Raw genomic sequence first — 376,526 nt, forward strand, 5'->3', positions numbered from 1 at the left:
GAACTCCAGGTCGCGATGGAGGCACTGCTGGAACGGTTCCCGGGGTTGCGCCTCGCAGTGCCGGTGGATGAGGTCCCGTGGAAATCGGGACTGCTGGTGCGTGGCCCGGAAAAGCTACTCGTTGCTTGGTGAGCGAGTGGTTGCCGGCGTCGGGTACCACCGTGCCCGGCGCCGGACGAAACAGGAACAAGCACCCGGTCCGGTCTCCTTGCGCGGGATCACGCCGGAGCGAAGGTGAGCTTCCGGTGGAAGCACACACGGTCTTGTCCGGGTCCGTCATAGTTGCGGTGAACCGGTAGACCCTCGATCTCCAGATCACCGTTCTCCAGCTCGAAGCCCATGGCGCGGTGGAATGCGATGGACCCGGTGTTCGTGGGCGCGGTGATCGCACGCACTTCCCGGCGACCGGCCTCGGCGGCGCGCCGGAAGAATTCTTCGTACAGCGTGCGCGCGACGCCCTGCCCGCGTAACCGCGGGTCGACTCCGACGAAATGGATATATGCCTCGTCCTGGTTGTCGGCTGCGTAGAAGCCGACGAGGAACGCCGTGATCCCGGTGTCGTCCTCCCGCACAAGGCTGGTGCGGGAGAAGAACTGCAGGAACAGTTTGGGCAGTAGCAGGGAGAGTTCGCGGGCTTGTTCAGGCGTGCGCGAGTCGCCCCACCACCGCTGCACACATTCGACGATCATGTGATGGTCCGACAGCTGCGCCCGGCGCATATTCGGCATTCCCTGCTCCCTTCGACTGGATGATCCCACGGTCCCGCACCCTGCCGGTCCGTGGCTGCAGTGAGGGGCGGAAGATCAGGCGAGCCAGCCGCGCTGATTGCGTTGCTGGAAGTAGGCGTCGTCGGCGTCGATCTCTTCCTGGGAGAGCACGCGCCGTGCGGGGGTTTGTGCAGGAAGCTCGCGCCGGGGTTGTGGAGTTTCGCGAGAGACGAACTGCTGTGGGGAAGCTACTCGCTGGGGTGCCGCTTGCCGGACGGTGCCGATGGCGTGCTGGAGGCGCCGGGTGATTTCGTCCGGTGCGCCGGGGGCGAGGGTGAATTCTTCGCTGCTGTGTTTGATCAGCAGGTAGCGCCCGTCCTGCGGGAGCAGATCCATCCAGTGAAAACCGTGTGGGTTGCCGGTGGGGCGGGAATCCACGGCGGGACCGGCGAAGATACCGATTTCCCCCACACCCGACCGCGGCCGGCGCAGGATCTGGTTGATCTGTTCGATCCGCGATATCCGCCCCGGGTGCCGGGAGTACTCGATCTGTCCGATATCGGACCGGGTGCCGCGGACGGTCGCGAAACGACCCGGTGCGCATCGTGGCAGGCACGCAACGACCCTGGCCGCCAATTCGTGTGGCTCGCAGGTTTGTACGTGGATATGGCCGCCGTACTCCTTTGTCGCACCAGGTGCCTGGACGGCGAGCGTCGCGGAACGCCCGGTGATACCGGCATGTATCCGCACTATCCGTTCGAAACCCCGGTCGTAGGCTCCGTGCACTTCGACCCGTACCTGCGGTTCCAGCAGGGTCCGTAACGCTCGGTGCAGGTTCTCGTCCGATACTGCGGCGAGCTGCTGCGAGGCCGCGAGCCGGACACGCTCGTAATCCTCGGCGGTGGGTGGTGTTTCGGTGGAACCGAGCGGTAGCACCCGGATCGGGTACGGCAATCGGTCGCGATCGAAGCGTCGCACCGCCTGGATGAACATCTCCCCGTCCAAGCGCCACTGTAGGTCGCTCACCCGCCGATCACCCCGCCCGGCGGTAGTGCGGGCGGCTGGGTGCCGAGCAGTTCACTACCGCGGTCGTAGATCAGGTAGTCGGGGATTTCGTGTTCGTCGTCGTCCTCGCGGTTACCGCGCGCAGCACCCGGCGACATCATGCCGGGCATACCGGTACGACCGGCACGGTTGCCGGTACTGGTGGGCGCGGTCCCGGCAGGCGCGCCGGCCGGCTTGTTCGGGTTGCCACCGGGCACGGTCTGGCCGGGGAGGTGGGGTGCGGTGGTCTGCGGAGTACCCGACGGCATTCCGGACGGCGTCCCTGCCGGGAGCCCGGGAGTGCCTGGAGCCGTGGGTGATCCGGTTGTCAGGGAGGGAGTTGTCGGAGTCGTCGGGGTTGTCGACTGGGGCGTCGTCGATTGTGGTGTGGTGCTCTGCGGTTCGGTCGACTGTGGCTCCGTGGACTGCGGATCCTCACCGGTCGGCTGCTGCTGCCCGGGCTCCCCGGTGTTCGTGCCGGGGTCGGTGCCGTTGTTGTTCCCGTTGGTGGTGTTGTTGCCCTGCGGGAAGTCGGTGCCCGGCGGCTTGCTGCCGTCGTCCACAGGCTTCACCGGCTCGGGCAGCACAGGTGTCTTGCGGTCGACTTCCCCCGCACCCGGCTCGTAGTAGGTGGTCATTACGCGCCGAGCCGTGTCCTGGGCCTCGTCGGCGCGGTACTGAGGGGTTTTGAAGAAGTCGTCGGGCAGTATGTTGACAACTTTGTCACGTGCGGTCACGTTGTCCGGTTCACCTACCGAGGCTTTGGCCTGGCCGAGGTAGGTCTCTACCAGGTCGAGGCCGTGCGCGACCAAGCGGAAACTCGCGACCAGCGGGATGAGCGAGTTGCTGAATTCCCGGACGCCGTTGACGGCGGCGGTGGCGGACTGGCCGTTCCATCCGGTATCCAAATCTTCGTTGACTGCTTTGAGGAAGTCCTGATTGGCGGTTTCGGTGAGATCGGCGAGGCCTCGCCACGCCAACGCCTTATCGTTGATCAGTCCCGCGTTGACACCTTGGAGCAGATCCCAGATCTGCTGATGGGTCATGGCCTCGAAACCGTCTTTCTCGAGGATCGCGGGCGGCGCGTACTGTCCACCGAAATCGGCTACCAGCCCGAGCCATTCCCCGTTGACGGCGACCCGGTTGTCACCCCATTCCTTGTCCTGGTCCTCGATGAGCTGACTATCGGTCTGCTCGTTCTGCTCGGCTTCGTCACCGCCGAAAAAGCTCATGATCAGACCCCCGTATTACCCAGCGCGCTGGACGTGGACTGATCGGTTTCTTCGATCTGCTTGCAGGACAGTTCGAAGGTCTGCTTCATCAGGTTCACGATGTCGATCGCGGTCTTCAAGCGGTTTGCCGCCGAATCGGGATCCTCAACCGCCTTCTTGGCGAACTTGTCCCGCAGATACTGGGCGGACCGTACACCGCCGAAACCTTCGACAACCTTCAAGTCATCGGTCTGTCTGAGCGCGTTTTCCAGACTGGTCGCGAAGGCATCGCAATGCGCTGCCAGTTTGGCGGCGATATCGGACTCCATCCGCAGTTCGCCGCTTTCGGCCTGGGTTTTCAGGTTCTGCCACTGTTGCAGCATCGCGACCTGTTCGGTCATGTCTTCCCCCCGTGAAACAGTATCCCGCGACGGTAGGCGGAACAGGCTTTTTTCTGCACTGTCTACTCCGGCAAGTACGGTTCCAGCGTCTGCGCGTGTTGGACGGCCAGACCGCAGGGCGGTGATTCCGGCAGCGAATCACGCTTGCCATAGCGCCAATCCGCGTAAATCATTAGTCCGCCCTCTTTCATGGGCAGGCCGACGTAGCAGCGGCGGATAGGGTTCTCGTTGCCGGTGGGATAGAAGGTCAGCCCGGACCGGTCATTGATCTGTACATCGGCAAAGCCGGTCACCTGATCGTTCTCGCGGAACTCATCCAACGTGAAGACAAAGGACCCGACCCCGATGAAGTAAGGACGACCGTCGGCGGGCTCCCAGGCGCACATACGGACCGCAGCTCGATCACCGGGAGCATCGAAGCTCGTATGTTTGGTCTCTGGACTGGCTCCCGTTGCCTCCAATGCCGCTGTCGAGAGTTCCGAACAGGGATTCCACTCGACGCGCGGCTCCCCAGTGGTAGTGCTCGACCCTGCGGACGCCGACTCTCCTCCGTCCGTGCACCCGGCGACCAACCCCGCCGCCACCATCGCGACCACCGCGTTCACCATTGCCTTTGCGTACTTCTTGCTCGCGGTGTGCATACCCCTCCTGCATGGCGTGTGAATGATCCACACGAGATCAGACCTCACGATACAGGCCCCGGCAGTGCAACGGGATCGTGCGGACCACAGGGGGCACCCACCGTGCGTGACGCGGTGAACACGACTGTCGGGACCGGTTCGAGGTCAGGCGGAAGCGGGCCGACCGTTCCGTACACCAGCGGTGAATGTTGCCCACTCGGCGCGACTGAAGGCCAAGACAGGCCCGGCGGGATCCTTCGAGTCCCGGACCCCGACGCTCGTATCGTCGAGCCAGGCGACTTCCACACACTCGTTGGCCGGACCGCTATACGACGACTTGGTCCATTTCGCCCACGGTAGTTCGTAGCTCACTGCTCGTATCTCCTTGCCATCTGCCGCAGCAGGTCTCTAGACGGTAGCTCGTCCAGTGTGGCTCGCCGGAGCGCCACATGAATATGGCGGTAACGCTTCACATCGGGCTCTTCCTCGAAGAACATCGCGCCGATGGGATTCTCACAGAAGACGATGGATGGTTCTGCACTCTCTGCCGGAAAGTCGAGAATGATGTAAGGAAGGACCGGAATCGCATCGCCTGGGAATCCGGCCACGAACGGCAGGATCCGTACGGTCACCCCAGGGTAGGTACTCAAATCGGCTATATGCCGTAATTGAGCAGCCATGACCTCGCGCGAGCCGACGATAGTGTGCAGGACACTCTCGTGGAGGAGGAATTCAGCGGGGACAGCTCTGCGCTGCCGCGTGAGTAGAACTTTCCGCCGCACTCGGACGGCAACTCGGCTCTCCACGTCCTCTGGGGTATCACCAGGTAACACGGGCCGCTCGATGGCGCGCGCATAGTTCGCGATCTGCAAGATTCCAGGGATAATCGCCGGTTGGTACGAGAACAGCTGCGAGGCGCCGGATTCAAGTCCGAGATATGTGCGGTATCCAGGAAGCATCAGATGCCGCGAAGCCTGCCACCATGACTTCGTCGCCGCCTGCTGGGCCAGTGCTTTCAGCTCGGCAATACGTTTCTCGGTGAGTTCGTACAACCGCCCGAACCCCTCCACGTCCCGTAGCTTGACCTTCTCGTTGTGCCCCTTCTCGACTCGGATTACCGAGGTCTTGCTCATTTCCATTTCCTGCGCAGCCTGTTCCAGGGTGAGACCCACCCCCTGCCGCGCTTCTCGTAACGCCCGGCCCAGCTGCCGTCGAGGCAGGGTGGACCCGGGTTGTTCGTCTCGTGCCATAACTCCCCTTCCCCTCTGTCGGCCGGAAAGCCCAGGGCGTGGTCCGATTCGGATGTTTACCCGAAGCGGCACGGTCGGTCATAGGCATTCCGCCAACACGAATCGGACTGTCCCGCTGAACTATTCATTCCGGCGAATCACTGCAACTCAACCATATGCATGAACGGCGCGGAAGGCCTCTGAGCAGCGGGATTCGGCGGAAATGCGCCAAGTGTCCCGTCATGGAACGTTCCAGTTATGACCCGCGAGTAGGTGGAGGTGCACGCAGGCGTAGACGTTGTGATTTCGCCGAGCCCAGCAGGCGTATGGACTACCGTCCAGAAAGGCTCAACCGCACTGCCCGGCCCTGAGTGGTCAGGCGATATCGCTGGACCGCAACCAACAGTCCAGGCGCGCTCATGAGTCGAGTGCGGGCGCGATGATTTCGGCTACCTCACGGATCTGCTCACACGGCTCCGGCGTAACGGCCGCAGAAGGCGCTTTGTCTACTGCAATCTGGAGTGTCCCGTCCGGTGCTTCTATCGCGGCATAACACGAAGACATCATGATCTCCTCGGTCATCCGGTAGATCGCGGCAGGCCGGCCGTTGATCGGGGCGGAGTCGATCACCTGGTACTTATCGTTGCCGGTGACATCCGCCAGCGTCGATGTGCTGGTCATAATGTCCAGTGCGCCGGTCAAGGCGACTTCACCGTTGATATCCGCGTACCGCCAGAAGGTACAGCCGACATCGGTCCGCGTCGGAAAATCGGTGACTTCGGCGGAATTGCGCTCACGGGAACCCGCATCGAATCCTGCCGCTGCGATCAACGAGTCCTCGACCCGGAAACAGGGATCGAAAGCGACCTTGCCGGGCACTGCATTGTCTGCCGCCGGTGGTACGGAGACCTGGATCGATGAGCCGGGAAGAGGTGGCGATGACGGGGATGCACTGACCGGAGCGGCAGCAGAGGTCTCGGGTGTAGGCGCCGTACCATTCGATTCGGAACATCCGACGAGCAGGCCGGCGACCGCGGCAATGGCCGCAGCCATCGTTACTGTCGCCGCTCGTTGCCGAGGCCTCGATTCGGTCCGTACGGTAAGTCGCGAGGTCACGTCGGCTTCTCTCTGACGTCGGGTCGGTTTGCGCATCGAGGATATCCTTTCGCGGCAACGCCTGATATGCGGTCTGCAGGCCTAGTGCGGTAGGTCCGGGCGGATGTTATCGTGGCCCACGATTTCTTTGCTTGGAAGATCGAGGGGGAGCGTTGAGAAGCAATACGCATTCGTTCCGGCCGGGAGATGCGAGGTCTGGGATCCGCTTCTGGGCTATGTCGTTCAGTGAGCTAGATGATGTCCAGCGGTGAACCCACAAGCAGAATCACTGCATTCCTTCGAGACTTTCTTCGGCCCCGAGGGGCCAAGAGTTTCCGAATCCAACTCTTGCGGGTAGCTGTATCTATTGCCGTTGTCGCGGGATTCATGGGGTATGTCGCAAGTACTGGGAATCCGCATTCTGACGGGTCTGGGATCACCGACGGTGCCACCACATCCTGGGGTCCACCAGAATCGACCGGGCCAACCGATCCTCCTCCGCCCCCGGGGTTCCCGCGTATCGAACGCCCTATCATGATCCCGGTCCCGGAGGGATCGCCCCAGGCGGTGCCCACTCGTTACGGGCTGAGCTACACGGTGCCGCGGGGTGACGGCTGGCGGCCGAGTGAAAGTATGGTCGTCGGCTACACCGACCCTGCGGGAGAGCACACGCTGGCGATGTACGGGGCCGTCAGTGACTACGGCCACCACTACTGTGCGGAGACCGATACTTCAGCGCTCGCCTACATCGGGGCCCGTGGCCGAAATGGTGTGGACGCGGCTACCGCGGCACGGCAAGAGATCGAGCTGGTGCCCGAACTGTTTCGCGATTCGGAACTTGCCGCTTCTCTGCGCGTCGAGACGCAGGGGCCTATCGAATACCAGATCGACGGTCGGCCCGCCTTTCGATACACCGCGTCGATTTCCGGAATCGCCAAGAACTCCTCCTGTGATCCCGAAAGCTCGGAATTCACGGTAATCGCCACCCCCGGGTATGCGAGCTCGGAAGTAGCGGTTTTCGTTCTCCGCCGCCATACGGCGATCGACAATGCCCTGACTCGGGAAGAGTCCGAGAAGATTATCGAATCTATACGGAAAACTGGATAGTTGATAGGGGTGGCTGTACTTGCCTGAAGATTTCCGTGCGGTCCCGGAAGAGGTCGCCGGTCTGGGAAACCTGATGGAAGATATCGGAAAGGATGCTTGGAACGCGGCCGCGTTTGTTCGGAAGGAAGGCCCGCCGGCCGACTGGGTGAGCGCGGAGATCATCGACGACCTGCTGGATCCCTTGAGGTCTTTCGCAGAATTGACACATACGCGAATGCTGGGGATCGGCACGGTAACAGCCAACAGTGCTCTTTCGCTGCGCGATGCGGCCTGGCTCTACGTGGACCAGGACAACAGAACCTACGAAGCGCTGAACCGTCAGAAGGAAAACCTTCTCGTCCCGGGGCAAGAGGTGCCCGTGCTCATGGACCAGGAAGCGGCGGGAGCGACGAATGCCTTCGAAGGCGCAGTGGCGTACCCCAAACCGGAGAAGCCGAATCTGGATCCACCGGCGGCCGATAAGGAAGAGTTGATCGGTCTCATCAGCGACGTTGCGCCTCCACTGGGCGCGGTGAACGATTCGATCAAGCGGCTGACCAAGGCGGTGGGTCGTGAGTACGATCCGATGGGCGAGGCGTTGAAGCCGGTCCCTGGCAATTGGTCCGAGATACGACGCATTGGCGAGGCCTACAAGATTGCCGGGCAAGCTCTCGAGTCCTGCGGAAAAAATCTCGAGTCCGGGGCGACGCGCGTGGACGGATACTGGGATGGCCAGGCCGCTCTCGCATTCAGTGATTGGGCTCGCCGCCAGATCGCGGCGATGAAGTGGGAAGGCCCGACGGGCCGGCTCATCTCCGAGGGGTTGGGTGCTGTTTCGGATCAGATCCGTTCTGCTATCCGCTGGGTTCTGAAAGCCCTCTGGGATCTGCTGGAAAGTCAGGTCACGGTCGACAGTGTGACCGATGCGTTCAAGTTTATGTTCAAGAAGATTCCGGCGGTTGGGTGGACCGCCCAGGTTCTTGAAATTGCAATGAAAGTGAAAGATATTATTGCCAAGGTTGTAGACCTTGTCGGCGATATCAGGAAGATGGTCGATTCCGTCAAGACGTTCCTCGATGCTCTACGGGATCCTGCGGCGTATATGCGCGACCAAGCCAACCAGAAATTTGAAGACCTGGTGAAGCCGTTCGCTCAAGGTGTCAAAGCGGCAGACATTCTCAACGACGCGAGGCTGGCTGGAGATCTGTCGCAGACAACGAACAGGCCGCAGAAAGCCTGGGATGTCGGTACCGGACAACAGCCTTGGGGGAACGGGTGAACCCGATTTGGCGCTCTAATCGCGACCTCGACGTCGATCCAGAGGTGGAATCCGCATATCGGAAATTAATGAGCTCGGTGGATGATCTGCGTACTTCGTGTATACGTATGGAGAATTTCAATATCCAGGAATACTTCAACGAGTCGACCGAAGTTACGGAAGAATTCATGCAGGTGCTTGCAGAAGCTCCAGGGGTATCACCGGATCTCGCCGGATACGGTGCGCGAGTACGAAGCGGCGAGTGTCGATGGTCCGATATCGAGTTCTACCTGCGGCCGCTGCCCCCTGAGGTTTCCGAGATCAAGGCATCCGATCGATTTATCTGGAACTGGAGCGCTACACCTGCGCCCCCACCTCCAGCGCCTGAACGTCTTCGTCCGCGTGCTCAGCCGGATGTTGTCGGCCCATCGGACTGGCCTGATGACTTCGACGAGCACCCCAGCTCGCAGCGGGGTTGGCTGGTCTAAAAAGATCTGCCGAAGGACGAGTGAGTCCTAAGCGGTCGAGAGTGACGAGGGTGAGCCCTGCCGGGCGCCGAGGATGGGCCTACGGGTGACGACCGGGTACGGAACGGACCTGATCACGGTCCGATTCGTACCTCTGCGGCGGACCGGGCGTTCCGGTCGCTGGGTCGACGACCCGATTGACTCGGAATGTCTCGCTGAGCCCTTACGACAACTCCTCCGGAGCGGACGATTACCCGCATGGTGGATCGATGCGGAAGCCCTTCGACAGGGCAATCACGGCACCCCGGAAACAGAACGCACAGTGCAGAACTGGGGGAGTGGCGTGCGGTGTGGCAGCGGGATCGGCAGCAGATCCGGATCATCCGGGTGCGTAACGTCGCCGACGATCGGACCGTGGTCGCGGTGAGCGATCCCGAGGCCGCACCGGATCTCGCCGAGGTGCGGGAACGGTTTCCGGAACTCTCCGCACTGTGGGATGTGATCCGGCATCAGTTCTGGGCGCAGAGGTCCGCCGGATGAGCGCGATCCGTTATCCCGACGACGAGTCCATCGACGAGATCACCGCCCGCTTTCTGCTATCGATGCCCGCGAGTTTGCTGCCGATGCTGTACGGGTTCCGGTTCGACGGGGACAGTGTCGCCGCCGAATGCGCCGCCGTCGATCTCACGGGCGACCGGGGCGACGACGAACCCAATCCGATCCACGTGCGGGCCGCGCAGTTGCGGAAGGCGCTGGGAACGGACATGTTCGGGTTCGGGCTCGTGTTCGTGGTGTGCGCCGATCAGCTCACGGATCGGGTGGAGAACCGGCATATCCCCGAACCGGTCCGGGTGGCGGCCCGGCAGCTCCCCGATACCGGTGACCTGATCGTCGCCGTGGTCATGGACGCGACCGGCCGGCAATGGTGGGCCGTCGCCGACCGCTACCTGCTCGAGCTGAACCCGGTGCGTATCCACGTACCCGCCGCGGCACCGGCCGAATGGCGGATACCCGCAACGCTCGACGCCTCCCTGTGGACCGCCGCGCTCGCGCTCGACGAAACCAACCACCCGCACCTGCTCCGGTGCTGGTGAGGGAGTTCGGATGATCACAGAAGGGCGGGTGCGCGCTGCCTCACGGGGGCGGGCGGATCTGATTACAGGCCTCCGGCGCAGGCTGGAACAGACAGGTGCTGACGACGCGGGCAGTGTCAGCGCGGTGCTGCAGGAACTTCGCGACAGCGAGCGGTACTGATGTCGCACTGGTTGCATATGACAAGCGGCAGGATCGACATGGGTGGCGCCCACCGGACACCACTGTGAAATCTGCGAGTTGTGAAATGACGACGGGCTACCCCCTTGTCTGTGCGGTGGCGGGGGAGCAGGGTGTAGAGGGCCGGTGGCGCCACCGGGGTGCCGCCCCGAGCAGAGAGGGGGTGGGTCGTGTTCGCGCGATCTACCAGAATTCAGGCGCGACCCTCCGCTATCGATTCCGGGATCGCGTATATGCGCGATGAGGTTCTGCCCGGTCTGCGGGAAATTCCCGGGTGTATGGGGCTGTCGCTGCTGGTCGACCGGGATACCGGGCATTGCATTGCCACCAGTTCGTGGGAATCGCAGGAAGCGATGGACGCGAGCAAGGACCGGATCGCTCCGATCCGTGATCGGGGGCTCGCGATGTTCGGCGGCAGCGCGCAGATCCAGGACTGGGAGATCGCCGGACTGCATCGGGCGCACCGGGCGGGCGAGGGGGCGTGCGTCCGCGCGACCTGGGTGAAGACCGATCCGAGCCGTCTCGATTCGGCCGTGGAGATCTACAAGTCCGCCACCCTGCCCGCGATGGAGCAGCTGGACGGGTTCTGCAGTGCGAGCCTGATGATCAACCGCCGGTCCGGGCGGGCGGTCTCGTGTACCAGCTACGAGAGTGCCGCGGCGATGCGCGCGAGCCGGGAGCAGTCGGCTTCGCTACGGGTGGATGCGGCCCGGCAGACGGGGGTCGAAGCACTCGATGTCCGGGAATTCGAATTGGCGCTCGCACATCTGCGGGTGCCGGAAATGGCGTGAACGCGGAATCAGGACTCGGGGCGCGCGTCGAACAGGGACCGGGCGGCGATGGCAGCCCATGGAGTCCGCCGGGTGGTGGTCACCCTGGTGGGCGGCGATTGGTTCCGTCAGGCCGATCTCCTCGCCCGCGAACCCTGAGGGGGTAGCCGGGGCGGGCTCGCGCAGCCGGCTCGGGATCGCGGTGCTACAGCGCCGGCTGATCCACGTCCAGCCGGTCGTCGAATTCCGCGCGGGCGCGTTCGACCTCGGGCAAGGTGCCGGTCGCCCAGTTCAGGAGTGCGTCGAGGAGGTCCTGTAGCGATCTGCCCAGCGGTGTCAGGCGGTATTCGACGGCGACGGGGCGGGTACTGGTGACGATCCGCTCGATCATCCCGTTGCGTTCGAGGCGGCGCAGCGCGGTGGTCAGCGATTTCTGCGTCACCACCGGTATGGCCCGGCGGAGGCCGTTGAAGCGCAACGGTCCGTGCTCGCACAGGGCATCGAGGATCCGCAGGGACCATTTGTCGAGCACCTGATCGAGCAGGTCGCGGTGCTGTGGGGTGAGCTGCGGGGCCGGTGCGGTGGTTTCCGTCATGATACTTAGTCTCGTTGAAGTTCCCTTCGGGCACCAGGTAGACATCAGATACCTGCTTCGACCAGCGAAAGGGACCACCCATGGCAGTGCAGCTGCTCACCCCCGAAGGTATGTTCGCGCCCGTTCCGTATCACCACGTTTCCATCGCCACCGGTGCCCGCCAGGTGCACATCGCCGGACAGATCGCGCGCGACGCCGACGGTAATCCCGTCGCGACCGGTGACCTCGCCGGTCAGGTCGCGCACGCCCTGCGCAGTACGGCGCGCGGCCTGGCCGGTGCGGGCGCGACGTTCGCCGACGTCGTCCGCCTGCGGTTCTTCGTCACGAACTGGAGTCCGGACAAGTACGACGACTTCGTCGCGGGTATCGACAGCGTCGTCGGCGAGCTGGGGATACCCCAGCCGCTACCGCCGCTGTCGGCGATCGGCGTCGACTATCTCTTCGAACCCGACGTGCTGGTCGAGGTGGAGGCATACGCCGTACTCGACTGATCTTCGCGTTCTCCGCTACGGGATCAGGACGATTCTGCCGAACACCTCGCCGTCGTCCATCTTCCGGTGTGCGAGTGCGGCTTTCTCCAGGGGTAGCGTTTCGTGGACGACTGCGCGGAGGTCGCCGCGGCCGGCGGCGGCCCACTGGTCGAGTTGGACGGCACGGCGGTCGGCCGGTGCGACCGTGTCGGCGCTGAAGGTCGCGAACGACAGTGACTTCAGGAACGAAGCCAGCATGGTCGCGCCGAAATCCGGCGGTGGAAAGCCCGCCACGGCGCCGGCGGCGACCATGCGACCTTTCGGCGCGAGCTTGTCGAAGAATGCCGGCATATCCGGCCCGGAGATGATGTCGATGATCACGTCGTAGCCGGTGGGGACGTCGGTGGTGCCCTGACCGGAACGGTCCAGGACATGGGTGGCGCCGAGTGCGCGGAGGCGGTCGCCGCGTTCCGCCGAGGAGGTCGTGACCGCCACGGCGCGGGCGCCGCCGCTGGCCGCCAGCTGGATCGCCATGACACCGATACTGCCGGCGGCGCCGCGTATCAGCACGGCCTCCCCGGGGGCGAAATGGGCGTGCGCCAGGGCGAAATGGGCCACCATTCCGGAACTTCCGAGGGTGACCGCGTCGGCGGCGGACAGGTCCGCGGGCAGTGGCAGGATTTCCTCGGCCGAGGCGAGGGCCTGTTCCACATAACCGCCGCCGCGGCCCGTGAACGCCCACACCCGCTTGCCGGTCCACGAGGCGTCGACCCCCTCGCCGACAGCGGTGACGGTTCCGGCGACCTCCGAACCGGGGACATGGCCTTCCTCGATGCCGTAGCCGGCGAGGGTGCCGCGGCGGATCATCGCGTCGACACCGCCGACGCCAATCGCCTCGGTGGCTATCGCCACCTGTCCCGGGCCGGGAACGGGGGCCGGGGTATCGATGACGGCCAGCCCGTCGGGGCTGCCGAATGACCGGATGACGACTGCCTTCACTATCTCTCCTCGGTCTGGGGCGGGTCGGCGAGGAACGAATCGTCTCGCTCGATTCCGACGCTAACGGACGCCCCCGTCCGTTTAGCTAAAGTGAGAGGGATGCCCGCCCATTTGACTCACCCGCTGCGCTCCGACGCCAGGGACAACCGCGACCGCATCCTCGAGGCGGCGCGCACCCTGTTCGCCACTGACGGGCTGGATGTCCCGATGCGGGAGATCGCCCGGCTCGCCGAGGTGGGACCCGCCACCCTCTACCGCCATTTCCCGACCAAGGAAGCCCTGGCAACCGAGGCATTCATCGACCAGATGCGTACCTGCCACGCCATCGCCGACGAGGGTCTGGCCGATCCGGACCCGTGGCACGGCTTCTGCCGCGTCATCGAGCGGACGTTCGAGCTGAACGCGCACAGTCGAGGATTCACCGAAGCATTCATGTCGACGTTCCCGAACGCCGTGGATTTCGCCGCGAGCCGGGAGTACGCGCTGAAATCGATCATCGAACTGGCGCGCCGAGCGAAGGAAACCGGGCACCTCCGCCCCGATTTCGTGCTGGACGACCTGATGCTGATGCTCATGGCGCACCGAGGTATTCAACCCGGCTCGCAGGCTGCCCGCACCGCGGCTTCGCGGCGCTTCGCCGCCTTCGTGATCGAAGCATTCCGTGCCACCCCGGAATCCGCGCCGCTGCCGCCGGTCCCGCGGTTGGCCCCCGCGACAGCAGGCTGAAGCCTCATGGTCGACGGTGCCCCGGAGGAGCGGGTCCGGCGGCTGTGCAGCCGGGAACGAACCCGCTGGGGCGACTCGAACATCTGACGGGCTGTCGAGCGTTCGTCGGATGTCGGCGGAGCCCGTCGTGGGATAGTTCACCGGGCGTTCGTTTGCCCTCTGGGTTAGATGACGGTCAATATCGATGCATGTCTAATTCGCAGAGGCCGGTCGAGGGGTGTAGTCCCTCTGCCCTGATCCGGGAACCACTGTCGGCGGATGCCTCGGTGGAGTTGGCGGCGGTCTTCAAGGCGCTGTCGGATCCCGTGCGGTTACGGCTGCTCAGCTCGATCGCGTCGCGGGCCGGGCAGGAAGCCTGCGTCTGCGATCTGTCCGAGGGCATCGAATTGACCCAGCCGACGATCTCGCACCACCTGAAGGTGCTGCGTGGCGCGGGACTGCTCACCAGCGAGCGGCGCGCGTCCTGGGTGTACTACCGGGTGGTCCCGGAGGTACTGCGACAGCTCGCGGAGGTCCTGCTGGTGGAAAGCGGTGCTGCCGCCGAGGTGAACGCGTGAGCGCCGAGACGACCGGCAGCGCACCGGGTGTGGTGGGGAAGCTTTCCACACTGGACCGGTTCCTGCCGGTGTGGATCGGGGTGGCGATGGTCGCCGGGCTGCTGCTGGGCCGGCTGATACCCGGACTCGGCAACGGCCTGGCCGCGGTGGAAATCGACGGGATCTCGCTGCCGATCGCGATCGGGCTGCTGATCATGATGTATCCGGTGCTGGCCAAGGTCCGCTACGACCGGCTCGACACCGTCACCGGCGACCGGCGGCTGCTGGCCGGGTCGCTGGTGCTGAACTGGCTGCTCGGACCCGCGCTGATGTTCGCGCTGGCGTGGCTACTGCTGCCGGACCTGCCCGAATACCGCACGGGGCTGATCATCGTCGGGCTGGCGCGGTGTATCGCCATGGTGATCATCTGGAACGATCTGGCCTGCGGTGACCGGGAGGCCGCCGCTGTCCTGGTGGCGCTGAACTCGGTCTTCCAGGTGATCATGTTCGCGGTCCTGGGCTGGTTCTATCTCTCGATACTGCCCGGATGGCTGGGGCTCGAGCAGACCACGATCGAGGCTTCGCCCTGGGAGATCGCGAAATCGGTGCTGATCTTCCTCGGGATCCCGCTGCTGGCCGGATATCTCACCCGCCGTTTCGGGGAGCGCGCGAAAGGCCGCGACTGGTACGAGGCGACACTGATCCCGCGGATCGGGCCGTGGGCGCTGTACGGATTGCTGTTCACCATCGTGGTGCTGTTCGCGCTGCAAGGCGAGCGGATCACCGCCCAGCCCCTGGACGTCGTGCGGATCGCGGTACCGCTGCTCGCCTATTTCGCGATCATGTGGGGCGGCGGCTATCTGCTGGGTGCGCTCATGGGCCTCGGCTACGAGCGGACGACCACGCTGGCCTTCACCGCGGCGGGCAACAATTTCGAACTCGCCATCGCGGTCGCGATCGCCACCTACGGCGCCACCTCCGGTCAAGCGCTCGCCGGGGTGGTGGGACCGCTGATCGAAGTGCCGGTGCTGGTCGGGCTGGTCTATGTGTCCCTCGCGCTCCGCAACAGGTTCCGGAATCCCGGTGCACCGGTCGACGCGGGCGCGGCTCCCCGCGATGCCGAAGTCCGGCCCTGACCTACTCCTGCAGGAAAGAGACGATTCCATGACCACACCCACCGTGTTGTTCGTCTGCGTCCACAACGCCGGCCGCTCGCAGATGGCCGCCGGATTCCTCACCCACCTCGCCGGGGACGCGATCGAGGTGCGCTCCGCGGGCAGCGCACCCGCCGGCACCGTGAATCCCACGGCGGTCGCGGCGATGGCGGAGGTCGGTATCGATATCGCCGGCCGGTCGCCGAAGATCCTCACCGCGGACGCCGTGCAGTCCTCGGACGTGGTGATCACCATGGGCTGCGGCGACACCTGCCCGGTCTTCCCAGGGATCAGTTACCGGGACTGGGACCTGCCCGACCCGGCGGGTAAAGGTATCGAAGACGTGCGCCCGATCCGCGACGAGATCCGCACCCGGGTGGAAGCGCTCATCGCCGAACTGCTGCCCGCCTGAACCGGCCGGGGGCTACGCCGCTTTCAGCGGGTCGTGTCCGAGGCACATCAGCCGATGCCGGAACTGGGCGTCACCGGCCACCGGCTCCAGATCGTCGCGGCGTTCCGCGGTGATCGTGGCCACCACACGCCGCATAACCGCCACATCGCCGGCGGTCAGATCGGTGCGGCGTTTGCCGAGAATCGCCAGGACCTGCCGCCCGATTTCGGGTCCGGAACGATCCGGTTCCCGTTCGGCCACCGCGCTCGCCGCCTCGGTGCGCAACCAATCGCCGAGCTCACGCGACGACATATTGACCACTCGGTGGAAATCGTCCCAGAGTTCGTCGTCCACCACTGTTTCCGCCATGGGTGTCCACCTCCTACGGTCGCTTGCGGCGCCGCAGTACCCGGCTGCGCCGCGGGCAAACAGGGCACGGTCGCCGATATCGGCGCCGCCGAGGGCCCGCGCTGATGGTGGTCCGCGGTCATCTGCGAGCCGCCCTGCGGCGACGGCGATCGCGCCCGGCCAGACGAGCGCTGCGAGTGTTTCCGCGCGGATACTCGGGGCATACGGGGCGCATGGATACCGACAATTCATCCGGAAACAGTGCCGAGCGCCGGGTCCGCACACAGGTCGATCCGGCCGATCTCCAGCGGCTGCTCGAGGCGGGGCCGGACAGTTGCCTCGTACTGTCCGAGGGGCGAATGCAGGTCCGTGAAGCATCCCCGCGCGACGGTGACGGCCTGGTCGTCGTGACCCGTGCCGACCTCATCGCCCAGCTGGGAGAAAGCCCAGCAGACAATGACCTGGTCACCCAGGCCGCACTGCTCGACAGCGAGGTCCGATCGCTCGGCGCCTGACCCGGCTCAGGACGCCGGGCTCGCCGTGGGTGCGGTGCCGAGGTTGGCCAGGAACCAGTCGGTCGCGAGCGCGGCGACCCGGTCGAGCGCGCCGGGTTCTTCGAACAGATGCGTGGCATCCGGCACGATCTCCAGCCGCGGACGCACGGTCATATGCTGCTGGGCGTCCCTGTTGAGATCCAGAACCATGGCGTCGGCACCGCCGACGATCAGCAGCGTGGGTGTCCGGACCCGGGAGAGGGCGTCGCCCGCGAGGTCCGGGCGGCCGCCGCGGGAGACGACGGCGTGGACGGCGGCCGGGCGCTCGGCGGCAGTGCGGAGTGCGGCCGCGGCACCGGTGCTGGCACCGAACAGGCCGACCGGGTTCTCGGCGGTTGCCGCCCGCCCGGCCAGCCAGTCCACGGTTGCCGCCAGCCGGCCGGACAGCAGCGGTATGTCGAACCGCAGCTCCCGGGTGCTCTGGTCGCGGTGTTCTTCCTCGGCGGTGAGCAGATCGAGCAGGACGGTGCCGAGTCCGGCCCGCTCGAGCACGGCGGCCACGTGCCGGTTGCGCGGACTGTGCCGGCCGCTGCCGGTGCCGTGCGCGAAAACGACGATCCCGCAGTCCGGCGCGGGCAGCCGGATCCGGGCGTCGAGGTGGATATCGCCGATGGGTATCCGCACTTCCTCGTCGACGAACATGCTGTGGCCGGTGGAGTCGTCCATGGTTTCCGTTCCCGTCGTACGGATCGCCGGTGTACCGGCATATCGGGGAACGGATTACCCGCGTCTCATCCGGCAAACAGCGCCCGCGGGCCTCCGGTGCCGCGAGCGCCATGAACCGATAGTCCGCGCTACCGAGCGGCGGGTGCGCAACACGCGTCCGCGGAAGCCGCTTGCGGCTCTGCGTCACCCGCACCGCGGCCGTCGGTGCCGCAGCAGGCCTGCACTGCCGCGCGGTCATCCGTCTCGGCGAACTCGGGCGCGGTGCCGAAATGCTCGGTATCGGCGAGGACGGTGTAGACCTCCCAGCGTTCGGCGTTCGGTCCGGTCACCCACACCTTGTCCTGGGCGGCGAAGCAACATGTGGTCGCGATCTGCTCCTCGGTGAACACACCGGCCTCCGTCAGGCGTGCGATCTCGGCGTGGACCTTCGCCGAGGAGTCGACCTCCACCCCGAGATGGTTGACGCTGCCGCCCTGGCCCGGGTTCTCGATCAGCACCAGCTTCAGCGGCGGCTCGGCGAGGGCGAAATTCGCATATCCCGGTTTGCGTTTCGCGGGTTCGGCGCCGAACAGGGTGGAGTAGAACCCGACGGCCTGTTCCAGATCGTCGACATTCAGAGCGAGCTGTACACGAGACATCGCAAACCTCCAGTTGTGTTACATATATCGAAAAGGTGATGTGGCCGAGTCTGCCACCTTTTCGACATATGTCAATACTGTCGGTAGGATCGCGGTATGCCGAAAACGCTACCCGTCATCGATACGACCGCCCCCGTCTGCTGCGCCCCGGTGGCCGCCGGTCCCATCGACGACGAGGCAGCCCTGCATGTCGCGCTCCGCCTGAAAGCGCTCGCCGACCCGGTCCGGGTCAAACTCATGTCACTGCTGCTGGCCGACCCGGTCGCCGGCGCCAACGGTGGCGACCTCGCCGCCGCGGTCGGCCTGTCCGAATCCACCGTCAGCCACCATCTGACCCAGCTCCGCAAAGCGGGCCTGATCACCTCGGAACGCAACGGTATGAACGTCGTCCACCGCGCCCACCGCGACGCGCTCGCCGCCTTGTGCGTGGTACTGGACCCCAACTGCTGCCGCTGACCGCGGCGCCCGGCCCGATTACCGGAACGCCGCCGAGTTGTGTACCGCCCACTCGGCGAAGGTGTGCGGTGCCCGGCCGAAGCTCTCGACCACCGGTCAGGGCACGAACCGCTGAACCGCACCATCCGCTCCCGTGGAAGCGCTGATCGCGGCCAAGACTGTCGTCGCACGCGCGGCGGAGAGTTGTCGCGGGCACCGGATACAGTCGAGCCGTGGGCGCTTACCGTGAGTACCGGCCACCGGCCGGGTTGGAGCCTGTGGTGGCGTGCGTGTGGGAAAGCGATGCTCTCGTCGACGGTACGCAGCGGGTCATACCGGATGGATGCGTCGATTTGGTCTGGCTGGGCCGGCACCTGCTGGTGGTCGGCGCCGATACCGCGCCGATGATGTGGGCTGCGGTCGGTGAACGAGCCGGGGGCCTTCGATTGCGGCCCGGAGTAGCCGGCCGTGTTCTCGGGGTGCCCGCCGACGAAGTCCGCGATCGGCAACTGCCACTGTCCGAGTTCTGGCCTGCGGTGGCGGACTGGTCCGAACGCCCGGAGTCCGCGGACCCGGCGTCGCGGCTGCGGCTGGTGACCGAAGCACTGCTGCACCGTAGGGCCGAACCGGATCCGCTGGTCGGCGCCGCTGTGCGCCGGTTGGTCGTCCCTCGCACCCGGGTCTCGGCCGTGGCCGCCGACCTGGGAGTCAGCGAGCGACAACTGAACCGCCGGGTTACGGCGGCAGTGGGGTACGGGCCCAAGTTCCTCGCTCGCGTCGCCCGGCTGCGCCGGCTGGTCGCGGCAGACGGGGAATCACTGGCGGACCGCGCGTATGCGGTGGGCTACGCGGGCCAGGCGCATATGACCGACGAGGTACGGCAACTCACCGGCCTCACCCCTGTCCGATTTCTGGAAGACGCCACACTCACAGCTGCCTAACCTCCGGGTATATGAGCATCGACCTCGCAGCCGCCCGGCAGTACATCGAGTCCAGCGCCCGCGTCCTGGAACGGCACCGGCTCGCCGTACTCCTCGACAACGGCCCCGTCGAACCCGTCCGCACCGCACTCGCCGCCTACCGCAACCCCGACGGCGGATTCGGGCACGCATTGGAACCCGATGTGCGATGCCCGGGCAGTCAGCCGTCGGCGGCACTGTCCGCCCTGGAAATACTCGCCGAACTGGACGCCGCCCACGACCCCGTGGTCACCGGGCTGGCCGACTGGATCGCCGGTATCGCCGACCAGGACGGCGGCGTGCCGACCGTCCTGCCGTCGGCCACCGGGCACCCGCACGCCCCGTGGATGGCGCCGAACCCGGAGGCCGGATTCCTCACCTACGCCCTCGCTGCCGGTCTGTGGCGGCTCGGCGTGCAGCATCCGTGGCTCGACAAGGCGACAACATGGTGCTGGAACCGGATCGACGCCGCCGAGGCCCCTGCCGGTTACACCGTGAAATTCGCGCTGCAATTCCTCGATGCCGTACCCGACCCCGTCCGCGCCGCCGCGGCCGTCGAACGCTTCCGGGCCGCGATCCGCGACGACGGCACGGTACCGGTCGAAGGCGGTGTCGAGAACGAGCAGATCGGCCCACTCACGCTGTCCCCGCGCCCGGCGACACCGAGCCGGGCGTTGTTCGGCGAACAGACGATCGCCGCCGACCTGGACCGGCTCGAACGCGAGCAATTGGACGACGGTGGCTGGGATTTCGACTTCCTGCACTTCACACCCGGCCAGACCGTGGAATGGCGCGGCGTGGTGACCCTGGGCAATATCAGCACGCTCCGTGAACACGGCAGGATCTGATCCGCCTGGCGTGGACCAGGGTCCCGCCACCGCAGTGTGGCGACCCCGGCGCTGAGGGGAAAACGGTCGACCGCACGCAGCAACAAGAGTCCCTGGAGCGGGTCACCATGGTCTCGAGGCTGCGCTCACCGCGGCCCGGCGATGGTGCGACCGCGTACTCGGCTCGCTTCCGGAAGCCGCGGCATCGACGCTGTGTGGGACCACGCCTGGATCGGTCTACCACGGGTACAGGTGTTCAGCTCCCGTCGTCCCGAAGGCGCTGATGGAGGGTGGCGGCGCGGAGAGTCAGGTGGTTGCGTTCGGCGAGGTTCTGCGCTCGGTCGGCGGCCTGCACATAGAGCCGCGCGGCGGTGGCGGTATCGCCGGCGCGTTCATGGAGGTAGGCAGCCGACGCGGTGTAGCGGGGGAGTCCCGGGTCGAGTTCGGCGAGGGCTGCGAGTCCCGCCTGCGGGCCGTCTGCCTCGCCGACGGCCACCGCGCGATTGAGCCGGGCGATCGGGCTATCGGTGAGCGCGATCAGCTCGTCGTACCATTCGACGATCTGCACCCAGTCGGTCTCCTCCGCCGTTTGCGCGTCGGCGTGCAGTGCGGCGATCGCCGCCTGTGCCTGGTACTCGCCGAGCCGGTCGCGGGCCAGGGCCGCCTGCAGGATGGTCACGCCCTCGGCGATCAGGTCGCGGCGCCACAGCGCGCGGTCCTGTTCGGCCAGCGGCACCAGGCTGCCGTCCGCGCGAGTGCGGGCCGGGCGCCGGGCATGGTGCAGCAGGAACAGTGCCAGCAGGCCCGCAACCTCCGGGTCGCCGGTGGTCGCGATGAGCTGCCGGGCCAGCCGGATCGCCTCCGCGGCCAGGTCGATATCGCCGCTGTATCCCTCGTTGAACACCAGATACAGCACCCGCAGCACCGTGCGCAGATCTCCGGGAGTGTCCAGCCGGACCTCGCTCACGGTGCGTTTGGCCCGGCTGATCCGCTGCGCCATGGTGGCTTCGGGCACCAGGTAGGCCTGCGCGATCTGGCGGGTGGTGAGACCGCCGACAGCCCGCAGCGTCAGCGCCACCGCCGAGGTGGGCGTGAGACTCGGGTGTGCGCACAGGAAATACAACCGCAGCGTTTCGTCCTCCGATGCGGCCGGTCCCGCCGCGGGCTCCTCGGATACTCGCTGCTCACGGTTGCGTCGTGCGGTTTCGGAGCGGGCCAGATCCACGAAACACCGCCACGCCGTGGTGATCAGCCAGCCCTTGGGATCATCGGGCCGCTGCCGTGGCCAGGTATCGACGGCCCGCATCAGCGCCTCTTGCACGGCGTCCTCGGCGGTCGCGAAATCCGCCCCGCGGTGGACGAGGGCCGCCAGGACACCGGGGATCAGGTCCCGCAGCCGGCCCGCGTCCAGCGCGTCGGCGGTCATCACTCGGTGACGGTCGGCGGGGCGGTGAGGAACGGACGCACCTCGAGCCATTCGTGGATCGGTTTCCCGCCCGCGCCGGGCGCCGCGGACAACTCGCCGGCCAGTTCGACGGCACGGTCGTAGGAGTCGACGTCGATGATCATCCAGCCCGCGATCAGGTCCTTGGTCTCCGCGAACGGGCCGTCGGTCACCGGCGGTTTGCCCTCGCCGTCGTAACGGACCCACGCACCCTCCGGCGCCAGCGCCTGACCGTCGACGAACTCGCCGGTGCTCTCCAGACGGTCCGCGAAATCCTGCATGTACTGCATATGCGCCTCGATCTCGGCCGGTGTCCACCGGTCCATCGGCACATCGTTGACCGACGCCGGAGCGCCGCGGTAATGCTTGAGGAGCAGATACTTGGCCATGGGATTCTCCCTTCGATGTCCGACCCTGGTTGGTCGATCACACCTGGGACGGAGCCGTGACGACGTTCTCGACATCCACGCCGAAAATTTCCAGAACTTTTTTCCGGGTCTGTGATCAGGCCTCGCTGGGCTGCACGATGACGAACCCTTCACCGTCGAGACGCAGCTGGAACGCCTCGCCCGAACCACCACGGACCATCGAACCGAAACTCTGCGAACGATTCAACGAGGTCTGCAGTTGCGCGCTCCACCCGACCACCGCATCGGTGTCCACGAAAACCGGCGCCTGCGGATGCACCGGAATGATGATCGGCGTCCCCGCGCACACCAGCCCGAGCCGCCCCTGCCCCGTGAACACGCAGTTGAACAGCCCGCCACCGGCCATCCCGACACCCTGCACCATCCGGATGTCGTACTGCAGGCTCGAATCGAACACCAGAATATTGCGGCCGTTGATGGTGAGCGCATCACCGGGCACCAGGTCGACGAGGAAACAGTTCCGGTCGAAATGCGCGAACCACGCCTCACCCTGACCCCGCACCGCCATCAGCGGCACTCCCTCACCCGTAAGCGCCCGCTGCAGGAATTTCCCGACCCCCTGCCCTTTCTTCTCGAACTGCAGGTTCCCGCGGAACGCAACCATCGAACCCTGCCGCGCGAGGCATTCACCGTTCACGGCGTACTTCAATGATTTCGCACTCTGCGCCGTCAACCCCGGCGCGGTCGCGGGCTGAGCCATGTTCTCGTTGGCGAAGATCTCACTCTGCATACCGCGATCCTGCCGCAACTGTCCTCGTCATGGGCGGGAGTGGTGGGCGAGCGGAGCCCGGGAAGTAACGAATTCGTATCGGTGATCGAAAAGGTCAGCAGCGCACATATTTAGGAGTGTGACGCCTGGTCGGAGGGTAATCGGTAGATGGTCGCCCTCCGGCGACCGAGTTCGACGATCGAAGAGAGACCGATATGCCTGGCTTCCTGAAGTACATCATCTTCCTCAACATGCTGGGCACCCTCGGCGGTATGTACAGCACTTGGTGATTCCCCGGCCCGGTCCGCCGATCGGTTAGATTGGCGGTTCCGCCCGGCTCGTGCCGGGCGCCCGGATTGTCGAGGATAGGGGTCGTATGGCGAAGACCGCGCTGGTGACGGGGGCGTCGTCGGGGATCGGGCGAGCTACTGCCGCGCTGCTGGTGGAGCAGGGCTACCGTGTGATCGGAACCAGCCGGAATCCGGATTCGATTGCGGCCTCGGCGCGGGTTCCGGGGGTGGAGTATCGCGCGCTCGATCTCACCGACCCGGCCGGTATCGAGCGGTTCGGGCAGGAGCTCGGACCGGTGGATGTGCTGGTGAACAATGCGGGGGAGAGCCAGTCGGGCCCGATCGAGGAACTGCCGCACGACGCCGTCACCCGGATATTCCAGTTGAACGTATTCGGTGCGGTCCAGCTGACGCAGCTGGTGCTGCCGGGGATGCGGGAGCGCGGGTACGGGCGGATCATCATGGTCGGGTCGATGCTGGCGAGTTTCCCGCTGGCCTACCGGTCCTCGTATGTGGCGACGAAGGCGGCGATCAAGGGTTTCGCGGACGCGGCACGGTTGGAGACGGCGCCGTTCGGAGTGTGGATCAGTACGGTCGAACCCGGGTCGATCGCGACCGGGATCGGGGAGCGGCGCACCAAGTACATTGCGGATGATTCGGTATATGCGGCGGATTTCGCGACGATGATCACCAACCTGGACCGTAACGAGCGGGCCGGGACGAGTCCGGAAGAAGTGGCGCGCACCATCCTGCGCGCGATTTCGGCGGAGAAGCCGAAACCGTTGTACGCCAAAGGTAGTCGGGCGCCGGTCGTATTCTTGCTTCGGCGATTGGCGCCGGCGGCGGTGATCGAGAAGGTTGTTGCGCGGACGCACGGATTGAAGCGCTGACGGAGGCCGGGATATGCGTTTATCCGTGGGCTGCGCCATGTGGACACATGCCGCCTGGCCGGCGCCGGGTGACAAACTGCGCAGCTACGCGAGCTGGTGCGATGCGGTGGAAGGCAACACCACCTTCTACGCGGTGCCGGCCCGCCGGACCGTGGAAACCTGGGCAGAGCAGACCGCCCCGGATTTCCGGTTCGTGGTCAAACTGCCCAAAACCGTCACTCACGAACGCCGGCTCTCGGGCGTGGACGCCGAGTTGAACGATTTCCTGCACACCATGGAGCCTCTCGGGTCCCGGATGCACGCGCTGTGGATCCAGTTGCCGGGGACGTTCGGGCCGAACGAGCTGGGGTCGCTGGCCGGATTCGTCCGGAAGGTCCCGGCCGGGCTGCGGGTGGCGGTGGAGGTGCGGCATCCGGCATTCTTCACTGACGATGATGCGGCGAACCAGCTCGAACGAGCACTGGGTAGGGCGGGGGCGGAGTGGGTGCCGTTCGATACCACCGTCCTGTTCGCGGCGCGGCCGGCGAGTTCGGCGGAGTACGAGGCGCAGTCGAAGAAACCGCGATTGCCGCGGCGGATGCGGGCACTCACCGAAACCCCGATCGTGCGGTATCACGGTCGCGACGATCCCGAGGCGACGGTGGCCGGCTGGCGGCCCTGGGTGGAGCAGACGGTCGAATGGTTGCGGGAGGGGCGTTCGCCGACGGTCTTCCTGCACACTCCGGACAACGCGTCCTCCCGGGATTTGGCGCGCCGTTTTCACGACGAGGTCCGGGTCCATGTCCCGGACCTCGTACCGCTGCCCGACCCCGCCGAAACCGAACCGATGACCCTGTTCTGACGGCACCGCCGGCCATCCCGTTTCAGTTCACCGTGAGCAGTGCCGCGGCCGCGAGCGTCTCGACCCAGAAGTAGAACCAGACGGGATAGAACGCGGCCGGAGCGTCCAGCACCCGCGAAACCACGCGGCCCGCCGCCATCCCGGCCAGCGCGACCGCGACCGCGAGCACCACGCCCCGCCCGAGTTCGCCGGTCGTTGTCGCCGACCAGAACAGTGCGCCGGCCACCGCGAGACCGAATCCGCCGTACACCGCCCGTACCTCGGAGCGTCCCGGTGCGGTGCCGACGCCGATACCGAAGGGCCGTACGAGCCGCGCGGGCGCGGCGAGGGCGTAGAGACCCATTCCGGTGAAGAAGAGTGCCACTGCTGTCAGGACCACTGTTCGCACCAACGCTTCCATCGCTCGATCATCGAGCATCGGCGTTGCGGGCGCTTCCGGAAACGTGCGGTTCCGGGCGCCGATAAGTGAACTAATGTTCTAGACCAGAGCGAGGTTATATAGCAGGGTATTGCTTTATAAGTGAGCGAATATTCGCACACCGTGGTAGAAATCGGCTGTAGCGAAGGGACAACCATGCAACCGACCGACAAACAGCGCGCCGCGCTGGAAATGATCTGCGATACGTTCCTGCCCGGGGACGGCCTGACCCTGCCTTCGGCGTCCGAACTGGGCGCTGTGGACACGGTGCTGGCACTTCTGGCGCGCAACCCGCGGGAAGCCGAGACCAAGCAGCTGGCGATGCTGCTGGACCTGTGGGACGGTCCGGTCACCGGACTGCTCGCCGGGTGGGGTCCGCGGCGGTATTCGAAACTGTCGCAGCAGAACCGGGAGAAGGCGCTGCTTCGACTCGGCGCCTCCCGGCTCGGTGCCGTGCGCGCGGTATTCCAGGCCTTGAAGCAGGCGTCGCTGCTGGCATACAACGTGACTCCGGGGCCGACGGGAGTCAATCCCCTGTGGAAACACCTGGGCTACGACGCGATCCCCGGACCACTGGCGAATGCGCCGCAGCCCGCGCTGCGCCCGCAGCGCATCACCGAACCGGCGAGCCTCACCTGTGATGTCGCGATCGTCGGCTCCGGCGCCGGTGGTGGTACTGCCGCCGGAGTGCTCGCCGAAGCGGGTCTGGATGTGGTCGTCCTGGAACGCGGCGAGTACTACGACGACAAGGATTTCGGCGGCGGTGAACTCGCCGGCCAGCAGCTGCTGTATTCGCCCGGACCGCTGGCATCCAGCGAGGGCCAGCTCGCGCTGGTCGCCGGATCCTGTCTCGGCGGCGGCACGGTGGTGAACTGGAGTACATCGCTGCCCACGCCGGACAGCGTCCGGGACGAATGGGCCGCAGTCGGCGCCGTACAGTTCGCGGAGTCCGAGTTCACCGAATCCCTGGATACGGTGCTGCGACGGCTCGGCGTGAACGAGCGGCGCTCCACCCCGCTGGTACGGGACAACATCCTGGAGCGCGGCGCGCGTGCGCTCGGCTGGCCCGTCGACCCCCTGCCGCGCAATGTGACCGATGCCTGCGATGCCGGTGTCGAATGCGGCCGGTGCGGTAGTGGCTGCCGGTTGGGGGCCAAACAGTCGGTCACCAAAACATGGCTGGCCGATGCCGCGGCCCGCGGCGCCCGGTTGATCGTGGACGCGAATGTACGGCGGATCTCGGTGCGCGACAACATCGCCGAAGCGGTCACCGTGTGTACCTCGACGGGTGTGGAGTTCGAGGTCCGCGCGCGAGCCGTGGTGGTGGCGGCGGGCGCGATCCAGACGCCCGCACTGCTGCGCCGGTCGGGGCTGGGTAACAAGAACATCGGCCGCTACCTGCGGTTGCATCCGGCGGCAGCGGTTTTCGGACTCTTCGACGAAGAGGTGCGGCCCTGGGAGGGCGGTCTGCAGACGCGGATCTGCCGGCAGCACGCCGATCTCGACGGAAACGGTTACGGCGTGATCTACGAGACGGGTCCGCTGGCGCCGGGCTCGTCCACGGGATTCATGAGCTGGCAGGGCTCGGCGGATCATCGGCGGGTGATGCAGGATTTCGCGCGCACCAATGCCGTCGGCATCATCACCCGCGACCGCGACTCCGGTGCGGTGAAGGTCGACCGGGACGGTGAACCCACCGTGGACTACCGGATCTCCGACTACGACGCCGCCCACCTGCACACCGGTATCGAAGGCGCGGCCAGGATTCTCGAAGCCGCGGGCGCCACCCGGATCTTCTCCGGGCATCAAGCGGGTGTCTCCTACGAACCGGGCGTTCGTGGTTCGCTCGGTGAGTTCTCGGCCGCCGCCAAGGCCGCCGGCTACGGTCCGGGACGCTGCACGATGGGCGCCCTGCACATCATGGGGTCGGCCCGGATGGGTGGTTCGGCGGAAAACTCCGCCACTGACCCAGACGGTGCGGCCTGGGAGGTGAAGAATATCGTCGTCGCCGACGCGTCCTGCTTCCCGACCTCCTCGGGGGTGAACCCGATGGTGACGATCGAAGCCATCGCCCATATGAACGCCACCCGCCTCGCCGCCCGGCTGGGCTGACCGCGGGCGCGGGAGGTCCGGCGCGATGGTCAGACCTCCCGCAGGCTGCGCGCGATGCTGTGCAGCAGACCGATATCCCGGGCGGGATCTATCGTGGTTTCGAACGGCGGCCGGACCTCCAGCCGGCCGTCGTCGATCAGATCTCCCACGAGCACCTTCGCCATGGCCAGCGGAAGCCGCAACTGTGCCGAAATCTCCGCCACCGACTGCGCGGTCCGGCACAGGCGGATGATATCGACGTACTCGGGTTCGGTGCGCTGCGGCGCGAGCCCGGCGCCCCGGTCCACCACCCTGGTATCCAGGGTGAGCTCCCGGCGCCTCGTGCGGCCTCGCCCGCGGGTCACCGCGAAGAGGCGCACGATGGGACCGTCGTCGTCCTCGTCCCAGTGATCGTCGGGCCCCGACACGGCTAGCGTATGCCGTTCGGATAGCCGCGTACGTGCGCGCCGGGCCGGTCGCGGTCGTACCCAGCCGGGTGGTCATGGGGACCCGGCCGGCCGCGGTCGCCGTGGTACGCCCGGGAATCGACGCCGAGATGGGTGCCGACCTGCTGAACGGTGCGGTTCATTTCGTAGGCCACCATCCCCAGGTCGGCGGAGTCGGCGGCGAGCAGTGAGAGACAGGCGTTACCACCGGCCGCGGTGACGAACAGGACCGCCCGGTCGAGCTCCACCACCGTCTGGCAGACACCGCCCGCCTTGAAATGACTTCCCGCGCTCCGCGCCAGGCTGTGGAAGGCCGACGCCATCGCGGCGAAACGTTCGGCGTCGTCGCGGTCCAGCCCGGAGGAATGTCCCATCAGCAGGCCGTCGGTGGACAGCAGCACCGCGGAATCGGCATCCGGTAGACCGCGAACCAATTCCTCGAGTAGCCAGCTGAGATCGGTGCGATCGGGGTTGGTCATCGTTCGCCTTCTCGTCTAGAGCGTTCTGGAGCATCGGTATCGGAATACGGTGCGCGGCGACCCGAACGGCTACCGCGCGAGATCGCCGACATCCGGTTGCGGGCCTGTTCGGGGGTCCGGGGGCGGGCCACACCGGCATCCGGGTCCTCCTCCCGGACGGTGGGGTCGGTCGCCTTGCGGTGACGGCGCGGCAGTGGCGGGCGACCGGCCCCCGCGCGATACGGCGCCGGCTCCGCGTGCGGCTCCGGATACCGGACTTCGGAAGTGACGGCGGGGTAGACGTCCGAACCGAGCGTGCGGGAATCGTAGGGCTCCTCATACACCGGTGCGGTGGCGAAGGTGGTCGACGGCGAGGTACGGAAGGGGAGCGGCGCCGCGGGGGCCGCGCCGGCCAGGGCGGGTTCGATCACCGGGGCGGCTTCCAGCGGTGGCGGCCCGGCGGGTTCGGTGAGTGCGGTCGGAATGAGGACGATCGCCTTGATTCCGCCGTACGCGGATTCGGTCAGGCGTACCGAAATACCCTGCCGGGCGGCCAGGGTGGCGACCACGAACAGTCCCAGGCGAGTATCGCCGGTCAATGCCGTGACACCGAAGTCCGGCGGTTGGGCCAGCGCCAGGTTCCGTTCGGCGATCTCGTCTTCCGGCATCCCGAGACCCTGATCGGCCACCTCGATCGCCACACCGCGCCCCACCAGCGTGGCCGAGACCTCGACCCGGGAATCCGGCGGGGAGAACGCCGTCGCGTTGTCCATCAGTTCGGCGAGCAGGTGAATGAGATCGGCCGCGGTTTTGCCGACGACCCGCATCTCCGGCACCCGCCCGGTGTGGATACGGGTGTAATCCAGGCTCTCCGCGGCCGCGGCCCGGATGATGTCCCACAGGGACACGGGTTTACGCCAGCGCCGGCCGGGTTGTTCGCCGCCCAGGACGATGAGGTTCTCGGCGTGGCGGCGGGCGCGAGTGGCGAGATGGTCGAGCTGGAAGAGCAGTTCGAGCTGATCGGCGTTCTCCTCGCGGCGTTCGGCCTGATCCAGCAGCGCCAGCTGGCGATGGACCGCGAGCTGGTTGCGATGGGCCATATTCAGGAACACCGCGTTGAAACCCGCCCGCGTCTTGGCCTCGGCCACCGCGGCCGATACGGCGGCCAGCTGGGCCCGGTTGAAGGCGTCGGCGACCTCACCGAGTTCGTCGGTGCCGAAATCCAGCTGCGCGACCTCGGCGGTGGTGTCGACCTCCGCGCCGTCGTCGAGGCGGCGCATGAGATCGGGCAGGCGGTTGTCGGCCAGGTCCAGGGTGTCGTTGCGCAGATGCCGCATCCGGGCGATGAAGCGGTTGGCCATCAGCAGCGCACCGAGGAAGGTCAACCCGGTGAGCAGCAGGACAGCGCTACCGCCGAGCATCGATTTCGCGGCCGTATCGTCACCCTGCGCACGGGCGGTGACGTGCGCGTCGTTGCTCTGATCCTCCCAGAGTTTCAACAGGCCTTCGATGACCTGGCCGGAGGCCTGCTGCCAGGTGGCGATATCCATCGGCAGCGCGGCCGGTTCCCCGGTGGCGTCGGATTCAGTGGCGTCGGATTCATAGGTGCCGGAGCTGTCCTCGGATTCGGCGGCCGACCGTGCGCCGCCGGCCATGAGGGCGTCCTGCATGGCGATCACCTGCCGGTAAGGCGCGGAATCGGTGATTGCCCGGAGTTGCGCGAGCCGTTCGCCTTTGAGTACCGCAGCGGAATACGCGACTTCGCCGCGGAATTCACCGGCGTAGCGGTTGAATTCGACCAGCTGGGCCTCGGTCAGTTCGTTCAGCGTGAGTGCGGCCGCGCCCAGGGTGTCCGCCTTGGACAGCGCGTCGGCGGCCCGCAGGGGTTCGACGCCGTACCCGAGCGATATCGCTACACCGGCGTCCGGCGCGACCCGGGCGGCCAGCATGGAGGCCGCGACGATCGTTTCGATCACCGAGCTGTAGAAAGCGAATGCCTCGGGCCGGGGGATCGTGCCCGCGTCGACGGCGGCCCGGGTGGTGGGGACCTGGCCGAACAGCTGCTGATAGCCGGCGATTTCGGCCTGGGCACCTTCGGGGTTGAGCTGCTGGGCCGCATCGCCCTTGGCGAAGATCTCCGCCAGCGCGATATCGGACTGGCCACGAGCCGCGACCAGCGCCGGAGCCACTCTCGTATCGCCGGCCAGCAGTAGCAGTGACAGCCGCCTTTCTTCCGAGAAAGCCCGCACCATGAGAATTGCCGGACTGGTGGTGCTGCTGGCAAGTTCGGCCCAGGTCGTCGCATCCCGGCCGGACCGCACGAGGTAGGCGGCTGCGCCGATCCCGATGGTCACCAGCGCGATACTGGTGACGAGCACGATCGCGAGCAACCGGGTGCGGATGCCGACCCGCCCGCGCGTGCGATTCGCTCCGGAACGCGCTTTTCGCAGGAATGTTCCGGCGAGAGGTAGGCGAAATCCCAACGTAGACCCACTCATTTCAGGGTGATGGGCCGACCGGCCGCCGGTCGGCCCATCCCAGCTATCCCGGCATTGCGATAATTTCTACTAGATTTTTCCTCGCAATGCGCTTTATCTGTCCCAGACTCTAGCGAACGGATGCGCGCGGTATCGCGGAAGAGGACATGCAAATGAGGCGCTCACCCCGGAGTCCGGGTGGCGCGGGTCGCGCGGTGGCGCTTTCGAAGGCCGATCGGCGGGTGTGCCTCGGATCAACCGCCCCGCAAACTGTTCGCGATCGTTCGCAGGAGATCGAGTCCCGCGGCGTTGTCGGGAGTCTCCACCGGTGCGCGCACGATCAGCCGGCCGTCGTCGATCAAATCCCCGACCAGGACCTTTGTCAGTGCCAGCGGAACACCGAGTTGCGCCGATACCTCGGCCACCGACTGCGGAGTCCGGCACAACCGGACTATTTCGGCGTACTCGGGTTCCGGTCGGCGCAGCGCCAGGCCCGAACCGGCGTCGACCACCATGGAATCCAGGGTGAGCTCCGCGCGCTCGCTGCGACCCCGGCCGCGGGTCAGCGCATAGAGACGTACGACCGGGCCGGCGTCCTCCTCGTCCCCCGAGGTGTTGTGTGGTCCGCTCATGGCCGCGGCCGGCCGTTCGGTCCGGCATCCGGCAGCCTGCTCACCAGTTCCGCCGGCGGCCGGTTCGGGTCAGTGCGCGGGGGAATGGTCATCGTCGCCTTCCTGTCGAGTTCTCTCGGATTCGGCCGGCTCCGGGAGCGCACTGCGTCCCGACCGGGTGCCGCCCTCGATGGCGGCCATCAGATTGCGTGCTTCCTCGGCGCTGCGAGGACGAGGCGCTTCGGCGACCGGGGCGGTACCGGCGGCGGAATCGGCGGGTTCGGGAGCAGGGGCGGGTTCGGCGGTCTGCCGGCGTCGGCGGGGCAGCGGCGGGCGAGTTCCCGTATCCGGTTGCTGTGCCGCGGTATCGGTGGCCGGCTGGGCCGAGCCGCCGGGGCGCGCCGGGGCCGCGACGCCCGCGGGTGCGGCGCTGCCGTTCGGTACGGCGGAGTTCGGTCCGCTGCCGTTCGCTGCGGAATCCTGGGATCCGGCCCCCTCGGGACGGGGGCCGTTGTCCGCGGATTTTCCGGCGCCGGGCACGGCCCGTTCTTCGATCAGTTCGGTGGGGATCAGCACGACGGCCTTGACTCCGCCGTACATCGAATCCGACAGCCGTACCGACGCACCGTGGCAGGCTGCCAGCGTGGCCACGACGAAAAGCCCGAGCCGGGTATCACCGGACAGCGCCGCGACCCCGAAATCCGGTGGCTGCGAGAGCAGCTGGTTGTTGGCGACGATTTCGTCGGCCGACATACCCAGCCCCTGGTCGGCGACCTCGACTGCGACTCCACGGCCCACGACGGCCGCCGAGACCTCGACCCGCGACTGCGGCGGTGAGAACGCGGTGGCGTTGTCCATCAGCTCCGCCAGCAGGTGGATCAGGTCGGCGGTGGCCTGGCCGGCGATCAGCACATCGGGCGCGTGACCGGTGTGGATCCGGGTGTAGTCGACGGTTTCCGCCGCGGCCCCGCGGATCAGATCCCACAGCGGAATCGCATTACGCCACACCCGGCCCGGGTTCTCCCCGCCCAGCACGATGAGATTCTCGGCATGGCGCCGGGCGCGGGTGGCCAGATGGTCGAGTTCGAACAGGAGCTCGAGCTGGTCGGCGTTCTCCTCGCGGCGTTCCGCGCGATCGAGCAGGGCCAGCTGTTTGTGCACGGCGACCTGGTTGCGGTGGGCGATATTGAGGAAGATGGTGCGGAAACCGGCCCGGGTGCGGGATTCGGCAACGGCCGCCGATACCGCGGCGACCTGCGCCCGGTTGAACGCGTCGGCCACCTCGCCGAGTTCGTCGGTACCGAAGTCCAGCCGGGCCACCTCGGCGGCCGTATCGATTTCCGCGCCGCTGTCGAGGCGCCGCATGAGGTCGGGCAGCCGGTGATCGGCCAGTTCGAGGGTGTCGCTGCGCAGCCGGCGCATCCGGCCGATGAACCGGTTGGCCACGAACAAGGTGCCCAGGAACGCCACCAGCGTGACGGCCAGGACCACGATCCCGCCGATCAGCGACAGGCTCGCCGTATCGGTGCCCTCCTCGCGGGCGATGGCGTGTGCGTCGCGGCTCTGGTCCTCCCACAGTTTCAGCAGGGCCGAGCTGAGCCGGGTGGACGTTTCCTGCCAGGCCGGTCCGGTCATCGGCAGGGTGGCGGGACCGGATTGATCGGATTCCGCGGTGTCGTCACCGCTTTCGGACGGAGCCGGGAAGGGGCCGCGCAGCACCATCGCGTCCTGCATGGCGGTCACCTGCTGCCAGTCCGGTGACGAGGTGAGGGCGTGCAGCTGGTCCAGTCGCGCACCCTTCAGTACGGACGCCGAATAGGCGGCCTGCGCGCGGAACTCACCGACATACCGGTGGAATTCGAGGAATTGATCCGGCGTCGCTTCCCCACGGGCGAGGCTCACGATACCGAGGGTATCCGCGCGCGACAGGGCTTCCGCGGCCCGCAGCGGTTCGACGCCGTAACCGAGTGCGATTCCCAGGCCGGCGTCGGGCGCGACCCGGGCGGCGATCAGCGACGCCCGGAAAATCGTGTCGATCACCGTATTGAAGAATCCGAACGCTTCCGCACCGGGTACCGCGCGGGCGTCGATGGTGGCGCGGAAACCGGGAACGCTGTTGTAGAGCGGGCGGAACGTCTCCAGTTCGGCCGCTGACCCGCCGGGGTCGAGCCGCTGGGCCGCCTCGCCTTTGGCGATCGTCGCGGCGAGCGCGGTATCGGAACGCTGCCGCGCGTCCGCGAGGGCGCCGGCCGCGACCGGATCGCCCTCCAGGTACAGCATCGACAGCCGGCGCTCTTCCTCGAAGGTTTCGACCATGGAGATCACCGGCGTGGTGGTGCTACTGATGAGGTTGGCCCAGACCCGGGCCGACAGACTGTCCTTCACCAGGTATCCGGCGGCGCCGACCCCGATGATCAGCAGCGTGATGTTGGTGATCAGCAGGATCGACAGCAGCCGGGTGCGGATACCGACCCGGCCGCGAGTGACATCCCTGCCGGAGCGCAGTGCCCGATCCCACGAGTCGGACAAATGCCGCCGAACAGCCACGATAGATCAACCCGTTCCAGGGCATGCGCAGACGACACCATGGTGATCGGCGCATATCACCCTAATGTTCCCGGCATTGCCGTTGTCCGGCAATGCATCAGCTTCGGTCCAAACCATAGCGAAGCATGGTTCGGCGGCCGAGACGAGTCTCACCAAGCGGTCGCTAGGGTATCGGGGTGACCCCGGCTACATGCGGCTGGGCGTTCAGGCGCCGCCCGGCCGTTTCGCCCCCGGACCACGGAAACACAGCACCTGATCGCCGTAGCCGGCCAGCGGCCGCGCCTCGGCGGCCTGCCGGATACCGCTGGCGGGCAGCTCGGTGAGCTTCGCGAACATGGTCGCGTTACCGAAGGCCGAACGGATCTGCGTCTCCGAGGCGTAATCGGCGCCGTAATCGGCGAGCTTGCCGAAATCCAGTGGCGCCAGCGGAGTATCGAGGGCCACCGGCTCCGCGGGCCGCCCGAGCGCGGCGTACTGGGTGGCCGCGCCCTGTTCGTACCAGCACAGCTCGTAGGCCAGGCTCTCGGTACTGGTCACACTCATCACCGGCCACTGCCGCGAAAGACTGCGAGCCAACGGATTCTTCGCCACCGGCGTGAGCTCCCATTTCAGGCTCTGCACCGCGACCCAGCTCCCCGACCGCCGCTCGATCAGCACGATATCCTCCCCGAGTTCGGGGGTCGCGTTCATCTGCGGGTCCCGGGTGCCCCAATGGGCCTTGTCCACGCCGTACGCGGTGTTGATATCCACCAGCTCCGCGCCCGCCTCGGTGTAGGCCGCGATGATCGCCGCCCGCACCTGCGATAAGGCATCCGGTGCCGAACACAGCACACCGAGCGCACCGAACGAGGAACCGATCTCCACCGGTTTGGCCGGTTGCTCCGGCATCGCCCCCGCCACCAGCGGTTTCAACCCGACCAGCGCCAGATTCCAGTTGATCTCCTCGATGGTCGCCAGATCACCGGCGCTCTGATAGAGGATCTGCTGCTGGGTCAGATAACCGGCGCGCTCCAGCGTGCGGCATTCGAGTTTGCGCAGCGCGGACTGGGTTTTGCCGGTGAAACCGATCTCCTCGATTTTCATCGCCCGCAGCCGAGCGGCCATCTCCGGGGTGGTGAGCGCGGTATAGCGCTCGCGGTACATGGCCACCGCCTGTTTCCGCTGCCGGCCCACCATCAGGGTGCGCAGCAGAGTGTTCAAGGTGGCGAGGTATTTCCGGGACTGATCCGGATCCGCCGCGAAGAGACCGGCGCGGATCCGCACGGCCTCGTCGGTCGCCACAACGGCCGCGCCGGGGTCCAGCCGGCACAGCCATACACCGCATTTCGACAGGCTGTCCGCGCAGGCGCCCGCCGCATTCGGATGATCGTGCGCTACCTGCGTATAGGCGTTGCAGGCGTCGCGGATGGTCGCGGTGGCGAGTTCGCGGTGCCCGATCTCGCGGGCCGCCTGCTCCAGCAGCCGCAGCGTGTCCTGTACCTCGTTGGCGAACTGCGCGGTGACCCGGCCGGCGGTGAACCAGCGCAACCGGATCATCACCGCTTCCTGCGCGGGTTCGAGTGCCCCGGCCACCCGGTTACGTATCGAACCATCGGTTTTGGTGGCCAGATACGCGGCGGCGAGTTCGGACAGGCTGGTGGCCAGCTGTAATTCGGTTTCCGGTGTGCGGTCCCGGGCCGCGATCCGGTCGGTGGCCACCCGGCCCTCGATGGCGATCAGATCCATCGCGATCTCAATTCCCGCATCACCTTCCGCGCACGGTCCTCGCGACCCCATCGAGTCGCGTGGCCGTCATCCGAGCATTCCTCGAAAGTCTGCCACAGGTACCGCTCGATCAGCAGGCCTACCGGGACTCTTACCGGAACCAGGTGCCCGGCGCGGTCGAATCCGGAGGTGCGCCCGGTCAGTCCGCGGGGATCGTGGTGGCGCCGATACCGAGATAGAACAGCATGATCAGGAACAGGAACCAGCCCGCGCCCTGCCAGATCGGCCAGGTACCACCGCGCCGCCATACCCGGATCGTCTCCACGAACGCCCCGATACCACCCAGGAACAGCAGCACACCGGGACCGAACAGGACCGCCACCTGGGATGGCGTATCGCAGAGCAGCGAATCGGCGTCCCGGCACTGCGCCGTGGCCGACCAGATGGCGGTACCGGCGCAGACCAGCGCGGCAACCCCCAGCACCGCCAGTGTGTAGCGCACAGCCCGCCGGAAGCCTCCCCGGTCGCCGGTCCAGCGCTTTTCCACATCGTTGATATTCGACCGCTTTTCCGCGTTATCGGCCATCGTCACGCTCTCCTGCCCGCTCGTCACCGGACCGGTCCCGTCGCCCGCGGTATTGCCCGGATCGAGCGCGGCAAACGTCGCCCCGCCGGCCCACGGGGCCCCGGCCGGACGCCGACCCGGAGCTGAGCAACTCCCCGATACGGCTGCATCAGCGCAGTTCAGACCGTATAAGGACGGCTGTCGAAAGCGAGTTGTGGGGTATGCCCGGCTCCCCGAGGCTGGAGATATGAACGCACAAGCGCACCGCGCGTACGCCGAGTTCCTTCCCGATCCCTACCGGTCCGATTCGGTCGCCGAACCGGTCTCCGAATGGTGGGAGTGGCGGGGTCGCCGCGTCCATATGCTGCGCGCGGCAGTGCCCGAGGCTCCGGTACGGATCCTGGCGATCCACGGCGCCGGCGGTCACTCGGGGCTGCTCTGGCCGGCGGTGGCGCTGGGTCTGCGGGAGAACGTCGATGCCACGGCCGTCGACCTCCCGCTGTACGGGCAGACCATCGAACCCGATCCGGCCGGGGTGCGCTACGGCGAGTGGGTCGACCTGCTGTGCGATCTGGTGCACGCCCGGGCCGCGGCGGACGACCGGCCGCTGGTGCTGTTCGGCGCGAGTATGGGCGGGATGCTGGCCTACGAGGTCGCCGCACGCACCGGCGCGGTAGCGCACGTCGTGGCGACCTGCCTGCTGGACCCCACCGCCCCGGGGGCGCCCGCCGCCTTGACCCGATGGAACCTGCCCGGCCGGTCGGGCCCGCGCCTGCTGCGGTGGATCGACCCGGTCTGCGGCCGGCTCCGCGTACCCATCCGCTGGATCACCCATATGGACAAGATGAGCCTCGACCCCGGCCTGTCACGGCTGTGCGCGACCGATCCGCTGGGCGGCGGCACCAGGGTCCCGCTCGGCTTCCTCCGAAGTTTCGTGGACTATCGGCACACACCGCCGGAGGACTTCACCGCCGCCCCGATCACACTGGTCCACCCCGCCGCGGACCAGTGGACGCCACCCGAGCTGAGTATCCGTTTCCTCGAACGGATTCCCGGCCGGCGCGAAACCGTGCTGCTGGACAACTGCGGGCATTTTCCCGTCGAAGAACCGGGAATCGCGCAGCTGGCCACGGCTCTGCGCGCGATCCTCGCCGAAGTGGGCGGCTCAGGGGGCTGATACCGGCGGCGCCAACCGCTCCACCACCGCCATCAGGTCGTCCGTGGTCATCGGGTACCGAGCATTCACCCGGTGCACCTGCGCATCGATCGTGTGCACCAGCAGGCGCGCGGTCGGCGCCGGGTCGGCGCCACCGCGACCGCAGCGGCGGAGGTGATAGGCGAGTTCGTTCGCGAGATGATCCTCGAAGGCGTGCATCACCGCCAGCTCACCCGCCTCGCGCAACGCCATCCGGTGCATCAGGGCGTGCAATCCCGGACGGTCGCGGTGCAGATCGACGACCACGTCCAGCACTCGGCGCAGCGCCGGCTCGAACGGCGGCTCGGCGGCGCGCACCTCGTCCAGTACGGCGCCCAGGCGGGTAGCCGCCTCGGTGACATGCCGCCGGGCCAGCGCGTGCAGAATCGCCTGCTTGTCCGGGAAGTACTGGTACAGCGTGCCTATCGAGGTGCCGGCCCGCTCGGCGATGTGGTTGGTGGTGGTGGCCAGGCCGTCGCGCCCGAACAACTGCGCCGCCGCTTCCAGCAGGGTGTCGACGGTGAAACGCGATCTGCCCTGCCGAGGCGACCGCCGTACTCCGTGGCTCATGGGCGCAAACACCCGGAAGTCACGTACGCGGTGACGGCGCGTCGGCCGACCGGCATGGGCATTTGTGTTCTCCGGTGTCGGGCATTGGGGTCGCCGCCGATTATCCGGCACCGGGGGCCCGCCGTACAGAGGTGCGAGCAACCGCCCCACCGCTCCTACGAACTCCAGGAGCCAGGTGGCCGGTACCGGAGACCTACTCGGTACTCGACGGCCGGGGTCTTACAGGTATTGGGCGCGGAGTTTGCCCTTGACCAGCTTCCCGGTGGGGGTGCGGGGGAGTTCGCCGGCGAAATCGACCGTACGCGGGACCTTGTATCCCGCGATACGGGCGCGCAGGTAGTCGCGGAGTTCCGCGGCGAATCCGGGGCCGGGTTCGGCGCCGGGGGCCGGTTGCACCACGGCCTTCACCGATTCGCCCATCTCCTCGTCCGGGACGCCGATCACGGCGACATCGAGAACCTTCGGATGCAGGGCGAGGGCGTCCTCGATCTCCTGCGGATAGATGTTCACACCACCGGAGATGATCATGAACGCCTTACGGTCGGTGAGAAACAGGAAACCGTCCTCGTCGATGTAGCCGATATCGCCGGTGGTGGTCCAGGTCGGATGCTGCGGGTGGATCGCCTGCTCGGTTTTCGCCGCATCGTTGTGGTAGGTGAACGGGACTTCCTCGCGTTCGAAATAGATCGTGCCGATCTCGCCCGCCGGCAGTTCCGCACCGTCGTCGCCGCAGATCCGCACCGCACCCAGCCCGGCCGGACCCACCGACCCCGGTTTCCGCAACCACTGTTCGCTGTCGATGAAGGTGGCGCCGTTGCCCTCGGTGGACGCGTAGTACTCGTGCAGCACCGGCCCCCACCAGTCGATCATCTTCTGTTTGACCTCGACCGGGCACGGCGCGGCAGCATGGACCGCCACCCGCAGGCTCGAAACGTCGTAGCGGGCGCGGACGGCCTCGTCGAGTTTCAGCATCCGGACGAACATGGTCGGAACCCACTGACTGTGGGTGACGCGGTAGCGCTCGATGGCCGCCAAGGCCTCTTCGGCGTCGAAACGTTCCAGCACCACCAGCGTCCCGCCGAGGGCATGCACCACGCCCCCGAACCGCAGCGGCGCCGCGTGATACAGCGGAGCGGGGGACAGGTAGACCGTCTCGGTATCGAATCCGTAGAGCGGCCCGAAAACGGCGGTGTAGGTATCGCCGGGCGGATCGCCGACCTGCCGGTCCGGCAGCGGATGTTTGATGCCCTTCGGCCGCCCGGTGGTCCCGGAGGAGTAGAGCATATCGGCGCCGCGGGGCTGATCGGCCAAAGGTTCGGCGGAAGTGCCGGCCAGCGCTTCCTCATAGGATCCGTGTCCTTCGACCTCGCCGCCGAAGGCCAGCCGGATCTCCACGCCCGGCGTCTCCTCGATGATCTTCTCGGCGGCCTCGCGCAGACCGGCCGACGCGATGAGCGCCCGCGCCCCGCAGTCGTTGACGATATAGCTGATCTCGCTCGGCGACAGATGCCGGTTCACGGCGGTGATGTAAAGCCCGGATCGCAACGCCGCCCAGTACACCTCGTACACCTTCGGATCGTTCCCGGACAGCAGCGCGAGGTGGTCGCCCTTGCGCAGACCCGCCTCGTGGAGGTGCCGGGCGAGGCGGACGGAATTGTTCTCCAGCTCCCGATAGGTCAGCGTCTCACCGGTCTCGGCGAGGATTACGGCCGGTTTATCAGGGAAACGATCGACATGCGCGCCGGGATACATGCTGCTCCTCTACGGAAACGTTGCGATCGGTGCACCGACCGCCGAGCCGATACCGGGACCGCCGCCGCGCCGCGGCGCAAGCCCCACCGGACATTCGCCCGGCCAGCGCGACACTAGCGGAAAGTGAACCGTGATTCGGTCAGTACGCCGAAACTCATCGGTGCGGTCCGGCTTTCGCGAAATCCGGCGGCCGACGATCTCCCCGGGCCGACACCGCGCGGTCGATTACGCGCAATATCGGCACAGGCGTCGGTTACTGGGGTTCGTCGAGGAAGGCGATGGCCAGGCTGTTGAAGAATTCGGGCCGTTCACCTTGTACCCAGTGCCCCGTGGCGGCCGGTAGGTACACATCGCAGTGCGGGATCCGGCGGGCGAGCATATGCGCCCCCGAGGGGCGGTTCACCCGGTCCTCCGCGCCCCAGATCACCAGCGTCGGATGCGGGATCCGGCGCAGTCGGGGATCGCGGGTGAGGTCCATCCGCAAGAGGGTGCGCGGGGCGGACCGTCCCGAGGGCCGGCGGAGCGGCGGATTCGCGACGACCTCGGGATCCAGGCTCGCCCGATAGCGGTTGTCGATCATCTCGTCGGTGATGGTGCGCGCGTCGTGCACGAGGTATTCGCGCATGAAGGTGGCGAGCTTCTCGCGGCCGGGACCGGCGCCGCCGTAGTAGGCGAGCAGCGCCCGTAAGCCCGCGGTCGGCAACGCTCGGGTGGTGCCGATACCGCCGGGAGCCAGCAGAACCAGCCGGTCGACCGTGTCCGGCGAGTCCGTGGCCATCCGCAAGGCCGCCGCCCCACCGTAGGAATTGCCGACCACATGCGCGCTGCGCAACCCCAGCGCGTCCAGCAGCCCGGTCATGGCCGCCGCCAGGTCGCCGAAGGGGTCGGATCGGTCCAGGTACTTGCTCGACCGCCCGTACCCGGGCATATCCGGGACGATCACCCGGAACCGGCGGGCCAGCGCATCCACATTGTGGGCGTACGCAGCCTGCCCCGAGGCACCGGGGCCGCCGCCGTGCAACATCAGTACGGCGGGTCCCGAACCGGATTCGGCGTAGTAGATCTCCCGGTCGCCGACCCGCACCGTTCGCCCGCCCGCGGTCTCCGTCACGTTCGACCTCCTCCTCGGCGGATTCTGCGGACAACGCTACGGAATGTGGGGGAAAGACCTGGGGTGGGGACGGTGAACACGCATAGGTAGGTTCGGCGCCGCACGTCTCCGCCGCACCGACCTCGCCGATCCGTGGTGTGGACTACACCGCGGATCCTCGGTGGGTCTGGGCGCACGCCGTGCTTTTCGAATAATCGCCGCGCCGAAGCCCTCCGGTGGAGTACAACCGGATAAGGCGGTTTCGCCGGGGTGAGGACAGGCGTATGACGAACGAGCAGTATTCGGTCGAGTCCGCGGGGTCGGCGGAGATGACCCCCGGATGGCATGCGGAACGGGCACCGGATCGCCCGGCGATCATCATGGCGTCGAGCGGGGAGGTCGTCACCTACCGGGAACTGGAGCAACGGTCGATCCGCGGCGCCCGGGCTCTGCGCGCACGCGGACTGAACACCGGTGACCATATCGCGATCCTGATGGAGAACAACCGTCAGTTTCTCGAAACAGCCTGGGCGGCGCAGCGGTCGGGGCTGTACTACACGGCAGTCAACTGGCATCTCACCGCCGGTGAAGTGCAGTACATCCTGGACGACTGCGGCGCCACCGCGCTGATCGCCGGCGCGACCATGGCGGACGTGGTCGCGGACCTGGATCTGTCGCGCATCCCGGTGCGGATAGCGGGGACGGGTGCGCTGCCCGGCTTCGAGCGCTACGACGAGGTGCTGGCCGCCGCATCCGCCGACCCGCTCGGTGCCGAAGAGTGCGAGGGCCGCGAAATGCTCTATTCCTCGGGCACGACCGGGCGGCCGAAGGGAATCCGCAAACCGCTACCGGCCACTCCACTGGGCGATCCGTCCGCCGCGCCGGTGCAGATCGCCCGTGGCCTGCTGGTGAGTGGAGCGACGCAGGACGCGGTATACCTCTCGCCCGCGCCGCTGTATCACGGTGCTCCGCTGGTGTTCTCGATGTCATGGCACCGGCTCGGCGCCACCGTCGTCGTCATGGAACGCTTCGATGCCCGGCAGTGCCTGGAACTGATCGAGCGCCACCGCATCACCCACACGCAAATGGTGCCGACCATGTTCGTGCGCATGCTCCGGCTGCCGCCCGCCGAACGCGACCGCTACGACACCTCCAGCCTGGTGGACGTCGTCCATTCCGCCGCACCGTGCCCGGTCGTGATCAAACAGCAGATGCTGGACTGGTGGGGACCGATCATCGCCGAGTACTACTCGGGCACCGAGGATGTCGGTAATACCTACATCACCGCCCGGGAATGGCTGGACCATCCGGGTTCGGTGGGCCGGCCGGCCCAGGAATGCCATATCGGCGGCGAGGACGGCGCGGAACTCCCGCCGGGGGATGTGGGCGTCGTGTACTTCGACGGTGGCCGCCCGTTCGAATACCACCACGATCCGGCGAAAACCGCCGCGGCCGCCCACCCGAACGGCTGGCGAACCCTCGGGGATATGGGCTATCTGGATGCCGACGGCTACCTCTACCTGACCGACCGGCAAGCCCACATGATCATCTCCGGGGGCGTCAACATCTATCCCCAGGAAGCCGAGAACATTCTCGCCGCGCACCCAGCGGTAGCGGATGTGGCGGTGATCGGTGTCCCGGACGAGGAGATGGGGGAGGCGGTGAAGGCGGTGATCCAACCGGCCGACCCGGCCACCGCGAGCGATGCCCTGGCCGCCGACCTCATGGTTTTCTGCCGTACCGAACTGGCGGCCTACAAATGCCCGCGCTCGGTCGATTTCACCGCCGAACTCCCCCGCGACCCGAGCGGCAAACTCTACAAGCGCCGCCTCCGCGAGTTGTATTGGAAGGACCACGACAACCTGATCATCTGATCCGGGTCCGATAGGGGGAGGCCCTCGGTGCTGGTTCCTGGGCGTTCAACTGGGAACATGTGCAGGTCCACAGTGGAGTTCAGCGTTCGTGCGACGCTGTGGTCCGGGCCACTTCGACCTCGCCGGCCAACCGGCGCGGTGATTCCAGGTGCACAGCGTGGCCCACACCGGGTAGTACGTGCCATTCGGTTCCGAGTGCTGCGGTGAGATCCCGCACCGATCGGTGCCGCGCCGGGGAGGATTGCCGGCCCACGGTCAGCGTGATCCGCTGCGCCAGTGGGCCGACCGGCCGGGGTTCGAAAGCGCGGAACATCGCCAGTTCGCCGGCGACCGTTTCGCGTGAGGCGGTGGTGAGTTCCGGTGTCCAGATCGGTCCGTAGAGCGCCCGCCCGAAACCGGCCACCCCGTCACGCCGGAACGCCGCCGCGACTTCGTCGAGTAATTCGGGTGCCAGTGAACCGGCGGCCGGTTCGTGCAGTAGCGCACCGGCGAACTCGACGCCCCGGGCCGCCAGCTCCAACCCGAGGGTGGCCCCGCCGCTGACCCCCACCACGAACGCCCCCTCGCACAACGGGGCGAGGGCGGCGATTTCGGTGTCCATATCCCCGGATTGCGGCCGATCGGGGCAGTGAACTTCCACGGACGGGCCGAGCGCGGCGACCGTCGCCGCCCACACCCGGCTGTCCGTGGCCACCCCGTGGATCAGCACGACCCTCATGCGGTGACGGACTGCTTACCGAGCGCGGCGAGCAATTGGCCGGAGGTGGCGACCGCGCCGAAGATCCCGCCCTGCATGGTTACCATGCTCAGCGCCGCGTCGTGATGCTTCCTCTCGGTGGCGCCGGTGCAATCGGAGAGCACCAGGCATTCGTAACCGCGGTCGTTGGCTTCGCGCATGGTGGTGTGCACGCAGACATCGGTGGTGATCCCGGTGAGGACGATGTGGGTGATCCCGGCACCGCGTAACAGCAGGTCGAGGTCGGTGGCGTAGAAGGCGCCTTTGCCCGGTTTGTCGACGATCGGTTCGCCGGGAATCGGGGCGACCTCGGGCACGATCTCCCAGCCCGGTTCACCGCGGACCAGGATGCGACCGCACGGGCCGGCACTGCCGATTTCGGCGCCGACCTGCGCGGACCGCCAGCGTTTGTTCGCCGGCAGGTCCGACAGATCGGGCCGGTGGCCTTCGCGGGTGTGGATAACGGTGAGGCCGAGTTCGCGGGCGGCCGCGAGTACCCGCGCGGTGGGTTCCAGACCTGCTCGGGTGAGCGCCAGGTCGTAACCCATCTGGTCGACGTAGCCGCCGGGGCCGCAGAAATCGGTCTGCCAGTCGATCAGCAGCAGTGCGGTGCGCGCCGGATCGATCGGGCCGTCGAAGGGCCAGGTGTAGGGCGCGGCGTCCACGGTGGTGATGGTCATGCGGGGATCTCCTTGTTGCTTCGCGCGGTGCGGATTGCGCAGAGGGTGAGGATGAGGGCGGCGGCCACGAAACCGATGACCGCATCGGATAGCCAGGGGGCGAACTCGTGGGTGATCAGGGCGGCGACGGCGCCACCGGCCCACGCGGTGAAGGCCGGCCAGTGCCAGCGGGTTTCGCGGTTCCCGGCGCCGAGGCCGAAACGGGGCAGAACCAGTTGGTCGAGAATGACAACCGCGCCGATCGGCGGCACGATCACCCCCAGCAGGTTGAGCCACTGCTCGAAGTACGACCAGATCCCGGCCACCGCGAGCACCACCCCGACCGCGCCGAGGATCAAGGTGAGCCGTCGCATCCTGCCACCGGAGAGCTGGCTCCAGCCCACGGCGCCGTTGTAGAGGCAGTGCGCGCATACCGAGCCCAGATTGATGAACACGAACGCCACCGCCAGCGGAACCAGCAGACCCCCGTGATCGACCAGCAAGCCGAGGAAATTCCCGCCGTCGGCGGCCGGATCGGCACTGCCGCCCAGTGCCACCACCAGGCCGCCGATCACCAGCGCGATCGAATTACCGACCGGGAACGCCGAAGCCGCGGCGAGGAAGGCTTCGCGGCCGTTGCGGGACCAGCGGGTGAAATCGGCGGTCATGGTGCCGGAGTCGATGAACGAGGCGATCACCAGCGTCACCGCGGCCCCGAAGCTCATGGCCGCCGCGCCCGCGCCGCCCTGATAGGAGGCGGGCGAACCGCCGCCGTCGGCGACGGCCAGACCGACCGCGACCAGCCCGAGTATCACGTAGACCGGTGCCGCGACCAGGCCGATCGCCGACAGCGCCCGGATCCCCAGCAGCGTGACCGCGATGAACGCGATACCGGCGGCGAGCGCGGTGAACTGCTCGTGCCAGCCGAGGGTGTCGTGCAGGATCGCCCCCGCCATCCCGGTCTGGAACGCGAACCAGCCGATGACGATGGTCGCCAGGAACGCCGACGGCAGGAAAGCGCCGGCCTTACCGAAACTTTCCGCGGCGGTGAGCGCGAAGTTCTTCCCGCTGCGTCCCGCAATCACGCTGAGCGCGCCGACATACAGCATCATGCAGATATTGCCCACGGCGATGGCGAGTAGACCGAGCCAGAAGCCGAGCGAATACACGATCAGCCCGCCGAAGATGGCGCAGGTCAGCACCATCGGGAAACCGAACCACACCGCGGATACCGAGCCGAGCCCGCGCCTGCGGTCGGCAGGCACCGGACGATCTTCGTATTCCTCTATCTCCCAGTTGGTTTCGGTATCGAAGGTGGTTGTGGTGCTCATAGCGCGGCGTTCCGATCGGGAGTGGGGAGTTCGTAGATCACGGTGATGCTGCCGCCGCCCGGCGGGCCCTGATGTTCCGCTCCGCCGGAGACGTACACGGCGCCATCGCCTTTGAGGGCGGCCAGCAGGCCACCGACCGCGGCCCGGGCGTGCCGGGTGGCGTTGATATCGGAATCGGTGAGCATGGTGTGGCGGAAGCCGCGCACGGAACCGGTGGGGTCGGCTTCGGCCTTGGCGAAGATCTGGCGCACGGTGCCGCCCTCGGCCGCGACCCGGTCCAGCAGTTGCTGCACCGAGGCGAGGTCGAGGGCATCGGTCATATGCCCGTGCACCGCGCGCAGCGGATTCGCGGCGGTGGGGCTCTCGGCGACCACCAGGATGTGGCAGTCGTCCAGTTCGGCGCCGGCGCTGGCGGACGCGCGGGCAGACCATACGCCGGCCCCTCCGCCGAGCGCGCCCAGTGCGGTCTGCCGATCGCATTCGCCCAGCGCGACAGCGATTCCCAGCGCGCTCGCCGCCCGGGAGAAGCCCATCGACGCGTAGGTGCCGGTCGCGACGGGGGATTGCCCGGCGGTGTGCAGCGCGGCAATGGTGGCCGAGGTGAGCAGCGGGCATTTCACCAGCACCAGGCGCACGTCGGTGGGTGTGACGCCGAGTTCGGCCAGCAGTTTCCCGACTGTATCGGCGACGGTGTCCACCTGTGCCGCGCGGCCGATCTCCGCCGGTTCGAGCGGGCGGCTGCGCCGGGCCCCCGCGACCAGGCCACGATCGAAACCCGGATGGTGCTTCTCGTCGCGGACGAACAGGTTCACATGCGGGCTCAGCACGCCCTCGGTGCCGCCGGAGAACACGGTGACCGCGGACTCCGGGATCCGCGGCTCCCATACCGCGGCGGCCAGGCCGCGGCTGAAATCGTTGACACAGCCGTTGCCTTCCGTTTTGCCGATCACCGACACGAGATCGATTGGTCGATAACCGGATTCGGCCAGCACTTCGAAAGGTGCAGTATCGCCGGGGTCGGCGGTGGGCACGGTCAGCAGGGCGATACCGGTCATACGGCGGTCTCCTCGGAGGTCCGGAGCAGATGGTTGAACAGCAGATTCAGGACGAATGCCACGATGACCGTGCTGGTGATCGCGCCCCCCGCGATGATCCGCACCGACGACGGCAGCCCCTCGTACACCTCCGGCGCGACCACCGGGATCATCCCGATCCCCATCGCCAGCGAGACCACGAGCAGGTTGTCGTTACGGGAATAGTCCACCCTGGCGAGCGTGGCGATACCGACGCCCGCGACCGTGGCGAACATGACCAGGCTCACCGACCCGATCACCGGCCCCGGCAGATTGGCCACCACCTCGCCCATCTTCGGCACCAGGCCCAGCGCCACCAGCAGGCCACCGGCCACGGCGACCGCACCCCGGCTCGCGACCCCGGTCATCCGCACCAGGCTGACGTTCTGGGCGAAGATCGTGTCCGGGAACGAGGTGAGGAACCCGGCCAGCACCGCCGAGACGCCGTCGGCGCTCAACCCGCGGGCGAGCTGCTTCTGGTCCAGCGGGCGGCCGAGATTATCGGCGGTGGCCATCAGGTAGGCGGTGGATTCGGTGAAGATCACCAGCATCACCAGGCACATCGAGATGATTCCGGCGAGGGGGAAGGTCGGGGTGCCGAACAGGAACGGGTTCGGCAGGCCGAACCAGTCGGCACTGCCCACGGCGCTGAAATCGGTGAGCGAGAGCGCGGCCGCGGCGAGTGTGCCCAGCACCAGCGCGATCAGGACCGCCGACTGCGCGACGAGCCCGCGCCCGTACTTCATCAGGGCGATGATCGTGAGGACCACTCCCGCCGCCAGCGCCAGCGGCGCACCACCCGCCGGTTCGTCGCCGAAGGTCATGGATACGGCCTTGCCGATCAGCGACAGCCCGATCATGGTGACCGCCGCCCCGCGCACCATCGGCGGGAAGAACCGCACCAGCTTGGCGAACGGCACCGCGACCAGCACCCCGAAGATCCCGGCCGCGATCATCGCGCCGTACACCGCGGACAGGCCGTATTCCTCACCGATCAGGATCATCGGCGTCACCGCCGTGAACGAGGCCCCCGCCACCACCGGCATCCGCGCCCCCAGCAGTTTCCCGATACCGAGGGCCTGCACGAGCGTGATGACACCGGCGACCAGCAGGTCGGCGTTCACCAGTGTCGCGATGGTAGAGGTGTCCAGGCCCAGCGCGGCACCGAATACGAGCGGCACCGCGACGCAGCCGGTGTACATGACGAGCACATGCTGGACACCGAAAAGCGCTGTGCGCCAGAAGGGGAGCGGGGGAGCGGGTGGTAGCGGCGGCGAGTGGGTCGGGGCGGCGTCGGTGGACATAGGACCTGGCCTCGGGCAGAAGAAACAAGCAACACCTGAATTTGTATACAAATCACATTTCGGTGATGTTGCTCAACGTTCCATTGCCGTGAACACTCCAGGATGGAGTTTGTTGCGCCGCTATCTTGTATACAAGAAGCGCTGTCCGGGTGGCTGCGAACTGCCCGGGATCATATCGGCGTGCTGTCCGGGTCCAGATCCATGAGGAGGTCCTCGTCCCGGGCGATGTGCTCGTCCATCAGGTAGCCGGCCTGCGCTGGAGAGCCGTTGAGAATCGCTTGCGCAATCGCTGCGTGATCACTCCAGGAGATGTGGGTCCGGGTATCGAGCCGCTGGCCGAAGATCCACGAAACCCGCTCGAGTATCTGCTCCAACATGACCTGCAACTGCTGATTACCCGATGCCTCGGCCACCAGTCTATGGAAACGCAGAGTCAACGCCGGTAGGTCGTCGTGGGCGTGCTGAAGATCCGCCGCCCGCCCGAGCTCCACCGCCCGCGCCAACTCGCCGGCCGCGGCGCCGCCCCGGTTCCGCGCTGCCAGCTGCGCGGCGAGTACCTCCAGCCCCCGCCGGATCTGCACCAGCTCCCGGGCCGCCGAACCGGACGGCGCGGACACCGTCGCCCCGCGATAGCGAACGAGCGTGACGAAACCTTCGCTCTGCAACTGCGACAGTGCCTCACGCACCGGGATCCGCGAGACCCCGAACCGCTCGGCGAGGTCGACCTCGCGCAAGCGATCCCCGGGGGAGAGCCGGCCGGCGAGAATATCCTCCCGCAGCGCGTCCGCCACTGTCGCGCGCGGCGAGGCCCGGTTGCTGTCCTGCGATTCGCTCACAGGACGAGCCTATTGGTGTTCGCGGCGGCCTCCTCTCCCGCGGCGCCGCAGTGTCAGCAACCGCCACCTCCGCCACCTCCGCCGCCCCCACCTCCGCCACAGCCGCCGCCGCTCCCCGATCCGCCGCCGCCTCCTCCTACGGACCAGCCACCGGTACTGCCCCCGGATCGGCGGCGCCGACGACGTTTGCGTTGGCGAAATTCCGAAACGAGAACCCAAACAAATGTGATCGCCATCAGCGAGGACACGATCAAGAAATAGAACTCCATACTCCACGGTAATTGTGAAAGACGTTGCTGTGCCAGGAATCTTGTTCGTCGATGCGGGCTACGAAGCAGGTAACCGGAGCGGAGCGGCGCTCCGCCGGGGGGAGAGAACAGGGACCGGTGTCGGATGGCGCGACGTGTCGCTCCCTGTTCGTAACGGCCCACGGTAGAAAGTCGATGGTCAGGCGACAGTGAAGCAACGTGGGAGACGGGATTTCATATGAAAAGCACGACAATGGTCGCCGCACGTACTCTCGTCGCCGCCGTCGCGGTTTCGGGTTTCGCCACCGTGCTCGGCGCCGGGGCGGCTCAGGCCGCACCGCAGGATTGTAACGTCACCCGGGATCTGGTCGGCGCATCGGCGACCTGCCACGACGACGGCCCCGCCGGTCGGGAGTACGCCCTGATCGTCGAGTGTTTCGGCCTGCACGGCGTGCCCAACGCCTTTCCACTCATGGCCATCGGCCCCTACCAGGGTTCGTGGAGTGGTTCCTTCGGGCCGTCCGGCCACGGCACGGCCTCCTGCCTGGGACCGATGAGTATCGGGACCGCGACGAACGCCTACGTCACGATCTACCGGGACTGAGCCATAACGGCCACCACGGCGTGTGCAGTGTTCACCCGAGTGGCGTGGTTTCGAAGAGGTTCAGTTTGTAGGTGGTGACCGGCGGCGGGAAGATTGCCCGCATCATTTTCATGCCCAGCCGGTAGCGCAGGGGCCAGGTGCGGGCGACGGCCGGTTGGGGTGAGGCGAAGGTCCGGGATTCGAGCAGGCGGACGCCGTGCGGCTCCAGAACACCGGGGTCGTCGCAGATCCATTCCATGCGTGCGGACACCTGTGTGAAGACCGGGTTGCGGTCCTGGGTGCTCATCATCGCCTTGCCGCCGGTGTCCAGGACCAGCCGGCTGCCCGGGAAACCCTTCGCCAGCTGTGCCAGGGTTGCGTGCACGGTGCCGGCCGGGAAGTACAGCAGCACCGCTTCGCTCAACAGGAACACCGGTCCGCCGGGCTCGCGGACCTGTTCGAACCAGTCGTCCTCGAGGATGGAGCCCTCGATCATCGTGTACCGGTCGCTGTCGGAGAAGAACTTGCGGCGCAGAGCCATGGTGTCGGGCAGGTCGAGGTCGAACCAGTGCAGCCGGCCGTTGTCGAGGCGGTCGAAGCGGGTGGACAGGCCGCAGCCGAGATCGACGACGGTGGCGTCGGGGTGTTCGGCCAGATAGCTGCGGAGGTATCCGTCGAAGATCGACGCGCGCAGGACCGACCCCGCCAGGGAGGGGCCGCGGAATTTCGCGAAGTCGTAGTCGATCGCGGCGACCAGTTCGATGGCCCTGGTGTCGCGGAGAATACTGCCCGGCCGCCCGGCATCCTGCGCGCGACCGTACAGCGGAATCAACAGGGTCTCTTGGACCTCACCGAGCGATATCGCCTCACCCACCCGCTCAACGTAACCCGTTCCCGCCGAAAACGGTGAGCTACGTCGGGCGGGTGGGGAGGCGGGGTGATTCAGCTGGTGGAGGTGGTGGCGAAGGGGGTGCCGACAGGAGCGGCGGCGCGGTCTGCCGACCGGCGCCACAGGCCTCGCTTCTCCAGGATCGGCAGCACTCCTTCGCCGAACCAGTACGCCTCCTCGACGTGCGGGTACCCGGACAGGATGAAATGTGTGATCCCGAGCCGGGAGTATTCGATGAGCCGTTCGGCCACTTCCTGATGCGAGCCGACGAGCGCGGTGCCCGCGCCGCCGCGGACCAAGCCGACGCCCGCCCACAGATTCGGGGCGATCTCCAGCCGGTCCGTGCTGCCGCCGTGCAGGTCGAGCATGCGGCGCTGTCCTTCGGATTCGCTGCGCGCCAGATTGTTCTGCACGCGTTCGATATCGGCTGGGTCGATGCCCTGCAGCAGGCGATCGGCTTCGGCCCAGGCCTCCTCGGAGGTGTCGCGGGTGATCACGTGCAGGCGGATACCGTAATCGAGTTCCCGGCCGCGCCCGGCGGCCAGGCCGCGGATCCAGTCCAGTTTCCGGCCGACCGCGAGGAGCGGTTCACCCCAGGTCAGATAGGTGTCGGCGTATTCAGCGGCGACCGGGCCCGCCGGGCCGGAGGAACCACCGAAGAACACCGGCGGCACCGGATCGGGGTGGTTGTTCAGCAGCGCGTTCTGCACCTGCAGATGTTTACCTTCGAAGCTGAACGGTGCGCGCGACTCCCACAGTTCGCGCACGATGTGCAGGAATTCGCCGGTGCGTTCGTAGCGCTGTTCCTTGTCGAGAAAATCGCCGAAGGCGCGCTGTTCGTGTGGTTCGCCGCCGGTCACCACGTTGAGCAGCAGCCGGCCGCGGGAATGCCGCTGGAAGGTGCCGGCCATCTGGGCGGCGAGGGTGGGGCTCACCAGACCGGGCCGGAACGCGACCAGGAACTTCAGAGTTTCGGTGGTCTCCACGAGCATGGCGGTGGCGAGCCAGGCGTCCTCGCACCAGGCGCCGGTGGGAGTGAGTACCGCCTCGAACCCGTTCTCCTCGGCCGCACCCGCGACCTGGTTCAGGTAGCGCAGTGAGGCGGGGCGGTCGCCGGACATGGCTGTGCCATGACCCCCGGCGACCAACCCGCGCGAATCGCCGTAGGTGGGCAGGAACCAGTGGAACGACAAGCTCATTCGTAATCCTCGGTAGGCGCGGGCGGTCGGGTGCGCGGTCGATCCCCTCTCCGTGGGCGGTGTCGCCGGCGGGCAGCCGGCCGGGGCGAGGATCGGGCCGATCGTCGATCTTGGCCGGTCGGCGACGGACTGTCACCGGTTCGGATCGACCGGATTATTAGCCCGGAGGTTGTTTCGATCCCGGTGCGCGAAACCGGTGAGCAGAACCCTGCTGCCGGGTGATCGTGAGCTATGACCTCCACCGCGGCGAAAGCCGCTTCCGATGCCGATCTGGACGCCGTATTCGCCCCGATCTTCGCCGATATCGCGGCGGGCGCGGTCGCGCGCGAAACCGATCGCCGGCTCGCCCACGACGAAGTGCGGCGGTTACGCGCCGCGCGGTTCGGTGCCCTGCGGGTGCCGGTCGAATCCGGCGGGTTCGGCGCGAGCGTCCGGCAACTGTTCCGGCTGCTGATCGACCTCGCCGCCGCCGATTCCAATCTCCCACAGGCATTGCGGGTGCATTTCGCGTTCGTCGAGGATCAGCTGCTGGCCGAGCCCGGGCCTGCGCGCGAGCGCTGGCTGCGGGCGGCGGCGCAGGGGGCGCTGGTGGGGAATGCGATCACCGAGCCCGGCGCCGGCGCAGTGGACGGCTACCGCACCAGGCTGACCCCCGCCGAAGCGGGATGGCTGCTCAACGGCACCAAGTACTACAGCACCGGTTCGCTGTATGCCGACCATATTCTCGTGGCCGCCGACAGGGACGGGGAGCGGGTCGCGGTGCTGGTCGACGCCACCGCCGAGGGGGTGCGGCAGCACGACGACTGGGACGGATTCGGGCAGCGGCTCACGGCCAGCGGCACCACCGAGTTCACCGATGTCGCGGTCCCGGCCGACCGGGTGCTGGGACCGGGCTACGGTGTCGCGGGACCCACTTATTCGACGGCCTACCTGCAGCTCGTGCAGCTCGCGGTACTGGCCGGTATCGCGCAGCGCGCCGAAGCGGACACCCGCGAATGGGTTGCCGGACGCCGCCGTGGCTACACCCATTCCGCCGCGGACCTGCCCCGCCACGATCCGCTGGTGCAGCAGGTGATCGGCCGGCTTTCGGCCGCCGCTTTCAGCGCCCGCGCCAGTGTGCTGGCGGTCGCCGATGTCCTCGACGCGGTACTCGCCACCGGGGCTCGCGAGGAAAAGGAACTGGTCGAGGTCGAACTGGCCGCGGCGCATGCGCAGTTGGGGGTGATCGACACCGTTCTTGCGGCTACCACCCAGCTGTTCGAGGTGGGCGGTGCCTCCATCATCTCGGAGGGCATACGCCTGGACCGGCACTGGCGTAACGCCCGCACCGTATCGGTGCACAACCCGGCCATCCAGAAAGCCCGCGCCATCGGCGACCATCTGCTCAACGGCACCCGGCTCCCATTCGCGTGGAGCGCGGGCGAACGCACGGAAGGAACAGTTCGATGACCCGGCGCATCCGGTTCAACGCCTTCGATATGAACTGCGTCGCGCATCAGTCGCCCGGACTGTGGCGGCACCCGGACGATCAATCACACCGATACAAGGAACTGAGTTACTGGACCGGATTGGCGGCCCTGCTGGAGCGCGGACGGTTCGACGGGCTGTTCATCGCCGATGTACTCGGCACCTACGACGTGTACGGCGGTGACGACCGTGCCGCACTGCGGCAGGGTGCGCAGGTTCCGGTGGCGGATCCGCTGCTGCTGGTATCCGCTATGGCGGCGGCGACCGAGCATCTCGGATTCGGGGTCACCACCGGGACCGGCTTCGAACATCCGTATCCGTTCGCGCGGCGGTTGTCCACGCTCGATCACCTGACCGGCGGGCGGGTCGGCTGGAACGTGGTTACCGGGTACCTGCCTTCCGCCGCCAGGAATTTCGGCGCCGGGGACCAGCGCGACCACGATGACCGGTACGACCACGCCGACGAGTACCTGGAGGTTCTCTACAAATTGTGGGAAGGGTCCTGGGCGGACGATGCAGTGGTCCGCGACCCCGTGCGCAATATCTACGCCGACCCGGCGAAGGTGCACCACATCGGGCACACGGGCAAGCACTTCACCGTGCCCGGTGTGCACCTGTCGGAGCCGTCGCCGCAGCGGACACCCGTGATCTACCAGGCCGGTGCTTCGCCGCGCGGGGTGCGGTTCGCGGCCGAGAACGCGGAGGCGATCTTCGTCGCGGCACCGTCGAAACGGGTGCTGGCGCAGACGGTAACGAATATCCGCGACGCACTCGAGGCGGCCGGCCGCGCCAGGGACGCGGCCCGGATCTACGCCCTCGCCACCATCGTCACCGATAGCACCGACGACGCGGCCCACGCCAAACACGAGGAGTACCTGTCCTACGCCAGTGTGGAGGGCGGTCTGGTGTTCATGTCCGGCTGGATGGGAATCGACCTGTCCCGCTACGACCTCGACGATCCGATCGGCGAGGTACAGAGCAACGCCATCCGGTCGGCGGTGTCGGCGTTCCAGGAATTCGACGACGACGGCCGCGAATGGACGGTGCGCGATATCGGCCGCTGGGCGGGTATCGGCGGGATCGGGCCGGTGTTCGTGGGGTCGGGGGAGACGGTGGCGGACCGGTTGCAGGAATGGGCCGGGGAGACCGATGTGGACGGTTTCAACCTCGCCTACGCGATCACGCCCGGCACATTCGAAGATGTTGTGCGGTACGTGCTTCCGGTGCTCACCGAACGTGGCGCCTACCCGGACGAATACGTTGCGGGAACCCTGCGCAACGCATTGTTCGGCCGTGGCGACCGGCTCCCCGGCGAGCACCGGGGCGCCCGGTACCGGCTCGGCGGACCCGGATCCACGGTGCTGCCCGACGCGGTCTCGCGACGGCTGCACGAGGAGGTGGGCTCGACCCCGACGGGTTACGGCCGGTCCGATGCCAGGTGAACTGTGCGCAACTCGCCCCGGCAGCGACCCGACGGGAGTTGTCGGGTAGCGGTCAGTGTGTCGGGAGGTCCGTGTGTGGGAGCGAGTGCACGAAGACCTCCGCGACGGCTTCCAGGCCCTGGCGGTCGGTTTCGTCGAAGCGTGCGGGTTGCGGGCTGTCCACATCGAGTACGCCGATGAGGTCTCCGGAGTGCACCAGGGGGATGACGATTTCCGAGCGGGTATCGCCGTCGCAGGCGATATGGCCGGGGAAAGCGTGCACATCGGGAACCAGTTGGGTGCTGCGGGTCTGCGCGGCGGTGCCGCAGACGCCCTTGCCGTGGGGTATCCGGACACAGGCCGGTTTTCCCTGGAACGGCCCGACCACGAGTTCGTGACCATCGGAGAAGTAGAAACCGGCCCAGTTCACCTCCGGTAGCGAGTGGTAGAGCAGGGCGCTGAGGTTGGCGGCGTTGGCGATGGGGTCGGATTCACCCGAGACCAGCGCGGCGGCCTGCTCGCAGAGCTGCCGGTAGCGGTCCGTGCGGTCGCCCGTCAGCGGGACGAGGTCGAAGGTCATGGTCGGCGATGATAGACGGCCCGAATCGCCGATCAGTCGTGCCCGCACTGTGTGTGCAACGCGTAAATACCCACATAGCAATGGTTTCCGTCCTGGACTCGCGGTGAGCGTAACCCTGCACCCGCGTCGCCCGGCTCGCGACCATTGCGCCATGACTACCACGAACACCTCCACCCGCAAAGCCGCCGTGATCGGCGCCGGTCAGGCCGGTGTCACCGCGGCGCTCGGCCTGCTCGACGCCGGCTTCGTCGTCACCGTCTACAGCGAGCGCGATCAACGCGCGCTCCGCGACTCCGTACCCGCCACCGGAACCGCACTGATCTTCGGTGAGGCGCAGGCCGCCGAGGAAGCGCTCGGACTACCCACCTACCTCGACCGTGCACCGTTGCACAGCGGTTTGACCGTCCGGGTCGCCGGCGGCGGCGCGGAACTCATCGATTTCGACGGCGCCTTCGACGGTTTCCACGGACTCGCCGTCGACACCCGGTTGAAGGCCGACGAACGGCTCACCGAATTCCTCGAACGGGGTGGCCGCTTCGTCGTCGACACCGTCACCCCGGAGCGGCTCGACCCCATCGCCGCCGATAACGACCTCACCCTCGTCGCGACCGGTCGCGGTGGACTCTCCGGCCTGTTCGAGATCGACGAGACCCGCACCGTCTACGACGCACCACAGCGCAGCCTGCTGACCGTCACCGTCACCGGACTCGGGTACGACGAATCGGTGTTCGCGCACCGCAGCCCGGCGGGCGGCGGCCGCAGTGGTTTCTCCATCGTGGCCGAACAGGGCGAAGGCTGGTGGGGGCCGTACCTGCACAAGGACGCTGGTCCGAGCTGGGCGTTCCTCGGCTGGGCACGGCCGGGCAGCGACTGGGAGAAGCGGTTCGCCGCCGCCGACTCCGCGGAATCGGCGCATCGCATCGTCACCGACCTCTACCGCAACTACCTCGACTGGGACCTGCCCGAGGTACTCGCCACGGAGGTGATCGCCGAGGACCCGCACTCCTGGCTGAAAGGCGCTGTCCGGCCGCTGTTCCGGCGCGGTGTAGGCCACACCGCGGGCGGGCATCCGGTCGCCGCGCTCGGCGATACCGCCGTCGCCTACGACCCGATCGCGGGCCAGGGCGCGCAGAGCGGCCTCATCCAGGCACAACGCCTGGTCGCCGCGGCAGCAGCTCATGAGGGTGCGTTCGATACCGCGTGGATCACCGCGCAGTACGAGGCGTTCCTGGAGTTCCGCGCCGAGGACGCGGCAAAGGTCACCAGGCTGTTCCTCAGCGATCCCGAATTCGCCGAAATCGGCAATCAGTTCTTCGCCGCAGCCGCCGTCGATCCGCGGTTCGCATCCGCGCTTGTGAGCACACTGCACCGCCCACAAGCGGCGCATTCGGTGAACTCGGTAGCGGACGCGCACGAACTCATCGCGGCGGTCACCGGCGAGGATGCGGCCACCGTGCTGAGCCGGTTCCAGCCCGCGGGCCGGTTCAGCCGGTCGCAGTACAGTCCGGCCGCGACCACAGCCTGACCGCGAATCGCCTGCCCGCCGGCGATGAGTTTTCCGGCTCGCAGGTGTCGGAGGCCCGCAGTGGGTAATGGGTTCCCCTGCTGGACAGTGTCCGCCGCCGCTGCCCGGCGGGGCCGGGACATCCAGACCCGGTCGGCCTGCGGTCGCGGTGCCTTGGTTGCCCGCTGGTGGGTGATGGATCGTTCGCCGGGCGGTGTTCGCCGCGGCTGCCCGGCGGTGTCGGGTCGTCCGGCGGCCCGGTCGGTCTGCGGTGGTCGCGGTGCCTTGGTTGCCCGCTGGTGGGTGATGGATCGTTCGCCGGGCGGTGTTCGCCGCCGCTGACCGGCGGCTCCCGGGCCCTCCGAGGCCCGGGGTGGCGCGCGGTCGCAGCCGGTCGCAAATGAGGGATCCAGCCGTCGGAAGCTGGGTGCGACCGGCTGCGCCGAGTGCTGCGTGCGACAGCACAGGGCACGACTGTTGCGGGAAGGGATGAGCCGGCCGAGGTCGCGCGGGTACCAGAGGGCTAGGGCGGCGCGGGCCGCGCCGTGATGAGGCGTGCCTGTGCGGGTGGTGCCGGAGTTCTGCGGGCGGTGCCGCAGGGGAGCGACCGGCGGCAAACGCGATCCCGCGCGGGCATGACCCGGTCCGTACTCGATTCGAGTCGGCCCGGGGGGTTCGCAGTGGTGCGGTCCCCGGCGGACCGGGCTCGGCGTGTGCCCGTGGACCAGGGGCGGGAATTGATCCGGCAGATTCAAACCCTCGTACCCGCTGCACCACGCTGGTGCACTGGGGGCGCGCCGGGGCACTACATCCCCGGCGTCAGACCAGTGCCCACGGCCAGCAGCGGGAGCAGCGATGTCCACCGAGAAGACCACCGATGAGATCCGGTTCGCCTACTGGGTGCCCAATGTCAGTGGCGGATTGGTGACCAGTGAGATCGAACAGCGCACCGGCTGGGATTTCGAATACAACAAGAAACTCGCGCAGACCGCCGAACGCAACGGGTTCGACTACGCGCTCTCCCAGGTCCGCTACACCGCCTCCTACGGTGCCGAGTACCAGCACGAATCCACCTCGTTCAGCCTGGCGTTGCTGGGCGCCACCGAACGATTGAAGGTGATCGCGGCCGTGCATCCCGGGCTGTGGCATCCGGCGGTACTCGCCAAATTCGGCGCCACGGCCGACCACCTGTCGGGCGGCCGGTTCGCGATCAATGTGGTGTCGGGCTGGTTCGCGGGGGAGTTCACCGCTCTGGGGGAGCCGTGGCTCGAACACGACGAACGGTACCGGCGCAGTGCGGAATTCCTCGAGGTGATCCGCAAGATCTGGACCGAGGACGAGGTGAACTACGGTGGCGACTTCTACCGCATTCGCGATTTCACCTTGAAACCGAAACCGCTGAACACCCCCGAACGGCCGAATCCGGAACTGTTCCAGGGCGGTAACTCCGCCGCGGCGCGCCGCAACGGCGGTCGCTACGCCGACTGGTACTTCTCCAACGGAAAGGATTTCGACGGGGTCACCGAACAGCTCGACGATCTGCGCACCGTCGCCCGCGCCCACGACCGGGCGGTGAAGTTCGGGCTGAACGGTTTCATCATCGCCCGCGATACCGAGAAGGAGGCGCAGGACACCCTGCGCGAGATCATCGCGAAGGCGAACAAACCCGCGGTCGAAGGTTTCCGGGACGCCGTCCAGCAGGCGGGTGCGTCGACGCGGGACAAGAAGGGGATGTGGGCGGATTCGAGTTTCGAGGATCTGGTCCAGTACAACGACGGCTTCCGCACCCGGCTGATCGGTACACCGGAGCAGATCGCCGAACGGATCGTCGCCTACCGCGACCTGGGTGTCGATCTCATCCTCGGTGGGTTCCTGCACTTCCAGGAGGAAATCGAATACTTCGGGGCGAAGGTACTACCGCTCGTCCGGGAACTGGAGGCCGCGCGTCGCCCCGCCGCAGTGGCGAGCCGATGACCACCGTCGGGGCCGCGCGGATTGCCACAGCGGAACAGGGCCGTGCGGTCGCCGCGCAGTTGGCAGCCGAATTCGCGGCCGGTGCGGCGCAGCGTGACGCTACCCGCGAGCTGCCGTTCGCCGAGGTGGACAAGCTGGCCGCGAGCGGACTGCCGGCGGTGACGGTTCCGGCCGCGCTCGGTGGTGCGGACCTGCCGCCGAGCGAGGTCGCCGAACATATGCGATTGCTCGCGACGGCCGACCCGAATATCGCGCAGATCCCGCACAGCCATTTCGTCTACGTGAATCTGCTGAAACTGGCCGGGACCAGAGAACAGCAGCGCCGGTATCTGACGGCGGTCCTGAACGGCGCGCGCATCGCCAACGCACAGTCCGAGCGCGGCGGGGCCACAGTGGCGGATATCGCGACCACGGTCGCTCCGATCGAGGCCGGGCAGCGGTTCCGGATCGACGGGACCAAGTACTACTGCACGGGATCGCTGTTCGCCGATATCCTGGCCGTCCTCACCAGGCTCGACGATCCCGACGGCCGGACCGGTCTACCGCCCGGCCAGTACGTGGCGTTCCTGCCCGCCGATTCACCGGGCGTGCGGATCGTCGACGACTGGAACGGGTTGGGACAGCGCACCACCGGAAGCGGGACAGTGCTGTTCGAAGGTGTGGCGGTGGAACGCGATCAGCTCGTACCGCGCACTGCCGCCGTTGATGCCCCGACCGCCTACGGGGCCTCCGCGCAACTCCTGCACGCAGCAATCGACGCCGGCATCGCCCGGGGTGCGCTCACCGCCGCCACCGAATTCGTCCGGGTAAAGAGCCGGCCCTGGTTCGAAGCGCAGGTGGAACGGGCGATCGACGATCCACTGCTGATCCAGCGGTTCGGCGAACTCGCCGTCACCGTCACGGCCGCCGAATCCGTATTGCGCACCGCCGGGATCGCGGTCGACGAGGCGATCGGCGCACCGGACCGCGTGGCGGCCGCCTCGCTCGCCGTCGCCACCGCCAAGATTCTGGCCGACCGCGCCGCCAACGAGATATCTGCCGCCTTGTTCGAAGTCGGCGGAACACGCAGCGCGGCGGCAGATCTCAACCTGAGTCACTTCTGGCGCAACGCTCGCACGCATACTCTGCACGACCCGGTGCGCTGGAAATACCAGCACCTCGGCCGCACCCTGCTGCACGGAACACCCCCGCCCCTGCACGGCGTGCTCTGAACTGTTTGCCGCGTCCGCGGGGTCGCGCCGGATCCGGAGGCGTTCCGCGCACACCGAGCCGGCCCGATTTCGGCCCCGGACCACTCCTGGCCCGCCTTGGACCGGTGATGTGTTTCATATCGGTCATCCGGTGCACCGCGGAACGCCGTACGGCCGGCATTCGAGCAGGAGAAACAGCGGCCGGACGAAGTTCTCGTTCCACCAGGGATCGCTGTCGCGTTCTTCCCCGGTCGGATGTGGTTCTCGCAGGGCAGTCACCGCGAAGCCGGCCCCGGTGAGGAACTCGGAATACGCTTCCAGGGAGAAGAAATGCTGTACCGAGGGCACCGGGGAGAGCTCGCCCCGGACCTCGAATCGCTGCTCCACCGTCCGCGTGCCGAAGTAGGAGTCCAGGGAGAACCCGCCCGGCGCGGCACGCTCGGCCCGGGACACATAGAAGCAGGGATGCATACCCAGCAGAATCAACCGTCCCGACGGTTTCAGGACCCGGGCGAACTCGTGGAACCGCTGGCTCGGTTCGTCGATACCGTGCGGCAGCCGGTTCGCCACCACCAGATCCACGGACTCGTCGGCCAACGGGAGGTCGGCGACATCGGCGAGGTGGTAGATCGCCGCGGCCGGATCGTGGTCGGGATGCGCACGCGCCGCGGTCACGAACTCCGGGCAGTTGTCCACACCGTGCACCTGCCGGGCGCCTCGCCGCAGCAGTTCACGCGCGAAATAACCCTCACCGCAACCGGCGTCGAGAATCACTTGGCCGGAGCAGTCACCGATCAGGTCCAGTAATGCCGGATCGGTGAGCCGGGTCCGGAACGGGTCGCGGTTTTCGCGCACGATCCTGATCCAGAATTCGGCATTCGCCGAATAAGCGTTCGATATCCGTTCGTCGTCCGCCACGACCACCCCTTGTCCGGTCTGCTGTGGACTCTTATTCTCGCCGGAACATGCATATCGGGCGGTAGTACTCTAACTGCGCCACATCGCGTTGTTCCGGGACAGGCCCGGAATCTCATCGCCGAGTTCGGCGATATCGCATATCCGGCAGGAGTCGGACCCGCCGGCGCCGGTTTTGGAGACCGGGCCGCTGCCACCGGCTCGGATATTCGCGGAGTTCTCGTCTCCGTGATGCTTCTATCGTCGCAGGCGGGTCAATCGAATTTCCGGAGAACATGCAAGGGAAAGCACCGGCGTGCGAAGGTGATTCGCGATCAGGTGCCGGTTACTGCGCGGGTGCCGCGGAACCGGCCCGCAGATCGGTAACGACCACGGGGACGATATCGATCAGTTCCGGCCGGAACTCGCCGCTGATCGGGCTCACATTGCAAACGGTGGCCACCAGGTAGACCCCGCGCGGGATATCGGTGAACGACCCGGTGACCTGTCCCGCGGCGGCGAACTGGACGCGCGGCCCGGCAGTGACGGCGCCGTCGGCGATCAGTCGCTGCAACAGGGCGAAGGCATCGGGTTCGCGGCCACTGAGGGTGTCGACGGCGGCGGGGGCGAGGATTGGCGCGGCGACGGCGGTGTTCACCAGGACGGTCGTGCATTCTCCGGGGATCACGGGGAAGGTGTCGCGCCGGTTGGGGACGTTGGCCACGGTGTAGTCGATGGTGGTCCCCGAGACCGTCGCGGAGAGCGCGATCGCCGGCGGGGCGTCCTGGGCGGCGGCCGTGGCCGGGAAGATCGCGGTGAGAACAGCCAGCACGAAGGCGGCGACGGCGGCGCCGATGCCGATACGGAAGAAGCTGGACCGCACCATGGATCTCTCCTCTTCGGTCAGGTGCGCCAAAACTAGCAGAAAAAGGCTGGTCAACGTGGTATTCGAGTCGGCCTGGCGCCAACTTCACGGCATGGCGGCCGTCGATTGCGGTATCGGCGCTGTCCCCACCGGCTGTGCGCGCTGCGTGTGCTGGGCCGGTTATGAGCGATGCCGCAGTTTTTACTGGGGCTGTTCTCAGGGCCCGAGGAGTGCCAGCGGAACGGCGGCGACGCCGTCCTGCCGGCGATAGGCGCGGTCGCCCGCATATATTACGAGCGCATCGATGAGATCGCTTCCGAGTTTGTCTCCGAGCCAGGCGAGATGCTTTGTATCGGCATCGACGACGCGATCCGCAAGCTTGACTTCGATTGCGAGCACCCGGCCGTCTCGGTGCTGGACGATCAAGTCGATTTCATGGTCGCCGTTGCGTGTCCGCAGATGCCCGACCTGGGCTTCTGCGGCCTCGGCGTAGGTATGGACGCTCAGCGCGACCAGGTGCTCGAACAGGGCGCCAAGGACGGTCCCCTCGACGAGTCGGCGTTGCCCCTGCTGTCCCCGGAGGAGCGCGGAGGCATCCAATCCGAGAAGACGCGCTGCGAGTGCCGGATCCGCGAGCTGATGTTTCGGGGAACGTCCCAATCGCTCCATATGATTTCGGCTGGGAATCCAGGCCGGGATCGCGTCGAGCAGCCACAGCGACGACAATGCGTCCCTGTAGGCGAGGGTGGTTTCTTGTGCGGGCTTGTTCGGGAGGCCGGGAGTTGCTGCGTCGAGGATCTTCGAATAAGCGGTCGTCGTGGAGGTGGCGGCCGCGTAGGCGCCGAGCCATGCACGGAGGACCTCTGGTTTACGGACGGGATAGCCCTGTTCGGGGAATTCACGCTGCACGACGTTCGTGAGGTAGGCGTCCAGTTCGACTCGGCGTACTCGCGGCGGGAGTGCGCGGATCGCGGGGAAGCCCGAGGCGGTGATTTCCTCCACGTAGTCGGCGAGCCGTATCTGGGTGGTTCCGCTGATACCTGCCTCGCCTTCGAGGAGCGCAGCGAGGCTCACTGTGGGTGCGTCGACCTCTCGTTCTGCCAGACTCAGCGGCCGCATCCGCATCGGGACGATGCGGCCGGCGCCCGAGTGGATCACAGCTCCCCTGGGTGCTGAACTCCCGGCGATGATGAAATGCCCCGGAGGGGATCCTGCATCTACGGCATGTCTTATGTGGTCCCAAACTTCAGGGAGTCGCTGCCATTCGTCGATCAGCACAGGCCCGTGGACGTCCGTCAGAATCGACGGATCGGCGGTGACGAGCTCGCGTTGGCGGGCGAGGCTGAGGTCGATGACAGACTGTGCACGTTGGGTGGCGGTCGCGGTCTTGCCGACGCCTTTGGGGCCGAAGATTGCCAGGGCACGCAGGTGCGGTTGTAGTTCGTCCAGACTACTGTCCAGGATCCTGGGGAGGTATTCGGTCACGGCGCTAGTCTACTGATCGCATTGCATCTAGTCTCCCAATAGCAGAGAATTTAGTCTCCTGTTAGCAGAAGTTCTACTCTCCTGTTAGCAGGGCTTCTGGTCTGGTGAACGCCGCTGCTTCCGGATGCTGCGCTGGGCCGACCGCCGGATCGATTAGTCTGGTGGTATGTTCAGCGGCCGCTACCTCGTCAATTCTGTGGTGGCGTTTCTGCTGGTCTGGGGCGCTGTGTTCGGGTCGGTGCTCACTCAGCCCGACACCCGCAGCCTGTTGCTGGCCGGTTTGGTCGTTGTCGTCACCGTCGCCGTGGCCTACCTCGTGGTGTGCCGGGCGGAGGACCTGCTGTTCGGGCAGTGCCGGACCGTGCGCGGGCCCACCGCCGAGGAGCAGCGGCTGCGTGGCGCGTTCCGCCGGCACAGCCATCCCGATGCGGCCGGTCGGCCGCGGCCCAGAGCTCCCGGTCCCCGCGCGGGGACCGTGCTGCCTGCCACGTTCTGAGCGGTCCCCGCTTCCTCGCCTGGTCATTTCTCACGAGGAAAAACGGGAGTACCCCTGTGTCCGAACCCATTCTGCAGGTCCGGGCGGCCGAACGCCGCTTCGGTGACCTGACCGTCTTCCGCGATGTCGGCTTCGCCGTCGCCGCAGGCAGTTGCTGTGCGATCGTCGGCGCCAACGGTGCCGGTAAATCGACCCTGTTGCGCTGCGTCCTCGGCCGGGACCGGCTCGATGCCGGACGGATCACCGTCGACGGCCGCGACGTCGACGAAGCACATCCGCATTTCCGGAGCACCGTGGCCGCGGTGAGCGGAGAAGACGCCACCTTCGCTCACCTCACGGTTCACGAACATCTGCAACTCGTCGCGATCGCGCACGGCACCGCCGACCCCCAACGGCAGGCGAGCCGGGCGCTGGTCGATGTGGGTTTGTCCGACGCCGCCGACCAGTTGCCCGTCACCCTGTCCAGCGGTCAGCGCCGGCGGCTGGCGCTGGCTTCGGCGTTCGTGCGGCCGCGGCGGTTGCTGGTGCTCGACGAGCCCGAACAGCATTTGGACCGTGCGGGTCGTGCCTGGCTGGCCCGCGCCCTCACCGCGGAGAAGGAGGCGGATACCGCGATCCTGCTGGTCTCGCACGACCCGGATCTGGTGGCAGCGGTCGCCGACGATGTCGTGGACGGTGACCTGTGGCGCTGACAGAAACCGTGCCCGCCGTCCCGGCCGCGCACGAAATACGTGCGCTGCGGCGCGGATTCACACGTACTCACACTGTGCGGGAGAACCGGGCGGGCGCCGTGGTGCTGGTGATACTGGGTGCCTATGTCGTCGGTGGGGTCATCTGGTGGGCCGCGACCCGGCCCGCCACCGTGGTGGGTTCGGTCCTGTTCACGGCGGGGCCGGGGTGGGCCGTGACCGGCGCGTGGGCGTTGTTCGCGCTGGCGGTCAGCGGTGGTCTGCTGCTCGCGCAGGCGTTCGGACCGGTCGGTGCGAACGCTCCAGACGCCCTGTGGTTGCTGTCCACGCCGGTGGATCGAGGCGCGCTCTTGCGAGTCCGGGTGAGTGCGGCACTCGCGGCCGGTGCGGCCGCCGGAACTGTCGCCGGGCGTCTCACGGCGTATATCGCGGGGGCGAGTCTGTGGGGGCCGCTTACGGTACTGGGCTCGCTGGTGGGCGTGATCGTCGTCGCCATTGCCGTACTCGTCCAGTCTCGCAGGCTCCCCGGTCCGGTGTTACCGCTGCTTCGATGGGGCTTCGCCGTTACCGGCCTCGCGCTGACCGTGGCGGCGACGGCTCAGTGGACGGCCCCGGTGCTCGCCGCGTGGCCGCTGGTGTTCGTCGCGGCGGTACCGGCAGCGGCCGGCGCGCTATGGGCGGTCGCGAGTTGCCGGTATCTCAGCCGCGCGGATCTGGCTTCCGGAAGTGATCTCACCGCCGGTGCCCAGGCCTCGCTGACCAGCTTGGATCCTTCGGTGCTGGCCGGGATTCTGGAGGAACGGGCGTGGCGGCGGGTGGGCCGGTCGGTCTCCCGGCGGCTGCCCTCCGGTCGTGCCGTGGCGCTGCTCCGCACGGATCTGCTGCGGCACCGTCGCCGGCCCTCTGTGTACGCGATCACGGCGGCGGTGGTGGCTGCCGTATGGTTCGCGACCGCCGCCGGCACCCCACTGTTCGTCGCGTTCACCGGACTCGGCGGCTCGTTCTGGATCGCGATGCTGTTCAGCGCGGGCCTGCGCGATATCTGCGGCGACCCGGCACTGCGTGTGCTCCTGGGCGCCGGCGACCGGACGCTCCGATGGCCGATGCTCATCGTCCCTGCTGTGGCGCTCGGCCTCACCGCCGCCCTTACCGTCCTCGCCACCGGGCCGGCCGCGGCAGCGATCAGCACTGCTGCGGCGGCCCTGGCGGCATACCGGATCCGGACCCGTTCGGCACTGTCGTACGAGGGCCTGCTGCTGATCACGACTACCGGACCGCTGCCGGTCGACCTGATCCGCCAGTTGCTCCGCGGACTTCCGATTCTCGCGGTCGCCGGAGTGCTATTGCTGCAGGTGATGTGAACAGGCCGGACGTCCGATGCGCTTCAGGGCAGGCGTATGTTCCGGAACCAGTCGGTGAATACGGTGAAATCATCCGGTCGCAGCCCGATATGGGCGTCCACTCGGTGCAGCAGTGCGCGGCCGGGGTGATTCGCCGTCACCCATTCCCGGTCGCCGGCGCCGATCTCGTCGTCGACCCAGATGAAAGGCCGGCCGGAGGCGTATGCCACCAGTGCACGGGTTTTCCAGTGCAGACCGAACCATTCATCGATGGGATCGCCGGATTCGTCCGGGGTGTCCACTACCGCCAGCGGCGGCAGGCGGAGTGCCGGGCCTATCGAGCGGTTCGCCTCATGCAACCAGGTCGTGGCCCACACCAGGTCGCAGGGGAGTACCGCCAGCAGCGGGCCGAGTCCGGGATCGAGCCGTGCCAGAAGAGGGTTCGTTCCGGAAGGCGAGTGGTGCGGATACTTGCCGGCCGGTCCGCCGAACGGGATCAGTGGCCCGTCGATGTCGAGGAACAGTATGGGGCGGTCGGTAGCGCTCATCCGTTTGCGCCGGCCGGCCCGGCGAGGAGCCGCACCACCGATTCCACGAAACCTTCGATACGTTCGCGCGGATAGGTTTCGGGTTGGCTCACGGCCAGCCGGCCGAGCATTTCGGCGACGGTGAGCAGGGAGTTGGTGACAAGCGCGGAATCCATATCCGCCCAGCGCGGGTCGATTGCCAAACCCATGCGCACCAGGGCTTCGGCCTGATCGAGTATCCCGGCGCGGGAGCTGCGTACCGCCTCGCGGTATTCGTCGGGAGCGTTGTCCGGGCCGGCGAGCAGGAGCCGCCAGCGGGTCGGGTTCTGCAGGGCCACACCGACGAATGCTTCGACTGTCGCGGACGCGGCTCCCACCGGATCCGCGCCCAGCAGGTCGGTGGGCAGCATATCGGCGACTTGTTCCAGCCCGCGTTCGCGTTCGCGTTCGAGCAGGGCGGCCACCAGTTCGGCGCGGGTGCGGAAAACGGTGTAGAGCACGGGTTTGCCTACGCCGGCTTCCTGCGCCACCGCCTCCATGTTCAGATCGTGGAGTTCTCTGCGCTGGAGTACCGCGAAGGCGGCGTCGAGTAGCTGGGCCCGCCGCTGCTCGGGCGGTAACCGTGGTGCATAGCGCCTGCGCGGGCGGTCCGCCGTGCCGGATCTGCTCACTGCCGCTTCCTTCCCACCCGGCCATTGTTCCATCCCGAGCTCGGCCCACCGGCCGCAGCCATAAAAGCTACGTAACCGTTGTATTCACTTCGGCTAATTGCTACGGTGGCGTTGTATTGATGATTCGGGATCGCAGAGGAGCGACCGATGACCTTTGATCCGACCACCCTCCGCCGCGTGGACAACGGTTTCTTCGGGCCGGATTCACCCTCCTGGAAAGTCTGGACCGCACCTACCGCGGTCATCGGATTCCAGCGAGCCGTCGCCCTGGAGCATTTCGACCCGTTCCTCACCGCGGCGGTTGCCGATACCGGCAAGATCTACTCCGATCCACGCAGCCGCCTCGACCACACCTTCGTCTACTTCCTGCTCGTCGCGGTCGGGGATACCCGCACCGCGATCGCCGCGTCCGAGCGCCTGATGACCCTGCACACCATGGCGACCGGTATCGAGCCGATCAGTGGCCGGCGCTACAGCGCCAATAGCCCGGAAACCCAGCTCTGGATCCACCTCACCGGCTGGCATTCGGTGCTGAAGGCCTACGAAATGTTCGGTCCCGGACTCGATCCCGGCGAAGAGGACCGGTACTGGGAAGAATGCGCGATCGCCGCCGAACTGCAGACCTGCAAACCCGGCGAGGTACCGCGTACCCGCGACGGTGTCCGCGAGTATTTCGCCGATGTGCGCCCTCGCCTGTGCACATCGGAACGTGCCCAGCAGGGGATTCGGCAGATGCTTTTCACCTCGCCGCGCAACGGCGCCGGCTGGACCTACGCGCTGGGTGCGCGCCTGCTGTCGCTGGCCTCCATCGCCACCCTGCCGAAATGGATGCGGGTGCTCGGTGATTTCGATCGTCCGGGAATCGTCGACCTGGCTGTCCGCCCGGCCGCCCGGATCCTGGTCTGGCTGGCGGCCCTCTTCGATGAACGTGGATTATTGCTGGCCGCGCCCTATATCGCTCCGCAGGCCGGCGAGGTGCTGCGAAAGCATCTGACAGCCGGGCCTCCGGACAGTCCGGCCACCCCCACACCGAGCGAGGCCCGTGCCCGCTATGGGACCCGCAATCGCGCCGCGGACACGGTCGCCGGCTGACCTCAGGACAGGCGTTCGAAGACCGCTGCCAGGCCCTGTCCGCCGCCGATGCACATGGTTTCCAGGGCGTAGCGGCCCTCGCGGCGGTCGAGTTCGCGCAGGAGGGTGGCGAGGATGCGGGCGCCGGTGGCGCCGACGGGGTGGCCGAGGGAGATACCGGAACCGTTGGGGTTGAGGCGGGCGTCGTCGGGTTCGAGTTTCCAGGTGCGCAGAACGGCGAGGGCCTGGGCGGCGAACGCTTCGTTCAGTTCGATGACCGACATATCGTCGAGCGTCAAATCCAGACGGCCGAGGGCTTTTTCGGTGGCGGGGACGGGGCCGATGCCCATGGTGCGGGGCGGGACCCCGGCAACCGCCCAGGAGGCGAGGCGAGCCAGGGGGCGCAGGCCGAGGGCGCGCGCCTTCTCGGGAGTGGTGACGACGCAGAGGGCGGCGCCGTCGTTCTGGCCGCTGGCGTTACCGGCGGTGACGGTGGCGTCGGGGTCGACCTTGCCGCGGATCGGGCGCAGTTTCGCGAGGGCTTCGACGGTGGTGCCGGCGCGGGGATGCTCGTCGGTGTCGACGAGTACGGGGTCCGATTTACGTTGCGGCACCGGGACTCCGACGATTTCCTCGGCGAAGCGGCCGGACTGCTGGGCAGCGACCGCGCGCTGATGTGACTGCACCGCGAGCGCATCTTGGTCGGCGCGGCTGATCGAGAATTCGGCGCGCAGGTTCTCGGCGGTTTCGATCATGCCGCCGGGGACCGGGAAATTCTTACCGCCGGCGGTCACGCGGGCGCGGGCGAGCCGGTCGTCGAGGGAGACGCCCTCGCCCTTCACGCCCCAGCGCATACCGGTGGCGTAGAACTCGGCCTGACTCATGGATTCGGTGCCGCCGGCCAGGATCAGATCGCTACCGCCGGTGCTGACCTGCATGCACGCCTGGAGCACGGCCTGTAGTCCGGAACCACAGCGACGGTCCACCTGCAACCCGGGAACGTCCACGCCGAGACCGGCGTCGAGGGCGGCGACCCGGCCGATCGCCGGAGCCTCACCGTTGGGGGAGGCCTGGCCCAGGATGACATCGTCGATCTGGTCGGCGGGCAGGCCCGTGCGTGCGATCAGTTCGGTGATCAAGGTCGCGGCCAGGGTTTCCGGCGCGATGTCCTTGAACACTCCGCCGAAACGGCCGACCGGGGTGCGCAGGGGTTCGCAGATGACAGCGTCGATCATGGGATTCCTTCGTGAACTTTCAGGCGTGGTTCTGGACGCGGGCGAGGTCGGCGCTGATGGCCGCGGCCGTGGTCAGTAGCGGCGGCAGCAGGTCGGTGCGCACGCTGTCGGTGGTGTAGCGGGCGGCGTGGGTGGAGATGTTCACGGCGGCGCAGACCGTACCGGTGTGGTCGCGGATCGGGGCGGCCATCGACCGCAGGCCCTGTTCGAGTTCCTGGTCGACCAGGCAGTAACCGGCCTCCCGGGTTGCGCGTACTTGCTCGCGGAGCTGGTCGGCACTGAGGACGGTGCGGTCGGTGAGCGGGGTGAAGGTGACCTTCGCCAGGTATTCCTCGAAGGCCTGCTCCGGCAGGCCTGCCAGCAGGACCCGGCCCATCGAGGTGCTGAACGCGGGGAACCGGGTGCCGATGGTGATCGACACGGTCATGATCCGGCTCACCGGTACGCGGGCGACGTAGACGATGTCCTCGCCGTCGAGGATGGACACCGAGGTGGATTCGTGCACCTGATTCGCCAGCGATTCCAGATGCGGGCCCGCGACCTCGGGCAGGCTCAGGCTGGACAGGTAGCTGTAGCCGAGTTCCAGCACCCGGGGAGTCAACCAGAACACGGAGCCGTCGGTGCGCACATAGCCGAGTTCCACCAGGGTCAGCAGGAACCGGCGGGCCGTCGCGCGGGTGAGGTCGGTGGCCTTGGCGACCTCGCTGAGCGTGCGCCGGGGATGGCCGGCGTCGAATGCGCGGATAACGGCCAGGCCGCGGCCCAGCGATTGCACGTAATCCGGGGAGGGTTCGGTCATGGTCGATCTGTTTCCTCTGCGCTGGAGGACTCGATCGGATCGGGCCCGATGCCCTCGGCGAGCGCCGCCTTACCGAGTCCGAAGGCGAGGTTACTGTTCGGCACCCCGGCGTAGACCGCGGTGTGCAGGAAGACCTCGCCGAGTTGGTCCGGGCCGACCCCGGCCCGCAGCGCGGCCCGGATATGCATATCCAGTTCGTGGGTGTTCCCGACGGCGGTGAGGATCGCGAGGGTGAGCAGGCGCCGGGTGTGGTGGTCCAGGCCGGGCCGGCTCCAGATATCGCCCCAGGCGGTGCGGGTGATGAAATCCTGGAACGGCGCGGTGAATTCGGTGGTGCCGGCGACGGTGCGGTCGACGTGGGCGTCGCCCAATACTGCGCGGCGCACTCCCATCCCCTGGTCGAAGGCGTGGTTGCGTTCGTGGTGGCCGCCGATGTGCGCGGTGATGAGGGAGGTCACCGGTCCGGCCTGTTCGACACTGGCCAGATGCGCGGCCGGCTCCAGGACGTGCAGGGTGGAGTCCGCGATCCCGTCGGCGAGGATGCGCATATCGTCGGGTGTGGTGGCCGGGTCCTGGGCGCCGGCGATCACGAGAGTGGGGGCGGTGATCCGGGCGAGGTCGGCGCGGCTGTCGAAATGGGCGAGTGCGACACAGCAGGCGGCGTAGCCCTCGTCGGTGGTCGTTTCGACCATGGCGCGGCTACGGGCGATCAGTTCGGGGTCGCGGTCGGCCAGGCCGGCGGTGAACCACCGGCCGACCACGGCTTCGGCGAGGGATGCCGTGCCGTCGGCACGCACCGCGGCGGCCCGGTCGAGCCAGCCCTGTGCAGCGCTGAACTTCGCGGCGGTGCACAGCAGCGTCAGTGTCCGCACCCGGGCCGGGTGGCGCGCCGCGATCCACTGGGCGACCGCGCCGCCGAGCGAGAGCCCGACCAGATGGACACGATCGCGGCCACGGCGGTCCAGCAGCGCGAGGACATCGGCGGCCAGGCCCGCGATGGTGTAATCACCGGTCCCGGTAGGGGATTCGCCGTGACCGCGCAGGTCGACGGCAAGAACCTCGTGGTCGGCGGAGAGTGCGGCCACCTGTGGATCCCACATCGACCGATTCGAGCCGAGCGAGCCGAGGAGTACGACTGTCGACGCCGCGGTCGCGGGTCCGGCGGCTCGGTAGGAGAGATCGACGGCCGAGATCGAATCCGCTGCGCTGGTGCCCATGTCACTTGCTCCGTTCGGGTTGTGAAGAGTGTGCCGCGTCATGTGTTCTCGAATCGGCCGTAGGCCGGAGCCCGGACTCCGCAAAAGTGACAACCGGTGTCCCGGCCGCATTGCCGGTTCGCCGGTCGTAGCCGGGGACGTGGAGCCGGTGTGCCGGCCGGCCCGGCTTCCCGATCGTGGAACGGGCTCAGCGGGTGCGCCGATGCCCCTGGTTCCGCTGATCGTTGGTATGGGGCAGTACTGCGGGGCGCAGTTCGGCCTCGGCCGGTGCGTTGCCGGTGCTCGACGCCGCAGGTACGAACTGGTCCGGATAGCCTGCCGGGTTCCGGGCACGGACTGTCGTGTACCGCCGGGGCCGCCGCTGCTGTGCGGTGGATCGACCGGCGGCGCGGGTTCCGCGGCCGAGTCCTGTGTTCGGCGAGCACCGGATTCACCGGGATTCCGTGCGGGTGCCGTCGCGTTCGGTCAGCACCCGCGTGACCAGATCGGCCGCGTGCCCCAGGTATCCGGCCGGATCCAGCAGTTCACGAACCCGTTGCGCCCCGAGGTATTCGATGATCGATGGATCGGTGTCCAGGGCGGGCGGGTTCGCGGTGGCGGCGGTGGTGACGATATCGCGGGCGCGGTCGGTGTGTTCGGATAGCGCCGCGGTGACCCGTTCGGCGAGCAGCAGTCCGCCGGTGACCGCGAGATTGCGGGCCATCGCCTCCGGGTGGATCCGCAGGCCGGTGAGGCTCTGTGTCAGCCGGTGCGCGGCGCCGCCGGTCAGGCGTAGTAGATCGGTGACGGTTTCCCATTCGGCATGCCAGGCGCCGGCGGCGCGCTGGAACTCGTGGTCCATCGACCCGAGCGAGTCGGCGACCAGGCCGGGGACCCGGCGGGCGGCCGCCCGGGCGGTGATGGCGGCGACCGGGTTGCGTTTATGTGGCATCGCGGAGGAGCCGCCGGGGGAGTCCTCGCTGACTTCACCGATCTCGGTGGCGGACAGCGCCACGATATCCGTGGCGATTTTGGCGATCGCGCCCGCGGCAACGCCCAGTGCGGTCGTGAGTTCGGCGATCGGGGTGCGGTCGGTGTGCCATGGGGTGCCCTGGGGGGCCAATCCGAGTTCCGCGGCCAGTGCGTCGGCCACGGCGGGGCCGTGTGGGTACAGGGCGGCGAGTGTGCCTGCGGCGCCGCCGAATTGGACCGGCAGGTCGGCGAGTGCGGCGGTAACCGATCCGGCCGCCCGGTCCAGGGACGCGCACCAGCCGGCCGCCAGCGCACCGAAGGTGGTGGGTAGGGCCTGCTGGCCGAGGGTGCGGGCGGCCATGGGGGTGTCGCGGTGGGTGCGGGCCAGTCCGGCGGCGGCGTCGGCGGCGGCGCGGAGATCGTCGACGACCATCGCCCCGGCGCGCTGGGCGAGCAGCAGTAGTGCGTTGTCGAGAATGTCCTGGCTTGTCGCGCCCTTGTGGACGGCGGACCCGGGGACCCCGGCCGGCGCGCAGGCTTCGCGCAGCTTGCGCACCAGCGGGATCACCGGGTTACCGCCGGCCACCGCGGCCGCCCCGAGTTCCGCCGGGTCGAGTGTGGCGGCCAGCTGCGGCCCGGCGGCGGCAATGGCTTCGGCGTACCCCTCATCGAGTACGCCGGCCACCGCCTGGGCGCGGGCGAGTGCGCATTCCACCTCTATCAGGGCGGCGATCCAGGCGCGGTCGGACAGGGCCGCACCGAGTTCGGCGGCTCCGAACAGTGGGTCGAACAGCTCTCCACGCGGCACACGTACTCCTACAGGTAGAAGAACGGCGTCTCGGCACCGTCCGGGTCGGCGTCCTGCAGCACGATATCGAGGTGGTAGCCCTCGGGGGTCGCGGCGGCAATCAGCTTGTGCCGCTGCTTTTCCGGGAGCGCGGCCAGTACCGGGTCGGTTTCGTTGGCGGCCTGCTCGTCGGGGAAGTAGAGGCGGGTGATCGACCGGTCGAGCATGCCCCGGGCGAACACCGAGACGTTCAGATGTGGTGCCTGATCGGATTCGTCGCCGACCGCGACCGGGCCGGGTTTGACGGTGGTGAACCGGGCGGTGCCGGTGGCGTCGACGGGGCATCGCCCGAAGCCGCGGAAGGCCGGATCGGTCTGCGGGCGCGGATCGTCGGGATGCTCGAAAACGCCGTCGCGGTTGGCCTGCCAGATCTCGACGAGGCCGTCGGGGACGGGATTGCGTCCCCCGTCGACCACTGTCACTGTGACGGTTATAGATCCGTCGGTGCCTGGTGCGACCACATCGGGTCCATCGGGCCACGGGAGTCCGATATGGAGGTAGGGGCCCACGGTCTGCGACGGCGTCGGCCCGAATTCGACTGTGGTGAAATCCCCGGGGATCACGGGGTAGCGGGGCGCGAATTCGGTATCACTCATCGTGATCGTCCTCCTCTTCGAAGGGGGTCGCGTCGCGACCGCGCAACACGATGTCGAACCGGAAACCCAGGGCCCAGTTGTCTTTGGTGGCGCTGTAGTCGAACACGCTGACCATGCGCTGGCGGGCGCCGTCGGGAACCGAGTTGTAGATCGGGTCCTGGAAGAACATCGGGTCGTCCGGAAAGTACATCTGGGTGACCAGACGCTGGGTGAAGGCGCGCCCGAACAGGGAGAAATGGATATGCGCGGGCCGCCACGCGTTGTGGTGGTTGCCCCAGGGGTAGGCGCCCGGCTTGATCGTGGTGAACGAGTAGTGGCCGTCGCTGTCGGTGAGGACGCGGCCGACACCGTCGAAATGCGGGTCCAGCGGTGCGGGCCACTGATCGCCCTGGTGGCGGTAGCGGCCGCCGGCGTTGGCCTGCCAGATTTCGACGAGGGTGTGGGGGACCGGTTTGCGGTCGCTGTCGAGGACGCGGCCGTGGACGACGATCCGCTGCCCCTGCGCTTCACCGCCGCGGGCCAGGGTGAGATCGGCGTCGGCCTCGGTGACGCGGCCTTCGCCGAGTGCCGGGCCGGTGAGTTCGCCGAGTCGCTGCGGGAGCAGGATCAGCGGTTGTTTGGGGTGGCGGAGGGTGGTGGAGCGGTATTCGGCGAAGTCGAGCGGAGCTTCCTCGTTCTTGTCGATACCGCGGTACCGCGGTGGCAGTTGGAGCATGCGCGCGACCTCGCGTTCGGGATGTGGACACTGCTACGGGATGCGAACAGCATAGGACTCGGCGGCGGCCGGGGCAATCACTGTCCGATGCGTTCACTATACGCACATGAGTTCACAATACGTACAAATGCGGCTACTGTGGAGCGGGTGATGGACAAAGTCTTTGCCTCAGCCGCCGAAGCGGTCGCCGATATCCCCGACGGTTCATCACTGGCCGTCGGCGGATTCGGGCTGGTCGGCATCCCCGAAGCGCTGATCAACGCGCTGCTCGAACAGGGCGCCACGGAACTGGAGGTCGTCAGCAACAACTGCGGAACCAACGGTTTCGGCCTCGGCGTTCTCCTGGCGGCCCACCGCATCCGCCGCACGATCAGCTCCTACGTCGGCGCCAACGAGGAGTTCGCGCGCCAATACCTGTCCGGTGAGCTCGAGGTGGAGCTGACCCCGCAGGGCACCCTCGCCGAGCGGATGCGCGCCGGTGGTGCGGGCATCCCGGCGTTCTTCACGCCCGCGGGCGTGGGCACGCAGGTCGCCGAGGGGGGCCTGCCGTTGCGCTACGACGGGGCGGGCGGGGTCGCGGTGGCCAGTCCGCCGAAGGAAACCCGGGAATTCGACGGGGTCACCTATGTCATGGAACGCGGCATCGTCACCGATTACGCCCTGGTCCACGCCTGGAAAGGCGACCGGCACGGCAACCTCGTGTACCGCGCCGGCGCCCGCAACTTCAACCCGCCCGCCGCCGCGGCGGGCCGGATCACCATCGCCCAGGTCGAACACCTGGTGGAACCCGGCGAACTCGACCCCGACCAGGTGCACACCCCTGGTATCCAGGTCCAGCGGGTCGTACCGGTCGGCAAGGTCGAAGTAGGAATCGAGAACAGGACGGTGCGCGCATGAAACTGACCCGCGAACAGATGGCGGCCCGCGTCGCCGCCGAACTCACCGACGGCCAGTACGTCAACCTCGGTATCGGCATGCCGACCCTGGTGCCCAACTATCTGCCCGACGACATCACCGTCGTCCTGCATTCGGAGAACGGTGTCCTCGGGGTCGGGCCGTACCCGACCGAAGAGGAACTCGATCCCGAACTGATCAATGCGGGCAAAGAAACGATCACCGTGCTGCCCGGCGCTTCGTTCTTCGATTCGGCCGCCTCGTTCGGCATGATCCGCGGCGGGCAGGTCGATGTGGCGGTCCTCGGCGCGATGCAGGTCAGTGCCCGCGGCGATCTCGCCAACTGGATGATTCCCGGCAAGATGGTCAAGGGAATGGGTGGGGCCATGGACCTGGTGCACGGCGCGCGCCGGGTGATCGTGATGATGGAACACGTCTCGCGTTCGGGCGAGCCGAAGATCGTCGGCGAATGCAGCCTGCCCCTCACCGGACTGGGGTGCGTGAACCGGATCATCACCGATATCGCGGTCCTCGACGTCACCGAGAACGGGCTGGTGCTGGTGGAAACCGCGCCGGGCGTCACCGTCGCCGAGGTGCGGGCGGCCACCGGTGCGGATATCGAAGTCGCCGCGGAACTGTCGGCGCGGGTGGGCTGACAGCGCGGGCTCATAGCGCCGGCATACGGGTCATCGCCGTCTGGATGACCTCCAGGAACCACTGTTGCGGCCCCCCGCGACCCGGCGCGTGGCGCGTATAGGCGGCCACCGCGACCGGTTCGATCGGCCACGGCAGGGCGAAGATCCGCACCGCATGCGTGCGGGCCAGCGCCCGGGCGACCCGTTCCGGGACGATCGCGACCAGTTCGCTGTCCTGCACCACGTAGGGGAGAGTCGCGAAACGGGTCACCCGCACCGCGATTCGGTTCTCCAGCCGGTGTTCGACCAGTGCCTTTCGCGGGCCCGTATGCCCGGTCGCGCCGTCGACCACGACATGGCGTTCCCGCTCGAGCTCGGTCTGGCCGGGGTTTGCGGATTTCAGCCGGGGGTGGTCGGCGGCGACCATCCCGGCGTAGCCCTCGGTGAACAGAACGGTCCGGCGCAACCGCGGCGAATCCAGGACCGGGCTGGCCACGATGGCATCCATTTCACCGCGGGTCAGCCGGTCGGTGGCCGTTTCCAGGTCGAACGCCGTCACCCGCAGCCGGGCCTGCGGGGCCTGTGCCGCGAGTTCGGCCAGGACGAGCGGCAGTACGGTCACCTCGCCCAGGTCGGAGAGGCCGAGGGTGAATTGGGTCGGCCGATCAGGGTCGAATTCCGAAGTGGTGCCGAGTGTTTCGGTGACATCGGCGAGCGCCCGGCGAAGTGGCGGGTACAGCCGCTCGGCTTCCGAGGTGGGGGCCAGGCCGCCGGGGCCGCGGACGAAGAGTTCGTCGTCGAGGCGGCGGCGTAGTTTGCCGAGGCCGTAGCTGACGGTGGGCTGGGTGACGCCGAGCAGATCGGCGGCGGCGGTCACGCTGCGGGTCTCGTACAGCAGGACGAAGGTACGCGCCAGGTTCAGGTCGAAATCGGACATAGATCTCCTCTATTCGAGAACAGAAAAACATCTATTGGATTTCTGGAGAACGCCAGCCTAGCGTGAGTGCCATCACAGCCCGGGTCGACGCCGACCCGAAGATCAGAAATGAATTCCCACTCATGAACAAACTACTGTCGTGGCCGGCCGCGCTCTGCTGGCTCACCGTCCTGCTCGACGGGTACGACCTGGTCGTCCTCGGCGCGGTCATCCCGACCCTCATCGACGAGAACCACCTCGGTTTCACCGCCGCGAGCGCCACCTTCGCCGCGACCATCTCCCTGGTCGGCGTGGCCATCGGCGCGGCCGGGGTCGGACCGCTGGCCGACCGCTACGGCCGCCGCAGTGTCCTGCTGGGCTCGATCCTGCTGTTCTCGGTATTCACGATCGCCGTGCCGTGGGCGGGTTCGGTCGGGGTATTCGGCGCGTTCCGGCTGCTGGCCGGGCTCGGGCTCGGCGCGTGTATGCCCACCGCCCTCACCTTCATGGCCGAACATATGCCGCCGTCGCGCCGCGCGTTCGCCAGCACTTTCACCATGACCGGCTACCACTTCGGTGCGGTGCTGGCGTCGGTGGCCGCGCTCTGGCTCATCCCCAGCTGGGAGATCCTGTTCTACGCCGGCGGTGTGGCCGGACTGCTGCTGTTGCCGCTGATGTGGTTCAAACTGCCCGAATCCGATGCGTACCTGGCGGCGCAGGGCAAGACCGAACGCGTCAAGCCCACCGTTGTGCTGCAGCCGAAATACCTGCGCACCACGCTCGGCGTATGGGTCGGGTCGTTCATGGGGCTGCTGCTGGTCTACGGCCTGAACACCTGGCTGCCGAAGCTCATGCGCGACGCGGGATACAACATGTCGACCTCGCTGACGCTGCTGCTGGTCCTGAATATCGGTGCGATCATCGGCCTCGTCGTCGCGGGCGTGCTCGCCGACCGCCGCGGAACCAAACCGACCATCCTGGTCTGGTTCGGTGCCGCCGCCGTCCTGCTCGCGGCGCTCAGCATCAAGGTGCCGAGCACCGTGCTGCTCAATGCGCTGGTTCTGGTCACCGGCATCTTCGTGTTCTCGGCCCAGGTACTCGTCTACGCCTACGTCACCCAGGCCTACCCCGCCGAGGTACGCGCCACCGCGCTCGGACTCGCGGCCGCCGTGGGCCGGCTCGGCGCCATCTTCGGGCCGAGTATCACCGGAGCGCTCATCGTCGCCGGTTCCGCGCATCCGTGGGGTTTCTACTTCTTCGCGCTGGTCGCCGGGCTCGGGCTGCTCGCACTGGCCACGGTGCCCGGACTGGCCGCCCGACACGCGAACCCACCCGCCACACCGTCCGGACCCGAGCAGTCGAAGGAGTATGCCGTATGAAATCCACCCGCACCCAGGTAGCGATAGTCGGCGCGGGTCCGGCCGGTCTGCTGCTGTCGCATCTGCTGCACCGCTCCGGAATCGACTCGGTGGTCGTCGATATCCGCGGCCGCGAAGAGATCGCCACCACGATCCGCGCGGGCATCCTCGAAGCGGGTTCGGTGCGCACCCTGGTGGACACCGGCGTCTCCGACCGCGTGACCACCGAGGGCGACCGGCACGACGGCGTGGTGTTGCGGTTCCGCGGCGAAAACCACCGCATCGACTTCCAGGAACTGGTCGGCGAATCGGTTTGGCTGTATCCGCAGAACGATGTATTCGTCGATCTGGCCGCCCGGCGGGCAGCCGATCAGGGTGATGTGCGCTACGGCGTGGCCGATACCGCGGTCGATATCTCGGGGGAGCGGCCCACCGTCTCCTTCACCGACGCGGACGGACAGCCGTGCCGCGTGGAGGCGGAGCTGGTGGTCGGCGCCGACGGGTCGCGCTCGGTCTGCCGGAAAACCTTCCCGGAAGGCACCCGCCGCGAATGGTTCCGCGAATACCCCTTCGCCTGGTTCGGTTTCCTCACCGAGGCGCCGCCCTCGCATCCGGAACTGATCTACGCCCACTCCGACCACGGATTCGCGCTGGTCAGCCAGCGCACACCCACCGTGCAGCGGATGTATTTCCAGTGCTCACCCGACGAACGGCCCGAGGAATGGGACGACGACCGGGTCTGGGCGGAAATGCGCCGGCGGGTGAACGGGAACGGGTTCGAAATCCAGGAAGGCCCGATCAGCGCCAAGATGGTGCTGCCGTTCCGGTCCTTCGTCACCGCCCCGATGCGGCACGGCCGGCTGCTGCTGGCCGGCGATGCCGCCCACACCGTGCCGCCGACCGGTGCGAAAGGGCTGAACCTGGCTCTCGCGGATGTGAAAGTCCTGCACGAATCGATCACCGATTACCTCGCCGGTGCCGGGGACCGGGTGCTGGACAGCTACACCGAGCGGGCTCTGGACCGGGTCTGGAAGGCCCAGCATTTCTCGTACTGGATGACCACTATGCTGCATTCCGTCGACGGCGCCTCCGATTTCGATATCGAGCGGCAGCGCGGGGAACTGAGCCTGGTCACCGGGTCCAGGCACGGTGCGGCCTACCTCGCCGAGGCCTACACCGGATGGCAGCCTGCCCGCTAATTCAAAAGCATTGCCCAAGAGTGCATTCTGCCCGCCCGGACCGTCCGAGGTGGCGGCGCAGCGATACTGAGCACGCGGATATCCCACGCACACCACTCCAGGAGCCACCATGACGACCACCGCCGACCCCGCCACCACCGCATGGCACGGTGCGCTGTTCGACGGCGCCTTCCGCCCCGCCGCCCGGACTCTGCCGGTGACCTCGCCCGCCACCGGAGCGACCATCGATACGGTCGGCGAGGCCGGTACCGACGATCTCGAGCGCGCCGTACGTTCGGCGGTGGCCGCGCAGCGGGAATGGGCCGCGCTCACCTACGACAAACGAGTCGCCGTACTGCTGCGGGCGGCGCAGCTGCTGGCCGACAACCCGGACCGGCTGGGTTCCTGGCTGGTCGCCGAGGCCGGGTCGGGCCAGGGCAAGGCGGCGTTCGAGGTGGGCCTGGTGACCAGTGAGCTGCAGGAGTCGGCCGCCCTCGCATCGCACCCGTACGGGGAGATGCTGCGTTCCGGTAAGCCCCGGCTCTCGGTGGCCCGGCGGGTTCCGGTGGGGGTGGTGGGTGTGATCTCACCGTTCAACTTCCCGGGCATCCTCTCGATGCGGTCGGTGGCGCCGGCGCTCGCCCTGGGCAACGCGGTGATCCTCAAACCCGACCCCCGCACCTCGATCTCGGGTGGCCTGGCCCTGGCCGAACTCTTCCGGGAGGCCGGTCTGCCCGCCGGAGTCCTGCACGTGCTGCCGGGCGGCGGCGAGCTCGGGGCGGCGCTGGTGGAACACCCGCAGGTGCCGTGCCTGTCGTTCACCGGCTCGACCGCGGCAGGCCGCCGGATCGCCGCATCGGCGGGGCCGCTGCTGAAGAAACTGCACCTGGAACTGGGCGGCAACAACGCCCTGCTGGTGCTGCCGGACGCCGATATCGAGGCGGCCGCTTCGGCGGGGGCATGGGGTTCGTTCCTGCACCAGGGCCAGATCTGCATGACCACCGGCCGGCACCTGGTGCACAGCTCGATCGCGGAGGAATACACCGCGGCGCTCGTCGCCACGGCGAACCGCATCCCCGTCGGCGACCCGGCCGATTCGGGCAATGCGCTGGGCCCGATCATCGACGCCGGCCAGCGCGACCGAGTCCACGCCCTGGTCACCGCCGCCGCCGAGGCGGGCGCAACCATCGCGGCGGGCGGCGAATACACCGACCTGTACTACCGGCCGACCGTGCTCACCGGCCTCACCGCCGACAACCCGGCCTGGACCGAGGAGATCTTCGGACCGGTCGCCCCGGTCCTGACCTACGACACGATCGAGGAGGCGATCGAGATCATCAACGCCTCCGAATACGGGCTCTCGGTCGGCATCCTCACCGCCGACGCATACCGGGCCTACGAACTCGCCGACCGGATCGAGTCCGGCGCCGTCCACATCAACGATCAGACCGTCGACGACGAAGCCCCGATCCCGTTCGGCGGGGTGAAGGCCTCCGGTGTCGGTGGCCGGTTCGGCGGGCGGACCGCGAACCTGGACACCTTCACCGAAACACAGTGGGTCACGATGCAATCCGATATCGCGCGCTACCCGTTCTGATCGGCCGCGGTCAACGGCCCGCGGTCGCGCCCTCCGGATGTACCGGATGCTTGCCTTCGGCGAATTCCTCGACGATCTTCGCGCAGAAGGCAGGCAGATCGCCCGGGTTGCGGCTGGACACCAGGCCGTGGTCGGTGACCACTTCCTCATCCACCACATTCCCGCCCGCATTGCGGATATCGGTCCGCACGCTGGGGTAGGACGTAAGGGTGCGGCCGCGCACCACATCGGCCTCCACCAGGGTCCACGGTCCGTGACAGATCACCCCGACCGGTTTACCGGTGGCGAAGAAATCGCGCACGAAGCGGACGGCGTCCGGGTCCTGGCGGAGTTTGTCGGGGTTGGTGGTGCCGCCGGGAAGGAGCAGGGCGTCGAATTCGTCCGGGCTGCATTCGCCGACCACCCGGTCCACCCGGAAGGTATCGCCCTTCTCCACATCGTGGTTCATGGCCTGGATCTCGCCCGGTTTCAGCGACAGCAGGGCGGTACTGGCCCCGGCATCCTCCACGGCCGACCGCGGTTGAACGAGTTCGACCTGCTCCACCCCGTCCGCCGCGAGCACCGCGACCCGTTGTCCGGTCAAATTGTGCTGCTGGCCCATGCCTGCTCCTTTCCGAGTGCCTGGTTGCGATCCGCCCGCGACCTACCCGGGCCGATGCCGGCGAAACGTGGGTGGCCTGACCGTCGGCCCCCGTTCCACGGAGCGGACGGGATCGTGGCCGCGATTACACCGATACCGGTGATTGAGCGCCGCGCGACCGGGTAGTCGCCCCCTGTCCGGCGCATCGAGCGCAACGAGAGAAAGGGCATCCGAGGATGAACGTCCCGATCAAGAGCACACTCGACCCGGAACAGCAGCGCATCACCGGCGACGCGCTGCGCGCCAGCGTCGTCGACCTGATCGATCTGTCTCTGATCGCCAAACAGGCACACTGGAATGTGCTCGGCACCCACTTCCGCTCCGTGCACCTGGCCCTAGACGAGCTGGTGAGCGCGGCGCGCGAGTTCACCGATTCCGCCGCCGAACGGGCCACCGCCATCGGTGTGAGCCCCGACGGACGCGCGGCCACCGTGGCCAAGGAAGCGGCCGGGCTGGAATTCCCCGACGGCTGGCAGCAGGACACCGCGGTCATCAACGCGATAGTCGACAACCTCAGCACCGTGATCCGCCGTTTCCGGGAGCGTATCGACGCCACCGAAAAGGCCGACCCGGTGACACAGGATCTGTTCATCGAGATCGCGGCCCGGCTGGAGCAGCTGCACTGGATGTGGCAGGCGCAGCTCTCGACTGCCTGACCCCGTATGGCCCGGGGCGGACGGCCGGAACCCGGCCGCCCGCCCGTCGGCGTATGCCCGTGCGGTCAGGCCGGCCGGTCGGCGGCGGGCAGGATGGCCTGGTCGACGATATCGGCCAGGGTCTGTTCATTCGGTAGTTCACCCGAGTCGAGCGCGAACTTCAGTACCAGCGCCTCGCCGATATCGAGGACGACCGGGGTGAGGCGGTCCGGGTCGATCCGGCCGGTATCCGCGTAGTGCCGCAGAACCGTACCGGTGAACCGGCCGCCCTTGGGGTCGAAAACCTGTGTGTACACGGCCTCGGCCAGCTCCGGGTAGCGGGCGCGTTCGGCGAGGATGGCAGCGGTGGCGCGGGCGACGGGTGTGGCCAGCCAGGCCACCATGAGCCGCAGCGCTTCGATGAGATCGTGCCGCAGGTCCTCGGTCGGTGCCGGGGTGGGTTGTTCCTGTGGAAAGCCCGCGCCCAACGCATCCAGCAGAATTGCCTGCGGCGAATCCCAGCGCCGGTACAGCGAGGTTTTCGCGATACCGGCGCGCTGCCCGACACCGTCCATGGTGAGCCGGCCCAACCCCACCTCGGCGAGTTCCTCGACCACCGCGGTGCGGACGGCCGCCACCACTTCGGCGTCGCTGCGGCGGGCACGGGTGCCGGGCATAGTTCCTTACTCTCCGGTTATCGCGCGGAATCTGTCCCGTGCAGATTAGTCGGCGACCGGTTCGACGGTGGCGACCGCGGTGGCGAACGGGCCCAGCTCCACCTCTCCGTTCTCGACGTGCCGGATGACTGCCGGGCCGTCCCCCGTGGTGGTGTCGATCGTGCTGATCGCCCGGACCGGGTCGGCGAACCACACCCGGCGCGGTTCGGGGTATTTGTTGACGAGCAGAATCCGGCGACGGCCGTCCGGGGATTCGAATGCCTGGCTGTGCACCTGGGTTTCCGGTGACATGAGCGTGGGGGCGGTTCCGGAGCGGAACACCTTGTCACCCGGCCCGAAATTGTCGAGCAGGAGTTTCAGGCCCTGATAGCGCGCATTGGGTTCGCCGGTGTTCCAGTCCAGCAGCGAAACGCCGTAGACCATTCCGGGGTATCCGACGAATTCGGCCACCCCGACGAGGTCGATACCGAGTTCGGTCAGCCGCGACCACACGTAGGCGGTCAGCGCTGCACTCAACGCCCAATATCCTTCGGGCGCCACCGGTTCGGGATTGAGCACATCCGGTGTGAAAGTCCCGATCTCGTTGATATGTGTCTCGGTGCCGGGCGAGAGGTGGCGTTTGATGGATTCGATCAACTGCACTTGGCGCATAAAACCGTCCGCCTGGGTGAAGAACACCTGGTGCCAGTCCTCGAAAGGGTCGTTACCGGCCAATACGGCCGGGTCGAAGATCTGGGGCGTCGCATAGAAATGGTAGGAGAAGGCATCCAGCGGGATCCCGTCCTTGTGGTTGGCCGGGTCGAGGAAGTGCCAGAAGTACTCGGGATCGAAATTGATCAGGCTGAGCGACAGGCCCACGAATTTCATCTCCGGATCCAGGGCCCGCAGCCGTTCCACCACGGCATCGTAGAGGCGGGTATAGACCTCCGGGGAGAGGTTGTGGTCCACATCGGGCTCGCACAGCACTTCCCAATAGGCGAAACGGTCGTTGCGGCCGGATTCGTGGCGCACCCCGAATTGGTCGGTGAATCCGCCGGTGATGTACCACCGGCCGATACGTTCGAAATGCTCGGCGACCTCGGTCAGGCCGGGGTCGCGGAAAACGGTGCCCTGCTGGTAATCCCAGTGGATTGCCGCGGGGTCCTCCTGCACGGTCACCGGCTCCGGGGTTTCGAACATCCAGGTGGGGATCGTGGAGAAATTCGCGACCACCGGCCGGCCCTCGGTGGCCGTGAGGAAATCATCGGTGAATTCGTCGAGGCGGCGGAAATCCCAGGAGGTGCGGCCGTGGGCGGATGGGTCGAGTTCGGGGACAGCGAGTTTCGGTGAGGACCACCAGGGCAGGAACCGCGTGCGCTGGGTGCCGAGCGCGCGGAGCGCTTCGAAGGCTTTGTCGTGGATGGGGGAACTGCGCTGTAGGGGCGGTGCGGTCCACAGGTGGGTGGTCAGGGTGGTGCGGGAGGTGATGGTGGGGGTCGTCCAGTCGACGGCGACGGGCAGGGCATCGGTCATCGGTGCGCCTCTTTCTCGAGCTGACTCCCCGACAGTAGCTACGGACAAGTAGCTACGCAAGTGTAGCTAACTCGGAGCGGGTTCGAACCCCGCAGTCCAGGAGGCCGTGCACGGACCCGACGGATCGCAACGCCCGTATTCGTGCGGCGCACGATGGGCCGGGGCGATATCGGGCGGCGGCCCCGCCGTGTACGGTCGCGGCCCGCGCACCGGATGTGGCAAGCTCGGAATTTCTGTCATCGGTCCTCCGCCGCCGCTGGGGTTCGGTGATTCGTGCGGACGCCCGTCCGCAGGCAGGACGAGCAGGAGTGGCTGTGATCCAAGTTTCCGGGTCGCCGTACGGGTTGAGCCTCGGCCCGGACGGTGCGTTGTGGTTCACCACGGTCGAGGCCGGTGCCGTCGGCCGATATCACGACGGTGCGGTGCAGACCTACCCGCTGGACCCGCCCGGCGGCCAGCCGACGGTGATCGTGCCCGGCCCCGGCGAGTCCATGTGGTTCAGCGAATTCCGCGGGAACCGCATCGGCCGGATCACCGCGGCCGGTGACCTCACCTGGTTCCCGGCCGAATCCCCGTACGGTCTCACCACCGGACCGGATGGTGCTCTATGGTTCACCGAACTCCAGGCCGACCGTATCGGCCGGTTGGCCGGCGACGGATCCATCACCCGCTACCCGGCCGCCGGAATGCCCTCGATGATCGTCACCGGTGCCGACGATGCCCTGTGGTACACGCTCAACCAGGGCAATGCGATCGGCCGCACCGATCTCACCGGCGCCACGACCGTGTACCCGTTGCCCACCGAACAGGCCATGCCGGTCGGCATAACCCGAGGGCCGGACGGCGCCCTCTGGTTCGTGGAGATCGGCGCCGGCCAGATCGGCCGGATCGGTGTCGACGGCGAGATCACCGAATTTCCGCTACCCGACCGCGCCGCCAAGCCCCACGCGATCATCGCGGGACCGGACGGCGCCCTGTGGTTCACCGAATGGGCGACCTCGCGACTCGGCCGCATCACCCTGAGCGGCGAGATCACCGAAACAGAGCTGGCCGGCGCCGAACCGCACGGGTTGACGGTCGGGCCCGACGGCGCGCTGTGGGTGGCCATGGAATCCGGCAGCCTGGAACGTACCCCACTGTGAGCGAACGGCATTCGCTGCTTCACTCGCCGCGAGCGGCCTTCCCGGCGCGCTACGGTCCTTCCGCCGGTGCGGCAACCTCCGACAGCCTTCCTTCGGACAGCCGGAGCCAGCGCTGCACGCCGATCTCGGCGAGGAACGGTTCGTCATGGCTGACCACCACGAACGCTCCCTCGTAGGCGTCGAGCGCATTCTCCAGTTGCCCGACGCTTGCCAGGTCGAGGTTGTTGGTCGGCTCGTCGAGCAGTAGCAGCTGCGGTGCGGGTTCGGCGAACAGAATGCAGGCCAAGGTGGCCCGCAACCGTTCGCCGCCGGACAGGTCACCGACCCGCAGCTGCACCCGGGAGCCCCGGAACAAGAAGCGCGCCAGCAGGTTCATCCGCTGGGCAGCCGGAAGTTCGGGGGCGGATGCGGCCAGGTTCTCGGCCACGGTGCGGTCGGGGTCGAGGAGATCCAGCCGTTGCGACAGGTATGCCACCCGGCCGTTCGTGCGGGTGATCTCGCCGGATTCGGCGGTCAGCTCACCGTGCAGGAGGCGCAGCAGGGTGGATTTACCGGCGCCGTTCGGGCCGGTCAGCGCGATCCGTTCAGGGCCGCGGATCGCCAGGCCGACACCGGGTTCGGCGAATATCTGCCGGTCGCCGACGCAATAGCGGATATTTTCACCGAGGAACACGGTGCGCCCGGCCGGGACATTCGTCCCGGGAAGTTGCAATGCGATCTTCTGGTCGGCGCGCAGCGTCCGTTCCGCCTGGTCGAGCCGGGCTCGGGCGGCGTCGACCCGGGCATTGTGCGTACCGGCGGCGCGTCCCGCCGATTCCTGCGCATTACGTTTCATAGTGCCCGCGAAGATCTTCGGCAGACCGGCATTGCCGAGAGTGCGGGCCGCATTGCTCGCGCGGCGGGCGGCGCGTTCCCGAGCCTGCTGCAACTCCCGTTTCTCGCGTTTTACCTCCTGCTCCGCAGTGCGGATATTTTTCTCCGCTATTTCCCGCGCGGCCCGCACCGCCTGTTCGTATTCGGTGAAATTCCCGCCGTGATAGCTGATTTCACCGGCGTGGAGTTCGGCGATCCGGTCCATGCGGTCCAGGAGCGCCCGGTCGTGGCTCACCAGCAGCAGGCAGCCGTTCCAGTCGCCGAGCAGATCGTAGAGCCGGTGTCGCGCGTCCAGATCGAGGTTGTTGGTGGGTTCGTCGAGCAGTAGGACGTCGGGCCGCCGGAGCAGTTGCGCCGCCAGTCCCAGCGAAACGACCTGGCCGCCGCTGAGAGTGTGCAACCGGCGGGTGAGCTGGAGTTCGCCGATACCCAGCCGTTCCAACTGGGCGCGGGTGCGTTCCTCGATATCCCACTCCGAACCGATGGTGGTGAAGTGTGCCTCGGCGGTATCACCCGACTCGATCGCTTCCAGAGCCGCCAGGACCGGGGCGACGCCCAGGAGTTCGGCAACGGTCATATCGCCGGTCAGCGGCAGGGTCTGCGGGAGGTACCCGAGCACTCCGTCGACGGTGACGCTTCCGGCGCCAGGGCGCAGATCGCCCGCGATCAGGCGAAGCAGTGTGCTCTTACCGGCACCGTTCGGGGCCACGAGCCCGGTTCGCCCACCGGGTACGGTGACCGACAGATCGGTGAAGACGGGGGTATCGTCCGGCCAGGAGAACGACAGGTTCGAACAAACGATGAAGGCGTCAGCCATGGGGGAGACCTCGTATGTCGTCCGGCGCGCGATTGCGCCGGGAAAGTGATCGATGAACGACGACATGGCCACGACAGCGGCGCCCGTATGCGCCCGACTGGTGGCCGTCAGAGCCGGGTGGCTCCGGAGATGTCGAGTTCACCAACCATCTGGGGTCTCCTGTATCTCGATGACTCCACGACGATAGCAGCCGCTGCCGCCGCGCCGACACGCAGAATATCGGCCGCATTCCGCATACCGGGCCGAACCCGGCCGTGGATCAACGTCCACGGCCGGGCGCGTTCGGTTGATGGTGCAACGGTCGGTAACCGGACCGTCAGCGACGGGAGTTGTTCAGGTGGTTCTGCACGTCACCCGGTGTGGGCGGCTCGCCGCATTGCATACCGCAGCGCTGCTCTACGGGGACCTGGGAGCCGTCGGGATAGGTGCAGCTCGCGCTGTCGCAGTTGTAGTCGATGGTGTTCGGGTCCATCGGCAGCGGTTCGGTGTAGTACGACCATGCGAAGGTGTCGCTGCCCGAGACGGGTGAGCAGTAGACGGTGGTGCCGTCGGCCAGATGCCCGACCTGTCCCGGTGCCGCACAGTAGCTGTGCAGTTCGACCAGCGGATTCGGGCCGTTGTCGGTCTGGACCCGGTCGAGGGTCCCCGGGAGAGCGGCCGCGGGAGCGGCGGCGAAGAAGAGGGCGGCGGCCCCGACGGTCGCGCCGAGAAGTCGGGGGCCGACGCGCTGGAAACGCGCTGTTGGCCTCATGGGAGTTCCGTTCTGTCGAGTTGGCAGATCCCGACCGGTCGGACCGATTGATATTAGCTATGACAGCTGTGTGGTGGCAATGCCCGTTTACCGGGACCGGAACGTGGTCGTGCAGGCGCCGCACAATCCAGGCCTGCACAATTCCACCCCGCGGGCATACGCCGCGGGGTGGTGAGGGGACTCTTGGTGGTTGTTGCCCGCGAGTCAGATGCAGACCTCGGCGCTGCCCACCGGAACGCAGATTTCGACCGACCCCAATCCCGGGATGACGGGCTGGGCAGATGCGGCGGGCGCTGCGATTACGCCCAGCGCCAGGGCTATGGTGCTCGCGGCGAAGATCTTGGTGATTCTGGCTGTCATAACGTTTCCTCTGATCGGCTGAACAGTGACGTCATTCGCGCACGGACCCAGTGTTCGCCGGTGCGGCCCCCGATACCAGACAAGGAACCATCAATTTCCGCGTCCCGAATCACGGTGGGGTCGCCGCGCGCTCAGTGGGAGGTCGCGCGGAGGTCACATAGGCCGCACCGCGATACTCGGGCGCTGGTGCGTTCACATTCGGCGGTGCGGTGTTCCGGTCGACTGCCGCTCGGACGAGCCCGTACTCGCAGATGTCCGACCTGGAAACGTCCCGGACGCTATGCCCTAGTGGCGCATATCCGAGTCCGCGGGGCCGCTCGAACCCGCCCGTCGGCGGACGGCGTACACCAGGGCTCCCAGTGCGACGACGAGCGCGCCCGTCACCACCGACTGTGCGGGCAGGCTGAAGGCCAGCACCAGACATCCCGTCACGCCGGCCACCGGAATAAGCCGTCGCGGTCGCCCCTCGGACGGCCGCAGCGTCCATGCCGAAGCGTTGGCGATCGCGTAGTACACCAGCACTCCGAACGAGGAGAAACCGATCGCCGCGGTGATATCGACCGTTGCGGCGGCGACCGCGACCACAGCACCGACCGCGAGTTCGGCGCGATGCGGCACCGCGAAACGCGGATGCACCGCCGCGAGCATATGCGGCAGATGCCGGTCCCGGGCCATGGCCAGCGTGGTCCGGGAAACTCCGAGGATCAATGCCAGCAGCGACCCCACCGCCGCGACGACCGCGCCCGCACGCACCACCGGCGCGAGCCAACCGGCGCCCGCCGCATCCACCACATCCGACAACGGAGCTGTCGCCGTCGCCAACCCGTCCGCGCCCAGCGTTCCCAGCGCCGCGACGGCGACGAGCGTGTACACGACCACGGTGATCGCCAACGCGATCGGGACAGCGCGGGGGATGGTGCGGGCGGGGTCGCGTACTTCTTCACCGAGCGTGGCGATTCGCGCGTACCCGGCGAACGCGAAGAACAGCAACCCCGCCGCCTGGAGTACGCCGCCCGCGGTGAATCCGGTCCCGGAACCCGGCTCCGGACCTGCCCCGCCACCGAGGGCCGCCGCGACGACCACCGCGGCGAGCACGGCCAGCACGATCGCCACGATCACCCGGGTCAGCAGCGCAGACTTCCGGACCCCGCGATAGTTCACCCCGGTCAGCGCGATCACCGCACCGGCGGCAACAGCGTGCGCGTATTCGGGCCAGGCGTAGGCACCGACCGTCAACGCCATCGCTGCGCACGAAGCGGTCTTGCCGACGACGAAACACCAGCCCGCGAGGTATCCCCAGAACTCCCCGAGCCGTTCCCGCCCGTACACGTAGGTACCGCCGGACGCCGGATACCGCGCGGCCAGCCGAGCCGACGAGGTGGCGTTGCAATAGGCCACCATCGCGGCCACGGCCAGCCCGAGCAGCAATCCCGAGCCCGCGGCTCGCGCCGCCGGCGCCAGGGCCGCGAAGATCCCCGCCCCGAGCATGGCACCGAGCCCGATCACCACGGCATCGGTCACCCCCAGGCTGCGCCGCAATCCTCCCGGCTCACCGGCAGCGGAGGTCTCGGACACCATGCTCCCCTCGCGCGCGGCCGTGCCGCGGCTATCGAATCGATTCGCCGCCGATGGTAGAGCGCGTATCCGGCACGGGCAGCACTCGCGGCGCCGGTTCACTACCCGGCCGCCGCCCGTTCGCCGATCGTTCGGCCGACGGTTCTGCCACCGCGTGTAGCGACGAAGCCGGCGAGGGCGAGGGCTGCGGCGCCGGTCATGACGATCGCGATCGCGCGGGCCGAATTACCCAGCAGACCGACCGCGGGCGCGGCGACCGCTGCGGCACCGAACTGGGCGAAACCGACCACCGCGGCGGCAGACCCGGCCGCTGAACCGTGCCGGGACAACGCCGAGGCGACGGAGTTCGGCATCGCGAGCCCGGTGGCGCCCAGCAGCACCATCAGCGGTATGGCGAAAGCCGTCAGCCCACCGGTATCCGTGGCGGGCGATTTCGCCGGAAATTGTGTGAGCCGGGGTGTCGCTCACCCGGTACACCCCGCGCAGGGGGCAGGGTTTGGCGCGATACGACCGGGGTAGGCCCGCGGCAACGGGCCCGGATGCCCGGGTGGACCGAACAGAGGAGCGTGCGATGGCAGTTCCACCATCTCCACCGGCCGAGCTCACCGCCGCCCGGCCGTTCCCGGCCCGGGTCGGGCCCAAGGGGTCGTTTCTGTGGAAGATGGTCACCACCACCGACCCGAAAGTGCTCGGGGTGCTTTATCTGGTGACGGCGACGGGGTTCTTCCTGATCGGTGGTCTGCTGGCGCTGCTGATTCGCGGGGAGCTGGCGCGTCCCGGGCTGCAATTCCTGTCACCGGAGCAGTACAACCAGCTGTTCACCATGCACGGCACGATCATGCTGCTGTTCTATGCCACGCCGGTGGTGTTCGGTTTCGCCAATGCGGTCCTGCCGTTGCAGATCGGCGCACCGGATGTGGCGTTTCCGCGGCTCAACGCCTTGAGCTACTGGCTGTACCTGTTCGGCGCCACCATGGCGACCGCTGGTTTCGTCACGCCCGGCGGCGCCGCGGACTTCGGATGGACCGGTTACACGCCGCTGAGCACGATGCAGTTCTCGCCCGGTGTCGGCGGGGACCTGTGGATCATGGGGCTGGCGTTATCGGGTCTGGGCACCATCCTGGGTGCGGTGAACATGATGACCACGGTGATCTGCATGCGGGCTCCCGGGATGACCATGTTCCGGATGCCGATCTTCACCTGGAACGTCTTCATCACCAGCATCCTGGTGTTGCTGGCGTTCCCGATCCTCACCGCGGCGCTGATGGCGCTTGCCTTCGACCGGCATCTCGGCGGGCATATCTACGATCCGGGTGTCGGCGGGGTGATTCTGTGGCAGCACCTGTTCTGGTTCTTCGGGCATCCCGAGGTGTATATCGTCGCGCTGCCGTTCTTCGGCATCGTCTCCGAGATCTTCCCGGTGTTCAGCCGTAAACCGATCTTCGGCTATACCGCGCTGGTGTTCGCGACGATATCGATCGCCGGGCTTTCGATGGCGGTATGGGCGCACCATATGTACGCCACCGGCGCGGTCCTGCTGCCGTTCTTCTCGCTGATGACCTTCTTGATCGCGGTCCCGACCGGAGTGAAGTTCTTCAACTGGATCGGGACGATGTGGAAGGGGCAGCTGACCTTCGAGACGCCGATGCTGTTCTCCCTCGGGTTCCTCGTCACTTTCCTGTTCGGCGGCCTGTCGGGAGTGATCCTGGCGAGCCCGCCGCTGGACTGGCATGTGCACGACAGCTATTTCGTGGTCGCGCATTTCCACTACGTCCTGTTCGGCACCATCGTTTTCGCGACCTTCGCCGGGATCTACTTCTGGTTCCCCAAACTCACCGGCAGGCTGATGGACGAACGCCTGGGCCGCATACATTTCTGGACCACTTTCTTCGGCTTCCACCTCACCTTCCTGGTGCAGCATTGGCTGGGTGACGAAGGTATGCCCCGCCGCTACGCCGATTACCAGCCCGACGACGGTTTCACCGCGCTGCACACCGTCTCGACCATCGGTTCGTTCGTGCTGGGCGCGTCCATGATCGTCTTCGTGTGGAACGCGTTCAAGAGTTACCGCTACGGCGAGGTGGTCACCGTCGACGACCCGTGGGGCGCAGGCAATTCGCTGGAATGGGCGACGACGTGCCCACCGCCGCGGCACAACTTCTACGAACTGCCGCCCATCCGGTCCGAACGGCCCGCATTCGAACTGCACTACCCCCATATGGCCGAACGCCTGCGCACCGAATCGCATGTCGGGCGCCGCAGCAAAGACGGTGCCGGTGCCGAACTCTCCGCGCCGCCGACGTGAGCGTGGCCGGCCGCCGTTGTACGGCGACCGGTCCGCAAGAAGACGTCAGATCATCGCGCGGTACGGGCCCTGGGGATCGCCACCGAGCTGTGTCAGGGCTGCCGAATGGTAGATCGTGCCGGGTACGTGGATGGCGTGGGTCAGGCCGACGTGGGCGTCGCGCCAGAACCGCTGCATCGGGGTTTTCAGGTGCACGGCCCCGCCGCCGGCCCGGGCGAAGACCTCGTCCATCGCGCGCACCGCGCGCCAGGCCGCCGCGATCTGGGTGCGCCGGCCGATCGCGCGTTCTTCGAAACCGACCTCTTCGCCGCGGTCGGTTTTGTCCCAGAACCGGTCGACGGTCTCGAGCAGCGATACCCGGGCCGCGGAAATCTCCGCGGCGGCCTCGCTTATGGCGAACAGGACGTAGGGATCTTCTTTGATGGGTACGCCGGTGACCTGCACTCGTTTCTTCTGGGCGGCGATATGGCAGGCCAGGGCGCCTTCGGTCATTCCGATCAGCGCCGAGGTGATCCCCAGCGGGAAGATGCAGGAGAACGGGAACTTGTACAGCGTTTCGTCGCGGCCGGCATGGCGCCAGCCGTTACCGCTCATCACGATCTCGGCGTCGAGGGTGCGGTATTCGGGCAGGAACGCGTCCTTGACGATCAGATCCTTCGAGCCGGTACCGCGCAGGCCGATGACGTTCCAGCTGTCGTGGTCGATCTCGTAGTCCGAGCGCGGGAGCAGCACATGCAGCACCTTGCCGGTGCGGTTACCGTCCTTGTCGCCGACCGCGGCGCCGATCATGATCCAGCCGCAGTGATCGGTGCCCGAGGAGAACGACCAGCGTCCGTTGAGGATGTAGCCGCCTTCGACCGGCACCGCGATACCCATCGGCGCGTACGGCGAGGCCATCCACATATCGTTGTCCGCGCCCCAGACCTCCTCCTGCGCCTCGGTGTCGAAGAAGGCGAGTTCCCACGGGTGCACGCCCACGATCCCGGCGACCCATCCCGCCGCACCGTCGAGCGCGGCGACGGCCATGGTGGTTTCGGCGGCCTCTCGGGGGTGGGCCTCCAGCCCGCCGTACTCCTTCGGCTGCAGCATGCGGATGACACCGGAATCCCGCAAATGCTTCGCGGTGGTATCGGAAAGCCGCATCAGCGTTTCGCCTTCGGCAGCTGCGTCGCGGATCTCCTCCGCATGCTGCATGATCTTGTCCAGTACGTGGCCCATAGTGATGCCTTCCAGTTATTGCGTCGATTCGCCGGAGCGAGGCGCAGGTCAGTGCAGACTGCCCTCGTGGACAGCGCGATCGAACGGTGTCAAAGGTGCCCCGGTACGCAGGGTGGTGGCCAATGCGGGATCGGCCAGGTGCAGGCGTCCGACGGCGATCAGGTCGAACTCGCCGGACTCGATCCGGCGCTCGACGTCCGCGATATTGTCGACGACTTCCGCGGCGCCCGCGGCGCGGCTGTCGCGCAACGGTTTCCCGAGTCCGACACTGCCGACTGCCATGGCGTGCGCGCCGGTGAGTTTCTTGGCCCAGCCGGCCAGCGACAGATCACTGCCCTCGAACGCCGGGACGTCGAAGCGCCGGATACTGGCGTCGAACACATCCACGCCGGCATCGGCGAGTGCGCCGAGTGCCACCTGTAGCTCATCGGGATTCTCGGCGATGCGAGCGGTGTAGTCCTGCTGTTTGTGCTGGGAGAACCGGAAGAATATGGGCATATCGGGGCCCACGGCTTCACGAATGGCCGCGACCACCGCGGCGGGGAACCGGCTGCGCGCAGCGAGGTCGCCGCCCCACTGGTCGCCGCGCGTATTGGTGTCGTGCCACAGAAACGAATCCAGCAGGTAGCCGTGGCCGCCGTGCAGGGCGATACCGTCGAAACCGAGTTCGGTGGCGGTGACCGCCGCGCGCACATAGGCGGAGATGACGTCGGCGAGATCGCTGTCGGTCATCGGCCGGGTGGCTTGTGCGGCGCGCGCGACGTACTCGTCGGAATAAGAGGTGGTCCCGGCGGTACCCCACCGCCCGGACGGCCGCATCGGCGTGATGGCCGGGTCGACGGTCCTGCTCATCGCACCCCACAGCGGACCCACATGCCACAGTTGCGGAATGATCCGGCCGCCCGCCGCGTGCACCTCGTCGACCACGGCCCGCCATCCGGCCAGCGCGTCCTCGCCGTACATGCGGGGTACGCGCCGATTGTCGACGGCGGCCGGATGGTCGATGGCGACACCCTCGGTGATGATCAGACCCGTCCCGCCGGCGGCGCGGCGCCGGTAGTAGTGGGCGACATCGGGGCCCGGGACCCCGCCCGGAGAAGCCGATCGAGTCATCGGCGACATGACGATACGGTTCGCCAGGTCCAGCGAACGGACGGTCAGCGGCCGGAACAGCGCGGCGTGGTGATCGGTCGTCGGGGTCCGGGAGCTTTCCTGAATGCCTTCCACGCTGTCAGCGTATGGTCGCCCGGCAGCGGCGCATCCCCTGATTCTCGCTCACTGGAAGTGGCCGGCGACACACCATCGGGGCCGGTGAACAGCCGGCGCCGGCGCACACGGTGAGCCCCGGCACGAGGTGCCGTCCCATGGGCCCCGTTCGGCTGGGTTCGTCACCCACCAGGGCCGTTCAGCTGCTGCTGGATCCGGTCGAGCGCATCTCGGATGGCCTCGATCTGGGCATTCAGTTCGGTGATCGTCGCCTCGTCCAGCGGTGGCGGGGCCTGTTCGGGCGGTGGTGGTGGTGCCGATGGTGGCCGGCCGGGGGGCGGGGGCGCCGCGGGGCTTCCGCCGGGTGCGGTGGCGAGGTTTCCGGTTTCGGCGCCGAATACCTGGTCCAGTGCCTCGGCGAGAGTGGGGGCGTAACCGACGCGGACGCCGGCGGTGGCAGGGTCGCGGTAGCTGACGAGGATCCGGGCGAGTTGCGGGAAGGTCGACCCGTTCGGTGTGGTCGAGATCCGCTCGGTGAACAGCGGTTCGACGTAGAGGATGCCGCCCTCGGCGATCGGCAGGGTGAGCAGGTTCCCGTACTGGATGCGGTTCGACCGTTCCAGCAGGGTGCGTTCGGACGCCACCCGGGTATCGGAGATCATCGAGTTCTGGATCTGCTGCGGCCCCTGGGTGAGGGTGTCGGTGGGGAGTTGCAGGATGGTGAAACGGCCGTAGTCGCCCGGGTCGGAATCGACCGAGATATAGGCGGACAGGAACTCCCGGTTGAATCCGACCATCGCGCTGGCCAGCCGGAACGACGGCTGTGCGGTCTGCGGATCCCCCATCAGGACATAGAACGGGGGCTGGTGTGGGTTGGTATCGACGGTCGGATCACTGGGTACCGACCAGAAGGCGTTGGTGGTGAAGAACTCTCGCGGTTCGTTCACATGGTACTTCGCGAGCATCTCGCGTTGGACGCTGAACAGATCCTCCGGATAGCGGAAATGGGCCCGTAGCTCGTCACTGATCGATTCCTCGGGTTCGACGGTTCCGGGGAAAACACTCATCCACGCATCGAGGACGGGATCGTCGTGATCGACCTGATAGAGGGTCACCGTGCCGTCGTAGGCGTCGACGGTGGCTTTGATCGAGTTGCGTGCGTAGGAGATCTCCTCGAACGGACCGGCGGCGGGGTCGCCGGAGTGGGCGAGGGCCTCCAGCGAACCGGTTTTCGCGTAGGGGTAGCCGTCGATCGTGGTGTACGCATCGACGATCCAGACGATCCGGCCGTCCACCACCGCGGGGTACGGGTTGTTGTCGGTGGTCAGCCAGGGGGCGACCAGCTCCACGCGATGCCGCGGGTCCCGGTTGAAGATGATCTTCGAATCGGGGCCGATCGCACCGGAGAAAATGATGTTGCGTTCGGCGTAGGCGGTGGCGAAGGCCAGGCGGTTGAACCAGTTCCCGATCGGGACACCACCGGCGCCGGTGTAGGTGTATTTCGTGCTGTCGGTGTCGTATTCGCGCGGTTCGGTGCCGCCGCCGACGATCGCGTAATCGGGGTCGGCCGCGGCGATCACCTCACCGAAGTAGACCCGGGGCTGATCGACGGGAATCAGCTGGTTACCGGTCGCGCCGGTGGCGATATCGCTGACCGTGTAGATCGGATAGCCGCTGTTACTGCTCTCGGTATCGCCGGCGGCGTCGCGGACCGCGGCATTGACGCGGTTGGCCGGGGCGGCGACGAACCCGTTGCCGTGGGTGTAGACGGTGTGCCGATTGACCCAATGCCGCTGGTTACCGCTCAGCGCCTCCGGGGTCAGTTCCCGCGCCGCGACCACATAGTCGCGTAGTTGCCCGTCGATGCGGTAGCGGTCCAGATCCAGGTTCTCCGGGAAACTGTAGAAATTCTTCAGTTGCTGCTGCTGGGTGAAGGTCCGCGAAAGCACATTCGGGTCCAGCAGACGAACATTCGCGAGGGTCGTCGCATCCGCGGGAACCTCCGGCGGCGGCCGGGTCCCGATACCCGGGTACGGCTGGTACTCGACGCGGTCGCCACCGATCCCGTACGCCTGCCGGGTCGCGGTGATATTCCGTTCGATGTAGACACGTTGCTTATCGGCGGCGTTCGGCCGGACCGAGAGTTGCTCCACCGCCAGCGGCCAGACCCCGCCCACCAGGATCGACGACAACAACAGCATCGCGGCGGCCAAAGCGGGGATGCGCAGATCCCGGACCACGACGGCGGAGAAAAAGGCAGCGGCGCAGATCAAGGCGATCGCGAACAGGATGAGCTTGGCCGGCAGCACCGCGTTGATATCGGTGTACCCGGCCCCGGTGAACGTGGGCTCCTGACTGTCCCCGGCGAGCAGCGTGTACCGGTCGAACCAGTAGGCGATGGCCTTCATCAGGACGAAGAGCCCGGCGAACACCACCAGCTGGACGCGGGCAGGATGGCTCAGACCCGGGCGCCCACCGGAGAGCCGCAGGCCACCGAACAGATAGTGGGTCGCCAGACCGGCGAGGAAGCCGAGGAAGATCACCACGAGCAGCCAGGTCACCACGAGCCGGTAGAACGGCAGGTCGAAGACGTAGAAGCCGATATCGTGCCCGAACTCGGGATCGCGGATATCGAACGATCCGCCGTGCAGAAACAGTTGTACGGTCGTCCATCGTGACTGGCCGATGAGCCCGCTGATCACCCCGATCCCGCCGGCGATGCCCAGCCCGAACCACAGGGGTCGCCGCAACACTGTGGTGCGATAGGGCAGCAGGTAGTCCTCGGTCCGGGGGAGGGCGACCAGCGGTCGACAACGGAACGCGAGCCACATCGCCGCGAAGAGAACACCCCCCACGAGTACCGAGATCACGACGAACAGCGATATGCGGGTGAACAGCACGGTGCGCCAGACTTCGCGGAAACCGACCTCACCGAACCACAACCAGCTGGTATAGACACCGACCAGTCGTGCGACGACGAGCAGGAACACGAGGAACCCGACTCCGCCGATCAGCAGCAGTCGCGCACCGCGGGGCAACCGCGGCAGGCTCAGACCCTCGTGTGCGCTCATCTCCCACACTCCCGTGGCTGCGCTCGCCTGATGGGTGGGCGGCCGGTATCGGCCGTAGCTCCGATACTACCGACGCCGCCGGCCGCAGGACCGAACCGGAGACGCCGACAGTATCCGGGGGCCGCCGTGATCGCGAAGCCCGGTGACTTCGCCCGACTGCAGGCTGCCGACGTCCTGCGCTGCAGACCCGGGTCCCCGCACCGGCGCCGGTGATCGGGGGCCGGCCGGCAGCGATATGGTCCGTGGGGTTGGTCTGCGGCGAAGGAGAGGGCGATGGCTGTGACGGCGGAGCAGGTGGTTGCGGCTCCGGGATGGTTCACCGCGGCCATCGCGGAGTTGCCCGAACATCGTGAGGTCGAGGTCGACGGGGGAGCGGTTCATCTGCGTTGCTGGGGTCGGGCGGGAACCCCCGGGGTGGTTCTGGTGCACGGCGGATCGGCGCATTCGGGCTGGTGGGACCATATCGCTCCGTTGCTGGCGACCACGCATCGTGTGGTGGCGCTGGATCTGTCCGGCCACGGTGACAGTGGCGTGCGCGCCGGCTACCCGATCGAAGGCTGGGCCGACGAGGTGATGGCCGCCGCCGAGGCCGGGGGGATCGCCGGACGGCCGTATATCGTCGGGCACAGTATGGGCGGCCGGGTGACAGCCGTGGTGGGGGCACGGCACCGGAAATCGGTCGCCGGTCTGGTGATCATCGATTCACCGATCAGTGAGCCGCCCCGGGATGCTCTCGTCGGGCAGCTCCGCCGCAAACCGAAGACCTACCCGACCAAGGACGAGATCTGCGAACGATTCCGTACGGTGCCCGAACAAGCCGTCCTGCTCCCGTACGTGGCGCGGCATGTGGCCGGGGAATCGGTGCGCAAGACCCCCGCTGGCTGGGTCTGGAAGTTCGATCCCGAGATGCTGCGTAAACGTCTGGAACACGGGCGTATCCCACCTCTCAGCTCACTGAAGGCGGTGGAGGCTCCCGTGCTCTACATCCGTTGCGAGTTCGGGTTGGTGACCTTTGAGCGGGCTCAGGAGATCGCGGGATTGTTCGGACATCCCGCGACGGTCGTCGATTTGGCCGCCGCGGGCCATCACCCGATGATGGATCAGCCACTCCCACTCGTCGCGACCCTACGCACAGCTCTTGCCCAGTGGGATTCTGTGGATAAGAGCGCACAACCGGACGCCCTCGCCCGCAACCCGGAGTAGTCCGGGGCTTGATGCGGCCGCTGACCGGGCACAGCGCGTTCCGGCTGCTGCCTGATGACCTGTAGAGAGGCTCGTCGGATCTTGCATCAGTAGCTGCTCGGCCGACGGTCAGCCCTGTCCTGTTGCCGATACCCCATCGGTGTGGGTGACGGCGGAGGGTGCCGTCGAGCGGTGAGTTCGAAGCAGCGTGGCGATGAGGACGGCGCCGAGGAAGAGGATGGCGGCGGCGATCGTGACTGCGAAGGAAAAGCCCTGTGAGCGAACAGGCCCGGTTGCGGTACCGCTGTGCCGTTCGGCCACAGTTACCAGTACCGCGACCCCGATGGCGCCACCGATCTGTTGCACGGAGCTGAACAACGCAGAGCCCAGTCCGGCGTTCTCCGTTGTGGTGCCGGTGACCGCGGCCGCCGCCAGCAGCGGCAAGGTCAGCCCGCATCCCAGACTGGTGACGAGCATGCCCGGCAGTACGCCCGTGGTGTACGGATCGCCCGCCGCCACACCGGACAGCATCAGCAGCCCGGCCGAACTGATCAGGAAGGACAGGGTCATCGCCCACCGCATCCCGAGCCGCGTGCTCATGTGCGGGCACAGCTGCATTCCCGCGAGGATTCCGGCGCCGTAGGGCAGATAAGCGAGACCGGCCTGCAACGGGCTGTATCCGAGGACCGTCTGCAAGTGGATCATCAGCAGGAAGGCCATGGCGAAGAAGGCCACCGAGAACAGCAGGGTTGCCGCGTTGGCGACCGAACGCGTCCGGTCGGCGAGGAACGCCTTCGGTACCAACGGCTGAGCCACTTTCGATTCCACCGTCAGGAAAGCGGCGGTCAAAACGGCAGCCGTCAACAGGGCAGCGATGACGGTGGGATCTGTCCAGTTCGTTTCACCGGCATGCAGTAGTCCGAAGACCAGGGACACTACGGCGCCGGTGCCCAGAACGGCCCCGGGTATGTCCAGACCTGTCCGATGACGTGCGCGGCTTTCCGGGGTCAGGCGCGGCAGCAGCACGAGGGCCACCGCCGCGACCGGCAGGTTGATGAGGAAGATCAAACGCCAGGAAGCAAGGTCGGTCAGCAGGCCGGAGATCACCAAGCCCGCTGTGCCGCCCAGGGCGGCGATCCCGCCCCAGATGCCCAGTGCCCGCGTACGTTCCGCGGCGCCGGGGAACAACAGGGTGATCAACGACAGTGCGGCGGGACTTGCCATGGCCGCGCCCGCTCCCTGAACGAACCGTCCGAGCACGAGTTGCCATGGCTGCTGGGCGAGCCCGCACCCCAGACTGGCGGCACCGAACAGCGCCACTCCCAGAAGAAAGACGCGGCGGCGGCCGAGCAGGTCGGCCGCACGCCCGGCCGGTAACAGCAATCCACCGAACGCGAGGAAGTAGGCGTTGACCACCCAGACCAGCCCCGGGCCGCTGAATCCCAGCTCGTCGCGGATGCTGGGGAGGGCAACGCTGACCACAGTGTCGTCCAGGACCAGCATGAACTGGACGAAACAGAGCACTACCAGCGCCGCGCGGCGTCGCCCGGGGCCGGCGGAAGCGGTCACCGACGGCATAGTCGATGCCCAGACTTTGCGGATATGCACCAAATATGGTGATACGAAATGGTTTTCAGCACTCATCGACGCTATGTGCCGACAGGTGCTGGCCACAATACGCGGCGAGGCCGAATGGTATCGCGTTGAGGACATAAGCTGTCGTCATGCTCGACTCCACCCATTCCTTCGACCCGCCCGACGGGGGAGTGATCATCGTCGGGCAATTCCAGCTGACATCCGGAGAGTGGATCGCCGCCCACAGTCACACCCACCATCAGCTGGCGTGGACGCGTCGCGGGGTACTCGGCGTTGCCGTCGGCGATGCGTACTGGGTGCTGCCGCCGACCCGGGCGCTGTGGTTGCCGGCGGGAGTAGTGCACCGGACCGGCGCCACCCGTGACGCGGTGCTGTGCAGCCTCTATCTCGACCCGGCGCGATGCACGCTGGATTGGGCCGAGCCCACCGCGGTCGGCGTCGACACGCTGCTGGCCCAGTTGATCACCCATTTGACCCGCCGGGATCTCACCGCGGACGCGCGACTGCGCGCCGAGGCGGTCGTGCTGGATCTGCTGCACCCCGTACCGGCGCTGCCGATCGACGTGCCGGAGCCCGTGGACGAACGGGTACGCGCCGTGGCCGACGCCCTGATCGCCGACCCCGCGGACTCCCGCAGTCTCGAAGCGCACGCACATTCCATCGGAGTGAGCAGGCGGACTCTGACCAGACTCTTCGTTCGCGACACAGGGATGAGCTTCGACCGTTGGCGCACCCATATGCGGCTGCGCGCCGCCCTCCCGTTCCTCGCCGAGGGCTGCACGGTATCCCAGGCCGCGCATGCCGTGGGATACACGAGTGCCAGCGCGTTCCTCGCAGCGTTCCGCCGGACCGTCGGTACCACGCCCGGACGCTACCTCCAAACCCCTTGCGATCCTGGGGATCGGTTCCGGTCCGAGTTCAGCTGAGCCGAGCGCCGATACCGCTGGGCGTTGCCGCCGGCTTACGCGAGCATCCGTCGACGAATCCCGGCCTCGTCCGACGGCCGCCCGCCGGTTCGGGAACCACTGTGCTTCGACTCGTATCGCTGCGCACGCCGGGATGACGAGCAAGGTGCCGGCTGAGTCTCCGGTGGACCGAGAGGACGCGTTACCCGGCGCGGGAAATCCTGACTATATGCAGGCGGCAGCCGGCGTCGCCGGGATAGCGGCGTGAGGTGATGGTCACTGGTTGCCATCCGTCCCGTTCGACCTTCACGTCGATGCCGGATTTCGCGCAGTTCACCGTCAATTCGATGGCGGGACTCGCGGATTCAGTGTCCGCTGTGAGTGAAGTTGTTGCGTGGCGGCGAGACGTCCGGTCCGACGGGAGAGGAAATCGCCGAGCACCACCGCTGCCGCGGCGACGGTGATCACGAGAGGCAACTGCAGATGGCCGGTGCGGGCGAGCGCGCCGGCGGTCGGCATGAGGGTGAGGGTGGGGACGAACGCGCCGATCAGCAGGACGGACTCGGCCAGGAGGATCTGTGGTCGGGCCTCCACGATATGGGGGATCAGCGGGTGCGGCTGACCTCGACCATGAAGAAATCGGCTTTCGCGGCGCCGCAATCCGGGCACGACCAGTCTTCGGGGATATCTTCCCAGCGGGTGCCGGGCGCGATACCGTCCTCGGGCCAGCCGAGCTCCTCATCGTATTCGAAACCGCATTGCACGCACTGGTACAGCTTGTAGCCGGTGTTCATATCAATGTCCTTTCGTCACGGGTACGGGTCGAAATCGAGTTTTTCGCGGACTCCGCAGTCGGGACAGCACCATTCGTCGGGCACCGTCGACCAGGCGGTGCCTGCCGGGAAACCCTCGCGGGGTGCACCGATACTCTCGTCGTAGCGGTAATCGCAGACGGGGCAGGCGTATACGGCCATCAGCTCACGGCTCCGTAACGAGCCAGCACCTGGTTCCGTCTCCCGGGCTGGATGTTCACGCGGGTGATATCGCCGCGGTAGTGGTCCAGCACCCGGTGGTCCATCACCTTGCGCCACAGCGGCGGGAAGTACGCCAGGGTGATCATGCTGGCGTAGCCGCTCGGCAGGCTGGGGGCGCCGTCCATACTGCGCAGGGTCTGGTAGCGGCGGGTGGGGTTGGCGTGATGGTCGCTGTGCCGTTGCAGGTGGTAGAGAAAGATATTGGTGACGATATGGTCGGAGTTCCAGCTGTGCTCCGGGGTGCATCGTTCGTAACGGCCCGAAGCTGTCCGCAGGCGGAGCAGGCCGTAGTGCTCGAGATAGTTCACTGTTTCCAGCAGCGAGAATCCATACACTGCTTGGATCAGCAGGAACGGCAGCACACCCGGGCCGAATACCACCGCCAGCGCTCCCCACAGCACTACAGTCATCGCCCAGGCGTTGAGTACATCGTTGCGCAGGGTCCACGGTCCCTTGCCGGTGCGCTTCAACCGTGTGCGTTCCAGCGCCCAGGCCGAACGGAGACTGCCCCATACGCTGCGCGGCAGGAAGCGCCAGAAAGATTCGGCGAACCGCGCACTGGCCGGATCCTCCGGGGTGGCGACCCGTACGTGGTGGCCGCGGTTGTGTTCGATGTAGAAGTGCCCGTAGCCGGTCTGTGCCAGGGAGATCTTCGACAGCCGGCGTTCGAGCAGCTCCTTCTTGTGGCCGAGCTCGTGTGCGGTATTGATCCCTACCCCACCCATGACGCCCACACTCAGTGCCACCCCGATTTTCGACCACAGGCCGAGCCCGCCGTCGATACCGAGCCAGGACAGATCGGAGGCCGTCCACAGGTAGGCGGCGAATACCAGGCAGGCGAGTTGGAACGGAATGAAGGCGTACACGCAATAGCGGTAGTACCGGTCGTGCTCGAGCTGCTCCATCACCTCATCCGGTGGGTTCTGGCCGTCCGGCCCGAAGAACAGATCCAGCAGCGGTAACAGCACGTAGACCAGCAACGGTCCGATCCACCACCACACCGGTGCCACTGCCTGCCACCCCAGCGCGTTGAAGATCCACACCAGCGCGGCGGCTTGGCCCAGTGCCGTCGGCGCTACCAGACCGAACAACCATAAATACCGTTTGCGGTCGCGCCACTGCGCGCTCGCTGCGTCGCGCGATACCGGCTCGGACGTCGTCATCGTCGCCCACCTCACCCTTCCGAACGCGGGCGGCCGCACTTCCGGATCTCGCCGCCGGAACTCGACCGTTTACACTTTTTGAAGAAGTGTATTCATTACAGACATGCCTGGATCATTTGTCAATGATGGGACAGGGTCTCTCCTAATGTAGAGTCGTAACCGTGGCCGGAACGCCGAACTTTCAGAGCGAGATGCGCCTGCTGCTGCGGGCCCGCGTCATCGACACCGCGCGCCGGCTCGTCTGCACCGAGGGCTGGGGCGCGGTGAACATGTCGCGCGTGGCCAAGGAGGTCGGCGTGAGCCGCCCGGTGCTCTACAAGGAGATCGGCACCAAACAAGATCTGGCCGAAGTCGTTGTCGCCGCCGAACTCGAGACCTTCCTCGCGGGCATCACCGAAACCGTCGCCGGCGAACCGGAGGATCTACTCGCCGGGGTCACCGCCGCCGCGGAATTCACCCTGCGCACCGCAGCCGACAACACACTGTTGAAGGTGGTCCTGGCGGGCCGTTCCGGCGCCGACACCACCCTGCTCCCCACCTTGATGACCGAACCGGAACCGGTCCTGGGCCGCGCCTGCGCCGCGTTCACCGCCATCCTGCGTGACCGCTACGGCCTCGGGAATCTCACCGACGACGAATTCGGCACCCGAGTCGAAGCGATCGTCCGCCTGGTTCTGAGCCACCTGTTCCAGCCCACCGGGCCCATCGATCGCGCCGTCGCCCAGATCGCCATGGTATCCGGCACACTGCTCACCACGGAGTGCTGAGCACCGTTGCGGCGATCGCGGAGCGGGTGCCGGGGGAGAACGAACAGCAACTGGGCGAGAGCGTTTCGTGTATCCGGAACCGCGCCCGCGAAAGCGCAGAGGAGATCCTGTCGTGATTGTTTTGACGGGCCCCACCGGCAATGTGGGCGCCGAGGTCGCCCGGCTGATGGTGGAACGCGAGACCGCGTGGCCGTTCCGGATCGCGGCGCATTCGGTGGAGCGCACCCGTGCCCGGCTCGACGCACCGCAGGCGCCGGTGGTGGCGTTCGACTACGACGATCGGACGACATGGGGTCCAGTCCTCGACGGTGTGACCACGCTGTTCTTGCTGTTTCCCCTGCCGAGCCCGCGCACCGTGACAACTCGGATGAAACCGTTCATCGATGCGGCGGTCGCAGCCGGGTGCCGCCATATCGTGTACATATCGGTACCCGGCGCGGATCGGCAGAAGGTTGTTCCGCACTACGCGGTGGAACGCCATATCGAAGCATCGGGCGCGCACTACACATTCCTGCGCTGTGGGTTCTTCATGCAGAACCTGTGCCGCAAGGTCTCCACACACGGCGTGGACATCATGGACCGTGGTGAGCTTTTCATCCCCGGCGGCGACGGTGTCACGACGTTCCTGGATTCCCGCGATGTCGCCACAGTCGTGGTGCAGGTGCTGACCGACCCGTCACTCCACCGCGACCGCTCCTACACCCTCACCGGACCACAGCAACTCGACCTCGATTCGGCAGCGCGCCTGCTTTCCCGGGCATTGGACCGGCCGGTGCGCTACACCCGTCCGTCCTTGCCTCGCTTCTGGATTCGCATGTTCGGCCGCGGCGTGTCCTGGGACACCGTGCTTTTCATGACGATCGTCTACACGCTGACCCGGCTCGGTCGCAACGACACATCCACCGACCAGCTGCCCGAACTACTCGGACGCCCCGCCACCACGTTCGAGCGCTGGGCTCACGATTACCGGCCGGTCTTCGAGGCACGAGACTGGACCTGACCACGAACGCTGTTGCGAGCGCCGTGGCCGGCGCCGGCGTGCGATCCATACGTCCCGCACCTGGTGATCCGGGACCGATCGGCCCGGGTCACAGCGTCGATGAGCAGATCGGCGAACCTCCGCGGGTCGGCCAGCGCTCGGACCGATTGCTGCTCAGCATTTCTCATTCGGTGGGTAGCGCATTCTGCAGGCCGCCGACGTCGGTGATCTGCCAGTCCGCGTTGCGGTCGATGGTCAGAGAGTAGGTGACCGTGGTTTGTGCCCCGTCGGGGTTCTGCGCGCTGGTGGAGGTGACGTTGAGGTAGGCGTTGACCTTGTAGATACCACCGGATTCGGAGATGACGTCGGCGGACAGCGGTGTGGCCTGGGAGGTCCATTGCAGGGGGAGCAGGATCTGTTCGAGCTGCGGTGCGGTGGCGTCGAATTTCGCCGCCAGTTGGGGGCTGGTGCCCGCTTTGAGGCGGGCGATCCAGCCCTTGACGTCGCGGTAGTCGATGGTTGACGCGTCGACGGCGTACTTCGACGCGATATTTTCGGCGTGTTTCTCGTCGGCCGCAATCGCGTCCCGGTCCGACAGGGTGGAGCGCGCCGAAAAATACAGCCAGCCGAAAACGATCGACAGCGTCAGCAGGGTGGCCATCGCCAGCGCTGTCAGGACGGTCGGCAGCCGGATCGCCAAGGTGAGAGTTTTCCGTGTACCGCTATCGGTAGCCCGGGTGTCGGTGTCGGTGTCGGCCCGAGCCGGCTTCTCTTCTGTGGCAGCGGCCATTTTCTCCTCCTACGCGATCGAGCTCACCGGTATCCGGCGCGTTATTTGACGTGGATGCGGAAATGCAGCGTTCCGTCGGGATCGACACTCTGCAATGCCTGACCGATCAGCGCGCTGATATCGATATGCGGTGTGCGGTTCAGGGCATCGGTGACCACCGGCTGCAGTGCGGGTGCCAACGGCGCGAGGGACGGGCCGATTTCGTTCAGCAGGCCGGTCAGATTCTCGAGGAAGGGTACGAGCCCGTCGCCGGTGAAGTAGTTTTCCACCGGCTGTTTCTTCGACAGGACGGAGCCGTGTTCGACGATTTTGGTCAACGAGGTGCCGAACAGGCCGAGTTGTGGGCCGGCGGTGCTCAGCGAGGGGCCCAGCCAGTCCATGTTCGCGCCCATGGCCTGCATATCGGCGAACAGTTGGCGGATGGTTCCGGTGCGGCTGAGCAGGGTCGCGGCCAGCAGGTCGGAGGCGCGCTGCAAGGTCTGCATCGCCGGGTCGGTGCCCGCCAGCGCGGTATCGAAGGTGCCGACGAGGCTCGCGACCGCGTCGGGGTTCAACTGATTCAGCAGGTCCACAGCCCGCGTCGACAGGGCTGTGATGCTCATCGGCACTCGAATCTGTTCACCGGCGATGTCCTGCCCGTTCTCCAGGTACGGTCCGGAATCATCGGCCGCGCCGGCCTGTGTCGCGAATTCGATATAGGGCTCGCCGAGTGCGGAGAGCTGTTCGATGTGGATATCGCTGGACACGGGAATGCGGTAGCGCTGATCGATTTTCAGCTGGACGACCACGCCCGTTGGCTCGGTGCGCACCGCCTCCGCGTTGCCGACGGTCACCCCGTCGAGCAGCACCGGGGAATTCGGTCCGAGTCCACCGGAGGTGTCCAGGTGCAGGTCGGCAGTGAGGTACGACTTGCGGGGATCGAAGCCCAGGACGCCGACGGTCATGTAGACGACGCCGAAGACGAGTACCGCGGCAATCGCGAGCAGGGATATGCTCGGGCGCCCTTTCACCGGACCACCCCGATCATCCGCAGGGTGTCGAGAATACGGCCGGCCTGCTCATCCGGGCTCATGACGGGGCCGGCCGGCGGTGATGCCGCGTCGATACCGACCAGATCGACCTTCGGGCCGTTCTCGGCAAATGGGATGATCTTGTTCTGGAGCAGGTCCATCAGTTTCGCGAAATTGGCCGGCGAGCTCGTATCCAGCGGTGCACTGCCGAACAGCATGGGGACCACCGCGCGCGCGGCAGCGGTGGTCGAATCCAATACCGGGCCCAGCCATTTGGTGGACGGCGCGAACGGCCCCAGCGCGGTGAGCACGAAAATGACACCGATCTGGGCGTTCATCACGTCGGTGGTGTGCTGCACACCCTCCGGAGTGAGCAGCGGATCCCAGGTCCCGGCATTGTTCAGCAGACCCTCGTCGACGGTGGCTCGAATACCGCTGACCAGGGTGTGAATCGAGTCGGTATCGGCCGCGAGGGCGGCGAGATCGGTACCGAGGGTTTCGGCGATCTGCGCGGTGACGGCCGGTTCCTCGGGCATGATGCCGTTCACCTCGGAGACGATGTTCTGGATATCGGTGACGGCTCCGCTGCCGACGAAGGTCGCCAGTTGGGCGAGAATGTCCTCGATCGGCAGCTGCCGGCGGGTATCGGACAGCGGAATGGTGGAATCGGGGGCGATCTCGCCGCCGGCCGGTGTGGCGGGTTCGGTGAGTGCGATATGGATATCGCCGAGCGGTGTGGCCTGCCGTAGCTGGGCGGTGGTGCCCACGGGCAGCCGGACAGTGGTATCGACGGCGATATCGGCGATCACGTAACCGGGGCGGGCCGGTGCCGTCGCGGTGGCGGCGGCGGGGTGGACGAGGGTGACGTCCGTCAGTTGCCCGACCCGGACTCCGTCCGCGATCACCTTGGCCCCCTGCTGCAGATTGAGCACATCGGCGAACTCGATGCGCAGGTGGTAGGTGGGTCCGCCGACACCGGTGCCCGGCACGGGGATATCGGCCGGCTGGAAACCGCACGCCGTGGCCGATATCGCGAGGGTGGCGGCGCACAGGACCTGGGCGCAGAGCCGCCGGGGTGTCGACCGATTCATTTCGCGCCCACCGCCCCGAGGAGAACCGGCAGCGAAGGTACAGCGAGCGTACCGTCGCCGCCCGGGTGGCACTGTTGCCCGGAGACCGCGTGCAGGGCCGCGCAGATCTGATCGGCCTGCGGCTGTGGCAGGGCGAGTTTCGGTGCGGCGTAACCGAGTGTGAGTTGTCCGGTGGCGGGATCGATCGCGCTGGTGAAGCCGGTGGCGATGGCCGGTGTCATGCCGATGATGTCGGTGAGGGTGCCGACGCCGGAAGCGAGCTGTTGCGGTAAGTCGGGCATTTCGCGCACGGCGCGTAGTGCGGGGGATCCGAACTCCATGATCACCTCGTTCAGTGCGGGCAGCAGGTCGGCGAGGGCGGCGACGAGATCGATCACCGGCGGGAACGCCAGCGTGTTGATATCGCTGAAGGTCTGGGTGAGCTGCGGAACGATGACCTCGAGATCCGACCAGCCGTTGTTGGCCCGGTGAGCCAGATTACTCACGCTGTCGAGTAGCCGGCCGAGATTTCCGATAGCGGCCTCTGGGGAGTCCACTGCCCTGCTCAGTTGCAGGATCAGTGCGTTGATCTGCTGACCGGTACCGGCGGTCGCGCGGTCGAGCGCATCGATGCCCTCGGCGAGGGCGGTGCGCTGGGCCGGGTTCTGCGCGGAATTGAGTTGGTCGGACAATGTCGCCAATGCGTCGAAGGTTTCCGAAAGACTTTGGGGAGTAAGGGTGTTGGTGATGCACTGGCTCGGATCCCACGCGGGCCCGTCCGGTTCCGGCCCGATGAGCGCGAGATTCCGGTCCGCGACAATGGTGTTGCTCACCGTCACGGCACCGACATCCGGTGGTAGCTCGCGGTCGGCGCGAACGGTGAAATGCACCCGGGAAACGCCGTTGACGGGCTCGACACGAGTGATCGTGCCCACCTGAACGCCCATGACGGTGACCGCGCTGTCTTCGTACAGGCCGATACTGTCGGGCATATCCGCGCAGTAACTGCGGGCATCGGGTGTGGGATCGACCAGTGACAGCCCGAGCCCCGCCGTGATGACCAGGACAACCACGACCGCGGCCGACATGAGCCCGCGAGATCCGAGGATTCTGTTCAGCATCAACAGCCACCTCCCGGCAGCGGCACACAGATTCCGGTGACGGTTGCGCTTGATTGGTCCACCGATATCCCGCCCTCGGGCGGCATCAGGGGCAGCAGGCGTTGTTGGAAAGTGCGCAGGGAATCGAGGAGCGTGCCCATACGCTCGCCGAGTCCCTGGAGTTTCGGGATCGCGTCGGCCAGCGGCTGCGCCGGCTCGCGCAGTGACTCGTCCCAGGCCCGGCCGAGCGGCGCAAGCGACTCCACGAGCTGCGCCAAGCCGTGCAGTGCCCAGCTGAGCTGTTCCCGGTTGTTGGCGACGATGTTCTCGAGGGTCCCGAACGTTGTCATCAACTGCGCGAGGACATCGGAGTTCTCGTTCAGCGCCGCGAGGTATTCATCGCTGAGTGATAAGGCCTGGGAGATATCGGCGTTCTGTTTCTCCATGATGGCGACGATGTCGCCGGCGGCCTGGATCGCGGAGCGAACTGCGTCGGGGCTCTGGTCGATCGACCCGGACAGGGCGGCGAGGTTCTGGCGCAGAACATTCCCGTCGGTGCGCCGGACGGGGTCGATGGCGTCCTGGAAGGTCTGGGTCAGGCTGTAGGGGAGCATCACGCGCTGTGCGGGAATCACCTGGTCACCGAGCGGGGCCGCGCCGGCCGGTTGGACGGCCAGATAGTATCCGCCGACCAGCGTCAGCATGCGGACGGCGAGCGTGGTCTGATCGCCGACGGGCACCTCGTTGTCGACGGTGAAGCTCATCCGCACCCGGTCCGGAAGTAATTCGAGGGATTGCACCTTTCCGACCGGGATACCCGCGACTCGGACATCGTCGCCGGTGCGGATCGTGCCCGCTTCGGCGATATCGGCGGAATAGGTTCGGGCCGGGGAAGTACCGACGACGTTGATCGCGCCGATGGCGGCGACGAGTACCAACGCCCCGATGATTCCCGCGACACCCCAGCGCAGTTCCCGGCCCCGTTCGGTCCGGCTCACCCACAATGCGCGCCATGCGGAGCGCAGCCGTGCCGCTACCGCTGACATAGCGTGACCCCCTGCCCCGCGATGAGCAACTGCAGCGGCTCCGGCGCGACGGCAACGCCTTGTGAGCAGGTGATTTCCGCCTCCGGTCCGGTCGGTGGGGTGGCCGATGCCATGGCCTGGATCAGGCCGGGTAACCTCCCGAAAACCTCGGCGGCCTGGCCCGGGGCCGGAAGCACCCGGCGCAGGAGAGCATCGAGATCCTTGTTCTCCTCGCCGGTGACTCCCAAAACCTGCAACAGATCCAGCAGCGGGCGCAGCATGGGCGGAATCTCCATCGCGAATTGGACCAGTCCGGGTAGCTCGTCGGTGATGGTGACGAACAGCTGCGTCAGATTGGTCATCAATTTCATCGCATTACCGGACTTTCCGGCCATATGCTCGGACACCTGCGCGAAATTGCGGACCAGGATCGACAACACGTGCTGACGATCGGAGGCCAGCCGGCTCAACTTGTCGATGGCCCCGAGCGCCGGGCCGATACCGTTACCGTCACCCTGGACGACAGCCAGCATGCTGTTCGCGAACTGGTTCACGTCGTCGGGCGACATCTGCGCCAGCACCGGTTGCAGGCCGTTGAACAGCGTCGTGATATCGAACGCCGGAACGGTGTGAGCGGTGTCGAACTCCGAACCCGGGGCGCGGATGGCGCCCGGCCGGTCCGGTTGCCGGACCTCGAGATAGCGGAACCCGGTGAGGTTCTGATAGCGAACGGCGACTGTGCTTTCGGTGTACAAGGGGTGATCGGTGTCCACGGTGAAATCCACCCGGGCGAGCGTGCCGTCCAGTTCGACCGCGCCGACCTCCCCGATGGCAACACCGTTGATCCGGACGTCGTCACCGGACCGCAGCCCGTTCGCATCGGTGAAGACCGCGGTGTACGTCTCTGTGTGACCGGCGATCGGTCGTTCGATCAGCCGGAGTACGCCGACGAAGACGACAGCCATGGCGAGGACCGAAACGGCGATCCGGATCCACAACGAACGAGTGGACATCAGCGACCCTCCCCGCCGAGCAGGTTCCCGAACAGCGCCGACAACGGTGCGGCCAACCCGGGGACGCCGGTGAGGTCGACCCGGGCCTTCAGCACCGGACCTTCCGGGGAATCGCGGAAGGCGTCATCGAGCCGTGCGAGCAACTCGGTCAACTCACCTTCGGAACGCTGCGGTGTGCCGACCGACGACGCCACCCGGTCGAGGATTGTGACGGCAATCGGCATGAACCCGCCGAAATGCTGTTGCGCGGCGTAGAGCGTATCGGTAGCGACCGGCAGCATCGGATCTTGCACCTGGCCGAACATCGCCGAGAAACGCTCGATATCCGCGCTCGTCTGCAACTGCTGATTCGTCAGATCCGAATACAACAGCTCCGCCGCGCCGTCGAGCAGTGCCGGCACACCGGCCAGGGCCGAACCATACCGGTCGAACAGGAACGGTAGCGGCAGCTGCCGAGTATCGGTGTACGCGCGGGCGGTGGTGCCGATCGCCTGGAGTAGCGGTGTGAAGGCGCTGATGTCGTGTGACATCGTACGGAGCAGCCGGCTGAGTTCCGGAGTCAGCACCTGGTCGGTGAGCTGACCGGTGGATTCCAGCAGGGCGGTGAGAGTGGCGTCGCGGATACGGCCGGAATCGCGGTCGCCGAGGTCGACGGTCGAACCGTCGCGCAACACGTCGCCGCCACCGGCCGAATTCAATTGCAGTGCAGTGATACCGAACAGGTTGCCGGGCGCGTAGTCGACGGTCAGCGCATCGGTCAGGCCGAACAGTTGCGACTGCGACAGATTCAACCCGATTTCCTGCCGGCCCGGTCCGATGACGGCGACCGAGGCGACGGAGCCGACGCGCACCCCGTCGAGCCGGACATCGGTGCCGGGGGCGACACCGACGCCGACCCGGTGGGTGAGCAGGGAGACCCGGATTTCGTCGGGTGGCCGGCTGTCCGGAATCAAGCGCGTGATGACGACGGTCGCCACGATGAGGACGACCGCGCCGATACCGAGGATGCGGGCGCGCAGTGGTCCGACTTCGGTGCCGGGCAGGGCATAGGCTGGCATGGGGTCACCCGGTGAACGTGATGGGGGACTGGAATCCCCAGAGAACGATGGTCGTGAGCATGTCGAGGGCGATGATCGAGACCAGGCTGGCGCGGACGGCCCGGCCGGAGGCAACGCCGACTCCCTCCGGTCCGCCGGTCGCGAAGAATCCCTGATAGCAGTGGATGAGCACCACCGCAAGGGCGAATACCATCACCTTGATGGTGGCCGCGATGACGTCCCAGCCCAGGACGAACTGGTCGAAGTAGTGGTCGTAGGTGCCGGCCGGGGTGCCGTGAATAGTGGTCACGATGAACGCGCACGATAAGTAGCTGAGTATGAGCGCGACCACGAAAGCCGGGGCGATCGAGATGATTCCGGCGATCATCCGCGTCGTGACGACGAACGGCACCGACCGCACACCGAGTGATTCGAGCGCGTCGATCTCCTCGGAGATACGCATCGATCCGATCTCCGCAGTCATCCGGCACCCGACCTGAGCGGCGAACCCCACTCCGGCCGCAATGGGTGCCAGCTCGCGGGTTACACCGAAGGCCGAGATCAGGCCACTGAGCTGCCCGAGAGACAGCAGGTTCAGCGCGCTGTAGGCCTCGATTCCGATCGAGGCACCCATCGCGGCGCCCATGAGCAGCATCAGCGGCACCACGCCACCACCGATGATCACCGAACCGCGGCCCCAGGTCATATCGGAGATCACCGCAACCGTCTGTCGCCGGTAGTGCACCAGCGTGTACGGCACCGAGGACAGCACCTGCCACACGAATCCGAGGGCGAACCCGATCGACTCGATCCTGCCCATCACGCCGACCCGGCGCCGGATGTGGTTCAACTTGCGTAAACCGAACGGGGCATACGAAGTCGCCGCCATCAGGCCATCCTCACGGGGAAGAACATGGTCACCACCTGGGTGATGGCGGTGTTCAGGACCATCACCGCCGCAATCGACATGACGACCGCGGCATTGACACCGTCGGCGACACCCCGCGGCCCGCCCTTGGCCTCCAGTCCCCGCTGGCAGGCGATGACGACGACCAGGAAACCGAAGATCAGCGATTTGACCAGCGACACCCAGACATCGAGTGTGGTGGTGAAGGCGCCGAACGACTGCCAGTAACTACCCGGGGTGACATCGAGTGCGGTGACCGCGACGGCGAAGCCGGACACGATACCGACGGCAATGATCAGGATATTGAGCAGCGGCGCGATCAGTAGCATTGCCGCGATCCGCGGAACGATCAGGCGCTGCACCGGGTCGATACCCATCACGCGCATGGCATCGACTTCTTCCCGGATGGTCCGGGCACCCAGGTCGGATGCGATCGCGGCAGCGCCGGCCCCGCCCAGCATCATCGCGGTAGCCAGGGGCGCGCCCTGTTTGATCACCCCGAGCCCGCCGGCGGCGCCGATCATCGAATCGGCGCCGAGTTCGGACACGATATTGCCGACCTGGGTGGACACGATCACTCCGAACGGAATCGCCATCAGCACACTCGGCACGGCGGTCACGGTGATCAGGAACCATGCTTGCCTGAGCGTTTCGTGCGTCTGGAACCGCATCCGCACCGCGTCGGCGACACCGATCCGGGCCGCCTGACACCCCATCCGTAACGCGCGGCCGAGAGTGGCGAGGCTGGACAGCACGGTATCGGAGAAGTTCCGGCCCAGTACTGCTGCCGCTGTAGGCGGTGCCGGTTCGGGGGGTGTATCCAGCTGAGTGGTCGACATTGAACCTCCGCGTATTCGCCGGCAGAACGTAACATATGGCCTGGACCACATTCCAGACATGAATCCAGAAACGTGCTCGGTTTTGTGGCGGCAGGTCCGTTATCGGGCTACGCAGTCGCCGTCACCGTCGCCGGAAGGGTCGAGGAACCATTCGGCGACGGTCATGGCGGGCAACTGATAGCCAGCGTCTATGGGGAGCGGGGTGTGGCTCGGGGGCCGGCGGCCGGTGCCGTGACATGGTGTGCGCCCGCGTGACCCGAGATCGCCACGCCTGTGACTCGCGCCGGCATCGGGGCGACGGCAGCACTTGCGGTTTACAGGTGTCAAGCCTACCGTAAAACGGTATGACGGAGGCCACGGAAACCGCTCTTCCCGGTCGGCGGGCGTTGGCGGGGCGATCACCGGAAACGGTGGATCGGCTGCTCGAGGCCGGGCTGGAGGTGTTGCGCGAGCGGGGCTACGACCAGCTGAGCATGCGTGAGGTGTGCCGCCGCGCGGAACTCACCCACGCCACGGCCTATGGCTATTTCTCCGCCAAACAGCACCTGATCGCGGAGGCGTACCGGCGCCATATCGAACAGTGGTGCCGGCAGCCGGTTACCGGTGACACCCCCATCGCACGGCTTTCGCAGATCTTCACCGAACTGGGTGCGCTCATGGCCGCCGAGCCCGAACTCGGCACCGCGGCTTCGGCTGCGGTGTTGAGTCGCGACCCTGATGTCGGCCTGATCCGCGACCGGATCGGGTTGGCCATGGTGGAGCGCTTACGGGTCGCGGTCGGTGAGTCCTATAGCGACAAGGTGCTCGACGCCCTCAATATCGCGGTGAGCGGTGCCATGATCCAAGCCGGGATGAACTACTACACCTACGAGGAGATGGCCGAACGGCTGACCTCGGTGGCCGGCCTGCTCTTGCGCGGCCGGTAGCAGCCGCAGCAGACGCAGTCATCGAAGACTCCAACATTCGCAACCCGCACCTGACGGTGTGTATGGAAGGAAGAAACAGTGAGTTTCAAACGCAAAGAACTCGAAGAGTTCTGGCAGAGCTGGCTCGATATCAATCGCCGCGCCCAGGAACTCGGCGACTGGACGGTGATGGCCGGACACTACACCGAAGACGCCACCTACGGATGGTCGTATTCGGCGAACCAGCATTTCATGGCCAACGGCCGCAACGAGATCCGCGATCTCGCACTCGGCACCGAGATGCTGGGTTTCCAGGGCTGGGTATACCCGTACCAGTCGGCGGTCATCGACGACGAGAACGGTCAGGTCGTCGGGTTCTGGCGCCAGCGAAGCACCTTCACCGGCCCCGATGGGGAAATCTATGAGATCCCGGGCCTGGGCTGCAGTTGGTTCCAGTACGACGGGCGCGGCGCATGGTCGTGGCAGCGCGATATCTTCGACGCCCAGATCGCCGCTTCCACCATCGGCCGGATGTTCAAGGACAAAACCAATACCCCAGAACTCGATCAGCGAGTCGCGGCCGCGGCCGCGCCGCAACCGGGCCACTACCCGCTCGACGAGATCAGCGCGCCGCTGTGGCCGGTGCCGCTGATCACCCACTGAGGGCTGCGGTGAGCTCTGGGCCGAGATCGGACTGGTTACCGGCGCAGGCCGGTGACCAGTCCGGGCGCGTGGCGGTGGTGACCGGCGCCAATACCGGGATCGGGTTCGAGATCGCCCGCGACCTGGCAGGCCTGCACGCCACCGTCGTGCTGGCCTGCCGCAATCACCTCGCGGCCGAATCCGCGGTACAGCAGATCACCGCTACGCACCCGCACGCAGATCTGCACACAGTGCAGCTGGACCTCGGCAGCCTGGAATCGATCACTGCGGCGGCCGGTCACATGCGTGTGCGGTGGCCGGTGATCGATCTGCTGATCAACAACGCCGGAGTCATGGCCGCAACCCGTGGCCGTACCAGTGACGGGTTCGAAACCGACTTCGGCACCAACTTCCTCGGTCATTTCGCGCTCACCGCGCAACTGGTCGACGTCATCGACGCCGCGACGGCTGGGCGGATCGTCACCGTCAGCAGCATCACTCACCGGCGCCGGGCGGCGACAGTCGATTTCGCCGACCCCCACTACGCCGGTGGCGAATTCGTTCCTGACCTCGCCTACGCGCGGTCGAAAATGGCGGGAATGGTGTTCATGGTGGAACTGCAGCGTCGCCTGGCCGCCGCGGGATCGCCGGCGCTGTCGGTGGCCGCGCACCCCGGCGGGGTCCGCACCAATATCCTGCACCACCGCAGCCGGCTGATGCAGCTGGTCTACAGCCCCCGGCTGGCGTGGGCCACTGGATGGTTCACGCAGAGCCCCGCCGAAGGCGCCCTGCCGGTCCTGCGCGCCGCCTTGGACCCCGCCGTGGCGGGCGGTGAATTCTTCGGGCCGGGCGGACGTGGCGAGCTGGTGGGGCCGCCGGTGCCGGTCGCCGTCTCGCGTCGCGCGCTCGACCCGGAAACAGGGCAACGGCTCTGGGATATGGCGCAGGAGATGACCGGCGTGCCGTTCCGGATCCCGGCCGCCCCGAATGAACCCGCGGCCGGCAAGCGACAGGGGCCGGAGTGAGTTACCGCGCAGAAAAACTCCGATACCGAGCGGTTTCGCGACCCTGATCCACCAACGGAGGGAACCTGATATGAAAACACGATTGAGCTGCCCCTGCGGTGAATACATCACCGGCAAAGACGAAGACGACCTCGTCGAAAAGACCCAGAAGCACCTGCATGAACACCATCCCGGCCACGACTACAGCCGAGACGAGATTCTCTTCATCGCCTACTGACGCCCCCGTCTCCTATCAGCAGGGAAGTAACATGGTGCTGCGCATTGCGGACAGCAACCGAGTCCGCGAACTCACCTTCGACCGGCCCGAAGCGCTCAATGCCTTCAACGAGGCCCTCTATGATGCCACCACCCGCGCCCTGCGCGACGCGGCCGCCGACCCGACCGTGGCCGTTGTGTTGCTGACGGGCACCGGACGGGCCTTCACCGCCGGCACCGATCTGCACGAAATGGCCCAGCGCGCCTCTGGCGCAGACGATTTCACGCCGGGCGAGTTCGGGTTTCCGGGACTGCTGGACACCCTCGCCGAGTTCCCCAAGCCGCTGATCTGCGCAGTCAACGGTCTCGGTCTCGGATTGGGAGCCACCATCCTCGGGTTCGCCGATCTGGCGTTCATGTCGACCACCGCTCGCCTGAAGTGCCCGTTCACCAGTCTCGGAGTCGCGCCGGAAGCCGCATCGTCCTATCTGCTACCTCGGTTGGTCGGGCGTCAGAACGCCGCCTGGATGCTGATGTCCTCCGAATGGATCGACGCCACCACGGCGCAGGCGATGGGGCTCGTCTTCGCGACCTGCGAACCCGAGGACCTGATCGCTACTGCCCGCAGTCACGCCGAACAACTCGCTGCCCAACCCATCTCCAGTCTTATCGCGGTCAAGAAGACCATGACCGAACCACTGCGTGCCGAGATCGCCGCGGCCCGGAGCCGGGAGAACAAGTGCTTCCTCGACCTCATGGGCGGTCCCGCCAACCTCGAAGCGCTCAACGCATTCGCCCAAGGACGTAGCCCCGATTTCACCACCTTGCCCGAAGGCTGGTGACCCCGGTGAGTAGGAGTTGAAGGACATGGTCGAACCCGTGATCGTCCGGGCGGTCCGAACAGCCATCGGAAGATCGTTCAAGGGCACGCTCAGCGACATTCCGCCCGAGGCATTGGCTACGGCGGTCCTTCCGGAGGTGCTGAGCCGGGCCCGGCTCGACCCGGCGGTCGTGGACGATGTGATCCTGGCCGAAGCCCACTACACCGGTAGATTGACCTCGACCCGCGAATTGCGCCGCCGTGGAGGCGGTATCGGTGTCGCCGCCATGTGCGCGGGCGGCCGCCAGGGCGGTGCGGTCGTCATCGAAGCCTGACCGTGGCCAAGCGACCCCGAATGTATTGAGAGATATGGTCTCATCACATCAGAAAGCGATCTCCAGTGTGAACGTCGGTGACGCCCGGTCGGGGCAGCGCCCCCGCCGGCGCGCGGCAATGGTCTCGGCGACTCTGAACGTTGTCATGGAAGGTGATGGAGAAGCGGTCCTGGTCCGCGAGATCGCCGACCGCGCCGGCGTCGCGGTCGGGACCGTGTACAACTACTTCGGCTCCAAGCATCAGCTGCTGTCCGCGGTGGCAGCGGCTCTCATGCGTCCGAGCCTCGACGGCCTCGCCGCAGAACTCCGCAGCGTCGACGACATCCCGCGAAAGCTGAGTCATGTCGTTGCGGAACTGCTGGCCGGTGCCTGCGCATACCGGCCCCTGGCTGTGGCCTTGCTGCGCGCGCACGCCTCCGCGGACGCTACCGTCTGCGAGTTCGACGAATTCGAGGATCTCCGGCGACGGATCGCGAGGGTCTTCACGCATTGTGTGACGTGCAGTGTGCCAACCCGCCGTGAGCGGGAGATCGGCGATCTGCTGTTCGACGTCTGGGCTACGAATATGTCCGCATTACTCAACGGTCGGACAACCGAGGAGGGTGTAAGTCGACGAGTCTTGTCAGCAGGGGTGCTGCTGGGCCGCCCAGCGTTCTGCTGAACCGAGGATGTCGCGACCGGTCGCGCTGGAGTCATGGTGAAATCACCCCGGGCGCGGCGCGGCCAAATGACGGAAATTCGTGCCGGAGTGGTGCGCGAGGGGGGACTTGTACCCCTCAGTGCGGCAGATTTACCGATTCGGTGTGTTCGATCACATCGAACGGTAGGTGATGTTGATCGAGAGGATCAAGCGCTGGTTTGCGGTGGTGGACGGTGGAAGTAGCGTGGGTCGCAGGGTCGAGAACCCGCCTCTGAACAACTTCGAATTTGCCGGACCCCTTTGGGTTTCATAGGCTGACCCTCGATTTCGAGCAGGCGACATATCAGCAGGGGAAGTGGGGGACACCGTGAACTACATTCAGCCACCCAACGATGCCGCGTGGCAGCGCCCGGACCCGGCCAATGCGGCAGGGCCGAACCAGGGCAATACAGGGCCGGATCAGGCCGAGAAGGCAAGAAAGCTGGCATCTCGCGGTTCGTGGCTTCGCCCGCTGGGCGGCATTGCACTCCTCTTCGGCGGAATCCTTTTCATGATCGGTTACACGGCCGACCCCGAGGCAGGGCCCACCTGCAACAGCACCAAAATGGAGCGCGGCGACACCTGCGTAGAGATCAAGGGCGAGTCGAGGACCGAACTTTCCTACGACGACGTCAAAGCGGAACAGGAAAGCGACCAGAGCAAGATGTACTGGGCTGCACCCCTTGCCGTCGCCGGCGGCGGTACCTTGATCTATGGTTTCGTGCTGCGGGTGCGCTACGGCAAGGGGGCCTGACCTCCGGCACCGGCCGAGTCTCCGGTGGACCGAGCGGACGCATTACTCGGCGCGGGAAATCCTGACCATATGCAGGCGGCTGCCAGGCCAGCATGCGAGCCGCACCGCGAGTGACCAGTTCAGCACCCCGGAGTCGATGCGACCACCGGATTCAGGCCGACTTCAATCGGTCCAACAACCCGGTGTCTATTGATTTCCGTGACGAGGGCGTCGGAGCTTTGCGCGCGATCGCGGATGCCACCGACACGCCTATCGGTTTCTTCTCGTCAGTGCAGCCGTCCACTGTATTGCTGGATTCGTTGCGGTTCCGCAAGCGTTCGACGGCGAGCAAGTGCTGACCAGACGAGTTCAGACCTTCTTCGCCGAGAGCTATCGGGTGAACGAGTGCCTGCTCGAGAGTCAGAGTTCTCCGACTCCGCCGCTGTCTTACGCTGTTGCCGGACGGTGCTTCCTCGCGACGCTCATCCGCGGCGCCGCTACTGCTCGCCGGCGTGTGTTGCCCGCGCATACCGGGTCCGTAAACGGTTCGGCAGTGCGTATGAGCACGTCCTGTCCGGCGGACAGCCCGGCTGACGCGGGCCCGACATCGACCAGATCGTCATCGCCGAAGGACAGTTGCCGGTCGGCAAGAAAGTTCCCCGGCGACCGCAACCCGCACCCGAGCGGCCATTGCACCGGTCCTCGCAGCAATTGCTGCCACCGGCGCCGGAACCTGCCCTCACCGCGCCACTGCAACCGCGCACCGTGATCCCGGTGATGAACCGTTTCGGAGACCTCGAGCGCGGCTCAACTGCTGCTATTCCGGCGTCTGCCATGACGGAACGTTCTGTGCCGGTGCGCATCCCCGTAGCCGCGCGGAAGCCGGCCGCAGCGTTCATGTCATGTCCTCGATGAGGAGCAGCTGGACTGTAGGAACGTGTGTTGCGCCCAGGGCGGGTAGATCAGCGCGGGCTGATGCTCGGGCACGGCGGCCAGGAGCAGGGCATCGCCTGGGGTGATGCCCGTGGCGTGGCGGAGGTCGGCGGGCAGCCGTATGTGGCCCGGGGTGGAGATGGTGTGGCGGTTGTGTCCGGCAGGGTCGGTCCGGGCGTGATCGCTGATCAGGAGCCAACACTGGAGAAGCGCTGCTCGTGAGCCGGCGGTGCCAAGGTCTGGGTGCGGTGTCTACACAGTCGGGCCGGCAACGGGAGCACCGTGGAAGTTGCTGGTCGCGCGCTCCTGAGGCGCGGTGCACGTGGGATGGGCACTCGCGCACGTGGCACGGAGTGGAAGAGAGGTGTCTCTAACACCTCAACCGTCATCTATGACAGGAAAACGGGCGGAAACGGTGTGTTCGAGGGGGCTCGAGCACGAATTTCTGTCATAAATGACGGAAATTCGTGCCGGAGTGGTGCGCGAGGGGGGACTTGAACCCCCACGTCCGTGGACACCAGAACCTAAATCTGGCGCGTCTGCCAATTCCGCCACTCGCGCGTGATGGTACGACCGTCCAAACTCTACCGGGCCGGGGCGTGATCGCGAAGACGTGGGCCGGGGTTTTGTACTGACCGGTAACCCCACCTGCGATTATAACGATTAGATAACCGCCAATATGAGGGGTGCTCATGTTTCGCCGCGGTAAGGACGCGTCCTCACCTGCGGGTTCAAACATGAGGGAGGATCATGTTTCGGGGCATTCTGGTACGGATGTGCATGAATACCGATGGGTAAGTGACGCGCGGGGTGGCAAACGTGAGGGTTCCCTCATGATTTTGTGGAATCCTCGCTGATATCAGGCCGTCGAGCGTGGGATTCCCGCGCGCGGCCGGGGAGCCGGGGAAGTCTCCGCAGACCTGTCGCCACCGAGAGAAAGTCGAAGCGTCTTGACGATTAACGAGAGCACCGCGTCCGGTTCCGGATATCAGGTGAACGCGACCGCGGGCCGGACTGTCTCCGAGACGAATCGCACGCCGCTGCTGGACCAGTTGCGCGCAGGCACCCCCTACGCCCTGGCCTTCGGCGGGCAAGGGGCCAGCTGGCTGGGGGAGCTGTCCGAAATCGCCCGCGACGCGGCGCTGGAGCCGGACCTGACCGCGCTGGTCAACGAGGCCGCCGCGCTGCTGGAACCGGTCGCCGATCAGCTGCTCACGGTGCGCCCGGTCGGTTTCGACCCGGTGGCCTGGATGCTGGAGGACGACCTCGCCGACGACGAGGCCGAGACCTCGGACGCGCCGTCGGACCGCGTGCTGCGTTCGGCGGCGGTATCCATGCCGGGCGTGCTGCTCACCCAGCTCGCCGCACTGCGCGCCCTCCGGTTACAAGGGCTGGACCCCGCGGAGTTCACGCCGGTCTCGATCGTGGGCCATTCGCAGGGGCTGCTCGCCGCGACCGCGGTCAAGACCTGCGGGCAGCGCGACGCGGAAATGCTGGCCATCGGCCAGCTCGTCGGCGCGGCGGCGGGACTGGTCGCGCGCCGGCGCGGGCTGATGCCGGTGGGGGAACGGTCCTCGATGGTCGCGGTATCCAATATCGACCCCGACGAGCTGCGGGCCGTTCTCGACGAGGTATTCGAGGGCGCGGACCCACTGTCTGCGGCGGTGCTGTCGATCCGTAACGGGCGGCGCCGGGTGGTGCTCTCGGGGACCCCCGAAGCGCTGCAGCGGGTGCGGCAGCGGTGCGAGCAGTTGAATGCCGAACAGGATCGCGAGCGGGCCGCGAAACAGCGCGGTGGCGCGGTGTTCGCGCCGGTGTTCGAGGACCTGGAAGTGGACGTGGCGTTCCACCATCCGGCTCTCGGCGATACCGTCGAGCTGGTCGCCGGCTGGGCCGCGCAGTGCGGGCTCGATACCGAGCTGGCCGGGCAGATGGCGCGCGACATTCTGGTGGAACCGGTCGACTGGGTCGAGACGGTCGACGAGATGGTGGACGCGGGCGCGGAGTGGATTCTGGACCTCGGGCCCGGCGATCTGCTGTCGCGGGTCAGCGGTAGTGCGCTCAAGGGCAGTGGTGTCGGCATGGTCGCGGTGGCGACTCGCGCCGGACAGCGCAACTTGCTCACCCCGGGCGCGACGCCGGAGGTTGCGCAGCCGTGGACCGCGTTCGCGCCGAAACCGGTACGGCTGCCCAACGGGCGGATCGTGGTGGAGACCGCGTTCACCCGGCTCACCGGACGCTCGCCGATCCTGCTGGCCGGGATGACCCCGACCACGGTGGACGCGAAGATCGTCGCGGCGGCCGCCAATGCCGGGCACTGGGCCGAACTGGCCGGTGGCGGTCAGGTGACCGAGCAGATTTTCGCCGACCGTGTCGAAGAACTGAAGGACCTGCTGCACCCGGGCCGGCAGGTGCAGTTCAATTCGCTGTTCCTGGACCCGTACCTGTGGAAACTGCAGCTGGGCGGCAAACGGCTGGTTCAGAAGGCACGCGCGGCGGGCGCTCCGTTCGACGGTGTGATCGTCACCGCCGGTATCCCGGAGCTCGAGGAAGCCGTCGCGCTGATCGAAGAACTGACCGAGGTGGGGATCGGCCACGTCGCGTTCAAACCGGGCACGGTCGCGCAGATCCGTTCGGTGCTGCGGATCGCGGGTGAGGTGCCGGACTATCCGGTGATCATGCATATCGAGGGTGGTAAGGCCGGTGGGCACCACTCCTGGGAGGATCTCGACGATCTCCTGCTCGGAACCTACGCCGAACTGCGCACCCACGAGAATGTCGTGGTCTGCGTCGGCGGCGGTATCGGGACCCCGGAGCGGGCCACCGAGTACCTGACCGGCGCCTGGTCGGCGGCACACGGCTATCCGGCGATGCCGCTGGACGGTGTGCTGGTGGGTACCGCGGCCATGGCGACCCTCGAGGCGACCACCGCGCCCGAGGTGAAGCAGCTGCTGGTGGACACCCCCGGTACCCCGGATTGGGTCGGCGCCGGAACCGCCAATGGCGGTATGGCTTCGGGACGCAGCCAGCTCGGCGCCGATATCCACGAGATCGACAATGCCGCCTCGCGGACCGGCCGGTTGCTCGACGAGGTCGCCGGTGACGCGGACGCGGTGGCGCAGCGGCGCGCGGAGATCATCGCCGCCCTGGACGCGACCGCGAAACCGTATTTCGGTGATGTGGCGGCCATGACCTACCTCGGCTGGCTCGAGCGGTATGTGGAGCTGGCGGTGGGCCAGGAATGCCGCGCTGATTTCGATTGCGGAAGCGACCTCGGGGACGCGATCACCGCTTCCACCCGCTCGGTGTGGCTGGATATCAGCTGGCGCGACCGGTTCGCCGAGATGCTGCAGCGGGCCGAGGCCCGGCTCGCACCAGCCGATCGCGGGGAGATCGACTCCCTGTTCCGTGACGAGGATCTGGAGAACCCGGCCGCCGCGCTCGCACGGCTGGCGGAGCAGTATCCGGCGTCCGCGCAGACGCTGCTGCACCCGGCCGATGTGCCGTTCTTCATCGCGCTGTGCAAGACGCCCGGTAAACCGGTGAACTTCGTCCCCGTGGTGGACCAGGACGTGCGGCGCTGGTGGCGGTCGGATTCGCTGTGGCAGGCCCATGATCCGCGGTACTCGGCCGATCAGGTGTGCGTTATCCCCGGCACCGTCGCGGTGGCCGGAATCACCCGGGTCGACGAGCCGGTCGGTGAACTGCTGGACCGGTTCGAGCAGGATGCCGCCTACGCGCTGGTGCGGGACGGTGTCGTCCCGGCGGCCGTCGATGCGCGCCGGGTTGCCGCGGTGACCAGCGGGCCCGTCGATGTGGTGCTCGCTGCACCCGATATGCACTGGTCGGGCCGGGCGACGGTGAACCCGGTGCACCGGCTGGGCGATCTGCACGAGTGGACCGTGGACGAGAAGGGCGCGGTGCATCCGCCGACCGGTGCCACGCTCGTGGAGACCGAGGGGCCCGAGGCCGAACATTCGTATGTGGAACTGTCCGTTCCGCTCGCCGCCGGCCACAGTGTCCGGATCCGGATCACGGTGCCGGTATCGGTGTACAACGGCGGGGCGCCGGTGGTGTCCGAAGCCGATGCCGACGCCGCCATGTCGGCCCTGCTGGCCGTCGCCGCCGGACAGACCCTGCCCGAGGTGAAGGGCAATATCGCGCACGTCAACCTGGCCTGGACGCCGGACCTGATCGCCGACCACGCCGGAGTCACCGGGGCCGGGCTGCCGGCGAACCTGAGCACCCTGGGCCGTACCGTGCCCGACGTCCTGGTCGGCGCGTGCTGGCCGGCGGTGTTCGCGGTACTGGGCGCGGCCCGTACCGAATCCGATGCCAGCGTGATCGAAGGCATGCTGGACCTGGTGCATCTGGACCATCAGGTCGAACTGCTGCGCGAACTTCCCGATGTCACCAGCATTCTCGTGGTGCGGGCGGAATCCGGGACCGTTGTCGATACCGACCTCGGCCGCGTGGTCGAGGTGAATGTCACCGTCGGTGAGATGCGGGACCAGGGCCTGGATGTGGTGCCGCTGGCCCGGCTCGCCGAACGGTTCGCCATCCGTGGCCGCAGCGGCGCGGGCGAGCTGACCGATCCGCCGCGGGCCGCGGGCACCGTGAGCGCCGAAGCCGGCGAGACCCCGCGGCGCCGCCGCCGGGACGTGACCATGGTCGCGCCGCGCAGTATGGCCGCGTTCGCCGCGGTCTCCGGCGATCACAACCCGATCCACACCAGCGACGCGGCCGCGAAACTGGCCGGTCTGGGCAGCCCGATCGTGCACGGTATGTGGCTGTCGGCTGCGGCCCAGCACGCGGTATCGGCGGTGGATCCGCAGGCGGCGGTGCCGGCGCGCACGCTCACCGCGTGGACCACCCGGTTCCTCGGGATGGTGCGACCGGGCGCCGAGATCGACGTGCGGGTCGAGCGGGTCGCCGTCGACGCCGGTGCGGAGATCATCGAGGTGTCCTGCCGGGCCGGCGGGGATCTGGTGATGACCGCGACCGGACGCACCGCCGCGCCCAAGACCGTGTACGCGTTCCCCGGCCAAGGCATCCAGCGCAAGGGGATGGGCCTGGACGCCCGGACCCGGTCCAAGGCCGCCAAGGCGATCTGGGATCGCGCGGACAAGCACACTCGGGAAGCGCTCGGCTTCTCCATCCTGGCGGTGGTCCGCGACAACCCCACCTATCTGAAAGCGCGCGGCGTCGAACACCGGCACCCGGACGGTGTGCTGCACCTGACCCAGTTCACCCAGGTCGCGATGGCCACCCTCGGTGTCGCGCAGGTCGCGGAGCTGCGGGAAGCCGGTGCGTTCGTGGAGGGTTCGCTGCTGGCCGGACATTCGGTCGGTGAGTACAACGCGCTGGCCGCGGTCGCGGGAGTGCTGCCGCTGGAGGCGGTGCTCGAGGTCGTATTCCAGCGTGGTTCGGCCATGCACGAGCTGGTGCCGCGGGATGCGCAGGGGCGCAGCGACTACCGGATGGCGGCCATCCGGCCCTCGCAGATCGGGCTGCCCGACGACGAGGTGATCGATTTCGTCGCCGGTGTCGGCGCGGCCGCCGGGGAATTCCTCGAGGTGGTGAACCTGAACCTGCGCGGTTCGCAGTACGCCATCGCGGGCACCGTGGCCGGTCTCGACGCGCTGGAAGCCGAGATCGAGCGGCGTCGTGAGGAATTCGGCGGTAAACGCGCGTTCATCCTGGTGCCCGGTATCGATGTGCCGTTCCATTCGACCGTGCTGCGCAAGGGCGTCCCGGAATTCCGCGGCAAACTCGAACAGCTGCTGCCGGCCGAACTGCATCCGGAAGTCCTGGTCGGGCGGTATATCCCGAACCTGGTGCCGCGGCCGTTCTCGCTGGACCGCGAGTTCGTCGCCGAGATCGCCGATCTGGTGCCGTCCGAGCCGCTGGCCGCTGTGCTCGCAGATTTCGACTCCTGGTCGCAGCGTCCCAGCGAACTGTGCCGCGTGGTGCTGATCGAACTGCTGGCCTGGCAGTTCGCCAGCCCGGTGCGGTGGATCGAAACCCAGGATCTGCTGTTCGGTGAACTCGATGTGGAGCGGTTCGTGGAGGTCGGCCTCGGTGCCACCCCGACCGTGGCCAACCTGGCGAGCCAGACGCTGAAACTGCCCGATTTCACCACTGCCATCGTGGAAGTCCTCAATATCGAGCGGGAGGCGGCGGTCGTGTACTCGACCGATACCGATCCGGCGCCCGTGGAGGAGCCGGTCGAGGAGGTCGCCGAGGCACCTGCCGCGGCCGCCGCCCCGGCCGCCGCGCCTGCCGCCCCCGCCCCGGCGGCCACCGGCGGACCGCGGCCGGACGATATCGCCTTCACCGCGGCGGATGCGACCAGGGTGCTGATCGCGCTGTGGACCAAACTCCGCCTCGACCAGATCGGCCCCGTCGACACCATCGAGGGGCTGTGCGACGGCGTGTCCTCGCGTCGTAACCAGCTGCTGGTCGACCTCGGCTCCGAGCTCTCGCTCGGCGCCATCGACGGTGCCGCCGACGCCGATATGGGTGCGCTCTCCGCGACCGTCGAACGGCTCGCCCGCACCTATAAGCCGTTCGGCTCGGTGCTCAGCGATGCCATCAACGATCACCTCCGCAAGGTGTTCGGGCCGTCCGGTAAACGTCCGGCCGCAATCGCCGAACGGGTGACGAAGGTCTGGGAGCTCGGTGACGGCTGGGCCAGCCATATCACCGCCGAGGTTTCGCTGGGCACCCGCGAAGGCGCCAGCGTGCGCGGCGGTGACCTGGGCGGACTCGTTTCCGGGGCGCTCAGCGACGGTGCTTCCGTGGACGCCGCCATCGATGCCGCCGTCCAAGCCGTAGCGGCACGCCGCGGGGTTTCGGTCGCGCTGCCCGCGGCGGGTGGATCGGCCGGCGGCACCGTGGACGCCGCCGCGCTCGGTGAGTTCACCGAACAGATCACCGGTAAGGACGGTGTGCTGGCCTCGGCCGCGCGTCTGGTGCTGGAGCAGCTGGGCTTGAACGAGCAGGTCTCCGCGGTGGAAATCACCGACGACGGCCTGGTCGATCTGGTTTCGGCGGAACTGGGGTCGGACTGGCCGCGACTGGTCGCCCCGGCGTTCGACGCCCGCAAAGCGGTGCTCATCGACGACCGGTGGGCCACGGCCCGCGAGGACCTGGCCCGGTTGTGGCCGGCCGACGATGCGGAAACCGCGCAGCAGCCGGTGGACGGATTCCTCGGTGCCGGTGAAGCCGTTGCCGCGCAGGCCGACTGGTGGCGGCAGCGGGCCGTGCACGAGGCCCGTTCGGTACTGGCCGGGCACTACGAGCGGATTGCCACCGCGGCCCGGGACGAGGCCGGCGCGGGCGAATGGACCGGCGAGATCGCCGTGGTCACCGGCGCCAGCAAGGGCTCCATCGCCGCGGCGGTGGCCGGGCGCCTGCTCGGCGGCGGCGCGACCGTGATCGTCACGACCTCCCGTCTCGACGACCACCGCCTCGGCTTCTACCGCGACCTCTACCGCGCGAACGCCCGCCAGGGCGCCGCACTGTGGGTGGTCCCGGCGAATATGGCCTCCTACACCGATATCGACGCGTTGATCGACTGGGTCGGCACCGAACAGGTCGACAATGCCGGTGGCGCGAAGATCAAGACCAAGGACGCCTTCACCCCGACCCTGCTGCTGCCGTTCGCGGCGCCGCGGGTGGCCGGTGACCTCTCCGATGCCGGCGCGCGCGCCGAAATGGAGATGCGGGTGCTGCTGTGGTCGGTCGAGCGGCTGATCGGTGGACTGTCCAAGCTGGGCGCCGATCACGATGTCGACGCGAAACTGCATGTCGTTCTGCCCGGTTCGCCCAACCGCGGCCTGTTCGGTGGCGACGGTGCCTACGGTGAGGCCAAGGCCGCACTGGATGCCGTGGTCGCCAAATGGCGGGCCGAGAAGACGTGGGCGGCGCGGGTCACCCTGGTGCATGCGCTGATCGGCTGGGTCCGCGGTACCGGGCTGATGGGTCATAACGACCCCATGGTCGAGGCCGTGGAACAGGCCGGTGTGCAGACCTGGTCGACCGGCGAGATCGCCGGCGAACTGCTGAAATGGGCCACCGCGCGGGCGCGTTCGGTGTCCGAATCGGGTCCGCAGCAGGTCGACCTCACCGGCGGGCTGGCCGAGGCGCAGCTCGATCTGCCCGAACTGGCGCGGCAGGCGCAGGAGGCCGCAGATGCCGAGGCGGCCGAGGTGACCGAGGAATCGGACGCCCCGCGAATCCCCGCGCTGCCCGCCCCGCCGACCCTGACCTCGGCGCTGCCGGTCCCCGAATGGGGCACGGTGACCGCCGATCTCAGCGATATGGTCGTGATCGTCGGTGCCGGTGAGCTCGGACCCTACGGTTCCGCGCGCACCCGTTTCGAGATGGAGGTCTCCGACGAACTGTCGGCGGCCGGCGTCCTGGAGCTGGCCTGGACCACCGGCATGGTGGTCTGGGAGAACGAGCCGAAACCGGGCTGGTACGACACCGATTCCGGTGATTACGTACCGGAAGCCGAACTGGCCGAGCGTTATCACGATGCGGTGGTCGAGCGCTGCGGGATCCGGCGGTACGAGGACGACGCCGCCATGGTCGACAACAGCAGCCCGTTGATGACCTCGGTGTTCCTCGACCAGGACCTGTCGTTCACCGTCGGCAGCGAAGCGGAGGCGCGGACCTTCCACGCGGCGGCGCCGGAGCATACGGTGATCACCCCGATCGCCGACTCCGGCGACTGGACGGTGACCCGTAAGGCGGGCACCGAGATCCGGGTGCCGCGGCGGGCGAAACTCTCGCGCACCGTCGGCGGCCAGATCCCGACCGGCTGGGATCCCACGGTGTGGGGTATCTCCGCCGATATGGCGTCCTCCATCGACCGTGTCGCACTGTGGAATATCGCCTGCACCGTCGATGCGTTCGTCGGGTCCGGGTTCGATCCGTCCGAACTGATGAGCTGGGTGCATCCCAGCCTGGTGGCCAACACCCAGGGCACCGGTATGGGCGGTATGTCCTCGATGCGCTCGCTCTACGTCGACAACCTGCTCGGCGAACCGCGGCCGAACGATATCCTGCAGGAAGCGCTGCCGAATGTTGCGCTGGCGCATGTGGTGCAGTCCTACGTGGGCAGCTACGGCGCGATGGTGCATCCGGTGGCTGCGTGCGCCACGGCCGCGGTATCCGTCGAAGAGGGCGTCGACAAGATCAAGCTCGGTAAGGCCGAGGTGGTCGTCGCCGGTGGTTTCGACGATCTCGGTATCGAGGGCATCGTCGGGTTCGGCGATATGTCCGCGACCGCGGATTCGGCGGCCATGAGCGCCAAGGGGATCAGCGACCGCTACTTCTCCCGCGCCAACGACCGCCGCCGCGGCGGGTTCGTGGAATCGCAGGGCGGTGGCACCGTACTGCTGGCCCGCGGTGATGTGGCGCTGGAAATGGGTCTGCCGGTGCTGGGCGTGGTGGCCTACGCGCAGTCCTTCGCCGACGGTGTGCACACCTCCATCCCGGCGCCCGGACTCGGCGCGCTCGGTGCGGGCCGCGGCGGGCGGGAATCCCGTTTCGCCGCGGAACTGCGCAAACTCGGTGTGGGACCGGACGATATCGCGGTGATCTCCAAGCACGACACCTCCACCGCGGCCAACGATCCCAACGAATCCGAACTGCACGAGCGGCTGGCCGCGGCGATCGGCCGCTCCGACGGCGCCCCGCTGTTCGTGGTCTCGCAGAAGAGCCTCACCGGGCACGCCAAGGGCGGTGCCGCCGCATTCCAGCTCATCGGCCTGTGCCAGGTGCTGGAAAACGGTGTGGTGCCGCCCAACCGCAGCCTCGACTGTGTGGACGACAAGATGCGCGAATACTCGCATCTGGTGTGGTTGCGCGAGGCGCTGCGGTTCGGTGACCGGTTCCCGCTCAAGGCCGGCCTGGTGACCTCGCTCGGCTTCGGGCATGTCTCCGGCCTGCTCGCGGTGGTGCATCCGCAGGCGTTCGTCCAGGCGATCGAACCGGCCCGGCGCGACGAGTACCAGCGCCGCGCCCAGGAACGGCAGCTGGCGGGCCGACAGCGCATCGTCGAGGCGATGTGCGGCGGGGCCGCGCTCTACGAGCGGCCGGCCGACCGGCGGTTCGGTGGCGACGGCACCCCGGCGGCGCAGGTCCGCGGCCTGGAAGCCGAGATGCTGCTGTCGGAGACCGCTCGGCTCGGTGACGGGATCTACCAGGTCGACGGCTCCGGCTGCGAGACCGGCCGGTTCGTCGGCGGCGATACCGATGCCGCCGCGGCCGGTACCCCGTAGGCTGCGCCACTGTGACGATCCTCGGAATCGGCTTGGACTTGGTGACCATCTCCGAGTTCACCGAACAACTGGAACGGGCCGGAACCACCATGCTCCGGGAAAGTTTCACCGCCGGTGAGCGGCGTTACTGCCAGAGCAAGGCCACCGACCCGGCCCGCAGTTATGCAGCGCGGTGGGCGGCGAAGGAGGCTGTGCTCAAAGCCTGGGCCTCCTCCCGCTTCGCCCGCCGCCCGCAGATCGGGGACAACCCGTACCCGCTGATCGAGGTGGTGAACGACGCCTGGGGCCGGCCGAGCATCAAATTGCACGGCCTCGCCGCGGAATTCCTGCCGCGGGTGCGGGTGCACCTATCGCTCACCCACGACGGCGACACCGCGGCCGCCATGGTGGTGCTGGAGGATCCGGGTGAACTGGCCGACCTGATCGAAGGACGGTCGCCGGAGAACTGAGCAGGAAACACCGAAAGGCCCGGAGTGCCCGCTCCGGGCCTTTCGGTATGCATGACCGACCCCGAGCACCCGTTGCCGGCAGTCGATACCGGAGGGGACGGCGAGCCGGTGTTCCGGATCGCTCTGGTTGCGTTGGCCGAGGTCGAGGTCAACTTCTTGCTCGGCACCATGGATTTCGAGGACTACGCAGACGGCGTCGACGACGACGGTGTTGTCCGCGGCTTCGATCGGTGAACGCGACCGGCGGGTGGTTCAGCGCTGGCTGGCGGTGCGGGATTCTTTTTCCGCGACCAGAAGATAGGCGACCATCAGTCGTTTGAGTTCGGCGACCGCGTCGGCGTGGCTCTGTTCATCCTGCACCGAGAAATTCATCATCGAATACACCACGTGCACCAGCACCTCGGCCATCATGGTGCGCCGGGCGCGCGGAGTGCGCGGGGTGAGCGGGCGCAGCATCTGCGAGACGACCTCGGCGAATTCCTTTTCGTGGATGGCGCCGGTGGCCCGGGTGGACGGGGTGGACTGCATGGCCAGCCACACCTCGCGGCGGGACGGGTCGGTCATCCACAGGTTCGCCAGATGGTCGACGAACTGATTCATATGCCGCAACCAGTCCAGTGATGGGATCTCGCCGTGGAAATCGGCCAGCTCCTGCGATACCGCGACCAGATCCTGCCGGTTCAATTCGCAGACGATGACGTATTTGTTGGCGAAGAACTGATAGAGGGTGCCGATCGGGACTTCCGCGCGAGCCGCGACCTCTTCACAGGTGAACGATTCGAAACCCACCTCGACCAGAAGTTCCCGCGACGCCTGCAGCAATGCGTCGAACTTCCGCTTACTGCGCTCCTGGGTCGGACGCCGCCGCGGCATGAGTTCCTGCGGATCGTCCTGCAGTTCCAATTCCAGCGCAGGGTCCGGACGCCGTTTCACTGTGGCCTCCGTACGTACGTTCACATGTCCCAGGCTAGCGGTAGGTCGAAGGTGGTGGTAGGAGAGTACGGAATGTGACGGCGAGTCTGTCATGTCTCACCACACGGACATTGCCGATCCGGGGCCCGCAACACGCCCCGCGGGCGCCGGATCGGCGGGGAGTCCGGCTCAGTTCCGGGTCTTGCGGTGGAAGAGAACCAGGGCCGCGCCGTAGCACACCACGGCGATGGTGCCCCACCAGACGACCGCGAGTACCGCGCTGTTGCCGATCGGGGTCCCGACCAGCAGGCCGCGCAGGGTTTCGATCACCGGTGTCACCGGCTGGTGTTCGGCGAAACCGCGCAGCCAGTCCGGCATGGTCTCCGGCGGAACGAACGCGCTGCTGACATAGGGGATGAACATCGCGAAGATGGTGAATCCGTTGGCAGCCTCCGGACTACTGGCGAGCAAGCCGAAGCACGCCGACATCCAGGAGAGCGCCACCACCACCAGCGCCAGCAGTGCCGCGGCGGCGAGCCAGCGCAGCGGATCGGCGGTGGGCCGGAAACCGATGGCCAGCGCGACGATCACCACCACCGCGGTGGCCAGGATATTGCGCAGCAGGCTTTCGGTGATGTGCCCGGTGAGGAACGAGGACCGGCTGATCGCCATCGTGCGGAAGCGGTCGACGATACCTTCGGCGATATCGACCGAAACACTGATCGCCGTGGTCGAGGCGCCGAAACAGGCGCACATCAGCACGATCCCGGGCACCACGTAATCGACGAAGGTGCCGCCGACATCCATGGCCCCGCCGAAGACGTAGACGAACATGAGCAGGATCATGATCGGCAGTGCAAGGGTGCTGATCAGCGCATCGGGACTGCGCACGGTGTGACGCAGATTGCGGGCCGTCATGGTTGCCGCGTCCTGTGCGGCGTAGGTGAGGGTGGTCACGTGAGTGGCTTTCTGTGAGTGGGGGTGCGCGGGTCGCTATGCGGCCGGTACGGCTTCGGTGGGGCGGCTGGTCAGTGCGAAGAAGACGTCGTCGAGATCCGGGGTGTGCACGCTGAGCCGTTCGACGGTGATATCGAGGGCGCCGAACTCGTCCAGCAGATGTTTGAGATGGGCGACCTGCCCGTCGGACGGAACCTGCAGGGTGAGTTCGTCCGGATCGGTTTCCGGGAACCCGGTCACGCGCGCCGCGGCGGCAAGGTTCGCACGATCGGCGAAGCGGAACAGGATATGGCCGCCGGGGGTGAGTTGTTTGAGTTCGGCCGGGGTCCCGTCCGCGACGATGCGGCCGTCGTACAGGACCGCGATCCGGTCGGCCAGTTGGTCGGCTTCCTCCAGGTACTGGGTGGTGAGGAAAACCGTCACGCCGTCGTCGACCAGTTCTCTGATGACCTGCCAGAGTTCGCGGCGGCTACGCGGGTCCAGCCCCGTGGTGGGTTCGTCGAGAAAGACCACCTCCGGCCGGCCCATCAGGCTCATGGCGAGGTCGAGGCGGCGGCGCATACCGCCGGAGTAGGTGCTTGCGGGCCGGCCGGCAGCAGCGGCGAGATCGAAGCGTTCCACGAGTTCGGTGGCGCGCCGGCGGACTTCCGACCGGCCCAGATGCAGTAGCCGGCCGACCATGTGCAGGTTCTCGGCACCGGTGAGGACTTTGTCCAGTGCGGCGTATTGGCCGGTTACCCCGATGGCGGCCCGGACTCGATCCGGTTCGTGCGCTACGTCGTATCCGGCGACCCGGGCGGTCCCGCTGTCCGGGCCGGTCAGGGTCGCCAGGATGCGCACCATCGTGGTTTTCCCGGCTCCGTTGGGACCGAGGAGGGAGAACACCGATCCGGGCGCGATATCGAGGTCGATACCGGCGAGGACCCGGTGGTCGCCGAAGGATTTATCGAGTCCGCGGAGGGAAATGGCAGGTGGGGCGGTCATGTTGGGCTCCGTTCGAATAACTGTATGCCGGATAAACTGTATATGGCATATATTCTGATTAGAGCGTACACAGTTTGAAGCGGGGCGCAAGGACTGCGGGGAACGCGGTGGTATAGGAAGGGGAGACGCCAGGGCAGGCCGCTGTCCGGACCGGCAGCCACCGAGGACCTGGTCTCGGAAACCGACGGAAGGAACCCAGATCGATGCCGAGCACAGCGGACAACGGACCGGCCACGGCCGCCCCCGCAGGGACAGCGGCCGCGGCGGGCACCGAACGCCCGCTACCGAAATCGATCGAACTCATGTGGGGTCTCGCGCCGGCGGGAACCCGCGGACCCCGGCGCGGACTGAGCCTGGAACAGATCGTGGACGCCGCGATCGAACTCGCCGACGAGGAGGGGTTCGCCGCGCTGTCGATGAACAAGGTCGCCGAACGCCTCGGTTTCACCGCGATGTCGCTGTATCGCTATGTCGACAGCAAGTCCACCCTGGTGGAGATCGCGCTGGACCGGGTGCTGGGAATGCCGCCGGAAACCCCGTCCGGCGCCCCGTGGCGGGCGGTACTACACGAGTGGGCGTGGGCGGAGTACCGCGTGATCGCCAAGCACGCGGGCTGGCTCAGTGTGCGAATGACCGCACCTCCGCTGGGGCCCAACAACATGGCTTGGCTGGAAGCGGGCCTGTCTGCACTCGGGCAGACCCGCGTGCCGGAACCCATCAAAATGCAGCTGGTGGTGAACCTGACACTGTTCGTGATCGGACGGGTCCGCCTTATTGCCGAAATCGACCCCGCCAACCCGGAATCCGACGGCGATTGGGACATCCTCGAACGCGTGATCGACCCTGAACGTTTCCCCGCCGTCACGGCGGCGATGCGAGCCCAGGCATTCGAGCAGGAGGATGGAAGCTGGGAGGACTTGTTCTTCGAACAGAGTCTGGGGTTGCTGCTCGACGGCTACGAGCGCCTGATCGAGTCCTACGACTGATCGCCCGGTCCCGGCCCGGGCGACCACCGATACTGCCGGGCCCCGTGATTACACGGAGAGGTCGCGGCGCAGTTTGGCGACGTGACCCGTGGCACGCACGTTGTACTGGGCCACTTCGATTCTGCCTTCGGCATCGACGAGGAAGGTCGACCGGATGACGCCGGTCACCTTCTTGCCGTACATGGTTTTCTCACCGAACGCGCCCCATTCGGTGAGGACCTTGCGTTCGGGATCGGACAGCAGCGGGAAGTTGAGCTGCTCGGCATCCCGGAACTTGGCGAGTTTGGCCGGTTTATCTGGTGAGACCCCGATCACCGCCAGGCCTGCTTCGTTCAGTTCACCCAGGTTGTCCCGGAAATCGCATGCCTGCTTGGTGCAGCCGGGGGTGCTCGCCGCGGGGTAGAAGTACACCACGACCTTGCGGCCGCGGTAGTCGGCCAGCGAAACCTCGTTGCCGTCGGCGTCGGCGAGGGTGAAATCGGGTGCCGGATCGCCCGGGGAGAGTCGATGGTTGTCGGTCACACTCGCACCGTAACCGAACCCTACGACTCACGGAGCCGGACTCGGCGGGCTCCCGCGGTCATGGCGCACGGAAACGTCGGCAGTCGGGCGGACGGTGCAGTGGCGGACGGCGACCTGCCGCGCCGGGGTCGAGCGAACAGCGGCCGCGGTGACCCCGGATACACTCGTGCCCGAACCCTGGCGCGCCGCGGTGACAACCGCGACCCAGGGGTGATCATCGGCCGCCGGTGGACGCGGCAGACCAGGTACAGGAGGCGTGAAGGTGGCAAAGGATACCGAGCGGATCGAGCAGGAGATCGAGGCCGCGCGGGAGCGGCTGGCCGGCACCCTGGACGAGATCGCGGTGCGGGCCGATCCGCAGCGGATCGCCGAGGGCACCAAACAGCTGGCGCTGGCCAAAATGAACGAGCCCAAGGTGAAGTACAGCCTGATCGGTGCGGGCGTGCTGCTCGCAGGTGCGGTGCTGTTCAAGATCCTGCGCTGAACACCGCAGACGACAACGCCCGGTGACGGACAACTCCGTCACCGGGCGTTTGTGCGCAGTGAGAACGAATCAGACGGTGGGGCAAGCGAACCCGTCGCCGTCCGGATCCAGGTGCGGGCCGAACCCGGGCTCACCGCGGAAGATCGGCGCCCGACCCGCGGCGCGCGCTTCGTCACAGTTCTTGAAGGCGCCACCGGCGGAACCGGTCTGCGCCAGCTGCGCCGAACCGGTGGCGCCGAGAACCGCGTCGGCGGCCGAGGAACCGGTACCGGCCAGGGACGGCAGCGGAATCTGGATCTGAGCGCTGGCGGCGGGAGCGGCCAGAAGAGTCAGCCCCGCGGCGGCGGCGCTGACATAGAGCTGGCGTACGTTCATGAATTCCTCTATGTCTGCTGGGGGGTGAATCATGCGTCCGAACGGAGAACGCGCGGCTACCACTGTTGTGAGGCCCGCCTCGATTGTCAACTCGTATGGCCTGGATAAGACAAGGAGAAATCGCGGCCGCGGCTGGGTACTCCCCGGTTGCCGCGACGAGGTGCGCCGCGGTCGCGAAGCCCGTCCGAACAGCGGCGGAATTCGCCGGAGACCACACATTGTGATAGGGATGCATGCTATGTCCGAGGCTCGTTCTTCGCTGCTGTCAATCGATCCCCACAGGGCCCGGCGGAGAAGCCGATAGGTCGGAGAGAGCAAGTTGTTGCGAATCAAAGACCGTGACGCAGCGGAGCCAACTCCGGCAGCGCAGCCCGGCACCCCCGCACGTCCGGCCGATTACCGGCTCGACCTCGACGGTCTCCGCGGTATCGCGATCGCCCTGGTAGTCGCCTTCCACGTCTGGTACGGCAAGGTTTCCGGCGGCGTCGATATCTTCCTGGTGCTGTCCGGGTTCTTCTTCACCGGAATGTTGCTGCGGCGGGTGGAACGCACCGGACAGGTGGATGCGCGGCAGGTCGCGACGCGTACGGCACGGCGGCTGCTGCCCGCCCTCATGGTCGTGCTCGCCGTGGTGGCCGTCGTCACCGTTGCCACCAAGCCGTACTCGATCTGGGGCGATATGTCGGGCCAGACGATGGCCTCGGCCCTCTACTACCAGAACTGGTACCTCGCGCAGGCCGCGGAGAGTTATCTGGCCGCCGATCCCTCGGTGAGCCCGCTGCAGCATCTGTGGTCGATGGCGGTCCAGGGGCAGTTCTATGTGGCCATCGTCGTGCTGCTGGGGCTGGTCGCGTGGGTGTGCCGCCGCTTCGGGTCGCCGGGCGCCGTGCGGCCCGCGATCGTGGCGCTGTCGGTGCTGCTGGGTGCCGCCTCGTTCGTCTACGCCACTGTTTGGATGACGGTCTCGCAGGAGTGGACCTATTACGACAGCGCCGCCCGCGCCTGGGAATTGCTGACCGGTGCCCTGCTGGCCGCCGCGTTACCGTGGCTGCGGCTCGGTGCCGGCCGGATCGGACGGTGGCTGGCGGCCCTGCTCGCGGTCGGCGGCCTCGTCGCCGTACTGGTATGCGGCCTGCTGTTCGACGGCGCCCGCCAGTTCCCGGGACCGGCCGCATTGTTCCCGGTCGGCGCCGCGGTCGCGTTGATCATTGCCGGGATCCGCACGGAGAGCGGGCGGCAACCGATCGTCAGCCGGTTGCTCGCGACCCGGCCGATGGTCGAACTCGGCGCCATCGCGTATTCGCTGTATCTGTGGCACTGGCCACTGCTCATCTACTACCTGGTGCAGACCGGGAAACCGCATGCGGGGCTGGACGGCGGGCTGCTGGTCATCGGTGTCTCGCTGATTCTCGCCGTGCTCACCAACAAGTTCATCGAGGAACCGCTACGGGTGCGCTCCGGCGCAACTGTGACGGCCCCGGTCTGGCGGCGTCGCGTTCCGGGTGTCGCGGTGAGCCTGGTCGGGGTACTGGTCCTGGGCGCCTGCGTTACCTGGCAGGTGGTGGTCGCGCGGACGCCTTCCCAGCCGGTCGAGGCGCTGCCGGTGAACGAATATCCGGGTGCCGAGGCATTGTTCGCCGGTGCCGAGGTGCCGGTGGCGAAGCTGCGGCCCTCGATTCTGGAGGCCTCCAACGACCTTCCGGCCCCCACTCGCGACGGCTGTATCTCCGACTGGTTCAACAAAGAAGTGACGACCTGCACCTACGGGGATCCCAACGGTTCACGCACCATCGCCATGGTCGGTAATTCCCATGCCGAGCACTGGATGCCCGCCATGGACGCACTGGCCAAGGTCCACGACATCAAAGTCGTCGTGTACCTGAAGATGGGCTGTTCACTCAATATCCGCGACGACGCCCAGTATCGGGGCCTGGATATCTCCGATTGCCGCGACTGGTCCCGTGCGGTGGTCGACATTCTGGCCGCCGATCCGCCGGACTGGGTGTTCACCACCGCGACGGCCCCGATCTGGCCCAGCGGTGGTGACGCGGTACCCGCCGAATACCTCGATGTGTGGGCGGCGCTGGCCGAACGCAATCTGAACGTGCTGGCCATCCGTGACACGCCCTGGCTGCGCAGCCCGACCGGTGTGCGCTACAGCGCCGTGGACTGCCTGGCCGCGGGTGGGGACAGCGCGACCTGCGGTATGCCGCGTACGGCGGCGCTGGCGCCGGTGAATCCCGCACTGATCCACGCGGCGGCTTTTCCGAATATGCGCCTGCTGGATCTCACCGATTCGGTATGCGGCCCGGAGATCTGCCGGGTGGTCGAAGGCAATGTGCTGGTGTACCACGACGAGCACCACCTCAGCGCCAGCTATGCGCGCACCCTCGCCCCGGAACTGGAACGGCAGATAGGTATCGCCACCGGCTGGTGGTGAGCAACAGGCAAGCCCCCGATAAGCCCCTCACCACGGGGTGATCGGGGGCTTGACCCACAGCAGCTTCTCGTCACGGTGCGGGCGTCGCGCCGCCGGGTGATCGGGATTACGTTCGGCCCAGGCGGCTTTCTCGTCCAGGAGCCCGGCCACCGACCGCCAGGTTTCCGCGGTGCTGGGCGGATTGACCCCCGCCGCGCGCGCCAGCTTGCGCCGCACCGCGTCGGGCAGATCGAGTAGTTCGGAACCGGTAATCTCCCGGTCCCACAGATATCCGGCCAGCTGCCGCGCTTTGGCGGCCCGGCCGGCCTCCGCGGCCGGGGAATGCGCGTAATCGGCCATACACAAGTGTAAGTGGGCCCCGAACAGCACGGCGCGGTGCCGTGTTTTCACACGACACCGCGCACCCACGCCATTGTGGGGTTCCCCCTGGCCACACTCGCGGACAGTGGTACGCGCCGTTGCGTCCACGATGAGCCCACACAGATGACCAAGCTGTAGTTGTCCCTGCCCGCGACCGCCCCGTCGTCACCAACCAACGGGGTCCCGCGTTCAACGGGCCCCTCCCCGAGCCCAGCGCAACCAACGGCGGCGCCGAGTTCAGCGAGGCCCTGAGAGGTTTCGGCCCGTCCCTGCTGTCAGTGCTCGATGCGATGCGGCGCAGCCGCGAGTGTCGAGTGCTGACAGCAGGGACCAAGGGGGCCGAAACCCGCGCCGCCGGAGGTGGCGCCATTGAACACAGCGGGCCGAAACCCGCGCCGACGGAGTCGGCGCCAAATTAATAAGCGCTGTTGACGTTGTCCATCGAGCCGTACTTGTGGGCGGCGTAGTTGCAGGCCGCCACGATGTTCGAGACCGGGTTCCAGACGTCGAACGGGGTGCCGGGTACGTGGTACGCGGCGAAGGTGGGGTCGATCACCTGGAGCAGGCCCTTGGAGGGGATGCCCGCGATGGCGTTCGAGTCCCAGAGGTTGATGGCGCCCGGGTTACCCGAGGATTCGCGCAGGATGTTGCGCTGGATGCCTTCGTAGCTGCCCGGGATGCCGTTCGCGTTCATGATGTCCAGGGCCTGGCGGATCCAGCCGTCGAGGTTGTTGGGGTAGACCGGGGCGGGTGCCGGTGCCGGTGCGGGGGCGGGTGCCGGGGCCGGCGCGGGCGCCGGGGCGGGTGCGGGGGCCGGGGCCGGTGCGGCGGCGGCAACAGGCTCCACCTGCGGTGCGGGGGCCGCTGCGGCGGCTTCGGTCACTGCCGGTTTCTGCTCGGCGACCATCGCGACCTTGGTGGGCGCGCTGTTGTCGGCCATGGAGACCGCGGAGGAGGCGGTGACGGCGACGACGCCGGCGGTGGCGAGTACAAAGCCCATCGCTTCGCGTTTGGTGCGACGGCGCAGGCTGGAGAAACGGTGGTTGTACATGAGCGGATTCGGTCCTTGATCGGTCGGGATCCGGCCCGGTTCGGGCAGCACGGATCTTCGGCGGCGACCGGTGGGTCGCGACCGGAAAACATGACTGTGCTGTTGTCGGGTTTTGTTGTGTGACACCGAACACAGGCCGGTTCGGGTCCGGAAGGCGCATCCGCGGTGCCGGGTGGTTTCCCGGGCCGCCGCGCCGGCGGATCTCCACCTCCCGGTGGAGTAGAGTGGTTCGGGTTCGGCCGTCGCCATACCGTGTTCGGTATTCATCTACGGCGCTGTGCCGGGCTGGTCCGGCCGGTTGTTTCCAACCCGGCGTTCACAATCTCGCGGAGCAGTCGAACCTCAGGTCGTTTCCGACCGGATCTCAGAATGGTCACGGCAGGTGAACAGCAGGTGAACGGAGCCTGAGAAAAAATTGAGCCCGATCTTGAACGGTGAAATGAACGCGTTCCGGTATCGCCCCGACCTGGGGGAATATCTTTAAACCTCCTGTGGTGCACGACACAAAACTTTTGCCGGTACACCCTCGATTCAGCTTCTCGTGACGGTCTCGTGATGGAAGAACCGCAGGATCCGCTCGGGTGCCGAACCGGTATCCGGGCAGGTGAAGCGGCCGTTCGTCGCTCAGGTGGCTGCCGGGGGTGGTATCGCCGCATACGCAATGGTGTGATGAGGTCCGGCAGGCCCCGCGCCCGCGCCGGGGCCCGGACGGATATCGGAAAGAGAGCCCGCGATGGACTCGACGACGAGTTACCCGCAGTTGTTCAGCCCGCTCCAGCTGGGCGGCGCCACACTGCGGAACAGGGTGGTCATGGGATCGATGCATACCGGCCTGGAGGACCGGGCATGGGATGTGAACCGCCTGGCCGCCTACTTCGCCGAACGCGCCCGCGGCGGGGTCGGACTGATCATCACCGGCGGCTACGCCCCGAATCGCACCGGATGGCTGCTGCCGTTCGGCGCGAAGCTGACCAGCCGCACCGAGGCCTATCGGCACCGCGCCATCACCCGCGCCGTCCACGACGCCGGCGCGAAGATCGCACTGCAGATCCTGCACGCGGGCCGCTACGCCTATGTGCCGGGCAGTGTCTCCGCCTCCTCGATCAAGGCCCCGATCAACCCGTTCCGCCCGCGCGCCCTCTCGGATCGCGGGGTCCGGCGCACCATCGACGATTATGTGCGCTGCGCCGAACTGGCTCGCTTCGCCGGCTACGACGGCGTCGAAATCATGGGCGGTGAGGGCTATTTCATCAACCAGTTCCTCGCACCGCGGACCAACCACCGCACCGACCGCTGGGGCGGGTCGGCGGAGAATCGTCGCCGGCTGGCCGTGGAGATCGTGCGCCGGACCCGTGCCGCCCTCGGCCCGGATTTCCTGATCATCTTCCGGTTGTCGATGGCCGAACTTGTCGAGAACGGCCAGAGTTTCACCGAAATAGTCGAGCTGGCAAGGGAACTCGAGGCCGCCGGGGTCAGTGTGTTCAACACCGATATCGGCTGGCACGAGGCGCGTGTGCCGACCATCGTCACCTCGGTGCCGCGGGCGGCGTTCGTCGAATTCACCGCCAAGATCACCGCGGCGGTGGATATCCCGGTGTGTGCGTCGAACCGGATCAATATGCCGGAAATCGCCGAGGAGATCCTCACCCGCGGCGATGCCCAGCTGATCTCCATGGCCCGGCCGTTGCTGGCCGATCCGGAATGGGCGAACAAGGCGGCCGCCGGCCGGGGCGACGAGATCAATACCTGTATCGCCTGTAACCAGGCCTGCCTCGATCACGCTTTCCAGCGCAAGACGGTGTCCTGTCTGCTCAACCCGCGGGCTGGTCACGAAACCGAACTGGTGCTGGCGCCCACCCGGCGCGCGAAACATATCGCGGTGGTGGGTGCCGGGCCGGCGGGTCTGTCCGCCGCGGTCAACCTGGCCGAGCGTGGGCACCGGGTCGAGTTGTTCGAAGCACTGGACCGGATCGGGGGACAGTTCGATATCGCCCGGCGTATCCCCGGCAAAGAGGAATTCGACGAATCCATTCGCTATTTCACCCGGAGACTGGAGGTGACCGGGGTGCAGGTGCACCTGAACACGCAGGTCACCGCCGCCGCACTGCGCACCGGCGGGTACGACGAGGTGATCCTGGCCACGGGGGTACGGCCCCGGGTTCCCGATATCCCGGGAATCGACCATCCGATGGTCCTGTCCTACGCGGAACTGGTTCGTGAACAGAAACCCGTCGGGGCGCGGGTCGCCGTGATCGGCGCGGGCGGAATCGGATTCGATGTGAGCGAATACCTCACCGTGGAAGGCCATCCCACGCTGAAACCGGACGAATGGAAACAGGAGTGGGGGGTCGACGCCGACGACGAGCAGTTGCGCGGTCAATTACGTGCCGCGCGGCCGGGTCCGGCGGCACGCGAGGTCGTTCTGCTGCAGCGTAAGGACACACCGTTCGGCAAAGGGCTCGGTAAGACCACGGGCTGGGTGCACCGGGCGGCGCTGAAAGCCAAGGGAGTGCAGCAGATCGGCGGGGTCAACTACGAGCGGATCGACGACGACGGCGTGCATATCAGCTTCGGGCCGCAGCGAGTGCGGCCCCAGGTGATCCGCGTCGACAATGTGATCGTCTGCGCGGGTCAGGAATCGGTACGCGACCTCGAATCCGAACTCGCCGCCGCCGGGATCACCGTGCACGTGATCGGCGGGGCGCAGCTGGCCGCTGAGCTGGATGCCAAACGCGCCATCGACCAGGGCACGCGGCTGGCCGCCGTACTGTAGGTGTGTCCCGCGGGTCGCCGCCGAACCGGATCGCGAAATTGCCTTTTCCCGAAACGGGCTGCGCGGTAAGGTCTCGTCCTTGTGTCCGGACGAGGTGGGGTGAGAGTGCTCGCGGCCGTGGCCGATCTCCCGGGATATGCGACCGTCTACTGGCGTCTGCTCGTGGCCGGGTTCCGGCGGCAGTGGCACTACAAACTGGCGATGTTCGCCGGACTGTTCACCAATTCGGTCTTCGGATTCGTGCGCGCCTCGGTGATGGTCGCGGCCGTCGGCGCCACGGGTGGGTTCGCCGGATACGACGCCGGTAGCATCGGCGCCTACGTCTGGATCTCGCAGGGGCTGCTCGGCGCCCTGCAGTTCTTGTCCGCGGAACACGAACTCGGCGAGCGGATCCGCTCCGGGGATATCGTCGTCGATTTCCTGCGGCCCGTCGATGTCCAGCTGAGTAATCTCGCCACCGATCTCGGACGCGGTATCTGCGCCCTGATACCGCGCCTGGTGCCGAGCCTGCTCATCGGTTCGCTCACCTTCGGGCTGGTGTTGCCCGGTACGCCGGCGTCCTACTTACTCGGTGCGCTCAGCCTCCTGCTGGGTATCGCGATTTCCTGCCTTGCCCTGTTCGCCCTGACCACGGCGGGTTTCTGGGTGGTGGAAACCCGCGGTATCCGAACCCTCTACCAAACCTGCGGGCCCTTTCTCGCGGGCCTGTTCGTTCCGGTGCACGTCTTCCCGGACTGGTTGCAGACATTCGCGAACGCGACGCCGTTCCCTTCCATGCTGCAGGTGCCGGTGGATGTGCTGTCCGGACGAGTTATCGGCTGGGCCGCGGTGCAGGTGGTCGGAACGCAGATCTTCTGGCTGTTGGCAGTGGGTGCGCTGGGACGCGTACTACTGGCGGCGGGGCGGCAGAAGCTGGAGGTCCAAGGTGGTTGAGACCGCATTGCCGGCCACGCCACGGCCCGGTCCTACCGGTTCTCGCTGGGCGCCGTACGCCGCTGTACTGAATTCGCGGATCCGGGCGCAGCGTTCGTACCGGCTGTCCTTCGCCGGCGAAATCCTGGCGGCGACGCTACTGGGTCTCGTGGAATTCGCCGAGGTATGGCTGATCTTCCGGCAGGCAAAGGTGCTCGGTGGCCTGGATATGGATGCCGCGCTCCTGCTGTTCGGCCTGAGTAATCTCGCGTTCGCCGCGGCCCAGCTCGTCTGCGGTCACCTGGACAAGCTGCCCGCGCTGATCCGGCTCGGGATGCTCGATATCTATCATCTGCGCCCGCAACCGGTCTTGTTACAGCTGATCACCAGCGATTTCTCGCTGCGCCGGCTGGCGCGGGGCGGTGTCGCCCTGGTCGTCCTGGCAGCCGGGTTGGTGCGCAACGATATCGAATGGTCCATGGGTACGGTGGTGCTGCTCGTGCTGACCGTCGTCAGTGGCGCACTGCTGTTCGCGGGCCTGTTCGTGGTGGCCGCGGGCTGCCAGTTCTTCCTCATCGACGGCGCGGAGCTGACCAACAGCTTCACCTACGGCGGATCCTTCGCGGCGACCCAGCCCGCCTCGGTGTTCCCCACTCCACTGCGCATCCTGTTCTGCGTCGCGATACCGGTCGCGTTCACCGCCTACTTCCCGACGCTGGCCGTGCTGGGGCTACCGGGACCGGCCGGACTACCGGCCTGGCTCGCCTGGTGCGTACCGCTGGCGGCGGGCTGGGCATGGCTGCTGGCGGCGGTGATGTGGCGACTGGGCACCCGGCACTATCAGAGCGGCGGTGGATGAGATGGGAGATCGGTGATGGCCGGGGCGGATTCGATCATCGACGTCGAGGATCTGACGCGGGAGTTCGTCCGGTACCGGCGCGACGGTACATGGCGGCGGCCCAGGCGCGAGGTCGTCACGGCGGTGGACGCTATGAGCTTCCGGGTCGAACGGGGCGCGGCGGTCGGGTATATCGGCGCCAACGGGGCCGGAAAATCGACCACCATCAAGATGCTCGCAGGCATCCTCGTGCCCACTGCCGGCACGGTGCGCACCTGCGGGCTGGAACCGATCCGGCGGCGCCGGGAACTGGCCGGCCGGATCGGTGTGGTGTTCGGGCAGCGCTCGCAGCTGTGGTGGGACCTGCCGTTGCGCGAATCGTTCACGATCCTGGCCGCCATCCACCGCTTGGATCCCATGGCCGGCCGGGCGCGTACCGCCGAATTGGTCGACCAACTGGAAATGGGGGAAACCCTCGATACCCCTGTCCGGCAGTTGTCGCTGGGGCAGCGGATGCGCGCCGAGGTCGCGGCGGCGCTGCTGCACTCTCCGGAGCTGATCGTTCTCGACGAGCCGACCATCGGCCTGGATGTCCTGTCCAAGCAGCGGCTACGCGAATTCCTGCGGGCCGAACGGCTGGAACGTGGCACCACACTGCTGCTCACCACGCACGATATGGGGGATATCGAACGACTCTGCGATCGCGTACTGGTGGTCGACCACGGCCGGCTCGCCTACAACGGATCGCTACCCGGCCTGGGCGCGATGGTGGGTGCGCAGCGGGTCCTGACCGTTGACCTCACGATGCCCGCGCCGCCGCTCGGCGACCTGCCCGGGGTGCAGTTACTCGGCTGCGAAGCCGGCGGAATGCGGCAGCGGCTCGCCTTCGACGCCGACACCACCACCGCCGCCCAGCTACTGGCCGAGGTGTCGGCCCGCGCCGAGGTCCGCGATCTGTCCATCGAAGAACCCGATATCGAGGACATCGTGCGGCGGCTGTACGAAACCGCTCGCTGAAATGCCCGAGGCGCCGGTCCCGGGGGACCGGCGCCTCGACTGCGGTACGTGTCTGTGAGACGGCTCTGCGGGTCGGACTTCGCTACCGACTAGCGTGCCCGAGCTCTCACATCTCGGCGTTGCCGGCCTTCCATTCCGGCCACGGGATGTTCCAGTCACCCAGGCCGTCGACTCCGGACAGGGTGCCGCCCACCGTGTTCTTCACGATCGCGAGATCACCGCGTTTGGCATTGTTGAACACCCATTGAGCATCGGCCGGACTCAGGTTCAGACAGCCGTGGCTGGTGTTCGTATTACCCTGAGCGCCCAGCGACCACGGCGCCGAATGGAAGAAGATCCCGCTGTAGGACATCCGGGTGGCCCACTCCACATCGGTGCGGTAGCCGTCGGGCGAGTTCACCGCGACCCCGTAGGTGGAGGAGTCCATCACCATCTGCGCGTGCTTATCCGCGATGATGTAGATGCCGTTGTCGGTCGGGGTGTCGTCCTTGCCCATCGATGTCGGCATGGTGCGGATGACCTGGCCGTTGCGCTCCACCGTCACCATCTTGGTGTTGTCGTCGGCGGTGAAGATCACCGCATCACCCACCACGAAATGAGAGTGGATATCGTTCTGGCCGTACAGGCCGTTGCCGAGATCCTTGCCGTAGACGTTCACATCGATGTTCACCCGGGTGCCGGGTGCCCAGAAATGTTCGGGCCGCCACCGGACCTCGCGGTTGTTCACCCAGTAGAAGGCGCCCTCCACCGGCGGTTCGGTCTTGATGGTGATGGCATCCTGCGCGGCCTTGCGGTCGGGGATGTTCTCGTCGAACTGGATCGCCACGGGCTGCCCGATACCGACGACCTCGCCCTCACCCGGGGTCAGGTACGGCTTGGTGACATTGCCCGGGGCCGTGGTGGTGAAGCTCATACCCGCGGTGGCTTCGCCACCGAGGCCGATGGACCTGGCCTGCAGACGGTAGGTCTTGCTGTAGCCCAAAGCCTCGGTGGTCGCCCAGCTGCGGCCGTCCTCCGAAAGCTTTCCGGCCACCGGCTGGTTCTCCGGGTTGAGCAGAGTCACCTCGGTGAACAGACCGTCGGTGATCTCGAACTTCATCGGGTCCGCCGGGGAAACGCCGATATCGCCGTCCTTGACGGGTGCGACCAGCTTGGGCTTGATGAGTTCGGTGATGGGGTTACGGTCGATGGCTACCGTGCCCTCCGACGCCTCCGACGAGGAACACCCGGTCAACACCATCGCCAGCAAGGCGACGAGGACCATCGGTCCGAAAACCCAACCGATCGGCCTGCGCCGACCACCTATACGCATATCAACCCCGTTTCAAGTCCCGGCACACCCGCTACGCGCCGATGGCTTCGGATCCGACCGATTACCTGCTCACCTCGACCCACCGCAGCGGCGGGATCGGTCGAGACCACGCCCAACATTCTGCCAGCCGTGCCGAAGTGATCCCAACCGTCGAGTATCGCTTCCGGCTCCGGTGGCCCACCTACACATAGGGTTCGGCCTGCCGTTTGTTACGGCGTCGTCCGGCTCACGCCGGGCCGACTCGGTATCGATTTCACTTCTGCGGCCCGGGCCTGTTAATGTCTGTCCCGCACCGCACGACGGGGCACGCGCCATTAGCTCAATTGGCAGAGCAGCTGACTCTTAATCAGCGGGTTCGGGGTTCGAGTCCCTGATGGCGCACCATCACCGCAGTTTCCGGACCTCGAGTTCGACCTTCCCCAGTATTCGGGCAAAGTCCCAGCTCCCGCCGTATGTGCCGACTGCCGGCCGAATTCCGTCGATCTTCTTGCGAGCGGCCCTGCGCCCTCTCACCGGTGTCCCGGACGTACGTCTCGCGATCAGCCAAATCCACCACCGCCTCACCGCTGTTCGTCGTCGACAAACGTGCGTACCGATACAACGCCGGTGTGGAATCCGCCACAAGGACACCGCGCCGGGCGTAACTGATTTGCATCACCTTCGATCCCGGAAGGTGGCCGGACGTTCGCCACTCGGAGCCCGGGTCCGGTTCGCCGGTATCCATTACTGTGCTCAGCATGAGTGAGCCCGGCCCGGTGACGGTAGCGGAGCGTGACCACGCCGGTTCCCGGCTCGTATGCCCGGCAGGGGCGGTATGAGCACCGTGGAGGCCCCGGTAGGGCGGGCAAGGGTCGTCGCATGGGGGCTGTGGGACTGGGGATCGGCCGCCTTCAATGCCGTGATCGCCACGTTCGTTTTCGCCGTCTATCTCACCGACAGCGTGGGCGATGATCTGCCTGGCGATATCTCGGCCAGCGCATGGCTGGGCTGGGCCCTCGGGTTCGCCGGCCTGTTGGTCGCACTGACCGCACCGGTCATCGGGCAGCGTTTCGACGCGACCGCGAATCGCAAACGTTCACTGGCGATCATGACCGCGGTCGTGGTCGGCCTGATGGCCGCCATGTCCTTGGTTCGTGACGAATATCACTACCTGTGGCTGGGTCTGGTGCTGCTGGCGCTGGGCCATGTTTTCTTCGAGCTTTCGACCGTGCCCTACAACGCTATGCTGCGCCAGGTGTCCACGCCGGACACCGTCGGCCGGGTTTCCGGTTTCGGCTGGGCAATGGGGTACTTCGGTGGCATCGTCCTACTGCTGATCTGCTACTTCGGGTTCATCTCCGGCGACGGCGGCGAACGCGGCCTGCTGGGTATCGGCACCGATGATGGGCTGAACATCCGGCTGGTGGTGGTCGTGGCGGCGGTCTGGTTCGCGGTATTCGCGCTGCCGGTGTTCTTCGCGGTCCCGGAGGTGCCCCGCATCGGCGCCGACCCGGGGGCCGCCACGGCGGGATTCCTCGGCTCGTACCGGGTGCTGTGGCGCGACCTGCGCGAACTCTGGGCTCTGGACCGCCGGGTGATCTGGTTCCTGCTCGCCAGCGCGGTTTTCCGGGACGGGCTGGCCGGTGTGTTCGCCTTCGGGGCGGTGCTGGCCGTGCAGGTGTACGGGATCAGCGATTCCGATGTGCTGCTGTTCGGTATCGGCGCGAACGTCGTCGCCGCCCTGGGGGCGATCGTGGCCGGCCGGTTCGACGATTCGGTCGGGCCGAAACGGGTGATCGTGGTCTCCCTGGCCGGCACGGTGGTGTGCGGTATCGCGCTGCTGCTGGTCTCCGGTGCCGCCATGTTCTGGATCTTCGGCCTGGCGCTGACCTTGTTCGTCGGCCCCGCGCAGGCTTCCGCGCGTTCGTTCCTGACCCGGCTGACACCGCCGGGGCGGGAAGGTCAGCTGTTCGGGCTCTACACCACCACGGGCCGGGCGGCCTCGTTCCTGTCGCCGACCCTGTTCGGCCTGTTCGTCTGGGCTTTCGACGCGGACCGGGCGGGTATCGCCGGGTTGCTGGTGGTGCTCGGTGCCGGGCTGGTCGCGGTGCTGCTGGTTGCGGCACCCGAGCGGGAGCGCACTGCGCCCGCAGCGACCGGGTAGGGCCTCGCGGTCAGGGTTTCCAGACGCCCATACCGAGGGCGATGAGCCGGACCTGCGCGATCGTCCGCTCGATGATCGGCTGTTGTTCGCGCGGCGCGGCGGATACGTAGTCGGCGATACCGTCGGTCACGGTCGCGACCAGCAGGTCGGCCGCGACCTCCAGATCGTCCGGGGACCAGGAATCCAAGGCCGGCACCCGGGACAGATCGGCCACGAGTTCGCGCACGATCAGTTGTAGTTCGAGTGCGATCGCCGTACGCAGGGGTGCGCTGCCGCCGCGCTGCTCCCGGATCAGGAAACCGAACAGTGCCCGTTTGGCGGCGACCTCGCCGAAGACGAAGCGCACGGTTTCCGACAGCCGCGCATCCGGTGTCCGGCGCAGCTGCCGCAGCGCCAGCCGCAGGGCCTGCACGCCTTCGTCGACGAGGGTGGCGCCGAGGTCTTCGAGCGAGGCGAAATGCCGGTAGAACGCGGTCGGCACGATACCGGCCGAGCGGGCGATCTCGCGCAGGCTCAACGCGCCGAAACCGCGCTCGGCGGCGAGCGCGAGAGTGCCGTCGAGCAGGGCCTGCCGGGTGCGCTCCTTGCGCTCGACACGGCTCGCTCCCTGATCGGTCATTTCAGTGAGCATACAGCCGTTCACCATTCGATCTTCTCCATCTTGTCGTCCGCGTCACACCGATTCCTGGTTGACAGTTCGGTCGGGGTATCCGGCACACTAGTTGAGTGTACATTCGTGCACCGAAACCGATCGAAGTTTCGTGACGCGACCGACAGACAGGGACGGAGAACTCCGATGGCCCTCCTCGACCTGGTACAGACCCTGACCACCCCGCACCCGGTGGACCGGTACCTGGAACTGGTGCGCCCGACGCTCACCGTCCGCGATATGCGGGCCCGGATCGTCGACGTCGACCGGTCGGTACCGGGCACGCTGTCGCTGAGCCTGCGCCCGACCCGGCAATGGGGCGGCCTGCTGGCCGGCCAGTTCGTGCAGCTGGGGGTGGTGATCGACGGTGTGCGGCATACCCGCTGCTATTCGCCGGTGAACTCCCAGCACGATCGGCGCCGCCGGCTCGACCTCACCATCCGGGTGCACCCGCACGGCCTCGTATCCCGCCACCTGCACGAACACGCCCAGCCGGGCATGGTCCTGGACCTCGAACCGGCCTCCGGGGTGTTCCATCTGCCGCCGCAGCGGCCGGACCGAGTGCTGTTGATCAGCGGCGGCAGCGGGGTCACCCCCGTGCTGTCGATGCTGCGCACGCTCGCCGACGAGGACTACTCGGGCGAGGTGGTGTTCCTGCATTACGCGCGGTCGCCGGAGCTGGTACCGCATCGGGGCGAGCTCGCCGCACTCGCTGCCGCCCATCCGAATATCTCCGTGGAACTGCGGTACCCGGAGCGCGACGGTCGCGGATTCGATCACGACGAACTCGTCCGGGTGGCACCGTGGTTCGCCGAGGCGCACACCTTCCTGTGCGGCCCGCCGCCGCTGATGGAAACGGTGCGCGAGATCTTCACCGCCGAAGAGCTCAGTGAACGACTGCACACCGAGGAGTTCGTCGCGACGGCGATCCCGGTGGATACGGCCGAGGTGCACGGGGCCACCACCTTCTCCGCCAGCGGGGTCACCGCCGAGAACGCGGGGGCCTCGCTGCTCGAGCAGGCCGAAGCGGCCGGGCTCAGCCCGGAGTACGGCTGCCGGATGGGGATCTGCTTCTCCTGCACCTCGGTGCGGCGCAGCGGCTGCACCCGCAACCTGCGCACCGGCGACCTGGAAACCGACCCCGACCAGCCGATCCAACTCTGCGTCCAGGCCGCCGTCGGCGACGTGGACATCGAAATCTGATTCCGCGTGCACCCGGAATCCGATATCCGAACCGAAGGGGAGAACAGCATGACCATCCTCACCGAGACCAAGGACGGACCGCTGGTCCTCTCGCCCGATCAAGTCGAGGAAATCGGCCGGACGCTCGACGCGCTGCGCGACCGTCTCGTCGCCGATCTGGGCGAGCGCGACCGCGAATACATCTACAACATCATCAAGGCGCAGCGCGGTTTCGAAATCGCCGGGCGCGGGCTGATGTATCTGGGTTTCCTGCCGCCGTTCTGGCTGGCGGGCGTCGCCGCGCTGAGCGTGTCGAAGATCCTGGACAATATGGAGATCGGCCACAACGTGATGCACGGCCAGTTCGACTGGATGCGTGAGCCGAACCTCAATTCGCGCGTGTTCGAATGGGATACGGTCTGCCCGGCCGACCAGTGGAAGCATTCGCACAACTACATGCACCACACGTACACCAATATCCACGGGCGCGACCGGGATATCGGCTACGGCGTGCTGCGGATCGACGAGGGTCAGGACTGGCACCCGTACTACCTGGGCAATCCGTTGTACGCGTTCCTGCTGATGGTGTTCTTCGAATGGGGCGTGATGCTGCACGACCTCGAGGCCGACAACATCGTCAAGGGCAAACGCACCTGGGCGGAACTCAAACCGCTGATCAAGGGTCAGTTGCGCAAGTCGGGACGGCAGGTGCTCAAGGACTATGTGGCCTTCCCGCTGCTGTCCGGCCCACTGTTCCTGTCCACTCTCGCCGGCAACGTGACCGCCAACCTGGTGCGCAACCTCTGGGCGTACTCGATCATCTTCTGCGGGCATTTCCCGTCGGGTGTGCAGAGTTTCACCGAGGAGGAGACCGCCGAGGAGACCCGCGGGGAATGGTACGTCCGGCAGATGCTCGGCTCGGCCAATATCACCGGCAGCCCGCTGTTCCACATCATGTCCGGCAACCTGTCGCACCAGATCGAGCACCATCTGTTCCCGGATCTGCCGGCCAACCGGTACCCGGAGATCGCGCCGGAGGTGCGGGCACTGTGCGAGAAATTCGGCCTGCCCTACAACAGTGGGCCGCTCGGTAAGCAGATCGGTTCGGTCTGGGCCAAGATCTTCCAGCTGGCCCTGCCGCCGCAGGTCCAGCAGTCCCGGTTCGCCCGCTTCCTGCCCGCTGTACTGCGGAAACGCGAAGAGCCCGGTGTTATCGTGATGCGTCAGCAGAGTCCAACCGGAGCGGGCGTGTGATGATCGGCAAATTCGAGGCCAACAAGGATCTGATCCAGGAACTCACCTCCTCGGGCGCGCGCCGGGTGGGCAATATCGCGGGAATCATCACCGGGACCGTCGCCGAGGTGACCCGGGAGATCGGTGAGTGGATCACCGACGCGATCGAGATGAACGAGGCCGCCGCCGCGGCCCGCCGCGATTCGGCCACCGACTCCGGCCGGGACTCCGCCGAGCACATGGAGGATTCCGGTGGTCCGGCTACCTCGGAGACGAAACCCGCGGTGACACCGCCGGCTGCCGATGTGGTGGACGCCGACGTGGTGGATGCCGAGATCGCGGACCCCGACCGTCCCGGTAAGCACTTCTGATCAGGACCGGAAACCGCCCGGTGGGATAATTCACACCGGGCGGTTACCCATGAGCTAACCTCTGGTCTCGTGCCCGCCTATGTGTCCTCCCCGGAGCTGACCTTCGGATTCCTGTTCGCGCTGGAGGATCCCGAGCGGATCGCCGAGGTGGTGCGGGGCCTCATGGAACGGAAGACGGTATCGGTCTTCCGGCTCGCGCGGTTGTCCGACGACGCCGGGCCCCCGGAACGCTACGTGGTGAACTGGGCCGCGATCCCGCAGATATCCATCACCACCGACGCACCCGACGCCGATGCCCTGCGCGCCGAGCGAGTGATGCTGGTCAACGCATTCCTGGGGGAGGGCGGCGAGGTCCGGCTGTACTCGGCCGAAGGGCGAACCCCGGAGTAACACGGGCGGTGCCTATGTGTCACCGACGCATGAGAGGCAGTGCGGCGGGTATGTGCCGGGAAGTGGCGCCGGTCGCATTCCGTACGGAATCCGGTGGGCTTCCCGTGACTGTTGGTGCATCGCCGTTACCGAACTGTAGCCTTGTCTCGGGGTTTCGATAACGTAGGCGATGGCAAGGAGTTGGACCTGTGGAGAACGTATTACGGCTGCTGATCGTGCTAGGGGGCACGCTGGCCGTGACGATCGCGATCGGCTGGGCCATCGACCGCGGGCTACGGTACTGGTCCGCCCGCCATCCGAAGACCCCGATTCCCGGCCTGCTGCGCCGGGTGCAACTGCCGCTACAACTGTTCCTCGGATTCGCCGCGCTGCGGATGACCTACCCCTTGGCGGACCTGAACCTGCGGCAGGACACGGTGATCCTCAGTGTTCTGGCCACGATGGTCACCATGTCGGCGGTATGGCTGGTGGTGCGAATCGCCGACGCCGTCGCCGACGGCCTGCTCAATACCTATTCGCGCCGCGCGCGCGATCCCCGCCGGGTACGCCAGCTCAACACCCAGTTCACCCTGATCCGGCGGATCGCCAGCACGGTCCTGGCCGTCGCCACCGCCGCGATCGCCATGCTGGTGCTGTTTCCGGAACTGCGGGTTCTGGGTACCTCGCTGCTGGCCTCGGCCGGCATCATCGGCATCATCGCCGGTGTGGCCGCCCAGTCCACGCTGAGCAATCTGATGGCGGGGTTGCAGATCGCCTTCGGCGATTCGGTGAAAATCGGCGATACGGTCGTGGTCGAGGGCGAGATGGGCACCGTCGAGGAGATCACGCTGTCCTTCCTGACCGTGCGGATCTGGGACGACCGCCGGCTCACCATGCCGGTCTCGTATTTCAACAGCAAACCGTACGAGAACTGGTCCAAGGGCGGGAACGAGATGACCGGCACGGTCTATCTGCACCTGGATCACAGCACGCCGGTGGCCGAACTGCGCGCGCATCTCTACGAATATCTGAGCGATCACCCGGATTGGGACGGTCGCAGCTGGAACCTGCTGGTCACCGACAGCACGCCGACCGGTATCGAGGTCCGGGCATCGATGACGGCCCGCGATCCCGACGCCGTATGGTCGCTGCGCTGCGCCGTACGCGAGGAATTGATCGGCTGGCTCAACGAGAACTACCCCGGCGCGCTGCCCCGGCTGGCGGCACTGGACGGGCTCGACGCGCCGGCCCGGTAGCGAGCGAATCCCGCGGACGCTTCGCGGACTCCTTCACGAGTTGATCTCGATGGCGTGTCTTTGTGTCGCGTTCATCGCGAAACGGTGTGTTGTACCTCACAATTGAGGTACGGCCGCGCTGAAATCCGGCCGGCCGGGCCAGCACTCTCGAAGGAGCCCGATCGCTATGTCTGCTCCCGCCGGTTATCCGGTCCGTATCCGCGGCGACCTCGATCCCGCGCTGTCGCGCTGGATGTGGATCGTCAAATGGATCCTCGCCATACCGCACTACATAGTTCTGTTCTTCCTACATATCGGTTATGCCGTCGTCACGGTGATCGCGTTCTTCGCGATCCTGTTCACCGGCCGGTATCCGCGAGCGCTGTTCGACTACAGCGTCGGTGTGATCCGCTGGTCGTGGCGGGTGAGTTTCTACGCCTGGACCCCGGCCGGAACGGACAAGTATCCGCCGTTCGCCCTGTCTGCCGACGACAACTATCCCGCGGACCTGGACGTCGACTATCCGCCGACTCTGCATCGCGGCCTGGTGCTGGTGAAGTGGTGGCTGCTGGCCATCCCGCACTACCTGATCATCGGCGCGATGACCGGCGCGGCCTGGGTGGTGGCCGACGATGCAGACGTTATGGCCAGTGCGGCCGGTCTTCCGCTGATCGGCGTGCTGACCCTGGTCGCGCTCGTCGGCCTGCTCTTCGTCGCCCGGTACTCCCAGGGACTGTTCGACTTCGTGATGGGTGTCAATCGGTGGATGCTGCGGGTGCAGATCTACACCTCACTCCTGCGCGACGAGTATCCGCCGTTCCGGTTGGATCAGGGCGCCCGTGACCAGGTGCCGCCGGCGGTCGATACGACCAAACCCGCGGTCTGACCGGACTCACCGGAAAAGAAAAAAGCCCGAGGGCCATGGGCCCTCGGGCTTTCAGGGTGAGTGACGGGACTCGAACCCGCGACAGCCAGGATCACAACCTGGTGCTCTACCAACTGAACTACACTCACCATTGCCGGTTTTGCACCGGCGGCCTAGATACTAGCGCGTTCACCCCGCTGTTAGCCAATCGGTTTCCGGAGTGGCGGTGACCTGGGCCTATATCGACTCCTCGGCCGCGGCCGCGATCTCCTCCGCCGACCGTGCGCTGACCTCTGCGGCAATGGCGGTGATCTCTGCCGTCGACGGTCCCGGCGCGGGGACGAACACCGTGCGGCGGTAGTACTCGAGTTCCCGGAGTGATTCCCGGATATCGGCCAGCGCGCGATGGGTCAGGCCCTTCTCCGGCTGGCCGAAGTAGATCCGCGGATACCAGCGCCGGCACAGTTCCTTGATGGAGCTCACATCGATCATCCGATAATGCAGGTGCTGGTCGAGCAGCGGCATATCCCGGGCGAGGAAGCCGCGGTCGGTGGCGATGGAATTACCGGCCAGCGGGACCACGCCCGCGGTAGGGGCGTACTGCTTGATGTAGTCGAGCACCTGCTGTTCGGCCTCGGCGAGGGTCACGCTGGATTTGCGGACCTCCTCGGTGAGACCGGAGCGGGCGTGCATATCGGCAACCACCTGCGGCATGGCGGCCAGCGCCGCGTCGTCGGCGTGGATCACGATATCCACACCGTCACCGAGGACGTTCAGTTCGCTATCGGTTACGAGGGCGGCCACCTCGATGAGCTTGTCGTTGACCAGGTCGAGACCGGTCATCTCACAATCCATCCACACCACTAATTTGTCGGACACTCGTCCTACCCTAATCAGCCCGGCTGTCCGTGCGGTGCAATCGTGGTGGTCACGATCTGTGAACGACTTCGGGCGGGTGGGTTCGTCACCCGCCGAGCTTTTTGTAGAAGGCGCCCGCGACGGGAGCGGTGAACGCACGCGGACCGTAGTTGCCGGCGGTGCTCATTCCTTTGCCGATCAGCCCTGGAACCACCCGGGTTTTGTTGCGGGCGAGCCCGTCGATCGAAATCCGTGCGGTGTACTCGGAAGAAACCCAGAGAAAATCCGGGACCATCCGGTCCACGAGCGAAGCGTCGGCGGGGTCGGGGGTTTCGGTACGGACCGGTCCGGGGGCCAGGAGTGTGATATGCACCCCGGTGTCTTTCAGCTCCCCGCGCAGGGATTCGGTGAAGGTGTTCGCGAATGCCTTGCTCGCCGCGTAGGTGGCGTTGTTCGGGATGGGCATATTACCGGCGGCCGAACCGCTGACCAGGATGCCGCCGGCGCGCCGGGCCAGCATGGTGGGCAGCACCGCCAGCGTCAGATCCTGCACGGCGACCGCGTTCAGCTCGAGCTGGGCGCGCTCGTAATCCGGATCCAGGCCGGTGATCGGTCCGAAGGTCGCGATACCGGCGTTGTTGCACAGAATCGAGATGACGCGCTCGGACAGTTCCGCACTCAGCGGTGCGCGCTGCGCTCGGTCGGCCAGATCGACGGCGCGGACCTCCGCGGTGATGCCGTGCGTCCGGGTGAGACGATCGGCGAGTTCGCCGAGCAGTTCCTCCCGGCGTGCCACCAGGATGAGTGAGTAGCCGCGCCGGGCGAGTTCGGTCGCCAGTGCGGTCCCGATCCCGGAGGAGGCTCCGGTCACAACGGCACGGCTGTCGGCGGTAGGCGAAGGCAAACCCATTCGGACACCCTAGGACAAATGCGCGGGCGTGGGCCTCGGCGGGTTTTCCCAGCTGCGTCCGGGTGGACAGTGTGATTCTGCATTCTCGGGCTTTCATTGCCGCGCCGACACAACGGAAGCGCGAATTCATCGCTTGAACTGTCAAGTGCTGTTGAGTTCTGGCCGATCGGCTGGCTCATAGCCGAAGTAGGTGATCGAATGTTCTGCATGGCAGAGACGAGTCGTAGTAGGACGAGGCGGCCATCCGGAAAGCTGGTGCCGTGACCGATACCACCGGTCCTACGGTGCGCCGGTCCCCGCGGTATCGCGCACCGGAGCCCGGCACCCGTCAGATGGGATACCGCGACGCGGGACACAGCCCTCGGCTCCGGGTGTCGTTGACCACCGGCGACGATCTACTTGCGCGGATACCCGACAGTGACGTCGCCACCTTCCGTGCCGACGCCTACCGGCGACTGACACCGGCCGAATTCGCACGTGTCGATGCGGTATACACCCGAGGTCTCGACGCCACCTGCCGGTGGTTCACCGCGCGCAGCGGTGAACCCTGCCGCCACGACCTGGACCGCCGGGCCGACCCGATCTGGTTCGGCCGCAACGAGGTGGCCTGGGCCGAACGGATGCGGACCGTGCTGCGGCCGCGTCCCGCGGCGCGGCGGTTTCCGCCCGCCCGTGTGGTGGGACGGACCGACGAATGGCTGGACATCCTCGGGCTCTATCGATTTCTCGGCAGTTTCGTCGCGGGCAGCCCGGGCCGGGGGCACACGGTGGTCCGGTTGCGCGGCGCCCAGGCGGCCTGCCTGCTGCACGGTATGCGCTTGGAGTTGCCGCCCGACCTCAATTACTCGGTGGGTACCGGGATGACCACGCGCCGGCTCGACACCACGACCGTCGAATGGATCCGGGAGCGGATTGCCGACCCGGTCGATGCCGCGGCCCTCGCGACGACGCTCTTCACGGGCGCCACCACGGTGGAGTTGGGTTGTGTACCACGGGTGGCATCGACGGGCGACGCGCTCGTCTTCACCGGTCCGATCGGTTACTCCCGGGCCGCTGATGTGTATGTATGGGTGATCCCGCCCGCGGCTCGTGCCCTCTTGCAGGAGGCGTGTGCCTACCGGGAAACCGATACGGGCGGTAGTCCGAAATTGTTCGCCGGTGCCGTCGGTGCGGCCGGCGGGCGGCTCCGCGACACCGCCGCGCGATGCGGCATCGCCTTACCGGAATCGCACCATTGGCACCGGAGCTGGATTCGCCAGACGGGACTGCTTCGGGGACAGGAACAGCCGGAGTATGTTCGCAACACCGATCTGCTGTTCGGGCTCCGCCTCGCTTCCGGGCCAGGGCCGATGCGTGGCGAGTAGCTCGGGTCGGTGCGGTGTGTCTGCGGCGGCCTCGCGAAAAGGGTTCTCCGCCGAGAGGCTGCTGTAGTGGCGACAGCACCATGACCGCAGGCTCCGTGCCGGTGGGCCGAATTCACTCGGAAAACCTGACGCTACGGTCGATCTGACGTGTTTGTGTGGCGCCCGAGTGGGTACACCCACTCCGACTGGCCCGAACAGCTCAGTCGGGTGGGTGGAGCGCCCCCGGCAGGAATCGAACCTGCGACCTAGGGATTAGAAGGCCCTTGCTCTATCCAACTGAGCTACGGAGGCAGTGTTTCCACCATGGCGGACAACGGCCGCGCTGTCCAGCCGAAAAGTGTAGCGATCGATCCGATCGTTCGTTTTCGCGTGCCCGAAAAAGGCCCCGCCGGGCCCGCCGGGGTTCGCCGAACTACTCTCGAAGCTATGTCGTCAGTCCAGGCCCCCGCCGTCGAACCCGCCGCCGAGGCCGGTCGGCCGGGCGGGTCGCCGGCCGTGACGGGCGCGCTGACGGTGGTCGCCGGGACGCTGGCGGCATTGGTCGCGATTCTGGTGGTGAGCGCCTCGGCCGCCCAGGCACTCAGCCTGCTGGGAATCCCCGACCCCGGCCCGCTCACCACCTATGGCCTGCCCGCGGTACGTGCCCTCGCCGATCTCTTCGCCGCGTTCACTGTGGGCGCTCTGCTCTTCGCCGCTTTCCTCGTTCCGCCGCAGCGCAGTGGACTACTCGATACCAGTGGCTACCGCGCGGTACGGCGGGCCTCGGGCCTGGCGTTCGCCTGGGCGGTCTGCGCGGCGCTGCTGGTCCCGCTGACGGTTTCCGACAGCACCGGCCGGCCGGTGACCGAGGTCCTGGCACCGCAGGAACTGTGGGGTGTGATCGACCAGATCGAACTGGCCGGAACATGGCGGATCACTGCCGTCGGCGCGCTGTTGCTGGCCATCGCGTGCCGGCTGGCGCTGCGCTGGGGGTGGACACCGGTTCTGTTCGCCGGATCGATCGCGGTGATGATGCCGCTGGCGCTCACCGGCCATTCCTCCTCGGGTGGGGCGCACGATGTGGCCACCAACAGCCTGATCCTGCATTTGATCGCCGCGGCGGTCTGGGTGGGCGGCCTGGTCGCGCTGCTCGTGCACGCCCTGCGTGACGGCACCCACACCGGTATCGCCGCCCGCCGGTTCTCGCCGCTGGCGGCCGTTTCTTTCGTGGTGCTCGCGGTGAGCGGGATCGTGAACTCCTGGGTCCGCGTCCCGATGGACGAGCTGTTCACCAGCACCTACGGGCGCCTGGTCCTGGCCAAGGCCGCCGCTCTGATAGTGCTCGGCGTGTTCGGGTACTTCCAGCGGCGCGCGGCGCTGCCGGCGCTGGCCGCAGAACCGGGCAACCGGCTCGCGCTGGTCCGGTTCGCAGGTGTGGAAACACTGATCTTCGCGGCGACCATGGGGCTGGCGGCCGGCCTGGGGCGGACACCGCCACCGCCGCCGACCAGCGTGCCGACCCCGATCGAAGTGGAACTCGGGTACGAGCTGGCCGGACCGCCCACCGTCGCCCGACTGCTGTTCGACTGGCGGTTCGACCTGATCTTCGGCACGCTCGCCATCGTCCTGGCGGTGCTCTACCTCCTGGGTGTCCGGCGGTTGCGGGCGCGCGGCGACAGCTGGCCGGTGGGCCGGACCCTGGCCTGGATGCTGGGGTGCGCCGTGCTGCTGTTCACGACCTCGTCCGGTGTCGGCCGCTACGCCCCCGCGATGTTCAGCGTGCATATGGGTGCGCATATGGCGCTGTCCATGCTGGTTCCTATCCTGCTCGCACTCGGCGGTGCGGTGACCCTCGCGTTGCGTGCGCTGCCACCGGCCGGCCGGGACGGAGCACCGGGCGCGCGGGAGTGGATTCTGGCGGCCGTGCACAACCCGGTCTCGCGATTCCTCACCCACCCCATCGTGGCGTCGGTGGTGTTCGTGGGCGGTTTCTACGCCCTGTACCTGGGCGGGATATTCGACACCTTCGTCGATTCGCATGCCGCCCACCTGCTGATGAACCTGCATTTCCTGGTCAGCGGCTATCTCTTCTACTGGGTGGTGATCGGTATCGATCCGAAGCCGCGCCGGGTGGAACCGCTCACGAAACTCGCCATGGTGTTCGGTTCGCTGCCCTTCCATGCGTTCTTCGGCGTGGTCCTGATGGGGATGAGCACCGTGCTCGGCGGCTGGTTCTACCGCAGTCTCGGTGTGGACTGGCATTCCGACCTGCTGGGTGATCAGCGCACCGGCGGCAGCCTGGCCTGGGCCAGCGGCGAAGTGCCGCTGGTGGTGGTGATGCTGGCACTACTGATCCAGTGGTCGCGCAGCGATGCCCGGCTGGCCCGCCGCACCGACCGTGCCGCGGAACGCGACGACGACGCGGAACTGGCCGCGCACAACGCCATGTTCGCCGAATTGGCCAAGCGAGATCGGGCAATGAAGTAGATGACCGAGCAGAAGACCCCAGTGACCCCCTTGCCGCCGTTACGCCGCATCTACCGGTCCGATGTCCGCGCGGCCCGGCGGCGGCTGGGCAGGCATATCCGTAAGACCCCGGTGTTCCACACCGTCGTTCCGGGGCCGGGCGGGCCCGTTCCGGTCACCTTGAAACTGGAGTATCTGCAGCACGGGGGCACGTTCAAGGTGCGCGGCAGCTACAACGCGCTGCTGTCGGAGCGGGTGTGCCCGGAAGATGTCGTGATCGCCTCCGGGGGAAACGCGGGGATCGCGGCGGCCCTGGCCGCGGCCGGGATGGGTAAATCCTGCACCGTGGTGGTGCCCGAATCGGCACCGCATACCAAGGTCGCGGCGATGTGGTCGCACGGTGCGGAGGTGCGCTGGCACGGAACCACCTATGCCGAGGCCTACGAGCATGCGCGCGAGATCACCGCGGAACGCGGTGCGCTCCAGCTGCATGCCTACGATCTGCCCGCGGTGGTCGCCGGTGCCGGCGTGATCGGGCTGGAAATCGAGGAACAGGTGCGCGGCCGGCCACCCGTTCTGGTCGCCGTCGGAGGTGGTGGCCTGGTCGGCGGGATCGCGGCGGCCGCCGGTCGGCGCCGGGAGATCGTCGGGGTGGAGCCCGAAGGTATTCCGACGATGCATTCGGCACTGGCCGCGGGTAAACCGGTCGATGTCGAGATCTCCAGCGTCACCGCCGACGCCCTGGGCGCCACGCGGCTCGGGGAGATCTCGTTCGATATCGCCCGCCGGTACGGGGTCCGCTCGGTACTGGTCACCGACGACGCGATCACCGAGGCCCGCGACTACCTGTGGCGGGAATTCCGGATCGTGGTGGAACTGTCCGGGGCGGTGGCCTTGGCGGCGATTCTCAGCGGTGCCTACGTTCCGCCGGAAGGTCAGCGCCCGGTGATCGTGCTGTGCGGGGCGAACACCGAGCTGCCGGTGCTCTGAGCTACCCGGATACCTGGTGGCTGTAGCGGCCCTACCCCCGCTGTGGCCGACCGAAGTCCGCGCCGGCCGGCGATCGAGGCCTGCTCCCCGCCGGTTCCGGCCGCAATGCCGGGGTGCTGCCGGGAAAGTCTGGGGGGTGCGAATTCCACAAGTTCGCCGATGCCGTGGAGTTGTCCACAGATCCGCATTCCGTCCGCCGCGGTGGCCAGGCCGCGGGCACGATGAATGCGTCCCCGGAATCGCGGGGCGGGGGTTGCCCGGCGGTGCCGGGCTCGACGAAGGGGTGGACTCGTGTACGAAACTCTGGCGACAGTGGTGGGTACCGTGGTGACCGAGCCGGTCAAGCGCGATCTCGCGGGCGGCGAGCAGATGCTGAGCTTCCGATTGGCCAGCACCGCGCGCCGGCTCGACCGGGAATCGGGTGAATGGGTGGACAACGGGATGCTGTTCCTCACGGTGAGCTGCTGGCGGCGCCTGGTGGCCGGCGTGGACGCCTCCATCCACCGCGGCGATCCGGTGATCGTGCAGGGGCAGCTGCGGTCGAACGAGTACCGCACCCGCGACGGTGCCGAACGCCGGGACCTGGAGATGCGGGCCCACACCGTGGGGCCCGACCTCACCCGGTGCACCGCCCAGGTGGTGCGCCGGCGCACCGGGTATGCGATGGTGACCGGGAATAATCCGGCCGATCCGGACGCTGGGACGGCCGGGGACGGGGTGGCGGGGGAGCAGGACCATCCACTGGGGGAGAAGTCGGCATCCGGCGACCGGCCGGTGAACGCCGACGTGTGAAACCGCACCGATGTTTGACGGATAGGGTGATCGCCATGGCTGAGTTCATCTACCAAATGAAGAAGGTTCGTAAGGCGCACGGCGACAAGGTCGTGCTCGACGATGTCACCTTGAACTTCCTTCCCGGCGCCAAGATCGGCGTCGTCGGCCCCAACGGCGCCGGTAAATCCAGCGTGCTGAAGATCATGGCCGGATTGGATCAGCCGAACAACGGCGAAGCCTTTCTCGCGCCGGGCGCCAGTGTGGGGATTCTGCAGCAGGAGCCGCCGCTGAACGAGGAGAAGACGGTCCGCGGCAATGTCGAGGAGGGCCTCGGCGAGATCAAGGTCAAACTCGACCGGTTCAACGAGATCGCCGAACTCATGGCCACCGATTACTCCGACGAGCTCATGGACGAGATGGGCAAACTCCAGGAGGATCTCGACCACGCCGACGCCTGGGATCTGGATTCACAGCTCGAACAGGCGATGGATGCGCTGCGCTGCCCGCCGCCGGACGAGCCGGTCACCAATCTCTCCGGGGGTGAGCGCCGCCGCGTGGCGCTGTGCAAACTACTGCTGAGCAAACCCGATCTGCTGCTGCTGGACGAGCCGACCAACCATCTCGACGCGGAGAGCGTGCTGTGGCTGGAACAGTTCCTGGCGCAGTACCCGGGTGCTGTGCTGGCCGTCACCCACGACCGGTACTTCTTGGACAATGTCGCCGGCTGGATTCTCGAGCTCGACCGCGGCCGGGCCATCGGGTACGAGGGCAACTACTCCACCTACCTGGAGAAGAAGGCCGAACGCCTCGCCGTGCAGGGCAAGAAGGACCAGAAGCTGCAGAAGCGGCTGAAGGACGAACTCGCGTGGGTGCGCTCCGGTGCCAAGGCCCGCCAGGCCAAGAACAAGGCGCGGCTGGGCCGCTACGAGGAAATGGCCGCCGAGGCCGAGAAGATGAAGAAGCTGGATTTCGAGGAGATCCAGATTCCGGCCGGCCCGCGACTGGGCAGCGTCGTGGTCGAGGTCGAGCATCTGGACAAGGGCTTCGGCGATCGCCAGCTGATCAAGGACCTCTCGTTCACGCTGCCGCGCAACGGCATCGTCGGTGTGATCGGTCCTAACGGCGTGGGTAAGACCACCCTGTTCAAGACCATCGTCGGTCTGGAGGAACCGGATAGCGGCACGGTGAAGGTCGGCGAGACCGTCCAGCTGAGCTATGTCGACCAGACCCGGGCCGGAATCGATCCGAAGAAGACGGTCTGGCAAGTGGTTTCGGAGGGGCTGGACTATATCGAGGTCGGCCAGCAGGAAATGCCGTCGCGTGCCTATGTGAGCGCCTTCGGGTTCAAGGGCCCGGATCAGCAGAAGCCGGCCGGGGTGCTCTCCGGTGGTGAACGCAACCGCCTCAACCTGGCGCTCACCCTGAAGCAGGGTGGCAACCTGATCCTGCTCGACGAGCCCACCAACGACCTGGACGTGGAAACCCTCGGATCGCTGGAGAACGCGCTGGAACAGTTCCCCGGCTGCGCCGTGGTCATCTCCCACGACCGGTGGTTCCTGGACCGTACCTGCACGCATATCCTCGCCTGGGAGGGTGACGCCGACAACGAGGCCAAATGGTTCTGGTTCGAGGGCAACTTCGAGGCCTACGAGGCCAACAAGATCGAACGCCTCGGCCCGGAAGCCGCACGGCCGCATCGAGTGACGCATCGCAAACTGACCCGCGGGTAATGCCGTAGATCTTTTCCCGCGACCCGGTTGCGGGACTACCCTCGGGGCGGCGTCGGTATGTCTTCCGAAAAATCCGCATCCAAGGGAGTGGGAAATGACGGTCTCGTCCGAATTGTCCAGCGAGGCTTGGGTTGCCGAACTGCCGGACAACCTCCGTGCCGGCCTCCACGCTCTGGAGGAGGGATATTTCCGGCATGTGGGCACCGACGAGGCGGACTGTGAGATCTCCAGCGTCGAGCTCACCTTCCGGGCGCATCTCGCACTGGCCCTGACCCGGCAACCGGGTCAGGGTTCGGTGCGGGTCCACCACCCCGACGACGGGTCCGGGCTGGGCGCCGCGGTGCAGATCGTGACCGACGATATGCCGATGCTCGTGGATTCGGTCACGGCCCTGCTGGCCCGGCTGGGCGGTACGGTGCGCGAGGTCATCCATCCCATCGTCACGGTGGAACGGGATACCGACGGGCGGCTCCGGGCGGCATGGCCGCACGATGCCGATGCCGCGCACACCGGTTCGGCGACCGGCCGCGAATCCTGGATTCACCTGCAATTGCATCCCGCGACCAGTGCCGAGCTACTCGACGAGATCGCCGCCGCCGTACCCGGGGTGATCGGTGATGTGCGGCAGGTGAGCAACGATACCGAGGCGATCCATGCCGTGCTCCACGATCTTGCGGCCGGACTCGACCGGGTCGGCGACACCGTTGTCACGGCAGATATCGATATCGCGCCCTCCGACTGTGCCGGGTTGCTGCGCTGGATGGCCGCCGGCAACTTCACTGTGCTCGGCTACGCGCGTTACCGCACCGAAGCCGGCGAATCGGTGCCGGTATTCGTTCCGGATTCCGCACTCGGAGTGCTGCATCCGGGTACCGGGATCGGTTTCCAGGTTCCGGTCGTCACCGGTGCCCCGCGGCTGCTGCGGATGACCCAGGGCCTGATCCCGGTCACCATGCAGCGGGCGGTCTACCCGTTCTTCATCGGTGTGGCCGATGTGAACGACGCGGGCGAGATCCGTGGTGAGCACCTGTTCATCGGTGTCTTCACCGTGACGGCGCTGCACGAGAACGTCCTCGATATCCCCGTGGTGGGCACCCGGGTGCGCTCGGCCATCACCGGGAGCGGTTTCGATCTCGATTCGTTCTCCGGTCAGGCGATGCTCGAGGTCATGCAGGGCTTCCCGCGCACCGAACTGTTCGCCTGCGATGCGGCCACGCTGCGCCGCATCGCGGCCGCCGTACTCAACGTGGGGCTGCGCCGGCAGGTTCGATTGTTCCTGCGGGTCGATCCGTACGGCCGCTTCGTCGCCGCGATGGTGTACCTGCCACGGGACCGCTACACCACCGCGGTCCGGCTGGAGATGCAGGACATCCTGGTCCGCGAACTCGGCGGTGCCTCCATCGACTACTCGGCCCGGGTGAGCGAAAGCGAACTCGCGAGCGTGTATTTCACCATCCGGCTGCCCGGTGCCGATACCGCCGAACCGGTGCGGGTGTCCTCGGCGGAGGAGATCTCCGAACCCGAACGGCTGCGCATCCAGAACCTGCTCGGTGAGGCGAGCCGCACCTGGGACGACCATCTCAACGACGAGGTGAGTGCCTCGACCGTCCTGGACCCGCAGATCGTGCGCCGCTACTGCGAAGCGTTCCCGGACGCCTACAAACAGGATTTCAGCGCGCGGCGCGCCCTGGCCGATATCGACCGTCTGGAGCGGTTGCGGACCGGCAATATCGACCAGCACCTGTACCGCGTCGCGGAGGCACCCGCCGGCTCCTGGCGGTTCACGCTCTATATCGGCGGCGCCGGGATCTCGCTGAGCCAGGTGCTGCCGGTGCTCCAGAGCCTCGGTGTGGAGGTACTCGACGAACGGCCGTACCGGATCCGGCGGGAAGCCGACGGTATCGGTACCGCCGGCGAACGGTGGATCTACGATTTCGGATTGCTGGCGAGCGCGGAGTTGTTGCGCGCCGCACTCGATCAGGACCTCGACGCCGAACTGCTCGAGGTAGCACCGGGTACGCGGGCGAGCGCCGCGGCCGGAGTCCGCGACCGGTTCACCGAGGCGTTCGATGCCATCTGGTACGGCCGGGCCGAGGCCGACGGCCTCAACGAACTCGTCCTGCGCGCCGGTCTGACCTGGCGTGAGGTCGCCGTTCTGCGCACCTATGCGAAATACCTGCAGCAGGCCGGATTCCCCTACAGCCAGGTCAATATCGCCCGTGTCCTGCACACCTACCCGGATACCGCGCGATTGTTCGCACGATTGTTCGCTGCCCGGTTCGACCCGGACCGGTATTCGGCCGAGGACGCCGACCGGCTCGAACAGCAGGTGCGTGAGCGGATCGACCAGGTGGTCAGCCTGGACGCGGACCGTATCCTGCGGGCCATGCTGGGCCTGATCCGGGCCACTTTGCGCACCAACTACTACGTCACCGACGCCGACGGCGCGGCCCGGGAATTCATCTCGGTGAAGGTGGAACCCCAGGAGATCGCCGAACTCCCGCAGCCGCGGCCGAAGTACGAGATCTTTGTGTATTCGCCGCGGGTGGAGGGTGTGCATCTGCGGTTCGGTGCGGTGGCGCGGGGTGGTTTGCGCTGGTCGGATCGGTTGGAGGATTTCCGGACCGAGATTCTGGGTCTGGTGAAGGCGCAGGCGGTGAAGAATGCGGTGATCGTGCCGGTGGGTGCGAAGGGTGGTTTCGTGGTGAAACGGCCGCCGGCCGCCACCGGGGATGCCGCCACCGATCGGCAGGCCCGGATGGCGGAAGGGGTCGAATGCTATCGCACCTTCATCTCCGGTCTGCTGGATATCACCGATAACGTCGATCTGGCCGGGGGACAGGTGCTGCCGCCGGATCGGGTGGTGCGCCGGGACGGTGACGATACGTATCTGGTCGTAGCGGCGGATAAGGGGACGGCGGCGTTCTCGGATATTGCGAACGATGTGGCGGGGCGTTACGGCTTCTGGCTGGGAGATGCGTTCGCGTCCGGTGGTTCGGCCGGTTATGACCACAAGGCGATGGGGATTACTGCGCGGGGGGCGTGGGAGAGCGTGAAGCGGCATTTCGCCGAGCTCGGGGTGGACACGCAGTCCCAGGATTTCACGGTGGTGGGTGTGGGGGATATGAGTGGGGATGTGTTCGGTAACGGGATGTTGTTGTCGGAGCATATTCGGTTGGTGGCGGCGTTCGATCACCGGAACATTTTCTTGGATCCGAATCCGGAGGCCGCGACGTCGTTCGCCGAGCGGCAGCGGTTGTTCGGGCTGACGCGGTCGAGTTGGGCTGATTACGATCGGTCGCTGATCAGCGCGGGCGGCGGAATCTACGACCGCACAGTGAAATCGGTGCCGATATCTCCGCAGGCCCGTGCGGCACTCGGGCTGCCGGAGAACACGGTTTCGCTCGCCCCGCCGGAATTGATCCGCGCGATTCTGCAGGCGCCGGTGGATCTGCTGTGGAACGGCGGTATCGGCACCTATATCAAGGCGAGCACCGAAACCAATGCCGATGCGGGCGATAAATCCAACGATGCTGTTCGGGTCGACGCAAATCAGTTGCGGGTGAAGGTCGTCGGCGAGGGCGGAAATCTCGGTGTCACAGCATTGGGGCGGATCGAATTCTGCCGCAACGGTGGGAAGATGAACACCGATGCGCTGGACAATTCCGCCGGAGTCGATTGCTCCGACCATGAGGTGAATATCAAGGTCCTGCTCGACGGTGTGGTCTCGGCGGGGGAGCTGGATATCGCCGACCGTAATCCGCTGCTCGCGGAGATGACCGACGAAGTCGCGCAGATGGTATTGCAGGACAACGTTTCCCAGAACTATCTGATGGGAATCTCGCGGGCCGAATCGGCGCGGATGCTGAATGTGCATCGGCGGTTGATCGAGGAGCTGGAGAACAGCCGGGGCCTGGACCGGCAGCTCGAGGCGTTGCCGGCCGATACCGTGCTGAAGCGTCGGCTCGAGGAAGGGACCGGCCTCGCCTCGCCCGAACTCGCCAACCTGCTGGCTCATGTGAAACTGGCGATGAAAGCCGACCTGCTGGCCGGGGACCTGCCCGACAGTGCGTTCTTCGGCGCCCGGCTCCCCGACTATTTCCCGACCCCGCTGCGCGAACGCTTCGGGGCGGCGATCAAGAAACATCGCCTGCGCCGGGAAATCGTCACCACCATGATCGCCAACGAGGTGGTGGACCACGGGGGACTCACCTACACCTTCCGGCTCGGTGAGGAGATCGGTGCCACCACCACCGATACGGTGCGCGCCTTCGCGGCCGTCACCGATATCTTCGGGCTGCACGAGATCTGGGCCCGGATCCGCGCCGCCGACACCTCGGTCGGGGTACGTGACCAGCTCGAACTGGAAACCAAACGAACCCTGGACCGGGCCTCGCGGTGGCTGCTCACCAACCGCCCCCAGCCGATCGCCGTGGGCGCGGAGATCAACCGGTACCGGGTGGGCATCCGCGAACTGGCGCCCGAGGTGCCCAGCTGGCTGCGCGGGCACCATGTCACGACACTGACCGATCACGCCGCCGACCTGGTCGCGCACGGGGCGCCGCTGGATCTGGCCACCGAGGTCTTCGGGCTGCTGCATCTGTTCCCGCTGCTCGATATCGTCGATATCGCCGATATCACCGACCGCTCCGGCGACGAGGTGGGCTCGCTGTACTACGCGCTGAACGAGCATCTCAAGATCGACTGGCTGCTCGAGGCGGTGAGCCATCTGGAACGCGGTGACCGCTGGCATGCGCTGGCCCGGCTCAGCCTGCGCGACGATATGTACAGTTCGCTGCGTTCGCTCACCCTCGACGTGCTCTCCGGCGGCGACCCGGAAGAGAGCGCGGACGAGAAGATTGCATACTGGGAGTCCAAGAATCAGTCCCGGCTCGGTCGCGCCCGCGCGGCGTTGGCGGAACTGTTCGAGTCCGGAACCCACGATCTCGCCACGCTGTCGGTTGCGGCGCGGCAGGTGCGCAGCATGGTGAGTGGGGTGGGTGCCCAATCGGAGGTACCACGGTGACGAATGCTGTTTCGGGTAACGGTGCAGGTGCCGAGGTGGCCACGGCCGCCCCGGCCCCGCGCTTCCACACCGCCGTCCATGTGCGCTGGTCGGATATGGACGTTTTCCAGCATGTCAACCACGCCCGTATGGTGACGCTGCTCGAGGAAGCGCGGATCCCCTGGCTGTTCGAGGCCGACCGTCCCACGGTGGCGCTGCGCAACGGTTGCGTTCTGGCGGATCTGCACGTCAAGTACCGCGGCCAGTTGCGGCATGAGGACACTCCGCTCGATATCGCCATGTGGATCGAGCAGTTGCGCGCCGTCGATTTCACCGTCGCCTACGAGGTGCGGGCCGCGGGTGCCGCTCCCGGTACCCCGGCCGCCGTCACCGCCACCACCCAGCTGGCGGCGTTCGATATCGAAACCCAGCGGCTGCGCCGGCTCACCGATGCCGAACGGGACTACCTGGCGCAGTGGAGGCAAGCATGAGCGGATCGAACGCGGATGCGGTAACCGCCCGCAACGACGCAGGGCCCGCACCGGTGCGGCGCATAAGCATTGCTCCCACGGTGCCGATCCGATCGTGACTTCCGACCAGCGGACCCTGACCGTACCGGACCCGGCAGAACGCGAGAACCTGGCCACATTCCTCACCCGGGCACAGCGGCTGGACCCGGCGGCGGTGGTGCGGTTACGCCGGCGTGGAAAAGGCTTGGTCACCGCCTGGGTAGCTACCGGTTTCGAAGCGCTGGCCACCCGCACGGTCGGCGCCGAACTCCAGGTCGACGATGTGACGGTCGGCGCCGATACGGTACTGGCTGCCCTCGACGCCCCCGGCGCGATCGATCTCGGCTACTCCATGGATTCGGCCTGGCGCGGCGCCTTGCCGCCCGCGGCGGGCTTCGGGCATATCGACGATCTGCCCGCCCGGACCCTGGTGGAACTGGCCGAACGCGGGGCCGATCTGGCCAAGGAACACGGATCGAACCACGGCCCGCCGGTCTCACTGCTCGATCAGACGGTGATCACCGTCTCGGCCGGCGAGGACGAGGTAGAGATACCGATGCGGGTGGTGTTCGCGCTCACCTCCATGGATTTCATCCCGCACGCCGGGGACCGCGCGGAGGCGAACCGGATCCCGCCCGGGGAGTCGGTCCGCGTCCGTGCGACCAGAACATGGTTCCGCCTCGACGCCCGCTACGGTTCCATCGCCCGGCGCAGGACCGGGAGCCTTTCGCTGACACCCCGATAAGGCCCTTCTGCACTCGCGGGCTCGGCAACTGAGACGGCGTGAATCCGGCTTACCGACCGGCACCCAGTTGGTAGGGCGATCGGGCGGAGTTCCGGTTGCCGGCCCGGTGAGTACTTCGACGGCAGCGACGCGCAGAAGGCGGTATCCGAAGGGACCGGCCCAGCCCGAACCGAACGTGCCCAGCTCGAGCGGCCGGAGATCCGCGGCAGGGCCTGCCCCAGGCCAAGCTGACGCCTCGCCTCGGCCGGGCCGCTCGAACCGGCCTGGTTGGCGTGGGCTCGTGATCCAGCCGATCCGCAATGCATTTTCCCGCCGTGCACTGTCCGGTGCGGAATACGTGTCCGGTCGCCTTGGTCCTCTCATCCGATCGACGACGTGCAGTAGCCGAGAACACTGGGCGAGTTCCCTCTCCGCGCCCGAGGGCTCTCCTCGGGGCCGACCTCCGTGAGGCGCGATTCGGCCGACTCGAACCCAGCGATTTGCTCGGCCGCGAGGTGATCACGAGGATGAGCCGGAGTGCGCGGACGGGGGCTGCCGAACTTGCGCGGCGGCGCGCCGGAACTATGCGGCGCCCTCGCCGAGGTACTGCAGCCAGACCGGGTCGAGTTCGTTGACCGTGGACAGCAGGCGCCAGTGCGGGCCCTTCGGGGAGGTCAGCGGAGATCGCAGGTTCCAGCCCAGTTCGGTGAGCAGTTTGTCGGCTTTGCGGTGGTTACAGGGCGCGCAGCTCGCGACGCAGTTCTCCCAGCTGTGTTCGCCGCCGCGGCTGCGGGGGATGACGTGGTCGATGGTTTCGGCCTTACCGCCGCAGTAGCCGCAGCGGTAGCGGTCGCGCTGCATGAGGGCGGCGCGGGTCATGGGGACCCGGGCGCGGTAGGGGACCCGCACATAGGTGCGGAGGCGGATGACCGAGGGGATGGTGACGGTGGCCCCGGCGGAGTGCAGGACCGGGCCGGTGGGGTCGTGATGGACCGCGTCGGCCTTATCGCAGACCAGCAGCACGATGGCACGGCGGGCGGGTAGCGCGGTGAGCGGTTCGTAGGTGGCGTTGAGCAGCAGAACGCGGCGTTTGAGCCAGCTGATGTGCTGGGCGGGGTGGAGCACAGCGGCGGATTCGCCGCGGGGACGAGCGGAATCGGTATCGGCCGCGGTCTCGGAAGTATGCCGGTTGACCGCGTGATCGGACAGCAGTTGCAGCGGAGGAGCCCCCGACCCACGAGCGTGGACGTCGGCGGGCTTCAGTTGTCGGTGGCGTATCGCCTCCGGTGATCGGGCGCCGGTCCGTTGCTTCATGTCGACCCCAAATTCTGCGTTACAAGATCATGTGGTATCTCGCCGGGAGACAAGATTCAGTTGACCATGGAAAGCCCCGGAGTGCACGGTTATTTTGCACAATGGCTGGTTAACTGTCGCTGAAGCGACAACCGAGGTCAACCGAGTCGAAGACGCCGACGCAGACCGGCCGTATCGGCGCGGCCGGGTACTCCTTCGACGGTACGGGTATATCGCCGAATCTGCGAACCTGCGATGACGCGGGCACAATGGACGGCGCATCCAGCGAAACGAGAGGGTTCATGACTTCGGGTATTCCGGCTGCCGGCGATCCGGCCGGCGAACAGGCCACGATCTCCTTCTACGACGCCGTCGGCGGGGAGGAGACCTTCCACCGGTTGGTGGCAACGTTCTACCGCGAGGTCGCCGCCGACGAGATCCTGCGGCCGATGTACCCCGAACAGGACCTCGGCCCCGCCGAACGCAGGCTGCGGATGTTCCTCGAACAGTACTGGGGCGGCCCCCGCACCTACTCCGACGAACGCGGCCACCCGAGGCTGCGTATGCGGCATATGCCGTTCGAGATCGGTCCCGTCCAGCGCGACGCCTGGTTGCGCTGTATGCGGATCGCGGTCGCCGAGATCGAGCCCGAGGTCCTCGACGATGCCCACCGCCGCCAGCTGCTGGACTATCTGGAAATGGCCGCGAACTCCTTGATGAACGCCGCCTGGTAAGCCGGTCGCCCCGCGCGCCGACAACACAGCACACCACCTGTGCACCATCTACTACAAAGGATCGTCTACCTTTATCGTGTGAGCATTCTCGAGACAGTGGCGGTTTTCGCCGGTATCCCACTGGGGATCTACCTCATAATCGCTGGTTTGTCGTATCTCGGTAAGCCGCTGCCCGGTGAGAAGCCGGTCCACTTCGATATGAGCAAGAAGTGGACCTCCGCGCCGGTGCTGTGGAGTGCTACCGATGAGGTCACCGGGCACGGTCATTCCTACGATGCCGGTGAATCGTCGCATGGTTCGCATGTGGCGTTCGACGCCCTCGAATCCCCCAAGGAAGCGCTGATCGGAGGCCGGGCAAGTGGCAAGTACTAAGTGGCCTGCGGTGGTCGAATCCGAACTGCCGCGCGGGTACGTGATCACCAGCAGCGGCCGGGTCTCCGGGGTGCACGAGGCCGGGGACGTGTTCAAGGAGGCGCCGTTCGACAACGACGAGCGGCTGGCCATGGACAATGTGCTCACCGAGGCGACCCGTGCCACCAAGGTCCGGTTCAACGTCTATATCGGCGACCTCGGTCCCGATGCCGGTGCCGCCGTGGACGCGCTGTTCCCCACCACTCCGGAGCCGGCGCGGTCGGTGCTCATCGCTGTCTCCCCGAACGACCACGCCGTGGAGGTTCGCTCCGGCCGGGATGTGGCCGAGCGCGCCAACGACCGGGTGTGCCAGCTCGGCGTCACCGCCGCGCTGAGTTCGCTGCGGCAGGGTGAGCTGATCGACGGTCTCGTTTCGGCAGTCCGCGTGATGGCGGCTGCCATCGGTCGCTGACCTTCCGGGAGCGCTCGCTACCGACGACGACGGCGCGTCCACCGGCTGGTGGACGCGCCGTCGGCCGTTTCCGGTCAGGAAATATCGAAGGCGCGGGCGCGTAGCGAGCGCTCGATTCCCGCCTTCCCTTCGAGTACCAGCCGTCGCAGGGCGGGCGGATGGTCGGCGGCCAGGAATTCGCCGGCGCGGGCCACCGCTTGCTCGCTGATCGCCCAGGACGGGTACAGCCCGATCACCACGGTCTGCGCGACCTCGCTGGACCGGCGCTCCCATACCGCGGGGATCTCCGCGAAGTACCGCTCCACGAAGGGCTGCAGCAGGGCGTCCTGACCGGCGGGGGCGAAACCGTTGACGATGGAGCGTGCGGTGATGTTGGGTACCGAATCGTCCTCCAGCACCGTGGCCCAGGCCGAGGCCTTCACCTCGGCGATCGGGCGGGCCGTGGCCGCGGTGGCGGCCTGCCGGCGGCCGGCGGCGGTTTCGTCGTTGCGCAACTCGGCGTCGATGGCCGGGGTGGTGTCTGCGCTGTCGGTGTCGATCTCTCCGGCGGCGGCGAGCGCGGTGAGCAGCCGCCAGCGCAGGTCGGTATCGACGGTGAGTCCGGGCAGACCCACTCCGGCCGGGTCGCCGTCGAGCAGTTCGCGCAGGACCTCGGTATGCCAGGCAGCCAGCTTCGCGCCGGTGAGGGCGTTGACGAACGCCAGCTGGTGGTCGGAGCCGGCATCGGCCTCGCGGGCCAGTTCCAGCAGGCGATTCGCGTAATCCTGCCAGCCGGTGGTGTCGGCCCATTCCGGGTCGGCGTAGCTGCGCAGGGCGGTATTGGCCTGCATCAGCAGCCGCTGGACCACACCGATCTCGGATTCCGCACCGATACCGCGCTGTACCAGCGCCACGAAATCACGGGCCCGGAATTCGGCCTGCCGGGTCATCTCCCAGGCCGCCGACCAGGCCAGAGTGCGGGGCAGCGGTTCGGCGATATCGGCGATGTGGTTGACCAGGACGTCGAGGGAATCGGGGTCCAGGCGGACCGAGCAATAGGTGAGGTCGTCGTCGTTGATCAGCACGAACTTGCCGCGCGGTACGCCGACGAGCTCGGGAACCTCGGTGCGTTCGGCGGCGGCGAGATCGAGTTCGACCCGCTTCGTGCGGACCAGTTTGCCCTCTTGATCGTCGTAGACGCCGATGGCGAGCCGATGTACCCGCTGCTCACCGGCTCCCGGCGCGGCGCCCTCCTGGACCACGGTGAACGAGGTGAACTTTCCGTCGGCGTCGACCTCGAAATCGGGCCGCAGAATATTGAGGCCGGTGGTTTTGAGCCACTGGGCGCCCCAGTCGGACAGATCGCGTCCGGAAGATTTTTCCAGGGCCGCCAGCAGATCGTCGAAGGTGGCGTTGCCGTAGGCGTGCTCGGCGAAGTAGGCGCGTAGTCCGGCCAGGAACGGCTCCAGCCCGACGTAGGCCACCAGCTGTTTCAGTACGCTCGCGCCCTTGGCGTAGGTGATGCCGTCGAAATTGACTTCGACAGCGGCCAGGTCGGGGATATCGGCGGCGACGGGGTGGGTGGAGGGCAGCTGATCCTGCCGGTAGGCCCACGATTTCTCGACATTCGCGAAGGTGGTCCAGGCGCTCGTGTACTCGGTGGCCTCGGCCTGGCACAGCACGGACGCGAAGGTCGCGAACGATTCGTTCAACCACAGATCGTCCCACCACTTCATGGTGACCAGATCACCGAACCACATATGCGCCATCTCGTGCAGCACGGTTTCGGCACGCCGCTCATAGGAGGCCCGGGTGACCTTGGACCGGAAGACATAATCCTCGAGGAAGGTCACCGCACCGGCGTTCTCCATCGCCCCGGCATTGAACTCCGGTACGAACAGCTGGTCGTATTTACCGAAGGCGTAGGGGAGGCCGAAGTTCTTGTGGTAGAAGCCGAAACCCTGTTTGGTCTCGGTGAACAGCCGGTCGGCGTCCATGTATTCGGCGAGTGAGGCACGGCAGTAGATACCGAGCGGGATACTGCCGTGGTCGTCGGTGTAGGTATCGGTCCATTCCGCGTACGGACCGGCGATCAGCGCGACCAGATAGGTGCTCATGAGCGGTGTCGTGGCGAAGCGGTGCCGGCCGCCCTCGACGCTGCCGGCGCCGTTGGAGATGACCTTCCAGTCGCTCGGGGCGGTGACCTCGATATCGAAGGTGGCCTTGAGGTCGGGCTGGTCGAAGCAGGCGAACATCCGTTTGGCATCGGCGGTCTCGAACTGGGAGTACAGGTAGACCGCCCCGTCGGCGGGATCGACGAACCGGTGCAGGCCTTCGCCGGTATGTGAGTACTCGCAGTCGGCCTCCACCACGAGCTCGTTGCGCTCGGCCAGGTCGGGCAGGGTGATACCGGTCGCCTCGTCGTAGTCGGCGATATCGAGGGGTTTGCCGTTCAGGACCGCCGAACGGATACCGCGGGCGACGATATCGACGAAGGACTGTGAGCCGGGCTTGGCGGTGAAGGTGACCGTACTGCGCGAGAAGAACGTCTGTTCGCCCGGTTTCCCCGCACCGTCGGTGAGGTCGAGGTCGATGCGGTAGTTCTCGACCGAGACGACGCCGGCGCGTTCGATCGCCTGTTCGCGGGTGAGGTTCGGTGCGGACATCGGGCTCCTTCGATTACACAGAGGTGCGGGCACGAGCGTTGTCCACAATGCCACGTCGGTAAGGTCTTGCTGTAGTGAAGTCGTGCGACTTGACGATAGGAAGACCGCCCAGAGGATCGGAGCCGCAACGTGAAGCATGTGCACGCCGGAAAGGTGCGCGACCTGTACACCGACGGTGACACGCTGCTGCTGGTTGCCTCGGACCGGGTCTCGGTCTACGACGTCTCACTGCCCACACCGATACCGGACAAGGGTGCGCTGCTGACGCAACTGTCGAACTGGTGGTTCGAATTCTTCGCCGATATCCCCAACCATGTGCTGTCCACCACCGGTGTGCCGGCGGAATTCGCCGGCCGGGCGGTGCGGGTGAAGCCGTTGAAGATGGTGCTGGTGGAATGCGTGGCGCGCGGATACCTGGTGGGGTCGGGGTGGAAGGAGTACCAGCGCAGCGGTTCGGTGTGTGGGGTGGCGCTACCGGCCGGGCTGCGCGAAGGTGACCGGCTGCCCGAGCCGATCTTCACGCCGACCACGAAGGTGTCCGATACCGGCCACGACGAACCGATGACGTTCGACCAGGTGGTCGACCAGGAGGGGCGCGAGATCGCCGAGCAACTGCGCGATCGCACCCTCGATCTCTACGCGCGGGGAGCGGCGCACGCCGCCGAACGGGGCGTGATCATCGCCGATACCAAGGTCGAGTTCGGCTGGGACGGTGATGTTCTCACGCTCGGGGACGAACTGCTGACCTCCGATTCCTCCCGGTTCTGGCCGGCCGCCGAATGGGAGCCCGGCCGCCCGCAATCTTCGTTCGACAAGCAGTTCGTCCGCGATTGGGCCACCTCCACCGGCTGGGACAAGGAACCGCCCGGCCCGGAGATCCCGGCCGATATCGTCGCCGCCACCAGGGAGAAGTACGTCCAAGCCTACGAGCTGATCACCAGCCGAACCTGGTGACGCGTACCACGGATTCCGCAGTTGATTCCGTTCGGCAAGACGGCCGCAACGCTGTGTCGGGCCGTCTGTTCAGAGTGGGGTCGAGGTGTCGGCCAGCCGGTCGGGGTCGACCGGGTCGCCGGAGAGGAGGAGTTCCTTGGTGCGGTCGCCCAGATCCCAGATGTTCACGTTCATCCCGGCCAGGACCCGCTGCTGCTCGTCGAGCCAGAACGCCACGAATTCGCGGCCGCCGAGATCGCCGCGCACCACCACCCGGTCGTAGTCGCCGGGGGCGGCGAAACCGGTGTATTCCATACCCAGGTCGTACTGGTCGGTGAAGAAGTAGGGGAGGCGGTCGTAGGGGGCGGCCTTGCCGAGCATGGTCCGGGCGGCGGCCGCGGGCTGATTCAGGGCGTTCGCCCAGTGCTCTACCCGGATCCGGCGGCCCAGTACGGGATGGTCCTGTTCCGCGATATCGCCGATGGCCACGATATTCGGGTCGCTGCTGGTGAGTCCCGCATCGACGAGAACACCGGTGCCGGTGAGCAGACCGGCGGCTTCCGCGAGTTCGATACGGGGTCGCGCACCCACCGCGACGAGAACGGCGTCCGCCGCCACGGTTGTACCGTCCGCCAATTGCACGCCCCTGGCCCGACCGTCGGAAACAGTGATCTGTTCGACGCGCGCATCGAACCGGAACTCCACGCCGTGCTCCCGGTGCAGATCGGCGAATACCTCGCCCATCTCCGGCCCCAGCGCACCCAGCAGGGGGGCGAACGTCTCTTCGACCACGGTCACCGCCACCCCGGCCGCCCGCGCCGCCGCGGTGACCTCGAGCCCGATCCAGCCCGCCCCGACGACCACCAGCCGGCGCGCGGTGCCGAACAGCGCGATCAATGCGTCGGATTCTTCGACGGTACGCAAGGTGTACACGCCCGGCGCGTCGGCGCCCGGAACGGGCAGCGACCGCGATGCGGCACCGGTGGCCAGAGCCAGCTTGTCGTAGGGCAGGGTCGAACCATCCGGTAGCGCGACCGTGCGGGCGCCCCGATCGACAGCGGTGACCTCGGTACCCAGCAGGAGCTCCACATTGTGGTCCCGATACCAGGCGGCGTCGGCAACGGTGAACTCGTCGAGAGTCTTCTTCCCGGCCAGGTACTCCTTCGACAGCGGCGGACGTTCGTAGGGCAGCCGCTCCTCCGCGCCGATGAGGGTGATGTGGCCGTCGAAATCGTTGCCGCGCAACTCCTGTGCCAATTTCGCCCCGGCCAGGCCGGCGCCGACGATCACGAAACGCTGTGCAGATGTCATGGACGGACTCCCTTGTCGTGAGTTGTTCCAGCGACGATCCGAACCTCTGGGGCCAGCCTACTGAGACCGCCCGCGATGTTCGCCCGGGATCGGGAACGAAAACGGCACGGCGGCGGTTGCTCGGTGGGAGGCCGGGCCTGCGGCGCAGTGCCCGTCGACGACCGAAGGAGAGGAACGTCCGTGACCGATACGGCCGATAAGAAGGACCTTGCCGAATTCTGGTTCGACCCACTGTGCCCGTGGTGCTGGATCACCTCCCGCTGGATCCTCGAGGTCGCGAAAGTGCGCGATATCGAGACACGCTTCCATGTGATGAGCCTGGCGGTGCTCAACGAGGGGCGTGATCTGCCGCCGGAATACCAGGAACTGATGGCGAACGGGTGGGGGCCGGTGCGGGTCGCGATCGCCGCCGCCCGGCAGCACGGCGACGAAGTGCTGCCGGCGCTGTACACGGCCATGGGCACCCGGTTCCACGACCGCCGGTCCGAGTACGAGAAGGAGGGGGATCTGCGGGGTACCTTCGCGGCGATCCTTGCCGATGCGCTCGCCGAGGCCGGGTTGCCGGCCGAACTGGCGACCGCCGCGGACAGCGGCGACTTCGACGAGGCCTTGCGGGTCAGCCATCACGCCGGGATGGACAAGGTCGGACCCGATGTCGGTACGCCGACCATCCACGTGAACGGGGTCGCGTTCTTCGGCCCGGTGTTGTCACGGATCCCGCGGGGCGAGGAGGCGGGCAAACTGTGGGACGCGGTGGTTACGCTGGCGGCCTACCCGCATTTCTTCGAGCTCAAGCGCACCCGCGACGAGGATCCGCAGTTCGACTGAGGATCGTGGTGGCCGATTCCCGCCGCCCGGCGGGATTCGGCCACCGAGCCCAGGTCAGTGCAGGGTTTTCGCCATCGTCACCGGCTGCCCGCCGGGAGCCCCCGGCGGGGGCGGTGGTGGTGGCTGGGTGAGCGGCCGTGACCCCGGTCCGGGCCGCCAGAACAACCGGCCGTGGCTGCTGCGGTCGCGTAACGCCCACATCCGCCAGGTGAGCACGGGATGGGAGGCCATGGCGTTCACCATCCAGACGAAGAAGCCGCGTTCCTGGGCGGCGCGGTCGGCCATTTCGTCGAAACCCACCGAGGTGTTGAGGTATTTACCGGCCGCCAATGTGCCCATCGCCGGCGCCGCGCCCTGCGGCCGGTGGCAGTAACCGTGGTTGTCGGCCGTGTACTCCTGCGACCGGATGAGCGAATTACCCAGGATCGGCAGGAACGGGACCAGGAACATCCCGAGCTGCCGCCAATAGGACGCATGCCCGGCCGCGATATGACCCACCTCGTGGCCGATGATGAACGCCAGCGCGTCCGGTTCGCGGGCGGCGCCGCTGACCTCGAACAGGTCGCTGTAGACCACCACGTAACGGCGGAATCCGTGGCCGGAGGCGAACGCGTTGATCTGCCCGTTCCCGAGTACCACGTAGGCATCCGGTGCCGCTGCCATACCGAACCGGGCCGCGGCCTCCTGCACCATCCGGTAGCCCTCGGGAAACTGGGTCGGCGACATCTTCACGCCGTTGACCCGCTGCTTCGAATAGTTGAGCCCGCGGCCCAGCCAGATCAGCAGGGGCGCCCCCACCAGGATCAGGATGTACTCGTTGACGGCGCCGAGTACGAGCAGCAGGAAAGCCAGCAGATACGCGACTCCCGTGAACAGCACCACAACGGTCAGCAGTGGGATCTCCCAGCTGTGCCGGGCGGGCATACCGAACGGCGACAGTCCGCGCGGCTCGTGCGCCGGGCCCGGCGGCGGGGGATAACCGGCCGGTAGGGCCGCCGGGGTGCCCGGACGGTCGGTGAGCCACGGGTAGGGCCCGGGCTCCGGCGGGTTCGCGGCCCAGTGGGGGCCGGACCCGGACGGTTGCTGTGGGTCGTGCGGCTGCATACCCCGACTCTAAGCGGACCTCCGCATTCGTTCGGCCGGGTACGGAAGGTCACACCGGTTCGCGCGGTGCGGCCCGCCCGCCGTCATCGGCTGTTTCCGGGCCTGACACAATCGCGGCATGCGCGTATACCTGGGTGCCGATCACGCTGGTTTCGAATTGAAGAACGTTGTCAGAGATCACCTCGAGAAGGCCGGTCACGAGGTCGTCGACTGCGGCGCACTCGTCTACGACGCCCTCGACGACTACCCCGCCTTCTGCATCGAGGCGGCCCGTCGCACCGTCGCCGACCCGGGCAGTCTCGGGCTGGTCTTCGGTGGTAGCGGTAACGGTGAGCAGATCGCCGCGAACAAGGTGCCCGGCGCGCGGTGTGCGCTGGCCTGGAGCGTCGAAACCGCCCGGCTGGCCCGCGAACACAACAATGCCCAGCTGATCGGTATCGGTGGCCGGATGCATTCGCAGCAGGAGGCGCTGGAGATCGTGGATGCCTTCGTGACGACCCCGTGGTCGGAAGAGGAGCGGCACCAGCGTCGTATCGATATCCTCGCCGCCTACGAGAAGACCGGCGAAGCGCCCGCTCTGCCCGCTTCCTGACGCGAGTGCCGGAGGGACATACCCTGCACCGGCTCGCTCGCCGGCACGAACGGCGCCTGGCCGGTGCGGTGGTGCGGGTATCGAGTCCGCAGGGGAAATTCGCCGCGGGTGCCGCCCGGGTGGACGGGCGCACTCTGCTGCGGTCGCAGGCCTGGGGTAAACATCTGCTGCACGAGTACGAGGGCGAACTGTTCGTCCACGTCCACCTCGGGCTGTACGGCACGTTCATCGAATCCGGTCTGCCGATGCCGGAGCCGGTGGGTCAGGTGCGGATGCGGATATCCGGGCCCGGCCGCGACGGGTCGGGGTTCGGCACCGATCTGCGCGGGCCGACGGCCTGCGAAATCCTGACACCGCCGGAGGTGACGGCGCTCGTCGACCGGCTCGGACCCGACCCGCTGCGTCCCGATGCCGACCCGGACCGGGCCTGGACGCGGATCAGCCGCTCCCGGCGCAGTATCGGCTCCTTGCTCATGGACCAAGGCGTAATCGCCGGGGTCGGCAATGTCTATCGTGCGGAAGTGCTGTTCCGGCACGGTATTTCCCCATCCCGGCCCGGTACCGGGATCACCCCGGACGAATGGTCGGCGCTGTGGTCGGATCTGGTCGGACTGATGCGGGTCGGGGTGCGCCGCGGGAAAATGCACGTGGTGCGTCCCGAGCACGATCACGGCGCGCCGTCCTACGCCGCCGACCGGCCCCGCACCTACGTCTACCGGCGGGCAGGCGAGCCGTGCCGCTGCTGCGCCACGCCGGTGCGGTACAGCGTTCTGGAGGGCCGGAACCTGTTCTGGTGCGCCGGGTGCCAGCCCGGCTGAGCCTGCCTGTTCGGCCCGCTCAACCGGCCACTGCGGTATCGACCGCCCCGCCTGTGGCCTCGGCGCCGACGTACCGGCGCCCGCCCGCGGTTTTTGCCGAGTACATGGCGAGGTCCGCGCGGCGGAGCAGTTCGGCCAGTTCGGCGCGGTCCTCGGGCGGCGAGTACGTGGTGCCGACACTGGCCGACACCGGTACCGGCCCGGCCGCGGTCCAGACCGAATCATTCAGCGCGAGCACGATATTCGCCGCCAGTTCGGCGACACGGTCCTTGTCGAGACCGGCCGCCAGCACGAACTCGTCGCCGCCGTAGCGGCAGACCACGGTCCCCGGGGGCGCCACCTCACGCAGGCGTTGCGCCAGTTCGACCAGTACCTCGTCGCCGACGGCGTGGCCGTAGTTGTCGTTGATCTGCTTGAACCGGTCCAGATCCACCACCAGCAGCCCGACCCCGCGTTGCGGGTGATCGGCCATCTGCCGGACTCGTTTGCGCAGCAGGGTGCGGTTGGCCAGCCCGGTGAGCGCGTCATGGGTGGCTTCGTGTTCGAGGCGCTGCTGGAGGGCGGCGAATTCACGCACCCGCTGCGTGGCCTCGTCGGAGAAGTTCTTCTTCTGCTGCGCCAGCGCCAGCTCCTGCAGTGCCTGGGCGTAGCTGTCGATGGCCTGGCTGGCCACCAGCGGCCACTGGGTCGCCACCAGGGAGCCGCGTGGTCCGGCGGGGAAGCCCAGCAGGGTGCGGGTCACCAGGGCGAGCATCCGGACCTGGTGCAGCGGCTCCGCGCACAGCCGCGCCCCGAGCCGGCGGGCGGCACGGATCGGGAACGGATCGGACACCGTGAGCTCGAGTAGCTGCTCGAGGATATCCACGAGAACAGGTTCGATCTCGGCCGCGGTGATATCGGCATCGGGCTGGGCACCCGCCGCCAAGGCCCATTCGCGGGCGGTGGAATGAACGGGTGGCCGGCTCTCAGCAGGCATCGCGATCACCGCAGGCGGAGGTAATCGCGCCGCGACCGCGCGGCTTCGGTGCCGGGGCCACCCGGCTCTGTCGTACTGCTGTGCGGATGGTCCACCTTGTCGGGTGCACGCCACCGCCCCCTTTCCAGATACCCCGTCCGGCAAGAAGATTGTAGCAAGATGGTGGGGCCCGGAGACCTGCGTTCTAGAACAAGTTCTCGAACCCCGGAACAACAGCAATCTCTGGCGTATCGTCCGGAACCCGCCGGTGTTACACACTTTCGCGAAATTTTTTTCCCGCGCGCCGGGGAGTGCCCGGCTGTCGTGTTCACGTGACCGGTCGTACCGGTTCCGGCCCCGGCGACTCAGGGGGCGCGGACGGCGCCGGGACCCGGAATGGGGGCTGATTGGCGAAAAGAAAGTGGCATTCGGTACAGTCGCTCATGCACACGGCATCGTGGCGATCCCACCGCTGCTGTATGTATGCGGGTGTAGTTCAATGGTAGAACCTCAGCCTTCCAAGCTGATGGTGCGGGTTCGATTCCCGTCACCCGCTCTCTCCGAGACCGGAAACCACCCCTTCGGGGGTACTACGGGGTGTGGCGCAGCTTGGTAGCGCACCCGCTTTGGGAGCGGGTGGTCGCAGGTTCAAATCCTGTCACCCCGACATTTCTCAGCCGTCTCCCGGAATCGACTCCGGTATCTCAGCCACGCGCCCGGGATGGTTGCTTACCGTTGGGCGCCCCGTTGCGCTGGACAGCGTAGGTGCGTGGCGGCGGCGGAGTCTCCACCGGTAGTTCGGCGCGGCGGCCGAAGGCCTGGTCGATCAGCTCCGATGCGGCGCGGGTGACGATGAGGCGCGCGATGGCGAGATCGGTTTCCAGTTTGGTGCGGTCCTTGATATTCCGTTCGGACTGCTCGTAGCTCTTTCCGGCGAGGATATGGAAGATATCGGCGGCATAGCGGTCGGCGATCCGGTCGCAATCGGCGCGGAGGCGCTCGACGAGCTGGAAGGTCACGTTCGGGGGCAGGCCCGCATCGCCGAGGCGGGTGGCCAGATCGCTGCATCGCGGGTTGGTGACCCGGTAGACGTCGAACGGGTCGTCGCTGGCGGCGAGTGCCTGTTGTACGTACTCGGGTAGTTCGTAGGCCGGTTCCTCGGGTTCCGGTGCAGGTGGGTGGTCCGGTAACGGGCGGTCGGGTACGCCGGGATTCTGGTCGGTGACGCCCAGGACATCGGCGAGGTCGTCACCGCGGTCCCAGGCGGAGAGCAGTTCCCGGATGCCGTTGAGTTTCATCCCGCGGCCCAGCAATCGGCTGATGGTCTGCAGCCGGTTGAGGTGGTCGGATCCGTAGTAGCCGATACGTCCCCGGACATCGGGCGAGGGCAGCAGCCCCCGCTCGTGGTACACGCGGACACTGCGCACGGTGGTCTCGGCGGCCCGCGCCAGCTCGTCGATCGTGTACTCGGATTCGCCAGGCATACCTATAGGAAACCATATTTGGGCCCGTAGATAAACGGTCCGTAACCAAACGAACCGCTGTATGGCGGCTTGAATATTGTGAAATGAAGATCAACGTACCGTTAAGTAGCGGTACGAGGCCTTGCCTCCAGGCCCGTCCGTGTTCTACCGTCGTGATGCAGCTGACATCGGCTGTTTCCGGGGACTGTTGAGCAGCCCTGACGATCCGCCCGACCAACGGGACACGTATCGGTACCCCCCGGCGTGCCCTCGGCAGTTCCGGAGACGGTGATGAGCACAGTACGAGTACGCTCGTTGAGCGTTGTCCTACCTCGCACGACAAATCAGTCGCGGGTTTCCGCGCCACTCCCTTCCACAGCGGTGAAATCGGCGCAGCGCCCGCCGTGCGCGGAGATCCCGGATAGCTGGGACCTGGATTCCGGCACTCCCGACGCCTGGCATTCGGCAGTACGTACTTGCTATGGCTGTCCTTTGTTCGATCAGTGTGCGCGCTTGGCGCAGACTCTCATCGAGCGGGGCGATGCACCGCGAGCCATGATCTGGGCGGGCATCGCCTACGACAACTCGGGCAATGTCATAGAAAACTTGGATCGGCATCGCACCGTGCCGATCGATCACAAACGGCCGATGCGGATCATCCGCAACGGTCCGCGCCCCACGCACGGCGCGGTGGTATCCGGTGCGCCCAAACGCCATATCGTCCTGGGCCGTCCGCTCCAGCCGACGGGCACCGCTGCTGTCTGACTATGCTGCGGGAGCAAGCGCGGATCTAGTTCTGGTGGTGCGTAGATGACAATCCTGGCGTTGGAGATCGGCACGACACGGCTCGCTGCGATCGAGATCGCCGACGATGTGGGCTCCGACCAGGTCCAGCAGATACCGATACCGCGACAGGGCGCCTGGGACAAGGTACGCGAGCTCCTGCTCCGGATCGCGGCGGGCCGGGAGATCGCCGCGGTCGGAATCGCCTCCAACGGGCCGATCGATATGGCCTCCGGTGTGGTGGCGCCCGCGCAGGTTCAGGAATGGCAGTCCGGTTTTCCGCTGGTCGAGTCGGTCCAGCAGCTTTTCCCCGCCGCCTCCGTGGCGATGGCATTGGACGGTGTCTGTCTTTCGCTGGCCGAACGGCATTTCGGGGCAACTCGTGAGGTGATGGATTCGCTGTCGATCCACCTGTCGGAGACGGTGTTCGGCGGGGTGATGGTGGGCGGTTTCGTGGTGGTCGGGCGGACCGGTAACGCCGGCCAGATCGGCCACGTCCTCGTACCCGGCTACGACGATCCGTGTGTGTGCGGGGGACGCGGATGCCTGGAATCGGTGGCGGGCGCACCGGCGTTGACGGCTTGGGCCCGGCAGCAGGGCTGGGCCGGGAATGCGGTGACCGGTCTCGCGACGGACGCGCAGGCCGGAGACCGTATCGCCCTGGCGGCGCTGGAACGAGCCGGTATCGCGGTGGGCCGGGCCATCGCGTCGGTGGCGGCGCTGCTGGATATCGACCGGGTCGTTGTCGGCGGCCCCATCGCCGCGGCCGGCTCCGCGCTGTGGAAACCGCTGCAGAACACGGTCGCGATGCATGCGCGATTGCCTTTTCTGCCCGGGTTGCGTGTGGTGTCCTCCGAGTTGGCGGATCTGGGTCTGCTGGCGGGCGCGGGAGTTATCGCGCTGACCTCGCAGAATGCGTGATCCGCGCACCGCGCAGTAGTTTTCGGCGGGTCGCGCCGGTCGCCGCCGCGGGCGGCGTGGCTGCTCAGCGGCGGGGTCCGGACCATTCATCGAGGACCCGAATCGGCTGTGCTCATATCGGGGTCCGTATCATTGCCCGTTCGGGTGGCCGGATGGTCGTACCTCTCCGGCGGCGGCCGCGGGGTGGATTTCTGTGTCGTGCGGCTTATCGACTGCGATTTCACTGTTGAGCGTACCGCTGTGTAACGGTACATTATCTCCTGCGGACGTTGTCGCGATAGCGACACGCACCGCGAAACGGTTGGACGCACGCGATGAGAGGGCGCAGTGATCCCCTGGGTGACGGTCGAAACTTTGGCGCCGGAAGGTTTCTCGGTCGCGTCGGTCGGGGATACCGCACGCGAGTTCGCCGACTGGCGCCGCGTTGTACAGCGACAGTTCGCACGTACCCCAGCTCTCTACGACGGATTGACCACACGCGATATCGCCGAGGCTCTGCGTACCGCCACAACGGGGGCCATCGACCTGGATCGCACCTTCACCACTCGCTCCGGACCGCACCGGCTGATGGTCCGGCCGGTGTTCGGGCCCGCCGGGGAAGTGCACGCGGTGCGCTGGTGGGCCGGGCCCGCGGACGGCCCGGTGCCGCCGCTACCCGCGGCCGTCGGCGCGATCTGGGATGTGGACAGTCAGACCCTCGCGCAGCCCAGCGGTATCACGGCGCTGTCGGGTAGCGCGCCCGAAGAGTATGTACCGCGGATGTCGATCGCCGAATTCTTCCATCGTATCTCGGCATTCGACCGGCACGCGGAAGTCCTCGACCTGCTGTACGGCCCCGTGGCCGGTGACAAAATGCAATTCGAGGTCACTGTGCTGCGTAATGCCGGGCGGGCAACTCGCTGGCGGATCTCCGTGCGAGCCCGCAACGACGAACACACTCGCGGTGCGTGGTGGCTGATCGAGGACATCACGTCGGAGGACAATCCGGCCATCTGGCCGACTCTGGAGAGTGTCGGCCTGCGGGAGGCACACCGCCGCGCGGGCAACCATCTCGCGGTCGTCCAGTTGGGATACACCAGTATTTCGCACTGGCTCACCGATCCGGCACCGTGGATACGCTGGGACTATCTGTTCCGACCGGTCGATGTCTTCCATCCCGACGATCGGGTCCGGCTGGTGGAACTCGGTTCCCGGGTCCGCAGTGGCGAGAGCGCCGGAGTCACGGTGCGGGCGTTGAACTACAGCGGCGGTTACACCCCGACCTCGCTACTGCTGTATCCGTACCCGGGATTCTCCAACCGGGAGCTGGCCATCGCCCAGTTGGTGCGGGTGGCCGACGATATCCCTGTGGTGGAACCGGATCCGACGGGTCCGGTCGCAGCGGAGAGCCCGATCGGTTACGACGATCAGTTGCGGTTCCGGCTGGCGGGCCGGCTCCGGCACAGTCCGGTGTCCTGAGAACGGGTGTATTCGCGGGTCCCCATGCCTGGGAAGATGTTTTCCGTTGGTGGACAGGCTGCTCTCTACCATTCCGAGAGTGAGGACTGGGGCGGCTGGACGCGCGGATTCGGGCGAGGCACTGCTTCGCCAGATGGCCGCACGGCGCCGTCGCGACAATATCGTCGTCGTGGTCCTGGCGGTGCTCGCGGTGCTCGGCGGCGGGCATGCCGTCTACAGTTTCTTCGCCCCCGATCCTGCCCCACCGGGAGACGAGGCGATGGTGCGGGTCACGGGGCATGCCAGCCTCGCTGCGTCGTTCGCCGAGGATTTCGTCGTCACCTATCTGAGCGCTGATGCGAGCGATCAGGACGCCCTGTCGCGCTATGTCGACGGGACACAGCGGATCTCGCTACCGAAAACGGGTGCACAGGTCAGCGCGCCACTCGTGGTCTACGTCGCCCGCACTCTCGACGCCGGCGCGGTCGAGGTGTGGTCGGTAACCGTATCGGTGCAGACGGGCCGGACCGGGTCGGGTGCCGCGCGGCATTACTATCGGGTCCCGGTCTCGGTGTCCGAGGGCAGTCTGCGGGCGCTCACCCTGCCCGCCGCGGTGGAACCGCCCGCGGTCGGCTCGGATCTGGCGCAGGCGTATTCGGCCCCGTGCGGGGAGGAGACGGCGTTCGCGCAGGTCGCCACCGGCTTCTTGAACGCGTATCTGACCGGCGCAGGCGATGCGGCGCGCTATGTCACCGTCGATTCCGGAATTTCGGCATTGCGCCCGGCGCCGTTCACCGAACTCGGCACAGTGACCGTGACCGCCGAGGATTCCGCTTGCGGGACCGCCGGCTCCAATGCGCAGGTATTGGCAACAGTCACCCCGGAGGGGGCATCCGGGACCGCCCCGGCGCTGGCCTACCCGCTCACCATGGTCCGCGGTGAGGGGCAGTGGCAGGTGCGGGCCATCGAGACACTGCCGGCGCTGAAGGAGCCACTGACCCTGGTCGTGCCACCGGGGGAGAACGCCGGCCCGGCCACCGGCAGCACCACGGGCGCCCCGACGACCACCGCGGAGATCCCCCCGGCGACCCAGAACTGATACGAGGCGGCAACCATGAGCAATCTCAGCAATATCCTCTACGGCATCCTGGTATTCGTACGGTGGGCCGGACTGATCCTCATCACCATCGTCTCGATGGCCGTGCTGATCTCGGAGGCCGCGAAATCCAAGCTGTCCCCGGCCAAGATTCTCGGTGTCGCGGGTTCGGCGATTCTGGCCGCCGTGCTGTTCTGGATGCTGCCGACGCTGGTGAACTTCGCCCGCGCGGACGCCAATATGATCGTTCCGGACCATCCTGTCGGGGGCGGTTATCAGTGACCGCCCAGGTGATCAAGATTTTCACGCCGGTCAAACGTGTCCCCACCATGATCGGCAAAGCCCAGAACGGGCAGAAGCTGCCGTTCGGTCCCTATACCCTGCCGCAGGTGGCGGGTGTGGCCATCGGCTTGATCATCACGGGTGCCGCGGCGATGACCCTGCCGGCGAATCCGGCGATCACCTTCCTGGCCGGGCTGGCGCTCACGGCCGTCCTCGGTTTTGCGCTGGGTCTCGTCCCGTACACGGGTGTGCGGTTGTTCTCGCGGGTGGTCTGGTTCGCACGACTGATCTGCTACCCGAAACCGGTACTCGCCTCGGGGATGCCGGTGACCCCCGAATCGGCCCGGATCACCATGTTCGTCGAGGAAACCGTGGTGGCGATCCTGCCGCACGAACCGACTTCGGGCAGTCCCCGGAAAAGCCGCGCCCAACGGGTTTCGGCCCGGGGCGGGCAGCTGTTGGACCTGCTGAACACGAACCGGGTCCCGCGCCCCGTGGAGGTGGTGGATTCGCCCCCACCGGCATCCAGCTGGCGGTCGATGATCAGCAGTAACGGGGGGCGGTCGGCAAGCGGAGAGGGACGCTGATGGGGTTCAACCGGGACCTGCAACCCACGGCCGCGATTCGCGGGCATCTCCAGTTCACCCATTCGGGCCTGGTCACGGCTACGTACTTCATCACGCCGCTCGGGTACGGTCTGCGTAAGGCCGGCGATAAATTCGATGTCAAACTCGCGCACCATGCGCTGATCAACAACCTGCCCAACGGGTCGCTGCTGCTGGGGATCCAGGCGCGGCAGAACACGCTCGATGTGCTGAGCAAAATGGTCGAGGGTGTGGATCTGGACGAATGCGCCGATTACGCCGACGAGGTGTTCGCCTCCTATGAGCGGGTCCGCGCCATCTCCCCGCAGACCCGGATCTACCTGCTCTCCATTCCGGTGGGTACCGCGAGTACCGGCGGAATATCGGCGCTTTCCCGGATGTGGCGCGGTAGTACGACGACCATCGACGCGACCGCCGTCTCGCGTGCCGAACTGGACGGCTACGAAGACGAAGCCAATGAGATCCTGTCCCGGATCGGCGGGGATTTCGATCCGGTGCCGGTACCCGCGGCCTTGTTCCAGTGGCTGTGGGAGCACTATCTGGCACGCGGAGCAGTCGGTGATCCGGTGGCACCGACCCGCGCGGGTGCACTCGACGAGGCGACGGCGGCGGTTTTCAAATCCGCGGCACTGGACGAAGGCGCCCGGGCCGACTCCCAGCGCCGGCTGCGCCCCTCGTTCGTTCCGGTGATCAAAGTGGTGCAGCCGGACACCGGATACCGTCCGTCCTACCAGGCGATGCTGACCCCGCGGTCGTTCCCCTATTCGGGCATGATGTTCCCGGGCGGTAGCGAATTCCTGAATGTGATCGACGGTCTCGGCGGCGCGGTTACCGTCGACTGGGGAATGCGGATCTCCACCAAACCTGCCGATCAAGTTCTGAAGAGCAACGAGGTGAATCTGCGCCGTCTCGGCGAACAGATGGACCAGCGCGACCAGGAAGTGTCGTTCGCGCAGAACACGCTCATGTCCAAGGCGCAGATGCTGGGGGAATACAACCAGCACTTCGAGGTCAACGGTGGCGAATCGGAGGTCTCGTTCACCACCGTGATCGCGGTGGGCGGGCCTTCCCGGGACGAGACCATGGACGCGGTGAATACGCTACGCCGCCGTTACAAGCGATTCCAAGTGGAGATGGCCGCGCCGGTCGGTGCTCAGGTCGACCTCTGGTCGCTGCTGGTCCCCGGTAGTCCGCCGCGGCGGGCGTTCGACGATTTCGCCCATATCGTGCCCTCCGATATGTGGGCGGGTTTCGTTCCGTTCACGACCAGCCAGATCGGTGACGACAGCGGTCCGGTGATCGGACTCAACCTGCTGTCCGGGCATTTCGAGCCGATTCATTTCGGAATCATGGAGGCCGCGCTGCACGACCTGTCCGCGTCCTTCGCGGTCACCGGCGAACTCGGTTCGGGTAAATCGTATTTCCTGAAGCTCATGGCCGTGCTCGTCCACGATATGGGCGGGCAGTTCCTGGCGATCGACCGAAGCCAGGTGGGGGAGTGGGAACATTTTGCCGCCGCCATCGACGATGCCGTGGTCATCGACCTGGCGAACCCATCGGTTTCGCTGGATCCGCTGCGGTTGTTCGATCCCCGCGTCGCCGGGGAACGGGCGCTGGATTCCGTGCTGCCGTTGCTCGATCTGTCGCCCACATCGGGTACCGGTGCGGTGATCAGCAACCTGCTGTCGCCCAAGGGAATCGCCGAGCATCGAGTCACCAGCCTGCTGGACCTCTACCGTGTGGTGTGCCGGTTGCGCGACGAGCCCGGCGCGCTCGACGAGTACGCGGACCTGGCGTCCCGGTTGGGAACCATCGTCGAACGCGTGCCGGTGCTGTTCGACCCGAACCTCGCACCCATCCGGTTGGATGCCGCGGCCACCGTGGTCCGCAGCCACAACCTGGCCCTGCCGACTGCCGAGGAACTGACCACCCCGCATCTCTACAACCGGCTGCCCTTGACCAAACGGCTCGGGACCGCGCTCTACGAGCTCGTCGGAGTGACGGCGCGGGAGGCATTCCTCTCCGACAACGGGCGTTTCGGCCTCCTCGTCGGCGACGAGGCACACCATTTCACGCAAACCCAGGTCGGTGCGTCGGTGACCTCGGATTTCAGTCGTGACGGCCGTAAACACCTCGCCGCGATCGGGCTGGCCTCCCATGATCCCGCCACCGATTTCCAGGGCGCGGCGCACAACCTGATCCCGAACCGGTTCGTCTTCCGGCAGCGCGACGAAACGCTGGCCCGCAACAGTCTGGAGTGGCTGGGCGTGGATCTGGAAGAGGCGCCGTACCTGTTGCAGGCGCTCCGCGAGGAGACCTCGCCACCGGTGGGAGTCGGTCGGCAGGTGCCGGAAGAGCGTCGCGGTGAGATGTTCATGCGGGATGCGCTGAGCCGGATCGGGCGTGGGAAAGTGCTCGGCCCGGCCCGGGCGGATCGGGCGAAGGCCATCACCAGCACGCCGACCGCGGTGTCCCGTCCGGCCCGCAGAGAACCGGAGGCGGCCCGGTGAGCGAGCGGCGGCGGGTGGATCGGTTGCGGTGGTGTCGAAGAAGAAGCTGATCGTGGTGCTGGTCGTGCTGATGTCCTGTTGTTGCGGCGGGCCGGCGCTCATTGTGGCGGCGCCGTTCGCGGAGCTGACTTCGATGGCGAAACAGGATTTCGGGCGGCAGTGCGATATCGCGCTCGGACCGGCCACCGGGACGACCCCCACCACCCCGGCCACCACCAGCACCGAATCCATTCCCCTCGGACCTGCCTCGCCTGCACCTATACCCACCACGAACCCCTACGCGTCCTTGACCTTCACAGCCGACGATACGGATATCGAGCCGCGCGATCGGCTGTGCGCTTCGGTCATGCAGGTGGCCCCCTGGCAGGGCCCGGAACTGCGGGAAAGCAGCAACGCTTCCGCCGCGGTATGCGCCGCGAACCTTGCCCTGAGTTATCCCGAGGCGGGCGGTCCGGCGGAGTCGGCCGATTACGTCCGGGACGTGATCTACAGCGCCTCGGTGGCCGGTTCGTCGGGGCGGTGTGTGCCGGGCCGGGCGCCCCGTGCGGCGGCGACGGAGAACTGCGGCGGCACCCGGTACGGCGAACCGGTGATCCTGCCGGAAACCGTGCGGGAACAGGCCTTCTGTGGGTATGTGGTGGATCCGGCCGCGATATCGCCCGGTGATCTGGTGTTCTGGGATTATCGGAACAACGCCGCAACGCGGGCGGGTATCGCGCTGGGATCGGGTGAGTTGGTGACGGTCGAGGACGAGGAGTTCGTCCGGTCGAGCGTTCCCGGCGCCGGGCACGTCCAGATCAAGCGCGTACTGCGGGAGGTGTCGTGACCAGCGCGGAAATCGGGCCGTTCGCCGTGGAATCGGAGTGGGCGGACGATCCGGAAACCGAAGGTGCGCCCGAGAGCGGGTCTCCGTGGACCGGTGGGCGCAGGCGGTGGGGCACCGGCGGTGGGAATGCGAACGCGAACCCGCCCGGTGCACCGGCAGCGCCACCCGGTCCGGCCACCTCGTCCGGCCCCACCGCGACACCGGTCGCCCAATCCGCGCCCGCGCCGGCGGCTGCCGCACCGCCGCCCGGTCTGGCGCTACCCGGCCTGCCCGCTCTTCCGGTACCCGGCGTACCCGCCCCGGTAACCGGTGCCCCACCGGCGGCCGCTCCCGCGCCCGCCCCAGCCCCGGTGGCCGACCGCCGCGAGGAGACAGACCCCGAGCCGCTGGTGGACCCCGACATGCTGGCGCGGATGGCGCCCATGGCGATGATGGCCGGCGCGTCCCTACTGCCCATGATCGGTTCGGCGCTCTCGGGGCTGACCGGTGGTGGCGGTGCAGCCCCCGTGGCCGAGGACGCCGCGACAGGGATGTCCCCGGAGGCCGAGCGTGCGATGAAGGTGCTGAAACTCCTCGAAGATATGTACGGCGAGGGCGAGCCCAAGGACCCCGAGGTGAAGAAACTGAAGGAGGAAGCCGGCGGATCGGATTCCTCCAGTGGTGCCGGGCCCGCGATGCTGAAGGCCAGGATGCTGTTCCAGGACAATGCCGCCACTGCCTTCAACAACCTCGACAAACAACTGGCCAAATACATTTCCGGCCTGGCGGGATCGAACAAGGTCGACAAGAACGCGGTGCGGTCGCTGTTGAAACAGGTCAATGCGGCGCTGGCCGAACTCGGACCGATGGCGTACACGAAGGAGGGGCAGCAGAAGGTACGCAAGATCCTGACCGTGGCCCTGCAGGCAGCGCACAAGATCGTCGCCGGCGGATCCGCGAATGCCGGTGACGCCGCCTCGGCCATCAACCAGCTGACCAATCAATACCTGTACAACCTCTTGGGCAAAGAGCTGCCCGGCGGGGTGAAATTCACGTCCGGCAAGAGCAAGGGTGCGACCGCGGGCGAGGGGGGATCCGCCCGTGCGAAGCATGCGGTGAAGACCGCCCTGAACCAGGTCGGCGATCCCTATGTCTGGGGAGCCGAAGGGCCGAACAGCTTCGACTGCTCGGGGCTCATGCAGTACGCGGCGAAGAAAGCCGGCGTGAACATTCCCCGCGTCGCCGACGATCAATTCAATTCGTTGCCGAAAGTGGCGAACAAGAATATTCAGCCCGGCGACCTGATCTTCCCCGAAAGCAGTTACAAGAACGGGGAGATGGGGCATGTGATGATGTACATCGGCGACGGAAAGTGCGTGGAAGCACCGAGCCGCGGCAAGGATGTCCGGGTCACCTCGTTGCCGAGCAGTTTCGCGGCGCGGCGCTGGGCGGACTGAACGTGCGCTGACCACGCCGGCGCCTGCTGCCGTGCCTACGGATCCCAGGGATCGAGTCCCTGGGCCGGATCGAGATGGTCGAGGTTCGCCAGCCGCATATGCCACCGATAAAGGTCGCGCTGGAGGTGCTGGTTGTACGGATTCTCCGCGAAAGCCTGCGCAGATCCTTCGAATCCTCGCGCCGCCTCGTTGGCGATCGCCCAGCGGGTGTCGCGGCCGACCGTGTTCCACTCGGTGGGAGTGATGGCCCGCTGCAGCGCGACATCGGAATCCCAGTGCTGTCGGACCCGGTCCATGAAGCCGTGGTTGAGGGTGGCTCCGGCGGGCGGGCGGTTGGTATGGCGCCGGAAGTTGGCCGCAGCCATCGCCGCCTGAGCCGCGAAGGCCTGCCGGGCCTCCAAGGGATCGGTCGGGCGCATATGGTTCTCGACCGCGCGGGCGGCGGCGACCGCTTTTTGTAGCGGTTTCCAACCGTAAGGGTTGTCGGACATACTCGAGTTCATGGCGGCGAGGGCTCGCATTGCCTGAACGGCCCGCGGATCTTCGGTGCCACCGGCGAGCAGGACCGCATTGAGCCAGTTGCCCGGAACTTTGAGGTCGCCGAGACCGTCGAGAGCGTGCGCGACACCGAGTGCGGTGTTCATTCCCCCGAACGGTGCAGCCCGTTGCTGCGCTCTCATCAGCCAGTTGGTGCGGCCCTGTTGCGACCAGTCATACATCTGCTGGCGTGACGCAGCGGAGCGGATATTCGCCAGGTCGGAAGCTTTCTTGCCACGGGCCAGGGGACTCAGTGGGCTGGGGGTGGCCATCATGAGCCAGCCGGTGATCGGCGAGCTGTTGATCGTGCTCAGCGCAGCGAGCATGCCCAGCCCGCTGAGCGAACCGCCGCCACCCGATCCGCCGGCGCCGACACCCATCCCCAGGGCCGTACCGCCGCCGCCACCGCCACCGCCGCCGCTCTGATTGCCCTGGATGGCCATCGCGAAGCGATTCGCCACCCAGTTGTTCCCACGGTCCAGGCTCTTGCTGAGGCGGCGGATCTGGACGATGGCCACGATTTCCACCACACAGGCAATCACGATCACCGAAAGCACCTGGCCCGGCGCCTGATCGAACAGATTGCTCATGAACAGGATGTAGATCCCGAGAAAGCAGGTGAAGGCCGCCATACGTGCCGCAGCGATGAAGCTGTCGACGATATTGCGTACAAGGTAGGTCTGCGTGGGACCGTAGACGAAACCGCCGGCCGCGAAACCGAAGATGGCCATGAATCCGTGATAGATCGTATCCAGTGCCGCTTTCGTCACCTTCAACGACAGATAGACAGCGAACAACAACAGCAGGGTGGCGCAGACCAGCAGGATCAAACCCGTACCCGCCTGCCCCACCGTAGGATTATCGGCCTTGGAGACCGCGGCCTCGTTGTTGCACCCCTCCATACCCTTGCGGACATTGTCATCACTTCCGGAGAGCACTCCGGAAGTCCAGGCGGCCTCGCAAGAGTAGTAATTGTCGACCACGTGACCGAAGTTCCACACCTGCACCGGTTTCCGGGCGAAATTATCGGCGAGGTCGTGCTGCATATCGGTGACCAGTGTCGTCGGATTCGGATTCCCGTCACCGGTCAGGCCGGCAGCGACCGAGAGGCCCACATTGCGCCCTTGACTCAGTAATCCGTCCGAGGAAAGCACGTCGGCCAATGGTTCGGCGAGGAATATCGGGCCCAGGACCGCTACGCCGAACATCGTGATCACTTGCATCGTGGCCTTACTCGGAAAGCCGCGAACAATGAACCAGGCAACGAAGAATGCTCCGATGGTGACCGCGGTGGCCAGCACCATGGGGGTGGCGACCTGCGCGACGAACGCATCGGCCACGCCTGTGAGCGCGTCCGCGAACATATCGAGCCAAGTGAAACTGAAAGTGAACCCGACAATCCAGATCGCGGTGGTCACGATGGACATATAGCCCACGAACTCCAGGCCGAGAATGGTCCACAGAATCGTGTTGCCGGGATTCAGCAGACTGCCCTTGTCGGTGGCGAAGATGTAGTTGGCCAGCGGAACACCCTCGGAATCCCGGACATTCATCCAGCTGAGGCCGTCGACCTGGGACACGCCGCTGCTCACCTGGGCGGTGGCGACGACGCCGATGATCCCGGGAAAGACGACCAGGACGAAAAGGATCGCCGTTGTCCACAGCAGCCGGCGTCGCCACGGTCGTTCCCGTAGCCAGTTCTTTCCCCGGAGAACGAGAATGTCGGGGTACCAGCGCAGCGGTCCCCGGTAACGGTGTGGCGGCCCGGCCGACTCCGTTTCGGTCGCAGTGGGCGGTACTGTCGGGGTAGTCATCGAGTGCTCACCACCGTGCCGACGGGATCGCGGCTTTCCCTGCGGGCACAGCGATGTGAATATCCGGGTACGCGGGCGGTCGGGGTGTGTGGAAGTTCCCAGGGAGTCCTTGCCTCGGATCACGCAGGTTCATCAGATGTTTCCTCCTGCGTCATCGTTGGGCCCTTGCCTGCGTAAGGGAATCCGTGCGCGAGCCTGGGCTCGCACGCTCGATAATGCCCTGTTCGAGCAGGTCAACGCTTCCCGGTGCTGGGAATCCATGACAATTGGGGCGTCACGAAGGGAGGCGCGGATATGGTCGGCTGCCGGCGCTGCGAACCTCCTCCCGGCCGGTTCGTGAACGATCGTCCGGGGGGAGTCGGGGGGCGGATGACCGTGGCCGCGGGTTGCGCTCGCCGGGGTCGGTGAGGGCGTGGGAATCGGAGAGTTCCTCGAGGACAACTGGGATGAGATCGCCGTCGGCGGGGCGAGTGTGGTGGGGTTTGTTTGCCGCGGTACGCCGTGGGGCATTGCGCTCGGCGCCGCAGTCGGGGGTGTCACCGCCGCGCTGCAGGGCGAGGATGTGGGAGGTATCTTCGTCGGGGCGGCGCTGGGGGGCGCGGGTGGTCTTGCCGGTGGGTTGGGGAGCTTCGGGGTCAGAGGTTTCATGGGGCGCGGCGCGGTGGACACCCTGGCTCGCAACAACGGATGGCTGGGCGCGGTCCCGCGAGCGTTGGGTGGTGGACACCTCGCACGCTGGAAGACCTACGCCGGTCTGGGCGGTATGCCTTTCGCGGGTTGGACGGGTGACGGTTTCCGCGACACCGTGTACCAACATCTCGGATACCCCGGCATCCCGCTGATCGATATCAGCGAGGACGAACTCGACAAGATTCCCGACGGTATGCCGCATGTCTATATGCCCGATCCGCGGCAGATGCCGGAGGGGCTCGAATTCACCCCGCCGGCGCAGCGGAACTTCCGGACGTTACCCGCGGTCGAGCTGGACTGCTGGACCAGTTTCGGTGAGAAACCGGTGCCGGCGGAGGACCTTCCGAAGGAATCCGATGTCGCCGACATCTTCGGTGAAGAGGCGGCGGGAATACCCGATTACGCCCAGCGCGTCGAAGTCCTGCGCCATCGATACCGCACGATCAAATCGCAATCCGGTGTCGTCGCGGAGGCGGTGAAACGGTCCGCGGAACTCTGCAAATCCGGTCGTGCGGACCTGAAGACGTCGATCAACACTCAGAAAGAGTATGTCGCCACCGATTCGCGCGATATGAAGAAGATCACCGAACTGCTGACCGAACACAATCAGAAACTCAGCGAGTCCAGCGGGATACCTGTATTTTTCGTCGATCCGGAGCAGTTGAGCACCGGGATGCAGAGCGAGGACTCGTACACGATGGTCATCCTCGAGTCCAGCTACGCGAACGTCGAGTCGATCGTGTCCTTCTACGCGGGGCAATTCGAGGCAGCCGCCGCGGCCGTCGACAAGAAGGAGGAGAAGCCCGAGGGTTCCGGCTCGGAAAAACGGAACACCACCACCGGGGCCGGCGGCGATCGGTCCCGTGGCGCGGGGGGCGGGGACGATCCGGTCGCGGATCGGCAGGCCTCCGCGGAAAACCCGGGCGCCGGAGACCCGAGTGGGGTGCCGGCTCCCGAACCGATGGACCTCGACGCCGGCTCCGGTCCGGGGACCGATGCCGGGACGGGCCGGCTGTCCGACGGTGGCACAGCCGGCAGCCTCGGAGAGCCCGGTACCTCGGGGCCGGCCGTGGATACTCCTGCAGTTACGCCGCCGGCAGCAGCGAATTCCGGCAGTATGAATTCGGCACTGGGCGGGATGTTGCTGCCGCAGCTCATGCAGGCCGCGATGGGCCGCCCCGAGGCACGGGACAGTGACGGGCAAGGCGATCGCCGTGAGCGCGAAGGAAGTGAAGACGCCGTGACCGCGTCTCGGCCGGGCGCTGTCACCGCGCCGGGCGCAGGGCAACCACCATCCGGCCGAACCGCCGCGCCACCGGCCGACCAGGCAGGCCCCGCCAAGTCCGTGGCTGCCCCGGCCGACAACGCACCACCGCCGGCCAGGCCCGCTGTCACCGATCCTGCCGAGCGCACGGTGTATACCTTCCCGGATGGTCGTACACAGGAAGTGTCGGCCGTGGTGGCCCGGGCTCTCGACGCGGCGTTCGGCAACGCCGCGGGCACCGATGCCTCGGCAGCGTATGCGGGTACGCCGGCGCACTGGACGGACGAGAAGAAGATCGGTGCACGGACCGATCCCTATCAGCTGATGACCGGCGATGTCGGGGTCTGGGCGGAACGTACGGCGTTGCTGGTCGTGTTCGAGGGTGCGGATCCGGCCGGCGCAACGGTGGAAGCGGTGATCGACGGCACGCTGGTGCCGGTGACCTCGCTCGCGGATATGCGTGACGGCGGCGGCGATTTCGGGCCGTTCAACGGCTTCTTCCATCCGCACGGAATCGAGATGACGGCGCGCGGGTCCGCGTCGTCGCGTACCGATGCGACAGGCACCGAGAACCACGCTGCGGCCGATGCCGCGGTACCGGCGTAGGAGGCAGTGTGGCTGGAATCGTCGGGGATGTCGTCGCGCTGGGTGCGGATCTGGCCATCTCGGGATTGGCGAGTAGGTACCTCGGTGCCGGGGGCGGGATGGGCAGGCAGTTCGCCGCCGATGTCGGAGGCGGTTTCGTCGGTGGCGGCGTCTCCGGAATGCTGTCCAACGGGATCGGCGTCAACAACTTCTTCGACGGGGCGATCGCCGGCGCCGGCGGGGCGGCGCTCGGCTCGGCCGTCGGGCTCGCAGCGCGCACCCCGCTCAGGAACTTCGCCACCCGCACCGATGAAGCCGTAACCAACTCCCGAGCCGCGCAGAGCGACGCCGTCAACGAGGCCCATGCCCTGGAAAGGGCCGAGTCCGCGGTCGAAACGGCCGATAACAACTTGGACGCTGCCCAGCGTGCGGTGGGTTCGGCGCAAACGGATCTGACGCGGGCGCAGGACGAGTTGCGGAGGGCGGAGGACGCACTGGCCAATCCTGCTCCGGGCGATGACATCACCGAGCTGCGGAACGCCAGGAACGCCGCACAACGTAGAGTGGACGGCGCCCAGGACAACCTCACGGACGCGCAGCGGGCTGAGGATGAGGCCTTCGAGGCGCGCGATAACGCGTTGCGCGATTACGAGTTGGCCGACGCGTCCGCCCACCGGCTGGACGATGCCGCCCAGGAATCATACGAAACTCTGCTTGCCGCGCAACGACGTTCCGAGTTGTGGGGCGCCGAGGGAAGCTTGACTCCGTGGATTCATCCTTTCGGTGTCGCGGCCGGTTCGGGTCTGATGGTCTCCATCGGTTCGATCGATTGGGGTCCCGAGGGTGGCGGTGCGGCGGGCGCCGATACAGTCTCGTTGGTATGGGACGGACAGGCCGCCGCAGCGGCAGGCGGGGTCGCCGGGAAGGCGCCGTTTGCGCCCACCCAAACCAACCCTGGTGTGAAAGTTTCGGGTATGCAGGGCTTTCTGCTCCGCCCAACGGAGTTGAACCCCCAGCTGATCACTGCGTTCGGTGGTGCAAAGGACTCCTTTGCCGCCACGGTGGTGGATATCCATCAGATGAGTGGCGACCTCGAGAAGAAGATCGAATTGCGGCTCGACCCTCCTCCGCGTATGCCGCAGGGAATCTCCGTCGGTAGCGGCGGCGGTACCACCAGCTATAAAGAGGCCACCGACAATGTGGAATCTGCCCTGGACGACCTCTACAAATCGGAGTTGGGCAACAAGGAGACGGCGGCGAAAGTCGCGGATATCTCGGCGACGGTCAAGGACGGCGTGGCGGCTGTGATCAGCAGTCACAACAGTCAGGCACAGCAACTCACTTCGACGGATCTCGGAAACAACTTCATGAAGCTCGTTTCGCAGGGGTTCGACGAGCTGATCGGCATCCTGGAGACCGCCGCGAACGCGATGGAGCGTGCGGCATCGGGGATCGAGGATCCCAGCGCCGGAGACGAGAACGCCTCCCAGCAGCTGGACGACCGGGTGGGTGCGCTCGAGAACAGCCTGAAGAACCCTTCGCTCTGGCCGGACGGCTCGAAAATCGGCACCCCTGACCCGGCCGAACTCGACAACCTCGGTGTCGGTACTCCGAATGTTCCCGGTACAGCCAGTTCCGACTTGGCCGACGCGGCGAAACAGATGGAAGACCGGTCGAACGACGCACTGCAGGCCTCCACTCCGGACGTACCGACCGCGCCGTCCGGCTCGCTCGGTGGTATCACCGATCCGATGGCAGCAGCCGGCGGAATGGGGAACAGTCTGATGAGTTCCCTGCTCCCGATGTTGATGTCGCAGGCCGCCATGCGTAACGGGGCCGATAGCGATCTGGCGCGGCGGGTCGACGATATCGACCCGTCGCGGTACGACGTGGCGGCCGCCCCGACCATGCCCCCGGCCCGGCCGGCCGCGACCACGCCGTGGTCGAATCCGGCGACCACCACTCCGGCGCCTGCGCAGCCCGCGCACCACCAGAGCGGGCCCCCTTCCGGTGCGACCTCGAACCAGACGGGCTCGGGGATGCCGAAACGGGTACCGGGAGCGGACGGCCTGGTGGCCTACCCGTTCCCGGACGGCCGGACGCAGAAGGTGCCGTTGACTGTGGCACTGGGGCTCGACAAGGCGTTCGCGAACAAGACGGCCACCGATGCGCAGGCTGCCTATGCCGGAACCCCCGCCGCATGGACGGACCCGAAGGATATCGGTGCGGCCGTCGACCCGTTCCAGTTGGCCACCGGTGACGTGGCCACCTGGCGGGCGTCGGCGGAGGACGAGGGCAAGGTCCCCGCCGGAGCTTCCGCGGTGGTCGGAACACCCGCCGGTGGTTCTGCGGAGGGCGAGAAGAAGTCTCCGGAGGGCGAGAAGAAGACCGGGGATCAGCAGTCCGGCGGATCGACGGGCGATCCGGAGTACCGGTCCGCGTTGCTCGTCGTTTTCGGTGAGGGCGAATCCGGCACCGTGGAAGCGGTTGTGCACGGCGAATTGCAGCAGTACGCAGCGGATATGGCGGCTCCGGACGGACAGGCCTTCGGCGAGTTCGCCGGATTCAAACATCCGAAGGGTATCGAGGCCACCGGCGATATGGGCCAGGAGGGCGATGCGGCGGCCGGCACCGGCGCGGATCCGTCGGCCCTCGACGTCCCGGCGCTGGCCGGCCCGGCGTGAGGGTGCGAGAGTGACAGGTGAGAGGAGACCGGTATGGCGTTGAATGTCGATCTCGGTGAGCTGGTGGCCGTCGCCGGGAAGTCCGCAGATATGGCGCGCCTCACCGGCGCCGCGATGCCGCGGGAATGGGTACTACCCGCCGGAGCGGATCCGATCTCGGCACAGGCCGTACCCCAGCTGAACGCCGATGCCGCGGCGCTGTTCAACGCGACCGTAGGGGTGCTGAACAAGATTCAGCGCGATGCGCACCATATCGGCCAGGCGGCAGTCGAGTACGCCGCGGCCGATGACGAAGGTGCCCGCCTGGTCAACGGTTCGGGCGGCAACTTGGTGGACAATCCGGTGCCGGCCGTGGAACAGGTGGGACTGCGCAGAGTACCGCCCGGGTTACGCGATATGCCTGTGGTGACAGGAGATCCGCTGACCTTCGCGCAACAGTTGCACAGTGGCCCGGGACCGGAACCAGCCCATCGGTTCGCCGATTCGGTCCGGTTGTTCAACACCAGCTCTCGTGTTCAGGCCGCCGATGATATGGATCGTGCGGGGTCGGTTCTGCAGCACTGGACCCCGGTCGGCTCGGAGGTCGCCACGCGTTTCGCGACCTACCGCGGCTGGATGGACACCCTCGGCGATGCGATGGAGAAACTGGCCCAGGGAGCGGAGTCCTACGGCAACGCGTTCGCACGAGCCAAGGCGAAACATCCGACACCGGAAGAAATTATCGCTGCCCGGAAGAAGATGCTGGCGGCGGCGCGGGCCAAGAACGAGGCGGCGCTCGCCGCGGCGACCGCGGAATACAACGAAATGAACGTCCGGGCAGGCGAGGCGACGGGTTCGTATGTTTCGGAGACCGGGACGGGGGTCGCGGATTCGTCGCAGAGTTCCGGCGCGGCGGCGGCGCAGACCGGGTCGGGTTCGGGCGACCAGATGCTGTCGCAGATGTTGCCCATGCTGATGAGCATGATGGAGATGGGCAAGGACGGGCTGTCGCCGACCGAGGAGATCTCCGACGACTACTACGACGACTATTACGACGATTACGGACTGGGGGATTACAGCGTCCCGTCGTACGGTAGTCCCACCGGCGGTTCTCCGTCGGTGCCGAGCGGGGGAATTCCGAGCGCGTCGGAGGTGCAGACGTTGTCTGGATCGACCGTTATGCCGCTGACGCCTGCCGTGGGCAGCAGTCTCGGTTCGCCGCCGCGGGTGCCTGCGTCGGAAGGTGTCGCCGGTAGCTCGGGAAGTCCCTCCGGGCGTTCGGGAATGCCGATGATGCCGATGATGCCGATGGGGGGGATGGGTGGTGCCGGGGCAGGTGCGGGCGGTGGCGGTGACGAGCGCAACCGCATCGTGGCCTGGCACCCCGATCGCCTGATGTATGTCGATGACACTCCACACACCGAACCCGTTATCGGGGAACGGCCCACCATCGCGCCGACGGTCACGCAACCGACCCCGGCCCCGGCCAACCAGGCCCCGACCCGTACCGGAGGCAACGCATGAGTATTCATCCCGATGTGCAGGCCGCGCTCGACGCGGCCCGAGAACTGCGGCACCGCATCGCCGATATGCGCGAGCGTATCGACGATGTGCGCGCCCGGCGTCCCTCGCCGAGCGGCATGGTGATTCCCGAAGTCGACGCTATGGGCCGGTTGACGAGTCTGTATCTCGCTCCCGGGACCGCGGACCGATTCAGTGGCGAGGAACTGGTCGCCGAGATCATGGCCGCGATCCGGGAGAGTACGCAGGATGCGGCCCGGCAGTACCAGGTGATCATGGAAACGGTGATCACGGATGATGCCGCGGAGATCGCCGGCGGTGACCGGGAACCGGCCGGGGTCGGAGACCCCGCGCGATGACCGCCCCGGAGCAGGCGGAATCCGAAGAGACAGTATCCGCGGCGGACGCCATCGGGTGGCTGCACGAGGAAGGGCTGGCCCGGCTCGCGGCGCTGGGCGGCGATTCGGGTCACCCGACGGTCGCCTTCGCCGTGGACGTGGCGACCGGCATCATCACGAAGTATCCGGCTGCCAACGCCGGCATCGGTGCGGATTCCAGTACCGTCGGCGCCGACGATCTACCGGGACCGCTGGAAACCGCTCGCCGGCTGGTGGTCGTCGGAATCACCAGTAGTGAACAGTTGCTGGTGGTGGACCTGGCGGGATCGTTGGTGATGGGAATCAACGGTGACCGTCCCGAACTGGCCGCACGGTCGTGGGTGAGCCAATTGCTGCTCAATCCCGAGGTCACGATTACCACCAACAGTGCCGAGGTCGCGCTCGGCGCCGGCCCGCGCTGCCGCAAGAGTTTCATCCCGGGCGGCGGTGGTTCGATCGTCAGCGTGGACGACGGACGGCCCCCCGTCACCACCGTATCGATGAATTCCGATGCGGACAGTGCCGATTATCTGGAATTGCTGGGTGACGGTGCCGGTGAGATGTACCTGGGCGCCCGGGTCTGGCAGCTGCGCCTGGTGCTGACCATTGCCGACGCACCGTGGTCGGTGCTGTCGGAAACCCTGGCCGAATCCGCATAGTACAAGCGAGGAGATTGCGATGGCCGACGACTACGATGACTACACTGCCGACGGTTTCGACGATATACCGGATACGAAACCCGCTGTCGCGCCGCAGATTCACGAGGTGTTCAACCCCGACCATACCGTGGGCGTGGCCTGCGGCCGGGATGGCGAAGTCGTGGGTATGCACATCACCGACGATGCCAAGGACAACGGTGATGCCTGGCTGAGCGCCGAAATCCTGAAGGTTGCCGGGCTTGCGCACGCGAAATCACGGCTGGGGTTGCGCCGCGAGATGGAGGCCAACGGGGCGCGCTCCTACACCGTCGACTCGTTCGGGCTGCCCACCGAAGCCGCGTATCAAACGATGGAAAACGAAGCGTTCGGCCTACGGCCCGCGTAAACCGTACCGGTGCCCGGTACGGCCGAGAGAGGACACGACCATGGTGAAAATCCTTTCGCTGGACGATTTGACGGCGATCGTGGGTGATGCCGCGGGCGCGGTTTCGGTGATGACCGACTGCGTCGGCACGACGGTGGATTCCTGGTCGGCGGAATCGAACTCCGAATGTGTTATGGACCGGGCCATGCTCGGGACGCTGGAGGTGATTCGCGACCTCTTCGGTGCGGGGTTGACCGGAGTGCTCGAACAGTCGGGTATCACGGTGCAAGCCACCGATCTCGGTAAGGCCGTGCTGCGCAATTCCGATATCGACGGCAGCCTTGTCGTGCGGCCTGCCGAGGCCTGACCGGCCACGATGGCACCGGAGCAATCGAGTCCGCACTGGGACCGGATCGTCGGGGACAACTGGCCGCAGATACCGCCGTCTGCCTGGCACGCTCTGGAGATCGCCGCGCGGGAAGGCGCAGCAGCGCTGAACCTTTCCGATGTCGAGCAGGCGCGGCGCGCCTTCGAGGAAACGGTTCAGCAGTCGGCCGGCCTGGAATATATCCGGCTGGCGCTGGTCGCCCTGGAGAACAATCCGCGAGCATTCGCGGCGGCGTTGACGGCCGCGGCCGATACCTTCGGCACGCTCGGCGATATCGTGCGGCGCACCCGGAACCAGATTCTCGATGTGGTCGACGATGCCGCGGATCGGATCGATGCGGCCACCCGCGGCGACAACAACGACGACGGGGAAGTGGACGACGAAGCCGAGGCCGAGACGGACCGGCAGACCACCGAGGCCATTCTCACCGAAGCACGGGACGATGTGGAAGATATCGTCGCGGCCGCATTGCGCTCGCTGGGCCCGCAGGGCCTGCCGCGATTGGACGATATCGCCGAGGCGCTGGGGCAGCCCGGTCCGTGGCGTAGTGGCGCGGCGCCCGGCCGGGCTCCCCGTGCGCCGGGTGCCGGTGCTCCCGGCGACAACGGTCACCACTGGGAGCCGGGTTCCGGTTTCGATTCCGGTACGTGGCACCGGAATCCCGGCCTGACCGGTCTGGTGCCGCCGGATGCCGGGCTCGGCCGGGTGCTGATCGATTTCTTCTGGGATCTGCTGACACCGGATCCGGTGGCGCCGGATCTTGTGCAGCAGCCGCCCGGGGGTGAGGTAGCGGGCGAACACGATGCACCTACCGGAATGCCCGCGCCGCCGATACCCGGCCAAGGCGTCGAAGGACAGGAGCAAACCCTCGGTGGCGCGCCGCCCCCCGGGCCGCGTACCACCGTGCCGGCCCTCGATTCCGACAGCGGGACCGGTGTACCTGCTGATGATCCGCCTGCCGACGGCGAGAATGAAACGACCGGCCGCACCGCGGATCTGCCCGCCGAAGCCGAGCCCGCAGGTGATCCGGAGGCTTCCGCGACCGAGTCCGGAGCCCGGACAGTTCCGGAGGATCCGGGTATCTCGCGCGTCGATGCGCAGACCGATGCCCCCGCCGGCCAGACCATGAGCGTGACGCCCGGCATGCTCGCGGCCGGCCTGGCGATGGGATCGGCAGGCCCGGCGAACGCGGCGAGTGCGGAACCGGCGGTAACCAGGAGTACCGCTGCGAGCGGTGGGCCGGGCTCGGCCGGTTCGGCGACGAGCTCGGCGGCCGGTTCGGCCGCGGTGTCCAGCACACAGGGGTCGCGTGGTGCCGCGGGACCGATCGAGGCGCATAGGGGTGCCGGTGCAACCGGGAAGGCGATCAGCGCCGCAAATACGCCCGGCGTGGTGGCGCCCGGCGGTAAAGGTCCGGGTGCGCTGCCGGACGCTGATCCGGGCGGGGACAAGCGTCGCGGTGCGGGGGAAGTCGTGCAGGACGCGGTGGGTGCGGCCATGGTCGCCTCGGCCGCGCCCGCGTTCGTCGTCGGGGAGCGGGTCGACGGCGACCTGGTCCTGGCCCGTACTCTGCTCGGCGGTATCCGCGCCGCCACCGACCCGTGGGTGGTGGGTGTGGACTGGGCGGTGGCCGTGCTACGGCATCCGGGTGGGGTGAGCGCATTCGTCACCTCGAACGAGGGTCGCGGATGGCTACCGGCGCGGTTGTATCTGCCGGCGGAGCTGTCGTTGCCGTGGCTGTGGACGGTGGCCGAGGAGTCCGGTTGGGAGGGTATCGCGGATCCGGCGCGCGTTCTGGTGGAGTTCGCGATGGCCTGGGGTGCGAGGTCGGGGTCCAAGTTGTCCGCGCTGGCGTCCTCCCGGCCGATCGATCCGGTGCTCGGCGGACAGCTCGCAACGGTCGCACTGGCCGGGTCGGTGGGCGCCTCGGATGCCATGGATCTGCGCAACCCCACGGCCGGGATGCTGGATCGCCTGGGGCTCACCGCCTCTGCGCGCCTGCTCGATCGGGCGACGTCGGTTCCGGACCACGGTGTGGCGCGGCGATGTCTGGAGCTGGCAGTCGATGCGCATATCCGGGTCGAGCGGGCGGGTATCCGGACGGTCGACGCAATGGGTGCTCCCGAGATCAGGCTCCGGATTCTGCGGGCCCTGCGGGACGGCCGTGAGTTCGCGGCCGGCTGGTGGGAGGAGATGCAGGACGCAGACGATCTGATCGCGGCGACCGCGCTCGGGCATCGCTCCGTGACCAGCCGGATCGCGCTCGGTGAGTTACGGGCCGCTGCCACAGATTTCGAGCCGGATTCGGAATTGTCGGTGTTACGTGCGCTGACCTTCCATCGCCGATGTAACGAACTGGTGCTGCTGCTGGCCGAGGGCGGGACACGGCAGACCTTGCGCGACGCTGTCTACGCACATTCGCAGATCCTGACGCATCCGTATTTCGCGCAGCCCCCGGCGGCTGTGCCCGTGCCGCGCCGGAGCGCGGTATCGACCGGCGGAGCCCGGTGACCCGAGACCGCCTGCCATCCCCCAACTCCCCAATGCTGGGAAGGATCGACAATTGGGGGGTCGGTGGTGGAAAGGATTGATCGGGCATGCCGGAACGGCTGGATATCGACCCTGAGTTACTGCGCCGGCTGGCACTGCAACACGATCAGGTCGCGGCCGAGACACGGGAATGGGCGCAGCCGCCCTCCGATTGGCTCGCCAATTTCGAACCCACCTACGGCAAGATCGCCAACCCGGTGAAAGAGGCGCTGGAACGCTACTACACCGCCCGCCTGCGGGCAGGGGAAGCCCTTGCCCGGGAGCACGAGGAAACCGCTCGATCACTGCGCGAATCCGCGGACACCTACGAACGGACCGATGCCGCGGGCGCGGCGGCGCTCGAGGATCCGGACGGCGACAACCGCCGGACGGACACGATGTTCGGCAGCCCCGCTCCATCGGTGAACGGTCCGGCCGGAAATACCACCGCAAGCCCCGGGACGGCCGGTGCGGCCCTGCCGAACGGGTCCGCGGGTGCGGTGCCCGGGGGCACCACACCGCCCAGTGGGATCGACCAGCCAGGCGCCGGAACGCCGGCGGCATCGGGCGCGGGCGCTGCGACGCCGGGCGCCACGTCCGCACCCGGGGCTGTGCCTGCCGGTGAGAACACGGCTGCCTCCGGCGCAACACCTGCCGCTGCCGGTACCGGGGCGGGGGCAGGGACGGGGACGGGCCCTGCCGGGGCAACCGGCACGGTGCCTCCGGGGGCAATGGTCGGCACCGGTATGCCGGCAGGCGTCGGTTCCGGCGGCGAGGACCGCGGCTCCACCGCGCCGCCGTCCGGAGCGACAGCGGACGGGCACGGGGTTCCCCCGGTTGTCCCGACTCCGTTCAATTCGGCGGTATCGGCCGCCAATGACCGGGAAGCCGAGCCCAACTACATCGTGGGCGATGCTGTGAACGAGGACCTGGTACTCGCCCGGACCCTGCTCGGTGCGGTGCTGGCGGCGACCGATTCCCAGGTCGGAATGACCTGGGCGGTGGCGGTGCTGCGCGGTCCGGCCGGTGCCGGAATGTTCATCACCTCGAACGAGGGACGCGGCTGGCTGCCGGCCGGGCTGTACCTCCCACGGCAGGTCTCCACGCCGTGGTTGTGGGACGAACTACTCGGCGCCGACGGAGACGAAGCCGCCCCCTGGGAAGGAGTCGCGGACCCCGCACGGGTACTGGCCGAATTCGGCCGGGCCTGGGGTGCGAAGGCCAACGCTTCCCTGTCCGCACTCGTTTCGTCGGGCCCGATCGACCCCGGTCTGCGCGGCCGGCTCGGCGACGCGGCCATGGAGGGGCTCGTCGGGCCCGCCGCCGACGTGAACTTGCAGGTGCTCACCCCCGACACCGCCGATCGGCTCGGGATCACCGGGTCGGTCCCGGCGCTGGAATCGGTAGCGGCCGTGGCAGACTCGGACGTGCGTGCCCGAACTGTCGGGCTCGCGGTGGATGCCCACGCCCAGCTCGGTCGCCTCGCGATACCGGGTTATCGAGATGCCTTCGGGACCCGTGCGCTCCGGGACCGGATCCTGGCCAAGGTCGAACGAGCCGAGGAGATTCCGGCATCCTGGTGGGACGAACTCCGGGACGCCGACGATCTGCTGGCGGCAACCATGGTCTCGCAGCGGGTCGATGTGGGCCGGGTCGATCTCGGCGCCATCCGAGTGGATGACGAGGTCGCCATGCTGCGTGCGCTGGTCTGGGAGCGGCGCTGCAATGAGCTGGTGGCCTTGCTGAACCAGGAGCCGGATCGTCAGGTGCTCCGTGACGCCGTGTACGCGCACAGCCAGATCCTGGAGCATCCCGCTTTCGTGATGCAGCCGGCCACCGTGGCGGCCGGTGTGGACACTGCGGTGGAGCGTCCTGCCGGGGCCGCCGGCTCCCCGGTTACCGCTCCGACCGGTGCGGTGTCTGCTCCGGAGACCGGCTCCGGTCCGCCGGCGGGTGCCGTTGCGCCGCCGGTCGCGCCACCGCCGGAAACTCGGCAGACCTACTGAGTCAGCGCCTACTGCGCGGTAGTGCGGATAGTCGGCGAATTCGCTGTGGCCGATCGCTGATCAGCCGACGGCATGACATCGCCTGATTCCGCATGGACCGCTGTCCTGTTCGGGCGGTGACGGATTCGGCAACACTCGAGCGCGGCAGCGGCCGCCGTTCGGTTGCCCGCCGACCGGTGTCCATGGCGGTCGGCCATCCGGTGCCTGCGGCCGTCCGCAGCTGCCCACGTCCGGAGTCCCAGGGGGCCGCGGCCGTTCGAATCCGGTATCGGCGATCGCCCGCCCGTGCGATCGCCCCCGGGAATATCAGACCTGTTTGCTGGGAGGTGTCGGGCCGTAGGGGATATCGGTCTGCGGGGTCCCCGGCGGCGTGTTCCCGTTCGGTGGTGCCGCCTCCCCAGGGGTGGGCGATGCGCCCTGTGGAGCGGTGGGGTCGATGGGTGTGGGAGTGCCGGGGGACGGCGCCGGTGCGCCGGCCGGGGCCTCGCCCTCCTCATCCTTCTCTTCGTCTTTCTCCTTCTGCCCCAAGAGTTCGGGCAGCAGCGTCATGAGAGGCATGGCCAGCATCGGCAGTATCGACCCGAGGCCACCACCCATGGCGTTCCCCATGGCCGCGCCGGCCTGAGTGGCTCCGCCCGACCTACCGGCGCCCGAACCTCCGCCTGCCGCATCGATATTCGTGTCCTGCGCCGCACTGACCTTGTCGTGGACGGCCGTTACCGCTGCCGCGATATGGTCGAAGACGGCAGCCTGCTGGGCGGCGTTGAGCTTCTTTCCCCGGACCGACCGCAACGCCGCGTTGAGGTCGGCCTCGATGTGCTGGATGGCGAACAGCGTCTGAGCCTGCTCGGCCGCAACCCGCTGTGAAGTGCCGCCTACCTGGGCATCCATATCGACCATGGAGTCCTGCCGGGCGCCCGCGGATATCACCTGCTGTTGATACTGTTCGAATCCTCTGCCGGATCCCGGCAGGTTCGCAGCCTGTACCTTGTCCGGGGTCTTTCCGCTCGCGGGAGGTGGTGGCGGATCGGTGCGCCCGAAGCCGAGAATGTCCACCGACTTCTGCATCGCCTGCTCCGCACTCTCGATGAACGCGTTGACATCCGGTTCATCGGGGAGTCGTACCAGCGAGATTTTGTAGAACGGTTTCGAGCCACCGGGCGCGGAGATGGCCTGCAAGCCACCGGACGTACCGGCGGCGGCGCCGGAACCGGACGCGTTCTCCGCCTTCGCCGCAGTGGGCGTCCCGGTGGTTTCGCTCGTGGTCGTGCTCTCGGCGGCCAGTACCCGGTTACCGTCCAGGGCGGTGGTGGGCCCGGATTCCGCCGAACCGGACGTGCTCGAGAGCCGTTGCCCCGTAGGGCCGGTGTCTCCGGTCCTGGTCTCCGGGGTGGTATCGGGGGTTTCGAGATCCGCGTCGGTCGTTGCTGTATCCATCCGCTGTCGTCGCCCTCCCGTGCTGTCTCCTTCATTGTCTTGTCTTCCTGAGGATGGGAATAGGACCACCGTCGTTCACGCGGGTGTTGTCGCATAGTCGAAACAAATAAGAGGGCTGTATTGCCGAAAAGTTGCCCGGGGTGCCGGGGCAGGGAGGTATGTCGGTGCGATGGGCGAGGGTGAGCTGATCGAATGCCCGCACTGACCGACGATGTGCACGGCGTACTGCAGGAGTTGCTCGGACTGTACGGAGCGGGGCAGCCCGCCGACCGTGTCTCGGCGGCGTTATCGCAGAGTGCGGCCACCGATCTGAGCCGGCTTTCCGGCATCGGCGCCCAGGGATACGGGGACAAACTGGGCATCCATCGAACCGTGCTGGAAACACAGCACGGGCGTGACGGGATCGTGGGCAAGACGGTCACCGAGTCGGGCACCGGCACGCTGAACGGCCGCGGGATCCTCACGACCCAGATCTCTGATCTGCAGACGCGTATCCAGGCCATCACCGCGGTCGGTGATACGCGATTCAGCGGTCCGGCACTGCTCGATTCGGCCCAGCAGACCATCGCCAACGCGACCAGGCAGGTGAACGCCGATATCGACGCGGCACGTAGACAGGCGGCGCAGATCATTCCGCCGGTGGCGCTCGCCGGCCGCCGCGCACACACCGCGTCGCCGGCCCCCCGTAAGCGGCGCCGCCGCCGGCGACCCCGAATGGTGTCGGGCCAGCAGGTCGGGACACAACCGGTGCGCCGGCGCACCCGCCGGAACTGGGACAAGACGAAAGGCGGCCGGGCGGCGCAGGCCGCGGACGGCGCCCTGGGTCTGCCCTACATCTGGGGCGGCGGGGGCGCGGGCGGCCCCAGCGGCGGCGGATTCGACTGTTCCGGGTTGACCCAGTACGCCATCGCCCGGGCCACCGATGGTGAAGTGGTGCTACCGCGGACCACCTATGAACAGATCTACGCCGGCGAACGTATCGATCCACGTGATGTGCGGGCAGGCGATCTGGTGTTCCCGGCCGGATCGTTCAGCGCCCGCGGGCCCGAACATGTGCAGTTGGCCGCCGGAAACGGGATGGTGATCGAAGCGCCGTATTCGGGCGCCACGGTAACCTATTCGCCCATGCCCCCTGATGCTGTGGTGATCCGGGTCGTCTGAGCAGGATTCTCGACCTTGGCCATCGAGCTACCCCATGAAGTCGTGGTGTTCCTGAACTTCATCGGTGTGCCCTACCCGGATATCGATGAGGACCAGGTGCGCGAGCTGGCCGGGCATGTGCGCACCTTCGCGGACGAGGTTTCGGAAACGCACGAATCGGCCACGGGCACGATCTCCGAGATGGGCGGGGTCTATCAGGGGCAGTCGTATCGCGCCCTGGTGGCGTCCTGGGCGCAACTGAGCTCCACACATATGGAGCGGCTCGACGAGTTGTGCAGGATCGTCGCCACCGCCTTGGAGATCGCCGCGGATGTGATCACTGCGGTGAAGGTGGCGGTGCTGGCCGAACTCGCGCTGCTCGCGTCCGCCTATACCGCGGCGATGGCCGCCACTGTGGTCACCTCCGGAACCTCGGCCGCGCTGGGCCAGAGCTTGGCGCTGGCGGCTCGGCGGTTGGTCGGTGCCATGGAGGAGGTGCTCGTCGGGTACATCGTGGCGGAGGTGCTGGGCAAGGCAATCGAACCGCTGGAAGCGGCGGTTTCGGACATGATCCAGGGCGCGGTGTACGGCGCGAGCGCCGATATGCTGGGCGTGGATCCCGGAGGCAGTGACGTGGTGCTCGTCGACCCGGACGAGCTCCGGCGCTACGCCCAGGTTCTCGATGATCATGCCGACGACATCATGAAGCATGCGGCCAAGTTCGGTGAGAATGTCGCGGCGCTCGATTTCAGTACCCCGGTCGGCCCGCCGGAGGTCGCCACGCCTTCCGCTGCCGGCGGCCGGCCCGGTACGACCGGCCCGGGGCCGACTGTCGCGCCGAGTGGGGCGCCGGGTTCCGGTGTCCCGGCCGACAACCCGGCTCAGCGGAACTGGATACCCGGGCCTGCTCGGGGTGCGTATCTTCCGGGAGAGAGTTTCACCCCGGATCCGGCCGAGAGCCCGCCGCGATCGACCGCGCCGGACGGAAGTGGGGCGGCGGCGCCCGGTGGCGCATCGGCGCCGGGTATCGGGCCGCTCCCGGCGACCGCCGCCCGGCCCGAGACGGGGTCGCCCATCGAGGCCGCGCCGACGCCGGCCGCCGCACCAGGACCGGAGGTTGCCGGTATCCGTGCCGAAGCGGATTCGGCGCGGGGGCCGGCTCCCGCGTCCCCCGAGCCTGCCCGGGCAGCAACCGCGGTCGACCCGGCCGGCCCTTCGGCCGCAGGTGTGGGGGAGGCTGCCGGAAACACGCCCCACACTGTGCCGGGTGACCGGGCCGAAGCGCCGCCGGGCGGCTCCACCGCGGGCGGTCAGGCACGGGATCAGCCGAATCCGTGGAACCGGCCCGCCGCACAGGCCACCGGGCAGGCGAATCGCGCTGCAGGTCCGGCGCCGGTGACGAAAGCGCCTGGTGCGGGTATCGCTGCGAGTCGGTCGGGTGGCCTGCGTAAGGGGAGTCCCTGGGCTCGGCCGGCCAATGAACTGGTCTCCACACCGACACCGTGGTCGAAGCCGGACGAGGCGGCGGCGCAACCGGTTCCGCCGCGCCCTGCGGTCGTGGCGGCGAAGGAGACCGCACCGCCCTCGACCGCGCTCTCCGGATCGCGGGCGAAGCCCGAAGGTGCGGAGAGCGAACCCGGCACGGCCGCGGTGGTCGCCCCCGAGCCGGAACGCGACGAAGCCGGGCGGGCCGCAGTGGTTTCGGCGCCTCCGTTGCGGGAGGAAGGTCCACCGCGCGGCTGATAGTCGAGTGCGGCGGCCAGTGGCTCGCTGTTTCCACCGGCCGCCGCGGGCAGGTCATCAGGGATGAGGGAACTGATGACCTGCCCGCTACTATATACCTCAATAACGTGCCGTTCAATAACGGCGCTATAACCGTTGTAGTGACCGTTGGGTTCGGCAAGCGGCGGTGGGGCGCGCCGTGTTCCTTGTCGAGTCGGCGTGAGGCGAACAGGTAACAGTGAAAGGCACTGCATTTCGAATTGTTCAGCGTCCGGCGGGCTTCGGGACCGGCTGGAGGTCGGTCGAGGTCCGGCACGGATTCGCTGATACCGTGCCGTCGTATCCTGAGCCGCTCAGCAAGGGGTAGACGAGTAAGCCGGATGTGTGCGGGCGGGCGGCGAGCCGTGCGGGATCGCGGCCGAGCAATATCCGGCAATCGCCGCAATCCGTTTACGCCGCCGTCACCCGCCTGCACTTCCCAGTGGGGGGAAATGGTCGGGGAGTGGGTGGGTCCGTCGTGACATACCCTGCCATCAGACGAGGGTCGGCGGAAGGGAAGTCCGAGTTGTCAGCGGCCGAAGACGCGTTCTACACGGGCGTGCAGAGTTTGGGACTGGTCGCCGGTGGGGTGCGCAACGAGGAACATGCGCGCGCCGCGTTCACGGCGGCCACTGATCTCGATCCGGATATGTGCGATGCCTGGCTGGGCCGGGCGATGGCGGGTGAGATCACCCCGGAAGTCATCTACGGCGCCTACCGCTCCTCCCACAATCTGTACCGCGACCAGCAACGTGCCGGATTGGCCGACCGAGCGCTGTGGTGTCAGGTGGAGATCGGCGTCTTCGGCCTGCGGGTAGCCATGGCCGACCGCGACCAGATAGCCATATCGCAGGCCTGCGCATACGCCGACGGTGGTGAATGGCAAGAGGCGGAATCCATCCTGGACGAACTCCGCGGCGACGATGTCGCCGATTTCGCCCGGATTTCGCTGTTCTATCGCACCGGCCGCTGGCCCGATGTGCTCACCGCACGGGCGGCGAAGCCGGTACTCGAGGACGGGTTGCTCGATATCGCCGCCGAACTGATGGCCGCCAGTGCCCTCGCGCATCTCGGCCGGTTCGGTGAGGCACTGCCCCGTGCCCAGCGGATCGTGGAGGACAGCCAATCCGGCAATCTTTCCTATATCTGGGCCGACGCGCACTACCTGCTGGGCATGATCCAGCGGCACAGCGGTGAACACGAGACGGCGGACAGACTGCTCAAGGGTTTGCAGGGATCCGGTCTGTGGCCGAATCGCCCGCAGTGGCAGCAGGCCGTCCGCGATAAGAACTTCCGGCTCGAGGTGACCACGCCCGCGGTGATCGCCTCCCGTACCGATATCTGGAATCCGAAATCGGGCGACGATCCCGCCGAGGTGGCGGCGAGCGCGGCCAAGGCCGAACGCGATGAACTCCTGGAGGAAGCATCGAACCTCTTGCACTCGCAGATCGGTATGGATTCGGTCAAGGAACAGGTCGACCGGCTCAAATCCGGCGTGCTGATGGATCAGGTACGTGCCAAACGCGGGTTGGCCGTGGATTCACGGTCCAACCATCTCATCTTCTCCGGCCCGCCCGGAACCGGTAAGACCACCATCGCCCGGGTGATCGCGAAGATTTTCGCCGGGCTCGGCGTGGTCGAGAACGCCGAGGTCATCGAGGCGTCGCGCAACGATATGGTCGGCACACACCTCGGGCATACCGCACCCAAGACCAACGCGCTGATCGATTCGGCGCTCGGCGGCGTGCTGTTCATCGACGAGGCCTACACCCTGATCCAGGAGGGGCTCTCCGGCGGTGACGCCTTCGGTAAGGAGGCCGTCGATACGCTGCTGGCGCGGATGGAGAACGACCGCGACAAACTCGTCGTGATCATCGCCGGTTACGAGGCGGAGATCGATCGGTTCCTGCAATCGAACGAGGGGCTGTCTTCGCGCTTCACCAAACGGGTCCGTTTCCCCAGCTACGATCCGGCCGAACTGGTGCAGATCGCCGACCATATCGCGGGCAAGAAGGATTCCATCCTGTCCGATCAGGCGCGTGAGGTGCTGCGCGACCGGTGCACCGAGATGTCGGAGCAGAGCCGTAACGGCCGGCGACTCATCGACCTGGCGGGTAACGGCCGGTTCGTGCGCAATGTGGTGGAGGCCGCCGAGGCCGAGCGCGATTTCCGGTTCACCCGGGACAATGTCGATATCGCGGCGCTCACCGACGAGGAACTGATGACCGTCGACGCCTTCGATATCACCGCGGCACTGCAGGGGCTGGCACCGGCCGGAAATTAACGCCACTCGTTCACCTCGAAGGGCATTCCCAGCGTTGGGAACTATCCGGCGCCGGGGTGCGCGTTAGGTTGTGGCCGAGGTCGGCGGAAGGAACGTATACCGGTGGCACGCTTCCGGGTGGTGACCAAACACCAGGTTTCGGGTTGGCGGTTTCTGCTACATCGGATCGAGCACGCCCTGGTGCGCCGGGACGCCTCGATGATCGACGACCCGTCCCGGGGCCGGTCCACCGCCCTTGCCATCGGAGTCGTGCTGGCCTGCGTGGGGATCGCCGGTGCTGCCGTCCTCGCCTTCTTCAAACCAGCCAAGCCGGTGGGCAACTCGCCCATCATCGCGGAGAAGGACAGCGGCGCACTGTATGTGAAACTCGGCGAGCGACTACACCCCGCGCTCAATCTGACCTCGGCGCGGTTGATCGTCGGGCAGGCCGCCAACCCTGTCGAAGTATCGCGCAGCGAGCTGGAGAAATATCCACGCGGTGCCTGGGTGGGTATACCGGGCGCTCCGGGACAGATCAACGACGCAGGAGAGAAGGATACGGAGTGGACGGTGTGTGACACCGCCCGCACCGGAGCGGCGGCGCCGGTGGACCCGAAGACGGGACTGCCCATCCTGTCTCGCTCCGCGGTACTCACCACGGCGATAGCCGGTCCGCTGACCGTGGACGACGATTCGATCCACGAGATGCGCGCACCGCAGGCGCGGCTGCTGCGTGGCGAGGACGCGACCTGGCTCGTCTACCACGATTCGGAGCAGGGCGTGGTGCGCGCCGAGATCAATATGGCCGAATCGGCGGTGCTGCTGGCTCTCGGAATCGACTCGACGGCCACCGTGGCCGCCGCCTCGCCCGGTCTGCTCGGCGCCATTCCCGAAGTGCCACCGATACGCGTGCCAGAAGTACCGGACGCCGGTGCGCCGGTGACCTTGAAACCCGCGATGGATGCGGTGGTCGGTTCCATCGTCACCGTTTCCGTCCCGAACCAGCCGGCCGTCTATTATCTGGTGTCGAATTCCGGGCTGGTACGGGTGAGCCCGGTACTGGCAGCCATTGTGCGCAACGCGAATTCGCACGGAGTGGTGTCGACGGGAACCATCAGCCCGGACGTGGCCGCGGCGAATCTGCGGCCGGGGGACTGGCCGGGCACGGCCACCTATCCCGCGCAACCAGTCGAGATCCTGGACCCCGTCCGCGACCTGATCACCTGCTACCACTGGTCTCGCACCGGAACGGATCCGAATGCGCACACCAGGCTGCTGTTCGGTCGTGAGCTTCCGCTCACCAAACAGGAACGGGGCCGGACCGTGCAGTTGGTGACGGCTCCGTGGTCCGGTGGCGCGACCGCCGATTATGCCTATCTGCCCCGGGACACCGGAAAGTTCGTCCAGGTCACCGGCGCCGAACCCGGTTCGCCCCTGCGTGAGTCACTGTTCTGGGTCACCGATAGCGGCGTCCGGCACGGGATCGACGCGAAGGTACAGGGCGGTGCCCGGGACCCGTCGCTGTCCGCGCTGGGCCTGCAGGAACCGGTACCGGCGCCGTGGAGCATCGTTTCGCTGTTCGCGGTGGGCCCGACACTTTCGGTAGCCGACGCGATGATCCAGCACGACGGTATTCCGACGAATATGACGGGTGTGCAGATGCAGGGCAAGAAATGACAGCGACTCGCCGTTTCGTCCGGCCGGCCCGTATGGTGCGGGGCCCCAAAGCGCCGGCCGTCACCGAATTGCGTTTGCAGCCACCGACGGAATTGCCCCGGCCGGTGCCGTTGTCGCGAATGAAGATGATCATGCCGGTCATCATGGTGCTGGCCATGGTCGGGATGATGGCGATGATGTTCTCCAGCGGGCGCGCCATGTCCCCGATGATGATGATGTTCCCGATGATGATGATCGTGTCGATGTTCGGCATGCTGGGCGGGACATTGGGCGGCAGCGGGGGAGCGAACAGCACAGCGGCCGGATTGAACGAGGAACGCAAGGATTATCTGCGGTCGATCACCGATAACCGCAAGACCGTGCACGAGGCCGAAACCGAGCTGTACGAATATCTTTCCTACACACATCCCGGGCCGATGGGACTGAACCGGTTGGTCGGGGGCAATCGGATGTGGGAGGTGCAGGTCGCCAATCCGCAGTTCCTGCGCGTCCGGATGGGGCGCGGCCGGATCGCGAACCAGGTCCGGGTCATCGTGCCGGAAGCCGCCCCGACCTCCGACCTCGATCCGGTCGGGGTGGTCGAGCTGACCCGGTTCGCCAAGGCGTATTCGACCGTCGGCGGGATGCCGGTGGCGATCAATCTGCTGTCGGCACCGCTGGTCGGCCTGGACGGCGATGCCGCCGCGGTCGCCGGTCTGGCCCGGGCCATGATCGCCGAGGTCACGGTCCTGCACGGACCCGACCAGGTCGCGGTGGCCGCGGTCCTCAACGATCCGGACAGCCCGGAGTGGGCGTGGTTGAAATGGCTGCCGCATACCCAGCATCCGTCCGATACGGATGCCATCGGATCGAGCCGGATGGTGTACCGCACCGTCGCCGAGCTGCGGACGAAGGTTCTGGCCGGGCTCAACCGTGGCCCGTTCTCCGCGAACAACGAGCCCACGATGGACAAGTCGCATTTCGTTCTGCTCGTCGAATCCGGGGGCGCCAACACCGACCGGGATATCTCCGGTATCGACGGCTGCACCTGGTTGCGCTTGGGCGAGGCGGAACAATCACTGCCGCGGTCATTGAAGTTCGCCGTCGGTGCCGACCATATGCTCGAGGAGTTGACACCGCGTGGCGCCCGCCTCGTCGGTACCGCGGACACCATGTCGGTACCGCAGGTGACGGCCGTGGCCCGCCGCCTGTCTCCCTACCGTTTGTCCACCGTCGTGGAGGCGGTCGCCGCGGAGCAGACCAGCGGAAGTACGTCCTGGGAGGATATGGTCGGCATCACCGACCCGGGAAATATCCGGGTGGACAGGCAGTGGCCGACCCGCCGTGACGCCGACCGCAATCGCCTCAACATTCCTGTCGGGCACGACCCCACCGGACAGCTGGTCTTCCTGGATATCAAGGAATCCGCCGAGGAAGGTATGGGCCCGCACGGTATGTGCATCGGCGCGACCGGGTCGGGTAAATCGGAGTTCTTGCGCACCCTGGTGCTCTCGGCGGTCGCGCAACATTCACCGGATGTGCTGAACCTGCTGCTGGTCGACTTCAAGGGTGGTGCGACCTTCCTGGGGTTCGACCGGCTCTCCCATGTGACCGCGGTGGTCACGAACATGGAAGAGGAAGCCGATCTCGTTACTCGTATGGAGGACGTGATCAACGGCGAGATGGCGCGCCGGCAGCGCATTCTGCGTGACGCAGGGAATTTCGCCAGTGTCGCCGACTACGAGAAGGCGCGGGAACAGGGCGCGCGGTTCGAACCGCTGCCGACCTTGCTCATCATCCTGGACGAATTCGCCGAACTGCTGGAGCAGCATCCGAGCTTTTCCAAACTGTTCGTCGCCATCGGCCGCCTGGGCCGGTCGCTGCGAATCCATTTGCTGCTGTCCTCGCAGAAGGTGCCGGCCAACCGTATGGGCGAGCTCGAGGCGCACCTGTCGTATCGGATCGCGCTGCGCACCAATCAGACCAGCGACTCCCGCGATGCCATCGGCACAGCCGACGCCTACCATCTGCCGAAGAAACCGGGTTCCGGCTATCTGCGGGTCGGCGCCGGTGATCTCCAGCGGTTCCAGGCCGCGTATGTGGGGGCACCGTACAGTCCGCCCGCCCAGACGACGGCGACGAGCGCGCAGCGGGCCCGCCGTCCCGGTGGCGGGTACAAGCCGCCACAGCGCTTCACCACTGCTCGTATCGTGGAATCGCGCCCTGTCCAGGTGGTCGAGGCGGTGCCGGTGAACGAGCCGGAGGACAACGACAGCGAGCCCGTGACCGTGATGGAAACGACGCTGCAGCAGTTCGCGCGGCACGGGCGCCCGGCGCACAAGATGTGGCTTCCACCGCTCGGTGTGCCGCCGACGCTGGACCGGTTGGTCCAGGCGGTCGAACCGGGGTCACTCCGGTTGCCGTGGGCGATCATCGACAAACCGCGGCAGCAGCGGCAGGACGTCTGGTCGGTGGACCTCTCCGGTGCCGGTGGTCATGCTGCGGTCGTCGGTGGCCCGCAGTCGGGTAAATCCACCGCACTGCAGACGCTGATCGTCTCGGCCGCGCTGACCCACACACCGGAGCAGGTGCAGTTCTACTGCTTCGATTTCTCCGGCGGGCTCTCGGCCTTGCGCACGCTGCCGCATGTGGGTGCGGTGGCCTCGGCGCGCGACGTGGACCGGATCCGCCGCACATTCGCCTTGCTCCGCAATCTCCTCGCCTCCCGGCAGTCGCTGTTCGACCATCTCGGGATCGACTCCATGCGGGAATTCCGCCGGCGCCGAGCCACACCGGAAGGTTCTGCCGAACTGTCCTCCTACGGTGACGACCACGGCGATGTATTCGTGGTGGTGGACGGCTGGGATATCGGTTTCGCGGTCAGCGGGCCGTACTACGACGAGTACATGCCGATCATGGAATCGATCGCGCTACAGGGGCTGAACTACGGCGTGCATCTGGTAGCCGGAAGTTCCCGGTGGGCGGCCATCCGCCCGGCGGTCAAGGACCTCATCCAGACCCGGCTGGAAATGCGGCTCGGTGACCTCACCGATACGGTGTTCAGCGTCCATCGTGCCGTCGTCGCTTCGGTTCCGCCGAACCGGCCGGGCCGGTGTATCTCGGGCGAGGGTCTGCATATGATCACGGCCCTGCCGCGGACCGACGGTGACGGCGATGCCGACAGCGCCGCGGCCGGGCTCAGCGCGGCGATCACCCAGGTGAGCCAGACGTTCTCCGGACGGCGCGCACCCGAGGTGCGACTGCTGCCGAACCAGGTGACCATGCCCGAAATCCTGGATCGTGTACCGCCTCCCACAAATCTGGCCGAACGACTGCGAGTGCCGTTCGGAATCCGCGAATCCGATCTGGCCCCCGCCGTAGTGGATTTCGGAGTCTCCACCCATTTCATGGTTCTCGGGTCCTCGGGAAGCGGGAAGTCGACCGTACTGGGAGCGGTGCTGGAGTCCATCCGGACTCGTTTCACTCCGGAGCAGGCCCGGGTGCTGTTGGTCGACTACCGCCGGCGGCATCTGGATGCGGTGCCCGAAGAGCAGTCGATCGGGTATTTGACCAGTAACCGTGATCTGGTGCAGGATCTGCCGTTCGTCGCGCAGAAGCTACGTGCCCGGCGTCCCCCGGAAGGGGTGACATCGCAACAGCTGAAAGACCGGTCTTGGTGGAGCGGGCCGGAGATCTTCGTGGTGGTCGACGACTATCACATGGTCGTGCAGCGTGGGCAGATGAATCCCCTCGATGCCCTGAAGGAACTCATCGTCGACGGCCGCGATACCGGCTTCCACCTGATCATCGCGCGCAGTATCGCCCAGGCCGACTCCGCTCTGTACGACAGTGTGCTCGGACAGGTGAAGAACCTGAACTCGTCGGGTTTGATCATGGACGGGACGAAACTCGACGGCATGCTCATCGGTGATGTGAAGGCCACCAAACAACCGGTGGGCCGGGGCATTCTGGTGGAGCCGCTGTCGTCGACCAAAGACTTGGTGCAGTCGGCTTGGGTGCCGGAATAAGGGGTGCATCCGGCGGACCGCTCAGTGGGACTCTCCAGTACTGGGAATGGCCTAGCGTTCTCTGTGTACTGCTCTGTTACCGGAAGTGGGTGACGGGCGTGGAGATTGATCGATCGGAGCCGCGATGATTCCTATCAATATCACTCCTGATCTGATGCCGGCCATCAGCGCAGGATTCGCAGCCCAAGAAGCCGAAATGATCGGCACGGTTCACTCCGCAACACCACGGGCGATGCCTGGACCCACGGGATTTCATATGCCGGGTTTTTTGATGTCGGTTGGATTCAGCGCGGTCGGCGCGGTGGTGTCGAGCCTCGTGGACGTCGCGAGTGTCGAAAAGCTCGACGGTGTAGCCAAAATTGTCCCCGCCGCCGGTGTCCTCCAGGCGACGGATGTGGCTGGAAGTGTGCCGGTCGCCGCGGTCGGTGGTGCCGTGGCTACTTCGGTACTCGGTAACTGATCGACATCGTCGCGGAGTGAGGGTGCTATGCCATTCTTCGAGTACTTCGCGCTGGAGCCGATCCAGAATCGGGACCTGATCGACAGCGGGCCGGGCGCTGCAACCATGTACGACGCTTCACGTGCCTATTCGACAATAGACCATGCACTCGAATCAGCAGCGGCCGGTACCGAGGGTCTGTTGAGGGATATGGCGGAGGCATGGCCCAGTGGGCTGGGCTCCCAGCGTGCGCAGGCGGCTTTCACCGAGCACAACCAGTGGGTGCGCGATCACGCCCGGATCTCGGCGCAGATCGCAGATCTGGCCGGTCATGGGGTGAGGCTGCACGAGACGGCGCTCCAGGCGATGCCGCCCAGGCTGGAGATCGAACTGGTGATGGCGGCGCTGGCGGCAACGGCTGCGGTGATGGCTACCAGCGGGGCGGTTGCCTCCGCGGGCGCCGGACCGGTATCCGCAGCGGCAGCAGTGGTTTTCGGAACTTCGAGCGCGGCCCATGCCGTGGCGGAGGCGAAGTATCACGAGCTGAGGATCCGCGCCGGCAGTGCCATGATGGGCTACGAGATCGGAGCTGTGGCGCTGCTCGTGGACCTGGCCGCGACGGCGGGTTTGCTCACGGTGCCGCCGCCGATCGCGATGCCGGGACCGGGGTCGGCGCCGACGCCCGATCCCCAGGTGAACGGCCTGTTGCAGAGCTTGATCGATAATGGGCCCGATAGCCCCTACTTACCCGCGGATTCCGGTCCCGGTCCCGGTCCCGGCCAGGGGCCCGGTGGCGGGCCTGACTCCTCCGGTGGTGGGCCGGAAACCAACGGTGGTGGAGGGGACACCGGCCCCAGTGCCGAAGGGCCGGATCCGGGGCCGTCGGGATCGGACCCGCAATCGCCGGCCGATCCACAACAGCCGGTGGGACCGCAGCCCGGGTCCGGTTCCGGCCTGGACAGCTACGGTGCGGATACTTCGACGTCCGGACCGCTGCTCGGTGTATCCCCGGAGTCGTCCACGCTGGCCGCTCTCAATGGCGGTGCCGGCGCGCTGACCGGATTCGGACTGATCCGGGGCGGTATCGGTGCTATGCCGGGTGCAGCAACGGGTTTCCGGTTGCCCACAGGGTGGACCCCGGGCGCCGGTACCGCTTTCGGCGCACCCACTGCCACATCGGCCCCGGCCGCTCCGGTGCGATCTGCCGCGAAACGAGTATCGGCGCCGGCGGCGCAAATGCGGCGCCGCCGGGACGAGGACGCGAGAAACGGAAAGGTTTTCACCCCGGGCGAGCAATTCGAGGTGCCGGAACTGGAACGACCGCCGGCGATCGGTGTCATCGAATACCAGGACGACGACCCGGAAATCGATTTGCCCGCGGACTCCTCACTCGTGGGAGTACTGGATCGACTCGACGAACCTGCCGAGTCGGAGAATGGATTCAGTGCCCGGTGAATCGGCCGGGGTTCACTGGAGCATCGAAAGGGAGAGCAGCATGGCCAACCTGACAGACGTCGACGAAACTACACTGGTCAATTTCGCCAGCGGAATGAACGGGCCGTTGCAGACGCTGGAGACCAACCTCCGTACGCTCGGCGGTTCGCAAAGCACCCTGCAGACCGCATTCGTCGGCAAAGCCGGTACTGCTGTCGAGAATGCTTTCGCCAACGTCCTCGATACCGGTAAGAAGGTGGCGGTGAAAATCGAGGAGATCATGAGCATGATCAATACATCGGCCGGGGAGTTCACCCACCGGGACGGGGAAGCGTTGCAGGCACTGATCAGCGGGATGGGGGAGGCCTACACGGACGGGAGCGTCAGCACCGGCGCCACCGGCACCTGGAATGACGGGACGGTCGAACAGAACTGGGACCCGCAAAAGGTGAAGGACAACTGGGCCTGACCGGGCGCCGGCGAATTTTATCGCACGTTTTCTTATACAGTCGGAACAGGAAGGGCCTCTGATGGCTACTGGACAAATCTATACCGATAAAGCCGCAATCATGGAGGCTTTGGGGCAGGTGAAGGGTGTCATCGGCGAAATGGCAACCAACATCAGCACACTGAACAAAATGAAGGAAGACCTGCTCACGCAGTTCAAGGGCGACGCGGCCAGTGGTTACGACCAAGTGGCAGTGGACCTGGACCAGCGGCTCAGGGCCTACGAGCAAAGTATCGCCAATCTCGACAGGTCGACCAACAATGCCGCCGATATGATCGGCGCCGCGGACCAAGACGTCGCCCGGATGTTCCGGGGTCTGCTCTGAGGCGCGTGGTGCGTTGATCGAAGTTACACCGGTGGGAAATGCCTCGGTAGCGGAGGAATCCGGCGACCCGGTGTCGGTGGATCTGAATGTCGATGCCGCCCTTGTCCTCAAAGACATGGTCGGCATCGACAGCTATCCCGTGGTGCTGGCGATCATGCCGAACATCTTCCGGATCGCCGACCGCGATCTGGTCCGGGCTGCTGTCGCCGAACAACTCACCGCGGACGGAATCGTCTCCGGTGGCCAGGTGGATCCAGTAGTGGCCGGGTGGCTGCGGTGTCTGGAACGTCCGGATACCGAGCTGGCCGTCCGGGTGATAGACAACGGCCGCGGTGGGCACGCTCGGACGATGCTGCGCCTGTCACTGGTTCGCCGCGGCGAGCACCATGTCCTCGCGGTGCGCTGTGACGACGAGGTGGTGATCCAGTCGGTGTTCCACAAGGGTTCGCAGCTGGATACGCTCACCGCGGTACTGGAATCGGTACTCGGCGAGTACCCGGTACTGGATTTCGATCCCTTCACCTCGGACGATGCCGAATCGGGTGAACCGCCTCAGGATTCGGACGGGGTCCGGACCGGGCTGCGTGAACTGGGCGCCACACCGCGGACCGCGAATGCGCTCACCCGTGCCCTCGGCGAGATCGTCCGCCAAGCCGAGGTGCTCATGATCGAACATCGGGACGGCGGACCCGAAACACCCGACTTCACAATCTGTATGAACGTGTTGGACACCTTCTCCGGGCGGTTCGTGATCACACCCAGCGTGACGTTGGACGGCCGGACCCGCAAAACGTTCCGGCCGGGTGACCATGCGGCCCTGCACAGTGGTATCAACACCCTGGCGGAGCTCCTGCCGGGGAGCAGTTGGTTCCATACCGCGCGCACCGGCTGAGTTTCGGAGTGCTGGATGAGAGGACGGTGAGATGAACCGGGCACCGACAACCAACGGCGATGCCTCCGCGGCGCTCGCAAGGGGTGGGTACGACGCGTATTTCGCACAGCTCGAGGACCGTCCGTCGGACGGGTCCGTACCGGTATCCGCGAGTTCGTCCGGTGCCTCGGTGAGCGATGGACCCCCGGGATCCGAGCCACGGCCGCCGGAGCACGGTCCCGGTGAGACCGCTCCGGCAGAGGCCGGCTCCTCTCCTCCACAGAATGTTGCTGCGCCGCCGCCTGGTGCCGCAACCTCGGCGGTATCCGCCCCGGCACCGCAGCCCGCCACTGCGGCATCCGCCGATCCGGATGGTGTCTCCGACGGTGAGCTGGCCGAGCTGCGCCGGCGGGCGGCCGATGCGCATCAGCAAGCAGCCGAGGCCGAACGGCAGGCGATAGCGCAGCGTCGACAACAAGGTATGCCGGGCCCGGCTGCGGCCGGTTCCACCGGCCACGGGCCGGGCCGGCTCGGCGCAGCGGAGACCGGTCCCGGACCTGCACAGCCCGACGCAGGTATCGCACCGCCCGCGTCCGCGAACTACTCCGCACACGCGAACCCGGCCGTGCCGCCGGGCGGCTACAGCGGATACGGTGCGTCGCCGGGCCACGCGCCGGCACACGCCACGACGGACCATTCACGAGTTCCCGACCGCATCCATCGGCAGGCCTACGACACCACCGGCCGGATCGAGGTGCTGCCGCCCGCGCTGGCGTCCGCGGAGCTGCTGGCCGAGATCGCCGCGGTCCGGCAAGCGCATCTGCGTTCCAACAAGGGTGTGCGCGGGGCGCTCAACAAAGTCGGCTTCAATCTCGGGCTTTCACCGGCCGAACAGCGCGCCGAAAGCCGCCGTACCCAGATCCGCCGCCAGCTCACCGCGCCGTACCAGGTCGCGGTGGTGAGCGTGAAGGGCGGCGTCGGCCGCACCACGACCGTCGCCGGCCTCGGGTCGACCTTCGCCAAGCTGCGTCCCGATCGGGTGGCCGCCATCGACGCCAACCCGGATTTCGGTGATCTGTCCAGTCGTACGGCCAGGCACCAATTCGGGCTCACCCTGCGCGATCTCGCTGCCGCGGGAGAACGACTGGATTCGTTCTCCGCTGTCCACTCCTACACCGCGGTCAATACCGCGGATCTGGCGGTGGTCGCCTCGCCCTGGAACACCGACTCGGGTGAGGCGCTGACGGGCGACGAATACCGGCGCGGAGTGGAGATATTGCGCCGCCACTACAATCTGCTCGTGGTCGACTGTGGAACCGGTGTGCTCGATTCTTCGACGAGCAGTGTTCTGCACACCAGCGATGCGGTGGTCGTGGTGACTCCCGCAACCGTAGGTGGCGTCACCGGCGCGGTCGCCACGCTGAATTGGCTCAGTTCCCACGGTTTCGATCAGTTGATCGGGAATTCGGTGGTCGCGATCGTGCGGCAGCATCCGGTCAAACCCACCGTGGATGTCGAAGCCATCGAGAAACTGTTCGCTTCGGCCCAGCGGCCGACCGTGCAGATACCGTTCGATCCGCATCTCGCCGAGGGCGGCGAGATCGATCTGCGCATGTTGCAGAAGGAAACCGCGCTGGCATTCGAAGATCTGGCGGCCGGTCTGGCCGATGATTTCCCCGGCTATCTGGCCGAGCCGTCCGGTGGTGACCCCGGGGCCATGCGGTGACCGCAGTGCAGACGGCGCCGCCCGCTCCATCCGGCGGCGCCGCCCCCGCCGAGGTCGCGCGCGCTCGGATCGCCGTGATGGTCGCCACCTATCAGGTGGATGTGGTGGTACCGACCAAGTTCACCGTAGAGACGTTCATCGACGATCTGGTGGCGGTTCTCGCGGACGCGATCGGCGACCCGGAGGTGGATTTCAGCCCGCCGCAGGGACAATGGAGTCTGGCCCGGCCGGGCGAGCCGCCGATTCCGCGCTGGCGCAGCCTCGGTGATCACGACATCGTCGACGGAACGGTGCTGATGCTCGCGCCGGTCGAATCGGCCGAGGTGTTCACGCCGGTGGTCGAGGACATCACCGATGCACTGGCCCTCATCAACGAACGTGAGTTCGCCGAGTTCGACCCCGATACCGCGGCCGTGGTGGGGCTGGTCGTCTTCGGAATCGGCGCGGTGGGAATCGCCACCATGCTGTCCTGGACGTGGACCCGGACCGGGTCGCTGCTGTGGTGCGGGCTACCGGCGTTACTGCTCGGCGTGCTGTGCTGGGCGGCGGCCGTCGGGATCCGTGGTAGTGGGGCCAAGCGCCGGATCTCGCTGGGCGCCGCGCTTGCCGCACTTCCGCTGTTGTTCGCCGGCAGCGCGATGCTGGTGCCGCCGGCCTACGGTGAACCGGGACCGTTCGCACCGGCCAATATCGCGGCGGGTGCGGTGGTCACCGCCGTAGCGGCGATGGCGATGATGCGGCTGACGGGCTCCGGTATCGCGACCCTGATGGGTGTCTCGGTTCTCGGGATCACGGTCACTGCAACGGTATTGCCGTTGACCTACTTCGACCTCGCGACCCGGCAGGTGGCCGGTGGCGCGGTATTCACCGGCTTGGTGCTGCTCACCCTCGCGCCGCGGATCGCGGTGCTGATCGCCCGGATCCGGCCCCCGGATCTGCCCGACCCGGGCAATGAGGTGAACCCGGCGACGCTCACCGATATCTTCGATGCCGAAACCCATCGCGATATGGAGCAGAGCGCCGAGGACACCGCGGCCGCGGAGCAGACGCGGCGGGGTGACGAGGTGGGTATCGAGAGCCGGGCGCGGCTGGCGGTGACCAGCCTGCGGGGGCTCGTGGTGGCCATTTCGGCGCTGCTGTCGGTGTCCACCGTGATCTGTGCGGCGGTGAGTCCGGGCGGTATCCGGGAGATAGTCATGGGCGCCGCGGTCGCCGGGATCCTGGCCATGCGTTCGCGCTGGTACCCCGACCGTGTACAGGCGGTAGCGCTGATCGCGGGGTCGTCGGTGACGGTGCTCGGTATCGCATCGGTACTGGTCGGAGCCTACGGCTCTCCCTTCGCGCGACTGGCGGTCGTGCTCGTCGTGATGGTGATCGCCGCGGCCGCGCTCACCGCGGCGCTGCGCCTGCCCAGTAAGCGGCTCACACCGGTGACTCGCAGGATCATCGATCTGATCGAGTATGCGCTGATTCTCGTCGTTCCCGTGATCGCCTTCTGGATCATGGGCGTCTACACCGCTATGCGAGGAATCTGATGGGACCGGGCAGGGCCCTGGCCGCGGCGCTGGCCGTACTCGTCCTGAGTGTCAGTGCCGGTCCCGCGGCCGCGATGGTACCGCCCCAGGCCGTGGTCGGTGCGCCGCCGCCGGACGGTCCGCCGGGGCCGGAGTTGCCGACCAAACAGGAGAACGGTTGCCTGGCCACGGGAGTTCTGGACGACACCGATATCTCGCGGACGCCGCCGGCCGAGCTGGCGTTGAACCTTGCCGACGCACGCACACTGAGCCGGGGCGCCGGTGTCACGGTGGCCGTGGTCGACACCGGAGTAGAGCCGCATCCGCGCCTGCCCACGCTGGCGCCGGGCGGTGATTATGTGGCCGCGGGTGGGGACGGGCTTCAGGATTGTGACGCCCACGGCACGCTGATCGCCGGGATCATCGCGGGCGCCGCAGCTCCGGCGGACGGGTTCACCGGGGTCGCACCGGACGCGCGGATAATTTCCATACGTTATCGGTCCAGCGCATTCCGGCCGGAACGCTATGCGGGCGACGATCGCGACCGGCAGTCCCGGGAACTGCGGACGCTGTCGCGCGCCATCATTCATGCGGCGAATCTCGGTGCGGGAGTCATCGCAGTACCGCTACCGGTGTGTGTGGAAACCGATTCCGGTGTCGACCTGGGTGTGCTTGCCGAAGCCGTCGGTTACGCCGTGCATTCACGCGGATCGCTGATCGTGGCGGGCGCCGGCAACACCAACAGTCAGGGGTGCAACAACCAGAACCCCGGTTACGATCCGGCGCGGCCTGGTGATCCACGGAATTGGCGCGATGTCAAGACCGCGTCGGCACCAGGTGTCTTCAGCGAGTCGGTGCTGTCGGTAGGGATGACCACCGCGCACGGCGGGACCGTCGGCGAATCACTCCTGGGTCCGTGGGTGACGGTGGCCGCGCCCGGTACGAGCATCGAGTCGCTGGGGCCCGGAAGCCCGGGGCTGATCAACGGCGTCGGCACTCCCGGGAAACTCGGGCCGGTCGGCGGGACGTCCTTCGCCGCCGCCTACACGGCGGGGGTGGCGGCGCTGATCAGATCCCGGTATCCGAACGAAACACCCGCCGAGATCACGGCCCGCCTCGCCGCCTCGGCGCATGCCCCGGCGCGTGGTATCGACAATACGGTGGGGGCCGGGCTCATCGATCCGGTCGCTGCACTGAGCTATCGTATGCCGCCCGAGCCGCCGGAAGGTCTGTTCGTCGCCGCGGGATTCGAGCTGCCACCAGCACCACGGCCGCCGGATGCGAAGCCCGGTATCACCGCCGCGATCGTGATCGTCGTGGCTGTCCTGGTCGGTGCTGCCGCCACCTACGGCGTGAGCGCGCGGCGGAGGCAGCGGTGACGGTGACGGCGGAACCGCCGGTACATGCACCGGACCGCCGGGTCGCCGGTGTGGAACGCGGCCCGTTCGCGGTGCTGGCAATCGGAGGCAGTGTGGTGGTGGCCGCGATATCGGCGTATCTGCCCTTGTGGGGTGCGGCGTTGATCTTCGCCGGACTACTGCTGACCGCAGTGGTCCGGATCAACGGCCGTACCCCGATCCGCTGGCTGCTCGACTGGCTCGAGTTCCGGTCCGGCCGGGCCCGGCGAGCTGCCCGGCTCGGCGAATCTCTGCCGGTGCGCGATGTCGAGGTGCCGGCCGGGGTGTGTGGTATCGCCGAGGACGGCAACGTGCTGGTCGCCATGATCCAGCTCGCCCCGAACCTCGATCTGCCGACGGTGATCGCCGAGCAGACCATCTATACCGAGGACACGGTCTCGGCCGAGAGCCTGCTCCCCATGCTCGACCACTACGGGATCGATATCGATATCGATATCGTCACCACCGGGCAGCGGGTGCGGTCGGCGGGTAGTTACAGCATGCTCTACGACCAGTTGATCGGTTCGCATCCGGTCGTCGGTAACCGGTTGACCTGGCTGGTTCTCCGGCTGGATCAGGATCGGAATCTCAAGATGCTGGCGCGTCGAGGTCCGTGCGCGGTGGTCGCACCGAAAACCCTTGCCACGGCGGCCCATCGAATTGCCGGACGGTTACGCGAGCGTGGTATGGCTGCGCATCCGCTCCCGGCGCCGGCCGTCGTGGACGCCACCCGCCTGCTCCATGCCGGTGCGGAACTGTCCGAGCTGACCGAGCAATGGGATTGCCTGAAGGCTTCGGTTCCGGGTCGCTTCGTCACGAGTTTCGGGGTCGATTGGTCGGAACTCGACGGTTCCGGTCTCGACGATTGCTGGACCTGGAACAGCGGGCGTACGACGCTGGTGGTGAGCCTGAGCGGTGTGGACGGGCCCCGCGCGGCGGTCCGCTATATCGGCCCGGCGATGACCGAGGAGCTGCCGGATTATCTGCGCCGGCTCCCGGGCAGGCAGGCTCTTGCGTTGCGCGCCACGCTGCCCACGGGTGTTTCGCTGCGTGCCCTGACCCGCGATGAACACGTTGTTGAGGAGGCGTCCCCCGAAGTTCTCACGGATCTGCGGGTGGCGATCGGTCCCAATGGTCAGATCCTGGGCGCGATCAGCGGGCAGCCGCGCCACCGGCTGGCACTCCCCCTGTTCGACCCGGCCCGGTACAACCCCCGGCGGCGGACAGTGGATGTACAGGCGATGCTGCCGGTGGCGCAGCAGCTGGTGTTGCGCGCGACCGTGGTGGGCGCGGATATCGAGGTGCATACGAACCGGCCGCAGCGCTGGCAGCATCTGGTCAGCGCGGTGGGCGATACGAGGTCGCTGCGCCTGGCCGATGCCGACGGCGGAGAGTCCGAGATGGACACCACCATCGCGGTATTCGACCAGGTGCCGCCGCTGGTCTCCGCAGCGCCGACCACGGTATCCATCAGTGATCCGGGGACTCGGCGGCGCGGTGCGGTGGATCTGGCCATCGAACAGGTGGGGGAGGCGCAGCTGGATGTGCGGATCCCGATGCGTACGGTCCGGGTGAATCTGGTGGAGCCGCGCGGCGAAATCCGTTATCTCGAGGACAACGACCGGCCGCCGCCGGGCGCAGTGGCGATTCAGAGTTCCGAGCGGACGGTTCCGGTGACCCGGCCCCATGGATATCCCGCCCGTTGACAAGGGCAGAACAGGTAATCTCGATGACCGTGGTAGCGGATACCGAATCGGACAGCGGAAGATTCGACAACTCGGAGGGAACGCAGGAGCACACTCCACGACAAGCCGCGGCGGCGATCTTCTCCAGCAGACTGTCGGAGCTGATCGCCGAATCGGTGGTTTCCACCGAGGACGGATCGACCCGTGGCCTGACTTTGTATTCGCTGGCGCAGCATCTGGAGCTCGCCTATCCCGATGTGCCGGTTTCGCAGTCCGGACTGTACCGGCTCATCCATGGTGATGCCATCCCGCGGCTCGATCTGATCATTGCCTTGGCGCGGGTATTCGATGTACCGCCGGAGTATTTCGTCACCGCCGAGAAACCACGCTGAGCGGACGGTCCCGGCCGCGATCATCCCCATATGTGGGAATGTTGAGGAGGGGGCCGATCGGTGAGCCGATACCATTTCGGCTATGCCCGATGCGGATTCCGGAGATGTATTTCTCCGCAATCGAGGCGCGATACTGGATGCCCTGCTCGCGGATCCGGCTTTCGGGCTCACCGATGAACCGGCTGCCCGGGTCGAGGAGCCGGTCGCCGTCGCCGCACCGCCGGCCCGGGCGAGTTTCGACGAATCGCTGCTCGGTCCGGCCGCGGATTCCGGGGCGGTAGCCTACAGCCGATCGGAACCGGAACCGCCCACTGCGGAACCGGATTCCGAACCGGTGCCGGTCCCGCCGCGGCGGTCGACCGCGGGCCCCTCGGCCAGTGAGCGGATCAATGCCCTGCTCAGCGGGCAACCCATGGACCCGGGCGCAACATCGTCGCTGGCCACCGAGAATGCCGAACGAGCCGCGTCCCGGCTGAACTCTCCCGCGGCGACGGAGGACCAGCCGGAACGGCCCGCCGAAAGCGAGCAGGCCGCTGTCCCCCGGCAAACTCCGCAGGAGATGGCACGGGAGGTGGCCGAGCAGCTCCGCAAGCCACGGGTGGCGCTGGCGGTGGCCGCGGTGGTCGCCCTGCTCATCGTGGTTCTGTTGGTGGTGACCGGTGGCGAAGAAGAGTCCGGCAGCGCTCCGCTGGCCGTCACCGCGGCGCCCACGCAGGCGCCGCCGGCCACGGAACCGCCCGGTAGCGGCACCATAATGCCCAAGGCTGCGGAATCGAGCTGTCCGCCCGGCGGTACCGAAGGGATGGATGCCTTTTCCGGCGAACCGGACAAGGCATGGTCCTGTCCCCGGGCCTACAAGCTCGACGGTCAGGTCTTACGCATCGATCTGGGGCAGGAGTACGAGATCGACTCGATCGGTATCGTCCCCGGCTGGGACCACGTCGGTACCGACGGCGCCGACCAGTGGACGGAATTCCGGACGGTGAGCCGGGTTTCCTACCAATTCGAGGACGAGGACCGGACCACGTACACCCAGGAGACGCTGGATCAGCGCTCGCTGGTGGTCACCCGGATCGAGCCACCTCTCAAAACGTCGGAAATCGTGCTGACGGTATTGCGGAGCGCCGGTTCGCGGTCTACCAACACGGTCGCCATCTCCTCGATCATCATCACGGGGCAGTGAGCCGGTCATGAGATGCGGGGTGTGGCGATGACACAGGTGCGCTGCCAGTACTGCGGCCACACCGCAGGGGCGGCTGTCTCGGTCTGCGCCAATTGCGGTGCGCCGTTGCCGGAGGTGCGCGCGGTGGACTCGGCGGGTGGTGCGGGTCCGGGCGTGACGCACGGCGGACTGGGTGCTCATCTCGCCGAGATGAGCGGCAAAGCCGGCGGGCCGGTGTCGTGGCCGGGCTTACCGGGGCATCACCCGGGTGTGGAGGCGTGGCCACATCACCATGGTTCACCGGCCGGCGACACCCGAGGGCGCCCACCCGGTGCCGCCGCCCCGCACCATCGGCACCGTGTCCTGAAATTCCTGCGTTCACGGATCGCGGGTGAGGCGGAAGCCGTTGTCACGGCACATCATCCGAAATGGCAATGGCGGGCAGCGGGCGGTGTTGCGGTGGCGGTGCTGCTGGTACTGGCTTTTCTGATGGTCAAATCCTGTGCGCTCACCGCCCCGCCGCTGACCGCCCCGCCGGGGCTGGGTGGGGTGTCCGCGCCGGGCGGCGACCCGTCGGCCGTGCTGCCGGGCCCGCTGCGGGAGGCCGCCTGCCGGCCGCACGACGAGACCGACGGAGTGCAGAGTTGTGTGCTCGCCGCCGGAAGTCCGTTGCTGGCCGGTGATATCACCGGCGGCCGGGCCCTGTCGTTCCAGGTGCACAGCGCTCAGCCGGCCGTGCTGGCGCAGGCTATCGCGCAATGGCGCACTGCCAGTAGCGAAGTAGTCGCCGACGGCGAGGTATTCGCGGCGATCAGTGCGTCCTCGGCGGTCTGGTACGCCGATACGAGTACCGGGTTGCGTCTGGATACCGGGGCGTTCGCCGGTAGTGCCGCGGCGCGGACCTTCCTCGCGCGCTCGGGTCTGCTCGTGCCCTGAGTGCTACTGCCCGGCAGTGCGGTTGCGGTCTGTTCGCCGAAACAGCCGCAGCGGCAGTTCTTTTGCCGCGATCAGAACTCGTGACCGCTTACACATCTGTAACGTACCGCTATACAACGGCACGATAAACGCGTAGAGTGCCTGGTATCAGGATCGAAACCGAAGCGGAAAGGCGCGGATCACGGTGACGACAATGCAGGACACAGTTTCGCCGATGCGATTCCGGATTGATCCGAACGAATTGGGTACAGCGCGTTTCCGGACCGCGCTGTACCGGACGGCGGAAGCTCCGCCGGGGGAGTGGCGGTTCACGCTCTACGCCGCCGGTGAGGGGGTCTCGCTGAGCCGTGTCCTGCCCGTACTGCACAGCCTCGGCGTGGAGGTTGTGGACGAACGGCCCTATCAGCTCGAATCCACCGGCGACGGGTCCGAATGGATCTACGATTTCCGGTTACGGGTCGTCTCGGCCGTATTACGCACCCGGCTGGACCCCGAACTGGAAGCCGATCTGGACCGTCCGGCCGATTCCGCGAGCGAGGGTATCGCCCGGCGATTCACCGCCGCGTTCGAAGCGATGTGGTTCGGGTCCGCGGAAATCGACACGCTCAACGAACTGATCCTGTGCGCGGGTCTGCACTGGCGCCAGGTCGTCGTACTGCGGGCCTACGCGAAATACCTGAAACAAGCCGGTTTCTCCTACGGCGCCGCCGGGATCACCCGCGTGCTGCTCGCCAACCCGGAGATGTCGCACGGTTTCGTCCGGCTCTTCGAGGCATACTTCGATCCCGACGGCAGCAGCGAATCCGCGGACAGCATCGCGGAATGGCTGGAGGCCGAAATCGACGCCGTGGTCAGCCTGGACACCGACCGCGTACTGCGCGCAGTGCTCGGGGTCGTCACCGCGACCCTGCGCACCAACTACTTCCGGCGCGACGCCGAAGGTGAACCGCCGGCCCATCTCTCACTCAAATTCGATCCCCAATCGATCGGAGTACTTCCGCAGCCGCGGCCGAAGTACGAGATCTTTGTGTATTCGCCGCGGGTGGAGGGTGTGCATCTGCGGTTCGGTGCGGTGGCGCGGGGTGGTTTGCGCTGGTCGGATCGGTTGGAGGATTTCCGGACCGAGATTCTGGGTCTGGTGAAGGCGCAGGCGGTGAAGAATGCGGTGATCGTGCCGGTGGGTGCGAAGGGTGGTTTCGTGGTGAAACGGCCGCCGGCCGCCACCGGGGACGCCACCGCCGACCGGCAGGCGCTGTTCACCGAGGGCGTGGCCTGCTACCGGACCTTCATCTCCGGACTGCTCGACCTCACCGACAATGTCGAACACGGTACGGGCACAGTATTGCCGCCGGAGCGGGTGGTGCGGCGGGACGGTGACGATACGTATCTGGTCGTCGCGGCGGATAAGGGGACCGCGACGTTCTCGGATATTGCGAATGATGTGGCGGGGCGTTACGGGTTCTGGCTGGGGGATGCGTTCGCGTCGGGTGGTTCGGCTGGTTATGACCACAAGGCGATGGGGATTACTGCGCGGGGGGCGTGGGAGAGCGTGAAGCGGCATTTCGCCGAGTTGGGTGTGGATACCCAGTCGCAGGATTTCACGGTGGTGGGTGTGGGGGATATGAGTGGGGATGTGTTCGGTAACGGGATGTTGTTGTCGGAGCATATTCGGTTGGTGGCGGCGTTCGATCATCGGCATATTTTCTTGGATCCGGATCCGGAGGCCGCGACGTCGTTCGCCGAGCGGCAGCGGTTGTTCGGGCTGGCGCGGTCGAGTTGGGCTGATTATGACCGGTCGCTGATCAGCGCGGGCGGCGGAATCTACGACCGCACCGCCAAAGCGGTTCCGGTGACACCGCAGGTCCGTGCCGCCCTACGACTCCCGCAATCCACCACCCGGCTGTCCCCACCGGAAATGATCCGGGCGATTCTCGAGGCGCCCGCGGATCTGCTGTGGAACGGCGGTATCGGCACCTATATCAAGGCCGGCACCGAAACCAATGCCGATGTCGGCGATAAATCCAATGACGCGGTCCGCGTGAATGCCGACAGGCTGCGCGTCAAGGTGATCGGTGAGGGCGGCAACCTGGGCGCCACGGCGCTGGGGCGGATCGAATTCTGCCGTGGCGGTGGGAAGATGAACACCGATGCGCTGGACAATTCCGCAGGGGTCGATTGCTCCGATCGCGAAGTGAATATCAAGGTCCTGCTCGATGCCGTGGTCTCGGCGGGGGAACTGGATATCGCCGACCGCAATCCATTGCTCGCGGAGATGACCGACGAGGTCGCCGAACTCGTCCTGCGGGACAATATCTCGCAGAATTTCCGGATCGGGCTCTCCCGATCGGTCGCCGACCGGCGCGGTGCCGTCCACCGGCGGTTGCTCACCGAACTGGAAACCCGTCGCGGTGTGGACCGCCGGCTGGAGGCACTGCCGTCGGACGCGGAAATGGAACGGCGCATCGCGGCCGGGGCCGGGCTCACTTCACCGGAACTGGCGACCGCCATCGCCCATGTCAAGCTCGCGCTGAAAGCCGATCTGCTGGCCGGGGAGCTGCCCGACAGCCCGACCTTCACCGCGGTCCTGCCGCAGTACTTCCCGACCCCGCTGCGCGAGCGCTTCGCCGGTGCCATCGACAAACACCCACTGCGACGCGAGATCGTGGCGACCGTCGTGGTCAACGAGATGGTCGATTTCGGAAGCGCGACCTTCGCATTCCGGCTGGCCGAGGAGATCGGTGCCACGACCGAGGATGCCGTGCGGGCGTTCACCGCCGCGGTGGATATCTTCCGGTTACGGGATCTGTGGCATCGGATCCGGACAACCCCCATGCCGACAGCGGTGCGGGACCGCCTCGAACAGGAAACCAACCGCGTTCTGGAACGCGGCGCGCGCTGGTTGCTGCTGAACCGGCCGCAGCCGATTGCCATCAGCGCCGATATCGCCCGCTACCGCGACGGTGTCCGGGCGCTGGCGGGCCAGGTCCCCGCCTGGCTGCCGGCGCCCCTGTCCGAACGAGTCGCGGCGCAGGCCGCCACCGCGGCGGACGACGGTGCGCCCATCGCGCTGGCCACCGAGGTCTATCACCTCATCCAACTGTTCCCGCTGCTGGACGTGCTGGATATCGCCGATATCGCCGAGCGGGACGCGCACGAGGTGGCCGAGCTGTACTTTGCACTCAACGCCCATCTGGAGATCACGCGGCTGATCGGCGCGGTGGGCGATCTCGACTACGACCGGCGCTGGGCCGGTTTGGCCCGGCTGGCGCTCCGCGACGATCTCTACGAATCGCTGCGCCTGCTGACGCTCGATATCGCCTCCGCCACCGACCCCGAGGACCTGGTCTCGGAGAAGCTGGACTATTGGGAGCAGACGAACCGGTCGCGGCTGGCCCGGGCCCGCGCGACGCTCACCGAGATCTTCGGGGTCACCCGCCACGACCTGGCGACGCTTTCGGTCGCGGCCCGTCAGGTCCGCAGCCTGGCCGGGACCTCGGAGTCGGCAACCGTCGTCTGAGCACACAACCCCTGCTTTCCGGTCCCGGAGCGTTGCGCTCCAGGACCGGAAAGCGGGGGCAGGTGTGCGAACCGCGCCTCAGCGGGCGTGGGGAACGCGGGTCAGCTGAGCAGGGTCGGGGTTCCACACGATCCGCAGAATTTGGCAGTCGCGAGAAGCTGGGCTCCGCATTCCCGGCAATCCGGAATCCGACTGGGGGCGAACCGCATTCCACAGTTCACGCAGAAGTTGGCGCCCTCCGGGTTGACCGCGTTGCATCCGGTACACGCAAGTGCGGCGGTACCGGAGGACTGTGCCCCTCCGGGTGTGGTCCCGGCCGGCAGTTCCGCGGGTCCGGCACCCGGCGGTAAGCCGGGCTGCGGGGCCCGCTCCGGGGACGTTCGGTGCTGCCACGGTGACGCCGGGGCGACCGGACCGTCCCCGGGTGCCGGCGGATTCGACTGTTGCAGGGCGTTGATTCCCAGGGCCGCGCCGAGGAAACCCCCGTCGTGGCCGTGTCCGGTGGCCAGGCCGTGGCCGGCGCCCAAGGCCATCTCGCCGGCCGCGTACTGCCGGAAATCGCCGGCCAGGCGGATATAGGTGACATCCTTCGCCAGTCTCTTGAGCCGGTCGGCGTCCTCGGGGGCCAGGGTGATGTCGAAGTTTCCGAGGCGGGGGACGCGGAGACCGTACTCGTAGAGTGTGGTGTTGGTCTGTTCCAGAACGGCGCGCTCGATCGCGGGCAGTTCGCCCGACAGGCCGAGTACGGGCCACGCGCCGCGGGACACTTCTCGTGTCACCGCGACCTTCATGGACTTGAGCAGCAGATCGGCGCTCCACGACTCGATTCCGGCCGGATCGTGTAGATCGGTGCTGCCGGCCAGCGAGGTGATCAGCTGCTGGGCGTCGCGCACCGTGAGGGCGAATTCCCCGAACACGCGCAGGGTCACGATCTGTTCGCTGACCGGGTCGGCGATATCGGCCAGCCGGCCACCGAACTTGATACCGGCGAACTCGCGGGTCGAGACGAAATAGAGTTCGGCCCGGTAGTAGTTGCCGCCGGACAGGGTGTCCACCAGCGCGCCGAGAACGGGGAGCTCGTCGGCGTCTATCCGGTGCCGGCCCGGTCCCAGCATGCCCAGCACGTGGCCGGATTTCATGAACAGCGCTGTCTGGTCGGCGTTGACGATGGCGCGGGAGTAGCGCCGGATGTTCATATCCGGCCACTTGTAGACGAGTTGTTTCTTGCCGGTCTCCGGGACGGCGATGAACTCGCGTTCGAACCAGGCCATCGGGCACTCCTCTGCAGCTGACTTACCCAGCGTAACGCCGGTCAGCGGCTCGATCAATCCGGCGGCCGACCTGCGCCTAAACGTGTTTTCCCATGAAAGTTCGGGATTCCTACCGAAATACAGCTGGCGTCTACCTATTGATCGTGCCGCTATCTAGCGGTACATTGCTCGCAGACATGATCTGCGCCACTCGAAAGGCAAGACGATGACAACTGTTCAAGAGCCTCGGGAACAGGCGGCGCCGGCGGAGGGCCTGCACGCCGAAGACGCGGGCTACCACAAGTCGCTGCGCCCGCGGCAGCTCCAGATGATCGCCATCGGTGGCGCCATCGGCACCGGGCTGTTCCTCGGTGCCGCCGGCCGCCTCCGCGAGGCCGGGCCGGGGCTGTTCCTGGTTTTCGCGGTCTGCGGAATCTTCGTATTCTTCATTCTGCGCGCGCTGGGCGAACTGGTCCTGCACCGCCCGTCCTCGGGTTCGTTCGTCTCCTACGCTCGCGAATTCCACGGGGAGAAACTGGCTTTCTCGGTCGGCTGGATGTACTTCTTCCACTGGTGCATGACCGGCATCGTGGATATCACCGCGATCGCCACCTATGTCCACTTCTGGGGCGCGTTCGAGGTGATACCGCAGTGGACCATCGCGCTGATCGCCCTGGCCATCGTCGTCGCGATCAATATGATCTCGGTGAAATGGTTCGGTGAACTGGAGTTCTGGGCGGCACTGATCAAGGTCGTGGCCCTGGTGGGCTTCCTGATCCTCGGCACGATCTTCCTGGCCGGACGCTTCGAGGTCGACGGCCAAGCCACCGGTTTCAGCATCATCAGTGATAACGGCGGTTGGTTCCCGACCGGGTTCCTGCCCCTGATCGTCGTCACCACCGGTGTGGTCTTCGCCTACGCCGCGGTGGAACTCGTGGGCACCGCGGCCGGTGAAACGGAGAACCCCGAGAAGATCATGCCGCGCGCCATCAACTCGGTGATCGCCCGAATCGCCGTGTTCTACGTCGGCTCGCTGATTCTGCTCGCGCTGCTGCTCCCCTACACCGTCTTCACCGCCGGGGAGAGCCCGTTCGTCACCTTCTTCTCCAAGATCGGTATCAACGGCGCCGGTTCGATCATGAACCTGGTGGTCCTGACCGCCGCCTTCTCCAGCCTGAACGCCGGCCTGTACTCGACCGGTCGCATCCTGCGCTCGATGTCGATGAACGGCAGTGCACCGAAGATTGCCGGCCGGATGTCCAAGAACGGCGTGCCCTACGTCGGGATCCTTGCGACCGGTGCCATCGCGTTGGTCGGTGTGGGACTCAACGCGCTGGTGCCCGAGCAGGCGTTCGAAATCGTGCTCAACGTCTCCGCGCTGGGCACCATCTTCTCCTGGGCGGCGATCCTGCTCTGCCAGCAGAAGCTGTACCGCTGGTCCCAGGAGGGCAAGGTGACCCGGCCGAAGTTCCGGCTGCCCGGTGCTCCCTACACCAACTACGCGACCCTGGGCTTCCTGGCCGTAGTCGTCCTGCTGATGCTGTTCAGCGATGAAATCGAACAGCGGGCAGCGGTGATCGCGATGGTGCTGATCGGCGTCCCGGCCCTGGTGGGTGGCTGGTTCCTGGCCCGCAAGGGGGTCGGTGAACTCGCCGCTGAGCGCGCCGTGCCGGCCAAGGCGGCCGCCGGAGCCCCGGACCCGGCCGCCACGGTCCGTGTCCTGGACGAGCCGGAAGACAAGCAGTAGGCACACCACAACCCTGTACTTCCCCGGACGCAGCGCGTCCGGGGAAGTACGCATTCCCAGGAAAGGGAACGCCGGTCTATCGGCCCTCGAGGTGCAGGATCACAATGGACTCTCGGTTCACCCTGTGGGTTTGAGAGGTCGTGCATGCCAGAGCATTCCAGCCCGTCCGAGCAGCCGCTGTCGCCGCCCTGGTCGCCGCGCCGGGTCCGCGGCGCGGCGATGCCACGACGGGTGGCGCACACCTGGTCGACCCGGCGCACCACCAGCAGCGGAAGTGTGCACCGGGGGCCGGCCGCGGAATCGGACCTCACGCGCGCTGCGGAGGAACTGCTCGCCGAATCGGGTGCGAGCGGTCCGCGCAGCCCTACCGATGCCGCGGCGCCACCGAGCGGGTCCGGGGTATTCGTTCCGGTGACCGTGGGCTCGGCTCCGGTGATCGGGGCACCTCCGCAGGCTGTCACCGGGCCGAATGCCGGTGCAGGTACGGAATCGGACTCCGGCAGTGCCCTCGCGCCGGACCGCGGGATCGGAACAGACAGCGGCGATGCCGTGGGAGAGCGGTCGGACGATTCCGGTGATCTGTCCGGTCTCTCCGATTTCGACCGTGCCATCGCCGCGCTCACCGGTGACGATATCGCGCGGCTCAACAGCCTCGGCGACCCGGACGACGACGATCTCGAGGCCCTGCTGCTGGAGGACGACGAGGATCCCGACGCCGAGTTCGATCCCTTCGCCGGATTCGACGACGAATCCCCCTCCGGCCGTAATGCTCGCTCCCGGCCGAGTGTGCGCCGGCTGGGCGCCGGGCTGGTGGCCTTGCCGCGGGTGGATCCGGTGGACCCCGCCACCGCGGTCCTGGCGGACCCGGTGGTTCCCGAGAGCAAACGCTTCTGCTGGAAATGCCAGGCGCCCAACGGGCGATCCGGGCCGGATGGTCCCGGCGCGGTCGCGGGGGAGTGCGCGCAATGCGGTTCCGCCTACAATTTCCTGCCCGCGCTGTCCGCCGGTGAGGTGGTCGCCGAGCAGTATGTGGTCAAGGGGTGTCTGGCCCACGGTGGCCTCGGCTGGATCTATCTGGCGGTCGATACGAACGTCAGTGATCGCTGGGTCGTGCTCAAGGGCCTGCAGAATCCACAGGATTTCGAAGCGCACGTGGTGGCGCTGGCCGAACGCCAGTTCCTTTCCGAGATCACCCATCCCGGCGTGGTCAAGATCTACAACTTCGTCAAGCACCGCTCCCACCGGGAGCAGGCCGACGGCTATATCGTCATGGAGTACGTCGGCGGGCGGTCGTTGAAGAAGATGCTGGATCTGGCCGGTCCGGACCGTATTCCGGTGGCCGAGACCCTGGCGTACACGATGGAGGTGCTGCCCGCACTCGACTACCTGCACTCGTTCGGCCTGGCCTACAACGACCTGAAACCGGACAACATCATGGTCACCGACGACGAGGTCAAACTCATCGATCTCGGCGCGGTGGCAGCCATGGAGTCCTACGGCAGTATCTACGGTACGCCCGGTTATCAGGCGCCGGAGATCATCGAAACGGGGCCGACGGTCGCCTCGGATATCTACGCGGCCGGTCGCACGCTGGCGGCGCTCATCCTCGATCTGCGCAAGGACGCCCAGGGCAATTACTGCGCGGATATCCCCACGCCGGAGGGGTATCCGCTGCTTCGGAAGTATCCGTGCCTGCATCGGCTGCTGGTCCGGGCGACCCATGCCGATCCGAGCCGCCGCTTTCCGTCCACCTACGCCATGTACTGCCAGCTGGCCGGAGTGCTGAGGATGGTCCTGGCGGCCGATACCGGCCGCGAGCATCCGCAGGCCTCCGCCGAATTCGGGTCGCTGCGTGGTGACTTCGGGATCGATGCGTTGATCGGTCAGACCGACGGGATGGTCGACGGAGCGCACCGCAGCTCCGTTCTCGATACCGAATCTGTTGTGGCGGCCTTGCCGATTCCGCTGATCGACGCCGACGATCCCAGCGTGGAATTGCTCGCACCGCTGTTGCACGGGGACGCGCGCCGCACGCTGGACTCGTTGCGCCAGACCGCTGAACGGATCGCGGCCGGCACCATCGACGCCCCGGAGACCTTCGAGGTCGAGGGGGCGCTGGCCGCCATCCGCGCCCATATCGACCTGGGCGATCTGACCTCGGCGCTGGCGCTGCTGGAGGTGCTGCGACCGCGGGCGGTCACCGACTGGCGGGTGGAATGGTTCAGCGGGGTCGCGGCGCTGCTGGAGGGGCAGTATCAGCGTGCCTACCTGCATTTCGACGAGGTGCACACCATGCTCCCCGGTGAGATCGCGCCCGCGCTGGCGCTGGCCGCGACCGCGGAATTGGTGCTGCAATCCGAATCAGCTGCTACGGCCGGCGACCTCGGCGACACGGATCGCTGGCACCGGGCTGCCACCGAGTTCTACCGCCTGGTCTGGCAGACCAACCACGGTGTGGTCAGCGCGGCCTTCGGCCTGGCTCGGCGGCTGGCGGCCGACGGTGAACCGTTGCAGGCGGTGCAGGTGCTCGACGAGGTGCCCGATACCTCTCGGCATTACCGCACCGCTCGGATGACCGGCAGTCTGTTGCTGGTCTCCCGGCCGCATCGCGAGATCACCGAGATCGATCTGCTCGAGGCCGCCTCCCGGCTGGAGGTCGCCGACGAACCGCGCGCGTTGCAGTTGCAGGTCGTGGTGGTGGGGGCGGCCCTGGAGTGGCTGCGGTCACGGATGCGGCCCGCCACCACCGACGCCGCCTTGCTCGGGTATCCACTCACGGTGGCCGGTTTGCGTAGTGGTCTGGAGTCCAGGCTGCGGGCACTGGCCCGCAGTGCCCCCGAACGGCTGCACCGGTACCGCCTGGTGGACCTGGCCAACAGTGTCCGGCCGCGCACCCGGTGGTGAGCTGCTCAGGGGCGTCCCGGCGCGCGGCGGCGGCGCAGCGCGGTGGGCAGCAGCGGTGCCGACACCAGGACGACGACCAGCAGCAACAGCCACAGCCACCCGCCGAAGGCGAGGGCGAGTGCGAAGGCGAAGGCGGCTGCGCAGCCGGCCATGACCGCGAATCCCGTGGCGGGATCGGTGGGCGGCGGGGGCGCCGACGGTGCCGGGGCGGCCGGGAGATCGGTGAACAGGCTCGCCAGCTCCGCGGTGGTGGTCGCGGCGGTCGCCGCGCCGGCCCGGTCTTCGTAGTCGCCGAGTGTCAGCCGGCCCGCGCCCAGATGTTCGGCGAGCTCCCGCAAGGCGCGTTCGCGCTCCCCGACGGATATCCGTGCCCCCGGTAGCTCACTCATATCCGCAGAATAAGACTGTTCCGGTGAGCCCGGCGGAAACCCGGTTCGCCACTGCCGGGAAGCCGGGCTGCGCCCGCGGAAAGTCGATTCCCAGAGGTGGGGAGTAATTAGGCTGGCCTACAGAATTGCGGGTAAGGAGTTGTTTATGGCCACCGTGATCCCGTATCGGCGCCCTGCCGCCGATGTATGGGACTGGCAGCTGCACGGGTCCTGCCGCGGTCTGGAATCGACGGTGTTCTTCCATCCGGAGGGCGAACGCGGCCGGGCTCGCGCCGCCCGGGTGCGGCGCGCGAAGCAGATCTGCGACGCCTGTCCGGTACTGGACAATTGTCGCAGTTACGCGCTGGCAGTAGGGGAACCGTATGGCGTCTGGGGCGGAATGTCGGAAGATGAACGACGCACCCATGCCCAACGTACCGCTGCTCGGAGGGCGACGAATTGACGAATCCTTGACCAACGCGGGCTGAAGCGGACGTTTCGGTCGTGTCCAGCCGGGCTCGTTACCGTTTCGATGTGGTTTCCTTGTTATATGGCTGCTGGTGTGGAGTACACGATCGATGAGCTGGCGCGCGCCGCCGGTACGACCGTGCGCAGCCTGCGGGTTTATCACGAACGAGGGGTTCTTCCCCCACCGCAGGTCAAGGGGCGGACAGGCTATTACAGCCCCGATCACCTCAATCGGGTGCGCACGATCAGCAGGTTGCTGGACAGGGGGATCAAGCTCAACGGCATCAAGGAACTGCTCAGGGCGTGGGATCGCGGTGACGATCTCGGCGATATCCTCGGTGTCGGCGCGCTGCTCGGCGGTACGGAAAGCGGTGCGGCATCGGCTGGGGAACCGGCCCCGGCCGCCGATACCATTGCCGCGACCGAGCTGCAAGAACGGTACGCGTCGGTACCCAACGGGCTGGCACGGATCGTGGCGATGGGTTTGTACGAGCCCGTGGATGCCGCCACTTACCGGCCCGCCGACCGGCAGCTCATCCGGATGGCCGAGCAATTGACGGCGGCGGGGGTGCCCGATGCGGAGGTTCTGGGCGAACTGGAACGGATGCGGGCCGATTGTGACCGGATGGCCCGCCGCTTCGTCGACCTCTTCCATCGCACCGCCTGGCAGAAGTACCGGGAATCGGAGCGTAACGACGCGGATCTGGCCGAGCTGACCGGGCAGCTCCAATTGGCCCGGACGCTACCGGGACGGGCGGCCGCGGAATTGGTCAACCGGTTCGTCGCGCACTACATCGAAAGCGACAGCGAGTTGTCCGAACTGCCCACCGACAGCTGAACCTTCCCGGTCCGGCGCTCGTCTTCTCGGCGCTGGGAACGTGCGACCGCAATGGTTCGCCGGATGACGATACATTCGGCGGCGGCTCTTCAGCTGCACCGGCCATATACCTAAGTATGTTTTCCGCCGATACCGATGCGCGGTTCCCGCGGTACGGGCACAATCTGCTGCCTGGTACCGACGCGGTAGATGAGGCATGGGCATGGGAAGTGTGACGCTGTGGATGCAGATATCTCTCGACGGGTTCGCCGAGGGGCCCGACGAGGCGGTCCACTGGCCGGTCGTCGACGAGGAGCTCTGTACCGAATACCTGAGTGAGCTCCGGCAGGCCGATGTCCTGCTGTACGGGCGCAAGACCTACGACATCATGTCGGCATTCTGGCCCACCGCCGACCTCACCCCCGTCTCGCCGTTCTATGTGGAATTCGCGCGGTTCTGGCGTGCGGCTCCCAAACTGGTGGTCAGCACGACACTGCGAGATCCGGCCTGGAACACCGAGGTTCTCGGCGCCGGCTTCGTCGCCGAGGTGCGGCGCCGTAAAGCCGCGGGGCAGAACATCGCCCTGCTCGGCGGTGCCGAAACCGCCGCGACGTTCATCGAACACGATCTGGTGGACGAGTACCGCCTGTTCGTCCATCCGATGTTGCTCGGTGACGGGGTGCCGCTGTTCCGCTCACCGGTCGACACCACCGGACTGTGCCTGGTGGATGTGCTGACCTTCGACAGTGCGGTGGTGCAGATGCATTACCGGCATCCGGAACGAATGCTGTGCTGAGCGTTACGCCTGTGCGCAACCTCGGGTAACCGTAAATGAACGGGTTCGTCGCACAGCCGACGTCCGCGTGCACTAATTTACGTCTCTATGGTGGTGATCTACCCGGATGGTGCGGTACCCGCCGCATCCGCGACCGAGTTCTTCGGTCGGGAACGGGAACTCGCACGCCTACACGACCTGCTGGTATCGCCGGCCGCGCGGCTGATCACGCTCGTCGGCCCCGGTGGTATCGGTAAGACGCGGCTGGCTGCCGAGGCGCTGCGGCGGATCGATCCGGGCCGTCCCGTGTACTGGGCCCGGCTGGCCGAACTCGACCGCGACCGCGGCGATTCGGCCGAGAACGTGCTGCGGTCGGTGGTGCGCACCGATATCAGCGATCCGTGCTCGTTCGATCTCGGGGTGCCCGGCCGCACCGGAGCGCAGGCCGAGAACGCCATTCTGGTCCTGGACAACTGTGAGCACGTGCTTGCCGCGGTGGGTCGCGTGGTGATCGACCTGCTCTCGGCGACATCGGATCTGACGATTCTGGCCACCAGCCGCGAACCCATCGGCTGGGCCGACGAATACCTCGTCGCAGTGGGGCCGCTGTCCCCGGCGCAATCGCTGGACCTGTTCCGGCAGCGTGCCGAACTCACCGGCCGTCCGGTTGCCGACGACCCCGGCCGGCTCGCGATCGTGCGCCGTATCTGCCGCCGGGTCGAATATTCTCCGCTGCTCATCCGGTTGGCCGCGGCGCGGCTTCGGCACCAGCCGCCGGCGATGGTGCTGGCCGAACTCACCGGAGGCGCCGACGATCAGCGGATGCGCTGGACACAGAGCGTGCGATCCGGCAGCGAGCGCCGCCACCGCGGTGTCTTCGACGTGATTGCCTGGTCGTTCGACCTGTGCTGCGCCGACGAGCAACTCCTGCTGAGCCGGATGTCGGTATTCGCGGCCGGGTACGAAACCGATGGGGTGGAACCGCAGCGCAACGGAGTCGAATCGGATGCGGTCGCCGCGGTCTGCGCCGACGATCTGTTACCGCCCGAGCGGGTCGCCCCACTGTTGGAGCGGCTGGCAGAGCGTTCGCTCGTCTCGACCTTCCGCACCGAGAACAGTGTGCGCTGGTATCTGGTGGAAAGTGTGCGCCTGTTCGCAGGCGACCGGCTGCGGCGCGACCCGGCCGAATCCGCGCGGCTGGCTGGCCGCCATCGGCGTTACTACCGGGATCGGGTGGCCGAGGCCCGTTCGCGCTGGTACGGACCCGAGGAAGAAACGTGGCTGACCTGGGCGCGTATCTCGTGGGACGATATCCTCATCGGAATCGAAACCGGGCTGGCCGATCCCGGCGAAGCCTTGATCGGCCTGGAGACGGCCTCGGTGCTGTTATCGGTCTGGGTGCCGTTCGTGAACGGCGGTAGCTGTGCGCTGTCCCGGCTGACCGCCGCGGCGCTCGAGGTCACGCGCGACCGGGCCGACAGCCCGCACCGGATCCGTGCCACCGCGCTACTGGGCTGGTTCAGCCTGTGGGAGGGCGACAGTGCGCGGGCACGGCGGCTGCTGAACGACTGCGTGGCCGGGTGGCTGCCCGCCCCCGACGGCGACGATTCGTGGCGGCGGAATCCGGTAACCGATATCGGGTTGCCGCCGTCGGTGGAATGGATCCGGGGCCTGGAACTCATGCTGTTCCACCTGGATCCCCGCGCCGTCACGGTGCTGGACCGGGCGCACCGTAGGTTCACCGAGCAGGGGGATCGGATCGGAATCGAACGCGCCGGGGTGTTCACCGCACTGGCTGCGGCGATGCTGGGTGAGCCGGCGCAGGCCGATGCGGAAACCCGCGCGCACCTGGACCGTTCGGCGGCCGCGGAATCGCCGCTCTCGGTGCACTGGGCGCAGGTGGCGCGCGCGCTGGCGCTGGCCCGGTCGGCGGATCCGGCGGCAGCGCTACGACCGGCGTACGCGGCGGTATCCGGGCGGTTCGCCGTCGGAGATACCTGGAAGGCCTCGTGGTCGGTCGCGGTGTGCATGGTCGTACTCACCCACGTGCTGTCCGGTGATCCCGCAGTCGTGGGCGGGTCGGCCGCAGTACACGCGCGCGCCGGCGAACTGGCCTGGCTGGCCGGGGTTTTCCGCGCCTGCCACCGGTCGATGGGTATCGACGTGGAACGAGTCCCGATGATGGCGCAGGGGGTGCGCCGGGCGACGGCAGTCGCCACGGCGATCATCGGACCCGCGGAGGTGGCGGCGGCCGAACGGCGTGGCCGGCAGTACCGGCCGGGTAGCACAATGGTTCAGCAGTATCTCCGGCGCAGCTGGCCGGTCGTCCGGGACCCGGTCGCTGCGCCCGCCGTACCGGGTGCCGAGCGCTGGGATGTGCTGTCACCGGCCGAACGTGCGGTCGCGGTGCTGGCCGCCGCGGGCTGGACGAACAGTGCGATCGCCGAGCGGCGGGGGAGTTCGGTGCGTACCGTGGACGCGCAGGTCGCGAGTATCCGGCAGAAGTTGCTGATCGGGTCGCGCCGCGCGATTGCCGGTCATGTCCCGGATGAGCTGGCCCGTACCGTCGATTCCGAACGGGCTGCCTCGGGGCGCCGGGGTCGGCGACGGCCGGGCACACGGTAGAGCAGTCGCAGGATCACCGGCAGGCGTAGAAATAGGGTTTGTACGCGCAGATGTCCTGGAAGACGCCGTCGCCGTCGTAGGTTTCGCTGCGGTACGCCGGGATCGCGTGCACGGGCTCGCTGCGGTTGCTGGTATCGGTGGGAATTGCATGGGTGTCGTTGTATGTGCCGTTACCCGGGTGTGAATCACCGCGGGTGCTGTGGCCGACATCGGCCTGGGCTGTCGGTGCGGTCAGGGCGGCGGGCGCCAGGACGAGTGCGCCGGTCAGGGCGGCCGCCGCGGCGATTTTCTTCACCAGTCCATGGGTGCGAGCGATGATCATGGTCGTCTTCCGTTCCTCCGGGGCGGTACAGAACTCCTACGGCAAATCGTCATTTGTGGGGCCGTTGTTCTATGCGCCGCTGTGTAACGGTACGGTACACGAGTGTGTGGATATGCGCGCTGCGATTTCCCTTGGGTGGGAAGCAGACGTGCCGGGGCCCGTCGTATCGCTGCCGACGAGGCAAGGGAAGTGAGGTTGCGGCCGCGGCGGAAACCCGTCGCGGCCGCGAACACCTAGAGTCGGGGATCGACCGGTTCGGATTCGAGTGCCAACACCGCGAACACCGCCTCGTGCACCCGCCACAGCGGCTCTCCGGCCGCGAGACGGTCCAGCGCCTCCAAGCCCAACGCGTACTCGCGCAATGCCAGCGCCCGTTTCCGGCCCAGCCCGCGGGACCGCAGGCGATGCAGGTTCTCCGGTCGCAGATACTCCGGGCCGTAGATGATCCGGAGATATTCCGGCCCGCGACACTTGACACCCGGCTGCACGAGTCGGCCCACCGGTACGCCGTTGTCGCCGTTTCCCGTCACAACCGCACCTTCCCCGAGCAGTTCACCGCCGCCCAGCTGCTCGCCGGCGCTTACGTCCTCCTCGCGAGCCGGGACCTTGCCCGCGTTGCCCGTGGGGCCTGCGTCGGTCGTGGCCCCCACGGTGGCCGAGCCGACGGTGCCCGCCGCTGGTCCGCGCGACTTCTGCGCCGCGCGCACCAGGGCGTCCACCGGTTTCACCACCATGCCCTCCCCGCCGTCGCCGGTCAGCGACAGCCACCACGCGGTGGCGGCCGCCTCGCTGCCGGGAACGGTGAGGTCGACGGTCATCCGCCGGGTGGCGGACAGCAGATCCGGGTCCGCGGCGACCAGCCGGTCGAGTAGATCCAGTTGCCAGTGATGATCGCGCACGGCGTAATTCGCACGTTCACCGGCCAGCAGTCCGAACGGTGCGATCCGCAAACCGTCGAGCCCGTCGACGGGCCAGCAGTAACGACCGTATGCGCGGGTGAAGGCATCGATATCGGCGGACCGCCCGGCCATCCGGGCCTGCAGGTCACCGGTATCCTGGCCCCGGGCCGCCACCGCCGCCAGCACCTGGCCGGCCGTTTCGACCGAGGCCCGTGCCGCGGCGCCGACCGCCGCGTACTGATTGCGCAGCAGCTGTTGTGCCTTCGCCGACCACGGCATGATCTCGGTATCGAGCAGGAGCCAGCCGGTGCGCAGCTCGTCGAACAGTCCGGCGCTTTCGGCCGCCACGCGGATCCGGGCCAGCAGGGCTTCGGTCCGGTCGTGCTCGTCGAAGAACGGCCGTCCCGTGCGGGTGTAGATCATGCCGGTGCCGTGCGCTACGCCGAATCGTTCGGCGGCGGCTTCCGGGGAGCGAGCCACCAGCACCACCGCCCGCGACCCCATATGTTTCTCCTCGCACACCACCCGCGCCACGCCCGCATCGCGGAAGTACTCGAATGCCTGGGCGGGATGCTCCAGGTAGCCCGGCAATTCGGAGGTCGCACACGGCGCCATGGTCGGCGGCAGATAGACCAGCCAGCGCGGGTCCACGGCGAACCTGCTCATCACCTCGAGCGCCGCGCTCGCATTCTCCTCCTGGACCCCGACCCGCCCGTGGTGGCGGGTTTCGACCACGCGGCGGCCGAGCACATCGTCGAGATCGAGGATGCCGGGATCGCGGTGGGCGGGCCCATCGGCGGACGGACCGCCGCCCACCGGCGCCAGCGGGCGGACCGGTTCGTACCAGAGCTGCTCGGCCGGTACCGAAACCGTCTGCCGCTCCGGGTACCGCAACGCCGACAGTTGCCCACCGAAGACCACACCGGTGTCCAGGCACAGAGTGTTGTTCACCCAGCGCAGGTCGGCGACCGGCGTATGGCCGTACAGCACGATCGCCCGGCCGCGGTACTCCTCGGCCCAGGGGTAGCGCACCGGCAGGCCGAATTCGTCGGTTTCGCCGGTGGTCTCGCCGTACATGGCGAACGACCGGACGCGTCCGGAAGACCGGCCGTGATACTCCTGCTTCAGGCCGGCATGGGCCACGACCAGCCGGCCGCCGTCGAGTACGTAGTGGCTGATGAGCCCGCGGCAGAAGCCGAGTGCCGCCGCCCGGAATTCGTCGTCGGTCTCCGCGAGCTGAGCCAGCGATTCGGCCAGTCCATGGGTCGGTTTCACCTTCCGGCCGGACAGGGCGCGGACGAGTTTGCTCTCGTGGTTACCGGTGACGCACAGCGCGTCACCGGCGGTGACCATTCCCATCACCAACCGCAGCACACCCGGCGTATCGGGACCACGATCGACCAGGTCGCCCACGAAAACCGCGGTCCGGCCGCCCGGGTGGCAGGCGCCCACCGCCCGGCCCGCCGTATCCCGATCGATCCGGTAGCCGAGCGAAGTGAGCAGGGTTTCCAGTTCCGACCGGCAGCCGTGGATATCGCCGATCACATCGAAGGGGCCGGTGAGGTCGCGGCGGTCGTTCCACAGGCGTTCGTCCACGATCCGCGCCGCGGCGATCTCCTCGGCGCCGCGCAGCGTGTGTACCCGCCGGAATCCTTCGCGTTCCAGCCCGCGCAGCCCGCGCCGCAGCTCGCGCTGCTGGCGATGCACGACATGTGCGCCCAGTGCGGCGCGGTCCGGCCGCCGCGCGTTCCGTTCCAGGCAGACCGAATCCGGTACATCCAGCACGATCGCCACCGGCAGCACATCGTGGTCCCGGGCGAGCGCGACGAGTTCCCTGCGGGCGCCCGGCTGCACATTGGTGGCATCGACCACGGTCCGCAGCCCGCGCCGCAACCGCACCCCGACGATATGGTGCAGCAGCGCGAAGGCCTCCGGTGTCGCCGACTGGTCGTTCTCGTCGTCGCTCACCAGCCCGCGGCAGATATCGGAGGAGATCACCGACGTCGGCGGGAAATGAGTGCGGGCGAAGGTCGATTTGCCCGATCCGGTGGCACCGATGAGCACCACCAGGCACAGATCCGGTACGGCGAGATCGGTCACTGCGCGGCTCCTTCGGTTGCGTGGCGGGTGAACACCGCGAGCTGGGTCGGCGGACCGACCTCGGGGTCGGTGCTGCCTATCGGTGCGAAGCGGACCCCGTAGCCGTAGTGCCCGGCGATCCGCTGCGCCCAGGACCGGAACTCCGCCCGGTTCCATTCGAAACGATGGTCGCTGTGCCGGAACGCGCCCGCCGGCAGACCGTCGTACCGCACGTTGTATTCGGCATTGGGCGTGGTCACCAGCACCGCCTGCGGCGCCGCAGCGCCGAACACGACGTATTCCACCGCGGGCAGCCGCGGCGGATCGATATGTTCGACGACCTCCATCAGCACGGCCGCGTCGAACCCGCGCAGCGCGCTGTCGGTATAGGTGAGCGATCCCTGCCGCAGCGTCAGCCTGCGCGCGACCATGTCCGGCAGCCGGTCGAGCCGCAACCGGCGGCGAGCGATCGACAGCGCACGGGCGGAGACATCCACGCCCACGATCTCGCGGAAAGAACTGTCGCCGAGCAGGTCCCGCAGCAGGCCGCCCTCACCGCAACCGAGGTCGAGCACCCGGGCTGCCCCGGCCTCTCGCAGCGCGGCAACCACCGCCGCCCGCCGCTGTACCGCCAGCGACTGTGTGGGGGTGTCACCGTTCTCCCCCGCGGCCGTGGCCGAAATCAGGTCCTCGCAACGGGGGCGGCTCGTGTCGGAGACTGCCGTCGTACGCGCGGGCGCGTGGTCGCCCGGTGCGCCCACAGGAGTGTCTGTGACATCGCAAAGGGCGGCAACCACTTCCGGCGGCCTTTCGTCCGGTGTGGTGCCGGCCGGCACCGAGGTGGCCGGTGCCGGAGTGGTCGGTGCAGGGGCGGCCGGGGAGGAAGCAGTGGCCAGTGGTCCGGTGGCGTGCCGGACTTCGGCGTACGGCTCGGCCGTGGTCTCGTCCGCCTGGATCGCTTCATCGACGGCGCCGAGTTCCTCGGGTTCGGAGTTGTCCAGTTCGGCCAGCCGGGCCAGGGCTGTGCGGACCAGTGACTGGCGGCGGGCGAGGTAGCGGCGGGTGATCCAGCCGCGCTCCGGGTGGGCGGCCAGCCAGGATCCGCCCGCGCGGAGCAACTTGTCCACCTCGTCATTGTCGAGCCAGTAGTGCTTGGCGCCGTCGAGGACGGGCAGCAGCACGTAGAGGTGGTTGAGTGCGTCGGCCAGTCGCACCGTTCCGGTCAGTACGAGACGCAGATGTGCCGAATCACCCCACTCCGGGAACGCCGGATCGAGCGGTAGGGGTGTGGCATCCACCGACCAGCCGAGCGGGGCGAAGATCCGTTCGGCGAGATCGGGGCCGCCCCGGCAGCCGAGTGCCGGGAGTTCCAGCCGCAGCGGCAAGGGTGTGCGGGCCAGTTCCGGGCGCTGTGCGCAATCACCGCGCAGGGCGCTGCGGAAGACAGCGCCGATCGCCACCGACAGCAGCGAGGATGCGGCGTAGGGCCGGTCGTTGACGTACTGGCCGAGCGCGAACGCCTGCGGTCTCTTGCCTCGGCCGCGGACCAGCCGTACCGGGTCCACTTCCAGCAACAGTGCCGCGGTGCAGCGGTCGGTGGTGGCCTGCGGGTAGAGCACATGCGCGGTGCCGTAGGACAATGCGAATTCCTGCACCCGGTCCGGGTTCTTGTGCAGCAGGAACCCGAGATCGGTTGCCGGCGTGGCACTGCCCGCAACCGATGTGCAGGTGATCGTCAACAGCATGCTGCGATCGTTGCCGAGTCACACCGGTGCGGCAAGGCAGTTTCCCCCGGGCCGGCGCCGGTTCTACCCGGGTCGGCGCCGGTTCACGCGGGCCAGCGCCAGTCCGCGACCTCGGGGATATCCTCGCCGTGTTGCCGGGTCCAGGTCCGGGCCCGCAGCCGGGCGTCCACCATGTCCTGCCGCAACCCCGCCGCTTGCTGCCGTAGCGCCGGTACCCGGTCGATTACATCCATCACCAGGTGGTAGCGGTCGAGATCGTTGAGCATGACCATATCGAAGGGCGTCGTGGTGGTGCCCTGTTCCTTGTAACCCCGCACGTGCAGGCCGGAGTGATTGGTGCGGCGGTAGGTGAGCCGGTGGATCAGCCACGGGTAGCCGTGGAAGGCGAAGATCACGGGGGAGTCCCGGGTGAACAGGGTGTCGAATTCGCTGTCGGGCAGGCCGTGCGGGTGTTCCTCGGTGGGCAGCAGGCGCATCAGATCCACCACGTTCACCACCCGCACTCGTAACCAGGGTAGTTTCTCGCGCAGGATCGAGGCCGCGGCAAGAGTTTCCAAGGTCGGGACGTCGCCGGCGCAGGCGAGCACCACATCCGGCGTGGTCGCCGGTTCGTCGCGGTTGCCGGCCCATTCCCAGATCCCGATACCGCGGGCGCAGTGCAGCGCGGCGTCGGTGGCCGAGAGCCAATCCGGCTGCGGCTGTTTACCCGCCACCACCACGTTCACGTAGTGCCGCGAGCGCAGGCAGTGGTCGTATACCGAGAGCAGCGTATTGGCGTCCGGCGGCAGATACACCCGCACGATCTCGGGTTTCTTGTTCAGCACCACATCGAGGAAACCGGGATCCTGATGGGTGAAACCGTTGTGATCCTGCCGCCAGACGTGCGAGGACAGCAGATAGTTCAGGCTCGCCAGCGGCCGCCGCCATGGCACCTCGGCGCTGGCGTCGAGCCATTTGGCGTGCTGGTTGAACATCGCGTCGACGATATGGACGAAGGCCTCGTAGCAGGTGAAGACGCCGTGCCGGCCGGTCAGCAGATACCCCTCCAGCAGGCCCTGGCACATATGTTCCGACAGCACTTCGATGACCCTGCCGGTGCGGTCGAGTTTCACATCGTCGGGGCCGATCTCGGCCTGCCAGTTACGGCCGGTGACCGTGAGAATGTCCTGCAACCGGTTGCTGGCCAGTTCGTCGGGAGCGAAGGTGAGGAAGTTGTCCGGATTGAGTTCGGTGACGGCGCGGAGCCAGCCGCCCAGTACGCGGGTCGCTTCGTGGCCGGTACGTCCGGGTTCGGAAACATCCACCGCGTACTCGCGCCAGTCGGGCAGTCGCAGATCACGGACCAGTTCGCCCCCGTTGGCCACCGGGCTCGCACTCATCCGTTTCGCCCCCACCGGCACCATCCGGCGCAGTTCCGAGACCGGGGTGCCGGCCTCGTCGAACAGCTCCTCCGGCCGATAGGACCGCAGCCACTGTTCGAGCACCGCCCGGTGCCCGGCGTTCTGGCGGGCCGCGGGCAACGGCACCTGATGCGCGCGGAAGGTGCCCTCCACCGGCTCCCCGTCGACCTGTGGCGGCCCGGTCCAGCCCTTGGGGGTCCGCAGCACGATCATCGGCCAGTGCGGGCGGCTGGTATCGGTCCCGTCGCGGGCGGCGCGCTGGATCTGCGCGATCCGCTCCAGGCAGGCGTCCATGGCCGCGGCCAGATCCTGATGGACCTGCGCGGGGTCGCGGCCGGAGACGATCAGCGGCTCGTACCCGTTGCCCCGCAGCAGCGAACAGAGTTCGTCTTCCGGGATCCGGGCCAGCAGGGTCGGGTTGGCGATCTTGTATTCGTTCAGCGCCAGAATCGGCAGCACCGCGCCGTCGCGGGCCGGGTTCAGGAACTTGTTCGCATGCCAGCTGCCCGCCAGCGGCCCGGTTTCGGCCTCCCCGTCACCTATCACGCAGAACACCGTCAGATGCGGGTTGTCCAGGGCGGCACCGAATGCGTGCAGCAGCGAATAGCCCAGCTCTCCGCCCTCGTGGAACGAACCGGGTGTCTCCGGCGCGCAATGGCTGGGCACCCCGCCGGGAAAGGAGAACTGCGCGAACAACGCCCGCATCCCCTCCGCATCACGCGGAACATGACTGTAGAGCTCCGAATAGGTGCCTTCCAGCCATGCACACGCATTCGGGCCCGGCCCGCCGTGCCCGGGCCCGGCCACGAACACCGCATCCAGGTCGCGCGCCAGAATCGCCCGGTTCGCGTGCACCCACACCAGATTCAGGCCGGGGACGGTACCGAAATGGCCGAGCAGCCGCGGTTTGACATGTTCGGGTGCCAGCGGTTCGCGCACCAGTGGATTCGCCATCAGATAGATCTGCCCGACCGACAGATAATTGGCGGCCCGCCACCATGCGTCCAGGGTCTCCAGCTCGTCCGCATCGAGCGGGCCCCGCGCCGTCGCGGACAGGACATAAGGACGGGGTGCGATCGATTCGCCCCCGTCACCGCCCAGATTGTCGGCAGCGGTATCCCCACCTGCACTTGCCAACTGCGTCATACGCCGAACCTCCTGGAGGTCGTGGGTCGCGCCGGGCACTCCGCACGCCGGTGCGGACGCCCCCAACGATAGCTGGAGGTGTGCCGGCCTCGGGCCGGTTCTCGCGTGCGGGTGCCGCAGTAACGAGTCCTGTGCGTTTCACCCGCGGCATACCCACCGAACCGGTCGATAACCGAGGGGGTCGCCGAACACTGCCACGGCGTAGCAGCGCATCCGTGCCCGCCGGACCCGCGAGGACTATGTGAGCCGATAGCTCTCGCCTGCGGAGCGCCCGTGCGACCGGTCATGTGCCCGGCGCCGGGCCGGTCCGTCGGGTATGCGGCCTCCGCCGCGAGCCGCATACGACTGCTGATATCCCCGACGATTCGCTATTACGGCCCAGGTGCGGGCGGACCGCTGACAAGAGGCTGCGCACCCTGCGCCCGAGGGGCCGCGACCCCGCGCCGGCACCGCACCATAAGCTCGGCGGATGCAGATATTCGGCAGGATCATCGCCGTCGCCGCCGTGGGGGCGGCCGCGTTCGGACTCACCGCATGCGGTTCGGACGACGCTTCCGAGACCACCGCGACCTCCACGACCGCGGCGGCCGCTCCGCGGAGCGCGCCCGCGCAAGGGGCGCCCACCGCGTCGAAGGGCCGCGAATGCACGGCCGACGATATCGGCGTCACCGGTGGTTTCGGTGAGGTACCCGAGATCACCATCCCGGACGATTGTGATCCGCCGAAACAACTCGTCGTGAAGGATCTGGTTCCCGGCACGGGGCCGGGTGCGGCCGCCGGCGATCAGCTGACCATGAACTACGCCCTGGTCACCTGGTCGGACAAGCAGAAGCTGGATTCGTCGTTCGATCGCGGTGAACCCTTCGAGCTGGCCCTCGGCTCCGGCATGGTCATCCCCGGCTGGGAGCAGGGGCTCGAAGGAGTCCAGCAGGGCGCCCGCCGGCTGCTGATCATCCCGCCGGATCTGGGGTACGGCGCCGGGGGCAACGGGGTGGCGCCGAACGAGACACTGGTCTTCGTCACCGACGCCGTGGCGGTGCCCCAGGACTGAGCTGTGCTGGTGGGCGCCGGTGTGATCCACCCGCCCGCCGCCGGGAGGCCGCCAACCGCCTCCCGGCGTGCAGCCCACCCGACCCGGTCAACTACCCTGGTCGGGATGCGTATCCCGGGCGCGTGAAACCGCAGGTGCTCGCCGTTCCGGACGGTACGCCGGCGGCGCGTACCCGCGTGCTGTCGCCAGACCACGCGCCATCACCGCGTACCGGTACGGAACACGTGCCGGGCCGAGGTCAAGACGAACCGACGAGAACAAGGAGCATGTCCGTGAAGAGCACCGTCGAGCAGCTGAGCCCGACCCGGGTCCGGATCAATGTCGAGGTGCCCTTCGAGGAGCTGAAGCCGGACTTCGATCGCGCCTACAAGGCCCTGGCCAAACAGGTGCGCATTCCCGGCTTCCGTCCGGGCAAGGCACCGGCCAAGCTGCTCGAGGCGCGCCTGGGTCGCGGCGCGGTGCTGGAGCAGGTCGTCAACGATGCGCTGCCCGGTCGCTACAGCGAGGCCGTGACCACCTCCGAGGTGAAGGTCATCGGTCAGCCCGAGATCGAGATCACCAAGATCGAGGACGGCGAGGAGCTGGCGTTCACCGCCGAGGTCGACGTCCGCCCGGAGATCGTGCTGCCCGAGGACTACAGCAGCATCGCCGTCGCCGTCGATGCCATCGAGATCACCGATGAGGATATCGACGAGCAGCTGCAGTCGCTGCGCCAGCGGTTCGGGACCCTCGTGGGTGTCGAACGCGCGGTACAGGACGGCGATTTCGTCTCCATCGATCTGTCGGCCACCGTGGACGGCGAGGAGGTCCCGGAGGCGGCGACCACCGGGCTGTCGCACGAGGTCGGTTCGGGTCAGCTGATCGAGGGCTTGGACGACACCCTGCTCGGGATGTCGGAAGGTGAGTCCAAAGAGTTCACCTCCACCCTGGTCGCCGGTGACCATGCCGGTAAGGAAGCCGCCATCACCGTGACCCTCGGTTCGGTCAAGGAACGCGAACTGCCCGAGGCGGATGACGAATTCGCGCAGCTGGCCAGCGAATTCGACACCATCGACGAGCTGAAGGCCGATCTGCGCACCCGCGTCGAGCGGAACAAGAAGGTGCAGCAGGCCGGCGATATCCGCGACCAGGTGCTGGAGAAGCTCCTCGACACCGTCGAGGTGCCGCTGCCGGAGGCCGTGGTCAAGGCCGAGATCGACGCGGTCGAGCACGACGCCGTGCACGGTTTCGACCACGACGAGGAGAAATTCGCCGCGGCGCTGGAAGCCCAGGGCTCCAGCCGCGAGGAGTTCGACGCCGATACCAAGGAAGCCGCCGAGAAATCGGTGAAGACCCAGCTGCTGCTGGATGCCGTCGCCGAGGCCGAGGGCACCCAGGTCGGGCAGGAGGAGCTTACCGAGCGCATCCTGTTCCAGGCCCAGCGCTACGGGATGGCGCCGGAGCAGTTCATTCAGCAGGTACAGCAGGCCGGCCAGCTGGGCGCGGTCTTCGCCGATGTCCGCCGCGGCAAGGCACTGGCGGAGGTCGTCGGCAAGGTGACCGTCACCGACTCGGACGGCAACACCGTAGATACCGAGGAGATGTTCGGCAGCCCCGAGCCTGCCGAGGACGAGACCACCGAGGAAGCTACCGCGGAGACCCCGGAGACCGCGGACAAGGAGTAGCACCGACAAGCAGTACGGATCGGAAGCCCTGGGACCAGAGGCGGTGTCGGCAATCCAGAGAATGCACGGAAACTTTTCCCTGTCCTCGGTATGCCCACCTCCGCTTCCCCAGGGCTTCTCTTCTATTACCTCCCCCGTACTGCCCACCTTCCCGGGTGGGGCCCGCCCGGTTCTGGAGCGACGGAGCGGGGGAGCGAAGCGGAGGAGCGGAGGAGTGAAGAACCGGGCCCGTAAGGGCCCCACCCTCGAGGCGCGGAGCGCCTCCAAAATTACAGAGCATCGGCGGATCGTGGACCCGAGGCCGGAAGACCCGAGACCGAAGGGCAACGAACCATATGCCGTGTAATTGCGCTCTCAGCGAATAGGCGTGGGACCGGGAGTTCGGCCGCACCACCTTTCGTTAATGTTTGTGACAGCAACGAGCCGGCGAGAGAAGGCAGGTATCCGTGACAATCAACCAAGCCGAGGTCATGACAGCTCCGACCGCTGGGCTCAATCTCAGCGATTCCGTGTACGAGCGCCTGCTGCACTCGCGCATCATCTTCCTCGGTACCCAGGTCGACGATGACATCGCGAACAAGATCTGCGCGCAGCTTCTGCTGCTGTCGGCGGAGGACCCGACCAAAGATATTTCGCTCTACATCAACTCGCCGGGCGGGTCGGTGAACGCGGGTATGGCGATCTACGACACCATGCAGTTCGTCGAATGCGATATCGCGACCACCGCGATGGGGCTGGCCGCGTCCATGGGGCAGTTCCTGCTGACCGCGGGCGCGAAGGGGAAGCGTTATGCGCTGCCGCACACCCGGATCATGATGCATCAGCCGTCGGCCGGTATCGGTGGTTCGGCTGCGGATATCGCGATCATGGCCGAGCAGTTCGCTTACACCAAGCGTGAGCTGAACGAGTTGCAGGCGATGCACACCGGTAAGCCGGTGGAGCAGATCAACACCGATGCGGACCGCGATCGCTGGTTCACGCCCGATCAGGCGCTGGAGTACGGCTTCATCGACCATGTGGTCACGAGTGCGCGCCAGACGGGCGGCACAGGCGGCAACTAGGGCGGCGTTCGTGAACCCGGCCCGGGTGGCCGGCCGGGATTCGCGAATCCGTCCGGCGGACAGCTCACTCATAGACTTGGAGACGAATATGGCCAATCCGAACGTTGCACGCGCCGGTCTGGGCGGCCTCGCCCCGGCGGGCGCGCAGTCGCGCTACATCCTGCCGTCGTTCATCGAGCATTCGAGTTTCGGCGTCAAGGAATCCAACCCGTACAACAAGCTGTTCGAGGAGCGCATCATCTTCCTCGGCGTGCAGGTCGACGATGCCTCGGCGAACGACATCATGGCGCAGCTGCTGGTACTGGAATCGCTGGATCCCGATCGCGATATCACCATGTACATCAACTCGCCGGGTGGTTCGTTCACCTCGTTGATGGCGATCTACGACACCATGCAGTACGTGCGCGCCGATGTCGCGACCGTCTGCCTCGGCCAGGCGGCGTCGGCGGCGGCGGTGCTGCTCGCCGCGGGCACCCCGGGCAAGCGGGCCTGCCTGCCGAACGCGCGGGTACTGATCCACCAGCCGTCGGTCGAGGGCGGTATCCAGGGGCAGGTGTCGGATCTGGAGATCCAGGCCGCCGAGATCGAGCGGATGCGCCGGCTGATGGAGACCACGCTGGCCCGTCACACCGGCAAGGACGCGGACACCATCCGCAAGGACACCGATCGCGACAAGATCCTGACGGCCGAGGAGGCCAAGGAGTACGGGATCATCGATACGGTGTTCGACTACCGGAAGCTCAGCGCTCAGAAGTGAGCGCGGCCGGGGTCCGGCGCACCGCGATCGACCGCGGTACGCCGGACCGGCCGGGCCGCGGGACCCGGCCGCGCCGCTGCGGCGGCGAACGTGCGACACGCCCCGTACGGCCCGCGCGGTGGAAATCGCGCGACGACGCCGTATCCACGTGAAACCCCGCACAACCGCGATGAGAAACCTGCCCGAGTTGTCGACCCCGATCGCACACACCGGGTACGGTCAAACCCAGGGACCTTTGTTCCCGGTTGACAGCACCGCCCCTCGATCCGGGTGACAGCGCCGGATTTCGCTCCACTGCGGGCGCGGCCGGCTGACAGCTGGACGGATGGTTGCACGCGAACAAGGAAGTAGGGACCCACACGATGGCGCGCATCGGCGACGGCGGCGATCTGCTCAAATGCTCGTTCTGCGGGAAGAGCCAGAAGCAGGTCAAGAAGCTCATTGCGGGACCAGGGGTGTACATCTGCGACGAGTGCATCGATCTGTGCAACGAGATCATCGAGGAAGAGCTGGCCGAATCGAGCGAGGTCAAGCTCGACGAGCTGCCGAAACCGGCGGAGATCCGGGATTTCCTGGAGAACTACGTGATCGGCCAGGACACGGCCAAACGGACGCTCGCGGTCGCGGTGTACAACCATTACAAACGTATTCAGGCCGGAGACAAGGGCCGGGACGCGCGCGGGGAAAGCGTGGAGCTGGCGAAGTCCAATATTCTGATGCTCGGTCCTACCGGTTGCGGTAAGACCTATCTGGCGCAGACGCTGGCAAAAATGCTGAATGTGCCGTTCGCGATCGCCGATGCCACCGCCCTCACCGAGGCCGGCTATGTCGGTGAGGATGTCGAGAATATTCTTCTCAAACTCATCCAGGCCGCCGATTACGACGTCAAACGCGCGGAGACCGGCATCATCTATATCGATGAGGTCGACAAGATCGCGCGTAAGAGCGAGAACCCGTCGATCACCCGGGATGTTTCCGGTGAAGGTGTGCAGCAGGCCCTGCTGAAAATTCTGGAGGGTACGCAGGCGAGCGTGCCGCCGCAGGGCGGCCGCAAGCATCCGCATCAGGAATTCATCCAGATCGATACGACCAATGTGCTGTTCATCGTGGCGGGCGCGTTCGCCGGTCTGGAGAAGATCATCTCCGATCGCACGGGTCATCGCGGGATCGGTTTCGGTGCCGAGGTGCGGTCGAAGGCCGAGATCGATACCACCGATCATTTCTCCGAGGTGATGCCGGAGGATCTGATCAAATTCGGTTTGATTCCCGAGTTCATCGGCCGGTTGCCGGTGGTCGCCTCGGTGACGAACCTGGACAAGGATTCGCTGGTCAAAATCCTGTCCGAACCGAAGAACGCACTGGTGAAGCAATACATCCGGTTGTTCGAGATGGACGGTGTGGATCTCGAGTTCACCCGTGACGCGCTCGAGGCCGTGGCGGATCAGGCCATTCTGCGGGGCACCGGGGCGCGCGGCCTGCGCGCCATCATGGAAGAGGTGCTGCAGCAGGTGATGTTCGATATCCCGAGCCGCGACGATGTGGCGAAGGTCGTCGTGGACGCGGATACCGTCAACGACAATGTGCTGCCCACGATCGTTCCGCGTAAGCGCGAGCGTGCGGAGCGGCGCGACAAGTCGGCCTGACGCCCGAACGCAACCGTTCCGAGGCCGGTTCCGGCCTTCTCGGCGGCGTATGCGCTGTATGGTCGTCACCACTCGACATTCGTGCGATGTAGGAGCGGTTATGGCGACACAGCTGCTTACCTGGGATTCACGGCGCGAGCGATGTGAAGACATCCCGGCGCCCGCACGGTTCGGCCGGGCGGGCGCCGTTTTATGTGTACTGGCAGCGGCCCTGACAGCCGCCGTACTCGGTGCCCCGCCGGCCGCCGCCACCGTGACCCAGGTCAGTGTCACCCCGGATCTGAACGTCGGGATCCGCACGAACTACGGCACCGGCTGTAGTTACACCCTGCGGGCCCGGCTCAGCGAGGCGGTGACCCCGGTGACGTTCTACGACAACGGCATTCCGATCGCCACCGTGCCGCCCGCGGGCGGCGGGCTGGCGCTGATCAACTGGGTGCCCGCCTACGAGGGCGATCACACCCTGCAGGCGGCCCAGCCGGGCGGCGGCCCCGCCCCGTCGGTGCAGGTGTTCGTCGGACGCGGCGCACATATCGGTTATGCGTGCTGGGTGATCTGACAGAGCCCTGCGTGGTGACGCTTCGCTACCGCCTCCGGGCCTGACCGCTCAGGCTGTGTCCATGGGGCATGAGCGGGGCCCTGCGTGGTCACGCTCCGCTACCGCCTCCGGGCCTGACCACTCACGCCCACGGCACCCGGCACGAATCGGTGCTGAATCCCTGTGAGGTGATACCGAGCGCGTGGTTGTTGCGCGCCCGGGAGTTCTCCAGGCCGATCTGGTAGGTCAATTCGATCACGCCCGCTTTGCCGAACCGGCGTTCCAGATCGGCCACCTGCTCGTCGGTGACGGTCATCGGGGTCGCGGTCATCGCGTCGGCGTAGGCGATTGCGGCCCGCTCGTCGTCGGTGTAATGCGGCGAGGTCTCGTATTCGTCGATGTGCTGGAGCCGGTCGATATCCAGGCCGTCCAGGCGTTGCAGCATGGTGCCGAAATCCACGCACCACGAGCAGCCGACGGTCCAGGCCGTGCGGTAGACGGCGATTTCGCGGATATTGGCGGGCAGTTTGGTGGAGGCCCGCTCCGCCACGAGTTCGTGTATCCCGCCGGCGAGCAGGATTCCGGTGTGGTGGCCGCTGACCGCGAACGGTTCCGGTACTTCGCCGACCTTGCGCCGCGCGAACCAGTACATGGCCTTGGTCAGCAGCCCGGCGTCCTTCGGGGCGAGCGGGGGGATACGGGTGGTGCTCATCGGGTGTCTCCTCGGTCCGGGGATGCTTCTACTACCTGGACGAGATACGGTCCCGCGGCGTGACGCCCGGGGTGCCCACGGTGCCGGCCCGGCGCGCGGGATCTCCAAGAGTTCGCGCGCATGATGGGGGGCCGGGGCCGGCCGTGGGCAGCCCCGAGGTCGGCGATACGACGGCTCAGCGCAGTAGAGCCGCCGGATCGCGGCTCATTCGGGCTCGACGGCCATATCGCCGGCGCTCCAGTAAGCGCGCATGCGGGTGATCCGGCCCTCGGTGTCGAATTCCATGACATCGATCGGGCTGAGGGTCATCCGCTGACCGTCGAACTTGGTGACCAGTGTGAAGACGAAGGCGGCGTGGTTACCGGCGATCCGCACGGTTTCCGGCGCGAGCGAGGTTTCCCGTTCGAGGCCGGTGATGACGTTGTAGAACTCCCGGATGGCGTCGTGACCCTGTTTCGGCTCGGAGCCGATGGGGTCTTCGATCACGGCATCCGGGGCGTAGAGCGCGACGATATCTTCGGTGGGCCCCGAGCCGACTCGTTTCACGTACTGCTCGACTACGTCGCGGATCTCCCGTGCCATCACCACTCCTACGAATTGGAACGTGTTCTAGGTTCGCGAGCGTAGCAGCCGGGTGCCGATCCGGCACCGGGAACGGGGTAGCAGGCCGGGTGCCCGTTTTCGGACCCCGGTGGCGTGGAACAGAGAAAGACCTGATCAGAGCGCATACCTTGCGCGCCGGACGGGCGTCTTCGCTGACCCCTCGGTTCGCCGTTGAATCGCCGCCGCGCAAGTAATGCGTCTGCCCGGAATTTCGCTGCGGAACCGGCGGATGTTACGTGTTTCAGTCAGTATTGCGACCTGTTCCGGAGCGTGCGGAGGGGGCAGATCCGGGCCCGCCGCGGTAACTCACTCAGAAATCATTGCTATGACTGCTGGTCTGGCCGGTGTGTCGGCGGTTCGGTGTCGGTATTGTGATGTTGAATCGACCCCGATCAACCAGATGTTCGAGCGACGAGTGAAAGCGGAGGAGATATGGCACTGCCAACGATGACCGCGGAACAACGCACGGAGGCTCTGGCCAAAGCGGCGGCGGTGCGCAAGGCGCGCTCCGAACTGATCGGTCAGGTGAAAGACGGCAAAGTTTCGGTCGCCGACCTGCTGCGCAAGGCCGATAGCGATGAACTGGTCAAGAAGACCAAGGTGGTCGCTGTGATCAAGGCGCTGCCGGGCGTCGGGCCGGTGAAGGCCGCCAAGCTGATGGACCAGGCGGAGATCCCGGAGGATCGCCGGATCGGCGGTCTGGGTGCCCGCCAGCGGGCGGCGCTGCTGGAGGCGCTGGCCAACTGAGGAGGGGAGCGTCCGATCGTGGGCGCTCCGAACTCCGGCCGCGGCCGAGCCGGTCGTCGTTCGGGTAAACGACCGGCATGGCCCGGCGGGCCAGGTACTGCTATGTCCACACGCGATGACATCGAAGCATTTCTCGATGAGTATCAATCCACGCTGAGCGCCTTCGACGCCGAGCGTACGGCCGCACTGTGGGGTGTCCCGGGCACGATCGTCGGCGATGAATTCGTCGGGGCGCTGCATTCCCGGGAAGAGATGGCGCGGGGCCTGGCGCAGGCGCATCCCATGTATCAGATGCTGGGCCTGTCCCGGGTCGATCACACCCTGCTGGAATTCGCCGAGCTGACCTCCGCGCTGACGCGGGTGCGGGTGCGCTGGCATTTCTACGACGGTGACGATGCGCTGCTCACCGACAGCGATTACGAATATCTGCTCCGCCGCGACGACGAGGGCTGGCGAACCTATGTGGCCGTCGCCATCGACGAGACGGAGAAACTGGCCCGCGTGGCCACGGACCGGGGGATTCGGTTGCCGGGGATGTGAGCCCGGGAGCCGGGCGGTGCGCGCTACGGAGTCCGAGCGGTGCGTTGAGCCAGGAGTGCCGCCACGCCGTCGAGGATGCGCTCTATCCCGAATTCGAGGGCGGCATCGCGCTGATGTGTCTTTTCGGCGGACTGCTGTGCTTGCGGGGGGTCCGCTATCGCCTCGATCAGCCGTGGAAAACGGTCGCCGGCCAATTCCAGCGCCGCGGCCATCGTCTCGGTGAATTCTTCCTCGGTGGATCCTGGGCCGATCAGCTGTTGTGCGAGGCTGCGCACGTGCCCGTTCAGCACGACGAGAGTGTCCAGCCGTTCCGGACCGGTCAGCGCGATATCCGCCATGGCGTCCAGGGCGGATTCGGTCCAGCCGAGTTCGTTGGGGCCCACGGGCCGCGCGCCGGCGAGTAGTTCCATCAACCAGGGATGGCTCCGGAACCTGTCGAAACTCGCGTGGGCCCAGGATCGCAGGCCACTGCGCCACGGTTGCGGGCCCGAGGTGTCCAGTTCCGGTAGGCCGGCCATGGCTGCCTCCGTCATGAGTGCGGTGAGCTCGGTCTTTCCCGGCACGTGGCGGTACAGCGACATCTTGGTGTAGCCCAGTTCGTCGGCCAGCTTCTGCATGGATACCGCGGCCAGGCCCTCGGCGTCGGCCAACTGGACTGCCGCGGCCACGATCGCGGCCCGGGACAGGGTGGGTTTCGGGCCCCGGGTCGGGCGCCGCTCGGTTCCCCAGAGCAGTTCCAGCACGGTCGGGATCGCCATCGGACGCCTCTCGAAAATCTCGTTGACGTGGAACTGTGTCTACCATACGCTAAATGGCGTCCGTTGGAAACAGTTTCCGGTGGACGCATATTTGGAATGGGGATCATCATGCAGAACCGCACTGTGCTCATCTCCGGCGCGAGCATCGCCGGGCCCGCGCTCGCCTACTGGTTGGACCGCTACGGATTCGATGTCACGGTGGTCGAACGCGCGCCGCAGTTGCGTCCGGGCGGTCAGGCCGTCGACTTCAAAGGTTCCGTACAGCGCACCGTGCTCGAGCGGATGGGCATCTACGACGAGATCCGGCGGCACAGTACCGGCGCCACCGATACGGTCTTCGTCGATGCGGACGGGCGTGAGCGAGCGCGGATGTCGGGTGATTTCACCGGCGGCGAGGTGGAGATCCTGCGCGGCGATCTCGCCGCGATCCTCTACGGTCGCACGGCCGAGCACTGCCGCTATGTGTTCGGTGATTCGATCAATGCGTTACGCGAAACCGAGAGTGGTGTCGAGGTCGAATTCGAACACGGTCCCGCACGTCGTTTCGATCTCGTGTTCGGTGCGGACGGGATCCATTCCCGGGTGCGCCGCCTGGTTTTCGGTCCGGAAGCCGACTTCGTCGAACATCGGGGCTACTACTACGCCATCGCCGGCGACGCGCCCGGCAGCGGCGACGGGCCGCGCCGGCGTGTGGCCCACGCGCACAGTGCCCCTGGGCTGCTTGCGGTTCGTGGCGGCCCCAAGGCGCAGCAGATGTACATGTTCGCCGCCGGGCAACTCGAATTCGCCGACGAAGCCGCCCAGCGCCGGGTACTCACCGAACGGTTTGCCGGGATGGGCTGGCAGGTGCCGGAAATGCTCGCAGAACTGCCGGATCACCCGGATTTCTACCTGGACGCGATCGCCCGGGTGCGGATGCCCAGTTATGTCTCAGGGCGAGTGGCCCTGGTCGGGGACAGCGCCTACGGCAACACGCTCGGCGGATTCGGCACCGGCTCGGCGGTGGTCGGGGCCTATGTCCTGGCCGGTGAACTCGCGGTCGCCGCAGGTGGTTACGGTACCGCCTTCGCCCGGTACGAGAAGATCATGCGCGGTTACGTGAAGATCGGTGGCAACAGCAACGCAGGCCGTTTCCTGGCGCCCAAGACCGGCTACGGGTTACGAGCACGCAACTGGTTTCTGGGATCGCGCCTGTTCGATCTCATGGACAAGTACGCTGCCGACGCTACGGACGATATCGACCTCGCCGATTATCCAGCCCTCGAAACGCGCTGAGACGCGCGTCCACCGAATCGGTCGCCGCTTCGCGGCATTCGGCGACCACGCTCAATTGCCGACGATCGATCCCGAGACCCGTCCGCCGCCGGTGTAGATGTTCATTGTGTCGCCGCGGACGAAACCTGCCAGGGTGAGCCCGGATTCGGCGGCGAGATCCACGGCCAGCGAACTCGGGGCCGAGACCGCCGCGAGGATCGGGATACCGGCGAGAACCGCTTTCTGCGCGAGCTCGAACGAAGCGCGACCACTCACGACCAGCACGAGGTCCGATGCCGGAATCCTGTTCTCCCGCAGCGCCCAGCCGATGACCTTGTCGACCGCGTTGTGCCGGCCGATATCCTCCCGCACGGCCACGGCGTCACCGTCGGTGGTGAACAGGCCCGCGGCGTGCAGGCCACCGGTGGCGTCGAAAACCGTCTGGCACCTGCGTAGGGCGTCCGGCAGGCGGGCGAGGACCTCGGCCCCGATCAATGGTTGCGGAGGTGGTAGCGGGTGGCGGCCGCGCTGCCGGATCTCGTCGAGGGCGGTTTTCCCGCACACACCGCAGGCGCCGGTGGTCAGGAACGGGCGCTTCGGCAGGGCAAAGGGGGCGGCCGGGTCGATATCGAGAACGTTGTAGGTGTTGCGGCCTTCGTCGTCGGTGCCGGCGCAGTAGCGGGCGGTGCGGATATCGGCGGCCTCGGTGATCAGCGATTCGGCGAAGAGGAAACCGTGTACCAAGTCGATATCGTTGCCCGGTGTGCGCATGGTGACGGTGAGCGATTGCCCGCGGACCCGGATTTCGAGGGGTTCTTCGACGGCCAGCGTATCGGGACGGGTGATCTCGCCGGCCGGGGTGATCCGTCGCATCCGGCGTCGCGCGGTAACTCTGCTCATCCGGCGCTGCGCTGGTGGATATGGGGTTCGAGCCGGATGACGACCGCCTTCGATACGGGTGTATTCGACCGCTCCGCCACATGGTCGAGCGGGACGAGGGGGTTGGTTTCGGGGTAGTAGGCGGCGGCGTTGCCGCGAGGCGTGGAGTACTCGACCAGCCGGAAACCGGTTACCCGGCGTTCGATACCGTCGGTCCACTCCGCGACCAGATCGACGAGATCACCGTCGCGGAAACCCATCTCGGTGATATCGCCGGCGTTCACCAGCACCACGCGGCGGCCGTGGTGGACGCCGCGGTAACGGTCGTCGAGGCCGTAGATCGTGGTGTTGTACTGGTCGTGACTGCGCAGCGTCTGCAGGATGAGCCGGCCGGGCGGTACCGGCACCCAGCTCAGGTCGTTCACCGCGAAATTGGCTTTCCCGGTGGCGGTGCGGAATTCGCGGGTATCGCGCGGCGGATGGGGGAGGACGAAACCGTTGCGCTGCCGGACCCGGCTGTTGTAATCGGCGCAGCCCGGTATCACCCGGGCGATGGCATCGCGGATCCGGTCGTAGTCGTCGCGGAAACCTTCCCAGGGCACGGGATGTCCGGGACCCAGCAGCTCCCGGGCGAGTTCGCAGACGATCGCGACCTCGCTGCGCAGTTCGTCGCTCACCGGATCCAGCCGGCCGGTGGACAGATGCACCATCGACATCGAATCCTCCACCGACACCTGCTGGCGCCGGCCGTTCTGGATATCCAGGTCGGTGCGGCCCAGGGTCGGCAGGATCAGTGCGGTGCCGCCGTGGACGATATGGCTGCGGTTGAGTTTGGTCGATACCTGCACCGTGAGTGCGCAGTTGCGCAGGGCGGCCTCGGTGACGGTGGTGTCCGGAGTGGCGGCGACGAAATTGCCACCCATACCGAAGAACACGCGGGCCTGCCCGTCGCGCAGTGCGCGGATGGCGGCGACGGTGTCGTAACCGTGGGCGCGGGGACTGGTGATCTCGAATTCGCGATCCAGGGCGGCGAGGAACGGTTCGGGCATCTTCTCCCAGATGCCCATGGTGCGGTCGCCCTGCACATTGGAATGACCACGCACCGGGCAGACCCCCGCGCCCGGTTTGCCGATCATGCCCCGCGCCAGCAGCAGATTGGTGGCTTCCTCGATGGTGGCGACCGCATTCTTGTGCTGGGTGAGCCCCATCGCCCAGCAGACGATGGTGTTGCGGGAGCGGGTCAGCCGGTCGGCTGTGCGGGCGAGTTCATCGGGGGTGAGACCGCTCGCCTCGTACACGGTATCCAGGTCGACCGCGCGGATATGACGCTCGTAGCCGGCGAAACCGGCCGTATGCGATTCGATGAAGGCGCGGTCCAGGACGGTGCCCGGGGCGCGGTCCTCGGCCTCGAACAGCAGTTTCGCCAGGCCCTGGAACAGAGCCATATCGCCGCCGAGGCGGATCTGCAGGAAATCGTCGGCGATATCGACGCCGGTGGTGAGCCCGCGCACGGTCTGCGGATCGCGGAAACCGATCAGGCCGGTCTCGGGCAGCGGGTTGATCGCGACGATTTCGGCGCCGGATTTCTTCGCGTCGGCGAGGGCGCTGAGCATGCGCGGATGGTTGGTGCCCGGGTTCTGGCCCGCGATCAGGATGAGATCGGCGGCGGTGAAATCGTCGACGGTCACCGAACCCTTGCCGATGCCGATGGAACCGGTGAGAGCGGTGCCCGACGATTCGTGGCACATATTGCTGCAGTCGGGCAGGTTGTTGGTACCGAAACTGCGGACCATCAGCTGGTAGAGGAACGCGGTTTCGTTCGCGGTGCGGCCGGAGGTGTAGAACACGGCCTCATCCGGGGAGTCCAGTGCGCGCAATTGCTCGGCGATCAACCGGTAGGCGTCGTCCCACGCGATCGGGCGGTAGTGGGTATCGCCCGGCCGCAACACCATGGGGTGCGTCAGCCGGCCCTGGCGACCGAGCCAGTAGCCGGACTTCCCGGCGAGATCGGCGATCGAATGTCCGGCGAAGAACTCCGGCCCGACGGTGTTCAGTGTCGCCTCCTCGGCGACCGCTTTCGCCCCGTTCTCGCAGAACTCGGCGGGGCGGCGGGGCCCGCTGGGCTCCGGCCAGGCGCACCCCGGACAGTCGAACCCGTTCACCTGGTTCACCCGCGCCAGCGTGCGCGCGGTGCGGACCACACCCATATCGGCGACCGCCCGCCCCAGCGCGACCCCGACCGCCCGCACCCCGGCTGCCTGCGTCTTCGGCGGTGTGACGGTGAGCGCGGATTCGTCGATGTCCTCGGTCGGGCCGTTGCGGTGCATACCGCCATTGTGCGCTGTGCGGCGCGGGCGCGTGGTCCGGGCACACCGCTCAACCGGCGTGCGCGGTCTCCGACGGGTAGGTGAGGACCTGTTCGCTGATGCGGATCCGGCCGCCGGGCGGTAGTTCGGTCGGGGATTGACCGATACGGGTCCAGCGCGGTTCGTCGGGGGTCGAGACGAAGGTGCCCGCCGCGGTGCCGGCGTCGCGCAGATACACCTTGCCGGCATCCACCGAGAGGTAGGCGTGGACGCGCGAGATATGGCGGTCGCGCTGCAGCACCAGCGGTGCCGCGGTTTTGCGGCGCACCGATTCGTCGACCGAGGGCCCGCGGCCGATTACGTACGCGCGGTCCAGCGGGTAACTCGTACCGTCCTCGGCGAGCAGTACGGCCGGGCCGTTCTCCGGGGTGTCCGCGCCGTTGTGGCTGGCGTGCGCGCGCGATTTCGCCGCGTCCTTACGCAGCCGGATGGGATCCGCAGCCTGCCGCGCCGGTGCCGCGGACCAGGCTCGGGTGCCGGGTAGCGGCTCCGCCGGCCGCGCGGTCGCAAGCCCTGTACGTGGGCCGGAATCCGCCGCCGGTTCCGGATCGGCGGCGACCAGACCGGCCGGTGCCGTGGCGGGCGGCTCCCCGGCGACCCGTTTCGCCGCGGCGGGGCGGCCCGGTTTCTTGCTTCGGCGCACCGCCGCGTGGATCACGAAACCACCGCCGGGCACCACCCCGGCGCGCAGATCGGTCCGGGGATACGGCGTCACCTGGGCGTCCGCGCCCGGGCCGACCGACAGGGTGCGTACCGGATCGCGCACGATTTCGTCCACCCAGGTGAAAGCACGCGCCCCCACCAGCCGCCGGGAACCTTCCGCACCGGAGATCAACGCCGAGACCGGGCCCCGCAACAGCACCAGAGTGCCGTCGGCGGTGGGCGCGACCAAACCGAACGGGGGCGGTTCCGAGCCCGTCCCGAAGACCACCGCTGCGAGCCGCTGCGCGATCGCCGCCCCGGGATGCTCCACATCCGCCACCGCCTCGACGGCGCCGAGTATCCGCTCGGTGGACGCATTGGCACCCACCAGATAGATAACGACATCACCGAAGCGCGCGACCAGGCCCTCACCCGGCGCGATACCGATGGTGGACGTATCGACGCGCACCCCAGGCTCCTTCCTCAGACCACCGCACCAGCATAGAGGCGAGGTGTATATTCCTGCGGCGCCTGCGGCCCCGCGCAGTTGAGCCGCCGAGCCGAGCGTCCTGTGGGGGTTGTGAACTGTTCGGGATTTGTGAGTGAACGTGATCGAATGTGTGTTTCACTGAGGGGGTGAAGTTGGCTGAGTGGGCGCGGACGCAGGGCGTGCATCCGCAGACTGCGTATCGGTGGTTTCGGGAGGACCGGATGCCGGTGCCTGCTCGCCGGTTGGACTCGGGGACGATCTGGGTCGATGTCGCCGAAGTTTCGACTGCTGGGCGGGTGGTGATCTATGCGCGGGTGTCGTCGCATGATCAGCGTGGTGATCTGGACCGGCAGGTCGCGCGTCTAACCCAGTGGGCCACCTCCAACGGGCACGTGGTGGGCGAGGTGGTGACCGAGGTCGGATCCGGCCTGAACGGGAAACGTCCGAAGATCCGACGGGTTTTGTCCGACCCCTCTGCGAGTGTGGTGATTGTGGAGCATCGTGACCGGCTGGCCCGTTTCGGTGTCGAGCAGCTGGAGGCGGCCCTGTCGGCGCAGGGGCGGCGGATCGTGGTGACCGACAAGGGCGAGACCGAGGACGATCTTGTCCAGGACATGATCGAGGTGCTGACCTCGATGTGCGCGCGCCTCTACGGGCGGCGCGGCGCGCGCAACCGCGCGATGCGGGCGGTCACCGCCACCAAAGTCGAAACCGGGGCGGCGTGACGGCCGGGAAGTTCGAGGTTACTGACGGGTGGGTGTTGCAGGCGTACCAGTATGCGCTCGACCCGACTCCGGCTCAGCGTGCCGCGTTGGAATCGCATGCCGGTGGCGCGAGGTTTGCGTACAACACGATGCTGCGGGCGGTGAAAGCCAACCTGTCCCAACGCGACGCCGAACGCTCCTACGGTATCGACACCGCTGATCTCACCCCGCGCCTGTCGTGGTCGTTCCAGTCCCTGCGTAACGACTTCAACCGCCGCAAACACCAGGTGGCGGTGCGCGAGGACGGGACGCCGTGGTGGCCCGAGAACTCGAAAGAGGCGTACGCGAACGCCTGCAAGAACCTCGCGGCGGCGTTGAAGAACTGGGACGAGAGCGGCCAAGGTAAACGTCAAGGTCCTCGTGTCGGGTTTCCGTCGTTCAAATCCAAGCGTTCGACCAGGAAGTTCGCGTTCACCACCGGCACGATCGAAGTCGAGGCCGACCGTCATCACGTGAGACTGCCTCGATTGGGGACGTTGCGGGTGCACGAGTCGACTCGCAAACTCGCCCGGCGACTCGAACAAGGCACCGCACGGGTGTTGAAGGCGACGGTGCGGTGCGAACGCGGGTGCTGGCTGGTGAGCTACACCTGTGTCGTCGAACGCGCAGCGCAAAGGCCCGCCCACGTGAAGCGCGTCGCGTCGGTAGTCGGCATCGATGTCGGCGTCAAAGATTTGGTTGTCGCGGCCACCGCAGAAGGCGACGAGGTCATGCGCGTCTGCGCCCCGAAAGCGTTCGAGCAGGCCTCCCGGAAGCTGCGGGCACTGCAGCGCACGGCAGCCCGTCGGCGAGGCCCGTGGGACGCGCTGAGCAAGACCCGGTGCGAGCCCTCGGCCGGGTGGCTGCGTACGCAGCAGGCCATCGCGAAGCAGCATGTGCGGGTGGCGAATCTGCGCCGGGATCGACTACACAAGCTGACGACCATGTTGGCGCAGTCTTTCGACGTGATCGGCACCGAGACCCTTGCGGTGAAGAACATGATGGCCTCGGGCGGTAGCCACAAGAAAGGGTTGAACCGCTCAATCGCCGATGCCGGTTTGGGGGAGTTCTCCCGCCAGCTCGACTACAAAACCATCTGGTACAACTCCGTGCGTGTGCGGGCCGACCGGTGGTACCCGAGTTCGAAGACGTGTTCCGGCTGCGGTTCGGTGAAAGCCAAACTGACCCTGGCAGAACGCCTCTACGTCTGCGACAACAACGACTGCGGGTTGCAGATCGATCGTGATCTCAACGCCGCGATCAACCTCGCGCGTGTGGCGCGAGCGGAGCAGAGTGCCTGCTTCGATAGTGGTGGAGCCGACCGTAAGACGACCGCTCCGGCGGTGCTGGTGGCTGCGAAACCTGAATCCAGCAGTGGAAGCGCCTCACCGCAAGGCGAGGCTGCCTAATGGAACAGAGCACTCACGTTTGCTCACCAGAAGGCAACGGTTATCGTGGGGTGATATCAGGCCCTTCGATGTTGCCATCATTGATGGCGAATCTGTCGGTATTGTGATCAGTGGTAGTCCGTAGCGAGGACATGATGGCGCATGAAGAACGTGACGATCCGACATTTGAGCGACGAAGTCCACCGCGCCATCCGCCGGCGCGCGGCAGGGAACGAACGCAGCATCGAGGCTGAAATGCGCGCAATCCTCACCGAGGCGGTAAAACCCCCCGAACGGATCAAGCTCGGCACGCTGCTCGCCGGCGTCATCAGCGAAGAGAACCGGCTCACCGACGATGAACATGCCGCCTACTTCGGTCGTGCCAAGACCCCGCACGAACCGATGGTGTCCGGCCGGTGATCATCCTGGACACCAACGTCATCAGCGAAACCACCAAGAAGGCCCCGGACGAGCGGGTCACGGCATGGCTGGACGCCCAGGCCGGCGAAACCCTGTACCTTTCGGCCGTCACCGTCGGCGAACTCCGATACGGCATCGCTACTATGCCCGCCGGCCGCCACCGCGGAATACGCCCGCCTTATGTCGGCCGCCCGCGCTGCCGGGCTCGCAATCGCCGTCGCCGACGGGATGATTGCCGCCACGGCGGCCGCCGCAGGCTTAACCGTCGCCACCCGGGACCCGTCGTCGTTCGAGGCCGCCGGAGTTCCCACCATCGACCCGTGGCAAGCGGGATGATCGCAGCCATGACTCGACACTCGCAATCTTGCCGCTTTGCATCGAGGAAGTGCGCATGATACGTGAGGTCACCGTCACGGATATACCCCGGCTGCAGGAGATCGAGGTGCAGGCCGGTGAGCCGTTCGCCGCGGTGGGGATGGATGCAGTGGCCGGGGACGAACCGCTGTCCGCGGAGGTGCTCGGTGAATTCGTGCTCGACGGCCGGGCCTGGCTGTGGGTGAGTGGAGGTGTGCCGGTGGGGTATCTGATCGTGAGCGTTGTCGACGGGAACGCTCATATCGACCAGGTGTCGGTGCTGCCCGGATACCGGGGGCAGCGGATCGGGCGGCGGCTCATCGACCGGGCGGTCCGTTGGGCCGCGCAGCGCGAGCTGCCGGCGATCACGCTGACCACGTTCACCGAGGTTGCCTGGAACGGGCCCTATTACGACCGGCTGGGATTCCGTTATCTCGATACCGCCGACGAGACGCCCGGTCTGCGTGCGGTGCGGGCCGAAGAGATCGCGCACGGACTGGATCGCTGGCCGCGCGCCTGTATGACCGCTTCCGTGCCGGAGTGGCAGTACGCCCCGGCTCATTCGGAATAGGCGGCGACCATTGCCTCGGCGGTGGCCCGGGCCGCGGCGCGGTCGTCCGCGACCAGACCGATCCGGGTGCGGCGGTCCAGCAGATCGCCGGCGTCCAGGGCGCCTTCCTGGGTGAGCGACCAGGCGAATTCCGCCGCCAGCACATCCGCTCCCGGCGCCACGGGGATAGCCAGTTCGGGGTCGGTGGCGGCCAGCGTGGCGACGGCGGGTGCTTCGGCGCCGTAGCGTTCGATCAGCAGTTGGGGTGCGAGCAGATGATCGCGGGCCGCGCCGGCGACGGCGCCGGCCAGCGGTAGATCGGTTGTCCGGCACGGTCCGGCGGTCAGGCGCGCGTGCGCTATCGCGGTGTCCAGGGCGTCCTGTGCCATTTTTCGGTAGGTGGTGAGTTTGCCGCCGACCACGGTGATCACACCGGACGGCGAAGTGAGGACCGCGTGTTCGCGCGAGATATCGGCGGTGTTGTCCCCGCCGGTGCGCAGCAGTGGGCGCAGTCCGGCGTAGGAGCCGCGGATATCGCTGTGCGTGAGCGGGATTCGCACCACAGTGTTCACGGTGTCGAGCAGGAAATCGATCTCGGCGGGGGTCGGGCGGGGTTCGTCGGGGACCGGTCCCGGTGCGTCCTCGTCGGTCAGGCCGAGATAGACCCGGCCGTGCGGTGCGGGCAGGGCGAAGACGAAGCGGCCCACGGAACCCGGGACCGGGATGGTGAGTGCGGCGGTGAGGCCGCCGAAGGCGGCGGCGTCGAACACCAGATGGGTGCCGCGGCTGGGGCGCAGTTCGATACTGGGATCGACCTCGTCGGCCCAGACTCCGGTGGCGTTGACCACCGCCCCGGCGCGGACGGTGAGGGTTTCCCCGGTCCGGGTATCGCGGAGGGTGGCTCCATCGCCGGTGACGGCTTCGGCCGCGACGCGGGTGAGTACGGTCGCGCCGCGGGCGGCCGCGGTCCGGGCCAGCGCGATCACCAGGCGGGCGTCGTCGACCAGTTGCCCGTCCCAGGCCTGCAGTCCGCCGCGTAGCCCGTCGCGGCGCACGGTCGGGGCCAGACGTAGTGCTTCGGCGCGGGTCACCCGGCGCGAGCGCGGTAGCAGCGAACCGGATGTGCGCGCGCCGGTGCGCAACAGATCGCCGGCCAGGAATCCGGTGCGGATCAGTGCGCGGGACGGCAGGCCGATATCGGGTAGCAGCGGTACCAGTTGGGGGAGCGGTCGCACCAGGTGGGGTGCGTTGCGGCGCAGCAGGATCCCGCGTTCCACCGCGCTCTCGTAGGCGATCCCGACCCGTCCGCTCGCCAGGTAGCGCAGGCCGCCGTGAACCAGTTTGGAACTCCAGCGGCTGGTGCCGTGTGCCAGATCGTGTTTCTCCACCAGCAGTGTGCGCAGGCCGCGGGCGGCCGCGTCGAGGGCTACGCCGGCACCCGTTACTCCGCCGCCGATGACCAGTAGGTCGACGGTGGGATCGTCGCCGAGGGCGGTGAGTTCGCGGACGCGCCGGCGGGCGTTGAGCGCGGCGCCGGTGGTGTCGGAAGGGTTGCTGACCATGGTTTCGTGGCACGGTCGCCTCTGGGGCGGGGCGGTGGGTCCGCGGGCCGTGCGCTACTCCTTCCTGGACGAGGAGGCCTCGGGCGCGAGGTACGCGTCGAGGGCGTGCCGGAGTTCGGTGTCCATTGCCGGTCCGTCGAGCAGTTCGGCGACCGTGGCCGCCGACTGGACCGCCGACTGCGCGATCAGCAGGACCATCGCGGCCAGCCGCGCCGGGTCGCCGCGGCGTACCGATCCGTCGGCCTGCCCCTCGCGGATACCGGTGCCGAACAGGTCGAGCAGTTCGCGTTGATTGCGGCCCAGGCGGCCGAAGACATAGGTGAGCATGAGATCGGTATCGGTGCGGAAGATCTTGCCGAACAGGGGGTTCGACCGCACCTGCGCCGCGCCGCCGACGATACCCGCGACCAGGCGCGTACGTGCGTCGCCCGATTCTGGTAAGGCCGCCGTGATGATTGCGCGCAGTTCGCGCACCAGCAGTTCGCCGATGAGCGTGCGACTGTCGGACCAGCGCCGGTAGACCGTGGGCCGGCTCACCCGTGCGCGGCGGGCGACCTCGGCGAGTGTGGTCCGGCGGACCCCGAATTCCGCGACACAGTCACGTGCGGCGTCCAGGATGAGCCGGTCCACGGAACCGGCGTCTTCGGGGACTGCACCAGGGGGCACGGGGCTGCGACCTCATCTCACTTCGTTACTGCTTGACAGAACATGTCAAACTGTAACGCATGACCACTGGGCAGGGCGACACCCCCGAAGAACCGGCCGCGACCGCCGCACGACCCGATATGGTGTGGGACGCCTGGGGAGTTCCCGCCGGGCACACGCCGTTGCCGGAGCAGATCCGCGGTCTGCTCGGCCAGGTGTTCGGCGTCTCCGGGGAACCGGCGATACGTCGTGATGAGGGCGATGTGCCGCTGCGGCCGCCGGTCCTGTCCCCGGACCGGCGCGCCGGACTCGAAGGGGTGGTGGGGGAGCAGCAGATATCCACCGAACACGTCGCCAGGCTGCGGCATGCCGGCGGAAAAAGCACTCTCGACCTGCTGCGACGGCGCGTCACCGGCCCACAGGACGCCCCCGACGCCGTGGTCTACCCGGCCGATCACGCACAGGTGGCCGATGTGCTCGCCTACTGCTCCGAACAGGGCATCGCCGTCGTACCGTTCGGCGGCGGAACCAGCGTGGTCGGCGGACTGGACCCGGTACGCGGTCGTTTCGAGACGGTGATCGCCCTGGACCTGCGCCGCCTCGACGCGCTGCTGGACTGCGACCCGGTCTCCGGTACCGCGACCTTCGGCGCCGGGGTCACCGGCCCGCGCGCCGAAGAGCTGCTCGCCGCGCACGATCTTTCCCTCGGGCATTTCCCGCAGAGTTTCGAATTCGCCAGTATCGGCGGTTTCGCCGCGACCCGTTCGTCGGGGCAGGCCTCCGCGGGATACGGCCGCTTCGACGATATGGTCCAGCGGCTGCGGGTCGCCACACCCACCGGGACAGTGGAACTCGGCCGGGCGCCGGCCTCGGCGGCAGGGCCGGATCTGCGTGAACTGTTCGTCGGATCCGAAGGGGCGCTCGGAGTGATCACCGAGGTGACCGTGCGGGTGCATCCCGTCCCCGAGACCACAGACCATATGGCCTGGTCATTCCCCGATTTCGCCGCCGGCGCCGCCGCGTTGCGCGCGGTGGTGCAGGCCGGTGCGCCCCCCACCGTGCTGCGGTTGTCGGACGAGGCGGAAACCGGCTTGAATCTGGCCCGTTCCAAGGATGTCGGCGGTGCCCCGGTTTCCGGATGCCTGGCGGTGACGACTTTCGAGGGCAGCGCGGCACATGTCGCCGCACGCAGCGCCGAGGCGGCCGAGGTGTTGCGCGCGGCCGGCGGTACAGAACTGGGGCCCGATCCGGCCCGGGCCTGGGAGCACGGCCGTTTCGCGGCGCCCTACCTGCGCGATGCCCTCCTCGATGCCGGGGTGCTGTGTGAAACCCTGGAAACCGCTACCACGTGGAACCGGCTCGGCGAACTGAAAACGCAGGTCACCAGCGCGCTTACCGAGTCGTTGTCCGCCCAGGGCACGCCCGCGCTGGTCATGTGCCATATTTCGCACACCTACCCGACCGGTGCTTCGCTGTACTTCACCGTCGTCGCGAAACTCCTCGACGATCCGATCACGCAGTGGCAGACCGCGAAACAGGCCGCCGGGGACGCCATCGCCGCCGCCGGCGCCACCATCACCCACCATCACGCCGTCGGCGCCGACCATCGCCGCTGGCTGCCGGACGAGATCGGGGAGCTCGGGGTGCGGGTGCTGCGCGCGGTGAAACGCGAAATCGACCCGGCCGGGATCCTCAACCCTGGCACACTGCTGCCATGACCGAGGCCGGCGGCCGCGGAGCCGATCTCCGCGAGGTGCGAGCGGTCGCCGTGGTGACCAACCCGTCCGCCGGTCAGGGCCGGGCCCGCGACGCGGCACGCGCGATCATGGAACAGCTGTCCGGCGACGGGATCGAGATCCTCGAGATCCACGCGCCCACGGCCGCCGAAACACGGGAACAGTTGCGGGCTACCCTCGCTGCCGGACCACCCGACGCGGTTGTCTGCGCCGGGGGTGACGGACTGGTCTCCACAATTCTCGATCCGCTTGCGCATACAACGGTCCCGCTCGCCCTGCTGCCGGCGGGCACGGGGAACGATCTCGCTCGGGAACTGGGTATCGGCGATGATCCCCGCGCCGCCGCCGACCTGGTCCGCAGGGGGCGGGTGCGCACGATCGACCTGGGCCGGCTCGAACCCAGCGGGCACGAACCGATGTGGTTCGCGACAGTGGCCTGCACCGGTTACGACGCCCGGGTCACCCTGCGTGCCAACCGGATGCGCCGGCCGCGTGGGCGGTTGCGCTACACCTTCGCCGCGGTCGCCGAGATCGCCCACGGCACCAGCGTGCCGTATCGCATCGAATTGGGCGGGGACCATCCGGATCCGGTCGTCGAGACCGAGGCGCTGCTGGTCGCGGTGGGTAACACCACCACCTACGGCGGCGGGATGCGGATCTGCCCCGATGCCGTCTGCGATGACGGGCTGCTGGATGTGACGGTCGTGGGCAAGGTGTCGCATCTGGAGATGCTGCGCATTCTGCCCGCACTGTCGGCGGGTAAACGGATCGAGCATCCCGCCGTGCGCCAGTATCGGGTCGAATCGGTGCGATTGTCGGCGCCGGATGCCCCCGCCACCGCGGACGGCGAACCCGCCGGGCACCTCCCGGTCACGCTGCGGGTCGCACCGCGCGCGCTCACCGTGTTGTGCTGAGTTCCGCCGGTTGTGGACCCGGTGCCGGCTCGTGCGGTCCCGTGAGCCGGCGAGTCAGGCAGCGAACCGGACTTCGTGCAGGTGGTCGATACCGGAGCGGTCCAGGACGACCACCGACTCCGGTTGCGGCCGTGGCCCCGTCCCGTTCTCGACCCGGTCCAGCAGGCGTCTCCAGCGCCGTACATGCCAGTTGAAGGAGGCCCGGCCCACCCGTCGCCCGCGCGCGTACTGCCCGTCCCGGGCGAGCGCGGCGGGGACATCGAGCAGCACCATATGCAGTTCGCGACCGCGTCGCGCGGCCCAGCGGGTCAGCAGATGCCGGGTGAACGCGACGGTACCGCAATCGTGGACCACCACCGGACCCGTATGGTCGCGTAAGGCGAGCCAGATCCGGCGGAAATGCACCAGATGCACCACCGGGCGCCAGAGCGGGTAGGGCAACCGGGCCAGCCGTGGCCGCCACGAGTTCCGGGCCTGGATCGAATCGAGTACCAGCGCACCGCCGGGACCCACCGGCGCGGCCTCGGCGTCGGGTTCGGAGCCGAACAGTTTGCGCAGCGCGGTGCTCTTACCCGCACCGGGGATGCCCGCGAAAATCACTGTGGCCGTGGGCGGATACCGCAACTCCCCGGTGCGGCGGCCCCGTAGGTCCACGACTCCCCGCGGGTTCACGACAAGCGAATCCGATTCGGGGAAGACGGATTCGGGGGGATACAACGGGACCGAGTCGAGCGGGGGGTTCACGTGGTCCAGGGTCCCCAGTGCGGCCGAATTCGGCAACTGTACCGGTTGCGCCGACGGCAGAGTACCGGATGGTAACGGGTCCGGCGGGTCCGGCGATATCGCCGGTGACAACTCCGCGACCCGGAACGGGTGGGTCGAGGATGCCGAAATGCCTGCAGGATTGGGAAGCTTCATGAAACGTTGCCTGGCGACCGTGTTCGTATGCGCCGCGGTGGTTCTCGGCGTCAGCGGGTGTGGCGACGACTCCGCATCGCACGACGACCACCCGACGACCTCCACTACCGCTGTGACCAGCACGGAGGCGCCGTCGAGCGTTGCCTCGACCACTCCGGTGCCGCAGAGCCCGCCACCGGCTCCCCCCGTTGCCGTCGAACCCCCGCCGGCCGCGGAACCACCGGCCGAGGAGCCGGCCCCGCAGCCTCCCGCGCCTGCGCAGGCACCCGTCCAACCCGAACCCGCTCAACCCGAGCCGACACTCACGCTCCCCGATTTCGATCCGCAGGCCGGCTACTGATCGACGGGTAAATCGTGTTCCGCAAGTTTTTCCGGTGGCGAAAAGGAATGGCGAGCGCTGTGGTGGCGGCCGCTCTCACCGCGACCACCATGTACGCGCCGGCCGTGGCGGCGCCAGCCGAAAGCACCCGCCCCGCAGGAAAATCCCTGGTGGTGCTCGGTGATTCCTTCACCGCGAACTACCCGAAGTTGTTCTCGGGGACCAAGGAATGCCTGCATGCGGCGACATCCTGGCCGACTCGACTGAGCGAGCAGATGGGTGTCGCGGGCACGCCGGAGTTCGTGGACGCCTCCTGCAGTGGTTCCACGATCTCGTCGGGGCAGGGCTGGTGGCTCGTGCACGAGGTGGCCGAGGCGGCAAAGCAGCAGGCATTCGGACCGCAGACCCAGGTCATCGCGATCCAGACCGGGATGAACGATGTCTGGTCCAAGACCAATTCGGCGTCGCTGATCACCTCGTTGCAGTCCTGCGTATTCAACTTCGTCGACGGATGCGGGCTCGAGGCCGCCGAACAGGGACGGTTCACGGAGTACCGGAACGTCACGGGGCAGCTCTACGCCAAGCGCATCCGTGAGGTGATCACCTATATGCGCTACTACGCGCCGAACGCACGGATCATGCTGGTCGGGTACCCGGAATTGTTCCCTGCGGGGCAGGAACACGTGTGCGTGAACGTGCTCGGCGCCGGGCAGGTCGTGCAGCCGCGGGGCCGCGCGGTGACCGAATACCTGGACCGCCTGGACAACGCGCAACGGGACGCCGCGGAACTGCTGGACCTCGAGTTCGTCGATATCCGCTCGGTGACCGCGGGCCACGGGCTGTGCTCGGACGAGCCGTGGCTGAACGGTTTCTTCGATCCCGCGGCCGATGTGGCCGGGATGCCGTTCCATCCCTCGGCGCACGGTGATGCGGTGACCGCGGCGGCCGTGTACGAAGCGATCCGCGGGTGAAGACGGTCCCGGCCCGGGCCGAGTCCGGATCGGAATTCCTCGATACCGCGGCCCTGCGGCCGTCGCTGCCGTCGCTGACCGGGGCACGCTGGTGGGCGGCGTTCGCCGTCTTCGTGTTGCATGCCCTGGTGTTCCTGCCGGTGTATCCGTTCCAGAAGTCGGAGCTGTTCCGGCAGATCCATCAGCTCATGCCCATGCAGCTGGGTGCCGCGGGTGTGACCTTCTTCTTCGTCCTGTCCGGGTTCATCATCTACTGGTCGTTCCGGCCGGGCAGCTCGGTGCCGCGGTTCTATTGGCGCCGGGTGCTGAAGATCTACCCGACCCACCTGGTCGCGGCCGTCGCGTTCATCCTGGTGGTGAGCGTCCCGTTGACGCGGCCGGTGGTCTGGGCGCCGAATCTTGCGCTGATCCACACCTGGGTGCCGAAGTGGACGACGGTCGGCGGACTCAATGTGCCGTCCTGGTCGCTTGCCGCGGAGATCCTGTTCTACCTGAGCTTTCCGCTCTTCCTTCCGCTGGTGCGCCGGATCAGGGGTCATCGGGTGCCGTGGGCACTGGCGGGGACACTGGTGGCGATTCTGCTGCTGCATACCGCGTACTACCTGTGGGTACCCGGCCCCAAGGGGATAGCGAATACGTTCGCGCCGCGGCTGATCCCGGGTGAGGATTCGCCGTATTTCGAACTTCATGCCGCGCCCATCTGGTTCGAACAGTCGGATATCCCGGTGGCCTTGTCCTATTGGCTCAGCTACAACTTCCCGCTCTCGCGGCTGCCGGAGTTCTTCCTCGGGGTACTCGCGGCACGGCTGGTGCTGGAAGGCCGCTGGCGCAACACCCGGCTCGCATGGCCGGTGATCGCGCTGTTGATCGCCTACGCGGCGACCTGGGTGGTGCCACCGAACTACAAGATGTCGGCGCTGCTGCTCGCCCCGATGACGGCCCTGGTGGCCACGCTGGCCGCGCGTGACCTGGCGGGCATCCGGGGGTTCAGCGCCTCGCCGCGGATGGTCTGGCTGGGCAATATCTCCTTCGCCTTCTATCTGATCCAGTTCCCGGTGATGGCGTTGATCACCCGCTTCCTCATCGGCGGAAAACAGTTCGGCCTGCTGGGCTGGCTCGGGTTCGCCGCACTGAGTCTGGTCCTGTCCACGGTGGCGGGCGCGGCCATCTATCACTGGATCGACGACCCCCTGATGCGCCGATTCTCGGGTCGCCGCAGCAGGGCCCGGGAGAAACCGGCGTCGAGCACGGGTTTGTGACCGACCTGAAAATTCCGGTGCTCAAGCTGAGAATTGGTTGTGGATTCGCGGGACGGCCGTCGAACGGCGGTAGGCTGATCGATGTAGGCGGAGTCTTCGGTGTCCCTCATCCACCGAAGGCTCCGCCTCGGCCTTTTCCTACGGCTGCCCGCCGCTATCCGGGCGCACCAGCATCCGGTGCCGTCGGCGTCACTCACCACCCCCCGATCCCGCTGGCATCAATCAGTGGGTGGGGCCCGCCCGGTTCTGGAGCGACGGAGCGGGGGAGCGAAGCGGAGGAGCGGAGGAGTGAAGAACCGGGCCCAAAAGGGCCCCACCCTCGAGACGCGGAGCGTCTCCAAAATTACAGCCCGCCCCTTCACGGATGGTCTACTCGCCCCTCACGGCCAACCGTCATCCCACCCGCGCCACCGAATGCGGTGCCATGACACCGCACCCGCCATGCCGGACGCCCCGCCGATGACACTAGAATCGGCGCGTGACCAGCGCAGCCCCTGACAACACGCGTAATCGTGCCGATGCCCTCCCCAAGAGCTGGAATCCCGGCGAGGTGGAGGCCGACCTGTACGAACGCTGGGTAGCCGCCGGTTACTTCACCGCCGACCCGCAGAGTTCCGCGCCCGGGTATTCGATCGTGCTGCCGCCCCCGAACGTCACCGGCACCCTGCATATGGGTCATGCCCTGGACCACACCCTCATGGATACCCTCGCCCGCCGGAAGCGGATGCAGGGGTACGAGGTGCTGTGGTTGCCGGGGATGGATCATGCCGGTATCGCGACCCAGTCGGTGGTCGAGAAGCAGCTCGCGGTCGACGGTAAGACCAAAGAGGATTTCGGGCGTGATCTGTTCGTGCAGAAGGTCTGGGATTGGAAGCGCGAATCCGGTGGCGCGATCCAGGGACAGATGCGGGCCCTGGGCGACGGCGTCGACTGGTCGCGTGACCGGTTCACCATGGACGAGGGCCTGTCGCGGGCCGTGCAGACCATTTTCAAACGGCTCTACGAGGCCGGCCTGATCTATCGGGCCGAACGGCTGGTGAACTGGTCGCCGGAATTGCGTACCGCTATCTCCGATATCGAGGTCAAATACGACGAGGTCGCCGGGGAACTGGTGTCGCTGCGCTACGGGTCGCTCGACGATGCCGAACCGCATGTCGTCGTCGCCACCACCCGGGTCGAGACGATGCTCGGTGATACGGCGGTCGCGGTGCACCCCGACGATCCGCGGTACAAGGACCTGATCGGCACCACCCTCGAACACCCCATCACCGGGCGGCAGATTCCAATCGTCGCCGACTCCTATGTCGATCCGGAGTTCGGCTCCGGCGCGGTGAAGATCACCCCCGCGCACGACCCGAACGACTTCGAAATGGGCCTTCGGCACAACCTGCCCATGCCCACGATCATGGACGAACGCGGCCGGATCGCCGGTACCGGAACCGAATTCGACGGTATGGACCGTTTCGAAGCCCGGGTGAAGGTGCGCGAACGGCTGGCCTCCGAGGGGCGGGTCGTCGCCGAGAAACGCCCCTACCTGCACAGTGTCGGTCATTCCGAGCGCAGCGGCGAACCGATCGAACCGCGACTGTCCATGCAGTGGTGGGTGAAGGTCGAATCGCTGGCCGAGGCCGCCGGTGCTGCCGTGCGCAACGGGGATACCGTGATCCACCCGGCCAGTCAGGAACCGCGCTGGTTCGACTGGGTCGACGATATGCACGACTGGTGCATCTCGCGCCAGCTGTGGTGGGGGCATCGAATCCCCATCTGGTACGGCCCCGAGGGTGAGGTCGTCTGTGTCGGCCCCGACGAAGACGCTCCCGAGGGCTGGGTGCAGGACCCCGATGTCCTCGACACCTGGTTCTCCTCCGGTCTGTGGCCCTTCTCCACCATGGGCTGGCCGGACGCGACCCCGGAACTGGGCAAGTTCTATCCGACGAGCGTGCTCGTCACCGGCTACGACATCCTGTTCTTCTGGGTCGCCCGGATGATGATGTTCGGCACCTTCGTGGCCGGCGATACCGCGATCACCGCCGGCAAGGGTCCCGACTACCAGGTGCCGTTCAAGGATGTGTTCCTGCACGGCCTGATCCGCGACCAGTACGGCAAGAAGATGTCGAAATCGCGCGGTAACGGTATCGACCCGCTGGACTGGATCCGCGACTACGGCGCCGATGCCCTGCGGTTCACCCTGGCCCGCGGCGCCCAGCCGGGCGGCGATCTGTCGGTCGGCGAACCGCATGCGCTGGCCTCGCGCAGTTTCGTCACCAAACTCTTCAACGCCACCAAGTTCGCGCTGATGAACGGCGCCCGCAGCGTTGACATGATCGGCGCTCGCGCCGGCGACCTCCCGGCCCGCGATACGCTCACCGATGCCGACCGCTGGATCATCGACCGGCTCGACACAGTGCTGATCGAGGTCGACGCCGCGTTCGACGCCTACGAATTCGGTAAGGCCTGCGAGGCGCTCTACCACTTCGCCTGGGACGAACTCTGCGACTGGTACCTGGAACTGTCCAAGGTCCAGTTCACCGAGAGCGAGGCCCGCGCCGAATCCACCCGCGTGGTGCTCGGCACCGTCCTGGATTCGGTGCTGCGGCTACTGCATCCGGTGATCCCCTTCGTCACCGAAACGCTGTGGCAGGCGCTGACCGGCGCCGAATCGGTGGTGATCGCGCAATGGCCGCGGCCGACGGGAGTCCCCACCGATACCGGGTCCGCGCAGCGGATCGCCGATCTACAGCGGCTGGTCACCGAGATCCGCCGGTTCCGCAGCGATCAGGGGCTGAACGACAAACAGAAGGTTGCCGCGCGGGTGCTGGGCCTGGACACCGCCGGGCTTACCCATCTGCATCCCGAGGTCGCGAACCTGGGCCGGCTCACCGAACCGGGCGCCGACTTCGCCGCCACCGCGTCGGTGGAGGTGCGGCTGAGCACCACCACGGTCACCGTCGAGGTGGACACCTCCGGCAGTGTGGACCTGGTCGCCGAGCGGCGCCGCCTGGAGAAAGATCTGGCCGCCGCGCAGAAGGAACTCGCCGGCACCGAGGCCAAACTCGGCAACGACGCTTTCCTGGCCAAGGCGCCCGAGCAGGTGGTGGGCAAGATCCGGTCGCGTCGCGATATCGCGGCGGCCGAGGTCGACCGTATCGGGGCCCGGCTGTCCGAGCTGAGCGGCAAGTGAACGAACACGAACCGAACCCGGAACCCGAACCGCAGCACGGCGGCGCCCAGCTCGGTACCGGACCGTCGCCGGTGGAACTCGCGGAGATGGCGCTGGTCGAGGCCGAACTCGACCGGCGCTGGCCGGAAACCAAGATCGAGCCATCGCTCACCCGGATCTCGGCGCTGATGGATGTGCTGGGTTCGCCCCAGCGCGGCTACCCGTCGATCCATATCGCCGGCACCAACGGCAAAACATCGGTCACCCGGATGATCGATTCGCTGCTCACCGCACTGCACCGGCGCACCGGCCGGCTCACCAGCCCGCATCTGCAGCTGGCCACCGAGCGAATCGGCGTCGACAACCGGCCGATATCCCCCGCGCACTACGTGGAGCTGTATCGCGAACTGCAGCCCTATATCGAGATGATCGATGCTCAGTCGGCCGCCGCGGGCGGCCCGCCGATGAGCAAATTCGAGGTGCTCACCGCCATGGCCTACGCGGCGTTCGCCGAGGCACCGGTCGATGTGGCAGTGGTGGAAACCGGGATGGGCGGCACCTGGGACGCCACCAATGTGATCGACGGACAGATCGCGGTCATCACCCCCATCGGTCTCGACCACACCGACTATCTGGGCCCCGATCTGACCTCCATCGCCAAGGAGAAGGCCGGGATCATCAAACCTGCCCCCGAATCCCTGGTACCCGTCGACAATGTCGCGATCATCGCCGAGCAGGATCCCGAAGCCATGGATGTACTGTTGCGCCGCGCCGTCGAGGTGGATGCGGCGGTCGCCCGGGCCGGTGCCGAATTCCAGGTATTGAGCCGCCGGATCGCCATCGGCGGTCAGCAACTCGAACTCCAAGGGCTCGGTGGCGTATACGACGAGATCTTCCTGCCGCTGCACGGCGAACACCAAGCCCATAACGCCGCCCTCGCGCTGGCCGCGGTGGAGGCGTTCTTCGGGGCGGGAGCGCAGCGCCAGCTCGATATCGAAGCGATCCGCGCGGGCTTCGCCCAGGTCACCAGCCCCGGCCGGCTGGAACGGATGCGCAACGCCCCCACCCTGTTCATCGACGCCGCGCACAACCCGGCCGGCGCGGCCGCATTAGCAGCCACACTCACCGCGGAATTCGATTTCCGCAAACTCGTCGGAGTCGTGGCGGTACTGGGCGATAAGGACGCGGCCGGGATCCTCGCCGCGCTCGAACCAGTTTTCGAGGAGATAGTCGTCACGACCAACGGGTCGCCCCGCGCCCTACCGGTCGATCGGCTGGCCGACCTGGCCGTGCAGCGCTTCGGTGACGAGCGCGTGGTCACCGCACTGAGCCTGCCCGATGCGCTGGAAACCGCTGTCGCCCTCGCCGAGGAAGTCGGCGAGGGCGGGGAGATGGTGTCCGGCGCGGGCGTAGTGGTCACGGGTTCGGTCGTCACCGCCGGCGCCGCCCGTGCGCTGTTCGGCAAGGAACCGGCGTGAGGGAAGGCCGCGCTGCCGGAGGTGGTGCCGATCAGCATCCTCGACGCTGCGCCAACGATAAGGACGCATGATGAGTGAGAGCGAATCCCAGGGGTCCGAGCCGGTTCCTGCCCCGCCCGATCCCTGGAAGGGGCTGCGCGGGGTGATGGCGGGGGCACTGGTGCTCGAGGCGATCACGGTCCTGCTGGCCCTGCCGGTGGTCGCTGATATCGCCGGCGGTATCACCTGGGTCTCGGGGACCTATCTGGTGGTGCTCGCCCTGATCATGATTGCCGGGGCGGGGCTGCAGCGGCGGTCCTGGGCCATACCGTTCAATCTGGGGCTGCAGGTGCTGGTGCTGATCGGTGGCGTCTTCCATATCTCCATCGCGGTCATCGGCATCGTTTTCCTCATTGTGTGGGGGTTCATCCTGGTGCTGCGGTCCGATGTCAAACGCCGGATGGAGGCGGGGACGCTGCCCAGTCAACGGATGGGTCCGAGCTCCTGACGAGCCCGCGCCGTCCGCTCCGGCGACCACCGTGGGGCTGCTTGCGGCCGAGTGCGGACTGCGGTTGAGGTGGGCTCGACCGCGCCCATTAGGCTGGCCGCGTGACAGAGCAGACATTGATTCTGATCAAACCGGACGGCGTGGCGCGCGGTTGTGTCGGCGAGGTGCTGAACCGGGTCGAGCGCAAGGGCCTGAAGATCGCCGCCCTCGAGCTCAAGCAGGTGAGCGAGGAACTGGCCGGTGAACACTACGCCGAGCACGCCGATAAACCGTTCTTCGGTTCGCTGATCCAATTCATCACCTCGGGCCCGGTGGTCGCGGCCGTTCTGGAGGGTCCGCGTGCCATCGCCGCCTTCCGGCAGCTGGCCGGCGGCACCGATCCGGTGGAGAAAGCCGCCCCCGGCAGTATCCGCGGCGATCTGGGCCTGGAGACCCAGTCGAACCTGGTCCACGGATCGGACTCGCCCGAGTCCGCCAAACGCGAGATCTCCCTCTGGTTCCCCGAATTCCCGCTCTGAACACTGCCCGGTAACGGGCTTACCGGATCCGTGCGAGTGCCTCGCGCAGCGCCATGGCGAACACCTGGCGCACGGTGTGGGATACTGGTACTTGGTTGCGCCCGACACAGGGTGCGACCGGATGACACACTGCGGAACGATGCCGCCATCGCTGCCGCGGACGTAGAAGCCGGAGATCTCGGCTGCGTCTGCCCGGCGCGCTGGACGAGTGCTCGGACCGCGGCGTTCAGCCAGATGCCAGGCGCCGCGTGGCCAGTTAGCCCGACCGACGTTCGATAGTGGAGATAACCGGGCACGCGGGGCGAGACCATTGACCTTGCGCCAACCGCGCGAGGCGGACGGAAAGCGTCCCCGCGACGGCCGCGTCACTCGTAGAGGAACGCGCCCGGGGGCCCGAGGAGACTTCGTGGCCGATCAAGAGCCGCTGGACACAACATCACAGGACGACGATCACTTGCCGGAGCGAATCCGAGTGCACGCCCTTGCCAAGCGCTTGGGCGTGACCAGCAAACGTATCCTGGCCAAACTCAGCGAACTGGGGACCGAGGTCCGTAGCCCGCAATCGAGTGTGGACCGGGCCGTCGCGGAATCGGTCCGCGAATCGTTGACCACCCCCAACCTGACTCAGGCCGAACCGGGCCTGTTCGAGCCGGCGGCCGCCGTCCCGGAAACGGGCGCGACGGGACAACCGGGGCCGGCGAACGAGACGCTCGGTGCCGCCGAGGCCGACCCTTCCGCTGCGGGCACCCCCGGGGCAGATCAGGCCCCGGCGCCCAATGGTGTGACCGGGCAAATTCCTGGCATCGAGACCGAAACCGTCGCCGCAGGTGCGGCGGTATGGGAACCGGAAGAGCCGCCCGCACCCGATGTGGTGCCGGCCGGTACAGGTCTCGCACCGGCCCCCGCGACCGGAACCGGCCCGGCCGAATCCGGTGCGGCGGCCTCCGCCACCACCGGTGATCAGGGCACAACCGAATCGGCTCCTGCCGATTCCGGTACCGGAGAATCCGCGGTATCGGGCAGTGCGCCGGCGACCGGCGGGACGGCGCTCACCGCCGATACCGCCCGGGTCGGCGACTCCGGCGGAACGCAGACGACCGGGTCCGGTCTCGCCGCCGAGCCCGGTGGGGCCGAAGCAGCGGGAACAACCGCGCCCGGCGAGAAGGCCGAATCTACTGAATCGGCGCAGGCCGATGCGGGCGCGCAACTCGCTGCGGCCGCCGATACCGGGGGTTCCGCAGAACCGTCCGGGCCCGCGGAGGTCTCCGTCTCCGCCACGGTCTCCACGAGTGCACCGCTCTCCCCGGCCACGCCGCCGCCCGCGTTCACCGCCGCGGCAAATCTGTTCGCGAGCCCGGTACGTGAGGAACCCGCCGCCGCCGAACCGGTCGTTTTCGAAAGTGCGGTCGTCGCGGCCCCGCTGTTCCTCTCCCCGGACGCGGCCGCCGCCGAGGATCTGCGCCGTCGCCGCAAGGCCGAACAGCAGGCAGAGCAGCAGACGGAACGCCAGGCAGAGCAGCAGACGGAATCGAAGGCCGAGCCGAAGGCAGAACGGCAGCCCGAGCCGGAGCCGGCCGCGGACAGCGAATCGGATAACGAAACCGGGGACGACCAGTCCGATCAGGGCGGCGATTCCGACGATCAGCCGCGCCGCCGGCGCCGGGGTCGCCGGGGCCGCGGCCGTGGTCGCGGGGAACAGCAGTCCGACGGCGACGGCGATAACGAGGCCGAGGAGAGCGAGTCCACCGAACCGGCCGAAGCATCCGCCGAGACCGAGGACAAGACCGCAGGCGAGGATGCCGACGATCAGGATGCCGGCGATACCGGCGAGGAATCCGAGGGCGGCTCGAGCCGTCGCCGGCGGCGCCGCCGCCGCCGGAAGGTGGGCGGGGATTCCGGGGAGTCGGCCGAATCCGCGGAGGACGATCCGCCCAATACGGTCGTGCACGAACGCGAGCCGCGGAACAAGACCCGGGCCCGCGCCACCGTGGACGAGGTCCAGGGCATCAGCGGCTCCACCCGGCTCGAGGCCAAACGGCAGCGCCGGCGCGACGGCCGCGAGGCCGGCCGCCGCCGCCCGCCGATCCTCACCGAATCGGAATTTCTGGCGCGGCGCGAATCGGTCGACCGGGTGATGGTGGTCCGGGAGAAGGAATTCCCCGGCCATCCGTCGGCGACCCAGGTCGCCGTGCTCGAGGACAACATCCTGGTCGAGCATTTCGTCACCAGCACCGGATCGGCGTCCATGGTGGGCAATGTCTACCTGGGCAAGGTGCAGAACGTGCTGCCGAGCATGGAGGCCGCATTCGTCGATATCGGCCGGGGCCGCAACGGTGTGCTCTACGCCGGTGAAGTGAACTGGGAGGCCGCCGGGCTCGGCGGCCGGGAACGCAAGATCGAGCAGGCGCTCAAACCCGGTGATCAGGTGCTGGTGCAGGTCAGCAAGGATCCGGTCGGGCACAAGGGTGCCCGTTTGACCACCCAGATCAGTCTTGCCGGCCGCTTCCTGGTGTACGTGCCGGGCGGCACCTCCACCGGGATCAGCCGCAAACTGCCCGATACCGAGCGCAAACGTCTCAAGGAGATCCTGCGCGAGATCGTGCCCGCCGATGCCGGGGTGATCATCCGGACCGCCTCCGAAGGGGTCAGCGAGGCGGAACTGACACGCGATGTGGAGCGGTTGCAGGCCACCTGGCGTAAGGTCTCCGCGGCCGCCGAGGGTGAATCCAATGCCCCGAAAACTCTCTACGAAGAGCCGGACCTGCTGGTCAAGGTGGTCCGCGACCTGTTCAACGAGGATTTCTCGAAACTGGTGATCGAGGGCGAACGCTCCTGGAACACGGTCGAGAAATATATCGGCACCGTCGCCCCGGACCTGCTCGCGCGGGTTTCCCGGCACGAGAACAACGGGGTCGATGTTTTCGAGGCCCACCGGATCGACGAACAGCTGGCCAAGGCACTGGACCGCAAGGTCTGGCTGCCGTCCGGCGGCACCCTGGTGATCGACCGGACCGAGGCCATGACCGTGGTCGACGTGAACACCGGTAAGTTCACCGGATCCGGCGGCGGCAACCTCGAGGAAACCGTCACCCGCAACAACCTCGAAGCCGCCGAGGAGATCGTGCGGCAGATGCGGTTGCGCGATATCGGCGGCATGATCGTGGTCGATTTCATCGATATGGTCCTCGAATCCAACCGTGACCTGGTGCTACGCCGGCTCACCGAAGCGCTGGGCCGCGACCGCACCCGCCACCAGGTTTCCGAGGTGACCTCGCTGGGCCTGGTGCAGATGACCCGTAAGAAGCTCGGCACGGGCCTGGTGGAGGCCTTCTCCACCACCTGCGAGCACTGCCGCGGTCGCGGCATCCTCGTGCACAGCTACCCGGTGGAAACCGGCGGCGGTGACGAAAGCTCGGGCCGCGGTCGCGAATCGGGTTCGCGGCGGCGCCGCAACCGCGACAAGGCCGCGCCCGCCGCGGCCGCGCCGGCCCCGGTGCCCGAAATCTCGGAAGAGGAAGCGGCGGCCAAACGGGCGCATCCGGTCGCGCTGGCCATGGCCGCGCATCAGTCGGAGGATTCGGCGGACGAGGCGGCCACCGCCGCGGATCAGGTCGCGACCGGTGAGGTCGCTGACCGGGCCGGGGAGAAGACCGGCGCGGCAGCCGAGGCCGGCGGCGACACCGGCCGGGCCGGTGCCGCGGAACCGCGGCGGCGGCGTACTCGGGTCCGGCGTTCCGCCGGCGCCGCATCGTCCGGGGAGCGTCCCGCTGCCGAGTCGAACGGCAGCACAGCGCATGCGGTCTCCGAAGCGAGTGCCGCGGGTACCGCCGAGGCTGCGGCGGAGACGGCCGGGCCCGAGATGGCCGGGTCCGCCGCAGATGCGGCCGGAGCTGTGGGCGCGGCCGGAGCTGCTGTGGATGCGGCCGGAGCTGCTGCGGATACGGCAGGTGCTGGGGATACCGCGGGTGCTGCCGCGGAAGCGGCCGGAGTTGCTGCGGGAACGGCAGCTGACGCCGGCGCATCGGATGCCGATACCGCGGCTCCGGATACCGGCAGTGCGGCGACCGCAGCGCCGGAACCCATCGAATCGACCGCTGACGCGGATACCGATGTCGTATCGGGTAGCGAGCCGCCGACATCAGGCCTTGCTGCCGATGCCGCCACCGTGCCCGACAACTCCGCCGCTGTGTCCAGTGACACAGAACAAGAGGCCGGCACCCCGGTAACCGAGCCTGTTTCGAACGGTGCTCCGGAACCCGCTGCCGCGCTGAACGGCACCACTGCCGCGGCAAACGGCACGACTGCTCCGCCGGCGGCCGCAGGTAGCCCGGTGGAGACCGCGGGAGAGCCTCCGGTTGCGGTGGTACCGGCCGAGGACGGTGCTGCCGAGTCGCGGACCCGGCGGCGTCGCGTCGCCAGGTCCACGTCCTCACCGGCAGCCGATGCCGCGGCCGCGGTCTTCGTGCTGCCCGCCGAGGAGCCGTCGGCAGCACCGGTCGCCGATCTTGCGGCCGAGCCCGTGGCGGCCGAAGTACCGGTGCGCCGGGCACGGCGCCGCGCGGCCGGGCGTCCGGCCGGACCACCGGTCGACGAAGACAACTGAGTCGAGGTGAACGTGCCCGGTCCGGCTTCGGATCGGGCACTTCGCTGTGCGCCGGCCGTCTGCTCCGCGGGGTCCGCATACCGGGCGCAGCGGCCGGAGACCGGGGGCTGTGAGGGGACCGGTTTGGTCGCGGGAACCGGCATCGGGTAACCTTGGCACTCGCTGCCCGGCGACAGCATGTGCTGTTCCGTGGCCGGTTCCCGATACCGAGAGCCACCAGATGCCGAGGCGGCGATGATTACCAGACCAGTCGTGCGGTGGATCCCGGTGCACTCCGAGAGACAACCGTGCGAACGAGTGCCGAGCACTATAGGAAGAAGGGCAGCCGACCGATGGCAACGTACGCGATCGTCAAGACCGGCGGAAAGCAGTACAAGGTCGCGGTCGGTGACCTGGTGAAGGTCGAAAAGATCGAGGGTGCGCCGGGCACCTCTGTGGCACTGTCGCCGGTCCTCGTCGTCGATGGCGCCGAGCTGACCACCACGGCCGACAAGCTCGCGAAGGTTTCGGTGTCGGCCGAGGTCGTCGAGCAGACCAAGGGCCCGAAGATCCGCATCCACAAGTTCAAGAACAAGACCGGCTACCACAAGCGCCAGGGTCACCGTCAGCCGCTGACGGTCCTGAAGGTCACCGGCATCAAGTAACCACTCGCAGGGCTTTCGTCCCGCGCTGAAGGAGTATCAGCAATGGCACATAAGAAGGGTGCATCCAGCTCCCGGAACGGCCGCGATTCCAATTCCAAGCGGCTCGGCGTGAAGCGCTTCGGCGGGCAGACCGTCCAGGCCGGCGAAATCTTGGTGCGGCAGCGTGGCACCCACTTCCATCCCGGCGTCAACGTCGGCCGCGGCGGGGACGACACCCTGTTCGCGCTGGAAGCCGGTGCGGTGACGTTCGGCAGCAAGCGTGGTCGCAAGACCGTCAACATCGTGGTCCCGGAGCCGGTCGAAGCCTGACCGGCTGACGACTCCACCACAGCGAGCGGGTCAGGGTGATTCACCCTCGACCCGCTTTTCGCGTTTCTACGGTTCGCCGTAGGTCCCCCGGGGCGGTCCCGGTATCGGAGGCCGCGCCTTCCCGACCTTCCAGTTCCCGAGGAGGATGATCCGGCCATGGCCAAGTTCATCGACCGCGTCGTTCTTCATGTCAGCGCCGGTAAAGGCGGCCATGGTTGTGCGTCGGTGCACCGGGAGAAGTTCAAACCGCTCGGCGGGCCCGACGGCGGTAACGGCGGTAACGGCGGGGATGTGGTGCTCGAGGTCGACCCCAACGTGCACACCCTGCTGGATTTCCACTTCCACCCGCACGCGAAGGCCGGTAACGGTAAACCGGGTGAGGGCGGGAACCGGGACGGGAAGAAGGGGTCGGAGCTGCTGCTGAAGGTTCCGGACGGGACCGTGGTCCTGGATTCCGACGGTGAGGTCCTGATGGATCTGGTCGGTGCCGGCAACCGGTTCGTGATCGCGAAGGGCGGTCGCGGGGGGCTGGGGAACGCGGCGCTGGTGTCCCGGGCGCGCAAGGCTCCCGGGTTCGCGCTCCTCGGCGAGGAGGGCGAGGTCCGCGATGTGGTGCTGGAACTCAAATCCGTCGCCGATGTGGGGCTGGTCGGGTTTCCGTCGGCCGGTAAATCATCGCTGGTCTCGGTGCTCTCGGCCGCGAAACCGAAGATCGCCGACTATCCGTTCACCACGCTGGTCCCCAACCTGGGTGTGGTGAACGCCGGTGACACCACCTTCACCATCGCCGACGTGCCAGGGTTGATTCCCGGTGCGAGCGACGGGCGCGGGCTGGGCCTGGATTTCCTGCGCCACCTGGAACGCTGTGCGGTACTCGCCCATGTCGTGGATCTGGCGACGCTGGAACCGGGCCGCGACCCCCTCTCCGATATCGATGCGCTCGAGGCCGAGCTGGCCGCCTACAAACCGGCGCTGCGCGGCGACGCGAGCCTCGGTGACCTGGCCGACCGGCCGCGGGTGGTGATCCTGAACAAGGCCGATGTGCCCGATGCCGAAGACCTCGCCGACCTGGTGACACCGGAGTTGCGCGAGCGGGGCTGGCCGGTCTACCGGATCTCCGCGGTCAGCCACGCCGGTTTGCGGCCGCTGACCTTCGCCCTCGCCGAACTGGTGCAGCACTACCGCGAAGCGCATCCCAAGGCCGAACCGAAACGCCCGGTGATCCGCCCGATCGCGGTGGACGATTCGGGCTTCTCGGTGATCCCCGACCCGGAGGAACCGGGTGGTTTCGTGGTCCGCGGCACCCGGCCCGAACGCTGGGTCCGCCAGACCCAGTTCGACAACGACGAAGCCGTCGGCTACCTGGCCGACCGGCTGGCGCGGCTCGGTGTGGAGGACGAACTGGTGCGGCTCGGCGCCGAACCGGGTGCGCCCGTGACGATCGGCGATGTGACCTTCGACTGGGAACCGCAGATCACCGCGGGCGCCGATATCGTTCCTACCGGCCGCGGCACCGATATCCGGCTCGAACAGACCGACCGGGTCGGGGCGGCCGAACGTAAGCACGCCTCGCGGGTGCGGCGTGGACTCGTCGACGAAGAAGACAGGGAGTAGGCAGGTGAGCCTGGGGAACCGCGGAGCAGGGGCACAGCCGTGACCCAGCTGCCGTTAGAACTCAGTGATGCCCGGCAGGCAATAGCCGGGGCGCGGCGGGTTGTGGTGAAGATCGGTTCGTCCGCGCTCACCAGCCTGCACGGGGGTCTGGACAACGATCGGCTGGATCGGCTCGCAGACGCCATCGAGGCGCGGATGCGGGCCGGTTCCGATGTGGTGGTGGTGTCGTCGGGCGCGATCGGCGCCGGGCTGGCACCGCTGGGGCTCACCCGGCGGCCGCGCGATCTCGCGACCAAACAGGCCGCGGCCAGTGTCGGTCAGCTCGCGCTCGCGCATGCGTGGGGGACCTCGTTCGCCCGGTACGCCCGCACCGTGGGCCAGGTGCTGCTCAGCGCCGACGATTTCGCCCGGCGCGAGCATCACCGCAATGCCCAGCGCACCCTGGACCGGTTGCGGTCGCTCGGGGCGGTCGGGGTGGTGAACGAGAACGATACGGTCGCCACGGAGGAGATCCGGTTCGGCGACAACGATCGCCTCGCCGCGCTGGTCGCCCATCTCGTGGGCGCCGACGCGTTGTTCCTGCTCTCCGATGTTGCCGGGCTCTACGACGGCGATCCGCGCAAGGGCGATGCGAATTTCATCGCCGAGGTGCGCAGCAGTGCCGATCTCGACGGTGTGATCGCCGGGAGCGGCGGTGTGCTGGGGACCGGTGGCATGGCCTCGAAACTGTCCGCCGCCCGGCTGGCCGCCGATGCGGGTGTGCCGGTGCTGCTGGCGGCCGCGGCCGATGCGTCCAGTGCACTCGGAACGGGCACCGTCGGTACGGCTTTCGCGGCCCGTCCGGTGCGTTTGTCGGCCCGCAGGTTCTGGGTCCGGCATGCCGCCGACAGTCGCGGTGCCATTCTCATCGATGCCGGAGCTGTCACCGCGGTGGCGCAGGCCCGGCGGTCGCTGCTCGCGGCGGGGATCGTCGGGGTACGCGGCCGCTTCCATGGCGGCGATGTGGTGGATCTGATCGGCCCGGACCGCGCGATCGTGGCCCGGGGTGTGGTGGAATACGACGCGGCCGAACTTTCCACGATGCTGGGCCGGTCCACCCGGGAACTGCCGGACAGTATGCAGCGCCCGGTGATCCACGCCGACGACCTCGTGAAGGTCTGACGGTCCCGGCCGATTGCGGGCGGCCGGTGCCTCAGGAAATACGCCCCAGGTGATCGGCGGTGCGGGTGGTTTCCGGTAGCCGGTAGCGGGGTGCCAGGCGCAGCACCAGCTCGCAGGCCGAGTCGAGGGTGAAGCGGTGGCCCACCGAGACGTAGATCGGTTTGACCCCGTGCTGAGTACGCAGGACGCGGCCGACGATCTCACCGTCAGCGGTGACCGGGCTCCAGTCACCGCGATCGGGTCCGGGTGCGCCGGCTTCGCCGTAGGAGTTCTTCGCGACCCCGATACTCGGCAGGCCGGTGAGGACACCGAGGTGTGCGGCCAGGCCGAAACGGCGGGGATGGGCCAGTCCGTGGCCGTCGCAGACGAGCGCATCGGGTTCGACGGTCAGTTCCTCGAGTGCGCGGGTCAGTGCCGGGACCTCGCGGAATGCGAAAAGACCGGATATATAAGGGAAATCGATCCGTTCCCGGACCACGGCCCGGTCGAGCACCGTCAGCGATTCGGCGTCGAGTACCGTCACCACCCCGACGGCGGTATCCGGGTCCCGATAGGCCACATCCAGCCCGGCCACCCGCCGAATCGGCCCGTGGTCGTCGCCGACCACGACCTGCGCCCGGAGTCGCTGCTGTATTGCGACGGCCGCGTCCTCGGTCACCACCCATTCGTGCATCTGCCGCACCCGAACCATCCCCGGAGCCTAATCCGAACACCGCGGACAAAGGTATTCGCGGATGCGTGACCGACGGCGGGGTCGCCGCTTCAAAAGGTGGCCCGGCAGATGGATCGACCTCGACGAGATACTCTCGAATGGCCTGACCTGCCGGCGAATCACGCAGAGAACGGGTCCACGACCCCGTAGTTACGCAGTCGCTCCAGGGCGCGGTCGTCGGACAGTTCGGCACGCGACTCGGGATGTTCGTGGTAGTAGCGGATCAGCCAGTACGTTCCCGCGGCCCCGATCGAGAGCTTTTCCGCGTGTATCCGCTTGATGCTGGTGCGGCCCGGCCGGCGGCCGGGGAATTCGATGCGGATGGTGCCCTTGGAATTGTTGCGCGACTGCACGGCGACCCGCTCCACGGCGGTCCAGCTCACCCGGTTCCCGATGGAGGTTTTGGTGGGCACCACGATATGCATCGGTGTGAGCACCAGGCGGCGGATTTCCGGGCGGCGCGCGTAGACCGCGAGATATCCGAGCAGTACGACTGCGACCGTGATCGCGAGCCACGGGGGAATCGGCAATCGCAGGGTGAGGTTGCCGGTCAGTACGCCGATCCCGTAGATCGCGCAGAGTGCCGCCGGGCTCAGGAAGCAGATCACCAGCGCGATCTCGTAGCCGAGCGAGCGGCGCACCACCAGTGCGCCGCGATCGCTGGCGAACCGTGCGCCGTCGACCCTGATTCGCGACCGGCCCCGCGAGGTTGCGGAGATCATCGGCAGATACGAGGCCAGCCAGACGGTGGCCGCGATATGCAGCGCGGTGAGCAGCGGTTCACCGGAGTCGAGGGAGAGTGCCGCCTGAGCCGCGAGGAAGGTGGCGAGAATCGCCACCAGGAACACTGCCGGGTAGGTCCAGCCGTTGAGGTTGCCGCGTAGCTCCCGCGGCGGTGGGAAGAAGCCGCCCGGTTGTACCCGGGGCGGGCCGGGCCGCACTCCCGGACCCGCCTCGGCTTCAGGCGGTTCGGCGGATAGCGTGCTCGGCTGGGCTGTCATCGGTACTACCTGTACTCCAGGGTTGCTTCGGGTGCCTGTGATGATATCGGCAATCGCCCGGCAACTCTTGTTCGCGCGCCGCGGGTGGCGTCAGTGCGCCACGGGGCCCGCTTTCGCATCCGGCCGTTCCGCTCGCGGCGCCACCGGTGCCGCGAGCAGAACGGATCGGATACGTTCTACCGATTCAGTTTTCGGCGCCGACCGGGAGCGCCGCCTCGGCCCGGCGCGGCCGCAGCCGGTCGATCAGCACCACGACCATCAGCGAAATCACGCCCCACACCGCGAATGTCGTCAGATGCGTGCCGACCATATCCGCGTCGAAGTACAGGATCGAGCGCACCGACTCCACCGCCGCCGGCATCGGCAGCACCTCGTGCAGGACCCGGAACATCTCCGGTTCCATATAGATCGACATGGCGCCGTTGGATGCCGGTATACCGAGGAACATCAGTACCGCGATCACCGGGAGTACGGCCAGCATGCCGAGGAGTCGCACGAAGATCGTGGTGAACAGGGCCGTACTGAATATCGCGACCGCACCCACCCCGAACAGCGGCAGGAAATGCCCGTGTACGGCGCCGACGAGCGGGCCCGCGATCAGCCAGACCACGGCAGACATCGCCAGGGACCAACCGGCCAGGAGCGGCAGCAGGGTTCGCAGGCCCATCACCATCGGTGCCGCCGTCGAGCCGACGATGATGATCATGAAGCCGGCCATGATCCAGCCCATGGCCAGATACATGCTCACCGTACCCATGCTGTCGGTATCCGCCAGGGCCGTGATGTTCTCGGTTTCCATCGGCACCTGCTGACCCGAAGCGACCTGGCCGAACACCGTCTGCACCACCTGCTGCTGACTCATTCCGGCGGCCTCGTTGGTGATCAGCGTGGCATGCGGGGTCTGCGGCGACGGCAGGATGTAGGCGGCCGATACCGTGCGGTCGCGGACGAGTTCGCGGGCCTCGTCGCTATCGGTGACACCGCGCAGATCGAACAAACCGGCCATGTTCTGGTCGAGACCCTGCACGACTTGATCGGCCATTTCCGGGGTGGACGCGACGACCGCCACCGGCATCTCCTTGGGCGCCGGTTGATACATCGCGCCCAGCATCGTCGTCATCATCATGCCCACCATGGCCAGCGGGAAGAACGCCAGCAGGGCGTAGTGCACGCGGGCGCGGGGCCGCGGGCCGGGCAGCAGGGATTCGACAGTCCGTGCGGGCGGCGCGGCGTCCGGGTTGCGGCGCCGCTTGACGGCGTCGACCCCGAGCGTGGCAACAAGTGCGATTCCGGCGCCGGCGGCGAGTACGGCCAGATGACCGGCCAACCCGTTGCCGCCGAAGAAGAGGGCCGAACGCAGCGCCTCACCGGTGGCCGGGGCGGGCAGGAAACTGTGCAGGACCGGGTACAGCGACGGCAGCGTGTACACCGACATGCCGAGGTTCGAGGCCGGGACACCCAGCACCATCAGGAACAGCATGCCCACCAGCACGGCCATCGGGCCGAGGATCCGGGTGAGGAACAACTGCACCGAACCCACCGCGAAGACCGCCAGCCAGCTGATACCCAGCACTTCCGCCGTATGGCCTTGAACTGCGCCGAGGATCGGATCGGCGACCGTCCACACCAGCCCGGCCATGAGCGCCGCCCAGCCCGCGAGCAGCGGGACGAACCGCCGGAACCGCAACAGTTCCGGTGCCGAGGAGAGCATCAGGCTCAACGGCATATAACCGGCGAGCATCAGTGCGGTGGTCATGAACATGACCGCCAGCCCGGCGGTGTCGTGCGGCGGGAGCGATGCGAGATCTTCGGTGTGCGGCTGTAGACCGTCGGCGATCACCTGGGCCGACAGCACCTGGCCGATGCTGGACGACTGTGAAGCGCCCGCGGCGCCGGCCGTATAGACCGTGGCGGTGCCGTCGGGTCCGGCCGGTAGCGAGACCGCGCCGGTGACCTCCCGGCCGAAGACCAGTTCGCGGGCTTCGGCATCGCTGCCCGCGATCCGCACATCCACGGCGTCGCCCTGGTCGGTTTCCAGTGCCGTTGCGAATTCGGCGGCGCCCGGTCCGGCGACCGCGACCGGCATATTGTTCGGCGCGGGTGCGTGCATGGCGGCGAGGTAGCCGGTGATCATCATGCCGACCATCAGGAACGGGAAGATGAACATGCCGACGATGCGGCCGATCTTCTCCTTCTTTGCGCGAGCCAGCTCGTCCTGCTCGGCTTTGTCGAGCTCCGCCTCGGTGGGCGGGCTCTCGGTTTCGGTCGGCGCAATCGTCACCGCGGTACTCCTTGCTGTGGGCAGATGCGAACCCGCGGGTTCGGCAGAAGATCGGTGGGTTCCCGGCGCCGGGGCAGCATCATCGATTCCCTCGGGCCGCACACCCGATATGGAAACTAATTTACGCCACGTGACTTAAAATGGGGACACCGACGCCCTGTGAGACTGATCGCAACCGCAGCCGAGCAGTAGGCGGGCAGGATGAGAACCTGCCGGCACGGCAACGACAGAAGGTGAGGACACACGGTGGGACGGCGCGGTGATCTGGCCAGGCAGGCGCTCCTGGACTCCGCCGAGGAACTGTTCGCGACCCACGGGATCGACTCGGTATCCAGCCGGCGTATCGCCGAGCACGCGGGCCAGTCCAACCACTCGGCCGTCACCTACCACTTCGGCGGCCGCGACGAACTCCTGCGCGAACTGGTGGACCGGTACCGCGAACCGGTGCGCCGAATCCGCGCCGAGCTGATCGCCCGGCTCCCGGCCGACCCCGGACTCACCGAGTACCTGCAATGCCTGATCCTGCCGGTGACCAGCCATATCGGATCCCTGCCCACCCCGACCTGGCGGGCGCGGCTACAACGTCAGCTGGCCACCACACCGTCCACCGCGGCCATGCTCACCGAATCCGCCCGCGCCGACGAGCTGTCCGACCGCGTGATCGCGCATATCCACCAATCCCTGTCGGCCGTTCCGCCCACCGTGCGTATCGGCCGCGAGCGGATCGTGGGCCGCATGATCATCGATATCTGCGCCGAATACGAAACCCGGATCAGCGAAGGTTCACAAACCGCCGAATGGACAGCGCTCGGATACTTCCTCACCGACGCCTGCGCGGGCCTGCTCAGCGCCCCGGTGAGCCACCCGGATTTCGCAGGGTTGTAGGCCGAAAAGCCGCTTCACTGTCGGCGAAGTGGCGAGACGAACCCGGCGCCGTCCTGAGCCGTCGCCGGCGCCGGCCGGGTGGAAAGCCACAATCAGGCAGTGACCGGCCACCGGCTGCCGGGCGGTCACCGGGCCCGGAGCCGACGGCATCGGGAGGGCGAGCGCCTCACCGGTCGATAGGAAGCGGCGCGGCGGCCGGGCGGCGATAGCGGATGACGGGGACACCGTCATCGACGGTGACGGTGGCGCGAACACCGTAGACGCCGTGGACCAGACTTTCGGTCAAGGTTTCGGCAGGCAGTCCGTGGGCGGCGATCCGGCCGCGGTCCAGAACCAGTACATAGTCGCAGAACATCGCCGCGAGGTTCAGGTCGTGCAGGGCGACCACGGTGGTGATGGGCAGTTCGGTGATCAGATCCAGGATCTCGAGCTGGTGGGCGATATCGAGGTGATTCGTCGGCTCGTCCAGTAGCAGTTCGCTGGGTTCCTGGGCAAGGGCGCGCGCGATCTGGGTGCGCTGGCGTTCGCCGCCGGAGAGGGTGCGCCAGGTGCGATGCGCGTGTGCCGTGAGACCGGTGGCGTGCAACGCCTTATCGATCGACTCGTCCTCCTGGGGATCGGTGCCGAACAGATCGCGGTGCGGGATCCGGCCCAGGCGTACGACATCGCGCACGGAGATATCGACCTCGGTATGCGCATGCTGGCCGACCATCGCGACCCGGCGGGCCAGCGGGCGCCGGCCGAGGCGGTGCAGGGGAGTGCCGTCGAGGGTGACGGTGCCGCGATCGGGTCGCGAGACTCCGGCGAGCAGCCGCAGCAGCGAGGATTTACCGGACCCGTTCGGCCCGAGCAACCCGACCGTCTGCCCGGGCTGCGGCCGGATATCGATATCGTCGACGACCAGGTTCCCGCCGCGGGTCCACGACAGATGTGTGCCGCTCAGTGTCATCTGCTCACCTGCGTCCTGCGCTTCGCCGGCCGGACAGGGGGTCGCGGCGGCATCATTCGGTACTCCGGGTCCGGAACAGCAGCAGTGCGAATGCGGGCACCCCGATCAATGCGGTGACCACCCCGACCGGCACCTCCTGCGGCGCGAAAACGGTTCTCGCCAGCGCGTCGACCCACACCAGCAGCACCGCGCCCAGAACGGCGCAGACAGGGAGTAACCGGCTGTGCCGCGGTCCCACCAGGAACCTTGCGGCGTGTGGGAGGACCAGGCCGACGAAACCGATCGCCCCGGCCGCACTGACCAGCACCGCGGTCATCAGGGCGGTGACGACGAGCAGCAGCAGCCGCGTCCGTCCGACCGCGATGCCCAGGGTCGCCGCCGCCGACGATCCGAAGGTGAACGCGTCCAGCGCGGAATGCCGCCACCAGCACAGTACGAAACCGGCGGCGCAGACCAGCGCGGTGACCGTGACATCGGTCCAGCTCGCGCCCGCCAGCGAGCCCAGCAGCCAGAACAGGATGCCGCGGGTGCGTTCGGCGTCGGCCGAGGACAGCACGATGAACGAGGTGAGCGCGGAGAACAACTGAGTGCCCGCGACTCCCGCCAGCACCACCTTCGCCGCGCCGCCGCCGGCGCCCGCCGCCAACAGCAGCACCAGGCCGAACGAGACCAATGCGCCGACCAGCGCGCCGGTGGACAGCGATACCAGGCCGCCGCCCACCCCGAGCACCGCCACGATCACCGCACCGGTGGACGCGCCGGAAGAGATTCCGAGGACGAACGGATCCGCGAGCGGGTTGCGCAGCAGCGATTGCATGATGGCCCCGCAGACGGCCAGTCCGGCGCCGCAGATCGCGGCGAGCAGTGTCCGCGGTAGCCGCAGTTCCCAGACGATTCCTTCCCGGATCGCCGATACGTCCGCGGCGCCGACGCCGAGCTTGTCGAACAGCACGGCGTAGACATCGCCCATGGAAAGTTCCGCGGGACCGATGGTGATCGTGAACGCCATCGAGACGGCCAGCACCGCCAGCCCGAGCAGCACCAGCGCGGCCGTCGCGGGTGCGCGCGTGACCGGGGCGGCCGGCGCCGGCTGCGGACTCACGAACCGTAGCCCCACCGCTCCAGGGCGTCGGCGACCTTCTCGATACCGTCGACCGTCCGGATCGACGGATTCAGATCCGCGCCGTTGACGACGATGTAGCGCTTGTTGCGGACGGCGTCCAGGCGCGCGGTGACCGGGTTCGATTCCAGGAACGAGATCTTGCTGTCGAGGGCGTCGCCGGCCAGGCTGCGCCGGCTCAGATCGGCCAGGACCAGGGCGGTCGGGTTGCGGTCGAGCACGGTTTCCCAGCTCACCTGCGGCCACTCGTTGGTGGTGTCGTCGAAAACGTTCTTCGCGCCGACAGCGTCGGTGATGATGCCGGACGATCCGCAGCATCCCGCCATATAGGGCGTGGAGGTGTCGGCGAACCAGTACGCCAGGGATACGTCCTGGGCGGCGATCCGGCCGACCGCGGCGTCGTGGCGACTCTGCAATGCGGTGACCAGCTGCTCACCGCGTTCCCGGATATCGAAGATCGCCGCCAGTTCGCGGACCTCCTTGTACACCGAATCCATGGTCAGCGGTTCGGTGCGGGCGCCGTCGGCATTGACACTGGCATCGGTTTTCCCGTCGCAATCGGTCGGCGACAGGTAGGACGGCACGCCCAGCTGCGCGAACTGGTCCCGGTCGGCCACTCCGCCGGCGCCCAGCGTGCCACCGAAGGAGGCCGCGACGAAATCGGGTTCGGTATCGAGCACCACCTCGAACGACGGGGCGTTATCGGCCAGCCGGGGGACCTTCGCGTTGTCGGCGGCCAGATTCTCGCGCACCGGATCGGTCCAGGTCGCGGTGCCCACCATCCGGTCGGCCAGGCCGAGCGACAGCATGATCTCCGCCGACCCTTGATTCAGGGCGACCGCACGCTGCGGCGGAGCGTCCACCGTGACCTCGACCCCACAGTTGCTGATCTTCATCGGATAACCCGGCGAATCGGTCGCGGTATCCGCGGCGGTTCCGGCCTCCGTGGCCGAGCAGCCGGCGAGCGTCGCGGCGGCCAGGACGGTGGCGATGATCAGCGGAAACGACCGCATCAGGGCTGGACTCCTTGCGTCTGGGCCTGTGCGCGAGGCCGGCGTCGTGCGGCGCGTGAGCGATCGGACTTCACCTGCACGGTGTCACCGTTGCGCGCCAGTCCCGGACTCCCACCGGGTTCCCTCACCACGCCGCGGGCCGCAGTGCGGCCGCGACCATGCTATCCGACGCCCGACTGGACGTACGACCAGGGCGAACCGCCGGGCTTGTATCCGGACACCACTACGGACAGCCGGTGTCCGGCGGGCGTCATCCGCCCGCCGATTCGGACAACGCGCCCGGAGCGATCGGGCGGAGACAGTAGGCGAATCCTCCCAACGGAGGACGCGCTCCGCGGCTTCGGCTGCCTACCGTCGACTGGTGGAGACGAGGACGCAGGGCCGGTCGCCGATCGGCGCCGCGAGCATTGTCGTGGTGCTCGCCGCGGTCGCGGTGTGGTGGATATTTCTCATCGACGGTATCGGCGCGCTCATGGGCGCCGAATACACCCGCGCCGCGCATATCGTTCGAGCGCTCTGCGCCACCCTGTTCGTCGTTCCGCTGATCGCGCTCGCACTGCGGTATCCGATCCGCCGCAGTTGGGCGGATATCGGATTGGAGCGGGCCGGTCCCGGCTTCCGGCAGTTCGCCGCCGGGGTCGGGTACTGGCTGGTACCCGCCGCCGCGACACTGGCGGTGGCGGTCGCGGCCGGGTGGACCGAGATCACGGTGCGGGCCCCGGCCGCCGAAGCCGTCGGCGTGCTGATCGGGCTCACTGCGCTGGTTCTGCTGTACGAGGCGGTACCGGAGGAGCTGGTCTTCCGCGGGTTCTTCTATACCGCGCTCGCCGGGCGCTGGTCGCCTGCGATAGCGGTATGCGGGCAGGCTGTGCTGTTCACCTTGTGGGGCACCCTGATCGGCGCGGCCGCCTCGATCGAACGGATCGTGCTGTTCGCTGTATTCTCGGCGCTGCTGGGTGCGTTACGCGCGGTCACCGGGAGCCTGTGGACCTGTATGGGTTTCCATACAGCGTTTCAGGTGACGGCCCAGTTGCTCACCGGTGACCACTGGCCCCAGGCCGAGCTCGCCGACCCCGACGGTACCGTCTCGGCACTGGTCCTCGTCGCGATCCCGTTCCTCGTCACCGCGATCCTGCTGTGGTGGCGGAACTCGCGCGCTCGCCGCGGTATCGGTGCTCGAACGTAATGGCGATTTCCTGCCAGCGTCCGTGCCGGGATTCGCGTTTGCTCGAAGTACATCAGCAAACGCGAAAGGACCGAAATGGCAGAGAATATCGTGGTAGTCACCGGCGCGACGCGCGGAATCGGCCGGGCGACCGCCACCGCGTTCGCCCGCAAGGGCTACCGGGTGGTCGTGACGGGCCGGCGCGCGGAAGCCGTGGACGCCGTGGTGCGGGATCTGCGTGCCGAAGGTCTCGCCGCCGAAGGTGAACTGCTGGACGTGTGTTCGGTCGACAGCGCCCGCTGCCTGGCCGAATCCCTCGGCGAGCGGCACGATCACATCGACGTGCTGGTGAACAATGCCGGGATCCTCCCCGAGGCGACGGCATCCGAGGCGGTGAACTTCGCCCACCCCGGCGCTTTCACCGAAACTTTGATGACTAACACCTTCGGGCCCGCCAACGTGATCGAAGCCCTGCTGCCGCTGGTGCGGCGGGCTCCGGCCGGGCATATCGTAAACGTCTCCACCGAGATGGGATCGCTGTCCGAGCAGCGCAACCCGGATTCGGCCTACTACTCGATGGTGGTGCCCGGGTATCAGGCGTCGAAAGCTGCCCTCAACAGCCTCACGGTGGGTCTGGCGAAACTACTCGCGGATACCCCGGTTCGGGTGACCTCGGTCTGCCCGGGTTTCGTCGCGACCGAACTCGCCCCAGCGGCAGCGGACGCGCCGACGACACCGGACGATGCCGCGCGGATCATCCTGTCCGCCGCGGAATCCGCCGACCCGTGCCGCAACGGAGCTTTCGTGGGCGCGGGCGGCCCGATCCCTTGGTAGTCGAGCGTCGTCGGCGATTCGGGCCGTGCGCCGGGCGGCCCGAATCGCCACATCGAGCCCGGCCGATATTGCGCTTCGGGGATACCGGCGCGACGGTGGATGGGCTCGGGCGCCCGATCTCGCCATGCGGTGGCGGCGCCCGAATCAGCCGGCTGTTCTACACGCATCCTTGATCTGCTGTTCGGCGTAGGTCACGAACGAGTCCAACTCTGCCTCTCGGTATGTCCACTCGTCGGTGGCTTCTCCCAGGTAGCCGGCCCGGGCGAGGCGTAGCACCGCGGCGTGCTCGGCGGGCAGCCGGGACGCGAGCGCTTCGGCGGCATCCGCCTTGGACACCACGACCCCCGATTCGGCCGTGACCCACATCCGGGCGAGAGTCAGCACCACATTGCGTTCGTCGCCCCGCACACCGGCGACCAACTCCGGTAGGCCGGCGACGATCGCGCGGATGAGGTCGTTCGCCGGGACGGGATCCACGAGGCGCGCGGCGGGCGGGCCGAACAGTGCCGACGAGGAGTCGCGCACCATGGTGGCGAGAATCGTCAGGTCCGGGTCGTCGGTGGGGGTGGGCAGATCGCCCCGCTCGAACTCCGCGCGTAGCCATTCGCCGTATACGAAATCCGAGCGCGGCGGGAAACGCCACGGCACCAGTTCGTCCCGGACCACCACCGTGAGTTCCACCGGCCGGGCCGGACCCGACCGCGGCCAGTGGCCGGAAATACGCAACAGCACGTCGGCCAGCGCTTTTCGAACCTCGCTACCGAGTGAACTCCGCACCACGGCGAACAGATCGATATCGCTGTCGTGACGCAATCCGCCCGTCACTGCCGAACCGTAGAGATACAGCCCGGCCAGGCCGTCACCGAGCACGTCCGCGACGGCCCGGGCTATCGGGGTGGCTTCGGTAATCGGATCCGGTTGAGCTCCCATATTCTCACCATAGGCGGGCAGGTGGACCGACCCGAGGTGAAAATCCTGCTTCCGGAGGACCACGGATGGGGGTTGTCACGGAGGCGGCCGACCCCTGCGGTGGCCTAGGTTCGACGTGATGCCCTCCGGGCAGGGATCGCGTGGGGGCCGGATACCGGCCAGGACAGTGAGGTGCGGTGTGAGTGCCATCGATACGGCGGTCGTCGAACCCGGTGCCGACCCGGCCCCGTCCATGACGGAAAATGCCGCGCCGGCGCGCTGGCCGTGGGCCGCGCGGGTGGGGTTCCGCTTCGGCGTCGTCTACACGGTTCTGTTCTCCGTCATGATCGGGCAGATCGTCTTCGCGCTCGTCGCGGTCTTGGATGAATGGCTCCCCGATACCGCGCCGATTTGGCCGCTGCAGCAGGCCGCGCCGGTGCTGGAGTGGGTGGGCCGGACGGTATTCGGGGTCGAAGCCGTATTCCAGCAGAACTCGGGTAGCGGTGATCAGGCCGCCATCTGGGTGATGCTGTTCTGTATCGCCGTCGTCGCCGCCGTGGTGACCCTTGTCTGGTCGGTGCTCGACCGCCGCCGCCCGGCCTATCCACGTCTCGCCGCCTGGTTCCTGACCGGGCTGCGGCTCTGCCTGGCCGGGCAGATGCTGTTCTACGGTATCGCCAAAGCGATACCGAGCCAGATGCCGCCGCCGTCGCTGTCGACCCTGCTCCTGCCGTACGGCCAGCTGACACCGATGTCGGTGCTGTGGTTGCAGGTCGGCAGTTCGCCGGTGTACGAAATCCTGCTCGGCGTCGCCGAACTCACGGGCGGGCTACTCCTGCTGCTGCCGCCCACCGCCACCCTGGGCGCGATGCTGAGTGTGGTGAGCATGGCGCAGGTATTCGTGCTGAATATGACCTTCGACGTACCGGTCAAAATCCTGTCCTTCCACCTGCTGGTCTTCTCCTTGGTCCTGCTTGCCCCGCAGGCCCGCCGGTTTGCCGATTTCTTCCTACTGGCCCGCCGCACCGAGCCCGCGGTCCAACCGCCGTTGTTCACCACAGTCCGGGCCAACCGGTACGCGACCTGGGCGCAGGCGGCGATCGGCGTCTGGCTGGTCGCCGGAATATCGTGGGTGGGCTGGACCAGCTGGCAGGAATTCGGCGGGGGAGCACCGAATCCGGAACTCTATGGATTGTGGGAGGTAACCGAGTTCCGGATCGACGGCGAGCCGGTGCCGCCGCTGCTGACCGACGAGACCCGCTGGCAGCGACTCGTGATCGAAGTCGAGGGCGCGGCGACCATTCAAGGAATGGACGGGCGACTGATGGGTGTTCCGGCGGAGGTGGACGCGGCCGCGCAGACGCTCACCGTCGTCACCGCTCCGGGCGCAGCAGAGCCACCGGTCACGTTCTCCTATGCGCGCCCCGACGCGGAACACCTCCACCTGGAAGGCGAACTCGACGGCCGCTCGGCCCGGATCGAGTTCAGCGCGGTCGACCCGGGCGCCTTCCCGTTGAACGGCGATGGGTTCCACTGGGTGCAGGACTACCCCAACGCGGGATGAATCGTCCTTGTTCCGCAGGGGCACAACGGCTACCGTTGGCGTCGGACGAAGTTCTGAGGGGGAAATATGCAGTTTCGGAATGCCTTTCGTGTGGCCGTTGTCGCGGCGGCAAGTTGCGCCGCGCTCAGTGGGTTCGTTCCCGGAGCTTCCGCACTCGATCTCGCACCGGGAGTTCACTGCGACGGGGCACGATGTACCAATGACAACGCCGAGGCATATGTCATCCATGGCTTTGTGACCTGTTCGGTATTCGCTCCGCCTTTGCCGTCGCCTGACCCGACTGTGCCGCCCGCCTCCCCATACACCACCCGAACCGATCCTTGGTCGGAGGTTTTCGAGCCGCACACCACCCGGGACGTCAACCCGGGCTGTAGTGGTGGGCGGCCGATGGGCTGGACATTCGGCGGCGCATATCCGAGATCTCAGGTCCCCACCGGGTCCGCCATTCCGGGCGTCGGCTGAGATTTCCAGTAGATGCCCGCCTGTGTACCAGGCGTATCGAGCCGAAGTTGCCGGGGCACTGCGGCATGGAAGTCGAGGTAGCGACTTCCAGAGTTGGAACGAAAAAGGCTGCGTTCCAATCGGTTCCGCCTACCTGCCGGGGACTGGACAGTGCGCGGGGCGCGGGTTCGGTGGCTATGCTGGCGGCCGCTGGTGCTGATTGTGATGAGAGGCTGTTGATGATCCCCGAAGACTCAGGACAGTCCGGGAGCAACGTTTTCGACGACGGTGAGCCGACCGCCGCGCGGGTATACGACGTGATGCTGAACGGAAAAGACAACTACCGCATCGATCGCCAGGTGGCGGAAGCCAGTCTCGCCGTCATGCCGGAACTGAAAGAGATCGCGCTGCACAACCGGGCGATCCTGCACCGGGTAGTGCGCCATCTCGCCCTCGAGAAGGGAATCACCCAGTTCCTCGATCTCGGTTCCGGCCTACCGACGGCGCGCAACACACATGAGGTTGCGCAGGAGACGAATCCGGACGCGAAGGTCGTCTACGTCGATATCGACCCCATTGTGCTCGCCTACGGCCGGGCGCATCTGGAGACCAACCCGAACACCCGGGTGGTCACCGGCGATATCCGCAAGCCCGGAGAGGTACTCGCGCATCCCGATGTGCGGGAACTGATCGACTTCGACAAGCCGGTGTGTGTGATGCTCGTCGGAATCCTGCACCATATTCTCGACGAGGAAGACCCGAAGGGAATCGTCGCGACGCTCCGTGCCGCAGTGCCGCCCGGTTCGTGCTTCTTCATCACCAACTTCACCCGGCTCAGCGACTCCCGCGAAAGCGAGGAGCTCGAACAGGTGCTGCTATCACAGCTGGGCACGGGCCGTGTGCGGACACCTGCGGAACTGGCCGAATATTTCGACGGGCTGGAGATCCTCCCGCCGGGCCTCGTCCCACTGCCATTGTGGCGGCCGGATGAGATCGTCACCGACGCCACGACCATCGGGGTGCGTTTCATGACAGGTGGGGTCGGGATCAAGAAGTGACCTGACCTCAGCCGCGGCTGTCTGCCACCAGACCGGGCCGGCGCCGACCCGCGCCGGACCGAACGGTGGGGTCAGCGACTTGCTTCTGCCGCAGTTCGTCGACACTGATCGATTTCATGGAGCTATCCAAAGCCGGAAATGTCTACGAATGTCTACAGCCCTGAGCTGGGTCGAGTCGAACCGTGAGCGCGAAGGGCGGTCTCCGTCCAACCACCGGTTGTGGGCTGAGGTGGAGGGTCACGCCAATGTGGTCGCCACGGCAGCTGTGAAGGCTGCCCAAGCCTGAGGCGAAGTTTCCGCCACACTACTCGCTGTCCTCGTTACAACCGCTGGCCGACGGCGCTCCTGAGCCGCCGTCCGTGTCACTCCTGGGGGTTGAGGGGGTAGATCTGCCGGGTTGGATCACTGGACTTGACGACGCAGTTTCGGGCCTGCGTTGGTGCAGAGCACCAGTTCGAGCGGTGGGGTCCAGCGCCCGGCTCCCACCGGGTGCATCTGCCGCCATACTGCGGCATCAGAGTTCGATGATGTCGACCATCGATTCCAATCCGCGGAAATCGGCGCCATTCCTGGTGTACAGCGGCAGGTTGTGGGCGGAGGCGGTTGCCGCGATGAGGAGATCCATCCTGCGCGGCCGTGGGTTTCGATTCGCGGCCATGGTGAGCGCGACCAGTGAGCCGTAGCGCGCTACGGCCGCGGCATCGAGCGGTAGCGGATCGAAATTTACGATCGCGGCGCCGAGGTGTTCCGTCCGGACTGCGCGTGTTGCCGCATCGCGCGCCATCGCGACACCCTGATGTAGTTCGGCGAGGGTGACTACGGTGATCGCCGGCTCGATCGGCAACACTTCCTCATCGAGCCTCCCGAGGTCCAGGTATGTGCATGTGTCCAGAACGCCGGCGTCGTACCGCTTGCTCATCGGTGACGGTCCCAGATCTCGTCCTCACCGATACGGTCTTCGTTTCCGAAGAACTCGTCCGCCTCGCGTCGCATCTCGGCGTAATCGATTGCGGGCAGATTCCGATGCCGCCGGATGAGTTCTCCAGCAGTGAGCCGGCGCCGGGATGGAACGGGCCGGACCTCGGCGACCTCGACGCCATTACGAGTTACCCGCACGGTCTCGCCGGCGGCTACCGCGTCCATGATCTGGGCCGAGTTGTTTCGGAACTCGCGTTGGGTGATGGTCCGCATGGATACCAGTGTAGCCCCGTGTAGCACTGTGAGCTACGTGGCGGCTGTAGCTGGTGTCTGTGAACGGGTGAACTGAGATAAGGGCCGGATCCACGCGCATCGGCCGGTCGCTTTCTCAACGTAGAACCCTACGGCGGCGGTATAACGCCGGGCTGGTCCGGAGCTCGTCCGCCCGGAATGGGGCCGGTGATGCCCGGCTGGCCGTCGGGGTCGGAGAGGGGGGCGCCGGAGGAGGCCTGGCCGGGAGGCGGTGGCGGTGCGGCCGGGCCGGGGTCGTCCGTTTCCGGAGGTGCTTCGGCAGCAGGAGGTGGTGCTGGGGCGGGAGGTGCCGGCGCGGGCGGGGGTTCCGGCGGTGCGGGGGTGCCTGGGGGTTGGGGCGACGGATTGTCGGTGGGTGCCGGGATTTCCGGTGCGGGTTGTGGCCTCGGCCCCTCGCTGTCAGGACTCGGCGCGGGCGACCCGGGTGCGGGGGCCGGCGCGGCGGGTGGAGGGGCGGGGATGGTGCCCGGTTGATTCGGCGGCTCGGGGTCCACGTCGTCCCTGGGGGCGGTGCCGGTGGACGAGGGTGGCGCGGGGGCGACCTGCGGGGTGGTGATGGGCGGGGCCAGCGGAGGCAGGGCCCCGGGCGGTGGGGGCGGTTCGGGGAGGGCCGGGACTCCGCTGCCGGCGGCGGTGTAGGCGGGTTTGTAGACCAGGTTCATGGTGAGGACCGCCTCTTGGCGCAGAACTTCCTGCACCATGTCCGCGTCGATCACCTTCGCTGCTTCCAGCAGGCGGGCCAGGGCGCCGACCGGGCCGGTACTGCCGGGTGGCACCACCGCGACCTTCACTGCTTCCGCGGCCGCGGCCACCGCGCCGAGGCGCAGACCGACCTGGCCGACCACCCCGGCGAGTTCTTCGATGGATTCGGCGAAGCTGCGGGTGCAGGCGAGTGCGGCGTCGGCGGCCTCGCCTTCCCATTCGGCCTCGTTCATGACCAGGTTCGCGTTCGCGCGCGTGAGGGGGAAGGAGCTCTGCAGGGTGGCGGCGGCATTCATCCAGGTACCGGACAGGCGCAGGATCTCACCGGCGTCGATCTGCTGGGTGGCCTGGTAGATGTCCTCGTGGCGCATGGCTTCGAAATGCTCCATGGCGCTGATGTAATCGGGGTCGGTTCCACTCATCGGGGGATCCTCGCTTCGACGGAGCGCACGGCGGCGGCGTTGGCGGCATCGGCTTCCTCGTACAGGCCGCCGCTGAGCAGGAACGCCTCCTTCATGCGGTAGGCGGCTTCGATGTAGTGGTCGAGCAGGGCCGCGGTATCGCGCGCTTTGTGACCGAACCCGGCTTGGAGTTGCCGGGCGGAGTTCAGGCCGCCGAATCCGTGGGGGTCGGCGGCGTCGGTGAGGTTTTGCCTGAGCTGGATCAGCTGGTCGGCCTGCCGGTCGTAGAAATCTGCGCAGCGCCGCGCCGCCTCGGGATCGAACTTGACGGTTCCCGCATGGGCTGCCTGGCGGAACCGGACGATCTCGGCTCGACTGTCTTCGATCATGACTGGCGTACCCCTCCGTCGGTCACGCTCAGCCTAATCGCAACCGCGGGTCGCGGACAGCGGGTCGTAGTGATCGGCTATCAGGCGGGGATCCGCTTCTGCAGGTGCATGGCGAGTTGTTCGGTGGAGGCGGGCACGATGTGCACGGTGTCGTCGGCCTTGAGTAGGTAGCGGCCGTCGTTCTCCAGGTCGAGCCAGGTGTAGTGCACCGCGGGCGGTGGTTTCGGCCGGTCGAGGTGCGCCTCGATCCGGATATGGCCCTGGGCGGTGTGCGGGGCGCGCAGTAGTTTGCGGATCGGGGCGGCCGCGCGTTCCTCCTGGACAACGGTTTCGGTATCGCGCACCGCCGCGGTGGAGGCGGTGCGCGCGGGATGGCGCCCGGCCCGGGATTTCGGGAGCAGGGCGGCCAGGCGGGCGCCGAGTTTGGCGCTGTGACCGATGGTCAACCGGATGGTGCCGCCGAATTCCGCGGTACGTCCCGGCTCCTGTACCGCGAGAACGGCGCGGTCGTAGACGACACAACCCAGTGCGCGCAGTTCCCGGCCCGGTTCGGTGGCACCGCCGATGGCGATCACGCGGGTGTGCGGGCCGGCGAGGATGCGCAGGCAGGTATCGCGGTCGGGGTCCGGGGGAAGGCGCTGCGCGAGTTCTGCGTAGAGCGCCTGGGCGTCGCGTTCGGTACGCGGCGATTCGAGGACACGCAACGGGTAGGGGAGCCGGTCCAGGTCGGCTTGGCGCCATATGTGCGCGAATTCGTCGGGGGTCAGGCTCCAACTCACGCGGAATCACATCCTCACCGAAACCTGCGCGGGCCACCACAGCCTAATGGGTGCCGCCGGGCGGGGCCCATCCGCACTGCTTGTACCGGCGGAGCGAAAAGGTGGTATGCCGTGGGCTGCTCGTAACGGCCGTGGCCGGGATCGGCGAAATTGTGGGCTAACACACCCGATCGGACGATAGACAGGGTGTCCCTGGGGTTTACTCGTGCGGAACGGGCAACGATGCGCCGCCGCGGCAGGCAGGGTTGGAGGTCGGTTCTTGCGGGTGCTCTCAGCGGACGACACCGAAGCGGATATCGCGGCTCTCGGTGGAGGTAAGGCACGGGGGCTGTATGCGCTGGGGGCAGCCGGGGCACGGGTTCCGGAGTGGCTGGTGCTGGGCGCGGATGTGTTCGCGGAGTTCGCGGCCGCTGCGGGGCTGGATGAGTTGCTCGGCGAGCTGGCCGGTGCCCGAGATATGGATGTGGCGCTCGAGCTGGCCGGTCGGATCCGGGCCGATATCGCGTCGGCGGGTGCGGTGATCGACGGCACCGGGTTGCCGGAGTTGGTGCGCGCAGCCCACGTTCGCCTGGGCAGCGGTGCGCTCGCGGTGCGCTCATCCGTGGTGGGGGCGGGTGGCGGTGCGGATTCGTATGCGGGACTGTTCGATTCATACTCGAATGTCGGTGCGGGTGAGGTGTTCGATCGGGTGCGGGATTGCTGGATCTCCGGCTTCTCCGAGCGGGCGGTCCGGTACACGTTCGCGCGGAACCTCGTGCCGGTGACCAGGATCGCCGTGCTGCTGCAGCGATTCGTCGCGGCCAGGGCGAGTGGCGTGCTGTTCACCCGGAATCCGGGCGGTGCCGCCGGCGAGGTAGTGGTGAATGCGGTGCACGGTTCGGGCGAAGGGCTGGCCGCGGGGGCGGTCGACGCCGATACCGTGGTGGTGGACCGGGCGGGCACGGTCGTCGCACGGGTCACCGGCGGCAAAGAGGTCGAATACGTACCTGCGGACGGGTCCGGGATCGAGGTGGTGGAGGTCGCGCAACCTCGCCGGGCGGGGGTCGTACTCGGTGACGAGGACGTCGCGCTGCTCGCCGGACGCGGCCGGGCGCTGGCCGGTGCGCTGGGCGGGCCGCAAGATATCGAATGGGCGATCGACGCCGACGGATTGTGGTTTCTGCAGGCACGGCCCATCACCACGCTGCAGGATTCGCCGGGGCAGGTGGGCGGGCCGCGTCCCTCCGGGTATCGGCCCGGGCGTATCGAGCACGCCCAGGCGTCGCTGCTCCGCGCAGCGGAGACGGCCGCGGCGGTGCTCCGCGGCGCGGGCGAACCGGTGGCGCCGGCGGAGCCGCGGATATGGGCCACTGCCACGGGTTTCGAGAGCTTTCCGGGGCCGATGTCACCGCTGACCTTCACCATGGCCGCCGATATCTACGGCCGGGTGTACCGGGGCTACGCGCGGTCGCTCGGTGTGCCGGAAAGCCAGCTGCGGCAAATGGAGTCGTGGACCCCGTATCTGCTGGGCATCTTCCACGGCCGGGAGTACGTCAACCTGCTGCATTGGTATCGGACGGCGGGGATCACACCCGGCTATTCGCGGTCCCGCCCCGCGCTCGCGGCGGAGCTGGGCGTGGGCGAAACGCTGCCGGACGATCACGCGAAAACATTGCGCCCCTTCTTCTTCGAGAACAGTTGGCAGTGGGCGTGGTCACGGATTCGGACCACCATCCTCTACCTGCGCCGGATACTCGCCATCGAGACGATGACACGGGAATTCTGCGCCGAGGTCACCCGCCTGTCCGACCGCTACGACGCGATGGAATACCTCCACGGGGAACACGCGTATGCCGAGTACCGGCGACTCGATCGGGACCTCGTGCTGCGGTGGGGGCCGATGCTGGTGCTGGACGCGATCCTGCTGACCTGCACCGACACTCAGCTCTTGCTGACGAAAGCCCTTCTGCCGGGGGCTCCGGAATCGCTCGTGAACCCGCCCGCCGGCCCCGGTTACGACCCGGACGCCTATCTCGACGCACACCTCGGCGGAATTCGCCGGTCGCTCTACGACCGGGTGCGTGCCCGAACCGCCCACTACGCCGACTACCGGGAACAACTGAGGCACTGCAGGACCCGCGCGCTCGGGACGATCGAACAGATGATCCGGGTGATGGGGCGCGATCTCGAGGCGCGCGGAATCATCGACGATGCGGTCGATATCTTCCTGCTGACCGTCGAGGAACTGCGCAACTGCTACGACCGGGTCCCGATGCCGGGCCTGGCCGATCGGATCACGGTACGCAAGGTCGCCCGGACCACCGACGCCGACTTTGTCGCGCCGGCGCGATTCACGACGATCGGCCCCGAGCTCACCGATGCGGAACTGGCGGAGCGGGGCTGGGTTCCGCTTGCCGAAACCCCGCCCGCCGCGCCCCACGATGTGCTGGCCGGGTCGCCGTCGGCCGCCGGCGTGGTCGAGGGCATCGCCGTGCTGGTGGACGAACCGCGCGATGTGGCAGGCGCGATCCTCGTCGTCCACCGCGCAGATCCGAGCTGGGTGACGGCGCTGCCGACGGCGGCGGCGCTGGTGTCCGAACGCGGCGGCCCGCTCGTCCCGGTGGCGATCGTCGCCCGCGAGCTCGGGGTGCCGGCAGTACTCCAGGTCCCGGGCTGCCGCCGGAAATTGCGGACCGGGATGCGGATCCGGGTCGACGGTACGGCAGGAACGGTGACGGTGCTTTCCGGAGGAGGTCACGGCAATGGAGCCGGATGAACAGAGGGCGGCCCGCGACCTTCCGCAGATCGGCACACTGGCCGCTCTGCTGACCGCGCTGACGCCGCAGCGGCAGAAGGTGGCCGCTTATCTCGCCGACACCGAGGCCACCGGCCCGGCCGATCCGCGGCAGCAGCAACCCGGGCAGCTACGCCACCGGCTCGGACAGCGCAGACATCGGGGCGCCGACGCTGCCGCCGGTGACCGCCGCGGACTGGCGACGGGGCACGGACGAGTGAGCGCGCGGCCCTGAGCGGCCGGCGGGCTACCCGCGTGACCTCCCGGCCGGCCCGCCGGGTGCGACGCGGGTTCCGCGGTCGGCGACACCGTCCAGCAGCCGGGGCTGGAAACCGGCCCGGTGGTGGCTCCGGCGGGTATCCGCGGTGTGACCGGGCGGTTCGCCCTGCACGCCGACCGCTGTCGGTGGGCTGCGGCAGTATGGGGCGCATGACCACGGCACCGGGCAGCACTCGGAACGAGACCGCAGCGATCGGCGACGGGTTGCGGGGAAGTGCGGAAGAGTTACTGCGTGAGCTGGCGGGGCCGGCCGCGCGGTTGCGCGACGACCAGTGGGTCGCGATCGAGGCGCTGGTGGTGGACAAACGCCGGGCCCTGGTGGTGCAGCGCACCGGCTGGGGTAAATCGGCGGTGTACTTCATCGCCGCCAAGCTGCTACGCGCGCAGGGGCGCGGGCCCACGGTGATCGTGTCGCCGCTGCTGGCGCTCATGCGTAATCAGGTCGCGGCCGCGCGGCGCGCCGGGGTGGTGGCGGCCACCATCAACTCCGGAAATGTCACCGAATGGGATGAGATCCACCAGCAGGTCGCGTCCGGGGCGGTGGATGTCCTGCTGGTCAGCCCCGAACGGCTCAACAATCCCGATTTCCGCGATCAAGTCCTGCCCCGGCTGGCCGCCGACGCCGGACTGGTGGTCATCGACGAAGCGCACTGCGTTTCCGACTGGGGCCACGATTTCCGGCCCGACTACCGGCGTATCCGCACCCTGATCGCCGACCTCGGCACCGATGTGCCGGTGCTGGCGACCACCGCCACCGCGAACGATCGCGTGGTGACCGATGTCGCCGGTCAGATCGGCACCGGCACCCTGGTCCTGCGCGGCAGCCTGGACCGCGAATCGCTGCATCTGTCGGTGGTCCGGTTCGACGACGCGGTGGAACGCACCACCTGGCTCAGCGGCCACCTCGACGAGCTGCCCGGTTCCGGCATCGTCTACACCCTCACCGTCGCCGGCGCGCACGATCTCGCCGATGTACTCACCTCCCACGGCCACCGGGTCGCCGCGTATACGGGCCAGACCGATCCCGCCGAACGCGAAGCGCTCGAGACCGCGCTGCTGGACAACGAGGTCAAGGCCCTCATCGCCACCTCCGCGCTGGGGATGGGCTTCGACAAACCCGATCTCGGTTTCGTGGTCCACGTGGGGGCGCCCTCCTCGCCGATCTCCTATTACCAGCAGGTCGGTCGTGCGGGTCGTGCGACCGAACGCGCCGAGGTGGTCCTGCTGCCCGGCCCCGAGGACACCCGTATCTGGAGCTACTTCGCCTCCGTCGCCTTCCCGCGCGAACACGTGGTGCGCTCGGTCCTCGAAGCTCTCGACCACGAACGCCCGCAGTCCACGGCAGCTCTCGAGCCCCTGGTCGAGCTGAACCGTTCACGTCTGGACATGGTGCTGAAGGTGCTGGATGTCGACGGCGCCGTCCGCCGGGTCCGCGGCGGCTGGCTGGCGACCGGGCAGCCCTGGACCTACGACGCCGACCGCTACGAGCGCCTGGACGCCGCCCGCACCGCCGAACAGCAGGCCATGCTCGACTATCAGCAGACCACCGGTTGCCGGATGGAATTCCTGCGCCGCCAGCTCGACGATCCGGCACTCATCGGCGCCGCCCCGGGCACCGGCGCCTGCGGTCGCTGCGACAACTGCACCGGAAACCACCGCGACACCACCGTCGATACCGAGGCGGTCGCCGCGACCCGGGCCCGGCTGGACCGCCCCGGATTCGATCTCGCACCCCGCAAACAGTGGCCCACCGGGATGGCCAAACTCGGTATCTCGCTGTCCGGAAAGATCGCCGAAGGCGCCGAAACCGGCCGGGTCCTGGGCCGTCTCAACTCCCTGGGCTGGGGCCGGCGGCTGCGTCCCGTTCTCGACGGGCCCGACGGGCCGGTTCCCGACGAAGTGGTGCAGGCGTGTATTCCGGTGCTGCGGGAATGGGATTGGGCCGTCCGGCCCACCGCGGTACTCGCCCTGGAATCACCGGACCACCCCGTACTGACCACTTCGCTGGCCGAACGCCTCGCCGATATCGGCCGTCTCCGCAATCTGGGAACCCTGCACCTGCGTCCCGATCGCCCGCCGGTATCGGCGGTCAACTCCGCGCATCGGGTCGCCGCCCTGTACGACTCCTGGGAGATCCCCGACCTGTCCACCGCCGACGGCCCGATCCTGCTGGTCGACACCCTCACCGACTCCGGCTGGACCTTCACCGTCGCCGCCTGGACCCTGCGCCGCGCCGGTGCCCCTGCAGTTCTGCCGTTCGCATTGGCCACCCCGACCTGACGGGTACGCAACCCGGCACGGCACCGACCGCACGCTCGTCTCAGTGCACAGCTCGGACTTCGGCAGCCGGGTTTCGCCCCCAGGGCGGCGGCCGCCCCGGCGCGTGCCGCCGGGACGGGGTCGGGCCGGTGCCGTACGCGTTCTCGCTGGCCGCCGGGTCGTCAGGTATCTCACCGGGCGCAATGATCACCGCCGCCGGGATCGAGGCGGCGGTTTTCGTAGCACCGTGCCTCCCAGCCTGGAGATCCATACCGGTGCCGGACGGTGGAGCTCACCCCTTGGTGGCCGCGCCGATGGCGCTCAGGAATGTGCAGGGTCCTCGTCGAGATCGACCTCGTCGCGGTCGGCCCAGTCGATCAGCCGGGTGAGATCGAAGACCGCGTCGTCGATACCGGCGTGGAGGTCGCCCAGTTCGCGGTAGCGGCCGGGGACGGTGGCGACGGTGAAATCGCGCGGCTCGATATCCGGTATCTCGTTCCAGGTCACCGGGGTGGAGACGGTGGCGGCCGGGACACCGCGGACCGAATAGGCGGCGGCGATGGTGTGGTCGCGGGCGTTCTGGTTGTAGTCGATGAACAGCAGTCCGGGATCGCGGTCGCGGCGCCACCAGGTAGTGGTCACATCGCCGGGCGCGCGGCGCTCCACCTCCTTCGCGAAAGCCAGCGCGGCCCGGCGCACCTGCTGGAACCCGTGCTCGGGCGCGATCCGGACATACACGTGCAACCCTGAGCCGCCGGAAGTTTTCGGCCAGCCCACCGCGCCGATCTCGTCCAGCACCTCGTGCACCACCCCGGCCACCCGCTGCACCCGCGACCACGGGCAGTCCGGCATGGGATCCAGATCGATCCGCCATTCGTCGGGGCGTTCGGTATCGGCCCGGCGCGAGTTCCAGGGATGGAATTCCACCGTGGACATCTGCACCGCCCACACCACATCGGCCAGTTCCCGCACACAGAGTTCGTCGGCGTGCCGGTTGTAGCGGGGGAAGAACACCCGCACCGTGGGCACCCACTCCGGCGCGCCGGCCGGTAGCCGCTTCTGGTGCACCTTGTCGCCTGCGAGGCCCTTCGGGAATCGGTGCAGCATGCACGGCCGATCCCGCAGCGCGTTGACGATTCCGTCGCCCACGCTCAGGTAGTACTGCACCAGATCCAGCTTGGTGGTGCCGCTTTCCGGGAAATACACCCGGTCGGGGTTGGTGATCCGCACCTCGCGGTCGCCCACTGTCAGCTCCACTGCCGCGCCCGTGCCGCTGCCCATTCACCGACCCTAACGGCCGCGACGTGTTTAAGCTGGCCGATACGGCAACGAGTCGGCGGGAAGGACACCAATGCTCACCTTCGACACCGTGATCGAACTCGCCGGTAAGACAGCCACCGGGTTCCGGGTGCCCGCCCCTGTGGTCGAAGAGCTGGGCAGCGGGAAGAAACCCAAGGTGGCGGTCCGGATCGGTGGCCACACTTACCGCAGCACCGTCGCGGTCTACGGCGGGGAGTACATGCTCCCGTTGAGCGCCGAGAACAGGAACGCGGCCGGTGTGTCGGCGGGGGAGACCGTCACGGTCGGCGTCGAACTCGATACGTCGGAACGTACTGTCACAGTCCCCGGCGATCTTGCCGCCGCACTGGCCGAGGCCCCGGGGGCGCGCGAAGCATTCGATGCGCTCTCCTACAGCAAACAACGCGCGCACGTGCTCGCGGTCGAATCGGCCAAACGGCCCGAAACCCGGGCCCGCCGGGTGGAGAAGGTCGTCGGCGAGATGTCGGCCTGATCGTCCCTACGGGCCGGCGGTGGTCCCGGCCGGGCGGGACTCGATTCCGGGACCGCTGTCCGTGGTCAGGCTGCCGAGCAGGGCGAGCGAACGTTCGGAGGGCGATCCGGGTTCGGCGTGGTAGGCGATGAGCAACTGCCCCGGCGCCCCGGTCACCGCGAAACTCTCGTACGCCAGCGTCAGCTCTCCGACCATCTCGTTGTGGAACTGTTTGACCCCCGATGTTTTCGCCCGGACATCATGGCGGGCCCACAACCGGCGGAATTCGTCGCTCTTGAGTGAGAGTTCGCCGACGAGTTCGGTGAGCCGGGGGCCGTCGAGGTCGGTGCCCGCGGTCGCGCGCAGGCTGGCCACCGTATCCGCCGCGATCTGGGACCAGTTCGGGAACACTTCGCGGGCGCGGGGGTCGAGAAAAACCATCCGTACCTGATTGACGCCCGGGACCGAGCAGGCGTTCACCGCGGCCGCCAGCGGGTTCGCGGCCAGAACGTCCAGATGCCGGCCCAGCACCACTGCGGGAGTGTGGGACCACGCCTCCATCAACCGCAGCAGACCGGGAGTCACCCGCTCCGGGCGCCGCGGCGTACGTGGACGCGCCGCGGTGGGCCGGGCCAATTCCCGCAGGTGGGCGGTCCCTTCGTCGTCCAGCGAGAACACCCGGGCCAGTGCCGTGACGACCTGCTCGGACGGATGTTTATCGCGACCCTGTTCGAGCCGCACGTAATAGTCGGCGCTCACGCCCGCGAGCATCGCGATCTCTTCGCGCCGCAACCCCGCGACGCGGCGCCGGCCACCGCCGGGAAGCCCGAACTCTTCCGGCCGGACCAGTTCGCGGCGGGCCCGCAGGAACGCGCCCAGACGGTTGTCGGAATTCATGGTTTCAGGGTATGCGCAGGGTGAGCGGGCTGGGTGGCCCTGCAACTACCAGGAAATCCGCGACCTGGTAGCGGCCGGCACCCGGGCCGAATGTTGTGGACATGACGAACAACGACAATCTGAACGGCCGGGTCGCGGTAGTGACGGGAGCATCCAGTGGAATCGGTGCCGCCACCGCGCGGCGGCTGGCCGCCGACGGGGCCCGCGTCGCGTTACTGGGCCGGCGTAAGGAACGTATCGAGGAGCTGGCGGCCGAGATCGGCGGTGCCGCCGTGGCAGTGGCAGCCGATGTGGCCGACCGGGATTCGGTGCGCGATGCGGCCGCCACGATCCGGGCGGCGCTCGGGCCGGTGGATCTGGTGGTGGCGAATGCGGGCGTCATGCTCGGTGCGCCGTTCGAATCCGCGGAGGTCGGGGAGTGGGAGCAGATGGTCGGCACCAACGTCACCGGGTTGCTGTACACGGCGCGGGCATTCATCGACGATCTGCTCGCGGCGGCGGGCGACGGCCGGCGGGCCGATCTGGTGCTGGTGGGGTCGATCGGCGGGCACGCGATCTTTCCCGAATACGCCGTCTACTGCGCCACCAAGGCCGCGGTCGCGCATCTGACCCGGAATATGCGGGCGGAATACGGGCCACGAGGTGTGCGGGTGAAGAATATCGAACCCGGTTTCGTGGGAACCGAACTCGGTGCCGGGATGAGCTGGGCGGCGCAGCGGGAGCAGTTGGACGAGTGGCGTTCGTCGATGACGATTCTGGAGCCCGGAGATATCGCCGAGGCGATCGCCTTCGCGACCTCGGTTCCGGCGCGGCTCAATATCGCCGAATTGGTCCTGGTACCGACTCCGCAGGGCTGATCTTCGGTGCGGTGCAGGTCTTCGCCCGCACCGCACCGAAGATCGGTGCAGCCCACCCGCCGCTGCCGATGGTGCCCGATGATTTGGGTCGGCCGGACACGTGCCGGGCCGATAAGCCCGCCTCCCCGCCGCAGTTGCGTCCGGGGAGGCGCCGGGGCCGATCGCCTGCACCGTGCCGGTGACTCAGCGGCCTCCTGGCTGCGCGGCAGGGTTGGTGGTGTCCGGGTCGGCGACCGTGGGCAGCTCGGTGTGGCTGCGCCGGATCGCAGGCAACGCTTGCGAAACCCAGAGTGCGGCAGCGAAGTACACGATCTGCTCGGGGATCCGGAACCACAGCGGTGTGGGCGGTTCGCCGTTGAGCGGGATGTTCTCGACTGCCGCGTAGATATTCGCCGGGACCATCACGACCAGCAGGCCGGCGAGCCCGAGCCCGGCCCAGCGGCGGGTGCCGGCGAACAGCAGGCCGGCGGCGCCGGCCAACTCCAGGACACCGGTCGCGTACACGGCGAAGTCCGGGAACGGGATGGCGCCGGGCACCATCGCCACGAGGTCGCTGTGGCTGGGCATGACGGTGACCGAATCGGGTACGAAATGCGCCAGCCCGGTCATGGTGAACAGGAAGGCCAGCCCGTATGCGGCGGCGACCCGCCAGGTGGCGAAGCGGCGTACGCCGGCCAGGCCGAGCAGGCGGAGAACGAAGGTGGGGACGACGAACATCATGAGTGTGCCGAACATGGTGGTTCCTCGGGAAGGAGATCCGGGCGAACCCGAATGATTGTTGTTATCGAATGATAAATAAGAGTATGCATTCGATGATAACTAGTCAATGGTTCGGGGGCCTGCAGGCTTTCATCCAGCTATGGAGGTGTGCGGCGGAAGCGTCGGACCAGCGGATCGTTTCGTCCGAGCCGCATAGGGTGCGGTAGTCCTGCGGCATACCGAGGGCCGAATCAGCCAGGGCGCCGAGTCCGTCTCGGCTGAGCAGCGAGCACGGTGGGGCGGTGGCCGATCGTGCCGCCGGGGTGGCGAGTTGTCGGTGCCGGGTCGGGAGCAGCGACAATGGCACCCCGATCATGTAACGACCGTCCGGAGGAGCGCTGGATGACCGAACTCGTCGAACGGGGCGGTGCAGATCGAGAAGAAGCGGACGCGAACGGCCGCTTACCCGGAAAACCCCTGCGCGTGGTAGCCGCGATTCTGGTCGCGCTGTTGCTCACGCCGGTGGCGATCGGTGTCGCGGCCAACGGCGCGGTTCTCACCGGGCGCTGGTGGGACTCCACCGACCGCTGGCTGGCCCCGATCCAGTCCGTGCTCGGCGCGGTTCTGTTGCTGGCAGTCGCGGCGCTCGCGGTCGCCGTGCCCGCCGCGGCGATCGCAGCGGGACTGGTGTGGGGAATTCTGCCCGGAGTGGTCCAGATCGTGATACCGGAACGCACCTACCGGCTGATCTCGGCTGTCCCCGGGCTACCTACCGATCTGGACCACGCGTTGTACAGCTGGCTGTCCGGCGGAGTGGTGCTCATGGTCGGTGTGCTGCTGTTCGGCGCCGGTCTCACCGCCGGCTTGCTGCGCCGTCGACTTGCGGGATGATTCGCGGTGCCGCGGTGCGGCAGTGCCGGAAGATCGGCAGCGCCCTGGCCTCGTCGCCGCAGGGCCCTCCCATGGACATCTGCCCAGGTCTTGATCGGTCACCGCGAGGTGACCGGTTGCGCGTCGTTCGGTGATCGGGTTGCGGTGCCCGGGGACACCGACCCTCGGGCCGGTGTCCCCGGCGATCGAGCATGCGGCGGGACCAGCAGGTCCCGCCCGCCGCATGCTCAGCCCTTCACACAGAGCACCTGACGCAGGGTCGCGACCACATCGACGAGATCGTGCTGGGCCTCGATCACTTCGTCGATGTTCTTGTAGGCGGCCGGGATCTCGTCCAGGACACCGGCGTCCTTACGGGACTCCACACCCTCGGTCTGGGCGACCAGATCCGCGACGCTGAACTGCCGCTTGGCGGCATTGCGGCTCATCCGCCGGCCCGCACCGTGCGACGCGGACTGGAACGACTCGGGGTTGCCTTTACCGCGCACCACGTAGGAGCGGGTCCCCATCGAGCCCGGGATGAGCGCCATATCGCCCGCCCCGGCGCGGACCGCACCCTTACGGGTCACCAGCATGGGGACACCGTCGATCTTCTCCTCCGCCACATAGTTGTGATGACAGCTCACTGGTGTATCGAACCGGACCTCGCGGGTGGGGAACTGCTTGCGCACCGCCTCGGACACCAGCGCCAGCATGACCGCGCGGTTGCGGGCCGCGTACTCCTGCGCCCAGGTCAGATCGTGCCGGTAGGCGGCCATCTCCGGGGTGTTCGCCAGGAATACCGCAAGGTCCCGGTCTATCAGGTTCTGGTTGTGCGGCAGTTTGCGGGCAACCGCCATATGCCGCTCGGCGATTTCCTTGCCGATATTGCGGCTGCCGGAGTGCAGCAGGATCCACACCTGGTCGTTCTGGTCCAGGCAGACCTCGATGAAGTGGTTCCCCGAGCCCAGCGAACCCAGCTGCTTATGCGCCTTGGATTCCCGTGGTGCCACGGCCTCGTCGAGGTCGTTGAACGCCGACCAGAACCGGTCCCAGCCGGTACGCAGGGTCGAGGTGGCGACACCGGACGGTCCAGGTGCCAGCTTGTTCACCTGCACAGGGTTCTTGTGGGCATTGAACCCCACCGGTACCGCTGCCTCGATCGCCGAGCGCAACGCGCGGAGGTCGTCGGGCAGGTCGGCCGCGGTCAGATCGGTGCGCACACTCTCCATCCCGCAGCCGATGTCGACCCCGACCGCCGCCGGCGCGACCGCATCGCGCATGGCGATCACCGAACCGACCGTGGCGCCCTTCCCGAGGTGCACATCCGGCATGACCCGGACGCCGTGCACCCATTCCAGCCGGGCGATATTGCGCAGCTGTTGCAGCGCCGCCGCATCGATCTCGCTCTCCTGGGCCCACATCAACGTCCGTGCCCGGGTACCGGACAGCTCGACGGGAAACATTGTTTCGATCCTTCCGTTCGGCGGACCGGTGTCCGCCTCCGTATTTCACGGTAGGCCGAGGGAGCGGGGCAGGGCATCCGAATTTCGGGCGGCGCCGACTGGCATCCACCAGCGAACGGGTCGCCTGTCTGCCGGTGCGACCGTTCCACGCTTCCACCGTTTCAGTATCGTGAACCATCTGCCGCCGCTCGGATCGAATTCTCGGGACGGCCGGATCTCACCGGTCGAGCATTGCCTCGATATCGGGGCGCCACGGGATCGCCGCGCTGGCACCGAGTGTGGTGGTGGCCAGTGACCCCGCGGTGCAGGCGAAGCGCAATGCGGCGGCCGGTCCCTGTGCCCAGCGCACGGCAAGTGCCCCGGTGAACGTGTCTCCGGCCCCGGTGGTGTCGACTACCTCGACCGCCGGTCCGGTGGCGGTGGTTTCCACACCGTCCGGGCCGCGATACCGGGCGCCGTGCGCGCCGAGCGTGACCACCACGTGCGGGACGGGGTCGAGCAGGCTGTCCAAGTGCTCGGCCTCGCCGGTGTTCACCACGGCGACGTCCACGTGTTCCCACAGTTCGTCCGAAAGATGCTGTACCGGCGACGGGTTGAGGATCACGGTGGTGCCGTGTGCGCGCGCGTGCCGGGCGGCGGCCGTCACGGTCCCGAGGGGGATCTCGAGCTGGCAGACGAGGAGGTCGGCGGCGGCGATGGCCGTGCGGTCCGCGGTCGTCAAGCCGGTCACCGCGGTGTTGGCGCCGCCGACGACGACGATGCTGTTCTCGCCGGAATCGTCGACCACGATCGTCGCGATACCGCTCGGACCGTCGATCACCCGCAGCCCGGTGGTGTCCACGCCGGACTCGGTGAGCACTGCGCGCAGCCGCGGGGCGAATACGTCGGTGCCGATCGCGCCCAGGAACATGGTCTGCCCGCCGGCCCGGCTCGCCGCGATCGCCTGGTTGGCGCCTTTACCGCCCGGCACCATCGTGAAACCGCGGCCGAGCACCGTCTCACCCGGTGCGGGACGGGCCGCGGTGGTGGTCACCAGGTCCATGTTGATACTGCCGAGTACGGCGATCAGTGGCGAGGTCACGGGGAGAACGTAACGCGTGAGCGCCGGTGAAATCCGGTTTTCGTGGTGCGTAGGCTATATACCTATGACGGCAGCAGAGACCACCGCTGAGTTCGATATGCGTGAGGCCGTGCACGGGGCTGCGCGCCGGGCGCGGGTTGCGTCCCGGGTGCTCGCCCAGCTCACCACGGCCCGGAAGAACGAAGCGCTGCACGCCGCGGCGGATGCGCTGCTGGCCGCCGCGGATACGGTGGTGGAAGCCAACGGCGAGGATTTGGTGGCCGCCAAGGCGGCCGGCACCGAGGATTCGCTGCTCGACCGGCTGCGGCTCACCAAGGACCGGGTCGACGGGATCGCCGCGGGCCTGCGCCAGGTGGCGGCCCTGCCGGATCCGGTGGGTGTGGTGGAACGCGGGTCGACGCTGCCCAACGGGCTCGAGATCCGGCAGGTCCGGGTGCCGCTCGGGGTGGTCGGCATGGTGTACGAGGCCCGGCCGAATGTCACCGTGGACGCCTTCGGGCTGGCGTTGAAATCGGGTAACGCGGCGCTGCTGCGCGGGTCGTCGTCGGCGGCCCGGTCCAATGCCGCGCTGGTCGAGGTGCTGCGGTCCGCGCTCACCGAGGCGGGTCTCCCGGCCGACGCCGTCCAGCTGCTGCCCAGCGCGGACCGCTCCAGCGTGACCCACCTGATCCAGGCGCGGGGCCTGGTGGATGTGGTGATCCCGCGCGGCGGCGCCGGCCTCATCAACGCCGTGGTGCGTGACGCCCAGGTCCCGACCATCGAAACCGGTACCGGCAACTGCCACGTCTACGTCCATTCCGGCGCCGACCTCGATATGGCCGAGGAAATCCTGATCAACGCCAAAACCCGCCGGCCCAGCGTGTGCAATGCCGCCGAAACCGTGCTGATCGACGCCGCTATCGCCGAAACCGCCTTGCCGCGGCTGGGTAAGGCCCTGTCCGATAAGGGCGTCACCCTGCACGGCGATCTCGACGGTATGACTCCGGCCACGGACAAGGATTGGGCCGAGGAATACCTGACCCTCGATATCGCGGTGAAAATCGTCGACGATCTCGACGCCGCCGTCGACCACATCAACACCTGGGGCACCGGCCACACCGAAGCCATCGTCACCGGCGAACTTGCGGCGGCCGACGAGTTCACCCGCCGGGTGGATGCCGCGGCGGTCATGGTCAACGCGTCCACCGCCTTCACCGACGGTGAGCAGTTCGGCTTCGGCGCCGAAATCGGTATCTCCACCCAGAAACTGCACGCCCGCGGCCCGATGGGATTGCCGGAACTCACCTCGTCGAAGTGGGTTGTCCGCGGATCCGGTCAGATTCGCCCCGCGTAGGACCACATCGGCCGCGTCGACGTGGGACCCGGCCCGCAACCCTGAGCCGTGGTCGCTATGGCCCCGCTGCCGGGGTTTCAGTACCGAACGACATCGGCACGACCGCCGAGCAGTTCGCCATCGGCCATCACCAGACCGACTAGTTCGGCGAGGGCGAGCCACTCCCGGTCGTGCCACATTTCCAGCGCGGTCAGGTGCGGCACGACGACCACCTCGGCGTTGTGGTTCAGGACGTGCTCCATCGCGATCAGCACAGCCAACCGCGGCGCTGCCGTATCCGTGACCGCCGTGTACACCACGGTCAGATGATGCCGCTGTGTCAAGTCATCGATCTCGCTACGGTTTGCTTCGGATCGATGCAGCAGAATCGCGCGTCTCAGGTCAGTGGGCACCGCGTACCTCTTCCGGCAGAGCCGCCCACAGGTCTGCGATGGTGTTCCCCATGTCGCGTCGCAGCCGGGCGATATCGGCCGACGATCCCGGGTGGGCCCGGTGCCGGGCGCCGGATTCTGCGCGCAAGGCGGCGGCGACTCGTTGCAACGTTGTGAGATCGACCGGAGTATCGCGATCCAGTAGCGGCAACGCCGCTCGCAGATGTTGTCGGCGGACGTGGCATCGGCCCTGCGGGTTGGCGGAAACGGGCTGATCCTCGATGTGGCTGTTCATCTCATCCCCTGCGTGATCGGTTGTGGCGCACTGCGGCGGCGGGACCGATGTCCACGGCCGGTGGGTGGACTCACGCGAGCCTGGCCGAGGCAACAGGTGTGGATCCGAAATCTGTCGAACGCTGGGTGAACCTCGGCCGGATCCCGCGGCGGCGCACCGCAATCCACGCTGCGGAGTGTCTGGGTGAGGATGCTCATGTCCTTTGGCCCGCCCTCCGGCAGGCGCGGCCGGCGCGTGCAGTGAGTCCTGAACTCGTCGCCCTCCACGATCAGCGAGCCGACGTCCCGGCATCGGCGTTCGTCAACCTGTTCGCCGCAGCGTCCGACCGCATCGACGTCCTGGTCTACGCGGCCGTATTCCTCCACGAGGCGTACCCACGGCTCAATGATCTGTTGATCGAACGGGCACGGGCGGGCTGCTCGATACGAATAGCCGTGGGTGACGCCGACAGTGTCAACGTCCGGCAACGCGGCACAGAAGAAAAGTTCGGGCACGGCATCGAATCCCGTTGCCGTCTCGGCCTGATGCACTACCGGGCACTGCGATCGGTGCCGGGCATCGAACTGCGCACCCACGGCACGACGCTCTACAACAGCATCTACCGCGCTGACGATCAGATGTTGGTCAACGCGCATGTGTGGGGAGTGAATGCCTACGGGGCGCCCGTCTGGCATCTGCGCCGTACCATCGACGGTGGCCTGTTCGATACCTACACGTCGAGTTTCGACGCCGTGTGGCAAACGGCCCGACCGGTGGAGGGGTGAACCGATGGCGCGCACCGAGTTCTACGACGACCCGGCGGCACCGCAGCCGAACAGTCTCGTAGTCGCGGCTTCCGCCGTGGTGTGCGACGACAGCGGTCACATACTGCTACAGCGGCGTGCCGACAGCGGCCTGTGGGCGCTTCCCGGGGGCGGCATGGAGATGACCGACAGTCTCCCCGGCTGCGCTGTGCGAGAGGTCAAAGAGGAAACCGGCCTCGATATCGAGATCACCGGACTCGTCGGAACCTACACCGACCCCCGCCACGTGATCGCTTACAGCGACGGCGAGGTCCGGCGCCAGTTCAACGTATGCTTTCGGGCTCGTGTCGTCGGCGGTGACCTCACTATCTCCGATGAATCCACCGAACTGCGGTTTGTCGCCCCTGCACAACTCGAAGTTCTCGACATGCATCACACGCAGCGACTGAGGCTGACCCACTATCTGGAGGGGCGAACCAGCCCCTACCTTGGGTGAAAACCGAGACCGACCGGGCAGCCGAACACCCGAGCCCGATGGCACCGTAGTCCGTCTGTCACATGCCACAGTGGTGCGGACCGGCCCTACACGCGGACTGGTCGGCTCGGCTCGGTGGTGAGCTGGGTCTCTTGGCTCCGGGGGACGAGGTCCGCCGGCTGGGGGCCCGGTAGCGTGGGATGGGCAGAGTTCGACGGAAGGACGCCCCATGGAGCCCGCGAGTTCCCCCATCCCGCCGGTTCAGGAGCCGATCTTCGCGTCGGTCGATGATGTGCAGGTCCGGCTCGCCGAAACCGGCTATCTGGCCGATAAAGCGACCGCTACCTCGGTTTTCCTGGCGGATCGTCTCGGTAAGCCGCTGCTCGTCGAGGGTCCGGCCGGTGTCGGCAAGACCGAGCTGTCGCGGGCGGTGGCGCAGACCTCGGGCGCGGAACTGGTGCGGTTGCAGTGCTATGAGGGAGTGGACGAGGCGCGGGCGCTCTACGAGTGGAATCACGCCAAGCAGATCCTGCGTATCCAGGCTTCCGGGGAGAACGATTGGGCCGAGACGAAGGCCGATGTGTTCACCGAGGAATTTCTGCTGTCGCGGCCGCTGCTCACCGCGATCCGGCGAACCGACCCCACGGTGCTGCTCATCGACGAAACCGATAAAGCCGATGTGGAGATCGAGGGGCTGCTGCTCGAGGTGCTCAGCGATTATGCCGTGACCGTCCCGGAGCTGGGCACTATTACCGCCGACCGCAAACCGTTCGTGGTGCTGACCTCTAATGCCACCCGGGAGCTGTCGGAGGCGCTGAAACGGCGCTGCCTGTACCTGCACCTGGATTTCCCGGACGAGGATCTGGAGCGCCGCATCCTGGCCAGCCGGGTACCGGAACTCCCGCAGGCCGTGGCGGCGCAGCTGGTGCGGATCGTGCACGTCCTGCGCGGAATGCAGTTGAAGAAACTGCCGTCGGTCGCCGAAACGATCGACTGGGCGCGCACACTGCTAGCGCTCGGGCATACCGACCTCGACGATACGACGGTGCGCGAAACCCTCGGGGTCGTGCTGAAGCATCGCAGCGACCACCAGCGCGCGCTGGCCGAGCTGAAACCGGTCTGATCATGGCGGTCACCGAGGACCGGCCCCTGGCCCCACACGGACTGCCGGGGCATCTGGTGGGGTTCGTCGAGGCGCTGCGGGCACGCGGGATCCCGGTGGGGCCCTCGGAAACGGTGGACGCGGGCCGTGTGCTGTCCGTCCTCGATCTCATGGACCGGGAAGCCGTACGGGAGGGCTTGGCCTGCGCCCTGCTGCGGCGCACCACCCACCGCGCCACCTACGACGGCCTGTTCGACCTGTGGTTCCCTGTCGCCATCGGGGAGCGCGACGCCGCCGCGGAAATCGAATTGCCGTACCGCGACGACGGCCGCCTCGACGTACCGGCGCTGCGCCAGATGCTGGCCGAGATGCTGGCCGACGAGAACTCCGGCGGCGCGCAGGCGCTGATGGCCGCGCAGCTGGTGGAGCAGCTCGGGCAGTACCAGTCGGCGCGCGGCGCGTCGTTCTCGTCGTATCAGGCGCTCAAGGAGATCCAGCCGCAAACCCTGCTGGCGCAGATCCTGGCCGGAATGGCCACCCCGGATATGAGCGATTTCGAGACCGAGATCGCGCGCCGGACGGCCCGCGGCCGGATCGACAACTTCCGCCGGACGGTGGAGGCCGAGACGCGGCGGCGGGTGGCCGAACGGATCGGCCGGGAGCGGGTCGCTTCGTACGGGGTCGCCCGGCAGGCCGAGGATGTGGATTTCCTGCGTGCCTCGCAGAACGAGCTGGCCGAGCTGAAACGCAGTACACAGCGTCTCGCGCGGATCCTGGCGTCGCGGCTGGCCGTGCGCCGGCGGCACGCCAAGCGCGGCGAGATCGACCTGCGAAAAACGCTGCGCAAATCCATGTCGACCGGTGGCGTCCCGATCGACCTGGTGAACCGCAAACCGCGGCCCGGCCGCCCCGAACTGGTGCTGCTGTGCGATGTGTCCGGTTCGGTCGCCGGTTTCAGCAATTTCACGTTGTTGCTGGTGAGTGCCCTGCGCGAGCAGTTCTCGAAGGTGCGTATCTTCGCCTTCGTCGACAACACCGACGAGGTGACCCGGTTCTTCGATCCGCACACCCGGCTCGACGAGGCCATGCAGCGGATCTTCGCCGAGGCCGATATCGTCGGTTTCAACGGCCACTCCGACTACGGCAGCGCCCTGACCAGCTTCGCCGACGGATTCACCGACGCGGTCACCAGTCGTAGCTCGCTGCTGATCCTCGGTGACGCCCGCACCAACTACCGCGACCCGGAACTGTCCACCCTGTCCGAACTGGTCGCCGTCGCCAAGCACGCCCACTGGCTCAATCCGGAACCGCGCCAGAACTGGGGTTCCGGCGATTCGGCCGCCGACCGCTACCAGCAGGTCATCGAAATGCACGAATGCCGGTCCGCGTCCCAGCTCACGGCCGTGGTCTCCCGGCTGCTGCCGGTCTGACCGGGACCCGCCGGGAACACCCCGTTAAGCTCGACACTCATGCGCGGAACAGGCCAGGGCGGACCCAAGCTGGGGGTGATGGGTGGCACCTTCGATCCCATCCACCATGGGCACCTGGTTGCGGCCAGTGAGGTCGCCCACCGGTTCGACCTCGACGAGGTCGTGTTCGTACCGACCGGCCAGCCGTGGCAGAAATCGGGCCGGCGGGTCAGTCCGGCCGAGGACCGCTACCTGATGACGGTGATCGCCACCGCCTCCAACCCGCGGTTCTCGGTGAGCCGGGCCGACGTGGACCGCAGCAAGATGACCTATACGGTCGACACCCTGCGCGACCTGCACGCCCAGCGTCCGGGCGCCGAACTGTACTTCATCACCGGGGCGGACGCGCTGGCCAGCATCCTCACCTGGCAGGATTGGGCGGAACTGTTCGAGCTGGCGAAATTCGTGGGTGTCAGCCGGCCGGGGTACGAGCTGAACATCGATCATCTGGCCGACCATCTGCGCGGTATGCCCGACGACGCGGTCACGATGATCGAGGTCCCCGCGCTGGCCATCTCGTCGAGTGAATGCCGCCGGCGCGCGGCCGAGGGCCGGCCCGTGTGGTACCTGGTGCCGGACGGCGTCGTCCAATACATATCGAAACGGCACCTCTACGTGCCGGCGCAAGCGGAAGGTAATGGAAGCGTGAACCGAGGACCAGGGGGAACCACACCATGACTGCGACAGCCGAGGCAGTGCAGATGGCGACCGTCGCCGCGTTGGCCGCGGACGAGAAACTGGCCGCCGATGTGGTGGTACTCGACGTCTCCGAGCAGTTGGTGATCACCGACTGTTTCGTGATCGCTTCGGCGCCGAACGAGCGCCAGGTGAACGCCATCGTCGATAATGTCGAGGAGAAACTGCGCGCGGCCGGGCATAAACCGGTTCGCCGGGAAGGGACCCGCGAGGGCCGCTGGGCGCTCTTGGACTATGTCGATGTGGTGGTGCATATCCAGCACAACGACGAACGTAATTTCTATGCGCTGGAACGGTTGTGGAAAGACTGCCCCGTCGTTCCGGTCGAGGGGATCGGTGGGCCCGAGGCCACCACCGATGCGGAAAGTGCTGGAGAGACCGAGTGACACAGAAAACCGGTGTGCGCACCCTGATCCTGTTGCGCCACGGGCAAACCGAATGGAACGCCAACGACCGGATGCAGGGGCAGATCGATACCGATCTCACCGATCTGGGCCGGCGGCAGGCCAAGGAGGCCGCACGGGAACTCGTGTCGCACAAGGCGATCGGCCTGATCTCCTCCGACCTGAAGCGGGCCTACGAGACCGCGCAGGCGCTGTCGGAGCATTCCGGCCTGGAGGTGGTCCGGGAGCCGCGGCTGCGCGAAACCCATCTCGGTGACTGGCAGGGGATGGGCGATGTGGAGGTCGATTCGCTCTATCCGGGCGCGCGCCTGGAATGGCGAATGGACGCCACCTACACCCCGCCGGGCGGCGAATCGAAGCTCGAAGTCGGCGCCCGGGCGCTACCGGTGGTGCAGGAATTGTTCACCGAGCGGCGGGATTGGCCGGGCGCCACTATGATTCTCGTGGCGCACGGCGGGCTGATCGCCGCGCTCACGGCCGCATTGCTCGACCTGCCGCCTCAGAACTGGCCGGCCCTCGGTGGGCTCGCCAATGCCAGCTGGGTGCAGCTCAGCAGCCACGGTCCGAGCATCGAGAAGCCCGGCTGGCGTCTCGATGTGTGGAACGCAGCGGCGAAAGTAGCACCCGATGTCATCTGAAGACCTGAACCGGCAGATTCCGGACGAACTGTTCCAGCGGGTTTCCGCGAAACCGGAACGCGCGCTACCCGATGCGCTGTTCGGCCCGGCGACCGAGCCGCAACAGGACGAAAACGCCGAGAGTGCCGACGGCGACGATATGCGTAAGGCAGTCTGATCACCAGGAGGGTCGCGCAGTGACAGCGAGGTCGGAGGATACGAGCCGGCCGGAATCGGCCGGGCCGGTACAGGGTTCGGCCGATCCGCGGCCCATACCGGGAACAGGCGACGGCGCTGCCACCGCCCGCCCGCTCGAAGAATCCGCGGCCCCGGATCCGGTGGGCCGGCGGCCGGTTCTGCTGGTGATCGCCGATTCGCTGTCCTATTTCGGGCCGAAAGGCGGTCTGCCGGCCGACCATCCCCGGATCTGGCCGAATCTGGTGGCGTCCGAACTCGACTGGGATGTCGAATTGGTCGCCCGGATCGGCTGGACCTGCCGGGACGCCTATTGGGCTCTGATCGGCGACCCGCGGGTCTGGGCGGCCGTACCGCATGCCGGGGCGGTGGTTTTCGCGGTGGGCGGTATGGATTCGCTGCCCTCGCCGTTGCCTACTGCGCTCCGTGAATTGATCCGCTATGTCCGGCCCGCCGGGCTGCGCCGGGTTGTGCGTTCGGTCTACCAGTGGGTTCAGCCCAGGGCCTCGAAGCTGGGCAGCCGGGTCGCGCTGCCGCCGGAGATCAGCGTGGACTATCTGGAGCAGTGCCGTACGGCGCTGGCGCAGCTGCGGCCCGATCTACCGATGGTGGCGGTACTACCGTCGGTGCACGACTGCGACGCCTATGGGCGGGTGCACCGCGGCCGGGAACCGGCGGTGCGGGCACTCGAGAGCTGGTCTGCGCGTACCGGTGTGCCGCTGGTCGATCTGAAGGCCGCCGTGCACGACAACATCTTCTCCGGCGACGCCAACCCCGACGGTATCCACTGGGGGTGGGCCGGGCATTCCGAGGTCGCCACATCGATGGTGAAAACCCTGCGCGAGGTGGGGTGAGCCGTGGCGGTCGTGGTCGTCACCGATTCGTCCGCCGGCCTGCCCGCGGACCACATCGGCGAGCTGGGGATCGACATCGTGCCCCTGCATGTGCTGGTCGGGGACACAACCCACCGCGAAGGTGTCGATGACCTCGATATCGACTACACCGCGGATTCGGTCAGCACCTCCGCACCGTCTCCCGGTGAGCTCCGCGACGCCTACACCGCGGCACTGGCACGCAGCGGCGGCGACGGCGTGGTCGCGGTGCATCTGTCCCGGCAGCTGTCCGCCACCTGGGAGTCCGGGCGGCAGGCCGTCCGGGATATGGGCGCCGAAGAGTCCGTGCGACTGGTGGATTCGCTCGGCGCCGGCCTGGCCACCGGGCTACCGGCACTGGCCGCCGCCCGATCGGCCGCCGCGGGTGCCCCGCTGGACGCGGTGCACCGGACCGCTGTCGCGGCGGCGGAGAAATCGCACACCTTCATCCTGGTGAATCGCACCGAACAACTCCGCCGCGGTGGGCGGCTCAGTACCGCGGCCGGATTCTTCGCCGGCGAATTGGTGAGCAAACCGATCCTGCAGTTGGTGCAGGGCAGGCTGGAGTTGCGGGAGAAGGTACGCACCCGGTCGAAGGCGGTCGGGAAGCTGGTGGCGGCAGCCGTGGCGGCCGCCGGATCCGGGGAAGCCGTTCTGGGGGTCCAGCATCTGGATGCGGCCGATGCGGCGGAAACGGTGATCGATCAGCTGCGTGAACGCCTGCCGCAGGTCCGGGAGATCCTGACGGCGGAATTCGGTCCCGCGCTCGGGGTGCACCTCGGGATCGGTGCGGTCGGCGTACTGGTATTGCCCGGCGGCTGGGGCTGAGCTCACCGCACAGTTGTGCCGGGCGGATCCGGTCCGGCCTGCTCTCGGCCGCTCGGGGACGGGTTCATCCACAGGGCACGGTTGTCCACAGGTTTGCCGAAGTGCCTGGTCGGGCCGTAGATCGGGTACCGCCGCGGGCCTAGCGTCGCGAGCATGGCACGACAAGACGAGCGGGAACGGGTACACCGGCAGCTGGGCGGATACTTCGGCGGCGGCCGGCGCGACGATTCCGGGATCGATGCTCCGCACCCGAATACCGCACTCACCGACGATGACGACGGCGTCCGGACTCCGCGCTGGCTCGACGCCGGGCCCGGTGCGCCCACCTGGCGAGAACGCTTGATACCGCCCCGATTCCGTGGCGCGCGGCTGGACCCGAGCCGTCGCGGTGTGGCGACCATGGCGGGGGTCGGGCTCCTCGCCTTTCTGGTCACACTGGTGGTGGTGTTCTGGGAGCGCCCCGTCGCGCAACCCGTACCGCCGCTACCGGCCGCCCACCCTGCCGCCTTACCCGCGGCGGTACCGGTCTCCGCCACCGCGCCCGCCGCGCCCGGAACCGCGCCGGCCCCGCCGTCGGCCGAGCTGGTGGTGAGTGTGGTGGGCTTGGTGCACAAGGCCGGTCTCGTCCGGCTACCGCCGGGTGCCCGGGTCGCCGACGCCCTCGCCGCCGCCGGCGGAGCACTCTCCGGTGCCGATCTGACCGGGCTCAACCTTGCTCAGCGCCTCGCCGACGGCGACCAGATCCGGGTCGGCCCCGCCGATACCGCTGCCCCGCCGCCCGGCAGCGCCACGGTGAGCGGCGGAAAAACGGTGGCGGCAGATCCGGATACCGAGGTCCCGGCACCCGCGACCGGCACTCCGGTCAACCTGAACACAGCTACCGAATCGGATCTCGACGCGCTGCCCGGAGTCGGCCCGGTCACCGCGAAGGCGATCATCGCCTGGCGCGAGACGAACGGACGTTTTACCGATGTCGAACAACTGTCCGAGGTCGACGGCATCGGCCCGGCCCGGCTCGCGCGACTCCGGGAACTGGTGACGGTATGACGGAGGCGGGCGATATCGGGTCAGGAGCCGGAAGCCCGCCGCGGACGGGCGGTTCGACAGCCGGCGGGCAGGCGAGCCGGTGTGCTCTCGAGAATATGGGCGGCGCCGTCGGGTCGGCCGGCGAACCGGATCGCCGACGAACCCGCGCCGAGCGGATCGCCGGCGACGACTCGGTGCCAAATCACTCGGGAGCATCCGGCGAGGTCGGTACCGGCCCCGCCCCGACCGGCATCATCAGCGGTGACCGCACACTTTCCGAGGCAGTTGCCGTCCATCGGCCTGCTGTGCGGCTATACGCCGATAATTACGCGCAAGTCGTCGTCCAGCCGCTGGCGGCGGATCCGGGGAGCCGGCAGGCCCGAGGCCTGGGTGTGGGCCTGGGTGTGGCCGCGGGTCTCGTTGTCGATATCGAGCCAGGGGTCGAGTCGGTCGTGCGTCGTTTCGCCTCGTTCGCCGCCACTTGCGCCGGTTTCGGCCGGGCCGTGCTCAGCGGGCGTCGAGCGATAGGCGCGGGCCGACTGTGCGGCGTACCGGCGGCCAGTGGGATGCGCACCGCCCGGAGCGCGCTCGCCGCTGATTTCACCGGTGCTCGCGCACTGGATGATGCCAGGGCGGGGAAGTGGAGCTGGTGGCTGGTGCGGACAGTTGTCCGGCTCCGCCGGTGACCGGCGCGGACAGTGCCGGGAACGCGGATCGAGATGACCGGCCGGGCGACGAATTCGACGGTGCTGCACGAGTACTGGACGCCCGGCTGCTCCCGGCGGCCCTGGTCTGCTGGGCGGTAACGATCGCGGCCGTCGCCGCCGGGTGGTTCGCCGGGGTCGTGGTGGCGGCCGGGCTCACCTCGGTGGCACTCGTTTCGTGGGCGCTGTTGTGGGCCGGGGTAGCTCACCGCAAGGAGCGCTACCGGGTGGTCGCGACGACGATCATCGGTGCCGCTCTGCTCGGCGCGGGCTTCGCGCTGGCGGGTGCATGGCGCGAACATCAGGTGACCGTGCATCCGCTCCGGGCGGTACCTGACGAGGCGACGGTGCATGTGGTGATCACTCCGTCCGACGATCCGAAACCTGTGCGGAGCAGCGGATCCGGCGCCGGCCGACTCTGGGTGGTGCGTGCCGGACTGCGCGAGTTCCGCTACCGCGACGAGGTGGTCCGAGCGGGTGGGTCGGTGGTTGTCCTGGCTGCCGGTCCGGGGTGGGGTGAACTGCTGCCCGGGCGGCCGATCGAATTCCGTGCCCGCACCGCGCCCCCGCGGCAACACGATCTGACGGTCGTCACGCTGCGCCCGATCGGCCCGCCGGACCCGGCCGGGCCGTTGCCTTGGTGGCAGGATCTGGCTGCGGGAGTGCGCGCGGATCTGGCCACCGTTGCCCGGTCCGCCCTCACACCCGACGCTGCCGGGCTGCTTCCCGCGCTGGTCGTGGGCGACACCTCGGGCTTGCCCGATCGAGTCCACGAGGATTTCGTCGCCTCCGGATTGCAGCACTTGTGTGTAGTCAGCGGGGCGAACTTTTCAGTGCTCCTGACCGCGGTGCTGGCACTGGCCCGGGTACTCACCTGCGGTCCACGGCTGTCCTTCTGTGCGACGGCGACCGCGCTGGTCTTCTTCGTCGTCATCGCCCGGCCCGATCCGAGTGTGCTGCGGGCCGCCGCCATGGGGTCGGTCACGCTGCTCGCCCTGCTGACCGGTCGCCGCAAACAGGCGTTGCCCGCACTGTGCGCCGCGGTGATCGGGTTGCTCGCCCTGTGGCCATCGCTCGCAGTGCAGGCCGGTTTCGCGCTCTCGGTTCTTGCCACCGGAGCCTTGTTGCTGCTGGCGCCGAGCTGGGCCGACTATCTCCGGGACCACGGCTGGTGGCGGTTGCCCGCCGAACTGGCCGCCGTTGCCGCCGCGGCCTTCGTCGTCACCACACCGATCACCATCGCTCTGTCCGGCAAGGTCAGCATTCTGGCGGTGATCGCGAATATCCTTGTGGCACCGGTGGTCGCGCCGATCACCGTTCTCGGGGCAACAGCCGCGGTGGTATCCACCCTTTGGTACGCGCCCGCGGAGCTGATTTTGCACCTCACCGGCCCACCGCTGTGGTGGCTGCTCACCGTGGCCACCGAAGCAGCCGCGGTCCCCGGTGCACTGCTCACCGTGCCCGGCGGGTCGGCGGGCGGGCTGCTCGCCGCCTGCGCTGCGGCTGCCGGGATTGCAGCGCTGCGCGTTGCGCGGCTACGGCGATACCTGGCGGCCACCGCAGTCGGCGTTGCTACCGCCTATCTTCCGCTGCTTCTGTGGTTGCACTGGTGAGCAGCGGATGCCGGGCTCGTGCGTTTCGCACGCCCGGCTGCGGCGTCCACTGCGCGACGGCGTATCGCCCGCTGACCCGGTCGCCCGGCCTCATTTCTACCCCGCCGAGGGCCATGCTCGGACGGCTATATCGGGCAGACGGCAGCGCGGGGCCGGAGGGGCGGATGGAGATCAGGTTTTCATGATTTGTTCGGCGGCGGGTTTGTTCGTGGCGGACAGGCTCAGTGTGTGGGCCGAAGGCCGGGCTGGACCGATCTCGATCTCGAGGCTCATGCCGTACGTCTGCACGCGAATGCGGAGCCTTGTGAGGCCGATCCCGGGAATCGTCGGGGTGCCGCCGTACGATCGGAGCCGTGAGCGAGCGAGCGGCGGTGCACCTGGTCCTGGGGGAAGAAGAACTGCTGATCCAGCGGGCGATTGCGGGAGTGACGGCGCAGGTGCGGGCGGACGCCCCCGACCCGGACTCCGTCCCGGTCGACCGGTTGCGGGCCGGGGATGCCAGTAGTGCGGAACTGGCCGAGCTGCTGAGTCCCTCGCTGTTCGCCGAGGACCGGGTGATCATTCTCGAATCGGCGGATCAGGCCGGTAAGGATGCCGTGGCCGTGATCACCGAAGCCGTCACGGCCCCGCCCGAGGGGGTGGTGCTGATGGTGGTGCATTCCGGGGGCGGCCGGGCCAAGGCTTTGGTGCCGGCGCTGCGGAAGGCCGGGGCGCAGGTCCACGAATGCGCCAAGCTCACCAAAGCCGCCGAACGCGCCGAATTCGTGCGCGCCGAATTCCGGGCGGCGGGAGCGCGGGTGTCCGGCGAGGTCGTGCAGGAGGTGCTGGATGCGGTCGGGTCCGAGCTGCGGGAGCTGGCTGCCGCCTGTTCGCAGCTGGTCGCCGATACCGGCGGGAAGATCGATCTCGCGGCCGTGCGGCGGTACTACTCCGGTAAGGCCGAAGTATCGGGTTTCGAGGTCGCGGATCTGACCGTCGCCGGGAACAGGGCCGGTGCGGTGGAGGCGCTGCGCTGGGCGCAGGACCGCGGGGTTCCGCATGTGGTGCTCGCGGACGCGCTGGCCGATTCCGTGCATACGATCGCGAAGGTCGGGTCGGCGGGGCGCGGTGACCCGTTCAAACTGGCGGGACCGCTGGGACTGCCACCGTGGAAGGTGAAGAAGGCGCAGGGGCAGGCGCGCGGCTGGTCACCGGCCGCGATCGGCTCCGCGCTACAGGTTGTGGCAACACTGAACGCTGATGTGAAAGGTGGGGCCGCGGACTCGGGGTTCGCCCTGGAGGACGCTGTGCTGAAGCTGCTGGCGCTACAGGGGCGTGACTGAGCGCCGCGGCAGCCGAGCCCGCCGGGGCCGTGACGTGAGTATCGGCCGTCGGGTCGAAGCTGCCCGGCTGGTGAGTTGGGGGCCGAGGCGCCGAAACCGCTGAGCGCGGGCGGCTGGGTGCCGAAGCCGCCCGGTAACCCGGCCGTTCCGCGGTACTGAAGCCGACGGGCCGTGAAGAGAGTGGCAGCGGTGCCTGACCTGGGGGTGCCCCGGGGAGATGGTCGAGGAGACGACGCATGGTCGTCCGGGCGGGTCCGGGCTAATCGACCGCGCTGAGCTCCAGCGCTTCCTCCGCGACCTCGTCGAAACGCCCATCCCACTCTTCGTAGACGGGGGTCTCCTCCTCGCGGGTAACCATCCAGACGCCGACCTGACTGCCGTCGTCATCGGCGGGTACCAGCACATTCTCGATTTTCACGCCGATACCGAGTACCTCGGCGGCGCGGATGACGCCGGGCAGATCCTCGGCTTGGACGACCGACTGGTTCGCATACAACATAACCATGGGCCGCATGCTACGACAGGCGCTGGGCCGCCGGGCGGCCGCCATCCACTACTGCCTCGGAAAACATGCGCTGACCGAGCCCGGGCATACCAAAAGCCGCCGTGGTCATCGAAGCCGCGGCGGCTTTGTGCGAAAGAGTTCGGTCTATCAGAGCTTGTTCAGCGCGAGGGCCATCGCCGACTTCTTGTTGGCGGCCTGATTCGCGTGGATAACGCCCTTGGAGGCGGCCTTGTCGAGCTTGCGGCTCACGAACTGGAGGCGCGCGCCGGCGGTCTCCTTATCGCCGGCCGCGGCGGCCGCCCGGAAGGCACGGATATGGGTGCGCAGCTCGGATTTCACCGACTGATTGCGCTGGCGCGCCGCCTCGTTGGTGCGGATCCGCTTGATCTGGGATTTGATATTGGCCACGCCGGTATCCTCTGGTTCCTGTCTGGTTCGGTCGGAAAAGTCTGTATGCGCGTACCAATCCTGAATGCGGCCGGCTCGGATTTCTCCGGGCACGGGGTACGGCAATGCCGAGTGGCCAGGTTACCAGCAGGGGCCGGGGCCGCGAAATCGTGGGTCCGTTGCAACACCGTGACCTGGCCGTATGTCGTTGTGAAGAGTGTTCGTGCGGCGTAAGGTGCCGGGAAGTTCGGCCCAAATGGTTTCGCAGCAGGACCCAGGTTTTCCCGGTGCGCGCCCCGATATCCGGCGGGGCGTCGATCCTCTCGGAAGGCGGCGTTCATGTCTCCCACTGCGCAGGAACGAGAAGCTGTACTCGAAGGTGTCGAGCCCGCGGATATCTCCGATACCAGGAAATGGATCGCCGAGGCCCTCGGCACCTTCGTCCTGGTGATGGGGGGTGTCGGGACGGCCGTGCTGGCCGGCGAGAAGGTGGGGCCGCTGGGGGTTGCGCTGGCGTTCGGCCTGTCGCTGCTCGTCTTGGTCTACGCGATCGGGCCGGTCTCCGGCTGTCATGTCAACCCCGCGGTGACGGTGGGGCAGCTCATGATGGGCAGGCTTTCGCCGATGAGTGCGGTGGGTTACATCGTCTCTCAGGTGATCGGCGGTCTGCTCGCCGGCCTGGTGTTGTTCGCGATTGCCAAGAACCTGCCCTCTTACGACCGCGCGTCCTCGGGGCTGGGCGCCAACGGCTGGGGTGAGCACAGCCCGTCGGCGGTCACCGGACCGGCCGGTGAGGTGGTGATCCAGGAGGGGTACGGGATGGCCGCGATGATCATCGTCGAGGTGATGCTGACCGCGCTGCTGGTTTTCGTGGTGCTGGCCGCAACCGACCGGATCTCCGAGATTCCGCAGGCCGGGATGGCCATCGGTTTCACCCTCGCGCTCATCCACCTGATCTCGATCCCGGTCGACAACACCTCGGTGAACCCGGCCCGCAGCCTGGCTGTGGCGCCCTACCAGGACGGGGCGATGGGGCAGTTGTGGGCGTTCATCGTGTTCCCGCTGATCGGTGGTGTGCTCGGTGCACTGCTGTACGGGCTGTTGTTCGGGCGGTCCCGGGAACTGCAGGCCTGATCCGGCGGCGCCGGGGCACGATTCAGCTCCAGTGGTATTCCCGGACCAGGCGATGCGCCACCCGGTCGAACAGCCGGCGCGGCAGGATGGCGCCCTCCCGGCGGATACCGTCCTCGGGGACGTCGAGTACCCGGTCCAGCCGGACCCAGCTGGCTCGGCCCTGGTGGTCCCAGATGCCGGCGCCGATCCCGACCCATTCGGGATCGTGGTCCCGGTCCGGGTTCGAGCTGAGCATCAGGCCCAGCAGGCTGCGTCCGTCGCGGCCGACCACCAGTACCGGCCGGTCCTTGCCGTTGTCCGGATCCTCTTCGAAGGGCACCCAGGTCCACACGATTTCGCCGGGGTCGGCGCGGCCGTCGAGCTGGGGTGCGTAGACCACCCGGCGGGCGCGCTGTGCGGTCGGGACCGGGGTGGAGGCCGCCGGGCGGACGGGGATGCCCTTGGGGCCGGTCACCGCCCGCGGAGTGCGGCGGGTGCTGCCGCGGACGAGTAGCGCTTCCACCAGTCGCGGTGCCTGCCGCCGGACGAGCTTCGGCCCCTGCTGTATCGCGATCGCGGTGAGCTGCTTGCCGAGACTGTTCCAACTGCGGGGCATCTCAGGAGGATAACGGCACACCCGGCCGGTGGAGTATCGCCGCGGGGCGGGACCGGGGGGCCGGTGGTCCGGCTCACCATGGGACGATGGTCGCCAGTACGCCCGATACCCATGAGGAGTGGAGTGCCCGCCAGCTTCGCCGATACGACGTTCACCGATCCGTCGCGGATCCGGAACTTCTGCATCATCGCGCATATCGATCACGGCAAGTCGACGCTGGCCGATCGGATGCTGCAGCTCACCGGGGTCGTCGAGGAGCGGCAGATGCGCGCGCAGTACCTCGACCGGATGGATATCGAACGCGAACGCGGTATCACCATCAAAGCCCAGAACGTGCGGCTGCCGTGGACGCCCGGGACCGGCGAACACGCGGGCGAGGATTTCGTCCTGCATCTGATCGATACCCCGGGCCACGTCGACTTCACCTATGAGGTCTCGCGGGCGCTGGAGGCCTGCGAAGGCGCGATCCTGCTGGTGGACGCCGCGCAGGGGATCGAGGCGCAGACGCTGGCGAACCTGTATCTGGCGCTGGACAAGGATCTGGAGATCATCCCGGTCCTCAACAAGATCGACCTACCGGCGGCCGATCCGGAGCGTTATGCGGCCGAGCTGGCCCATATCATCGGCTGCGAGCCCGAGGATGTGCTGCGGGTATCCGGTAAGACCGGCGTGGGGGTGACCGAACTGCTGGACCGGGTGATCGAGCGGGTGCCGCCGCCGGTCGGCGACGCCGACGCACCGGCCCGGGCGATGATCTTCGACTCCGTCTACGACACCTACCGCGGTGTGGTGACCTATGTCCGTGTGGTGGACGGCAAGCTGACCCCGCGCGAGAAGATCAAGATGATGTCCACCGGCGCCACCCATGAGCTGCTGGAGATCGGGATCGTCTCACCGGAACCCAAACCCACGCGGGGACTCGGGGTCGGCGAGGTCGGCTACCTGATCACCGGTGTGAAGGATGTGCGGCAGTCGAAGGTCGGCGATACCGTCACCTCCGCGCGGGGCGGTGCCACCGAACCGCTCACCGGGTATCGCGAACCGCGTCCCATGGTGTATTCCGGGCTGTACCCGGTGGACGGTTCCGACTATCCGGTCCTTCGGGACGCATTGGACAAACTCCAGCTCAACGATGCCGCGCTCACCTACGAACCGGAGACCTCGGTGGCGCTCGGCTTCGGGTTCCGCTGTGGCTTCCTGGGTCTGCTGCATATGGAGATCACCCGCGAGCGGTTGCAGCGCGAATTCGGTCTCGACCTGATCTCCACCGCACCGAATGTGGTGTACCGGGTGGTGATGGAGGACGAGGCGGAGCACACCGTGACCAACCCTTCGTTCTGGCCGGAAGGCAAGGTGCGCCAGGTCTTCGAACCGGTGGTGAAGGTCACGATCATCGCGCCGAGCGAGTTCATCGGCGCGATCATGGAACTGTGCCAGTCGCGCCGGGGTGACCTCGGTGGGATGGACTATCTGTCCGAGACCCGGGTGGAGTTGCGCTACACCCTGCCGCTGGCCGAGATCATCTTCGACTTCTTCGATTCGCTGAAATCGCGTACCCGCGGCTATGCCTCGCTGGACTACGAGGAGGCCGGCGAACGGGAATCGCAGCTGGTGAAGGTGGATATCCTGCTGCAGGGCGAGGCCGTGGACGCGTTCAGCGCCATCGTGCACCGCGACGCCGCGCAGGCCTACGGGCACAAGATGACCACCAAACTGCGTGAGCTGATCCCGCGCCAGCAGTTCGAGGTGCCGATCCAGGCGGCCATCGGGTCGAAGATCATCGCCCGGGAGAACATCCGCGCCATCCGCAAGGATGTGCTGGCCAAATGCTATGGCGGCGATATCAGCCGTAAGCGCAAACTGCTGGAGAAGCAGAAGGAAGGCAAGAAGCGGATGAAGACCATCGGCCGGGTGGACGTCCCGCAGGAAGCGTTCGTGGCCGCGCTGTCCTCCGACGCCCAGGCCGATAAACCGAAGGACAAGAAGTAGCTGCCGGTTTCCGCTGCCTCTCGCCCGCCTGGATATCTGCTGATAACGAAAATGTGACAGCCGTAGATGTCGACAATAGGCTGGTGGCGGATCCGCGCCGGATCGACGGCGGTGCGGTCGCCGGTGCACGCGAGAGTGGAGTTATGCCAATGGCGAGTGATCTGCCGTTCGACGACGAAGAAGAGGTCGCCGGACGGGGCGGTGACGCCGCCTATCGTATTGCCAGCGCCACCGCGCGAGTTGCCCGCGGCGGCGCGTATGTGACCGGTGGCGCGCTGGTTGCCGCCAACGGTGGCGGGGTCCCGGCGTCACCCGGGGAACTGGACAGCCGCAATGCCGGGTGGGCCCACAACGTCGATCCGGATCCCGATGTGCCCAGCCCGGTGGTCACCTTCCCGGACCCGGAACCGGTTGCGCCGCAGGATATGCCGTTCGGGTCGCCGGGCGATGCGAGCGTCACGATGCCGTTGCCGCACGGAACCTTCGATATCCAGGTCGGTCGTCCGGGGGAGTTCGGCTTCGAAGACCTGGACTCCTACAGTGCGCCCTACATGGACCAGGTCCCGGGATTGGAGCTGATTCCCGGCGGTCCGGACGGCGATTTTCCCGGGTCCGATTACGTTCCCGGGGCGCCGGGAACGGGTGTGCCCGAGTCGAATATCCCCGGTCTGCCGGAGTTCGGTCCTCCAGAGCCCCCCGGAGGGATCCCGGGGTTCGACGGTATTCCCGGCTTGGGTGGCGATATTCCGGGGCTGGGCGGGAATTTTCCCGGTGCGGGGAACGAAGGCCCCGGTGCGCCCGGTGGTTTCGAACTGCCGGCACCCGGTGATGCTTTCAAGACCGATATCTTCGATCTGCCCGGGTTCGGCCTGAATCCGGCCGGTCAGCCGAAGTCGGTGGCACAGACCTCCGATTCCGGCCCCTCCGACTGGGATTTCGGCTTCTCCGATTCGGCGGGCAGCGCGCGGACGATCGCGGGGGACGGCGGTTCCGGCGACGACGGCGCCTGGTTCGAGTTCTCCGTGGATGCCGGCGGAAGTGGGTTCGCCGGGCTCGCGCTCGGCGGTGCCGGCGGGTCGGTGCAGGTCGAATCGGATATGGACGTCGATATCTCGGTGGGTTCCGGCGGTGTCCGGGTCGACAGCGACTGGGATTTCGGGATCACGGCCGAGGACGCCTTCTCCCTCGACGATCAGCTCGATCAGTACACCGGCTGGATGCACGCCGGGGCCGCGGAATCGGCGTCCGGTGCCGGGCAGCCGGGGGTTCCCGAACCCGGCCGTCCGGCAGACGCCGATGCGGTGGTGCAGCGCGACGATGCCGCGATCGCGGTGGGCGGCAGCACCGGTACCGGAACGGGCGCGGCCTCGGCACAGAACGCGGCGGTGCCGGCGACCTCCGGGATGTCGGTGGCACCGGCCGCCGCCCCGGCCCCGCTGCCCAGTGCCCCCGCGCCGATGGCCGTCGCCCCGGTGGCGCCTCCCGCACCGGTTGCGGTTGCTCCGATGGCGCCGGTGGCGCCCGCTCCGGTGGTGGCGGCGCCGGTTCCGCCACCGCCGGTGGCGCCGGCGGCCGTGGCTCCCGCGGTACAGCCGGTCGCGGCGACCCCGTTGCAGACGACGGTGCAGCCCGATGTGGCGACCAGTCCGGTCGCGCACGTTTTCCAGCCGCCGGCGGGGCCCTCGCCGTTGACCGCCCCGGCGGCCCAGCTGCCGGATCTCTTCCACCGGCTGCCGCAGCCGGTGCCACCGGAGATGCCCACCGAGCCGACGCTGCCGGGTGATTCCACGACGGTGCTGCCGACCACCACGGCGCCCGTGACGACCTCCGACGGTGTCACAACGACACCGGATACCACGACCGCCGGCCCGGACGGCTCGACGACCACCGGCCCGAGCGCAACCACCACCGACGGCAGCACGACGTCGATCGGCGGCAGCGCGACGTTGCTGCCTGGCATCACGACCTCCCCGCAGGACAGCACGACCTCGCCGCAAGACAGCACGACCTCGCCGCAGGACAGCACCACCTCGCCGGACGGCTCGACCACGCCCACGGAACTCACCGAGACCACCGGCGGTTCGTCACCGACGAGCAGTTCCGGGGAGTCGAGCACCGCCACCGAGGGATCCTCGACCACCGGCGAATCCGGCGGGGTGACCACCACCGCGCCGGGCTCTTCCACCGGTGAAACAGGTAGCACCACCGAACCCATCGGTGGGGGCACCGGCACGCCGAGCGCCGGGGATCAGCCCTCGGGCACCACTGGGTCCACTGTCGATCTGCCCACTCAGCAGATCCCGACCGCGGATCAGTCTGTGCCGCAGGTACCGACGGTGGAGCAGCCGCAAGTACCGACGGTCAGCATGCCGGCCCAGCCGCCGAGCATGCCCGACGTGCAGCAGCCGAGTATGCCCGATGTGCCGCAGCCGATGCCGACTCCGTTGCCCGCGCCACAGGTCAAGCCGATCGCCGAGCACGGTGCCGCGGTCGTTCCGTACGATGTGCACGGGGTCGCCACCGCCACGCCCTACACCGATCACACGGTGCTGGGGTTTGCCGGTGGCGAGCTGACCGGTGATCTGTCGGCGGGATTCCTGCCGCATACCGTGACAGTGGCCGAAGACCCGGTTCCCGACCCCGCCTTCTGGGTATATTTCTGACGGTTCACGGCCGATCCCGGATTCGATCCGGTCGGGTGGGCGGGGGTGAAACGGCCGATCGTGGCCGCAGGACGTGTTGTGACCGAGACGAAGGAGCAGGGCTTGTCTGCCGTAGCCGGACCGCAGGCCGCCACGGTGAAGAATCCGGATGTGATGGCCCCGCTCATCCAGATCATCGACGAGTTGCGGGATGTTTCCCGCACCGCCAGCCGTAACGATCTCCGGGGCCGGCTCGGTATGGTCCGCGCCCGGGTCGCCGATACGCGGGTCAGACTGGTGGTGGTCGGTCCGCCGAAGAGCGGGATGAGCACCCTGGTGAACGCGCTGGCCGCAGCGCCGGTCAGCGCGACCGACAGCCCGATCAGTGTGCCGTCGATCGTGGAGTACGGCCCCGAAGCCACGGCCACCCTGGTCCGGCGGGAGGGCGGCGGCCGGGTCCGGCGGCAGCCCGTGGACCCGCTGAACCCGGGCCCGGCGCTGTCGGCTACGGGTGTGATCCGCGCCGATTTCACCCACCCGAGCCCGCTGTTGGCCGAGGGCATCGTGCTGATGGATGCGCCGGGTGCCGCGGTGCAGGACAGCACCACGTGGTCGATGATCGCGGCCGCCGATGCGGTGCTGTATGTGAGCGATGCCGATACCGCCTACAACCGGGATCAGATCGCGCATCTGCGGCGGATCGGGCAGATCTGCCCCACGGTGATCTGTGTGCTCAACAAGATCGACCGCAATCCGCATTGGGCGCAGGTGCAGGAGCTCAACCGAGAGCTGCTCGACGAGGCCGGGCTGGGCTTTGCGGTGGCGCCGGTGTCGGCGCAACTGCACCATCAGGCGCACCGGGCCGGTAATCAGCAGCGGGCGATCGAATCCGGGGTCCCGCAGTTGGTCGAGCATCTGCGCGACTATGTGGTGGCCCATGCCGATGCCATGGCCGTGAAATCCGCGGTCCGCGATATCCAGCTCGTGGGCGACCATCTCGGTGTGGTGTTGCGCACCGAAGCCGACGCGCTGCGCGATCCGCGGCGCCGCGCCCATGTGACCCAGCAGTTGGCCACCGCCCGGGATCAGGCCGACCAGTTGCGGCAGCGCACCGCGACCTGGCAGGTCACGCTGGCCGACGGCAGTACCGAACTGATGGCCGATATCGAGCACGATTTGCGGCACCGGCTGCGGGGCCTGATGCGGGACGCCGAAACCGAGATCTCCGGAATAGATCCGGCCACCCGGTGGAAGCGGTTCGGCACCGAATTGGAGGGCCGGATCGCCGAGGCGATCGCGGAGAATTTCGAGACCGCGAACTACCGCGCCGAGGAGCTCGGCGAACAGGTCGCGGCGCGTTTTCCCGCCGAGCACCGCCGCCCGGAGCTGCCCGATATCCGGCCCCGGTACGCCTCGGATCTGCTGGCCGACGTCGCACCGCTGGAACCGCTGCAGAGCGCGAAAGCCGGTGTCCCCGAACAGTTCCTGTCCGCGCTGCGCGGATCCTACGGTGGCATCCTGATGGTCGGCCTGGCCACCAGCCTGCTCGGGATGTCGCTGGTGAACTGGTATTCGGCCGGGGCGGGCATCCTGCTCGGCCTGCACGCCCTGTGGGAGGACCGCCGGGCGCGCCGGTTGCGCCGGCAGGCCGAGGCGAAAGCGGCGGTCTCCCGGCTGATGGACGATGTGGTCTTCCAGGTCGGTAAGGAGTCGCGGACCCGGCTGCGTGAGGTGCAGCGGGTGCTGCGGGACCACTTCACCGATATCGCCACCGATGCGTTGCGCGCGGCGGACGAGGCGTTGCGGGTGGCCGAGGAGGCCGGCGCGCAGTACGGCGATCGGGGTGCGGAACGGCTCGCCCGGCTCGATACCGATATGGGTAAGTTGCGCGATCTACGGCAGCAGGCCGACAGTATCGCCGCCGCTTGACGGCGATCGTCAGCGCATACGGCCGATATCGCGGGGGCGGCTGCGCCACGGGGTGCCGCCGGTCCGGTCGTGCGCGGGCCGGAACGTACCGGCCGCTTCCGCGCCTTCGGCCCGGATCAGGTGGGTGACGGCGTTGATCAGGGCGAGATGGGTGAAGGCCTGCGGGAAATTGCCGAGCTGGCGGCCGGTGTAGGGGTCGATCTCCTCGGCGTAGAGCTTGAGCGGGCTGGCATGGCTGAGTAGTCGTTCGCACAGCACCCGGGCACGGTCGGTCTCACCGATTTCCACCAGCGCCGAAACCAGCCAGAACGAGCAGATGGTGAAGGTGCCTTCGGTGCCCGACATCCCGTCGTCGGTGGATTCGGTGCGGTAGCGCAGGACCAGCCCGTTCTCGGTGAGCTCGTCGGCGATCCCCAGAACGGTGGCGCGGACCCGCGGGTCGTCGGCGGGGAGGAACCGGGTCAGCACCACGAGCAGTAGCGAGGCGTCCAGTGTGGAACCGCCGTAGACCTGGGTGAACCGGCCGCGTTCGTCCACCCCGTTGGCCAGGACATCGGCCCGGATCTCCGCCGCGATCTCATGCCATTTCCGGGCGATCCGCATCTGGCCGTGCAGTTCGGCCAGGCGCGCGCCGCGATCCAGTGCGACCCAGCACATCACCTTGGAAGAGGTGAAATGCTGTGGTGCGCCGCGTACTTCCCACAGGCCGCGGTCGGGTTCGCGCCAGTTCGCGATGGCGGCGTCGACCTGGCGTTTCAGCATGGGCCACAGCGTTTCCGGAACGTGTTTGCGCGATTTCACGTGCAGGTACACCGCGTCCAGCATCGTGCCCCAGATATCGTGCTGCTCCTGGTCGAATGCGCCGTTGCCGATGCGCACGGGTGTGGCGTGACCGTAGCCGGAGAGGTGATCGAGGGTCGATTCGGGGATATGGCGTTCGCCACCGATTCCGTAGAGAACCTGCAGCGGGACCGGTTCGCCGTCGGGTCCGGTGGTGGCGTCGTGCAGGAAGGCGAAGAAATCGTCGGCTTCGCGGTCCAGGCCGAGGGTATAGAGGCCCCAGAGGGCGAAACTGGAATCGCGTACCCAGGAATAGCGGTAGTCCCAGTTACGTTCCCCGCCGGGTGTTTCCGGTAGCGAGGTGGTGCCCGCCGCCATCAGCGCGCCGGTCGGGGCGTAGGTGAGGCCCTTCAAGGTGAGCGCGCTGCGCTGTAGGTAGCGGCGCCAGGGGTGGTCGGGGAAATCGCCGAGGGTTATCCATTGCCGCCAGCATTCGATCGTGGTCCACATCTGGTCGGCGGCCTCGTCGAATGTGCGCGGGGCGGGCAGTTCGGACCAGGTGAGCGCGACATAGGCGCAGTCGCCCTCGGTCATCCGGGTGCGGGCGCGGGCTTCCCGGCCCTGCAGGCCCAGGCGCAGATCGGTGGTGAGCACCAGACTCGGCCCGGCGGTCGGATCGGCGGCGCAGACCGCGGTCGCCTCCTCGTACACCTTGCCGGTGTACTCCCAGGTGGCCATTTCCCGGTGGTAATCGAAGGACGGTTCGCAGCTCATTTCTAGTTCGACGGTGCCGTTCACGCATTTGACCGTGCGCAGCAGCATATGCCCGGCATCCCAGTCGGTCGGGGTACGCCGGTGTGTGCGGCTGCGCTGCTCGGTGCTGTGCCACGGGCCCAGGACCAGTGCGTCGCGCACGATCAGCCAGCCGGTCGCGGTCTGCCAGGTGGTTTCCAGGATCATGCCGCCCGGTAGATAGCGGCGGGCCGCGGGAACCGAATGCCCATACGGTCCCAGCCGGAAATGGCCGGCGCTGCGATCCAGCAGGGCACCGAAAACACTCGGTGAATCGGGACGGGGTATACACATCCACTCCACCGAGCCGTTGCCGGCGATCAGGCAGGTGGTTTCGCAGTCGGACAGGAATGCGTAATCGTCGATGGCCGGGAAGTTGTCCTCGCGACGCGGCGCCGCCGGGTGGGTGCCCGGCAGTCCGCTCGCCGGTGCTGCGTGCTCGGGACTCGGCATACCACCCATGATGTGTTGCCGAGGCCCGAGCCGCCACCATCGGTTACCCGGTGCGCCGGATCCGGGCGAGCCAGGCCACGACTTTCACCTTGCCCGCGGCGTCGACCGTCAGGTCACCGAGCTGCCCGGCATTGGATTCGGTGACCCGCCCGTAGTACTGGTCCGGCTGCAGGTTCTCGAGCTCCCAGCCCGGTCCGGCGAAGGAATCGCGGATGAGGTCTGCCCCGATACGCGGCCCGAAACCCGGCTCCGCATCGGAGAGCGCCAGGATGTGCACATAGCCGCCGGGCTCGCACAGCCGGTGCAGCGCGCGCACGTAGGCGGCGCGGGCCTCGTCGTCATCCATGAATACGTGGAACAGGGCGCTGTCGACGATGGTGTCGAAGGTGCCGAGCGGGTTGCCGGGCGAATCCGCGAGCGCGACCATATCGGTCACCTCGAACCGGGCGGTGGGCACACCCTTGGCCGCGGCATTGCGCCGCGCGTAGGCGACGGCGCTGGGGGAGAGGTCGACACCGAGGATGTCGTAGCCGGCGGCGGTCAGCGCGATGGTGTGTTCACCGGCGCCGGTCCCCGGGTCGAGTATCCGGCCGCGGATCCGGCCGGCGCGTTCCAGGGCGAGGATCGCGGGTTGCGGTTCGCCGATGATCCACGGCGCGGTGTCGTTGTCGTAGGCGGAGTTCCATACCTCGGGAGCCTGTGTCATGACTTCAGCCTGCAACCTCGAGCACGCTCGAGGTCAAGGCCCGGGGTGCCGGTACGCGGGTCCGGCCATGCCAGGTGAGCAGGGTTCGGAACCCGGTGTTCTACGCTGGTCGCCGTGGAGCGTATTGCCGGCTGGTGGGACGGGTTCGAACTGTGGGTGGCGGGGTTGCCGTTCATCCCGCAGTTCCTCGTGGTGCTGGTGGGTATGGTGCCGATCAGTTTCGGTATCGCCTATCTCATCGACCGGGCCGTGCGCCTGGCCGCCGGGGCGCTGGGGCGCGACGACACCGACGGAGACCGTGAGACCGGAAGCGAGGTGGGCTGATGCCGCGCTCGCGAGTACAGCTCGCACTGGCCGCGTTGCTGGTGCTGGTGGTCATCGCCTGGTTGTTCACACTGTGATCCGCCCCGGTGGCCGCGGATCCGCACGAGCTCGGCGCGGATTCGGCGCGGAAAGGTTCATGATGTCGCGTACCGGTCGCCCGGCGGGGCGCCGCCGGCTGTTCGCCACGCTGGTGGCGTTGCCCGTTCTGCTGAGCGCCTGCGCGGGTGGTTCCAGTGACGAGGTCGGTGGCGGTGGCGCCGACGGCAGTGGCGGCACGGTCGACCTGTACGCGTACGCGATTCCCAAACCCGGTTACGACGAGGTCGTGCCCGCGTTCAACGAGACCGAGGCGGGCGAAGGGGTGGAGGTGCGCCAGTCCTACGGCGCCTCCGCCGACCAATCCCGCAAGATCGCCCGCGGCGCCCCCGCCGATATCGTGAGCTTCTCCCTCGAACCCGATATCACCCGGCTGGTGGACGCCGGGCTGGTGGACCCGGACTGGAATGCCGACGCCACCCGCGGTGTCCCGTTCGGTTCGGTGGTCACCCTGGTGGTGCGGGCCGGTAATCCGAAGAACATCCGCGGCTGGGACGATCTGCTGCGCCCGGACGTCGAGGTGGTCACCCCCAACCCGTTCAGCTCCGGCTCCGCGAAATGGAATCTGCTCGCGCCCTATGCCGCGGCCAGCGACGGGGGTCGTGATCAGCAGGCCGGGATCGATTTCCTGAATCAGATGCTCACCCGCGTGCGGGTGCAGCCGAAATCCGGCCGGGAGGCCACCGAGACGTTCCTGCAGGGCACCGGCGATGTGCTGATCAGCTACGAGAACGAGGCGATCTTCGCCGAACGGCACGGTGACCCGGTGGAACATATCGTGCCGGACTCCACGTTCCGGATCGAGAATCCGGTCGCGGTGCTCGAACATGCGCAGCATCCGGAGAAGGCGCTGGCGTTCCGGGATTTCCTCTACACCCCGGCCGCGCAGCGGGCATGGGCCGAGGCGGGCTTCCGGCCGGTCGACCCGGGGGTCGCCGCCGAGTACGCCGCGGAGTTCCCGGAACCGGCCACGCTGTACACCATCGCCGACCTGGGCGGGTGGGAAACGGTGGAGGCCGAACTGTTCGCTCCCGACTCCGGCGCCATCGCGATCGCCTACGACAACGCGACCGAGTAGCCGGGTGACCCGGACCACACGCGATACTCGATACTCGTGACCGAACACAGCCCCGACACCGCACCCGCGCCCGCCGCGGCCGCGGCGCGCGACGAACCCACCCGCCGCCCGCTGGGCTCCTGGCTGCGGTTCACCGGTTCGGTGGGCCCGCTCGGTATCGCCACCGCCATGCTCTGGCTGAGCGTGATCGTGCTGCTACCGCTGGCCGCGCTGACCTTCAGCGCCTTCGACGACGGCTGGTCGGGCTTCTGGGGCGCGATCACCGACCCGCTGGCATTGGCCTCGCTCCGGGTGACGGTGCTGGTATCCATCGTGGTGGCGCTGCTCAACATCGTCATGGGCACACTGATCGCCTGGGTACTGGTACGCGACGACTTCCCCGGCAAGGGCATGGTCAATGCGTTGATCGATCTGCCGTTCGCGCTGCCGACCATCGTCGCCAGTATCGTGCTGCTCGCGCTGTACGGGCCCAAGAGCCCGATCGATATCCATCTGAATGCCACCCAGCCGGGGCTGGTGGTCGCGCTGGCCTTTGTCACCCTGCCGTTCGTGGTGCGGTCGGTGCAGCCGGTCCTGATCGAGGCCGATCGCGAGGTCGAGCAGGCGGCGTTGTCACTGGGCGCGGACAACTGGACCACCTTCCGGCGGATCGTGCTGCCCACGCTGGCGCCCGCGATCATCAGCGGCGGTGGGCTGGCCTTCGCCCGGGCGATCGGCGAATTCGGGTCGGTGGTACTGATCGGCGGCAATATCCCGCGCGAAACGCAGGTGGCCTCGCAGTACATCCAGCAGCAGATCGAAATCGACCGGCCGGTGAACGCGGCGGCGGTATCGGTGGCGCTGCTGGTGATCGCGTTCGTCGTCCTGCTGGTGCTGCGGGTGTTCGCCGAGCGGACGGCCCGGAAGGAACGCGAGGCCCGATGAAACTGTCCACACCCAGCCGGGTGAGCTTACGGGTGCTGGCGCTCGGCTACCTGTTCGTGCTGCTGGTGCTGCCGCTGGGGATCATCCTGTACCGGGCGTTCGAGCACGGTATCGGCGCCTTCATCGACCAGATCAGCACCCCGGCCGCCATCTCCGCCTTCAACCTGTCCATGATCATCCTGGTCATTGTGGTGCCCGTGAACGTGGTGCTCGGGGTGGTGATCGCGCTGGCCCTGGTGCGCGGGAACTTCCCGGGCCGGCGGTTGCTGCAGGGCCTGGTGGACCTGCCGTTCGCGGTCTCACCGGTGGTGGTGGGCGTCGCCCTGATCATGCTGTGGGGTGTGGGCGGCTGGTTCGGGGCGATCGCCGAATGGGGTTTCCCGGTGATCTTCGCGCTGCCCGGGATGGTGCTGGCGACCATCTTCGTCACCATGCCGTTCGTGGTGCGCGAGGTCGAACCGGTCCTGCACGAGATCGGTGACGATCAGGAACAGGCGGCCGCGACCCTGGGCGCCTCCCGCTGGCAGACCTTCTGGCGGATCACCGTCCCCGCGATCCGCTGGGGCCTCACCTACGGTGTGGTGCTCACCGTCGCCCGTGCGCTCGGCGAATTCGGTGCGGTGATCATGGTGTCGTCCGGTTTCCCCGGTGTCTCGCAGACACTCACCCTGCTGGTGCACGAACGCTATATCAACGATCACAACGATTTCGGCGCCTACTGCGCCGCAGTCCTGCTGATGGGTCTCGCACTCATCACCCTGCTGTTGATGACGCTCCTGGAACGTAAGCGGGACGTGTCATGACCGTGCACGCCGGAGGCCGCCCATGATCACCGTGACCAACGCGCGTAAGAACTACGGTTCTTTCGCCGCCCTCGACGATGTCAGCCTGGAGATCCCCTCCGGCGAGCTGACCGCGCTGCTCGGCCCCTCCGGTTCCGGCAAATCGACCCTGCTGCGGTCGATCGCCGGGCTGGAGAACCTCGATTCGGGTGTGGTGACCATCAGCGGTCGTGATGTGACCCGGGTGCCGCCGCAGAAGCGCGATATCGGGTTCGTCTTCCAGCACTACGCGGCGTTCAAACATATGACGGTCCGCGACAATGTGGCGTTCGGCCTGACCATCCGCAAACGCCCCAAGAACGAGATCGCCAAACGCGTGGACGAACTGCTGGGCATCGTCGGGCTCGACGGTTTCCAGCACCGCTATCCGGCGCAGCTTTCCGGTGGTCAGCGTCAGCGGATGGCGCTGGCCCGCGCACTCGCCGTGGACCCGCAGGTCCTGCTGCTGGACGAACCGTTCGGTGCGCTGGACGCGAAGGTGCGCGCGGATCTGCGCACCTGGCTGCGGCGCCTGCACGAAGAAGTACATGTGACCACCGTGCTGGTGACCCACGACCAGGAGGAAGCCCTCGACGTCGCGGACCGGATCGCGGTGATGAACGCCGGCCGGATCGAACAGGTCGGCAGTCCCGAAGATGTCTACGACCGGCCGGCCAGCGAATTCGTCATGACATTCCTCGGTGCGGTGGCGCGGTTGAACGGCCATCTGGTGCGGCCGCACGATATCCGGGTCGGCCGGGATCCGGGTATGGCGCTGGCCGCCTATGAGGGGACGGCGGAATCGGCGGGCGTGACTCGGGCGACGATCGAACGGGTGGTGCGGCTCGGGTTCGAGGTCCGGGTGGAGATGCGTAATGCCGCCACCGGGGATCTGTTCGTCGCCCAGGTGACCCGCGGTGATGCCGAGGCGCTGCGGCTGGCCGAGGGGGAGACCGTCTACGCCCGCGCCACCCGGATCCCGGAACTGCCGGTCGCCTAGGACCCACCTATCCCGCTCCTACCGTGTGCGACGACCTCCCGGCATCTCACAGCTCGACATGCGGTGTTGCCCGGCGCGCCAGGTCGACGTGTCGGCCGGTGTTTCGGGCGAGGCTTTGTAGCCGCGGTCCGAACATTGGTCCAACTCGTGGGCGACCCGTGCGAGCCCACGTGCCGAGGGCGGGTCCGCTCGGGTCCGGCCGTGTGTTCTATCCGGCGGATCGGCAAATATCTGTGACCCGAGCTTCGGCAAAGCGGGGAGGGACACCGTCCCGGGCGCCCGGCAGCGGCAGTTCTCCGGGCGTTGACAGCGTCCTTCGTTCTGCGTGTCGAGCTGCGGTGATGTCCTTCTGTTATCGACTGTGATCCCGGTGCCCCGAACGTCGTGTTGACGTACCCCAGCTTAGCTGTAACTATGGGAAACAGTTAAGCCGGAATCATTGACGAGAGGCATGACGATGACGTCTTCAGCCACCACGGTCTCCGACGACCAGCTGGTCGCGCAGGCCCAGGAGTACGCGGAAAAGCTGCTGCTGCTGTCGGAAGGCTCGGTCAACCGGCATTTCGACCCGTTCGAAGATATCGACTGGGATCACCCGGACTTCGATGTCGATGCGCGCCCCGAACGCTGGATCCTGCCCGTATCCGGCGATACCATCGGCCGCCACCCCTGGTACCAGGCGCTGTCCGACGAGCAGAAGATCGCTCTCGGTAAGTACCGCCAGGCCAATGTCGCCAAGGTGGGGCTCCAGTTCGAGGCCATCTTGATCAGCGGCATGATGCAGCACGTCTTCGGCCTGCCCAACGGTGACCCGGAGTTCCGCTACTGCTCCCACGAGATGATCGAGGAGCACAACCACACCCTGATGTTCCAGGAGATGGTGAACCGGATCGGTGCCGACGTTCCGGGCATGGGCCCGTTCGTCCGGCAGTTCCGGCATATCGCCGTCCCGGTCGCGGTGGCCTTCCCGAACCTCTTCTTCATGGCAGTGCTCGGCGGCGAGGAGCCGATCGACCACATCCAGAAGGATATCCTGCGTTCGGGCGAGGAAGTCCACCCGATCATGCGCGGGGTGATGGCGATCCACGTGGCCGAAGAGGCCCGCCACATCTCCTTCGCCCATGAGTTCCTCGCCAAGCACGTTCCCGAATCGTCGCGGATGAACAAGTTCGTGCTGTCGCTGGCCATGCCGATCGTCATGTGGATCCTGGGGCGCGCCATCGTGACCCCGCCCAAGGCGTTCTTCGACGAGTTCGATATCCCGAAGAATGTTCGCAAGGAACTGTTCTACGGCTCCGCCGATGCGAAGCAGACCTTCAGCGACTACTTCGGCGATGTGCGCATGCTGGCCAAGGAGATCGGCCTGATGAACCCGATCTCCAAGCGGGTGTGGAAGGCCCTCGGCATCGCCGGGCACGTCACCCGCTACCGCTCCGAACCGCTGCGCGTCGTGCCCGGCAAAGCGGCCTGAGGGACGGTAGGACTTTCATGCCCTACGTCGTCACCCAGTCCTGCTGTAGCGACGCGTCCTGCGTCTACGCCTGCCCGGTCAACTGCATCCACCCGACCCCGGACGAGCCGGATTTCCGGACCGCGGAGATGCTCTACGTCGACCCGGCCGCCTGCGTGGACTGCGGTGCCTGTGCCTCGGCCTGCCCAGTGGATGCCATCACCTCCTCGAAGAAGCTGACCGACGAGCAGAAGCCGTTCATCGAGATCAACGCTGACTTCTACCGGCAGTCGCGCCCCCGCCCGATCCTCGCCCAGCCGGTTCCGGCGCCGTCGATCGATACCGCCGGCCGCGGCCCGCTGCGGGTCGCGGTGGTCGGCTCCGGGCCCTCGGCCATGTACGCTGCGGACGAACTGCTCACCCAGCCCGATGTACGGGTGACCGTATTCGACCGGCTGCCGGTTCCCTACGGCCTGGCTCGCTACGGCGTGGCCCCGGATCACGGGAAGACCCGCAAGGTCGCGGATCTGTTCGACGTGATGTCGCGGCAGCCCGGATTCGGGTCGTACTTCGATATCGAGGTCGGCAAACATATCTCGCACGAAGAACTGCTGGCCTACCATCATGCGGTCGTATACGCGGTCGGTGCCTCGAGCGACCGCAAGCTCGGCATCCCCGGTGAAGGCCTGGCCGGAAACGTCTCCGCCACCGATTTCGTGGCCTGGTACAACGGGCATCCCGATCATGTCGACGACGATTTCGATCTGTCCCAGCGGCGGGTGGTCGTGGTCGGCAACGGTAATGTCGCGCTCGATGTGGCCCGGATCCTCACCACCGATCCGGAAGCACTGGCCGGCAGCGATATCTCGCCGGTCGCGCTCGAGGCATTGCGGCGCAGCGAAGTACGCGAGGTCGTGGTGCTGGGCCGGCGGGGTCCGGCCGAATCGGCCTTCACCGTCCCGGAGTTCGTCGGGCTGCTGGGTGCCGATGTGGATATCGCGATCGAAGGCGACCTGCCGCCGCTCACCGGCGACCTGCCGTACCAGGTGGAGCAGAAGCTGAAATTACTGCACCAGGTGGCCGATCGGCCGTTCGGGCAGCGCCGCCGGATCGTCTTCCGCTATCAGAGCGCGCCGAGCCGGATCCTCGGACCCGACGCGGTCACCGGTATCGAAGTGGACCGGACCGAGCTGGTGCCCGGCGACGACGGCCGGGTCCGCGCGGCCGCCACAGGTGATATCGACCTCCTGGAGACGGGGCTGGTGCTCACCTCGGTCGGCTACCGCGGCGTACCCACACCCGGTCTTCCGTTCGACGAACAGCGGGCGATCATCCCGAATCGGGCCGGCCGGGTGCTGACGGGTCCGGAAGGCGATGCGCTGCCGGGCGCGTATGTGACCGGCTGGATCAAGCGCGGCCCCACCGGGTTCATCGGCACCAACAAATCCTGCGCCCAGGAAACCGTGCAGCAACTGGCCGACGATTTCAACGCGGGCCGGCTGGCCGAGCCCGCGGGCGGCGCGGAGGCGTTCGACCGGCTTTTGCGGCAGCGCCGGCCGCAGGTCCGGGCCGCGGGCGCGGTGACCCGCACCGCCAAACCGGTGCGCCGCTTGTTCGCCCGTACCTGAGGCAATCCTCCAGCTTCCGCCCGTCCGGTATCGCACCGGGCGGGCGGTTTTTGTTTGCGCGGGCCGAATTCCGTCCGGACAGCTATTGATCGGTTACCGGCGGCTGGTGGAGTCTGGACGGGCGTCCGGGTGTCAGTGGGGGTTTCCTGCGGACCTGCCGGCGGACAGTGGTGTGTCCCTGTGGGTTTCTGGCGAATCACCAGTTCAGGGCAGATTTCCTGCGTAGCGGACAATTGAACTGCCGGTTTGTTTTCCAGCCGGTATTCGGGGAGTTGTTCCGTAACTTCATCTTTCATCGCCGATTATTCGATTTATTCGAGCCATTGCAGCTAACCTGTGGTCGCTGTTTGGAAAACGACCGCGCCCATGGCTTTTTCGCAGGACGTGGTCTCGGTGCGTTGACGGGATGGCAAATGACTTCTGGGCTGGGTATCAGTATCGGCACGGTGAACGTTGTCTCGGCGCGGGTCGCCGAGCACGACGCCCGGCCGATCGTGCGGACACGGCGGACGGCTGTCGGATTCGACAACCGCGGTACCGCACGGCTCGGCGGAATCACCCGATTCTCCACGGCGGTCAGCGAATTCGCCGACCTCGGCCGCGACCCGGAATCGGTGTACGTCGATGGCCGGATCTGGGCGCCGGCCACCATTTTCGCCTCGGTCGTACAGGGGCTGGTCGCCGCCGAACCGGCGGCCGGAGTGGTCGCCACCCATCCGGCCGGATACAGCGCCAAACAACTCGACCTACTCCGGCAGAGTCTCGACCTCGCGGGTGTGGGCCATGTCCAGCTGGTCCCGGAACCGGTGGCCGCAGCGCATTGGCTCGATACCGAACACGGCCCGCTGGATACCGGATTCGTCCTGGTCTACGACCTGGGCGGGAACAGTCTCGATGTGGCGGTGGTGCGCACCGGGATGGACTGGCCGGATCATCCCGTGGTCGGAAAACCGGTACGGTCCTACGATTTCGGTGGCCGCCCGCTCGGCGCCATGATCGCCCGTTGCGCGGGTGACCGGGCGATCGGCCCGGCCGAGCCGGGCACCGGCACCGTTTCGCTGATGTCGTTCGTCGACCCCGAAGGCCTGCGCCGCGAACATATCCGCGATTCGCTCGAGGTGGTGCGCGGTGCGGTGCGCTCGGCCGGTGTCGCACTGTCCGATATCGGCCGCATCCTGGTGGTGGGCGGCGCGGCCCGGCCGCCGCAGGTCGCCGAAACACTCGCCGAACTGGGATTACCGGTGACGATCGCCGCCGATTCGGCGCAATGCGTGGCGCTCGGCGCCGCCGCCATGGCCGCGGAGAGTGTTCCGCTGGCCGGCTCGTCCCGCGCCAAACACGCCCCGATCTTCTCCGGCGCCGCCGTATTCTCCGCGGTCGCGATGTCCGCGGCCACCATCCTGGGTAACGGTGCCGCCGATACCGTGGGGCCGGAGCGGGACCGGATGCCGCTGCAGACCCCGGGTGCGGTGCTGTACGAAATCCACGGCGAAGCGCAGGTGGAACGTTCCGGCGCCGGATGGAGTGTGTCCTACGCGCCGCTGGAGGCCGGGCCGCGAATCGCTCCCGCGGGGGTGTCGCGACCGTACGGGCCCCCGATGCCTGGTACCGCGGCGGCGCCCGCGGATTCGGCACCGGATCGCGATGGCGACCGCAACGACTCGCACACCTCACCCCGCGACCGGCACGCCGACAACGAATCCCGCTACAACGATCCGGCGCGATTCCAGAACCCGATCCCGTTCGACCCGCCCGATCTTCCGGCTCGGCCCGATCCGGGCCCCGCGGAACCGGAGACTCCCGGAATCGAACTTCCCGGTGGCCCCGATCCGGACGATCCGCCCGTTATCGATCCGCCCGGCGGACTGCCCGGCGGGGAAACCGATGAGCCGGGGCAGGGTTCGGACAACGGCACGGGCCCGGTGCCGGGAATTCCCGATATAGGTGACCCCGGAGTGCCGGAGGTGCCGGGCGGGAGCTGGTCCGGTGGCCCGGAATCGCCGGGAGGCGATTGGTCGGCCCCGGGAAGCGAGTGGTCGGAGCCGGGCGGCGGGTGGACGGCGCCGGGTGGTTCGGGCGATACCTCGGCACCGGAGTCGGGGGACGACGGATCCGGTACCGGCGACTCGGACGGTTCCGGTACGGGTGACACCGGCGGCTTCGGTACGGGTGACACCGGCGGCTTCGGTACCGGTGACACCGGCGGCTTCGGTACGGGAAACTCCGGTGGTTATGGCGCGGGCGATTCGGGTGGTTATGGCGCGGGTGATTCGGGTGGTTATGGCGCGGGCGACTCGGGCGGTTACGGTTCGGGTGGCTCCGACGCAGGTGACTCCGGTGGTTTCGGGGGGAGCGGTTTCGGCGGCTCGGGCAGCGGCCCGGGCGGGGTCTCCTCCGGAGGATCCGATTCACCCGGCGGCTCGAACAGTGATTCAGGCGGGTTCGGTGGTTTCGGCGGCGGTCGTTCGAGCGGCGGCGATTCGGATTCCGGCGGTTCCGATTCGTCGAAGGGCTCGAAATCCCGCGGTTCCGATTCCGGCGGCTCCAGTTCCTCCGGCAGTGACGGCGGGTCCTCCCGGAGCAAAGGCTCGGGCGGGAAGTCCTCGGGCGGCGGCTCCGACAACTGACCTCGCAGAGTAGGACCACGACGCCATAGCCGAACTGCGGGGAAACCGGCTGATCCTTCGGCCGGTCGTCCGGCGGGTTCGGTGCGATCCGAAAAATCCGGTGCCGGGGAACCTGGTCCGCGGGAGAATCGAAAGGTGGATGTAGACGGGGGCCCACCGCGGCTGATCGCATTGGATGTGGACGGCACTCTGCTGAAAACCGGTGCGCCGGTCACCGGCCGGGTGGCGGCCACGGTTCGTGCGGCGGTTGCGGCCGGAGCGCATGTAGTCGTGAGTACCGGGCGAACCGTGGTGAGTACCCGGCCGGTTCTCGCCGAACTGGGTCTGGTGCGCGGGCACGCCATCTGCTCGAACGGGGCGGTGCATATCGATATCGAAGCGGCCGAGCCGACTGCGGTGCACACCTTCGATCCGCGGCCGGCGGTGACGGCGCTGCGAGATCTGTTCCCCGATATGATTTTCACCGCGGAGCAGGTGGGTTCGGGTTTCTGGGCGACCGGAATGAGTCCCGGTGAGTACTACGCCGGCGGGGAATACTTGGTGGTCGACCACCACACCCTGTGCAGCGTGCCCACACCCCGGCTGAACTGCTGGTGGCCCGAGGGCTCTGTCACCGAGATGCGCAGTCTGCTGGAAACCCTCGCCGTTCCGGATATCAGCTGGGTCTACGGTGAGTTCGGCCCGTGGCTCACCATCTCACGCGAAGGAGTGTCCAAAGGCTGGGCGCTGGAGCAGTTGCGCCGGACACTGGACATTCCGCGCGAAGCCACGCTGGCCATCGGGGACGGATTCAACGACCGGGAAATGTTCGCCTGGGCCGGGCATTCCGTCGCCATGGCGAACGCCCCCGTCGAACTGCACGCGATTGTCGACGAAGTGACCGCCGACGTCACAGCCGATGGGGTCGCCGCCGTCCTGGAACGCTGGTTCTAGGCGGCAGGCCTGCAGGGACCGCCCGCGGGGAGCGGTCAGGCCGAAAGGAGCAGAGGTCGCGAGGTCGCGGAGTCGTAGCGGTTCCACACGACCTCGGCGAGCGCGGGATCGGGGCCCAGGACCGCAGCGTGCGGCAGGCGGGTGTCCTCGGCGACCAGGCGATCGGTGAGCAGGCCGGGAGCCAGGAACCAGGGAGCTACCAGCAGTTTTCCGGCGCCGCGCGCACGTAACCGCTGGACCGCGTCGGTCAGTGACGGCTGGGCGGTGGCGAAACATACTTCCGTCGGATAGCCGGTTTGCGCGGCGAACCGGCGGGCCAGGCGGGCGGTGGTGCGGTTCGCGGCCGCGGAGGACGATCCGACCGCGGCCAAGGCGATACCCACTCGATCGTGCGGCGCAGTCCAGCCGCGGGCTGCGCATGCCGCGCGAACCCGGTTGTCCAGTACCGAGATCAGACGTGGATCGGCGCCGAGGACATCGGCCTGGGTCAGCTGCAGCCGCGGATGCCGGGCCGCCGCCTCCGCCAGCAGACCGGGGAGATCGACCCGGGCGTGGAAGGCGCTGCCGAGCAGCAGTGGGACCACGACGGCCCGGGTTTCCCCGGATTCGGCTACCGCGTCCAGGACCTGCCCGACCGAAGGCGCGTTCAGGTCCAGGAACGCCAGGCGCGCAGGCACATCGGGGCGCGCCGCGCGGACCTCGTCCATGAGCGCGGCGACGGTGGCGGCAGACCGGGGATCCCGGCTGCCGTGTGCCACCGCGACCAGCGTGGGTGCCAGCATCAGGCCTCGGTTCCGACCTCTACCGCGCTGAGAACGTCCCCGACCAGTCCGGCCGCGAGGGTGTTGCCGCCCGCGGGGTCGATCAGCAGGAAGCTGCCGGTGTGCCGGTTGGTGCGGTAATCGTCCGTCGCGATCGGTTCGGCGACGCGTATCGAGATGCGGCCGATATCGTTGAGGGACAACGATTCCGGGTTCGGATCAGCGCTGAGACGCTGTTCGTCGAAGCGTTCGGTGAGCGTGCCCACGATGGCCTGCGTGGTACGGGTGCCGTGTTTGAGCAGCAGCCGTGCACCGGGGCGCAGCGGTTTGTCGCCGAGCCAGCAGACGGTGGCGTCGAAGGTGTCGACCGGTTCCGGGGCGTCGCCGGGGGAGGCGATGGTGTCGCCGCGGGAGATATCGACTTCGTCGGCAAGGATCAGCGTGACACTGCGCCCGGCCTGTGCGACCGCGAGTTCCCCGTCGGGGGTATCGATCCGCTCCACGGTGGTGCGGATACCGGAGGGCAGCACCACCACTTCGTCGCCCGGCGCCACCGAACCCGCCGCGATCTGTCCCGCGTATCCGCGGTAGTCGGGATATTCGGGGGTGCGCGGCCGGATCACGTACTGCACCGGGAACCGCAGGCCCACCGCGTGTGTTCCGGAGTTGTCCGCGTCCACCGGCACCGATTCGAGATGCTCGATCAGCGACGGGCCGCTGTAGTACGGCGTCTCGTCCGAGCGGGTGGCGATATTGTCGCCGCGCAGCGCGGAGACCGGGATCTCCAGGACATCCTCCTCGGCCCAGCCGAGGGTGCGGGTGAGATGGGAGAACTCGGCGGAGATCTCGGCGAAAACCTTGCCGGCCGCGGCCTGCTTGGCCTGTTCGCTGGGCTCGTCGACACCGATGAGGTCGATCTTGTTCACGGCCAGCACCAGCCTCGGCACCCCGAGCAGCGCCAGCACCGCGGCGTGGCGGCGGGTCTGCTCGATCACGCCTTTACGGGCATCCACCAGCAGGATCACCAGCTGCGCGGTGGACGCGCCGGACACGGTGTTACGGGTGTACTGCACGTGCCCGGGGGTGTCGGCCAGGACGAACGAACGTTTCGGTGTCGCGAAGTACCGGTAGGCGACATCGATGGTGATGCCCTGTTCGCGTTCGGCCCGCAGACCGTCCACCAGCAGCGAGAGGTCGGGAGTGGACAGACCCTTGTCCACCGACGCCCGGGTCACCGCATCGATCTGGTCGGCGAGCACGGACTTGGTGTCGTAGAGCAGACGTCCGACCAGGGTGGACTTGCCGTCGTCGACAGAACCGGCGGTGGCCAGCCTCAATAGGTCGGACATATCAGAAATAACCCTCTCGTTTTCGGTCTTCCATGGCGGCTTCCGAGACCCGGTCGTCGCCACGGGTCGCGCCGCGTTCGGTCAGCCGGGAGGCGGCGACCTCGGCCAGAATGGCCTCGTTATCGGCGGCGTCGGACAGGATGGCGCCGGTGGTGGAACCGTCGCCGACAGTGCGGTACCGCACCGAACGGGTCTCCAGGACCTCGTCCTCACGCGGGCCACCCCAGCTACCGGGGGTCATCCACATTCCGTCGCGCTGGTACACCGGCCGTTCGTGCGCGTAGTAGATGGTGGCCAGCTCTACGTTCTCGCGGGCGATATAGCGCCAGATATCGAGTTCGGTCCAGTTCGACAGCGGGAACACCCGCACATGCTCGCCCGGTGCGTGCCGGCCGTTGTACAGGTTCCACAGTTCGGGCCGCTGCCGCTTCGGATCCCACTGGCCGAAGGCGTTGCGCAGCGAGAAGATCCGCTCCTTGGCGCGGGAGCGTTCCTCGTCACGGCGGCCGCCGCCGAATACCGCGTCGAACCGGTTCTCGCTGATGGCATCCAGCAGCGGAACGGTTTGCAGCGGGTTGCGGATACCGTCGGCGCGTTCGGTGAGGCGGCCGTCCGCGAGATAGTCCTCCACGGCAGCCACATGCAGCCGCAGCCCGTACTTCTCGACCACATGGTCGCGGAATTCGAGCACCTCGGGCAGATTGTGCCCGGTGTCCACGTGCAGCAGCGCGAACGGCAGCGGCGCCGGCCAGAACGCCTTCAGCGCCAGATGCAACAGAACGGTCGAGTCCTTACCGCCGGAGAACAGGATCACCGGCCGTTCGAACTCGCCCGCGACCTCACGGAAGATATGGATGGCTTCCGATTCCAGCGCGGCCAGGGTGTCGAAATCCGAGAGGCCGACAGAGCGTTCGGTGATTACGTCGGTCATGATGCGTGCAACCCACATTCGGTCTTGGCGAGCCCGGCCCAGCGGCCGCTTCGCGGATCGGAACCCGGCTCCGGCTTCCGTGTGCACGGAGCGCAGCCGATGGACGGATACCCCTCCTCCACCAGGGGATTGACGAGAATCGAATGCTTCTCGATGTAGTCCTGCATCTCGTCGTCGGACCACGGCGCGATCGGGTTGATCTTCACCAGCCCGAAACCCTCGTCGAAGGAGATGAGCGGAGCGTTCGCGCGGGTGGGGGCCTCCACCCGGCGGATACCGGTGACCCAGGCGTTGTACGGGGCCAGCGAATTACGCAGCGGCACCACCTTGCGCAGCCGGCAGCATTCCCCCGCGTCGCGGGCGAACAGGTCCTTGCCCAGCAGCGCGTCCTGCTCGTCGACGGTGTGTTCGGGGCGCACATTCACCACGTTCACGCCGTATACCGCCTCCACGGCGTCACGGGTGCCCATCGTTTCGGCGAAGTGGTAACCGGTGTCCAGGAACAGCACATCCACGCCCGGGCGTACCTGGGCAGCGAGCTGCACCAGCACCCCGTCCTGCATATTCGACGCGACGATATAGCCGCTACCGAAGTTCTCCTCGGTCCAGCGCAGCAGCTCCGCGGCCGTCGCGTCCGGGCCGAGTTCGGCGGCACCGCGTTCGGCCAGTGCCCGGAGTTCGTCGGCGCCCAGTTTGGCGGGCAGCTGTTTCTGCTCGGTTGTCACAGTGGGTTCTCCCGTCACCACGCTTGCGGGTTTCATCGCAGATCGGCTTCCTCGGCGCGAACAGCCCACTGCGCGAACCGTTCACCACCCTCGCGGAGTTTGACGAAGTTGCGCACCACGCGCTCGATGTAATCGCCGAGTTCGGCGCTGGTCACCTTGTGCTGGCGCAGTTTGCGGCCGAAACTGCTGTCGAGGCCGAGGCTGCCACCCAGATGAACCTGATAGCCCTCGACCTGATTCCCGTCGCCGTCGTCCACCAGCTGGCCCTTGAACCCGATATCGGCGATCTGGGACCGGCCGCAGGAGTTCGGGCAACCGTTGATATTGATCGTGATCGGCACATCGAGCTCGGCATTGATATCGGCGAGCCGCTGTTCGAGCTCCGGCGCCAGCACCTGCGACCGCTTGCGGGTCTCGACGAAGGAGAGCTTGCAGAATTCGATACCGCTGCAGGCCAGCAAATTGCGCCGCCACACCGAGGGCCGCGCCTGCAGGCCCAGCGGTTCCAGTTCGGCGATGAGTTGCTCGACCTTGTCGTCGGCGATATCGAGAACGATCAGCTTTTGGTACGGGGTGAACCGGGCCCGGTCCGAACCGGCGCGTTCCATCGCGTCGGCGACCTGCGTCAGCACACTGCCGGAGACCCGGCCGGCGATGGGGGAGAAGCCTACGGCGTTGCGGCCGTTACGCAGCTTCTGCACACCCACGTGGTCGATCGGCCGGCTCGGCCGCTCCGGGGCGGGGCCGTCGATCAGCTTGCGCTTCAGGTACTCGTCCTCAAGGACCTGCCGGAACTTCTCGATACCCCAGTCCTTGATCAGGAACTTCAGCCGGGCCTTGGTGCGCAGTCGGCGGTAGCCGTAATCGCGGAACAGTGCGACCACGGCTTCCCACACCTCGGGCACCTCGTCCAGCGGCACCCAGGCGCCGACCCGCTGGGCCAGCATCGGGTTGGTGGACAGGCCGCCGCCGACCCAGAGGTCCAGGCCGGGCCCGTGCTCGGGATGGTTCACGCCGATGAACGCGACATCGTTGATCTCGTGCACCACGTCCTGCTGGCCGGAGATTCCGGTCTTGAATTTACGCGGCAGGTTGGAGTATTCCGGCTTGCCGATATAGCGGCGCACGATCTCCTCGATCGCGGGCGTGGGGTCGATGATCTCGTCCAGCGATTCCCCGGCCAGCGGCGAACCGAGCAATCCGCGCGGGCAATCGCCGCAGGCTTCGGTGGTGTGCAGGCCCACGGCCTCGAGACGGCGCCAGATCTCCGGCACGTTCTCGATATCGATCCAGTGGTACTGCAGATTCTCGCGGTCGGACAGGTCGGCGGTATCGCGGGCGAACTCGGTGGAGATCTGGCCCAGGGTGCGCATGCGATCGACGCTCAGCGCGCCGCCGTCGGTGCGTACCCGCATCATGAAGTACTTCGCTTCGAGGAGATCGGCGTTCTCATCGCCGGTCCAGGTGCCGTCGTAACCCTGCTCACGCTGGGTGTACAGGCCCCACCAGCGGAAACGTCCGCGCAGATCGCCTTTGTCGATACTGTCGAACCCGTTCTTGGCGTAGATGTTCTCGATCCGGGCCCGGACGTTGAGCGGGTTGTCGTCTTTCTTGGACTGCTCGTTCGGGTTGAGCGGTTCCCGGTAGCCGAGCGCCCACTGTCCCTCGGCGCGGCGGCGCACGGGTTTACCGGTGCGAGCCCGCGTGGGACGTGCGGGGGCCTCGCCCTTTGCCGGGGTCTCGGCCTTCGCGGGGGTGGCGGCGTCGGTGCTCGACGTCATGAAGTCGCTCCTGCTGGGTATGGCTTGGGTCCGTGCTGAGGGCGCGAGGGGCTGACTCGCACCTGCGGTATCAGCGGGCCGAAATCCTCGAATCGGGGAAGATCACCGGAAAACCGGGACTGGGCGCAGCTGAGCTACCGGGCGGAACCGGGCAGACAACAGGCGCTGCAGACGCGCTTGTAGTCGACGTGGCGACGGGCCACAAGTCGAACTCCGGATGCGCGCATGCGACCCATTGTGCCATGCCGCGACGCGCATTCCGACCGCCCTACCAGTATTTCCCGTGCACTCCCGGGAAATCGCCTGGTTCCGGCCGGTTATATGTGACGGTCGTCATATTTTCTTGACGGGGCTCGGGACCCGGCGGGAAAGGAAGGCTTGACCTCGAGATAACTCGAGGTTGCAGGCTGACGGTATGAGTACCGAAACAGACGGGGCCGCCTACGCACCGGCCGATACCGATACCGAGATCGCAGCGATCCACGCTGTGGTCGACGCCGTCGCGCAGGCGCAGGCAAACGAGGACGTCGACCGGTTCGCCGCGTTGTTCCGCGCGGACGCCCTGTGGACCACCGGCCACGGCAAACGCCTGTACGGGCAGCCCGCGATCGCGGAGTTCACAGCACAGGTGCTGCCGGGTTCTGCCTTGAAAGACCGGGTCACCTACGACGTCGAGCACATCTTGTTTCTCCGGCCCGATGTGGCGGCGGTCAAGGTGCGGCAGCGCTACTACACCGGCGCCGGCGAACTGGACAGCGAAGGTGCCCCGCTGTACGTGATGACCGAGGAGAACGGGCGCTGGATGCTCACCGCCAACCAGAACACCCCGGTTATCGCAGGCTGAGCCGCGGCCCGGCACACTGGAACGATGACTTCCCCCGCCACCGCGACCCCGCACAGCGATACCGTTCCGGTGCTGCGCGATTTCGGTGGCGGGCCGTTCGGCATCTACGTCCACGTGCCGTTCTGCGCGACCCGCTGCGGGTACTGCGATTTCAACACCTACACCGCCGGTGAACTGGGCACCTCCGCCTCCCCGGAATCCTGGTCGGCCGCGCTGCGCCGGGAACTCGCGGCCGCCGCCCGGCAGTTCGCGGAGCTACCCAGCGCCACCCCGCCGGTCGAGACAGTGTTCGTCGGCGGCGGCACACCGTCGCTGCTCGGCGCCGACGGACTGGCCGGCGTGCTCGACGCGGTCCGGTCCGAATTCGACCTGGCCCCGGACGCCGAGGTGACCACCGAATCCAACCCGGAATCCACCTCCCCCGAATTCTTCGAACGCATCCGGGCGGCCGGGTTCACCCGCGTCTCGCTGGGGATGCAGTCGGCGGCATCACACGTCCTGGCGGTACTGGACCGCACGCACACTCCCGGTCGCGCGGTGGCCGCCGCCCGGGAAGCCCGGGCCGCCGGGTTCGACCACGTCAATCTCGACCTGATCTACGGCACCCCCGGCGAACACGACAACGATCTCGACGCCAGCCTGGACGCCGTACTGGAGGCGGGTGTGGACCACGTGTCGGCGTACTCGCTCATCGTCGAAGACGGCACCGCACTGGCCCGCCGGGTACGCCGCGGCGAACTCCCCGCTCCCGACGACGACGTCCTCGCCGCCCGCTACGAACGTATCGACGCCCGCCTGGCCGCCGCCGGTCTCACCTGGTACGAGGTCTCGAACTGGGCGGCCGGCGATACCGCCCGCTGCCGCCACAACCTCGGCTACTGGGACGGCGGTGACTGGCTGGGCGCGGGACCCGGTGCACACAGCCACGTCGGGGGAGTCCGCTGGTGGAACGTGAAGCACCCGGCCCGCTACGCCGACCGCACTGTCACAGGCGGTCTACCTGCCGCGGGCTGGGAAGCCTCCACGACCGAGGACCGCTACTTGGAGCGGGTCATGCTCGCCCTACGCCTGCGCACCGGCCTGCCGCTATCCGATCTCGATTCCTCAGGCGTACGCGCCGCGCGAGGGGTCGCCGCAGACGGTTTGGCGTCGATACGTGACGACCGCCTCGTCCTGACCGACCGTGGCCGCCTACTGGCAGACGGCGTGGTCCTGCAGCTGCTCGGCTGAGTGCTTGCGGACCGCCACTCGGCGTGCTGATCGCCGGCCGGCGATCGAGTAGTTATCCGAAGAGCGTCGAGTACAGAATCCCTCCCGCGACGACGGCGAACAGCACACCGATAATGCATTGGATCACCAGGTAGAAACGGCGACCGGGAAAATGTTCCCGCGGCTGCGGACCGAGCGCGCCGGCGAAAATCTTCGACAACGGTGACTGATAGTGCGTGCGGGTCAGGTGTCGGTCGCGCACCGGGATCATGGCGTCCGCGAACCCCAGTTCCATCCACGGCGCTCCGATAACCAGGCGCATTTTCGCCCACGCCGACGGGTAGGTGCTGACCCGGACGTGATGGAGCCCCGGCGCGACGGGAATGAAATTCGCACCCCACGATGTGTCCGGGATTCGCTGCCCGTCCACCGTGATCCGCGGTTTGCAGGCCAGATAAGCGTACGGCAGAAACGTCCACCGGTAGAACGCTGCGTCGATGACGATGCCGGTCTCGCCGGGCTCCGGAACATACTCGGGCATAGGCGATTCCGGGTCATGGCGGTACGGCAGGATGAAATCGGGCGGCAGCATGGTGCCGTGATAGGGCTGTCCGGGCGTGACCGGGCGGGGCACCGGCGCCCCAGGGAAGGAATGCTGCCTCGGCGGTGGAGCAAGCGGTGGCCGGTGCCGGTCTGCTGGGTTGTCCATGAGCTTCCTGTATCCGGGAGTTGCCGAAGGAGTCGGGCGAAGGGCGTCCCTGCCGCCCCGCTCTCGCGTCCGTGCTGGGGAATGTGCCGGGGGCAGCGGTGGCCGCGGACGTCCGGGCGTTACGCAGGAGCCCCTTCGGGCGCGAGCAAAGTCTCGAGAACAGAGGTGAGGGCTTCCTTGTAGGGACCCATATCCGTCAGGACGTCGAGCATCTTGGTGATCAACGTGGAGACTTTGACCGTCTCCGCGGCGATGCGGGTGGTCGCCTGAGCGGCCACCACCGGTGCCGCCGTGCCGCCGGAGAGTGCCAGCTCGATGGTCCAGCTGAAGAGTGCACCGTACAGCGCGGTGAGAATGTTCTGCACCAGTGTTCGCACCGCATCGACGATTTTCGCGGTCTTCTCCATGATGGTCGCCAGCGCGGCAGCCGCACCGCCTGCCGCGCCGATCTGATCGAGCAGGGTCGTCGCGTAATTGCGGTAGGCGATCGCGGTGTGCCCCGACCAGGTCGCGATTTCGCCGTCGATAGCGGACTGCCAGTCGCCACGGATCGCCGTGAGTTCTTTCGCGATCTCCGTCCAAGTGCCCGCGTACGCTTCGACCATGTCCGGGTTGCCCATGAGCGAATCGAACGCCTTGCGCAGCGGTTCGACATGTTCGAGCATCCACGAGGCGATCTGGGTGCCGACGAAAGCCAATGGATCGGTGCCGATTTCGGCGGCTGTCGCGCCGACTCCGATCGCCCCCAGGGCCGAGTCCAGATAGGCGTCCTTGTTGAGATCCGAGACGACCTTCCACGCGTCGTAGGCGATGGTGCCCTCGAGAATTCCCCAGGGTCCTTCCTCGCCGGCCAAGCCGACGTTGTGGTGTAGGAAGGCGTCTTCCTGGAAATATTCTTCGCGGTAGTTCGTACCGTCGACGATCAGTTCGTTGCCCTCGGGGGGCGCTTCGTCGTCGAACCCCGGCGTGTGCTCGTTGAGCCATTCCCCGATCTCGGTGGCCATCTAGAGTCCCCCCTTCGAATCCTCGATCGCTGTCTGCAACCCCTCGAGTGTTTGCGCGAAGGTGCCGTCGGTGCCCTCGAACGAGTCCGCGTCGGCGTTCAATTTCCCGGGAACCCCGGCGGCCTTCTCGGCTACCTTGCGGATCGCCGCCACGGTCGAGGCGTGATTGTCGGAAAGAATCCAATCGACGATCGGACGTGGGATGGCACCATAAGCGTCATCGGCGGCGGCGATATAGCTCGCCGCTTCCAGGGCGGCGGTCGTCCGGGCCATCAGGCTCTGCACGCTGGTCGCATGCTTGCGCAGGCTTTCCGGGTCGACCTGCAAGGGGGGTGCTGCTTCGTTCGTCATCGTCGCTACCTCAGACCAGCCAGGACTTGTTCCGGTAGTACTCGCCTTCTTCGTCCTCGACATCGGGGATCAGCGATGTCGGAGTCGCGGGAGGCGGAGGAGGCGGTTGGTTGCGGCCCGGAGCCGGCGGTGTGGGTGGCGGGGGCGCCGGTGTGGGTGGCGGGGGCGCGGGTGCGGGGTATGTGGGCTCGGGCCGGGCAGGTGCCGGGCCCGGGGACCGGTTCGACTGCGGTTCGTTCCAGATGGGGTCAGGATGTGCCGGCCGGTTCCAGGAGGAGGCCGGATTCGGCTGGTCCGACCATATCGGTGCCGGCGCCGCGGACCCGGGCTGCGGCGGCGTCCTCTGCGAAACCGGTGGCGCCGGATGGGGAAGTCCCGGGGCGGTTGCGGGGTCGGCGAGGCGGCCGGCGAACTGCTCGATGATGGTCGCGCCGATCGGGTCGTCGCCGACCACCTCGTGGACCGTCGCCGTCACTTCGCGGCCCAGTGCGGCACGGGCACGCGATAGGCAGGCCATCACCTCGGTGGACAGTGCGACCGGGCTTCTGCGCCGGATCCCGTCGGTGAAGCGGATATCGGTCGGCACGCCGTTGCTGTCGACGGTGACCCGGACACTGTTGTCGCCGGAGGTCTCGGTCACCGACAGTTGCGCGAGCCGGCCCTGGAGTACTTGGAACCGCTGGGCCTTCTGCTGCATCTGCTCGGCCCACTGGGCCAGGCCGGCGGCTGTCGCCAATGGGTCGTCCGACACCGAAATCCCCCCTGGGTACTGGATTCTGCTGCGCTCCGGGGGACGTTAGCACGGTCTTTCGGCGGCTGTGCCCGGGTGGAGGAGCGCCGCGGACATAGACTGGGTGGTGAGCCCGGGTGTCCGAGCTGGGTTCGGAGGAAGACGGTGCGCCGCCGGTCGGCAACGACGGCGTACAGCACAGCGAGGAGGTGGGGTCGATGTCGAGCACCGAGGATCGGCGCTTCGAGGTCCTGCGGGCGATTGTCGCCGACTACGTCGCCACCAAGGAGCCCATCGGCTCGAAGACCCTGGTGGACCGGCACAACCTGGGTGTTTCCAGTGCGACCGTCCGCAACGATATGGCCGTTCTGGAGGCCGAGGGATATATCGCCCAGCCGCACACCAGTTCGGGCCGGATTCCCACCGACAAGGGCTACCGGCAGTTCGTCGACCGTATCGCCGATGTGAAACCGCTCTCGGCCGCCGAACGCAAGGCCATCATGCAGTTCCTCGAATCGGGAGTCGACCTCGACGATGTGCTGCGCCGCGGGGTCCGGTTGCTGGCCCAGCTCACCCGTCAGGTTGCTGTCGTCCAGTATCCGACGGTCTCCGCGTCGACGGTGCGGCACCTCGAGGTGGTGGCGCTCAATCCGGCACGGTTGCTGCTGGTGGTGATCACCGATACCGGCCGGGTCGATCAGCGCATCGTGGAGCTCGGCACCGTCGTCGACGACGAGGATCTGGCCGCGCTGCGCGGCATGCTGGGCGCGGCGATGGACGGTAAACGGCTGGCCGCCGCCTCTGCCGCGGTGGCCGAACTGCCGGAGCAGGCGCCACCGCAACTGCGGGATGTGCTGATCAAAGTGTCCACGGTGCTCGTGGAAACCCTGGTCGAGCATCCCGAGGAGCGGCTCGTGCTCGGCGGTACCGCCAACCTCACCCGCAACGCCGGTGATTTCGGCCTGCACGGTTCGCTGCGCACCGTGCTGGAAGCGCTCGAGGAGCAGGTCGTGGTCCTCAAACTGCTGGCCGCCGCCCAGCAGCCGGGAATGGTGACGGTGCGGATCGGTGAGGAAACCCAGGTCGAGGAGATGCGCGGAACCTCGGTCGTCACCACCGGCTACGGCGCCGCGGGCGCGGTCCTGGGCGGTATGGGTGTGCTCGGCCCCACCCGAATGGATTACCCGGGAACGATCGCCTCCGTCGCGGCCGTAGCCCGCTACATCGGCGAGGTCCTCGCCGAACGGTGAGGGTGATGCGGTACCCGAACATCGTCGAACGAGTCGCCCGGATGACCGCTCCCGGCACTTGACCCCACCTTCGCCGACAGCTACGACGCCGGGGGAGCAGCCGTCGGGCTCTCCGGAGCCCTCGCCTACGGCCGCGACCACGGACCGTGCCCCTCCGTGCGAGACTCGGCGCGACCGATACGAACCCCAACGTAACCAGCGGCGCCGCCGAGTTCAGCGAGGCCCTGAAAGGTTTTGGCCCGTCCCTGCTGTCAGCGCTCGAGGCAATGCGGCGCAGCCGCGAGCATCGAGCGCCCACAACAAGGAACAAAAGGGGGCAAAAACCCCACGCCCGGGGCG

General features: G+C 67.4%; 334 protein-coding genes, 7 tRNA genes and 2 pseudogenes (1 of these 343 cut by a window edge). 198 read left to right on the forward strand and 145 right to left on the reverse strand.

What is annotated here, in order from left to right:
* Positions 1–132: the final stretch of a cytochrome P450 gene (locus ACFWPH_RS21555; protein ID WP_378753668.1), read on the forward strand. The gene continues 1,071 nt to the left of window position 1, outside the view; the window shows 132 of its 1,203 coding nt (coding positions 1,072–1,203); the start codon falls outside the window, past its left edge; it ends in the stop codon at positions 130–132.
* Positions 133–218: 86 nt separating this feature from the next.
* On the opposite strand, the gene ACFWPH_RS21560 is transcribed toward ACFWPH_RS21555, so the two are convergent.
* The 8 genes from ACFWPH_RS21560 to ACFWPH_RS21595 form a co-directional block, all read right to left on the reverse strand.
* Positions 219–728: a GNAT family N-acetyltransferase gene (locus ACFWPH_RS21560; RefSeq protein WP_378753670.1), complete on the reverse strand. Its 510-nt coding sequence runs from the start codon at positions 726–728 to the stop codon at positions 219–221.
* A 75-nt stretch (positions 729–803) separates the two neighbouring features.
* Positions 804–1,733, reverse strand: a complete 930-nt coding sequence (locus ACFWPH_RS21565) for an ESX secretion-associated protein EspG (protein WP_378753672.1) — start codon at positions 1,731–1,733, stop codon at positions 804–806.
* Complete coding sequence (locus ACFWPH_RS21570; RefSeq protein WP_378753674.1) at positions 1,730–2,983, reverse strand: hypothetical protein; 1,254 nt, start codon at positions 2,981–2,983, stop codon at positions 1,730–1,732. Before ACFWPH_RS21570 ends, ACFWPH_RS21565 begins: the two co-directional genes overlap by 4 nt.
* A 2-nt stretch (positions 2,984–2,985) precedes the next feature.
* Positions 2,986–3,363 carry a hypothetical protein gene (locus ACFWPH_RS21575; protein ID WP_378753676.1) on the reverse strand — a complete coding sequence of 126 codons (378 nt, stop codon included), beginning with the start codon at positions 3,361–3,363 and terminating at the stop codon, positions 2,986–2,988.
* 62 nt (positions 3,364–3,425) lie between these two features.
* Positions 3,426–4,004, reverse strand: a complete 579-nt coding sequence (locus ACFWPH_RS21580) for a DUF3558 domain-containing protein (protein WP_378753678.1) — start codon at positions 4,002–4,004, stop codon at positions 3,426–3,428.
* Positions 4,005–4,148: 144 nt separating this feature from the next.
* The gene (locus ACFWPH_RS21585) at positions 4,149–4,355 is read right to left on the reverse strand and encodes a DUF397 domain-containing protein (RefSeq protein WP_378753679.1); all 207 of its coding nucleotides are present in this window, start codon (positions 4,353–4,355) and stop codon (positions 4,149–4,151) included.
* Complete coding sequence (locus ACFWPH_RS21590; protein WP_378753681.1) at positions 4,352–5,233, reverse strand: helix-turn-helix domain-containing protein; 882 nt, start codon at positions 5,231–5,233, stop codon at positions 4,352–4,354. The genes ACFWPH_RS21585 and ACFWPH_RS21590 overlap by 4 nt, the downstream gene beginning before the upstream one ends.
* A gap of 396 nt (positions 5,234–5,629) precedes the next feature.
* Positions 5,630–6,364 carry a DUF3558 domain-containing protein gene (locus ACFWPH_RS21595; protein WP_378753683.1) on the reverse strand — a complete coding sequence of 245 codons (735 nt, stop codon included), beginning with the start codon at positions 6,362–6,364 and terminating at the stop codon, positions 5,630–5,632.
* Positions 6,365–6,940: 576 nt separating this feature from the next.
* Here ACFWPH_RS21595 and ACFWPH_RS21600 point away from each other — a divergent pair.
* The 6 genes from ACFWPH_RS21600 to ACFWPH_RS21625 all read left to right on the forward strand — a co-directional run bounded on the left by ACFWPH_RS21600 (position 6,941) and on the right by ACFWPH_RS21625 (position 11,181).
* Positions 6,941–7,414, forward strand: a complete 474-nt coding sequence (locus ACFWPH_RS21600) for a hypothetical protein (protein WP_378753685.1) — start codon at positions 6,941–6,943, stop codon at positions 7,412–7,414.
* A 19-nt stretch (positions 7,415–7,433) separates the two neighbouring features.
* Positions 7,434–8,672, forward strand: coding sequence for a hypothetical protein (locus ACFWPH_RS21605; RefSeq protein ID WP_378753687.1), 1,239 nt, complete (start codon positions 7,434–7,436; stop codon positions 8,670–8,672).
* Between the two features lie 107 nt (positions 8,673–8,779).
* Positions 8,780–9,139: a hypothetical protein gene (locus ACFWPH_RS21610; protein ID WP_378753689.1), complete on the forward strand. Its 360-nt coding sequence runs from the start codon at positions 8,780–8,782 to the stop codon at positions 9,137–9,139.
* A 327-nt stretch (positions 9,140–9,466) separates the two neighbouring features.
* Positions 9,467–9,658, forward strand: a complete 192-nt coding sequence (locus ACFWPH_RS21615; protein WP_378753691.1) for a hypothetical protein — start codon at positions 9,467–9,469, stop codon at positions 9,656–9,658.
* Positions 9,655–10,212, forward strand: a complete 558-nt coding sequence (locus tag ACFWPH_RS21620) for a hypothetical protein (RefSeq protein WP_378753693.1) — start codon at positions 9,655–9,657, stop codon at positions 10,210–10,212. Before ACFWPH_RS21615 ends, ACFWPH_RS21620 begins: the two co-directional genes overlap by 4 nt.
* 348 nt (positions 10,213–10,560) lie before the next feature.
* Entirely contained in the window at positions 10,561–11,181 is a 621-nt protein-coding gene (locus tag ACFWPH_RS21625) for an antibiotic biosynthesis monooxygenase (protein ID WP_378753694.1), read from the forward strand.
* A 184-nt stretch (positions 11,182–11,365) separates the two neighbouring features.
* Here ACFWPH_RS21625 and ACFWPH_RS21630 read toward each other — a convergent pair whose 3' ends face one another.
* Positions 11,366–11,755: a winged helix-turn-helix transcriptional regulator gene (locus tag ACFWPH_RS21630; RefSeq protein ID WP_378753696.1), complete on the reverse strand. Its 390-nt coding sequence runs from the start codon at positions 11,753–11,755 to the stop codon at positions 11,366–11,368.
* Positions 11,756–11,835: 80 nt separating this feature from the next.
* Here ACFWPH_RS21630 and ACFWPH_RS21635 point away from each other — a divergent pair, with 80 nt between their 5' ends.
* Positions 11,836–12,246, forward strand: a complete 411-nt coding sequence (locus ACFWPH_RS21635; protein WP_378753698.1) for a RidA family protein — start codon at positions 11,836–11,838, stop codon at positions 12,244–12,246.
* 15 nt (positions 12,247–12,261) lie between these two features.
* Here ACFWPH_RS21635 and ACFWPH_RS21640 read toward each other — a convergent pair whose 3' ends face one another.
* Positions 12,262–13,224: a zinc-dependent alcohol dehydrogenase family protein gene (locus tag ACFWPH_RS21640; protein WP_378753700.1), complete on the reverse strand. Its 963-nt coding sequence runs from the start codon at positions 13,222–13,224 to the stop codon at positions 12,262–12,264.
* A gap of 99 nt (positions 13,225–13,323) precedes the next feature.
* Here ACFWPH_RS21640 and ACFWPH_RS21645 point away from each other — a divergent pair, with 99 nt between their 5' ends.
* The 4 genes from ACFWPH_RS21645 to ACFWPH_RS21660 all read left to right on the forward strand — a co-directional run bounded on the left by ACFWPH_RS21645 (position 13,324) and on the right by ACFWPH_RS21660 (position 16,052).
* Positions 13,324–13,950, forward strand: coding sequence for a TetR/AcrR family transcriptional regulator (locus ACFWPH_RS21645; RefSeq protein WP_378753702.1), 627 nt, complete (start codon positions 13,324–13,326; stop codon positions 13,948–13,950).
* A gap of 188 nt (positions 13,951–14,138) precedes the next feature.
* Positions 14,139–14,507, forward strand: coding sequence for an ArsR/SmtB family transcription factor (locus tag ACFWPH_RS21650; RefSeq protein WP_378753704.1), 369 nt, complete (start codon positions 14,139–14,141; stop codon positions 14,505–14,507).
* A complete protein-coding gene (gene arsB, locus ACFWPH_RS21655; RefSeq protein WP_378753706.1) occupies positions 14,504–15,622 on the forward strand; it encodes an ACR3 family arsenite efflux transporter in 1,119 nt (372 codons plus the stop codon). The genes ACFWPH_RS21650 and arsB overlap by 4 nt, the downstream gene beginning before the upstream one ends.
* A gap of 28 nt (positions 15,623–15,650) precedes the next feature.
* A complete protein-coding gene (locus ACFWPH_RS21660; RefSeq protein WP_378753708.1) occupies positions 15,651–16,052 on the forward strand; it encodes an arsenate reductase ArsC in 402 nt (133 codons plus the stop codon).
* Positions 16,053–16,064: 12 nt separating this feature from the next.
* Here the strand turns inward: ACFWPH_RS21660 and ACFWPH_RS21665 are convergent, their stop codons facing one another.
* On the reverse strand, positions 16,065–16,400 hold the full coding sequence (locus ACFWPH_RS21665; protein WP_378753710.1) for a DUF3140 domain-containing protein: 336 nt from the start codon (positions 16,398–16,400) through the stop codon (positions 16,065–16,067).
* A gap of 212 nt (positions 16,401–16,612) precedes the next feature.
* Here ACFWPH_RS21665 and ACFWPH_RS21670 point away from each other — a divergent pair, with 212 nt between their 5' ends.
* Complete coding sequence (locus ACFWPH_RS21670) at positions 16,613–16,894, forward strand: hypothetical protein (protein WP_378753712.1); 282 nt, start codon at positions 16,613–16,615, stop codon at positions 16,892–16,894.
* 6 nt (positions 16,895–16,900) lie between these two features.
* On the opposite strand, the gene ACFWPH_RS21675 is transcribed toward ACFWPH_RS21670, so the two are convergent.
* Positions 16,901–17,599, reverse strand: a complete 699-nt coding sequence (locus ACFWPH_RS21675) for a dienelactone hydrolase family protein (RefSeq protein WP_378753714.1) — start codon at positions 17,597–17,599, stop codon at positions 16,901–16,903.
* Positions 17,600–17,727: 128 nt separating this feature from the next.
* Entirely contained in the window at positions 17,728–18,237 is a 510-nt protein-coding gene (locus ACFWPH_RS21680) for an ArsI/CadI family heavy metal resistance metalloenzyme (protein WP_378753716.1), read from the reverse strand.
* 96 nt (positions 18,238–18,333) lie between these two features.
* On the opposite strand from ACFWPH_RS21680, the gene ACFWPH_RS21685 reads away from it, so the two are divergent.
* The 3 genes from ACFWPH_RS21685 to ACFWPH_RS21695 all read left to right on the forward strand — a co-directional run bounded on the left by ACFWPH_RS21685 (position 18,334) and on the right by ACFWPH_RS21695 (position 20,479).
* Positions 18,334–18,693 (forward strand): Rv2640c family ArsR-like transcriptional regulator, encoded by a 360-nt coding sequence (locus tag ACFWPH_RS21685; RefSeq protein ID WP_378753718.1) that lies wholly within the window; start codon positions 18,334–18,336, stop codon positions 18,691–18,693.
* A 212-nt stretch (positions 18,694–18,905) separates the two neighbouring features.
* Entirely contained in the window at positions 18,906–19,613 is a 708-nt protein-coding gene (locus ACFWPH_RS21690; RefSeq protein ID WP_378753720.1) for a DUF6597 domain-containing transcriptional factor, read from the forward strand.
* An 11-nt stretch (positions 19,614–19,624) separates the two neighbouring features.
* Positions 19,625–20,479 carry a hypothetical protein gene (locus ACFWPH_RS21695; RefSeq protein ID WP_378753722.1) on the forward strand — a complete coding sequence of 285 codons (855 nt, stop codon included), beginning with the start codon at positions 19,625–19,627 and terminating at the stop codon, positions 20,477–20,479.
* Between the two features lie 235 nt (positions 20,480–20,714).
* Here ACFWPH_RS21695 and ACFWPH_RS21700 read toward each other — a convergent pair whose 3' ends face one another.
* From ACFWPH_RS21700 to ACFWPH_RS21710, 3 genes are all read right to left on the reverse strand, one after another.
* Entirely contained in the window at positions 20,715–21,884 is a 1,170-nt protein-coding gene (locus tag ACFWPH_RS21700) for an RNA polymerase sigma factor (protein WP_378754247.1), read from the reverse strand.
* Positions 21,884–22,291 (reverse strand): YciI family protein, encoded by a 408-nt coding sequence (locus ACFWPH_RS21705; RefSeq protein WP_280415726.1) that lies wholly within the window; start codon positions 22,289–22,291, stop codon positions 21,884–21,886. Before ACFWPH_RS21705 ends, ACFWPH_RS21700 begins: the two co-directional genes overlap by 1 nt.
* 115 nt (positions 22,292–22,406) lie before the next feature.
* A complete protein-coding gene (locus tag ACFWPH_RS21710) occupies positions 22,407–23,060 on the reverse strand; it encodes an AIM24 family protein (protein WP_378753724.1) in 654 nt (217 codons plus the stop codon).
* 355 nt (positions 23,061–23,415) lie between these two features.
* Between ACFWPH_RS21710 and ACFWPH_RS21715 the strand changes: the two genes are divergently transcribed.
* Both ACFWPH_RS21715 and ACFWPH_RS21720 read left to right on the forward strand, forming a co-directional pair.
* Positions 23,416–24,219, forward strand: coding sequence for an SDR family oxidoreductase (locus ACFWPH_RS21715; protein ID WP_378753726.1), 804 nt, complete (start codon positions 23,416–23,418; stop codon positions 24,217–24,219).
* 13 nt (positions 24,220–24,232) lie between these two features.
* Positions 24,233–25,060: a DUF72 domain-containing protein gene (locus tag ACFWPH_RS21720; protein ID WP_378753728.1), complete on the forward strand. Its 828-nt coding sequence runs from the start codon at positions 24,233–24,235 to the stop codon at positions 25,058–25,060.
* A gap of 22 nt (positions 25,061–25,082) precedes the next feature.
* Here the strand turns inward: ACFWPH_RS21720 and ACFWPH_RS21725 are convergent, their stop codons facing one another.
* On the reverse strand, positions 25,083–25,460 hold the full coding sequence (locus ACFWPH_RS21725; protein WP_378753730.1) for a DUF4345 family protein: 378 nt from the start codon (positions 25,458–25,460) through the stop codon (positions 25,083–25,085).
* 174 nt (positions 25,461–25,634) lie between these two features.
* On the opposite strand from ACFWPH_RS21725, the gene ACFWPH_RS21730 reads away from it, so the two are divergent.
* The gene (locus ACFWPH_RS21730) at positions 25,635–27,590 is read left to right on the forward strand and encodes a GMC family oxidoreductase (protein WP_378753732.1); all 1,956 of its coding nucleotides are present in this window, start codon (positions 25,635–25,637) and stop codon (positions 27,588–27,590) included.
* A gap of 29 nt (positions 27,591–27,619) precedes the next feature.
* Here ACFWPH_RS21730 and ACFWPH_RS21735 read toward each other — a convergent pair whose 3' ends face one another.
* The 7 genes from ACFWPH_RS21735 to ACFWPH_RS21765 all read right to left on the reverse strand — a co-directional run bounded on the left by ACFWPH_RS21735 (position 27,620) and on the right by ACFWPH_RS21765 (position 36,398).
* A complete protein-coding gene (locus ACFWPH_RS21735; protein WP_378753734.1) occupies positions 27,620–27,997 on the reverse strand; it encodes a DUF742 domain-containing protein in 378 nt (125 codons plus the stop codon).
* Between the two features lie 2 nt (positions 27,998–27,999).
* A complete protein-coding gene (locus tag ACFWPH_RS21740) occupies positions 28,000–28,494 on the reverse strand; it encodes a roadblock/LC7 domain-containing protein (protein ID WP_378753736.1) in 495 nt (164 codons plus the stop codon).
* Complete coding sequence (locus ACFWPH_RS21745; protein ID WP_378753738.1) at positions 28,491–30,971, reverse strand: nitrate- and nitrite sensing domain-containing protein; 2,481 nt, start codon at positions 30,969–30,971, stop codon at positions 28,491–28,493. Before ACFWPH_RS21745 ends, ACFWPH_RS21740 begins: the two co-directional genes overlap by 4 nt.
* 233 nt (positions 30,972–31,204) lie before the next feature.
* Positions 31,205–31,582 (reverse strand): DUF742 domain-containing protein, encoded by a 378-nt coding sequence (locus ACFWPH_RS21750; RefSeq protein WP_280414222.1) that lies wholly within the window; start codon positions 31,580–31,582, stop codon positions 31,205–31,207.
* A 69-nt stretch (positions 31,583–31,651) separates the two neighbouring features.
* Entirely contained in the window at positions 31,652–34,108 is a 2,457-nt protein-coding gene (locus ACFWPH_RS21755) for a nitrate- and nitrite sensing domain-containing protein (RefSeq protein WP_378753740.1), read from the reverse strand.
* A gap of 204 nt (positions 34,109–34,312) precedes the next feature.
* The gene (locus ACFWPH_RS21760) at positions 34,313–35,833 is read right to left on the reverse strand and encodes a hypothetical protein (RefSeq protein ID WP_378753742.1); all 1,521 of its coding nucleotides are present in this window, start codon (positions 35,831–35,833) and stop codon (positions 34,313–34,315) included.
* A gap of 178 nt (positions 35,834–36,011) precedes the next feature.
* Positions 36,012–36,398, reverse strand: a complete 387-nt coding sequence (locus ACFWPH_RS21765) for a hypothetical protein (RefSeq protein WP_378753744.1) — start codon at positions 36,396–36,398, stop codon at positions 36,012–36,014.
* Positions 36,399–36,624: 226 nt separating this feature from the next.
* On the opposite strand from ACFWPH_RS21765, the gene ACFWPH_RS21770 reads away from it, so the two are divergent.
* Positions 36,625–37,554: an alpha/beta hydrolase gene (locus ACFWPH_RS21770; RefSeq protein WP_378753746.1), complete on the forward strand. Its 930-nt coding sequence runs from the start codon at positions 36,625–36,627 to the stop codon at positions 37,552–37,554.
* Here the strand turns inward: ACFWPH_RS21770 and ACFWPH_RS21775 are convergent.
* The 3 genes from ACFWPH_RS21775 to ACFWPH_RS21785 form a co-directional block, all read right to left on the reverse strand.
* On the reverse strand, positions 37,543–38,142 hold the full coding sequence (locus ACFWPH_RS21775; RefSeq protein ID WP_378753748.1) for a TetR/AcrR family transcriptional regulator: 600 nt from the start codon (positions 38,140–38,142) through the stop codon (positions 37,543–37,545). The two genes, ACFWPH_RS21770 and ACFWPH_RS21775, sit on opposite strands and share 12 nt — an antisense overlap.
* Positions 38,143–38,361: 219 nt before the next feature.
* Positions 38,362–39,894, reverse strand: a complete 1,533-nt coding sequence (locus tag ACFWPH_RS21780) for an acyl-CoA synthetase (RefSeq protein ID WP_378753749.1) — start codon at positions 39,892–39,894, stop codon at positions 38,362–38,364.
* Between the two features lie 253 nt (positions 39,895–40,147).
* On the reverse strand, positions 40,148–41,005 hold the full coding sequence (locus ACFWPH_RS21785; protein ID WP_378753751.1) for an alpha/beta fold hydrolase: 858 nt from the start codon (positions 41,003–41,005) through the stop codon (positions 40,148–40,150).
* Positions 41,006–41,313: 308 nt separating this feature from the next.
* Between ACFWPH_RS21785 and ACFWPH_RS21790 the strand changes: the two genes are divergently transcribed.
* Positions 41,314–42,858, forward strand: coding sequence for an acyl-CoA synthetase (locus ACFWPH_RS21790; protein WP_378754248.1), 1,545 nt, complete (start codon positions 41,314–41,316; stop codon positions 42,856–42,858).
* A gap of 79 nt (positions 42,859–42,937) precedes the next feature.
* On the opposite strand, the gene ACFWPH_RS21795 is transcribed toward ACFWPH_RS21790, so the two are convergent.
* The 6 genes from ACFWPH_RS21795 to ACFWPH_RS21820 form a co-directional block, all read right to left on the reverse strand.
* The gene (locus ACFWPH_RS21795) at positions 42,938–43,576 is read right to left on the reverse strand and encodes an alpha/beta fold hydrolase (RefSeq protein ID WP_378753753.1); all 639 of its coding nucleotides are present in this window, start codon (positions 43,574–43,576) and stop codon (positions 42,938–42,940) included.
* Positions 43,573–44,274 carry a cysteine hydrolase family protein gene (locus ACFWPH_RS21800; RefSeq protein ID WP_378753755.1) on the reverse strand — a complete coding sequence of 234 codons (702 nt, stop codon included), beginning with the start codon at positions 44,272–44,274 and terminating at the stop codon, positions 43,573–43,575. The genes ACFWPH_RS21795 and ACFWPH_RS21800 overlap by 4 nt, the downstream gene beginning before the upstream one ends.
* Positions 44,271–45,584: a cytosine permease gene (locus ACFWPH_RS21805; protein WP_378753757.1), complete on the reverse strand. Its 1,314-nt coding sequence runs from the start codon at positions 45,582–45,584 to the stop codon at positions 44,271–44,273. Before ACFWPH_RS21805 ends, ACFWPH_RS21800 begins: the two co-directional genes overlap by 4 nt.
* Complete coding sequence (locus ACFWPH_RS21810; RefSeq protein ID WP_378753759.1) at positions 45,581–46,639, reverse strand: ring-opening amidohydrolase; 1,059 nt, start codon at positions 46,637–46,639, stop codon at positions 45,581–45,583. Before ACFWPH_RS21810 ends, ACFWPH_RS21805 begins: the two co-directional genes overlap by 4 nt.
* A complete protein-coding gene (locus tag ACFWPH_RS21815; protein WP_378753761.1) occupies positions 46,636–47,961 on the reverse strand; it encodes a nucleobase:cation symporter-2 family protein in 1,326 nt (441 codons plus the stop codon). The genes ACFWPH_RS21810 and ACFWPH_RS21815 overlap by 4 nt, the downstream gene beginning before the upstream one ends.
* A 170-nt stretch (positions 47,962–48,131) precedes the next feature.
* Positions 48,132–48,797 (reverse strand): GntR family transcriptional regulator, encoded by a 666-nt coding sequence (locus ACFWPH_RS21820; RefSeq protein ID WP_378753763.1) that lies wholly within the window; start codon positions 48,795–48,797, stop codon positions 48,132–48,134.
* Between the two features lie 486 nt (positions 48,798–49,283).
* Here ACFWPH_RS21820 and ACFWPH_RS21825 point away from each other — a divergent pair, with 486 nt between their 5' ends.
* On the forward strand, positions 49,284–49,649 hold the full coding sequence (locus ACFWPH_RS21825) for a hypothetical protein (RefSeq protein ID WP_378753765.1): 366 nt from the start codon (positions 49,284–49,286) through the stop codon (positions 49,647–49,649).
* A 31-nt stretch (positions 49,650–49,680) separates the two neighbouring features.
* On the opposite strand, the gene ACFWPH_RS21830 is transcribed toward ACFWPH_RS21825, so the two are convergent.
* Together ACFWPH_RS21830 and ACFWPH_RS21835 are read right to left on the reverse strand one after the other, a co-directional pair.
* Positions 49,681–50,502 (reverse strand): class I SAM-dependent methyltransferase, encoded by an 822-nt coding sequence (locus ACFWPH_RS21830; RefSeq protein WP_378753767.1) that lies wholly within the window; start codon positions 50,500–50,502, stop codon positions 49,681–49,683.
* A 68-nt stretch (positions 50,503–50,570) separates the two neighbouring features.
* A complete protein-coding gene (locus tag ACFWPH_RS21835) occupies positions 50,571–51,716 on the reverse strand; it encodes an LLM class flavin-dependent oxidoreductase (RefSeq protein ID WP_378753769.1) in 1,146 nt (381 codons plus the stop codon).
* A gap of 231 nt (positions 51,717–51,947) precedes the next feature.
* Between ACFWPH_RS21835 and ACFWPH_RS21840 the strand changes: the two genes are divergently transcribed.
* Both ACFWPH_RS21840 and ACFWPH_RS21845 read left to right on the forward strand, forming a co-directional pair.
* Positions 51,948–53,165 carry an acyl-CoA dehydrogenase family protein gene (locus ACFWPH_RS21840; protein ID WP_378753771.1) on the forward strand — a complete coding sequence of 406 codons (1,218 nt, stop codon included), beginning with the start codon at positions 51,948–51,950 and terminating at the stop codon, positions 53,163–53,165.
* On the forward strand, positions 53,162–54,625 hold the full coding sequence (locus tag ACFWPH_RS21845) for an LLM class flavin-dependent oxidoreductase (RefSeq protein ID WP_378753773.1): 1,464 nt from the start codon (positions 53,162–53,164) through the stop codon (positions 54,623–54,625). The genes ACFWPH_RS21840 and ACFWPH_RS21845 overlap by 4 nt, the downstream gene beginning before the upstream one ends.
* Positions 54,626–54,677: 52 nt before the next feature.
* Here ACFWPH_RS21845 and ACFWPH_RS21850 read toward each other — a convergent pair whose 3' ends face one another.
* Positions 54,678–55,184, reverse strand: a complete 507-nt coding sequence (locus ACFWPH_RS21850) for a GAF domain-containing protein (RefSeq protein ID WP_378753775.1) — start codon at positions 55,182–55,184, stop codon at positions 54,678–54,680.
* 151 nt (positions 55,185–55,335) lie between these two features.
* Here ACFWPH_RS21850 and ACFWPH_RS21855 point away from each other — a divergent pair, with 151 nt between their 5' ends.
* The 3 genes from ACFWPH_RS21855 to ACFWPH_RS21865 all read left to right on the forward strand — a co-directional run bounded on the left by ACFWPH_RS21855 (position 55,336) and on the right by ACFWPH_RS21865 (position 59,873).
* The gene (locus ACFWPH_RS21855; RefSeq protein ID WP_378753777.1) at positions 55,336–56,709 is read left to right on the forward strand and encodes a styrene monooxygenase/indole monooxygenase family protein; all 1,374 of its coding nucleotides are present in this window, start codon (positions 55,336–55,338) and stop codon (positions 56,707–56,709) included.
* 834 nt (positions 56,710–57,543) lie between these two features.
* Positions 57,544–58,662 (forward strand): dimethylsulfone monooxygenase SfnG, encoded by a 1,119-nt coding sequence (gene sfnG / locus ACFWPH_RS21860; protein WP_378753779.1) that lies wholly within the window; start codon positions 57,544–57,546, stop codon positions 58,660–58,662.
* Positions 58,659–59,873, forward strand: coding sequence for an SfnB family sulfur acquisition oxidoreductase (locus ACFWPH_RS21865; protein ID WP_378753781.1), 1,215 nt, complete (start codon positions 58,659–58,661; stop codon positions 59,871–59,873). Before sfnG ends, ACFWPH_RS21865 begins: the two co-directional genes overlap by 4 nt.
* Before the next feature lie 123 nt (positions 59,874–59,996).
* Here ACFWPH_RS21865 and ACFWPH_RS21870 read toward each other — a convergent pair whose 3' ends face one another.
* From ACFWPH_RS21870 to ACFWPH_RS21885, 4 genes are all read right to left on the reverse strand, one after another.
* Positions 59,997–60,770 carry a class I SAM-dependent methyltransferase gene (locus tag ACFWPH_RS21870; RefSeq protein ID WP_378753783.1) on the reverse strand — a complete coding sequence of 258 codons (774 nt, stop codon included), beginning with the start codon at positions 60,768–60,770 and terminating at the stop codon, positions 59,997–59,999.
* A gap of 136 nt (positions 60,771–60,906) precedes the next feature.
* Positions 60,907–60,976: transfer RNA gene (locus ACFWPH_RS21875), tRNA-Trp, on the reverse strand.
* A gap of 116 nt (positions 60,977–61,092) precedes the next feature.
* On the reverse strand, positions 61,093–61,632 hold the full coding sequence (locus tag ACFWPH_RS21880; RefSeq protein WP_378753785.1) for a hypothetical protein: 540 nt from the start codon (positions 61,630–61,632) through the stop codon (positions 61,093–61,095).
* A gap of 195 nt (positions 61,633–61,827) precedes the next feature.
* The gene (locus tag ACFWPH_RS21885) at positions 61,828–63,096 is read right to left on the reverse strand and encodes an ATP-binding protein (RefSeq protein ID WP_378753787.1); all 1,269 of its coding nucleotides are present in this window, start codon (positions 63,094–63,096) and stop codon (positions 61,828–61,830) included.
* A gap of 166 nt (positions 63,097–63,262) precedes the next feature.
* Between ACFWPH_RS21885 and ACFWPH_RS21890 the strand changes: the two genes are divergently transcribed.
* Genes ACFWPH_RS21890 through ACFWPH_RS21900 form a run of 3 tightly spaced genes read left to right on the forward strand, consistent with a single transcriptional unit; the run spans position 63,263 to position 65,642 of the window.
* The gene (locus ACFWPH_RS21890; protein WP_378753789.1) at positions 63,263–63,592 is read left to right on the forward strand and encodes a DUF6412 domain-containing protein; all 330 of its coding nucleotides are present in this window, start codon (positions 63,263–63,265) and stop codon (positions 63,590–63,592) included.
* 56 nt (positions 63,593–63,648) lie between these two features.
* Entirely contained in the window at positions 63,649–64,284 is a 636-nt protein-coding gene (locus ACFWPH_RS21895) for an ATP-binding cassette domain-containing protein (RefSeq protein WP_378753791.1), read from the forward strand.
* Positions 64,275–65,642 (forward strand): DUF6297 family protein, encoded by a 1,368-nt coding sequence (locus ACFWPH_RS21900; RefSeq protein ID WP_378753793.1) that lies wholly within the window; start codon positions 64,275–64,277, stop codon positions 65,640–65,642. The genes ACFWPH_RS21895 and ACFWPH_RS21900 overlap by 10 nt, the downstream gene beginning before the upstream one ends.
* A gap of 23 nt (positions 65,643–65,665) precedes the next feature.
* Here ACFWPH_RS21900 and ACFWPH_RS21905 read toward each other — a convergent pair whose 3' ends face one another.
* Both ACFWPH_RS21905 and ACFWPH_RS21910 read right to left on the reverse strand, forming a co-directional pair.
* Complete coding sequence (locus ACFWPH_RS21905) at positions 65,666–66,169, reverse strand: hypothetical protein (protein ID WP_378753795.1); 504 nt, start codon at positions 66,167–66,169, stop codon at positions 65,666–65,668.
* Positions 66,166–66,819 carry a TetR/AcrR family transcriptional regulator gene (locus tag ACFWPH_RS21910; RefSeq protein WP_378753797.1) on the reverse strand — a complete coding sequence of 218 codons (654 nt, stop codon included), beginning with the start codon at positions 66,817–66,819 and terminating at the stop codon, positions 66,166–66,168. Before ACFWPH_RS21910 ends, ACFWPH_RS21905 begins: the two co-directional genes overlap by 4 nt.
* Positions 66,820–66,966: 147 nt before the next feature.
* Here ACFWPH_RS21910 and ACFWPH_RS21915 point away from each other — a divergent pair, with 147 nt between their 5' ends.
* Complete coding sequence (locus ACFWPH_RS21915; protein ID WP_378753799.1) at positions 66,967–67,911, forward strand: oxygenase MpaB family protein; 945 nt, start codon at positions 66,967–66,969, stop codon at positions 67,909–67,911.
* A 2-nt stretch (positions 67,912–67,913) separates the two neighbouring features.
* Here the strand turns inward: ACFWPH_RS21915 and ACFWPH_RS21920 are convergent, their stop codons facing one another.
* The 6 genes from ACFWPH_RS21920 to pcaH all read right to left on the reverse strand — a co-directional run bounded on the left by ACFWPH_RS21920 (position 67,914) and on the right by pcaH (position 74,250).
* Positions 67,914–69,125 (reverse strand): acetyl-CoA C-acetyltransferase, encoded by a 1,212-nt coding sequence (locus tag ACFWPH_RS21920; RefSeq protein WP_378753801.1) that lies wholly within the window; start codon positions 69,123–69,125, stop codon positions 67,914–67,916.
* Between the two features lie 19 nt (positions 69,126–69,144).
* The gene (locus ACFWPH_RS21925; RefSeq protein WP_378753803.1) at positions 69,145–69,924 is read right to left on the reverse strand and encodes an IclR family transcriptional regulator; all 780 of its coding nucleotides are present in this window, start codon (positions 69,922–69,924) and stop codon (positions 69,145–69,147) included.
* Entirely contained in the window at positions 69,921–71,141 is a 1,221-nt protein-coding gene (pcaD, locus tag ACFWPH_RS21930; RefSeq protein ID WP_378753805.1) for a 3-oxoadipate enol-lactonase, read from the reverse strand. The genes ACFWPH_RS21925 and pcaD overlap by 4 nt, the downstream gene beginning before the upstream one ends.
* Before the next feature lie 430 nt (positions 71,142–71,571).
* Positions 71,572–72,900 carry a lyase family protein gene (locus ACFWPH_RS21935; protein WP_378753807.1) on the reverse strand — a complete coding sequence of 443 codons (1,329 nt, stop codon included), beginning with the start codon at positions 72,898–72,900 and terminating at the stop codon, positions 71,572–71,574.
* 8 nt (positions 72,901–72,908) lie between these two features.
* Positions 72,909–73,535, reverse strand: coding sequence for a protocatechuate 3,4-dioxygenase subunit alpha (gene pcaG, locus ACFWPH_RS21940; protein ID WP_378753809.1), 627 nt, complete (start codon positions 73,533–73,535; stop codon positions 72,909–72,911).
* Complete coding sequence (pcaH, locus tag ACFWPH_RS21945; protein ID WP_378753811.1) at positions 73,528–74,250, reverse strand: protocatechuate 3,4-dioxygenase subunit beta; 723 nt, start codon at positions 74,248–74,250, stop codon at positions 73,528–73,530. The genes pcaG and pcaH overlap by 8 nt, the downstream gene beginning before the upstream one ends.
* A gap of 150 nt (positions 74,251–74,400) precedes the next feature.
* Between pcaH and ACFWPH_RS21950 the strand changes: the two genes are divergently transcribed.
* Complete coding sequence (locus ACFWPH_RS21950) at positions 74,401–75,147, forward strand: CoA transferase subunit A (RefSeq protein ID WP_378753813.1); 747 nt, start codon at positions 74,401–74,403, stop codon at positions 75,145–75,147.
* Positions 75,144–75,800, forward strand: coding sequence for a CoA transferase subunit B (locus tag ACFWPH_RS21955; RefSeq protein ID WP_378753815.1), 657 nt, complete (start codon positions 75,144–75,146; stop codon positions 75,798–75,800). Before ACFWPH_RS21950 ends, ACFWPH_RS21955 begins: the two co-directional genes overlap by 4 nt.
* A 10-nt stretch (positions 75,801–75,810) precedes the next feature.
* Here the strand turns inward: ACFWPH_RS21955 and ACFWPH_RS21960 are convergent, their stop codons facing one another.
* A complete protein-coding gene (locus tag ACFWPH_RS21960; protein WP_378753817.1) occupies positions 75,811–76,716 on the reverse strand; it encodes a LysR family transcriptional regulator in 906 nt (301 codons plus the stop codon).
* A gap of 62 nt (positions 76,717–76,778) precedes the next feature.
* Here ACFWPH_RS21960 and ACFWPH_RS21965 point away from each other — a divergent pair, with 62 nt between their 5' ends.
* The 3 genes from ACFWPH_RS21965 (at position 76,779) to ACFWPH_RS21975 (ending at position 80,828) form a co-directional block, all read left to right on the forward strand.
* Positions 76,779–78,074, forward strand: coding sequence for an MFS transporter (locus ACFWPH_RS21965; protein WP_378753819.1), 1,296 nt, complete (start codon positions 76,779–76,781; stop codon positions 78,072–78,074).
* Positions 78,071–79,252, forward strand: coding sequence for a 4-hydroxybenzoate 3-monooxygenase (locus ACFWPH_RS21970; RefSeq protein WP_378753821.1), 1,182 nt, complete (start codon positions 78,071–78,073; stop codon positions 79,250–79,252). The genes ACFWPH_RS21965 and ACFWPH_RS21970 overlap by 4 nt, the downstream gene beginning before the upstream one ends.
* 109 nt (positions 79,253–79,361) lie before the next feature.
* Positions 79,362–80,828 carry an aldehyde dehydrogenase family protein gene (locus tag ACFWPH_RS21975; protein ID WP_378753823.1) on the forward strand — a complete coding sequence of 489 codons (1,467 nt, stop codon included), beginning with the start codon at positions 79,362–79,364 and terminating at the stop codon, positions 80,826–80,828.
* 10 nt (positions 80,829–80,838) lie between these two features.
* On the opposite strand, the gene ACFWPH_RS21980 is transcribed toward ACFWPH_RS21975, so the two are convergent.
* Positions 80,839–81,429, reverse strand: coding sequence for a type 1 glutamine amidotransferase domain-containing protein (locus ACFWPH_RS21980; RefSeq protein WP_378753825.1), 591 nt, complete (start codon positions 81,427–81,429; stop codon positions 80,839–80,841).
* 215 nt (positions 81,430–81,644) lie between these two features.
* On the opposite strand from ACFWPH_RS21980, the gene ACFWPH_RS21985 reads away from it, so the two are divergent.
* Positions 81,645–82,124, forward strand: a complete 480-nt coding sequence (locus tag ACFWPH_RS21985; RefSeq protein WP_378753827.1) for a Dps family protein — start codon at positions 81,645–81,647, stop codon at positions 82,122–82,124.
* Positions 82,125–82,189: 65 nt separating this feature from the next.
* Here ACFWPH_RS21985 and ACFWPH_RS21990 read toward each other — a convergent pair whose 3' ends face one another.
* Together ACFWPH_RS21990 and ACFWPH_RS21995 are read right to left on the reverse strand one after the other, a co-directional pair.
* On the reverse strand, positions 82,190–82,780 hold the full coding sequence (locus ACFWPH_RS21990; RefSeq protein ID WP_378753829.1) for a TetR/AcrR family transcriptional regulator: 591 nt from the start codon (positions 82,778–82,780) through the stop codon (positions 82,190–82,192).
* A gap of 45 nt (positions 82,781–82,825) precedes the next feature.
* Entirely contained in the window at positions 82,826–84,292 is a 1,467-nt protein-coding gene (locus tag ACFWPH_RS21995) for a hypothetical protein (RefSeq protein ID WP_378753831.1), read from the reverse strand.
* A 314-nt stretch (positions 84,293–84,606) separates the two neighbouring features.
* Between ACFWPH_RS21995 and ACFWPH_RS22000 the strand changes: the two genes are divergently transcribed.
* Positions 84,607–85,434 carry a virginiamycin B lyase gene (locus tag ACFWPH_RS22000; protein ID WP_378753833.1) on the forward strand — a complete coding sequence of 276 codons (828 nt, stop codon included), beginning with the start codon at positions 84,607–84,609 and terminating at the stop codon, positions 85,432–85,434.
* A 49-nt stretch (positions 85,435–85,483) separates the two neighbouring features.
* Here ACFWPH_RS22000 and ACFWPH_RS22005 read toward each other — a convergent pair whose 3' ends face one another.
* The 5 genes from ACFWPH_RS22005 to ACFWPH_RS22025 form a co-directional block, all read right to left on the reverse strand.
* Positions 85,484–87,124: an ABC-F family ATP-binding cassette domain-containing protein gene (locus tag ACFWPH_RS22005; RefSeq protein ID WP_378753835.1), complete on the reverse strand. Its 1,641-nt coding sequence runs from the start codon at positions 87,122–87,124 to the stop codon at positions 85,484–85,486.
* A 316-nt stretch (positions 87,125–87,440) separates the two neighbouring features.
* Positions 87,441–87,875, reverse strand: coding sequence for a hypothetical protein (locus tag ACFWPH_RS22010; RefSeq protein ID WP_378753837.1), 435 nt, complete (start codon positions 87,873–87,875; stop codon positions 87,441–87,443).
* 204 nt (positions 87,876–88,079) lie between these two features.
* A complete protein-coding gene (locus tag ACFWPH_RS22015) occupies positions 88,080–88,235 on the reverse strand; it encodes a hypothetical protein (protein ID WP_378753839.1) in 156 nt (51 codons plus the stop codon).
* A 285-nt stretch (positions 88,236–88,520) separates the two neighbouring features.
* Positions 88,521–89,810, reverse strand: a complete 1,290-nt coding sequence (locus tag ACFWPH_RS22020; protein WP_378753841.1) for an APC family permease — start codon at positions 89,808–89,810, stop codon at positions 88,521–88,523.
* A gap of 101 nt (positions 89,811–89,911) precedes the next feature.
* Positions 89,912–90,193 (reverse strand): hypothetical protein, encoded by a 282-nt coding sequence (locus tag ACFWPH_RS22025; RefSeq protein ID WP_378753843.1) that lies wholly within the window; start codon positions 90,191–90,193, stop codon positions 89,912–89,914.
* Between the two features lie 188 nt (positions 90,194–90,381).
* On the opposite strand from ACFWPH_RS22025, the gene ctaD reads away from it, so the two are divergent.
* Positions 90,382–92,115 carry a cytochrome c oxidase subunit I gene (ctaD, locus tag ACFWPH_RS22030; protein ID WP_378753844.1) on the forward strand — a complete coding sequence of 578 codons (1,734 nt, stop codon included), beginning with the start codon at positions 90,382–90,384 and terminating at the stop codon, positions 92,113–92,115.
* Between the two features lie 45 nt (positions 92,116–92,160).
* Here ctaD and ACFWPH_RS22035 read toward each other — a convergent pair whose 3' ends face one another.
* The 3 genes from ACFWPH_RS22035 to ACFWPH_RS22045 all read right to left on the reverse strand — a co-directional run bounded on the left by ACFWPH_RS22035 (position 92,161) and on the right by ACFWPH_RS22045 (position 97,610).
* Entirely contained in the window at positions 92,161–93,333 is a 1,173-nt protein-coding gene (locus ACFWPH_RS22035; RefSeq protein WP_378753846.1) for an acyl-CoA dehydrogenase family protein, read from the reverse strand.
* Positions 93,334–93,381: 48 nt separating this feature from the next.
* Positions 93,382–94,560: an NADH:flavin oxidoreductase gene (locus ACFWPH_RS22040; protein ID WP_378753848.1), complete on the reverse strand. Its 1,179-nt coding sequence runs from the start codon at positions 94,558–94,560 to the stop codon at positions 93,382–93,384.
* Positions 94,561–94,721: 161 nt separating this feature from the next.
* Positions 94,722–97,610, reverse strand: a complete 2,889-nt coding sequence (locus ACFWPH_RS22045; protein ID WP_378753850.1) for a UPF0182 family protein — start codon at positions 97,608–97,610, stop codon at positions 94,722–94,724.
* A 273-nt stretch (positions 97,611–97,883) separates the two neighbouring features.
* Between ACFWPH_RS22045 and ACFWPH_RS22050 the strand changes: the two genes are divergently transcribed.
* Positions 97,884–98,813 carry an alpha/beta fold hydrolase gene (locus ACFWPH_RS22050; RefSeq protein WP_378753852.1) on the forward strand — a complete coding sequence of 310 codons (930 nt, stop codon included), beginning with the start codon at positions 97,884–97,886 and terminating at the stop codon, positions 98,811–98,813.
* A gap of 108 nt (positions 98,814–98,921) precedes the next feature.
* Here the strand turns inward: ACFWPH_RS22050 and ACFWPH_RS22055 are convergent, their stop codons facing one another.
* A complete protein-coding gene (locus ACFWPH_RS22055; RefSeq protein WP_378753854.1) occupies positions 98,922–100,361 on the reverse strand; it encodes an MFS transporter in 1,440 nt (479 codons plus the stop codon).
* A gap of 155 nt (positions 100,362–100,516) precedes the next feature.
* On the opposite strand from ACFWPH_RS22055, the gene ACFWPH_RS22060 reads away from it, so the two are divergent.
* The gene (locus ACFWPH_RS22060) at positions 100,517–101,314 is read left to right on the forward strand and encodes an AraC family transcriptional regulator (protein ID WP_378753856.1); all 798 of its coding nucleotides are present in this window, start codon (positions 100,517–100,519) and stop codon (positions 101,312–101,314) included.
* 318 nt (positions 101,315–101,632) lie between these two features.
* Here ACFWPH_RS22060 and ACFWPH_RS22065 read toward each other — a convergent pair whose 3' ends face one another.
* Genes ACFWPH_RS22065 through ACFWPH_RS22080 form a run of 4 tightly spaced genes read right to left on the reverse strand, consistent with a single transcriptional unit; the run spans position 101,633 to position 103,490 of the window.
* Complete coding sequence (locus ACFWPH_RS22065) at positions 101,633–101,887, reverse strand: hypothetical protein (protein WP_378753858.1); 255 nt, start codon at positions 101,885–101,887, stop codon at positions 101,633–101,635.
* A gap of 11 nt (positions 101,888–101,898) precedes the next feature.
* On the reverse strand, positions 101,899–102,087 hold the full coding sequence (locus ACFWPH_RS22070; protein ID WP_378753860.1) for a rubredoxin: 189 nt from the start codon (positions 102,085–102,087) through the stop codon (positions 101,899–101,901).
* Between the two features lie 15 nt (positions 102,088–102,102).
* On the reverse strand, positions 102,103–102,267 hold the full coding sequence (locus ACFWPH_RS22075) for a rubredoxin (protein ID WP_378753862.1): 165 nt from the start codon (positions 102,265–102,267) through the stop codon (positions 102,103–102,105).
* Positions 102,267–103,490 carry an alkane 1-monooxygenase gene (locus ACFWPH_RS22080; protein ID WP_378753864.1) on the reverse strand — a complete coding sequence of 408 codons (1,224 nt, stop codon included), beginning with the start codon at positions 103,488–103,490 and terminating at the stop codon, positions 102,267–102,269. The genes ACFWPH_RS22075 and ACFWPH_RS22080 overlap by 1 nt, the downstream gene beginning before the upstream one ends.
* A 161-nt stretch (positions 103,491–103,651) precedes the next feature.
* Between ACFWPH_RS22080 and ACFWPH_RS22085 the strand changes: the two genes are divergently transcribed.
* Together ACFWPH_RS22085 and ACFWPH_RS22090 are read left to right on the forward strand one after the other, a co-directional pair.
* Positions 103,652–104,257: a TetR family transcriptional regulator gene (locus ACFWPH_RS22085; RefSeq protein WP_378753866.1), complete on the forward strand. Its 606-nt coding sequence runs from the start codon at positions 103,652–103,654 to the stop codon at positions 104,255–104,257.
* A 112-nt stretch (positions 104,258–104,369) separates the two neighbouring features.
* Positions 104,370–105,257, forward strand: coding sequence for an NmrA family NAD(P)-binding protein (locus ACFWPH_RS22090; RefSeq protein WP_378753868.1), 888 nt, complete (start codon positions 104,370–104,372; stop codon positions 105,255–105,257).
* Positions 105,258–105,420: 163 nt separating this feature from the next.
* Here the strand turns inward: ACFWPH_RS22090 and ACFWPH_RS22095 are convergent, their stop codons facing one another.
* Genes ACFWPH_RS22095 through ACFWPH_RS22135 form a run of 9 tightly spaced genes read right to left on the reverse strand, consistent with a single transcriptional unit; the run spans position 105,421 to position 114,027 of the window.
* A complete protein-coding gene (locus ACFWPH_RS22095) occupies positions 105,421–106,026 on the reverse strand; it encodes a hypothetical protein (protein WP_378753870.1) in 606 nt (201 codons plus the stop codon).
* 41 nt (positions 106,027–106,067) lie between these two features.
* On the reverse strand, positions 106,068–107,036 hold the full coding sequence (locus ACFWPH_RS22100) for an MlaD family protein (protein WP_378753872.1): 969 nt from the start codon (positions 107,034–107,036) through the stop codon (positions 106,068–106,070).
* Positions 107,033–108,127, reverse strand: a complete 1,095-nt coding sequence (locus ACFWPH_RS22105; RefSeq protein WP_378753874.1) for an MlaD family protein — start codon at positions 108,125–108,127, stop codon at positions 107,033–107,035. Before ACFWPH_RS22105 ends, ACFWPH_RS22100 begins: the two co-directional genes overlap by 4 nt.
* Positions 108,124–109,227 carry an MlaD family protein gene (locus ACFWPH_RS22110; RefSeq protein ID WP_378753876.1) on the reverse strand — a complete coding sequence of 368 codons (1,104 nt, stop codon included), beginning with the start codon at positions 109,225–109,227 and terminating at the stop codon, positions 108,124–108,126. The genes ACFWPH_RS22105 and ACFWPH_RS22110 overlap by 4 nt, the downstream gene beginning before the upstream one ends.
* Complete coding sequence (locus ACFWPH_RS22115) at positions 109,227–110,252, reverse strand: MlaD family protein (protein WP_378753878.1); 1,026 nt, start codon at positions 110,250–110,252, stop codon at positions 109,227–109,229. Before ACFWPH_RS22115 ends, ACFWPH_RS22110 begins: the two co-directional genes overlap by 1 nt.
* Complete coding sequence (locus ACFWPH_RS22120) at positions 110,240–111,244, reverse strand: MlaD family protein (protein ID WP_378753880.1); 1,005 nt, start codon at positions 111,242–111,244, stop codon at positions 110,240–110,242. The genes ACFWPH_RS22115 and ACFWPH_RS22120 overlap by 13 nt, the downstream gene beginning before the upstream one ends.
* Positions 111,244–112,302: a hypothetical protein gene (locus ACFWPH_RS22125; protein ID WP_378753882.1), complete on the reverse strand. Its 1,059-nt coding sequence runs from the start codon at positions 112,300–112,302 to the stop codon at positions 111,244–111,246. The genes ACFWPH_RS22120 and ACFWPH_RS22125 overlap by 1 nt, the downstream gene beginning before the upstream one ends.
* Before the next feature lie 4 nt (positions 112,303–112,306).
* Positions 112,307–113,170 carry an ABC transporter permease gene (locus ACFWPH_RS22130; protein ID WP_378753884.1) on the reverse strand — a complete coding sequence of 288 codons (864 nt, stop codon included), beginning with the start codon at positions 113,168–113,170 and terminating at the stop codon, positions 112,307–112,309.
* Positions 113,170–114,027 carry an MlaE family ABC transporter permease gene (locus ACFWPH_RS22135; RefSeq protein WP_378753885.1) on the reverse strand — a complete coding sequence of 286 codons (858 nt, stop codon included), beginning with the start codon at positions 114,025–114,027 and terminating at the stop codon, positions 113,170–113,172. Before ACFWPH_RS22135 ends, ACFWPH_RS22130 begins: the two co-directional genes overlap by 1 nt.
* Positions 114,028–114,371: 344 nt before the next feature.
* Here ACFWPH_RS22135 and ACFWPH_RS22140 point away from each other — a divergent pair, with 344 nt between their 5' ends.
* The 8 genes and pseudogenes from ACFWPH_RS22140 to ACFWPH_RS22175 all read left to right on the forward strand — a co-directional run bounded on the left by ACFWPH_RS22140 (position 114,372) and on the right by ACFWPH_RS22175 (position 119,382).
* Complete coding sequence (locus ACFWPH_RS22140) at positions 114,372–114,953, forward strand: TetR/AcrR family transcriptional regulator (RefSeq protein WP_378753887.1); 582 nt, start codon at positions 114,372–114,374, stop codon at positions 114,951–114,953.
* Between the two features lie 78 nt (positions 114,954–115,031).
* A complete protein-coding gene (locus ACFWPH_RS22145) occupies positions 115,032–115,595 on the forward strand; it encodes a nuclear transport factor 2 family protein (RefSeq protein WP_378753889.1) in 564 nt (187 codons plus the stop codon).
* An 8-nt stretch (positions 115,596–115,603) separates the two neighbouring features.
* Entirely contained in the window at positions 115,604–116,599 is a 996-nt protein-coding gene (locus tag ACFWPH_RS22150) for an oxidoreductase (RefSeq protein WP_378753891.1), read from the forward strand.
* A gap of 70 nt (positions 116,600–116,669) precedes the next feature.
* Positions 116,670–116,816 carry a DUF1059 domain-containing protein gene (locus tag ACFWPH_RS22155; protein WP_378753893.1) on the forward strand — a complete coding sequence of 49 codons (147 nt, stop codon included), beginning with the start codon at positions 116,670–116,672 and terminating at the stop codon, positions 116,814–116,816.
* Between the two features lie 31 nt (positions 116,817–116,847).
* Complete coding sequence (locus tag ACFWPH_RS22160; RefSeq protein WP_378753895.1) at positions 116,848–117,636, forward strand: enoyl-CoA hydratase/isomerase family protein; 789 nt, start codon at positions 116,848–116,850, stop codon at positions 117,634–117,636.
* A 25-nt stretch (positions 117,637–117,661) separates the two neighbouring features.
* Positions 117,662–117,844: pseudogene (locus tag ACFWPH_RS22165) on the forward strand (acetyl-CoA C-acyltransferase); the annotation flags it as partial.
* Between the two features lie 139 nt (positions 117,845–117,983).
* Positions 117,984–118,610, forward strand: coding sequence for a TetR/AcrR family transcriptional regulator (locus ACFWPH_RS22170; protein WP_378753897.1), 627 nt, complete (start codon positions 117,984–117,986; stop codon positions 118,608–118,610).
* A gap of 346 nt (positions 118,611–118,956) precedes the next feature.
* Complete coding sequence (locus tag ACFWPH_RS22175; RefSeq protein ID WP_378753899.1) at positions 118,957–119,382, forward strand: hypothetical protein; 426 nt, start codon at positions 118,957–118,959, stop codon at positions 119,380–119,382.
* A 1,388-nt stretch (positions 119,383–120,770) separates the two neighbouring features.
* Here the strand turns inward: ACFWPH_RS22175 and ACFWPH_RS22180 are convergent.
* Positions 120,771–120,855: transfer RNA gene (locus ACFWPH_RS22180), tRNA-Leu, on the reverse strand.
* 389 nt (positions 120,856–121,244) lie between these two features.
* On the opposite strand from ACFWPH_RS22180, the gene ACFWPH_RS22185 reads away from it, so the two are divergent.
* Genes ACFWPH_RS22185 through ACFWPH_RS22195 form a run of 3 tightly spaced genes read left to right on the forward strand, consistent with a single transcriptional unit; the run spans position 121,245 to position 131,269 of the window.
* Positions 121,245–130,586 (forward strand): fatty acid synthase subunit beta domain-containing protein, encoded by a 9,342-nt coding sequence (locus ACFWPH_RS22185; protein ID WP_378753901.1) that lies wholly within the window; start codon positions 121,245–121,247, stop codon positions 130,584–130,586.
* Between the two features lie 11 nt (positions 130,587–130,597).
* Entirely contained in the window at positions 130,598–131,035 is a 438-nt protein-coding gene (locus ACFWPH_RS22190) for a holo-ACP synthase (protein WP_033246001.1), read from the forward strand.
* A gap of 51 nt (positions 131,036–131,086) precedes the next feature.
* Positions 131,087–131,269 carry a DUF6924 domain-containing protein gene (locus ACFWPH_RS22195; RefSeq protein WP_378753904.1) on the forward strand — a complete coding sequence of 61 codons (183 nt, stop codon included), beginning with the start codon at positions 131,087–131,089 and terminating at the stop codon, positions 131,267–131,269.
* Positions 131,270–131,287: 18 nt separating this feature from the next.
* Here the strand turns inward: ACFWPH_RS22195 and ACFWPH_RS22200 are convergent, their stop codons facing one another.
* The 3 genes from ACFWPH_RS22200 to ACFWPH_RS22210 all read right to left on the reverse strand — a co-directional run bounded on the left by ACFWPH_RS22200 (position 131,288) and on the right by ACFWPH_RS22210 (position 133,888).
* On the reverse strand, positions 131,288–131,908 hold the full coding sequence (locus tag ACFWPH_RS22200) for a TetR/AcrR family transcriptional regulator (protein ID WP_051715520.1): 621 nt from the start codon (positions 131,906–131,908) through the stop codon (positions 131,288–131,290).
* A 228-nt stretch (positions 131,909–132,136) separates the two neighbouring features.
* A complete protein-coding gene (locus ACFWPH_RS22205; protein WP_378754249.1) occupies positions 132,137–132,865 on the reverse strand; it encodes an ABC transporter permease in 729 nt (242 codons plus the stop codon).
* 75 nt (positions 132,866–132,940) lie between these two features.
* A complete protein-coding gene (locus ACFWPH_RS22210) occupies positions 132,941–133,888 on the reverse strand; it encodes an ATP-binding cassette domain-containing protein (protein ID WP_378753906.1) in 948 nt (315 codons plus the stop codon).
* A 203-nt stretch (positions 133,889–134,091) separates the two neighbouring features.
* On the opposite strand from ACFWPH_RS22210, the gene ACFWPH_RS22215 reads away from it, so the two are divergent.
* The gene (locus ACFWPH_RS22215) at positions 134,092–134,874 is read left to right on the forward strand and encodes a TetR/AcrR family transcriptional regulator (protein WP_378753908.1); all 783 of its coding nucleotides are present in this window, start codon (positions 134,092–134,094) and stop codon (positions 134,872–134,874) included.
* Between the two features lie 48 nt (positions 134,875–134,922).
* Here the strand turns inward: ACFWPH_RS22215 and bcp are convergent, their stop codons facing one another.
* The gene (gene bcp, locus ACFWPH_RS22220; protein ID WP_378753909.1) at positions 134,923–135,396 is read right to left on the reverse strand and encodes a thioredoxin-dependent thiol peroxidase; all 474 of its coding nucleotides are present in this window, start codon (positions 135,394–135,396) and stop codon (positions 134,923–134,925) included.
* Positions 135,397–135,658: 262 nt separating this feature from the next.
* On the opposite strand from bcp, the gene ACFWPH_RS22225 reads away from it, so the two are divergent.
* Positions 135,659–135,880: a DUF3618 domain-containing protein gene (locus tag ACFWPH_RS22225; RefSeq protein ID WP_280418776.1), complete on the forward strand. Its 222-nt coding sequence runs from the start codon at positions 135,659–135,661 to the stop codon at positions 135,878–135,880.
* Positions 135,881–135,949: 69 nt separating this feature from the next.
* Here ACFWPH_RS22225 and ACFWPH_RS22230 read toward each other — a convergent pair whose 3' ends face one another.
* Positions 135,950–136,255: an excalibur calcium-binding domain-containing protein gene (locus tag ACFWPH_RS22230; protein ID WP_280418775.1), complete on the reverse strand. Its 306-nt coding sequence runs from the start codon at positions 136,253–136,255 to the stop codon at positions 135,950–135,952.
* Positions 136,256–136,574: 319 nt separating this feature from the next.
* On the opposite strand from ACFWPH_RS22230, the gene ACFWPH_RS22235 reads away from it, so the two are divergent.
* Positions 136,575–138,695 (forward strand): acyltransferase family protein, encoded by a 2,121-nt coding sequence (locus ACFWPH_RS22235; protein ID WP_378753910.1) that lies wholly within the window; start codon positions 136,575–136,577, stop codon positions 138,693–138,695.
* Between the two features lie 27 nt (positions 138,696–138,722).
* Here the strand turns inward: ACFWPH_RS22235 and ACFWPH_RS22240 are convergent, their stop codons facing one another.
* Positions 138,723–139,034: a hypothetical protein gene (locus ACFWPH_RS22240; RefSeq protein ID WP_378753912.1), complete on the reverse strand. Its 312-nt coding sequence runs from the start codon at positions 139,032–139,034 to the stop codon at positions 138,723–138,725.
* Between the two features lie 436 nt (positions 139,035–139,470).
* Positions 139,471–140,106, reverse strand: coding sequence for a transglycosylase SLT domain-containing protein (locus tag ACFWPH_RS22245; protein WP_378753914.1), 636 nt, complete (start codon positions 140,104–140,106; stop codon positions 139,471–139,473).
* A 733-nt stretch (positions 140,107–140,839) separates the two neighbouring features.
* Between ACFWPH_RS22245 and ACFWPH_RS22250 the strand changes: the two genes are divergently transcribed.
* The 4 genes from ACFWPH_RS22250 to ACFWPH_RS22265 all read left to right on the forward strand — a co-directional run bounded on the left by ACFWPH_RS22250 (position 140,840) and on the right by ACFWPH_RS22265 (position 145,646).
* Positions 140,840–142,879: an FAD-dependent oxidoreductase gene (locus tag ACFWPH_RS22250; RefSeq protein WP_378753916.1), complete on the forward strand. Its 2,040-nt coding sequence runs from the start codon at positions 140,840–140,842 to the stop codon at positions 142,877–142,879.
* A gap of 99 nt (positions 142,880–142,978) precedes the next feature.
* Positions 142,979–143,812, forward strand: coding sequence for an ABC transporter permease (locus ACFWPH_RS22255; RefSeq protein ID WP_378753918.1), 834 nt, complete (start codon positions 142,979–142,981; stop codon positions 143,810–143,812).
* Positions 143,805–144,650, forward strand: a complete 846-nt coding sequence (locus tag ACFWPH_RS22260) for an ABC transporter permease (protein WP_378753920.1) — start codon at positions 143,805–143,807, stop codon at positions 144,648–144,650. Before ACFWPH_RS22255 ends, ACFWPH_RS22260 begins: the two co-directional genes overlap by 8 nt.
* A 15-nt stretch (positions 144,651–144,665) precedes the next feature.
* The gene (locus ACFWPH_RS22265; RefSeq protein ID WP_378753922.1) at positions 144,666–145,646 is read left to right on the forward strand and encodes an ATP-binding cassette domain-containing protein; all 981 of its coding nucleotides are present in this window, start codon (positions 144,666–144,668) and stop codon (positions 145,644–145,646) included.
* A gap of 106 nt (positions 145,647–145,752) precedes the next feature.
* Here the strand turns inward: ACFWPH_RS22265 and ACFWPH_RS22270 are convergent, their stop codons facing one another.
* Entirely contained in the window at positions 145,753–146,910 is a 1,158-nt protein-coding gene (locus ACFWPH_RS22270) for an Ig-like domain-containing protein (protein WP_378753924.1), read from the reverse strand.
* A gap of 356 nt (positions 146,911–147,266) precedes the next feature.
* Between ACFWPH_RS22270 and ACFWPH_RS22275 the strand changes: the two genes are divergently transcribed.
* A tRNA-Lys gene (locus ACFWPH_RS22275) sits at positions 147,267–147,342 on the forward strand.
* Positions 147,343–147,772: 430 nt separating this feature from the next.
* Positions 147,773–149,101 carry an MFS transporter gene (locus ACFWPH_RS22280; RefSeq protein ID WP_378753926.1) on the forward strand — a complete coding sequence of 443 codons (1,329 nt, stop codon included), beginning with the start codon at positions 147,773–147,775 and terminating at the stop codon, positions 149,099–149,101.
* Positions 149,102–149,111: 10 nt separating this feature from the next.
* On the opposite strand, the gene ACFWPH_RS22285 is transcribed toward ACFWPH_RS22280, so the two are convergent.
* Positions 149,112–149,720, reverse strand: a complete 609-nt coding sequence (locus ACFWPH_RS22285) for a TetR family transcriptional regulator (RefSeq protein WP_378753928.1) — start codon at positions 149,718–149,720, stop codon at positions 149,112–149,114.
* A 177-nt stretch (positions 149,721–149,897) separates the two neighbouring features.
* Here ACFWPH_RS22285 and ACFWPH_RS22290 point away from each other — a divergent pair, with 177 nt between their 5' ends.
* From ACFWPH_RS22290 to ACFWPH_RS22315, 6 genes are all read left to right on the forward strand, one after another.
* Entirely contained in the window at positions 149,898–150,953 is a 1,056-nt protein-coding gene (locus tag ACFWPH_RS22290) for a ferredoxin reductase (RefSeq protein WP_378753930.1), read from the forward strand.
* Between the two features lie 48 nt (positions 150,954–151,001).
* The gene (locus ACFWPH_RS22295) at positions 151,002–152,186 is read left to right on the forward strand and encodes a fatty acid desaturase family protein (protein ID WP_378753932.1); all 1,185 of its coding nucleotides are present in this window, start codon (positions 151,002–151,004) and stop codon (positions 152,184–152,186) included.
* A complete protein-coding gene (locus ACFWPH_RS22300) occupies positions 152,186–152,536 on the forward strand; it encodes a hypothetical protein (RefSeq protein WP_378753936.1) in 351 nt (116 codons plus the stop codon). Before ACFWPH_RS22295 ends, ACFWPH_RS22300 begins: the two co-directional genes overlap by 1 nt.
* 69 nt (positions 152,537–152,605) lie before the next feature.
* Positions 152,606–152,926, forward strand: a complete 321-nt coding sequence (locus ACFWPH_RS22305; protein WP_378753938.1) for a hypothetical protein — start codon at positions 152,606–152,608, stop codon at positions 152,924–152,926.
* Positions 152,927–153,114: 188 nt separating this feature from the next.
* Complete coding sequence (locus tag ACFWPH_RS22310) at positions 153,115–154,161, forward strand: mechanosensitive ion channel family protein (RefSeq protein WP_378753940.1); 1,047 nt, start codon at positions 153,115–153,117, stop codon at positions 154,159–154,161.
* A 166-nt stretch (positions 154,162–154,327) separates the two neighbouring features.
* On the forward strand, positions 154,328–155,026 hold the full coding sequence (locus tag ACFWPH_RS22315) for a DUF4389 domain-containing protein (protein ID WP_378753942.1): 699 nt from the start codon (positions 154,328–154,330) through the stop codon (positions 155,024–155,026).
* Between the two features lie 55 nt (positions 155,027–155,081).
* On the opposite strand, the gene ACFWPH_RS22320 is transcribed toward ACFWPH_RS22315, so the two are convergent.
* The 3 genes from ACFWPH_RS22320 to cmrA form a co-directional block, all read right to left on the reverse strand.
* Positions 155,082–155,154 (reverse strand) — tRNA-His (locus ACFWPH_RS22320).
* Between the two features lie 88 nt (positions 155,155–155,242).
* Positions 155,243–155,884 carry an oligoribonuclease gene (gene orn / locus ACFWPH_RS22325; protein WP_280417939.1) on the reverse strand — a complete coding sequence of 214 codons (642 nt, stop codon included), beginning with the start codon at positions 155,882–155,884 and terminating at the stop codon, positions 155,243–155,245.
* Between the two features lie 85 nt (positions 155,885–155,969).
* Positions 155,970–156,773, reverse strand: a complete 804-nt coding sequence (gene cmrA, locus ACFWPH_RS22330) for a mycolate reductase (protein ID WP_378753944.1) — start codon at positions 156,771–156,773, stop codon at positions 155,970–155,972.
* A gap of 260 nt (positions 156,774–157,033) precedes the next feature.
* Between cmrA and ACFWPH_RS22335 the strand changes: the two genes are divergently transcribed.
* Positions 157,034–158,137: a hypothetical protein gene (locus tag ACFWPH_RS22335; protein WP_378753946.1), complete on the forward strand. Its 1,104-nt coding sequence runs from the start codon at positions 157,034–157,036 to the stop codon at positions 158,135–158,137.
* 217 nt (positions 158,138–158,354) lie between these two features.
* Here ACFWPH_RS22335 and ACFWPH_RS22340 read toward each other — a convergent pair.
* Positions 158,355–158,428, reverse strand: a tRNA-Arg gene (locus tag ACFWPH_RS22340).
* 135 nt (positions 158,429–158,563) lie between these two features.
* Between ACFWPH_RS22340 and ACFWPH_RS22345 the strand changes: the two genes are divergently transcribed.
* From ACFWPH_RS22345 to ACFWPH_RS22375, 7 genes are all read left to right on the forward strand, one after another.
* Positions 158,564–160,603, forward strand: a complete 2,040-nt coding sequence (locus ACFWPH_RS22345; RefSeq protein WP_378753948.1) for a cytochrome c oxidase assembly protein — start codon at positions 158,564–158,566, stop codon at positions 160,601–160,603.
* On the forward strand, positions 160,604–161,572 hold the full coding sequence (locus ACFWPH_RS22350; RefSeq protein ID WP_378753950.1) for a threonine/serine dehydratase: 969 nt from the start codon (positions 160,604–160,606) through the stop codon (positions 161,570–161,572). It begins immediately after the preceding gene.
* Positions 161,573–161,863: 291 nt separating this feature from the next.
* Positions 161,864–162,364, forward strand: coding sequence for a single-stranded DNA-binding protein (locus ACFWPH_RS22355; RefSeq protein WP_378753952.1), 501 nt, complete (start codon positions 161,864–161,866; stop codon positions 162,362–162,364).
* A 35-nt stretch (positions 162,365–162,399) separates the two neighbouring features.
* Complete coding sequence (gene ettA / locus ACFWPH_RS22360) at positions 162,400–164,076, forward strand: energy-dependent translational throttle protein EttA (protein ID WP_378753954.1); 1,677 nt, start codon at positions 162,400–162,402, stop codon at positions 164,074–164,076.
* 94 nt (positions 164,077–164,170) lie between these two features.
* Entirely contained in the window at positions 164,171–169,102 is a 4,932-nt protein-coding gene (locus ACFWPH_RS22365; RefSeq protein ID WP_378753956.1) for an NAD-glutamate dehydrogenase, read from the forward strand.
* 35 nt (positions 169,103–169,137) lie between these two features.
* The gene (locus ACFWPH_RS22370; protein WP_378754250.1) at positions 169,138–169,572 is read left to right on the forward strand and encodes an acyl-CoA thioesterase; all 435 of its coding nucleotides are present in this window, start codon (positions 169,138–169,140) and stop codon (positions 169,570–169,572) included.
* Positions 169,573–169,666: 94 nt separating this feature from the next.
* Entirely contained in the window at positions 169,667–170,335 is a 669-nt protein-coding gene (locus ACFWPH_RS22375) for a hypothetical protein (RefSeq protein ID WP_378753958.1), read from the forward strand.
* 561 nt (positions 170,336–170,896) lie between these two features.
* Here the strand turns inward: ACFWPH_RS22375 and ACFWPH_RS22380 are convergent.
* The gene (locus tag ACFWPH_RS22380; protein ID WP_378753960.1) at positions 170,897–171,628 is read right to left on the reverse strand and encodes an HNH endonuclease; all 732 of its coding nucleotides are present in this window, start codon (positions 171,626–171,628) and stop codon (positions 170,897–170,899) included.
* 281 nt (positions 171,629–171,909) lie between these two features.
* On the opposite strand from ACFWPH_RS22380, the gene ACFWPH_RS22385 reads away from it, so the two are divergent.
* From ACFWPH_RS22385 to ACFWPH_RS22395, 3 genes are all read left to right on the forward strand, one after another.
* On the forward strand, positions 171,910–172,341 hold the full coding sequence (locus ACFWPH_RS22385; protein ID WP_378753962.1) for a globin: 432 nt from the start codon (positions 171,910–171,912) through the stop codon (positions 172,339–172,341).
* 78 nt (positions 172,342–172,419) lie between these two features.
* Positions 172,420–172,713, forward strand: coding sequence for a hypothetical protein (locus tag ACFWPH_RS22390; RefSeq protein WP_280413919.1), 294 nt, complete (start codon positions 172,420–172,422; stop codon positions 172,711–172,713).
* Positions 172,700–173,164: a DUF5130 domain-containing protein gene (locus tag ACFWPH_RS22395; protein WP_280413920.1), complete on the forward strand. Its 465-nt coding sequence runs from the start codon at positions 172,700–172,702 to the stop codon at positions 173,162–173,164. Before ACFWPH_RS22390 ends, ACFWPH_RS22395 begins: the two co-directional genes overlap by 14 nt.
* Positions 173,165–173,238: 74 nt before the next feature.
* On the opposite strand, the gene pepN is transcribed toward ACFWPH_RS22395, so the two are convergent.
* A complete protein-coding gene (gene pepN / locus ACFWPH_RS22400) occupies positions 173,239–175,809 on the reverse strand; it encodes an aminopeptidase N (protein ID WP_378753964.1) in 2,571 nt (856 codons plus the stop codon).
* A gap of 129 nt (positions 175,810–175,938) precedes the next feature.
* Here pepN and ACFWPH_RS22405 point away from each other — a divergent pair, with 129 nt between their 5' ends.
* Complete coding sequence (locus tag ACFWPH_RS22405) at positions 175,939–176,763, forward strand: phosphoribosylaminoimidazolesuccinocarboxamide synthase (RefSeq protein ID WP_378753966.1); 825 nt, start codon at positions 175,939–175,941, stop codon at positions 176,761–176,763.
* A 69-nt stretch (positions 176,764–176,832) separates the two neighbouring features.
* On the opposite strand, the gene ACFWPH_RS22410 is transcribed toward ACFWPH_RS22405, so the two are convergent.
* The gene (locus ACFWPH_RS22410; protein ID WP_378753968.1) at positions 176,833–178,053 is read right to left on the reverse strand and encodes an NAD(P)/FAD-dependent oxidoreductase; all 1,221 of its coding nucleotides are present in this window, start codon (positions 178,051–178,053) and stop codon (positions 176,833–176,835) included.
* A 180-nt stretch (positions 178,054–178,233) separates the two neighbouring features.
* Here ACFWPH_RS22410 and ACFWPH_RS22415 point away from each other — a divergent pair, with 180 nt between their 5' ends.
* Complete coding sequence (locus ACFWPH_RS22415; RefSeq protein ID WP_378753970.1) at positions 178,234–178,881, forward strand: DsbA family protein; 648 nt, start codon at positions 178,234–178,236, stop codon at positions 178,879–178,881.
* Between the two features lie 54 nt (positions 178,882–178,935).
* Here the strand turns inward: ACFWPH_RS22415 and ACFWPH_RS22420 are convergent, their stop codons facing one another.
* Positions 178,936–179,985: a M48 family metallopeptidase gene (locus ACFWPH_RS22420; RefSeq protein ID WP_378753972.1), complete on the reverse strand. Its 1,050-nt coding sequence runs from the start codon at positions 179,983–179,985 to the stop codon at positions 178,936–178,938.
* Positions 179,986–180,103: 118 nt separating this feature from the next.
* Here ACFWPH_RS22420 and ACFWPH_RS22425 point away from each other — a divergent pair, with 118 nt between their 5' ends.
* Complete coding sequence (locus ACFWPH_RS22425) at positions 180,104–180,577, forward strand: ribose-5-phosphate isomerase (protein WP_378753974.1); 474 nt, start codon at positions 180,104–180,106, stop codon at positions 180,575–180,577.
* Positions 180,578–180,582: 5 nt separating this feature from the next.
* A complete protein-coding gene (locus ACFWPH_RS22430; protein ID WP_378753976.1) occupies positions 180,583–181,395 on the forward strand; it encodes an Fpg/Nei family DNA glycosylase in 813 nt (270 codons plus the stop codon).
* Positions 181,396–181,414: 19 nt separating this feature from the next.
* Here ACFWPH_RS22430 and ACFWPH_RS22435 read toward each other — a convergent pair whose 3' ends face one another.
* The gene (locus ACFWPH_RS22435; protein ID WP_378753978.1) at positions 181,415–182,371 is read right to left on the reverse strand and encodes a diguanylate cyclase domain-containing protein; all 957 of its coding nucleotides are present in this window, start codon (positions 182,369–182,371) and stop codon (positions 181,415–181,417) included.
* 464 nt (positions 182,372–182,835) lie between these two features.
* Here ACFWPH_RS22435 and ACFWPH_RS22440 point away from each other — a divergent pair.
* Positions 182,836–182,906: transfer RNA gene (locus ACFWPH_RS22440), tRNA-Gly, on the forward strand.
* Positions 182,907–182,943: 37 nt separating this feature from the next.
* Positions 182,944–183,017: transfer RNA gene (locus tag ACFWPH_RS22445), tRNA-Pro, on the forward strand.
* A 37-nt stretch (positions 183,018–183,054) separates the two neighbouring features.
* Here the strand turns inward: ACFWPH_RS22445 and ACFWPH_RS22450 are convergent.
* Positions 183,055–183,834 carry a MerR family transcriptional regulator gene (locus tag ACFWPH_RS22450; protein ID WP_378753980.1) on the reverse strand — a complete coding sequence of 260 codons (780 nt, stop codon included), beginning with the start codon at positions 183,832–183,834 and terminating at the stop codon, positions 183,055–183,057.
* A 492-nt stretch (positions 183,835–184,326) separates the two neighbouring features.
* Between ACFWPH_RS22450 and ACFWPH_RS22455 the strand changes: the two genes are divergently transcribed.
* The 9 genes from ACFWPH_RS22455 to ACFWPH_RS22495 all read left to right on the forward strand — a co-directional run bounded on the left by ACFWPH_RS22455 (position 184,327) and on the right by ACFWPH_RS22495 (position 193,709).
* Positions 184,327–184,578 (forward strand): hypothetical protein, encoded by a 252-nt coding sequence (locus ACFWPH_RS22455; RefSeq protein ID WP_280413996.1) that lies wholly within the window; start codon positions 184,327–184,329, stop codon positions 184,576–184,578.
* 45 nt (positions 184,579–184,623) lie between these two features.
* The gene (locus ACFWPH_RS22460; protein WP_378753983.1) at positions 184,624–185,517 is read left to right on the forward strand and encodes an ROK family protein; all 894 of its coding nucleotides are present in this window, start codon (positions 184,624–184,626) and stop codon (positions 185,515–185,517) included.
* A gap of 339 nt (positions 185,518–185,856) precedes the next feature.
* Entirely contained in the window at positions 185,857–186,975 is a 1,119-nt protein-coding gene (locus ACFWPH_RS22465) for a GAF domain-containing protein (protein ID WP_378753985.1), read from the forward strand.
* 79 nt (positions 186,976–187,054) lie between these two features.
* Positions 187,055–188,053: a conjugal transfer protein gene (locus ACFWPH_RS22470; protein WP_378753987.1), complete on the forward strand. Its 999-nt coding sequence runs from the start codon at positions 187,055–187,057 to the stop codon at positions 188,051–188,053.
* Positions 188,054–188,068: 15 nt separating this feature from the next.
* Entirely contained in the window at positions 188,069–188,332 is a 264-nt protein-coding gene (locus ACFWPH_RS22475) for a hypothetical protein (RefSeq protein ID WP_033247376.1), read from the forward strand.
* Positions 188,329–188,919 carry a hypothetical protein gene (locus tag ACFWPH_RS22480; RefSeq protein WP_378753989.1) on the forward strand — a complete coding sequence of 197 codons (591 nt, stop codon included), beginning with the start codon at positions 188,329–188,331 and terminating at the stop codon, positions 188,917–188,919. The genes ACFWPH_RS22475 and ACFWPH_RS22480 overlap by 4 nt, the downstream gene beginning before the upstream one ends.
* The gene (locus tag ACFWPH_RS22485) at positions 188,919–191,447 is read left to right on the forward strand and encodes an ATP-binding protein (RefSeq protein WP_378753991.1); all 2,529 of its coding nucleotides are present in this window, start codon (positions 188,919–188,921) and stop codon (positions 191,445–191,447) included. The genes ACFWPH_RS22480 and ACFWPH_RS22485 overlap by 1 nt, the downstream gene beginning before the upstream one ends.
* Positions 191,448–191,478: 31 nt before the next feature.
* The gene (locus ACFWPH_RS22490) at positions 191,479–192,273 is read left to right on the forward strand and encodes a hypothetical protein (RefSeq protein ID WP_378753993.1); all 795 of its coding nucleotides are present in this window, start codon (positions 191,479–191,481) and stop codon (positions 192,271–192,273) included.
* On the forward strand, positions 192,270–193,709 hold the full coding sequence (locus tag ACFWPH_RS22495) for a C40 family peptidase (RefSeq protein WP_378753995.1): 1,440 nt from the start codon (positions 192,270–192,272) through the stop codon (positions 193,707–193,709). The genes ACFWPH_RS22490 and ACFWPH_RS22495 overlap by 4 nt, the downstream gene beginning before the upstream one ends.
* A gap of 35 nt (positions 193,710–193,744) precedes the next feature.
* Here the strand turns inward: ACFWPH_RS22495 and ACFWPH_RS22500 are convergent, their stop codons facing one another.
* Positions 193,745–196,060, reverse strand: a complete 2,316-nt coding sequence (locus ACFWPH_RS22500; protein ID WP_378753997.1) for a hypothetical protein — start codon at positions 196,058–196,060, stop codon at positions 193,745–193,747.
* A 412-nt stretch (positions 196,061–196,472) separates the two neighbouring features.
* Between ACFWPH_RS22500 and ACFWPH_RS22505 the strand changes: the two genes are divergently transcribed.
* The 9 genes from ACFWPH_RS22505 to ACFWPH_RS22545 all read left to right on the forward strand — a co-directional run bounded on the left by ACFWPH_RS22505 (position 196,473) and on the right by ACFWPH_RS22545 (position 209,106).
* Positions 196,473–198,620, forward strand: coding sequence for a hypothetical protein (locus tag ACFWPH_RS22505; protein WP_378753999.1), 2,148 nt, complete (start codon positions 196,473–196,475; stop codon positions 198,618–198,620).
* 8 nt (positions 198,621–198,628) lie between these two features.
* Positions 198,629–201,283, forward strand: a complete 2,655-nt coding sequence (locus tag ACFWPH_RS22510) for a hypothetical protein (protein ID WP_378754001.1) — start codon at positions 198,629–198,631, stop codon at positions 201,281–201,283.
* Positions 201,284–201,316: 33 nt separating this feature from the next.
* Positions 201,317–202,786: a PPE domain-containing protein gene (locus tag ACFWPH_RS22515; protein ID WP_378754003.1), complete on the forward strand. Its 1,470-nt coding sequence runs from the start codon at positions 201,317–201,319 to the stop codon at positions 202,784–202,786.
* Positions 202,783–203,142: a YbaB/EbfC family nucleoid-associated protein gene (locus ACFWPH_RS22520; RefSeq protein ID WP_280413984.1), complete on the forward strand. Its 360-nt coding sequence runs from the start codon at positions 202,783–202,785 to the stop codon at positions 203,140–203,142. Before ACFWPH_RS22515 ends, ACFWPH_RS22520 begins: the two co-directional genes overlap by 4 nt.
* Complete coding sequence (locus ACFWPH_RS22525) at positions 203,139–203,819, forward strand: hypothetical protein (RefSeq protein ID WP_378754005.1); 681 nt, start codon at positions 203,139–203,141, stop codon at positions 203,817–203,819. Before ACFWPH_RS22520 ends, ACFWPH_RS22525 begins: the two co-directional genes overlap by 4 nt.
* A 19-nt stretch (positions 203,820–203,838) precedes the next feature.
* Positions 203,839–204,204 (forward strand): hypothetical protein, encoded by a 366-nt coding sequence (locus tag ACFWPH_RS22530; protein WP_378754007.1) that lies wholly within the window; start codon positions 203,839–203,841, stop codon positions 204,202–204,204.
* 40 nt (positions 204,205–204,244) lie between these two features.
* On the forward strand, positions 204,245–204,550 hold the full coding sequence (locus ACFWPH_RS22535) for a hypothetical protein (RefSeq protein ID WP_378754009.1): 306 nt from the start codon (positions 204,245–204,247) through the stop codon (positions 204,548–204,550).
* Between the two features lie 9 nt (positions 204,551–204,559).
* Entirely contained in the window at positions 204,560–207,082 is a 2,523-nt protein-coding gene (locus ACFWPH_RS22540) for a hypothetical protein (protein WP_378754011.1), read from the forward strand.
* An 86-nt stretch (positions 207,083–207,168) separates the two neighbouring features.
* The gene (locus tag ACFWPH_RS22545) at positions 207,169–209,106 is read left to right on the forward strand and encodes a type VII secretion target (protein WP_378754013.1); all 1,938 of its coding nucleotides are present in this window, start codon (positions 207,169–207,171) and stop codon (positions 209,104–209,106) included.
* 306 nt (positions 209,107–209,412) lie between these two features.
* Here ACFWPH_RS22545 and ACFWPH_RS22550 read toward each other — a convergent pair whose 3' ends face one another.
* A complete protein-coding gene (locus tag ACFWPH_RS22550) occupies positions 209,413–210,543 on the reverse strand; it encodes a hypothetical protein (RefSeq protein ID WP_378754015.1) in 1,131 nt (376 codons plus the stop codon).
* 192 nt (positions 210,544–210,735) lie between these two features.
* Between ACFWPH_RS22550 and ACFWPH_RS22555 the strand changes: the two genes are divergently transcribed.
* From ACFWPH_RS22555 to ACFWPH_RS22640, 18 genes and pseudogenes are all read left to right on the forward strand, one after another.
* Entirely contained in the window at positions 210,736–211,704 is a 969-nt protein-coding gene (locus ACFWPH_RS22555) for a C40 family peptidase (protein WP_378754017.1), read from the forward strand.
* Between the two features lie 15 nt (positions 211,705–211,719).
* Positions 211,720–213,426 (forward strand): hypothetical protein, encoded by a 1,707-nt coding sequence (locus ACFWPH_RS22560; RefSeq protein WP_378754019.1) that lies wholly within the window; start codon positions 211,720–211,722, stop codon positions 213,424–213,426.
* Between the two features lie 544 nt (positions 213,427–213,970).
* Complete coding sequence (gene eccA / locus ACFWPH_RS22565) at positions 213,971–215,728, forward strand: type VII secretion AAA-ATPase EccA (protein WP_378754021.1); 1,758 nt, start codon at positions 213,971–213,973, stop codon at positions 215,726–215,728.
* Between the two features lie 102 nt (positions 215,729–215,830).
* Positions 215,831–217,384: a type VII secretion protein EccB gene (gene eccB / locus ACFWPH_RS22570; RefSeq protein WP_378754023.1), complete on the forward strand. Its 1,554-nt coding sequence runs from the start codon at positions 215,831–215,833 to the stop codon at positions 217,382–217,384.
* Positions 217,381–221,391 carry a type VII secretion protein EccCa gene (gene eccCa / locus ACFWPH_RS22575; RefSeq protein WP_378754025.1) on the forward strand — a complete coding sequence of 1,337 codons (4,011 nt, stop codon included), beginning with the start codon at positions 217,381–217,383 and terminating at the stop codon, positions 221,389–221,391. Before eccB ends, eccCa begins: the two co-directional genes overlap by 4 nt.
* A 124-nt stretch (positions 221,392–221,515) precedes the next feature.
* Positions 221,516–221,851: a hypothetical protein gene (locus tag ACFWPH_RS22580; protein ID WP_378754027.1), complete on the forward strand. Its 336-nt coding sequence runs from the start codon at positions 221,516–221,518 to the stop codon at positions 221,849–221,851.
* Between the two features lie 27 nt (positions 221,852–221,878).
* Positions 221,879–223,285 (forward strand): PPE domain-containing protein, encoded by a 1,407-nt coding sequence (locus ACFWPH_RS22585; RefSeq protein WP_378754029.1) that lies wholly within the window; start codon positions 221,879–221,881, stop codon positions 223,283–223,285.
* A gap of 40 nt (positions 223,286–223,325) precedes the next feature.
* The gene (locus ACFWPH_RS22590; RefSeq protein WP_378754031.1) at positions 223,326–223,733 is read left to right on the forward strand and encodes a hypothetical protein; all 408 of its coding nucleotides are present in this window, start codon (positions 223,326–223,328) and stop codon (positions 223,731–223,733) included.
* Between the two features lie 61 nt (positions 223,734–223,794).
* The gene (locus ACFWPH_RS22595) at positions 223,795–224,097 is read left to right on the forward strand and encodes a WXG100 family type VII secretion target (RefSeq protein WP_378754033.1); all 303 of its coding nucleotides are present in this window, start codon (positions 223,795–223,797) and stop codon (positions 224,095–224,097) included.
* A 31-nt stretch (positions 224,098–224,128) separates the two neighbouring features.
* Positions 224,129–224,989 (forward strand): ESX secretion-associated protein EspG, encoded by an 861-nt coding sequence (locus ACFWPH_RS22600; protein WP_378754035.1) that lies wholly within the window; start codon positions 224,129–224,131, stop codon positions 224,987–224,989.
* A 31-nt stretch (positions 224,990–225,020) separates the two neighbouring features.
* On the forward strand, positions 225,021–226,694 hold the full coding sequence (locus ACFWPH_RS22605; RefSeq protein WP_378754037.1) for an AAA family ATPase: 1,674 nt from the start codon (positions 225,021–225,023) through the stop codon (positions 226,692–226,694).
* Positions 226,691–228,229, forward strand: coding sequence for a type VII secretion integral membrane protein EccD (gene eccD, locus ACFWPH_RS22610; protein WP_378754039.1), 1,539 nt, complete (start codon positions 226,691–226,693; stop codon positions 228,227–228,229). The genes ACFWPH_RS22605 and eccD overlap by 4 nt, the downstream gene beginning before the upstream one ends.
* Positions 228,229–229,587 (forward strand): type VII secretion-associated serine protease mycosin, encoded by a 1,359-nt coding sequence (mycP, locus tag ACFWPH_RS22615; RefSeq protein WP_378754041.1) that lies wholly within the window; start codon positions 228,229–228,231, stop codon positions 229,585–229,587. Before eccD ends, mycP begins: the two co-directional genes overlap by 1 nt.
* A complete protein-coding gene (gene eccE, locus ACFWPH_RS22620; protein WP_378754043.1) occupies positions 229,584–231,311 on the forward strand; it encodes a type VII secretion protein EccE in 1,728 nt (575 codons plus the stop codon). Before mycP ends, eccE begins: the two co-directional genes overlap by 4 nt.
* Positions 231,312–231,334: 23 nt before the next feature.
* Positions 231,335–231,682 carry a helix-turn-helix transcriptional regulator gene (locus ACFWPH_RS22625; protein WP_280417140.1) on the forward strand — a complete coding sequence of 116 codons (348 nt, stop codon included), beginning with the start codon at positions 231,335–231,337 and terminating at the stop codon, positions 231,680–231,682.
* 82 nt (positions 231,683–231,764) lie between these two features.
* Positions 231,765–232,865 (forward strand): hypothetical protein, encoded by a 1,101-nt coding sequence (locus tag ACFWPH_RS22630; RefSeq protein ID WP_378754045.1) that lies wholly within the window; start codon positions 231,765–231,767, stop codon positions 232,863–232,865.
* Between the two features lie 27 nt (positions 232,866–232,892).
* Positions 232,893–233,780: a hypothetical protein gene (locus ACFWPH_RS22635; RefSeq protein WP_378754047.1), complete on the forward strand. Its 888-nt coding sequence runs from the start codon at positions 232,893–232,895 to the stop codon at positions 233,778–233,780.
* A 268-nt stretch (positions 233,781–234,048) separates the two neighbouring features.
* A pseudogene (locus ACFWPH_RS22640) lies at positions 234,049–237,297 on the forward strand (NAD-glutamate dehydrogenase domain-containing protein); the annotation flags it as partial.
* 101 nt (positions 237,298–237,398) lie between these two features.
* On the opposite strand, the gene ACFWPH_RS22645 reads toward ACFWPH_RS22640, so the two are convergent.
* Positions 237,399–238,568 (reverse strand): SPFH domain-containing protein, encoded by a 1,170-nt coding sequence (locus tag ACFWPH_RS22645; RefSeq protein ID WP_378754049.1) that lies wholly within the window; start codon positions 238,566–238,568, stop codon positions 237,399–237,401.
* A 205-nt stretch (positions 238,569–238,773) separates the two neighbouring features.
* Here ACFWPH_RS22645 and ACFWPH_RS22650 point away from each other — a divergent pair, with 205 nt between their 5' ends.
* Positions 238,774–240,294 (forward strand): amino acid permease, encoded by a 1,521-nt coding sequence (locus tag ACFWPH_RS22650; RefSeq protein WP_378754051.1) that lies wholly within the window; start codon positions 238,774–238,776, stop codon positions 240,292–240,294.
* A 144-nt stretch (positions 240,295–240,438) separates the two neighbouring features.
* Positions 240,439–243,198, forward strand: coding sequence for a tetratricopeptide repeat protein (locus ACFWPH_RS22655; protein WP_378754053.1), 2,760 nt, complete (start codon positions 240,439–240,441; stop codon positions 243,196–243,198).
* Positions 243,199–243,203: 5 nt separating this feature from the next.
* On the opposite strand, the gene ACFWPH_RS22660 is transcribed toward ACFWPH_RS22655, so the two are convergent.
* Positions 243,204–243,587, reverse strand: a complete 384-nt coding sequence (locus ACFWPH_RS22660; protein ID WP_378754055.1) for a DUF1707 domain-containing protein — start codon at positions 243,585–243,587, stop codon at positions 243,204–243,206.
* Between the two features lie 145 nt (positions 243,588–243,732).
* Between ACFWPH_RS22660 and ACFWPH_RS22665 the strand changes: the two genes are divergently transcribed.
* From ACFWPH_RS22665 to ACFWPH_RS22680, 4 genes are all read left to right on the forward strand, one after another.
* Entirely contained in the window at positions 243,733–244,029 is a 297-nt protein-coding gene (locus tag ACFWPH_RS22665) for a WhiB family transcriptional regulator (RefSeq protein WP_378754057.1), read from the forward strand.
* 87 nt (positions 244,030–244,116) lie between these two features.
* The gene (locus ACFWPH_RS22670) at positions 244,117–244,872 is read left to right on the forward strand and encodes a MerR family transcriptional regulator (protein WP_378754059.1); all 756 of its coding nucleotides are present in this window, start codon (positions 244,117–244,119) and stop codon (positions 244,870–244,872) included.
* A 202-nt stretch (positions 244,873–245,074) separates the two neighbouring features.
* Positions 245,075–245,647, forward strand: coding sequence for a dihydrofolate reductase family protein (locus tag ACFWPH_RS22675; protein ID WP_378754061.1), 573 nt, complete (start codon positions 245,075–245,077; stop codon positions 245,645–245,647).
* 87 nt (positions 245,648–245,734) lie between these two features.
* Positions 245,735–248,251: an ATP-binding protein gene (locus tag ACFWPH_RS22680; RefSeq protein WP_378754063.1), complete on the forward strand. Its 2,517-nt coding sequence runs from the start codon at positions 245,735–245,737 to the stop codon at positions 248,249–248,251.
* Positions 248,252–248,264: 13 nt separating this feature from the next.
* Here ACFWPH_RS22680 and ACFWPH_RS22685 read toward each other — a convergent pair whose 3' ends face one another.
* The 4 genes from ACFWPH_RS22685 to ACFWPH_RS22700 form a co-directional block, all read right to left on the reverse strand.
* The gene (locus tag ACFWPH_RS22685) at positions 248,265–248,573 is read right to left on the reverse strand and encodes a hypothetical protein (RefSeq protein WP_378754065.1); all 309 of its coding nucleotides are present in this window, start codon (positions 248,571–248,573) and stop codon (positions 248,265–248,267) included.
* Positions 248,574–248,806: 233 nt separating this feature from the next.
* The gene (locus ACFWPH_RS22690) at positions 248,807–251,572 is read right to left on the reverse strand and encodes a polynucleotide kinase-phosphatase (RefSeq protein ID WP_378754067.1); all 2,766 of its coding nucleotides are present in this window, start codon (positions 251,570–251,572) and stop codon (positions 248,807–248,809) included.
* Positions 251,569–253,296, reverse strand: a complete 1,728-nt coding sequence (locus ACFWPH_RS22695) for a 3' terminal RNA ribose 2'-O-methyltransferase Hen1 (RefSeq protein ID WP_378754069.1) — start codon at positions 253,294–253,296, stop codon at positions 251,569–251,571. The genes ACFWPH_RS22690 and ACFWPH_RS22695 overlap by 4 nt, the downstream gene beginning before the upstream one ends.
* 83 nt (positions 253,297–253,379) lie before the next feature.
* Positions 253,380–255,842 (reverse strand): phosphoketolase, encoded by a 2,463-nt coding sequence (locus tag ACFWPH_RS22700; RefSeq protein ID WP_378754071.1) that lies wholly within the window; start codon positions 255,840–255,842, stop codon positions 253,380–253,382.
* A gap of 469 nt (positions 255,843–256,311) precedes the next feature.
* Between ACFWPH_RS22700 and ACFWPH_RS22705 the strand changes: the two genes are divergently transcribed.
* The 6 genes from ACFWPH_RS22705 (at position 256,312) to ACFWPH_RS22730 (ending at position 262,577) form a co-directional block, all read left to right on the forward strand.
* Positions 256,312–256,893: an FKBP-type peptidyl-prolyl cis-trans isomerase gene (locus ACFWPH_RS22705; RefSeq protein ID WP_378754073.1), complete on the forward strand. Its 582-nt coding sequence runs from the start codon at positions 256,312–256,314 to the stop codon at positions 256,891–256,893.
* A gap of 272 nt (positions 256,894–257,165) precedes the next feature.
* Positions 257,166–258,557: a trigger factor gene (gene tig, locus ACFWPH_RS22710; RefSeq protein ID WP_378754075.1), complete on the forward strand. Its 1,392-nt coding sequence runs from the start codon at positions 257,166–257,168 to the stop codon at positions 258,555–258,557.
* A gap of 470 nt (positions 258,558–259,027) precedes the next feature.
* A complete protein-coding gene (locus ACFWPH_RS22715; protein WP_378754251.1) occupies positions 259,028–259,618 on the forward strand; it encodes an ATP-dependent Clp protease proteolytic subunit in 591 nt (196 codons plus the stop codon).
* An 88-nt stretch (positions 259,619–259,706) separates the two neighbouring features.
* Positions 259,707–260,375, forward strand: a complete 669-nt coding sequence (locus ACFWPH_RS22720) for an ATP-dependent Clp protease proteolytic subunit (RefSeq protein ID WP_280420323.1) — start codon at positions 259,707–259,709, stop codon at positions 260,373–260,375.
* A gap of 362 nt (positions 260,376–260,737) precedes the next feature.
* Positions 260,738–262,018, forward strand: a complete 1,281-nt coding sequence (clpX, locus tag ACFWPH_RS22725; RefSeq protein WP_280418567.1) for an ATP-dependent Clp protease ATP-binding subunit ClpX — start codon at positions 260,738–260,740, stop codon at positions 262,016–262,018.
* A gap of 100 nt (positions 262,019–262,118) precedes the next feature.
* Positions 262,119–262,577 (forward strand): hypothetical protein, encoded by a 459-nt coding sequence (locus tag ACFWPH_RS22730; RefSeq protein WP_378754078.1) that lies wholly within the window; start codon positions 262,119–262,121, stop codon positions 262,575–262,577.
* Positions 262,578–262,698: 121 nt separating this feature from the next.
* On the opposite strand, the gene ACFWPH_RS22735 is transcribed toward ACFWPH_RS22730, so the two are convergent.
* Complete coding sequence (locus tag ACFWPH_RS22735) at positions 262,699–263,268, reverse strand: carboxymuconolactone decarboxylase family protein (RefSeq protein ID WP_378754080.1); 570 nt, start codon at positions 263,266–263,268, stop codon at positions 262,699–262,701.
* A 204-nt stretch (positions 263,269–263,472) separates the two neighbouring features.
* Entirely contained in the window at positions 263,473–263,850 is a 378-nt protein-coding gene (locus ACFWPH_RS22740) for a nuclear transport factor 2 family protein (protein WP_378754081.1), read from the reverse strand.
* 453 nt (positions 263,851–264,303) lie between these two features.
* On the opposite strand from ACFWPH_RS22740, the gene mihF reads away from it, so the two are divergent.
* Both mihF and ACFWPH_RS22750 read left to right on the forward strand, forming a co-directional pair.
* Entirely contained in the window at positions 264,304–264,618 is a 315-nt protein-coding gene (gene mihF / locus ACFWPH_RS22745; protein WP_033244686.1) for an integration host factor, actinobacterial type, read from the forward strand.
* 102 nt (positions 264,619–264,720) lie between these two features.
* Positions 264,721–265,158: a nuclear transport factor 2 family protein gene (locus ACFWPH_RS22750; RefSeq protein ID WP_378754084.1), complete on the forward strand. Its 438-nt coding sequence runs from the start codon at positions 264,721–264,723 to the stop codon at positions 265,156–265,158.
* A gap of 23 nt (positions 265,159–265,181) precedes the next feature.
* On the opposite strand, the gene ACFWPH_RS22755 is transcribed toward ACFWPH_RS22750, so the two are convergent.
* The gene (locus ACFWPH_RS22755; protein WP_378754086.1) at positions 265,182–265,916 is read right to left on the reverse strand and encodes a TetR/AcrR family transcriptional regulator; all 735 of its coding nucleotides are present in this window, start codon (positions 265,914–265,916) and stop codon (positions 265,182–265,184) included.
* A 108-nt stretch (positions 265,917–266,024) separates the two neighbouring features.
* Here ACFWPH_RS22755 and ACFWPH_RS22760 point away from each other — a divergent pair, with 108 nt between their 5' ends.
* Entirely contained in the window at positions 266,025–267,191 is a 1,167-nt protein-coding gene (locus ACFWPH_RS22760; protein WP_378754088.1) for an FAD-dependent monooxygenase, read from the forward strand.
* Between the two features lie 51 nt (positions 267,192–267,242).
* Here ACFWPH_RS22760 and fdhD read toward each other — a convergent pair whose 3' ends face one another.
* From fdhD to ACFWPH_RS22775, 3 genes are read right to left on the reverse strand one after another with little or no spacing between them, the layout of a single operon-like run.
* Positions 267,243–268,070 carry a formate dehydrogenase accessory sulfurtransferase FdhD gene (fdhD, locus tag ACFWPH_RS22765; RefSeq protein WP_378754090.1) on the reverse strand — a complete coding sequence of 276 codons (828 nt, stop codon included), beginning with the start codon at positions 268,068–268,070 and terminating at the stop codon, positions 267,243–267,245.
* Positions 268,067–270,376 carry an FdhF/YdeP family oxidoreductase gene (locus ACFWPH_RS22770; protein WP_378754092.1) on the reverse strand — a complete coding sequence of 770 codons (2,310 nt, stop codon included), beginning with the start codon at positions 270,374–270,376 and terminating at the stop codon, positions 268,067–268,069. Before ACFWPH_RS22770 ends, fdhD begins: the two co-directional genes overlap by 4 nt.
* Positions 270,377–270,425: 49 nt before the next feature.
* Positions 270,426–271,526 (reverse strand): FHA domain-containing protein, encoded by a 1,101-nt coding sequence (locus ACFWPH_RS22775; protein ID WP_378754094.1) that lies wholly within the window; start codon positions 271,524–271,526, stop codon positions 270,426–270,428.
* Between the two features lie 167 nt (positions 271,527–271,693).
* Here ACFWPH_RS22775 and ACFWPH_RS22780 point away from each other — a divergent pair, with 167 nt between their 5' ends.
* The 5 genes from ACFWPH_RS22780 to ACFWPH_RS22800 all read left to right on the forward strand — a co-directional run bounded on the left by ACFWPH_RS22780 (position 271,694) and on the right by ACFWPH_RS22800 (position 275,023).
* Positions 271,694–272,272 carry an IS607 family transposase gene (locus ACFWPH_RS22780; protein ID WP_378754096.1) on the forward strand — a complete coding sequence of 193 codons (579 nt, stop codon included), beginning with the start codon at positions 271,694–271,696 and terminating at the stop codon, positions 272,270–272,272.
* Between the two features lie 32 nt (positions 272,273–272,304).
* Positions 272,305–273,699 carry an IS607 family element RNA-guided endonuclease TnpB gene (gene tnpB / locus ACFWPH_RS22785; protein ID WP_378754098.1) on the forward strand — a complete coding sequence of 465 codons (1,395 nt, stop codon included), beginning with the start codon at positions 272,305–272,307 and terminating at the stop codon, positions 273,697–273,699.
* A gap of 141 nt (positions 273,700–273,840) precedes the next feature.
* A complete protein-coding gene (locus tag ACFWPH_RS22790) occupies positions 273,841–274,098 on the forward strand; it encodes a plasmid stabilization protein (RefSeq protein ID WP_378754100.1) in 258 nt (85 codons plus the stop codon).
* Entirely contained in the window at positions 274,095–274,493 is a 399-nt protein-coding gene (locus ACFWPH_RS22795) for a PIN domain-containing protein (RefSeq protein ID WP_378754102.1), read from the forward strand. The genes ACFWPH_RS22790 and ACFWPH_RS22795 overlap by 4 nt, the downstream gene beginning before the upstream one ends.
* Positions 274,490–275,023: a GNAT family N-acetyltransferase gene (locus tag ACFWPH_RS22800; RefSeq protein WP_378754104.1), complete on the forward strand. Its 534-nt coding sequence runs from the start codon at positions 274,490–274,492 to the stop codon at positions 275,021–275,023. Before ACFWPH_RS22795 ends, ACFWPH_RS22800 begins: the two co-directional genes overlap by 4 nt.
* Here the strand turns inward: ACFWPH_RS22800 and ACFWPH_RS22805 are convergent.
* The gene (locus tag ACFWPH_RS22805) at positions 275,011–276,564 is read right to left on the reverse strand and encodes a glycerol-3-phosphate dehydrogenase/oxidase (RefSeq protein WP_378754106.1); all 1,554 of its coding nucleotides are present in this window, start codon (positions 276,562–276,564) and stop codon (positions 275,011–275,013) included. The genes ACFWPH_RS22800 and ACFWPH_RS22805 overlap by 13 nt on opposite strands.
* A gap of 54 nt (positions 276,565–276,618) precedes the next feature.
* Entirely contained in the window at positions 276,619–277,230 is a 612-nt protein-coding gene (locus ACFWPH_RS22810) for a TetR/AcrR family transcriptional regulator (RefSeq protein ID WP_378754108.1), read from the reverse strand.
* A 119-nt stretch (positions 277,231–277,349) separates the two neighbouring features.
* Here ACFWPH_RS22810 and ACFWPH_RS22815 point away from each other — a divergent pair, with 119 nt between their 5' ends.
* Both ACFWPH_RS22815 and ACFWPH_RS22820 read left to right on the forward strand, forming a co-directional pair.
* Positions 277,350–278,927, forward strand: coding sequence for an FAD-binding oxidoreductase (locus ACFWPH_RS22815; RefSeq protein WP_378754252.1), 1,578 nt, complete (start codon positions 277,350–277,352; stop codon positions 278,925–278,927).
* Positions 278,924–279,859: a diacylglycerol/lipid kinase family protein gene (locus ACFWPH_RS22820; protein ID WP_378754110.1), complete on the forward strand. Its 936-nt coding sequence runs from the start codon at positions 278,924–278,926 to the stop codon at positions 279,857–279,859. Before ACFWPH_RS22815 ends, ACFWPH_RS22820 begins: the two co-directional genes overlap by 4 nt.
* A gap of 54 nt (positions 279,860–279,913) precedes the next feature.
* Here the strand turns inward: ACFWPH_RS22820 and ACFWPH_RS22825 are convergent, their stop codons facing one another.
* Positions 279,914–280,603, reverse strand: coding sequence for an AAA family ATPase (locus tag ACFWPH_RS22825; protein ID WP_378754112.1), 690 nt, complete (start codon positions 280,601–280,603; stop codon positions 279,914–279,916).
* 286 nt (positions 280,604–280,889) lie between these two features.
* Between ACFWPH_RS22825 and ACFWPH_RS22830 the strand changes: the two genes are divergently transcribed.
* The 12 genes from ACFWPH_RS22830 (at position 280,890) to proB (ending at position 297,300) form a co-directional block, all read left to right on the forward strand.
* Complete coding sequence (locus tag ACFWPH_RS22830) at positions 280,890–281,117, forward strand: hypothetical protein (protein WP_378754113.1); 228 nt, start codon at positions 280,890–280,892, stop codon at positions 281,115–281,117.
* Between the two features lie 47 nt (positions 281,118–281,164).
* The gene (locus ACFWPH_RS22835) at positions 281,165–282,067 is read left to right on the forward strand and encodes an SGNH/GDSL hydrolase family protein (RefSeq protein ID WP_378754115.1); all 903 of its coding nucleotides are present in this window, start codon (positions 281,165–281,167) and stop codon (positions 282,065–282,067) included.
* On the forward strand, positions 282,064–283,326 hold the full coding sequence (locus ACFWPH_RS22840) for an acyltransferase family protein (RefSeq protein ID WP_378754117.1): 1,263 nt from the start codon (positions 282,064–282,066) through the stop codon (positions 283,324–283,326). Before ACFWPH_RS22835 ends, ACFWPH_RS22840 begins: the two co-directional genes overlap by 4 nt.
* A gap of 478 nt (positions 283,327–283,804) precedes the next feature.
* On the forward strand, positions 283,805–286,507 hold the full coding sequence (locus ACFWPH_RS22845) for a valine--tRNA ligase (protein ID WP_378754119.1): 2,703 nt from the start codon (positions 283,805–283,807) through the stop codon (positions 286,505–286,507).
* A gap of 86 nt (positions 286,508–286,593) precedes the next feature.
* On the forward strand, positions 286,594–287,964 hold the full coding sequence (locus tag ACFWPH_RS22850; RefSeq protein ID WP_378754253.1) for a bifunctional folylpolyglutamate synthase/dihydrofolate synthase: 1,371 nt from the start codon (positions 286,594–286,596) through the stop codon (positions 287,962–287,964).
* Between the two features lie 70 nt (positions 287,965–288,034).
* On the forward strand, positions 288,035–288,451 hold the full coding sequence (locus ACFWPH_RS22855) for a DUF4233 domain-containing protein (RefSeq protein ID WP_378754121.1): 417 nt from the start codon (positions 288,035–288,037) through the stop codon (positions 288,449–288,451).
* Positions 288,452–288,552: 101 nt separating this feature from the next.
* On the forward strand, positions 288,553–288,969 hold the full coding sequence (gene ndk, locus ACFWPH_RS22860) for a nucleoside-diphosphate kinase (protein ID WP_062976799.1): 417 nt from the start codon (positions 288,553–288,555) through the stop codon (positions 288,967–288,969).
* A 406-nt stretch (positions 288,970–289,375) separates the two neighbouring features.
* Positions 289,376–293,572, forward strand: coding sequence for a translation initiation factor IF-2 N-terminal domain-containing protein (locus ACFWPH_RS22865; protein WP_378754124.1), 4,197 nt, complete (start codon positions 289,376–289,378; stop codon positions 293,570–293,572).
* A 332-nt stretch (positions 293,573–293,904) separates the two neighbouring features.
* On the forward strand, positions 293,905–294,216 hold the full coding sequence (gene rplU, locus ACFWPH_RS22870) for a 50S ribosomal protein L21 (RefSeq protein WP_058856967.1): 312 nt from the start codon (positions 293,905–293,907) through the stop codon (positions 294,214–294,216).
* 42 nt (positions 294,217–294,258) lie between these two features.
* Positions 294,259–294,525 (forward strand): 50S ribosomal protein L27, encoded by a 267-nt coding sequence (gene rpmA, locus ACFWPH_RS22875; protein WP_378754126.1) that lies wholly within the window; start codon positions 294,259–294,261, stop codon positions 294,523–294,525.
* Positions 294,526–294,681: 156 nt separating this feature from the next.
* Complete coding sequence (obgE, locus tag ACFWPH_RS22880) at positions 294,682–296,139, forward strand: GTPase ObgE (protein WP_378754128.1); 1,458 nt, start codon at positions 294,682–294,684, stop codon at positions 296,137–296,139.
* A gap of 39 nt (positions 296,140–296,178) precedes the next feature.
* Positions 296,179–297,300 (forward strand): glutamate 5-kinase, encoded by a 1,122-nt coding sequence (gene proB / locus ACFWPH_RS22885; protein ID WP_378754130.1) that lies wholly within the window; start codon positions 296,179–296,181, stop codon positions 297,298–297,300.
* Positions 297,301–297,331: 31 nt separating this feature from the next.
* On the opposite strand, the gene ACFWPH_RS22890 is transcribed toward proB, so the two are convergent.
* The 3 genes from ACFWPH_RS22890 to ACFWPH_RS22900 form a co-directional block, all read right to left on the reverse strand.
* On the reverse strand, positions 297,332–297,991 hold the full coding sequence (locus ACFWPH_RS22890; RefSeq protein ID WP_378754132.1) for an endonuclease V: 660 nt from the start codon (positions 297,989–297,991) through the stop codon (positions 297,332–297,334).
* 140 nt (positions 297,992–298,131) lie between these two features.
* Positions 298,132–299,013: a hypothetical protein gene (locus tag ACFWPH_RS22895; protein ID WP_378754134.1), complete on the reverse strand. Its 882-nt coding sequence runs from the start codon at positions 299,011–299,013 to the stop codon at positions 298,132–298,134.
* A 184-nt stretch (positions 299,014–299,197) separates the two neighbouring features.
* Positions 299,198–301,294, reverse strand: coding sequence for an ABC transporter permease (locus tag ACFWPH_RS22900; RefSeq protein ID WP_378754136.1), 2,097 nt, complete (start codon positions 301,292–301,294; stop codon positions 299,198–299,200).
* A 246-nt stretch (positions 301,295–301,540) separates the two neighbouring features.
* Here ACFWPH_RS22900 and ACFWPH_RS22905 point away from each other — a divergent pair, with 246 nt between their 5' ends.
* Positions 301,541–302,179: a TetR/AcrR family transcriptional regulator gene (locus ACFWPH_RS22905; RefSeq protein WP_378754138.1), complete on the forward strand. Its 639-nt coding sequence runs from the start codon at positions 301,541–301,543 to the stop codon at positions 302,177–302,179.
* A gap of 166 nt (positions 302,180–302,345) precedes the next feature.
* Here the strand turns inward: ACFWPH_RS22905 and ACFWPH_RS22910 are convergent, their stop codons facing one another.
* The 3 genes from ACFWPH_RS22910 to ACFWPH_RS22920 form a co-directional block, all read right to left on the reverse strand.
* Positions 302,346–303,128 (reverse strand): ABC transporter ATP-binding protein, encoded by a 783-nt coding sequence (locus ACFWPH_RS22910; RefSeq protein ID WP_378754140.1) that lies wholly within the window; start codon positions 303,126–303,128, stop codon positions 302,346–302,348.
* 52 nt (positions 303,129–303,180) lie between these two features.
* On the reverse strand, positions 303,181–304,137 hold the full coding sequence (locus ACFWPH_RS22915; protein WP_280414707.1) for an iron ABC transporter permease: 957 nt from the start codon (positions 304,135–304,137) through the stop codon (positions 303,181–303,183).
* An 89-nt stretch (positions 304,138–304,226) separates the two neighbouring features.
* Entirely contained in the window at positions 304,227–305,261 is a 1,035-nt protein-coding gene (locus ACFWPH_RS22920; protein WP_378754142.1) for an ABC transporter substrate-binding protein, read from the reverse strand.
* A gap of 361 nt (positions 305,262–305,622) precedes the next feature.
* On the opposite strand from ACFWPH_RS22920, the gene ACFWPH_RS22925 reads away from it, so the two are divergent.
* Positions 305,623–306,447, forward strand: a complete 825-nt coding sequence (locus ACFWPH_RS22925; RefSeq protein ID WP_378754144.1) for a CPBP family intramembrane glutamic endopeptidase — start codon at positions 305,623–305,625, stop codon at positions 306,445–306,447.
* A 75-nt stretch (positions 306,448–306,522) separates the two neighbouring features.
* Positions 306,523–307,260: an SDR family NAD(P)-dependent oxidoreductase gene (locus tag ACFWPH_RS22930; RefSeq protein WP_378754145.1), complete on the forward strand. Its 738-nt coding sequence runs from the start codon at positions 306,523–306,525 to the stop codon at positions 307,258–307,260.
* 144 nt (positions 307,261–307,404) lie between these two features.
* Here the strand turns inward: ACFWPH_RS22930 and ACFWPH_RS22935 are convergent, their stop codons facing one another.
* Positions 307,405–308,190, reverse strand: coding sequence for an aminoglycoside adenylyltransferase family protein (locus ACFWPH_RS22935; protein WP_378754147.1), 786 nt, complete (start codon positions 308,188–308,190; stop codon positions 307,405–307,407).
* Between the two features lie 178 nt (positions 308,191–308,368).
* On the opposite strand from ACFWPH_RS22935, the gene ACFWPH_RS22940 reads away from it, so the two are divergent.
* Complete coding sequence (locus ACFWPH_RS22940) at positions 308,369–309,733, forward strand: DoxX family protein (RefSeq protein WP_378754149.1); 1,365 nt, start codon at positions 308,369–308,371, stop codon at positions 309,731–309,733.
* Between the two features lie 680 nt (positions 309,734–310,413).
* Entirely contained in the window at positions 310,414–311,232 is an 819-nt protein-coding gene (locus ACFWPH_RS22945; RefSeq protein WP_378754151.1) for an SAM-dependent methyltransferase, read from the forward strand.
* Positions 311,233–311,746: 514 nt separating this feature from the next.
* On the opposite strand, the gene ACFWPH_RS22950 is transcribed toward ACFWPH_RS22945, so the two are convergent.
* The 5 genes from ACFWPH_RS22950 to ACFWPH_RS22970 all read right to left on the reverse strand — a co-directional run bounded on the left by ACFWPH_RS22950 (position 311,747) and on the right by ACFWPH_RS22970 (position 314,733).
* On the reverse strand, positions 311,747–312,151 hold the full coding sequence (locus tag ACFWPH_RS22950) for a type II toxin-antitoxin system VapC family toxin (RefSeq protein WP_378754153.1): 405 nt from the start codon (positions 312,149–312,151) through the stop codon (positions 311,747–311,749).
* Entirely contained in the window at positions 312,148–312,423 is a 276-nt protein-coding gene (locus tag ACFWPH_RS22955; protein ID WP_378754155.1) for a type II toxin-antitoxin system Phd/YefM family antitoxin, read from the reverse strand. Before ACFWPH_RS22955 ends, ACFWPH_RS22950 begins: the two co-directional genes overlap by 4 nt.
* 128 nt (positions 312,424–312,551) lie before the next feature.
* Positions 312,552–313,586 (reverse strand): WXG100 family type VII secretion target, encoded by a 1,035-nt coding sequence (locus ACFWPH_RS22960; RefSeq protein WP_378754157.1) that lies wholly within the window; start codon positions 313,584–313,586, stop codon positions 312,552–312,554.
* Entirely contained in the window at positions 313,583–313,954 is a 372-nt protein-coding gene (locus ACFWPH_RS22965; protein WP_280415555.1) for a hypothetical protein, read from the reverse strand. Before ACFWPH_RS22965 ends, ACFWPH_RS22960 begins: the two co-directional genes overlap by 4 nt.
* An 80-nt stretch (positions 313,955–314,034) precedes the next feature.
* Positions 314,035–314,733, reverse strand: coding sequence for an ESX secretion-associated protein EspG (locus ACFWPH_RS22970; protein WP_378754159.1), 699 nt, complete (start codon positions 314,731–314,733; stop codon positions 314,035–314,037).
* 265 nt (positions 314,734–314,998) lie between these two features.
* Between ACFWPH_RS22970 and ACFWPH_RS22975 the strand changes: the two genes are divergently transcribed.
* The 3 genes from ACFWPH_RS22975 (at position 314,999) to ACFWPH_RS22985 (ending at position 320,065) form a co-directional block, all read left to right on the forward strand.
* Positions 314,999–317,488 carry a PEP/pyruvate-binding domain-containing protein gene (locus ACFWPH_RS22975; protein WP_378754254.1) on the forward strand — a complete coding sequence of 830 codons (2,490 nt, stop codon included), beginning with the start codon at positions 314,999–315,001 and terminating at the stop codon, positions 317,486–317,488.
* The gene (locus ACFWPH_RS22980; protein ID WP_378754161.1) at positions 317,475–317,741 is read left to right on the forward strand and encodes a hypothetical protein; all 267 of its coding nucleotides are present in this window, start codon (positions 317,475–317,477) and stop codon (positions 317,739–317,741) included. Before ACFWPH_RS22975 ends, ACFWPH_RS22980 begins: the two co-directional genes overlap by 14 nt.
* Before the next feature lie 194 nt (positions 317,742–317,935).
* A complete protein-coding gene (locus ACFWPH_RS22985; protein WP_378754163.1) occupies positions 317,936–320,065 on the forward strand; it encodes a RecQ family ATP-dependent DNA helicase in 2,130 nt (709 codons plus the stop codon).
* A gap of 300 nt (positions 320,066–320,365) precedes the next feature.
* Here ACFWPH_RS22985 and ligD read toward each other — a convergent pair whose 3' ends face one another.
* Positions 320,366–321,325, reverse strand: coding sequence for a non-homologous end-joining DNA ligase (gene ligD / locus ACFWPH_RS22990; RefSeq protein ID WP_378754165.1), 960 nt, complete (start codon positions 321,323–321,325; stop codon positions 320,366–320,368).
* Between the two features lie 70 nt (positions 321,326–321,395).
* On the opposite strand from ligD, the gene ACFWPH_RS22995 reads away from it, so the two are divergent.
* Entirely contained in the window at positions 321,396–321,836 is a 441-nt protein-coding gene (locus tag ACFWPH_RS22995; protein ID WP_378754167.1) for a YdeI/OmpD-associated family protein, read from the forward strand.
* Positions 321,837–321,842: 6 nt separating this feature from the next.
* Here ACFWPH_RS22995 and ACFWPH_RS23000 read toward each other — a convergent pair whose 3' ends face one another.
* Positions 321,843–322,712 (reverse strand): helix-turn-helix transcriptional regulator, encoded by an 870-nt coding sequence (locus tag ACFWPH_RS23000; RefSeq protein WP_378754169.1) that lies wholly within the window; start codon positions 322,710–322,712, stop codon positions 321,843–321,845.
* A 101-nt stretch (positions 322,713–322,813) separates the two neighbouring features.
* On the opposite strand from ACFWPH_RS23000, the gene ACFWPH_RS23005 reads away from it, so the two are divergent.
* The gene (locus ACFWPH_RS23005) at positions 322,814–323,569 is read left to right on the forward strand and encodes an SDR family oxidoreductase (RefSeq protein ID WP_378754171.1); all 756 of its coding nucleotides are present in this window, start codon (positions 322,814–322,816) and stop codon (positions 323,567–323,569) included.
* Between the two features lie 183 nt (positions 323,570–323,752).
* On the opposite strand, the gene ACFWPH_RS23010 is transcribed toward ACFWPH_RS23005, so the two are convergent.
* The gene (locus ACFWPH_RS23010) at positions 323,753–324,304 is read right to left on the reverse strand and encodes a hypothetical protein (protein ID WP_378754173.1); all 552 of its coding nucleotides are present in this window, start codon (positions 324,302–324,304) and stop codon (positions 323,753–323,755) included.
* 366 nt (positions 324,305–324,670) lie between these two features.
* Between ACFWPH_RS23010 and ACFWPH_RS23015 the strand changes: the two genes are divergently transcribed.
* A complete protein-coding gene (locus tag ACFWPH_RS23015) occupies positions 324,671–325,159 on the forward strand; it encodes a hypothetical protein (RefSeq protein ID WP_378754175.1) in 489 nt (162 codons plus the stop codon).
* Between the two features lie 227 nt (positions 325,160–325,386).
* Here the strand turns inward: ACFWPH_RS23015 and ACFWPH_RS23020 are convergent, their stop codons facing one another.
* Together ACFWPH_RS23020 and ACFWPH_RS23025 are read right to left on the reverse strand one after the other, a co-directional pair.
* A complete protein-coding gene (locus tag ACFWPH_RS23020) occupies positions 325,387–326,604 on the reverse strand; it encodes an RtcB family protein (protein WP_378754177.1) in 1,218 nt (405 codons plus the stop codon).
* A gap of 217 nt (positions 326,605–326,821) precedes the next feature.
* Positions 326,822–327,685, reverse strand: coding sequence for a ribokinase (locus ACFWPH_RS23025; RefSeq protein ID WP_378754179.1), 864 nt, complete (start codon positions 327,683–327,685; stop codon positions 326,822–326,824).
* A gap of 64 nt (positions 327,686–327,749) precedes the next feature.
* Between ACFWPH_RS23025 and ACFWPH_RS23030 the strand changes: the two genes are divergently transcribed.
* Positions 327,750–329,018 carry a glutamate-5-semialdehyde dehydrogenase gene (locus ACFWPH_RS23030; RefSeq protein ID WP_378754181.1) on the forward strand — a complete coding sequence of 423 codons (1,269 nt, stop codon included), beginning with the start codon at positions 327,750–327,752 and terminating at the stop codon, positions 329,016–329,018.
* Positions 329,019–329,095: 77 nt separating this feature from the next.
* Here ACFWPH_RS23030 and ACFWPH_RS23035 read toward each other — a convergent pair whose 3' ends face one another.
* A complete protein-coding gene (locus tag ACFWPH_RS23035) occupies positions 329,096–329,410 on the reverse strand; it encodes a hypothetical protein (protein WP_378754183.1) in 315 nt (104 codons plus the stop codon).
* Complete coding sequence (locus ACFWPH_RS23040; protein WP_378754184.1) at positions 329,400–329,684, reverse strand: hypothetical protein; 285 nt, start codon at positions 329,682–329,684, stop codon at positions 329,400–329,402. Before ACFWPH_RS23040 ends, ACFWPH_RS23035 begins: the two co-directional genes overlap by 11 nt.
* Positions 329,685–329,782: 98 nt before the next feature.
* On the opposite strand from ACFWPH_RS23040, the gene ACFWPH_RS23045 reads away from it, so the two are divergent.
* The 14 genes from ACFWPH_RS23045 (at position 329,783) to holA (ending at position 341,750) form a co-directional block, all read left to right on the forward strand.
* Positions 329,783–330,448: an XRE family transcriptional regulator gene (locus tag ACFWPH_RS23045; RefSeq protein WP_378754186.1), complete on the forward strand. Its 666-nt coding sequence runs from the start codon at positions 329,783–329,785 to the stop codon at positions 330,446–330,448.
* Positions 330,449–330,452: 4 nt separating this feature from the next.
* Positions 330,453–330,923, forward strand: coding sequence for an NUDIX hydrolase (locus tag ACFWPH_RS23050; protein ID WP_378754188.1), 471 nt, complete (start codon positions 330,453–330,455; stop codon positions 330,921–330,923).
* 208 nt (positions 330,924–331,131) lie between these two features.
* Positions 331,132–332,025 (forward strand): AAA family ATPase, encoded by an 894-nt coding sequence (locus tag ACFWPH_RS23055; RefSeq protein WP_378754190.1) that lies wholly within the window; start codon positions 331,132–331,134, stop codon positions 332,023–332,025.
* Between the two features lie 2 nt (positions 332,026–332,027).
* Positions 332,028–333,434 (forward strand): VWA domain-containing protein, encoded by a 1,407-nt coding sequence (locus tag ACFWPH_RS23060; RefSeq protein WP_378754192.1) that lies wholly within the window; start codon positions 332,028–332,030, stop codon positions 333,432–333,434.
* A 39-nt stretch (positions 333,435–333,473) separates the two neighbouring features.
* Positions 333,474–334,151, forward strand: a complete 678-nt coding sequence (gene nadD / locus ACFWPH_RS23065) for a nicotinate-nucleotide adenylyltransferase (protein ID WP_280414592.1) — start codon at positions 333,474–333,476, stop codon at positions 334,149–334,151.
* Positions 334,148–334,555 carry a ribosome silencing factor gene (gene rsfS, locus ACFWPH_RS23070; protein WP_378754194.1) on the forward strand — a complete coding sequence of 136 codons (408 nt, stop codon included), beginning with the start codon at positions 334,148–334,150 and terminating at the stop codon, positions 334,553–334,555. The genes nadD and rsfS overlap by 4 nt, the downstream gene beginning before the upstream one ends.
* Positions 334,552–335,211, forward strand: coding sequence for a histidine phosphatase family protein (locus ACFWPH_RS23075; RefSeq protein ID WP_378754196.1), 660 nt, complete (start codon positions 334,552–334,554; stop codon positions 335,209–335,211). Before rsfS ends, ACFWPH_RS23075 begins: the two co-directional genes overlap by 4 nt.
* Positions 335,201–335,368 (forward strand): hypothetical protein, encoded by a 168-nt coding sequence (locus ACFWPH_RS23080; RefSeq protein ID WP_195057164.1) that lies wholly within the window; start codon positions 335,201–335,203, stop codon positions 335,366–335,368. The genes ACFWPH_RS23075 and ACFWPH_RS23080 overlap by 11 nt, the downstream gene beginning before the upstream one ends.
* 160 nt (positions 335,369–335,528) lie before the next feature.
* Positions 335,529–336,239 (forward strand): diglucosylglycerate octanoyltransferase, encoded by a 711-nt coding sequence (gene octT / locus ACFWPH_RS23085; RefSeq protein WP_378754255.1) that lies wholly within the window; start codon positions 335,529–335,531, stop codon positions 336,237–336,239.
* Between the two features lie 3 nt (positions 336,240–336,242).
* Positions 336,243–337,085 carry a DegV family protein gene (locus tag ACFWPH_RS23090; RefSeq protein ID WP_378754198.1) on the forward strand — a complete coding sequence of 281 codons (843 nt, stop codon included), beginning with the start codon at positions 336,243–336,245 and terminating at the stop codon, positions 337,083–337,085.
* A gap of 153 nt (positions 337,086–337,238) precedes the next feature.
* Positions 337,239–338,132 carry a ComEA family DNA-binding protein gene (locus tag ACFWPH_RS23095; RefSeq protein WP_378754200.1) on the forward strand — a complete coding sequence of 298 codons (894 nt, stop codon included), beginning with the start codon at positions 337,239–337,241 and terminating at the stop codon, positions 338,130–338,132.
* Between the two features lie 95 nt (positions 338,133–338,227).
* The gene (locus ACFWPH_RS23100; RefSeq protein WP_378754202.1) at positions 338,228–338,797 is read left to right on the forward strand and encodes a hypothetical protein; all 570 of its coding nucleotides are present in this window, start codon (positions 338,228–338,230) and stop codon (positions 338,795–338,797) included.
* The gene (locus ACFWPH_RS23105) at positions 338,794–340,428 is read left to right on the forward strand and encodes a ComEC/Rec2 family competence protein (protein ID WP_378754204.1); all 1,635 of its coding nucleotides are present in this window, start codon (positions 338,794–338,796) and stop codon (positions 340,426–340,428) included. The genes ACFWPH_RS23100 and ACFWPH_RS23105 overlap by 4 nt, the downstream gene beginning before the upstream one ends.
* 353 nt (positions 340,429–340,781) lie before the next feature.
* A complete protein-coding gene (gene holA, locus ACFWPH_RS23110; RefSeq protein WP_378754206.1) occupies positions 340,782–341,750 on the forward strand; it encodes a DNA polymerase III subunit delta in 969 nt (322 codons plus the stop codon).
* Positions 341,751–342,009: 259 nt separating this feature from the next.
* Here holA and ACFWPH_RS23115 read toward each other — a convergent pair whose 3' ends face one another.
* The gene (locus ACFWPH_RS23115) at positions 342,010–342,255 is read right to left on the reverse strand and encodes a hypothetical protein (RefSeq protein ID WP_378754208.1); all 246 of its coding nucleotides are present in this window, start codon (positions 342,253–342,255) and stop codon (positions 342,010–342,012) included.
* Between the two features lie 147 nt (positions 342,256–342,402).
* On the reverse strand, positions 342,403–342,663 hold the full coding sequence (rpsT, locus tag ACFWPH_RS23120) for a 30S ribosomal protein S20 (protein ID WP_378754210.1): 261 nt from the start codon (positions 342,661–342,663) through the stop codon (positions 342,403–342,405).
* A gap of 318 nt (positions 342,664–342,981) precedes the next feature.
* Between rpsT and ACFWPH_RS23125 the strand changes: the two genes are divergently transcribed.
* Positions 342,982–343,776 carry an aquaporin gene (locus tag ACFWPH_RS23125; protein ID WP_280414603.1) on the forward strand — a complete coding sequence of 265 codons (795 nt, stop codon included), beginning with the start codon at positions 342,982–342,984 and terminating at the stop codon, positions 343,774–343,776.
* Between the two features lie 22 nt (positions 343,777–343,798).
* Here ACFWPH_RS23125 and ACFWPH_RS23130 read toward each other — a convergent pair whose 3' ends face one another.
* Complete coding sequence (locus tag ACFWPH_RS23130) at positions 343,799–344,371, reverse strand: type II toxin-antitoxin system PemK/MazF family toxin (RefSeq protein WP_378754213.1); 573 nt, start codon at positions 344,369–344,371, stop codon at positions 343,799–343,801.
* Positions 344,372–344,482: 111 nt separating this feature from the next.
* Between ACFWPH_RS23130 and lepA the strand changes: the two genes are divergently transcribed.
* The 3 genes from lepA (at position 344,483) to ACFWPH_RS23145 (ending at position 350,931) form a co-directional block, all read left to right on the forward strand.
* Positions 344,483–346,360 carry a translation elongation factor 4 gene (gene lepA, locus ACFWPH_RS23135; RefSeq protein WP_378754215.1) on the forward strand — a complete coding sequence of 626 codons (1,878 nt, stop codon included), beginning with the start codon at positions 344,483–344,485 and terminating at the stop codon, positions 346,358–346,360.
* Positions 346,361–346,443: 83 nt separating this feature from the next.
* A complete protein-coding gene (locus ACFWPH_RS23140; RefSeq protein ID WP_378754217.1) occupies positions 346,444–349,023 on the forward strand; it encodes a hypothetical protein in 2,580 nt (859 codons plus the stop codon).
* Between the two features lie 78 nt (positions 349,024–349,101).
* A complete protein-coding gene (locus ACFWPH_RS23145; RefSeq protein WP_378754219.1) occupies positions 349,102–350,931 on the forward strand; it encodes a hypothetical protein in 1,830 nt (609 codons plus the stop codon).
* Between the two features lie 9 nt (positions 350,932–350,940).
* Here ACFWPH_RS23145 and ACFWPH_RS23150 read toward each other — a convergent pair whose 3' ends face one another.
* Entirely contained in the window at positions 350,941–352,956 is a 2,016-nt protein-coding gene (locus tag ACFWPH_RS23150) for a glycoside hydrolase family 15 protein (protein WP_378754221.1), read from the reverse strand.
* A gap of 43 nt (positions 352,957–352,999) precedes the next feature.
* Positions 353,000–353,662 carry a class I SAM-dependent methyltransferase gene (locus ACFWPH_RS23155; RefSeq protein WP_378754223.1) on the reverse strand — a complete coding sequence of 221 codons (663 nt, stop codon included), beginning with the start codon at positions 353,660–353,662 and terminating at the stop codon, positions 353,000–353,002.
* Positions 353,663–353,776: 114 nt separating this feature from the next.
* On the opposite strand from ACFWPH_RS23155, the gene ACFWPH_RS23160 reads away from it, so the two are divergent.
* From ACFWPH_RS23160 to ACFWPH_RS23200, 9 genes are all read left to right on the forward strand, one after another.
* Positions 353,777–353,986, forward strand: a complete 210-nt coding sequence (locus ACFWPH_RS23160; RefSeq protein WP_033244739.1) for a hypothetical protein — start codon at positions 353,777–353,779, stop codon at positions 353,984–353,986.
* Positions 353,987–354,125: 139 nt separating this feature from the next.
* Positions 354,126–355,160 (forward strand): sulfate ABC transporter substrate-binding protein, encoded by a 1,035-nt coding sequence (locus ACFWPH_RS23165; protein WP_378754256.1) that lies wholly within the window; start codon positions 354,126–354,128, stop codon positions 355,158–355,160.
* A gap of 111 nt (positions 355,161–355,271) precedes the next feature.
* On the forward strand, positions 355,272–356,084 hold the full coding sequence (gene cysT / locus ACFWPH_RS23170; protein ID WP_378754257.1) for a sulfate ABC transporter permease subunit CysT: 813 nt from the start codon (positions 355,272–355,274) through the stop codon (positions 356,082–356,084).
* Positions 356,081–356,887 (forward strand): sulfate ABC transporter permease subunit CysW, encoded by an 807-nt coding sequence (gene cysW / locus ACFWPH_RS23175; protein ID WP_378754225.1) that lies wholly within the window; start codon positions 356,081–356,083, stop codon positions 356,885–356,887. Before cysT ends, cysW begins: the two co-directional genes overlap by 4 nt.
* Before the next feature lie 22 nt (positions 356,888–356,909).
* On the forward strand, positions 356,910–357,905 hold the full coding sequence (locus ACFWPH_RS23180; RefSeq protein ID WP_378754227.1) for a sulfate/molybdate ABC transporter ATP-binding protein: 996 nt from the start codon (positions 356,910–356,912) through the stop codon (positions 357,903–357,905).
* A gap of 451 nt (positions 357,906–358,356) precedes the next feature.
* Positions 358,357–359,376, forward strand: coding sequence for a diiron oxygenase (locus tag ACFWPH_RS23185; RefSeq protein WP_378754229.1), 1,020 nt, complete (start codon positions 358,357–358,359; stop codon positions 359,374–359,376).
* A gap of 17 nt (positions 359,377–359,393) precedes the next feature.
* A complete protein-coding gene (locus ACFWPH_RS23190; RefSeq protein WP_378754231.1) occupies positions 359,394–360,983 on the forward strand; it encodes an FAD-dependent oxidoreductase in 1,590 nt (529 codons plus the stop codon).
* Positions 360,984–361,396: 413 nt separating this feature from the next.
* Positions 361,397–363,610 (forward strand): Hsp70 family protein, encoded by a 2,214-nt coding sequence (locus tag ACFWPH_RS23195; protein WP_378754233.1) that lies wholly within the window; start codon positions 361,397–361,399, stop codon positions 363,608–363,610.
* A gap of 135 nt (positions 363,611–363,745) precedes the next feature.
* On the forward strand, positions 363,746–364,543 hold the full coding sequence (locus ACFWPH_RS23200) for an HAD family hydrolase (protein WP_378754235.1): 798 nt from the start codon (positions 363,746–363,748) through the stop codon (positions 364,541–364,543).
* 35 nt (positions 364,544–364,578) lie between these two features.
* Here ACFWPH_RS23200 and ACFWPH_RS23205 read toward each other — a convergent pair whose 3' ends face one another.
* The 6 genes from ACFWPH_RS23205 to ACFWPH_RS23230 form a co-directional block, all read right to left on the reverse strand.
* On the reverse strand, positions 364,579–365,325 hold the full coding sequence (locus ACFWPH_RS23205; RefSeq protein WP_378754236.1) for a sirohydrochlorin chelatase: 747 nt from the start codon (positions 365,323–365,325) through the stop codon (positions 364,579–364,581).
* Entirely contained in the window at positions 365,325–366,653 is a 1,329-nt protein-coding gene (locus ACFWPH_RS23210) for a sulfate adenylyltransferase subunit 1 (protein ID WP_378754237.1), read from the reverse strand. The genes ACFWPH_RS23205 and ACFWPH_RS23210 overlap by 1 nt, the downstream gene beginning before the upstream one ends.
* Position 366,654: 1 nt before the next feature.
* Positions 366,655–367,602: a sulfate adenylyltransferase subunit CysD gene (gene cysD, locus ACFWPH_RS23215; protein WP_280415909.1), complete on the reverse strand. Its 948-nt coding sequence runs from the start codon at positions 367,600–367,602 to the stop codon at positions 366,655–366,657.
* Positions 367,581–368,345, reverse strand: a complete 765-nt coding sequence (locus ACFWPH_RS23220) for a phosphoadenylyl-sulfate reductase (RefSeq protein ID WP_378754238.1) — start codon at positions 368,343–368,345, stop codon at positions 367,581–367,583. The genes cysD and ACFWPH_RS23220 overlap by 22 nt, the downstream gene beginning before the upstream one ends.
* Positions 368,342–370,090, reverse strand: a complete 1,749-nt coding sequence (locus tag ACFWPH_RS23225; protein ID WP_378754239.1) for a nitrite/sulfite reductase — start codon at positions 370,088–370,090, stop codon at positions 368,342–368,344. Before ACFWPH_RS23225 ends, ACFWPH_RS23220 begins: the two co-directional genes overlap by 4 nt.
* A gap of 134 nt (positions 370,091–370,224) precedes the next feature.
* Positions 370,225–370,326: an Ms4527A family Cys-rich leader peptide gene (locus ACFWPH_RS23230; RefSeq protein WP_357238227.1), complete on the reverse strand. Its 102-nt coding sequence runs from the start codon at positions 370,324–370,326 to the stop codon at positions 370,225–370,227.
* A gap of 179 nt (positions 370,327–370,505) precedes the next feature.
* Here ACFWPH_RS23230 and ACFWPH_RS23235 point away from each other — a divergent pair, with 179 nt between their 5' ends.
* Positions 370,506–370,934, forward strand: a complete 429-nt coding sequence (locus ACFWPH_RS23235) for an SgcJ/EcaC family oxidoreductase (RefSeq protein WP_378754240.1) — start codon at positions 370,506–370,508, stop codon at positions 370,932–370,934.
* A gap of 24 nt (positions 370,935–370,958) precedes the next feature.
* Entirely contained in the window at positions 370,959–372,164 is a 1,206-nt protein-coding gene (hemW, locus tag ACFWPH_RS23240) for a radical SAM family heme chaperone HemW (protein ID WP_378754241.1), read from the forward strand.
* Between the two features lie 52 nt (positions 372,165–372,216).
* Here the strand turns inward: hemW and ACFWPH_RS23245 are convergent, their stop codons facing one another.
* From ACFWPH_RS23245 to ACFWPH_RS23260, 4 genes are all read right to left on the reverse strand, one after another.
* Positions 372,217–372,852, reverse strand: a complete 636-nt coding sequence (locus ACFWPH_RS23245; protein ID WP_378754242.1) for a hypothetical protein — start codon at positions 372,850–372,852, stop codon at positions 372,217–372,219.
* 119 nt (positions 372,853–372,971) lie between these two features.
* Positions 372,972–373,856 carry a hypothetical protein gene (locus ACFWPH_RS23250; RefSeq protein ID WP_378754243.1) on the reverse strand — a complete coding sequence of 295 codons (885 nt, stop codon included), beginning with the start codon at positions 373,854–373,856 and terminating at the stop codon, positions 372,972–372,974.
* Positions 373,857–374,207: a type VII secretion target gene (locus tag ACFWPH_RS23255; RefSeq protein WP_378754244.1), complete on the reverse strand. Its 351-nt coding sequence runs from the start codon at positions 374,205–374,207 to the stop codon at positions 373,857–373,859.
* A gap of 10 nt (positions 374,208–374,217) precedes the next feature.
* Positions 374,218–374,958, reverse strand: a complete 741-nt coding sequence (locus ACFWPH_RS23260) for a YbaB/EbfC family nucleoid-associated protein (RefSeq protein ID WP_378754245.1) — start codon at positions 374,956–374,958, stop codon at positions 374,218–374,220.
* Between the two features lie 197 nt (positions 374,959–375,155).
* On the opposite strand from ACFWPH_RS23260, the gene hrcA reads away from it, so the two are divergent.
* Positions 375,156–376,187 (forward strand): heat-inducible transcriptional repressor HrcA, encoded by a 1,032-nt coding sequence (hrcA, locus tag ACFWPH_RS23265; protein ID WP_033244753.1) that lies wholly within the window; start codon positions 375,156–375,158, stop codon positions 376,185–376,187.
* Positions 376,188–376,526: the final 339 nt, after the last annotated feature.

The organism is Nocardia sp. NPDC058499 (genome assembly GCF_042719915.1).
GTDB lineage: Bacteria > Actinomycetota > Actinomycetes > Mycobacteriales > Mycobacteriaceae > Nocardia.

Excerpts from the sequence above, each read along its gene's own strand:
- ACFWPH_RS21995 (WP_378753831.1), bottom strand. The coding sequence starts at position 84,292 with ATGACCGATGCCCTGCCCGTCGCCGTCGACTGGACGACCCCCACCATC.
- ACFWPH_RS21810 (WP_378753759.1), bottom strand. The coding sequence starts at position 46,639 with ATGACCGGTATCGCCCTGCTGACCGTGCCCACCGCCGACCCCGGCGAT.
- ACFWPH_RS22425 (WP_378753974.1), top strand. The coding sequence starts at position 180,104 with ATGCGCGTATACCTGGGTGCCGATCACGCTGGTTTCGAATTGAAGAAC.
- ligD (WP_378754165.1), bottom strand. The coding sequence starts at position 321,325 with ATGGGCAGCGGCACGGGCGCGGCAGTGGAGCTGACAGTGGGCGACCGC.
- ACFWPH_RS21670 (WP_378753712.1), top strand. The coding sequence starts at position 16,613 with ATGGATACCGACAATTCATCCGGAAACAGTGCCGAGCGCCGGGTCCGC.
- ACFWPH_RS22280 (WP_378753926.1), top strand. The coding sequence starts at position 147,773 with ATGAGCACCGTGGAGGCCCCGGTAGGGCGGGCAAGGGTCGTCGCATGG.
- ACFWPH_RS22070 (WP_378753860.1), bottom strand. The coding sequence starts at position 102,087 with ATGAACACCGGCTACAAGCTGTACCAGTGCGTGCAATGCGGTTTCGAA.
- ACFWPH_RS22680 (WP_378754063.1), top strand. The coding sequence starts at position 245,735 with ATGGTGGTGATCTACCCGGATGGTGCGGTACCCGCCGCATCCGCGACC.
- ACFWPH_RS21835 (WP_378753769.1), bottom strand. The coding sequence starts at position 51,716 with ATGAGCTTGTCGTTCCACTGGTTCCTGCCCACCTACGGCGATTCGCGC.
- ACFWPH_RS23080 (WP_195057164.1), top strand. The coding sequence starts at position 335,201 with ATGTCATCTGAAGACCTGAACCGGCAGATTCCGGACGAACTGTTCCAG.
- ACFWPH_RS22450 (WP_378753980.1), bottom strand. The coding sequence starts at position 183,834 with ATGCCTGGCGAATCCGAGTACACGATCGACGAGCTGGCGCGGGCCGCC.
- ACFWPH_RS22060 (WP_378753856.1), top strand. The coding sequence starts at position 100,517 with ATGCTCGACTCCACCCATTCCTTCGACCCGCCCGACGGGGGAGTGATC.
- ettA (WP_378753954.1), top strand. The coding sequence starts at position 162,400 with ATGGCTGAGTTCATCTACCAAATGAAGAAGGTTCGTAAGGCGCACGGC.
- ACFWPH_RS22605 (WP_378754037.1), top strand. The coding sequence starts at position 225,021 with ATGAACCGGGCACCGACAACCAACGGCGATGCCTCCGCGGCGCTCGCA.
- ACFWPH_RS21865 (WP_378753781.1), top strand. The coding sequence starts at position 58,659 with ATGACCACCGTCGGGGCCGCGCGGATTGCCACAGCGGAACAGGGCCGT.
- ACFWPH_RS22410 (WP_378753968.1), bottom strand. The coding sequence starts at position 178,053 with ATGACATCTGCACAGCGTTTCGTGATCGTCGGCGCCGGCCTGGCCGGG.
- ACFWPH_RS22435 (WP_378753978.1), bottom strand. The coding sequence starts at position 182,371 with ATGCCTGCTGAGAGCCGGCCACCCGTTCATTCCACCGCCCGCGAATGG.
- ACFWPH_RS21880 (WP_378753785.1), bottom strand. The coding sequence starts at position 61,632 with ATGGTGCGGTCCAGCTTCTTCCGTATCGGCATCGGCGCCGCCGTCGCC.
- ACFWPH_RS22915 (WP_280414707.1), bottom strand. The coding sequence starts at position 304,137 with ATGGCGTTCACGATCACCATCGGTCCCGCGGAACTTTCCATGGGCGAT.
- ACFWPH_RS22460 (WP_378753983.1), top strand. The coding sequence starts at position 184,624 with ATGACAATCCTGGCGTTGGAGATCGGCACGACACGGCTCGCTGCGATC.
- ACFWPH_RS21805 (WP_378753757.1), bottom strand. The coding sequence starts at position 45,584 with ATGAGCACCACAACCACCTTCGATACCGAAACCAACTGGGAGATAGAG.
- ACFWPH_RS21635 (WP_378753698.1), top strand. The coding sequence starts at position 11,836 with ATGGCAGTGCAGCTGCTCACCCCCGAAGGTATGTTCGCGCCCGTTCCG.
- ACFWPH_RS21815 (WP_378753761.1), bottom strand. The coding sequence starts at position 47,961 with ATGTCCACCGACGCCGCCCCGACCCACTCGCCGCCGCTACCACCCGCT.
- ACFWPH_RS22815 (WP_378754252.1), top strand. The coding sequence starts at position 277,350 with ATGGTGTGGGACGCCTGGGGAGTTCCCGCCGGGCACACGCCGTTGCCG.
- ACFWPH_RS21950 (WP_378753813.1), top strand. The coding sequence starts at position 74,401 with ATGGACAAAGTCTTTGCCTCAGCCGCCGAAGCGGTCGCCGATATCCCC.
- ACFWPH_RS22890 (WP_378754132.1), bottom strand. The coding sequence starts at position 297,991 with ATGGTTCGGGTGCGGCAGATGCACGAATGGGTGGTGACCGAGGACGCG.
- ACFWPH_RS21660 (WP_378753708.1), top strand. The coding sequence starts at position 15,651 with ATGACCACACCCACCGTGTTGTTCGTCTGCGTCCACAACGCCGGCCGC.
- ACFWPH_RS22950 (WP_378754153.1), bottom strand. The coding sequence starts at position 312,151 with ATGAGCAAGCGGTACGACGCCGGCGTTCTGGACACATGCACATACCTG.
- ACFWPH_RS22205 (WP_378754249.1), bottom strand. The coding sequence starts at position 132,865 with ATGACGGCCCGCAATCTGCGTCACACCGTGCGCAGTCCCGATGCGCTG.
- ACFWPH_RS23225 (WP_378754239.1), bottom strand. The coding sequence starts at position 370,090 with ATGACGTCGAGCACCGACGCCGCCACCCCCGCGAAGGCCGAGACCCCG.
- ACFWPH_RS22195 (WP_378753904.1), top strand. The coding sequence starts at position 131,087 with ATGACCGACCCCGAGCACCCGTTGCCGGCAGTCGATACCGGAGGGGAC.
- ACFWPH_RS23220 (WP_378754238.1), bottom strand. The coding sequence starts at position 368,345 with ATGAAACCCGCAAGCGTGGTGACGGGAGAACCCACTGTGACAACCGAG.
- ACFWPH_RS21620 (WP_378753693.1), top strand. The coding sequence starts at position 9,655 with ATGAGCGCGATCCGTTATCCCGACGACGAGTCCATCGACGAGATCACC.
- ACFWPH_RS22350 (WP_378753950.1), top strand. The coding sequence starts at position 160,604 with ATGACCGAGCAGAAGACCCCAGTGACCCCCTTGCCGCCGTTACGCCGC.
- ACFWPH_RS21845 (WP_378753773.1), top strand. The coding sequence starts at position 53,162 with ATGACCCGGCGCATCCGGTTCAACGCCTTCGATATGAACTGCGTCGCG.
- ACFWPH_RS22265 (WP_378753922.1), top strand. The coding sequence starts at position 144,666 with ATGGCCGGGGCGGATTCGATCATCGACGTCGAGGATCTGACGCGGGAG.
- ACFWPH_RS23180 (WP_378754227.1), top strand. The coding sequence starts at position 356,910 with ATGATCACCGTGACCAACGCGCGTAAGAACTACGGTTCTTTCGCCGCC.
- ACFWPH_RS21955 (WP_378753815.1), top strand. The coding sequence starts at position 75,144 with ATGAAACTGACCCGCGAACAGATGGCGGCCCGCGTCGCCGCCGAACTC.
- pcaG (WP_378753809.1), bottom strand. The coding sequence starts at position 73,535 with ATGAGTGATACCGAATTCGCGCCCCGCTACCCCGTGATCCCCGGGGAT.
- ACFWPH_RS22935 (WP_378754147.1), bottom strand. The coding sequence starts at position 308,190 with ATGGGAGCTCAACCGGATCCGATTACCGAAGCCACCCCGATAGCCCGG.
- ACFWPH_RS23055 (WP_378754190.1), top strand. The coding sequence starts at position 331,132 with ATGGAGCCCGCGAGTTCCCCCATCCCGCCGGTTCAGGAGCCGATCTTC.
- ACFWPH_RS23155 (WP_378754223.1), bottom strand. The coding sequence starts at position 353,662 with ATGACACAGGCTCCCGAGGTATGGAACTCCGCCTACGACAACGACACC.
- ACFWPH_RS22800 (WP_378754104.1), top strand. The coding sequence starts at position 274,490 with ATGATACGTGAGGTCACCGTCACGGATATACCCCGGCTGCAGGAGATC.
- ACFWPH_RS21765 (WP_378753744.1), bottom strand. The coding sequence starts at position 36,398 with ATGGCCGATAACGCGGAAAAGCGGTCGAATATCAACGATGTGGAAAAG.
- ACFWPH_RS21575 (WP_378753676.1), bottom strand. The coding sequence starts at position 3,363 with ATGACCGAACAGGTCGCGATGCTGCAACAGTGGCAGAACCTGAAAACC.
- ACFWPH_RS23150 (WP_378754221.1), bottom strand. The coding sequence starts at position 352,956 with ATGCCGAGTCCCGAGCACGCAGCACCGGCGAGCGGACTGCCGGGCACC.
- ACFWPH_RS22965 (WP_280415555.1), bottom strand. The coding sequence starts at position 313,954 with ATGATCGAAGACAGTCGAGCCGAGATCGTCCGGTTCCGCCAGGCAGCC.
- ACFWPH_RS22015 (WP_378753839.1), bottom strand. The coding sequence starts at position 88,235 with ATGACAGCCAGAATCACCAAGATCTTCGCCGCGAGCACCATAGCCCTG.
- ACFWPH_RS22635 (WP_378754047.1), top strand. The coding sequence starts at position 232,893 with ATGACACAGGTGCGCTGCCAGTACTGCGGCCACACCGCAGGGGCGGCT.
- ACFWPH_RS22035 (WP_378753846.1), bottom strand. The coding sequence starts at position 93,333 with ATGGGCCACGTACTGGACAAGATCATGCAGCATGCGGAGGAGATCCGC.
- rplU (WP_058856967.1), top strand. The coding sequence starts at position 293,905 with ATGGCAACGTACGCGATCGTCAAGACCGGCGGAAAGCAGTACAAGGTC.
- ACFWPH_RS22240 (WP_378753912.1), bottom strand. The coding sequence starts at position 139,034 with ATGGCCGATTACGCGCATTCCCCGGCCGCGGAGGCCGGCCGGGCCGCC.
- ACFWPH_RS22755 (WP_378754086.1), bottom strand. The coding sequence starts at position 265,916 with ATGGCGATCCCGACCGTGCTGGAACTGCTCTGGGGAACCGAGCGGCGC.
- ACFWPH_RS22115 (WP_378753878.1), bottom strand. The coding sequence starts at position 110,252 with ATGTCAGCGGTAGCGGCACGGCTGCGCTCCGCATGGCGCGCATTGTGG.
- ACFWPH_RS21760 (WP_378753742.1), bottom strand. The coding sequence starts at position 35,833 with ATGGATCTGATCGCCATCGAGGGCCGGGTGGCCACCGACCGGATCGCG.
- ACFWPH_RS21985 (WP_378753827.1), top strand. The coding sequence starts at position 81,645 with ATGAACGTCCCGATCAAGAGCACACTCGACCCGGAACAGCAGCGCATC.
- ACFWPH_RS22660 (WP_378754055.1), bottom strand. The coding sequence starts at position 243,587 with ATGAGTGAGCTACCGGGGGCACGGATATCCGTCGGGGAGCGCGAACGC.
- ACFWPH_RS22995 (WP_378754167.1), top strand. The coding sequence starts at position 321,396 with ATGCTCACCTTCGACACCGTGATCGAACTCGCCGGTAAGACAGCCACC.
- ACFWPH_RS22300 (WP_378753936.1), top strand. The coding sequence starts at position 152,186 with ATGATCGGCAAATTCGAGGCCAACAAGGATCTGATCCAGGAACTCACC.
- ACFWPH_RS22545 (WP_378754013.1), top strand. The coding sequence starts at position 207,169 with ATGCCGGAACGGCTGGATATCGACCCTGAGTTACTGCGCCGGCTGGCA.
- ACFWPH_RS22820 (WP_378754110.1), top strand. The coding sequence starts at position 278,924 with ATGACCGAGGCCGGCGGCCGCGGAGCCGATCTCCGCGAGGTGCGAGCG.
- ACFWPH_RS21990 (WP_378753829.1), bottom strand. The coding sequence starts at position 82,780 with ATGCCCGGCACCCGTGCCCGCCGCAGCGACGCCGAAGTGGTGGCGGCC.
- eccCa (WP_378754025.1), top strand. The coding sequence starts at position 217,381 with ATGACAGCGACTCGCCGTTTCGTCCGGCCGGCCCGTATGGTGCGGGGC.
- ACFWPH_RS22250 (WP_378753916.1), top strand. The coding sequence starts at position 140,840 with ATGGACTCGACGACGAGTTACCCGCAGTTGTTCAGCCCGCTCCAGCTG.
- ACFWPH_RS21730 (WP_378753732.1), top strand. The coding sequence starts at position 25,635 with ATGCAACCGACCGACAAACAGCGCGCCGCGCTGGAAATGATCTGCGAT.
- cmrA (WP_378753944.1), bottom strand. The coding sequence starts at position 156,773 with ATGGGTTTGCCTTCGCCTACCGCCGACAGCCGTGCCGTTGTGACCGGA.
- ACFWPH_RS22160 (WP_378753895.1), top strand. The coding sequence starts at position 116,848 with ATGGTGCTGCGCATTGCGGACAGCAACCGAGTCCGCGAACTCACCTTC.
- ACFWPH_RS22670 (WP_378754059.1), top strand. The coding sequence starts at position 244,117 with ATGGCTGCTGGTGTGGAGTACACGATCGATGAGCTGGCGCGCGCCGCC.
- ACFWPH_RS22295 (WP_378753932.1), top strand. The coding sequence starts at position 151,002 with ATGACCATCCTCACCGAGACCAAGGACGGACCGCTGGTCCTCTCGCCC.
- mihF (WP_033244686.1), top strand. The coding sequence starts at position 264,304 with ATGGCACTGCCAACGATGACCGCGGAACAACGCACGGAGGCTCTGGCC.
- ACFWPH_RS23125 (WP_280414603.1), top strand. The coding sequence starts at position 342,982 with ATGTCTCCCACTGCGCAGGAACGAGAAGCTGTACTCGAAGGTGTCGAG.
- ACFWPH_RS22760 (WP_378754088.1), top strand. The coding sequence starts at position 266,025 with ATGCAGAACCGCACTGTGCTCATCTCCGGCGCGAGCATCGCCGGGCCC.
- ACFWPH_RS22550 (WP_378754015.1), bottom strand. The coding sequence starts at position 210,543 with ATGGATACAGCAACGACCGACGCGGATCTCGAAACCCCCGATACCACC.
- ACFWPH_RS23255 (WP_378754244.1), bottom strand. The coding sequence starts at position 374,207 with ATGACGAACGAAGCAGCACCCCCCTTGCAGGTCGACCCGGAAAGCCTG.
- ACFWPH_RS23130 (WP_378754213.1), bottom strand. The coding sequence starts at position 344,371 with ATGCCCCGCAGTTGGAACAGTCTCGGCAAGCAGCTCACCGCGATCGCG.
- ACFWPH_RS22315 (WP_378753942.1), top strand. The coding sequence starts at position 154,328 with ATGTCTGCTCCCGCCGGTTATCCGGTCCGTATCCGCGGCGACCTCGAT.
- ACFWPH_RS22625 (WP_280417140.1), top strand. The coding sequence starts at position 231,335 with ATGACCGTGGTAGCGGATACCGAATCGGACAGCGGAAGATTCGACAAC.
- ACFWPH_RS23205 (WP_378754236.1), bottom strand. The coding sequence starts at position 365,325 with ATGCTGGCACCCACGCTGGTCGCGGTGGCACACGGCAGCCGGGATCCC.
- ACFWPH_RS22650 (WP_378754051.1), top strand. The coding sequence starts at position 238,774 with ATGACAACTGTTCAAGAGCCTCGGGAACAGGCGGCGCCGGCGGAGGGC.
- ACFWPH_RS22270 (WP_378753924.1), bottom strand. The coding sequence starts at position 146,910 with ATGGTCCTCGTCGCCTTGCTGGCGATGGTGTTGACCGGGTGTTCCTCG.
- ACFWPH_RS22520 (WP_280413984.1), top strand. The coding sequence starts at position 202,783 with ATGAGTATTCATCCCGATGTGCAGGCCGCGCTCGACGCGGCCCGAGAA.
- ACFWPH_RS22080 (WP_378753864.1), bottom strand. The coding sequence starts at position 103,490 with ATGACGACGTCCGAGCCGGTATCGCGCGACGCAGCGAGCGCGCAGTGG.
- ACFWPH_RS22170 (WP_378753897.1), top strand. The coding sequence starts at position 117,984 with ATGGTCTCATCACATCAGAAAGCGATCTCCAGTGTGAACGTCGGTGAC.
- ACFWPH_RS22540 (WP_378754011.1), top strand. The coding sequence starts at position 204,560 with ATGGCACCGGAGCAATCGAGTCCGCACTGGGACCGGATCGTCGGGGAC.
- ACFWPH_RS23000 (WP_378754169.1), bottom strand. The coding sequence starts at position 322,712 with ATGAATTCCGACAACCGTCTGGGCGCGTTCCTGCGGGCCCGCCGCGAA.
- ACFWPH_RS21720 (WP_378753728.1), top strand. The coding sequence starts at position 24,233 with ATGCGTTTATCCGTGGGCTGCGCCATGTGGACACATGCCGCCTGGCCG.
- ACFWPH_RS22930 (WP_378754145.1), top strand. The coding sequence starts at position 306,523 with ATGGCAGAGAATATCGTGGTAGTCACCGGCGCGACGCGCGGAATCGGC.
- ACFWPH_RS22910 (WP_378754140.1), bottom strand. The coding sequence starts at position 303,128 with ATGACACTGAGCGGCACACATCTGTCGTGGACCCGCGGCGGGAACCTG.
- ACFWPH_RS21850 (WP_378753775.1), bottom strand. The coding sequence starts at position 55,184 with ATGACCTTCGACCTCGTCCCGCTGACGGGCGACCGCACGGACCGCTAC.
- ACFWPH_RS22835 (WP_378754115.1), top strand. The coding sequence starts at position 281,165 with ATGGCGAGCGCTGTGGTGGCGGCCGCTCTCACCGCGACCACCATGTAC.
- ACFWPH_RS22685 (WP_378754065.1), bottom strand. The coding sequence starts at position 248,573 with ATGATCATCGCTCGCACCCATGGACTGGTGAAGAAAATCGCCGCGGCG.
- ACFWPH_RS21975 (WP_378753823.1), top strand. The coding sequence starts at position 79,362 with ATGACGACCACCGCCGACCCCGCCACCACCGCATGGCACGGTGCGCTG.
- ACFWPH_RS22675 (WP_378754061.1), top strand. The coding sequence starts at position 245,075 with ATGGGAAGTGTGACGCTGTGGATGCAGATATCTCTCGACGGGTTCGCC.
- ACFWPH_RS22245 (WP_378753914.1), bottom strand. The coding sequence starts at position 140,106 with ATGTACAACCACCGTTTCTCCAGCCTGCGCCGTCGCACCAAACGCGAA.
- ACFWPH_RS21710 (WP_378753724.1), bottom strand. The coding sequence starts at position 23,060 with ATGCAGAGTGAGATCTTCGCCAACGAGAACATGGCTCAGCCCGCGACC.
- ACFWPH_RS22045 (WP_378753850.1), bottom strand. The coding sequence starts at position 97,610 with ATGAGCGCACACGAGGGTCTGAGCCTGCCGCGGTTGCCCCGCGGTGCG.
- ACFWPH_RS22140 (WP_378753887.1), top strand. The coding sequence starts at position 114,372 with ATGACGGAGGCCACGGAAACCGCTCTTCCCGGTCGGCGGGCGTTGGCG.
- lepA (WP_378754215.1), top strand. The coding sequence starts at position 344,483 with ATGAGGAGTGGAGTGCCCGCCAGCTTCGCCGATACGACGTTCACCGAT.
- ACFWPH_RS22420 (WP_378753972.1), bottom strand. The coding sequence starts at position 179,985 with ATGCAGCCGCACGACCCACAGCAACCGTCCGGGTCCGGCCCCCACTGG.
- obgE (WP_378754128.1), top strand. The coding sequence starts at position 294,682 with ATGGCCAAGTTCATCGACCGCGTCGTTCTTCATGTCAGCGCCGGTAAA.
- ACFWPH_RS22095 (WP_378753870.1), bottom strand. The coding sequence starts at position 106,026 with ATGGCCGCTGCCACAGAAGAGAAGCCGGCTCGGGCCGACACCGACACC.
- ACFWPH_RS21825 (WP_378753765.1), top strand. The coding sequence starts at position 49,284 with ATGAAAAGCACGACAATGGTCGCCGCACGTACTCTCGTCGCCGCCGTC.
- ACFWPH_RS22380 (WP_378753960.1), bottom strand. The coding sequence starts at position 171,628 with ATGAAGCAACGGACCGGCGCCCGATCACCGGAGGCGATACGCCACCGA.
- ACFWPH_RS21680 (WP_378753716.1), bottom strand. The coding sequence starts at position 18,237 with ATGTCTCGTGTACAGCTCGCTCTGAATGTCGACGATCTGGAACAGGCC.
- nadD (WP_280414592.1), top strand. The coding sequence starts at position 333,474 with ATGCGCGGAACAGGCCAGGGCGGACCCAAGCTGGGGGTGATGGGTGGC.
- ACFWPH_RS21780 (WP_378753749.1), bottom strand. The coding sequence starts at position 39,894 with ATGTATCCCGGCGCGCATGTCGATCGTTTCCCTGATAAACCGGCCGTA.
- ACFWPH_RS22585 (WP_378754029.1), top strand. The coding sequence starts at position 221,879 with ATGCCATTCTTCGAGTACTTCGCGCTGGAGCCGATCCAGAATCGGGAC.
- ACFWPH_RS21770 (WP_378753746.1), top strand. The coding sequence starts at position 36,625 with ATGAACGCACAAGCGCACCGCGCGTACGCCGAGTTCCTTCCCGATCCC.
- ACFWPH_RS21570 (WP_378753674.1), bottom strand. The coding sequence starts at position 2,983 with ATGAGCTTTTTCGGCGGTGACGAAGCCGAGCAGAACGAGCAGACCGAT.
- ACFWPH_RS22130 (WP_378753884.1), bottom strand. The coding sequence starts at position 113,170 with ATGGCGGCGACTTCGTATGCCCCGTTCGGTTTACGCAAGTTGAACCAC.
- pcaH (WP_378753811.1), bottom strand. The coding sequence starts at position 74,250 with ATGCTCCAACTGCCACCGCGGTACCGCGGTATCGACAAGAACGAGGAA.
- ACFWPH_RS23115 (WP_378754208.1), bottom strand. The coding sequence starts at position 342,255 with ATGGTTATGTTGTATGCGAACCAGTCGGTCGTCCAAGCCGAGGATCTG.
- ACFWPH_RS22790 (WP_378754100.1), top strand. The coding sequence starts at position 273,841 with ATGAAGAACGTGACGATCCGACATTTGAGCGACGAAGTCCACCGCGCC.
- ACFWPH_RS22695 (WP_378754069.1), bottom strand. The coding sequence starts at position 253,296 with ATGCTGTTGACGATCACCTGCACATCGGTTGCGGGCAGTGCCACGCCG.
- ACFWPH_RS22155 (WP_378753893.1), top strand. The coding sequence starts at position 116,670 with ATGAAAACACGATTGAGCTGCCCCTGCGGTGAATACATCACCGGCAAA.
- ACFWPH_RS23030 (WP_378754181.1), top strand. The coding sequence starts at position 327,750 with ATGACGGCAGCAGAGACCACCGCTGAGTTCGATATGCGTGAGGCCGTG.
- ACFWPH_RS22945 (WP_378754151.1), top strand. The coding sequence starts at position 310,414 with ATGATCCCCGAAGACTCAGGACAGTCCGGGAGCAACGTTTTCGACGAC.
- ACFWPH_RS22895 (WP_378754134.1), bottom strand. The coding sequence starts at position 299,013 with ATGACAGCCCAGCCGAGCACGCTATCCGCCGAACCGCCTGAAGCCGAG.
- ACFWPH_RS22960 (WP_378754157.1), bottom strand. The coding sequence starts at position 313,586 with ATGAGTGGAACCGACCCCGATTACATCAGCGCCATGGAGCATTTCGAA.
- ACFWPH_RS23195 (WP_378754233.1), top strand. The coding sequence starts at position 361,397 with ATGACTTCTGGGCTGGGTATCAGTATCGGCACGGTGAACGTTGTCTCG.
- ACFWPH_RS22010 (WP_378753837.1), bottom strand. The coding sequence starts at position 87,875 with ATGAGGCCAACAGCGCGTTTCCAGCGCGTCGGCCCCCGACTTCTCGGC.
- ACFWPH_RS21705 (WP_280415726.1), bottom strand. The coding sequence starts at position 22,291 with ATGGCCAAGTATCTGCTCCTCAAGCATTACCGCGGCGCTCCGGCGTCG.
- ACFWPH_RS21890 (WP_378753789.1), top strand. The coding sequence starts at position 63,263 with ATGTTCAGCGGCCGCTACCTCGTCAATTCTGTGGTGGCGTTTCTGCTG.
- ACFWPH_RS22530 (WP_378754007.1), top strand. The coding sequence starts at position 203,839 with ATGGCCGACGACTACGATGACTACACTGCCGACGGTTTCGACGATATA.
- ACFWPH_RS21600 (WP_378753685.1), top strand. The coding sequence starts at position 6,941 with ATGGTCGTCGGCTACACCGACCCTGCGGGAGAGCACACGCTGGCGATG.
- ACFWPH_RS21715 (WP_378753726.1), top strand. The coding sequence starts at position 23,416 with ATGGCGAAGACCGCGCTGGTGACGGGGGCGTCGTCGGGGATCGGGCGA.
- ACFWPH_RS21700 (WP_378754247.1), bottom strand. The coding sequence starts at position 21,884 with ATGACCGCCGACGCGCTGGACGCGGGCCGGCTGCGGGACCTGATCCCC.
- ctaD (WP_378753844.1), top strand. The coding sequence starts at position 90,382 with ATGGCAGTTCCACCATCTCCACCGGCCGAGCTCACCGCCGCCCGGCCG.
- ACFWPH_RS22850 (WP_378754253.1), top strand. The coding sequence starts at position 286,594 with ATGGCGCTGGTCGAGGCCGAACTCGACCGGCGCTGGCCGGAAACCAAG.
- ACFWPH_RS23005 (WP_378754171.1), top strand. The coding sequence starts at position 322,814 with ATGACGAACAACGACAATCTGAACGGCCGGGTCGCGGTAGTGACGGGA.
- ACFWPH_RS22720 (WP_280420323.1), top strand. The coding sequence starts at position 259,707 with ATGGCCAATCCGAACGTTGCACGCGCCGGTCTGGGCGGCCTCGCCCCG.
- ACFWPH_RS22555 (WP_378754017.1), top strand. The coding sequence starts at position 210,736 with ATGCCCGCACTGACCGACGATGTGCACGGCGTACTGCAGGAGTTGCTC.
- ACFWPH_RS21925 (WP_378753803.1), bottom strand. The coding sequence starts at position 69,924 with ATGACCGAACCCTCCCCGGATTACGTGCAATCGCTGGGCCGCGGCCTG.
- ACFWPH_RS22665 (WP_378754057.1), top strand. The coding sequence starts at position 243,733 with ATGGCCACCGTGATCCCGTATCGGCGCCCTGCCGCCGATGTATGGGAC.
- ACFWPH_RS21905 (WP_378753795.1), bottom strand. The coding sequence starts at position 66,169 with ATGAGCGCTACCGACCGCCCCATACTGTTCCTCGACATCGACGGGCCA.
- ACFWPH_RS22210 (WP_378753906.1), bottom strand. The coding sequence starts at position 133,888 with ATGACCGCCCCACCTGCCATTTCCCTCCGCGGACTCGATAAATCCTTC.
- ACFWPH_RS22590 (WP_378754031.1), top strand. The coding sequence starts at position 223,326 with ATGGCCAACCTGACAGACGTCGACGAAACTACACTGGTCAATTTCGCC.
- ACFWPH_RS22920 (WP_378754142.1), bottom strand. The coding sequence starts at position 305,261 with ATGCGGTCGTTTCCGCTGATCATCGCCACCGTCCTGGCCGCCGCGACG.
- ACFWPH_RS21675 (WP_378753714.1), bottom strand. The coding sequence starts at position 17,599 with ATGGACGACTCCACCGGCCACAGCATGTTCGTCGACGAGGAAGTGCGG.
- ACFWPH_RS22715 (WP_378754251.1), top strand. The coding sequence starts at position 259,028 with ATGACAGCTCCGACCGCTGGGCTCAATCTCAGCGATTCCGTGTACGAG.
- ACFWPH_RS22730 (WP_378754078.1), top strand. The coding sequence starts at position 262,119 with ATGGCGACACAGCTGCTTACCTGGGATTCACGGCGCGAGCGATGTGAA.
- ACFWPH_RS22345 (WP_378753948.1), top strand. The coding sequence starts at position 158,564 with ATGTCGTCAGTCCAGGCCCCCGCCGTCGAACCCGCCGCCGAGGCCGGT.
- ACFWPH_RS23235 (WP_378754240.1), top strand. The coding sequence starts at position 370,506 with ATGAGTACCGAAACAGACGGGGCCGCCTACGCACCGGCCGATACCGAT.
- ACFWPH_RS21580 (WP_378753678.1), bottom strand. The coding sequence starts at position 4,004 with ATGCACACCGCGAGCAAGAAGTACGCAAAGGCAATGGTGAACGCGGTG.
- ACFWPH_RS22580 (WP_378754027.1), top strand. The coding sequence starts at position 221,516 with ATGATTCCTATCAATATCACTCCTGATCTGATGCCGGCCATCAGCGCA.
- ACFWPH_RS22750 (WP_378754084.1), top strand. The coding sequence starts at position 264,721 with ATGTCCACACGCGATGACATCGAAGCATTTCTCGATGAGTATCAATCC.
- ACFWPH_RS23040 (WP_378754184.1), bottom strand. The coding sequence starts at position 329,684 with ATGAACAGCCACATCGAGGATCAGCCCGTTTCCGCCAACCCGCAGGGC.
- ACFWPH_RS22595 (WP_378754033.1), top strand. The coding sequence starts at position 223,795 with ATGGCTACTGGACAAATCTATACCGATAAAGCCGCAATCATGGAGGCT.
- ACFWPH_RS22500 (WP_378753997.1), bottom strand. The coding sequence starts at position 196,060 with ATGACTACCCCGACAGTACCGCCCACTGCGACCGAAACGGAGTCGGCC.
- sfnG (WP_378753779.1), top strand. The coding sequence starts at position 57,544 with ATGTCCACCGAGAAGACCACCGATGAGATCCGGTTCGCCTACTGGGTG.
- ACFWPH_RS23010 (WP_378754173.1), bottom strand. The coding sequence starts at position 324,304 with ATGTTCGGCACACTCATGATGTTCGTCGTCCCCACCTTCGTTCTCCGC.
- ACFWPH_RS22385 (WP_378753962.1), top strand. The coding sequence starts at position 171,910 with ATGACTTCGGGTATTCCGGCTGCCGGCGATCCGGCCGGCGAACAGGCC.
- ACFWPH_RS22230 (WP_280418775.1), bottom strand. The coding sequence starts at position 136,255 with ATGAACGTACGCCAGCTCTATGTCAGCGCCGCCGCCGCGGGGCTGACT.
- ACFWPH_RS23230 (WP_357238227.1), bottom strand. The coding sequence starts at position 370,326 with ATGGGTCGCATGCGCGCATCCGGAGTTCGACTTGTGGCCCGTCGCCAC.
- ACFWPH_RS22805 (WP_378754106.1), bottom strand. The coding sequence starts at position 276,564 with ATGGTCAGCAACCCTTCCGACACCACCGGCGCCGCGCTCAACGCCCGC.
- ACFWPH_RS22105 (WP_378753874.1), bottom strand. The coding sequence starts at position 108,127 with ATGAATCGGTCGACACCCCGGCGGCTCTGCGCCCAGGTCCTGTGCGCC.
- ACFWPH_RS21970 (WP_378753821.1), top strand. The coding sequence starts at position 78,071 with ATGAAATCCACCCGCACCCAGGTAGCGATAGTCGGCGCGGGTCCGGCC.
- ACFWPH_RS22290 (WP_378753930.1), top strand. The coding sequence starts at position 149,898 with ATGGCCCTCCTCGACCTGGTACAGACCCTGACCACCCCGCACCCGGTG.
- ACFWPH_RS23245 (WP_378754242.1), bottom strand. The coding sequence starts at position 372,852 with ATGGACAACCCAGCAGACCGGCACCGGCCACCGCTTGCTCCACCGCCG.
- ACFWPH_RS22535 (WP_378754009.1), top strand. The coding sequence starts at position 204,245 with ATGGTGAAAATCCTTTCGCTGGACGATTTGACGGCGATCGTGGGTGAT.
- ACFWPH_RS22855 (WP_378754121.1), top strand. The coding sequence starts at position 288,035 with ATGAGTGAGAGCGAATCCCAGGGGTCCGAGCCGGTTCCTGCCCCGCCC.
- ACFWPH_RS21610 (WP_378753689.1), top strand. The coding sequence starts at position 8,780 with ATGGAGAATTTCAATATCCAGGAATACTTCAACGAGTCGACCGAAGTT.
- clpX (WP_280418567.1), top strand. The coding sequence starts at position 260,738 with ATGGCGCGCATCGGCGACGGCGGCGATCTGCTCAAATGCTCGTTCTGC.
- ACFWPH_RS22025 (WP_378753843.1), bottom strand. The coding sequence starts at position 90,193 with ATGGTGCTGCTGGGCGCCACCGGGCTCGCGATGCCGAACTCCGTCGCC.
- ACFWPH_RS22630 (WP_378754045.1), top strand. The coding sequence starts at position 231,765 with ATGCCCGATGCGGATTCCGGAGATGTATTTCTCCGCAATCGAGGCGCG.
- rsfS (WP_378754194.1), top strand. The coding sequence starts at position 334,148 with ATGACTGCGACAGCCGAGGCAGTGCAGATGGCGACCGTCGCCGCGTTG.
- pcaD (WP_378753805.1), bottom strand. The coding sequence starts at position 71,141 with ATGGGCACCAGCGCAGCGGATTCGATCTCGGCCGTCGATCTCTCCTAC.
- ACFWPH_RS22215 (WP_378753908.1), top strand. The coding sequence starts at position 134,092 with ATGCCGAGCACAGCGGACAACGGACCGGCCACGGCCGCCCCCGCAGGG.
- ACFWPH_RS21725 (WP_378753730.1), bottom strand. The coding sequence starts at position 25,460 with ATGGAAGCGTTGGTGCGAACAGTGGTCCTGACAGCAGTGGCACTCTTC.
- ACFWPH_RS23185 (WP_378754229.1), top strand. The coding sequence starts at position 358,357 with ATGACGATGACGTCTTCAGCCACCACGGTCTCCGACGACCAGCTGGTC.
- ACFWPH_RS23020 (WP_378754177.1), bottom strand. The coding sequence starts at position 326,604 with ATGTTTCCCGTCGAGCTGTCCGGTACCCGGGCACGGACGTTGATGTGG.
- hrcA (WP_033244753.1), top strand. The coding sequence starts at position 375,156 with ATGTCGAGCACCGAGGATCGGCGCTTCGAGGTCCTGCGGGCGATTGTC.
- ACFWPH_RS22705 (WP_378754073.1), top strand. The coding sequence starts at position 256,312 with ATGCAGATATTCGGCAGGATCATCGCCGTCGCCGCCGTGGGGGCGGCC.
- ACFWPH_RS22050 (WP_378753852.1), top strand. The coding sequence starts at position 97,884 with ATGGCTGTGACGGCGGAGCAGGTGGTTGCGGCTCCGGGATGGTTCACC.
- fdhD (WP_378754090.1), bottom strand. The coding sequence starts at position 268,070 with ATGAGCAGAGTTACCGCGCGACGCCGGATGCGACGGATCACCCCGGCC.
- ACFWPH_RS22200 (WP_051715520.1), bottom strand. The coding sequence starts at position 131,908 with ATGCCGCGGCGGCGTCCGACCCAGGAGCGCAGTAAGCGGAAGTTCGAC.
- ACFWPH_RS22525 (WP_378754005.1), top strand. The coding sequence starts at position 203,139 with ATGACCGCCCCGGAGCAGGCGGAATCCGAAGAGACAGTATCCGCGGCG.
- ACFWPH_RS23165 (WP_378754256.1), top strand. The coding sequence starts at position 354,126 with ATGTCGCGTACCGGTCGCCCGGCGGGGCGCCGCCGGCTGTTCGCCACG.
- ACFWPH_RS21915 (WP_378753799.1), top strand. The coding sequence starts at position 66,967 with ATGACCTTTGATCCGACCACCCTCCGCCGCGTGGACAACGGTTTCTTC.
- ACFWPH_RS22740 (WP_378754081.1), bottom strand. The coding sequence starts at position 263,850 with ATGGCACGGGAGATCCGCGACGTAGTCGAGCAGTACGTGAAACGAGTC.
- ACFWPH_RS22735 (WP_378754080.1), bottom strand. The coding sequence starts at position 263,268 with ATGAGCACCACCCGTATCCCCCCGCTCGCCCCGAAGGACGCCGGGCTG.
- ACFWPH_RS21685 (WP_378753718.1), top strand. The coding sequence starts at position 18,334 with ATGCCGAAAACGCTACCCGTCATCGATACGACCGCCCCCGTCTGCTGC.
- ACFWPH_RS22655 (WP_378754053.1), top strand. The coding sequence starts at position 240,439 with ATGCCAGAGCATTCCAGCCCGTCCGAGCAGCCGCTGTCGCCGCCCTGG.
- ACFWPH_RS23100 (WP_378754202.1), top strand. The coding sequence starts at position 338,228 with ATGGGCGGCGCCGTCGGGTCGGCCGGCGAACCGGATCGCCGACGAACC.
- ACFWPH_RS21665 (WP_378753710.1), bottom strand. The coding sequence starts at position 16,400 with ATGGCGGAAACAGTGGTGGACGACGAACTCTGGGACGATTTCCACCGA.
- ACFWPH_RS22700 (WP_378754071.1), bottom strand. The coding sequence starts at position 255,842 with ATGACGCAGTTGGCAAGTGCAGGTGGGGATACCGCTGCCGACAATCTG.
- ACFWPH_RS21980 (WP_378753825.1), bottom strand. The coding sequence starts at position 81,429 with ATGGGCCAGCAGCACAATTTGACCGGACAACGGGTCGCGGTGCTCGCG.
- ACFWPH_RS23060 (WP_378754192.1), top strand. The coding sequence starts at position 332,028 with ATGGCGGTCACCGAGGACCGGCCCCTGGCCCCACACGGACTGCCGGGG.
- ACFWPH_RS22985 (WP_378754163.1), top strand. The coding sequence starts at position 317,936 with ATGACCACGGCACCGGGCAGCACTCGGAACGAGACCGCAGCGATCGGC.
- ACFWPH_RS21560 (WP_378753670.1), bottom strand. The coding sequence starts at position 728 with ATGCCGAATATGCGCCGGGCGCAGCTGTCGGACCATCACATGATCGTC.
- ACFWPH_RS22075 (WP_378753862.1), bottom strand. The coding sequence starts at position 102,267 with ATGGCCGTATACGCCTGCCCCGTCTGCGATTACCGCTACGACGAGAGT.
- ACFWPH_RS21590 (WP_378753681.1), bottom strand. The coding sequence starts at position 5,233 with ATGGCACGAGACGAACAACCCGGGTCCACCCTGCCTCGACGGCAGCTG.
- ACFWPH_RS21740 (WP_378753736.1), bottom strand. The coding sequence starts at position 28,494 with ATGACCAACCCCGATCGCACCGATCTCAGCTGGCTACTCGAGGAATTG.
- ACFWPH_RS22980 (WP_378754161.1), top strand. The coding sequence starts at position 317,475 with ATGGAGCCGGATGAACAGAGGGCGGCCCGCGACCTTCCGCAGATCGGC.
- ACFWPH_RS21695 (WP_378753722.1), top strand. The coding sequence starts at position 19,625 with ATGAGCATCGACCTCGCAGCCGCCCGGCAGTACATCGAGTCCAGCGCC.
- ACFWPH_RS21650 (WP_378753704.1), top strand. The coding sequence starts at position 14,139 with ATGTCTAATTCGCAGAGGCCGGTCGAGGGGTGTAGTCCCTCTGCCCTG.
- ACFWPH_RS21800 (WP_378753755.1), bottom strand. The coding sequence starts at position 44,274 with ATGACCATCACCACCGTGGACGCCGCGCCCTACACCTGGCCCTTCGAC.
- ACFWPH_RS22475 (WP_033247376.1), top strand. The coding sequence starts at position 188,069 with ATGAGCAATCTCAGCAATATCCTCTACGGCATCCTGGTATTCGTACGG.
- ACFWPH_RS21645 (WP_378753702.1), top strand. The coding sequence starts at position 13,324 with ATGCCCGCCCATTTGACTCACCCGCTGCGCTCCGACGCCAGGGACAAC.
- ACFWPH_RS22485 (WP_378753991.1), top strand. The coding sequence starts at position 188,919 with ATGGGGTTCAACCGGGACCTGCAACCCACGGCCGCGATTCGCGGGCAT.
- cysW (WP_378754225.1), top strand. The coding sequence starts at position 356,081 with ATGAAACTGTCCACACCCAGCCGGGTGAGCTTACGGGTGCTGGCGCTC.
- ACFWPH_RS22285 (WP_378753928.1), bottom strand. The coding sequence starts at position 149,720 with ATGACCGATCAGGGAGCGAGCCGTGTCGAGCGCAAGGAGCGCACCCGG.
- rpmA (WP_378754126.1), top strand. The coding sequence starts at position 294,259 with ATGGCACATAAGAAGGGTGCATCCAGCTCCCGGAACGGCCGCGATTCC.
- ACFWPH_RS21855 (WP_378753777.1), top strand. The coding sequence starts at position 55,336 with ATGACTACCACGAACACCTCCACCCGCAAAGCCGCCGTGATCGGCGCC.
- ACFWPH_RS22365 (WP_378753956.1), top strand. The coding sequence starts at position 164,171 with ATGACGGTCTCGTCCGAATTGTCCAGCGAGGCTTGGGTTGCCGAACTG.
- ACFWPH_RS21630 (WP_378753696.1), bottom strand. The coding sequence starts at position 11,755 with ATGACGGAAACCACCGCACCGGCCCCGCAGCTCACCCCACAGCACCGC.
- ACFWPH_RS22110 (WP_378753876.1), bottom strand. The coding sequence starts at position 109,227 with ATGCTGAACAGAATCCTCGGATCTCGCGGGCTCATGTCGGCCGCGGTC.
- cysD (WP_280415909.1), bottom strand. The coding sequence starts at position 367,602 with ATGTGGGTTGCACGCATCATGACCGACGTAATCACCGAACGCTCTGTC.
- ACFWPH_RS22135 (WP_378753885.1), bottom strand. The coding sequence starts at position 114,027 with ATGTCGACCACTCAGCTGGATACACCCCCCGAACCGGCACCGCCTACA.
- ACFWPH_RS23095 (WP_378754200.1), top strand. The coding sequence starts at position 337,239 with ATGGCACGACAAGACGAGCGGGAACGGGTACACCGGCAGCTGGGCGGA.
- ACFWPH_RS22005 (WP_378753835.1), bottom strand. The coding sequence starts at position 87,124 with ATGGCTGACGCCTTCATCGTTTGTTCGAACCTGTCGTTCTCCTGGCCG.
- mycP (WP_378754041.1), top strand. The coding sequence starts at position 228,229 with ATGGGACCGGGCAGGGCCCTGGCCGCGGCGCTGGCCGTACTCGTCCTG.
- ACFWPH_RS22955 (WP_378754155.1), bottom strand. The coding sequence starts at position 312,423 with ATGCGGACCATCACCCAACGCGAGTTCCGAAACAACTCGGCCCAGATC.
- ACFWPH_RS21775 (WP_378753748.1), bottom strand. The coding sequence starts at position 38,142 with ATGAGCCACGGAGTACGGCGGTCGCCTCGGCAGGGCAGATCGCGTTTC.
- ACFWPH_RS23190 (WP_378754231.1), top strand. The coding sequence starts at position 359,394 with ATGCCCTACGTCGTCACCCAGTCCTGCTGTAGCGACGCGTCCTGCGTC.
- hemW (WP_378754241.1), top strand. The coding sequence starts at position 370,959 with ATGACTTCCCCCGCCACCGCGACCCCGCACAGCGATACCGTTCCGGTG.
- ACFWPH_RS21960 (WP_378753817.1), bottom strand. The coding sequence starts at position 76,716 with ATGTCCGATTTCGACCTGAACCTGGCGCGTACCTTCGTCCTGCTGTAC.
- pepN (WP_378753964.1), bottom strand. The coding sequence starts at position 175,809 with ATGTCCGCACCGAACCTCACCCGCGAACAGGCGATCGAACGCGCCGGC.
- ACFWPH_RS21750 (WP_280414222.1), bottom strand. The coding sequence starts at position 31,582 with ATGAGCGGACCACACAACACCTCGGGGGACGAGGAGGACGCCGGCCCG.
- ACFWPH_RS23210 (WP_378754237.1), bottom strand. The coding sequence starts at position 366,653 with ATGTCCGACCTATTGAGGCTGGCCACCGCCGGTTCTGTCGACGACGGC.
- ACFWPH_RS22645 (WP_378754049.1), bottom strand. The coding sequence starts at position 238,568 with ATGGCCTGGTTCGAACGCGAGTTCATCGCCGTCCCGGAGACCGGCAAG.
- ACFWPH_RS23015 (WP_378754175.1), top strand. The coding sequence starts at position 324,671 with ATGACCGAACTCGTCGAACGGGGCGGTGCAGATCGAGAAGAAGCGGAC.
- ACFWPH_RS23050 (WP_378754188.1), top strand. The coding sequence starts at position 330,453 with ATGGCGCGCACCGAGTTCTACGACGACCCGGCGGCACCGCAGCCGAAC.
- ACFWPH_RS21840 (WP_378753771.1), top strand. The coding sequence starts at position 51,948 with ATGACCTCCACCGCGGCGAAAGCCGCTTCCGATGCCGATCTGGACGCC.
- ACFWPH_RS22515 (WP_378754003.1), top strand. The coding sequence starts at position 201,317 with ATGGCGTTGAATGTCGATCTCGGTGAGCTGGTGGCCGTCGCCGGGAAG.
- ACFWPH_RS22770 (WP_378754092.1), bottom strand. The coding sequence starts at position 270,376 with ATGCACCGCAACGGCCCGACCGAGGACATCGACGAATCCGCGCTCACC.
- ACFWPH_RS21795 (WP_378753753.1), bottom strand. The coding sequence starts at position 43,576 with ATGAGGGTCGTGCTGATCCACGGGGTGGCCACGGACAGCCGGGTGTGG.
- ACFWPH_RS21745 (WP_378753738.1), bottom strand. The coding sequence starts at position 30,971 with ATGAGTGGGTCTACGTTGGGATTTCGCCTACCTCTCGCCGGAACATTC.
- ACFWPH_RS23250 (WP_378754243.1), bottom strand. The coding sequence starts at position 373,856 with ATGGCCACCGAGATCGGGGAATGGCTCAACGAGCACACGCCGGGGTTC.
- ACFWPH_RS22125 (WP_378753882.1), bottom strand. The coding sequence starts at position 112,302 with ATGCCAGCCTATGCCCTGCCCGGCACCGAAGTCGGACCACTGCGCGCC.
- ACFWPH_RS21595 (WP_378753683.1), bottom strand. The coding sequence starts at position 6,364 with ATGCGCAAACCGACCCGACGTCAGAGAGAAGCCGACGTGACCTCGCGA.
- ACFWPH_RS21790 (WP_378754248.1), top strand. The coding sequence starts at position 41,314 with ATGACCCCCGGATGGCATGCGGAACGGGCACCGGATCGCCCGGCGATC.
- ACFWPH_RS21920 (WP_378753801.1), bottom strand. The coding sequence starts at position 69,125 with ATGATCGACGCTGTCATCTGCGAACCCCTGCGCACCCCGGTCGGCCGT.
- ACFWPH_RS22120 (WP_378753880.1), bottom strand. The coding sequence starts at position 111,244 with ATGTCCACTCGTTCGTTGTGGATCCGGATCGCCGTTTCGGTCCTCGCC.